The organism is Peribacillus sp. B65 (assembly GCF_058513295.1).
Genome location: NZ_CP195840.1, coordinates 949,970 through 1,411,342, shown reverse-complemented (window position 1 = coordinate 1,411,342; position 461,373 = coordinate 949,970). Strand labels below are relative to the sequence as shown.

At 39.0% G+C, this 461,373-nt stretch carries 415 protein-coding genes, 15 pseudogenes and 4 riboswitches (1 of these 434 running past the window's edge); of the genes and pseudogenes, 86 read left to right on the top strand and 344 right to left on the bottom strand.

All coding sequences use genetic code 11. The features are described 5' to 3' along the window. Positions 1–309, top strand: the 3' portion of a protein-coding gene (locus ACSR9O_RS06885; protein WP_491724183.1) for an iron-sulfur cluster biosynthesis family protein. It extends 6 nt beyond the left edge of the window; the window shows 309 of its 315 coding nt (coding positions 7–315); the start codon falls outside the window, past its left edge; its stop codon occupies positions 307–309. A gap of 245 nt (positions 310–554) precedes the next feature. Here the strand turns inward: ACSR9O_RS06885 and sigH are convergent, their stop codons facing one another. Both sigH and ACSR9O_RS06875 read right to left on the bottom strand, forming a co-directional pair. Continuing rightward, the gene (gene sigH / locus ACSR9O_RS06880; RefSeq protein ID WP_491724182.1) at positions 555–1,202 is read right to left on the bottom strand and encodes an RNA polymerase sporulation sigma factor SigH; all 648 of its coding nucleotides are present in this window, start codon (positions 1,200–1,202) and stop codon (positions 555–557) included. A gap of 629 nt (positions 1,203–1,831) precedes the next feature. Continuing rightward, on the bottom strand, positions 1,832–2,335 hold the full coding sequence (locus tag ACSR9O_RS06875; RefSeq protein WP_413017389.1) for a DinB family protein: 504 nt from the start codon (positions 2,333–2,335) through the stop codon (positions 1,832–1,834). A 321-nt stretch (positions 2,336–2,656) separates the two neighbouring features. Here ACSR9O_RS06875 and ACSR9O_RS06870 point away from each other — a divergent pair, with 321 nt between their 5' ends. After that, complete coding sequence (locus ACSR9O_RS06870; protein WP_491724181.1) at positions 2,657–2,965, top strand: amidohydrolase family protein; 309 nt, start codon at positions 2,657–2,659, stop codon at positions 2,963–2,965. 158 nt (positions 2,966–3,123) lie between these two features. On the opposite strand, the gene cuyA is transcribed toward ACSR9O_RS06870, so the two are convergent. Continuing rightward, positions 3,124–4,119, bottom strand: coding sequence for a D-cysteate sulfo-lyase (gene cuyA / locus ACSR9O_RS06865; RefSeq protein ID WP_101221941.1), 996 nt, complete (start codon positions 4,117–4,119; stop codon positions 3,124–3,126). A gap of 594 nt (positions 4,120–4,713) precedes the next feature. Here cuyA and ACSR9O_RS06860 point away from each other — a divergent pair. From ACSR9O_RS06860 to ACSR9O_RS06850, 3 genes are read left to right on the top strand one after another with little or no spacing between them, the layout of a single operon-like run. Then, entirely contained in the window at positions 4,714–4,824 is a 111-nt protein-coding gene (locus ACSR9O_RS06860; protein ID WP_157830966.1) for a GntR family transcriptional regulator, read from the top strand. After that, positions 4,797–4,919, top strand: coding sequence for a hypothetical protein (locus ACSR9O_RS06855; RefSeq protein ID WP_290370100.1), 123 nt, complete (start codon positions 4,797–4,799; stop codon positions 4,917–4,919). The genes ACSR9O_RS06860 and ACSR9O_RS06855 overlap by 28 nt, the downstream gene beginning before the upstream one ends. Then, a complete protein-coding gene (locus ACSR9O_RS06850) occupies positions 4,880–5,338 on the top strand; it encodes a GntR family transcriptional regulator (RefSeq protein WP_402942985.1) in 459 nt (152 codons plus the stop codon). The genes ACSR9O_RS06855 and ACSR9O_RS06850 overlap by 40 nt, the downstream gene beginning before the upstream one ends. Before the next feature lie 279 nt (positions 5,339–5,617). On the opposite strand, the gene ACSR9O_RS06845 is transcribed toward ACSR9O_RS06850, so the two are convergent. From ACSR9O_RS06845 to ACSR9O_RS06790, 12 genes are all read right to left on the bottom strand, one after another. Further along, complete coding sequence (locus ACSR9O_RS06845; protein ID WP_491724180.1) at positions 5,618–6,577, bottom strand: VOC family protein; 960 nt, start codon at positions 6,575–6,577, stop codon at positions 5,618–5,620. 40 nt (positions 6,578–6,617) lie between these two features. Then, positions 6,618–7,406, bottom strand: coding sequence for an SDR family NAD(P)-dependent oxidoreductase (locus ACSR9O_RS06840; protein ID WP_230176370.1), 789 nt, complete (start codon positions 7,404–7,406; stop codon positions 6,618–6,620). Positions 7,407–7,448: 42 nt separating this feature from the next. Next, positions 7,449–7,958 (bottom strand): aromatic-ring-hydroxylating dioxygenase subunit beta, encoded by a 510-nt coding sequence (locus ACSR9O_RS06835; RefSeq protein ID WP_076371322.1) that lies wholly within the window; start codon positions 7,956–7,958, stop codon positions 7,449–7,451. Between the two features lie 22 nt (positions 7,959–7,980). Continuing rightward, positions 7,981–9,282, bottom strand: a complete 1,302-nt coding sequence (locus tag ACSR9O_RS06830) for an aromatic ring-hydroxylating oxygenase subunit alpha (protein WP_491724179.1) — start codon at positions 9,280–9,282, stop codon at positions 7,981–7,983. Positions 9,283–9,320: 38 nt separating this feature from the next. Continuing rightward, the gene (nadX, locus tag ACSR9O_RS06825) at positions 9,321–10,106 is read right to left on the bottom strand and encodes an aspartate dehydrogenase (protein ID WP_491724178.1); all 786 of its coding nucleotides are present in this window, start codon (positions 10,104–10,106) and stop codon (positions 9,321–9,323) included. Positions 10,107–10,122: 16 nt separating this feature from the next. Next, positions 10,123–11,568, bottom strand: a complete 1,446-nt coding sequence (locus ACSR9O_RS06820) for an aldehyde dehydrogenase family protein (protein WP_101221935.1) — start codon at positions 11,566–11,568, stop codon at positions 10,123–10,125. A 12-nt stretch (positions 11,569–11,580) separates the two neighbouring features. Then, positions 11,581–13,269 (bottom strand): thiamine pyrophosphate-binding protein, encoded by a 1,689-nt coding sequence (locus ACSR9O_RS06815; RefSeq protein ID WP_491724177.1) that lies wholly within the window; start codon positions 13,267–13,269, stop codon positions 11,581–11,583. A gap of 30 nt (positions 13,270–13,299) precedes the next feature. Further along, complete coding sequence (locus ACSR9O_RS06810; RefSeq protein WP_101221933.1) at positions 13,300–14,091, bottom strand: SDR family oxidoreductase; 792 nt, start codon at positions 14,089–14,091, stop codon at positions 13,300–13,302. Between the two features lie 101 nt (positions 14,092–14,192). Continuing rightward, a complete protein-coding gene (locus tag ACSR9O_RS06805) occupies positions 14,193–15,131 on the bottom strand; it encodes a VOC family protein (RefSeq protein ID WP_434169474.1) in 939 nt (312 codons plus the stop codon). Between the two features lie 123 nt (positions 15,132–15,254). Then, positions 15,255–15,788 carry a cupin domain-containing protein gene (locus ACSR9O_RS06800; RefSeq protein ID WP_260357540.1) on the bottom strand — a complete coding sequence of 178 codons (534 nt, stop codon included), beginning with the start codon at positions 15,786–15,788 and terminating at the stop codon, positions 15,255–15,257. A 273-nt stretch (positions 15,789–16,061) separates the two neighbouring features. Next, complete coding sequence (locus ACSR9O_RS06795) at positions 16,062–16,877, bottom strand: IclR family transcriptional regulator (RefSeq protein WP_101221931.1); 816 nt, start codon at positions 16,875–16,877, stop codon at positions 16,062–16,064. Positions 16,878–17,365: 488 nt separating this feature from the next. Next, positions 17,366–17,518, bottom strand: a complete 153-nt coding sequence (locus ACSR9O_RS06790; RefSeq protein WP_491724176.1) for a hypothetical protein — start codon at positions 17,516–17,518, stop codon at positions 17,366–17,368. Between the two features lie 752 nt (positions 17,519–18,270). On the opposite strand from ACSR9O_RS06790, the gene ACSR9O_RS06785 reads away from it, so the two are divergent. Beyond that, a complete protein-coding gene (locus ACSR9O_RS06785; RefSeq protein ID WP_101221930.1) occupies positions 18,271–19,563 on the top strand; it encodes an MFS transporter in 1,293 nt (430 codons plus the stop codon). A gap of 256 nt (positions 19,564–19,819) precedes the next feature. Then, entirely contained in the window at positions 19,820–20,002 is a 183-nt protein-coding gene (gene yppF, locus ACSR9O_RS06780) for a YppF family protein (protein WP_101221929.1), read from the top strand. A gap of 213 nt (positions 20,003–20,215) precedes the next feature. Here yppF and ACSR9O_RS06775 read toward each other — a convergent pair whose 3' ends face one another. The 8 genes from ACSR9O_RS06775 to ACSR9O_RS06740 form a co-directional block, all read right to left on the bottom strand. Further along, positions 20,216–21,541 carry a GntT/GntP/DsdX family permease gene (locus ACSR9O_RS06775; RefSeq protein WP_101221928.1) on the bottom strand — a complete coding sequence of 442 codons (1,326 nt, stop codon included), beginning with the start codon at positions 21,539–21,541 and terminating at the stop codon, positions 20,216–20,218. 60 nt (positions 21,542–21,601) lie between these two features. Further along, entirely contained in the window at positions 21,602–22,324 is a 723-nt protein-coding gene (locus ACSR9O_RS06770; RefSeq protein WP_101221927.1) for a GntR family transcriptional regulator, read from the bottom strand. A gap of 16 nt (positions 22,325–22,340) precedes the next feature. Further along, on the bottom strand, positions 22,341–23,354 hold the full coding sequence (locus ACSR9O_RS06765) for a sugar kinase (protein WP_491724175.1): 1,014 nt from the start codon (positions 23,352–23,354) through the stop codon (positions 22,341–22,343). After that, the gene (gene dagF / locus ACSR9O_RS06760) at positions 23,347–24,102 is read right to left on the bottom strand and encodes a 2-dehydro-3-deoxy-phosphogluconate aldolase (protein ID WP_491724174.1); all 756 of its coding nucleotides are present in this window, start codon (positions 24,100–24,102) and stop codon (positions 23,347–23,349) included. The genes ACSR9O_RS06765 and dagF overlap by 8 nt, the downstream gene beginning before the upstream one ends. Then, complete coding sequence (locus tag ACSR9O_RS06755; RefSeq protein ID WP_491724173.1) at positions 24,099–25,208, bottom strand: DgaE family pyridoxal phosphate-dependent ammonia lyase; 1,110 nt, start codon at positions 25,206–25,208, stop codon at positions 24,099–24,101. Before ACSR9O_RS06755 ends, dagF begins: the two co-directional genes overlap by 4 nt. Next, positions 25,186–26,289, bottom strand: a complete 1,104-nt coding sequence (locus tag ACSR9O_RS06750) for an amidohydrolase/deacetylase family metallohydrolase (protein ID WP_491724172.1) — start codon at positions 26,287–26,289, stop codon at positions 25,186–25,188. Before ACSR9O_RS06750 ends, ACSR9O_RS06755 begins: the two co-directional genes overlap by 23 nt. Before the next feature lie 914 nt (positions 26,290–27,203). Next, on the bottom strand, positions 27,204–28,793 hold the full coding sequence (locus tag ACSR9O_RS06745; RefSeq protein WP_491724171.1) for a long-chain-fatty-acid--CoA ligase: 1,590 nt from the start codon (positions 28,791–28,793) through the stop codon (positions 27,204–27,206). Positions 28,794–29,084: 291 nt separating this feature from the next. Beyond that, positions 29,085–29,531 carry a MarR family winged helix-turn-helix transcriptional regulator gene (locus ACSR9O_RS06740; RefSeq protein WP_101221922.1) on the bottom strand — a complete coding sequence of 149 codons (447 nt, stop codon included), beginning with the start codon at positions 29,529–29,531 and terminating at the stop codon, positions 29,085–29,087. Between the two features lie 122 nt (positions 29,532–29,653). Between ACSR9O_RS06740 and ACSR9O_RS06735 the strand changes: the two genes are divergently transcribed. Then, a complete protein-coding gene (locus ACSR9O_RS06735) occupies positions 29,654–30,841 on the top strand; it encodes an MFS transporter (protein ID WP_230176380.1) in 1,188 nt (395 codons plus the stop codon). 129 nt (positions 30,842–30,970) lie between these two features. Here the strand turns inward: ACSR9O_RS06735 and ACSR9O_RS06730 are convergent, their stop codons facing one another. From ACSR9O_RS06730 to ACSR9O_RS06610, 25 genes are all read right to left on the bottom strand, one after another. Then, positions 30,971–31,102 carry a hypothetical protein gene (locus ACSR9O_RS06730; RefSeq protein WP_260357528.1) on the bottom strand — a complete coding sequence of 44 codons (132 nt, stop codon included), beginning with the start codon at positions 31,100–31,102 and terminating at the stop codon, positions 30,971–30,973. 226 nt (positions 31,103–31,328) lie between these two features. Further along, positions 31,329–32,372 carry an oxidoreductase gene (locus ACSR9O_RS06725; RefSeq protein ID WP_402942536.1) on the bottom strand — a complete coding sequence of 348 codons (1,044 nt, stop codon included), beginning with the start codon at positions 32,370–32,372 and terminating at the stop codon, positions 31,329–31,331. Between the two features lie 45 nt (positions 32,373–32,417). Next, positions 32,418–32,846 (bottom strand): DUF1801 domain-containing protein, encoded by a 429-nt coding sequence (locus ACSR9O_RS06720; RefSeq protein ID WP_230176382.1) that lies wholly within the window; start codon positions 32,844–32,846, stop codon positions 32,418–32,420. 336 nt (positions 32,847–33,182) lie between these two features. Beyond that, complete coding sequence (nagE, locus tag ACSR9O_RS06715; protein WP_260357523.1) at positions 33,183–34,658, bottom strand: N-acetylglucosamine-specific PTS transporter subunit IIBC; 1,476 nt, start codon at positions 34,656–34,658, stop codon at positions 33,183–33,185. Between the two features lie 190 nt (positions 34,659–34,848). Then, complete coding sequence (locus ACSR9O_RS06710) at positions 34,849–36,087, bottom strand: exo-beta-N-acetylmuramidase NamZ family protein (RefSeq protein ID WP_491724170.1); 1,239 nt, start codon at positions 36,085–36,087, stop codon at positions 34,849–34,851. Between the two features lie 13 nt (positions 36,088–36,100). Further along, positions 36,101–38,041: a glycoside hydrolase family 3 protein gene (locus tag ACSR9O_RS06705; protein WP_491724169.1), complete on the bottom strand. Its 1,941-nt coding sequence runs from the start codon at positions 38,039–38,041 to the stop codon at positions 36,101–36,103. A 211-nt stretch (positions 38,042–38,252) separates the two neighbouring features. Then, positions 38,253–39,263 carry a MupG family TIM beta-alpha barrel fold protein gene (locus tag ACSR9O_RS06700; RefSeq protein ID WP_491724168.1) on the bottom strand — a complete coding sequence of 337 codons (1,011 nt, stop codon included), beginning with the start codon at positions 39,261–39,263 and terminating at the stop codon, positions 38,253–38,255. Further along, complete coding sequence (locus ACSR9O_RS06695; protein WP_101221916.1) at positions 39,260–40,630, bottom strand: PTS transporter subunit EIIC; 1,371 nt, start codon at positions 40,628–40,630, stop codon at positions 39,260–39,262. Before ACSR9O_RS06695 ends, ACSR9O_RS06700 begins: the two co-directional genes overlap by 4 nt. A 32-nt stretch (positions 40,631–40,662) precedes the next feature. Beyond that, positions 40,663–41,520, bottom strand: a complete 858-nt coding sequence (locus ACSR9O_RS06690; RefSeq protein ID WP_101221915.1) for a MurR/RpiR family transcriptional regulator — start codon at positions 41,518–41,520, stop codon at positions 40,663–40,665. A gap of 11 nt (positions 41,521–41,531) precedes the next feature. After that, entirely contained in the window at positions 41,532–42,440 is a 909-nt protein-coding gene (gene murQ, locus ACSR9O_RS06685; protein WP_402903721.1) for an N-acetylmuramic acid 6-phosphate etherase, read from the bottom strand. Between the two features lie 272 nt (positions 42,441–42,712). Then, the gene (locus ACSR9O_RS06680; protein ID WP_101222243.1) at positions 42,713–43,894 is read right to left on the bottom strand and encodes an ABC transporter substrate-binding protein; all 1,182 of its coding nucleotides are present in this window, start codon (positions 43,892–43,894) and stop codon (positions 42,713–42,715) included. 22 nt (positions 43,895–43,916) lie between these two features. Then, positions 43,917–44,624, bottom strand: coding sequence for an ABC transporter ATP-binding protein (locus ACSR9O_RS06675; RefSeq protein WP_101221913.1), 708 nt, complete (start codon positions 44,622–44,624; stop codon positions 43,917–43,919). Continuing rightward, positions 44,617–45,387, bottom strand: coding sequence for an ABC transporter ATP-binding protein (locus tag ACSR9O_RS06670; RefSeq protein ID WP_491724167.1), 771 nt, complete (start codon positions 45,385–45,387; stop codon positions 44,617–44,619). Before ACSR9O_RS06670 ends, ACSR9O_RS06675 begins: the two co-directional genes overlap by 8 nt. Then, the gene (locus ACSR9O_RS06665; protein WP_101221911.1) at positions 45,384–46,379 is read right to left on the bottom strand and encodes a branched-chain amino acid ABC transporter permease; all 996 of its coding nucleotides are present in this window, start codon (positions 46,377–46,379) and stop codon (positions 45,384–45,386) included. Before ACSR9O_RS06665 ends, ACSR9O_RS06670 begins: the two co-directional genes overlap by 4 nt. 1 nt (position 46,380) lies before the next feature. Then, positions 46,381–47,244: a branched-chain amino acid ABC transporter permease gene (locus ACSR9O_RS06660; RefSeq protein WP_230176387.1), complete on the bottom strand. Its 864-nt coding sequence runs from the start codon at positions 47,242–47,244 to the stop codon at positions 46,381–46,383. Between the two features lie 792 nt (positions 47,245–48,036). After that, positions 48,037–49,734, bottom strand: a complete 1,698-nt coding sequence (locus ACSR9O_RS06655) for a sigma-54 interaction domain-containing protein (protein WP_232782872.1) — start codon at positions 49,732–49,734, stop codon at positions 48,037–48,039. A gap of 128 nt (positions 49,735–49,862) precedes the next feature. After that, positions 49,863–50,264 carry a MaoC/PaaZ C-terminal domain-containing protein gene (locus tag ACSR9O_RS06650; protein ID WP_057914834.1) on the bottom strand — a complete coding sequence of 134 codons (402 nt, stop codon included), beginning with the start codon at positions 50,262–50,264 and terminating at the stop codon, positions 49,863–49,865. Next, positions 50,261–50,713 carry a MaoC family dehydratase N-terminal domain-containing protein gene (locus tag ACSR9O_RS06645; RefSeq protein WP_101221909.1) on the bottom strand — a complete coding sequence of 151 codons (453 nt, stop codon included), beginning with the start codon at positions 50,711–50,713 and terminating at the stop codon, positions 50,261–50,263. Before ACSR9O_RS06645 ends, ACSR9O_RS06650 begins: the two co-directional genes overlap by 4 nt. A gap of 18 nt (positions 50,714–50,731) precedes the next feature. Further along, positions 50,732–51,496: an SDR family oxidoreductase gene (locus tag ACSR9O_RS06640; RefSeq protein ID WP_137018492.1), complete on the bottom strand. Its 765-nt coding sequence runs from the start codon at positions 51,494–51,496 to the stop codon at positions 50,732–50,734. A gap of 20 nt (positions 51,497–51,516) precedes the next feature. Beyond that, a complete protein-coding gene (locus tag ACSR9O_RS06635) occupies positions 51,517–52,692 on the bottom strand; it encodes an acyl-CoA dehydrogenase family protein (RefSeq protein WP_057277806.1) in 1,176 nt (391 codons plus the stop codon). Between the two features lie 26 nt (positions 52,693–52,718). Further along, positions 52,719–53,870 carry an acyl-CoA dehydrogenase family protein gene (locus ACSR9O_RS06630; protein ID WP_063233560.1) on the bottom strand — a complete coding sequence of 384 codons (1,152 nt, stop codon included), beginning with the start codon at positions 53,868–53,870 and terminating at the stop codon, positions 52,719–52,721. Positions 53,871–53,909: 39 nt separating this feature from the next. Then, positions 53,910–55,511, bottom strand: coding sequence for a long-chain-fatty-acid--CoA ligase (locus ACSR9O_RS06625; RefSeq protein WP_491724166.1), 1,602 nt, complete (start codon positions 55,509–55,511; stop codon positions 53,910–53,912). Positions 55,512–55,825: 314 nt separating this feature from the next. Then, entirely contained in the window at positions 55,826–58,270 is a 2,445-nt protein-coding gene (gene parC / locus ACSR9O_RS06620; RefSeq protein ID WP_491724165.1) for a DNA topoisomerase IV subunit A, read from the bottom strand. Continuing rightward, the gene (gene parE / locus ACSR9O_RS06615; RefSeq protein WP_101221904.1) at positions 58,260–60,245 is read right to left on the bottom strand and encodes a DNA topoisomerase IV subunit B; all 1,986 of its coding nucleotides are present in this window, start codon (positions 60,243–60,245) and stop codon (positions 58,260–58,262) included. Before parE ends, parC begins: the two co-directional genes overlap by 11 nt. A gap of 364 nt (positions 60,246–60,609) precedes the next feature. Then, a complete protein-coding gene (locus ACSR9O_RS06610; protein WP_491724164.1) occupies positions 60,610–61,020 on the bottom strand; it encodes a CoA-binding protein in 411 nt (136 codons plus the stop codon). Between the two features lie 493 nt (positions 61,021–61,513). Between ACSR9O_RS06610 and plsY the strand changes: the two genes are divergently transcribed. Further along, positions 61,514–62,101 carry a glycerol-3-phosphate 1-O-acyltransferase PlsY gene (gene plsY, locus ACSR9O_RS06605; RefSeq protein WP_101222241.1) on the top strand — a complete coding sequence of 196 codons (588 nt, stop codon included), beginning with the start codon at positions 61,514–61,516 and terminating at the stop codon, positions 62,099–62,101. Between the two features lie 44 nt (positions 62,102–62,145). On the opposite strand, the gene ACSR9O_RS06600 is transcribed toward plsY, so the two are convergent. Continuing rightward, a complete protein-coding gene (locus ACSR9O_RS06600; protein WP_491724163.1) occupies positions 62,146–63,444 on the bottom strand; it encodes a protoglobin domain-containing protein in 1,299 nt (432 codons plus the stop codon). Between the two features lie 326 nt (positions 63,445–63,770). On the opposite strand from ACSR9O_RS06600, the gene ACSR9O_RS06595 reads away from it, so the two are divergent. Continuing rightward, positions 63,771–63,920, top strand: coding sequence for a YycC family protein (locus ACSR9O_RS06595; RefSeq protein ID WP_065310839.1), 150 nt, complete (start codon positions 63,771–63,773; stop codon positions 63,918–63,920). A gap of 82 nt (positions 63,921–64,002) precedes the next feature. On the opposite strand, the gene ACSR9O_RS06590 is transcribed toward ACSR9O_RS06595, so the two are convergent. Both ACSR9O_RS06590 and ACSR9O_RS06585 read right to left on the bottom strand, forming a co-directional pair. Then, the gene (locus ACSR9O_RS06590) at positions 64,003–64,119 is read right to left on the bottom strand and encodes a PadR family transcriptional regulator (RefSeq protein ID WP_260357511.1); all 117 of its coding nucleotides are present in this window, start codon (positions 64,117–64,119) and stop codon (positions 64,003–64,005) included. A 157-nt stretch (positions 64,120–64,276) separates the two neighbouring features. After that, positions 64,277–64,762, bottom strand: a complete 486-nt coding sequence (locus ACSR9O_RS06585) for an NUDIX hydrolase (protein ID WP_230176394.1) — start codon at positions 64,760–64,762, stop codon at positions 64,277–64,279. A gap of 91 nt (positions 64,763–64,853) precedes the next feature. On the opposite strand from ACSR9O_RS06585, the gene ACSR9O_RS06580 reads away from it, so the two are divergent. After that, entirely contained in the window at positions 64,854–65,150 is a 297-nt protein-coding gene (locus ACSR9O_RS06580; RefSeq protein WP_101221899.1) for a HesB/YadR/YfhF family protein, read from the top strand. A gap of 36 nt (positions 65,151–65,186) precedes the next feature. Here ACSR9O_RS06580 and ACSR9O_RS06575 read toward each other — a convergent pair whose 3' ends face one another. The 7 genes from ACSR9O_RS06575 to acnA form a co-directional block, all read right to left on the bottom strand. Beyond that, positions 65,187–65,480, bottom strand: a complete 294-nt coding sequence (locus ACSR9O_RS06575; RefSeq protein ID WP_101221898.1) for a hypothetical protein — start codon at positions 65,478–65,480, stop codon at positions 65,187–65,189. A 25-nt stretch (positions 65,481–65,505) separates the two neighbouring features. Further along, entirely contained in the window at positions 65,506–65,937 is a 432-nt protein-coding gene (locus ACSR9O_RS06570; RefSeq protein ID WP_230176395.1) for an acyl-CoA thioesterase, read from the bottom strand. A gap of 158 nt (positions 65,938–66,095) precedes the next feature. Beyond that, positions 66,096–66,341: a small acid-soluble spore protein Tlp gene (tlp, locus tag ACSR9O_RS06565; protein ID WP_230176396.1), complete on the bottom strand. Its 246-nt coding sequence runs from the start codon at positions 66,339–66,341 to the stop codon at positions 66,096–66,098. A gap of 62 nt (positions 66,342–66,403) precedes the next feature. Then, the gene (locus tag ACSR9O_RS06560; RefSeq protein WP_057275900.1) at positions 66,404–66,547 is read right to left on the bottom strand and encodes an acid-soluble spore protein N; all 144 of its coding nucleotides are present in this window, start codon (positions 66,545–66,547) and stop codon (positions 66,404–66,406) included. A gap of 142 nt (positions 66,548–66,689) precedes the next feature. Further along, positions 66,690–66,818, bottom strand: a complete 129-nt coding sequence (locus ACSR9O_RS06555; protein WP_072272906.1) for an FbpB family small basic protein — start codon at positions 66,816–66,818, stop codon at positions 66,690–66,692. 817 nt (positions 66,819–67,635) lie between these two features. Next, a complete protein-coding gene (locus ACSR9O_RS06550) occupies positions 67,636–68,169 on the bottom strand; it encodes a TlpA disulfide reductase family protein (RefSeq protein ID WP_230176397.1) in 534 nt (177 codons plus the stop codon). 206 nt (positions 68,170–68,375) lie between these two features. Further along, the gene (gene acnA / locus ACSR9O_RS06545; RefSeq protein WP_101221896.1) at positions 68,376–71,087 is read right to left on the bottom strand and encodes an aconitate hydratase AcnA; all 2,712 of its coding nucleotides are present in this window, start codon (positions 71,085–71,087) and stop codon (positions 68,376–68,378) included. 385 nt (positions 71,088–71,472) lie between these two features. Here acnA and sspO point away from each other — a divergent pair, with 385 nt between their 5' ends. Beyond that, positions 71,473–71,625, top strand: coding sequence for a small acid-soluble spore protein SspO (gene sspO / locus ACSR9O_RS06540; protein ID WP_034312428.1), 153 nt, complete (start codon positions 71,473–71,475; stop codon positions 71,623–71,625). 136 nt (positions 71,626–71,761) lie between these two features. Here sspO and ACSR9O_RS06535 read toward each other — a convergent pair whose 3' ends face one another. Continuing rightward, on the bottom strand, positions 71,762–72,025 hold the full coding sequence (locus tag ACSR9O_RS06535) for a hypothetical protein (protein WP_137018480.1): 264 nt from the start codon (positions 72,023–72,025) through the stop codon (positions 71,762–71,764). 115 nt (positions 72,026–72,140) lie between these two features. Between ACSR9O_RS06535 and ACSR9O_RS06530 the strand changes: the two genes are divergently transcribed. After that, the gene (locus ACSR9O_RS06530) at positions 72,141–72,284 is read left to right on the top strand and encodes a small acid-soluble spore protein P (protein ID WP_083450736.1); all 144 of its coding nucleotides are present in this window, start codon (positions 72,141–72,143) and stop codon (positions 72,282–72,284) included. A 185-nt stretch (positions 72,285–72,469) separates the two neighbouring features. Here ACSR9O_RS06530 and ACSR9O_RS06525 read toward each other — a convergent pair whose 3' ends face one another. The 11 genes from ACSR9O_RS06525 to ACSR9O_RS06475 form a co-directional block, all read right to left on the bottom strand. Next, positions 72,470–73,489 carry a thiazole biosynthesis adenylyltransferase ThiF gene (locus tag ACSR9O_RS06525; RefSeq protein WP_491724162.1) on the bottom strand — a complete coding sequence of 340 codons (1,020 nt, stop codon included), beginning with the start codon at positions 73,487–73,489 and terminating at the stop codon, positions 72,470–72,472. Beyond that, positions 73,486–74,253 (bottom strand): thiazole synthase, encoded by a 768-nt coding sequence (locus ACSR9O_RS06520; RefSeq protein ID WP_101221893.1) that lies wholly within the window; start codon positions 74,251–74,253, stop codon positions 73,486–73,488. The genes ACSR9O_RS06525 and ACSR9O_RS06520 overlap by 4 nt, the downstream gene beginning before the upstream one ends. Before the next feature lie 2 nt (positions 74,254–74,255). Further along, entirely contained in the window at positions 74,256–74,459 is a 204-nt protein-coding gene (gene thiS / locus ACSR9O_RS06515) for a sulfur carrier protein ThiS (RefSeq protein WP_101221892.1), read from the bottom strand. Between the two features lie 14 nt (positions 74,460–74,473). After that, positions 74,474–75,598 carry a glycine oxidase ThiO gene (thiO, locus tag ACSR9O_RS06510; protein ID WP_491724161.1) on the bottom strand — a complete coding sequence of 375 codons (1,125 nt, stop codon included), beginning with the start codon at positions 75,596–75,598 and terminating at the stop codon, positions 74,474–74,476. A 1-nt stretch (position 75,599) separates the two neighbouring features. Continuing rightward, positions 75,600–76,211, bottom strand: a complete 612-nt coding sequence (tenI, locus tag ACSR9O_RS06505; RefSeq protein ID WP_230176401.1) for a thiazole tautomerase TenI — start codon at positions 76,209–76,211, stop codon at positions 75,600–75,602. A gap of 40 nt (positions 76,212–76,251) precedes the next feature. Beyond that, positions 76,252–77,028, bottom strand: a complete 777-nt coding sequence (locus tag ACSR9O_RS06500) for an energy-coupling factor transporter transmembrane component T family protein (protein WP_491724160.1) — start codon at positions 77,026–77,028, stop codon at positions 76,252–76,254. Next, positions 77,029–78,492 (bottom strand): ABC transporter ATP-binding protein, encoded by a 1,464-nt coding sequence (locus ACSR9O_RS06495; protein WP_491724159.1) that lies wholly within the window; start codon positions 78,490–78,492, stop codon positions 77,029–77,031. Between the two features lie 12 nt (positions 78,493–78,504). Next, positions 78,505–79,089 (bottom strand): ECF transporter S component, encoded by a 585-nt coding sequence (locus ACSR9O_RS06490; protein WP_230176404.1) that lies wholly within the window; start codon positions 79,087–79,089, stop codon positions 78,505–78,507. Positions 79,090–79,103: 14 nt separating this feature from the next. Next, positions 79,104–79,787: a thiaminase II gene (gene tenA / locus ACSR9O_RS06485; RefSeq protein ID WP_101221886.1), complete on the bottom strand. Its 684-nt coding sequence runs from the start codon at positions 79,785–79,787 to the stop codon at positions 79,104–79,106. Between the two features lie 135 nt (positions 79,788–79,922). Beyond that, a riboswitch (TPP riboswitch) is annotated at positions 79,923–80,052 on the bottom strand. A 363-nt stretch (positions 80,053–80,415) separates the two neighbouring features. Beyond that, a complete protein-coding gene (locus ACSR9O_RS06480; RefSeq protein WP_491724158.1) occupies positions 80,416–80,571 on the bottom strand; it encodes a hypothetical protein in 156 nt (51 codons plus the stop codon). Positions 80,572–81,156: 585 nt separating this feature from the next. Next, the gene (locus ACSR9O_RS06475) at positions 81,157–81,339 is read right to left on the bottom strand and encodes a hypothetical protein (protein ID WP_363320575.1); all 183 of its coding nucleotides are present in this window, start codon (positions 81,337–81,339) and stop codon (positions 81,157–81,159) included. 387 nt (positions 81,340–81,726) lie between these two features. Between ACSR9O_RS06475 and ACSR9O_RS06470 the strand changes: the two genes are divergently transcribed. Continuing rightward, positions 81,727–82,455 (top strand): protein kinase domain-containing protein, encoded by a 729-nt coding sequence (locus ACSR9O_RS06470; protein WP_232782897.1) that lies wholly within the window; start codon positions 81,727–81,729, stop codon positions 82,453–82,455. Positions 82,456–82,912: 457 nt separating this feature from the next. Here ACSR9O_RS06470 and ACSR9O_RS06465 read toward each other — a convergent pair whose 3' ends face one another. The 16 genes from ACSR9O_RS06465 to ACSR9O_RS06390 form a co-directional block, all read right to left on the bottom strand. Continuing rightward, the gene (locus ACSR9O_RS06465; RefSeq protein WP_063233522.1) at positions 82,913–83,185 is read right to left on the bottom strand and encodes an HU family DNA-binding protein; all 273 of its coding nucleotides are present in this window, start codon (positions 83,183–83,185) and stop codon (positions 82,913–82,915) included. A gap of 165 nt (positions 83,186–83,350) precedes the next feature. Next, on the bottom strand, positions 83,351–84,868 hold the full coding sequence (locus tag ACSR9O_RS06460) for a cobyric acid synthase (RefSeq protein WP_260357503.1): 1,518 nt from the start codon (positions 84,866–84,868) through the stop codon (positions 83,351–83,353). A gap of 13 nt (positions 84,869–84,881) precedes the next feature. Beyond that, positions 84,882–85,418: a cob(I)yrinic acid a,c-diamide adenosyltransferase gene (locus ACSR9O_RS06455; protein ID WP_101221882.1), complete on the bottom strand. Its 537-nt coding sequence runs from the start codon at positions 85,416–85,418 to the stop codon at positions 84,882–84,884. A 14-nt stretch (positions 85,419–85,432) separates the two neighbouring features. Then, complete coding sequence (locus ACSR9O_RS06450) at positions 85,433–85,996, bottom strand: nitroreductase family protein (RefSeq protein WP_350302422.1); 564 nt, start codon at positions 85,994–85,996, stop codon at positions 85,433–85,435. Next, on the bottom strand, positions 85,975–86,784 hold the full coding sequence (gene cobA / locus ACSR9O_RS06445) for a uroporphyrinogen-III C-methyltransferase (protein ID WP_491724157.1): 810 nt from the start codon (positions 86,782–86,784) through the stop codon (positions 85,975–85,977). Before cobA ends, ACSR9O_RS06450 begins: the two co-directional genes overlap by 22 nt. A 38-nt stretch (positions 86,785–86,822) precedes the next feature. Beyond that, positions 86,823–88,214, bottom strand: coding sequence for a cobyrinic acid a,c-diamide synthase CobB (locus ACSR9O_RS06440; protein ID WP_434169447.1), 1,392 nt, complete (start codon positions 88,212–88,214; stop codon positions 86,823–86,825). A 14-nt stretch (positions 88,215–88,228) separates the two neighbouring features. Next, positions 88,229–89,353, bottom strand: coding sequence for a cobalt-precorrin 5A hydrolase (locus ACSR9O_RS06435; protein WP_101221878.1), 1,125 nt, complete (start codon positions 89,351–89,353; stop codon positions 88,229–88,231). Beyond that, positions 89,350–90,126: a precorrin-4 C(11)-methyltransferase gene (gene cobM / locus ACSR9O_RS06430; protein ID WP_137018453.1), complete on the bottom strand. Its 777-nt coding sequence runs from the start codon at positions 90,124–90,126 to the stop codon at positions 89,350–89,352. Before cobM ends, ACSR9O_RS06435 begins: the two co-directional genes overlap by 4 nt. Then, positions 90,123–90,830, bottom strand: coding sequence for a precorrin-2 C(20)-methyltransferase (gene cobI, locus ACSR9O_RS06425; RefSeq protein ID WP_230176406.1), 708 nt, complete (start codon positions 90,828–90,830; stop codon positions 90,123–90,125). Before cobI ends, cobM begins: the two co-directional genes overlap by 4 nt. Further along, positions 90,823–92,025 (bottom strand): precorrin-6y C5,15-methyltransferase (decarboxylating) subunit CbiE, encoded by a 1,203-nt coding sequence (gene cbiE, locus ACSR9O_RS06420; RefSeq protein ID WP_491725451.1) that lies wholly within the window; start codon positions 92,023–92,025, stop codon positions 90,823–90,825. Before cbiE ends, cobI begins: the two co-directional genes overlap by 8 nt. Next, on the bottom strand, positions 92,000–93,133 hold the full coding sequence (locus ACSR9O_RS06415; RefSeq protein WP_101221876.1) for a cobalt-precorrin-5B (C(1))-methyltransferase: 1,134 nt from the start codon (positions 93,131–93,133) through the stop codon (positions 92,000–92,002). The genes cbiE and ACSR9O_RS06415 overlap by 26 nt, the downstream gene beginning before the upstream one ends. Before the next feature lie 5 nt (positions 93,134–93,138). Beyond that, complete coding sequence (locus ACSR9O_RS06410) at positions 93,139–93,786, bottom strand: precorrin-8X methylmutase (RefSeq protein ID WP_034312499.1); 648 nt, start codon at positions 93,784–93,786, stop codon at positions 93,139–93,141. A gap of 12 nt (positions 93,787–93,798) precedes the next feature. Beyond that, positions 93,799–94,569: a precorrin-6A reductase gene (gene cobK / locus ACSR9O_RS06405; protein ID WP_427572666.1), complete on the bottom strand. Its 771-nt coding sequence runs from the start codon at positions 94,567–94,569 to the stop codon at positions 93,799–93,801. Next, a complete protein-coding gene (locus ACSR9O_RS06400) occupies positions 94,566–95,480 on the bottom strand; it encodes a sirohydrochlorin chelatase (protein ID WP_491724156.1) in 915 nt (304 codons plus the stop codon). Before ACSR9O_RS06400 ends, cobK begins: the two co-directional genes overlap by 4 nt. Before the next feature lie 18 nt (positions 95,481–95,498). Further along, positions 95,499–97,136: a precorrin-3B C(17)-methyltransferase gene (cobJ, locus tag ACSR9O_RS06395; protein WP_101221873.1), complete on the bottom strand. Its 1,638-nt coding sequence runs from the start codon at positions 97,134–97,136 to the stop codon at positions 95,499–95,501. Between the two features lie 14 nt (positions 97,137–97,150). Beyond that, a complete protein-coding gene (locus ACSR9O_RS06390) occupies positions 97,151–97,519 on the bottom strand; it encodes a (2Fe-2S) ferredoxin domain-containing protein (RefSeq protein ID WP_101221872.1) in 369 nt (122 codons plus the stop codon). A 152-nt stretch (positions 97,520–97,671) separates the two neighbouring features. Continuing rightward, positions 97,672–97,861, bottom strand: a riboswitch (cobalamin riboswitch). Positions 97,862–98,063: 202 nt separating this feature from the next. Then, positions 98,064–98,259, top strand: a riboswitch (cobalamin riboswitch). Between ACSR9O_RS06390 and ACSR9O_RS06385 the strand changes: the two genes are divergently transcribed. The 5 genes from ACSR9O_RS06385 to ACSR9O_RS06365 all read left to right on the top strand — a co-directional run bounded on the left by ACSR9O_RS06385 (position 98,243) and on the right by ACSR9O_RS06365 (position 101,122). Further along, a complete protein-coding gene (locus ACSR9O_RS06385; protein ID WP_157830965.1) occupies positions 98,243–98,401 on the top strand; it encodes a hypothetical protein in 159 nt (52 codons plus the stop codon). (Overlaps the previous riboswitch by 17 nt.) A 34-nt stretch (positions 98,402–98,435) precedes the next feature. Then, entirely contained in the window at positions 98,436–99,179 is a 744-nt protein-coding gene (locus ACSR9O_RS06380) for an energy-coupling factor ABC transporter permease (RefSeq protein WP_491724155.1), read from the top strand. 1 nt (position 99,180) lies between these two features. Then, positions 99,181–99,492, top strand: coding sequence for an energy-coupling factor ABC transporter substrate-binding protein (locus tag ACSR9O_RS06375; protein ID WP_101221871.1), 312 nt, complete (start codon positions 99,181–99,183; stop codon positions 99,490–99,492). Beyond that, the gene (cbiQ, locus tag ACSR9O_RS06370; protein WP_491724154.1) at positions 99,479–100,258 is read left to right on the top strand and encodes a cobalt ECF transporter T component CbiQ; all 780 of its coding nucleotides are present in this window, start codon (positions 99,479–99,481) and stop codon (positions 100,256–100,258) included. Before ACSR9O_RS06375 ends, cbiQ begins: the two co-directional genes overlap by 14 nt. Positions 100,259–100,276: 18 nt before the next feature. Then, on the top strand, positions 100,277–101,122 hold the full coding sequence (locus ACSR9O_RS06365; protein WP_491724153.1) for an energy-coupling factor ABC transporter ATP-binding protein: 846 nt from the start codon (positions 100,277–100,279) through the stop codon (positions 101,120–101,122). A gap of 100 nt (positions 101,123–101,222) precedes the next feature. Here ACSR9O_RS06365 and ACSR9O_RS06360 read toward each other — a convergent pair whose 3' ends face one another. The 10 genes and pseudogenes from ACSR9O_RS06360 to ACSR9O_RS06315 form a co-directional block, all read right to left on the bottom strand. Further along, complete coding sequence (locus ACSR9O_RS06360) at positions 101,223–101,441, bottom strand: YozQ family protein (protein WP_137018441.1); 219 nt, start codon at positions 101,439–101,441, stop codon at positions 101,223–101,225. Positions 101,442–101,621: 180 nt separating this feature from the next. Further along, positions 101,622–103,049 (bottom strand): alanine/glycine:cation symporter family protein, encoded by a 1,428-nt coding sequence (locus ACSR9O_RS06355; RefSeq protein WP_260357486.1) that lies wholly within the window; start codon positions 103,047–103,049, stop codon positions 101,622–101,624. Positions 103,050–103,436: 387 nt separating this feature from the next. After that, positions 103,437–105,011 (bottom strand): class I adenylate-forming enzyme family protein, encoded by a 1,575-nt coding sequence (locus ACSR9O_RS06350; protein WP_230176412.1) that lies wholly within the window; start codon positions 105,009–105,011, stop codon positions 103,437–103,439. Positions 105,012–105,037: 26 nt separating this feature from the next. Beyond that, positions 105,038–106,210, bottom strand: coding sequence for an acyl-CoA dehydrogenase family protein (locus ACSR9O_RS06345; RefSeq protein ID WP_491724152.1), 1,173 nt, complete (start codon positions 106,208–106,210; stop codon positions 105,038–105,040). Between the two features lie 168 nt (positions 106,211–106,378). Beyond that, positions 106,379–107,284: a LysR family transcriptional regulator gene (locus ACSR9O_RS06340; RefSeq protein WP_101221864.1), complete on the bottom strand. Its 906-nt coding sequence runs from the start codon at positions 107,282–107,284 to the stop codon at positions 106,379–106,381. 117 nt (positions 107,285–107,401) lie between these two features. Continuing rightward, positions 107,402–108,640, bottom strand: coding sequence for an MFS transporter (locus ACSR9O_RS06335; RefSeq protein WP_260357483.1), 1,239 nt, complete (start codon positions 108,638–108,640; stop codon positions 107,402–107,404). Positions 108,641–108,874: 234 nt separating this feature from the next. Further along, positions 108,875–110,866, bottom strand: a complete 1,992-nt coding sequence (locus tag ACSR9O_RS06330) for an alkyl/aryl-sulfatase (RefSeq protein WP_491724151.1) — start codon at positions 110,864–110,866, stop codon at positions 108,875–108,877. A gap of 353 nt (positions 110,867–111,219) precedes the next feature. Next, positions 111,220–111,705 (bottom strand): DUF2975 domain-containing protein, encoded by a 486-nt coding sequence (locus ACSR9O_RS06325; protein WP_101221861.1) that lies wholly within the window; start codon positions 111,703–111,705, stop codon positions 111,220–111,222. Between the two features lie 293 nt (positions 111,706–111,998). Then, positions 111,999–112,424 (bottom strand): annotated as a pseudogene (locus ACSR9O_RS06320) (transposase); the annotation flags it as partial. 233 nt (positions 112,425–112,657) lie between these two features. Then, positions 112,658–113,536, bottom strand: coding sequence for a LysR family transcriptional regulator (locus ACSR9O_RS06315; RefSeq protein ID WP_101221860.1), 879 nt, complete (start codon positions 113,534–113,536; stop codon positions 112,658–112,660). A gap of 245 nt (positions 113,537–113,781) precedes the next feature. Between ACSR9O_RS06315 and ACSR9O_RS06310 the strand changes: the two genes are divergently transcribed. After that, positions 113,782–114,411, top strand: coding sequence for a chromate transporter (locus ACSR9O_RS06310; RefSeq protein WP_459734587.1), 630 nt, complete (start codon positions 113,782–113,784; stop codon positions 114,409–114,411). Between the two features lie 48 nt (positions 114,412–114,459). Next, the gene (locus ACSR9O_RS06305) at positions 114,460–115,005 is read left to right on the top strand and encodes a chromate transporter (protein WP_491724150.1); all 546 of its coding nucleotides are present in this window, start codon (positions 114,460–114,462) and stop codon (positions 115,003–115,005) included. 342 nt (positions 115,006–115,347) lie between these two features. Here the strand turns inward: ACSR9O_RS06305 and ACSR9O_RS06300 are convergent, their stop codons facing one another. The 4 genes from ACSR9O_RS06300 to hutG all read right to left on the bottom strand — a co-directional run bounded on the left by ACSR9O_RS06300 (position 115,348) and on the right by hutG (position 119,357). Beyond that, positions 115,348–116,655 (bottom strand): Na+/H+ antiporter NhaC family protein, encoded by a 1,308-nt coding sequence (locus ACSR9O_RS06300; protein ID WP_101221859.1) that lies wholly within the window; start codon positions 116,653–116,655, stop codon positions 115,348–115,350. A 190-nt stretch (positions 116,656–116,845) separates the two neighbouring features. Next, a riboswitch (SAM riboswitch) is annotated at positions 116,846–116,953 on the bottom strand. 278 nt (positions 116,954–117,231) lie between these two features. Further along, positions 117,232–117,903 carry an SOS response-associated peptidase gene (locus ACSR9O_RS06295; RefSeq protein WP_491724149.1) on the bottom strand — a complete coding sequence of 224 codons (672 nt, stop codon included), beginning with the start codon at positions 117,901–117,903 and terminating at the stop codon, positions 117,232–117,234. Between the two features lie 60 nt (positions 117,904–117,963). Next, the gene (locus ACSR9O_RS06290) at positions 117,964–118,119 is read right to left on the bottom strand and encodes a hypothetical protein (protein ID WP_153246094.1); all 156 of its coding nucleotides are present in this window, start codon (positions 118,117–118,119) and stop codon (positions 117,964–117,966) included. 281 nt (positions 118,120–118,400) lie between these two features. Next, positions 118,401–119,357 carry a formimidoylglutamase gene (gene hutG, locus ACSR9O_RS06285; RefSeq protein ID WP_491724148.1) on the bottom strand — a complete coding sequence of 319 codons (957 nt, stop codon included), beginning with the start codon at positions 119,355–119,357 and terminating at the stop codon, positions 118,401–118,403. Positions 119,358–119,480: 123 nt separating this feature from the next. On the opposite strand from hutG, the gene ACSR9O_RS06280 reads away from it, so the two are divergent. Next, on the top strand, positions 119,481–120,383 hold the full coding sequence (locus tag ACSR9O_RS06280) for a LysR family transcriptional regulator (protein ID WP_491724147.1): 903 nt from the start codon (positions 119,481–119,483) through the stop codon (positions 120,381–120,383). Between the two features lie 238 nt (positions 120,384–120,621). Here the strand turns inward: ACSR9O_RS06280 and ACSR9O_RS06275 are convergent. From ACSR9O_RS06275 to ACSR9O_RS06255, 5 genes and pseudogenes are all read right to left on the bottom strand, one after another. Then, positions 120,622–120,783 (bottom strand): annotated as a pseudogene (locus ACSR9O_RS06275) (SF0329 family protein); the annotation flags it as partial. Positions 120,784–120,917: 134 nt separating this feature from the next. Further along, positions 120,918–121,673, bottom strand: coding sequence for an amino acid ABC transporter ATP-binding protein (locus ACSR9O_RS06270; RefSeq protein ID WP_101221855.1), 756 nt, complete (start codon positions 121,671–121,673; stop codon positions 120,918–120,920). A gap of 20 nt (positions 121,674–121,693) precedes the next feature. Then, the gene (locus ACSR9O_RS06265) at positions 121,694–122,407 is read right to left on the bottom strand and encodes an amino acid ABC transporter permease (protein WP_230176421.1); all 714 of its coding nucleotides are present in this window, start codon (positions 122,405–122,407) and stop codon (positions 121,694–121,696) included. A 12-nt stretch (positions 122,408–122,419) separates the two neighbouring features. After that, complete coding sequence (locus tag ACSR9O_RS06260) at positions 122,420–123,127, bottom strand: amino acid ABC transporter permease (RefSeq protein WP_491724146.1); 708 nt, start codon at positions 123,125–123,127, stop codon at positions 122,420–122,422. Between the two features lie 186 nt (positions 123,128–123,313). Further along, the gene (locus ACSR9O_RS06255; RefSeq protein ID WP_101221853.1) at positions 123,314–124,186 is read right to left on the bottom strand and encodes a transporter substrate-binding domain-containing protein; all 873 of its coding nucleotides are present in this window, start codon (positions 124,184–124,186) and stop codon (positions 123,314–123,316) included. A 376-nt stretch (positions 124,187–124,562) separates the two neighbouring features. Between ACSR9O_RS06255 and ACSR9O_RS06250 the strand changes: the two genes are divergently transcribed. Beyond that, positions 124,563–125,747 (top strand): acyl-CoA dehydrogenase family protein, encoded by a 1,185-nt coding sequence (locus ACSR9O_RS06250; RefSeq protein ID WP_491724145.1) that lies wholly within the window; start codon positions 124,563–124,565, stop codon positions 125,745–125,747. A 144-nt stretch (positions 125,748–125,891) separates the two neighbouring features. Here ACSR9O_RS06250 and ggt read toward each other — a convergent pair whose 3' ends face one another. The 4 genes from ggt to ACSR9O_RS06230 all read right to left on the bottom strand — a co-directional run bounded on the left by ggt (position 125,892) and on the right by ACSR9O_RS06230 (position 131,742). Then, positions 125,892–127,967 (bottom strand): gamma-glutamyltransferase, encoded by a 2,076-nt coding sequence (gene ggt / locus ACSR9O_RS06245; RefSeq protein ID WP_491724144.1) that lies wholly within the window; start codon positions 127,965–127,967, stop codon positions 125,892–125,894. Positions 127,968–128,189: 222 nt separating this feature from the next. Continuing rightward, positions 128,190–130,184, bottom strand: a complete 1,995-nt coding sequence (locus ACSR9O_RS06240) for a TRAP transporter permease (RefSeq protein WP_491724143.1) — start codon at positions 130,182–130,184, stop codon at positions 128,190–128,192. Next, positions 130,177–130,683 (bottom strand): DUF1850 domain-containing protein, encoded by a 507-nt coding sequence (locus tag ACSR9O_RS06235; RefSeq protein WP_491724142.1) that lies wholly within the window; start codon positions 130,681–130,683, stop codon positions 130,177–130,179. The genes ACSR9O_RS06240 and ACSR9O_RS06235 overlap by 8 nt, the downstream gene beginning before the upstream one ends. Before the next feature lie 84 nt (positions 130,684–130,767). Then, on the bottom strand, positions 130,768–131,742 hold the full coding sequence (locus ACSR9O_RS06230; protein ID WP_230176425.1) for a TAXI family TRAP transporter solute-binding subunit: 975 nt from the start codon (positions 131,740–131,742) through the stop codon (positions 130,768–130,770). Between the two features lie 425 nt (positions 131,743–132,167). Here ACSR9O_RS06230 and ACSR9O_RS06225 point away from each other — a divergent pair, with 425 nt between their 5' ends. Next, on the top strand, positions 132,168–133,091 hold the full coding sequence (locus ACSR9O_RS06225; protein WP_491724141.1) for a LysR family transcriptional regulator: 924 nt from the start codon (positions 132,168–132,170) through the stop codon (positions 133,089–133,091). Between the two features lie 173 nt (positions 133,092–133,264). Here ACSR9O_RS06225 and ACSR9O_RS06220 read toward each other — a convergent pair whose 3' ends face one another. Further along, a complete protein-coding gene (locus ACSR9O_RS06220; protein WP_491724140.1) occupies positions 133,265–135,322 on the bottom strand; it encodes a sigma-54 interaction domain-containing protein in 2,058 nt (685 codons plus the stop codon). A 286-nt stretch (positions 135,323–135,608) separates the two neighbouring features. Between ACSR9O_RS06220 and ACSR9O_RS06215 the strand changes: the two genes are divergently transcribed. Beyond that, positions 135,609–137,030, top strand: coding sequence for a YfcC family protein (locus ACSR9O_RS06215; RefSeq protein WP_491724139.1), 1,422 nt, complete (start codon positions 135,609–135,611; stop codon positions 137,028–137,030). A gap of 36 nt (positions 137,031–137,066) precedes the next feature. Continuing rightward, on the top strand, positions 137,067–138,239 hold the full coding sequence (gene iadA / locus ACSR9O_RS06210) for a beta-aspartyl-peptidase (RefSeq protein ID WP_491724138.1): 1,173 nt from the start codon (positions 137,067–137,069) through the stop codon (positions 138,237–138,239). Positions 138,240–138,576: 337 nt separating this feature from the next. Here the strand turns inward: iadA and ACSR9O_RS06205 are convergent, their stop codons facing one another. From ACSR9O_RS06205 to ACSR9O_RS06185, 5 genes are all read right to left on the bottom strand, one after another. Then, entirely contained in the window at positions 138,577–139,569 is a 993-nt protein-coding gene (locus tag ACSR9O_RS06205; protein WP_260357467.1) for an NAD(P)/FAD-dependent oxidoreductase, read from the bottom strand. 217 nt (positions 139,570–139,786) lie between these two features. Next, complete coding sequence (locus ACSR9O_RS06200) at positions 139,787–140,035, bottom strand: ferredoxin (protein WP_101221842.1); 249 nt, start codon at positions 140,033–140,035, stop codon at positions 139,787–139,789. 69 nt (positions 140,036–140,104) lie between these two features. Beyond that, positions 140,105–140,899: an alpha/beta fold hydrolase gene (locus ACSR9O_RS06195; RefSeq protein WP_260357466.1), complete on the bottom strand. Its 795-nt coding sequence runs from the start codon at positions 140,897–140,899 to the stop codon at positions 140,105–140,107. A 214-nt stretch (positions 140,900–141,113) separates the two neighbouring features. Beyond that, complete coding sequence (locus tag ACSR9O_RS06190) at positions 141,114–141,902, bottom strand: SDR family NAD(P)-dependent oxidoreductase (protein WP_230176433.1); 789 nt, start codon at positions 141,900–141,902, stop codon at positions 141,114–141,116. 330 nt (positions 141,903–142,232) lie between these two features. Then, positions 142,233–143,513 (bottom strand): MFS transporter, encoded by a 1,281-nt coding sequence (locus ACSR9O_RS06185; protein WP_137018415.1) that lies wholly within the window; start codon positions 143,511–143,513, stop codon positions 142,233–142,235. A 661-nt stretch (positions 143,514–144,174) separates the two neighbouring features. On the opposite strand from ACSR9O_RS06185, the gene ACSR9O_RS06180 reads away from it, so the two are divergent. Beyond that, complete coding sequence (locus ACSR9O_RS06180) at positions 144,175–145,197, top strand: NAD(P)H-dependent amine dehydrogenase family protein (protein ID WP_260357464.1); 1,023 nt, start codon at positions 144,175–144,177, stop codon at positions 145,195–145,197. A 224-nt stretch (positions 145,198–145,421) separates the two neighbouring features. Here ACSR9O_RS06180 and ACSR9O_RS06175 read toward each other — a convergent pair whose 3' ends face one another. The 25 genes from ACSR9O_RS06175 to ACSR9O_RS06055 form a co-directional block, all read right to left on the bottom strand. Next, positions 145,422–146,180, bottom strand: coding sequence for an IclR family transcriptional regulator (locus ACSR9O_RS06175; protein WP_491724137.1), 759 nt, complete (start codon positions 146,178–146,180; stop codon positions 145,422–145,424). 258 nt (positions 146,181–146,438) lie between these two features. Continuing rightward, entirely contained in the window at positions 146,439–148,166 is a 1,728-nt protein-coding gene (locus tag ACSR9O_RS06170) for a sensor histidine kinase (protein ID WP_491724136.1), read from the bottom strand. Positions 148,167–148,189: 23 nt separating this feature from the next. Beyond that, positions 148,190–148,651, bottom strand: coding sequence for a GAF domain-containing protein (locus ACSR9O_RS06165; protein WP_260357462.1), 462 nt, complete (start codon positions 148,649–148,651; stop codon positions 148,190–148,192). Then, a complete protein-coding gene (locus ACSR9O_RS06160) occupies positions 148,641–149,294 on the bottom strand; it encodes a response regulator transcription factor (protein ID WP_101221836.1) in 654 nt (217 codons plus the stop codon). The genes ACSR9O_RS06165 and ACSR9O_RS06160 overlap by 11 nt, the downstream gene beginning before the upstream one ends. 100 nt (positions 149,295–149,394) lie before the next feature. Next, positions 149,395–150,045, bottom strand: a complete 651-nt coding sequence (locus ACSR9O_RS06155; RefSeq protein WP_260357460.1) for a sensor histidine kinase — start codon at positions 150,043–150,045, stop codon at positions 149,395–149,397. Positions 150,046–150,243: 198 nt separating this feature from the next. Next, positions 150,244–151,749 (bottom strand): nitrate/nitrite transporter, encoded by a 1,506-nt coding sequence (locus tag ACSR9O_RS06150; RefSeq protein WP_491724135.1) that lies wholly within the window; start codon positions 151,747–151,749, stop codon positions 150,244–150,246. Then, positions 151,742–152,029: a hypothetical protein gene (locus ACSR9O_RS06145; protein ID WP_101221833.1), complete on the bottom strand. Its 288-nt coding sequence runs from the start codon at positions 152,027–152,029 to the stop codon at positions 151,742–151,744. Before ACSR9O_RS06145 ends, ACSR9O_RS06150 begins: the two co-directional genes overlap by 8 nt. Continuing rightward, positions 152,016–152,327 (bottom strand): hypothetical protein, encoded by a 312-nt coding sequence (locus tag ACSR9O_RS06140; RefSeq protein ID WP_063233471.1) that lies wholly within the window; start codon positions 152,325–152,327, stop codon positions 152,016–152,018. Before ACSR9O_RS06140 ends, ACSR9O_RS06145 begins: the two co-directional genes overlap by 14 nt. 186 nt (positions 152,328–152,513) lie before the next feature. Then, positions 152,514–153,041, bottom strand: a complete 528-nt coding sequence (locus tag ACSR9O_RS06135; protein WP_491724134.1) for a Rieske (2Fe-2S) protein — start codon at positions 153,039–153,041, stop codon at positions 152,514–152,516. Positions 153,042–153,052: 11 nt separating this feature from the next. Further along, entirely contained in the window at positions 153,053–153,613 is a 561-nt protein-coding gene (locus ACSR9O_RS06130; protein WP_491724133.1) for a 4Fe-4S dicluster domain-containing protein, read from the bottom strand. Further along, positions 153,614–155,782 carry a molybdopterin oxidoreductase family protein gene (locus ACSR9O_RS06125; RefSeq protein WP_491724132.1) on the bottom strand — a complete coding sequence of 723 codons (2,169 nt, stop codon included), beginning with the start codon at positions 155,780–155,782 and terminating at the stop codon, positions 153,614–153,616. Beyond that, positions 155,769–156,851: a hypothetical protein gene (locus ACSR9O_RS06120; protein ID WP_491724131.1), complete on the bottom strand. Its 1,083-nt coding sequence runs from the start codon at positions 156,849–156,851 to the stop codon at positions 155,769–155,771. The genes ACSR9O_RS06125 and ACSR9O_RS06120 overlap by 14 nt, the downstream gene beginning before the upstream one ends. Positions 156,852–157,597: 746 nt before the next feature. Next, positions 157,598–158,587 carry a 5-oxoprolinase subunit C family protein gene (locus ACSR9O_RS06115; protein ID WP_101221828.1) on the bottom strand — a complete coding sequence of 330 codons (990 nt, stop codon included), beginning with the start codon at positions 158,585–158,587 and terminating at the stop codon, positions 157,598–157,600. Beyond that, the gene (pxpB, locus tag ACSR9O_RS06110) at positions 158,584–159,342 is read right to left on the bottom strand and encodes a 5-oxoprolinase subunit PxpB (protein WP_063233465.1); all 759 of its coding nucleotides are present in this window, start codon (positions 159,340–159,342) and stop codon (positions 158,584–158,586) included. Before pxpB ends, ACSR9O_RS06115 begins: the two co-directional genes overlap by 4 nt. Positions 159,343–159,369: 27 nt before the next feature. Next, a complete protein-coding gene (locus tag ACSR9O_RS06105; RefSeq protein ID WP_260357456.1) occupies positions 159,370–160,161 on the bottom strand; it encodes a putative hydro-lyase in 792 nt (263 codons plus the stop codon). A gap of 79 nt (positions 160,162–160,240) precedes the next feature. After that, positions 160,241–161,380 carry an NRAMP family divalent metal transporter gene (locus tag ACSR9O_RS06100; protein ID WP_094246674.1) on the bottom strand — a complete coding sequence of 380 codons (1,140 nt, stop codon included), beginning with the start codon at positions 161,378–161,380 and terminating at the stop codon, positions 160,241–160,243. Positions 161,381–161,499: 119 nt separating this feature from the next. Next, positions 161,500–162,261, bottom strand: coding sequence for a LamB/YcsF family protein (locus tag ACSR9O_RS06095; RefSeq protein ID WP_101221826.1), 762 nt, complete (start codon positions 162,259–162,261; stop codon positions 161,500–161,502). Between the two features lie 456 nt (positions 162,262–162,717). Beyond that, positions 162,718–163,845, bottom strand: coding sequence for an N-methyl-L-tryptophan oxidase (gene solA, locus ACSR9O_RS06090; protein ID WP_491724130.1), 1,128 nt, complete (start codon positions 163,843–163,845; stop codon positions 162,718–162,720). A gap of 94 nt (positions 163,846–163,939) precedes the next feature. Next, entirely contained in the window at positions 163,940–165,499 is a 1,560-nt protein-coding gene (gene hutH, locus ACSR9O_RS06085) for a histidine ammonia-lyase (protein ID WP_491724129.1), read from the bottom strand. Positions 165,500–165,582: 83 nt separating this feature from the next. Continuing rightward, a complete protein-coding gene (locus tag ACSR9O_RS06080; protein ID WP_491724128.1) occupies positions 165,583–166,968 on the bottom strand; it encodes an MFS transporter in 1,386 nt (461 codons plus the stop codon). 214 nt (positions 166,969–167,182) lie between these two features. Next, positions 167,183–167,335 (bottom strand): hypothetical protein, encoded by a 153-nt coding sequence (locus ACSR9O_RS06075; protein WP_202190547.1) that lies wholly within the window; start codon positions 167,333–167,335, stop codon positions 167,183–167,185. A 227-nt stretch (positions 167,336–167,562) separates the two neighbouring features. Beyond that, entirely contained in the window at positions 167,563–168,861 is a 1,299-nt protein-coding gene (gene hutI, locus ACSR9O_RS06070) for an imidazolonepropionase (protein ID WP_427572728.1), read from the bottom strand. Continuing rightward, on the bottom strand, positions 168,858–170,534 hold the full coding sequence (gene hutU / locus ACSR9O_RS06065) for a urocanate hydratase (protein ID WP_101221822.1): 1,677 nt from the start codon (positions 170,532–170,534) through the stop codon (positions 168,858–168,860). The genes hutI and hutU overlap by 4 nt, the downstream gene beginning before the upstream one ends. Positions 170,535–170,730: 196 nt before the next feature. Beyond that, a complete protein-coding gene (locus tag ACSR9O_RS06060; protein ID WP_230176448.1) occupies positions 170,731–172,200 on the bottom strand; it encodes a helix-turn-helix transcriptional regulator in 1,470 nt (489 codons plus the stop codon). Between the two features lie 315 nt (positions 172,201–172,515). Next, positions 172,516–173,835 (bottom strand): MFS transporter, encoded by a 1,320-nt coding sequence (locus ACSR9O_RS06055; protein ID WP_101221820.1) that lies wholly within the window; start codon positions 173,833–173,835, stop codon positions 172,516–172,518. 483 nt (positions 173,836–174,318) lie between these two features. On the opposite strand from ACSR9O_RS06055, the gene ACSR9O_RS06050 reads away from it, so the two are divergent. From ACSR9O_RS06050 to ACSR9O_RS06040, 3 genes are all read left to right on the top strand, one after another. Beyond that, on the top strand, positions 174,319–174,924 hold the full coding sequence (locus tag ACSR9O_RS06050; protein ID WP_101221819.1) for a TetR/AcrR family transcriptional regulator: 606 nt from the start codon (positions 174,319–174,321) through the stop codon (positions 174,922–174,924). Between the two features lie 167 nt (positions 174,925–175,091). Beyond that, positions 175,092–176,522: an FAD-binding oxidoreductase gene (locus ACSR9O_RS06045; RefSeq protein WP_260357451.1), complete on the top strand. Its 1,431-nt coding sequence runs from the start codon at positions 175,092–175,094 to the stop codon at positions 176,520–176,522. Beyond that, positions 176,519–177,088: an MFS transporter gene (locus tag ACSR9O_RS06040; RefSeq protein WP_101221817.1), complete on the top strand. Its 570-nt coding sequence runs from the start codon at positions 176,519–176,521 to the stop codon at positions 177,086–177,088. Before ACSR9O_RS06045 ends, ACSR9O_RS06040 begins: the two co-directional genes overlap by 4 nt. A gap of 236 nt (positions 177,089–177,324) precedes the next feature. Here ACSR9O_RS06040 and ACSR9O_RS06035 read toward each other — a convergent pair whose 3' ends face one another. Continuing rightward, the gene (locus ACSR9O_RS06035) at positions 177,325–178,209 is read right to left on the bottom strand and encodes a DMT family transporter (protein WP_101221816.1); all 885 of its coding nucleotides are present in this window, start codon (positions 178,207–178,209) and stop codon (positions 177,325–177,327) included. After that, positions 178,210–179,166 (bottom strand): DMT family transporter, encoded by a 957-nt coding sequence (locus ACSR9O_RS06030; RefSeq protein WP_260357450.1) that lies wholly within the window; start codon positions 179,164–179,166, stop codon positions 178,210–178,212. A 116-nt stretch (positions 179,167–179,282) separates the two neighbouring features. Here ACSR9O_RS06030 and ACSR9O_RS06025 point away from each other — a divergent pair, with 116 nt between their 5' ends. After that, on the top strand, positions 179,283–180,626 hold the full coding sequence (locus tag ACSR9O_RS06025) for an aminotransferase-like domain-containing protein (protein ID WP_491724127.1): 1,344 nt from the start codon (positions 179,283–179,285) through the stop codon (positions 180,624–180,626). A gap of 99 nt (positions 180,627–180,725) precedes the next feature. Here the strand turns inward: ACSR9O_RS06025 and ACSR9O_RS06020 are convergent, their stop codons facing one another. The 5 genes from ACSR9O_RS06020 to ACSR9O_RS06000 form a co-directional block, all read right to left on the bottom strand. Further along, positions 180,726–181,325: a nitroreductase family protein gene (locus tag ACSR9O_RS06020; protein ID WP_491724126.1), complete on the bottom strand. Its 600-nt coding sequence runs from the start codon at positions 181,323–181,325 to the stop codon at positions 180,726–180,728. A 111-nt stretch (positions 181,326–181,436) separates the two neighbouring features. Next, positions 181,437–182,414, bottom strand: coding sequence for a ring-cleaving dioxygenase (locus ACSR9O_RS06015; RefSeq protein WP_491724125.1), 978 nt, complete (start codon positions 182,412–182,414; stop codon positions 181,437–181,439). 436 nt (positions 182,415–182,850) lie between these two features. Beyond that, positions 182,851–183,774, bottom strand: a complete 924-nt coding sequence (locus tag ACSR9O_RS06010) for a DMT family transporter (protein WP_252269644.1) — start codon at positions 183,772–183,774, stop codon at positions 182,851–182,853. 387 nt (positions 183,775–184,161) lie between these two features. Next, positions 184,162–185,145 (bottom strand): alpha-ketoacid dehydrogenase subunit beta, encoded by a 984-nt coding sequence (locus ACSR9O_RS06005; protein WP_101221810.1) that lies wholly within the window; start codon positions 185,143–185,145, stop codon positions 184,162–184,164. A gap of 12 nt (positions 185,146–185,157) precedes the next feature. After that, entirely contained in the window at positions 185,158–186,153 is a 996-nt protein-coding gene (locus ACSR9O_RS06000) for a thiamine pyrophosphate-dependent dehydrogenase E1 component subunit alpha (protein ID WP_101221809.1), read from the bottom strand. A gap of 473 nt (positions 186,154–186,626) precedes the next feature. Here ACSR9O_RS06000 and ACSR9O_RS05995 point away from each other — a divergent pair, with 473 nt between their 5' ends. Genes ACSR9O_RS05995 through ACSR9O_RS05985 form a run of 3 tightly spaced genes read left to right on the top strand, consistent with a single transcriptional unit; the run spans position 186,627 to position 190,683 of the window. Further along, complete coding sequence (locus ACSR9O_RS05995; protein ID WP_101221808.1) at positions 186,627–187,106, top strand: MarR family winged helix-turn-helix transcriptional regulator; 480 nt, start codon at positions 186,627–186,629, stop codon at positions 187,104–187,106. Then, positions 187,103–188,827: an ABC transporter ATP-binding protein gene (locus ACSR9O_RS05990; RefSeq protein WP_491724124.1), complete on the top strand. Its 1,725-nt coding sequence runs from the start codon at positions 187,103–187,105 to the stop codon at positions 188,825–188,827. The genes ACSR9O_RS05995 and ACSR9O_RS05990 overlap by 4 nt, the downstream gene beginning before the upstream one ends. Then, positions 188,824–190,683, top strand: a complete 1,860-nt coding sequence (locus tag ACSR9O_RS05985) for an ABC transporter ATP-binding protein (protein WP_491724123.1) — start codon at positions 188,824–188,826, stop codon at positions 190,681–190,683. The genes ACSR9O_RS05990 and ACSR9O_RS05985 overlap by 4 nt, the downstream gene beginning before the upstream one ends. A gap of 101 nt (positions 190,684–190,784) precedes the next feature. On the opposite strand, the gene ACSR9O_RS05980 is transcribed toward ACSR9O_RS05985, so the two are convergent. Continuing rightward, on the bottom strand, positions 190,785–191,237 hold the full coding sequence (locus tag ACSR9O_RS05980) for a MarR family winged helix-turn-helix transcriptional regulator (RefSeq protein WP_063233436.1): 453 nt from the start codon (positions 191,235–191,237) through the stop codon (positions 190,785–190,787). 123 nt (positions 191,238–191,360) lie between these two features. Here ACSR9O_RS05980 and ACSR9O_RS05975 point away from each other — a divergent pair, with 123 nt between their 5' ends. Continuing rightward, complete coding sequence (locus ACSR9O_RS05975; protein WP_260357442.1) at positions 191,361–191,798, top strand: GNAT family N-acetyltransferase; 438 nt, start codon at positions 191,361–191,363, stop codon at positions 191,796–191,798. Positions 191,799–192,437: 639 nt separating this feature from the next. On the opposite strand, the gene ACSR9O_RS05970 is transcribed toward ACSR9O_RS05975, so the two are convergent. Beyond that, positions 192,438–193,706, bottom strand: coding sequence for an erythromycin esterase family protein (locus ACSR9O_RS05970; protein ID WP_230176456.1), 1,269 nt, complete (start codon positions 193,704–193,706; stop codon positions 192,438–192,440). A 29-nt stretch (positions 193,707–193,735) separates the two neighbouring features. Beyond that, a complete protein-coding gene (locus ACSR9O_RS05965) occupies positions 193,736–194,107 on the bottom strand; it encodes a hypothetical protein (protein ID WP_397314672.1) in 372 nt (123 codons plus the stop codon). A 260-nt stretch (positions 194,108–194,367) separates the two neighbouring features. On the opposite strand from ACSR9O_RS05965, the gene ACSR9O_RS05960 reads away from it, so the two are divergent. Further along, the gene (locus tag ACSR9O_RS05960; RefSeq protein ID WP_101221802.1) at positions 194,368–194,892 is read left to right on the top strand and encodes a divergent PAP2 family protein; all 525 of its coding nucleotides are present in this window, start codon (positions 194,368–194,370) and stop codon (positions 194,890–194,892) included. Positions 194,893–195,064: 172 nt separating this feature from the next. On the opposite strand, the gene ACSR9O_RS05955 is transcribed toward ACSR9O_RS05960, so the two are convergent. The 12 genes from ACSR9O_RS05955 to phoD all read right to left on the bottom strand — a co-directional run bounded on the left by ACSR9O_RS05955 (position 195,065) and on the right by phoD (position 208,879). Further along, entirely contained in the window at positions 195,065–195,772 is a 708-nt protein-coding gene (locus tag ACSR9O_RS05955) for a GntR family transcriptional regulator (protein ID WP_101221797.1), read from the bottom strand. A gap of 279 nt (positions 195,773–196,051) precedes the next feature. Further along, the gene (locus tag ACSR9O_RS05950) at positions 196,052–197,104 is read right to left on the bottom strand and encodes a YeiH family protein (protein ID WP_101221796.1); all 1,053 of its coding nucleotides are present in this window, start codon (positions 197,102–197,104) and stop codon (positions 196,052–196,054) included. Between the two features lie 45 nt (positions 197,105–197,149). Continuing rightward, entirely contained in the window at positions 197,150–197,899 is a 750-nt protein-coding gene (locus ACSR9O_RS05945; protein WP_452444873.1) for a PIG-L family deacetylase, read from the bottom strand. Between the two features lie 150 nt (positions 197,900–198,049). After that, a complete protein-coding gene (locus ACSR9O_RS05940) occupies positions 198,050–199,402 on the bottom strand; it encodes an aminotransferase (protein WP_260357971.1) in 1,353 nt (450 codons plus the stop codon). A gap of 149 nt (positions 199,403–199,551) precedes the next feature. Further along, positions 199,552–201,315, bottom strand: coding sequence for a sulfoacetaldehyde acetyltransferase (xsc, locus tag ACSR9O_RS05935; protein ID WP_101221794.1), 1,764 nt, complete (start codon positions 201,313–201,315; stop codon positions 199,552–199,554). A 173-nt stretch (positions 201,316–201,488) separates the two neighbouring features. After that, positions 201,489–202,319, bottom strand: a complete 831-nt coding sequence (phnX, locus tag ACSR9O_RS05930; protein WP_491724122.1) for a phosphonoacetaldehyde hydrolase — start codon at positions 202,317–202,319, stop codon at positions 201,489–201,491. 71 nt (positions 202,320–202,390) lie between these two features. Next, a complete protein-coding gene (locus tag ACSR9O_RS05925) occupies positions 202,391–202,837 on the bottom strand; it encodes a hypothetical protein (RefSeq protein ID WP_260357432.1) in 447 nt (148 codons plus the stop codon). A gap of 168 nt (positions 202,838–203,005) precedes the next feature. After that, a complete protein-coding gene (locus ACSR9O_RS05920) occupies positions 203,006–204,418 on the bottom strand; it encodes an amino acid permease (protein ID WP_101221791.1) in 1,413 nt (470 codons plus the stop codon). 371 nt (positions 204,419–204,789) lie between these two features. Further along, the gene (locus tag ACSR9O_RS05915) at positions 204,790–205,422 is read right to left on the bottom strand and encodes a YitT family protein (protein WP_491724121.1); all 633 of its coding nucleotides are present in this window, start codon (positions 205,420–205,422) and stop codon (positions 204,790–204,792) included. Between the two features lie 582 nt (positions 205,423–206,004). Next, the gene (tatC, locus tag ACSR9O_RS05910; protein WP_402903739.1) at positions 206,005–206,706 is read right to left on the bottom strand and encodes a twin-arginine translocase subunit TatC; all 702 of its coding nucleotides are present in this window, start codon (positions 206,704–206,706) and stop codon (positions 206,005–206,007) included. 147 nt (positions 206,707–206,853) lie between these two features. Then, the gene (locus ACSR9O_RS05905; protein WP_096338675.1) at positions 206,854–207,066 is read right to left on the bottom strand and encodes a twin-arginine translocase TatA/TatE family subunit; all 213 of its coding nucleotides are present in this window, start codon (positions 207,064–207,066) and stop codon (positions 206,854–206,856) included. A 70-nt stretch (positions 207,067–207,136) separates the two neighbouring features. Beyond that, positions 207,137–208,879 carry an alkaline phosphatase PhoD gene (phoD, locus tag ACSR9O_RS05900; RefSeq protein ID WP_491724120.1) on the bottom strand — a complete coding sequence of 581 codons (1,743 nt, stop codon included), beginning with the start codon at positions 208,877–208,879 and terminating at the stop codon, positions 207,137–207,139. 477 nt (positions 208,880–209,356) lie between these two features. Between phoD and ACSR9O_RS05895 the strand changes: the two genes are divergently transcribed. Beyond that, positions 209,357–209,524 carry a Spo0E family sporulation regulatory protein-aspartic acid phosphatase gene (locus ACSR9O_RS05895; RefSeq protein ID WP_491725450.1) on the top strand — a complete coding sequence of 56 codons (168 nt, stop codon included), beginning with the start codon at positions 209,357–209,359 and terminating at the stop codon, positions 209,522–209,524. Between the two features lie 220 nt (positions 209,525–209,744). On the opposite strand, the gene ACSR9O_RS05890 is transcribed toward ACSR9O_RS05895, so the two are convergent. From ACSR9O_RS05890 to ACSR9O_RS05880, 3 genes are all read right to left on the bottom strand, one after another. Further along, positions 209,745–210,722 carry a 2-hydroxyacid dehydrogenase gene (locus ACSR9O_RS05890; RefSeq protein WP_491724119.1) on the bottom strand — a complete coding sequence of 326 codons (978 nt, stop codon included), beginning with the start codon at positions 210,720–210,722 and terminating at the stop codon, positions 209,745–209,747. A 21-nt stretch (positions 210,723–210,743) separates the two neighbouring features. After that, positions 210,744–212,042, bottom strand: a complete 1,299-nt coding sequence (locus ACSR9O_RS05885; RefSeq protein WP_402942281.1) for an MFS transporter — start codon at positions 212,040–212,042, stop codon at positions 210,744–210,746. A gap of 937 nt (positions 212,043–212,979) precedes the next feature. After that, positions 212,980–213,900, bottom strand: coding sequence for a patatin-like phospholipase family protein (locus ACSR9O_RS05880; protein ID WP_101221785.1), 921 nt, complete (start codon positions 213,898–213,900; stop codon positions 212,980–212,982). Between the two features lie 622 nt (positions 213,901–214,522). Here ACSR9O_RS05880 and ACSR9O_RS05875 point away from each other — a divergent pair. Continuing rightward, positions 214,523–215,026 (top strand): DinB family protein, encoded by a 504-nt coding sequence (locus tag ACSR9O_RS05875; protein ID WP_434169375.1) that lies wholly within the window; start codon positions 214,523–214,525, stop codon positions 215,024–215,026. Between the two features lie 179 nt (positions 215,027–215,205). Here ACSR9O_RS05875 and ACSR9O_RS05870 read toward each other — a convergent pair whose 3' ends face one another. From ACSR9O_RS05870 to ACSR9O_RS05745, 26 genes and pseudogenes are all read right to left on the bottom strand, one after another. Further along, positions 215,206–217,593: a heavy metal translocating P-type ATPase gene (locus tag ACSR9O_RS05870; protein WP_491725449.1), complete on the bottom strand. Its 2,388-nt coding sequence runs from the start codon at positions 217,591–217,593 to the stop codon at positions 215,206–215,208. 103 nt (positions 217,594–217,696) lie between these two features. Continuing rightward, on the bottom strand, positions 217,697–217,903 hold the full coding sequence (gene copZ / locus ACSR9O_RS05865) for a copper chaperone CopZ (RefSeq protein WP_491724118.1): 207 nt from the start codon (positions 217,901–217,903) through the stop codon (positions 217,697–217,699). 16 nt (positions 217,904–217,919) lie between these two features. Beyond that, entirely contained in the window at positions 217,920–218,258 is a 339-nt protein-coding gene (locus ACSR9O_RS05860; RefSeq protein WP_491725448.1) for a metal-sensitive transcriptional regulator, read from the bottom strand. A gap of 437 nt (positions 218,259–218,695) precedes the next feature. Next, a pseudogene (locus ACSR9O_RS05855) lies at positions 218,696–218,886 on the bottom strand (nucleoside transporter C-terminal domain-containing protein); the annotation flags it as partial. 270 nt (positions 218,887–219,156) lie between these two features. After that, complete coding sequence (locus ACSR9O_RS05850) at positions 219,157–220,044, bottom strand: S8 family peptidase (protein WP_402942276.1); 888 nt, start codon at positions 220,042–220,044, stop codon at positions 219,157–219,159. Positions 220,045–220,716: 672 nt separating this feature from the next. Further along, positions 220,717–220,869 carry a YfhD family protein gene (locus ACSR9O_RS05845; RefSeq protein ID WP_098373080.1) on the bottom strand — a complete coding sequence of 51 codons (153 nt, stop codon included), beginning with the start codon at positions 220,867–220,869 and terminating at the stop codon, positions 220,717–220,719. 146 nt (positions 220,870–221,015) lie between these two features. Continuing rightward, positions 221,016–221,582, bottom strand: a complete 567-nt coding sequence (locus ACSR9O_RS05840; RefSeq protein WP_230176466.1) for an ATP-grasp domain-containing protein — start codon at positions 221,580–221,582, stop codon at positions 221,016–221,018. A 117-nt stretch (positions 221,583–221,699) separates the two neighbouring features. After that, positions 221,700–221,858, bottom strand: coding sequence for a hypothetical protein (locus tag ACSR9O_RS05835; RefSeq protein ID WP_230176467.1), 159 nt, complete (start codon positions 221,856–221,858; stop codon positions 221,700–221,702). A gap of 278 nt (positions 221,859–222,136) precedes the next feature. Further along, positions 222,137–222,439, bottom strand: a complete 303-nt coding sequence (locus tag ACSR9O_RS05830; protein WP_485906361.1) for a hypothetical protein — start codon at positions 222,437–222,439, stop codon at positions 222,137–222,139. 133 nt (positions 222,440–222,572) lie between these two features. After that, positions 222,573–223,823 carry an ABC transporter permease gene (locus ACSR9O_RS05825; RefSeq protein ID WP_260357420.1) on the bottom strand — a complete coding sequence of 417 codons (1,251 nt, stop codon included), beginning with the start codon at positions 223,821–223,823 and terminating at the stop codon, positions 222,573–222,575. After that, a complete protein-coding gene (locus ACSR9O_RS05820; protein ID WP_491724117.1) occupies positions 223,816–224,715 on the bottom strand; it encodes an ABC transporter ATP-binding protein in 900 nt (299 codons plus the stop codon). The genes ACSR9O_RS05825 and ACSR9O_RS05820 overlap by 8 nt, the downstream gene beginning before the upstream one ends. Positions 224,716–225,105: 390 nt before the next feature. Continuing rightward, positions 225,106–225,867 carry a DeoR/GlpR family DNA-binding transcription regulator gene (locus ACSR9O_RS05815; protein WP_101221779.1) on the bottom strand — a complete coding sequence of 254 codons (762 nt, stop codon included), beginning with the start codon at positions 225,865–225,867 and terminating at the stop codon, positions 225,106–225,108. 119 nt (positions 225,868–225,986) lie between these two features. Next, positions 225,987–227,282, bottom strand: a complete 1,296-nt coding sequence (locus ACSR9O_RS05810; protein WP_491724116.1) for a class II aldolase/adducin family protein — start codon at positions 227,280–227,282, stop codon at positions 225,987–225,989. 15 nt (positions 227,283–227,297) lie between these two features. Beyond that, the gene (gene rhaB / locus ACSR9O_RS05805) at positions 227,298–228,761 is read right to left on the bottom strand and encodes a rhamnulokinase (protein ID WP_491724115.1); all 1,464 of its coding nucleotides are present in this window, start codon (positions 228,759–228,761) and stop codon (positions 227,298–227,300) included. Then, complete coding sequence (locus ACSR9O_RS05800) at positions 228,761–230,425, bottom strand: ribulokinase (protein ID WP_491725447.1); 1,665 nt, start codon at positions 230,423–230,425, stop codon at positions 228,761–228,763. The genes rhaB and ACSR9O_RS05800 overlap by 1 nt, the downstream gene beginning before the upstream one ends. 95 nt (positions 230,426–230,520) lie before the next feature. Further along, a complete protein-coding gene (locus ACSR9O_RS05795; RefSeq protein ID WP_048677830.1) occupies positions 230,521–231,558 on the bottom strand; it encodes an autoinducer 2 ABC transporter substrate-binding protein in 1,038 nt (345 codons plus the stop codon). 68 nt (positions 231,559–231,626) lie between these two features. After that, positions 231,627–232,601: an ABC transporter permease gene (locus tag ACSR9O_RS05790; RefSeq protein ID WP_101221776.1), complete on the bottom strand. Its 975-nt coding sequence runs from the start codon at positions 232,599–232,601 to the stop codon at positions 231,627–231,629. Between the two features lie 15 nt (positions 232,602–232,616). Further along, entirely contained in the window at positions 232,617–233,600 is a 984-nt protein-coding gene (locus tag ACSR9O_RS05785; protein WP_098186552.1) for an ABC transporter permease, read from the bottom strand. Then, positions 233,597–235,144, bottom strand: coding sequence for a sugar ABC transporter ATP-binding protein (locus tag ACSR9O_RS05780; RefSeq protein WP_230176472.1), 1,548 nt, complete (start codon positions 235,142–235,144; stop codon positions 233,597–233,599). Before ACSR9O_RS05780 ends, ACSR9O_RS05785 begins: the two co-directional genes overlap by 4 nt. A 23-nt stretch (positions 235,145–235,167) precedes the next feature. Beyond that, on the bottom strand, positions 235,168–236,139 hold the full coding sequence (rbsK, locus tag ACSR9O_RS05775) for a ribokinase (RefSeq protein WP_491724114.1): 972 nt from the start codon (positions 236,137–236,139) through the stop codon (positions 235,168–235,170). Further along, positions 236,136–236,825 (bottom strand): ribulose-phosphate 3-epimerase, encoded by a 690-nt coding sequence (gene rpe, locus ACSR9O_RS05770; RefSeq protein ID WP_048677821.1) that lies wholly within the window; start codon positions 236,823–236,825, stop codon positions 236,136–236,138. Before rpe ends, rbsK (ACSR9O_RS05775) begins: the two co-directional genes overlap by 4 nt. Before the next feature lie 192 nt (positions 236,826–237,017). Then, a complete protein-coding gene (locus ACSR9O_RS05765) occupies positions 237,018–238,631 on the bottom strand; it encodes a response regulator (RefSeq protein ID WP_202190543.1) in 1,614 nt (537 codons plus the stop codon). Continuing rightward, positions 238,597–240,468 carry a cache domain-containing sensor histidine kinase gene (locus tag ACSR9O_RS05760; RefSeq protein WP_491724113.1) on the bottom strand — a complete coding sequence of 624 codons (1,872 nt, stop codon included), beginning with the start codon at positions 240,466–240,468 and terminating at the stop codon, positions 238,597–238,599. Before ACSR9O_RS05760 ends, ACSR9O_RS05765 begins: the two co-directional genes overlap by 35 nt. Continuing rightward, the gene (locus ACSR9O_RS05755) at positions 240,458–241,495 is read right to left on the bottom strand and encodes an autoinducer 2 ABC transporter substrate-binding protein (RefSeq protein WP_101221770.1); all 1,038 of its coding nucleotides are present in this window, start codon (positions 241,493–241,495) and stop codon (positions 240,458–240,460) included. Before ACSR9O_RS05755 ends, ACSR9O_RS05760 begins: the two co-directional genes overlap by 11 nt. 1,020 nt (positions 241,496–242,515) lie before the next feature. After that, on the bottom strand, positions 242,516–243,769 hold the full coding sequence (gene rhaA / locus ACSR9O_RS05750) for an L-rhamnose isomerase (RefSeq protein ID WP_101221769.1): 1,254 nt from the start codon (positions 243,767–243,769) through the stop codon (positions 242,516–242,518). A gap of 183 nt (positions 243,770–243,952) precedes the next feature. After that, on the bottom strand, positions 243,953–246,022 hold the full coding sequence (locus tag ACSR9O_RS05745; protein WP_491724112.1) for a bifunctional aldolase/short-chain dehydrogenase: 2,070 nt from the start codon (positions 246,020–246,022) through the stop codon (positions 243,953–243,955). A gap of 702 nt (positions 246,023–246,724) precedes the next feature. Here ACSR9O_RS05745 and ACSR9O_RS05740 point away from each other — a divergent pair. The 3 genes and pseudogenes from ACSR9O_RS05740 to ACSR9O_RS05730 all read left to right on the top strand — a co-directional run bounded on the left by ACSR9O_RS05740 (position 246,725) and on the right by ACSR9O_RS05730 (position 249,527). Beyond that, the gene (locus ACSR9O_RS05740) at positions 246,725–247,483 is read left to right on the top strand and encodes a GTP cyclohydrolase II (protein WP_101221767.1); all 759 of its coding nucleotides are present in this window, start codon (positions 246,725–246,727) and stop codon (positions 247,481–247,483) included. Positions 247,484–247,859: 376 nt separating this feature from the next. After that, positions 247,860–248,900 (top strand): annotated as a pseudogene (locus ACSR9O_RS05735) (IS1595 family transposase). Between the two features lie 66 nt (positions 248,901–248,966). Continuing rightward, the gene (locus ACSR9O_RS05730) at positions 248,967–249,527 is read left to right on the top strand and encodes a hypothetical protein (protein ID WP_491724111.1); all 561 of its coding nucleotides are present in this window, start codon (positions 248,967–248,969) and stop codon (positions 249,525–249,527) included. Between the two features lie 632 nt (positions 249,528–250,159). On the opposite strand, the gene ACSR9O_RS05725 is transcribed toward ACSR9O_RS05730, so the two are convergent. The 4 genes from ACSR9O_RS05725 to ACSR9O_RS05710 all read right to left on the bottom strand — a co-directional run bounded on the left by ACSR9O_RS05725 (position 250,160) and on the right by ACSR9O_RS05710 (position 254,281). Continuing rightward, the gene (locus ACSR9O_RS05725; protein WP_101221766.1) at positions 250,160–250,387 is read right to left on the bottom strand and encodes a hypothetical protein; all 228 of its coding nucleotides are present in this window, start codon (positions 250,385–250,387) and stop codon (positions 250,160–250,162) included. Between the two features lie 999 nt (positions 250,388–251,386). Next, on the bottom strand, positions 251,387–252,400 hold the full coding sequence (locus ACSR9O_RS05720) for a bifunctional metallophosphatase/5'-nucleotidase (RefSeq protein WP_491724110.1): 1,014 nt from the start codon (positions 252,398–252,400) through the stop codon (positions 251,387–251,389). A gap of 48 nt (positions 252,401–252,448) precedes the next feature. After that, positions 252,449–252,676 (bottom strand): twin-arginine translocase TatA/TatE family subunit, encoded by a 228-nt coding sequence (tatA, locus tag ACSR9O_RS05715; RefSeq protein WP_101221764.1) that lies wholly within the window; start codon positions 252,674–252,676, stop codon positions 252,449–252,451. A gap of 57 nt (positions 252,677–252,733) precedes the next feature. Beyond that, entirely contained in the window at positions 252,734–254,281 is a 1,548-nt protein-coding gene (locus ACSR9O_RS05710; protein WP_491724109.1) for an alkaline phosphatase PhoX, read from the bottom strand. A 509-nt stretch (positions 254,282–254,790) separates the two neighbouring features. Between ACSR9O_RS05710 and yyaC the strand changes: the two genes are divergently transcribed. Next, complete coding sequence (yyaC, locus tag ACSR9O_RS05705) at positions 254,791–255,324, top strand: spore protease YyaC (RefSeq protein WP_230176480.1); 534 nt, start codon at positions 254,791–254,793, stop codon at positions 255,322–255,324. Positions 255,325–255,416: 92 nt separating this feature from the next. On the opposite strand, the gene ACSR9O_RS05700 is transcribed toward yyaC, so the two are convergent. Next, positions 255,417–256,727, bottom strand: a complete 1,311-nt coding sequence (locus ACSR9O_RS05700; RefSeq protein ID WP_230304141.1) for a CitMHS family transporter — start codon at positions 256,725–256,727, stop codon at positions 255,417–255,419. 248 nt (positions 256,728–256,975) lie between these two features. Beyond that, a complete protein-coding gene (locus ACSR9O_RS05695) occupies positions 256,976–257,839 on the bottom strand; it encodes a LysR family transcriptional regulator (protein WP_034313052.1) in 864 nt (287 codons plus the stop codon). Positions 257,840–257,988: 149 nt separating this feature from the next. Here ACSR9O_RS05695 and ACSR9O_RS05690 point away from each other — a divergent pair, with 149 nt between their 5' ends. Both ACSR9O_RS05690 and ACSR9O_RS05685 read left to right on the top strand, forming a co-directional pair. After that, entirely contained in the window at positions 257,989–259,116 is a 1,128-nt protein-coding gene (locus tag ACSR9O_RS05690; RefSeq protein WP_491724108.1) for a 2-methylaconitate cis-trans isomerase PrpF family protein, read from the top strand. Positions 259,117–259,173: 57 nt separating this feature from the next. Next, the gene (locus ACSR9O_RS05685; protein WP_202190542.1) at positions 259,174–259,320 is read left to right on the top strand and encodes a hypothetical protein; all 147 of its coding nucleotides are present in this window, start codon (positions 259,174–259,176) and stop codon (positions 259,318–259,320) included. 626 nt (positions 259,321–259,946) lie between these two features. Here the strand turns inward: ACSR9O_RS05685 and tcuA are convergent. Then, on the bottom strand, positions 259,947–261,458 hold the full coding sequence (gene tcuA, locus ACSR9O_RS05680) for an FAD-dependent tricarballylate dehydrogenase TcuA (protein WP_491724107.1): 1,512 nt from the start codon (positions 261,456–261,458) through the stop codon (positions 259,947–259,949). A 267-nt stretch (positions 261,459–261,725) separates the two neighbouring features. On the opposite strand from tcuA, the gene ACSR9O_RS05675 reads away from it, so the two are divergent. The 4 genes and pseudogenes from ACSR9O_RS05675 to ACSR9O_RS05660 form a co-directional block, all read left to right on the top strand. Beyond that, on the top strand, positions 261,726–262,586 hold the full coding sequence (locus ACSR9O_RS05675; protein ID WP_101221758.1) for a LysR family transcriptional regulator: 861 nt from the start codon (positions 261,726–261,728) through the stop codon (positions 262,584–262,586). A 46-nt stretch (positions 262,587–262,632) separates the two neighbouring features. Further along, complete coding sequence (locus tag ACSR9O_RS05670) at positions 262,633–263,760, top strand: AbrB family transcriptional regulator (RefSeq protein ID WP_101221757.1); 1,128 nt, start codon at positions 262,633–262,635, stop codon at positions 263,758–263,760. 390 nt (positions 263,761–264,150) lie between these two features. Further along, a complete protein-coding gene (locus tag ACSR9O_RS05665; protein WP_101221756.1) occupies positions 264,151–265,473 on the top strand; it encodes a CitMHS family transporter in 1,323 nt (440 codons plus the stop codon). Between the two features lie 664 nt (positions 265,474–266,137). Then, positions 266,138–266,815 (top strand): annotated as a pseudogene (locus ACSR9O_RS05660) (IS110 family transposase); the annotation flags it as partial. 257 nt (positions 266,816–267,072) lie between these two features. Here the strand turns inward: ACSR9O_RS05660 and ACSR9O_RS05655 are convergent. The 8 genes from ACSR9O_RS05655 to ACSR9O_RS05620 all read right to left on the bottom strand — a co-directional run bounded on the left by ACSR9O_RS05655 (position 267,073) and on the right by ACSR9O_RS05620 (position 275,559). Next, positions 267,073–267,963, bottom strand: a complete 891-nt coding sequence (locus ACSR9O_RS05655) for an ROK family protein (RefSeq protein WP_491724106.1) — start codon at positions 267,961–267,963, stop codon at positions 267,073–267,075. Continuing rightward, positions 267,960–268,649, bottom strand: coding sequence for an N-acetylmannosamine-6-phosphate 2-epimerase (locus tag ACSR9O_RS05650; RefSeq protein ID WP_491724105.1), 690 nt, complete (start codon positions 268,647–268,649; stop codon positions 267,960–267,962). The genes ACSR9O_RS05655 and ACSR9O_RS05650 overlap by 4 nt, the downstream gene beginning before the upstream one ends. Positions 268,650–268,972: 323 nt before the next feature. Further along, a complete protein-coding gene (locus ACSR9O_RS05645; protein WP_491724104.1) occupies positions 268,973–269,989 on the bottom strand; it encodes an ABC transporter ATP-binding protein in 1,017 nt (338 codons plus the stop codon). Beyond that, positions 269,986–271,002, bottom strand: coding sequence for an ABC transporter ATP-binding protein (locus tag ACSR9O_RS05640; RefSeq protein ID WP_491724103.1), 1,017 nt, complete (start codon positions 271,000–271,002; stop codon positions 269,986–269,988). Before ACSR9O_RS05640 ends, ACSR9O_RS05645 begins: the two co-directional genes overlap by 4 nt. A 10-nt stretch (positions 271,003–271,012) precedes the next feature. After that, on the bottom strand, positions 271,013–271,888 hold the full coding sequence (locus ACSR9O_RS05635) for an ABC transporter permease (RefSeq protein WP_491724102.1): 876 nt from the start codon (positions 271,886–271,888) through the stop codon (positions 271,013–271,015). Positions 271,889–271,905: 17 nt separating this feature from the next. After that, positions 271,906–272,859: an ABC transporter permease gene (locus ACSR9O_RS05630; RefSeq protein WP_260357324.1), complete on the bottom strand. Its 954-nt coding sequence runs from the start codon at positions 272,857–272,859 to the stop codon at positions 271,906–271,908. A 79-nt stretch (positions 272,860–272,938) separates the two neighbouring features. Beyond that, a complete protein-coding gene (locus ACSR9O_RS05625; protein ID WP_491724101.1) occupies positions 272,939–274,483 on the bottom strand; it encodes an ABC transporter substrate-binding protein in 1,545 nt (514 codons plus the stop codon). Positions 274,484–274,572: 89 nt separating this feature from the next. Further along, positions 274,573–275,559, bottom strand: a complete 987-nt coding sequence (locus ACSR9O_RS05620) for a dihydrodipicolinate synthase family protein (protein ID WP_491724100.1) — start codon at positions 275,557–275,559, stop codon at positions 274,573–274,575. A gap of 216 nt (positions 275,560–275,775) precedes the next feature. Between ACSR9O_RS05620 and ACSR9O_RS05615 the strand changes: the two genes are divergently transcribed. Together ACSR9O_RS05615 and ACSR9O_RS05610 are read left to right on the top strand one after the other, a co-directional pair. Continuing rightward, complete coding sequence (locus tag ACSR9O_RS05615; RefSeq protein ID WP_491724099.1) at positions 275,776–276,453, top strand: FadR/GntR family transcriptional regulator; 678 nt, start codon at positions 275,776–275,778, stop codon at positions 276,451–276,453. Between the two features lie 177 nt (positions 276,454–276,630). Next, positions 276,631–277,338: a FadR/GntR family transcriptional regulator gene (locus tag ACSR9O_RS05610; protein ID WP_491724098.1), complete on the top strand. Its 708-nt coding sequence runs from the start codon at positions 276,631–276,633 to the stop codon at positions 277,336–277,338. A gap of 598 nt (positions 277,339–277,936) precedes the next feature. Here ACSR9O_RS05610 and ACSR9O_RS05605 read toward each other — a convergent pair. After that, positions 277,937–279,133 (bottom strand): annotated as a pseudogene (locus ACSR9O_RS05605) (IS110 family RNA-guided transposase). A 455-nt stretch (positions 279,134–279,588) separates the two neighbouring features. Here ACSR9O_RS05605 and ACSR9O_RS05600 point away from each other — a divergent pair. Next, positions 279,589–280,071, top strand: coding sequence for a DUF456 domain-containing protein (locus tag ACSR9O_RS05600; RefSeq protein WP_101221754.1), 483 nt, complete (start codon positions 279,589–279,591; stop codon positions 280,069–280,071). Between the two features lie 218 nt (positions 280,072–280,289). Here the strand turns inward: ACSR9O_RS05600 and ACSR9O_RS05595 are convergent, their stop codons facing one another. From ACSR9O_RS05595 to ACSR9O_RS05480, 24 genes and pseudogenes are all read right to left on the bottom strand, one after another. Next, entirely contained in the window at positions 280,290–281,069 is a 780-nt protein-coding gene (locus ACSR9O_RS05595) for a sulfite exporter TauE/SafE family protein (protein WP_491724097.1), read from the bottom strand. Between the two features lie 50 nt (positions 281,070–281,119). After that, positions 281,120–281,347, bottom strand: coding sequence for a sulfurtransferase TusA family protein (locus ACSR9O_RS05590; protein WP_101221752.1), 228 nt, complete (start codon positions 281,345–281,347; stop codon positions 281,120–281,122). Between the two features lie 37 nt (positions 281,348–281,384). Next, positions 281,385–282,512, bottom strand: coding sequence for an MBL fold metallo-hydrolase (locus ACSR9O_RS05585; protein WP_491724096.1), 1,128 nt, complete (start codon positions 282,510–282,512; stop codon positions 281,385–281,387). A 47-nt stretch (positions 282,513–282,559) separates the two neighbouring features. Beyond that, positions 282,560–282,833 (bottom strand): annotated as a pseudogene (locus tag ACSR9O_RS05580) (DsrE/DsrF/DrsH-like family protein). After that, on the bottom strand, positions 282,826–283,398 hold the full coding sequence (locus ACSR9O_RS05575) for a sulfurtransferase TusA family protein (protein ID WP_491724095.1): 573 nt from the start codon (positions 283,396–283,398) through the stop codon (positions 282,826–282,828). Before ACSR9O_RS05575 ends, ACSR9O_RS05580 begins: the two are co-directional and overlap by 8 nt. Positions 283,399–283,451: 53 nt before the next feature. Beyond that, a complete protein-coding gene (locus ACSR9O_RS05570; protein ID WP_137017977.1) occupies positions 283,452–283,748 on the bottom strand; it encodes a rhodanese-like domain-containing protein in 297 nt (98 codons plus the stop codon). A gap of 18 nt (positions 283,749–283,766) precedes the next feature. Next, the gene (locus tag ACSR9O_RS05565; RefSeq protein ID WP_485906415.1) at positions 283,767–284,135 is read right to left on the bottom strand and encodes a rhodanese-like domain-containing protein; all 369 of its coding nucleotides are present in this window, start codon (positions 284,133–284,135) and stop codon (positions 283,767–283,769) included. A 13-nt stretch (positions 284,136–284,148) separates the two neighbouring features. After that, on the bottom strand, positions 284,149–284,628 hold the full coding sequence (locus ACSR9O_RS05560) for a DsrE/DsrF/DrsH-like family protein (protein ID WP_101221747.1): 480 nt from the start codon (positions 284,626–284,628) through the stop codon (positions 284,149–284,151). A gap of 110 nt (positions 284,629–284,738) precedes the next feature. Further along, a complete protein-coding gene (locus tag ACSR9O_RS05555) occupies positions 284,739–285,044 on the bottom strand; it encodes a monooxygenase (RefSeq protein WP_427572799.1) in 306 nt (101 codons plus the stop codon). Positions 285,045–285,083: 39 nt separating this feature from the next. Continuing rightward, positions 285,084–285,344, bottom strand: a complete 261-nt coding sequence (locus tag ACSR9O_RS05550) for a metal-sensitive transcriptional regulator (RefSeq protein ID WP_260357316.1) — start codon at positions 285,342–285,344, stop codon at positions 285,084–285,086. Between the two features lie 613 nt (positions 285,345–285,957). Beyond that, entirely contained in the window at positions 285,958–287,280 is a 1,323-nt protein-coding gene (locus ACSR9O_RS05545; protein ID WP_491724094.1) for an MmgE/PrpD family protein, read from the bottom strand. Position 287,281: 1 nt separating this feature from the next. Next, entirely contained in the window at positions 287,282–288,202 is a 921-nt protein-coding gene (locus ACSR9O_RS05540) for an ABC transporter substrate-binding protein (protein WP_402942212.1), read from the bottom strand. Positions 288,203–288,224: 22 nt separating this feature from the next. Beyond that, positions 288,225–288,965: an ABC transporter permease gene (locus tag ACSR9O_RS05535; protein ID WP_491724093.1), complete on the bottom strand. Its 741-nt coding sequence runs from the start codon at positions 288,963–288,965 to the stop codon at positions 288,225–288,227. 13 nt (positions 288,966–288,978) lie between these two features. After that, entirely contained in the window at positions 288,979–289,983 is a 1,005-nt protein-coding gene (locus ACSR9O_RS05530) for an ABC transporter ATP-binding protein (RefSeq protein WP_491724092.1), read from the bottom strand. Between the two features lie 15 nt (positions 289,984–289,998). After that, the gene (locus ACSR9O_RS05525) at positions 289,999–290,652 is read right to left on the bottom strand and encodes an ABC transporter permease (RefSeq protein WP_133349104.1); all 654 of its coding nucleotides are present in this window, start codon (positions 290,650–290,652) and stop codon (positions 289,999–290,001) included. Positions 290,653–290,786: 134 nt separating this feature from the next. Next, the gene (locus tag ACSR9O_RS05520) at positions 290,787–292,145 is read right to left on the bottom strand and encodes a (Fe-S)-binding protein (RefSeq protein WP_491724091.1); all 1,359 of its coding nucleotides are present in this window, start codon (positions 292,143–292,145) and stop codon (positions 290,787–290,789) included. Then, positions 292,142–293,545, bottom strand: a complete 1,404-nt coding sequence (locus tag ACSR9O_RS05515; protein WP_434169342.1) for an FAD-binding oxidoreductase — start codon at positions 293,543–293,545, stop codon at positions 292,142–292,144. The genes ACSR9O_RS05520 and ACSR9O_RS05515 overlap by 4 nt, the downstream gene beginning before the upstream one ends. A gap of 12 nt (positions 293,546–293,557) precedes the next feature. Next, positions 293,558–294,436: a DUF6282 family protein gene (locus ACSR9O_RS05510; protein ID WP_434169341.1), complete on the bottom strand. Its 879-nt coding sequence runs from the start codon at positions 294,434–294,436 to the stop codon at positions 293,558–293,560. Between the two features lie 192 nt (positions 294,437–294,628). Then, entirely contained in the window at positions 294,629–296,044 is a 1,416-nt protein-coding gene (locus ACSR9O_RS05505; RefSeq protein ID WP_350302267.1) for a sigma-54-dependent transcriptional regulator, read from the bottom strand. Beyond that, entirely contained in the window at positions 296,019–298,145 is a 2,127-nt protein-coding gene (locus ACSR9O_RS05500; protein ID WP_491724090.1) for an ATP-binding protein, read from the bottom strand. Before ACSR9O_RS05500 ends, ACSR9O_RS05505 begins: the two co-directional genes overlap by 26 nt. Positions 298,146–298,280: 135 nt before the next feature. Then, positions 298,281–300,050 (bottom strand): nitrilase-related carbon-nitrogen hydrolase, encoded by a 1,770-nt coding sequence (locus ACSR9O_RS05495; protein ID WP_491724089.1) that lies wholly within the window; start codon positions 300,048–300,050, stop codon positions 298,281–298,283. 77 nt (positions 300,051–300,127) lie between these two features. After that, positions 300,128–301,051: an alpha/beta hydrolase gene (locus ACSR9O_RS05490; protein WP_491724088.1), complete on the bottom strand. Its 924-nt coding sequence runs from the start codon at positions 301,049–301,051 to the stop codon at positions 300,128–300,130. 361 nt (positions 301,052–301,412) lie between these two features. Further along, positions 301,413–301,631 carry a hypothetical protein gene (locus ACSR9O_RS05485; RefSeq protein WP_491724087.1) on the bottom strand — a complete coding sequence of 73 codons (219 nt, stop codon included), beginning with the start codon at positions 301,629–301,631 and terminating at the stop codon, positions 301,413–301,415. Between the two features lie 272 nt (positions 301,632–301,903). Continuing rightward, complete coding sequence (locus ACSR9O_RS05480; RefSeq protein ID WP_491724086.1) at positions 301,904–302,281, bottom strand: YndA family protein; 378 nt, start codon at positions 302,279–302,281, stop codon at positions 301,904–301,906. 499 nt (positions 302,282–302,780) lie between these two features. Between ACSR9O_RS05480 and ACSR9O_RS05475 the strand changes: the two genes are divergently transcribed. Both ACSR9O_RS05475 and ACSR9O_RS05470 read left to right on the top strand, forming a co-directional pair. Then, positions 302,781–304,415 carry an acetolactate synthase large subunit gene (locus ACSR9O_RS05475; RefSeq protein WP_101221744.1) on the top strand — a complete coding sequence of 545 codons (1,635 nt, stop codon included), beginning with the start codon at positions 302,781–302,783 and terminating at the stop codon, positions 304,413–304,415. 28 nt (positions 304,416–304,443) lie between these two features. Continuing rightward, positions 304,444–305,877, top strand: a complete 1,434-nt coding sequence (locus ACSR9O_RS05470; protein WP_491724085.1) for an aldehyde dehydrogenase family protein — start codon at positions 304,444–304,446, stop codon at positions 305,875–305,877. Positions 305,878–306,103: 226 nt separating this feature from the next. On the opposite strand, the gene ACSR9O_RS05465 is transcribed toward ACSR9O_RS05470, so the two are convergent. From ACSR9O_RS05465 to ACSR9O_RS05365, 21 genes and pseudogenes are all read right to left on the bottom strand, one after another. Next, positions 306,104–306,505: a YybH family protein gene (locus tag ACSR9O_RS05465; protein ID WP_491724084.1), complete on the bottom strand. Its 402-nt coding sequence runs from the start codon at positions 306,503–306,505 to the stop codon at positions 306,104–306,106. Between the two features lie 148 nt (positions 306,506–306,653). Next, positions 306,654–307,460 carry a sugar phosphate isomerase/epimerase family protein gene (locus tag ACSR9O_RS05460; RefSeq protein ID WP_157830963.1) on the bottom strand — a complete coding sequence of 269 codons (807 nt, stop codon included), beginning with the start codon at positions 307,458–307,460 and terminating at the stop codon, positions 306,654–306,656. 21 nt (positions 307,461–307,481) lie between these two features. Further along, on the bottom strand, positions 307,482–308,828 hold the full coding sequence (locus tag ACSR9O_RS05455; protein ID WP_260357312.1) for an MFS transporter: 1,347 nt from the start codon (positions 308,826–308,828) through the stop codon (positions 307,482–307,484). 217 nt (positions 308,829–309,045) lie between these two features. After that, positions 309,046–310,270, bottom strand: a pseudogene (locus ACSR9O_RS05450) (MFS transporter). A 336-nt stretch (positions 310,271–310,606) separates the two neighbouring features. Next, on the bottom strand, positions 310,607–311,419 hold the full coding sequence (locus tag ACSR9O_RS05445; protein WP_260357309.1) for a dioxygenase family protein: 813 nt from the start codon (positions 311,417–311,419) through the stop codon (positions 310,607–310,609). A 27-nt stretch (positions 311,420–311,446) separates the two neighbouring features. Further along, a complete protein-coding gene (locus tag ACSR9O_RS05440) occupies positions 311,447–312,640 on the bottom strand; it encodes a thiolase family protein (protein WP_491724083.1) in 1,194 nt (397 codons plus the stop codon). A 4-nt stretch (positions 312,641–312,644) separates the two neighbouring features. Beyond that, entirely contained in the window at positions 312,645–312,983 is a 339-nt protein-coding gene (locus tag ACSR9O_RS05435) for a DUF3870 domain-containing protein (RefSeq protein ID WP_048687694.1), read from the bottom strand. Positions 312,984–313,058: 75 nt separating this feature from the next. Further along, positions 313,059–314,174 carry a muconate cycloisomerase family protein gene (locus ACSR9O_RS05430; RefSeq protein ID WP_260357306.1) on the bottom strand — a complete coding sequence of 372 codons (1,116 nt, stop codon included), beginning with the start codon at positions 314,172–314,174 and terminating at the stop codon, positions 313,059–313,061. Between the two features lie 20 nt (positions 314,175–314,194). Further along, entirely contained in the window at positions 314,195–314,827 is a 633-nt protein-coding gene (locus ACSR9O_RS05425; RefSeq protein ID WP_101221736.1) for a 3-oxoacid CoA-transferase subunit B, read from the bottom strand. Further along, a complete protein-coding gene (locus ACSR9O_RS05420; RefSeq protein ID WP_491724082.1) occupies positions 314,820–315,509 on the bottom strand; it encodes a CoA transferase subunit A in 690 nt (229 codons plus the stop codon). Before ACSR9O_RS05420 ends, ACSR9O_RS05425 begins: the two co-directional genes overlap by 8 nt. A 21-nt stretch (positions 315,510–315,530) precedes the next feature. Further along, the gene (locus ACSR9O_RS05415) at positions 315,531–316,250 is read right to left on the bottom strand and encodes a carboxymuconolactone decarboxylase family protein (RefSeq protein WP_491724081.1); all 720 of its coding nucleotides are present in this window, start codon (positions 316,248–316,250) and stop codon (positions 315,531–315,533) included. 14 nt (positions 316,251–316,264) lie between these two features. Beyond that, a complete protein-coding gene (locus tag ACSR9O_RS05410) occupies positions 316,265–316,951 on the bottom strand; it encodes a cyclase family protein (RefSeq protein ID WP_157830962.1) in 687 nt (228 codons plus the stop codon). Positions 316,952–317,191: 240 nt separating this feature from the next. Next, on the bottom strand, positions 317,192–318,040 hold the full coding sequence (locus ACSR9O_RS05405) for an alpha/beta fold hydrolase (RefSeq protein WP_491724080.1): 849 nt from the start codon (positions 318,038–318,040) through the stop codon (positions 317,192–317,194). Positions 318,041–318,301: 261 nt separating this feature from the next. Next, positions 318,302–318,763, bottom strand: a complete 462-nt coding sequence (locus ACSR9O_RS05400) for a pyridoxamine 5'-phosphate oxidase family protein (RefSeq protein ID WP_230176501.1) — start codon at positions 318,761–318,763, stop codon at positions 318,302–318,304. Positions 318,764–318,798: 35 nt separating this feature from the next. Further along, positions 318,799–319,374: a non-oxidative hydroxyarylic acid decarboxylases subunit B gene (locus ACSR9O_RS05395; RefSeq protein WP_101221732.1), complete on the bottom strand. Its 576-nt coding sequence runs from the start codon at positions 319,372–319,374 to the stop codon at positions 318,799–318,801. Positions 319,375–319,421: 47 nt separating this feature from the next. After that, positions 319,422–320,909 carry a UbiD family decarboxylase gene (locus ACSR9O_RS05390; protein ID WP_230176502.1) on the bottom strand — a complete coding sequence of 496 codons (1,488 nt, stop codon included), beginning with the start codon at positions 320,907–320,909 and terminating at the stop codon, positions 319,422–319,424. A 129-nt stretch (positions 320,910–321,038) separates the two neighbouring features. Continuing rightward, the gene (locus tag ACSR9O_RS05385) at positions 321,039–321,866 is read right to left on the bottom strand and encodes a MerR family transcriptional regulator (RefSeq protein ID WP_101221730.1); all 828 of its coding nucleotides are present in this window, start codon (positions 321,864–321,866) and stop codon (positions 321,039–321,041) included. 552 nt (positions 321,867–322,418) lie between these two features. Beyond that, positions 322,419–322,904, bottom strand: a complete 486-nt coding sequence (locus ACSR9O_RS05380; protein WP_230176504.1) for a peptidoglycan-binding domain-containing protein — start codon at positions 322,902–322,904, stop codon at positions 322,419–322,421. A gap of 380 nt (positions 322,905–323,284) precedes the next feature. Beyond that, positions 323,285–324,460: a M20 family metallopeptidase gene (locus ACSR9O_RS05375; RefSeq protein WP_101221700.1), complete on the bottom strand. Its 1,176-nt coding sequence runs from the start codon at positions 324,458–324,460 to the stop codon at positions 323,285–323,287. Positions 324,461–324,462: 2 nt separating this feature from the next. Next, the gene (locus ACSR9O_RS05370; protein WP_101221699.1) at positions 324,463–325,689 is read right to left on the bottom strand and encodes a Zn-dependent hydrolase; all 1,227 of its coding nucleotides are present in this window, start codon (positions 325,687–325,689) and stop codon (positions 324,463–324,465) included. Positions 325,690–325,706: 17 nt separating this feature from the next. Continuing rightward, the gene (locus ACSR9O_RS05365; protein ID WP_095390129.1) at positions 325,707–326,894 is read right to left on the bottom strand and encodes a hypothetical protein; all 1,188 of its coding nucleotides are present in this window, start codon (positions 326,892–326,894) and stop codon (positions 325,707–325,709) included. A 347-nt stretch (positions 326,895–327,241) separates the two neighbouring features. Here ACSR9O_RS05365 and ACSR9O_RS05360 point away from each other — a divergent pair, with 347 nt between their 5' ends. Next, the gene (locus tag ACSR9O_RS05360) at positions 327,242–327,376 is read left to right on the top strand and encodes a hypothetical protein (protein WP_491724079.1); all 135 of its coding nucleotides are present in this window, start codon (positions 327,242–327,244) and stop codon (positions 327,374–327,376) included. 314 nt (positions 327,377–327,690) lie between these two features. Here the strand turns inward: ACSR9O_RS05360 and ACSR9O_RS05355 are convergent, their stop codons facing one another. The 6 genes from ACSR9O_RS05355 to ACSR9O_RS05330 form a co-directional block, all read right to left on the bottom strand. Beyond that, complete coding sequence (locus tag ACSR9O_RS05355; protein WP_260357297.1) at positions 327,691–328,074, bottom strand: YkvA family protein; 384 nt, start codon at positions 328,072–328,074, stop codon at positions 327,691–327,693. A 321-nt stretch (positions 328,075–328,395) separates the two neighbouring features. Next, a complete protein-coding gene (menC, locus tag ACSR9O_RS05350) occupies positions 328,396–329,511 on the bottom strand; it encodes an o-succinylbenzoate synthase (protein ID WP_101221688.1) in 1,116 nt (371 codons plus the stop codon). A gap of 96 nt (positions 329,512–329,607) precedes the next feature. After that, positions 329,608–330,438, bottom strand: a complete 831-nt coding sequence (locus ACSR9O_RS05345; RefSeq protein WP_137018006.1) for a GNAT family N-acetyltransferase — start codon at positions 330,436–330,438, stop codon at positions 329,608–329,610. Between the two features lie 143 nt (positions 330,439–330,581). Beyond that, the gene (locus tag ACSR9O_RS05340) at positions 330,582–332,066 is read right to left on the bottom strand and encodes an amino acid permease (RefSeq protein WP_101221686.1); all 1,485 of its coding nucleotides are present in this window, start codon (positions 332,064–332,066) and stop codon (positions 330,582–330,584) included. Between the two features lie 27 nt (positions 332,067–332,093). Further along, the gene (locus ACSR9O_RS05335; protein ID WP_491724078.1) at positions 332,094–333,224 is read right to left on the bottom strand and encodes an amidohydrolase; all 1,131 of its coding nucleotides are present in this window, start codon (positions 333,222–333,224) and stop codon (positions 332,094–332,096) included. Between the two features lie 34 nt (positions 333,225–333,258). Beyond that, positions 333,259–334,113 (bottom strand): MurR/RpiR family transcriptional regulator, encoded by an 855-nt coding sequence (locus ACSR9O_RS05330; protein ID WP_101221684.1) that lies wholly within the window; start codon positions 334,111–334,113, stop codon positions 333,259–333,261. 643 nt (positions 334,114–334,756) lie between these two features. On the opposite strand from ACSR9O_RS05330, the gene ACSR9O_RS05325 reads away from it, so the two are divergent. Next, entirely contained in the window at positions 334,757–335,173 is a 417-nt protein-coding gene (locus ACSR9O_RS05325) for a PaaI family thioesterase (protein ID WP_491724077.1), read from the top strand. 153 nt (positions 335,174–335,326) lie between these two features. Here ACSR9O_RS05325 and ACSR9O_RS05320 read toward each other — a convergent pair whose 3' ends face one another. From ACSR9O_RS05320 to ACSR9O_RS05295, 6 genes are all read right to left on the bottom strand, one after another. Next, entirely contained in the window at positions 335,327–335,902 is a 576-nt protein-coding gene (locus ACSR9O_RS05320; protein ID WP_101221681.1) for a hypothetical protein, read from the bottom strand. Positions 335,903–336,478: 576 nt separating this feature from the next. Then, a complete protein-coding gene (rbsK, locus tag ACSR9O_RS05315) occupies positions 336,479–337,393 on the bottom strand; it encodes a ribokinase (protein ID WP_491724076.1) in 915 nt (304 codons plus the stop codon). Between the two features lie 13 nt (positions 337,394–337,406). Continuing rightward, complete coding sequence (locus ACSR9O_RS05310) at positions 337,407–338,441, bottom strand: aldose 1-epimerase family protein (protein WP_491724075.1); 1,035 nt, start codon at positions 338,439–338,441, stop codon at positions 337,407–337,409. Between the two features lie 69 nt (positions 338,442–338,510). Next, positions 338,511–339,857: an L-fucose:H+ symporter permease gene (fucP, locus tag ACSR9O_RS05305; RefSeq protein ID WP_491724074.1), complete on the bottom strand. Its 1,347-nt coding sequence runs from the start codon at positions 339,855–339,857 to the stop codon at positions 338,511–338,513. Between the two features lie 60 nt (positions 339,858–339,917). Further along, positions 339,918–340,583, bottom strand: a complete 666-nt coding sequence (gene deoC, locus ACSR9O_RS05300; RefSeq protein ID WP_410200452.1) for a deoxyribose-phosphate aldolase — start codon at positions 340,581–340,583, stop codon at positions 339,918–339,920. Between the two features lie 102 nt (positions 340,584–340,685). Next, positions 340,686–341,708: a LacI family DNA-binding transcriptional regulator gene (locus ACSR9O_RS05295; protein WP_137018015.1), complete on the bottom strand. Its 1,023-nt coding sequence runs from the start codon at positions 341,706–341,708 to the stop codon at positions 340,686–340,688. Between the two features lie 434 nt (positions 341,709–342,142). Here ACSR9O_RS05295 and ACSR9O_RS05290 point away from each other — a divergent pair, with 434 nt between their 5' ends. After that, on the top strand, positions 342,143–342,895 hold the full coding sequence (locus ACSR9O_RS05290) for a hypothetical protein (protein ID WP_491724073.1): 753 nt from the start codon (positions 342,143–342,145) through the stop codon (positions 342,893–342,895). 92 nt (positions 342,896–342,987) lie between these two features. Here ACSR9O_RS05290 and ACSR9O_RS05285 read toward each other — a convergent pair whose 3' ends face one another. The 7 genes from ACSR9O_RS05285 to ACSR9O_RS05255 form a co-directional block, all read right to left on the bottom strand. Then, positions 342,988–344,595, bottom strand: a complete 1,608-nt coding sequence (locus tag ACSR9O_RS05285; RefSeq protein ID WP_491724072.1) for a long-chain-fatty-acid--CoA ligase — start codon at positions 344,593–344,595, stop codon at positions 342,988–342,990. A gap of 62 nt (positions 344,596–344,657) precedes the next feature. Next, positions 344,658–345,062, bottom strand: a complete 405-nt coding sequence (locus ACSR9O_RS05280) for a PaaI family thioesterase (RefSeq protein ID WP_101221671.1) — start codon at positions 345,060–345,062, stop codon at positions 344,658–344,660. 86 nt (positions 345,063–345,148) lie between these two features. Then, positions 345,149–346,333, bottom strand: coding sequence for a thiolase family protein (locus ACSR9O_RS05275; RefSeq protein ID WP_491724071.1), 1,185 nt, complete (start codon positions 346,331–346,333; stop codon positions 345,149–345,151). 69 nt (positions 346,334–346,402) lie between these two features. Continuing rightward, entirely contained in the window at positions 346,403–347,551 is a 1,149-nt protein-coding gene (locus tag ACSR9O_RS05270) for an acyl-CoA dehydrogenase family protein (protein WP_230176518.1), read from the bottom strand. A gap of 137 nt (positions 347,552–347,688) precedes the next feature. Further along, positions 347,689–348,861 (bottom strand): thiolase family protein, encoded by a 1,173-nt coding sequence (locus ACSR9O_RS05265; RefSeq protein ID WP_491724070.1) that lies wholly within the window; start codon positions 348,859–348,861, stop codon positions 347,689–347,691. Positions 348,862–348,956: 95 nt separating this feature from the next. After that, the gene (locus ACSR9O_RS05260) at positions 348,957–350,225 is read right to left on the bottom strand and encodes an MFS transporter (RefSeq protein WP_101221668.1); all 1,269 of its coding nucleotides are present in this window, start codon (positions 350,223–350,225) and stop codon (positions 348,957–348,959) included. Positions 350,226–350,318: 93 nt separating this feature from the next. Beyond that, positions 350,319–351,917: a long-chain-fatty-acid--CoA ligase gene (locus ACSR9O_RS05255; RefSeq protein WP_491724069.1), complete on the bottom strand. Its 1,599-nt coding sequence runs from the start codon at positions 351,915–351,917 to the stop codon at positions 350,319–350,321. A gap of 861 nt (positions 351,918–352,778) precedes the next feature. Here ACSR9O_RS05255 and ACSR9O_RS05250 point away from each other — a divergent pair. Further along, positions 352,779–353,585 carry a GntR family transcriptional regulator gene (locus ACSR9O_RS05250; RefSeq protein WP_491724068.1) on the top strand — a complete coding sequence of 269 codons (807 nt, stop codon included), beginning with the start codon at positions 352,779–352,781 and terminating at the stop codon, positions 353,583–353,585. 166 nt (positions 353,586–353,751) lie between these two features. On the opposite strand, the gene ttdB is transcribed toward ACSR9O_RS05250, so the two are convergent. Both ttdB and ttdA read right to left on the bottom strand, forming a co-directional pair. Further along, positions 353,752–354,363 carry a L(+)-tartrate dehydratase subunit beta gene (gene ttdB, locus ACSR9O_RS05245; protein ID WP_133345379.1) on the bottom strand — a complete coding sequence of 204 codons (612 nt, stop codon included), beginning with the start codon at positions 354,361–354,363 and terminating at the stop codon, positions 353,752–353,754. Further along, positions 354,360–355,271 (bottom strand): L(+)-tartrate dehydratase subunit alpha, encoded by a 912-nt coding sequence (ttdA, locus tag ACSR9O_RS05240; RefSeq protein WP_230176523.1) that lies wholly within the window; start codon positions 355,269–355,271, stop codon positions 354,360–354,362. The genes ttdB and ttdA overlap by 4 nt, the downstream gene beginning before the upstream one ends. A 936-nt stretch (positions 355,272–356,207) precedes the next feature. On the opposite strand from ttdA, the gene ACSR9O_RS05235 reads away from it, so the two are divergent. Continuing rightward, positions 356,208–357,572 (top strand): citrate:proton symporter, encoded by a 1,365-nt coding sequence (locus tag ACSR9O_RS05235; protein WP_402942134.1) that lies wholly within the window; start codon positions 356,208–356,210, stop codon positions 357,570–357,572. 771 nt (positions 357,573–358,343) lie between these two features. Continuing rightward, positions 358,344–358,751, top strand: a complete 408-nt coding sequence (locus tag ACSR9O_RS05230; protein ID WP_101221663.1) for an Hsp20 family protein — start codon at positions 358,344–358,346, stop codon at positions 358,749–358,751. Between the two features lie 63 nt (positions 358,752–358,814). Here the strand turns inward: ACSR9O_RS05230 and ACSR9O_RS05225 are convergent, their stop codons facing one another. The 8 genes from ACSR9O_RS05225 to ACSR9O_RS05190 form a co-directional block, all read right to left on the bottom strand. Then, complete coding sequence (locus tag ACSR9O_RS05225; protein ID WP_260357276.1) at positions 358,815–361,946, bottom strand: SbcC/MukB-like Walker B domain-containing protein; 3,132 nt, start codon at positions 361,944–361,946, stop codon at positions 358,815–358,817. Continuing rightward, positions 361,943–363,088: an exonuclease SbcCD subunit D gene (locus ACSR9O_RS05220; RefSeq protein WP_101221661.1), complete on the bottom strand. Its 1,146-nt coding sequence runs from the start codon at positions 363,086–363,088 to the stop codon at positions 361,943–361,945. Before ACSR9O_RS05220 ends, ACSR9O_RS05225 begins: the two co-directional genes overlap by 4 nt. 162 nt (positions 363,089–363,250) lie before the next feature. Further along, a complete protein-coding gene (locus ACSR9O_RS05215) occupies positions 363,251–363,679 on the bottom strand; it encodes a DUF2621 domain-containing protein (protein WP_137018029.1) in 429 nt (142 codons plus the stop codon). Positions 363,680–363,759: 80 nt separating this feature from the next. Continuing rightward, entirely contained in the window at positions 363,760–364,065 is a 306-nt protein-coding gene (locus ACSR9O_RS05210) for a DUF3219 family protein (protein WP_101221659.1), read from the bottom strand. Between the two features lie 128 nt (positions 364,066–364,193). Further along, positions 364,194–364,421 (bottom strand): sulfurtransferase TusA family protein, encoded by a 228-nt coding sequence (locus ACSR9O_RS05205; protein ID WP_048685981.1) that lies wholly within the window; start codon positions 364,419–364,421, stop codon positions 364,194–364,196. A gap of 40 nt (positions 364,422–364,461) precedes the next feature. Next, the gene (locus tag ACSR9O_RS05200) at positions 364,462–365,517 is read right to left on the bottom strand and encodes a YeeE/YedE family protein (RefSeq protein WP_202190537.1); all 1,056 of its coding nucleotides are present in this window, start codon (positions 365,515–365,517) and stop codon (positions 364,462–364,464) included. Between the two features lie 140 nt (positions 365,518–365,657). Further along, the gene (locus ACSR9O_RS05195; protein WP_491724067.1) at positions 365,658–366,149 is read right to left on the bottom strand and encodes a CcdC family protein; all 492 of its coding nucleotides are present in this window, start codon (positions 366,147–366,149) and stop codon (positions 365,658–365,660) included. Between the two features lie 413 nt (positions 366,150–366,562). Beyond that, entirely contained in the window at positions 366,563–367,270 is a 708-nt protein-coding gene (locus ACSR9O_RS05190; RefSeq protein WP_101221657.1) for a cytochrome c biogenesis protein CcdA, read from the bottom strand. Positions 367,271–367,526: 256 nt separating this feature from the next. Here ACSR9O_RS05190 and ACSR9O_RS05185 point away from each other — a divergent pair, with 256 nt between their 5' ends. After that, entirely contained in the window at positions 367,527–367,700 is a 174-nt protein-coding gene (locus ACSR9O_RS05185) for an aspartyl-phosphate phosphatase Spo0E family protein (RefSeq protein ID WP_101221656.1), read from the top strand. Positions 367,701–367,809: 109 nt separating this feature from the next. Here ACSR9O_RS05185 and ACSR9O_RS05180 read toward each other — a convergent pair whose 3' ends face one another. Next, positions 367,810–368,289: a DUF4183 domain-containing protein gene (locus tag ACSR9O_RS05180; protein WP_491724066.1), complete on the bottom strand. Its 480-nt coding sequence runs from the start codon at positions 368,287–368,289 to the stop codon at positions 367,810–367,812. A gap of 113 nt (positions 368,290–368,402) precedes the next feature. Between ACSR9O_RS05180 and ACSR9O_RS05175 the strand changes: the two genes are divergently transcribed. Further along, positions 368,403–368,762: a DUF4183 domain-containing protein gene (locus ACSR9O_RS05175; protein ID WP_491724065.1), complete on the top strand. Its 360-nt coding sequence runs from the start codon at positions 368,403–368,405 to the stop codon at positions 368,760–368,762. 619 nt (positions 368,763–369,381) lie between these two features. Continuing rightward, on the top strand, positions 369,382–369,780 hold the full coding sequence (locus tag ACSR9O_RS05170) for a DoxX family protein (RefSeq protein ID WP_101221655.1): 399 nt from the start codon (positions 369,382–369,384) through the stop codon (positions 369,778–369,780). A gap of 954 nt (positions 369,781–370,734) precedes the next feature. Here the strand turns inward: ACSR9O_RS05170 and ACSR9O_RS05165 are convergent. The 6 genes and pseudogenes from ACSR9O_RS05165 to ACSR9O_RS05140 all read right to left on the bottom strand — a co-directional run bounded on the left by ACSR9O_RS05165 (position 370,735) and on the right by ACSR9O_RS05140 (position 373,885). Next, complete coding sequence (locus ACSR9O_RS05165) at positions 370,735–371,856, bottom strand: NADH-dependent flavin oxidoreductase (RefSeq protein WP_491724064.1); 1,122 nt, start codon at positions 371,854–371,856, stop codon at positions 370,735–370,737. 68 nt (positions 371,857–371,924) lie between these two features. After that, on the bottom strand, positions 371,925–372,239 hold the full coding sequence (gene trxA / locus ACSR9O_RS05160; protein WP_101221652.1) for a thioredoxin: 315 nt from the start codon (positions 372,237–372,239) through the stop codon (positions 371,925–371,927). A gap of 51 nt (positions 372,240–372,290) precedes the next feature. Beyond that, on the bottom strand, positions 372,291–372,674 hold the full coding sequence (locus ACSR9O_RS05155) for an IDEAL domain-containing protein (RefSeq protein ID WP_230176529.1): 384 nt from the start codon (positions 372,672–372,674) through the stop codon (positions 372,291–372,293). 100 nt (positions 372,675–372,774) lie between these two features. Next, on the bottom strand, positions 372,775–373,194 hold the full coding sequence (locus tag ACSR9O_RS05150; RefSeq protein WP_101221650.1) for an RrF2 family transcriptional regulator: 420 nt from the start codon (positions 373,192–373,194) through the stop codon (positions 372,775–372,777). Between the two features lie 179 nt (positions 373,195–373,373). Beyond that, positions 373,374–373,673, bottom strand: a pseudogene (locus ACSR9O_RS05145) (spore coat protein). Next, positions 373,670–373,885 carry a hypothetical protein gene (locus ACSR9O_RS05140; protein ID WP_491725446.1) on the bottom strand — a complete coding sequence of 72 codons (216 nt, stop codon included), beginning with the start codon at positions 373,883–373,885 and terminating at the stop codon, positions 373,670–373,672. The pseudogene ACSR9O_RS05145 and the gene ACSR9O_RS05140 overlap by 4 nt, the downstream one beginning before the upstream one ends. Before the next feature lie 111 nt (positions 373,886–373,996). On the opposite strand from ACSR9O_RS05140, the pseudogene ACSR9O_RS05135 reads away from it, so the two are divergent. Then, positions 373,997–374,805: pseudogene (locus ACSR9O_RS05135) on the top strand (zinc-binding dehydrogenase); the annotation flags it as partial. A gap of 323 nt (positions 374,806–375,128) precedes the next feature. On the opposite strand, the gene ACSR9O_RS05130 reads toward ACSR9O_RS05135, so the two are convergent. The 6 genes from ACSR9O_RS05130 to yneA all read right to left on the bottom strand — a co-directional run bounded on the left by ACSR9O_RS05130 (position 375,129) and on the right by yneA (position 379,687). After that, on the bottom strand, positions 375,129–375,344 hold the full coding sequence (locus ACSR9O_RS05130; protein ID WP_034312934.1) for a YneF family protein: 216 nt from the start codon (positions 375,342–375,344) through the stop codon (positions 375,129–375,131). An 84-nt stretch (positions 375,345–375,428) separates the two neighbouring features. Beyond that, on the bottom strand, positions 375,429–375,869 hold the full coding sequence (gene sirA / locus ACSR9O_RS05125) for a sporulation inhibitor of replication protein SirA (RefSeq protein WP_101221647.1): 441 nt from the start codon (positions 375,867–375,869) through the stop codon (positions 375,429–375,431). Between the two features lie 296 nt (positions 375,870–376,165). Next, positions 376,166–378,169 carry a transketolase gene (tkt, locus tag ACSR9O_RS05120; protein WP_491724063.1) on the bottom strand — a complete coding sequence of 668 codons (2,004 nt, stop codon included), beginning with the start codon at positions 378,167–378,169 and terminating at the stop codon, positions 376,166–376,168. Positions 378,170–378,400: 231 nt separating this feature from the next. Further along, entirely contained in the window at positions 378,401–378,634 is a 234-nt protein-coding gene (locus tag ACSR9O_RS05115; protein WP_137020072.1) for a DUF896 domain-containing protein, read from the bottom strand. 65 nt (positions 378,635–378,699) lie between these two features. Next, positions 378,700–379,356, bottom strand: a complete 657-nt coding sequence (locus tag ACSR9O_RS05110; RefSeq protein WP_491724062.1) for a YneB family resolvase-like protein — start codon at positions 379,354–379,356, stop codon at positions 378,700–378,702. Positions 379,357–379,375: 19 nt separating this feature from the next. Next, positions 379,376–379,687 (bottom strand): cell division suppressor protein YneA, encoded by a 312-nt coding sequence (yneA, locus tag ACSR9O_RS05105; RefSeq protein ID WP_101221644.1) that lies wholly within the window; start codon positions 379,685–379,687, stop codon positions 379,376–379,378. Positions 379,688–379,842: 155 nt separating this feature from the next. On the opposite strand from yneA, the gene lexA reads away from it, so the two are divergent. Further along, complete coding sequence (gene lexA / locus ACSR9O_RS05100; protein ID WP_101221643.1) at positions 379,843–380,466, top strand: transcriptional repressor LexA; 624 nt, start codon at positions 379,843–379,845, stop codon at positions 380,464–380,466. Positions 380,467–380,671: 205 nt separating this feature from the next. Here lexA and ACSR9O_RS05095 read toward each other — a convergent pair whose 3' ends face one another. Continuing rightward, on the bottom strand, positions 380,672–381,187 hold the full coding sequence (locus tag ACSR9O_RS05095) for a glucosaminidase domain-containing protein (RefSeq protein WP_491724061.1): 516 nt from the start codon (positions 381,185–381,187) through the stop codon (positions 380,672–380,674). A 441-nt stretch (positions 381,188–381,628) separates the two neighbouring features. Here ACSR9O_RS05095 and ACSR9O_RS05090 point away from each other — a divergent pair, with 441 nt between their 5' ends. Beyond that, on the top strand, positions 381,629–381,916 hold the full coding sequence (locus ACSR9O_RS05090) for a hypothetical protein (RefSeq protein ID WP_101221642.1): 288 nt from the start codon (positions 381,629–381,631) through the stop codon (positions 381,914–381,916). A 382-nt stretch (positions 381,917–382,298) separates the two neighbouring features. On the opposite strand, the gene ACSR9O_RS05085 is transcribed toward ACSR9O_RS05090, so the two are convergent. Together ACSR9O_RS05085 and ACSR9O_RS05080 are read right to left on the bottom strand one after the other, a co-directional pair. Then, positions 382,299–383,831: an esterase/lipase family protein gene (locus tag ACSR9O_RS05085; RefSeq protein WP_491725445.1), complete on the bottom strand. Its 1,533-nt coding sequence runs from the start codon at positions 383,829–383,831 to the stop codon at positions 382,299–382,301. 773 nt (positions 383,832–384,604) lie between these two features. Continuing rightward, positions 384,605–384,829: a helix-turn-helix transcriptional regulator gene (locus ACSR9O_RS05080; protein WP_101221641.1), complete on the bottom strand. Its 225-nt coding sequence runs from the start codon at positions 384,827–384,829 to the stop codon at positions 384,605–384,607. 134 nt (positions 384,830–384,963) lie between these two features. On the opposite strand from ACSR9O_RS05080, the gene ACSR9O_RS05075 reads away from it, so the two are divergent. Further along, positions 384,964–385,602, top strand: coding sequence for a LexA family protein (locus ACSR9O_RS05075; protein ID WP_230176533.1), 639 nt, complete (start codon positions 384,964–384,966; stop codon positions 385,600–385,602). 1,021 nt (positions 385,603–386,623) lie between these two features. Here the strand turns inward: ACSR9O_RS05075 and ACSR9O_RS05070 are convergent. Together ACSR9O_RS05070 and ACSR9O_RS05065 are read right to left on the bottom strand one after the other, a co-directional pair. Then, positions 386,624–387,313 (bottom strand): N-acetylmuramoyl-L-alanine amidase family protein, encoded by a 690-nt coding sequence (locus ACSR9O_RS05070; RefSeq protein ID WP_491724060.1) that lies wholly within the window; start codon positions 387,311–387,313, stop codon positions 386,624–386,626. A 312-nt stretch (positions 387,314–387,625) separates the two neighbouring features. Further along, positions 387,626–388,390 (bottom strand): alpha/beta fold hydrolase, encoded by a 765-nt coding sequence (locus tag ACSR9O_RS05065; RefSeq protein WP_491724059.1) that lies wholly within the window; start codon positions 388,388–388,390, stop codon positions 387,626–387,628. Between the two features lie 150 nt (positions 388,391–388,540). Between ACSR9O_RS05065 and ACSR9O_RS05060 the strand changes: the two genes are divergently transcribed. Then, positions 388,541–389,458 (top strand): aminoglycoside phosphotransferase family protein, encoded by a 918-nt coding sequence (locus ACSR9O_RS05060; RefSeq protein ID WP_491724058.1) that lies wholly within the window; start codon positions 388,541–388,543, stop codon positions 389,456–389,458. A gap of 131 nt (positions 389,459–389,589) precedes the next feature. Continuing rightward, positions 389,590–389,892 carry a CotD family spore coat protein gene (locus tag ACSR9O_RS05055; RefSeq protein ID WP_491724057.1) on the top strand — a complete coding sequence of 101 codons (303 nt, stop codon included), beginning with the start codon at positions 389,590–389,592 and terminating at the stop codon, positions 389,890–389,892. Between the two features lie 71 nt (positions 389,893–389,963). Here ACSR9O_RS05055 and ACSR9O_RS05050 read toward each other — a convergent pair whose 3' ends face one another. Next, positions 389,964–390,425, bottom strand: a complete 462-nt coding sequence (locus ACSR9O_RS05050) for a GNAT family N-acetyltransferase (protein ID WP_491724056.1) — start codon at positions 390,423–390,425, stop codon at positions 389,964–389,966. Positions 390,426–390,671: 246 nt separating this feature from the next. Here ACSR9O_RS05050 and ACSR9O_RS05045 point away from each other — a divergent pair, with 246 nt between their 5' ends. The 3 genes from ACSR9O_RS05045 to ACSR9O_RS05035 all read left to right on the top strand — a co-directional run bounded on the left by ACSR9O_RS05045 (position 390,672) and on the right by ACSR9O_RS05035 (position 392,627). After that, positions 390,672–391,169: a DEAD/DEAH box helicase family protein gene (locus tag ACSR9O_RS05045; RefSeq protein WP_491724055.1), complete on the top strand. Its 498-nt coding sequence runs from the start codon at positions 390,672–390,674 to the stop codon at positions 391,167–391,169. A gap of 756 nt (positions 391,170–391,925) precedes the next feature. After that, positions 391,926–392,255, top strand: a complete 330-nt coding sequence (locus ACSR9O_RS05040; protein WP_101221634.1) for a DMT family transporter — start codon at positions 391,926–391,928, stop codon at positions 392,253–392,255. 24 nt (positions 392,256–392,279) lie between these two features. Next, positions 392,280–392,627 (top strand): DMT family transporter, encoded by a 348-nt coding sequence (locus ACSR9O_RS05035; protein WP_101221633.1) that lies wholly within the window; start codon positions 392,280–392,282, stop codon positions 392,625–392,627. Between the two features lie 118 nt (positions 392,628–392,745). Here ACSR9O_RS05035 and treR read toward each other — a convergent pair whose 3' ends face one another. The 4 genes from treR to ACSR9O_RS05015 all read right to left on the bottom strand — a co-directional run bounded on the left by treR (position 392,746) and on the right by ACSR9O_RS05015 (position 398,226). Further along, on the bottom strand, positions 392,746–393,459 hold the full coding sequence (gene treR, locus ACSR9O_RS05030) for a trehalose operon repressor (protein ID WP_101221632.1): 714 nt from the start codon (positions 393,457–393,459) through the stop codon (positions 392,746–392,748). Between the two features lie 31 nt (positions 393,460–393,490). Continuing rightward, a complete protein-coding gene (gene treC / locus ACSR9O_RS05025; RefSeq protein WP_491724054.1) occupies positions 393,491–395,161 on the bottom strand; it encodes an alpha,alpha-phosphotrehalase in 1,671 nt (556 codons plus the stop codon). An 81-nt stretch (positions 395,162–395,242) separates the two neighbouring features. Further along, a complete protein-coding gene (gene treP / locus ACSR9O_RS05020) occupies positions 395,243–396,694 on the bottom strand; it encodes a PTS system trehalose-specific EIIBC component (protein ID WP_101221630.1) in 1,452 nt (483 codons plus the stop codon). A 419-nt stretch (positions 396,695–397,113) separates the two neighbouring features. Continuing rightward, positions 397,114–398,226, bottom strand: coding sequence for a DNA alkylation repair protein (locus ACSR9O_RS05015; protein WP_491724053.1), 1,113 nt, complete (start codon positions 398,224–398,226; stop codon positions 397,114–397,116). Between the two features lie 99 nt (positions 398,227–398,325). Between ACSR9O_RS05015 and ACSR9O_RS05010 the strand changes: the two are divergent. Continuing rightward, positions 398,326–398,423 (top strand): annotated as a pseudogene (locus ACSR9O_RS05010) (IS6 family transposase); the annotation flags it as partial. Between the two features lie 341 nt (positions 398,424–398,764). On the opposite strand, the gene ACSR9O_RS05005 reads toward ACSR9O_RS05010, so the two are convergent. From ACSR9O_RS05005 to ACSR9O_RS04985, 5 genes are all read right to left on the bottom strand, one after another. Further along, positions 398,765–399,559 carry an XdhC family protein gene (locus ACSR9O_RS05005; RefSeq protein ID WP_491724052.1) on the bottom strand — a complete coding sequence of 265 codons (795 nt, stop codon included), beginning with the start codon at positions 399,557–399,559 and terminating at the stop codon, positions 398,765–398,767. A 26-nt stretch (positions 399,560–399,585) separates the two neighbouring features. Further along, the gene (locus tag ACSR9O_RS05000) at positions 399,586–400,452 is read right to left on the bottom strand and encodes an FAD binding domain-containing protein (RefSeq protein ID WP_101221628.1); all 867 of its coding nucleotides are present in this window, start codon (positions 400,450–400,452) and stop codon (positions 399,586–399,588) included. Beyond that, positions 400,449–400,913, bottom strand: coding sequence for a (2Fe-2S)-binding protein (locus tag ACSR9O_RS04995; protein WP_034312987.1), 465 nt, complete (start codon positions 400,911–400,913; stop codon positions 400,449–400,451). Before ACSR9O_RS04995 ends, ACSR9O_RS05000 begins: the two co-directional genes overlap by 4 nt. Further along, entirely contained in the window at positions 400,910–403,069 is a 2,160-nt protein-coding gene (locus tag ACSR9O_RS04990; RefSeq protein WP_491724051.1) for a xanthine dehydrogenase family protein molybdopterin-binding subunit, read from the bottom strand. Before ACSR9O_RS04990 ends, ACSR9O_RS04995 begins: the two co-directional genes overlap by 4 nt. 135 nt (positions 403,070–403,204) lie before the next feature. Then, on the bottom strand, positions 403,205–403,804 hold the full coding sequence (locus tag ACSR9O_RS04985; RefSeq protein ID WP_434169254.1) for a nucleotidyltransferase family protein: 600 nt from the start codon (positions 403,802–403,804) through the stop codon (positions 403,205–403,207). 865 nt (positions 403,805–404,669) lie between these two features. Here ACSR9O_RS04985 and ftsZ point away from each other — a divergent pair. After that, positions 404,670–405,692, top strand: a pseudogene (gene ftsZ, locus ACSR9O_RS04980) (cell division protein FtsZ). A 516-nt stretch (positions 405,693–406,208) separates the two neighbouring features. Here ftsZ and ACSR9O_RS04975 read toward each other — a convergent pair. The 9 genes from ACSR9O_RS04975 to ACSR9O_RS04935 all read right to left on the bottom strand — a co-directional run bounded on the left by ACSR9O_RS04975 (position 406,209) and on the right by ACSR9O_RS04935 (position 415,495). Continuing rightward, positions 406,209–407,111: an aldo/keto reductase gene (locus tag ACSR9O_RS04975; RefSeq protein WP_260357258.1), complete on the bottom strand. Its 903-nt coding sequence runs from the start codon at positions 407,109–407,111 to the stop codon at positions 406,209–406,211. A gap of 281 nt (positions 407,112–407,392) precedes the next feature. Further along, the gene (locus ACSR9O_RS04970) at positions 407,393–407,719 is read right to left on the bottom strand and encodes a PTS sugar transporter subunit IIA (RefSeq protein WP_491724050.1); all 327 of its coding nucleotides are present in this window, start codon (positions 407,717–407,719) and stop codon (positions 407,393–407,395) included. 24 nt (positions 407,720–407,743) lie between these two features. Next, positions 407,744–408,049, bottom strand: a complete 306-nt coding sequence (locus tag ACSR9O_RS04965) for a PTS sugar transporter subunit IIB (RefSeq protein ID WP_048685915.1) — start codon at positions 408,047–408,049, stop codon at positions 407,744–407,746. A 30-nt stretch (positions 408,050–408,079) separates the two neighbouring features. Then, a complete protein-coding gene (locus ACSR9O_RS04960; RefSeq protein ID WP_491724049.1) occupies positions 408,080–409,162 on the bottom strand; it encodes a DUF871 domain-containing protein in 1,083 nt (360 codons plus the stop codon). Beyond that, positions 409,159–409,455, bottom strand: coding sequence for a hypothetical protein (locus ACSR9O_RS04955; RefSeq protein WP_106027878.1), 297 nt, complete (start codon positions 409,453–409,455; stop codon positions 409,159–409,161). Before ACSR9O_RS04955 ends, ACSR9O_RS04960 begins: the two co-directional genes overlap by 4 nt. Further along, entirely contained in the window at positions 409,448–410,776 is a 1,329-nt protein-coding gene (locus ACSR9O_RS04950) for a PTS sugar transporter subunit IIC (protein ID WP_491724048.1), read from the bottom strand. Before ACSR9O_RS04950 ends, ACSR9O_RS04955 begins: the two co-directional genes overlap by 8 nt. Before the next feature lie 406 nt (positions 410,777–411,182). Continuing rightward, a complete protein-coding gene (locus ACSR9O_RS04945; protein ID WP_491724047.1) occupies positions 411,183–412,826 on the bottom strand; it encodes an amidohydrolase in 1,644 nt (547 codons plus the stop codon). Positions 412,827–412,928: 102 nt separating this feature from the next. Next, on the bottom strand, positions 412,929–414,143 hold the full coding sequence (locus tag ACSR9O_RS04940; RefSeq protein ID WP_101221622.1) for a M20 family metallopeptidase: 1,215 nt from the start codon (positions 414,141–414,143) through the stop codon (positions 412,929–412,931). A gap of 110 nt (positions 414,144–414,253) precedes the next feature. Then, on the bottom strand, positions 414,254–415,495 hold the full coding sequence (locus tag ACSR9O_RS04935) for an MFS transporter (RefSeq protein WP_491725444.1): 1,242 nt from the start codon (positions 415,493–415,495) through the stop codon (positions 414,254–414,256). A 413-nt stretch (positions 415,496–415,908) separates the two neighbouring features. On the opposite strand from ACSR9O_RS04935, the gene ACSR9O_RS04930 reads away from it, so the two are divergent. Further along, positions 415,909–417,327 carry a sigma-54 interaction domain-containing protein gene (locus ACSR9O_RS04930; protein WP_491724046.1) on the top strand — a complete coding sequence of 473 codons (1,419 nt, stop codon included), beginning with the start codon at positions 415,909–415,911 and terminating at the stop codon, positions 417,325–417,327. Between the two features lie 196 nt (positions 417,328–417,523). Here the strand turns inward: ACSR9O_RS04930 and ACSR9O_RS04925 are convergent, their stop codons facing one another. Then, positions 417,524–417,946 (bottom strand): VOC family protein, encoded by a 423-nt coding sequence (locus ACSR9O_RS04925; RefSeq protein WP_230176550.1) that lies wholly within the window; start codon positions 417,944–417,946, stop codon positions 417,524–417,526. Positions 417,947–418,153: 207 nt separating this feature from the next. Here ACSR9O_RS04925 and ACSR9O_RS04920 point away from each other — a divergent pair, with 207 nt between their 5' ends. Next, positions 418,154–418,501, top strand: a complete 348-nt coding sequence (locus ACSR9O_RS04920; RefSeq protein WP_260357960.1) for a potassium channel family protein — start codon at positions 418,154–418,156, stop codon at positions 418,499–418,501. Between the two features lie 244 nt (positions 418,502–418,745). Here the strand turns inward: ACSR9O_RS04920 and abc-f are convergent, their stop codons facing one another. The 7 genes from abc-f to ACSR9O_RS04885 all read right to left on the bottom strand — a co-directional run bounded on the left by abc-f (position 418,746) and on the right by ACSR9O_RS04885 (position 426,088). Then, complete coding sequence (abc-f, locus tag ACSR9O_RS04915; protein ID WP_491724045.1) at positions 418,746–420,374, bottom strand: ribosomal protection-like ABC-F family protein; 1,629 nt, start codon at positions 420,372–420,374, stop codon at positions 418,746–418,748. A 451-nt stretch (positions 420,375–420,825) separates the two neighbouring features. Continuing rightward, a complete protein-coding gene (locus ACSR9O_RS04910; RefSeq protein ID WP_101221616.1) occupies positions 420,826–421,695 on the bottom strand; it encodes a cation diffusion facilitator family transporter in 870 nt (289 codons plus the stop codon). A 207-nt stretch (positions 421,696–421,902) separates the two neighbouring features. Further along, positions 421,903–422,898 (bottom strand): sensor histidine kinase, encoded by a 996-nt coding sequence (locus ACSR9O_RS04905; protein WP_260357251.1) that lies wholly within the window; start codon positions 422,896–422,898, stop codon positions 421,903–421,905. Continuing rightward, positions 422,895–423,566 (bottom strand): response regulator transcription factor, encoded by a 672-nt coding sequence (locus ACSR9O_RS04900; protein ID WP_260357250.1) that lies wholly within the window; start codon positions 423,564–423,566, stop codon positions 422,895–422,897. Before ACSR9O_RS04900 ends, ACSR9O_RS04905 begins: the two co-directional genes overlap by 4 nt. 18 nt (positions 423,567–423,584) lie before the next feature. Beyond that, positions 423,585–424,550, bottom strand: a complete 966-nt coding sequence (locus ACSR9O_RS04895; RefSeq protein WP_491724044.1) for an alpha/beta fold hydrolase — start codon at positions 424,548–424,550, stop codon at positions 423,585–423,587. A 144-nt stretch (positions 424,551–424,694) separates the two neighbouring features. Continuing rightward, entirely contained in the window at positions 424,695–425,246 is a 552-nt protein-coding gene (locus tag ACSR9O_RS04890; RefSeq protein WP_491724043.1) for a dihydrofolate reductase family protein, read from the bottom strand. A 65-nt stretch (positions 425,247–425,311) separates the two neighbouring features. Continuing rightward, the gene (locus ACSR9O_RS04885) at positions 425,312–426,088 is read right to left on the bottom strand and encodes a nucleotidyltransferase family protein (RefSeq protein ID WP_260357247.1); all 777 of its coding nucleotides are present in this window, start codon (positions 426,086–426,088) and stop codon (positions 425,312–425,314) included. 277 nt (positions 426,089–426,365) lie between these two features. On the opposite strand from ACSR9O_RS04885, the gene ACSR9O_RS04880 reads away from it, so the two are divergent. Further along, positions 426,366–426,692, top strand: a complete 327-nt coding sequence (locus ACSR9O_RS04880) for an antibiotic biosynthesis monooxygenase family protein (protein ID WP_491724042.1) — start codon at positions 426,366–426,368, stop codon at positions 426,690–426,692. Between the two features lie 483 nt (positions 426,693–427,175). Here ACSR9O_RS04880 and ACSR9O_RS04875 read toward each other — a convergent pair whose 3' ends face one another. Further along, a complete protein-coding gene (locus ACSR9O_RS04875) occupies positions 427,176–427,733 on the bottom strand; it encodes a GNAT family N-acetyltransferase (RefSeq protein WP_434169238.1) in 558 nt (185 codons plus the stop codon). 494 nt (positions 427,734–428,227) lie between these two features. On the opposite strand from ACSR9O_RS04875, the gene ACSR9O_RS04870 reads away from it, so the two are divergent. Together ACSR9O_RS04870 and ACSR9O_RS04865 are read left to right on the top strand one after the other, a co-directional pair. Continuing rightward, entirely contained in the window at positions 428,228–428,590 is a 363-nt protein-coding gene (locus ACSR9O_RS04870; RefSeq protein WP_491724041.1) for a hypothetical protein, read from the top strand. Between the two features lie 379 nt (positions 428,591–428,969). Further along, on the top strand, positions 428,970–430,790 hold the full coding sequence (locus ACSR9O_RS04865) for a laminin G domain-containing metallophosphoesterase family protein (RefSeq protein ID WP_491724040.1): 1,821 nt from the start codon (positions 428,970–428,972) through the stop codon (positions 430,788–430,790). Between the two features lie 113 nt (positions 430,791–430,903). On the opposite strand, the gene ACSR9O_RS04860 is transcribed toward ACSR9O_RS04865, so the two are convergent. Further along, positions 430,904–431,800 carry a DMT family transporter gene (locus ACSR9O_RS04860; protein ID WP_491724039.1) on the bottom strand — a complete coding sequence of 299 codons (897 nt, stop codon included), beginning with the start codon at positions 431,798–431,800 and terminating at the stop codon, positions 430,904–430,906. Positions 431,801–432,190: 390 nt separating this feature from the next. Between ACSR9O_RS04860 and ACSR9O_RS04855 the strand changes: the two genes are divergently transcribed. Then, a complete protein-coding gene (locus ACSR9O_RS04855; protein ID WP_491724038.1) occupies positions 432,191–432,328 on the top strand; it encodes a hypothetical protein in 138 nt (45 codons plus the stop codon). Between the two features lie 86 nt (positions 432,329–432,414). On the opposite strand, the gene ACSR9O_RS04850 is transcribed toward ACSR9O_RS04855, so the two are convergent. The 6 genes and pseudogenes from ACSR9O_RS04850 to ACSR9O_RS04825 all read right to left on the bottom strand — a co-directional run. Then, positions 432,415–433,239, bottom strand: coding sequence for an ABC transporter permease (locus ACSR9O_RS04850; protein ID WP_491724037.1), 825 nt, complete (start codon positions 433,237–433,239; stop codon positions 432,415–432,417). Between the two features lie 20 nt (positions 433,240–433,259). Next, positions 433,260–434,075, bottom strand: a complete 816-nt coding sequence (locus ACSR9O_RS04845) for an ABC transporter ATP-binding protein (protein WP_063576690.1) — start codon at positions 434,073–434,075, stop codon at positions 433,260–433,262. A 27-nt stretch (positions 434,076–434,102) separates the two neighbouring features. Beyond that, complete coding sequence (locus ACSR9O_RS04840; protein ID WP_491724036.1) at positions 434,103–435,164, bottom strand: ABC transporter substrate-binding protein; 1,062 nt, start codon at positions 435,162–435,164, stop codon at positions 434,103–434,105. A 355-nt stretch (positions 435,165–435,519) separates the two neighbouring features. Beyond that, complete coding sequence (locus tag ACSR9O_RS04835; protein WP_491724035.1) at positions 435,520–436,212, bottom strand: DUF1796 family putative cysteine peptidase; 693 nt, start codon at positions 436,210–436,212, stop codon at positions 435,520–435,522. Between the two features lie 362 nt (positions 436,213–436,574). Further along, positions 436,575–436,718, bottom strand: a complete 144-nt coding sequence (locus ACSR9O_RS04830; protein WP_491724034.1) for a hypothetical protein — start codon at positions 436,716–436,718, stop codon at positions 436,575–436,577. A 70-nt stretch (positions 436,719–436,788) separates the two neighbouring features. Next, positions 436,789–437,070: pseudogene (locus ACSR9O_RS04825) on the bottom strand (VOC family protein); the annotation flags it as partial. Between the two features lie 374 nt (positions 437,071–437,444). On the opposite strand from ACSR9O_RS04825, the gene ACSR9O_RS04820 reads away from it, so the two are divergent. Further along, a complete protein-coding gene (locus ACSR9O_RS04820; protein WP_491724033.1) occupies positions 437,445–438,662 on the top strand; it encodes a cytochrome P450 in 1,218 nt (405 codons plus the stop codon). A gap of 960 nt (positions 438,663–439,622) precedes the next feature. Here the strand turns inward: ACSR9O_RS04820 and ACSR9O_RS04815 are convergent. Beyond that, positions 439,623–441,323 carry a pre-peptidase C-terminal domain-containing protein gene (locus tag ACSR9O_RS04815; protein WP_491724032.1) on the bottom strand — a complete coding sequence of 567 codons (1,701 nt, stop codon included), beginning with the start codon at positions 441,321–441,323 and terminating at the stop codon, positions 439,623–439,625. A 362-nt stretch (positions 441,324–441,685) separates the two neighbouring features. Here ACSR9O_RS04815 and ACSR9O_RS04810 point away from each other — a divergent pair. After that, a pseudogene (locus tag ACSR9O_RS04810) lies at positions 441,686–442,455 on the top strand (MFS transporter); the annotation flags it as partial. A gap of 108 nt (positions 442,456–442,563) precedes the next feature. On the opposite strand, the gene ACSR9O_RS04805 reads toward ACSR9O_RS04810, so the two are convergent. Further along, on the bottom strand, positions 442,564–442,770 hold the full coding sequence (locus tag ACSR9O_RS04805) for a hypothetical protein (RefSeq protein ID WP_491724031.1): 207 nt from the start codon (positions 442,768–442,770) through the stop codon (positions 442,564–442,566). Positions 442,771–443,707: 937 nt separating this feature from the next. On the opposite strand from ACSR9O_RS04805, the gene ACSR9O_RS04800 reads away from it, so the two are divergent. Further along, positions 443,708–444,295, top strand: a complete 588-nt coding sequence (locus ACSR9O_RS04800; RefSeq protein WP_491724030.1) for an excalibur calcium-binding domain-containing protein — start codon at positions 443,708–443,710, stop codon at positions 444,293–444,295. A 208-nt stretch (positions 444,296–444,503) separates the two neighbouring features. Here ACSR9O_RS04800 and ACSR9O_RS04795 read toward each other — a convergent pair whose 3' ends face one another. After that, positions 444,504–445,334 (bottom strand): hypothetical protein, encoded by an 831-nt coding sequence (locus ACSR9O_RS04795; protein ID WP_491724029.1) that lies wholly within the window; start codon positions 445,332–445,334, stop codon positions 444,504–444,506. A 299-nt stretch (positions 445,335–445,633) separates the two neighbouring features. On the opposite strand from ACSR9O_RS04795, the gene ACSR9O_RS04790 reads away from it, so the two are divergent. After that, the gene (locus ACSR9O_RS04790) at positions 445,634–446,842 is read left to right on the top strand and encodes an MBL fold metallo-hydrolase (RefSeq protein WP_491724028.1); all 1,209 of its coding nucleotides are present in this window, start codon (positions 445,634–445,636) and stop codon (positions 446,840–446,842) included. 580 nt (positions 446,843–447,422) lie between these two features. Here ACSR9O_RS04790 and ACSR9O_RS04785 read toward each other — a convergent pair. After that, positions 447,423–447,602 (bottom strand): hypothetical protein, encoded by a 180-nt coding sequence (locus ACSR9O_RS04785; RefSeq protein WP_491724027.1) that lies wholly within the window; start codon positions 447,600–447,602, stop codon positions 447,423–447,425. Between ACSR9O_RS04785 and ACSR9O_RS04780 the strand changes: the two are divergent. After that, a pseudogene (locus ACSR9O_RS04780) lies at positions 447,575–447,772 on the top strand (tyrosine-type recombinase/integrase); the annotation flags it as partial. The gene ACSR9O_RS04785 and the pseudogene ACSR9O_RS04780 sit on opposite strands and share 28 nt — an antisense overlap. Before the next feature lie 846 nt (positions 447,773–448,618). Here the strand turns inward: ACSR9O_RS04780 and ACSR9O_RS04775 are convergent. The 3 genes from ACSR9O_RS04775 to ACSR9O_RS04765 all read right to left on the bottom strand — a co-directional run bounded on the left by ACSR9O_RS04775 (position 448,619) and on the right by ACSR9O_RS04765 (position 453,994). Continuing rightward, on the bottom strand, positions 448,619–449,701 hold the full coding sequence (locus ACSR9O_RS04775) for a hypothetical protein (RefSeq protein ID WP_491724026.1): 1,083 nt from the start codon (positions 449,699–449,701) through the stop codon (positions 448,619–448,621). Between the two features lie 217 nt (positions 449,702–449,918). Continuing rightward, entirely contained in the window at positions 449,919–451,157 is a 1,239-nt protein-coding gene (locus tag ACSR9O_RS04770; RefSeq protein WP_491724025.1) for a DUF1643 domain-containing protein, read from the bottom strand. A 578-nt stretch (positions 451,158–451,735) separates the two neighbouring features. After that, positions 451,736–453,994 (bottom strand): AAA family ATPase, encoded by a 2,259-nt coding sequence (locus ACSR9O_RS04765; protein WP_491724024.1) that lies wholly within the window; start codon positions 453,992–453,994, stop codon positions 451,736–451,738. Between the two features lie 462 nt (positions 453,995–454,456). On the opposite strand from ACSR9O_RS04765, the gene ACSR9O_RS04760 reads away from it, so the two are divergent. Next, complete coding sequence (locus ACSR9O_RS04760; RefSeq protein ID WP_491724023.1) at positions 454,457–455,023, top strand: hypothetical protein; 567 nt, start codon at positions 454,457–454,459, stop codon at positions 455,021–455,023. A 3-nt stretch (positions 455,024–455,026) separates the two neighbouring features. Beyond that, on the top strand, positions 455,027–456,454 hold the full coding sequence (locus ACSR9O_RS04755) for a hypothetical protein (protein ID WP_491724022.1): 1,428 nt from the start codon (positions 455,027–455,029) through the stop codon (positions 456,452–456,454). A gap of 496 nt (positions 456,455–456,950) precedes the next feature. Here ACSR9O_RS04755 and ACSR9O_RS04750 read toward each other — a convergent pair whose 3' ends face one another. From ACSR9O_RS04750 to ACSR9O_RS04740, 3 genes are all read right to left on the bottom strand, one after another. Further along, on the bottom strand, positions 456,951–457,406 hold the full coding sequence (locus ACSR9O_RS04750; RefSeq protein ID WP_491724021.1) for a hypothetical protein: 456 nt from the start codon (positions 457,404–457,406) through the stop codon (positions 456,951–456,953). 194 nt (positions 457,407–457,600) lie between these two features. Continuing rightward, positions 457,601–460,690 (bottom strand): type I restriction endonuclease subunit R, encoded by a 3,090-nt coding sequence (locus ACSR9O_RS04745; protein ID WP_491724020.1) that lies wholly within the window; start codon positions 460,688–460,690, stop codon positions 457,601–457,603. A gap of 144 nt (positions 460,691–460,834) precedes the next feature. Further along, positions 460,835–461,179 (bottom strand): YolD-like family protein, encoded by a 345-nt coding sequence (locus ACSR9O_RS04740; RefSeq protein ID WP_491724019.1) that lies wholly within the window; start codon positions 461,177–461,179, stop codon positions 460,835–460,837. Positions 461,180–461,373 lie beyond the last annotated feature (194 nt).

Below are 461,373 nucleotides of genomic sequence, written 5' to 3'. Positions count from 1 at the left end.
ATTGAGATTAAAGAAGCAGCGATTGAGCAACTATTAAAAGTGGATTATAAAGAGAATGAAGGTGTTCGTATCGAAGCCATTTATATTGGAAGCTGTTCGATTTATGTGGAACACGAATTGAAAATTGATAATAAGAAAGAAGATGATGAGAGATTCATAATTAATGGGGTCCCCATCTTAATATCAAGTGAGTCTAAAAAGCATCTTCCAGATAAAGTCTTTCTTAACTACAGTGATGGACTTGGATACAAATTATATTCAGACGAAGAAACATTGAGATACAATCTACAGTTGAATAGAGTGGATTAAAAAATGAATATAGTAAAAAGCCCTTCTGTTTCAGTTGGGCTTTTTTGTGTTTATACTCAGGGAATTTATCATCGGCATTTACCTAGAGGGATTTTTATTTTCTCATAGGATAGCACTGCACTAATAGCCCCATTACCAGGAATGAATGCATTTAACTATTGTTTTTATCCATTCTATTTTTTATTACTGAATCGTTTCGAAGTTTTGCAAATAATAATGAATGAAAATTCAAAGAATTATAGTTATTATGCTTCCAACCTCCTGGACTCGAAGTACCGCTCCAACTTCCTTTTTACCCGCTGAAGTGCATTATCGATCGTCTTTTTTGGAACATTCAATTCCTTTGATATTTCAAAATAAGTTTTTCCTTCCAGGTACAAGTCCACAACACTAGTTTCCAACTCACTAAGGACTTTTGTTAAAATTAGCTCAATATCGCAAATTTCTTCTGATTTAATTAAGATCGTGACTGGGTCATTTTGTCTCTTTTCAGGGATTAGATCAATTAGGCACTGTTCCGACTCCCCTTGATTAGGCTTATACAATGAAACATAATTATTTAAGGGAGAATGCTTTTGGCAAATAGCCGCTTTAACAGCCGTTATGATTTGTCTTGTAATACACAGTTCCGCAAATGATCTGAAAGATGACTTTTTGCAATTCTTGTAGTCCCGAATGGCCTTATATAGTCCAATCATCCCTTCCTGATAGACGTCTTCCTTATCTCCACCCGTTAAAAAATACTTCAAAGCATTTGATTGAACGACACATCTGTATTTTTTAATTAAAAAGTCCAGTGCATCTTCATCACCATTATGGATTTTCCCAACCAACATTACATCTTCCATATGAGTATAGTTTTCCACTCGTTTCTTCTCGATGATTACACTCATTTATTTTCCCCCACTCACTTAATTGAGCCCCGACATAAAAGTTGCATTATCACTTCAATGTGTTAATTCAATATAATAATATCTCAGAAATGACGATAATGATATTCGCAAATAACGACATTTTTCAACAAAATACTGATATTTATAAGTCCTGCACTATATCTATACACTTTCAGTCAGCTTTAATTGATTTGGTAAAGATCTCGTCATTATAGTCGTTTTGTTTAACTCCTTATCATTGACGGATATAGTTGTGCCGATGGTTGTGGCAATTACGGTGGGGTTCAGGATATGGAAGCTTAATATAGCATAATTATAAATAATACTACTAAAGAACTATTCTGCAATAATGGTTTAACATAGCCTATTCAAAGGGAAAGACTGGAACCCATTCCACCTTTTACTTTTACATTTACTTCAATAGCTTTAATTAAAAAAAGGAAAATGCCATTTAAAACATCTTCTCTAATTAGCAGGTTTTATTTAAACCCTTCTTGACAAAATAAGAAAGCACCCTTCAAAGGATGCTTTAACATATTATTTAACTCGGTTATAAAATTGAAACTGGGATTTAATTATTCGCTAATGGCCCCGTTAGTTAAGGTCATTACTTAAGCATGCATAAGTTATTAAAGTGGTGGACTCTCCACACCTAGATGAATCCAATCTTCTTTTGGCGGTCCATATACCCCATAAGGTTTTATTCCTGCTTGACGCATCAGAACCGTAACTTGTCCGCGATGATGAACAATATGCTTGATTAGCCCCATAAGGATGGAAGCATTTGTTTCCTGTCTACCAAACGCTTCTTGTATTTGCTCTAGGGATGCGTCCGTCCATTGTTGTTCAATTATTTTGGCTGCGTGAGAACTTACATTTTTAAAAGTGATAGCAATTTCCTGTGCTGAAGAAGGGACGTTTTCCGAACTTTCTATCCGGTCTATCTTTAACCCGAAATGATCTAGATAATCTGGAATATTCGTAGTGAAATGCCACGCAATTCTTCCTAAAGTGCGACCTTCGGGATACACTTGTTGTTCTAATGAATCATCTGTCAAACTATCCAAAACATTCTGAGTCAGTATGGCTTCTTTATTCCATTCTTTAATAAAATCCGAAATTGTACTATACATATAATACCTCCCCTATTCCGTTAGATAATTACTTTCTCAAAGCACATTATAAAACATACGTTCCCTCATTACAAATTCCTTATTAATCATTTTATTTTGAGATTAAACTTTCAGTCTTTTTGAACGTCCATTGACTTTATATTTAAATGGATAACCAAGTTTAAATCGAATACTGGACGGTAAGTTTGTGACTGCAATTTTATGGACGTGGTACAAATCTTCCTACTACCAGCTATACACAACAAGAATCACTACTTAATAATAGTGGGTAATTATGTTATTAATATATTATAAATTCAGTGTTGGTTAGGAGATAAAGCCATGCAAAATAAGCTTAGTATAGGTCGTGCAGTAACGAGAATCGACAGCAGCGGTGAAACGGTATGGCATCCACATGAGTGCATCACACTGTCCGAAGCATTGAAAGCTTATACAGCCGGATCCGCTTATGGTTCTTTTAGAGATGAGGAGCTGGGTACATTAGAAGTAGGCAAACTTGCTGATATCATAGTATTAGAACGAAATCTCTTTGAAGTACTGGCAGAGGAAATCCCTAATACAAAGGTACAGCTAACGATCGTTGATGGAAAAGTTGTTTTTGGTCATTCGACGACTTTAATCGATAAGTAAAATAGTCATTAAAAGAGGATTCTACAACTGTAGAATCCTCTTTTGACCATGGACAATTGTCTATCCGCTGCCAATGCGTTAGACATATGTTTTTCGCTTAATAACCATGCCTACTTTATTGAAAAATGTGAGATTAAGCCTCCTGCATGATCAGTACTTCAATTAAATAGAGAAGTATTGGCATATAAAGATGAAGCACCACCAGAGTGAACAAATAAGATGTTATCCTCCGGCTTAAATGTGCCTTTTTGTATTAAATCTATGAGTCCCGCTGCCGCTTTACCCGTATATACCGGATCCAGCAATATCCCTTCTGTTCTTGCCATGAGCTTGACTGCTTCCACCATTTCAGGTGTAGGCAAAGCATAACCCGGCCCGACATACTCATCAAAACATGTAACAGCTTCACGAGGAATTGAATTTGGAATGCCGATATGTGTTAAAGTTTCTTTAACAAGCTGAAAAACTTTCTCTTCTTGTTCCGCTTTTCCTCTGCTTACGTTTATTCCAATTACTGATACTCCACTTTGATTTCCATGAAATCCTGCCACCAAGCCAGCATGCATCCCCCCACTGCCGCTTACACAAATAACTGCTTTCAAATCAATTCCTTGCTCAAAGGACTGTGCCAAGATCTCCTGAGCACATGCAACATATCCGGTTGCACCAATGACATTGGATCCCCCAACCGGAATGATGTAAGGTCGGTGTCCTTTCTCTGTTACCTCTTTAGCCACTTTCTGCATTTCTTGCATTAAGTCCGCTCCATTAGGTACAACTATAATTTGTTCAGCCCCCAATAAATGATAGAGAAAATAGTTACCGTTAAAATCCGGCTCTGAATTTTTTGAAAGTCCCTCTTCCAAAACAAGGATGCATTTCATTTTCTCTTTAACCGCAGCAGCCAGTGTCAAGCGGCAATGATTTGACTGAATTCCTCCACATGTAATCAACGTATCCGCACCTTTTTCCAATGCATCGGCAACAAGGAATTCCAGTTTTCTTGTTTTATTTCCCCCAGCCGTCAAACCAAGCATATCATCTCGTTTAACGTAAATGGATGGTCCCCCAAGAACCTCAGAAAAATGACCTAATTTCTCAATTGGTGTATATGTCGGTGTATATCGCTTTCTAGGAAATTGTGCTAAATTCATTTTAAAACTCCTCCTGTATCCTCTATGTAGTATATTAAAGAAAATATCAATCTGATGTATTCTTTTCTTTAGTATAAGCTTCGATTTCAATCATAGCATCTTTATGTAATCGAGCAACATGAATCTCACCTCTTGTATGGTTATCTGTAAAAAGAATCCCCATATACATCATTCATCACGGCAATGTTACCAATATAAACCGATGATAATAAAACAACTGTGAGCTTCCTCTTACTTTATGACACCCTTGGTTCCCCAAAAGTATCAGCAGTTCCCCAATTTCAGCATGGATGGGGATTCCATGAATTTTATCCCCTGCCAATATGTAAAGATAGCCTTGTGAGAGTCTTTAGCAATAATAGTTTCATCCATCCAATTGAATTGTATAAATAATCAAAAGTATGAAGCATTGAAATGACTTAAATCGGTTTAAGATAAAATAAATACACTTGTATATAATTGGATTTTAGAAAGGAGCACCATGGAAACCAATCACTATCAATTTATTACAGATCAAATAGAACATTATTCTTCTAAGCCCTTAAGGGAGCAATATTTTTTGTTATCAAAAATGCGATCATTGAAGGGATATTTTTGCCTGGAGACCGTTTAACGGAAGATGATATCGCCCAGCAATTCAATTGTAGCCGTACACCGGTTCGTGAAGCTTTGAGGAATTGGAACAGGAAAATTTGCTTCAGGTGAAACCTGGTATAGGGATGGTCATATCCAATGTGGATATTGAACTTTTACAGCAGGAATTGGAATTCAGGAAAATGCTCGAAAACTATTCGATATAAAAGCTTGTGAAGGAATTACGGAAGAGGAATTTAAAAAACTGGAATGGGCAACGGATAAACTGCAACAGGCAATTAATAGTAATGAACGAATAGCGGCAAGCCGTGCGAACATTGAATTTCACCGCTTATTATATTCTTACTCGAGAAATAACTTTCTCCAAAGGACTACGGATTCATTATGGCTTTCTTTTCGAATTTCCTTTTTATCCGCCCGTAATGAAGATGTTACAATGGTTGATAAATCTTGGTATGAGGAACGAAACAACGAGCACTTACAGGTAATCCATGCCATTCGTGACAAAGATGCAGAAAAAGCAATAAAGGTCAATACGATCCATATCCAAATGATATTACCTAGATTACATAAAGCCTGTATCACAATAAAATTTAATAAATGGGTTCCTTTTTGTGTTTTTTAATAATATTAATATTATGAATTATTTTTCATTTCCCCATTTGTTGTTAAATTTTTCACTTTTATTCCAACCGTACAAGGCCATGGTTGAAGTCCCCTTCCTGCCCATTGCCTTGTATACTTTTTACGTTTTCACTACTAGTAAGTTAATCAGCTGATTAGGTGGAAAAATTGCTAGGGTTTGATTTAATGACCTGCGGAGTTCATTATTTTAAATTATGTAAGTTCCAAATGCCCAGACAATTGCATCCAGAACACCTTTTGATGATCAATTGGTAAATGTTTACTCATCAAAACGTTCTAGCAATTCAATAATGACTTTATATGTCGATGTTGTATCCATATAGGCATATCGACCTTTTCCGTTAAAAAAGTTACCTGTCTGTATGACCGGATAGCCCATTTCTTCTAACATCTTCATTTTAGCCTCCATGTCTTTAACGACAAAAGAGATATGGTGAACACCCTCACCATATGTTTCAAGATGGTCTTTCCACGTACTGGGTGATTCACCCGGCTCGATTAATTCAATTTGAATTAACGGCGTATCGATGAACATATATTTTGACTTACCTTCAGTGGGCTTCCCTTTGTAAATCACGTTTGTAATATCCGTTGAACCAGAATGGATGATTTGAGGTTTTTCAATCCCCAACAACTTACAATATGCTTCTGCAGCCGCATCGAGGTCTTTTACAACTAACGCAATCTGTTCCACTTTGTTAGTCCCTAATAGCGGCTGAACGCTAGCATCTTCTGGTCTTTCCCATTCCGTTTCTCTCGGCTCCGAACTTTCAAGCATTTCAATTAACGTTTTGTGATCATTTATTGTATCCACATATACATATCGGCCGTCACTTGAAGTGAATTCTCCCGTTTGCAAAGCTGGGTATCCACTTTTCTCCATGATTGGCAGCCTTTTTTGGATAGAGTCTACATCAAAAGCAATATGGTGAATCCCTTCACCTACTTCATCCAGGAACTCACGCATCGTTCCTGGATTTTTATCGGGTTCTATTAGTTCAAATTGGACGGTTGGTGTATTCAGAAAAGCCAGTTTGGATTGTGATTCCGTTGGTACACCTCTAAAGGTGACTTTCGAAACAGAACTGTCACCAGTTAGAAACGGTTCTGCCTTCTTAATGCCCAGCAATCTTGTGAAAGCTAGATTAGCAGCATCAATATCATTTACAACAAATGCGAGTTGATTAATAATCCTATTGCCCAATAGTGATTCAGCCATACCTATAAACCTTCTTCCGGTAGTTTATTTTGTTATGAACTCAACCTAATCCGCGAACTGACAATCCTCCATCACTGGAGATGACTTCGCCGGTGATGGCACGAGCAGCGTCAGATGCTAACAGGACATAAGCAGCTACATGATCTTCGGGCATCTGTGCAAGCTGAAGAGGGTTTCTTTTTTTAATGCTATTGGCCTTCGTTTCATTATCCACGATTTTAACGAATGGACGTAGGGGAGGAATGACCGATAATGCTGTCAGAGTGCCACCAGGCGCTACAGCATTCACCCTTATGTCAGGAGCAAGTTCAAAAGCAAGTTGGCGCATCAGCCCTATTTGGGCATGCTTGCTTGCTGTGTACCAAACCCCGCCGCCATCCGGATAGAAACTAGCACCGGATACGGTGAAAATAATATTGCCATTCGATTTTTGCAGTTCTTTAAGAGCGGCTTTAGCACCAAAGAAAGATCCTTTAACGTTAATATCGATCAGAAAATCAAATGCTTCTGAAAGTGCATCTGGCGTTACGTCGGCAAATTTTGCAAATCCATCAAAGACTCCTGCATTGGCAACGAAAACATCCAGCTTTCCAAATTGCTTGACAGTGGCCTGAACAGCCCTCTCATTGTCTTCATATTTACTTACATCACCTTGGTTAATGAGGATTTCTTCACCAAATTCCTCTTTCATTTTATTTAGCGTTTCTATCGAGCGTCCGATAATGCTGACTTTTGCCCCTTCTTGTATAAAACGTCTAGTGACAGCCTCTCCTATACCTGAATTGCCTCCAGTAATCAACACTACTTTATCCTTTAACGCCATTGCCATTGTAACCAGCCTCCTTGTTATCTCTTTTTATTCAAGTCAATATTATACGAAGATAGCAAGATTTCTGGTATTTATCGTTGATTGATCAACAATGAATATCCGTTTTGAAAGTTTCCATTTACCTTCTTCGAAAATGAATTCATCATTTCGTTCCCCTGAAATCAAATCATGCTGAATATCCGTGCTGCGGCTCCGATAGATAAGCAGATAGCTCTTGACGACTGCCTTTTCACCTTCAACATAGTCTTTAACGCGTACATTTGAGACAAAACGCCGTGTTCTTGATGGCGGTATTTCCGCCCATGCATAATCCGTTTTCAAACGATCCACTCGCAGTTTCAGCAGCTCAATATCATCATTAAATGTAAACATTTCCGTTGAATAATCCGGGCGTTCCACCCCTTCTTTATTAACACGTACAGGCATTTGATAGCGTAAGCTCGAGTGCATTAAATCGAACCAATCATCAAATTCAATATCATCCAATAATTGAGCTTCATCATACAGCCACTGTTCAAATTCACATTTGAGCAACATTTTCTCCACATTCATTTCCGTTCCCCCCTCCCACTTATCATTTCGTCATCAATTCAAGCCAGTATTTGTAAAAATTCCTTTGGCTCGCTTCAGTGAATTTATCATCGTATGCAACACCAGGTCCTATAAAATCAACTGGTTCACGATGAAGACCCATTGTATAATTGTAGGTTAGATTCTTTAGGAAAGGCATTGGGCCTTGGGCTGCTTCAGTAATATCCGTAAAAACTTCCGTATCATCCTGTTCAAAAATACCGGATGGACTAAAAGTCAAGATAAATGAATCTCTTGATCTATCTTTCCAATCTTGGGAGGCGTTCTTTTCCACGAGCATCCAAGCGATCACTTCCATTTTATTGTGACCGATTGGCCGCCACATCCTTATTGAAGTGTTGGAGATGAATTGGTCTTTGATTTTTGTATGGGATATTAAAAATGATAAGTTAGGGAAGACATTCCCAATCATATTCTTTAAGTTTGATAACACTCCATATTGTTCTTCAGACAAATTAGTTTTAAATTCATCTTTCAATTCTTCCGGGAAAGCGAAGTCAGGATTAGGTGTCCCTAAGTTTAGTCCATGCCCGTTATCCGTATGGATTTGAAAACCGCGCTTTGAATAGGTAGCATTGGGCACCATGCCCAGTTTTGCAATGGATCCGTGTGTGACCATCGTATGATAGGAATCACCAACAAAGTTATCGGAACCAACTTTCCAGTTGGAATTAACAACGAATCTTTGCGGGACCCCGATCACTTCCATTTCTGCACGTCCTACAAGGATATCCAAATACCATTTAATGTCTCCAAGAAACTCTTCAAGTGGCTCTGCATTTTCATTCCAAGTTCCAAATAAAAGACCTTTATAGGATTCAAGCTTCACTTTGTGGAGTCCCATTTCCGAGCGGTCAAGGTTCCCCCCATATATGTCTTTTTGTAATGGCACTCCTACGAGCTCACCAGTGTTTTTAAAATTAAACCCATGGTAAGGGCACGTAAATAATGACTTGTTCCCTTTATCTGCACGGCATAGTTTCATTCCGCGATGGGTGCACATATTATAAAACGCCCTGATTTCCCCTTCAGCATCACGAGTTATGATGAGCGAGTAGCCAGCAAGTTCACGGGTCATGAAGTCTCCTTTGTTCGGTACTTCAGATTCATGACCGATAAAAACCCATGTTTTCAAAAACACTTTTTCATGTTCTATATCATAAACTTTTGGGTCTCCAAGGAGGTATGCAGGTATAACGCCTTCCTCTGGTTTAACCGTTTCGTTCAAATAGTTAACAACTTGCTGTTTCGACATTTCTTCTAAGGATTTTTCAGTTTTAAGCATACTTTTTCTCTCCCTTCCAAGCTTTACATCATAATGCATTACCCGATTTGAACGCTCTTTTCCTTATTTTGCAGAGTCGCCAAAACACTTAATGCCGCTAGATAACTCGTTTTCGGATTATTAGGCATCGGATCATTTTCCACTTCCAGTTTCAGTTTCCCGAACGAACCTGACGCTTCTATCAGGTGATTGTTTTTTAACACATTTGGATCGGCAATGATTTTCACTTTCGTCTTTTCTGATCCAAGACCAGCCATAGACAGCACAATCGCAACATTAATGTTTCTCGGAAACTGTTTTATCGCTTCTGCAGCAGATCCTTCAAATAATAACGTTTCTTCTGTCACTGAAGACCCTGCGGGCAATGCGTTTGGCGGTTTTCTTGTGGTGATGCAAACAGATTCAAGGCCATTCACCGCTTTTGCCGATTTAAGTAAATCGAGACCTCCAATCGCACCAGACGGAAGGAGAATATTCACGTTATTCAATTTACAAATCTGGTTTGATTGTTCTTCAAAGGCAGAATTCGCCATAACGCCAATGCTGCTTAGCAAGAGATCCTTCCCGCTTTTAAGCACTTTCAATGCATACTCTTCAGCTGCTTCAATCGTTGCAGCCTCTATGATTAAATCTACATCGGATTCAAGAAGTTCGTCGACATCACCATATGACTGTGTCCTGAATTCTTCTGCTAGTTGTGAGGCAATTTCTTCACGGCGGGCATAAATCGCAACGATTCTCCCACCTGGAAGAAGCCCGTCGTTATTAATGGCCTGAAGCAGAAATTTTCCGATATTACCGCACCCTATTAAACCTAACTTCATGTAGTTTCATCCTTCCTCAATCAGCAAACCCGTATGAGTCCGCAAAGAATTCCAACCCGCAATGTCTTGTTTCCCGAGAAACACCGCTTTCTTTTAAGCCAGGGAAATCCAGGGCCAAGTCGCTGAAAACGGTATGATTATTATGGAAAACAGCACCAGCTTCAAGACGATCTGCCATTTCGACAGCGATATCTTCATTCTCGGTCCAAACAGATGCACGCAGCGCAAACTCACTATCATTCGCTAATTTTACAGCTTCATCAATATCTTTGAAAGGTAAAATTGGAATGATGGGCCCGAATTGTTCCACTCGAACCAATTCGCTCTGCTGATTGACGCCAGTAATAATGGAAGGAAGCATATAATAACCTTTATCCCAAGTTTCCGGATTCAGCTGGATGCCGGTTGTGATTATATTTCCTCCTGACTTAGCGGTACGTTCGATCAAGCTATTCACAAAGTCATATTGTGCTTTATTATTCAATGGACCCATAGTTACATCAGGCTGAATGCCATCACCGATTACCATCCGGCTAAACTCTTTGGTCAGCTTCTCCACAACTTCATCATAACGTGATTCTTGGACATACACTCTTTTTACAGCAGAACAGACCTGACCCGCAGCTCGTAAAATCCCCATCCTCAAACGTTTGATAGCCGCTTCATCCATATTGGCATCTTCCAAAATGATGGCAGGATCATTGCCGCCAAGTTCCATATATACTTTTTGCAGATTTCCAGATGATTTCTGCATGATATCTTTCCCGGTTTCCGTACTTCCGACAAACGCCAATGTCCGTACGCGTGAATCGGTACATAGTGTGTCGCCGATTGCTTTTCCAGATCCTGAGACTATATTGATGACTCCTGGAGGAAAATGTTCGGCAACTACTTTTAAACAGGTCATGATCGTTAAGGGACAATTCGTTGCAGGTTTTACGACAACGGCATTGCCTGCCAAAACAGCAGGTATGACCCTTTTAAAGGTTAATATCATCGGAGAATTCCATGGTGTGATTATTGCCGTGACACCTCTTGCCCTTCTTCGGATTTGGACTTTTTGTTTTCCTGGGAGGACTTCAGGCTTCCACCAATCAAGTAACTCTGCTGCACAGCCCTTCATGACTTCAACACAGCGCAATAAATCCTTTTTAGCTTCAACAAGTGTTTTGCCATTTTCACGTACAAACACTGTAACATTTTCCTCGATTACTTTTGAAAGCTCTTCTGCCGCAGTATTCATACGGGTTGCCCGTTCCCCGATATCAGAGCGGGACCACGTATCAAAAGCATTTTCCGCCGCTTCAATTGCGTCATTCACGATTTCTTCAGAGCATTTTGCCACCTGGCCAACTACTTCCGATGTATTTGCCGGATTCACTACATCGACTTTTTCCGGTAATTCTCTCCATTCTCCATTAACTAGATATTTTCCTGAAACAAATGGGTATGTCGAAATCATTCTCAATCCTCCTTATAGTTTTTTTGGCTTGAATACTTCTGCAGCTCCTGGCGGTCCGCCAAATGGCTTGGCCATTGGCCCCACAGCTTCCATATCAACAACGATCATTGAAGGTTTACGTCTTTCCTTAGCCTTTTTCAGTTCGGATATGAATTCATCTCCAGAACCAATACGCACCGCTTCAAAATGCATGGACTCAGCCAGTTTCACAAAATCAGGGCTCAATAAATCCACGGCTACCTGCCGGCCATATGCGGCTGTTTGAATATTGCGAAGAACCCCATAGCCTGAGTCATCGAATAATACGATGATAACTGGTAAGTTTTCTTCTGCTGCCGTAACCATTTCCCCGACGTTAACCATGAACCCACCATCTCCAGCCATAAGAACGACGGTTTTATCTTGACAACCCATTTGGGCACCGATTGCTGTTGGAAGACCTTGACCAATTCCTCCCCCTGATGCATGAATTGATGTTCTCGGTTCATAGATTTCAAATAAACGGCTGCCCCAAACGTTTGCCTGAACGGTTACATCACGGACTAGAATAGTATCGTCTGGTAATATATCCCTCATGCCATCCACAAATTGCTCATAAGGTCCAAGCGTTTCCCTGAGTTGGGCACGTACTTCATTTCTAAGCGAAAGAACTTTTTGTAAATAAGATGGCTCCGCATGAACTGAATGTTCTTCAAGCTTTTCAATGACGGCAGCAAGCATATCTTTTGCATCGCCAACCAATCCTAACGTGGCTTTATAGTTCCGGTTAATGGCCTGCCAATCCGCATCGATCGCTATATGTTCTTGTGGCACCGGAACTTTCCAGTTGGATGTTTCATTCCCCCTAAACCTAACACCTACGCTAATCAATAAATCTGCATTTTTTAAAAACTCTTTAGTTGTTTCATATGCCGCAAAATGTCCTATGCATTGTTCATGGTTTTCTGGAATCGAACCTTTTCCTGACTGACTGGTTATAACCGCTGCACCAAGGATTTCCGCTAATTTTTGCAGCTCTTGCGAAGCATTGGCACTGATGACTCCACCACCGGCCCATATCACAGGACGGCGTGCCCCCACCATTTTTTGCACAGCTTGTTCAGGAATGAATGGCAATGGATTTGTTTCAGATGTTGAAGCTCGTAGCCCTTCGAGTGAAAGATCTTCTATGATCGCCGATTGATAGTCGATGGGAATTTCCAATGTAACCGGGCCCGTTGGTGCAGTTAACGCTTCTTCGATTGCCTTCCTAACTACTGCTGCGGTTTGATCAGGGTTTCTAAGCCTCACTGCATTTTTACAAGCCCCGCTCATCATTGAAAGCTGGTCTTTACACTCATGTATGTACCCTTTGCCTGTACCAAGATAAGAAGAAGCCACCTCACCTGTAAGGTGAAGAAGGGGAACACCAGCTGCCCAAGCTTCCACCAAGGAACCAGCAGCATTTCCTGCCCCTGTTCCAGTACTGGTAATCACTACACCCAATTTCCCAGTGGCGCGGGCATATCCATCAGCCATGTTTACGGCACCGCTCTCACCGCGTGAACATATAAGTTTGATGCTCCCTTCTCTAAGAATTGCATCATAGATGGGCATATTGTGAATGCTGACAATCCCGAAAGCTGCTTCCACTCCTGCTTGAACAAGCTCCTTTACGATGGAATCGGCGGTCGTAAACTCTATTTCTTCTTTTATTTTCATCGCGTTATCCTACCTTTTTTAGTAATATATTTATAGTGCCTTTCCAATCGCTCCTGCCGTCTCAATCGTCGAACCCGCTACATAACTTGCTTTGTCTGAAGCAAGGAAAACAATGACACTGGCCACTTCTTCCGCTTCGCCTACGCGGCCGAGGGGGATATTCCGTTTTTTCGCAAGGTCCCCGTAATACTCTTCAGGGTCCATATCAGGCGCATTTTTCAATCTTCTTCGCTCCCATTGATCAGTCCGGATCAATCCAAGACTCACTGAATTGACCAATATATTGTCAAAGGCCAATTCCTGGGACAAGGTTTTGCTTAAATTAAGGAGGCCAGCCCTTGCTGCTGCAGTCGCTACCATATGACGTTCAGGTTCTTTAGCAAGCGTCGCATTAATATTAATAATCCGCCCTCCTCCCCTTTTCACTAAATGAGGATGCGAAGCACGAACTGCATATATGATGGCAAAGAACTTTAACTGAATCTGTTCTTCCCACTGCTCATCCGTTATGTCAAAAAAGTGACCCATCACGCTTTGACCGGCTGCATTCACCAATATATCGATTCCGCCAAACCTCTCAGCGGTACCATTAATGAAAGAATCCACATCCGATTTTGAGGTGACATCACATGTTGATGCAAAAATATCTGCCTTTTCACCAAATGAAAGTAATTGACTTTGTGCACTTTCCATACGCTCAGCGCTTCTGCCGCAAATAGCCACTTTCGCTCCTTCAGCTAAAAACATTTCTGCTGTTTTTAATCCCACGCCCGACGTGCCGCCCATAATGACAGCCACTTTTCCTTGCAATCCTAAATCCACTCTCTTCACTCCTTTTCAAAGCCATTTTCCTCAAATGCTGTCCTTTAATCTACAAGAAGCTAACTACGCGCAAGAATCATGGGAGGAAATCAAAATCCTCCTCATTTTTCCGCCATGACAGAACCATCTATATGAGAATCAACCCATCCTGGATCGGGATCTCCTCCCATTGCTTTGCGGGCTTCAGGTTTCGGCGGCCCTGCAATCCCCCACTGATCCATTAAATGCGGAACCCGTTTCCATACACGTGCTCTCCACTCAGATTCATCTTCGATCGTTTCCAGATAACATGTATACTCCATAACAAAACCGCCTGGGTCTTGAAAATAACAGAAAATATTGTCTCCAGGCCCATGACGTCCAGGTCCCCAAAGTTCTGACAAGCCCGCTTTTCGGACATTGCTTATTCCTCGCATCAGTTCATCCACGGAATCGACTTCGTATGCGATATGATTGACTGACGCATGCTCATCTTGATTGAAGGCAATGGAGTGATGCTTCCTGTTGCACCGCAGGAATGACATTTGGTGCTCACTCCAATCAGTAACTTTAAAACCGAGTACGTCCGTATAAAACTCAACGATCATATCTAAGTTCTTCGTGTTCATTACAACATGATTCAGTTTCACTGGATCGACATTTTTCTTGCTCCAAATAGACGTTTGCACTTCCACCCAAGCCGAGAGCTCAATCACGCGATTTTCCGGATCAATAAACCGCAGGCCATAACCTGCACCTGCTTCATCCAAATATCCAGGTGGTTCAATAATTCGAACGCCCTTCGATTGTAGAATCCCCGCTGCACGATCCACAGCATTTTTATCGACCATTCCAAAAGCTATATGGTGCAATCCTCGTTTTTCTCCCTTGTGAAGGCTTAAAATATGATGTTCCGGTCCAGCACCGCGGAAATAAACCGTATTCTCCTCTCCCGGAACATCCACTCTATCAAGTCCCCAAACCTTTTCATAAAACTCTGCTTGATCGTCGAAATTCGGAGTTATCATGCTTATATGTCGTAAATGAGTAATCCCAAGCATTTTTATACCTCCCATAATTTGGATTTACCTTTAGATAATTTGCATTGGCCATTATTTAACAATCTAATCGAAAAGGGCGCCTCATTAATTTTCATAATGCAGGTGCCCTTTTCGGCTAAATGATCAGTCCTTAATGATGGCTTCTCTTTCTTTAGAGCGTTGTTTACGCAGTTCTTCCAGTTCACTGCCTTCGGGATAAGTCGGTAAATTAGGCTTCACTGCCCCTAGCATCACGAGCATGCGTGCCTCTACATCCCCGTCATTCCTAATTCCGCGATAAACCCCAGGTGGGCTGCTGATGCAGTCTCTCGCACTTAATTTAATTTCATGCACTTCACTGTAGCTGTCCTCTTGAATTAGTGCCGTGACTTCACCCTCAAGAATGAAAAACACTTCTTCAACATCGTCGTGAAGATGCAAAGGACCGATACATCCCGGAGGAAGCACCATTGTACTTAAAGTGAAATGTTCACCTGCAATTACATTCGTATCGTTATTGGCAGTGGCACCACGTCCGATATATCTCATCTGTGCGCGTCTATAAGCGGGATCAATTTCTTCTTGGAACTTCAAGACATTCCAATCAAGAGTACGGTCTTTCAATCGGGCAACATATTTTTTTTCAAAATCCTTCACTGAGAAAGCTTCTTTTGTCATTTTAAAATTCCTCCTTATTTGTTGTTTCTAAACCCCAATATGTTTCATAAGCAAAACATTGTTTTGTCTATGAATTAAGTCTAAAATGAAACCGCTTCATTGTCAATGAGTTTTTAGAATATTTAAAACTATTTTTATAATCCGAACGTTCACCACTATAGGATAAACTTGTAACGATTTGCTTTTCTTAACACAAAAAAAGTGTGGATTTCCCTATTGGGAGATCCACACTTTCGAAAGAGGTTATTCACTTATTAATCGATTTTAAATCGTTCAGACATCTTCGTGTTGATAAGGCTTAACCCCGCTATATCCCATATAAACGGATAACTGACGAGAAACTTCCAACAGTTTCGGCAAGGCAATTTTATCGATGAAATCCTCTTGATAAGCAGATTCTGTTGCTACGACATTCAAGGCAGCCAATACTTTCCCAGTCCTATCAAAGATCGGGGCGGCAACGGAACGGATGCCAGGGTGGAATTCCCCGCTTGTCATCGAATAACCATTTTGCCGAATCGATTCCAGCTGTTTTTGAAATTCACCAGGCGCGGTGAGTGTTTTGTCTGTATAAGGAGTAAGGTTTGAGATTTTGAACATTTGCATGAGCAATTCTTTCGGTTGATATGCCAAAAGTAATTTTCCATTGGCCAAAGCATGTGCCGGCAGCCGCAAACCTATGTTCACATTGACAGCGGATACACCTCTGATCGGGGCACTTCCAACATAAACAACTTCCTGTCCATCCAAAATGGAAAGATGGCAGGAGGCTCCGATTTCATCACGCAAGGTCTCCATATAAGGTTGGACAATTTCCTGGAATTTCAAGCTATTCAAATAGCTGAATCCCAATTCAAGAACTTTAGGAGTTAAACTATAACGTTTGGTATGTTCATCCTGAGACAAGTAACCAATATTTTGTAATGTGAATAATAAACGATATGGTACTGTTCTGCTTACTCCGAGTTGTTTTGCTATTTCTGAAAGAGACAAGCTCGGCTGTACTTCATTAAAGAGCTTAATGATTTCCAAGCCCCTAACCAATGAATTAGCACTATATTTCTCTTTCTCTTTTTCTTCGCTTGCCATTCGAGTATTCCCCCCGTTGTGAATAAATCTCATTTTCTCCTGACTATAACCCAAGCTTTCTTCATACCTAGAAAGAAGAACTTGCAGTATATGTACATTTTTTTCTGATCGTTCATTTGGTGAATGTTTTGATGCATACTTCAATGGTTGCCTGTTTTCTTTAGCTTCCTTAACACACCTGGATCCTGCTGCAACTTAAATGGCCTATCTTCCCGTGTATAATGGAAAACCAGGAATTAGGAATCAATTTTTAAAATATGCTTGACTCACTATCAGGTCTGACCTGATTCAGTCACTACACAAGACACTGTCGGGACAGATATTGAAGATAGGATGTCCATTTGTTTTAAATTTGATATAGAGAAGGAAAATGACCAGTATCCTGACGTGAGCACTTGTGCTTCCCTAACTAGCCATAACATTTGGCGTCAGGAGTGCACTGCCCTCTGCTTTGCAAGTTCATCCGATCACATTTCGATGGATTGTAATCAAATCAGAAGTTTCCGTTTACTTTCCTTCATGTTAACAACAGCTGTCCAACGAGTCACATCAGATATAATCAACGCTTTCACCACTTCCGGAAAACGGCTATTAAAAGCCAAGAGCGATACCCGAGCTGGTGTCACCGTGTTTCCCAACACTGCAGGATAACAATTGCAATTCCTGATAATGAATCAGGCAGTACTCTAATTGGCAACCATTTCTACCTTACAATCCTTTACTCTTCATGTATAAATAGAATAGTGTATATGTGTCAATTAAAGCATATTTACATATATAAAACTATTTGGAATGCTCAGCGTAATTGACGTATCGAAAGACCAGCTCTTTGTTATACAACCAAATATAACCAATTATAAAAGTAAAAACAAATAAATTTTAATACATCGATATTCTTTGCCAACAAAATTTTCCATATTAAGTATTTCATATATAAAACAATATAAATGAATTATAGATTTTCCTGATTTTAAATTCAATATCAACAAGTCAGAATTTTTAATAATTTGATAATAATTTGTTTTTTGGACACAAAGTATTAGATTACTTCCATTTTAAGTACTTGCTTGATGGAGTTCCTACTCAATAGGATGAAACAGAGTTCGCCTTTGGACTGAAAGCGCTTATAAGATTATTTATTCTAAAAATAGAAAATTGTCAAAATATTAAATTGACAATCAAATTATTTTAATTTATCGTTAAGAAAGTAAAACTTTGTTTTCCTTACAAAACACACTATTCCTTTTTATCTATCAAAATTATAAAGAAAGGCGGGATATAGCTCTTAAATGAATAATCAAAACTAGTACCTTTCTAAAGGAAAACCGTAAAACACTTATTCTCAAATATAAGTATTTTGCGGAATGCTAAAGAGCGATAAGGAGATGGTATTATGTTAAATGGGCAAAAAAGATGGTTGTATATTGCCGTTCCAATTTTTTTCTTTTGGTTTTTCGGACAAATTGATAAGGTTGGCATTTCCATCATTCAAACAGATCCAGAATTCTTGCATGCACTAGGTATGACAGGCGATGACAAAAATGCAAAGATCGGTCTTCTATCTTTTGTATTCACCATTGCTTATGGAGTTTCAAATCTTTTTTGGGGCTTCATCATTGATAAATTAGGTGCACGAAAAACAGCCATCGCCGGTTTATTCGTTTGGACACTCACGATGATTATGTCAGGCCTGGCAAATTCATATGAAATATTTTTAATTAGCAGGATAATTCTTGGTTTTGGTGAAGGGATGATGATTCCGGTTTCCGGAAAGCTCATTTCTAACTGGTTTAATAAACGCGAATTGGGTAGGGCCCAGGCATCTTGGCTTACCGGAAACTATTTAGGACCGGCAATGGGAGCCGTATTTTTGGTGCTCGTGATATCTTTACTCCACTGGCAAGCAGCTTTCTTTATGCTTGCAGCATTCAACTTATTTATAAATATCCCGATGTTCATCTTTATGACGAGGAATACACCAGAAGAGCATCCCCGTATAAGTAAGGAGGAATTGGCTTTCATTCGCCAAACGGATGATGAAATGAAAGAAACCGCCCCCTCCGAGAACAAGAAGAGTTTCGCACAAGATTATCGTTTCTGGATCGTTTGGTTCGGCATGCTCGTATGCTCCTTCTTATTTTTCGGAATCAGCATTTGGCTTCCTACATACCTCATTGAAGCAAAAGGATTCGAAAAGGAAGGAATGTCGAGCATTACTTCTCTTTCCTGGCTATTCGCTCTAGGATTTGTCTTGGCATGCGGTTTTCTGGCTGACAAAACCAGACGTCCAAGTTTGATGGCCACGATTCTATTTTCATTGACGGCTGTCTTTTTGACGGTAGCTGTCTTCATCCCGAATCCTATTTTGGCCGGACTATGTATGGGACTGGCAATGGGATGTCAAGGCGGTGTGTTCCATTTAAGTAATATGCTCATGGTAAAATACTCAACACCTGAAACAGCAGGACGAGCCGCTGGTCTAATTGGATTCACGAATATCATGGGCGGCTTTTCGAGCTATATCATGGGATGGCTTCGTGACTTGTCTGGCGGGGACTTCAGTTCATCGATCGCCATGCTGATTTTTACAGCCTTCTTAGGTTTGGCAGCTTATTTATTCTCCATTAAGAGAGAATCCGCAGAACTGCGCTTATCACCTTTACCTGTACAAAAGATACAAGCATGAAGTCGTTGCAAAATCAGTTTTATGACCTAAATCAACAAAAAAACCCTTGAATTATCAAGGGCTTTTTTGTGCCTAAAATCAAGTCGGTACAATATCGTTCTTTTTGCATTTCCCGATAAATTCCACCGCTTATTCCGAATCAATCCTTTATTTGTATAAATATGTCGATAGTTAAAATATTCAAAAAATGATATTTTTTTGAATACCCATGTTATATTGTTAATGGAAAAAAATACTTGTCAAGTAAGGTGAGTGTGTGAATATAGAAGTTTTAATTCTCCATTATATTCAGGAAAAACGTCAAAAGCCTAACCATGCCAATGAATTATTGGATTATATTCAGAATGAATATGTAAACGGCAAGCTGTCAATCTTGCAATATAAAAGTCTCTGTCAGGACTTATATCTTCGAGGAGCCAAACAAACGTCACCCGGATGAAACTACACCCTTGTCAATAGTAAAAATAACTACGATTTTGAATGAATTTTATTACTGTTTTTTCTGCAACGACCTATCTTTAAGAGTACAGCCGGTCCTTTTCTCCCTCCCCAGTATGTTCATAACTAAATAAAGGCCTCCGTGATCTGTCACAACAAGACAGTTCACGGAGGTAAATGCTACATAATCAGGTTTTGCAAAAATTTTCTTTAATTATATGAATATATCGAAAATTAAAACCAAACCGAATGCCACGAAGGAAAGTAATGTTTCCATCACTGTCCATGTTTTGAAAGTTTCTTTAACGGTTAATCCCATGTATTCTTTTACTAACCAGAAACCGGCGTCATTAACATGGGAAAACATAAGTGAGCCTGCTCCCGTGGCAATAACGAGCAATTCTAGATTAACACCCGTCATATTGGCAACGACCGGTGAAACGATCCCTGCCGCCGTGGTCAAAGCGACGGTTGCAGAACCTGTGGCAACCCGGATTAATCCGGCCACAAGGAATGCAAGAACGATTGGGGACAAGGAAATTTCCTCTGACATGGAAGCGATTGCAGTCCCTACGCCACTATCAATTAAAATTTGCTTGAAGCCTCCGCCAGCACCGATAATAAGGATTATGGAAGCTAATGGCAATAAGCATTCTTCCGTCAACTTTTTAATTAGCGATTTGTCCATTCCCTGTCTGTAGCCCAAGAAATAGTAAGCTGCAAAACAGGAGATTAATAGGGCGATCACTGGACTTCCGATAAACAATAGGATTTTTTCAATGGAACCCGGTATCGGCAGATAGGGCGCCACTAAAGTTAAAACCATCAACAATACCGGCAATAGGATGATGAAGAACGAAACTCCAGTGCCTGGTAATCCACTTGTCTTTGTTTCCACCCGGATCAATTCCGGTTCTCCGACAGGAATAACCCTTTTATGAATCCATTTTGCGAATAGTGGTCCCGCAATAACAGCAGTCGGGAATGCAATGATCAATGAGTACAGAAGTACTTGTCCCATGTTAGCATTATAAATTCCAATAGCTGTCATGGCTCCAGGATGTGGAGGTACCAGCCCATGTACGATTGATAAGCCAGCAAGTACTGGAATACCAATTAACAAGATGTTCACTTTGGTAGATTTCCGAATGGAAATGACCAAAGGAAGCAATATTACTAAACCAACCTCGAAAAATACCGGAATGCCAATGATGAAACCAGATAAGAGCATGGCCCATGGCAGTTTTTTCACACCAAATTTATTAATGAAAAAGTCAGCAACCTGCATGCCAGCTCCAGAGTCGGACATCATCTTTCCTAAGATGGTACCCAATGCCAATATTCCAATAAGGTGACCAAGGACCGCTCCGACACCCGTTTCATAAGCCCCAACAATCTTGTCCATTGGCAGTCCGGAAAAAACCGCTAAAAATAAACTGGCTACAGTCAAGCTAATGAATGCATGCCATTTCCACCATGATACCCCCAAAATAACTATTACGATTGCTATCAGCGTGATTCCTAATAAATATAGATCCATATGTTCTCCCCATTCCCAAGAAATCGCTTACAATCAAACCAACCAATACAATAAATGGGATTATTGTACCGGCTCGTTATATGTCACAATGTAGTTCTGTTTAGCCGTGTTGTAATATCCTTCACTGTATTCCATAACATTTCCGTCCCCATCACTGGAAATCCGAATCCTCTTTAGTACTGGACTATTGTTTTCGATTTTCAGTGTTTCGCAAATGTGATCCGGAGCGATAGCAACGGCAAACTCATCTCTGAAAATTTCAAGTTTGACGTTTTGATCTTCCAAAAAGCGGTACAAAGAATTGATCTGGACCTCTTCTATTTCTTCTTGGTTTAAATCCAGTGAAACATAATGTGTAAAGTAAATATAAGGCTCATTGTCCAATAAATATATCCGTTCAATACTTAAGCAATGGTCACCAAATAAAGAATGCAGCTTAGAGTCTGAAGAAAGGTCAACATGACTTATGTTTAACACCTTTTTTAAAATGGAGTGCCCTTCCTCCACCAAAAGCTCTGTGAAACGCTTTCCTTTGGAAAGTTTGACAATCGAACCATTAGCTATGACTCTAGTGCCTTTGCCGCTTTTCTTTTCAACATACCCCTCTTGAACGAGTTCTTTGATTGCATTACGGACAGTGACCTTACTTACGTTAAATTCTTCTTCCAAAAGAGGCTCAGAGGGAATGTTTGTGTCGATGGCATAAACCCCATGTAAAATACGATCCTTTAATATTTCTTTTATCTGTAAATACATCGGTCCATTTTTTCTGTTCACATTCATTCCTAATCTCCTGCCTTTATCTCTTAATATCTTCCATTTTACCTTCCATTGCCGAGAGTATCTCCTTTTCGGTTGCCAAAGGAGTATCTCCAACGACAGTACATGCCAGCATTCCTGATACAGCCGCAAACCGAACTGTCTTTTCAGGGGAATATCCTAGCAATTCGCCATGCAGGATTCCGCTTGTGTAAGCATCGCCTGAACCTATTCTATCATATACGGAAAATGATAGGATATCGGAAAAGTAAAATGTCTCTTCTTTGTATATATACCCCCTCAGCGTATGGCTATTATCACTGTTGATTGAACGATGTGTCCCTGCTATCGATTGAATATTGAATTTCTTGGCCACTTCAGGGATCAACTCAATAAGCTGCTCTTCCCTTGTGGAGCCTTCTGACTTCATTCCTAAAATATATAGGGCGTCTTTCTCATTCATCATGACGATATCAGCCAAAGAAAGCATTTCTTCATAATGAGGCTTTGCGTCAGAATAACCTCCCTCCCATAAAGAGGGACGGTAATTGCAATCAAAACAGACTGTACCGCCTTTTTCTTTGACTTTTCCAGCCATCGCCTTCATACTTTCCCGTACATTTTCCGCCATTGCAAGCGTGATTCCGCAAAAATGGATGATATCCGTACTTTCCGAAATGATATCCATATCATAATCGGATAAGGTGGCTGTATTAAAACTGCTTTCCAGTCGATTGGAATATGTGACACGGCTCGCCCGCTGTCCAAATCCATTTTCCAAAAAGTACATCCCCATGTATTTGCCGCCTCTGGAGATGTAGCCCCTTCCAATTCCTAAGCGCTGCAAAGCTGAGATCGCTGAATCCCCGAGGGGGTTATCCGGTAACTTGGTCACAACATACCCATCATGTCCAAGCTTTGTCATCGCAGAAGCTACGTTTACTCCCGTGCCTGAAAAGGAGTATTGCAGAGTGTTAGCCTGTGATAGTAATTCATACCCTGGTACCTGCAAACGCATCATAACTTCCCCGAATGCCACAATCCTTTTAGGCATATTTTTCAACCAATTTTTTTGTTATGGCCAATAATTTCCGTACATCCTCATCATTCGTTTTACCAGTCTCTTCATCGATGATAGAAGAATATACATGGGGAATGACTTTAGGCACTTTTGCTTCTAATGCAATTTCTAAAATGGTCTCGAAATTATTTAAATCGATTCCACCTGTTGGTTCCAAAGCAAATCCCTCTTCACCACAAGCTTTTGCCACAGCACGATATTCATCTTCATTCTTCAGGCCTTTCATCGGAAAGTATTTTAATGCATTTCCTCCCATATCACGAACAAGCGCAATGGCAGCTTTTATAGGCACAATGGCAGTTTCACTTGCACCTGCACTTACTGGACCAGTGGAGATATTCACATAACCGACTTTCCCAGTTGGAGAAACAAGTGAATTTATCCAGCTATCCTTCTCACCTAAATTGGCCCTGGTGGCACCAACAGCCGGAAAAACCTGGTTAATATGACTACCTGGATAGTATTTTGCTATTTCTGCGACAACTGCTGCCTGTCTATTATCGCCCGCGCCCAATCCTATTGAAACGGCCTCATCAATGGCTTCTCCGTATTCTTTCATTGCTGTAACACCAGCTTCCACAGTTGGATAATCCTTTGAGAGTACACCCACCAATACATGGCCTTCCGCTGCTTCAAAGACTTCCGCTGCATTTTCTACACTATTTGCAAGTACATTTAAGGCTACACGATCATTCAATAACCGTTTGTTTATGTTTGTCATCCTTGTTTTCCTCCTAATATTGTTCTTAATTGTGCTTCAATGACATGTATATCATCACCTTGCAATGGACGCGGATCTATATCGAAAAAGCCTTGCCGAATCCCATAATCACGTGTATAAATGGCAATATCCCCATTTTTGAGCTGCTCGTTCACTTCTTTCGCCGTTATTTCCGTTATCAAAGGATCAATGGAAATGCGGGCTCTATAAATGGCACGGCCGGCTTCATCCTGTACTATCGTTACTTTTACGCCATCAATGGAGTCAAGTGATGTGAGAACTTGTAAACTAGCCTTTTCTTTTTCGCTATTATCTGTCTTGTCAAAATACTCATCCAATGCCTGAAGCAGCCCAAAGGTAGTTTCCTTTCCAACCTTCATGCTCCTTCCGATACAGTGCAGTTGAACCTTTACCCATTCGATATATTTTTTTCTGCCAGCAACGATACCTGATGTGGGTCCTTCGATGGCTTTTGATCCACTATAGATCGCCAAGTCGGAGAATTGTACATATTTTTCCAAATCCTCCTCAGCTGCTGCATCGACAATCAGAGGGATATTATTCGTTTTGGCCACTTCCCACGCTTCTTCGACCGATATCATATTTTTCTGAACAGCATGATGCGATTTCACATATAAAATGGCGGCAGTATTTTCATTTATGGCATCAGCAATATGCTCTGCCTTCCCTTCATTTGCATACCCAACTTCCACCAAATTTCCTCCACCAAGGTAAATCATGGTTTCAACCGGTGCACCATACTGAACGTTATGGCCTTTCAGCATGATGATTTCATTCTTTTGAATGAGATCTTGATGAAGCCTTTCACTTTTCCTTCTGTTTCCTTCAGTCACGATCGCCGCTACGGAAAGCGCAATTCCACTTGATGCTGAGTTTACGACGACCGCTGCTTCGGAATGAAGCAAATTCGCTATATGCTGGCCTGACTTATCGACTAAATCAGAAATTTCAACATAATTTTGCCCACCTTTTTTCATCGCGTCCATCACTGTGTCAGTTGGGGCAGAAACCCCCAATATGCTCATTCTTCCGCTTGCATTGATGACTCTTTTCAAACCGTATTTAGCGTTCAATGTATTCTCCATTTATAACCACTCCTTTTACAACAACTCTTTTTTCTGCCATCCTTTTTTCACCTTCGGAATCAACTAAAAGAGTCGGCTCATTCTCGATCGAGAATAAGGTCAAGTTCGCAATATCCCCAGTTGAAATCCTGCCAAGCTCTGGTTTATGCAACCAAGCTGCTGCATTGACCGTAACGGCATCTATTACTTCTTTTAATGGATAACCGAGGTACAAAAATTTTGTAAGCACATTTGCCATATTAAAAACTGGCCCATTCTCCCTGTTTTTACGATATATATCCGTACTGATCGTATTGAAACGGATCCCCCGCTTTTTTGCCATTTCGGCAGTTTTAAAAGAAAAGCTTGCCGTTCCATGACCTACATCCAAATGAACACCACGTTCAATCGCCTTACTTAACTCAGGCAGTGGCTCTTCTCTTACATCAAATAAATTATTCGCTTTACCATTTAAGAAATGTGTAATAATGTCCTTTTCCTCAAGTAAATCAAGGACTTCCTTAATATCAGGCGGCCCTGAACCGATATGAACCATTAATGGTAAACCAGTTTCAGCCGAAAACTTCCTAGCGATTTTTAATGGCTCGACACCATTTGGACCAACCACACTTTTACTTATTCTCGCTTTAAGTCCAACGATAAACTCCCCGTACTTGGAAATTGCCTTCCTTAATTCCCCTTCGTCCAGCCATGAAATATCCGATAACTCATCAATCCTTTTCAAACCTATCCGCGAAATATTCAGAAAGGCGAAAACATTCGTTTTGGAATTTTCACAACTGATAACTAGATCAGATATCCTATCTGCCCCCGTGCTTCCCGCATCGATGACCGTTGTTACACCAGTTTTAAATCCAATCTCATCAACCTCATCACCATAAGGATCGAATTCCGGGAAAGCATGTACATGCATATCAATCCATCCGCTCGAAACATAAACTTTTTGATCATAATCTATTATCTTATTGCCTGTTGCAGTTCCGGGAAGTGCGATTTCTTTAATCATCCCATTTTCCAGTATGATATCCGCTGCATTTCCCTCTAACATCTTTACATTCTTCAGAACTAACGTATCTGTCATTTCCCTCATCCTTTTCGATACTTCCTACCGATTGCAAGCACTTTGTATACGGTTACACTGAATTGTATAAGAATTCATTTCATTTCTCTTTACAAAAATAGATTATCATATTTCACTGAACTAATCAATATAACGTTATAATGTTTGATTTAAGTTTACAGAATTTTTAATAGAATATCGTTTGTTTTTCTATGTGCTTCTTAGTTTCTTCATATAATATGATCTCATTAGGCTTTTTAAAAATTTTCGTGCTTTTCATAAAAAAGGCGGGAAGAAAAATTATCTATTTTTCTTCCCGCCCTTTTTTTAACGAATTCACAAAAATCCATTGATATAAGTTTTTTTAAAAAAAAACTAACTCTAAGTCAGACAAAAGGGGGTTTGAACATTGCCTCAAGACACTCGCTCCAATCAGCTTTGTTTCAAAATTTAGATAGAACCCCTTTTGTCTATAAACTGATTTAGATCCTTTTTTCTTTTTATTCAACCATATAATTAATCCAATAATTATTGCTATAAATAAAATTAATATGTCTATGTTTTACATTTAAAATTAATTTCGATCAGCTATTATTACTGAGGACATCCTGATGCACTTGCTTGCAGTCCAAATAGTTTAATAGCAGCATATTATTCCGGAAAGCACGCCTATCATGCATCAGTTATGCTAGTTGTAATAAACCAAGTTTATCTAAAATACGTATATATATTACACTAAGTCAAATCTTTCATTTAGAAGCCCTCGTTAATTAATTTATCCCCTCCTAGTATTACGGAGGAAATGTTGCTTTCCATAATATAAAAACCAAGAATGCTTATTTAAAAGCATTCTTGGTCTTGTTAATTGCCGTACTTCATTTGATTTACCTTTTTATGACACCCCCTCAATATATATCCCGTTCCGATGAAAGCCTTTAATTTACCTTTTTTGATCCTTTCCAATGGATTTCCCTCAAACGGTATTTTTGTAGCTTACCTGTTGCCGTTTTCGGTAAAGACTCTACGAATTCAACTTTTGTCGGTGCTTTAAAATGAGCCATTTTTGAGCGGCAAAAGGTAATGATCTCTATTTCTGTCACTTTTGCATTGAGCTGCAGCACAATGATTGCCTTAGGCGTTTCTCCCCATTTATCGTCTGGGATGGCAATGACCGCAGCCTCCAAAACATCTGGATGATTATACAATACCCCTTCTACCTCTGTTGAAGAAATATTTTCTCCGCCGGAAATGATTAAATCCTTAGCCCTGTCCTGTATCTCAATATATCCATCAGGATAGGTAACTGCCAGATCCCCGGTATGAAACCAGCCATCCCTAATTGCTTCGGCCGTCTTTTCCGGATCCTTATAATATCCTTCCATTACAACATTGCCGCGAGTGATGATTTCCCCCAGTTCCTTTCCATCCCAAGCGACTTCTTTCCCTTCTTGATTGACCACCATCGTTTCCCCATTGAAAACCAATTCAATACCTTGTCTTGCCTTTATTATTGCTTGTTCGTCCGCCGATTTAGCTTCAAACTCATCCTTCCACTCGTTATATAGGATGAAAGGGGAAGTTTCTGTTAATCCATATACGTGGATCATATTCAAACCAAGGATTTCTTGTGCCTTTTGTATAAGCGCTGCTGCTGGAGGAGCACCAGCTGTTGCCATCCTTGGACGCACTTTGATATTTGTTTCTTTTGCTTTAGGATCATTTACCAACATATTGACGACAGTAGGTGCTCCACATAACAATGTAATATTATGACGGCTGAATAATTTGAGGATAAGAGGGGGATCGACCTTCCTTAAACATACATGGGTCCCGCCAGTAGCCGTTACCGACCATACACCTCCCCAGCCATTAGCGTGAAACATCGGCAAGGTATGTAAGTATACATCGTCATGCTTCACTCCAAGGTGATAAATGAAATTAGCGGCATTCATGTAATTCCCGCGATGAGTCAACATTACCCCTTTTGGTTTTGAAGTAGTTCCACTCGTGTAATTTATAGTCAAAAGTTGATTTTCATCGATTGTAACCTCTGGCAGACCACCATCATTTGCATGCAAAATGAAATTCTCATAGTCTATCCCAGGTAAAGTGGTTTCATGTCCTTCAACAGGCACGATAATGATTTTTTCCAATGATAGTCTAGTAATGATCTTTTCGATTGGAGCGGTGAATTCTTCATCGACTATCAACATTTTTGAATCGCTATGCTTGATGATATATTCCAAATCCTCTGCAGCAAGCCTATAATTCAAAGGAACCATTACCGCTCCCATTTGACAAATGCCATAAAAACATTCCAACATATAATGCGTATTTGGCAACATTACTGCAATGTGGTCGCCTTTTTCAATTCCCGAAGAATGCAATGCTTTGGAAAGTTGATCTGTTCGCTGCCCGAATTCCTTATAAGTAAACTCTTTCTCTTCATCAATGACTGCCACTTTTTGAGGATAATATTTTACGGCCCTGCGCTTCCAATCCATTGGAGTTAATGGGGAAAACATTTTACCATCTCCTTCTTTTCAGATTCTTTGTATTCAGCACCCTGCCTGGTTCGTCATGATGAATCCTGAGAAAAAAACTTCTTATCCTTTTAATACATATTCATTTTCCAGCCGTCATATCTTCTTTAATGGATTCCTTACACCAAAATAAAATCATTGAATGACGTTTTCACCTAAATATTTTTTAATTATTCTGATAATTAATCTCCTAAAACAGTGAAATTCACTGCTTTAATAAATATATAGTGCATCTTCATTCTATTATAATGGAAACTGTACACGTCAGGAAGACTATATTTTATTCTCTATGCATGACGACAGATGTTCGGTAAGCTTCCCAACGATTTGTTTGAGACGTTCCGTTTCCTCTCCATTTAGGACGCTATAAAAGTCACGAAAGATTTTGGTAAAACACTTATTGATGGAATGATAGGTATTCCTTCCACTTTCAGTGGATTGGATAAAAACTACCCGCCGATCATCCTCACTATGTACCCTCTCAATCAACTTCTTCCGTTCAAGCCGATCAATTAGTGCAGTTCCTGCCGCAGGTTTAATCTTCAAATGATTCGAAACATCTTTAACAGCTATGGATTCATTCAAGACTATTAATTGCAATGCGCGATACTGTACAGAAGTTAAATCATATTTAACCAATAACGGTTCAACCAATTCTTGTGATAGTCTGCTTAGTTCCCTGATCTCTAGATGTAAATTATACAATTCACTTGAATTCATGTTTGACAATCCTTTCTTATTGACACTATCTATCTAAAACTATAACATAATTAACGTATCAAAAAATTAACCATGCGAATTAAATTGGTTATTGATTTTTTAAAGAGAGAGAGAGGCTGTCCATGTCAGCAGAACAACGCAAAAAGATCATTATCCTCATGATCAATATGTTTATAGCAATAGGAAGTTTCGGTATCATCATTCCCATTTTACCAGCATACCTGGCCTCCATTAATCAAGGCGGAACCGCCGCTGGCCTAATGATCGCCATTTTCGCGGGTGCACAACTTATCTTTTCGCCAATTGCCGGAAAATGGACTGACCAATTCGGGCGCAGAAAAATGATTATTTATGGATTGGTCGGTTTGACATTATCCATGTTTATTTTTTATGCAGTCAATTCCATTTGGTTATTATATGCTTCACGTATCATCGGCGGGATCGGGGCAGCTTTGCTTATACCCGCAATTTTTGCTTATGTAGCCGATATCACCACATTTGATCAACGCGCCAAAGGCAATAGTTTAGTATCTGCCGCCATGTCCCTGGGAATTGTAGTCGGTCCGGGAATTGGAGGTTTTTTAGCTGACTTTGGCTTGAAGTTTCCCTTTTTGATTTCTGCTCTGGTATCCCTATCAGCTGTTGTATTTTCGATTTTTGTTTTAAAAGAAAGCGAAACGGCACAGGTTCCACAATCCATGGATGCAAAAACTGAAACAATGATTCGGAAGATTGCCTTATCCGTGAAAATGCCTTATTTCATCCCACTCATCATTACTCTTGTAATGAGCTTTGGCCTAATGGCATATGAATCTGTAATTGGTCTTTATCTTGATAATCAATTCAATTCAAGTCCTAAGGACATCGCCGTCATGGTTACAGCCACCGGTATCGTCAGTGTAATAGTGCAACTGTTTGTCGTCGACCGGATTGTACAGCGTTTCGGGGAAGTGAATGTGCTGAATATCTTTATCAGTGTTGCAGCAATCGGTTTCCTTCTATCACTTTTTGCTACAAGTTACCTGATTTTCTTTTTGATTTCGCTTATCATCTTCCTTTCCACTTCCATCTTGCGTCCAGTTCTTAACACACTGATTTCCAAGATGGCAGGGAATGAACAGGGCTTTGCAATGGGTATGAATAATGCGTATATGAGCATTGGAAATGTGCTCGGACCTACACTTGCCGGAATGATGTATGATGTCCACATTACCTATCCGTTCATGTTGGGCCTTATCCTTTTATTCATTACTTTGATGATTACCATGGCTTGGCAAAAGCGATCTCTTCATGCGAAGGCATTATCCTAGAGCTTAGAAGGCATTTCAAGTTTCATGCCTTAACAAAACCCCCGAGTAGCAGCCGCCATTCGGGGGTTTTTCATTTATGATTTTTATATCAATTGAAATCCTCCAAAACTGTATATTCACGAGTAAAAGTTAAATCTCGCGGATATTCCCTCCATTTTCCGGAAGCAGCTCTAAATCTTCCGTAACATTCAAATTCACGAGTAAATGCGTCAAATTCACGAGTAAATGGATGAATCTCACGAGTATTTGATCCGAATTCACGAGTAAATGGCTCTAATTCACGAGTAACGCTTCAATCTCTTGGATATTCGCTCCATTTTCATGCGGAAACAGCTCAAAATCTTGCGTAACAATCGAAACCATTTGCTTCTTAAGTTAATGATTTTATATGACCAAAACAAAAAGCGGCCTTTTTCCTCTAATAGAGAATAAGGCCGCTTATCATTCAGTTTTTCTCATTTATATTGTTATTAGGGGAAAATGATTTTCATTTAATATATACGGCTTTTTTCCCTTTACTGCTTTCAAAAGCTGCATCAATGATTTTAATGACCGATAATCCCTCTTGGGCGGTTACTGGAGCTTTTTTTCCGCTCAATATACTATCTGCAATTGCCTGGTAATATGTTAAATAAGATCCATTCAGTGTTTCAATGGTTTCATGTGTCTCATTTTCACCTTCAACCGTAACCAGCTTACCATAGAATTCGGGTTCATCTGCACCCCAAGAGTCATCCAACGGTTTTTTCCCCTCACTTAGGGCTGCCTCTTGGCAGTCAAGACCGTACTTGATAAATGATCCTTTACTTCCATGCACCTGATAGCGCGGTCCATTAAACGGAACGATTGAGCCTGAATGCAAGATAACTCTTAGCTTTTCATATCCTAATATTACATGGAAATAATCATCCGTTTCTGCATTTTCTTTTTGGGAAAATACATCTGCCCAAACGAATTGCGGCAATCCAAACAAATGAAGTGCTTGATCGATGAGATGTGATCCTAAATCATAAAGCATGCCTGATCCCGGACCTGGTTTTTCCCTCCATCTATCCCTGACCACAGGCCGGTATCGATCATAATGGACTTGGTATGTATTGATTTCCCCAAGCACTCCATCATCCATAAGTTTTTTCACGGTCAAAAAGTCATTATCCCATCTCCGATTATGATAGACACTTAATAGCAGATCCTTTTCCTCGGCAATCTTAATGAGCTCCTCCGCCTCCCAAGCTTCCACTACCATTGGCTTTTCAAGAATGACATGCTTCCCTGCTAACAAGCTTTGCTTGGCCATTTCATAATGTAAACCACTCGGTGTCGTAATAACAGCCAAATCAATGGATGGGTCTTCAAGAATCTCCTCTAAGCTGCTTACCACTTCAACATCTTTCAAATCTTTTTGGACTTTTTCCTTATTGGAGCTGACAACTTTCGCTATTTGAAACTGCCCTAAAACACTTAGTAACGGCGCGTGAAAAGTAGCTCCTGACAATCCGTATCCAACTATGCCCACTTTAATTTTTCTCATTTTCGTTCCCACTCGCTTTCTTGTTCCTCTTAAACATACATTTTATTATATTTCATTGTCCGGGTATGTATCTCTCAAAAACTTGACAGATTGATTAATCAATTCTTTCAATACGTTAATATCGATATCTGCCACTTTATTGATGTACACACACGCTTTTCCGGAAGTGTGTTTACCAAATGCCTGTAACAATTCTTCTCTTTCTTTGTCTCCCGTAGCAAAATATAAACTGATTTTTGCTTTTCGAGGCGAGAAGCCTACCAGGGGGGCATCGCCTTCGTGACCTGATTCATATTTATAATGATAGGTACCGAACCCAATTATGCTCGGTCCCCACATCTTTGCCTCATAACCTGTCGTTTCGGTAAAAACATCCAACAATTCGTATGCATCTTCACGTTTTTTCGGATTATCGACGTTCTCAATGAACTCAATGACACTACTGTCAGTTTCTTTGGTTTTTTGTTTATACATGACCGGACCTCCCTTTTATTAAAAGGTAGAAAAAATTCATAAGATATCGCTTGCACAGTATTTTAGATTGATATGTATACAGCCTTCATCATCGATGTATCAATGATTGGCGGATCTTCATTACTAGTTCTCCACGCTTCATGGCAAATCCTTCATTCAATACCCTTATATATTATAGAACATTAATTCGTTTTATTCTATTTTAAGAGCAGAGTTATATAGATAAATCTTTTTTGCGTTAAAAATCGGTACTTATCATAAAAATCTCTACGATCAGAAAATATAATTCTGATCGTAGATTTTTGCATTAAAAGGAAAAATGCAGTTTATCCAGACCTATTGCCGCCGGATTTTTTCAATTTCATCAGCTATGAATTGTACCTGTGTCCCTACGATGACTTGAATGCTTTGGGGACCCACGATATTGATTCCAGCAACCCCTGTTGATTTGATTTTATTCTGATCGACAGCTCCCATATTTTCCACTTCAACTCTTAAACGGGTAACGCAGTTATCTACAGATGTAACGTTTGCGTCTCCGCCTAATCCCTCATAAATAGCGGAAGCCATTCCAAAGAATTTACTCTCATTATTCCCGCCTTGACTGCTGTCTGCTTCCGCAGTCGCTCCTCCGCCATCAAGCTCATCTTCTGTATCATCTTCTCTTCCGGGAGTCATTAAATTGAACCTTGTAATCAAGAATCGGAATAAGAAATAGTAGATGACAGCAAAAGCCAGTCCTTGAAGAAGTAGCATATACGGTTCATTTGCCAATGGCAACCTTGAACTTAAAATAAAGTCAATGAATCCTGCACTAAAACCGAACCCTGCTGTCCATTGGAAAGTCGCAGCAATAGCTAATGATATTCCTGTTAATAAGGCATGCACAACGAATAGGGCTGGTGCAACAAACATGAAAGCAAATTCCAACGGTTCAGTAACGCCTGTGAAAAATGAAGCGAAACCGGCTGCGAGCATTAATGAGGCAACTTGTTTTTTCTTCCGTGATTTTGCCGTATGGTACATGGCAAGAGCTGCTGCCGGCAAACCGAACATCATGACGGGAAAGAATCCGGCTTGATACATGCCTGTGGTTCCTTTTATTCCTGTTCCAGCCCAGAATTTACCGATATCGTTAAGTCCTATCACATCGAACCAGAATACGGAGTTTAACGCATGATGTAAACCTGTTGGTATCAAAAGCCGATTAAAGAATCCATAGAGTCCTGCTCCAGCAGCTCCTAATTCACTTATTCCTTCCCCAAATATAACTAACCAGGAATAGATGAGCGGCCATACGAAGAATAATAATAGGGAAACCAGTAACATGACAACCGCAGTAAGGATCGGGACAAGGCGTTTACCGCTAAAGAAAGCGAGTGCATCCGGCAGCTCGACCTTACTGAACCGATTATACATAGCTGCCGCTATAAGGCCCGAGAGGATTCCGACAAATGCATTTTCTATTTTCACAAATGCTGGATTTACATCTTTTGCATCAATTCCCTGCAGCATCGCTACAGAGTCCGTGGAAAGCAATGTCGTTACAACCAGATAGGCTACCAGCCCGCTTAAAGCGGCGGCTCCATCTTTTCCTTTCGACATCCCCAACGCCACTCCAACAGCAAACAATATAGCCATATTGTCTATAATCGAAGAACCTGCTTTTATTAAGAAAGCCGCTAACGGACTTCCCGCTCCCCATCCTGCCGGATCTATCCAATAACCGATCCCCATTAAAATGGCGGCTGCCGGTAATACGGCTACTGGCAGCATCAAGGAACGTCCAATTTTTTGAAGATATTTTTTCATCCCGCTTTCCTCCTGTCAATTACTGATTTAGGGCAAACCCCATATTCTATTAGACAACGGTTCCTTCCATTTTAGAACTTCATTTCATATATAAAGTTGGCTATATTCAGGAATAAAGTCTTAGCGATTTACTCCTCCATCAAAAGTTCATAAAAAAAAGAAAAGTCCAACCGGACTTTTCTTTTTTCACTTATTTATAGAGCAAGTAGTTTTTACGAACCTTTTTAAAAGCATCCTGCTTTACTTGATACTCCTTCATGATTTCATTTACTGATGAACCTTCTTCAATTCTGGACATTACCCAGCCATTGCCAATCAATAAATTGAAATTTTTGGCTGCAAGGAATTCGAAATCATCAGGATATAGATCCTGAATGGTCTTGATGATGTGAAGTCCAGTAGGAACAGCCTTGAATTCCTCTCTATCCGTTATATAAATTTCCACTCCGTGGCTGAGTTTACCTGCATGTTTTGAAAATGTAGGTGTAAAGGAGGCTGCCCTGAATTTTACGCCAGGTAACCTTAATTCATTTAATTTCCCAGCAAGCTCATCACTGTTTATATAAGGAGCACCAATCAACTCGAATGGTTTAGTCGTCCCTCTGCCTTCCGAGACATTCGTTCCCTCGATCAAGCCTGTAGCCGGATATACGAAAGTAGTGGAAACTGCGGGCATATTCGGTGACGGCAAGACAAAAGGGAGACCAGTATCATCATAGTCCATATCTCGCTTCCAGCCTTTCATCTTGATGACCTTTAGATCTGCACCAATATTAAATTCCTTATTGAACAAAGTCGCGAGTTCCCCAACTGTCATCCCATGCTTTAGAGGTATTGGGTACAAACCGACAAACGATGAGAATTCAGGTTCAAGTACCGGCCCATCTACCGACTGCCCGCCCTGTGGGTTCGGCCGATCCAGCACGATAAAGGGGATATCATTTTCTTTGGCTGCTTCCATTGCATATGCCATCGTGTAGATATAAGTGTAATAGCGTGTTCCGACATCCTGGATATCAAAAACAAGGACCTCCACATCCTTTAACATTTCAGGCGTCGGTTTTTTCGTTTTGCCATATAAGCTATAAACAGGCAACCCTGTTTTTTCATCAATATAATATTCAACGCTTGCACCAGCTTGCGCATCTCCACGCACTCCATGTTCAGGACCAAATAACGCTGTCAAATTAATGTCTGGATCATCATGAAGTAGATCGACGATGCTGGTTAATTTTGAATCGATGCCAGTTGGGTTCGTAATCAAGCCGACTTTCTTTCCGCTTAACACGTTCTTTTCTTCTTTTAAAAGGACTTCAATACCGGGACTGACCTTTTGTTTTTTCTTCTCTTTAACAGCGGTTACACTTTTTGAGGAAACAATGCCGAAAGTCAACAGACAAATGGTAAATAGGATTATCATTCTTTTCAAACTGCTTCCCTCCCTATTTTCTAATGGGTCTTCCAGATTTAATATCTAATCCATATCCAAATTTATAAAGACTTTCAGAGGGCTTAATTACTGATGGTATATCAACCGGCAACGTACCTTTAGGTTTTGATACTCCAAAAATGGCCGAAATTCCTGCCGGGATATTCGGCTGTCTATAACGCCCATTCGAATACCCTTTGAACCCGTAAACAGCAAGAACCGCTTTCGCTTCTTCAAAGTTTGCAACATCATAAGGGTTTCTTAAACTCATTAATACAAATTCTTTATCTTTCTTATTAGCATGATTCATGACCGCTCTAGGGAAGGCTGTTGCCCACTTCGAAGAATCTTGAATGCTATCATCGATCACTCCATCATTGACAGCCGGATCGTTTTTGACAACATAGGAACCAGTTATGACAAAGTCCGATTCATCAATGAGCCTTGCCACTTGATCAGTAAATGACTTTCCTGAAAAACTCATACCCGTTATTTGGACTTTCTTTATTTTCTTTTTATCAGCTAATTCGCTGATGCTCCTGGACATGGATTCAACTTGGTCATCAAAAGGAGCAAGAATTAAAACTTTATCATTTTTCTTAGGTTTGAAAGGCAATGTTTTGTCTTCATTTTTCAATAAGGTGATGGCATCTTCCGCGATTTTCCGTTCTTTTTTCAAATGATCTTCATTCCCTACCACTTGAAGCGCGGTTTCGATTTTTTTATCGATCGGAGTTTCATCAGGGTTTAATATCCCTCTTTTCACTTTTAGTTCCAGGATCCTCGTTACAGATTGGTTGACTTGATTTAGAGGAATTTCCCCGCTTGCCACTGCTGCCTTCACTGCATTGAATACAGAGGTTAAATTCTTTTCCATTTGAAGCGAATTAACCTGTGCAGGCATCAATGCAATATCAACACCAGACTTCAGGGCAAGGACTACGGCTTCTTCCTGTCCGAAGTTGTCCGCGATGGCTTTCATATTCAATGCATCTGTAACCACAACACCGTCAAAACCCATTTCTTCACGTAATAGACCCGTAATGACTTTATGTGACAACGTTGCAGGAACCATAATCTCTTGACCGTCTTTTTTACTGATATAGGTAGTGTCATCGAATGCAGGAAACTGAACATGTGCAGTCATCATCATATCAACTCCAGCATCAATGGCCCTTTGGAAAGGCATCAACTCGATGGAACGCAAACGTTCTTTTTCATGAGAAACAAGGGGAAGACCATAATGACTATCGACTGCTGTATCTCCGTGGCCGGGGAAATGCTTGGTCGTTGCTATCGTGTTCTGATTTTGCAATCCTTTTATCGTTTGAATGCCCAGCTTTGCTACAAGTTCCGGATCAGAACTGAAGGAACGAACGCCAATAACGGGATTTCCAGGATTATTATTGACATCGACAGACGGCCCGAAATTGACATTTATGCCAAGTGACGACAGTTCCTTGCCAATGATTTCTCCGGATTGATAAGCATAACTTTCTTTTCTGGCTGCACCAAGTGCCATATTGCCAGGAAGGTTCGTTCCAGTTTGAAGGCGAGTTACGATTCCACCTTCCTGATCAATCGTTATGAACAGCGGAAGGTCCGGGCTTGCCATCTGCAAACCATCGGTGAGCCGTACCGTTTGTTCGGTATCGACTACATTCTCTGCAAACAGAATAACACCGCCCAGATGATATTTTTTGATGATGCTTGCAACTTCTGAGTTCATTTCAATAAACCCCGTCGTCTTCGATTCTCCTTGTTTTTGCCAATTACGAAAATCAGGCATGAGCATTTGACCGACTTTTTCATCGACTGTCATGTTTGCTACGATTCCCTGAATATCCGATACCGTTTTTTCAGTCTCTGATCCTTTTGCTGTCGCATTCCCTCCCAGAATGGATAAAACCAAGAATAATGCTATTCCAGCAGGGGCACATATCCTTTTTATCATTTAGGCTTCCTCCCTTGTATACTTTCTAGTTCTGTTAGCAGCAATTCCATAACCACTTCCATGAAGGGGTATAAATGAATGGAAAAGAACTATATAGATCCTATAAAGAAACCAAGGCAGCATTGGGAATCCCGTCTGCCGCCTCTTTTAACAAGCCATCATGAAATATATCCTATTATCCCCGTATAATTGATTCATAGAGCCCAATTGGTCACTCAATTATAAGTTTTATCGTTTGACCAGGCTTTAGAAGGGACAGCAAGGGAATATCTTCTTCTATAATTCGCCCAATCACATTAACTCGGTGATTTGCTTCTAGGTCTCTCTTGCAAATTTGGACCTCTCCCCGATACCTTCCGTAACCATCATTGTCCATCGTTATGGATCCAAGGATGCGTGCAACTGTATTACTCGGCTCAACATTTGCTGTGACCCGGGTATCCTGCAGCCGGAAAACATCTTGAGAAACATCTGGCCTCAATTCGTACTGACCGCTTTGTAAGAGTCGGGATTCCGCTCTAACAGTTAGAATATTTTGATTTTTATAGGCAGTCAGATTCTCAAGCAGATTATTCTCCGTTCCTTGATCTCCAACGTAAACTCCTTCCACATGCTGAAACAGCTCGATACCGGCAGCGTAAGGATTCATCAACCTGTGTTTTTCAAGCGTTGGAAGACCTTCATGAATTGGACCGCGTTTACTTCCTGCACCTGGGATGAAAGCAAAGATCGGAATGCCGTATTTCATGAACAGTTGATTTTGTTCATGAAAGAATTCTTCCTCAAGGCCCGTTTCAGGCCTTGGATAAAAGTTGTGCCAAGCTATCAGATTTTCCGGTTCCACACCGCCTCCAAGCACGGCTAAAAGTTCATCTTCATTCAACGTGCTTGCATTCAGTGAAAGTGAAAACACCTTGGATAAGGATATGACCGTTTCTTTATCAAATCCATCATCAAGGCGAATACCTTTAATACCTAATCTCCATAAATCCGTAAATTTGCTAATCCCCAAATGATCAAGCGTTTTTATTGAGATATCTGCATGGATTTCCATTCCGCAGGACTCTGAAAGCTTTAAAAGCCTGATCATTCTCTTTACCAGTTCGCCCTTTTCTTCAGGAATATGAAGCGAGGTAAATGCTCTCTTCACTCCCAGGTCAGCAGCATGTTTGATTTGTGTTTCTGCATGCGGGTCTTGTAGATAAAAAGAGATTCCGATCACTTGAATTCAACCGCCATTTCATCATTAAATCCAAACAGATACGTAAAAATAAATCCTGCTATATAGGAAATGAACAGTCCAGCGAGGAACAGAGCGATTTGATTTGGATGAACTAAAAAGGTAAGCGGCAGTCCGGACACACCGATGGACGACGTTGCGATTCCGAATTGAGCCTGGAATGCTCCGCCTACTCCTGCACCTAAACATGCCGTTAAGAAAGGCCGGCCCAATGGCAGGGTCACTCCAAATATAAGAGGTTCGCCGATACCTAGCATCCCGGAAGGAAGGCCTCCTCCGATTGCTCTCTTCAAACTTGCTTTCTTCGTTTTCATATAGATGGCAAATGCCGCTCCCACTTGGCCCGCGCCACCCATCGCCAAAATGGGAAGCAGTGGATCATCTCCAATCGAATTTATCAATTCTAGATGGACAGGAGTTAAACCTTGATGTAAACCAGTAATGACGAGAGGGAGGAAGGCTGCACCAAGGACGAATCCAGCTACAACACCGCCGAAATCCAATACATTCAATAACCCAGTCGTAATGGCATCCGATAAAAACCCACCTACCGGCATAAATACAATGTAAGTGACAATCCCAGTAATGAGTAAAGCGATGGTTGGCGTCAAAATGATATCCAGTGATTGAGGAATGAATTTCCTGACCTGTTTTTCCACCAAGGCTATGAAAATAGCTGCAAAGAGGACTCCTATCAACCCACCGCGGCCAGGGAGCAAATTTTCACCGAACAATGAAATGTCACCGACAGCGGGGTTGATGACCAAAATGCCTGCAAGTGCACCTAGTGCAGGTGATCCACCGTATTCTTTTGCTGCATTGGTCCCAACCAAAATCCCCAAGTAGGCAAACAGCCCCGATCCGATAACGGTTAAAATGATGGCTAATTGTGATTCTGCTGCTAGCCAGCCTGCTTGAACGATTGCTTTTGTAATACCGGTTATCAAACCTGATGCCACTAGGGCGGGAATTAAAGGGATGAAAATACTTGCAATCCTGCGTAAAAAAAGTTTAAAAGGTTTTGCATTTTTCCTATCAATCTCTGATTTATTCTTCGAGGCTACTTCCTTTAAGTTCAAATTGCCTGAATAATCTTCCAAAAGCTTTTCAAATTCTGCATGAACCTTGTTCACCACGCCTGGACCGAGGACGATTTGTATCGTTTCCTCTTCAATGACGCCAAAAACGCCTTCAGTATTTTTTATATCTTCCATTTTTACTTTCGAACGATCGATTGGCAATACCCTTAGTCTGGTCATACAATGTGCAGCATCGGCAACATTTGATGCCCCGCCTAATTTCCCCAATAATTCTTCGGCTAAACTGGCGTACTTATCCCCCTTACCCATTCAAAAGCCCCCTTTGTCAAATCTCGTATCAATCATTTATATCGATCTGTCATCGATTTAATGGCAGACCTGGTGTTATCAATATATTGGACAGTCTCTTCATATTGCTCTGAAGCCATCCCCAAAAACAAAATGTCAATCATATATAATTGTGCCAATCGTGAGGATGTGGCTGCACTTCGAAACGGTGCTTCATTCGAAAAGGATGTATACAGTGTAGCGTCACACAAAGAAGATACCGTTGTTTGGCCATAATGAGTCAGCCCAATCGTCTTTACCCCACGTTCTTTTGCCAGCTTCAATATATTGACAACTTCAGGTGTTTCCCCTGAGAATGAAATGGCAAAAACGATATCATTTTCATCAGCATTTGCAATCAAGGTTGCAACTAAATGCATATCTGTAAAAGCCGTTGCCCCTTTATTGATGCGAAGTAATTTTTGCTGAGCATCAGCCGCAACTATATTCGAAGCACCGACACCGCAAAAGTGGACAGTTTTAGCATTCAGCATCAGCGTTATCGCATGTTTGAGATTATCGTGATCGATTATTTCAGATGTGTCCCGGATGGTCTGAATCGAATTACTCGTTGTTTTCTCAACAATCCGATACAGTGATTCGGAAGGTTCGATATCCCGGTAGCCCTGTTCAACGGTCTTCATCAAATCTCCAGCAATCCTTATTTTCAGATCTTGAAATCCTTTTATGCCAAGCGACTTACACAACCTAATAACAGCAGCCCCGCTTGTTTGGGCAGACGTACTTAATTCCTGTACAGTGCTGTTCACAACTTCATGAGGATTCTTGAGAATATATTCTGCTAGTTTTTGTTCAGATTGCGGCAGCTTGCTCAACATTGTCTGTATGATTGATAATCCTCCTGTAGCCATTTCTTCCCTCCTTAATCTTCATAGATTGAGATGGCTTTTCTGACATCTCCATCAGCATTTTCCAGTAACTCCATTGCTTTTTCATAATCTGTTGCCGTTTTTATCATGACAATCGCTGGCTTAACTTGATTATTTGCCTTTTCAAGCGTATTCAATGCTTGATCATAGTCAGCATTCGTTACAGTTTCTATGATGCTTATTGCACGGTCCTTCAGTTTTTGATTACTGACATTTACATCTACCATCAGATTTTCATAGACTTTTCCCAGCCGGATCATGGTTGCCGTTGAAATCATATTGAGTACCATTTTATGTGCGGTTGCGGCTTTCATTCTCGTGGATCCTGTTAACACTTCCGGTCCGACAACCACTTCAATCCCTATATCCGCTGCTTCTGTGATGCTCGCGTTTTTATTGCATGATAAAGCAACCGCTTTAGCCCCGACTTTTCTTGCATAACGTAAAGCGCCCTTCACATAAGGGGTACGACCGCTTGCCGCAATGCCAATAACCGTATCATTTGCTGTAAGGCCCACATCCATCAGATCACATTCCCCAAACTCTTCTTTATCCTCTGCTCCTTCAACAGCCCGAACAAACGCCTTTTCCCCTCCTGCGATTATTCCCAGTACCCTATCAGGCGGTGTGCTGAAAGTCGGGGGACATTCCACTGCATCAAGCACACCGAGTCTTCCGCTCGTTCCTGCTCCGATGTAAATGAGCCTCCCCCCTTTTTTTAACGATTCGCAAGCCCATTCAACCACCGTTTCAATTTCTGGCAATACCTCCTCAACCGCTGCTGCCACTTTAAAATCTTCTTTATTGATTGCAGAAATGATTTCCATCGTATTTACACTGTCGATATTCATTGTCTTTTCGTTCCGTAATTCAGTCGTTAATGAACGCAAATGTTCTTCCATAGACAATTAAATCCTCCCATAAACAATTACTTAAATATAATTTCATTTTTTAATAGAAAATAATGAAATTATATTTCATATTATATTCAATGATAGCGTTTTCATTACTCGGATACAAGATATTTTTGGTGATCTTGCACCACAGGATTTTTTCAACAATAAAAAAACGTGTACCGTCCCCAAACTTGGGAACTATACACGCACAAGTTATATAATAAAATGCCAAACTAGTATACTACTTCGGCCCCAGGATACCTCATTCCTTTACCCAGTTAACGAATAGGGACTACTTTCCCGTTTTCTACTGCACCGACGACAATAGTTGATGCAAATCCTCCATTTTCATCAATCGAGGGAATATCGTATATTTTTTGATCTGGCCCTATATTGGAAAGTCCATCTTGCATATGCTTACGGATGGCCTTGGCATCATCAACGCTGCCTGCAGATTTCATCGCTTCTACAAACGCATACATGGCGATATAATTCAATCCTACTTCTGAGCTTGGATCTTCCTTATAATTCTTTTGATATTTCTCAACGAAAGCAGGTATTGCTTCTTCATCTGAGTCCATCAGTGGCAAAACGCCAATCGAGCCTTCCAATGTTTCATATGACCCTGCAATCGGCTTCATTTGATCCAGCTTTGCTTGATCCATGATGATGAAACCACCCTTAAAGCCTAGCTCCCGAGCTTGCTTCGCTACTTTTGCCGTAGGTTCCGAAGCACCACCGATAAATAGCACATCAGGATCTTTTTTCAAGGCATTGGTGACAATCGTAAAGAAATCGGTTTCTTTGGCGAAATCAATCGATGAATTATAAACGACTTTTCCGCCTTGCTTTTCCCAATGTGGGAGCACGGCCTCCGTCCAGTCTTTACCGTATTGCGAAGATGTTGGCAAAGCGGCAATCTTCTTGCCGAAATGTTCCATTGCATATGTTGTAAAAGGTTCAATATAACCCTCGTAATTCGGTGGAATTCGAACGGTTAATGAATTTCCGCTTTCGGTCACTGCCGGTTCACTCGTATATGCCCCAATTATGAATTCCTCTTGTTCATTAAAAACCTGAAGTGCCAGCACACCTCCGCTATGAGGCGTGAAAATGATCGGCGTATCATATTCCTGAATTAACCGTTTAGCATTCGACCCTGTTTCATTTGGAAGGTATTTATCATCCAACGAAACTAAATTCAATGTGTATTTCTTACCATCTACTTCAAACCCACCAGCATCATTAATTTCATTGACAGCCATTTCTACACCATTCAATGTCCGTTTCCCATATAACGCTGCCGCACCGCTTAAAGGACCGCTAAAACCGATGTTAACGACATTATCACTTTTGCCTTTACTGCCACTGCTTGACACAGTGCTATCCCCTTTATTGCACCCAGTCAACACAGTGATCATTAGCAGGAGAAAAATAAATAATACTTTCAGTTTTTTCATGAAAATCCCCCATTCAATTTTTTCAGGCTCCAATATACGCTTTCCTTACTTCATCATTGGCTAATAACTCACTTGCTGTCCCTTGAACGACAATTTCCCCATTTTCAAAAACATATCCTTTATCTGCAATGCCAAGAGCAGCATTCGCGTTTTGTTCAGCAAGCAGGACCGTGATTCCTTCGCGGTTTATTTCTTCAATGACCCGAAACATTTGTTCAACAATAAGTGGAGCGAGTCCCACCGAAGGCTCATCAAGCATCAACAATTTCGGTTTCGACATCAAAGCTCTTCCAATTGCGAGCATTTGCTGTTGGCCGCCGCTCAGGCTTCCCGCCTCATCATGATGCTTTTCTTTTAAAATCGGGAATAAGTGATAGACGTATTCCAAGGAATCCTTGATCTCCGCTTTCTTCTTTCGATGCACATAAGCACCCATCCTCAGATTTTCCTGGACGGTCATTTGTGGAAACAGTTTACGTCCTTCGGCACACTGGACGATTCCCTCCCGAACATTCTTATCCGGGGCACGGCCCGCTATCGGCATGCCCAGAAAATGAATTTCCCCCTTGGACAGCTTACTGATTCCGCTTATGGAACGAAAAGTCGTGCTTTTTCCTGCCCCATTAGCTCCCAACAAAACAACGATCTCTCCCTTGGCAACTTCGATATTCACATGTTTTATCGCAGTGAAACTACCATAATTCACGGCGACATCGGTTAACTTAAGCACTGGCACTCCCTCCTAAATAGGCTTTAATCACCGCTTCATTTCCGCGGATTTCCTTAGGTGTGCCCTCGGCAATTTTTTCTCCGTAATTAAGGACCATGATGTGGTCTGCCAAGTTCATGATCATATGCATTTTGTGCTCGATTAAACAAACGGTCAGTCCCGATCGATTCAATTTTTTAATCAGTTCTGTCAAGCCTTCCGTTTCATCAGGGTTGATTCCCGCAGCAGGTTCATCAAGAAAGATAATTTCCGGTTCAGTCGCAAGGGCAAGGGCAAGGGCTGTCCGTTTCTTTTCCTCCTGCGAGATGCTGGAGACCATTCTGTCAGCCGATTTCGTCAATCCGACAATATCAAGAACTTCCATTGCCTTATCCCTGCAAGCCGCTTCCTCCCGTTTTAAACGTTTTGTTCTTAGAATGGCATCCACCAGATTGGATTTGGTTCGCAGCCTATGACCGACAATGACATTATCCAACACGGTCGTTTGATCAAAAAGGCTTGTCGTTTGAAAGGTTCTTGAAATTCCGAGCCCCGCTATTTCATTGGCAGGAAGTTTGGTGATATCAATCCCCTTAAATAGGACCGTCCCGGAAGTTGGTCGATGAAAGCCACTGATCAAGTTGAAAAAAGTTGATTTTCCTGCACCATTTGGTCCGATTATTGCATTGATTCTACCTTTTTCAATTGTAAAATCCACATTATTGACGGCCGCCAATCCTCCAAACCGCTTTGTCAAATTCTTCGTTTCGATTAGCAAATTCATCCCTCCTCAGCTTTTATGTGCATTTCGCTTCTCACCCTGGACAGTTCATTATCTTTTCGCTTTCTTTTCCAATCAAAGAAGGCACCTGCGATTCCGCGCGGATAAAAGATTATGATCACCGTAAGCAATGGCCCGAATATCAACATTCGATATTCTTGAAGGAATTGCAGATTTTGCGAAAGGATTACTAACAATAATGTTCCTACCAAAGGACCTGAAAGTGTCCCGATTCCACCAACCAATAAATACATCAATAGATCGAACATTATGGCAGTTGATCCGATATCAGGTCCAATGAAACGAATGAATGAAGCATACAAAGCACCTGCCAAACCTGCAAAGAATGTGGAAAGGACAAATGCGGTTAACTTATTCTTCATTGTGGATATACCAATGGTTTTTGCAAGGTCCTCGCTGTTCCTGATGGCCATATACGTCCTGCCGGTCAACGAGCGTATAATTCGATACACGACTAAAATCACTGCAAGCAGGAAAATGAGGACTAGATAATATTGGGATGCTGCAGTATCGAAGGTGATCGGCCCTATATTTCCAGGAGCAGGGATACCGATCAATCCCCTAACCCCCTCTGTAAGTCCTTCCCATTTATCAATGACCAGATATATGATGTAACCCACACATAGGGTATAAATCGCGAAAAAGTGTTCCTTTGTCCTCAGCGCGATCAAACCGATTAAAAACCCAATTGCACATGTGATTAAGCATGCACATACAAGTGCCAGCCAAAAGTTCATTTCCGCTTTTACCGTCAGGAGGCCAAGTGAATATGCTCCAATCGCAAAAAATCCAGCATGTGCAAGCGAGAGATATCCAGTATATCCTGATAATAAATTGATTCCATAAACAGCTATCGCCCAGATGAACGAAAGTGTCAGCATATGGAGATAATAATCGTTTTGAGCGATAAAGGGGAATGAAAAAGCAAAGATGATAAGTGCGATAATCCCATTTCTTTTCGTTAATATCTTCACGCTACCTCTCCCCCTTGGCAAAAAGACCTGTTGGTTTCACGGTTAATATTACGACTAAAAGAATGAATGCAATGATGTCTTTATAATCATTTGAAATATAAGTTGCGCCCAGACTCTCACTGAAACCTAGGATATATCCGCCTACGATCGCCCCCGGGATGCTCCCCATCCCGCCCAATATGATAATGACGAATGCTTTTAGGATGACTAAATGCCCCATGCCGGGAAAAACAAGGTTAATCGGTGATGCAAGGGATGAAGCGATGGCTGCTAATCCTCCCGATATCATGAAGGTAAGCATTGCGACTTTATTTATGTTGATTCCCACTAATGAAGCACCTTCACGGCTTTGGGACATCGCTATAATCGTCGAGCCGGCATAAGTTTTCTTTAGGAAAAGGTAAAGTAAAACCATCACTGCGATAGCTGATATGATGATCAATAATCGCTGAAGTGTGAACGTCAGGCCCATGATATTGACCACCTGGCCGTATGGAGAAGTCATTGTATGGAAGTCGGCACCCCAGACAAATTGGGCAAAGGCTTCAAGAAAAAGGAGAATTCCGATTGCCGCTATCTTATCGTGCAATGGAGGTGCCTCCCTTAACAGGCGAAACACGAAACGTTCCAAAAGGACTCCCAACAAACCAACAACGATAATGGATACGAACATGGCAATCCAGTAATTGACCCCATATAAGGTCATCATTGATAACGTGATATATCCACCCAACATATATAGGGCACCGTGGGCAAAGTTCGGGATATGCAATATTCCATATACTAGCGTCAATCCCAGGGCAACAAGACTATATACGCTGCCAATCGTCAAACCATTAAAAAGCTGCTGGATCAAAATTTCCATTTACTTCCTCCTTGAAAATTATTGAATTTCACTTTGCTGTTCATTCCCTGGCCTACCATCCTGTCCATATTTTGAAAGCACACCTCTGTGATGAAAAACACTTTAATTTTTCCCTCACAGGCTCAACCTCCCGGGGAGGAATAGTAAGTATTATTTCCCTATATTCTCCACCTACAGATAAAGATTAGGTGTAGCGAAAAAAACACCCGATTTTTTGTTAGCGCTTTCATTTATAATGACAACTTATTACTGTACATGACGTTTTGTCCTCATTCATTCTGCCTTATGAATCTAGGCGGTACGATTGTGCAGACAAGCAGATGCTTATTTTAGGGATAGCCAATGATTACAACTTCTCTTTTAATAACGGTTTACCCATGGTAATCGTCTTGTTCGTTCACCCCTTCCACACCACTAAAGGACCATTACGCAGATTAATTTCCTGTATGTAGATTATTTCTTGTATGTAGATTATTTCTTGTATTATAAATGCAAGTGCCATGCCAACATGAACTCACCGACAATTAGGCTATTCACCAGTCAGTGAATTCATTATTGAATTGTAAAAATCAAAAGTAACGATTCCATACGGGATGTCCGTCATTCACTATTGACTGAAAAAATCATTTCTGAATCAATAAAATAATTAAATGAAGACATTAAATGAAAGGGATCCAATAATAACCTTCACAGCCTTAATCGTTTTAAGCAAGTCCAGGTTAAAATGCACAAAAAAACAGCACCCTCCATTGTTGGATGGTTTCCAACAATGGAGGTGCTGTTCAAACTCACCTATTCTTTTCCACTGACCTTTAATCGGTATTTTTTAAGTTTCCTCACAATTGTTGCCTGACTGGAATCTAGGGCCTCTGCGATTTCATATGTAGTTTGGTAGGTTTGAGCCGCTTTCGTCAAGATTTCCTTTTCGGCTCTTTCCACCGCTTCTTTTAAAGTTAGGGTAGCATTGAGGTTCGGCTGATTCCGATTTTCCGGCTGATATTCTTCCGGAAGGTCGTTAATCGATAATATTTGATTATCCGTCAGCACGACGAGCCTTTCCACTATATTAATCAATTCACGGACATTTCCTGGCCAATCATGTTGATAAAAATATTCCTTCAACCGCGAATCTATTTCTTTTGAGAATTTATATTGTTCGTTTGCTTTTGTTAAAAATAAGTCAGTCAATGCCAAGATATCCTCTCTTCTTTCCCGTAGAGGAGGAATCGTAATCGGAATGACATTCAGCCTATAAAAGAGGTCTTCACGAAACTCACCCGCTTTGACCATTTCCGATAGATTTCTGTTCGTGGCTGCTATTATGCGAACATCGATCTTCTTTGGCTTTGTTCCACCGATTCTTTGAATCTCCCTTTCCTGAAGGGCCCGAAGCAGCTTCACTTGAAGTTGCAGGGGAAGCTCACCAACTTCATCCAGGAATAAGATCCCACTCTCTGCAAGCTCAAACATCCCTGGTTTGCCTTTTTGATTGGCTCCGGTAAATGCCCCTCCTTCATATCCAAAGAGCTCGGATTCCAATAAATCAGCAGGAATTGCCCCACAATTTATTTTGATGAAATCTCCTTTTTTAGATCGGATGCTCCGATTATAAATATTTCGGGCAAGGACATCCTTTCCAACACCCGTTTCTCCCAGAATGAGTACTGTTGCATCAATATCCGATATTCTTTCAGCAATTTCATAAATCATTTTCATTTTATCACTGACAAATACGACTCCATCCTTGCTTGTTATCTTCCGCAGTTTTTCAATTTCCTGCTTATATTGATTATTCAGTTCATTTACTTTCGTCAACTCGTGCATCAGTTCATTTAAATCGGATAAATCTCTTATATTCGTAACGACTTGCTCTATTTCCCCTTCTGCATTAAAAACGGGACTTCCTGTAATCAATGTTTCCTTTCCAGCAAAATTATCCTGTACGACTGATACCGTTCGTCTCAGCTTCACTACCTTATGCGTCACCGAAGCATTCAGTATGCCGCGTTTAATTAATTGGTCCACCGATTTGCCGATATAATACTCTTTTGGTATGCCCGTGATCCGTTCAATTGCCGAATTGGTATAAAGCGTGATTCCATCTTGATCGGTGATGTATATTCCATCATAGGAGTTTTCGATAATGGCATCCAGTGCGCGATTCAATTTATCCGTTTCATGCGCATCAATCAATAAATCGTCCAAAAATTCTGTTTCACTGCCTATATATAGAATATTGTCAGCATCCATTTGTTTCATTAATAAAAATAAATACCGCTTATCATGCAGCCTTGCAGCTGCAAGCCTTTTATTATCGAGAAATTGCCACTCATCGAATTGTTCGGTTAGTGTATTATTACCATCCTGACTTAACGATTGATTAAAATAGTTGCCCCAATCCTTTATCCGATTTTCAGAATCCACGACTAGTGCAGGGATGGTCGACTCTTTGAGCAAATTAATCCGAGAATCCTGTTTCACTTGATTCATTACTATTCACCGCCGCAAAAAGAATTCTTTTTAAGTACAATTCTGGATAATTTTCGAAACTCCTTTAAAATTGTCGAATTTCGCTCCAAAAAAAGTAGTGATGAAATAATTTTCATCACTACTTTCCCTCAGTAAGTCTTAAAAATAACCTCTCCACTGATTGCTTCCTTACCTGACTGGTTAGTGGCCGCAACGTTGAAAAAATATCTATCCCCATTTTTTTCTTTTAGATCCGCTTGAAGAGTTATGACATCATTCAAGAAAACCATACCTTTGAAACGAATCTTGTATTCTTCGATAAAACCAATTTCATATAGATTACTGAAAAGCTTAGCGAGGTTTCCCATCGTCCACATTCCATGCGCGATGATACCGGGAAGACCAGCATTTTTTGCTTCCTCATCAATCGTATGAATGGGATTGAAATCACCTGATGCGCCGGCATATTTAATGAGGTCCAGTCGCGTTACAGGCGCAAGCTCGATGGAATGTAACGAGTCACCAATATGCAGTTCGGTTAATGTCGTCACTTACTCATCACCATCCTTCTGATCGTTTCATTTATAATGACAAGCTGTTCAGCAGTGAAGACGATTTCCCCATTTGCATCAGTCCCATAATTTTTAAAGGCTAGAAATCCCATTTCCCCTTGTTTTCCTTTTTTCTCATAATAGTCTTTCACTTCCGTATAACAGGTGATTTCTTCCCCTACCTTCAGCGGCCTGTTATAGCGATATATCTGCTCACCGTGAATCAACCCTTTATTCGGTAGATTTAAGCTTTCAATCGTCCCAAAATCAAAGACCCTTGGGAAAGTTGGTGGAGCGATATTCGTTCCGTACCTTGATTGCCTGCCTATTTCTTCATCTATGAAAATTGGGTGGGGATCACCAATCGATAATGCGAATTTTTTAACGGCTCCCCGTTCAACTATATTTTTAACGGGGTTGGATCGTTTTCCAATACTTTCGTTGAACATAACATCCCGCCTTTTCCCTTAATTTTTTGGACCGCCCGCAACATATAAAACCTGCCCGCTAATGAATGAGGATGCTTCATCGGCAAAGAATGCAACAGCATGAGCGATATCACTTGGCAAACCGCTTCTGGCAACAGGAATACTGTTTGCCCTGTCCTGGATGAATTGCTCAAAACTCACTCCCACCCGCCTAGCTGTTTCTTTCGTCATTTCGGTTTCGATAAAACCTGGTGCTACCGAATTAGCCGTTATCCCGTATTTGCCCAGTTCGATTGCCAGTGTTTTTGTTAACCCCTGAAGTCCGGCTTTAGCAGCTGAATAATTAGCCTGTCCGCGGTTCCCGAGGGCCGAGGTGGATGATATATTGATGATTCTTCCGTATTTATTTGCAACCATATGCTTCTGGGCAGCACGTACTGCATTGAAAGTACCTTTTAAATGCACATCCATTACCGTCTGCCAATCTGAATCGGTCATTTTGAAAAGTAGATTATCCCGGATGACCCCAGCATTATTCACGAGAATATCAAGCGATCCGAATGTGTCGGCTATTTCTGTTATGGATGCTTCCACTTCTTCGGGATTGACCACATTGGCAACTTTTGTAAAAATGGTATAACCCTTATCCCTTAATTCATTTCCCGTTGATGTCAAAACCTCTTCGTTGATATCGATAATCGCTACGTTTGCGCCTTCACTGGCAAATAGTTCGACGATCGCCCGGCCAATCCCCCTGCTTCCACCTGTAACTAATGCCGTTTTCCCTGAAAATCTCCCTGTCATAATCGTTTCCTCCTAATCTATTATAAAAATTGCCCTACTTTAACATGTCCCTTAATCAAATTTCGGGAAATGATCATACGCTGTATTTCATCCGTACCATCATAAATCCTCCAAAGCCTGGCTTCGCGGTACCAACGTTCGATGGGAAGCTCCTTCGTATAGCCCATGCCACCGTGAATCTGCAATACACGATCAACGACCCGATTCCCCATATTGGCTCCATAGAGTTTAGCCATTGAAGCTAAATGGCGATTGTCTTCTCCATTATCAAGTGTAAAAGCCGCATTCAATACAAGCCATCTTGCAGCTTCAATTTCTACGGCCGAATCAGCTATCTGCCATTGAATGGCCTGGCGCTCCGCGATCGGTTTACCGAAAGTTACTCGTTCTTTAGCGTATTCTATAGCCATTTGCAGCAATCTTTCTGCCGAACCAACAGCACGTGCGCCCACGATCCATCTTGCAAACCCAATCCATTCCAAGCCTAGTTTATAACCGCCATGCACTTCCCCTAAGATGTTTTCTTCGGGTACCCTGACATTATCAAAAACTAAACCTGCCGGTCCCCATTCTCCCATCGTATTGATATATTCTGATCTCCAGCCCATATCACGGTCTACAATGAAACAGGTTACCCCTTCCGTCCCGGTTGCTTGATGACGTTCTTTGTCAGTTACAGCAATGACCATGACGAAATCGGCATCATTTCCTCCAGTGATGAATGTTTTTTCTCCGTTAAGCACCCATTCATTCCCTTCTTTTACTGCCGTCATTTTAATATTTCGCGTATCAGACCCAGCCCCCGGCTCCGTCATGGCAAAACAGGACTTTTTCTCACCATTAATAGTAGGGATCAGATATTTCTGTTTCTGTTCTTCATTTGCATAATAAAGTATGTTATCAGCCGAACCTCCAAAGCTGAATGGTACAAACGTTTTTGATACTTCCATCAAGACAATTGCCATCATAAGCTGCCCTAAGTCTGCCCCGCCATATTCCTCTGGGGTATTGATGCCCCAAAACCCAGCTTTTTTTGCTTTTTCCTGTAAATCTTTCAATGTTCCCTCTGGTAAACTAGGCTTCCCTGCCATTTCATTGCGAAGCACTTCATTTTCCAAGGGTATCAATTCATTTTCCACGAACTTGCGTATTGTTTTTTGTACCATTTTTTGTTCATCTGATAGTCGTAAATCCATATTAACCCCTCCGCTTTCCAATTAGACTAGTTTTGATATTTTCTCTTCAATTGTCCGGTAATGATATTTTTTTGGATTTCGGACGTGCCTTCATATATTCTAGTGATTCGGGCATCCCGATAAAAACGTTCAACTGGATAATCCTTCATGTATCCCATACCGCCATGAATTTGAACGGCCTTATCAGCGACACGATTATATACTTCCGAACCATACAACTTTAGCATTGCCGCTTCTTTAATGATTTTTTCTTTCTGATCGACCATCCATGCAACCCGGTATGTGAATGAGCGAAGTGCTTCTATTTCCATTGCCATCTCGGCAATCATATGGGATACAGCTTGATGATCTATGATCGGCACATTGAATTGTTCACGTTCTGTGGCATATTTAGTAGATAGATCGAGCAAGTACTGACAGGACCCTAAATTACGGGCAGCAAGGCCTGCCCGTCCATTTGCAAGGATCTTCAATGCATTTACATACCCTTGTCCAACGTCCCCCAGTACATTTTCGGCAGGAACCTCGCAATCTTCAAAAACCAATTCGGCAGAATGTGAGCCTCGAAGACCCATCTTCCTTTCCAGGCTACCAACTCTAAAACCCGGAAAATCCTTTTCTACTATGAATGAGGTGATTCCTTTTGCCCCTTTATCTTTGTCCGTTACGGCCATAACCGTAAAAATATCTGCTACATCAGCATTCGTTATATAATGCTTAGTCCCGTTAAGTATATATTTATCGCCATTTTTGACTGCAGTCATTTTGAGATTCGTAGCATGTGACCCCGCTGCAGGCTCAGTTAAAGCAAAAGCACCAATTCTATTACCGCTTGCCATATCTGGTAGATACTTTTCCTTTTGCATTTCATTGCCCATTTCGACTATCCCTACCGTCCCTATGCCGGTATGGGCCCCAATCAGAGTGGTATATCCATTATGTGTTTTGCCGATTTCCTCATATAAAGCGCATTTTCCCACCATCCCGATTCCGAGCCCGCCATACCTTTCCGGGATACTAAGCCCGAATAGCCCGATTTCCTTCGATAAATTTATAATGGATTCCGGGATATGATCTTCATCCTCTATCTGCATGGAAAATGGATCGATTTGCTCTTCGATAAACTGGCGTATATTTTCTTTTAATAACAGGATGTCTTCATCTAAGCGAAAATCCATTTGCATTCCCCTTTCTCTTTGAATTAGTTGTTAGCGCTTTCATATATTATCCGAATAAGCGATATGTTTTTCCTGAAGTTTGCGTTTTAAGATTTTACCTACTGCCGTCTTAGGAAGTTCACTTTCAAATGTGATTGCTTTTGGGACTTTAAAGGCAGCGAGCTGCTTTCGGCAATAATACTTCAATTCGTTTTCAGTTATTCTTTCACTTGGTTTTAGAACTACCGCTGCATGTACCGTTTCACCGCGATATTGATCGGGAACGCCAAAGACGGCAGCTTCCAGAACCTTAGGATGGCTGTATAAGACATCTTCAATTTCTATTGGATATATATTGAACCCGCCTGCTATGATCATTTCTTTCTTCCGTCCCACAATGTAAAAGAAGCCATCTTCATCCATCTTGGCAATATCACCGGTATGCAGCCATCCGTTTTGAATCGTCTGCCGCGTTTCTTCAGGCATGCCCCAATAACCTTTCATTACCTGTGGACCCTTTATGACCAATTCACCTGGTGTATCAACCAAGAGGGCAGGCTCTCCTGTAATACTGTCAATTATGGCGGCATCCGTATTTTGTATCGGAATCCCGATACTTCCGGGTTTTTGCATGCCGCAAACTGGATTCCGGTGCGTGACTGGTGACGCCTCGGACAGGCCATAGCCTTCTGCAATCTTTGTCCCGCTCAGTTCGTTAAACCTTGACAATACATTCAATGGCAATGGTGACGAACCCGAAACGCAAGATTTCAATGTATGCAAATCAAATGGATGGGACTGGTAATATTGTAATAAAGCAATGTACATCGTCGGTACCCCTGGAAAAATAGTCGGTTTAAGATCATTGATAATATCGACGATCTCCGTCACCTCAAACTTGGATACAAGAATTAATTCCCCGCCATTATAAAATGTCAGGTTCATCCCTGAAGTCATGCCGTAAACATGAAATAATGGGGAAACGCCAAGTACCCTTTCCTTACCCTTTTGAGTATTGATTCTTGAAGTGGCTGCACTCTGCAGCGTATTGGCTACTATATTACGATGTGTTAGCATCGCCCCTTTAGAACGCCCTGTCGTTCCTCCTGTATATTGGAGGACGGCGACATCTCTAGCAGGATCAATCTCCACACTGAAATCCGCTTCTGTTACTGTTAGCAGTTTTTTTGTCATTTCACATTTGCCCTTTTCCAGCGACACGCTTAACACCTTTTCAACATCGGTTGCAGCTATAACGGCTTCAACTATTGGTTTTAAATCATCTAGCACAATGATGTGCCTTGCACCTGAGTCTTTCAGGACATGTATTAATTCGTTCGCCTTATACATTGGATTGATTTGGACAACAATGGCTCCATTCAAAAGAGTTCCAAAAAAACCAATTGGATATTGTGGACAATTAGGAAGCATAAGAGCCACTCGATCTCCCTTTCCAATCCCTTCAGCAGCAAGCAAGCGGGCACATCTTTTCACTAATGTCCCCAACTCTGAATATGTATACCTCTGCTCTCTGAACGTAACCGCTGTTTTATCCGAATATTGTTCGACTGATTGATAAAATAGTTCCGTCAAAGACATGTCAGGAATATCAATCTCGCTTGGGTTTCCTTGCGGGATATGTTTTTTCCAAGGTCTATCCATTGGCCCTCCCCTTTCTTCATTCAAAAAAATAAAGAAGTCATACTAAACAATATGCAAGGAGTGTGCCAAAAATAAATCGTTATGTTACGCTGATTCATTCAATGGTAAAATTCAAAATTGAATTATTTGCTGCGCCCTTAATAATATTAGGTTCATAATGCTAGGATTTAAAATTGACTCAATAAGTCATTTTTGAATTTAGAGATGCTTTCGTAAAAGGTATCAACTTGTAGTACGGGGCATGTGGAGAAGGATATTATTTGAAAATAAAACGGGATGCTGATCAAGATCAGCATCCCGTTTTAAAAAATGATTCACTGCTCTATGGCGGAGTCATCTTCCAATGATATTTTCCATAATTCTTTCGCTTTTCCACTGACCGTTTCATCAAAAACAAATGATCCATTCGTATATCGATCATGATTTTTTAATGAAGCGGCATGAATCGTTTCAATGGTTCCCTTTTCAGAAAGAATGAATAGGCTGTCCGTTTTGTTAATGATATCAAATCCAATGACCCTATGAGGATTCGATTTCAATTCCCTCAAGACCACGACACCGCGTTTTGCCCGGCTCGTTTTTTCAAACTCGGTTAATTTCATTTTCTTTATGGCCCCGCGCTGTGTAACGATAAAGATCGATTCTTTACTATCCTTGGCCAAAACCTTTCCGCCAATGACATAATCATCTTCTTTCAAATTAATCCCTTTGACTCCTGCTGCCCGAACACCGACAACACTTACTTCTTCTTCATCAAACCATAAACCATAGCCATTATGGGTGACCAGGAAAAGGTCAGCCTGTCCATCGGTATGATGGACATCGACAAGTTCATCGTCACCTTTTAAATTGACACCAACCAGCGGTTTTGAATGACGCTGGGCTTTATAGGAAGCTAATTCTGTCTTTTTCACCATACCATTTTTCGTGATGAACAATAAGAATTCCGGCACGGCAAACTCTTTGATTGGAATCGCTTTTATGATTTGTTCTTCCCTGTCGATTGGTATGATGTTCGCGATATGCTGACCGGTTTCCTTCCAGCGAATATCAGGAAGCTGATGAACTGGACAATAGAGGTAGTTCCCTTTGGATGTGAACAGCAACAGGACATCAGTTGTATTCATCTCCAGCCTCTGGAGCAGGCGATCGGAATCCTTCATGCCAAAATCAAGACCGCCTGATGCTGCATAGGATCGTAACGAAGTCCGTTTTACATAGCCTTCTTTCGTCACGGTCACCATCACTTCCTCACTCGCAATCAATACTTCAAGATTGATTTTGATTTCTTCAATTTCTTTTTCGATTTTGGAACGACGTCCGTCATCAAAGCCCTTTTTAATGAATCGAAGTTCTTTTTTAATTACTTGAAGAAGAACTTTTTCACTGCCAAGAATCTTTGTCAATTCCTCAATTTTGTTTTTCAATTCCGCCGCCTCTGCTTCAAGTGCTGTAATATCCGTATTTGTCAGCCTGTATAGCTGCAAGGAGACAATGGCTTCAGCTTGCGCTTCTGTAAAATCGAAATTAGCAATGAGGTTATCTTTGGCATTCCGTTTGTCTTTAGATGCCCGGATGACAGCGATGACCTCATCTAATATGGACAAAGCCTTCACTAAACCATCGACGATATGTGCCCGGTCATGTGCCTTTTGCAACTCATAACGTGAACGGTTCACGATTACCTCTTTACGGTGTTCGATATATGCATCTAGCATTTTTGGCAGGCTCATCAATGTTGGCCGTTTTTTATAAATCGCGACCATATTGAAATTGTATGCAATTTGAAGATCGGAATTTTTGTATAAATAATGCAGGACTCCATTTGCATCTGCTTCTTTTTTCAGTTCGATGACAATCCGCAGTCCCGTACGGTCGGTCTCATCCCTAACTTCGGCGATACCTTCCACTTTCCGGTCCAGACGGAATTCATCCATTTTCTTAACAAGGTTTGCTTTATTGACTTCATATGGGATTTCAGTGATGACGATTTGCTGTTTGCCCCCCCGAATCGTTTCCACTTCCGCCAACCCGCGAATGATTATTTTCCCTTTACCTGTCTCATAGGCCTTACGAATGCCTTCAATGCCTTGAATGATACCGCCAGTAGGAAAATCCGGCCCTTTAATGACCGTCATTAAGTCAGCGACCGTCGCTTCCGGCTTATCGATTCGCATAATGGCCGCATCAATGACTTCACCTAGTTGATGTGGCGGGATTTCAGTGGCATAGCCTGCTGAAATTCCTGTAGAGCCATTTACAAGCAGGTTAGGGAACATTGCTGGCAATACAATGGGCTCCTCTGAAGTATCATCAAAGTTCGGTACAAAATCGACCGTCCTTTTTTCAATATCCCGCAGCATCTCGGAGGCAATCGATGAAAGCCTTGCTTCCGTATACCGCATCGCAGCAGGCGGATCGCCATCAATACTACCGTTGTTTCCGTGCATTTGGACCATTACCTTCCGCAGCTTCCAGTCTTGGCTCATCCGAACCATTGCCTCATAAACGGATGAATCTCCGTGAGGGTGATAGTTACCAATTACATTACCGACCGTTTTTGCGGATTTCCTGAATCCTTTTTCCTGAGTATTTCCTTCAACATGCATCGCATACAATATCCTGCGCTGCACCGGTTTTAAACCGTCCCTTGCATCTGGAAGTGCCCGATCTTGGATGATATATTTACTATAACGCCCGAAGCGGTCACCAATTACCTCTTCTAGCGGCAAATCTCGAAACGTTTCTTCAAATACCATCGTTAATGACCTCCTCTTCAATCGACATATTTTCATTATCTAAAATATTCGATTCCTCTTCGAGACCAAAAGCGACATTGGCTTCAATCCACTTACGACGCGGTTCAACCTTATCTCCCATCAACGTTGTCACACGTCTTTCCGCACGGGCACCATCATCGATCTTCACACGTATCAATGTCCTTGTTTCCGGGTTCATGGTGGTATCCCATAATTGATCGGCATTCATCTCACCCAGCCCTTTATAGCGCTGAATCATATAGCCTTTCCCCACCTTGTCTATCGCTCCCTGAAGTTCCTCGTCGCTCCAAGCATATTCAATGACTTCTTTCTTCCCGGTCCCTTTACTCACTTTATATAAAGGAGGCAAGGCAATGTAAACCTTTCCAGCCTCTATTAACGGCTTCATATAGCGATAAAAGAATGTCAGCAGCAGCACTTGGATATGGGCTCCATCGGTATCGGCATCAGTCATGATGATCACTTTATCATAGTTAGTGTCAGGCGTATTGAATTCCGCACCGACACCTCCGCCGATTGCATGGATGATTGTATTTATTTCCTCGTTTTTAAAAATATCCGCCAGTTTTGCCTTTTCCGTATTAATAACTTTACCCCGCAATGGCAGCACTGCTTGGAATCGGCGATCGCGTCCTTGTTTAGCGGATCCCCCAGCAGAGTCCCCTTCTACAAGATACAGTTCATTCCGTTCGGGATTTTTCGATTGAGCTGGTGTTAATTTCCCAGAAAGGATGGCATCGGATTTTTTCCTTTTCTTCCCGCTTCTTGCGTCTTCGCGAGCCTTGCGTGCCGCTTCCCTTGCTTGGAACGCTTTAATCGCTTTTTTTACCAATAGGGTACTCGTGGTCGGATCTTCTTCAAAAAAGTAGGCTAAGTGCTCTGATACGATGGAATCGACTGCAGAACGGGCTTCACTTGTTCCAAGCTTGCTCTTGGTTTGTCCTTCGAATTGAAGAAGTTCTTCAGGGATACGTACTGAAATGATTGAAGACAAGCCTTCACGTATATCGGTACCTTCGAGGTTTTTATCTTTTTCCTTCAATAGCCCCATCTTTCTGGCATAATCATTAAATGCCCGTGTCATGGCCGTTTTTGCGCCAATCTCATGGGTGCCTCCATCTTTTGTACGAACATTATTTACAAAGCTTAAAATATTCTCTGAATAGCCATCGTTGAATTGAAAGGCTAGTTCGACTTCTATCCCATTTTGTTCCCCTTCTAAGCTGACTACACTATGAAGGGTCTCTTTTTCTTCATTTAAATAATCGACAAACGCTTCAATGCCATTTTCATAGTAAAAAACTTCATTATGGTCGTTACGCTCATCCGTCAATTCTATCTTCATGCCTTTTAAAAGAAAAGCCGATTCGCGAAGACGCTCACATAGGATTTCATAATTAAAAGTAGTCACCGAGAAAATTTTTGGATCGGGCTTGAAGTGGATCTTGGTACCGGCTTGATTGGTTTTACCGATTTTCTCCAGAGTGGTTTCTGGCTTTCCGCCATTGAAAAACCGTTGTTCGTAAATGAACCCGTCCCTTTTGATTGTCACGACAAGCCATTCAGACAACGCGTTAACGACCGAAGCACCGACTCCATGAAGCCCTCCACTCGTTTTATATCCGCCTTGTCCAAATTTACCTCCAGCATGAAGAATCGTCAAAATGACTTCAGGCGTCGGTTTACCTAATTTATGCATGCCAATAGGCATTCCGCGCCCTTTATCAGACACACTTACACTGTTATCTTTATGTATTTTCACACTAATTTGGTCTCCATATCCAGCTAAAGCCTCATCTACGGAGTTATCTACAATCTCGTACACTAAATGATGAAGTCCGCGTGCATCAGTACTGCCGATATACATACCGGGACGTTTTCTGACCGCTTCGAGTCCTTCCAGTACCTGAATTGCATCATCATTGTACTCGATTGTTTTTACTTTCTTTGCCACAGAAATTCCCCTTTCCTTACTAAAACACAATTTCCGGGCCAAATCATACTGCAATGAAATGACTCACTAGCTAAACAAATCCATTAATACGTTAATATCATATAAAAAGTATAATACTTTTACGAACAAAGAACAAGTGTTCTATTTTTTTGTCCTTTTTATTAGCGTTAGCACATTTATGTGGAACAAAACGTATCATAGCTACCTTTCTAATTGTAGCGGTAAATTTTCATTTGGCAAATATACTTTTACTATTTTTAATCAAATTAAACGTCCATGGCTTAAATTTGCCCTGCCTTTTGACTTCTTTCGGTCGAAATACAGCCACACCTTAACAAAAAGAGCGGAAGATCCGCTCTTCATTTTACTTAGTAAGGGCGTGTTCGACTTTTATACATCGATTCATGATGACAGTATATCCTTTTTCTTTCAAGAAATTATAGGCTTCTTCATTTTCCACACCCTGCTGGGCCCAAAAGATATCAGCATCGATTTCTGCAAATTCCTTGGCTATCTCCGGTAGGAACTCTGAACGGCGGAAAACATTCACGATATCGACGTGCCCTTCAATATCTTTCAGGGCTTTAACTGCCTTGACACCCAGCACTTCAGATATAGCAGGGTTTACCGGGATGATTTCATAACCGCTATCCTGCATGGCCTTCGATACCATATAAGAAGTACGCTCAGGGTTATTAGATAAACCAACGACAGCAATGCGCTTCGATTTTTTCAACATCTTTCCCATTTCTTCCCTGCTTGGATTTTCTATCATTCTTTTCTATCCCCTTTATAATAAAATGTAATAATTTGACTAAAGAGTATTCCTAACAAAGGTATTTTACAGACAAAAGCTGTTTATTACCATTATTAAGAAAAACCATTATACAAGAAAGAAAAAGTTTCGAAAAGGCATGACTCAATTAACTACCTTATGTTCATACAGACTACCACGTATTGTAACAATTTATACAAGGAGGCATCCTTCATTTTATATTTACGAAAATAAGTAACCCTAAACCTTTCACCCGTCATGAACTTAACGTATATCAAAAGATGTAAGTTCATCAAGGAAAATCATTTTTTTAGTGGATTTTTTTTTGGACAGCCGTACCATTTTGTCACGAAAATGTTACAATAAGAGAAGCTTAACAGGTGTTTTAAAGCTGTTTTTGGCTATTTCTACACGTTTATTTTTGAAAAAGGGAACAATCGCCCCTGAACGTGATAAAAAAAAGAAGATTTTTCTTAAAAGAAAGGGTAATAGAATGCTTACATTTATCACTATACTGGCTGCCTACCTGATCGGTTCGATTCCTTCCGGTTTAATAATTGGTAAAACATTTTACAAAATCGACATCCGGGAGCATGGCAGTAAAAATCTGGGCGGTACAAATACCTTCAGGACACTTGGTGTCAAGGCAGGGCTTACCGTTACTATCATGGATATACTTAAGGGTACCCTAGCAACTTGTCTGCCGTATATGCTAGGCGTGGACATGCATTTATTGCTAGCCGGAGTTATTGCGGTCATCGGTCATATGTTTCCCATTTTTGCAAACTTTCGGGGCGGAAAAGCGGTGGCAACTTCTGCTGGTGTCATTCTTGCTTATGAACCATGGTTTTTTGTCTTTGCCGTCATCATTTTCTTTATATCCTTATACATATCCAAATATGTCTCGCTTTCATCCATGATTGCTTGTCTACTTGCTCTCATCTACAGTTTAGTTTTTCATATTGATGACACGGCGCTCATTATTGTAATCAGTTTAATAACGATCTTCATTTTTTACCGGCATCGCGCAAACATCAAGCGGATTATAGATAAAACTGAACCGAAGGTAAAGTGGTTGTAAGAACATGTAAAAATAGGCCCGTATGCATGGGCCTATTTTCCATTCTACAATTCATTTGCCGTGTTATTCAGGATATCCGCATGCCTCGAAACTTTTTCAGTAGCGTTTCCTATTTCCTGGATGATTGACACTAATTCCTTAATTGTCATTTCCATTTCTGCAGAATCCGCTATATTCCCGTTGATGACTCCGATTATTTCATTGAAGGAATTTTCTGTCAATTCAGATTCTTTCTCGCCTGCTTGAACTACTTCCTTGACCCTTAGGACAGAATCAACAACATCCTTCATATATTCATTTGATGTTTGCACGATTGCATCTATTTCAGCTATCGACTTCTTCGTCTGTTCAGCAAGTTTCCTGACCTCATTCGAAACAACCGCAAATCCATTACCATGTTCACCTGCCCGTGCTGCCTCGATGGCTGAGTTCAATGATAGTAAATTTGTCTGGTCGGCCATTCCCTGTACAAGCTTAACAAACTCGGTGATGCTTAAGAAAGATTGGTTTAATAAAATGATCTTTTCATCAACATTTTTCATGAAATTAACAAGGTTTTGTATCTTTTCCGTTAAGATCTGCATGCGCTTCTGCCCCTCTTCAGCCATTGTTTTTGAACGAAGTGATTGTTCAGCGCGCGTTGCGATCTGCATTTTGACAAATTGCCCGTTTTCTATCAATTGCTTAACGGAAGCATCCGTTTCTTCACTTAAATACAAGACTTCTTCACTAACTAACGAGATTTTCCTTTTTACTTCCTCTTTTATTTCTTTATATTGATTTTCCCTAGCTTTTAAATGTTCAACTTCATATGCCTCAAGGACTAATTGCTGTTCGAGATTTAGTATCTTTCCTATCGCTGATATTAATGCCCGCTGCTCATCTTCATTCTTGGTTTGTTCAAAGACAATTCTTTGCAAGTGATTCTGTACATTTTGAAAACCGGATGAATACCACCGGGGCTGTAAGCCAATACGATAATGAGTCTTCGCCACCTTTGTCCGCAATTTAACAAAATCATCGTCAATCACACCATTGAATAAAGATAGCATATGGGTAATTAACGTTTTCCTCAATTTTCCCACCGTGCTGTGTTCAGTGATTATCCCTTTCAATTCAGGAACCTGCAGAATCGTTTGATAAAAGGCATCAACAACTCCCTCTACCTGGGGCTCGATTGCCTCTCTAAAGGCATGTATCAGCTTTAAATCGAATTCCGTTAAATCGATGATAGTCACCTGCATTTTCACCTGTTCACTGCTTACATCCAATATGCCCTCTGTTTCTTTTGCTTTTTGAAACCAGATTGCTTTTTCCGGCTTCGCTTTTATGAAGATCCCCATATCCCACTCCCCCTGATTTTGTAATTCACGATAAAGCGGATCCAAAATATTCTACCCAATACTACACAGGTCTTTATATCCATATCATTTAAAGTGAACCAGATTCATATAAAAATAATAATCTATTTAGACTATATGTATTTTATTTTTGCCTCATTTCAAGTCTTTTGTCAAGGTAAAAAGCCCTAATATGCTTTTACATTAACTTCCCATCAAATCAATAGTATGGTTTTCGTTTAATGGATAAATGGTCAAGTAAGGATTGAATAATTGAAGAACAGAGGCTACACTGGAACTAGCTATTATATACGATAGGAGAAAGTGCCATGAAGCCATTGCAAATATCACCGGAAACCGCATTAAAGTTATCCAAGTCACTAAACTTGCCTTTAGAGCAAATCATGCATATGCCTACACCCGTTTTGCTGAGAAAGCTTGCCGAGGCTGAAGCAAAAGAAAAAGGAAATACAAAATAGCTGCAGGAATCTGCAGCTATTTTTGCATTTCCTTTTCTGTCATCTATGGAATCCTGCCAGTAACTAATTAAATACTCTTGCCTTATAAATCGGCATATAACATGCCTTCTTTATATTGTAAATAATCCCCACTTAACCGACTGAGCTGGATGATCTCATACCCATAAATATCCTTTTGAGCCAATAATGACAATAGCACCTCGTACTCCCTTTTAACATCTCGTTTTCCGTAAATCCTCACAATAAATAATTTCAGAACCTTGCTAAAAAATACCAAAATCACTAATATTCTTCTGCTACTTTGTGATATTTAGCTTAGGAATCAAATAAGCAAAAAAACCGCACATAGGCGGTTTTTAATTGAAAGTCAATTCTTTTGCCCAATCAGGCAAAGGCTTTTTCTTGACTGATATTAATTGTTCATTTTCATAGGTACAGACGAATTCTTGTGGTGGTTCATCCTGTAATATATCTTTTAGGTAATACTTTATGTTGGACACAACATCAATTGCCTCCATAACCCATTGATATGGCTTCCAGGCAAGTTCCCCTTCATCACAGGCAGATAGCCCGCCCCCTGCATCTTCAGCTCTGTAAACATACATTCCACCCGTTTGATTCCATGTCACGATTCCTCGAAAGGCCATCCCCCTTACTTTCAATCCAGTTTCTTCAAGAATTTCGCGTTCCATCGATTCATCGATGGTTTCATCTTGTTCTATCTTCCCGCCTATGCCATTCCATTTATGCTTATTGGGATTCTTTTGGCGAAATAACATCAACACTTCGACTTCGTTGAATTTTTTTCGAGTTATGAAACAAATATTATAGATAATATCCATGGGTTAAATCCTTTCTTGAACGCACATTATTCGCATCTACTTCATAATTACTTTATACTTAAATAACGAACCTCTAGGAAGGAGAATGAGTATGAAACTGACCATTTCCGATCAAGCAGCTAAGTGGTATATTGATGAGCTGGGGCTTCAAGAAGGCTCTCATTTACGCTTTTATGTAAGATATGGCGGGCATAGTACCGTCCAAAGCGGCTTTTCATTAGGTATCATGCAGGAAGAACCTGAAACTGCAGCAGCCGCAACAACTATGAATGAGATTAATTTTTATGTAGAAGAAAAGGATTTATGGTACTTTGATGGTCACGATTTACTTATTACTTTTAATGAAAAACTGACTGAACCAGAATTTCACTATGAAAAGAGTGCTTGACAATAAAGCAGCGGTGTAACCGCTGTTTTTTCTTGTTCAATCGAGCAGACGCTCTTTAATATCTTCCGCTCTAAGAATTTCCGCTTGCTTTTCCCCTAAAAGATCGAAATGTGAATAGCCATCCTTCCTGTGATGAATCCACTCTTTTTTAAGCCCGTATTGCTTACCCCACTCCGATAAACGCCGTAAATCTTTGCATCCCACTTTTGTAACCGTCTTGCAACCGGGAAATCGGTCATCCAGCCAATAATGAGTTAAAAAAGCAATTTGGCCTTGATCGATTTTCTGCTTCCAGGCTACTACGTCTACCCGTTTAATCCCAAAAGCCATCTTTTGATCACCTCAATAATTATAATTAAACCAATTCATCCTGCTTTTTATTTTTCTCATAGGCCTCATGCCATTCAGGATACATGCGTTTAATGGATATCGGGCGGAAGCTCTCCTTTTTAACGCAAACGTGGGAAGAATGACCTGTAGCCGCCACTTCATTTCTCCCATTAACGATCTCATACCCATAAACGACCCGCAAGCCGTCATATTTTTCAATCCAGGTTTTAATTTTTACCTTATCACCATATCTAACAGGGGTTTTATACGAAGCCTGAATATCCATAACAGGTGAGAGGATGCCATCCGCTTCCATATCAGCATAATAAAACCCTAAATCATTTATCAATTTTGTCCTGCCTAGTTCCATCCATATTAAATAATTCGCATGGTAAACAACACCCATTTGATCTGTCTCTGCATACCGCACTTCAATTTCGTTTTCAGCTATGAACATTTTGTTTCCCCACTTTCATTTCTATTGCAATAAACATTTTACCATAACAATTGTGCAAATTTCATTTAAGCTGTCTTAATCTGGACTGCTTCCCTTCAATGAACCTAAATAAAAGAGGAGAAAGATTTCTTGCCTCTTTCTCCCCTTTACCTAGTTGTTTACATATTATCGTTACTATAACCGCTTTCCCGTGCTTCCTGCTCATCTTGCATTTCTTCCTTCATTCCATCAATGCTCTTTCTTCTTCGTTCATTTTTAGCCTGAATTGCCTGTTTTTCCTCCCCTGAAGAGAATGATAACGTTTCATTTGCTGCGATAATGTTCTCTTCCGTATTTTCTATTGCATCTTGAATTTTTTCAACATTATCCAAACGATTATCCGGATTGTGCTTATTTGTGCCCATTAATTTCACCTCATGTTTTTTTATTTACATAATATTATTACGATTACTTTATTAAGCCTTGATTACTCGCCTTTAGTTTGAATGACCTGAGGATGTTTCCCGGATTTGTCCTGCATTTTCTTACCGTTATTCCCACCTGCTGCTATTGGTTGTGTCCCTAGATGGCTCGGTCTAAAGTGTTTGGAATCTTTTTTTGGATTACCCATTTTATCGCCTCCTTCTCTTATCCTTCTCTTATCATGGATAAAAAAGAGGAAATTCATGAATGCCAGTTTTTGAAAAAGCCATGAAAAAAGAGCCAGCACCTAGAAGGGACCTTCATGGCACTGGCTCTTTTTAAGCATAAACCTATTCAGCCTTTTGCATATGTTTTTTTTCAAGACGTTCCTCAAGTCTTTCCATTTGCTTAACGTCCATCAATAATTCCCTTTTATTTTCTTTAATTAATTCTTCAAATGTCCTTTTTCTTTTTTTCATACTTTTCACCTACTTATTTTTAATATAATTTTCAGTATTGCCAAATTAACGTAAAATTATGACTATATGGTTTACATCCCTTTAATTGTCATAATTATCAGATTTTTAAACAGATTAAAATTCCATTTATCCGCTCTCTATACTTTAACCCTTTTTTCATGAACATTAACCATAATTTTTTAAATTTTTTGATTTTTTCATTAAAGTTTGACAACTTTGTTAACAAATAATAAAACGGAACTTCATAAGGGTTCAGTCAGAATGTAGACTAACCTCGATGAAAATCGAGGTTGTCTACAGTTTTTTTGGTTTGTACAATGTACGTTGATTTCCTCTCCAGGCACTCGCTTTCCGCGGGCGGTCCTGGAGCCTCCTCGGCGCCTTTGCGCCTGCGGGTCTCCCCTGGACTCGCTTTTCCCGCAGGAGTCTCGTACCTTCCGTTCCAATCAACTTTGTTTTAACTTTTAGATAGAACCCTTTTGCCTAAAGTCTTCACTGCCTTAAAATAGAATTAATAAAACTTGAGGTGATGAGGATACTTTCTAAACATGATTCTATTCAGCGAGATCGAACTGGAAATGATTACTTTATACTGGTGCCACGTAAAATGGAGGCTGCCATTGACAAAAGGGTTCGGAATTTTTTAATTCCGCCCCCCTCTTGTCTACAAACTGAAACGGAACCTTTATAGGTTCCGTTTCAGTTTGTAATTTTCCGTCCGACTGCCGCCAAGTCTCCTAGCCCCATGCATCTAGCCGGGTTTGGTCACCGAGTTTCGCTAATTCCTTCAATACTATTGGAACTTCATAAAGTTCCCCTACTGCATACTATTTATATTTCGTTCCATATCTTTTAATTGCATGGCTGAAATTACCTTATTCCTGATGATGCCTTGTTTGTCGATGAAGTACGTTGTCGGTATGCTAAGAATCTTGTAGCGCTCATTCACTGGATTTTTGGCACTTTGACTGTCCAGCGGTATGGTAAAAGTAATTCCATTATCCTCTACAAATGCTTGTACATCATTTTCAGGGTCAATATTGACGGCAAGTACGACGACATCATCACCCGCTTGCTGTGTATATTTCTCCATATCCGGCATTTCCTTCTTGCAAGGCGGACACCAGGTTGCCCAAAAATTCAGCATTACCTTTTTGCCCTTATAATCCGATAATTCAACTTGTTTCCCATCCAAAGTTTTCAGGGAGAAATTCGGTGCTTTAGCTCCAATTTTCAATCCGCCCAAAGCATCTTTTTCGTTATTTTCCTTTGAGTCATTATCCATCGCCTGCACAATCGCTACAGTAATAAGTGATAGTAAGGCCACCGAAGCAATAATTTTTTTAAACATACTCGTCCCCCTAGTCCCATTACAATAAAAATATTAGTCCATTTCCAGAAATAGAACAACTTCCCTATTCCATCTTAACAATAAAAGGACCTCCGGAAAAGTGCAATTCCTTTAAATCATAACATGATATCACATTGTTTCATAAACTTGACACAAAAAAAGCGGTAAACCTGATAAGTAGGTTTACCGCTTCCTAAAAGCTGAAATTAGCCTTTTAATTTATTACGTAATACCATTTGAAGGATACCACCGTGACGGTAGTAGTCGATTTCGATTTCGGAATCGAAACGAACAAGTACATCAAATTCTTTTACGTTTCCAGCTTCATCAGTAGCTGTAACTGTTACGATATCACGTGGTTTAACTGTTTCGTCGATTTTAACTGCAATCGCTTCTTTACCAGTCAATCCTAGTGTTTCAGCGTTTTCGCCTTCTTTGAATTGAAGAGGAAGAACACCCATTAACGCAAGGTTAGAACGGTGAATACGTTCGAAGCTTTCAGCGATAACTGTTTTGATGCCAAGAAGGTTAGTACCTTTTGCAGCCCAGTCACGAGAGCTTCCCATACCATAGTCTTTACCAGCAATTACAGCAAGACCTGTTCCATCAGCTTTGTATTTCATACAAGCATCATAGATAGCCATTACGTCGCCAGTTGGCCAGTAAGTAGTGAAACCACCTTCTGTACCTGGAGCAACTTGGTTACGGATACGAATGTTAGCGAATGTTCCGCGCATCATTGCTTCATGATTACCACGACGAGAACCGTAAGAGTTAAAGTCACGTGGTTTCACTCCGTTTTCACGAAGGTAAATACCAGCTGGTGTATCTTTACCGATTGCACCTGCAGGTGAAATGTGGTCAGTTGTTACTGAGTCACCGAATTTACCTACTACGCGCAAGCCGGAAAGCGGGTTAACGGAACCTGGTTCTGGTGATAATCCTTCAAAGAATGGAGGATTTTGAATGTATGTTGATTTAGAATCGAAAGCATAAATCGCTTCGTTGCTTGTTTGGATTTCATTCCAACGTTTGTTATCGTTGAATACTGTTTCGTATTCTTTACGGAATAATTCCGGTGTAACTGTTGCTTTAACAGCAGCGTTAACTTCTTCTTGTGATGGCCAGATATCAGCAAGATATACATCGTTACCATCTTTGTCTTTACCAAGAGAATCATTGTTAAGATCGAAGTCCACAGTTCCAGCAAGAGCATAAGCTACAACCAAAGTAGGTGAAGCAAGATAGTTTGCTTTTACAAGTGGGTGAATACGACCTTCAAAGTTACGGTTACCAGAAAGTACTGAAGTTACTAATAGATCTGCTTCAGCAACAGCTGCTTCGATTTCATCAGCCAATGGACCTGAGTTACCGATACATGTTGTACAGCCGTAACCAACTACGTTGAATCCTAATTGATCAAGGTATGGTTGAAGACCTGCATCACGAAGGTAACCAGTAACAACTTTAGAACCTGGTGCCAATGATGTTTTTACATAATCCGGAACAGTCAAGCCTTTTTCAACTGCTTTTTTAGCAATAAGACCTGCCCCAAGCATTACGTATGGGTTAGAAGTATTTGTACAGCTTGTGATTGCAGCAATTGCGATCGCACCTGTTTTCATTACCGTTTCTTTACCATCGGCAAATTTAACAGTTACTTCTTTATCCAATTCAGAATTGTCCATGCCGAAACCTTGGTTACCCATAGGTGCATTGATAGCATCATGGAAAGATTGTTTCATTTGAGAAAGTGGAATCAAATCTTGCGGGCGTTTAGGGCCTGAAAGGTTTGGTTCAATTGCTGAAAGGTCGATTTCCACAACATCATTGTATGCTGGATCTTCGTTTTCAGGAGAGTAGAACAATCCATTTTCTTTGCAGTAAGATTCAACCACTTTAATTTGTTTTTCATCACGGCCTGTTAAACGCATGTAATCGATCGCTTCTGCATCGACAGGGAAGAAACCAACTGTAGCACCATATTCAGGAGCCATGTTAGCGATTGTTGCACGGTCAGCAAGTGGAAGGTATCCTACTCCAGGACCGTAGAACTCAACAAACTTACCAACTACGCCGTGTGCACGAAGAACTTGAGTCACTTTCAATGCAAGGTCAGTAGCTGTTGTTCCTTTAGGAAGTTGACCAGTCAGTTTTACACCGACTACTTTAGGTACCGGGAAGTATGAAGGCTGTCCAAGCATGCCTGCTTCTGCTTCGATACCGCCGACGCCCCAACCAAGAACACCAATACCGTTGATCATTGTAGTATGAGAATCTGTACCGAATACAGAGTCAGGGAATACTTCAAAATCGCCGTTTGGAGTTTCAACTGCATGCACTACGTTCGCAAGGTACTCAAGGTTAACTTGGTGAACGATACCAGTTGCTGGTGGAACCGCACGGTAGTTATTGAATGATTTTTGAGCCCAGCTTAGGAACTGGTAACGCTCTGCATTACGTTCGAATTCAAGATCCATATTGGCATCAAGGGAATCGATTGTACCTGCTTTATCAACTTGTACAGAGTGGTCAATTACAAGGTCAACTGGAATTTCCGGGTTGATTTTGTCAGGATCTCCACCAAGTGCAGCGAATGCATTACGTAGAGAAGCTAAATCAACAACAACTGGAACACCAGTGAAATCTTGTAGGATAACACGAGATGGTTTGAAAGGAACATCTATATCTTGTTGCTCGCTTGTTCCCCATTTAGCAAGGTTCGCAACATGTTCTTTTGTGATTACTCTTCCGTCTACTTGGCGAAGTACCGCTTCAAGTAACACTTTAATGGAATATGGAAGGCGAGATACTTGGCCGTCCCCTGCTTTTTCAATAGCGTCTAGGCTGTAGTAGTTGTAGCGTTTCCCTTCAATTTCAAAGGACTTACGCGCTTGGTATACGTCATTTTTCGTCATGAATATTACCCCCTATTAAACTGTCAGAACGTATTCTGCACATAAAAGTAAAACCTGGTTCACTGAAACCATGTTTACTATAAATATAAGTAAAAAAGTTAGTTTGTCGAATTTTCTCTCTCTTCTCCCACCCTAACTCTTCCTTCAACTTAATACTAATATAGAAATGAGTATAAGTAAATAACAAGAAAGTTATTGTTTTTGATAAGTTTCTCTTATAGAAAAAAATCCCCCACATATTAAAGTGCATTTAGGAAGCGATGCTGATATGAGTTTTATTGAAAATACCCTTATTTATGGGCTGATAAATTATTCCAACAAAACATATTAGTACTTCATACATAATCATTCGACATTATCGCATTCTATGGGTGGAGGTGTCGAAATGACAAAACAAAAGGCAAATCATGTTATACCGGGTATGAATGCTGCAAAAGCGCAAGGTAATGGGGCTGGATACAATGATGAATTGGGAAATGAACCACCATTATCGGAAATGCAAAGGCAAAACAATAAAAAAAGAAAGAAAAACCAATGATTTCCCTCATTTCTAGGCTTTAAACAGGATAGGCTTTTTGAAATGGCAGTTGTACTGCATTTTTCAAAAAGCCTATTCCATTCTAAAATCAGGAAACGCAAAAGTAAAACGCACAAAAGACGATAGAACCTGTCACTCAATAGTCCTCAGAATTCACCTCATTGACGATCGACTGAATATCCTGTTCGAATTTCCTCAATTGTTCTTTCTGATGTTCGGAAGCGGTGACTAAAGCTGATTGTATTTGCTGATAGGCCTCGTTCACTTCCTGCTTCACATGTTTCAATTCCGTTCCGTAATTCGGTGCGTTCTTCTCAATGGATGAGTATACATCAAATACTTGCTGATAACTTTGCTGGGCTTCCTGGAAAGCCCTTCGCTTATCTTGTTTATCCTGCATTTGGTTCAGCTCCTTAAATATAGTGTCCATCAATAGCATGTACGAGGTTTGCAAATATATGTATGTGAATAAAATTTCACGGACTGATTATCTTAAGAGATAGGAGGGATCGAACATGAACAAAAACGATGGTAAAGATATTCGAAAAAATGCTCCTAAAGGAAATAATCCAGGTCAACCTGCACCGTTAAGCGGTTCTCATAAGGTGAAAAACAGACAGCATTCCCGTCAGAAGCATAATAGCAGTCATGATATGTAAGCTGCTTAAATAATCGTTCCATAACGAAGCGGTGCCGCCCCAAAAGGCAGACACCGCTTTCGTTTTATATTTGTGCAGCAAATAAATCACATGGAAAATGTTCGATACCTTCCTATTATAAGGGCGTCTTTTTTGGGCACTCTTTCACGGTTTAAACGTGAATTTCAAGTCCGTGCCAATCCATTTCAGCCAAAATAACGATGATATAACGTTTTTGCCTCTGCAATATCTTTTGTTCCATGAATCAACGCCCGTCCGTCTTTAAAAACGACTAACCGATGGGTTCCAATGGTAAATGAAAGTAAATAAGGATTCCTGTCGATCTTACCACCTTGTGCGATAAGATTATTTTCAAGTTCCGCCAAGTCACTTTCAACCTTCATTGCCGGCCGAATCTGGACAGAATCCCTTCCGCATAAAACGGCTGTCTTTGTTCGATTTGAATAAGAGAGGTGGGGATACGTTCGATTTGACCCGCAGGACAAACAAGTATCCTTTTTTAATTTCGCTACATTTATGGATGAATGTTCATTTTTCCAAAGATCAAATGAAACGATTTTGTTTCTCAGCGATGCATGATCTTCGACAAGGATTTTTAAAGCTTCCGCCATTTGATGAGCAACGACCGTTTGAACGGCAGGGCTGATGATTCCCGCCGTATCACAAGTCAGTCCTCCCATCGGGACCGTTTCCAGCAAACAATTCAAACATGGGGTCGTCTCCGGAATCACCGTGTAACTTATCCCATAACTCCCTACACAGGCACCATAAATCCAGGTGATTTTATATTTTTGTGCAGTATCGTTAATAAGCATCCTCGTGTCGAAATTATCAGTGGCATCCAATATCAAATCCACGCCTTCAATAAGCTTCGCCAATTCATCAACCGATACATCCGCCACAAATGAATTTACGATAACGTCCGAATTTAGCGCTTGCAAACGATTCTTTGCTGCCACTGCTTTCGGTATTCTTTTTTGTGCATCTTCTTCACAATAAAGCTGTTGTCTTTGAAGGTTGCTCCACTCTACATAATCCCTGTCCACAATGGTGAGTTTCCCAATTCCGGCTCGTACAAGACCTTCCGCAGTTCCCGTACCGAGAGCACCCGCTCCAATCACCAAAACGTGCTTTTTGCGAATTTTCATTTGCCCTTCTGCTCCAATTGGACCAAAAAGTTCTTGACGTGAATAACGCTCATTCATCCAATGCTCAATCCTTCAACTGGGCTGCTTGCTATCGCGTAATCATTTTTTTCGATTCTTCCTGCTTCATACCCCAATCGACCTGCCTCAATGGCAAGTTTCATTGCTTTCGCCATTTTGACGGGGTCTTTTGCTCCCGAAACAGCAGTGTTAAGCAATACGCCATCCGCTCCTAATTCCATGGCGATAACCGCATCGGAGGGAGTTCCAATCCCTGCATCAACAATTACCGGAACCTCAGATTGTTCCATGATGAAGCGTAAGTTCAGTGGGTTTATAATGCCCTGACCAGAGCCAATTGGTGAAGCTCCAGGCATGATTGCATGGCACCCCACTTCTTCCAGGCGTTTAGCGAGCAACACATCATCCGAAGTATAAGGTAATACGGTGAATCCGAGTTTCACTAATTCTTCAGCAGCTTTCAATGTTTCAATCGGATCAGGCAGCAAAGTTTTTTGACAGCCAATGACTTCTACCTTAATCATGTCACATAAGCCAGATGCCTTTGCTAGATGGGCTATGCGCACTGCTTCCTTGGCTGTTTTAGCTCCTGCTGTATTGGGAAGGAGTGTGTACTTTTTCAAATCAAGCTTTTCTAAAAAATTGGGCTGGCTGGCTTCAAAAATGTTCATTCTCCGGACCGCAAATGTTAATATTTCCGTCCCCGAAACCTCCACTGATTGCTTTTGAACATCGAAATTTGGATATTTTCCAGTACCTAATAGTAATCTTGAAGAAAATTCATACGAACCAATCTTTAACATAATCATCCGCCTCCTACAAAATGTACAATCTCTACCTTGTCTCCATTTGACAAAAGTGTTTCACTTAAACTCTCTTTTGCTAATATTTCATCATTCAATTCAACAATCACTACTTTTTGATGTAAATTAAAGTGTTGCAAAAGCCCTGTAACTGTTGATTCATCGGCAGGAATCCGTATTTTTTCGCCGTTAATGACCAATTCCAATTCATCCACCTCCATTAAGAAAAAAGGGTCTGTATCGAACGATCCAATCGAAAAGCGGACCATTCGGGATTTGTCTTCCCTTCTAAAATATCCGCTATAAGTACACCTGTAATTGGAGAAAGCAGGATGCCATTCCTGTAGTGCCCCGTTGCAATGAAAAGTCCTTTGCATGCCGGATGTTCACCAAAGTACGGCAAGCCGTCCCCAGTTTGTGGGCGTATACCTGCCCAGGTCTTTTCCAATTCGGTCCCTTTAATCGCCGGAAGCAATTGCGTTGCTCTTTCTATTAAAGTAGAAATCCCGTCAAGACTTACCTTTTGATCGAAAGTGCCCGCCTTAACCGTTGCCCCGACAATGATTCTTCCGCCTACTTTGGGCACAAGATAGCAGCCATGCGAGAAGACCGTTTTTTCAAGCAATGGACGTTCGGTCAGGACGGAAAAGCACTCTCCCTTTACAGGATAACTGTCTAGTTTCATCCCTGATTTTTCAAGGAGGAAAGCACTCCAAGCCCCACCTGCCACGATGACATTTTCACATGAAAATGCACCTATGTTCGTCACCACTCCCGTTACACTTCCGTTTTCAGTAACTAAGTCGGAGACATGAACAAATTCCTTTATATCTACACCAAGGGCAGCGGCAGATTCAGTAAAAGCGAGCGACAGCCTAGTGGCTGAAACTTGTCCATCCTTAGGAATGAACATGGCTCCTTTAATCTCATCCGAAAGAAGCGGTTCCGTTTTCCTTATTTCGGCAGTCGATAGCCATTCAGCCTCAAGTCCCGCATCTTGCTGGCCTCTAATCATGTTCTTCAACTCGGCTACCTGATCATTCGTTAGCGCCACCTTGAACATGCCCTTGTTCACTAATTCGATGTCTATTCCACTTATATCTTTTAATTCTTCCGCCAGTGCAGGAAACATCCCCCTGCTTCGGCTTGCCAATGTAAAAAGCGGGTTATCAGCATCCAACTCGGCTTGTGCCCCTAACATCCCGGCTGCAGCACTGGATGCTTTGCTGGCAAGTCTATCTTTTTCCAATAAAAGGACCTTTTTACCTCGTTTGGCTAATTGAAAAGCAATGGATCCACCTATTACTCCTCCCCCAACAATGATTGCATCATATATGGAATTCATCTTATGTCTCCTTTCCCAAAGACTTCGAATATTCTTTAACGGCTTCAATCGGATTTTCAGCTTCAAGAACCCCTGACATGACCGCAATTCCACGTGCCCCTGCATCCAGCACGATTTGGCAATTGAAAGGTGTTATTCCGCCTATCGCAATTATCGGAAGATTGACATTTCTTGAGATTGCATGAAGCTCCTCAACTCCCCTAGGAGGAAGGCCGATTTTTGAATCCGTTTCAAAAACATGTCCATATATCGCGTAATCGGCCCCTTTGCTGAATGCGGCATTCGCTTCATCCATGGAATGGATCGAACAGCCAACATTCATCCCTGGAAAAGCTCCTTTTACAACTCCCGCATCTAAACTATGAAAAGCCAATTGCACACCAAATACTTTGTGTACCCAAGCTACATCCACCCGATCATTAATGATGATCTTAGAAAGCGGGATCTTATTATCATGTAGCAGGGTCACTGCTCGATAAAGTTCCGATGCACTCATATGCTTTTCCCTTAGATAAAAGAAATCAACATGTTCCTGAATGTTTGAAGCGATTTCCACAAACTTTTCAATTGGCTGTTTCCCAGTAGAAATAATATGCAATTCATGTGCATTCATACTAAGGACTCCTAACAAGTAAAGTTACAATCTCATAAAATCAAATAGAAACTAACGGGAATTGAATCGACAGATAAAAGCCGGCCAACAACAGGATGATAAAATACAAAATGAAACCATGGTCCTTTTTTGAAAACCCAAACTCATAATAGAATGTTCGTTCTCGTGTGTCTGTAAATCGCTTTGCTTCCATCGCAACCGCGATTCGGTGAGCACGTCTTATGCTTCCGGATAACAACGGGATGGAATAGGCTTTCATTTTAAAATATAACGCTTTTATCCCTTTTCCCCTTTCGAAGCCGCGTACCTTCATCGCGTTTCGTATCGTTTGGAACTCCTCCATCATGATGGGAATCAGCCTTAATGCCGCCATGAAACTATAGGCATATTTCGGTTTAAGCTTAACTTGCTGCATTAACGAATAAAACAAGTTCACTGGCCTCGTAGTTAAGGAAAAAGTTAAGCCAAGAACCGCAAAGAACAAAGCTCGAAAGCCTACCAGTAATCCCCTCATGAAACTTTCTTCAGTAATCGATATAAGGCCCCACTCAAACCAAAGCGTCTCACCTTGCCCGAATAATATCATTGCAGAAGAGGTGGATATAAAAATGAAACAAAAGGGAATCGACAAAAGTAAGATGCGTTTTATCGAATGCCCGGTAAAAAACAAAAATAAAAGTAATACGCCAATGGTGATATTCAACATATAATTCAGGTCATGAATGAATAACGCCACGATGCATAACACAATCAGTACACCAAGTTTAAGGCTTGGATTAATTCTATATAGCCATGTTTCTGCATTTGAATCATTCATCTACATGACACTCCTTTTAACTTTGGTCTCCACAAATCCTGATTGCACAATGTTTTCATCACTTATTACGTTTCCATCCTTAACCGTCCAGATCCTGGTTGCAAAGTTTTTTGAAATATGATCATCATGAGTTACCATGATCACTGTTATTCCACGCCTTCGATATTCCTCAAACCATTCCAGTAATGCAAAGGTATTTTTCGAATCTTGGCCAAAGGTTGGCTCATCCAGGAGAATGATTTTTTTGTCTATTACGATTGAGGCGGCTACGCTTAAGCGACGCTTTTGACCCATTGATAATTGAAACGGGTGTTTATCCCGATGTGCCTCCAGGCGGAACACTTTAAGCAATGAGCGGACTCTCTCATCTATTTCTTGTTGCGGCCTTTTATCAATTCGCAATGAATAAGCAATCTCTTCGTATACAGTATTTGCAACGAACTGAAACTCAGGATTTTGAAAGACAAACGTCATATGATCCGTTGGATTTTTCACCTTTTTAATCGGTGTTCCCAATAATTCATACTTACCATTCGTTTTTATGAACTGCATCAGTGCATGCAAAAGTGTACTCTTCCCCGCGCCATTTTCACCCCTGATTACAATCCATTCACCTGAATGGACCTTCAGCTCGTCAACCTTGATTTTTTCCTCTTTATTCCGAAAACCGCTAAAGCCTTGCACATTCATAAGAGGTGAATCATCTGTAAATGGGTGTTCCCGAATCGGTGCATAATTCTGTATATATTCACCCCAAACACCTGGAAACCAAATTCCAGATTCCTTCATTTCATTTTTATATAGTGAAAGAATGGTGTCTCTTGGACCATCAGCTATGATTTGACCATCATCGTTAAAAAGCACGATTCGTTCGATGAATTCTAAAACATGGTCAATTTTATGCTCGACGATAATAACCGTTTTGTCTCGTCCGACTTCCTTCAGCAATTCCCAGATTTCTTTCGTTCCTTCCGGATCAAGCATGGCGGTTGGCTCATCTAAAAATATCACTTCTGGTTCAAGGGCCAATACTGAAGCGATTGCCAGACGCTGTTTCATCCCGCCTGATAATGTTTCAATACTTGTATGGCCCAAGTTCAAACCTACTTTAAGGAAATGATTTTGAATCTTCTCTTTCATTTCTTCTTTAGGGACGGAAAGATTCTCAAGGACGAAGGCAATTTCCTCATCGGCAAATGGCATGCAAAACTGACTATCAGGATCTTGAAAAACATACCCCCACGAAGAAGGGCATTTCAATTTTTCCGCTTTCATCGGTACTTCGATGGAATTCGGAATCAATCCGCTTAACACTTGTAAAAGGGTCGACTTACCACAACCTGATGGCCCCAACAATAGCACTTTTTCTCCTTGATCAAACGTTAATGATAGGTCCTTGAATATCAAAGATTCATCACCGGGATATTTCATTCTTAACTTTTCAACAGAAACGATTGGTTCCATGGCCCTCAACCTCTACTTTTGATCCAGTTCTGCATAATCTTTATTTGAAACCGGACGCACAAGATTTGTTACTCCTGTTGCTTCCAGGACTTTAACTAGATAATAAGCGGTCACACCTGCAAAGAATATGGAACCCACAAACCTCGCTATCATGAATAACGATAGATTCCAAGTTGAAAGCGCACCTATTTCCCCGTATGCAAAATCCATAATAACTGATGCCAGGCAGGAAGCTATCGCAGCTAAAACGGCCACCGGCATATTGAATTTTTTATATTTGAAAGCCATGAACACCAGTTCCGCGAACAAACCTTGTACCACCCCATATAACAGTACGGTCAGCCCCCATGGTGAACCAAGGAAGAACTCCCCGGAAGCTGCAGCTATCTCCGCTAAAAGTGCCACACCCGGTTTCCGTAAAATTAAAAAGGCGACGGGGCCAGCTATAAACCACATTCCATAAATAAGTTGATCCAGATGTAATCCTAACGGTTTAACGGAATAATAAATCGAACCCCAAAGGATATAAACGATTCCAAATGCTACCGCAATCACGATCGTGACCAATATGTCCGTTAATTTCAAACCTTTTTTCATTGTTTCATTCCCCTTTATACTTCTAGTGTTTCCTTATGCACAGGCCATGTCTCTAAACGATAAGCCATTTCCCAAAATGAGTATTCATATTGGCTGCTGAGGATAAAATGCTCTTTCATTCTTTCCTTATCTTCGTCTGTCACTTTTTCAGCAATCTCATCAAGCCTCGCAATTTGTTCTTCCACCAAAGTGCGGAACCACTCCCCTCCGTAAGCCGCTATCCATTCTTGATAAATCGGCTCCTCCGGCATGCACCCTTGCAGCTTTTCACCTATTTCATAATAAAGCCAGTAACACGGCAAGATAGCTGCAATAACATCTCCTAAATGTCCCGAATAAGCCGCACGATACATATGGGAAGTATAAGCATAAGCGGTCGGGGCTGGTTTGAAATTATCCCGTTCTTCTTTTGTGATCCCTAATCTCTCAGAAAAATTCTCATGAAGCTTCAACTCCGCTTCATATGTTCCTTGTGCATGGCCGGCAAGCCTGCTTGTTGTATGTAAATCAGTAGCTTTAACTGCTCCTAAAGCTTGAACCCTAGCAAAATGAGATAAATAATAGGAATCTTGCATAACATAGAAACGGAAACACTCCAATGGCAATGTGCCATCTCCTATTCCTGCAACAAACGGGTGATTAAAGCTAGCTTCCCAAATGTGATCCACTTCCTGACGAATTTCCTCTGAAAACTTCATGACCATTACCTCCAAATTATATTTTTTGAATGAATGTTACGGAAAAAAACTTTTATCACCCCTTTTTTTGCAAACAAAAAACCACTTTCTTAAACGTAAAGAAAGTGGTTGTACTTGAAATAATACAGAAACGTATTGTTCCAGACCCCACTTCCCTACGCTGGTATAAACCAGATCAGGTTCTAAGGGTCTTAAAGTCATACTTTAATCTCAGCTTCTGCGGTAAAAATCAACTTTCACCTATAAAGCACCCCTAGTGGTACAAATTGTATATTAAATTTCATTTGCCTTTATATTAACACGATAAATCCAATTGTCAAACGTATTAGAAAAAGTTTTCAACTTAATGATTTAGGGTTACTAACCTTTCAATCTTGCATATACACCAGTTACCCGGCAGTTTAACGGCACTTTAATCAATGGGTTTCATTACGTAATTTCCTCGTGAATTCTACTGTTTTACTCGTGAATTCAGCTACTTACTCGTGAAATTGATTTTTCTTGGGATTTTTGCGGCTTTACTCGTGAGTTTAGCTACTTTACTCGTGAATTCTTTTATTCTCTAAAAAACAATATTATACATTCGATGTTGCTTTTAGTTTTAATATTTTGCTCGATCTGTAGTATATCATAGCTGCCATACTTCTCTTTCACATAACGCCGAGGCAGCCATTATGCTCGGAACAGTGAAGGCCATGAATGCATTTTGTGGTGAATAGTTTGCAGCCAGCAGTAATCCTATTAATGTCGGGGCAACAATCGCGCCAATTCTACCAAAATCCAAGGCCCAACTATCCCGGTGGACCTTATCTCCCGGGGATAATACTCGGATATATACGTATTGGCCAAATTCATCGTGCCTACTGTACAGGCACCTCCAAAAGCGATCAGAATGCTGCATTTGAGGTCAAACCTAATATGACAAAACAATCAGTACCCATTGCACAGAGGGATAAAAGTACTCTTCTATGGCCTATTTTCCCAACTAAGTACCCTCCAATTAACGATCCGCCAATTTGTCCTATTCCCGATATAAGATTGAAAGATAAACTGGATTAAAGGCCGTATCCGGACTGCCCATGACGGCCCCCCTCCTTATTCAACTATTAAAATTACTTGTTAACCGCATTGACGGCTACTTGCATCGGTTTGTTAAGTACTTTTTACAAACTGTTTAGCAGAGCCCATTTTCCCTCGATAAAAAAGTAAGCGCTTCCAAATATTCGGAATGTAACTCCTGGATTTCACCTATGAACAATACATGATCACCAGCATCATACTCTCCTCATGGTTTGCATTCCATCCAGGCAACACTTCCATTTATTTTTGGCGAAATTCCCTTGTTATCCCAGTCGGTTTTAAGCGTTTCCTATTTGCTGCCCGCAAATTGCCATGCAATGGCTTCCTGTTCATCCGACAAAATATTAATGGTAAAAGATTTATCTTTCATGCTAGTGCAGGCTTTTGCTTCTTTATGAATACTAAAGCAAGCGGTGGATCCAAGGAAACCGAAGGAAAAGAATTCACAGTAATCCCCTTTTGAACTTTCCATCAAACCAGCTCACTATTGTGACGCCGGTTAGGGATTTCCCAAATTCTCAACTCGCGCCCATCCACCTCATCACCTCCTACTCTTTTATTATGAATTCATTATAGTAAACTTAATATTTTTAAAAACCATATAATTTCATAATGTGAAATTACAGGAAAAATTTATAATTGTGAACTATCAAAAGAATTCCCCGAAGAAATGACTTTCATTACCGCATTATCAAAAATCAGTGTTAAACTATCCATGTTCATTCATATTTCCAGCTTAATTAATAACGGACTTTTTTGTTCTTGACTTGAATAGATGAAAGTGGTGAGGAAAGTTTCAATTTTGCGTACATTTAGAAAGTTCTACCAATTTTTCGTGGATATACCTTTAAAAAAAGGAGTGGTTTTGAATTACCGTTACGAGGTAAAAGCTGTAATCGGAACAGGAAGCTACGGTATTATTTATCTTTGCAATGATTTGAAAAAAAAAGAAAATATAGTGATCAAGCAACTCCGGAAAAGTAAACGCCGCAGCAAAAAAGAGCTGAAGCAGTTTGAAAATGAAATTTCCATTTTACGAATGTTAAACCACAAAAACATCCCCAAATTTCACGAGAAATTTTCACATGAGGGAAATGTTTATTTTGTGATGGATTTCATAGAAGGAGATAATTTGGAAGACCATATTTTCTTGAATCATATAACATTCAATGAGAAAGAGTCTCTATTTTTTCTGGATGAGCTGGTCGTTTTAGTATCTTATCTACATGACCATGACATTTCCCATCAAGATTTACGTATACCAAATATTTTACTAAAGAACAATCAGCCCATTTTGATAGACTTTGGTTTGTCTAAAAAAATCAATTCGGCCGATTTTACTAAAGAATCCATGTTGCAGCTGAAAAGGCAGGATTTTTACGACTTGGGGGAAATACTTCTATATGCACTTTATACGACTTACGCCTCCAAAAGTAAAAAGACTCTTCCTTGGACAGAAGAGCTTTCGTTAGAAAAAGAAACCGTGCATTTACTGAAAAGGTTATTAAGCATCCAAGAACCTTATTCAGATATTAAAGAAATCTCAATGGACCTGCAGGCTGCATTGAAGTCAAAGAAATTGAATTAGCTGCTACTGCCGCGCCCTTTTCTCTTGTATCGGTCACTTCCACTCATGGGATACCTTTTGTAGCCTCGGCTGCTGCTGCTGCTGCCTCGGCGATAATGACCATGTCTTCGCTCACTGCTGCCTTGGGAAAGCTGTTTGATTTTTTTCATTATTTTCTTCAGCATATCTTTCACCTCTTTTATTATGGTTTTAAAACTTGTTATTACTTAGCCTAACATAGTCACAGTATAAACCTTACTAATAAGTACTATAATTTTTTTTCATTTATGTTACATTCCATCACTGCTTCATGAAGTGGGCTTCTTTCATTGTTGATCATGAGAACTCCCTAAATTCCTCCGTTAGATTATGGCACAAATAAATAAAAATGACTGTCTTTTACTGTTCTTCGAAGCGCATGACAGTAAACAAAAAAACCTGGCGAATATCGCATCGCCAGGTTTTTTTGTTTACTTTTTTATTTTACAGCTTCTTTTAATTCCTTACCTGCTTTAAAAGCGGGAACTTTACTAGCTGCAATTTGTATTTCTTCGCCAGTTTGCGGGTTTCTTCCTGTACGGGCAGCGCGGTCACGCACTTCAAATGTACCAAAACCAACTAATTGGATTTTTTCTTCTTTAGCAAGTGTAGCCGTGATTGTTTCAAACAATGCGTCCACTACTTTTTTTGCGTCGTCTTTTGTCAGTTCAGCTTGTGCTGCAACACTGCTCACTAATTCTGTTTTATTCATATGAACACCTCATCCTTTTATTTTGTATAAAGTATGTAGAGTAGACAACATAACATATCTTGTATGCCTCTGTCACTTAAAATGGCTAAATAAAAGGAATTATCGCTCTAAAATGATCTTTTTTAAAGGTAAAAGTGCATTGATCACATTACCCTAATGACCTTTTCAACTTTCTGCAGTTTCCAACTGCAGCCATTGATAGATGGTATCCATATCAATGTTTTCCTCCAAATGGGATGCCAAGAGATTGTACGCTTCCTCCCTGCGCTCCGAGTCGCTTTGGACGTTTTCCTTCACTTCTTCCAACCCCTTGTTCCGTCGAATTTGGTTAACTAGTAATCTAGTGAACAGGCGATTATGGAATATCCCATGAAGATATGTTCCCATTACCTTGTTGTCATTGGAAATGGCTCCATCCTCTCTTCCATCCTTCAATAAAAGAAAGGGCCTTACTTGCGACTTCAATGTCGTTCTGCCTAAATGTATTTCGAAACCGTTAAGATTCATTTGACCTTCCATTATCCCGGCAGAAAGGACACCTTCCATTTGTACCGTTTTCTTTTCTGCTTGAAATACGGTTTCCACCGGAAGAAGCGAGAGCCCATCTGCGTTCTCACCGTCACCTTCGACCGCGTCAGGATCGAAAAGTTTAGTCCCTAGCATTTGAAAACCGCCGCATATGCCAAATATCATCGTTCCTTGTTTCCGCAGTTCATTGATGGCCCGATCCAACCCCATACGATTCAACCACTCTAAATCTTCCATCGTGTTTTTTGTACCAGGCAAAATAAGCAGATCGGGATTACCTAACTCATGGACACTGCTTACCAGGCGGACACCTACTCCGGGTTCATCAAAAAAAGGATCCACATCTGTAAAGTTGGAGATCCGCGGAAATCTCAAGACGGCTACATCTATCGGAAACTCAGCCTTTTTAGGTTTTTTAAAACGTAGGGAAGAGAGGGCAAGTGAATCTTCCGCTTCAATATTCACGTCAAGATAGGGCAGCACCCCGAGAACCGGAATCCCGGTTTCCTTTTCCACCCATTCAATGCCATCGTCCAACAATTCACGCATGCCACGAAATTTATTGATGATGATCCCCTTTACACTATCTCGTTCATCTTGATCCAATAAAGCAAGTGTGCCGATGATGGACGCAAATACTCCACCACGATCAATATCGGCCACCAAAATGACAGCCGCATCCGTGAGTTTAGCCATTCGCATATTCGCTATATCCCGGTCCTTCAGGTTAATTTCAGCCGGACTTCCTGCCCCTTCGAGTACGATGATGTCATAGTCTTCTTGAAGTTTTTCGACCGATTTACGGATGATGGGCATGGCTTCCTGGACAAATTGGGACCGATAGCTTTTTGCATTCATATCAAGGAAATGCTTTCCGTGCACGATGACTTCCGAAACCATATCCTGCTTCGGTTTCAGTAATATCGGATTCATATCGGTCGTTGCCGTGATCCGTGCTGCTTCCGCCTGTACTCCCTGAGCCCGTCCGATTTCACCGCCATCCAAGGTTACATAAGAATTCAAAGCCATGTTTTGTGATTTGAATGGGACGACACGTAATCCTTTATTGGAAAATACCCGGCAAAATGCCGTACAAATCAAACTTTTCCCTACATCAGACGACGTCCCTTGTATCATGATGGATCGTGCCTTCATTACGCTCACCCCCTTAAAACTCTAATCCTTTGACAGCGCCGATGCCCTCGTCATAATAATGCTTGGTCGCCTCAATCGTTGAAACCAAATCGGCCATTTCCATAAGCTCTGGCCTTGCATCCCTGCCGGTAATGACTATATGCATATGAGCGGGACGATTTCGAATTGCATCGATGATTTCAGCCAATGGCAAGACATCTTCAATCGGGAATTTGGAAATCGCTAACGCATTGTTCAACTCATCCAAAACAAGTAAATCAATATCCGGATCAGTAAGTGCCAGTTTCGCCTTTTCCCATGCTAACGATAAGGCGTTGCGATGCTCTTCTGGTGTTTTGGTCCATGTAAAACCAATACCTAGCTGCTCCATTTCAACTCCTAATTTTCTCAAAGCCAATGCTTCCCCATAAGTACGCTCTGGAGATTTTATGAACTGAAGGTATTTGACATTCATTCCTCTGCCGATTGCCCTCAAAGTCACCCCTAATGAGGCAGTCGTCTTCCCTTTCCCGTTTCCTGTATAAATAAGCATTAATCCTCTGCGTGCCACTCACTCACCTACCTTCATAGCCAAACTGTTTTTTCTATGTATGAAGTCCTTTTAGTAGCAGGAACCGGTTGATCGCCTTTAGGATAACCGACAAAAATGGTGCCGATCACTTTTTTGTTTTCCGGTGAACCGATAAATTCGTGCAGGCGTTCATCCCTGACTAGACCCACTCCTCTAGTGCGCCAAACGAACCCGAGACCAAGTTCTTTTGCGGCAAGCCACATCGAATGGACGGCACAACAAGAAGCGAATACATTGTCTTCGGATGAATCTGGATCATCAGGCAAAATATCGGAAGTCACGACAATGATAAGCGGTGTCGTCTTTACAACTTCCAGTGAGCTGTCAATCAATTTTGGTTTGGTCGGAAAGCGTTCATGTAAATACCTTTCTGCCAATCTTTCATAACGGTGCTTCGCTTCCCCCTTGATAACATAAAAACTCCAAGGTTCACGCAATCGGTCGTTAGGGGCATAGGTAGCCGCTTCCAATAACTGCCTGATTTTTTCGTCTTCCACTTCTTTTTCTTCGTAATTCCTTATTGCCCGGCGTTCCTTCAATTCTTGAATGATGGACATTCCAACTCATTCCTTTCCTTAATGGACTCTGATTCAATCACTCTTTCAAACCATTGGATTTTTTCTCTTAATTGGACGACATCCCCTACTAGAAAGATTGACGGATTTTGAATTTCTTCTTTTATAGCCTTCAAAGAAATCGAATTCAAAGTACCGGTAATCGTCCTTTGTTTATCAGTCGTGCCCCATTCAATGACAGCCACTGGCGTATTGCCGCCCCTGCCATGCTCTATCAATTTTTCACAGATGAACGGCATATTACCTATTCCCATATAAAAGGCAATGGTATCGATCCCTTGAGCCAATGCCTGCCAATTCAGGTTATCCTGCCCCTTGTAATCACGGCCATGGCCTGTCACAATCGCATAACTTGAAGCATGATCACGGTGGGTCACCGGGATGCCCGCATAAGCCGGTGCTGCGATTCCCGCTGTGATTCCTGGGACGATATCATATTCAATCCCGTTAGCAGCCAGTATTTCCGCTTCCTCACCGCCCCGCCCAAAGACAAATGGATCTCCACCCTTCAGACGGGTGACGTTTTTCCCCTGTAAAGCTTTTTCCACTAAAAGTTCATGTATTTCATTTTGAATGAGATGATGTTTCCCTGGTGATTTCCCGCAATACACCAGTTCTGCACCTTCTTTTGCATAGTTTAATAGTTCTGGATTGACAAGCCTGTCATATGCAATGACATCCGCCTTTTGAATACATTCCAGTCCATATACCGTAATCAATTTCGGATCTCCGGGACCCGCACCGACCAGATGAACTTTTCCCGGTTTCATGCTCGCGCCTCCTCTTAAGCTTCAAAAAATACATTTTACTAGTTGATAGTTTCATGGGCAGATCTGTTTTTTTGTTTTAAGCAAGCATTGATCCAGTTCTTTGCAAGTGTTGGATTGGAAGCAAAATGAAAGTGGGTATACCCCGCAACAAGGTTGCCCAATACACACCCCTCTTGTTTCGAACCGAATCTGCCTTTGGATTCATAAGCATGTGTAAGATCAGCATCCGCTTCAAATGTCGAGTAGTGGAATTCATGACCTTTTGCCTGCTCCATTTCATTGATCAAAAAATTGCCTGGAGTTCCTGTGATTTCACGATACCCAAGTGCTGCAAGCTTTTTCTGCATTTTAATCCGGCCCGGTATCATTCCTGCCATCTGATGCGTTTCTCCGGAAGTTGTTTCAATCGATTTGCTCAAAAACATGAAACCGCCACATTCCGCAAGAGTCGGCATCCCCTTTTCAATGGAGCTTCTGATGGATATGATAGCTTCCACGTTACCGGAAAGTTCAGCTGCAAATTCCTCAGGAAAACCGCCTCCAAGATATAAACCATCAGCATCCAATGGTACTTCATCCCCTTTTAATGGAGAAAAATACTTGATGTTCGCCCCATATGCTTCTAGCAGCTCAAGGTTCTCCTGATAATAAAAATTGAAGGCTGCATCTTTTGCGACGGCAATGCATACGTCCTTTTCATTTTTGGGTTGAAAAATATTTGAGTTTCCACTGGTAACGGAGGTTGTCTTTGACAAACGGTACAACTGCTCGATATCGATCGTTTCCATGACTAATTGTGCGAGCTTATCGAAAAACGGATTTAGTTCCCCGCGTTCAATAGCAGGAATTAAACCTAAATGACGGCTTGGAATATCAATATCCAATTCCCGCTTCATATAACCGAGCACCGGTACATCGCATTCTTGCTCAATGGCTGATTTGACAATTTTGTAATGACCTGCACTTCCCACTTGATTGGCAATGACCCCAATGATGTTCGGGCCGGTCGAAAAGTCCTGAAATCCTTTTACGATGGCAGCTGCACTCCGTGCCATGCTGGCACAGTTGACTACCAACAGGACAGGACTTTGCGTGATGATGCTGATTTCAGCCGTCGATCCTGTATTGGCTAAAGGACTTTTGCCATCGAAGAAGCCCATGACTCCTTCGATGATCGATATATCAGCCCCGGCACCTGCTTTATTAAGAATTTCTCGAACAGTGTCATGTTCAAACATCCAACTGTCAAGATTGCGTGAAACCCGTCCTGTAACTGCTGTATGATAAGTAGGATCAATATAGTCAGGACCACATTTGAACCCTTGAACGGTATAGCCTTTCTTCTGGAGGGCTGCCATGATTCCGATGGTCAATGTCGTTTTACCGACACCGCTTCCGGTACCTGCAATTACCAATCTTCTATCGTTCATATTTTTTCTCCCTCTTAAAAAGGAATGATCCCAACTGATATGGTTACGTTCCCCGATTTTTTCTTAACCAGCTCCAATTGTTCAGCTTTAGTATAGATCCTCACAGCCGGTTCACTCACACCATATGCACCCGTGTATTTAAATACTGTATCCGATGGCGCTTCGATTTTGGCTTGATTAAGCTCTTCCGGTTCATAATGCACGAATTCCCAGCCATATTTTTCAACTACTTCAATCAAGCCAAGTTCGTCTTTCTTTAAGGAAATTGTACAGATCGCCTTAACGCTTTTTAATGAAAATGATAAATCGGCTAGTGTTTCTGCAATCACCTGCTCAATTTCAGCCGCCGCCGTTCCCCTATTGCACCCGATACCAAGAGCAATGACCTTTGGACGATATACGATTCCATTTTCCAGGATTCTCTTTTCCGACTGCTTAAGCATGCGGTGAGTCACGACCAGCGCTGCTTGCGGCTTTGCCTGAAGCGCTTCTTCAATGGATGGGTATATGATAATTCGTTCAGGTAATGCCGTATCATAAGACCACCAGTTCCGTTCACCTGATTCCTGTACAACGGCAACATGCTCTTCATTTACTACGGACGCACTTACTGGCGTCAATTTTTCTGCGGAATCCCAAATCCAGCCGAAGCGCTGGCCGAATAAGTCGACAGGAATCGTTTTTTGTACATCCGAAGCAGTGGTGATTATAGCTCTTGCATCAAGGGCTGCAGCAACTTCCTTAGTCAGTTCATTTGCCCCTCCCAGATGCCCTGACAGTACACTGATAACATTTTCCCCTTTATCATCAATGACTACGACACCTGGATCCGTTTTCTTATCCTTCAAAATTGGTGCAATCATCCTCACGACTGCCCCGAGTGAAATAATTAAAATGATTCCCTTATATTCCTTGAATAAAGCTGGCAATAGCATACGGACACTGCCCGAAAAAAGCTGGATCTGTTTATGCTCTTCGTCCCCTTTTTCAAACTTGCTCATGTAATATAGATCGGAATTCGAAAAAACGGTATGTAATTTTCGCGCCAGCTCGACACCATGCTTTGTAATCGCTACGATCGCATAAGTGTGGGACCGTTTAATGGGAGCAAGTTCCGCTTCTTTCAATTCAATGATCATGGTTTAACACCTTTTCTGAAACCGTGGGTAAAACTCGCATCATATAGTTTGGAACGGTATTCATCTTTATCATGGATGGCAGGGTCCAAAGCCCATCCAGCCAAAATCATCGCATGTTTGCGGATGCCATTTTGACGCATATCATCATCTAAGTTCACTAGCGTAGTGCGGACGATTTTTTGGTCCGGCCATGTTGCCCTTTGAATGACTGCAACCGGTGTATCATCCTTCCAACCGGCTTCCTGGAGTTCTTTAACGATTTTTTTGGTCAAGGTCGCACTCAAGAAAAGGGCAATCGTACAGTGATGACTTGCCAAATCACGTAACTTCTCAAATTCCGGAACAGGCGTACGTCCTTCAGCCCTCGTTAATATAAGTGTCTGGGTTAAATCAGGTATGGTCAGCTCTGCTCCTATTGCCGCTGCTGAGGCGAACACCGAACTCACGCCAGGAATCACCTCATAACCGATACCCTCTTTCTTCAATAGGACAATTTGTTCCATGATTGCACCGTACATGGCAGGATCCCCAGTATGAATTCTAGCAACCATCTTTCCTTCTTTAACACGCTCAACCATGATGCCAACAATTTCCTCCAAATGCATTCCAGCCGTTTTCAGCACCTCGGCATCGGGTTTTGCCTTAGCAATCAATTCTTCATTCACTAATGAATCCGTATATAAAATAACATCAGCCGTTTGGAGAATGTTCAATCCTTTTACAGTAATCAAATCCGGGTCACCTGGGCCAGCACCTACAATATATATCTTCATTTTCTCACCACCATCAATGTTAAGTATTCTAGTTCAAGTCCTTCCAATTCACTCACTTTCCAAATCACTTCTTCATCGGAAGTGACTTTGGTTACGACCGAGGCCTTTTCAAGCAAGTCCAAATCTTTTAAAACGGTAATCATTAAATCGATGACCTTTGCCACTTTGATGAACACAACGGCATCATGGTCTTCGATCGCCTTCTTCATCGCTTCATAGTCATCCCTTGCAGGAACTATCGCAACATGATCATCACCATCAGCCAAAGCGATGCCCAGCCTTGACGCTGATCCATTAAAGGAAGAAATGCCCGGGACTGTCTTGATTTCGACTTCGGGATGCAACTCCTGCATCAATTTCATCATATGTATGAACGTACTATATAAAAGCGGATCGCCTTCCGTTACGAAAGCCACATCTTTTCCTTCATTTAATTTTTGCCAAACCTTTTCAACCGTTCCGTTCCATTCCCGATCCAAAATGGCTTTATCTTTCGTCATCGGAAAAACAAGGCCCAGCATATCCTTTTCTTCAGGACGAATGTAAACTTCAACAATGCGATGTGCGTAGCTTTTACTCCCTTTTCTTTTTTTGGGATACGCAATGACCGGAGATTCCTGAATCACGCGAAATGCCTTTACTGTAATTAGCTCTGGATCGCCCGGGCCTACGCCAAGGCCATATAATGTACCAAGATTACTCATTCATGTCTTCCTTTCGTTGTGCAGTAATGATATAAACCGGATTAAGCGGTACAAATCTGTTCATTCCCAATATTGGCTTGCTTCTGGAGATTTGCGCATGCGTGATGGAAGTGTGAAAACCAGCTTCCGCAAATGCTTCATTAGCCCGGTAAAGATTCTCAATCGTCGCAGCATTCAGAACGATCCTGCCGCCTTCTTTTAACCGATTGCAGCAAGTATTGATCAACTCTCCCATTTCGCCGCCAGTCCCGCCAATGAAGATCGCATCAGGATCAGGAAAATTTTCCAATCCCTGCGGGGCTTTACCATGAATCGCCGTTATATCGGTACGGAATTTACGTTGGTTTTGATAACAGTTATCTAAATCAGGCTCATTTTTTTCAATTGCGAAAATTTGGCCTTCGGATGCAAGCTTGGCCGCTTCAATTGCCATTGAGCCCGTACACGTCCCAACATCCCAAACTATACTGTTTTTCTTTAGCTTCAATGCATGCAGGCTTAATACCCGGATTTCCTTTTTGGTAATGAGGCCTTTATCAGGCTTCCGTAGTGAAAATTCTTCATCTTCTATCCCTAATGACCAACTCGGTCCTTCTGTTTTCCGTTTTAAAATGACGACGTTCAACGGGGAGAATTCCCGCTCCATCATTTCATCAAGTTCATACCAACCTGATGTTTCCGTTTCCCCTTGAAGATTTTCAGCCACAAATGCCCGGTATTCCGTCATTCCGAATGAAAGGAGATATTTAGCCAGCTGATTAGGGCTATTTTCGCTGTCAGTAAGCAAGGCAACTTTCGCTTTCCCATCAATCCTTTGGGCCAGCCCTTTCATGCTGCGTCCATGAATGCTAACGAGGAAGGCATCTTGCCAGCTTTCCCCCATTTTTGCAAAAGCAAGCTGAATTGAACTGAAATATGGGTAAACCTCCATGTTGATTTTGCTGGAAAGATAACCTCCCATTCCATAAAACATTGGGTCACCGGAAGCTAAAACCACAGTTGGGCGAGTTTCCTCCTGCAGTTGTTCTACAATTGTTTTCAAACCGCCCTTTATGATAATCTTTTTGCCAGAATAGTTCGGAAAGAAGGATAAGACCCGCTCACCTCCGACCAGCACTTCACTTTCTTCTATCCATTGGGCATATTGAGGCAGTAAGCTTTCCTGACCGTTATCCCCTATCCCGATTAATTTCATCGATTGACTCAATTCCAACAGCCCTTCCCAATAATTGTCCTTTCAACGAATAAATCGCCGTTTCCATTTCAATGCCACCCTTCACTTGGTTAATGGCAGAGTGACAGCAGGATTCACATAATTTATTAAAAAAGTCAAAATTATTAATGGCTGACATCATATCCCCGACTTGTGACGCTGTGTTTGCATTCTTGATTTCAAGAACAAGATCATCATCAGCTCCGACGCTTTGGGCAATTTCCGATAGAAAACCAAAGTCGACCGGGGCACTTTTTGAATGCACCATCATCACACCTTGGGCCACTTTGGAGAATTTACCCATCATGCCGACCAGTGAGACCTTTTTAATTCCCTGCCTCTTACATTGCTTAAGTGAGAAGCCCACAAAGTCACCCATTTCAATAAATGCTTCCTCAGGTAAATCCTGGAGAAGGCCCATGGCATACTTTTCACTGCGCCCGCCAGTCGTTAAGACAAGATGCTCACACCCGCTAGCTTTGGCGACACTGATAGCCTGGACGATACTTGCCATATAGGCGGAACTGGAAAAAGGGACGACAGTGCCCCTTGTTCCCAAAATGGAAATTCCTCCTACAATCCCCAAGCGGCCATTTAATGTTTTTTTCGCTATTTCTTCACCTGCTGGCACGGAGATGACGACCTTCACACCTCTATTGATCTTAAATTCTTCCAGTGTTTGTTGCACAGTGGTTAAAATCATCTTGCGCGGTACAGGATTAATCGCCGCTTCTCCAACTGGAACGGGAAGTCCAGGTTTGGTTACACGACCAACTCCGGTCCCTCCATCCAATATAATCCCAGGTGCATCCGACCAGCTGACAGTAGAGATAATATGGGCCAAATGTGTGGCATCGGGATCATCTCCGGCATCTTTAATCGTTTCTGCACTAACCGCATTTTCCGATATTTCATATTTCTCAATAGTGAAAGTGGCATCTCGGCCGATTGGCAAGGAAATGGTTGCCTCCTCCAGTGCATCCCCCGTGATCAAAGCGGTCAATGCAGCTTTGGTCACGGCTGTCGAACATGCTCCCGTCGTATATCCATGACGCATTTGTGAGGGGTCTTTTTTCACTTTCTTTTCCATGTTTTTTAACTATCAGCTAAAAGGGAAATCGCGTTCAATGCTGCAACAGTGACAGTACTTCCACCTTTTCGGCCAATATTCGTAATGAATGGCACTTCTGTGATCTTAGCCAGTTCCTCTTTCGATTCTGCTGCAGAAACAAATCCAACAGGCATTCCAATGATTAAGTCCGGTTTTGCAATCCCCTCTTTAATAAGACGAATGAGCTCTAGTAAAGCGGTAGGTGCATTGCCAATCGCATAAATGCCCCCTTCATTTTCCTTTACCGCTTTTTGCATCGAAATGATCGCCCTCGTCGTATTCAAACGTTTTGCCTCGACCATCACATCCGGATCCGAAATATAGCAATGAACGTCCCCGCCGTGTTTTTGAAATCGTTTTTTGCCTGTACCGCTCTCGATCATTTGCACATCCGCAATGACATGTCTGCCTTTGCGAATGGCTTCCACACCAGCTTGAATGGCATTTGGATGGATGATTACACTTCTTCCCAATTCAAAATCCGCTGAAGCATGAATGACCCGGCGGACGATCTTCCATTCATCTTCAGAAAAATCATGATTGCCCATTTCTTCAGCAATGATTGAAAAACTATAATCATATATTTTGTCAGGGTCTACCGTTAGTGGTTTAAAATCCGTTTTAAAATCCATCTTGCATTCCTCCTATTTTTCATTTAACTGATTATTCAACTCGGCAATGACATGTTCAAAACTGGAATGAACATTCTGATAGTCAACATCCGGTCGAGATATCATGATTGTCTCAATTCCACATTCCAACGCGGCTTCCAATTTCTCATCAACCGCACCGACCTTGCCGCTTTCTTTCGTTATCATCAATGTGACCCCATATTGTTCATATAGAGCTTTATTCAATTCTTTGGAAAACGGCCCTTGAATCGCAACGATATTTTTTTGTTCGATGCCCAACTGTGCACATTTTTCCATATTGTCCATGCGTGGCAGCATTCTTGCTATGACTCTGGTATTCTCGAGCCCTACCAATTCTTTTGCGAACACGGATAGTGTTTTACTTCCGGTCGTGAGCATGATGACTCCCCGTTTTGCAGCGGCAAGCTTGGCAGCTTCCTCATAATCACGGACAACTATCAATTTATCATTCTGAAACCGTTGACTTTCACGCTCATAACGAATATAAGGAACATTTGCTGCCTTTGCTCCGATAAGGGCGTTTTTGGATGCTTCTTCGGCAAATGGGTGACTTGCATCGACTACAGCCTGAAAACCTTTTGCAGAGATTAAAGATGTCATATCTTCTGCAGATAATCGACCAATCCGGGTGGAAATCCCTGAATCTTGCAAACTCTTAGCCGCCGATTCGGTTACAACAGTTGCCAAAACCTTGAACCCCGCCTGCTGCATCTCAATCGCTAATTCCCTTGCATCACTTGTACCCGCCAAGAACAAAATCATTTTGATGACCCCACCGCTTGCCCATCATGATCGTGGTGAGTATCATGGTCGTGATGGTGATCATGGTCGTGATCGTGGTCGTGATGGTGATGATGGTGAGCATGTCCATGTTCCTCGACATGTTTACGATAGTTTTCCAAATCACGCGCCCCGCTTGACCTTCCTTCACTGGCTTCGATTACTCGTTCTTGCAGAATGTTCTGTAAGGTTGGATGATATCCAAAATACTTTGCCAAAATGAATTCTCGATCATGATATTGCTCTTGATAGCCTTTCAGCATATCCTCCATTCTTTCCATCAACACCCCAGTGAAGAGGAAATATGGCAGCATCACTATTTTTTTTGCCCCTAATCGGATGCATCGTTCAATACCTTCATCAACGTGAGGGTCCGTTACACCCATGAAGGCTGTTTCGACCCATTTAACGCTTAATTTTTCCCATAATAATCGTGAAATTTTATATATATCACTATTTGCATCAGCATCACTGCCACCTCGGCCAATTAGCAATATCGCTGTCTCAGAATGTTCAGAGGTCGTATCGAATCCCGCTTCCTCAAGACGGTCTGTCAGGATCGTCAATACATCATGGTGGACCCCGATCGTTTGGCCATATGTGAATTTCACTTCTGGATACTTGGTTTTCCCATCCTCTATTTCAGCTGGGATATGTAATTTCGAATGTCCTGCATGCAACAAAATGATCGGTATGACGATAACTTCAGTAGCCCCTCGTTTTACACAATTATCAATTCCTTCGGATATATTCGGTGCCGCAAATTCCAAGAAGCACGTTTCCACCATGAAACGCTCGTCCATTGCCGGAATCATATTCTTAATAAAATGACGGACTTCTTCATTTCCCGAAGCCAACCGGCTTCCGTGTCCTACGAACAAAACTGCTTTCATTTACTTTCCCCCTCTTGATTAGTCTTCACAAGGCGCAGGCTCTATGTTTATTTTGGGAGCGATGTCCTGATAAGAAAAATTCTGTATCTTTTTCGAACGTTTGAAGTATTTAAAAAGCCGCTCATTTGGATGGGCATTTTGCTTATACTCCCCGACAATGTCCGTAATCAGTTCAACAAGCTGTTCCGGTTCAATGCCTTCCGCCACCGGCTGACCCGGATGGGCTGTTCTTCCAACCGGTTTAGCTCCAAGAAATAAGTCGAACTTCCCTTTTCGGAAGACAATCCCGATGTCATCCATCACAGCACTATAACAAGCCATCCCACACCCATTAAAACCGATGTTCAGTTCCTTGGGCATTTTCATTCCGCCAAGCACCCGGTGTATTTCGTCCGCATAAGGAATGGATTCCGCTTTTTCACCATCACAGAAATCACAGGCTTTTAATGTCAGTACATCTCCAATCGGCGACAAAAGAAAGTTTGCTGATTGCAATTTCCCCGTTATGACTTCCGGATCCGTTGTCGGAATCTTTAAGACGATTTTATGATTTGGCGTGTATTCCATCGTTCCCTTTTCCCCAACAACTTCCGCAAGTGTCATCATTTGTTTGGGAGTGAATTGTTTATTCGCCACACCTGGACTAACGGCAAGTTCGAATACCGACTCCATTTTTTGCTGAACAATCGGCTGAATGGATTGCTTAACGGTTTGACCCTTGACTCTTGACAGGGCCTCCATTGCCATTTCAAAGGAAGCTGGCTTCTTTTCTGGTGCTTTTGTAAGTAATCCAACTCCTCCAGCGGACTCGGTTAAGGCCTCTTGATCTAATGCCCACGGTTCCGCTTCTTTTTGCAGTCGCTGATGCGGCTTCAATGTTTGCTTTTCCGAATTCAAAGTATATTTTCTCTGATAGCCTCTTGGTGTGATGATTTTGTCATCATATAAAAAGGTGGATGAATTACCGATAATGACGGTGGTCAACATTCCAATATCGTGATTTAACATATCCTGCAAATTGGTTATGACAATATCCTGCCTATCGCGATAAGCACTTTTCACCAACCCGACAGGTGTATCCGGCGAGCGGTAGCGAAGGAGAATTTTCTGTGTTTCAACAATTTGCCGGGTCCGCCTGCCGCTGCGCGGATTATAAAGTGCAATGACAAAGTCTGCCATTGCAGCTGCTTCAACCCTTTTAGCGATCAGTTCCCAAGGAGTTAAATGATCACTGAGGCTGATCGTACACGAATCGTGCATGACTGGTGCCCCGAGTAAAGACGCACATGAGTTGATTGCAGAAATGCCAGGAATGACTTCAATGCCCACTCCAGTTTCTTCTTTCCAGCCTTTCTCAATCAATACTTCATAAACCAACCCTGCCATCCCGTAAACTCCGGCATCCCCACTGGAAATCACCGCCACTTTCTTTCCCAGCTCCGCTTGTTTCACTGCTTCCTGTGCACGTGATACTTCTTCAGTCATCCCCGTACTAATGATCGTTTGATCTGTAAGCAATCCCTGAATGAGTTCAACATAAGTTTTATAACCAATGATGTAGTCACTTTCTTGAAGGGCTTCGACGGCACGTTTGGTAATGTGTTCAAAATTCCCGGGCCCAAAGCCCACGACGAATAATTTACCGTTTGTACTCATTAAGACATCTCCTTTTACGCTTTGTTCTTTGAAATACCCGTATGAGCAGGAAAATCTGGATTAGGGGTCATTTCCCCATCATTGAATTGATAGATCATCTGTGGAACAAATTCACCATCATCGATATTACTGACGATTTGCCGACCGAATTCAGGCGTTTCCACTCGATACCAGTTTCCTTGGGGATAGGCAATCACAACGCAGGCATCCTTACATCTTCCGTTACAGCGTGTCCTGGTTGTATGGATTTTCAAATCAAGTCCCTTTGAAGTAATTTCATCGCGAATCGCTTGGGTTACTTCTTCCCCGCCCTTTTTCATGCAGCTGCTCCCATTACAAATCAACAGATGCGTATTTGTACCCATCAAGTTCCAAGTAGTCATCTTCTTCCTCCTGAGTTCAGGGAAAAGGCAAAATAAAAAACCTTAACATTAGAGTCAAGGTTTTAAAAAAACTATATGAATGAGAAGCCAAAGGCAAACATGCCAAATCCTTCCAAAATCGTCATAGTCCTTCTACCTTTCCCTCCGAAAAGTATCATGCAATTTTAAAAGCAGGTTTCCTGGCTTACGCTTCATTTTACTTTGTCCCTTCCCGGCATCATGCCAGTGGCTATCGACAATTTCATCAGCGTTTACAGTAGCGGGGGCTGCATCGGATTTTCACCGATTTCCCTATTATCCCTTGCTTATTCACACAAGGGCACTTTTAAAATGAAATATTTGGTTTTATTATACATTTCTAACTAACTTAATCTATCATATAACAACTTTATCAAAATTCAATAGTTTATTCCGACTGTTTAGAAAAGTTTAATAGTGTAAAACCAGTTAAAATCCTTTCCTTGCAACAAAATCCGTCCCGAAAAAAAAAGATAGTGTAGCTGAAATTATTTCTTTATGGTACACTATACGAGAATTTTCAAAATAATTACATAAGTTTTATGGTGTTGAATTTCTCGGAATTCAACTTAAAAGGGAAGCCGGTGAAAATCCGGAGCGGTCCCGCCACTGTAAAGGGAAGTCCTATTACTTTAACTTTAATCCACTGTCAAATGAGATGGGAAGGATGTAATGGGATGATGAACCAAAGCCAGGAGACCTGCCATGAAACGTGAAACTGTTTCAGCCTACGAGGATGGGCGTGCGGATCAGGCAGAATGGCCCATGATTGCTTCATGCTGCAAAATTCCTGTTCATTACGCACTTCTTTCCTTTGAGAGAAGTGCTTTTTATGTTGGGCGCCGCTTTTCTTCTCAAGATTGATCAGAAAAATTTAAAAGTATTGAAAGGAGAAAGAATGAAAAGAACCAATTGGAAAATTATTTATTTTGTCATCTTATTGCTTTTTATCCCGAACCGGGCAATGGCCATGCATATCATGGAGGGCTTTTTACCCATTGAATGGGCTATATTCTGGTGGGCCGTGACGTTTCCATTTTTAATCTTGGGTTACCGGTCCATTAGGTCCAAAGTTAGGGAAAATCCAGAAACAAAAATGATACTTGGCCTATCGGGCGCATTTGTATTTATTTTATCGGCCCTAAAGATTCCTTCCGTTACGGGAAGTTCTTCACACCCTACCGGAGTTGGTTTGGGTTCCATATTATTCGGACCATTGGCCATGAGTGTCGTTGGCTCCATCGTTCTGTTATTTCAAGCTGTTTTACTGGCCCACGGAGGATTGACGACATTAGGGGCCAATGCATTTTCCATGGCCGTTTGCGGACCGTTCATTGCTTACTTTGTCTTCAAGGGCGCAACTAAATTGGGGTGGTCTTTTTCACTTGCCGTTTTCTTGGCAGCTGCTTTTGGAGATTTAGGAACCTATGTGGTCACTTCCTTTCAACTTGCTCTTGCTTTTCCTTCCGAGGTAGGAGGGTTCATGGCCTCTTTCAGTAAATTTGCAGGTATTTTTGCCCTGACCCAAATTCCCTTGGCCATCAGTGAGGGGTTATTGACAGTCGTCGTAATGAATTTCTTGAAAAAATACAATCTAGGTGAATTGAAATTGCTGCGAGTTTTTTCTAAGGAGGCCCGTTAATATGAAAAAAAGTCTACTGCTGCTTTTCCTGGTTGTCATTCTTGCAACCATACCGTTAATCACCCAACAAGGAACGGAATTTGGCGGTGCCGACGGCGAAGCTGAGGAAGCCATCACTAAGATCCATCCGGAATACAAGCCATGGTTCAACAGTATATGGGAGCCGCCAGGTGCAGAAACCGAAAGCTTATTATTTGCGCTTCAAGCTGCAATCGGAGCCGGTTTCATTGGATACTTCATTGGCGTGATGAGACAAAGGAATAAGCAAACCAAACAAGAATTGACAGAAAAATCGAAGCATGTTACTCATTGATAAATATGCCTATTTCAATGGGCTAAAGGATGTTCATCCGTTGGAAAAGATGGTTTTTGCACTTTCCCTTTTGCTGTTTTCGTTAACGGTAAGGGATATGACCGTTTCGCTCATCACTTTTACGGTGATGAGCGCTTTAATCATTTTTGCGGCAAAAATCCCGCTTTCCTATTATCTGAAATTACTTCTATTGCCAGGATTTTTTATACTATCTGGAACAATTACCATCCTTTTTTCTTTCACAAGCGAATTTACTTCGATATCGAATATATGGTGGTGGTCCTGGAAGGTCGGGAACTGGCAAATATTCATCAGCGATGACAGCGTCGGTACAGTGTCCAATTTGATCACTGTTGTATTCGGCAGTATCAGCTGTTTATATTTCCTTACCTTAACTACACCCATTACCGTCATCCTATCCGTGTTGCGAAAACTTAAAGTGCCTTCCTTATTGATTGATTTAATAGAATTGACCTATCGCTTCATCTTTATTTTTTTAGATACAGCTTTGGCCATTCATCAAGCACAAGCTTCACGGCTAGGGTATGTTTCATTAAGGAAAGGCATACGATCTCTCGGATTACTAATCTCGTCTTTATTTTTAGGAGTATTGCAGCGCTCTGGACAATTGACGATGGCCATGAACGCAAGAGGCTATCAGGAGAACCTTTTCTATCTCGAGGATACTTACACCTATTCCTCACGCAATTGGCTGATCGCGATAGTAATATTAGGAAGCTTAATCTTTATTAATGGATATTTGTAAATTGGAGGCAACCCAACAATGGACGAGCATATTTTTCATATAGAAGGCCTCACCCATCAATTCGCAGATGGAACGTTCGCTTTAAACGATCTGTCGCTAACGATTCAACAGGGTAAAAAGATTGCATTATTAGGCAATAATGGTGCCGGCAAATCGACTTTATTCCTCCATTTAAATGGTCTTTTACAACCTACAGCAGGAACAATCAGATTTAAGGGCAAAAAAATGAAATATGACCGTAAATCATTATTATCATTACGAAAGCAAGTCGGGATCGTTTTTCAAGATCCCGACTCTCAGCTCTTTTCCGCTAATGTACAACAGGATATATCGTTTGGACCGATGAATTTAGGATGGGATAGAATTAAGGTTCAAGAGAAAGTAAATTGGGCAATGGCCCAAACGGAAGTAACGGAACTGAAAGACAGACCTACCCATTTTTTGAGCCTTGGGCAAAAAAAACGTGTCGCCATTGCAGGGATACTCGCCATGGAGCCCGATGTCTGGCTCTTGGACGAACCTACCGCTGGATTGGATCCTTATTTCTCAAGACAGATCATGGCTCTGCTGGACAGTATCCACCACCCTGACAAAACGATTATCCTATCAACTCATGATGTTAATTTAGCTTATCAATGGGCTGATGAAGTTGTTGTCATGAACGATGGTAAGGTCATATATCAAGGGAACCCTATTTCAGTTTTCCATGAAGAAGACGTTTTGCTGCAGGCACATCTGGAGAAACCGTGGGTATTTGAAATGTTTCAAGCCCTTCTTCAATCAAGGAACCCTGCAGAAAGGGACCTTTTCCCAAGAACGAAGGAAGAATTGCTTCAAAAGTTGGAGACAGAAAGAATTTATTAATTAATTTCCCCTAGCTCTTGCTTCATCAGAAGCTAGGGGATCAAACCGATATCTAAAAAATAGCAGGCGATAATTCTTGTTCCTAAAAAAACAAATTTTATTACCTTTCTTCTTTAGATCTTTCTTTTGCAATTTCAATATCTCTTCCGTTTACATCATCAATGACTGCCTTTATTTCGCCTTCCGCATAAGTATCCGAGACTTGTTCGTGGGTTCTGGCCAGTCCAGAGGATAAAGGATCTTCCCGTTTATAATCGCTGACATCATATATTCTTCCGGCAACTTCTGAAGATTCATTTTTTGATTGCTTGCTATCCATTTTATTCACTCCTATTTTTTAAAATGTCCAAACATTTTGACAACAGTATTAAAGTCAAAGGTATTTTGTGTAAAAAACGAAGCAATATTCAATAATGTTAAAAAAGGAGGAAAAAGGCAAAGAAAAAGCTTACAAGTAAAATCCCCTTTCAGGGACTTAACATGTAAGCTTACTGAGAGCTTATGCCTCCTTCTTCACATCCACATTATCGGATGGGTCACCCCAGCATTCCACATTCTTCAAACCTTCAATATTGTTCACATGGAAGACTGGATTTTTCCCACTTTTCTTTTGCTTTTGATAATCCGCCAGTGCAGCAAAAGCAATCTTTCCAAGTAAAGCTATGGCGATCAGGTTGATAATGGCCATAAGGGCCATCAGCAAGTCAGCCAGTCCCCAAACAAAATCCAGTGATGCAAGCGAACCGAATATCACCATCCCTACGACTGCGATACGATAGACATTCAGCCAAACCTTATTTTCATTGATGAAGCCGATGTTCGACTCTCCATAATAATAGTTGCCAACAATCGAACTAAAGGCGAATAGCAGTACGATAATGGCAAGGAAAATACCCGCCCAAGATCCCAATGCCGTTCCGAGGGCATTTTGGGTTAGGACGATACCATCCGTTTCCTTAGAAGTATAAAGACCTGAAAACAGAATGATGAAGGCTGTCGAGCTGCAAATGATGAGCGTATCGACAAAAACACCTAGAGACTGAATGAGACCTTGCTTGACGGGATGACTGACGTCAGCCGTGGCACCAGCATTTGGTGCACTACCCATCCCGGCTTCATTTGAAAATAGGCCGCGCTTGATTCCCTGCATCATGGCAGCTCCCAGTACTCCGCCAGCCACTTCTTTTATTCCATCAAATGCACTTTCAAAGATCAAAGCAAAAACACCAGGTAACTCGGTAATGTTCATGATGATGATAATCAACGCCACTATTACATAGGCTCCTGCCATGATCGGAACGATGACTTCAGAGACTTTTGCAACCATTTTGATCCCGCCAAAAATGATGACAGCCGTGACCATAGCCAAGATGATTGCCGTAACCCACTTTTCAATCCCAAACGATTCATTGAATGCGCTCGTAATCGTATTGGCTTGTACCGAGTTGAAAGCTAGTCCAAATGTAAGCGAAATCAACACAGCGAAAGTGATTCCCATCCAACGGGCATTCAATGCTTTTTCCATATAATACGCAGGACCTCCGCGGAATGCATCCCCATCCTTGACCTTATAGATTTGAGCAAGTGTACTTTCAATGAATGCGGAAGCAGATCCGATCAGTGCTATTAACCACATCCAGAAAACGGCTCCAGGTCCGCCCGTCGTGATCGCGATGGCAACACCTGCAAGGTTACCCGTTCCTACCCTCGATGCCGTGCTTATGCAAAATGCCTGAAAGGATGTTACACCTTTTTTATCCGCAGTGGCACCTTCTCCCAAAAGCCTGAACATTTCCCCTACCATTCTGAATTGGACAAACTTCGTGCGGATGCTAAAATAAAGACCCAATCCAACCAACATGATGATCAATATGGAAGACCATAACACACCATTAGCCTCACTAATAAATTTTTCTAAGAATTCCATTAAAACAAACCCCTCTACTTAACTTTGATTATTATTATAAAAACATATACAACTATAATTTATTTCCCCGTGCATCGAGAAGATAAACAAAAGAAGCCCGTAAAAAAAAGGAAATTCCACAATGAATCTCCAATACAATAATATATTATATCCTAACCCTCTATTTTTTTCATTCATGAATTGATATTTCAGTATCATTTCCTTTAGATAATAATCTTTATCCTCTATTCATTTAACATTCACTGCAACGTTAATTCCATTCATATTCCAAACACATCTTGGATATAGCAAAAAAAAGCCTCACACGTCCTGATCCCAGGTTAACGTGCGAGGCTTTTTTTTGCATTCCTCTGCTCTAGCTTAAATTTGCTATAAGTCTCAATTTTGCTAGATGGATGGTATTCCTTGTGAAAACATCTTTCTTAATTCTTTTTTATCTATTTTTCCAATCGGCGTTAAAGGGAACTTATCAAGAAAATAGGCTATTTTAGGAACCATATACTTAGAGGTTCTTTGTTTGCAGAAATCAATTAATTCCTCACTAGTACAGTTCGATCCTTCTCGCAATGCTATCACGACACACACTACTTCTCCCCAATCTGGATGGGGAACGCCTATGCAAGCGCTTAATGCAACAGAAGGGTGCTGGTTCACCACTCGCTCAACTTCTGAAGAATATACGTTCATCCCGCCCGTAATGATCATATCTTTCTTCCTATCCACAATATAAAGGTAACCGCTTTCATCCCATTTACCAATATCCCCCGTGTAGAACCAGCCATCACGGATGTATTCTTGGGTAAGATCCGGTCTTTGATAATAGCCTACCATCATGGCTGGTGATTTTACGATAATTTCTCCAAGCTCGGTTGGTTTTACATCATTTCCATCTTCATCAATCAGTCGAACTTCGGTAAGAATGCACGGTTTCCCACAGCTTTTCAGAATTTCCGAATTGTTATGATAAGCCCATACATGAGCGCTCTTCGATAGTCTGGCAATGACAATATTGCACTCAGTCATGCCGTATTGCTGGCGCATGATAGGCCCGAATACTTCAAAAGCTTCTTTAAGGCGCTTTTGAGAAATTGGTGACGCGCCGTAAAAGATATTACGCATGGAGCTCATATCATATTCCATCTTCTTTGTCTGGTCAAGGAGCCTGTATAACATGGTCGGTACCATGAATGTCGTCGTGATTTCATGTTCCTTTATCGCCTGTATGAAAGCTGCAGCGTCGAATGAACCCATCACATAGACATGGACGCCCGAAACAAGGGATCTCCAAAGTAATGAACCGGCTGAATGCACAATGGGCGTACTTAGCAATACCCGGTCACGGTCATCCAGCGGGTCTTCGATAGCTGCAGAAAGTATGGCGGCGCCGAGTCCTTTCTGGGAATGCATGACGCCTTTGGGTGTACCCGTTGTCCCGCCTGTATATGACAGAAGGGCAATGTCTTCCTCTTCAGCTAATGGCAAGTCTAGATTATTTATTTCGCCGGGCCATTTAAACAGTTCAAACTCCTCCGGATAATTAATATGAAAGCCTGGGAGCCCAATAACATGGACATCTTCCTTCTTCATTTCTTCCAAATACTCAAAGAAGGTGTCAAAGTGTGTCTGTGTAGCTATTATGACCACTTCTGGTTTTGCTTCCTTTAAAATGAATTGTATTTCTCTTTTCCCCAGTTTTTCACTTAATGGCACCAAGGTTGCTCCACATTGCTGGATGGCCAAACCAAACATCACACTTTCTAAACTGTTTGGAATGATGGTCGCTATGCGGACACCCCTTCCTGCACCTAAACGAAGTAGATAAGATGTGATAAGTTCTGTTTTCTTCCATAACTCGTCGTAGGTTATCGTTTCCCCGGCTGGCAACAAGGTAATAGCCGGCAGTTCGCCGAATCGTTTCATTCCTTTATTCAACAGTGACTGAAATGTCAACTTATGCAGCATGTATATTTCCTCCCCCGAAAAAGGTTTTACCCTTTTAATAATGCTTTGGCAATTGTATTTTTTTGAATTTCTGAGGTTCCGCTCAGAATACGGTACATCCGTGCACTCCTGTACATTTTTTCTACTGGATGCCCTTTTACCAAGCCTTTGGAGCCAAAGATTTGGACAGCCTTGTCAGCCACACGGCAATTTACTTCTGAAGCAAACAGCTTAGCCATGGACGTGCCGGCTCGATCCTCTTTTCCTTGATCAATTTTTCCAACCACATCATAGACCATGCACCTTGCTGCGTAGATTTCCGTCGCCATATCTGCGAGCATATGCTGAATTGCCTGGAAGTCACCGATGGGCCGGCCATGTTGGACTCGCGTTTTGGCATGTTCAATAGATAAATCGAGAAGGTGTTGGGCCATTCCGATAAAGCCGGCGGCATGGGAAGCGCGATTTGTGTTTATTCTTTTCAATCCGAGCAGCAAACCTTTTCCTGGTTCTCCGATTATATTGGCGGCAGGCACTCGACATTGATTGAAATTCAATTCAGCATGTATGCGTTCTCCTGATAGGGGAACTTGAATGTCTCCTAGTTCAAACCCCGGATGTTGGGATGTTTTTTTATCAACTAGGAAAGCAGTGATTCTTTCTTTTTCTCCTTTCCCGGATTCTTTCGCTATGACAATGGCGAAATCAGCATAGGGGGCCGCACTGATAAAATGTTTCTTTCCATTTAATATATAATCATTTCCGTCTTTAACGGCTGTTGTTTCGATAGCGAAGGCATCTGATCCAGCATTTGGTTCTGTAAGGGCAAAGCAGCAGCTCGCATCTCCCGTCACAACGGGCATCACATAATTTTCTATTTGCTCAGGTGTAAAACTTTCCAACATCTGGCCAATTCTTAGCGGCCCGCCAATCTCGCCGATAACCTGCCCCCATAAAACCGCTCCGGAACGGGCCAATTCTTCCTTGAACATGCATAAGCCTTTTAAACTAACATCTTGTCCGCCATATGTTTCAGGGAGGTTAATACCATAAAACCCCAATTCTCTGGATCGTTTCCTTGCCCATTGTATCGCTTCCATCGGGATATCCTCTTCAGCGTTCAATCCATGCTCCTGTTCATATGGAAGCAATTCATTTTGGATGAAATCCTGCAACTTTGTTTGTAGTACCTCTAATTTCTCTTCCTGGGTCGTTACCATAAGTTTCCCCTTTCGATTTTTATTTTCGTTGAATTTTTTAAATGTTTAAAATGTTATAACATTAATTTTAAATGTAAATAATATTTAAGTAAAATAAGGATATATGATATAAATATAAAAAATATTGAAGTAAATAAAAAAATATTAGTTCCCTATCATCATAGGAAACTAATATTTAAGAGTAGTATAGAAATCGAGACATTTAATAAACTCCCTGGCAGCTTTTGAAAAATACTGCTTCTTAGAGCGAACGTAACCGAATTCCATTGTATTATTTTCCAGCTCCACCAAAGGAATGGCCACAAGTTCCCCGCTTAGGAAATAGGGGTCGCTGTTAATTCCAATATCATAAGAAAAGGCAATCGCCAATCCCTCAGCGACGGTTTTTTTGATGATCTCTGTATTATTTGTGAAAAACAATATATTCATCTCACCGTAATGATCAAAAAAACCTTTAATGAACGACTTCATTCTTGGTCCATTGTAAATGACCAAATTTTGGTCCATTAGCTCTTTTGGGGTTATGCTTTTACGGTTCACTAAAGGGGAGTTCTTACTGACCATCACAATCACTTTAGCTTCCATCAAGGGTTGAAATTCCAACTCAATTTCTTTTGGTTTAACCTTTGGGATATTCAATAGCCCGATGTCTATCTTACCATTCAGTACTTCTTCGGTTATCTCTTGTCCCCCTTTTTCTTCAATGACAATTTTCACCTCGGGATACTTCTTCTTAAATAAGGCCAAGGATTTAGGCAAAACCGTTAGAAATAAACCTTGTGTTGATGATAGGCGTAACTCTTTTTCCATCGTATCTGAATGTATTTGAGCACTGTCTCTTATTTCTTCCAATTTGTTTAATACTTCAAGAGCTTTCTGGATGATTTCCTTTCCGTCTTCTGTAGGTATGGTTCCTAACCTTGACCGCTTGAAGATTTTTATACCTAATTCCTTCTCCAAACTCGTAATGGCCATACTGATTCCAGATTGGGAGATATGGAGGCTTTCTGAAGCCGTGGAAATCGAGTTAACCTCGGCTACCTTGATGATATATTCCAATTGTTCAATATTCATGATTCATTCTCCTTCTAGCCTATTACTAATATCATACCTCGAACAGAAGGCCCTTTCAATTTTAGAGAAGTGGATTCAGGACACTTCTAACTGTCGCCTCAAAAGCAGAAGCCAGTTTTATATAACTGTAGTTGTTTTTTCGTATTCTTTAGCTGGTTTTGCCTGATTATTTTTAATAGATACGGCAACAATCGTTCCCAATAACGCTATTATCACCAAAAACAGGAAAGCGGCATTATAGGAGTCATTAAACAAACTGATTATCAAACCGAGGGCTAAAGGAGAAACCGCCCCTGCAATTTGACCGGCAAAAGTTACGAGTCCGGAGGCAGAGCCCGTTAGTTCCTTTGGTGAGTATTTTATGATGATCGTATAAAGAACCGTTCCAAAGAAAGACAGTGCTACGGAGTTGAGAGTGAGATAAGTGATGATAAGTGCTATAGACGTGGCGTTAGACATTAGAAAGAGAAAAATTGCAGATAATAAAGCGCCTGCAGCGGCAAGATACTTCTCCCGGTTAGCCATATGCTTATCCAGAAGCCACCCGCTTACATTAAACATCAAGAAACCAAAAATATAAGGGATTGCCAATAAACCTCCTGCGGCTATTAAATCCACCCCTTTTTCTTTAACCAAATATATGGGCATCCAAGTGATCAGACCATAGTTGATAATATTTGATATAAACTTGAATGTTATGAGTTTCCAAATATTTTCGATTTTAAATAACAGTTTCAGAGCAACCTTTTTTTGTTTCGGTTTGTCTTTTTTAACCTCTTGATTTCCTTGAGGCTTTAGAATGAACCAAATTCCGAAAGAAGCTAATATCCCTAGAATTCCGGAAATGGTAAACATGCCCCGCCAACCGAATGCCACCACCATGGAAGCTGCAAGTGCAGTACCTAATATCCCGCCAATATTTTGGGCAGACAGGAAAAACGAATTTGCCCTGCCCCGTTCTTCTTCCGGGAAGTTATCTCTTATAGTGGACATACTGGCAGGATAGAAAGGCCCTTCACCTAACCCAAACAGAAAACGGATGAATAATAAAGACATGAATGACCAAGCAAACCCAGTCATTACAGTGAACAAGGACCAACTAAACAAAGAAACAGTAACCATGACCCTGGCGCCATACTTATCGGTCATCCATCCACCAAGCGGTTGCATGAGTGAGTAGCTAACAAAAAATATACTAATTAAAATACCTGTCTGGGACGTATTGAGATGAAACTCATCTGCAATAGGGATAATCCCGACATTTATGGCAACGCGATCAAAAAAACTTAAAATCATTCCAACAAATAAAAGGCCGCTAATCAATATTTTTCGTTTCTTACTTGCATATAACTGCATTCCCCATCACTCCATTTTTTTATATTTTCACAAAACCTCAGCCACACAGGAAGCGCTTACAATTCCTTTCGAATTACAAAACTTGTTCTGTAACTATTAGGAGCGTTTTATAAAAAATTAAAAACGAAACAGGATGCCTTCAGGATTAATTAATACATTCAAACCCACGAGACTACTAAGTAGACTCGTGGGTAACCGATCCATCCTTGTTTCAGAATATGAAGTGTTTGATTATCACGGAGTTACGATATTAACCTTAGGTTGGAATTGATCCAGCAAAGTCAGGAAATCTTCAAACTGTTTTTTATCACCGGAAATGGCAACTTTACCGGCTGCTTCCATTTTGGATAAATCTTCACGTCCCAGAGCAATCTGATAGAAAGTTATTCTATCTAATGTTAATGCTGCATCAGGGTTGGACGCCATTTTCCCTTTTTTGAAGTTCAATACAGAATTATTCAAATCGATCGTGTAATTGGTTTTCGAATCTGTAAATATCAAATTGAAAGTCATATTTTTATTTTCCGCTTTCATTCCGTTTAATTTAATGGACAAGAATTTCAGGAAATCATCCATTGGCATATTGAGCAGCGTATCGAGATTCATCATTCCGCCACTTCCCTTTGAGTCTGCCACACCATTCCTTAACTCGTCTGCGCCGGTAAGATAGAAATTACGCCACACAGAAGATTCAGCTGTGTATCCTAATTGCTCATAAGCTTTAGCCAATAAATTTTTTGCTTCTGTATTTTTCGGGTTGGCCATGACGACATGCTTTAAGACTTGAGCCACCCAGCGATATTCCCCTCTTTTATAATCAAGTTTTGCCTGTTTAATGACCTTCTTTTCCCCACCCATATACTGTACATATTTAGCGCCCGATTCCTCTTGTGGTAATGGATCCAAGTCGGATGGATTACCGTTGAAATATCCTAAATAAAAGTTGTACACTGCTTTTACGTTGTGTTTCAATGTTCCGTAATACCCCCGATTGGCCCAGACTTTATCCAACTTTTCAGGAAGCTTTAACTCTTCCGCGATTTCATCAGGTGTAAGTCCTAAATTCGCTAATCGTATGGTTTGGTCATGAATATATTTGTACAAATCACGCTGACTTTCCAACTGCTCCAGAACATCGTCCCTTCCCCATATGGGCCATGTATGGGCCGTTACCATAGCATCTATATCTTCGTTTCCAAACAGATCAACAGTTTCATCAAGTGCTTTCACCCATTTTAGGGTATCTCTGGTTTTAGCTCCCCTTAATGTATAAATATTATGTAACGTGTGTCCGGTGTTTTCCGCTACCACTAAAGTTTTGTAATCATTGATATAATAATGCATTTCAGATGGAGCTTCCGAATCCGGCGTCAATAAAAATTTAAATGTAATTCCGTCTATTTCCACCGTTTGAATATCATCCTTCACTTCCATTGTTGGAGGTAAATAGCTAAAAGTTCCGTTACTTAATCCTGGGCCAATACCAGAAGTAACAAATCCCCTTTCACTTGCGGGTAAGAGATTTCCAAACATATAACCTGCACGGCGAGACATTATATTGCCTAAAAGAATGTTTTCACTTAGCGCTTCATCGTTAAAACCTGCTGGGACAATAATCGGCACCTTAGCTGGATTTTCAGCGTATTGAGCAATGCCTTTCATACCACCAAAGTGATCCGCATGACTGTGACTAATAACAATTGCACTTACTGGATTTTTGGGCCGATGTTCAAAATAAAGCTCCATGGCTGCTTTTGCCGTTTCAATTGTAGAAAGTGTATCCAAAACTATTAATCCTGTTTTTCCTTCCACAATGGTAAGCACTGATAAATCCTGGCCCCGAACTTGATAAACGCCATCTACCACTTTAAATAAGCCTGTTATATTTTGTAATTGAGCCTGCCGCCACAAGCTTGGATTTACAGTAAGACTTGCCGGCTGATCTTCTTTTATGAATGAATATCGATTACTATCCCAAACTACGTCACCTTTTGAATTTTTAATTGGATTCATATTCAAAGGCGCAATGAATCCTTTATGTGCATTCTTGAAATCTTCCTTATCTTTAAAATTCAACTGTTCATAAAAAGCCTTATTTGCTGAAATTGTTGCATCTGTGGCCGGCATCGGCTCATCTGAAGCAGCCTTTGTAACAGAAGACCCTGCCAGTAAAACAAAAACAATGGGAACGGTTACAATTCCTTTAATAAAAGATACTTTGGACATTTCATACCCCTTTCTAAGTAGATATCATGTATCTATTCCGAATGTTGCAGCAGTAAACTTTCTATTTTTTTAGAAATTTTTAGAATAATATGAATTTATTTTATAATTAATTTGACTTTAAGTATATTTCCTATTTCTAATGGTAACTTCAATTTTATTTATATAAAGGCTATGTTAAATTCTAATGTTGATATTTGACCAAAAGAAAACCGCCTTGGTGAAAAGGCGGTTCATTGAGCTATCGTCCCCGTAGTTAAATAAATTAGTTGTGTCTGTTTTTATTGAGTGTCTTCGTCGCTTTTGTACTCCAAAAATCACCTGGCTGACAATCAAAATTCTTACATATCCGTTAATCATTCATTTTTTGACTTCATATCTGGGGCATTTTTTAATGGCTTTTGAAGGGCGTCCACAGTGGCTGCGATGATACTTGTTGCTAAAATACCCATTAGACATAATGATGTAGGACCCGCTGCATCATCACTACCTGTAACTTTAGCAAGCACCCTTAAGCTTACTATTCCTAACAAAATGAGGAAAATGACTGTAAAAGCACATTTCTTTATAATCTTCAAAGATTTAAGGGATAATTCAGAGAAAGCATCGTTCTTTTCGATGTAGGTTAATAGTTTATATGCTTGATACAACGCAACAGAAAACGCAATACAGAATCCGTATGCACATACTAAAAAGGGGATTAGGAAGTAAGCCGTATCTGGATGTACCCTTGCATCCCTAACGGCTATCTCAGGCAACCAGATACACAAAGCAAGCACTGCAATTCCAGCCAGAAAAATAATTACCTTTAAGAAAGTGGTTGAACCTCGTTTAACATTCATTTAAAACACCTCACTTATTTAATGACAACATGATTTTAGCATATTATTTATCGTATTACAGTAAAATTATATTGTTTTTATTTATATTATTATTGTTATTGAAATATCCTTTTAATTTTGACAAAAATAAAAAGCACTTCTCACTACAAAGAAATGCTCTTACTTTAAAATGTTAAATTTACAACTTGTTCAACAAAACTGCCCGTTAGCTTAACAAGAATAAGCAGAGAGACGAAGTTTGGTATTCGTGTCGGTCACAGTAAATGGGCACGATTTGACCAACATATTTTTCTTATTCGATGACGAAAGAATTTTATGCTGCCAAACAAGGTTACATGCGTCACCTCATTATCTAATTGCTCGGCACATTTTCTCAACGAATAGCCCTCCATCATTCATTCGATGAACCGAACCTAAAGATGTGGTCTTCTGGTGCGTTGAAGAGGCGTGTTTGTGAGGTCGTTAAAGGTTTGATCGCAGGCTTTACAGCGGTAACGCTGCTGTTTCACCTGTCCAGCACGTGTTTTGATAACGAATTTACCAAATCGCACAACAAAATGGCTGCCGCAATGTGGGCAGACAAGACCAGCTTTAAGCTTTTGTTCCTGGATTTCATCAATTGCACGAATAGGAGTCGACATCGGTTTCGTTCGAGACTGCAAGAAATATACAAGTTCCTGTTTACCGCTTTCAGTTAATGCTTCGGCGAGCTTCTTTACTTATTTAAAATGGCCTATATAAAAATAACAATCCCTTTGTTTGTCTAACCGAAGGCTGAAGAACCAAATACAAAATGCCCCTCCCGATAGGGAAGAGCTTTAATGAATACGCAATGCCGTATATTCAATTTGCTATGACTTTTGCAAGGCAGGGCGTCCGGGGCCACACCGTTTCCCACAAAACTGAAAACGCTGCCAAATTGTAATGGTAAACGAAGGTAGCTTTTCACTCCTTATCGAAGAAAATCAACAAATTTAGACACCCCTATTTTGTTGAATCGCTTGTTTTTCCTGACTAGCCATAAATTTCTTGCCATATCTATTCTGGAAATATCCACTTCCCGCAAAAAGCCTTGCTCCAATTCCCTGGCCACTGTCAACCTTGGCAAAATGCTGATTCCAAGTCCTGCTTCAACCGCACTTTTTATCGCTTGTGTACTGCCAATCTCCATGTAGCTTTCTATTTTTTCTAAAACCCCATGCTCCCTTAGCATGTTTTCTACGATAAGCCGTGTTCCGGAAATGGATTCACGCCAAATCATCCTTTCATTTCCCAATTCATCTAGCTGAATTTCTTTTCTGTCTTTCCATGGGTGGTCGGATGGACATACCAATATCAATTCGTCTTCGGCGAACTTGTCTACAATAAAATCGGTGTTTTCCACAAGTCCTTCCACCAAGGCCAAATCAATGACATCGTTTGAAAGATCCTCCAGAACCCGGGGGGTATTTTTTATCGTCAATGTCACTTTTATTTCTGGCTGCTGTTTTTTAAATCTCCCAAGCAAGCTCGGCAACAAATACTCGCCGATAGTCAAGGAAGCCCCTACTATTAGATTGGCATTGTACTTCCCCGTCGATTGCTGAATCACTTCTTTTGAATGGTTGAAGTCATTTACTATGGCTTTTGCAAAAGGGTATAACAGCTTTCCTGCTTCTGTAACTCTCAGCCTTCCTTCCTCACGGTCGAATAACAAAGTGTTATAATAATTTTCCAGTTGATGGATCTGCCGTGTTACAGCGGGCTGAGATAGGAAACTTAACCTCGCCGCCTGGCTTAAACTTCCTTCATCCACCACTAAACAAAACATTTTCAGATTTTCCAATTTCAAGAAAACGACCTCCATGTTTTTAGATAGTTTATTAAAATGATAGCATCATTAGGTAAATGGTGAAATGAAAATAGTGTGATACATTCTGAGGCTATTCAATTATTGGCGGCATTCTTTATAAAACGGATAAATCTTCTGGGTATAACGTTTTGTTATACCCGATGATTTTGTTGCAATTTACCCATCCCTTTTTCTTTGATATGTTAATGATAAGTATTAAACAAAGCATGCAAAGGAAGTGACTGATGTCAATGAAAGGACAATGGAAAACACTATTCCAATTATTTTGGACCTTTTTTAAAATAGCACCTGTCACATTCGGAGGCGGGTTTGCGATGATCCCCTTAATCGAAAAAGAAGTGGTCGAAAAAAGAAAATGGATGAAAAGCGAAGAAGTTACGGATGTTTTTGCTTTATCTCAGTCCGTACCGGGAGCTGTCGCCATTAACTCCGCCACCTTTATCGGCCATCGAATTGCCGGAATGAAGGGGGCAATGGCAGCCATGATCGGTGTTTCATTACCTACCTTTTTAATTGTTCTGCTCCTAGGCATTTTGTATTTTTTCATTCAGGATAATCCGAAGGTAGAATCCGCATTCATATCGATCAGAGCTTCCATAGTAGCCATCATCGCCTATGCGGCTATCAAGATAGGAAAAACGGCTGTTGTAGACAAAACAACTTTCTGTATTTTAATAGTAGGAATTCCAGTCCTTTTCTTTCTGCACCCTGTGATGGTTATATTAGCAGGAGCTTTTGCTGGTATTGTGACCATCTCCATTAAGAGAAAATTAGGTTACGATGTCAAGTTGGACAGAAAGGATATAGGAAATGAAGAAAATGATTTCGAACCTTTCATGGGTGCTGGCATATAGGTATATCAAAAAAGGGTCTAACTAATTTTCAAGAAAGTGTGTGATGGAATGATGGAATTGTGGGAGTTGTTTAGCACCTTCTTTATTATCGGCTTTGTATCGTTTGGAGGCGGATACGCCATGATTCCCGTAATAGAATCGGAAGTCTCACAGCATGGATGGATGACGACTCAGCAATTTACTGATATCATCGCGATTTCCGGTATGTCCCCAGGACCTGTCACTGCCAATAGTGCCATTCTTGTTGGCTATTCTACTGCTGGATTTGCAGGGGCCATATCATCTGCTTTCGGAATCTTACTTCCTGCTATTATATTCGTAACCGTTATAGCCACCTTCTTCAGCAAATTGAATCATTACCCAGTTGTTCAATCCATGTTCTATGGACTAAGACCCATTGTCACTAGTTTAATCCTCTTTGCAGCAATCAGCTTTGCACTTTCCAATAATATGATAGCGCTGAACTTTTCTTGGCATGCGATAAGCTTATTACTCGTTTTTGGATTATCGTTATTTGCCCTAATGAAATTACGCTGGCACCCAGCCTATGTAATTATCCTTTCCGGTTTAGTTGGTGTTGTCCTCTATTCATGACAGGTGTCGCACACACAACCATCATTAATTTGGACCGGAATTAAGCAGAAAAATTGAAGAATGATTGATACTATATAAATGGGAGAAAACTTGATAATGTTTATGTATTTACCATACAAAAAACACCCTGTATCCAATGATTCAGGGTGTTCAGACTGTAGACAAACTCGATGAAATTTTAGGGGTTTGTACAATTTGAACGTTGATTTCCCCTCCAGGCACTCGCTTTCCGCGGGCGGTCCGGGAGCCTCCTCGGCGCCTTTGCGCCTGCGGGGTCTCCCCTGGACTCGCTTTTCCCGCAGGAGTCTCGCACACCCGCTCCAATCAACTTTGTTTTAACTTTTAGTTCTTTGATCCATTATTTCCCGGCTGAAACCGTGGAAAACCAATCAAGATGGCAATGACGCCACAAAATCCAATTAGTATTGGGTAATATGAATACTGCAAGATGCTTATCGGAGAAATCTTTGCTACCCCTGCTGCAACAAGCAGTTGTGCTCCATATGGTATCAACCCTTGGATACAACATGCAAATATGTCAAGCAAGCTCGCTGATTTACGCGGATCAATCCCATACTTTTCAGCGATATTTTTGGCAAGTGGCCCGGCAATGATAATCGAAATCGTGTTATTTGCCGTTGAAAGGTTTGTCAAACCAACAAGCCCTGCAATGCTGAATTCCGCCCCTTTTTTTGATTTGCTATTTCGGGTCACTAGGTGGAGTAGATAATCGATGCCACCATTATGTTTGATAACAGCTACCATACCTGCAATTAAAATGGCAAGGAAGGAGATTTCATACATTCCCGCCATTCCTTCTCCAACTTTTTGAATGACACCCAACGGTTTATAACTTCCATCAGCCAAGCCGATAATTCCGGCAAATACGATTCCGATGGAAAGGACCAGGAACACATTGACTCCTGCCAATGCAGTGATCAATACGCAAAGATATGGAAGAATCTTCACCCAATTATAAGAATGTTGGGAGATGTCAGCTTGTTCACCCATTGTTAAAATTCCAAGGATGGCACATGTGATGATGGCCGCAGGTAAAACGATGAAAAAATTCACCTTAAACTTATCCTTCATTTTCGTTCCCTGAGTTCGAACTGCAGCGATTGTCGTATCTGAAATGAAGGAAAGGTTATCCCCAAACATCGCACCACCAATAACGGCCGCCATTGATAGGGCAAGCGAAATATCTGTTTGCTCACTAATCCCGACCCCGATAGGTGCCAATGCAACAATCGTTCCCATGCTTGTCCCCATGGATAAAGAAATAAAACAAGCAATAATGAATATCCCTACCATTAATAGATTTTGCGGAAAAACAGCTAAGGCAAGATTCACTGTTGATTCAACTGCTCCCATGCCATTGGCAACTTCGGCAAAAGCGCCAGCTAAAAGGAAAATGATAACCATTAACATAATATTGGCGTCCCCGGCACCTTTACAGAAGATATCAACCTTATGATTGAATGTCTCTTTCCGATTCATTGCCAATGCAGCTGCCGAAGCAATTGAAATTGCAACAATCACCGGAAATGAATAAAAATCTTTAGTGATGATTCCGGACCCTATAAATAAAATTAAAAATACGACAAATGGGATCAATGCCCATGGATTCCCTTTATTGTTTGCACTCATGATGTACACCTCTTTTTATTTTTCCCGTGACAGGTGTCACAGCTCTTATTCTATTAACAGCTTTCGCAAATAACTCCAATTTGAACCTACCTAATTATCTAGTCTTGGAGCTATAGCAAAAAAACTGGCATAAAAAAGACCCCTTCTATTTTACAACAAGAAGAGGTCTTTTAATTTATAAAAAACACCCTCCTTATCTTTCAGGCAAAAATCAGCCTGCTGGATTTGGCACAGCACTCCATTTAAGTCCGCTGCCGAGACATCTTCGGGCCAGTCCCTCCGTCTCTCTTGATAAGAAGATTACATTATATAATTTATCAAATATTACGATGCCTTCCAGAAAAGTACCACACTGGAAACTTGCTGAAACCATCTGAGTTTGTGAAAGTGACATCGAAAGTCGTTTTGAAAAGCAAATATAACAGTACAGCATTTTGTCTATTTTCGCAAGGGTTAATTTTAAAGTATTTTACATGCACTCCTTACTATTTATAAAGAAATCTTGACATGTGCGGTTAATCAGTTTTTTTCATTTATCGGGACGGAATTCATATAAAAAAGAGGTCTTATGACCTCTCAGCAAATTTGTTGTATTAGGTTAGATGAATTATTTTTGGTCGAATTCACATCAGTCGATACCTCAAAGGCTTCCATCTGTTCCGAATCGAATGACTTTAAATACTGCTGCAGATATGCAGGATCATTATTTGTTGGACTCAACCATTCTTTTTCATCTTCTGGTTTAAGGATGACAGGCATACGATCATGAATGCTGGTCATTAGCTCATTAGGAACGGTTGTTATAACGGAGCATGAATAGACGCTGACGCCTTCAGGAGATTTCCAGGATTCCCAGATACCCGCCATTCCAAATGGAGCATGATTCTTCAGTTTTATTCGCATCGGTATTTTTCTTTCCGGTGTCTTCTTCCATTCATAAAAAGAGTCAGCGATTATCAAGCATCTCTTCTTCTTATACGCATTCCTGAAGCTTGCTTTCTCAGCAATGGTTTCCGCTCTGGCATTGATCATTTTGCAGCCCACTTTTTCGTCTTTTGCCCAGAAAGGAATGAGTCCCCACCGAAGATATCCAAGTCGATTCCTTGCCCCGTCATTAATGACGGAGAGAACGGATTGGGAGGGAGCAATATTGTAGCTGAATTGGTATTCCCCATCAAACGATCCCTGAATATCAAACCGATCTTTTATTTCTTCAATGTCAGTGAAAAGGGTAAAACGTCCACACATACTATCGCCTACCGTATTAGAATTTATTACAGTGTAACAAATCGAACGGACAGGCACAAATCAGCGTTCTAAAATCCTGATGTCGGTAAATGGTTGATTAAATAATTCGCTGGAAATCAAAAGAGTTCCAAGGACTTCTCTTTCATCTTCAGCTTTAATGATTTCCGACAAGATCAAGGTACTGCCATTCCTGACCGTCACTTTATATTCATTCATAAAAAATCCCCCCTAGATGGTTGTTATTATAAACCAAAAACCCACAAGTATCAGTAGTGAACTTTGCAGAGCCATGGTTAATCCTATAACGGGGAGTCAAGCAATGGCCCCGACCATTAACGCGTGTAAAGGAGGCGTAAAAAAGACTGTCCATGAATGATTCACGGACAGCCTGGGTGCTGCCAAAGGACTTAGTTTCAATACTTATAATTGAGCATGGAGATAACATTGAGGAAAGCTGGAAGGACCAAATTGGAATTGCCCTCTTCCATATCCATTCATTATTTAAAATGCAGCAAAACTTCATTTATTAAATGTGCTGCCAATGTTACGGTTTTATTATTTTCGTCCAACGAAGGATTCACTTCCGAAATGTCAAAGGAGAGGATTTTTTCATTCGATACGATATGCCTAATAATCGCACGTACCAATTTCGGATTCAGTCCAAACGGCGATGGAGCACTCACCCCAGGTGCATATGCTGAATCAATGACGTCCGTACATAATGTAAGCATAATGTAGTCATTTTTATTAACGAATTCATCTATCCGCCGCTTTGTTTCATCCATTTCGTTCAATGACAAATCTTCTTCCAATATGTAGTCTACCTTACTCCTCTCAGCGGTTTCAAAAAGTGCCTTTGTATTCCCCTGCTTCTGAATTCCGACACATAAATATCCACAACTTTGGTCTTCGTCCAAAATCTGCTTAAACATCGTTCCTGATGAACTTTCTTTTTCATAGGGCCTCATATCAAAGTGCGCGTCAATATTAATGATCCCCAATCTAGCTTTTGGTCCAATGGATTTCCTAATCCCAAGATAATGGCCATACAGGGTTTCGTGCCCTCCCCCAAGTATGATAGGAATCGCTTTAGTCTCCAATATCCGGTCAACAGCCGATCCCAGTTCGAATTGGGCGGCCTCCATTTCCGTACTTTCACATATTACATCGCCAGCATCCACCAGCTCGGTTTGGGACGGTAAATGACAGGGTAATTTCGCCAAGTATTGCCTAATATGATCAGGCCCCTCTGCAGCACCAATCCTGCCTTTATTCCTTCTGACGCCTTCATCACATTTGAAGCCAATCAACCCAAAGGTCTTTGATGCATTGGAAGAGATGGCTAATTCCGATATCGGAGCCAACCGTACTCTTTGGTGGTATCTGAAGCTGTCCATGTCAGATTGGGAATCAATTCTTCCATTCCAATATTTTGAAGTCGGATTAGTATACATAATTTCTCCTTTATTTAAAAAATTCCGAAATATCTTTTTTAAAAATTATAGATGAGATAATATATAATTACCAATACAAAAATTAAATATATCTATAGTTTAAAGCTATAGAAAGGAGCATAAATGGATCTTCGTCAACTTCGGTATTTCACTACCACCGTCCAGGAAAAGAATTTCTCAAAAGCGGCAAAAATGCTGCATATATCACAACCTTCCCTAAGTAATGCCATAATGAAATTAGAAAATGAAGTTAGTTTACAGCTTTTGGAACGTAATACAAGGGGTCTTGAGCTTACGGAAGCAGGGGGTCTTTTTTATACGAGATCTGTTGACCTGTTAAGAAGATTCGATAATTTGAAAGTGGAACTTAGGGAAATGAAGGATGTTGGAAGCGGAACAGTATCTATAGGTTCCATAGAATCATTCAAATTTTGGTTTCCGAAGATAATCAGGAATTTTAAAATCAATTATCCTAATATTCATATAAAAGTAAGGGAAATATTAGGGGAAGAGAAAGTTTTCGATTCGTTAAATCGGTATAATGTTCATTTCACCATCACGAACCAGCCCATCAATAACGATGAAATTCTGTCCACTCCCCTTTATAATGAAAAATTCATGCTTTTGATCCATAAAGATGACGAGTTAAATGAAAAAGAGTCCATCACTTTCCAAGACATTGCAAAGAAAGAATTGATCATCAGTACAACTGGATTTCAAACAAGAGATGATATCTTAAGAGCATTTAAGGGTGAAAATGCAATTCCAAATATCCTATACGAAATAGAAAGGCTTGAAACGGCTTGCAGTTTGGTGGAAGAAGGGCTTGGGGTTACAATTTTACCGGAAAGCTATATAAAATCCGCTGTATCCCCCAATACTGCAATTCGTGCGATTGATTCGATTTTTTTGGAAAGGACTGTTTACCTGGCCTATTTGAAAGATCGATATCTGTCTCCTGCAGTATGTAAGTTAGTAGAGGAAATACATAGCTTTTTTAAGTGGGATGTTAGGAACGATGCCTAAATGCTGATTCTCTAATTTAATGGAAAAGACACCCTGGCTCATTGTGATTCACTTTATATAAAGAAAACACTTTAGACTTCCTGCCAATGAGCTAGGTTTCCCACTCATATTTGCAGGAGGTTCATGTGTTTTCACTATCCATCCATATTGTTTTTCCTCACTAATTAATAACGTCCTAACGCTCACACTTCCACGCCAAGTAAAATACTTGTTCAATAAAAATTCATTATAGCGCTTTTTAGGAAGTCCTTATTCCCTCTGCTTCACATCGCAAGTGATAAAAATACTGGATAATTTCCTTTTCATTTAGGATAGATTTTTTAAGACCCTGTAACGTACGCATCCCAACTCTTCTATCTATCAGAGAAAGAATCTTTATAATCATATCATCTGATTTTAAGCCGCATTTATTTGCTTAATTCAATTTTTGAATTTTTACTATCAATTCACTTAACGTCATTCTGAATCCCTCTAACAAACGTTATTTTCATTCGTTTGTTTCAATCACATATCAAAAGAGAAAGTGAACATAACCTAAATATAAAAAATATAATCCTCCGGCAAGACTCTTTTTAAGAACCTCTTCGTTCTTTCTTCTTTTGGATTCACAAAAATTTCTTTAGGCGATCCCTCTTCCACTATGACACCTGCATCCATAAAAATCACTCTGTTTGCAACATCCTTTGCAAAAGACATTTCATGCGTGACAACTAACATCGTAGTTCCTTCTTTGGCAATTTGCTTCATCACCGTCAGTACTTCACCGACCAATTCCGGGTCCAATGCCGAAGTTGGTTCGTCAAATAAAATTATGTCAGGGTTTAAAGCAACCGCTCTCGCAATGCCCACCCTTTGCTGCTGCCCGCCTGAGAGTTCACTAGGGTAAGCACCATATTTTTCCGACAAGCCTACTTTATCCAATGCTTTTTTACCAATCTCATATGCTTCTGCTTTCGCAATCTTCCTTCCAATAACCAGTCCTTCCGTCACATTTTCCAATGCCGTTTTATTAGTGAAAAGATTATAATTTTGAAAAACAAAGGCTATCTTCTGCCTTATTCCATGAATCACTTTTTTAGATGCCGTTTTAAGACTTACATCAATATCACCAAAAACGGCATGTCCTTGATCTGCTTTTTCAAGAAAGTTAATGCATCGAAGTAAAGTTGTCTTACCTGAACCACTTGGACCCAGAATTACCACCACATCCCCCTTGTCTATATTTAAATCCACACCTTTTAAAATCTCATTCTCACCGAATGATTTATGAATATTTTTAATCTCTAGCATTTAGGCCACACCTCCTCATTTCAGATACTAACGGCTTTAAACCTGCTTACTCGTTTTTCATACCTTTTAAACAAGTATTCCACCAAACTACATAAAATTAGGTAAACAAGAAAGATATCAATATATGCTTCAACATAATTGTAGCCAACATTGGCAGCTACCTTGGCTTTTAAAGTGATTTCCTGCAATGACAAAGCATAACCTAATGATGTCGCTTTAATCAGATTGACTGTTGCTGTACATATATTCGGTAATGCCACTACCAATGTCTGTGGAATGATAATTCTTCTAAATGCTTGCATAGTTGTTAATCCGACAGCATATGAAGCTTCAAGTTGCCCCTTGCTCACTGTGCTAATTGCCGAACGAAACACCTCTGTGAGAATAGCTGTCGTATTCAACGAGAAAACAATGAATGCGTACCATATCGGATTTACATCGTATACATTCATTTCGACAGCATACTTTTCAAATATAGAAGTCAGCATTAAAGGCACACTGCTATATATAATGAAAATTTGGATAATGACGGGCGTTCCTCTGACAAATGAAACGTATATCTGTGCTAAGCGATTCAATACCGGGATTTGATTAATTCTTGATAAAGCAAGTAAAAACCCTAATGGCAAGGCAATAATCAAAGCAACAATTGTAATGAATAATGCGGTCGGCACCCCCGATAACGCTACAAAAAAGGTTTCCACTAAAAACCTATAATCCAGACCTTCTGACATTCTGTCACCCCTCTATGCAGTTGTTATCACTTGTTTTCCTTTACTGAATGCCTTTTCCAATCTTAAGAACAGTTGTTCAATGGCAATCGACAATGTCCAGTAAATAACCGCCAATGCAAGATAAATTTCTAATGCATGTGTGTTATAGTTCCCGGCGATTATAAGCTCTGCCTTCCCCATGATATCTATCAAGCCGATTGTATATGCTAAAGACCCTTCTTTCATTAATTCAAGTAAGCTGTTACCGAAGTTTGGTAATGCGACTACGAAAGCCTGGGGTAAAATAATTCTCCGGTAAGCTTGCGTATTGCTTAATCCAACGCTTACTGCCGCTTCAAATTGCCCTCTATCAATAGATTCAAGCGATGTTCTGATCACTTCTGACATCGCAGCCGCAAATTGAAGCGAAAAGGTTATGACTACAAATACTGCTTTATCAATATCATTAAGATTTATGCCAAATTTCCCTGCAATTGCAGGTATACCATAATAAGTCAAAAAAAGCAGAACTATAGAGGGCGTACATCTCAATACCGTTGTATATCCATAGGCAATTTTCCTGGCGATTTTACTATTTCCAAGTTTCATGACTGCTAAGATGAAACCTATGATTGTCCCGAACAAGACCGATAGACCCGTAACGATTAATGTTACTTTTAGAAAGGGAACTAATATTGGTACCGACTCTACTATGTAAGCTAAATCAAAGTATTTTTCCATGTTTCACCTCCATCTGCTTTCATTGAAGATTCGAATTTTCAAATCCAATCATTCTATTGAAGGCCAGTACCTAGAAACTTGCCATCTCTTAAAATACCAGAGTTATCCAAGAAAACCCATATTAAGAAAATGACAAGTCATAGCCTATTGATTGACATTTTAATTCTTGTTTTGCTAAGGACTTCGTTATCTCTCTACAGTTCCCAAAACTTCGAATAAATCCCGGCCATAAAACTTTTCGCTTAACTCATTCGTCTTCTTTTCGTCTTTAATTTTTTTAATCGCTTCATCATAAGCATCTGCGAATTTTTGTTCTTTTTTGTTGAATAATGGCCAGGTTTTAATGACTGCAAATTCATTGTAAACTAGATCATCCACTAAATTATGATAGGGGCCATCGTCGGCCACTTGCTTCTTAAAAGCTCCCTCGATCGCTATTCCACCGTCGACACGGCCTTCATTTACCCATTGAATTACATCTACAGTGAAGGCATCTCCGGCTTTCAATTTCACCTTATTGTCCGGATTGGCCTGATTATACTCATCAACGATCGTGTATTGAGCGTTATTTGCTGCGATTGGTGCTAAGGAGAAGCCCTCTGAAGCAAAGTCCTTGAGATTTTTGATCTTTGAATTTTCTTTCTTTAAAACAAGGCCCGCACTGCTTAATCCAAGGAATTCTTTAGGAAAGATGAACTTCTCAGTCCTTTCCTCTGTCCAGAAAGCATTTTTAACCCCCACTTGATATTTACCTTGTTCAATGCCTACTAACAGGTCATCGCTTGATGTGCCAATATATTCGAATTCGTATGCCGGTAGTAATTCATCAACCAATTTCATAACTTCCACATCATATCCAGTTGGATTTCCCTTCTCATCCAGCCAAGACATAGGTTTTGACGCTTGGTCATATGCTACTTTTACCTTTCGGACACCTGAAGTGCTACCTGAATTTGCATCGGCTTCATTACTCGTTGATGTACCTGATCCGCACCCCGCTAATATGGTGACAAACGCTAAACCGATAGTTAAAACATGGCGAAATTTTTTATTTTTCATAGTGAATCCCCTTTCGTTTTACGATGTTTTTTTACTTGCATTTGTATTTCCTGAAATTCAAAGGAAATACATACATCACCTTCACCACTCAATACCAACTATTTAGGTAGGTTAAGTAAGTTATTTGGTTATAAACATAATAGATGGATACTTTTGTAAAGTCAATGTGTATATTTAAAATTTTCAAGCAACTGCACACACCTGTTTTATTAAAAGAGTTGTAGTTATATGAAAATACAAGAGTCTTTCCGGAGGCATCATTTATCTGCAAGCCCTTAATTTCCTTGACAACTAAACACACCTTAATTATCATTTAAACCAATAAGATTAATAGGAATTTAAATAAAAACAGAAGGTAATAGAAGGAGGGAACCGTGTGATTAACCTATTCATTAAGACGGAGAGTCAAAAAGCGTGGCTGAAAAAATTATATGAAGTAGAATCAAAATTCAAAAATAATTCTGCTCAAATTGATGAATTGGCCTTTTTTCCGAAAGAACATATACAAGATTTAATTCGTATGGGATATACAAGTTCAACTCTTCCCAAATCCTATGGTGGCGGAGGGTTAAAAGTTTATGACATGATTCTCCTTCAAGAAACATTGGCTAGTTTTGATTCAGCGACTGCGCTATCCATTGGTTGGAACCTTGGAGTGATAGGAGATCTTTTTGAACAGGAAAGTTGGACAAAAACGAACTTAGATTTTATTGCTGGGGAAGTTCTAAATGGCGCTTTAGTGAACCGTTCCGTTAGTGAAGCGCAAACTGGGAGTCCGACTCGCGGGGGACGCCCCGGAACGAAGGCAGTCAAAAAGGGAGATTATTGGGTTATTTCCGGACGTAAAACCTATACAACCATGTCCCCTGTTTTAACTTATTTCCTAGTTTCAGCATGGATCGAGGAAAGGCAAAAGGTTGGATTTTTTCTCCTGAATAAAGATTTGGATGGGCTCTACATAGATGAAACATGGGACGTAATTTCAATGAGGGGGACAGGAAGTCATGATTTGGTCCTTAAAGATGTTGAAGTGGATGATTCAAAACTTGTTGAGTTACCTGAAATGCCAAGTGGAAACAGATTCAATGCATGGATCCTTCATATTCCAGCCTGTTACCTTGGCATTGCGCAAGCTGCAAGGGATTACGCCATACACTTTGCCAATAACTATACTCCAAACAGTATAAATGCACCTATCAGCCAGCTGGCTAATGTCCAACAACTGTTAGGAGAAATTGATTTGGAATTAATGAAAGCCAGGCATTTCTTATATAGCGTTGCCGAGGCTTATGATGATGAATCACGAAGAATTCATTTCACAAATGAGCTGGGGGCTGCAAAACATATTGTTACAAACGCAGCCATTACAATTGTCGATAAAGCCATGCGAATAGTCGGTGCAAAAAGCCTTCAACGCAATAATCCTCTACAAAGGCACTATAGGGATGTAAGAGCTGGTTTACACAATCCTCCGATGGACGATGTAACGATAAAGAATTTAGCAAAATTGGCAATTGAACAGACAAAATCCAATTTAAGCGGCCATCCACTTTTGAAATGATCAGATTTGATAAAAGAAACGCTATGAACTATAAATAACCCCTGAATTCTCTTTTCATAGAGAATCCAGGGGTTTTCAATTTTTTGAGTCATACAGAATTCGATTTTATTCTTGGAGCAGGCTGGGCTCCCTCAAGAAAAGAAATTAATTGGTGACACTACCATCATCGTCTGAATCTTCAATATCCGCCGGATCTTTTTCCAATAGTGCAACTTTGTCTTTTTCGGTCCATTTTGCTTTATATCCTAATGATTTTGCGACTTTTAGCACCGGTAAGTAGGATTTTTTATCTGGTTTAAATATTTCTAAATCCACTGTTTCAATTGCACCCAAACCTAGAAGCAATTTGTCTGATTGGATATATGGTTTTCCATCAATCAGTTTCATTTGTTTTGCTGTGTAAGGATAAACGGCTCCATTCACTTTTAAGGTAAACGGCCCCTTTTTTTCTTCTTTCATTTCTCTTGGCTGTTTCGATTTATAGGAAACCCCATCCACACCGAGAACTGTTCCTTCTCTTGTATTGTCGGCCCCCCCATACATTCTTCCCCTTTCATAATCATAAATAACAGCTTGCACATTTCCGATATGCTGCGGTTTTTCTTCATAAACATGCCCTTTTGCCATTAACTCTAACCTAGTATTTTGATCGATTCCCGGTTCCCATCTAACTGTCGGATAGCCAGCAGAGTAAACACGCGGCGTAAGTATCGCATCTTGAATTGTCATTTGATGATCGATCACATTCATGATCGTTTCAGATACCGATGCTATAATCGTGGCTCCACCTGGTGACCCAATGGCCATGAAAGGGTTGCCATCTTTTAATATGAAGGTCGGTGACATACTGCTTCTTGGTCTTTTTCCTGGTTCCACCTGGTTAACGCCACCCGGTGTGGCATCAAAATCCGTCATTTCATTATTAAGCATGAATCCATAATCAGGTACCATGATACCTGAACCGAATACTTGCTCGATCGTAGTCGTATAAGAAACCATATTTCCCCACTTATCCATTACAGAAAAGTGAGTCGTTTGTCCGATCGGTGTTTTCTCTTCTTTTACCTTCTCCATTGAAACCGGTTCTTGGCCTTCGTACTTCCATGGATCGCCTTCTTTGACATCGGCTGTTGATTTATTTGGATTGATGAGCTTTCTTCTTTCTTTTATATATTCTTCATCTAATAGTCCTTTAGTGGGTACATCATAAAAATCTTCATCTGCCATATAGGCAGCTCGATCGGCAAAAGCCAGATGCATGGCTTCGGTTAGATGATGTAGATACTCAGGAGAGTTCGACCCCATCTTTTGCACATCGTATCCTTCCATAAGCTCAAGAATCTGTTGGACAGTCAAGCTGCCTGAACTTGGCGAAGCCGCCCCGACCACTTCAAATCCCCTATATTCCGATTTAATTGGCTCCCTCTCTTTCACCACATAGTTTTCCAAATCTTCAGTTGTCATCGTCCCTTCACGTCTTTGAACTTCTTTGGTGAGGGCTTCCCCGATTTCACCTTTATAAAAAACATTTGAACCTTGTTTTTTTATTAACTTAAGAGTCTTTGCCAGATTAGGCTGAACGAGGGTGTCCCCCTCTTCCAATGGCTTTCCGTTAGGCACAAATACTTTTGCAGCTTCTTCGTTATTTTCTAATTTTTTTACATTTTCATCGATATATTGCGCTGTTATCCAATTGACCTTAACGCCTTTTTCAGCTTGTTTAATGGCCGGGTCCATAACTTGTGATAATTTCAATGTTCCATATTTTTCCAGGGCGGCTTCCATCCCCTTAAGGGTTCCAGGAACACCAACAGCTTTACCGCTTGTGTGCCGTTTACTAAAAGGTACGGGTTTTCCCTTTTCATCTAAAAATAGTTCTGGCGTAACATTTTGCGGTGCCATTTCGCGGCTATCGATCATCGTAATTTTATTTTCTTTCTTATTATAAATCATGATAAAACCACCGCCGCCGATTCCAGACATCATCGGTTCAACTACATTTAACGATAATTGAATGGCTGCTGCTGCATCGACTGCATTTCCACCTTGTTTTAATATCTTTATGCCCGCTTCAGCCGCTAAAGGGTGGGAAACTGATACGATTCCTTTTGTTGCTCCTTTTTTCATTGAAGTATCCACTCCAGGGACACTTGCAAAAGCTGGTGTGATCATGCAAAAGAAACTGAAAGTAACTAAAATAAAACTTTTTAAAAATTTCATGAATTAGTCTCCTTTCAAATTAAAACCATTTAGGGTCTTACCATAATGCAACTGAAAATACGAGCTGATGAACCTAGTAGGAATATGCTGGTGGTTCTCGATAGAAAAGCAGTCTGCACATTCCGATTGGGCGTTGTGTTCTCAATGATGTTTCACTTCAAAAAATCACCCCCCCGAATGGTTCAGCTCTATCATTTACTTTTAGGATCGATGTTCTTAGACTCAATTTTTCTCTATGCTTTGGTTATTTTCCAAGATTTTGGTGCTGTCGTGATTGTCACTTTTCCAAAGGTATTGTAAAGCCAGTAATACGATAAAAGCGGATACCCCAATGATGTCCGATATCGTTTCAGGATAGATTAATAGTAAACCAACGATTATAGCGAGGACTCTTTCTAACCAGTGCATCCCCCTCATCCAGTAACCTATAACACCCGCCCCAATTGCAATCATGCCTGACATTGCTGTAAGTACAACCCAGGCAACCTCCATCCAAGTTGTATCGATCATCAGCATTTGTGGGGAAAGAACAAAAATATATGGAATGATAAATGCAGCGATAGCAAGTTTTGATGACTCAATTCCCGTTTTTATCGGTTCACCGCCTGCCACCCCTGCCGCTGCAAATGCCGCTAAAGCAACTGGAGGAGTAATATCTGCTATAATGCCAAAATAGAAAACGAATAAATGTGCAGATAAATCAGGAACACCAAGCAAAATGATCGCAGGTGCTGCAATCGTCGATGTGATGACATAATTGGCGGTCGTAGGTGAACCCATTCCTAATATAAGTGCCGCTACCATAGTTAGCATCAGTGTTGGAATCAAATATCCACCAGACAAATCGATCAAACCATTAGCCAGCTTCAGCCCTAATCCGGTTTTCGTAACGATTCCTACAATAATGCCTGCTGCTGCGGTTGCAGCTGCAACCGCAAGTGCCGTTCGGGCTCCATCCACCAATGCATAAATGATATCGATGAATTTCATGCGGACATCCTTGTTTATGAAACCTACAAGAACCGAGATAGCAATGGAATACAGGGCTGCATGTGTAACCGTGATATTCAGCATGAGCAATAAAATAATGGCAAGGATCGGTATTAGTAAATAAAATTTGCCGAACACTTCCTTTTTACTTGGCATCTCTTCTTTCGTTAACCCACGCAGCCCAAGTCGTTTCGCTTCAAAATGGGTCATGATCCAAATTCCTGAAAAGTAAAGGATAGCTGGAATCGCAGCCGCCTTTGCTATATCCCAATACGTTATCCCATTCCCAATGAACTCAACCATTAAGAATGCCGCTGCCCCCATTACCGGAGGCATCAATTGACCGCCTGTCGAAGCGGCTGCCTCCACTGCCCCAGCGAATTCCTTCTTATATCCAAGATTTTTCATCATCGGTATCGTGAATGCTCCCGAAGTGACAACATTAGCTACGGAACTTCCGCTAATCGTCCCTTGAAGAGCACTGGAAAAAATCGCAACCTTTGCAGGTCCCCCTATCCTTCTGCCGGCAATGGCGGTTGAAAGATCATTGAAGTATTGACCGACACCTGTTCGGACTAGAAAGGATCCAAACAGTAAAAATAGGAAGATGAATGTCGATGACACCGCTAACGGAGTGCCTAAAATGCCCTCTGTCGAGAAGAACATCGTTTGCACCATCCGTTCCAGAGTCAAACCGCGATGCGCGAGGAATCCTGGCATATATTGTCCAAAAATTCCATAGAAAATGAATATCAAAGCAATGACCATAATGGGAAGCCCCACTGCACGCCTGGTTGCCTCCAAAACCAGGAGAATGGCCATTAAACCAACGGCAAAATCCAATGCGCCCAAACGTCCAACATTCATGACGATATCTTCGAAAAATAAGGGCCAATATGCACCTACCCCGATACTAAGAATCGCTAATATGATATCGTACCAGGCAATTTGAAACTTTCCATTTTCACGCTTCTTCCGGTTTGCGGGAAATAGTAAAAACACTAAGGAGAGTGCAAACCCTAAATGTATCGTCCGTTGGATTTGTGCTGTAAAAACACCAAAAATGGCAGTATATAATTGGAATAGCGAAAAAGCCAGGAGTCCAAAAAACGCAATGTGGCCCAAGACACCAGTTAATTTCCTAGTCCCGGCTTCCGGATCATATTTTTCCAACAACTCCTGCTGTTCCGCTTCGGTTAAATATTTGATTTTTTCATTATCAGCCACTAATCTTCACTCCCTTCAACTGTTCCCACAATGAAATTCTTTCCGATGAAATCCTGACCCATGTCCCTGGTTTAATGAAGTCTGCCAATGTGTATGTTTTTTCATCATATATTAAACGATGGTTAGCTTTAACTTGTCCTACCCGTAAATCGATATGGGTGAAATTGCGTTTCATATTTTTTATGAAATAGGTACCGTCTTTTTCTTCAAAGACTTCCTCCCCCTCCGCATTAGAAGGCATACCGACTGCAAAATCATGATAAGAAAGTTCAGTTTGTTGGATTTGCTTATCCGATAAACGATATGATTCCAAAACATCCGTGAGGTGGATGGAGTGTGTATACTCAATCTTGAATTCTTTATCTTTTTTCAAAGGAAAGTATGCGATTAATTCCCCTTGGTCCTCAAAGGAAAAGGCAATTACATGCCTGTAAGGAAAAAAGAATAAAAAAGCGATGAGCAGAGGTATACCAAATGCCATGAATCTTTTGAATTTCATAGGTACCCCTTTCAAAACCAGATATCCCATTTAGAAAAAAACGAAGCCGATAGGCCACATAAAGCGAGCTACCGACCCAATGCATTACTTGGAAACACCTTTTTCTTTAAAGTATTTTGCTGCTCCAGGATGCACTTCCATTTCCCCTAATCCTTCTAGGGCAGTTTCTGCTGTAAGGAACTTGCCTTTTGCATGTGTGATTTGATCTGTGTTGTCATAAACAGCTTTAGTCATTTCATAAACTAAATCTTCATCTAGATCCTTTGTAACCACTAACATCGCTTTAACTGCAACTGTTTTTACCTCGGATTTGATTTTGTAAGTACCGCTTGGAATTGTATCTTCAGCATAGTATGGATACTTTTTAACCAATGCTTGAATTTTGTCCTCTGCAATAGGCAGGATCATGATATCATTTTGTACGGACAGCGCCTCAACTGCACCTGTTGGTGTTCCGGCAGTAATGAAAGCTGCGTCAATATTTCCTGCTTGAATTCCTTCGGCCGACTCATCGAAGGACAGGTTTTGTCCTTTAATATCTTTCTCAGACAAACCATGAATCTCCAGGATCTGCATGGCATTGATGTATGCACCGGAACCCGGAGCACCTACTGATACCTTTTTACCCTTTAAATCCTCGATTGATTTAATTCCGCTTTTTGCAGTCGTTACAATTTGAACAGTTTCAGGATATAGAGAGCTGATCGCCATTATATTATCAATGGGTTTCCCGTCGAACATTTCTGTTCCTTCAAGTGCATATGCGGCGATATCCGTTTGTGAAAAAGCGATTTCAGCCTCTCCAGCCCTTAACGTTTCCATGTTTTCGGCGGAGGCGCCAGATGTCTGAGGTGTTATGTTCGCTTTTGTTTTATCGGAAATGATTTTTCCAATTTGACCTCCGAGCGGATAGTATGTACCTCCCGTACCACCAGTCAACAAACTCAAATTTTGGTTTCCGCTGCCCGAGACACCTGTTTTGCTGTCTCCGCAGGCACTGATAATACCGGATACCGTCAAAATCATGACCAATAAAAAGCACTTATGAAATTTTTTCATAAAACTCCCCCCTCATGTGTTTTCATCATCTGCAAAAGATGATAATGTTATTATTCTACCGACTGCCTCACTTTCCCTTTTTTTACAAAATTAGACACATCATCCATAAGCACTAGTAATACATTAAATAGTTTTATAGAAATCAAATCACCAAGCTTAAATGTGTAAAAACACCTATTAAAAACAAGGAAAATCCGCTATCCAATAGTAATATTTTACCTTTTATTACCTATTCTTCCTTTATTTAAGGATAATATTGACTCTTCCATTTTAGAAATATATTATTGTTATAAACTTATAAGCAGATGTTATAAAAGGATCTTCCTAGCCTTTAATCGTTATATCCAGCTTTTTTTGAGAGGGAATCGACTGTCCAACCTTTCTTTTCCAGCCATTTTAGCTTTGTATTTTAAAATCCAACTGAAGTGGGTGATTGTTTGAATTTCCTATCCCTCCGCTATTTCATAGAGGTTTCTAACCATCTTAGTTTCAGCGAGGCTTCCAAAACCCTGCATATATCCCAGCCCGGACTTAGCCAACAGATTTTATCCCTCGAAAAACAATTAGGCTTTAAACTATTGAATCGAACCACAAGAAAAATTACATTGACGGAAGAAGGAGAGTACATCTATAAAAAACTTGCTCCTTACTTTGAAGATATTGAGAAAACAGTAAATTACATAGTTGAACATAAAGCTATCCCCAAGCCTAAATTGAAGATTGCTACCGTCCCCTCTGCAGCTAGTATATATATCCCGAAGTTACTGAAAAAGATAGTGGGGGAATACCCGGATACAGAATTTTACGTGCATGAAACGACATCCTCAAGGGCTGTAAAACTCGTAAACCAACAAAATTACCATATTGGTTTCATCAGAACGCCCATTCACAGTAATATCATCGCCAATGAAGGATTAAGCATGATTGAATTCATGAGGTTCCCTTTACAATTAGTCGTCTCCATTGATCATCCACTGGCCCAAAAGGATTCGATACATTTATACGAAGCAAAAGACGAACCTTTTATCCATTATGATGCCGTTCAAGCACACTCCCTTCAATTCCTTTTGGAAAAAGCTTGCCTGACTGCTGGATTTTCACCTAAAGAATTATGTAAAGGCTCTGAATTACTGACAATCGCCAATCTAATATCCAATAACCTCGGCGTAGCACTCATGCCGGAAGATATGGTAAGTTTGTTGGGAAAAAGCCAAGTTAAAGCCTTGAACATCGATAACTCGGAATTATCCAGTTCCATATCCGCAGTTTGGAAAAGCACGGATGCATCCATTCTGACCAAGCATATTTTGAAAACGTTAGAGAATGATGATGGTTTTAACGATATATGAGATTCTTGGTTGGAAAAATGCTGCGAAACGACTCGTAGTGAAAAAGGGGCAATTATAGTGAAATGAATTATACTATCGGTGAAAAAAAGCCCCATTTCTCTTTTATGAAACTGAGAAATGGGGCTTTTAATATTGAATGATTTCACCTTTTAAACTTCCTATTGGCGATATAACTAAATTAGCAAACTCCCATGCATAGCATGCTTTGACTTAAGAAAATATAAATACTCTATTCCTTCAGCGGTAATCTTAGTGCCGGCCCTTCCTCTGCCTTTGACGACAAACCCTTCGATTTCTAAAATATCCAAACGGCGACGAATCTGCTGAGGGGACAAGACAAAGTCCGATTCTTTACTTTGATTAGAAATCAGTTCTCTGCTTGCCGCTTTTCCTTTATCGTTGTATTGCTTAATTACTTCCAAGATGAAAGCGCGCTCCTGATTTTCCAACACACTTTCACAGACGGGATAATCTGCCGTCACACTGTCTTCCTTATTCCCGTGCATGAACGGAAGGTCACTTTTCGTCACGACATTCCCCTCACAAACCGTCAACATGTAATCGATTGTACTTTTAAGTTCCCGTATGTTGCCGGGCCATTCATATTGCATGAAATATTCCAGTACGTCTTCCTCTACTTTTACCCACTTCCCGCTTTTTGTGATGAGGTGCTTTATCAAAAGTGGAATATCCGCTCTTCTCTCTTTGAGTGACGGTATGTAAAGATTGAGCACATTCAGACGGTAAAACAAGTCTGTTCGGAATGAACCGTCCCGCATCTTATCATGAAGGTTTTTATTCGTCGCGGTAATCACCCTGACATTAACGGGAATGATTCTCTTACCGCCAATTCTGCGGATTTCCCCCTCCTGAAGAACTCGAAGCAGATGGGATTGAACGGTGAGACTTATGTCACCAATTTCATCCAAAAAGATCGTCCCTTTATCCGCCATTTCAAACAGTCCTTTCTTTCCTCCCCTTTGCGCTCCTGTAAATGCCCCTTCCTCGTAGCCGAACAATTCACTTTCAAGTAAAGTTTCTGTTAAAGCGCTACAGTTAACCGCTAGAAATGGCCCGTTCTTTCGCAATGAATGCTCATGAATCGCATGAGCAAACAGCTCTTTTCCTGTACCTGTCTCTCCCTGAATCAAAATCGGATGCTCCGACAAGGCAAGCTTCTTGGCAATCTGCTTACGCTCTTTCATTACTTCATTCTCGCCGATAATATCGTCAAAGCAGTATTTTGAATAAAATCCTTGATTGCGCATTTCTCTTTGTGCAGTCTTTTCTATTTCAAAGGCTTGATGTACGCTTTTGAAGGTTGCGACAATTGTATTTTCTTTCATCATTTGCAACCGGAAAATTACGACATCCACGCCGTCTATGTTGAAGAACTTGCTTTCATCATTACCTTCCATGATGAAATCGATAATATCACGGCGATCCATTACATGCTCTAGATACTGATTAACCACATCTTTTGCATCAACATGGAACAATGCCGCAAGCTGGTTATTGAATACCGTTATCAGACCTTCCTCGTTAACGACCAATATTCCGTCATCGACAGTACACAACACATTTTGGATATGATCACTCATTTGCTTGGCATCCCACTCTGCATGTAACAGCTTACGTTGTAATTCAATTATATTACTAATATACCTTTCAGAAATCTTAGAGGATATATCCTTGTGTAAACCACAGCATTCTACAACTTCCAGAATTGTTGTTATATCAAAAAGACGCACGCCTATATCGATTACTTCTTTTATGTAAGAGGGGCACAGATGAGTTTCTCCTGGTGATACAGCTATTTGGACATTCTCATAAAATAAAATTCCCTTCCTGAAAGGGATAAATTGAACATGATCGACACCAAGCTGATATAAGGATTCAATAAGGTTTATAGTTACATCGTCATCATCATTCACCAAAAGCACTGTCGAACCCTCTGGTATTCTTAATAGCTTGTCAATATATTCATGATTAACAGTTCTCTTTCCCACAATTATTTTCTGGGCATTTACGCCATACATTCCCATTTTCTTATCATAAGCTGCATCTGATGAATACAAGATAATTCCATCTCCCAGAGAATGAGGTATTCCCTCATCGGTAGCATGGCTGTTGACATGAACGTAGTCTCCAATCAGTTGTTCCAGTTGCTCCTGCAAGGCTTCCTTTGTTTTTGAGCTTCCCGCTATAAGTGTAAGTGAGAATTTTGACATAAAAACACCTACCTGTCTTTAATTGGTTTTATTATATCACCAAAAAGAACCGATAATGACCTTTAACTTCAATCCAACCAATAAGTTCTCATAAAAATCAATTACTTCATATTGGCACAGAATTTGCTTATATATTGAATTGTCGTGATTGAGTTGACGTGCCTATGGATTTGAAAAGGAGGGAAACAGCAGAATACTTGAAAAACAGTTGATAGTCGAAGGCTGGCAATATTTTGTTAGCGTATTAGTTCCATGTACTTATTTTAAATACAAAGGAGAGACATTTATGAGCCAAGTAGAAGAGAAGGCTGTTTCGCTTGAAACAGCGGGAGAAAAAGAGAGAAAAATCAATGTTTTTGTATTGCTGCTCTGCATTCTCGCAATAGCAACTCTATTTACTTACATTTTGCCTGCCGGGGAATATACACGGATTGAAGCAGATGGACGGACAACTGTTGACGCCAATTCTTTCAAATGGATAGAATCTGCACCGGTGGAATTGTTCGATATGATAAAAGCTATTCACACAGGGATGGTTGAAGCCGGCAATATTATCTTTTTCTTATTGATTATTGGAGGGTTTTTCGGTGTTTTAAGAGCTACAGGGACGGTTGATGTGCTCATCGCCACAATGGCTCGGAAGTTGGCGACACGTGAAAAGCTATTAATTCCTGTCGTGATGCTGTTTTTTGCTGTAGGCGGCTCCTTAATGGGAATGGCAGAAGAAACACTTGCTTACCTTCCTCTTATCATTCCGCTGGCGTTGGCCCTGGGGTTCGATACAATTACAGGTACTGCCATCGTCATTGTAGGGGCATTGTCAGGGTTCACGACTGCCATCATGAATCCCTTCACTGTCGGACTTGCACAAGGAATTGCTGAATTGCCGATGTTCTCAGGAATAGGGTTACGCCTTATCTTATTTATTATCGTCTACCTTGTTTCCGTTCTTTATATCTATCGTTACGCTATGAAGGTCAAGAAAAATCCTTCTATAGGAATCTACGGAAAATATACAAAAGAAGAAGCAAAAAAACTGCTCCAATCAAGAGCGAAATTAACTGCAAGACATAAATTCATCTTAATCTCTTTTTTGATTAACTATATCGTCTTGGCATTTGGAGTCATCAAGTTCCAATGGTACATTACAGAAATTACAGCCTTATTCATTGTTTTAACAATCGCAATTGGAATCTTCGGAAAATTGTCAGCGGATCAAATTGTCAACTCCTTTACCAATGGATCTGCAGCCTTGCTAGGCGGTGCTTTGATTATTGGCGTATCACGCGCCATTCTTGTTGTATTGAATGATGGGCATATCGTCGACCCTATGCTGCATCAAGTATCTGAAGCTATCCAGCATATTCCGGCCTATTTAAGTGTTGCCGGCATGTACAGCTTCCAAACTCTTATTCATTTTATTCTAGCATCCGGCACCGGTCATGCAATGTTGACCATGCCAATTATGATTCCGCTCGCAGACTTATTGGATATTACACGCCAAACTGCAGTGTTGACTTTCTCTTTTGCGGACGGAATCGGAAATATGATTTTCCCAACCGCTACCACCTTAATGGCGGGCTTGGCAATCGCAGGCATACCTTGGACAAAATGGGCGAGGTGGATTCTGCCGCTTGTACTTATTCAATATCTCATTGGATTAATAGCTGTCATAACGGCCCACTTCATCGGATATGGTCCATTTTGATAAAAATCACTAATTCATTACAGGAGGAGAAACGAATTGCTTACTTTAATCAAAAATGGCGAGATATACTCACCCAATTACTTAGGATGGAAAGACGTTTTGATTACAGATGAAAAAATTGCATTCATAGATGACAGAATCGAGATTCCTGACAACTTTGCTCCTATTCATATCATTGATGCGACCAATCTTTTAATTGTTCCAGGTTTCATAGATTCACATGTTCATATTATTGGCGGAGGCGGTGAGGGCGGATTCAAAACCCGCACCCCTGAGCTGATGCTTACGGACATTACGACTTCGGGTATTACAACGCTTGTCGGATTGCTTGGTACGGACGGAACTACGCGTAGAATGGAAAGCCTGCTTGCCAAGGCCCGGGCACTTGAAGAAGAGGGTATTTCCTGTTTCATTCATACAGGCTCCTACCAAGTGCCAGTAAAAACATTGACAGGAAAAATTGAAGATGATCTTATTTTTATTGACAAAATCATCGGTGTCGGGGAAATTGCCATCTCCGACCATAGATCATCAGAACCCACTTTTGAGGAATTGACCAAAATCGTCGCAGCCGCACGTAACGGGGGTATTCTGTCAGGAAAAGCAGGTATATTAGAAGTTCATGTAGGAGACGGTGATGGTGAGCTCTCGTTGTTACATGCAATTGCTGATAAAACCAATATTCCGATTCGGCAGCTCCATCCGACACATATCAACCGAAATGAAGAATTATTCAAGGCGGGAATCAATTACGCTAAACGGGGCGGGTTCGTAGACTTTACAACAAGCACCATTCCTCAGTTTCTGGATGATGGCGAAGTAAAGTGCAGCATTGCCTTGCGCATAATGCTTGAAGAAGGGATTCCAGTAGAACAAATCACCTTCTCTTCAGACGGTCAGGCAAGTCTTCCGTTTTTCAACAACCATGGGGAGTATGCAGGCCTTCAAGTAGGAAAAGTATCTTCGCTATATCACGAAGTGCGTGATTCTGTTTTAGAAGAAGGAATCCCACTTGAAACGGCACTGAAGGTCATCACCACGAATCCCGCACAAGTGCTGAAACTATCAACCAAGGGCAGTATCCAAACCGGCAATGATGCTGATATTGTGCTATTGCAAAAGGATACTTTGGCAATTGTCACTGTAATGGCAAAAGGACAAGTTATGGTAGATAAGGGTATTCCGTTGATAAAAGGGACATTTGAATGAGTTTAGACAGGATACCAATTATCGAAAAATTTTCACGTCTCGCAATAATACTGTGAAGAATCGCTAAAGGGGCGATACTTAAAAAAGTCGAATTCCTAATTTTGAAGGAATTCGACTTTTATTTTTTACAGTCATCATAGCCTGTCTCCTTTTTTGAACTATCAACCTGTTAGTTCATTAGGCAACAAAACCTGTAAATCCTCGATATATATCTACTTTAAGTATCATCTCCATTTATCAAGACAATCGAGAAACCTATCAATCACCTTTTATTTTTGAGCCTCGCCTATGTACATACTAATTCATTTCTTCAGAGAGCCTTGAAGCTAGATAGAGGTCAGCCAAATAAGGAAGTACTATGCAACGGCTGAACTTTCGCCTTCGGATCAATATAGGCTTTGGCATTATTGACTGCCGTAGGACCTTCACCAAACCCGGATGCAATTAATTTAACCTTTCCATCATACGTACAAATATCCCCTGCTGCATAAATGCCTGGAATATTCGTTTCTTGTTTGGAATTAACGACGATTGCATTTTTGCTGATGTTTAGTCCCCATTCTTTAATCGCACCAAGGGAAGAGACAAATCCGTAATTAATAATTAAATCATCTATATCAATCACTTCTTTTTGTTGCGTCTTAGTTTGTTCTAAAACAATTTGCGTAATTCTTTCTGCTCCTACCAGTTCGGAGGGAATATAAGGTGTTTTGACCTCAACAGAGGAATTCACTAATTTTTCCACACTATGTTCATGGGCACGGAATTTATCTCTTCTGTGTATCAATGTTACCTTTTCAGCAATCGGCTCTAACATAAGGGCCCAATCAACAGCAGAATCTCCACCGCCAAGTATCGCCACTTTTCTACCTTTAAAGCGGTTCATATCATTCACGAAATAATGCAAATTCTTATTTTCGAACTGTGTTGAATCTTCCAATTCCAGTTTACGAGGCTGAAAAGCTCCATTTCCAGCAGTAATGATCACTGATTTGGAGAAATGAGTATCGAGGTTTGTAGTGATTTTAAATGTTCCGTCTGCTAGCTTTTCCACCTGTTCAACTGCTTCTTCAAGACAAATTGTTGGTTCGAATACTTTCATTTGTTCTTTTAAATTCTCTATCAATTCCTGGGCCCTTACTTTTGGAAATCCAGCTATATCATAAATGAATTTTTCGGGATAAAGAGCTGATAGCTGTCCTCCCAATTGAGGAAGGCTTTCAAGGATTTTCACCTTTGCTTGCCTCATTCCTCCATAAAACGCCGTAAACAAACCAACTGGGCCGCCGCCAATAATTGTTATGTCATAGACCGTTTTTTCTTCTGTCAATGTAATCACTCCTTATGCTTCCAGGATGGTTGCTCATACTGAATATGATTTATTGGTAGTAAGGCATGTACTGACTACAAGTAATTCTTACTTAATTCTTTGTTCCAAAAATGATGGATAAAATTTGTTGAAAATCCACCCTTTAAAAGACAATCTGGATATGTCACAGTTTAAAAATCTATAATTCTGTTATCTGTCACAATCGCACCTAAAATTTTTATTCAAATTTATTAGGGTTACCATCAAAGGATAATTGAGCCACTTTTATAGAATCTGTTGGACATCCTTCTGAAGCATCTATCATATCTTCCTCAAGTTCTTCAGGTATAATCGCTGCCCCAACATTATTATCCAATATAACAAACGCAATACCCTCTTCATCGTAATCATAAATATCCGGAGCTGAAGCACCGCAAGCTCCGCAAGCAATACAAGTATCTTTATCCACGATTGTATAATTAGCCATTTTTTGTATCCATTCCTCTCTCTAATCTAAGCCCTGGTTTTTTACTATGGTATTTGTAGAAGCCTTTTCCTACTCAATATCGTTCAAAAATGCCAAAATGCTCGAATTAAACTTTTCAGGATTTTCCTGATAACACAAATGCCCGCCTTCTGGAATTATCACGAGCCGGGAGTTCATTAACTCTTCATGAATTGCTTCCGACTCCTTTATAGGAGTTACAGTATCCAACTCACCACAAATTACAAGAACAGGGACATTTATATGAGATAACAAACTCATTTGATTTAGATGATAAAGTGAATTTGCCACCGAACGATATCCTGCCGGTCTTATCTGTGTCATAATCTCTTTTACTCGCTTATAGACTTTTTCTGAAGCATGGGGAGATAGCAATGCTTGTATCCTCTTTTCCGCGATCTCCTCAGTAGAAAGGTTTTCAATTGAAAATAATCGATTTTTCAATTTCGTCTCGTTCTCCTCTGGGGTTAGAGCAGCAGCCCCTCTTGTCGAATCGGCCAATATAAGTTTATTAACCTTATTAGGGTACAGGCTACAGAACTCTATCGCGATTGCCGCTCCCATTGAATGGCCAAGCAGATGGATTTTTTCCAGCTTTAGCTGATCTAGCATGCCGTCCAGAATATGTGCAAACTCTTTAAAATACTTAAATTCTTTTGCTGGATCTGAACTTTTCCCATAACCCGGTGCATCCCATGCAATTACTGTATAATGCTCCTTTAATTCCTGGATTTGCTCCTTCCATGACTGTGAATTATTACTCATGCCGTGTAATAATACTAAAGGTTCTCCATGACCTTCTTTTTCATAATGAATGCTTAAATCTTCTACTTTTACGTATGGCATAATATCAATCCCCTTTTAAGGTGAATCTCTGATTCTTAAAACACCTGTACTTTAAATATCTTTCTAAAAAAAGCGAATGATTTACTATATTCATATTTCGCATGGAACTAGCTTTCGTTCCAATTATGAAAGTGCTTCCTATCCTGAAGTTCAGCAGGAAATTCCACTTCCGTTCCCTAATTTAGCTAAAACAGTATTAAAAAACTGTGCCAGCTTAGCCAAGGCCCCGCACTGACAATCCGCCATCGCTGGAAATGACCTCACCGGTGATTGCGCGTGATTCGTCGGAAGCTAACAGTACATACGCCGCAACGTGATCTTCCGGCATCTGGGCAAGTTGAAGGATATTCCGTTTTTTTATGCTGCTTGCTTTCGTATCATTATCGACGATATTCACAAATGGACGCAGCGGCGGGATTACAGTAAGTGCTGTCAATGTCCCCCCTGGGGCTACCGCATTTACCCGGATGGAAGGAGATAGTTCGAACGCAAGCTGGCGCATCAATCCAATTTGGGCGTGTTTGCTCGCTGTATACCAAACACCGCCGCCATCTGGATAAAAACTTGCACCGGACACGGTAAAAATAATATTGCCATTTGTTTTTTTCAGTTCTTCAAGAGCGGCTTTCGCCCCGAAAAAAGAGCCTTTTACGTTAATATCGAGAAGGTAATCATATGCTTCGGAAAGCGCCTCAGGAGTCACATCGGCAAATTTGGCAAATCCATCGAACACGCCGGCATTCGCCACGAAAACATCCAACTTTCCGAATTGCTCAACAGTAGCTTGGACCGCATGCTCATTGTCTTCGTATTTACTTATATCTCCCTGATATGTAAGGATATTTTCACCAAATTCTTCCTTCATTTTCGCTAACGTGTCTTTAGAGCGGCCGATGATGCTCACTTTTGCTCCTTCTTGTATAAAGCGGCGAGTGACAGCCTCTCCAATTCCAGAAGCTCCCCCTGTAATCCATACGACTTTATCTTTTAAGGCCATTCCCATTGTCTCAACCCCTTCTATTATCTTTCAAACGTGATGAACGGTTATACAAAGATCGGTTCCTTCAAGTTTACGTCTTGCAAGCTAGCACATTTTTTCATAATTTTATGTTTTATACACGAAACAATGTTTTTTATATAAATAATTCTAAAATGTAATCGCTTTATTGTCAATGAAAAAAAAATGAAACTATCTTCGGGAATACATTCTGCGGTTACCCTTACTACTGCGGCACTCGTCAATAAGTATGATTTTTTTTGTGGTTTCTCAGTAAGATTCTAGCGCCCATCTTACCGAGAAACCCTACTAAAAAACATATTAACTTTTTAGCGCTTATAGTGTTACTTTGTTTCCTGTCGCATTACTTAGGTGATATTCGGCAACTTCTTGTTTAATCATAAATAAATACGCCACAAACCCAAGAATGGCTGCTACAATCAGCATGGCAATGGAGGGACCAAAATCACCGCCGGACAAATCGCGGCTCCACCCCATAATGTAGCTTGAAAACCCACCCATAATATTCGTGAATCCCATTAAACCGGCTGCGCGGCCAGCTGTTTCAGGTGTTGAAAATTTGATGATGAAGAAATTGGTCAGGTGAAACATTCCTCCTTGAGTTCCCATTGCGAGCCCCATGGAAACGCCAGCGAAAATAGGATTTGGTGCTATGACGGCGATTGTCAAAAATACAGCCGTTAGTATGAAAAGAATCGTCGCAAGCAAACTCGGTCGCTTCGTTTTGTCCGCCAGAAATCCGCCAGCCAGGACAAATCCAAGCGCGAATAGCCACGATAATGAAGTAATCCCAGTCATCGCTTCCCTTTCAAACCCTTTGGCCTCAACGAGATATGTAGGCAGCCAAATACTGATTCCAAAGAAAAGAAAGGACGACATCAAATTGCCAAACCAGACAATCCAATAACGATAATCCTTTGCAAAGAATTGCTTCGACTGCACATCATCCGCTTCGTCTTTTTGGCGAATATAGGAGACTTCTTCTTTACTCATGCGCGGATGCTCTTCTGGCGTATTACGTGCCAAAAACAGGAACATTGGAATATTTATAAACAAGTTAAATGCGGCGAGAGCAAAGAACGCTGCCTGCCAATGAAACGTTGAAATAATTAGTATGAGCATAACGGTTCCCACCGCCGGGCCAAGGTAGTTTCCAGTTATCCAGAATGACTGTGCCCTGCCAAGCTCTCGTTTATTAAACCAATTCGAAATGAATTTTCCCGATATCGGGATCATCATCCCCTCCCCAATTCCGAGGATTACCCTACTGATTAAAAACATTTCGTATGAAGTGGACAGCCCGCCCATTACCATTGTCGCTGTCCATACCAGTAAACCTAAAACTGCTGTTTTCCGTGCCCCTAACTTGTCGATGATAACTCCCCAAAAAATGTTGGAACAGGAGTATGAAATCATGAATATAAAGGAGATCAAGCCAATTTTCGCATTTTTATCCGGGCCAGTTAAACCAAGATCACTTAAAAATCCCGGATCGGTTTGGATAACAGAGATACCTACTTTATCAATCTGTCCGAAAAACCAGAAGAAAAAAATAGGAATCGCAATGTACAACCATCTTTTTTGACCTTGTAACATGTTATTTCCCCCTTTTAGTAGGATCTTTTGAATGCGCTTTCATGATTTCGATAAAGAAAATGTCTTTCAAACAATCAACTTCACCAATTCCCCCTTTCAAAAGATAGCAGCAACAAATGTTTTATACATAAAACAATGTTACCGATATTTAATGTCATAATGTTATATTTAATTTTCGCAATAGTCAATAATATTCAGATTAATATTTTTTCAACAGAAAAAGTGGTTTTATATTCAAAACTTATTAAGGCGTTTCTTCGATTAAAACAACCAGAAACAATACCTTAACCTTATATCTAAAACCGGATTACGTTTCTGCTAGTTCTCGAGCCTTAGTTAAATAATGTCCAAAAGATGCTGCGAACTAAAAGTCTGCTAAAGTCTCGTGTCCGTTCAAATAAAATGTTTTAACCGGGAACAGTATGGCGGTTTCTACATACCTGTCCAACATCCCAACTTATGCTGCCGCTTTAGTCCGCCATTTCACAATTTCAGCGATATGTAACCCCAAAATTGAAGTATGATTCACTAATTCACCTCATTCATTATCGTTTTTCCTTTTATAACGATTCATTATAAATTTATAAAAATTAACTATTTTTATTATTTATCACACAATGTTAGCATTTTGTTATAAGTTATTTGAAAGGATGAGAGATGAATGGATATGTACTATTCTGAATTCGCAGTATTTGGGCTGGGTCCCATCGGAATTGAAATTCTACGCAGTGCTTATCAAACGAATCCGCAATCGATTATCGGGGTTGTCGATATTGCTCCCGATAAGGTAGGAAAGGATATTGGATTACTTATCCATGAAAAGGAAACGAACAAGTGTGTAGTCTCTCATATACGGGATGTAAATACAGAAGCTGACCACCCTATCGCCCTACACGCAACCGGTTCCGACGCACAACAAGTATGGCCTCAAATCAAAGAGCTGCTAGATCACGGCTTTTCTGTGGTTTCCACCTGTGAACAACTTTCCTTCCCATGGCATCGCTACCCCATACTTGCAAAGGAAATAGATGATTATGCTAAAGCTAAAGGGCTTAGTGTCATTGGGACCGGAATCAATCCAGGTTTCATCATGGATACTATGGCCATTTCATTTACAACAGTATTGACCACGGTTAACCAAATTAAGGTCAATCGTAAAGTAGATGTTTCGAAAAGGCGCCTCCCCTTGCAAAAAAAGGTCGGAATCGGGATGACCAGAGAAGAGTTTGAATTTTTAGCTGAACGGAATAAAATTGGGCATGTAGGTCTTGAGGAGTCTGTCAGGTTGATCGCCTATGGGCTGAATTGGAAACTTTCAAGTGTAACCAATACCATTGAACCAACGATTGCGAGCGAAAATATGACCGTTCCGCTAACTGCCTTAAAACCAGGGGATGTTAATGGGCTTCATCAAATTTCCACTGGCAAGACAGTGGACGGAAAGGAAATTTCCTTGGATTTAACGATGTCTGCAGGTATTAAACAGGAAGATGAAATCGTTATTGAGGGGAACGAAACCCAAAGGTTGATTGTTCCAAACGGCATCTTTGGAGATACCGCAACTGCTGCAATGATTATCAATACCGCTAAGCAAATTGATGCGCTCCGTAAACCAGGTTTACTTACAATGGCTGACATCGGGGTGCCGAGAAATATAAATCAATCACACTTTGTGCGTATGTAACGGCTAACCAACAATCTTGCGATATAGTATTACGATATTGGAAAAGGTGAACCCCGAATGGTTCACCTTTTCGTTTTGGTTCAGCTGAGCATGCCAGCATGACAAAAAACCACCATAAGCGGTGGCTTTACTTCCTATATGTTAGTATGTAGGAATCGACTATCTTATGTAAGTTATCTTATTTCAGAAAAATATATTCCGAAAATGACATGATTTTTCTATTTTCATTTATATGTTTGAGAACCAAGCTTCACGGAAATGGCTTTGGCAGCTTTCGTTACCTTGTCAATCAATTCAGCCAAGCGATCTTCCTGAAATCTTGCTTCAATCCCAGCGACACTAATACCAGCTACTATTTCACCTTTACCATTGAGTATCGGTGCACTCACTGCTTTTGTATAATCCTCAAGTTCTGATGAAGTTATCGTGTAACCATTCATTCTCGCTTCATCCAAAGCGTGACGGAGTTCAGTTTTATCCGTTATCGTTCCAATGGCGATTGGTTTTAATTGAATGCTTCCCAAATAATTTTCACGCTCTTTTTCTGGCAAATACGCTAAGATGATTCGAGAATCCCCAGCATACAATGGCGAACGCCTTCCAATGGATGTATAAAGTCGAACAGGATGCAGGGTGTCCACCTTTTCAATATACATCGCTTCATCCTTATCCCTCACAATTAAATTCACTGCTTCTTCAACATCATCCCGAAGGTCTTTCATGATCGGATAGGCGATTGACCTGATATCCAAACGCTCCCCTACCAGTTGACCAAACTGCAGGAATATCAGTCCAAGTGAATAGTGGCCATCTTCGTCCTTTGTTAAAAACCCCATTTCTTCCAATGATCCCACCATACGGTGTAACGACGTTTTCGGCAAATTGGAAAGTTCCATCATTTCATTAAAGGTCATTTTTGGATGATTTATGAAAAGGGTCAGGATTTGCATGGATTTCACGACCGTTTTGTTATGTGCCTGCATACATTGTCTCCTTTCATGATACATGTTTTCCTTAACTATCATTCTATTATAAAACATGGAAGAAAGGATGTAATGAAAATAACTGTATTCATTGTTTTTCCGTGAATGCTCTGAGTTTATTCTCATTTGATTTTCCGGCATTATTTACAATTTGATCGAATCATTTTATCATCCCGCAAGCCCATGGAACGAGTAATAATGGGAAATGCTGAAGCGTTTAGCGGATTAAGTTACTTGATCATTACTAAAACCCATTCACTACAAAGGCATACTCAAAATTACTTTTGTCCCTTTCCCTTCACGAGAAAGAAGGATGAGGTTTCCGCCGCAAACTCTGGCTCTCTCCTCCATACTGAATAAGCCTACTCCACGGGTAACTTTATCTATATCAAAGCCCTTTCCTTTATCTTCTATTTCTACACGAACTTCTTCCTCTATTTCCTGGATCATCACTGTAGCTTCTTCGGTTTCAGCATACTTCCTAATATTTGTTAATGCCTCTTGAATAATACGGTAAATGGTAATTTCTTTGTTTGCATTCAAACGGCAATTCAAATAGCATTCAAAATGGACCTTGATATGATGATGCTCTAAAAATTGCGCCACTAAAGAGCGTATGGCAGGGAACAGTCCAAGATCATCAAGTACTGATGGCCTTAATTCCCAGGATAGATGCCGGAGTGATTCAATAATTTCGGTCGCTTCATCTTGCATCTGATCTAACAAGGGATGATCCATTTCTGTCTGCAGTCTGTTAATCGTTATGAGGTGGCTGTATAAGTTTTGTCCGATATCATCATGAAGCTCTCGGGAAATGCGTTTTCTTTCTTCTTCCTGCACATCAATGATTTTCCCGGTCATTTTCTGAATCTCTTCTTCCGCAAGCTTACGCTGGGTCACTTCATAACGAATCGCTAAATATTGGTAAGTTTTCTGGAACTCATCAAGAAATGGAACGATTGTCGTATCCACCCAATAATAAGTATTATCCTTGGCCTTATTTTTAATCTCGCCTTTCCATACTTCCCCTGATGATATTGTTTTCCAAAGATTGTTGAAAAACTCTTTCGAATGAAATCCCGAGTTAATAATTCGATGATCCTGTCCGATCAGCTCTTCTTTTGAAAACTTTGAAATCCTGCAAAATTGATCATTGACATATTTGATCGTCCCGCTTTGATCTGTTATTGCTACAATCGAGGAAGCATCCAAAGCAAATTGGAAATCGGCCATTTTATTTACGAATTTCCCCAATTCCTCTAAAACTCGTTTATATTCGGTAATTTCCTTCCGAATTGCCAGGTATTTATAAGGGTTCCCTTTTTCATTTAAGAAAGGGACAATTGTGGTATCGACCCAATAATAAGTTCCATCCTTCGCTTTGTTCTTGATTTCACCCCGCCAAACACTTCCTGATGAAATTGTTCTCCAAAGCTCTTGCATAAATTCCTTTGAATGATAACCTGAATTGATAATTCGGTGGTCCTTCCCGATAAGCTCAGTTGCTGAATATTTGGATACCTCACAAAATTTCTTATTAAAGTTTATTATCTTGCCCTTTTCATCCGTAAATGCAACAATCGTTGATTCATCAAGTGCGTAAATTAAATCAACCAGTTCATTTATCGGATAGGATTGCTGCTGGTTAATCCGTGATTGGTCTTTCACTTTATGGACTACAATTAAGTAATAAAGCTCTTTCGCAAGCTGAAAGGAGTTCACCCTGAAAAAAAGCGAAAAAGCATGACCATCCCGGTGGATCCCCAACTGGTGGATAATCTCCCCTTCCCCGCTGTGCTGCAGGTTTGCCCCTGGTATAAGATTCAGAAGCTTTTCCCCGTTCAATTCATGATGATCATAACCAAAGTTTTCATATACCTGTTGATTCGCAAAAGAGATGACTCCAGATTCATTGACAAGGATTGTCGCATCGCTAGATCCAGGCGTAACCCCTTTTTCCATTTCCAAATGTTTATTCAAGTCCATACATAATCCTCCTTGTTGCCATGTTAAATTGAGCTGTTCAATTCCTTTTCCAGTTTTTTCGCTGCATCAAGGATCTTATGCTGGTCGCTTTCAGAAATAGGCTGAGCTGTTCGTTTACCTACTAATAATACCCCCTTGGGAACACCTTTAAATTGAATCGGAACTGCGAAGGCGCAACTGAGATTTTCCGCAAGCATAATGGGATAATCTAAAGCTTTGCCGTGGATATTATTGGGGAAACCCTCAATTTTCATCGGCGTCCCCGTTGATATGACCCTACCTGCTATTCCTTTTCCATATCTAACAGTTATCCTTTTGTACTTATCATTTCTGTTTCCGGCGGCATAATGCCAGCTTATGTCAGGACCATTTCTGTTTTGTAAGGCAAGGCCTACAAAATCACCATTCATTTCTTCTAATACATGTTCACACGCTTTTTTAAATGGTTGATCCTCTTTCGATTTACTGTCCAAGTTAAATTCCATACCCTAATAACCCCTTTTTTAAAGCGAATGCAACAAGTTCATGCCTTGTTTTCATCTTGAGCTTTTCCATTAGGTTTCCTTTATGGCTTTCAACCGTTTTCACGCTTATGACAAGCTGTCCGGCAATTTCTTTATTGGAAAACCCTTTCGCAATCAACGTAAGTACCTCTTTTTCACGGTCAGACAACAGATTGATAGAATCAGCGGTTCCCTGCTTCACACTGCCTAAATATTCTTCCATTACCCTTTTTGTAGCAGATGGATGAAGGTAAGCATTTCCGTTCGATAATGATCGGATGGCTACCAATAATTCTTCATGGGGTGCACTTTTTAAAATACATCCTGAAGCCCCGGCTTGAATAGTTCTGAACAAATATTCATCATCATCATGCATAGTAAGTATTAATATGGCTACCTCAGGCATTAGTTTTTTTAGTTCGGAAGTAGCCGATAAGCCATCTTTCCCATGAGGCATGCTTAAATCCATGACTACTACATTAGGCTGAAGCTCTAGTGCTCGTTCTATTCCTTCGTTCCCTTCTGAAGCTTCCCCTATGACTTCCATATCAGCATGATTATTTAATAGCATCTTTAAGCCCATTCTTACAACGGCGTGATCATCGCAAAGCAAAATTTTTATCAAAGCTGCTCCCCCTTAGCTTTGTTTGTATATGTATTGTTATAAATGAATATGAAACAACAACGGGGATTGCTCAATTAGCAAACCCCTTGTTTAGTCCATTTTAATATAATGGAAGTGAAATCTCTATAGAAGTACCGTCATCTATTTTTGAAAATATGGTACAATTCCCGCCAATCAAATGCATTCTTTCACACATGGCAGCAAGCCCGCTCAACTTATTCATGGCGGCTTCAACCTCAAACCCTTTCCCTGAATCTTTTATCATAATTAATAACAAGCTTTTTTCCCATTTGAATATTATACTTGCTTTTGTTGTATCAGCATACCTTGCTATATTCACCAATGCTTCTTGGCAGACCCTGAAAAGTGTAATCCTATCTCTATCAGAGATTTGCGATTCAATTCCCAGATTCTCCATCTCAACCTCAATTCCATAGGTTGAAGTGTATATTTTTATGTAGCTTTTTATAGCTGAAATAAGCCCAAAAGTCGTAAGGGTAGGAGGATGCAATTCTACAGCCAAAAGCCTGATTTCTTGTATTGCCTTCTCCAATAGCTGTTTCATATCACCCGCATAGATTTTCATGGCAGGCTGTTCGATTGCCGTTTCAATGAGCTGCATTCCGGAAAAGAGACTGGAAAGGGACTGCCCCACACCTTCATGAAGCTCCATGGCAATTCTTTTAATCTCTTCTTCATGTGTTTGTATGATATAAGAACTGATGTTGTTTTTAAGTGGCTGAGTATTCATTCCCACCCTCCTTCTTCAATAGTCGCTGATTATTGGCCATTCAAAATGCGACATGCTCTCCCGATTACACTTTCGGCAGAGTGGTGAGAACACTGACGTATACCTTCTTTCCCACCAGAGACCTAGCATTAGAACTTCTTGTTCTTGAAAACTACAATTCAGCCTTCAAATCCAATAATTTCATGCGCGCAGTTCATTTTATGCTTTCTTCACTTTATGACTTGAAATGTCACTAAACATTCCGGCATATTGAACAACATCCCCAGCATCATTTTTTATTGCACTAATTGTCAGCCATTGTAGATATTGCTGTCCATCCTTTCGGCTATTCAAGATTTCACCCTGCCAAAATCCATTTATCTCAATGGATTTCCACAAATCCTTATAAAAAGTTTGAGGCTGTTTACCTGACTTAAGTATACTAGGATTCTTTCCAATTACTTCATTTTCCTGATAGCCAGTAATCCTTGTAAACGAAGGGTTTACTGAAATGATTTTACCACTGGTATCGGTGATCAAAATGCCTTCTATTGTATTGTCAATCACTTCTTTGGCAAGGCCCATTTTACCTTGGAAATACATCCAGACTACTAAAATCAAACTTGCAAGGGCAACTTCTGACAATGCCATGAACCCGATTGCATAATGGCCTGTGATATTGAATAACAAGGATAGAATTAACGGCGGGAAAAATCCTCCCAAACCTCCCATTGCGGACACAATTCCATTCACAATACCGGCCTGCTTTTGGAAATACATCGGCACCAGTTTAAAAATAACACCATTTCCTATTCCAGCACAGAGAGCAATACTTAAACAGCCAAATGTGTACCAGCCAATGGATGGAGCAAAGGATAGGATCATTGCTGAAATCGTATAAATTCCAAAAACAAACATGAGCAGAATAAGAGAATGGAAGCGGTCGGCAAGCCACCCGCCAATAGGTCTCATAAGAGTAGCAAGAACAATAAAGCCTGCTGTCCTTACACCTGCATCAACTTTATCTAATCCAAAGTTCGCTACAAGAAAGTTTGGCAGATAAATAGTAAATGCAACAAAAGAACCGAATGTTATAAAGTAAAATAAGCTTAGCAGCCATAGTTTTTCATTTTTGTAGACACCCTTAATTTGTTCTAAAAGCGGTGTCTTTACTCTCAGTTCCTTTTTATCCCCTAATAGGAAGTTACCTGCGATAAATACTGCCAAAATCACAAGATAAAGCTGTACGGTTGTTGACCAGCCAAACTTCGTAGCTACAACAGGTGCTGCAAATGCTGATATAGCCGTTCCGAGGTTTCCTGCACCGTAAATTCCGTTTATAAAGCCATGGCGTTCCTTAGGATAGTACTTCGGTAAAGAGGTTACTCCAACAGAGAATACGGCTCCCCCAATACCAAGAAATAGCCCTCCAATTAACAAATCAGCAAGAGAATCCGCAATACTGATATAATAAACAGGGAATAACAGCGATATAAAGCTAATCAGGAAAATTTTCCTGGCCCCGAACTGATTGGCGTAAAAGCCAAGGGGAATGCGAAGAATAGATCCTAAAATAACTGGAACAGCTGTTACCAGTGCAAGCTGACCATCCGGTATTGCGATATCTTCTTTAATAAAAGGCAGCAGGGACGAAATTAATACCCACACCATAAATCCTACAACGAGGTTTAAGGTTTGTAATGGAAGCTGAATTTTTCTAAACATCCTGACCACTCTCTCTTCTAATTACATATTGTAATCTCGCATTTTCGTCAAAAGCTGACCACTCATTTTCATTTTTAGTCACATTGGATATCAACGGGACAGCGAAAAAATTAATGTCGTCAAAGTAAATACGCAGATGTGTTATATCAGGACAAAGCTTCACCTTAACAATCGTTTTAGAAACGAAAGGAGCTTTACCCTGGCCATCATCATCTAAGATGGCTACACTTGCTTTTTCCGATATTAATGGTTGTATATCTTCTATTTTAATGTGTTCCACAGGTATTGCATCCTCTCTTTGCCGTGTAAACATTCATTTGAAAACCCTGCAAATATTCCCAGAATGTATCTTCTGCATGATTCTCGATAAATTCAATTGTTTCCACTACAGACTCCCAATTGCTCATTCCCTTTACTTCGGCAACTACAATATCGGCCCCATCTATTGACTTTTCATCTAAATACCAGTTAAGACGGACATCTTTAAAAAGGTCTGAAAGGAGCTTATCGATTTCAGCAGCAAAATTTCCAGATGCTTCTTTTACAAAACAAAAATCAAAGTATGTTTCACTGTTCATTTGATTCACGCCTTTTCGTTTTTCGTTTTTTTATAAGTAAATAACGCTAAGGGAAACACCACTATGTTTAATCCCCCAAATATTAAAACATTTACATAATTTTCATAATAATATTGATGAACCATAAATTGGGTAAATACAATATTCATCATAAAGAAGGCACAAAGCAACGCGACACCAATAAACTTAAGCCTCATAACGCTTCACCCTTACTGCGTATACTGCGCCATTTTCAACTTTCACTTGAATTTCAGGCAGGGGCCTTCTTGGCGGACCGGCAGTTGGAGCACCTGTTTCAACATCAAATTTTCCATGATGACAAGGACAAACCATCTCTCCTTCTTCCTTCACCCAGAAAACCGGGCAACGAAGATGTGTGCATGCATTTTGGTAAGCTACGTATTTCGTTTCAGACAATCTGATCAAAATAGCATCATCATGATCACCTGGAAATTTAAACTCTACTGCGTCACCAATTGCAATTTTGCTTACATCTGTGATTTTTTTGTGGGGATACTCCTTCGCCCCAAGACCCATCAATTCTTTAGCCGCTACCGCTCCCCAAGGAAGGGAGGAAATTGCGAATACACCAGCAGCTCCCACTAATGTTTTCATGAACCCACGTCTGTCGAGCTTTCTTTCATTATTCCGTTCAATATTATGGGTGTAATTATCTTCATTAAAGGGAATTTTATTATTTTTATCTGACGGCATCTTAATCCCTCCTAAAATAGCTTCGTTATCCCCTGTAAAATACCAGGCAAATTTAATTTAACGTTCGTTTCACCTTCAAGATACGGCAGGCTAGTCACCCATTTTCCATTATCTAGATTAAATTGTTTTTTTCTATTTCCAATTTCCTCATCAGTGAGCCACTGAAGTGTATTGGATGGACAAACACTTGCACACATTGGCGGGATACTGTCTTTTGTCCGGTCGATACATAAATCGCATTTGTACATTAAGTTTTGTTCAGTGTCAAATTTTGGTATTCCGTATGGACAAGCAATCGTACAGTTTTGGCAGCCAATACATTTTTCAACGAGAGCTGATAAGACGGCCCCTGTCTCATGTATTTGGATTGCCTGGGCTGGACAGCTTCTTGCACAGGCCGGATTCACACAATGAAGGCACATTAGAGGCATGGTTTGCCGATTAACCATAGGGTTTACATCGTAAACATAGTTTCTGTTCCGTTCTTCATGCCCTCCGCATTGTGTACATGCTGCAAGGCATGAACGGCATCCTATACAGTTTTCAAGTTCTAAGTACAGCCTCTTTTTCATTTATTGCACCTTCTTTATTTCAACTTTTTCCAATTGAGCAGCACATGCCTTATATTCCGGCATACGGGAGATCGGATCGAGTGCTGCAATGGTTAATAGATTGATAGATTGCTCGTGACCAAAGTGGTACGGAACAAATACAGTATCTTTACGAATTGCTTCTGTAATTTTCACTTTATAGATTGCCTCGCCTCTTCGGGTATGTAGGCGGACTCTTTCTTCATGTTCAATATTGTATTTTTTTGCTGTTTCCGGATGTACTTCGACGTATGGCTCCGGGCACATATCACGCAGGAACTGGATTCTTCTCGTCTGGTTTCCAGATAAGTAGTGGTAAACGACACGCCCGGTTGTTAAACGAAGTGGATATTTTTCATCTGGCTCCTCAGCAGGGGGGCGGTAAGGAAGCGCACAAATTTTCGCTTTGCCGTCTGCGTGATAGAATTTCTTATCCAGGAACATATGCGGCGTTCCCATATCATTTTCATCCTTACAAGGCCAAAATACTCCGTCCTGTTTATCGATTTTATCCCATGTAGCACCATAATAATCGGCATATCCCCCTTTACTAGCCAGTCTGAATTCATCAGCTATATCTTTTGCTGTTTTCAAATGGGAAAAGTATTTTCCTCTTCCAAGACGTTCTGCAAGTTCTACTTGTATTTGCCAATCGGGCTTAGATTCACCGATTGGTTCTTGTGCCTTATTTATCTTAATAATTCTTCCTTCAAGGTTTGTAACTGTTCCTTCATCTTCTGACCACGTTACTGATGGCAGGATCACATCCGCAAACTCTGCTGATTCAGAAAGATAGAAGTCCGAACACAACATAAAATCAAGATTTTTCATCGCACTTCGGACGAAATTTAGATTCGGCGCAGATACTGCAGGATTAGAACATAGCAGATACAATCCGCGAATCGTTTTTTGTTCCATCAGTTCAAACATTTCATAAGCAGAAACACCCGGCTGAGGCATTTCTTCCGGAGTAATTTTCCATACTTTACAAACTTCTTCAACATGTTTAGGATTTGTAATTTTACGGTATCCTGGCAATAAATCCGCTTTCTGGCCATGTTCCCGTCCACCCTGTCCGTTGCCTTGACCAGTGAATGTTGCTACACCAGACTTCGGACGGCCAATCTTACCTGTTACAAGCGCCATGTTTGTATATCCAGATACATTGTCAACACCCTTATGCTGCTGTTCAATTCCACGGGCAAACATGACAACTGCATTCGGTGCTTTTCCATAAATCTCTGCTGCGCGAATAATTTTTTCAGGTGCCACACCTGTAAGCTCACTCGTATATTCCAATGTGAATTTTTGTACAAGCTCTTTTGTTTCTTCAAATCCGTTTGTATGATTATTAATAAACTCTTCGTCAGCATAACCATTTTGGATTAATAAATTTAAGATTCCATTAGCAAGGGCAAGATCCGTTCCCGGTTTCAGGTCAAGGTGCACATCTGCTCTTCTCGCAATAGGTGTTTCCCGGGGATCCACCACGATAATGTAACCTCCTCTTTCTTGAACGTTCCAGACTCGGAACATAGAAGTTGGATGACATTCTGCTGTGTTGCTTCCTGCAATAAATAAGCAATCTGTTTCATGAATATCTGTCCAGGGTAATGTTGAACCTCTATCTACGCCGAATGAACGAAGGAATCCTCCGGCCGCACTTGACATACAAAATCGGCCATTATAGTCAATGTAGCGTGTTCCAAGAGCCACACGTGCAAATTTTCCTGTTAAATAGCATTTTTCATTTGTCATTGATACGCCGCTGAAAACGGATAATGTATTTTTTCCATATTTATTTTGAAGCTCACTGAACTTTTTCACGATTAAATCATACGCTTCATTCCAGCTTGCTTCACGGAAGCCTTCCTTGGTTCCTTTTAATGATGCATCATCACGAATAAGCGGTTTTAAAATACGATCGTCATGATTTGTCTGCTGGTAAGCTGTAACCCCTTTTGGACACATTTTTCCAACCGTTACAGGCCAGTCATAACGTGGTTCAACCCCAATAATTTTATTTGTCGCTACATTTACCCTTAAATTCATTCCGCACTGCATTCCACAATATGCACAATGCGTTTTGACCAATGATTCATTCGGGTGTATCACATTCTCTACTTCTTTATATAACTTATCCCTTTGCATTCTGGTTTGCCTCCTTAACTTTTACCTCATGGATAGGGAAACCGGAAAATTGAGCAATCCGGTATTTTCTACGGCAAGGTAGGCACATTTCAGCGAGATGGTGGCCTTCCTTCGTTTGGAATTCGATATTGTTCACGCCGAGAACCTCTACGACATCTTTTGATTGTTCTGTTGAAACAAACTCATCACCACATACTTTGCATCCTTTCATGGATTTTTCCGCGTAATGCTCTCTATAGTTTCTTGCTAAAACACTCATTGGGCGAAAAGGTATGTGCGCAAGTTTTCCGAACGGAAGATAAATCAATGTAATAATGACTGACCATTGGTGAATCAAGGACATAGCTGGCTGTCCTGCACCGTGCATAAAGATGTTCATAAACGTTAGTGCCAATCCTGTAATGCTGACTAATAACAACATAAATAATGGAAGGAAGTCATAGATGAATTTTTGTTCTGCTCTTGCCTGCATATTTTTCAAGCGGCGGTATAGAGCCATGCATACTCCGGAAATGACCATCACTGCTGTAATGTTCAGTGCGTTATATGATAACGTCGCAATAAGCCCATCAGCTGGTACTGTCATTACCTGGATCCCCATTGCGATGATGTTGTAGTAACCGTTGTCGTCCATTGTGAAGTACATCCATCCAAATACTAGAGGAAAAGTCACGAAGCAGGAAAGAATGCAGCCCCAGCCCATTAGAACGTGCTGAGTCCATCGGTAAATTCCCCTATTCCAGATGAAATTGTATGTTGCTAAATGGTCAACTGATGTTTTGGGCGTTGATTTTCTAAATAGAAGTTTGATGCCCTTTTTTATAAAAATCTTTGTTGGCGGCCTTTCTCCCCATGCGATAAATCTGTAAAAGAACCCCCCAATAAAAATAATCGTCCCCACCATATAGCCATAAAGGTTTAAATCTACGTGTGTAAACATTCTCGTACCAATAAACGATAAGAATACAAGTCCGCAAACTGCTAGAAACATAGACTTAGCAAAATGTGATGCAAAAGCATTATCAATCGATTTTCCTGTTTTTTGATTTGCTGCGACTTTTGCCTGCATTACTATTCCTCCTCATTACAAACAATTACCATACCCTTATTGTAAGAGCTGCCCCGATTTTTCCATATCGGGGGACTTCCCTATCCTAAGGGGAAAATTCCCCTATCTTTTAAAATAAAAAAAACAGTTCTGATGTGCAGAACTGCCTGTACTATATTTCAATGTATAAGTTTTCTCTTTTCCAGTTTTTATATTTTATTTTGCAATGTAGGAAATGCTGATAGAAGTTTTTCTAGATGTTAGTATGATTAAGGTATGTTTGTTGTTTTTGCAGTCTTTGCATATGATAAAATCGATTACCGAAAACAAATGTTTTTTAATGAAAATAAGTATAAAGAGGTGAAATTATTGAGACATAATCTCACAAAAAGATATTAGTATTCAAGATTTTTATAGACTGAAAGAAGAACTGCACATACATAGTAAAATGGGATAGAGAATTCTGATAGATCGAAACATTTAATCAGATAGGAGCGATAAAAATCCACATAGAAATTCAACGGTTAATACTAAGCTTAAACGCAAGATAAAGTAATTCTTGATACAGTCATTAAAGAAAATACTTGTTGGAGTCACATCAGCCATCAAGTATTAAGGTAAAATAAAACAACAATTTATTTGAAAAACTGCCTTGAGAAAATAAATAGAGGCTCCATCTTTCACTTATTATTTATGAACAAAAAAGAAAGTACCCTTTTAATAAGAGTACTCTCTTCCTTTTGTTACTTCTTGATGAAGTAACTATATTACATGCTGTTTTTTAGAGCTAATGAAATCGAAACCTTTAAATCTTTTAATTGTTGTTCTTTTTGAAGGAAATGCTGCTCGGCTTCTTTTAAGGTTACTCGTGAAAATTGAATAGCTTCCCCTGGTTTGACCTGAGCAATTAATGGTAAATCTGCAGTAATCACTTGAGCTATCTTAGGATACCCTCCCGTTGTTTGGCTATCCGCAAGAAGAATGATAGGGTTTCCATCAGGAGGAACTTGAACAGACCCGTTAGTTACTGCTTCAGACAATAGCTCACTTTTATCCTGTAACTCTAACAAAGGACCTGATATTCTATAGCCCATACGATCAGATTGGTTTGAAACTTTAAACAAATTCTCTGCAAAACTAACTTTACTAGAGTCCGTAAAATAATCGTACTGGCTTCCATCTATGAAACGAATAACTGGCATGCGACTTGGCATAAACTCCTTTTCATTGACAAACCACTTTGGAGCGATAAACGCTTCTTTAAACTCCCGGTTATCTAGAATCGTAGAAGTTTCATTAAAATCCACAACATCATCTACTTTTAATGCTCTTCCCTTATAGCCCCCAATTTCCCCTCTTAGATATGTACTTTTACTATTCATAACTGTAGAAATAGCGTATCCTCCCGCTACAGACAAATAAGTCCTACAACCTGATTTACATCCCACGAATCGAAGAATAGAGCCTTTTTTTACATAAACAGGCTTCCACATTGGAACAGCTTGACTGTCAATAGTAGGTGATAAATTTCCACCTGTTATCGCGATCAAGCAATTTTTTTCTATTTTAAGAGTCGGACCCATTAACGTAATTTCCATGGCCGCTTCACCTTCTTTATTGCCAACTAACATATTGGCAATTCTTAGGGAATATGCATCCATTGCGCCGCTTACAATCACTCCATGTTGCTGAAACCCTTTTCTTCCAAGATCCTGAATACTAGTTAATAATCCCGGTTTGATTACACGCAGGCTCACTGTAACCCCTCCTTAAGAATAATTTCATTATACTCTTGATTAGAAATTGGATGGAATTTCACAATGTCTCCTGCTTGTAATAGGCTTGGAGGATTTACATCTGGTAAGAATAGTTTGGTTGGCGTTTGTCCAATTAATTGCCACCCTCCAGGCGTAGATATTGGATATACACCCGTTTGCATACCTGCAATTCCAACTGCTCCTGTTGGTATGGTCATTCTAGGAGAAGATCGTCTAGGTGTTGCAATTTTTTCTGATAGTCCACCGAGAAACGGAAAACCTGGAGCAAATCCAATCATATAGGCTAAGTACTCACCATTTGAATGAATATGGATGACTTCATCAGTAGTTAAATTATTATAACGAGCTACATATTCCAAATCCGGGCCATATTCCCCCCCATAACATACAGGAATAGAAACAGTTCGATGTGTCAGCTTTTTATCTTCTTTTAACCACTGTAGTTTCCTTTCCATGATAGAACGAACCACTTCATATGGAGAAATAAATTCATCATTATTGCTTTGTTTTTGTTTCTTATAGATAACTAGAGGATCATAAAAAACTGTCAAATTTGTAAAAGCCGGCACACATTCTATAAATCCAACAAAAGGTTCATCTTCAAGCAAATCCATAAACATTTTAATTTTTTTGTGAATGTCGTATTTAATTTCATTCCCAAATGTAATCACGATTGCGGAATCGCCTAAGGGAGACAGTATGCATGTAGTTTTATTCAAAAGCTTTTCCGGCATAGAACTCAACTCTTTCTGTTAGTAATATTATAAAACGCCTAATTTTTCATCACGAATGTCCGTTATAAACATATGTCCTGGTGCATGCGTAATCATAATCGCCGGTTTTGTTTCCATTGCGATAGATTGAGGCGTTACTCCACAAGCCCAGAAGACCGGCATTTCTCCTTCACGAATCGTTACTGCATCACCAAAATCAGGTTGCTGTATGTTAGAAACACCAATCGCCTCCGGATCTCCAATATGGATTGGACCACCATGAACAGCAGGAAAACGCGATGTAACTTGAGCCGCTCGCACCACATCTTTCTGAGGAATCGGACGCATGCTCGCTACCATTTTCCCGTGAAATATCCCTGCTTCAACACATGAAATATTCGTTTTATACATCGGTACATTACAGTTCTCTTCAATATGACGAATGGAAATATCGTTGTTTAAAAGGGCATGTTCAAATGTAAAGCTGCAACCGATTAAAAACCCAACCATATCATCTTCCCAATAATCTGAAATATCCGTTACTTCTTCTATTAATTCACCATATTTATATATCCGGTATTTTGGAATATCTGTACGTATATCACCAGACTGTGCAGCAAATTTAGGAATAGGAGAACCAATTTCTGTTACGTCTAGAAGTGGACAAGACTTAGGATTACGCTGACAAAACAATAAAAAATCAAAAGCATGCTCTTTTTTTAAGATGGCCAAGTTTGCTTGTGCATATCCGTTTGCCATTCCAGCAGTTGGCTTAATCAATTCATTGTTGCGGATCATTGCGCGCAATTCAGCCGGGGTAGCTTGAGAAAGATCGATCATTAATATTCATCTCCTATTAAGAACTGGGAGTCAGTGACAAACTAGCACGCCACTTCCACCCCGTTTTATTGATGTATCATTAAAAAAGAGCGGGCAGTTGTTTCATTAATGTATATACGCCCATTAACGCCATGATGATTACCACAAATACACCGGAAATCGTCAACCATAAAGGATGTTTATAATCACCCACAATATTCTTCTTATATGCCGCAATTAAAAGTGTACCAAGTGCAATTGGTAAAATCAGACCATTAATTGCCCCTACTACAAGCAGTACTTTAACCGGTTGACCAATTAATAGAAAGCAAATGGTCGATACGACTATAAAGCCAATGATAATCCAGTTAGCCTTTTTATTTATTTTTTCGCTGAATGTTCTGATAAACGAAACAGAAGTATATGCAGCACCAACTACTGATGTGATTGCTGCAGCCCACATAACAATACCAAACATTTTATAGCCTACATTTCCAGCAGCAAGTTGAAAAACGGATGCCGCAGGGTTTTCTGAATCAATTTGCAAGCCTTTAGATACAACACCTAGAACTGCTAAAAATAATGCAACTCGCATAACTGTGGTTATTAAAATACCCATTACTGAACTCTTTGTTACTTGTGGCAGTGCTCCGACACCTTTCACTCCTGCATCCAATAGACGATGACCGCCAGCAAATGTAATATAGCCACCCACAGATCCCCCAACTAATGTAACGATTGCGATAATATCAATCTTATCAGGTGCAAATGTCTTCACTACTGCTTCTCCAACTGGAGGAGAAGTTGTCCATGCAACATATATCATCAAACAGATCATAAAAAAGCCTGCAATTTGTGTAAAGCGGTCCATCGCTTTTCCTGCTTCTTTTACTACAAATATTAATACTGCAATAACTGCACTAATTGCTGCTCCAGTTGTTGGGGAAATTCCAATCATCGCATTTAGACCAAGTCCAGCTCCTGCGATGTTCCCTATATTAAATGCTAGCCCCCCCATAACTATGAGTGCCGCTAGAACATAACCTAGTCCTGGAAGAACCATGTTTGCAATCTCTTGTCCTCGTTTTTCAGATACAGCAATAATGCGCCATACATTTGTTTGTGCAAAAATATCAAGAATAACTGAAATAAGGATAACAAACCCAAAACTTGCTGCAAGACTTTGGGTATAAACAGTTGTCTGCATTAAAAAACCTGGTCCTATGGCTGATGTTGCCATAAGAAATGCTGCACCTAGCAATAAGGTCCTGTTAGTTTTTGGCTTAGAATGATTTTTTTTCGGGTCAGTTGAATTCTTGATTTGCTCCAATGGAATCTGCCTCCTAGATGTTTGTGATTTTATTTAGAAATAGACTTAACTGTAATTTCAGATATTTCTAAGGATTTTTTTACATGACGAGCAAAGGTTAAAGCATGTGCTCCGTCCCCATGAATACAAATTGTATCTGCCTTTAAAGCCACATCAGTTCCTTGCTGTGACAAAACCTTTCCTTCTTTAACCATTCGAATTACTTGTGCAACAGCATCTTCATCATTTTCTATCATTGCATGCGCTTTCATACGAGAAGTCAATGAACCATCTTGTTGATATGTCCGATCCGCAAACACTTCACAAGCCGTTTGTAATCCAATGGTCTGTCCAGCACGTATTAATTCACTGCCCGACAAGCCAAATAAAATGAGCTCAGGATTAATTTTGTATACAGCTTCAGCTATGGCAAGAGACAACTCTTTATTCTTTGCCGCCATATTGTACAAAGCACCATGTGGTTTAACATGTTGCATATTACCGCCTTCAGATTGCAAAAAGCCATTTAATGCACCAATTTGATAGACAACAATATCATAAGCTTCCTGTGGTGAAATATTCATATTGCGTCTGCCAAAACCTATTAAATCCTGGAAACCTGGGTGGGCTCCTATTTTTACTTCTTTCTCTAAAGCAAGCTGAACCGTTTTTCTCATAACGGTCGGATCGCCAGCATGAAATCCACAAGCAACATTGACAGATGTTACATAATCCAAAATCTCTGCATCATTTCCAATTCGATATGTGCCAAAGCTCTCTCCTAAATCACAATTCAAATCAACTGTATTCATTGTACATTCCTCCTATTTACAGAAATTTCGAACAATAAAACCTATAAATATGTAGATAAAAAAATAAGTATTTCACTTTCATTAAATTTCATAAAATTCCGAAATTCGGAATTAGTGTTTCATATTTCGGAATATTCTTATTCTAGCATGTTTTTTTTATTTCGACAATATAATTGTTAGCTAACCTAACATATGTTTTTGTATTTTTTCATTTATCTTGAATATCATTGATGTTTTCTTCTACTATTATCTTTGATTAAACAGAAGATTATGTACATAGATGTAATATCAATAAACCGGCAAAAACATATACTAAACCTTTTTTTGCTGATAAAAAAAGTCGTTGATTCCTATGATAAGGAATCAACGACTTTGATTTTCATTCTATATGCAGGTTCAAGTTAAACTTGTGATTTTGTATTTTCATCTCGATGGCGAAATATTTTTTTCAAGTCTTTAATTAAATCGATTAATAGAAAACAATGAAATATCTTCCTTGCTCGTACCGGAGATAATCAAGTCACTCAAAATTTCCCCCATTACACTGCTGAATTTAAAACCATGTCCAGAGAAACCTGCTGCTATGGCAATGTGTGGATAATAAGGATGTTTATCCACTATAAAATGCTCATCAGGGGTCATGGTGTAGATGCAAGTTTTCCCATATTTCAATTTTTGATCAGCAGGCATATATTTCCGCAAAAACTTCACCAAATCTCCCTCATCTTCATCCAATTCACCAAAACCTTCAATACAGCCATCAGGATTTATACGGGTTCCCCCATCATGTCTCCCTACTTTCATTCCAGAACCATTTATACTAGGAAAGCCATAGTATGTACCAACTGAAGTATCAAAAGAAAAAGCCGGAAACTCATTATGATTATATAATCTTTCATTTGCATGAAACCATGCAAATGTTTTTCTGATTGGTTCCAGCGGCAAATTCAAATCTAACATCGCCAAGATTTTCGGTGCCCACGCCCCAACTGCAACCACTAAAGATTCTGAGTGGAATGTCTGTTCATCCGTTTTAATCGTGACCCCATCCCCATGAACAACTATCTTCTTAACTTCACTGTTTACCCTGATGTCGGCACCATGATATTTCGCAAGTTGTTGATACGCTCTTAAGCACTCTTCACTTTTCAATACGCCCGAAGTCGATTCATAGCATCCAATGTAGTCTTCCGGCAGTGTTATTCCAGGCCATCTATCATGAATTTCATGTGAATCCAAGATTTTCATAGGTAACCCATATTCGTTTGAACCCGCTATCACTTGCTTAATGAAAGTGGAATTTTCGCTACCAGCATTCAGGACCCCCGTTGGAAGAAATAATTGTTTCCCCGAATTTCTTTCCAACTCACCCCATAGCTCTTGGGATTTAAGTGCCAAAGAAATATACTCCCTGCCTTCACCATAAGCATGTCTAATAATTCTTGTTTCCCCGTGATGGCTGCCCTTATTATGAGGAGGAGCAAAGGAATCCAATACTAATACTTTTTGTCCATTTTTTGATAGATAATAACCTGAAGACATTCCCATAGATCCAGCTCCAATTACAATTACATCATAATGCATCTTTCATCCCTCCTCCTTTAAATATGATCCTTCATTTTAAAAAAGGGAAGCCATTTTACCTTATTTAATAAAGTAAAACAGCTTCCACATAGTTTTAGAACTCTATTTCCCCGATTGCCGTTTCAACGAACTTCACTATTTCCCCTTCATGAATTTGCCTATATATCGCTTCAATGTCAGGATGGAAAAAGCGGTCTTCTTCAACCATCGGGACTTCGCTCCGAACTAAATGATATACCCCCTCCGTGACCGATGACGGTTTCAAGGCCAGATGAAAATCCATTGCTTGGGTTGCCGTCATCAGTTCGATTGCTAAAATATATTCAAGTTTCTTCGAAATCCGATAGGCTTTCTTCGCAGCGAAATAGGCAAAACTTATCACGTCTTCTTGATTTGCGCAGGTAGGGATATTATCTATTGTGGCTGGATGCGAGAGCACCCTGATTTCATTCAATAGCCCGGCGGCTGTATATTGCGGAATCATGTAGCCACTATTTAAACCTGGATTAACCACTAAGAAATTAGGTAATTCACTAAGGTGATGGTTTACAAGCCGATCTATTCTGCGTTCTGTTATTTTTGCTAGGTTTGCTAACGCGATGGAAATCGCATCCGTATAAATCCCAACAAATGAACCATCAAAATTCCCCCCCATCAGGGCAATTCCATCTTCCTCTTCCGGAAAAATCAGAGGATTGTCACTTACAGAGTTCATTTCATTCTCGATCGAAACAGCAGCGTCCTTCAAAACTTTTTTTATGGCTCCATGGACTTGTGGAATGCATCGTAAGCTAAGTGCATCTTGTAATCTATGTTCCTTGTAAGTTTCAATGATTTGGCTGCCTTCAAGAATCCTTGTAACATTCCTGGCTGTCTTAGCCTGTTCCTCATGTTTTTTCAATGCGTGGGGACGGGGATCAAATGCTTTTATTGTACCTTTTAGCACTTCTAAAGACATTGCTCCCGTAATGTCGGCGGTTTTCGCGGCTTGCATGCTATTGTATAAAGCCAGGACAGCAATCGCAGTAACGGAAGTAGTCCCGCTTGTAAGTGCTAATCCTTCTTTAGCACCCAATGTAACAGGTGCTAATCCAGCTTTCTCTAAAGCTTCCATGCCAGGTATGAGCTCACCTTTATACCATGCCTTCCCCTCACCAATCACCACTAAGGCCATGTGGGCTTCAGGAGAAAGATACCCCACTGACCCATCACCTGGAACATAGGGAAGTATATCGTGATTTAACATTGAAGCGATAAGGTTTAAAACTTGTAAACGGACCCCTGAATAACCTTGGCCTAAATTCACGAGGATCATCAATTGAATGGCTCTTACGACTTCTTTTTCAAGAGTTTCCCCAACAGATACGGCATGTGAACGAACAATATTCCGTTGAAGGGTTTCGGCGTCAAGTGGAGAAATCACCTCCGTCATATTACTGCCAAAACCTGTCGTTACACCGTAAATCAATCTATTATCATCTAAAAACTTGTCTATTAAGCTTCGTGATTTATCCACCCTTTCACGATAGGCCTCAGTGAAAGTAACTTTTGCACCATATCTTGCAACCGCAATTACCTCTTGGATTGAGATAGCATCATCTCCTAGTACAACCTCTTTAATATCCATAGGATGTAAACAATCGGTAGTTGTCATCTTATACATCACCTCTCATATGACTCATCAAGAAGGAGAAAAAAATTTTGTCCTTCTCATCATTTATTTGCTGGAAGCTAATCTTATGTTATTTTTTCATTTTCTGTAAAGGGAATTGCGGTTCCCTTCGGAGAACTCTCCGCTTCAAGCAAAGGGTCACTTGCTTCATGTAATGAGAGATTCTTCGTTTCAGGTGCCCAGGCGATCGATACGATCAAGCCGACCAGTAGGATGGCTGCCATTCCTGCCATTGAGGCACTTAATCCAAAAGAACTTAAAGAAACAGGCAGCAGAAATGTTCCAATTGCAGAACCAATCCGACTAATTGCCGTAACCATACCTATTCCCGAACCACGGATCTCAGTTGGAAAAAGCTCTGCCGGGTATACTAATGTAAGGTTCGATGCCGCTGACATGAAAAAAGTAAAGATCAAGAAGGCTAACAACATTAAGAATTGAGAACCATTGTGCAAGAAGCTGAGTGAAAACAATGATACGGAAAGGATCGTGAAAGCCCCGATGGTAAAACCTCTGCGAGAAAATTTTGCAAGCAGCCAAAGACCAACAATTGCCCCAACAAGCAAGAATAGATTTAACATTGTATCCGCAAAAAAGTTCTGTTCAAAACCCATTGTACTAAGTATGGAAGGCAGGAAAGTGTAAATTGCAAAGTACGGAATAACAAGAGTCAATTTGAATATTCCACCAAAAGCCAAACGCTTACGAAGCCTTTTACTGAAAAGTCCACGAAACCCCAGAGTCTTTTGATTTTCTATGCCAGTCGTCGTTTCTCCCATTTCAACGTTCGATCCAAGGTGTTTTTTTACAATCTGGCGAGCTTCTTCGACACGCCCCATGCTTACAAGCCATCTTGGTGATTCAGGCGTTCCTATTCTTAAGATTAAAACCACAATAGCCGGAATGGCAGCGCTGACAAGCATCCAACGCCATGAGTCTGAACCAACCTGTCCCAGGTAATGACCAACAAAGTTTGATGCTACATATCCTAGCGTCCATACTACGTTTATAGACGCTAGGAGCGAGGAGCGATACTTTTTTGGTGAAAACTCGGCAAGCAAAGTCGTACCGACAGCGTAATCTCCTCCAAGTCCGAATCCAATCAGCAACCGTAAAATAAAAAGCTGTTCTGGGCTGCTAACAAAAAATTGTAAAATAGTAGCTACCGTGATAAGTAAAAAGTTTACGAGAAAGATTTTCTGTCTGCCAACACGGTCAGAAAGTCTTCCAAGTATTAAAGATCCCGCAAACAGACCGATTAAAGCAGAGCTGCCGATCAGCCCTGTCCACATTGAATTCATATTCATTTGAGGCCCCAATACTGTCAGGGCCATCGCAATGATCCCTAAAGAATAGCCATCACAAAAGCTGGAACCGAATGTAAGTCCTGCAATTCGAAAATGAAACCTATTAAATGGGGCATCGTCAATAGTGAATTTTTGTTCGTTCAAAGAATCCCCTCCATTTTTTGGTTTATAAGATATATAGAATCAAAAAAAACACTCTTCCTGTAAAACTCCAGTAGTGACCCTGTCTTTGAATGGATCGATTAATCTTAATACTATAAAAAAATTCAGCGAAGAATATTATGAAATAATACTCTTTTTATAAACTATATCAAATCATTCTGCCTTTTAATTTCTATTTAATATATGAAAATATAGTTTAAGATTCGATCAATTGTTTATCATTGAAATAAATGACTTCACTAAGTATTTTACAGCCTTCCATTACCTCGAATTTTTCCCTAGCTTCCTTTTCTTTGGTAAACTCAAACATTTTTATGCCATTTTTCGAATGGATAGTGATTATCCACATAAAATTCCCTCCACATGGAAGATTCATTTCCACGAATTCCTTAAAACACTTTCATTTAATTTCACTGTAAAGTGTTAAAGTGTTTAATGCTGAAATTGGGTAGGATGATAGATCATCATCCTACTATTCAGCACCTATACATTTGTTGAATACTTCTAAAAGCCCATTCCATCCCCTGAATTTTTCAGTGGATGGAATGGGAAGACATATATTGAGAATAGTGATTTTTAAAGGCCCGTCAGGCTTTTGGAATCAGTATTCACTTTATCATTCACTACTTGCACACCATTTTTCCATACAGACTTAACGTGATTGACACCAAATAGATATTGCAACTCCTGATAGTTTTCAACATTCCATAAAACGACATCCGCTTGTTTTCCGACTTCAAGGGATCCGACCCTTTCTTGTCTGTTGATTGCACAAGCAGCATTGTATGTCGCCGCCGTCAGAGCTTCTGCAGGGGTAAGCCGCATCGAAATGCATGCCAGATTCATGACAAGCGGCATGGATGTCGTCGGTGAAGATCCGGGATTGCAATCGGTTGAAATGGCAACAGCCACACCTTCATCAACCATTCGTCGTCCAGGGGCCGCTTCTTCTCGTAAATACAAGGCAGTGGCTGGAAGCAAGCAGGCAATGGTGCCTGACTTCGCCATGGCAGTTATCCCCTCATCGGAAGCTTTTAACAAATGCTCAGCTGAAATGGCTCCGATCTTCGCAGCTAATTCAGCTCCACCGTAAGGCTCAATTTCATCAGCATGAATTTTAGGGATCAAGCCGTACTTTTTACCCGCCTTTAAAATCCGCTCTGATTGTTCAGGGGTAAAAACCCCTTTTTCACAAAAGACATCATTGAATTCTGCAAGCTTTTCTTCAGAGACGATTGGAAGCATATCATTAATCAGATGATCGACAAATTCATCCTCGCGGCCTTTATAATCCTTTGGAACCGCATGGGCTCCCATAAAAGTAGGAACTAGATCAATCGGATGCTCTTCCTGTAGCTTCTTCATCACCCGCAACTGCTTTAATTCGGTTTCCAAATTCATTCCATAGCCGCTTTTACCTTCTACTGTAGTCACGCCATGAGCGAGAAACGAATCAAGTCGTCGCATGGTTTGCTCCATCAATTCTTCTTCACTTGCTTCCCTTGTCATTCGGGTGGTAGCATGAATGCCCCCACCTGCGTTCATAATGTCCATATATGTTGCGCCTTCAAGACGCATTTCAAATTCACGTTCCCGACTCCCGCCATATACAACATGCGTATGTGGATCAACTAACCCAGGTGTCACCAAATGTCCAGTTGCATCAAAGACTTCAGCTTCATGCATTCTATCTGCATAGAGTTCTTCCAATTCTTTGGTCGTACCAATCGCTTGGATCAAACCAGATTCCATCCATATACTTCCATCTTCAATCAACCCAAGCTCTGACATTGCCTCTTTGGAACGAGGACCTTTCTTATCAGAGGTAAGCGTTGCAAGTTGAGCGGCATGTTTTATCCAAATTGGTTTTGTCATTGTTTATCAATTCCTTTATCAAGCATCGGGATATTAATACCTCTTTCACGGGCTGTTTCCTCTGCCAGTTCATACCCTGCGTCAACATGACGCACTACACCCATCCCAGGGTCCGTTGTCAAAACTCTCTCAATCCTGGCCGCTGCTTCTTTTGTACCGTCTGCCACAATTACAACGCCTGCATGCATGGAGTAACCCATTCCTACGCCACCGCCATGATGTACGGAAACCCAGGTTGCACCGCCCACTGCATTCACCATTGCATTTAAGATCGGCCAGTCGGCCACTACATCGGAACCATCCTTCATGGCTTCCGTTTCACGATTCGGCGAAGCGACAGAGCCAGAATCCAAATGGTCACGGCCAATAACGATCGGGGCCTTCAATTCACCGCTTGCAACCATATCATTGAGAATTTTACCAAAACGGGCGCGCTCCCCATAACCAAGCCAGCAGATGCGGGAAGGCAGACCTTGGAACTGAATTTTTTCCTGAGCCATTCTAATCCAGTTACATAAATGTTCATTATCAGCGAATTCACGTAAAATGGCTTGATCTGTTTTATAAATATCTTCTGGATCACCAGATAAAGCCACCCAGCGGAAAGGACCTTTACCTTCACAGAATTGTGGACGGATATAAGCTGGAACGAAGCCCGGGAAGTCAAAAGCATTCTCTACCCCTTCATCTTTCGCAACTTGACGGATATTGTTGCCATAATCAAACGTCACAGCTCCTTTTTCCATCATTTCAAGCATCGCTCTTACATGTTTGGCCATTGAAGCTTTAGAGAGTTTAATATACTCTTCTGGATTTGCATTCCGTAATTCTGCAGCCTCCACCATTGACAAGCCTGAAGGAGTATATCCATTTAGCGGATCATGGGCCGAAGTCTGATCCGTCAAGACATCAGGAATGAAGTTCCTTGCAATCATTTCCGGAAGAATATCTGAAGCATTCCCAATCAAACCAATCGATAATGCTTTACCTGCAAGTTTAGCTTCATTGGCTAAACGAATGGCTTCATCCAATGAATCCGTTTTCACATCGGTATAACGAGTCTCGATCCTCCTGTCAATTCTTGTCTCATCTACATCGATCCCGATACAGACACCACCGTTCATCGTAACTGCTAGCGGCTGTGCCCCTCCCATTCCGCCTAAACCTGCCGTTAAAGTTATGGTGCCTTTTAACGAGTTATTGAAATGTTGTTTTGCAAGCTCGGCAAAGGTCTCGTATGTACCTTGTACGATCCCTTGAGATCCGATATATATCCAGCTGCCTGCTGTCATTTGCCCATACATCATCAATCCCTTTTTATCAAGTTCATGGAATGTTTCCCAGTTTGCGTATGCAGGGACGATATTTGAATTTGCAAGCAGGACACGTGGTGCATCAGAATGCGTTTTAAAAATTGCCACCGGTTTCCCTGATTGGACAAGTAAAGTTTCATCTTCTTCAAGCTCTTTTAGTGATTTGACGATTGCATCAAAGCATTCCCAGTTACGAGCTGCTTTCCCAATCCCTCCGTATACCACCAAATCTTCTGGACGTTCAGCAACTTCAGGATCCAAATTATTCATCAGCATTCTAAGCACTGCTTCTTGTTGCCATCCTTTAGTATGCAATTCTGTTCCTGTATAACGGATAACCTTGTTTGTAATCGTGTTCATTTTTCATTTCCCCCTTGTTTTTGTTATATATTCATTCTATAAGAAAAATTCAGAATAATTTATTATAGTTTGATGATTATTTTATAATTTATTTTAAAGATTTGTCGTTAACTTTATTTTTTTATGAATAATTTCAATAATTACATTGTTATGAAATAAATAAAAAAGGACGATTCATTTATTGAATCGTCCTTTTTTATAATCCAGACCGATATGCTGATGGTGTACAAGATTCAAGCAATTTGAATTTGGCATTAAAATAAGTTTGATGTGAATAGCCAGCCAATTGTGAGATTTCCTCCAATGATATATCCGTTTCCTTTAATAAACGTTTAGCTTCCCTAATTCGAACTTGATGGAGCGTAGTTCGAAAAGACTCGCCTGATTCAGCCGCAAAACGTCGGCTGAGTGTGCTTTTATTGATACGCAGAGTCTCTGCACAACTCGCTAGATTCCACTGGGCGTCCCAATAGTTGGACTCGATCAGCTCTCTTGCCTTTTCACTAATTGTGCGTGCCCCTTCCTGTAACTGTCCATGATCCTGCATAAGCATATGCGTCGTGAACGCATGCAGCTCTTTTACTATTTGATGAATGACGGGTTTATGTACAATTTGCTGAAATACATCATAGTAAATTGCTTCTAGGGAAGCATTTTGCAAGTTGTATGATTTCATATGCCTACGAATCTGCGCGAGTACGCTTGTAAGGCGGATACGAACGATTTCCGGGTCGGGGTATGGTCGTTCAAAGGTAAGGAATTCACGTTCAATCCAGTTCCTGATGGCTTTTGCATCCCGTCGTTCGAGCATTTCTATCCAAAGTCTTTGTTCAAGAGGCGTGAGGAATGGATCCATCTCTTGAGGTGAAGTTTGTTGACTTTCGGCTAAAATGATATCATATCCATCAAAAAAGATTTGTCTCGTAAACTCACGTGTTTGCTGATACATCCTTTTTAAAGACTCATCTGAAGATGCCGCTTTTATAATTATAGCAAGGGGCTCATCCATTCTTTCTTTCCAGTGGGCAAGAAAAGCTTGATACTCTTCCTTATAAACTTCAACTTCCTTTGTTTCCTGGACACATAAAATAAAATCCGATAAAGCGAAGATTTGATTTTTTCCAGTAAAAGAATATCGTTGCAATTCATCATAAACTAATGGCAGGGTCTTGTTATCAGGTGTCAAAAAAGCAACCATGGTTATTCGACTTTCATGCCTCCGGTCCGTCAAGAAGAAATCAGGATATCCAATATCCAGAGCATTCTCATCATCCATGGTGTTTGACGAGAGAAGATTTGGACCATTTCTCAATTGAAAACGCAATTGTTGGATATGTTTTACCAAATCCGCCGAAGAAAAAGGACGGAATAATACATCTTCAGCACGGAAACGTAAGGCTCGATAAGCCGTTTGAAAAATTCGCTCAGATGAAATCCCTAACCATCGAATTCCCCTTCGCTTTAATGAAACACCCATCGCCTCACTTTCATCCGTCCAAATATCCATATCCAAAATAACGAATTCCGGTTGCTGATTGCGGATGCCCTTTTCAAATTCTTCAATCGTTTTCCATAAGATCAGTCTAACTCCCGTTAGGTGGGACTCGACTATCCAACGAATTCCTTGAGCCTCAATCTCATCTTTTGCCACCAAATGAATTTCCACATCATCACCTCATTTCTGCTGATATTCGTGTAATGAAAATAAATATAAAGGCACAACTTGAAGAGAAAAGGAATGCCTGGTCTTTTCGAATGCACTTGTATCCCATCTCCATTCTAATCCCGCCGAAAACTACAAACAAGTCTTATTGGACAGAACCTGCGATTAAGATTAAATTTTTGACATGCTCAACTGGAATTTTCATCTCATATATTTTTACTTCCTATATGAAAATATAAAAAGAAACATCATGGAAACCTTGTGATTTCCAATGATGTTTCTTTTAGTCACTTTTGATCTTCAATAAATTTAGAACCGTTATAATTGATTAATATTGACTTCAACTTCTTTTGCGATGTTTTCATCTGAAGCACTTGTTAATTTTAATGATAATAGGGTGATGACTCCTAATACAAGTAATCCAGATAAAATAAACATCCCTTGAGTAAATGCAACAGTTCCGAGAATCATCGGTCCTACAAAACCGCCTAAAGCCGCAAATGAATTGACTATGGCGATTCCAACTGGTGCAGTGGACTCAGTGAAGAAAAATGTCATATAGGCAAAGAAACATCCACTGAATCCGTATAACCCGAAAGATGTAATCGTTAACATAAGCACCATCATAAAGACACTATCTGAAAAGCCGCACCCGATAAATCCGACAACTGCTATCATGAGGCAAACGAGCAAGTGTGATTTATGTTCATTGGTCCGATCTGAATTCCAGCCTACAAACATAACGGCAGGTATACCGACTAACGATGGAATCATCGCTAACCAGCCTATTTCTAAATTGGTTGTTGCATTTTCCGATAAAGATTTTATGATAGTTGGCATCCAGAATGATAATCCATAAATAGATGTGTACCCTGCGAAATAAAAAAGGGCCAACTTCCAAATTTTCGAATCTTTCAGCATATCAAGCTTAGTGACTTTATTTATTTTCGAGCTTACTTTCCTTTCCGTACTCAATTCCCCTTCTAACCAATCACTTTCTTCCTTAGATAACCATTTAGCGTTCGTTGGTCTATTAGTTAAATAGAAAACAACAACAACACCAATAATAATGGCCGGAATGCCTTCAAGGATGAACATCCATCTCCACCCTGCCATACCCAACCAGGAAATATTGTCAAGAATCCATGTCGACACAGGCGCACCAATCAATCCGCCAATCGGTAGGGCTAAAAGCAGGACCGCTGTTGCCCTTCCTCTTTCGCGGGCCCTGAACCAATAAGTTAAATACAAAATTATACCAGGGAAAAAACCAGCTTCGGCGACACCTAATAAAAAACGGAGAATATATAAATGCATCGTTGTTTGCGCAAAACCTGTTAATATTACCACGAGTCCCCACGAAATCATGATGCGGGCAATCCATATCCGAGCTCCCACTTTATGCATGATCATGTTGCTAGGAACTTCAAAGAAGAAATAGCCTATAAAAAAAATTCCGGAAAGCAATCCAAAAACTTCAGCGGATAAAGCTAATTCTGCGTTCATTTGTAAAGCAGCATAGCCTAAATTGACCCTGTCCAAGTAAGCAATGATATAAAGGAGCAAGATAAATGGAAGAATGCGTTTCATCGTTTTACTGATCGTTCTTTTCTCTATCTCACCACTGGAATGATTCATGATAATTCCCTCCCTTTTCTTGCTACTATTTCCCAAAAAATACTCCGTTTAACGCACATCACTTTCCTGCATCCCAATACTATGTTACATTCCTAGGCTTTAAGTTTATTCTGATACCCCCTCCATTTACATATACTGCATCCAAATTTTATAAATATAATCCATATGCTCATGGCTAAGGAGTACTTAGTCTTTCTACATGACAGTAACCAATAGTATAAGAATCTTCAGAAAATCCAACCAACCTTTTCACCTGATTCTTCCACTTGTAAAACCTCCTAATTTAAACTGAACTAACCTCCTCCATACTTGATCCCAAAACTTTGTAAGCGCTTTCCAAAAAATGCAAAATGTGATTAAGAAAGCGTTGTGATTATTGATGATCTACGTTAGATTAAATAGACCACCAATCAATTAACTAGACTGTAGTCTGATATTAAACTATTCAGGAATATTCTGTCAATTATCATTTGGAGGTTTTTTATGATTGAGCCTAGAAAGAAACAGCTTAGGGGAGAAAAGACTCGTGAAAAAATATTAAAAATATCTTTAAAGCTATTTAGCGAAAAAGGTTATGATAAGGTCACCGTTGACGAAATCGTGAAAAAAAGCGGCACATCAAAAGGGTCATTTTACCAACACTTTTCAGCGAAATCGGATATTTTTTTAGTGAGATTCATAGAAGTTGATGATTACTATCGTGAAGTCTTCCGTTCGTTCCCAGTCGATATGGACGCTACCGAGAAATTATTTATTTTCATACGCAAATTGATGCGTTTTCTGGAAGAAGAAATGGGCAAAGATTTAATGAAAGTAATTTACAGTTCCGCTTTAGATTCGAAAGAACATACTTACTTTTCAAATTCAAATCGCTCACTCTTCCTAATTATTCGTTCATTAATTGAAGAGGCGAAAGAACAAAACGACATTGGCACTGACCAATCAGTTAACGAAGTTTCACAACTAATCACCCAAAGCCTAATGGGAATAATCTATCATTGGGGATTAAACAACTCAGAACAAAGCTTGGAATCACTATCCATACCGCTAACCAAAACAATCATTAACGGGCTGAAAACTAAGAACTAATACCTTAAATCAAAAGATTCATTTTCAAAAAATCTGACATTAATTCAATATTAACCCCAATCTCACTGAATGGTCAGGGTAACTCCATTAATCTATAAAGTCATACTTTTTCATTATTTTCAATTGAGTGTCAGACATATTAAACAGGGAGTCGAAAGCCAGATATCATGAAACGATTTTTATTTATCATCCTCTATGCACTATTATTTGGATTATCACTGCAGGCTTTTAATTTCAAGCTTGACCACCCTATTGCCAAAGATATCAGCCGGCTGATGCCGGTTAAAATGAAAACGATTAAGGCGGAAGATAGTGAAGAAGAAATCAAAAAGGTCGTTATGGATGCCGAAAAAAACGATGATCCCATTTCCATTGCCGGAATGCAGCATAGCCAAGGAGGGCAGACATTATATCCAAATGGGATCCTGCTCGATATGAAGCACTACGATAAAATACTTGATTTGGATGTAAAAGAAAAACGCATCACGGTCCAAAGCGGGGCAACCTGGGCTGCTCTCCAGGAATATATCAACCCATATGGACTTGCACTGAAGGTCAGTCAATCTCAAAATATTTTTACCATCGGCGGTTCTTTGAGCGTTAATGTCCATGGCCGCGATATCCGTCATCATGCCTTGATAGAAACCGTGGATTCTTTTAGATTGCTTAACGCAAAAGGACAAATCTTAACAGTGAGCCGCGAAGAAAATTCGGAGCTCTTCCATTCGGTTATTGGCGGGTATGGTTTGTTTGGCGTAATACTCGATGTAACACTCCAACTTACCGATGACGAACTTTATAACATTAAAACTAAATCACTCCATTATGATGAATATACGTCGTACTTTAAAAGTGAAGTTCTCAATAACGATGATGTTAAAATGCATCTTGCGAGAATATCGGTTGCTCCTGGCTCCTATTTGGATGAAATGTATGTAACGGACTATTATAAGGCAAATGACCAAACACACCTATCTGACTACAATACTCTCAAACGGGAAACGATCATTGCCGTGCCTAAATTCTTTCTTGGCCTATCACGATTTAATGACTGGGGTAAAAAAAGGTTTTGGGAAACTCAAAAAGCCTACACGGCCAATATTGCTGGCAACTTGGTTTCGAGGAATAATGTGATGCGGTCGGACTCAGCCTTTATGGATTACAGCAACCCCACCAAAACTGAAGTGCTGCAAGAATACTTCGTTCCGATTGATCAATTTGCAGATTATATCGATGATTTAAGAAATACCTTATCTGATGAGAAAGATTTTAATTTATTAAATATTACAATTCGTTATGTTGAACATAATGATGAATCACTCATGTCCTATGCCAAGGATGATATGTTCGCTCTTGTGATGCTCATCAATCAAGGGACAGATAACGATAGTAAGGAAAATACGGGAAGGGTCATCCGTAATATGATTAATGTGACGCTTGACCATAACGGAAGCTACTATTTGCCCTATTATGGGTATCCAACCAAGACCCAATTATATGAAGCTTATCCGCATACTGAGGAATTCTTTCGATTAAAGAAGAAGTATGATCCTGATAATCGCTTCATGAATCTTTTCTATGAGGAGTATCATCCATGAATTATAAACGGTTTGTTTTTTACCAAGGCACTGTTGGAATGGCTGCCAGCATGATTTTCCCTTTTTATATTTTGCTGATCAAAAATGTAGGTACAAGTTATTCGCAATTCGGGTGGGCATATGGAATATTCTCACTGACTGCAGCAGTTAGTTATCCTTTAATCGGAAAATTCACTGACAAGGCCGGTGACAAAGCATTTCTCCTTATCTATTCATGGGGAATGGCACTTATCCTTCTTGCCTTTCCTCTCGCATATGAAATTTGGCATGTCTATCTCCTGCAAATCATTATGGGGGTACTTGGGGCAGTGCAAAAAAACACTGAAAAAACCGTACTTGCAAGATATGTTACGAAGAAAACAGCGGGTGAGGAAATTGGAAACTACCATGTTTGGACATCCATCGGTGCTGCAGCAGCGGTGATTGCAACCGGATATTTAGTCGACTTTTTAACGATTGGCAGCATCTTTTACATTGCCTCCTTAATGTTTGCCTGGAGTGGATTTATTATAATGAAGATGGAGAAAAATACTTCACTATCTAATGCAGAAAAAATAAAAATATAAGCATTTATTACGCCTATAATTCAGTTAGCCCTTTTAGTGGAAGAAGCATCTGCATGAACCTCAGCAGATGCTTCTTCCACTATATAAATCATTTGCGGATCAAAAAACAAAAAATGATATTACAAAAAACCTGCTCCCCTTTTCTCAATTTGGTTTCGTTAAATATACGAGTTCTAAACTTACTGCCTTTATTAGTACAATTAAAGATAACGGACCAGAACTCATATAATAAAATACTACTTTCTTATCAACTTGGTTATTATTTTTCCGTCTAAAAAAACTAATGACGTCATAACTATTCCCATTCCAATCAACTGATGAATAGACAACGCTTCATGTAAAAAGAAAAAGCCTATAATCATTCCGATGACAGGCACTATATAATTACTATATGAAGTAAATAATGCGCCTTCTTGCCGAATCAGCCTATTAAATAATGCATAAACAACACCAGCATGGAAAATGCCTAAAATCGCTAAGTAGATAGATTGAGATCGTGCTAAATCCAATTTGAAAGATTGCTCAAACAAAAGGGACATGGGTATGAGCAATGCACTGGCAATCAGTAATACATTTCTCATATGAATAACGGAAGAGCCCTCGTTTAATTTCTCCATTAAAATCAATGATAATCCAAAACTCATGGCAGCCAATATCAATAGGATGTTCCCCTGAATACTGTTAGAAAGGTCTTGGATTCCTTGTGTTGGCCAGGAAAGGAAGACAATACCTGCAAATCCGAATAGGATACTTGTAATCTCCGGCATTGTGCTTTTTCTTTTGAAAAATGCTAGTAAAAAGAGGATGGTAAAGACGGGAACCATTCCAATCAGCACCGCTGCGATACTGCTAGGCACCGATTTCTGGCCTTGTGCAATAAACACGAATGGCAGTACAACCTCGAAAAATGCAATGATTATATACCATTTATAATAAGTCCTGGGTACTCTTCGCTCTTCTTTTGATAAAAAAAAACCTAAGAAGAGTAAACAGATACCACCGATACATGCTTTGATGGCTGACAAAGTAATAACCCCAACATTATCTATGACTAATGCAATAAAGAAAAATTGAGATCCCCATATACCACTAATCAAGAGTAACAACACATATTTATTCATTCACTTTACCTCTCTTTTCAGCAATGGATCGGCAAAAGTCTTACTATTATGCTTTGATTGAATTCCACCAAAATAATTCGTGCCGATTACCCCAGCAAGAATAACCATTGCACCTATTACATGATAATAATGAATCGTTTCATGTAAGAAAATCACCCCTGCTATTATCGTAATCAATGTCGCTAAATTACTGAAAACGCTCATTTTAGATGCTGGTAATATAGATAATGAATAGTTTGATAAAAAAGCAGTAAGCAGTGACGATAATACCCCAAGATATACGATTGAAATGAGGAATGCACTACTTGTGAAGGGTAATAAAAAGCTACTAATAGATTGGTTAATTATATGGTTGATGACGGCCATACTATTAAAAGTCACAAAACCAAAGAACGTCATCACATAAGTTAACGTAAATAGTGAATATTGCTTTGTTACCTTCCTCGCCACCACATTATAGAGAGCGGCAGCAATCGAGGATAATAAGATCAGGATCGTTCCTTTCAAACTGTGATCCGCAAGTTGCAAGTCATTCATGACAAAGATAAAGATAACCCCCATCACAGATAAATAAAGAAAGAATTTCTGACCTCTACCAGCGTATTCTTTCAAAAATAATGAAGCTGATAATAACGTAAAAATTGGTATGGTAGCTTGGATAATACCCGCCTCTGAAGATGAGGTATACAAGAGACCAAACACTTGAAATGTAAAGAATAAAATTGGATAAAGGAACACCAAAGGAAGAATTTTCAAAGTATCCTTTGCATTTATTTTCACTGATGTCCTCCTATATAGCTTAAAAATTATGGCGATCAAAAAAGCCATCGTAAATCGATGTGCCAATGTATCTAACGGACTAGCTTCCATTAATGATATTTTTGTAAAGATAAATGAAAATCCAATAATAATGGCATATAGTATCGCCGCAAAATAGGCTTTTTTATTTTCTGGCATATTTAGTAACTCCTCCTTTTAAACACCCGGCCGGTTGTTAGTATCGTATTAAAAGTTCCACTACGATACAATACAAATAAGAAGCATCTGTAACGGTACAGTTTTAGGAGGTATTCATGCTAAAATACATAGCCTTGTTTAATGAATTTGAATCTCTGATCCAGAATGGACGGCTCAAAGCGGGCTTTAAACTCCCATCTATTCGTCAATTAAGCGATCAACATCAATGTAGTAAAAGTACAGTCTTGAAAGCACTGCAAGAATTGGAAAAGAGGCATTTAATCTACGCGGTTCCTAAAAGTGGATATTATGTCGTCCAAAAAGAATTTGATGGTAAAAGCGAACCAACAATGGAAATCGACTTTGTTACCTCCGCTCCTGCTTGGCATCAATTTCCGTATCATGACTTTCAACATTGCATCAACAAAGCCATCGATACCTATCAGCAAGAATTGTTTATCTATGGCACTCCTAAAGGACTGCCCTCTTTAATTAAAGTGATACAAAAACAATTAGAGCAGTATCAGGTTTTCGCAAAAGAAGAACAGATTTTCATTACTTCTGGCGTGCAGCAAGCACTTTCCTTATTAACGTTCATCCCCTTTCCAAATGAACGTACCCATATACTTGTTGAGCAGCCTAGTTATCATCTATTTGTGGAGCAATTGAAAGCGTACAAGATTCCCGTGCTAGGAATCCAACGAACAGCAGAAGGTATTGATTTAGGGGAATTAGAACGGATTTTTAGTGATCAGGAAATTAAATTCTTTTATACGATGCCTCGTTTTCATAATCCGTTAGGGACATCTTACTCTAAAATGGAAAGAGAGGAGATACTAAAACTTGCAGTAAAGTATGGTGTCTATATTGTAGAAGATGATTATTTAGCAGATTTCGAAGAAAATATGAAGGTGGACCCTATTTTTTCCGAGGATACCCATAACATGGTCATTTATTTAAAAAGCTTCTCTAAAATAATGTTTCCAGGATTACGCATAGGTGTTGCCGTATTGCCTAAACCATTAACGGACAGCTTCCAACTATATAAAAGAACAGCTGATATTGATAGTTCCATGATTTCACAAGCAGCCTTGGAAATCTACATAAAAAGCGGTATGTTTAAACACCATAGAAACAAAGTGCGTCTTTCCTATTTATTGCGAGCAAACTTGCTATATGATGCTCTAGAAAAGCACTCTGCTTCAGGCTTTTATCGCCCACCATCCATATGTATGAACGCTCATATCGTACTGCCTCATCGTTTAAATAGTACTCACCTCATCAAAAACTTACAGAATCAACAAGTACTGGTAGAGACGATGGGTCAAAATTATTTAGATGGCTTTCACCAGGAAAAAATATTAAAATTAAACGTGTCCAATACAAATATACAAAAACTGGACCAAGGAATAGCTATCATTTTTAAAGAATTGAATAACAAGCAGAACTATTACTTATAAAGCTTTTACATAAGGTATAGTCACTTTCCACACAGGGCAATAAACAAAAAAGAGCCAATTAGAATTGGCTCTTTACAAGGTTGCTCTTATCAGTCCTCTTTATTTATAAAATTTTATACGATCCTCAAGTGGTTTGAATTCTTTATCACCCGGTTGAGCTGTTGGATTTCCAAATGGCATTTGCGCAATCAATTTCCAATTGCTTGGAACATTCCATTCTTTTTTCACTTCATCATCAATTAGAGGATTATAATGCTGTAAAGTTGCTCCCAATCCTTCTGCTTCAAGTGCCGTCCAAACAACTAATTGATGCATGCCTGATGTTTGTTGTGACCAGATTGGGAAGTTATCGGCATACGTTGCAAATTGTTCTTGAAGTGATTTCACAACAGATTCATCTTCAAAGAATAATATTGACCCATATCCCGCTTTAAATGAATCCATTTTTTGTTGAGTGCCAGAGAAATCTCCCTCACCAACCGCTTTCTTTAATGCCTGCGTCGTAATATCCCATAATTTATCATGTGCCGATCCTGTCAAGACAACAAGGCGTGAGGATTGGGAATTAAAAGCCGATGGCGTATGTTTTACCGCAAATTCTACTATTTCTTTAATTTTCTCATCGGATACTCCGACCTCTTTATTGATTCCATAAAATGAACGTCTCTCTTTAATGGCCGTGTGAAAATCTTTTGTCATAAGGCATTCCTCCAGAGCATTTTTTCTATTTCAAATGATTATTCCATTTTTTATTTTCTACCTGTTTTAGTATGGGCATAAACCAACATATCATTCGCTAAAGATTGTCAATTATTCTTTAATGAATTCTTTGGTGCTTCTTACTGTATCAATGGGACGGACCAACTTTTCGATTTGCTCCCTCTTTGATTCTAAGAACAGTGGTAAAGATAATTTTTCCCCAAGCGTTTCATACGGCTCATCCCCCATAAATCCAGGACCATCCGTGGCAAACTCGAATAAAATTTGCGGCGCCACTCTTACGTAAAGCGACTCAAAGAAGTGACGATCAACATAACCGGACGTATGAAATTGGAAGCTTTCCATTCGTTTGATCCATTCTTCCAGAACGGAACGGTCTTCAACACGGAAGGCTGTATGGTGAACAGTCCCAAAACCCTGCCGTGCCTGAGGGAGGATCGAATTATGCTCGACGATAACTTGAGCACCATTCCCACCTTCCCCTACCTCAAATAGGTGAAATGATCCTTCCTTGTCCATTTCTTTGAATAATAGGACTTTTTCCATCATTTCTTTAAAGTAATCGAAATTGGCGATCCGAATGAAAATTGGTCCTAATCCTGTAATAGCGTATTCCAGAGGAATCGGCCCTTTTTGCCAAGGGATTCCAGCTGCAACCCCTTCATTATTTTCATCTGAAATCAATTGATATTGCTGATCATCAAAATCCACAAAAGAAATGATCTTTTTGCCAAACTGTTCTTGGATTCCTGTATTCTTTACCTCTAAACGGTCAAAGCGTTTAACCCAATACTCCAATGCCGCATCAGTCGGTACACGGAAGGATGTTTTGGAAATCTCATTAGTCCCATGCTCTCCTTTAGGAATACCAGGAAAATCGAAGAATGTCATGTCAGTACCCGCACCGCCAACATCGTCTGCAAAAAACAGGTGATAAGTTTGGATATCATCTTGGTTGACTGTTTTCTTGACTAAACGCATGCCTAATATATTTGTGAAAAATTCATAATTCTTTTCTGCACTACTTGTTATGGCCGTTACGTGATGTATACCTTTTAATCCATTCATAAACTATTCCTCCCATTAAAACGAATCAATTTTTGGATGTTCAGCTTTTTCATTAACCCCCTATATTTTTCCTTCAATAAGAGTGGCTATTCATTAAAGGGGTTTGATAAGGTTTTACATGCTTCTTTTTATCTTGAATTAATATATCTTAACTTAAAGATAATTTATCATGAATGCCATTCACTGTCAATAATATTATCTCAAATTAATATATCTTTAAATCAAAATAATTTCAGGCGAAAAAACACCACTGTCAATTTTCCTTAAGTAAAGACCATTCTGTATTTGTGTTAATGTCTATAGGTATAAATAGTGGCAAAGAAAATCAATCAATTCTTTGGCAAAAAAAATGAAGTAAAAATATTAATGTGTTACCATACGAAAGCCCCCACCATAAAACAAAATCTTTAGGTGAGGGCTATTTCGTTTTGGTTACTTATTTTACGTGATGCAAATCCGCTTGTTTTCCAGATGAAGAGTTTGTGCCATCATTTTCTTTTGACTTCTTAGAGGAAAGATAAACTCCTGCGAAAATAATCAGCAGGCCAATAATTACATTGGGATTAATCGCTTCTCCCAGCAGGACATAACCCCAAACCATAGCGGTTGCAGGAATAAGGTATGTAACAGATGCGGCTAACTCAGGGCTGCCATTTTTATTGATGTAGAAATAGATCAGCTGGCCGACCCCAGAGCCAAAGCACCCAAGACCGACTATGGCGAAAATCGTCAGCGGTTCCATCAACATCACTGGCTTTATCGGCTCAGTTATTAGCATCCCGATCAAACCGATAACGGCACCCGTGAGAAGCGTAAACGTCGTAATGACCAATATGCTGGTACTGGAAAGAAATCTTTTCGTAAAATGACCGGCAAAACCATAACAGATGGACGCTAGCAGCATTGTCCCAATCCCGATGAATTCCTTTCCGAAAAGCTGACCGATTTGAAAATCCATCAATACTAGAATTCCGAAGAAGCCAATTAAAATGCCCATCCATTGTCGGGCGGTTAGTACGTATGAAAAAATGATAAATCCGATGATCCCCGTCCAGATCGGAGTGGTTGCATTTAGAATCGATGCCGTGCTGCTGTTAATCTCTGTTTCACTTAAAGGTATTAATCCCCATGCTAATCCGCAATTGAAGATTCCGACAACGACCAGTGCTTTCCACGGCAATTTCCAGTTGATTTCCCTGCGCTTCCACCATAAAATGGGAAGCAGAACAACAGCACCCGCCAAACAGCGGAGAAATACAATCCCCCAAATGCCCGCAGGCGGTAGCAGCCACTTCATAAAAACAAACGATAAACCCCATATCAAACTAAGGCCGATTAAAGCCCCGTATAATCGAAGCATGATGTTCCCCCTTGCTACTTTCAATGTTTGCCAATCACTGTATTGCGTTCAACATTTAAAAATTCACAATCTTTATTGCTAATATATTAAATTTTTACGTGACTATCGACATTTCCCCTTTACCTAGAACACTTTACCATATAATACCACGCAATTTATTCAATATATATTTACAATTGAAAATTCCCTGAAAATCACTGAGTTTTATATGCCCTCTCTATCATAATCCAACGGGTTTTTTTTTCACTATAAATGATTTATTTAGCGCAAAAAAAAAGCCTGGCAACCTTTTTTATAGTTGCTAGACTTAAGTTTATTTTAAGATCACTCCCAATATAAACAACAATTTAAACGGATGCGCAAGGTTCGTTCCTCCATGCCGATCATTTAATAGGCAGCCAGGTCACGCAGTGCCTTTTCCACTTTTTCTGGATTCACCATGAATGATTTCTCTAATGATGGTGAATATGGCATTGCTGGAACATCCGGACCCGCGAGTCTCATGATTGGGGCATCAAGATCGAAAAGGCAGTTTTCTGCAATGATCGCCGATACTTCACTAATGATGCTCCCTTCCTTATTATCTTCAGTAATCAATAGAACTTTTCCCGTTTTAGATGCAGCTTCCATAATGGCTTCTTGATCTAATGGATAAACGGTTCGTAAATCAAGTATATGAACAGATATGCCATCACTGGCCAGCTTTTCAGCTGCCTGAAGTGCAAAATGAACACAAAGGCCGTAAGTAATCACTGTAACGTCCTCGCCTACACGTTTTATATCCGCTTTACCAATGGGTAAAACATAATCATCATTCGGCACTTCTTCTTTAATTAGACGATAGGCTCGCTTATGTTCAAAGAAGAGGACCGGGTCATCATCACGAATGGCTGCTTTCAATAAACCTTTCACGTCATAGGGTGTAGAGGGCATGACAATTTTAAGTCCCGGTTGATTGGCAAAAATGGCTTCAACGGATTGTGAATGGTATAACGCCCCATGTACGCCCCCACCATATGGAGCTCTGATGACGATGGGGCAATGCCAGTCATTATTGGAGCGATAACGGATTTTTGCAGCTTCTGAAATGATTTGGTTGATTGCAGGCATGATAAAATCAGCGAACTGCATTTCCGCAATCGGCCTCATTCCATACATGGCCGCGCCGATGCCAACTCCTGCTATTGCGGATTCAGCAAGCGGTGTATCAATGACACGCTGTTCACCGAATTGTTCGTATAACCCTGAGGTCGCTTTAAAAACGCCGCCTTTTATCCCTACGTCCTCACCTAATACAAATACACGGGAATCACGTTCCATTTCTTCCCGCATCGCCATTATCACCGCATCTATATAAGATATCACTGCCATTTTCTTTCCTCCTTACCTTTCTGCGTAAACATATTTTGAGAGCGTGTCTTCATTTGCAAATGGAGCATTTTCCGCATAATCCGTCGCTTCGTTCACAACTTTCATTATTTCCTCATTCATTTGTTTCTCCATGAGATCATCCATTATTCCTGTTGCTTTTAAATAGGCGCCAAAAGTAATGATCGAATCTATTTTTTTTGCCTCCGATACTTCATCAGGCGACCTGTATTGACTATCATCATCATCGCTTGAGTGTGGTGTAAGCCTGTATGAAACCGTTTCGATTAAGCTTGGGCCTTCACCGCGCCTTCCTCTCTCAGCCGCTTCTTTCACCACCCTGTATACTTCGATCGGATCATTTCCATCAACCGTCACCCCTGGCATTCCATAACCAATGGCCCTGTCGGACACTTTTCCGCAAGCCAATTGCTTTTCAATAGGGACGGAAATGGCATACTGATTATTCTCGCACATCAAGATAACCGGAAGTTTATGTACACCTGCAAAATTCGCTCCTTCATGGAAGTCACCTTGGTTTGATGAACCCTCTCCGAATGTAACGAATGAAACAATATCTTTTCCTTCCATTTTGGCAGCGAGCGCAATCCCCACTGCATGTGGCACTTGAGTGGTAACTGGCGAAGATCCCGTCACGATGCGATTCTTTTTTTGCCCAAAATGTCCAGGCATTTGACGCCCGCCTGAATTAGGATCTTCTGCTTTGGCAAAACTGGATAACATTAAATCCCTGGCGGTCATCCCAAACGCGAGCACCACTCCGAGATCCCGATAATAAGGAAGTACATAATCCTTTTCACGATTCAATGCAAATGCAGCCCCCACTTGAGCTGCTTCTTGCCCTTGACAAGAAACGACAAATGGAATTTTTCCAGATCTGTTCAACAGCCACATACGTTCATCAATTCGTCTTGCCAACAACATAACTCTATACATCTCAAGCACCTGCTCATCACTCAGACCTGCCTTTAGATGACGATTTTTATCCATATCTCATCATCCCTCCCAATACCTAATAATTAATACATTTCCCTGTTTTAATGGGGCCCTGTATCACAAATACCAATCTTTATAATTAGCTGTTTGTTTGTCTCGCAAACTTAAATCCTGTTATGTATCTACGGAAGAAAAATTCTTATATGTATACATGCGCTTTCCACTTAACACCCGTACATTCTCATTTGCGTTATCATCTAGTATTATTACCTGGTACTAACTCAATATTATCCTAACACTTTTCATCTCACATTTTCAAGTTAATTTCACTTTGTATGGGTTGTTTTCACGCGAAAGCCTTACCTGACTTGATAACTCATTTCAATACATGCACCAAAGACTAAACACTGGGAAGTTGAAGTTATTTTTTTGTTGACTAAGACTATATATAGCTGTAAATTAAATTGATTCATAAAATTAAATGTTCGTAATGGAACAGTTCAAAACAGAAAGAATGGTGAAGCTGAATGGAGAATGAAAAACAATTAATGCGTTCCGTACAACTATTGCGTTCATTTTGGAACGTGCAGAAAAATATAATGCGATTCGTTCAAAAGACTGCAGCAGAAAATGGATTAACAGTTCCTCAATATTCCATTTTGATGACCATTACCCTTTACAAAGAGACCACTCAAAAAAATGTCGGGGAGAAAACATTTCTTCCAAAAAGCACCTTGAGCCAAGCGGTCGATGGTCTCGTTCGCGCAGGCATGCTCCATCGAGAGCATGTGGAGGGCAATCGGCGTGAGATTCAGTTGTCAATCACAGATCAGGGAAAAGATTTATTAAAAACGATTCATTTTCACGAAGGAAGCATTCACCAAGTCTTTCAAATGGCCATTGAAATGCTTTCTGAAGAACAGTTTGAAGAGTTGCTAGAAACACATCTTCAAATTACAAACTTTTTAGAAGCACAAGCAACCGAACAGGGAGAGTGTACAAAATGATAAAAATACTGAAAAATTTATCCGTTTATAAGTGGATTATTTCAGCAGTTATCGGCCTGGTTTTTATTCAGTCCATGTCCGACCTCTTTCTGCCTACACTAATGGCCGATATTATTGACAAAGGCGTCGTTCGAGGAGACACTCCTTATATTTGGAAAATCGGTGGTTTGATGCTGTTGGTTTCCGCACTTGGCGCTTGTGCATCCATAATCGCAAGCTATTATTCGTCCAAAGCGGCAATGGGGATGGGACGCGATCTCCGCCTGAGAGTCTTTAACCATGTTGAAAAATTTTCGTTACAAGAATTTGATGAAGTCGGTACGGCGTCATTGATTACAAGGACGACCAATGATATAACACAAGTCCAGCAAGTGGTTATCATGATGCTTCGTATGGTTATCAGTGCACCCATCATGTTAATCGGCGGCGTGATCATGGCTGTATCCATGGATGCAAAATTATCCCTTGTCATTGTTGTCACAATGCCTTTGTTGATTGGCTCGATCTTGCTTATTCTATATAAAGGTGTCCCTCTCTTTCAAACGGTGCAAAAACGATTAGACCGGTTGAACCTTGTATTACGGGAAAATTTAACTGGTATTCGCGTCATTCGTGCCTTCAATCGTGAAACACAAGAGAAAGAACGTCTAAAGAAAGCGAATAAGGAATTGACGGATGTCTCAATCAAAGTCAATAAAATCATGGCCTTCATGATGCCTGTAATGATGCTTGTAATGAACTTGACGGTTGTTGGCATCATTTGGTTTGGTGGAGTTCGTATTGATAACGGTGGTATGCAGATCGGGGACTTAATGGCATTTATCCAATATGTTATGCAAATCATGTTCGCTCTCGTTATGGCATCCATGATGTTCGTTATGGTTCCACGAGCGGCCGTGTCGGCAACAAGGATAAACGAAGTCCTTGACATGAAACCATCATTCCTGGATGAGGGTACAGAAAAGGCAGATCGTGTACACGGTACTCTTGAATTTGAACATGTGACGTTCAGTTACCCAGGAGCAGAAGAACCTGCATTATCGGATATTAGTTTTACTGCAAGTCCTGGTGAAATCACCGCAATAATTGGTGGAACAGGTTCAGGGAAAACGACGCTCGTCAATTTGATCCCTCGCTTCTATGATATTTCAAGTGGAACGATTCGCGTCAATGGTGTTGATATTCGTAAGTCATCACAAGATGAAGTTCGTTCAAAAATTGGCTTTGTACCACAAAAGGCCTTCCTCTTTACAGGTACTATCGCTGAAAACATTCGCTTTGGAAAACAAACAGCCACACAAAATGAAGTTGAGCATGCGGCTCGGATCGCGCAAGCGGAGGATTTTATCAGCAACATGAAAGGCGGCTATGAGGCAGAAATCGATCAAGGCGGTTCAAACCTATCAGGAGGGCAAAAACAACGGCTTTCGATTGCACGGGCACTAATTCGAAAACCGGATATATATATATTCGACGATAGTTTTTCTGCACTTGACTACAAGACGGATGCCAACCTTCGCGCAGCCCTGAAAGATGAAACGAAAAATTCGACGGTACTACTCGTTGCACAGCGTGTCAGTACGGTCGTGGACGCTGATCGAATCATCGTGTTGGACGAAGGCCGCATTGTAGGTATGGGAACACACCAAGAGTTGCTTAGTACAAACGACATTTACCGTGAAATCGCCTTATCACAGCTCACAGAGGAGGAAATCGCATGAGTAATCAAAAAAAACCTCAAGGCGGCGGTCAGGTTGGGCATGGTCCTGGTGGCGGTAACATGATGATGATGGGTCAAAAAGCAAAAGATTTTAAAGGAACTCTAAAACGTCTATTAACCTATTTAAAACCGCGGCGCAACAAATTGATTTCCGTGTTTTTCGCTGCAATCATGAGTACGATTTTTATGATTGTTGGACCAAAGATCATGGGAAATGCAATTACAGAATTATTCGAAGGAGCTTACGGGAAATTCCAGGGAATACCAGGAGCAGCTATTAACTTTGATAAAATTGGCCAGATCCTTCTACTCCTTGCCGGACTTTATGCTTTAAGCAGCCTTTTCAACTATGTACAACAATACATTATGTCAAGTGTTGCTCAAGAAACGGTATATGATTTTCGACAAGATGTGAACGAAAAGCTCGAGAAACTTCCACTCAAATATTTTGAAGGACGTCCAAACGGAGAAACACTTAGCCGAATGACAAATGATATTGATACAATCGGTAGCACCCTTCAGCAAAGCTTAACGCAGTTCATCACATCAATCGTAACGATTTTGGGGATTATCATCATGATGCTTTCGATAAGCCCGTTATTGACATTAATCTCGATAGTCAGCTTACCTTTGTCAATATTTGCAATCCGGCCTATTTTAAAAAGATCCCAAAAATATTTTGCCGATCAACAGCGTAAACTCGGACAATTAAATGGTCACATTGAAGAGATATATACCGGCCATCAAGTCGTTAAAGCATTCGGATATGAAAAAAAGGCGAGTGCCCAGTTTACTGCGGTTAATGAAGAATTGTATAAAGCGGGAAGCAAAGCCCAGTTTATATCGGGTATCATCATGCCCATAATGTTCTTTATCGGAAATTTGAGCTATGTCCTCATCAGCGTTGTCGGGGGAATATTAGTAACGCAACGTTCGATTTCAATTGGTGACATTCAAGCATTCATCACTTATTCAAAGCAGTTCACCCAGCCAATCACACAAACGGCTAACATCGCTAACATTATTCAGTCGACGGTGGCAGCAGCTGAGCGTGTTTTTGAACTACTAGATGAAGAAGAGGAAATGAAAGAACAAACCACAGCTAATATTAAAAGGGCAAATGGTGCTGTCTCTTTCGAACATGTGGACTTTGGATATGGGGAAGAAATGTTAATTGAAGATATGAACATCGATGTCTTGCCTGGACAGACGGTCGCAATTGTTGGACCGACTGGTGCTGGAAAAACAACTATGATAAATCTATTGATGAGATTTTATGAACTCAATGGCGGAAAAATTAATATTGATGGTCTTGATACACGGAATATGTCACGGAATGATCTTCGAAAGAATTTTGGAATGGTACTTCAAGATACCTGGCTCTTTAATGGTACGATTAAAGAAAATATCGCTTATGGCAAAAATGGAGTAACTGATGAAGAAATTTTTGCAGCTGCTCGAACGGCACATGCCGACCATTTCATTCGGACACTGCCAGATGGTTATGAGACAATCTTAAACGAAGAAGCTTCGAACATCTCACAAGGCCAAAAGCAGCTTTTGACAATCGCCCGAGCGGTTCTAGCAGATCCACCAATCATGATATTGGATGAAGCGACGTCTAGTGTGGACACTCGGACAGAAGTCTTTATCCAAAAGGCCATGAACCGACTCATGGAAGGACGAACTAGCTTTGTCATTGCCCATCGTCTCTCAACAATTAAGGATGCAGATTTGATTCTTGTTATGGATCAAGGGAAAGTGATAGAGAAGGGAACGCATTCAGACCTTTTAAGGGAGAATGGTTTCTATGCAGAACTATACAATAGTCAGTTCACTGAAAATGTAGCTGGATAATTAGAAAGAGGCTCATTTCCCAATCGGAATCGAGCCTCTCTTTATAAAATTCTTATCCAATACCATTCCATTCATTAATCTGTAATAACTTATAAGCCGTATCAATACCCCCTTTTATTGCCCTTTTTCACAAATTCCCAATCTACCTCAATATTTTTTCTAACCCTTTGAAGAAGATGAAACATCGTTTCCGTCTCTTCCAAAGAAAATCCCGATAATGCAACCTTGTCGGTGTACTCTCCTTCTTTTTTCAAAAAGGGATAAACCTTCTCACCTTTATCGGTAGCATATAACTTTTTAATTTTTTTGTTTTCCTCATCATTTTTCTTTTCAATAAACCCTTGAATTTCAAGTTTTTTAATGGCCCGAGCTGCTGTCGTCCGGTCAACCTTAATCATCTCTGCTAACTTTTCCTGAATGATTCCTGGATTTTCACATATTCGAACAAGATACAAATACTGCCCTTTTGTTAGGTCAAATTCTTTAAATTCGATATTACTTATAGAGTCCAATGCCCTTGCTATCATTCCAATTTCACGGAGTATTTCCTTCATTCAAAAAGCCCCTGACTTTTTTGTTGTATTTACAACAAAATTAATTTCGTATATACTATAAAAAAGTTATACATATATTATGACTTGTCTTACTGAATAAATCTAGAAAAGGGATGAAGAACATTGGATTCAAAGAGAATAACTACAGAAAGTGATTTAAAAGTAGCCTTTCAAATCAGAAAAGAGGTATTTGTTCAGGAACAAGGCTTCGCTTTAGAAAGTGAATTTGATGAATACGATACACTTAATGCTTTATCTGAACACATATTAGTCTATTATAATGAAAAACCAGTCGGAACTGGTAGGTTAAGAGTTGTTGATGGTTTAGGAAAATTGGAGAGAATTTGCATCTTAGAGCCTTACCGTAAGTTTGGTCTTGGAAAAATAATAATTAAAACGTTGGAAGAAATCGCAAAGAAAAAGGAAATATCCCAGGTGAAATTACATGGGCAAACACAGGCAGAGGGTTTTTATAAAAAACTCGGCTATCAGACTTCATCCGATGTCTTTATGGAAGATGGCGGTCCACATCTTTTAATGATAAAAAGAATTAATGAATGAAAAGTGTGCTAAATGTGGGTAAAACAAACATTAACCTAATTTGATTGGGATCATATTATTTACACTTGGATGTTCTTTAACCATAAAATATACTTACGTTGAATAATTTGTAAATATAAAAAAAGACTATTTTTAGTCTTCTCAATCTGTAGACAAACTCGATGAAAATCAAGTTTGTCTACAGTTTTATGTGTTTGTAAAACCGGGGCCTCCTCGGCGCCTTTGCGCCTGCTGGGTCTCCCCTTTGACGCGCTTTTCCCGCAGGAGTCTGGCACACCTGTTCCATTTAATATGGTCTAGGTCAATTGTTTTCTACATAATTGGTACTAGTTAATTTTCAAACAAAGAAAAAAAGCTGATGTATCAGTCTTTTCAGGTGTAGTCATCTCGCACTGTCTTTGTCATTTTACCTCTTTCTTTATTACACCGTCTGTTTAGGATGCCCTTCTGCAAATAGATATCAAGTTAAAAACCTTCCTTAAAAGAATGGTTTTTAATTTAAATATTAAATCGCTTTGCACGCAACGATTTCATTAGCTTTTCATAAGTCTTAAAATAAAAGGCAGCGTTGTTAAGAATAAGCACGAACAAAAGATAAAGCCATTTATAACACGAAAGTTATATATGGCTTTGTCTATTTTACATAACGGGTGCTTTTTCATGAACAAGCGGGTGAAGGGCCTGCGTTTCATCAATGTAAACAAAAGCATCATATCTATCTGACATTACAGAAGGTACATAGTTTCCGTATTGTTCATATTCCGGTCGGTATACAACCCCGATAGCCCGATGTCCAATTCTATCTTGGAATAGCTGACGATTTTCATCGGTGAAAATGAGCAACTTATCATACGCGCCTGAAAGGTGCATAGCCTCCTCCCAACTTCCATTCATAGCCGGTGGTACTGTTTTTATTTCAAAATCCTTGCCCCATTCATCTGCTGCAATAACGGTTCCCCTATAGGTTCCGAAACCTGTGATAAATACATCTTCAGTTGAGTTTTGTTCACGAATGACCTGGCCGACGTTAATCATCCCGGAATCTCTCATATCTGTAGCGCTGGCATCGCCAACATGGGTATTATGTTCCCATACAATCGCCTTGCCTTCAGAACCGTAAAAATCCATTATTTCATTAAGCGCATCCACCATATGCATATCTCGAATATTCCATGATTTATCATCATGAACCACCATCGTCCTGTAATAATTTTCTGCATTATACGCTACCAATGCATTCACTTGAAGGTTCAAATTCAATTCTTCATGATGAGGGTATTTTTCTTTTTTTCGTTGAATAGTCGTCAGCAATTTGGCAACCTCATCTATACAGTCTTCTGAAAAAATGCCTGCGGAAACTGCGTACTCCTCATTATTCCGATTGAATGGCTCAAAACATGTGAACGCCTGTCTGGCAGCCTCGAGGTCAGGTGAATCAATTTGTTTTAAGTAATGGATAACTTCATCCATGGATTCCCAAAGACTATAGATATCTATCCCATAAAATCCAACTTTCGTTTGATTTTGTCCGGACTCATTGTATTCTTTCATCCATTCAATCAGGTCGATCATTTCCTCGTTTGCCCACATCCAGGTCGGCCAGCGGTTAAAACTTTTAAGCACATCCCTTGCCGATTTAGTCACTAGGTCATAGCCTTTAACATACCTATTGATTGCCTGGCATGCGGGCCAATCGCCTTCAACGGCTACAAAGGTGAACCCTTTTTCTTGAATCAGTTTTTTTGTAATTTCAACTCGGGCCGTGTAAAACTCGGATGTTCCATGTGATGCCTCACCCAGCAAAACAAATTTGGATTTATTGACTTGTTCAACGAGTTTATCCCAATCCGCTTCACTTTTAAGCATGACTGATTGTTCGATTATTGATTGAACCAGATTATGATGCACTGTTTTTCCTCCTTGTTCTCTTACGAACATTATCGTTTATACTCAGCATTGTAAGAATTTGAACCTGCGTGAACGGACAGTAAAGTATCAGCGTATCCTACGAGACGATTTATAAGTTCATCACAAATAGAGTAAACTAGCTGAAAGTTTTTCACCTCAAATAAAACAGGGTCATCCAGAATGACCGTCGTGTTAATGAACATATCTTTGTTTCCATATAGATTGTAGTGAACTATAGCCTTTCCAGCAGCTCCTCCAGTAACTGGATCATTAAAGCCGGGAATGAAAACAAACCATTCTTCAGCAGTAGCAGACCTGAAGTTTTTTGTGAAAGACATTCGCTCGGTTACCGTCATGATCTTTTTTAACTCTTCCGGATTCATATCCTTGATCTTGTTCATCCCATTGCCACCTTAACACCTGTTAATAATCTTCCGTTATATATTTTCCTTAAGTGACCCATCCTATAAATATTATTATAAAATGGTGACCTTCTCCGAAAAAAGCAAGTCAGAACCCCATAGATCGGAAATTAAGCAGGCTGTTATTAAATGCCGATAATCATGGAACTGCTGCATATAAAAATTATTATTGGGGTATCAAAAGAGGGAAGATAAAATCCTGGATTGGGTTGGACTGGTCTGGAGTGGAGGAGTTGCTCATGGAAAAGATGAATCGGGGAATTTTAACGGCGCTTTCGGCGATCGGCATTGCGCAAGGACTGAAAATTTTAACGCATTATAAGCTGACGGGAAAGTGGGACTTAAAGCAGGCTTTCACAACAGGTGGCATGCCTAGTTCGCACTCTGCCGGTGTGGCCGCACTGGCATCCTATGTGGCAGCTAATAAAGGATGGCTGCATACGGAAACAGCGCTTGCGACAGTGTTTGGCGTGATTGTGATGTATGATGCTCAGGGGATTCGGCGCCATACAGGTGAAATTGCTAAGCTTGTGAATGATCTTGAAGATAATATGGCGAAATTTTCGGGAGAGTTTCCGAGCTTTGAGTTTGTGGAGCGTGAGAAGGAACTGAATGAACTGCTCGGACATCAGCCTGTGGAAGTGGGGGCAGGTGCGTTGCTTGGAGTGGTACTTGGGCTTATCTCAGATAAATTGGAGGATGACAAGCCCTCAAAAACCAAACGGCTGAAAACGTTGGGCAAGCATAGATATTCTAGATCTTGAAATAAGGTATGTAATTTGATCATAACAATAGATTATATTAAAACATGCCTATGTTATAAACATAGACAAACTCTCCATTAAAAGTCGTATCATAGTATATACTGGTAGGATTTAAAATAACCTAAGCCTCTCTACTTCTTAGAAAGGCTTAGGTTATATCATGTCCCCAAAATCAATTCTTCCGGGACATTTTCATTGCGAATGAGTACATATCAGATCGGAATAATCCTTTGTAATACTCTACTAAATTACCATCAGAATCAAAAATCATTCGTTCTGTAATCAACAAGCACATCGTTTCGGCTATACCTAAATGTTCTGCATCTTCTTTTGTTGGAAAGCCGCAGGTTATGATTTGTTCCGCCTCACAAAAGTCAATGTTTAGATCACCTTCGAGTGCATCATACAATACGGTTGTACTTAAATCGAATTTCGTCAATTTTTTTCCTAGGTCCAAAGAATAATAATGCAATTCAATGGCTATGGGGACATCTCCCTGTAACCGCAGCCTTTTAATATGGTAAGATTCATCTTCGAACCCATTTGCATCAGCAATATTTTCAGGTGTCATTACACGGCCATGATCTAGTAATTTAATTCCCATGCTTTTAGTTGTTTCAGTGAAACTTATCATCTTTAGCCATTCTTGTACAGGTTTAAGGGAAACGAACGTTCCCTTTCCATGCCTCTTTTCCAATATTCCCTCACGAACCAGGATGGATACGGCTTCCCGTACAGTACTCCTGCTGACAGAATACATATCCATGAGTTCCCTTTCACTAGGGATTTTGTCTTTATAATAACCTTCCAAAATCTGATTTTCCAATATGGTTTTCAATTGAGCATGTAAAGGGATTGGATTTTTAAAGTCTAACTCCATAAAATTTCCTCCAAACAGAAAAAGACATCGTAATGTTCGTATCAGTTCTTATATTTCTTATATTGTAAACCAAATAGTTATAATATTCAAACATGTCAACACTTATTTTTTTCCTTAAATTAGGATTTTATCAAATTTCCACTCCTACATTTCCAAAAACGTTTTCTTCGAACGAATAAAAAAAACCTGAATAGATTAATATATTCAGGGCTATCCATATGCATTATTCATCACATTTTCAGGCTTATCTAACTGGGACATCAATGGAAAGCTTATATATTAAACGATAAAGTACGAGATGATGGAAAGCAGCAAAGAGGTAATGGTCATGGCTAAAAGAGGACGCATGGCTTTTGTCCGCAGTGCCTGCAGGCTTACATTCAGTCCAAGACCGATCATGGCCATTGTCAATATAAATGTAGTCGTTTTGGAAATGCCATCCATTACAAGAGGAGACACCGTAATATAAGTTCCAAACACATAACTTCCTATTAAACTCATGATTATAAAACCAACGAGGAACCATGGAAAATCAATTTTAGCATCATGGCCCATCTTCCCGGATGTGCGTTTTTTCATCCAATACATAAAAATGAAACATAATGGGATAAGTAAAAAGACACGGCCTAATTTTGCGAGTAGTGCAATCGCTAGCGCATCTTCACCAGCCGGTGCACCTGCCAATGCAACATGGGCGATTTCATGAAGGCTGATCCCAGACCAGATTCCATAATCCAAAGCAGACAGCGGAAGAATCGGACGTAAAAGGGTATATATAATCGAGAAAAGTGTTCCCATTAAAGCGATTATCCCAACGCCGATGGCTGTATCCTCTTCCTTCGCTTTCACGATTGGAGATATGGCTGCGATGGCTGCTGCCCCGCATATACCGGTTCCTACAGCAAGAAGAAGCGAAATGGAAGCATCTGCCTTAAACCACTTTGCAATCAGGACCATCACGACTATGGCAAATGTTACTGTCCCTATGTCACGTACCAACAATGGCAGTCCTTGATTGAAAATAACATCGATATTTAATTTCAACCCGTATAAAATGATGGCAAAACGCAAAAGTTTTTTTGCGGAAAATTCAATTCCCGTCCGGAACTTTTCTGGGTATCCCGCAATTTGACGATAAATCACGGCAATGATGATCGAGCATGCAAGAGGGCCGATTCGATTGAATCCCGAAATTTTGGACAGCCCCAAGCCTAAGAGGGCAATAAAAAAGGTGAAAGCGATACCGCTCAGCCACAAAAGCACCTTATTTTGAAGCGGTTTTTGCTGTGCCTGAGGTATTTCTTCCAGTGGCTCATATTTTTCTAATTCCATACATTCCTTCCCCCTTTCCAGATAAACTAATGCCCAAATTACGAATCATCCCAACCTTTCAATCGTTTGAAAAAAATCGATTTCTTCTATATTGGTAGGCGAATTCCCTTTGATAAAATACTCGGATTCCTTTAAAAAAGGCAAGCTTGGATTTTGATTCCCCCATAATTCAGGAACTGCTAGAGTCTGGGAGCGATGGGCCCTTAAGGCACGGATCTTTTTCTGTAAAGTCCCTGCTATATCCACTTCTGTGATCCTGCTCAGCCCGTATTCCTTAAACCATTCATCATAAAAAGCATGCCAAAGGACAAAGTACAGACTATGAACCTTAAAAGCTGGAAATACTGGATCTGGATAAAAATCGGGATCACCGGAATTTAGATAAGCAAATTCAGCAGCACGGCCAATCGCACAATGGTCTGGATGCCCCCCATATTTCTCATGGAATGTTACTAGTGCCTCTGGCTGAACTTCACGTATCACCTTTACGATTCTCTCCGCCAATAGATCGAAGCTCTCAAATTCTATCGTTTTATCCCTCACGTTTAAAAATCGCAGGTCGCTGATCCCCAATTCTTCACAAGCGTTTTTTAACTCCTTTACCCTTAGTCCAGGCAATGCCTCCCTTGTTGTAAGAATGGGATTTCCCATGCGCCTGCCCATTTCGCCTTTTGTTGCACATAGTAAGGTTATATGAACACCTTGCTCAGACATTTTAGCAATCGTTCCGCCACACAGGAATGACTCATCATCGGGATGTGCCAGAACCACCAATAATCTTTGTTGTGATTGCATATTTCCTCCTACTCCGGATTCTCCAGTTTTCCCACACTGTTAGACCCAATATGAAAAAATGGACATGGATGTCAAAGCTGCTAGACATATCATGCCCATCTTCATTTTTCGTCTATAAATATAGCACCCTAAAGTTAATCATCTTTTTTGTTAGCATAATTCATATAAAACGGATTTAACGGTTTCTATGACAAAGCGTAAATCTTCAACGGTCGAAGATAAAGGCGGCGCAATGATCAGTACATTACCATATCCAGGAACTGTATCACCATTCCGGCCGATGATAAGGCCCTTTTCCTTGCAAGCCCCGATTATTTTACCCATGAACTCATCGGAAACTGGTGTTTTTGCCTTTTTATCTTCCACTAATTCAATGCCGTATAAAAACCCTACTCCCCGAACTTCCCCTACTTTATCAAGGGCTGTCAATTCAAATAGCTCACTTAGTGTCGACTCACTAAGTTCAGATACTCGCTGAACGATTTTTTCATTTTCCAAGATTTCAATGTTCTTAAGGGCAACTGCGCAAGATGCAGGGTGACCTCCATATGTTGACACATGCCTGAAATGATTTAAATTTCCGTTCTCTTTGAATTTCTCATAAATCCTTGAATTCACTGCCGTTGCTCCAAGTGGAAGATAACCGCTGGTCAAACCCTTTGCCATTGTTACAATATCCGGTTGAACGCCATCGGAGTGCATGAACCCAAACATTTTTCCGGTTCTTCCAAAACCTGAAACCACTTCATCCACAATTAAAAGAACATCATGCTTCTTACAGATTTCCGAAACCCTCGTTAAGTATTCTTTTGAAGGAATAAGGACCCCGCCACCAGAGATGAATGGTTCAAGAATAACCCCCGCTACCGTTTCAGCTCCTTCAAAATTAATGACCTGATCGATATATTCAGCTGCAAGCAAATCGGAGTTTTCAACGTTTTCCCCAAATGGGCTTCGATAATTGTACGGCGGTGGCACATGCAGGAAGCCTGGAACGGCCGGATCATATTTCACTCTCCGGTTTGCCTGTGCGGTCGCGCTTAGCGCGCCAAAAGTATTGCCATGATAAGCTCTGTACCTAGAGATGAATTTGTATTTACCCTGATTGCCATTTTGTGAATGATATTGCCTGGCTATTTTAAAAGCTGTCTCATTCGCCTCAGAGCCGCTGTTCGTAAAAAACGTTGTATAGGAGCCCTTTAAATGCTCACTTATTTTTGCAGATAATTCGATTGCCGGCTTATGGCTTAACGTTAAAGGGAAGTAAGATAAGTTAACCATTTGTTCATACGCTGCCTGGGCAATCTCTTTTCTTCCGTGACCCAGGTTCAAGCACCACAAACCGGAAACCCCATCTAAATATTTATCCCCTTTAGCATCTGTGAACCATGAGCCGGATCCTTCTGTAGCCATCATGGGAGCATCCTTTTCATTATAGCGATGCATCGCATGCCATAAATGGTCTTTATCCATTTGAACAAGGTCTTTCGTTTCAGTTTCCATCTTCACTTTTGAAACCCCCTTATTATTCATCGAATGCAATTAAGTTGAGTTCCCATGTTGTTACTGACCTTTATAGAGCGAATGGGTGATGGTGCAATGACCCAAAATTCAAGTCATCGCACCTGTCATATCACTCTAGTTTCATACCATTATTTATCCCAGTTTTTATGATCTAAATGAGAATACTTTTCTAATAATCTAGTAGGCATTTTTAATGCATCTTTTCTAAATGGCGGAGCTAATTGTGTTCCATCTACTTGTATATCAATGACAGTCGGTTTATTTGATTTTATTGCTTCTTCAATGACAGCCCCTAACTCGTCAGCTTTTTCGACTCTTATACCAACAGCACCCATTGATCGGGCAACTTCTGCGAAATCAGGATTTTGGATATCCGCCCCTACAAAACGGTTATTATAAAAATCGACCTGATTCTTTTTCTCTGCACACCATGCATTATTATTGAAGACACATGCTATGACCGGTATATTTTCTTCAACGGCCGTACTCACTTCATGTAAGCTCATGCCCCACGCTCCATCTCCAACAATGGCTAAAACAGGCGTATTCGGCTCAGCTAACTTGGCACCAAGTGCGGATGGGTAAGCAAATCCCGTGTTCCCGAATGTAAGCGCTGCGATATGCCTGCGGCTCTGGTTGAACTTTAAGTAAGCGTTTGCAGTTGACGATACATTACCGATATCTGTAGTAACGATGGCATTTTCAGGCAACACTTTAGTCAATTCCAATAGGGCTCGACGCGGATTGATTGGCGTTCCATCGATCATCGCAAGTCTCACCAATTCTTCTTCCCATTTTTGTTTTTCATTCGTTACTTCGACCATCCGCTTTTTTTCTTGTTTCAGGTTAGGTTTACTAGCCTTCAACCGTTTCAAGATTTCATGGCTAGCTTCACGGGCATCTCCGATGATCCCAACTTCCACAGGGTGCGTCCTCGCTATTTGCCTCGGGTTAATATCTATTTGGATGATTTGCGCATCTTTAGGGAAATAATCAATGTCATAGCATGGTAGCGTTCCAAATACCGATAATCTAGTACCGACCGCCAATATGACGTCCGCCTTCTTAAGTGTATTCATGGCAGCCTTTGAACCCATGTAACCGATTGGGCCGACTGATAATGGATGATCAGCAGGAAAGGCATCATTATGCATATAGGAGACAGCTACTGGAGCTGTTAAATATTCTGCAATATTCTTAATTTCTTCAATGCCATCCGAATCAACTGTTCCCCTACCGGAAATGATGACAGGATACTCGGCTTCAGCTAAAATTTCAGCTGCCCTATCCAATGATGCAGATGATCCGCATCCCCGTTCATCTACGCGATATTGATGTGGTTGAAGTATTTGATCTTCCACTTCACCATAGAAGTAATCACGGGGAATATCGAATAAAACCGGCCCCCTCTCGGCATAGGCAATCCGAAATGCTGTCCTGAGGCAATCAGCTACCCGGCCAGGGTGTGTCACTCTAACCGTTTCTTTCGTGATGGCCTTGAAGATGGAAACCTGATCACATTCTTGAAAACCATCCCATCCAACCGTTGGTGTACCAGCTGAAGGTGATATGACCACCATAGGAGTATGAGCTTGATTGGCCGCTGCAACAGAGGTGACCATATTCGTCATTCCAGGCCCGTTTTGCCCGATGACAACTCCTGCAACCCCGGAGACACGACAATATGCATCTTCCATATGTGCTGCACTTTGTTCATGGCGGACACCAATGAAACGAATGCCTGCAGTTGGCAATAAATCAAGCATATCCATGAAAGCAGATCCCAGAATTCCCGAGATATGTTTAACTCCCTCGGCCACTAATGTCTCAACGATGGCTTCACTTGGTGTCATTTTAACTTTCGTACCTCTTAACATTTTTGTTTCGACCATAGCACATTCTCCTTAATTATAGTTATTTCTGATAATGACGTTGCGACGTCCGTACCAGTTATAAGATGTATAATACTACCATTGAATGAAACAGTCAATAAATAAATTGAATATTTTGAATTTATTTAAAGTATCTTATCATTATAGTCACTAACTCATATATAAGAATCTTTTTAACCAATGAATGTATCCTTTTTTTCTGTCAATCTGTAGTTGATCCTATCGATGATTTCCAATAAATCACCTATTTCATCAATTACGAAATCGGCACCTGCATTCCAAAAACGATTTTCTGCATGCTTCATCCGTTTTTGCAGATCATATGGGTCCATTTCGTTGATTTCTGCTTCTGAAAGGCCGATTTCACTGCCGCCCTTCAATACGGCAACAGTCCACATTCCCGCAGAAATGCCTTCTTTGATGTCACTGATCGTATCGCCGACTTTAACGATTTTGCTGAGTGGATACACTTGGAGATTCATCGCCGTCTTAAAGCACATCCAAGGGGCAGGCCTTCCTGCCGGCACTTCGGTAGACGCAACGATGGAATCTGGTTGATAGCCCCATTTTTCTGCCTCTTCTTTAACAACATCAATCATTTCACTAGTATACCCTGTTGTCGAACCGATTTTTATTCCTTGCTTCCTTAATCGGCTGACTAATTCAATTACGCCTGGTATTGGCTTGGCGTTCTCCTTGAGAACCTTATAAAGCAAAGCCTCAAAGTCCTTATATAATGATTTTAGATCTCTTTCGTCCGGTTCTTTCCCGAATTTAGCAATCCATAAATTGGAGATTCGTTTCATTTTCAGGAGTTCCATTATATGATCCATTTTCAATAAACCCATAGGTTCCCTTGCTTCCCTAATGGTAATATCTATCCCCCTTATCCTGAATATCTCGACAAATGCTTGGACCGGCGCAAAACAACCATAATCCACCGTCGTTCCTGCCCAATCAAATATGACTGCCTGAACCTCTTTGCATTCTTTTGCATTTTCCAATCTATGCTCCCCTCCTTATCCTTACCTTCTCAAAAATCACCAAACATGCTAAACCCGGCTATAGAAAAAATTCAGTTAACTTCTTCCAAAAATAACTGAAGATCTTTTTTAGTAGCTTCAGAGAGTCGTTTCATCTTTTCAAGGTCCTTATCCGGATTCCCTGACTCCCCAATTAATGGGTAAAGGTTTTTCTCAATCCGTTCATACCAATTTGGGTATTCATCCTCCACTTGCTTTTCTATCGAATCCCAATTAGAACTGATCTCTTTTCCCAATTCTTGAATTTTCTCTGAATCCGCCTCCATACTTATTTCTGAATCCAATCCTTTTATGGATCGAATCACATCGCCGACACCATTTTTAATAACCTGGGTTTCACCCGTATTTGAATCGGGATTTTCATTCATGACTGGACTATTTTCCTGTTGAGCCTCGTCCGGTTCAGCTGAATTGTTGCAGCCTGACAGCAATATGGCTCCAAGGACAGCCCCATAAGTTATTACACGGAAACCATTCAACATAATCCCTCCTTCATGATTTAAAGGACAGATGGCACCAAGCACTTAATGGCACAACTCTCTTTTTCTATGGGAATCATATTCTAGCTGATTAGTGATTGAAGAATTCTGTCTGAGGAGTTCCTTAGAAGCAAAAGAAGAATTGCCTTATAATGTATAGAGCCAAATCTATAACTTTTCAGAATTAGGGGAACCAGAAACAATATTCAATTCATTCTCCATGGACTTCGCTTTTTTTCTTCGAATGAAAAAGAATGAACAGATAACGATCAAGCTAAATAGCATGGTAAAGATAAACTGTGGGCGCTGCGAATCGATAAAGGCCATTAATATCAACACGGAGATCATGGAAATTATGGTTGCATAAGTCAAATAAGGGAATAACCACATCTTGATCTTGAAAATTCCGGGATTCTCTTTCTCCATTCTCTTCCTTAATCGGAGATGGGAAACCGCAATGGCCAGATAAACAAGAATTCCGACTCCACCTGAGGAATTCACTAAAAAGAAAAAGATTTTATCAGGTGAAACATAACTGAAAATGGTGCTGATAAAGGCAAATAAAGTAGAGCCGACTACAGCAAATATAGGAACGCCGTTCTTGCTCACTTTTGAAAATACCTTTGGAGCGTCGCCCTTTTGTGCAAGTGAAAATAACATGCGTGAACTCGTATATAATCCCGAATTCAAACAGGATAGCAATGCAATGAGAATCACTATATTCATGATCAGTGCAGCAGAAGGGATTCCCAGTAATTCAAGGACGGCAACAAATGGACTTTTCAGCAAAGAAGCCGAATTCCAGGGTAATAGCGTCACTAGTATCGCGATGGATCCAATATAGAAAATCAGGATTCGCCAAACGACACTATTCAATGCACTTCTAACTGATTTTACCGGGTCACTGGTCTCACCCGCGGCAATCGCTGGAATCTCCACTCCAACAAATGCATGAAAAACAATGGCAACGCCAACAAGCACAGAACTTAGCCCGTTCGGAATAAAACCGCCAAAATTTAAAAGATTCGAAGTGCCAGGTGGTTTTATCGTTGGGATAAACCCTAATATCACTGCCACACCCAGGCACAAAAATAGTATGATACTGATTATTTTAATGATTGAAAACCAGTATTCGAATTCACCAAACGATTTTACGGAAAAAATATTCGTCATTTTCAATAGGATGATCAATGATAGACTTATGACCCAGACGGGGACGGAAGGAAGCCAGCTGTGTATGATTGCTGCTCCAGCTGTTGCTTCCAAAGCAATTACGATAACCCAAAAGAACCAATATAACCAACCTGTTGTAAAACCGGCCCATTCACCTATCCCCTCTCTTGCATAAACGGCAAAAGATCCAGTATTGGGATTAACTGTGGCCATTTCCCCAAGCATCCTCATGACTAAAACAACGATCAAGCCCGCCAAAACATATGATAATATCGCCCCGGGGCCCGTTTGACCAATTATGATACCGCTTCCTACGAATAAACCAGCGCCTATGACTCCACTCAAAGATATCATCGTTAAATGTCTTTGTTTCAGACCTGGTTTCAGTTCTTCCTGTTGATGTTTCATACCCTCACCCAACTTTCAATATTTTGGGGAATCAACTAACATAATCGCTACTTGAATGTAAAAACAGGGCTTTTCTACCGCCTGTCCTTTACAATTTCACAAAGATAGTGGGAACTTGGAAACATGGCATTTTAAAAACAACACAGGAGATGACTATGAAATTAAGATTCTATATCACTGTTCCTCCTTCCTTAGTGCTATTTTGAAATTCGAAGCAGATATAACATCACTACGTCATGATGTTAGTACCACTTTCTATGTGTATAATACACTCTCATTTTTTTAAAGTCAATTTAAAAATCAGAATATTTAGATAACAAAATGAAAATTATTAAATACAACAAACGGTCTCCAGTTAGTCGGCAATTTTTTCATTTTAATTCTTTAACCTTGGAGGTTTCATCCAACACACTTTCCACTGCTGACTTTACGGCCTTCTGCTTTCTATCCAGCATTTTCTTTAGAAGAAATGAAAAAAACAATGTAAACGCCATTCCCTTAACAATCGAAGTAAATCCGTAAACAAGAAGGCCCAGTATGAGTACTATAAGATTAATGATCCTGATTGTCGCTGCAATATCAATTTTTTCATTTTTATGATGCAAAATTAAGGCGATCACGTCAAAACCAACAGTGGAGGCATTTGCTGTTATACATAAATAATATCCTATCGCTATCAAAATCGACGAAATGATAATCACTAAAGCGATATTCATATCGAAATTAATCTTCAATGAATAAAAAAAATTAAAAAAAACCATATAGCTAAGGGAACTTACGATCGACTTAAAAAAGTACTCTTTCCCTAGAAAAACTAAACAAATGATTAACAGTAGCCCTGTAACGAAATTGGCTAGCATGGCAATGTTATAACCCGATAATGCATTCAATAATAATGCCGAACTAGTTACCCCGCCATTGATAATTTCATTTGGAACGATTAAATAAGCATAGGCAAAGGTCATGGAAATGTTTCCTGCGATGATTTTCATCAAATCCTTCATAAACTTCTCACCATCCCATTTGTTTTTTGATAATGCTTTCCCCCCTAAATATATATTTATACTTGAACCATAAGATACACATTCATCTCTTACACCAATTTGTTCGACCCTTATCCCTTTCGATATTTTTTGAATGATTTTACGTAGGGTGCATATTTTTGTTCAAGTGATTAGAAGAATTCGCTAACCAGAATCCTCTCTCCTTCTAATAAATAAAATAAAACATCCCCCTTAAAAGTTGAAGATTTCCTTGTTCACCACAACACCATTTAGACATTGTAGAGGTTCTGTACAAAGTTATCTGAATGAATGAACTAAATTTGCACAGGTAGTACATCGAGAAGTCATCTTATAATGCTCGCTTCAATGGACATAGTTCGAAGATGACACCCCAAAAATCCTAACAAAATAGATAGGAAAAGCATTAATGTAAGGAGGCAAATGAAAAGAAAATTTCCCGATTATTTCCAACAAATATTATTCCGCAATAAAAAAGTTGAGGGATATGCCCCTCAACTTTTTTAGTGTTCCATTAACTATTTCCTAAGAAATGATTTATTCAATAGGTCGTGATTATCATTTTCATGTTACAGGTAATGCTGACTCATCTTTCATAAGCCTTTTTCGATAAACCATATTGGACAGCTGTACACTCACTTCATAAAGCACAAGCAAAGGGACGATAACCAAAATGTCCGAAATTATATCTGGAGGCGTAATCAGGATCGAGATTATGACCAGGACGAAATAAGAAATCTTACGAGACTTTTTCAACACGGCTGGATTGATGATCCCTAATCTGGTCAGGAACATGACCACAAGCGGCATCTCGAATAAAATTCCGAAAGGTAAGATCAAATTAATCATGAACCGAAAGTACTTTTCCGCAGTGAACATCATCTCGAACTGCCCGGCCGATAGGGAAGTGAGGAAACCCAACACTATTGGAAACAACACAAAATATCCAAATGAGATACCTGTGATGAATAAAATGAACAGCCCAGGTATGAAACGAAATGTAACTCTTCTTTCTTCCGGTTTCAAAGCTGGAGCCACAAAGCGCCATAACTGATAGGCTGCCAGCGGAATCGTTGCAGCTATTGCGCAAACCCCAGCGATTATCATATAAACCCATAGGATCTCACTCGGACCGAGCACGGCAAGCTTTCCTTCCAAATCCTTAATGAGCAGTTCATAAATATCCTGTACGAATATGAAACTCACTATGAAAAAAGCCACAAAACCTATCAGTGTTTTAATGATTCTGCTTCGGAGTTCCTCCATATGCTCAATAACGTGTAAATCCTTACTCTCCACTTTCACTCCTCCTTCTAAGACATTTTCTTGCACTATAGCAAATGGCACTTCCCCTCGAACTCTTTTCATGAAAAGAAGCAGGCGAGTCTTTCCGCCCGCTATATCTCATTTACTTCATCCCTCTTTTTTAACAGCTCTTAACGCAGCTTTATTCTCGTTTTCATCCTCTTTTTCTGTATCATTCACTAATCCTTTTGTTGCACTTTTGAATTCGGACAATGTCCGGCCAAATGCACGGCCTATTTCCGGCAGTTTGGACGGTCCAAAAATAATCAGTGCAATCACGAGTACAATCACCAAACCAGGTATTCCTATATTTGAAAGCATTCTTATTCACTCCTCTGATCTTCTCATTTTTCTTCGCTATATCCTTGTCAAGCATCATAATGGTTCCCTATCAATTGGTCACTTTCCCCTGACTTTTCATTCTTTGTTTTTCATGTGCGCGATTATGGGCACGTGTCCGATCTTCCTCGACTTCGTTCGTTTTTTGTACACCTTCCATAACCGCTGCTGATGCAACCTTTCGCAACCCTGATTGATCCTTATCAAAAACAAAGGATGCTCTTGTCGATATATCCGCACCTGGTTCTGTCACGAATGGGACTACACGATAGTCAGCCTTCCATTGTTCTGGTGTTACTTTGCATCGGACATATCCCCGGTAATCATTAAAGAACTTTATATGTGGATTCTGACTTAGTATTTTATCCGTATCCGCACGCTTATCCGCTCCATTTCCACCAGATGTAATGGATGTGCCAACAAACTCCACACCGAAAATCTTTGAATTTGGATCATCGAAATCCGCCTTTAAATTGGCTGCCCAGCTTGCGTGTACATCACCAGTCAACACGACTAGATTTTCCAGATTGTTTCTTTTGATTACTTCAATTAAACGATCGCGTGCAGCCGGGTAACCATCCCAGGAATCCATGCTGAATTTGGGAGCTGCTGGTGTTCCATAATTCCTTTGTGCAAAGAAAATCTGCTGAGGCAGAACGTTCCACTTCGTTTTTGATTTTGATAGATTGTCAGTTAACCACAGTTCCTGCTCTGGACCTAGCAATGTCCGTTTCGGATCAAGAGATTCAGACGTTTGCGGTGAACTTCCATCACCGTTTGCCTGATCATCCCTGTATTGGCGCGAATCCAATACAAAGAAAGAAGCCAGGTCGCCATATGTGAAATTTCGGTATAACCGCATATCCGCTCCCTTAGGCAAAGATGATTTACGAAGGGGCATATGCTCATAATAAGCCTGATAGGCGGCAGCCCTTCTCTTGATGAATGCTTCTACCGATTGTCCTTTTTCCGGGATGACATTTGCATAATTGTTTTCAACTTCATGGTCATCCCAAGTCACTACCCATGGGAAAGCTGCGTGTGCCGCCTTTAAATGGGTATCAGAGCGGTATTGTGCGTATCTATTTCGATAATCCTCAAGCGTGATGATTTCCGGACCACTATGTACACGGACATTACCTGAAGAAGAAACATATTCATTTGGTCCATATTCATATATGTAATCGCCAAGGTGAAAGACAATATCCAGATCTTCTTTTGCCAAATGTTTATAGGCCGTATAATACCCATGCTCAAATTGCTGGCATGAAACAAACGCGAATGACAAGCTCGAAACACTTGAACCTACTGGGGGAAGAGTTTTCGTTTTCCCAGTCTGACTTACTTCCCCTCCGCTTTTAAAACGGTAAAAATAAACCTTATCAGGTTTCAACCCGCTTACTTCCACATGAACGGAATGGCCAAGTTCCGGCCTGGCTATTTCCTTGCCTTGCTGGACAATCTTTCGGAAATTCTCATCCTTTGCCACTTCCCATTTAACGGAAATGGCTTCGTTTGGCATTCCTCCGCCATTCAACGGGTCAGGTGCCAACCTTGTCCATAAAACTACACTGTCCGAGAGTGGATCACCTGAAGCTACACCGAGAGTAAATGGATAATCACTGAATTTCGGGGCAGCATTCACTTCAATTCCGCCCATTGATTGGGCAAGGGCAAGACCTAATGAAAGTCCGGCAAGCTTACTTGCTCCCTGGATAAAGTTTCGGCGGTCCATATTCTTACCTAATTCGCTCCAATTCTTAATTAAATCATCCATTGCTCTTTCATTATTCATTGATCTTTCCCTCCTATTATTTGAATCTGGTTCAAGTATAGAAGGCCATTTTTAAAGGTGTATGAAGATGTGTAAATCAATAAATTTCCAATTAGGAATTTTTAAGCAGGACTAATGGCACCTATTGAAACCAAAGAAAGTTTAAATTCACTCATACATTTACATAGCCCTACAAAGATTTACATATAACGACAGTCTTTCAGCCTAGTTCTCTTAATGAATCATTTATTTAATCGTTACAAATAACTTCCATGGGCTGTTTTTACAATTAAAAAATTTTAATAATCTTATAGAAAGTCAATCATCATTTATGATTCCTTATACATTCTCCGGGAACTTAAATTCCCAACTTGTTCGAATGCTTGAATAAAATTTTATAAGTGAATACTCACTTTTTGTTTAAAAACATCCTAATTTATGTAATAATAGTTTCATAACAAAATATGAAAGTACTTGAGGGATTCTGGATTGGAAAGTATGGAAGCATTATATGAAAAAATTGAGATTTTGAGGAAAGAACTAATAACCACTGGATTGATCTATGGATTTACTGCCCCAAAAACATTACATAAAAGCCAGGAATTAGATAAACTGTTGAATTTACTCGGGGTTCAAAAAAAACCGATTGGTTTAGAATATGTTTAAAAACAGGAATAAAACCTGATTTGATACTTCTAGTAATACTTCAGGGAATCATTACAACTGCAGATAATCGTCACTTTGTAGGTCATGCAGCATATTTCTATTACTTAAACAACTCGTTTTCTTTCTCCCCATTAAAAAGCATCCAAATTAAATGGATGCCTTTTTTATCAACGATTCTTTTAAATTGTCACAGACAACCTAATATTTTAGTTTGTCAATTTTACTTAAGGCCTTTCAATTCAGGGACAATATTGCTTACCTTCCTTCCGGTAACCGCTGCAACGAGATTCTCCGCCGCAAGCATGGCCATATCAAATCTTGTTTGGTGAGTAGCCGAACCTATATGCGGCAGGGTAACCACGTTCGGCATGGCTAAAAGCGGATTGTCAGGCGATACGGGTTCCTCTTCAAATACATCCAAACCGGCTGCAAGGATTTCCTTATTTCGCAGTGCTTCAATGAGGGCCTTTTCATCCACCGTCTGACCGCGGGATGTATTGATAAAGATCGCAGATTTTTTCATCAGCGCGAATTGCTCCAGTCCCATAAGATGCCTCGTCTCCGGAGTATACGGGACCATTAATAGAACGAAATCTGATTCTCTTAAAAGGTGCTCTAAAGAGGAGTAGGTTGTATTGAGCGTTTCCTCCACTTCGGATTTTCTTCGCCGATTATGATACAAAACTTCCATGTTAAAACCGAATTTTCCTCGTCTTGCAATTGACTCCCCAATTCTCCCCATACCGATGATGCCCAATGTTTTCCCATGAACATCAACGCCGTAGAGGGGTTCATCGCCTTTATTTCCCCACTTGCCATCCTTTACAAGCTTGTCCATTTCCGGTATACGACGGGCTGCTGAGAGCATTAAGGCTAAAGCTAAATCTGCCACGGTTTCATCGAGAACACCAGGTGTATTTGTACCGATTATGCTTCTCTTTTTCATTGCCTCTAGATCAAAGTTGTTGTAGCCTACCGAGATATTGCTGACAGCCTTTAGACGTGGTGCATGGTCCAGAAATTCATCATCTATTTTTTCTCCGGTTATGAGCAGTCCCTCCGCATCAGAAATTTGCTTTAACAGTTGACTTCTGGTAATGGGTTCAGGGCCGTTCCATTTATCATACTGGCAATACTTCGAAATAAATGCCTCTACCTCGGCCGGTACTGGTCTTGCTATATACACTTTTGGCTTCAATTTATGTCCTCCTCAATTATCCTATTCTTGAATAGGATGTTTTACAATAAACCAATAACAGATTGCGGCGCATCCGGCGATTAAACCACCAGATATAAAGGCAAGAGAGTAAGAACCAGTTGCATCCACTATCATGCCTGCCACAACAGGGGAAAAGGCTCCACCAAAATAACCGCCAAAATTCTGAATTGCACCTACGGAAGCAACCATGGAAGGAGGAGCAATGTCACCGGCAAGTGCCCACGCGCTTCCAGTAATGGCAGAAATAAAACAAAGTGCAAGAGTCAGTAATGTTAAGGTAATTGCGAGCCCTTTGGCAACTGGTACTGCACATACAACAATAGCGGCCGAGATGGCACATATACTAATTAAGGCTCGCTTTGCTTTAATAGGTGTAGTAATTCCCTTGTCAACCCATTTTTTAGTAAGATATCCTCCGAAAATATTGCCAAAGATTCCGCCAAGCCAAGGAATACCAGCATATATACCCATTTCTTTAATTGAAACATGATGGACATCAAACAAATAAAGGGGAAGGAAGACAAGGAAAATGTTCCAGATCCAAATGGTACAGAAGAAGCCCAGAATCATCCCCCACACGCTTCGATATTTAAATAACGAACCCCATTTTATTTTTGATGATTGAATGCCTTGCTCCACTCCACCACCTTCCGACTTAATGTAATCAAATTCCTCCTTGGAAAGTTTTTGGCTTTTTTCAGGATTTTTATAAAAAATAACAAAACCGATTGCGAAGATGATGCCGACCACACCCGTTATATAAAACAGCGCTCTCCATCCAAAAGTCACCATGATGAAAACGAGTATTGGCGGTGCAATGGCTGGTCCCCATTTGGACGAAGAATCCCAAATTCCAGTTGCCAAGCCTCGTTCCTTTTTAGGAAACCAATACGAAGTGATCTTAGCCATTGTCGGAAAACACGGTGCTTCTCCCACTCCAAGTAAAATCCGTGCAGCAATAAATGAACTCATTTTATGAACGGCTCCGGTTAAAATGGTCGCACCACTCCACCAAATAAGCGCAATTGTATACACCTTTTTGGTCCCGAACCGATCAATCAGCCAGCCGGAAGGAAGCTGCATTAATGCATAACTCCAAGAAAAAAAGGTTCCCAATAATCCGATTTCGGTCACGCTTAGTCCGAGATCCTTCATCATTTCGGGAGCTGCAATGGAGAGGTTGGCCCGATCTAGATAGTTGATTATACCCCCAATCAATAACCAGATGACGACGGTCCAGCGAAATTTCCGGCCAATATTTAATGGCTTTTCTTGCTTTGTTTCCATTCTTGCTTCCATACCTTATCCCCCCTTGTTATATAAAACGCCATAATTGGCAGCGCTTCCAAAATAAGAAAAAGACAGAGTTACGCTTGAAGAATATGTATATACAAGGAGGCTATTGTTTTATAATATAAAACTCGGTTTTTGTTTTGTGACAAAAAAATAAAAAGAAAATTCTATTTATTCTGTAAAGTATCGTATTATGAGGATGTTTGATTGTCAATCTTTATTCTTATTTTTGGGATTATATTCCTAGGAAACGTTTTATGCCAAGTGGGGGAAATTGATAGACCGCTTTTTTTTAGAATAAAAATCATAACAACCTTTAGCGCAAGATCCATTTCCATCTCTCCGGACAGGCTTAGAAACTTTTTTTATTATTTTTCTATAAGGTAAGCAAGCGCTCCTGATACATGCGGTACGTCCATAGACTTACCTGATAAAGAAGTATGTAGTTTACCAGATAAGTGGGACATTAATTGTTCGCTTAGCCTTGCTGTATTCACTTTTCTATTAGTATTAAATCTTAATGGAAGCTGGGATGGTTAATGGAGTTTCCACAACTTACTGATAAGCACCGGAATAATGTTTTCATTTATTGTGAAGATTCCATCTCTATGCACATTTACTACTACTATATTTTTTAACAGCATTTTTAAAAGAGGACTGAAAGACTGGCTCATCATCCGTTCCTTACAGTGACATTAGGTTACACCTATCTCTTCTCCTTTTAGGATCGAGTCATAGCTGTCTTGAGCTTAAAAGAAATAAGTGGAAATACGAAATCATAAAAGATTAACATATGATATTATTTTTGAATTTTTTAAATGAATAAACGGAAATAAAAGAATAATATTAAACTATTGATTGTTAGTTAAATAAGAAAAAGAGCCGTTGTAACAGCTCCTTGTCCCCCTCTTTACCCTTTTGAAACTATAGCATTATGTTTCTCCTACTTATTTTTTACTCTTTGCATCCGTTTGTGCTTATATTGTTCAAAATCCCACTCAGACAAAAATTCTTTTGCAGAAGTATAGCCTGATTTATAGAGAAAGTCGATTTCATCCTCATTCAGTTCAAAGTCCGTTGCGTTGATGCCGCCAGTAGGAATTTGAATCGTGCGTTCAATCGTTTCTTCGTTCATATGTCGTAAATCATGGGCTTGAAGCATCGTTTTAAATATATTTTTGAAAAGGTGGATTGGCGTTGGTATTACCGGATCTATGTTAACTTCATCTTTCACAAAATGGAATCCGAATGTTGGAAAGCGAGGATTGTCTGTATCGAAAATCCATATTGGGAAGTTACTAAGTAAACCACCATCTAAAATGTAGGATTTTTTCCGGTCTTTTGATTTCCAAATAACCGGACGGAAGAAAAATGGTAGAGAGGCACTCATCATTACGGCAGTTGAAACTTTTAAATCAGCAGGAGACATCCCATAGCGTTCCAAATCATCTGGCAAAATAAGCATCTGACCATTCGAAACATCAGACGCAATTATCTTCAACTTTCCATCTGGAAGATCCGCGAATGTCCTAATCCCTTTTTCTGAAAGAAGAGAATCCACCCACGTTTCCAAATAGTCGTTTTTATAAATCCCAAGGTGAACCATAAGTTCCAAAAAGGAGCCAAAAACGGGAATTCGATTTAGAATTGTCCTGCCTCGCATCTTTGAGTAGTTGATTTCACTATACCGTTCTCTAATTTCATGGCTTTTATAGCCACTGGCCAAAAGAGCTGCGATTACTGCTCCTGCTGATGTCCCAGCGAGTCTTTCCCATTCTACTTTTTCCTCTTCCATTGCTTGAATCGCTCCAATAAAAGCAATTCCCCTGACCCCCCCACCTTCAAAAACGGCATCTGCTTTCATTTTTTTCCACCCCTCGATAAGAGTTATTATAATTATTAACAATACTTTCAAATAAAGCGAATTTTCACACTCTTGAAATCCAAAAATCATCCCCGTCAGTTGAAGATTAAAAGTGCTTGACATCGATGGAAGACGGTTCTATTTTTCTAATAAATTAATTCGCTAACAGTATCTAGATTCTCATTGTTGTGTTTTTCAATCTCCAACACAACTTCCGTAATATCATGTTCTTTGACCTTGCCAGCTTTTCAGGTTGTTCGCATGATTAACCGCACTTCTAGTCTATGTTTATGCTCTTCAACCTCGATCAATTGGTTGCATATCTATCATTTTTACTTTTTTTTTACAACTTTTATTATTACATGTCTTTGGACTCTCTACTTGAGAAACCATTAATCATTTACACAGGCTCTACTGCAATATTATTAAAAGGTGTTAGACTCCCTTAACGCAACTTTGATGGTAATAAACGTAAAAACAATAGTAGGATAGCATCTATTAACATGGTATGTCTAAAACGAAGTTTTGCATGGACAAATTATCAGATTATGAAGCAACTTTTGAAAAAGGTATTCTTTAAATTATGTCGAAAAGGATATGTAACAATTGAAGGAGTGAAAAAATGGAAATGAACCGTGCAAGGAAAATGTATGATTACCACGTGTGGGCTAATCAGCAAGTGTTCCAAAACCTAAAACAATTACCGGACGGAGTCTATGGCGACACGATAAAAAGTGTCTTTCCATCCATCAAGGAAGTCCTTGTTCACCTTTACGCAACAGATATTACCTGGTTGGAAATAATGAAAGGATGCACCATTCAAGATACTTTTAAGAAAGTTGAACAGCGGCGGAAAGAAGTGGACGGAGTCTCAATAAGTGAACTTGAATCCTCCTATGATGAACTTGCAAAGGATTATGATATTTTTTTTACTTCACAGCCTGATTTTGAACGGACCATTGTAACCGAACATCCCAAAATGGGGGCTTGTGAGTTTGTACTTGCCGACCTCATCCATCATGTAGTGAATCATGGGACCTATCATCGCGGTAACGTATCAGCGATGCTCCATCAACAAGGCGAGCATGGCGCACCAACGGATTATGTATTTTACTGTTTAAAATAAGCGGTTTGGCAACCGAAAGTATGAAGGAACATCATTTAGGGGTCGCTTTAAACATCCAGATGAAAGCCGATGATCCTCTTGCCAAGGAATCATCGGCTTTTATTTGTTGGGAATGAAAATCCAAACGCTCGTGGCATGGTTAGTCAGTACAAATGCCTTCATTATATGTTACATGATCTTCAGAGCTTTACCCGTTGAAGGCGAAGTGCATTCAATACGACTGATACAGAGCTGAAAGCCATGGCAGCACCAGCTAACCAGGGGGCAAGCAGTCCGATTGCCGCAATTGGTATCCCGATTACGTTGTAGGCAAAAGCCCAGAATAGGTTTTGTTTGATATTCCGCATCGTTTTCCTGCTCATGAGGATTGCATCAGCAATACTGTTCAAATCACCCCGGATCAAAGTGATATCGGCAGCTTCCATGGCTACGTCCGTCCCGGTTCCTATGGCCATTCCTATATCGGCTAGTGCCAGCGCGGGAGCATCATTTATACCATCTCCGACCATTGCCACTCTTTTACCGGCTGCCTGCAGTTTTTTCACTTCTTCCGCTTTCCCTTCAGGAAGGACTTCTGCAATCACTTGGTCAATGCCCACTTGATTGCCGATGGCATTTGCTGTCCTTTGATTATCCCCAGTTATCATGATGACCTGGATATCCATTGCTTTCAACCTTTTAATCGCCGTTAGCGAGGTATCTTTTATCGTATCGGCAACGGCAATGAGGCCTGCATATTCACCTTCAATGCTAGCGAGCATTGCTGTCTTCCCTTGCTCTTCAAAAGCTTCCATCGCTGTTAGGGCATTAGTAATATCCACGTTATTTTGCTTCATCAATTTACGCGTTCCGACGTATAACACTTTTTGATCCACTACAGCTCTCACGCCGTATCCAGGAATCGCTTCAAATTCCTCAATCGCAGCAAGTGATATCTGTCTTGCTTGAATTCCTTGAACGATTGATTGCGCAAGAGGGTGTTCAGATTGTTTTTCAGCTGCGCCGATTAGAGATAAAAACTGTTCTTCTTCCATACCGTTCTCGATGAGGACATCGGTCAACACTGGGGTACCATTTGTCACTGTTCCCGTTTTATCCAAAATGACCATATCTATATGGTGTGTGGTTTCCAAGTGTTCCCCGCCTTTAAATAAAATACCGAATTCAGCGGCCCGACCTGATCCTGCCATGATGGATGTTGGAGTGGCCAGACCTAAAGCACATGGACAGGCTATGACTAGCACTGCAATCATCGCTTCAAAAGCTGGTGTGAATTCTCCAGGGTTAACCCATATCATCCAAACCAGAAAAGTTAAAAGGGCGATTCCGACAACAATGGGAACGAAGACACCGGAAATTTGGTCAGCAAGACGTTGAATCGGGGCTTTGGACCCTTGAGCATCTTCAACCACTTTTATGATTTGAGAAAGAGCTGTATCCCTTCCGATCTTTGTCGCTTTCATTTTGAGAAAACCATTCTTATTCAATGTTGAACCGATCACAGTATCCCCGTTTGTTTTATCCACCGGAATGCTCTCACCCGTTAACATGGATTGATCAACGGCAGAGTTCCCTTCGACTACTTCTCCATCGACAGGGATCTTTTCACCCGGCTTCACCAATATCGTATCTCCCACGATGACTTCCTCAAGTGGTATTTCGCGTTCTTCCCCGTTCCTTAACACCAGTGCCGTTTTGGCCTGAAGCCCCATTAATTTTTTGATGGCCTCGGAAGAACGTCCTTTTGCTTTTGCTTCAAAAAGCTTCCCTAATAGAATGAGGGTGATAAGAATCGAACTAGTTTCGAAATAAAGTTGTGCCGTATTGTGATGGGATCCCATCGATATGATCGCCTGATAAACACTGTAAAAATAGGCAGCGGATGTTCCCATTGCGACTAATACATCCATATTGGCACTTTTATTTTTCAAGGCTTTATAAGCCCCAACATAAAACTGCTTTCCAATCAGAAATTGCACTGGGGTGGCGAATGCCATTTGCACCCAAGGATTCATGAGGAAATCAGGCATATAAATAAACGAAGTAAAACTAAAATGACTTACCATCGCCCATAACAATGGAAATGATAATATGACCGAAAGAATGAATGTATTCTTTTGTTTTTGAATTTCTTTTTGACGGAAATCCACGGATTCCGTGTTATCTTCCTTGATGATCGCCCCATACCCTAACTTCTCCACCCGTTGAATGATGTCAACTGGGGAGGCTTCGGAAGGATCATATTCGACTGTCGCATTTTCAAGCGCAAGGTTCACATTGGCCATGCTTACTCCATCCAGCTTATTTAACCCTTTTTCAATTCGGTTAGCACAGGCAGCACAGGTCATGCCCGTAATCGTAAATTCCTTTTTCTCTTTTACTACATCATAGCCAAGATCTTGAATTTTCTTTTCAAAGTCCTTGTTGCTTAATTTTTCCGTATCATATTTAATGACCGATTTCTCAAGAGCCAAATTAACGGTGGCTTCCTCAACGCCTTCCATTCGGTTTAACCCTTTTTCAATTCGGTTAGCACAGGCAGCGCAAGTCATTCCCGTAATCTGCATACTTGTTTCTTTTATTTGGCCGCTCACATCATCCCCGCCTTCCTATACCGCTATGGGGTATATTTTTTTGTAAAAAAGAAGTGCTAAACAGCACTCTCATAACTTACTCAACATCATAGCCTTGATCATCGATTGTTTCTTTTATTTTTTCAAGTGATACTTTTTCCTTATCAAACGCTACATCCACTTTTCCTGCATCCAAATGCACTTTTACACTTTCAACACCTGCAATTTTCCCTACATTCCCTTCAACTGCATTCACACAATGACCACAAGACATTCCACTTACATTCAATGTTACATTTTCCATTTCAACATCTACTCCTTTATTTTTTCATTAATTTTTGTATCGTTACAAGCACTTCATCTATAACCTCTGTATCCCCTTCATTCAGGCGTTCAACCACACAATTCCTAAGATGCCCTTCCAGTAAGATCTTGGCCACACTATTCATCGCGCTTTGTGTAGCTGCTATTTGGGTAATCACATCATCACAGTACGTATCTTTTTCTATTAGACCCTTTATACCGCGGATTTGCCCCTCAATTCGATTTAACCGGGTCGTTAAATTCTTTTTTACTGCTTCTGAGTGATGACTTCTTCGGCCGTGGGAAGAGGTCGTACAGCATTCTTCTTCATTCATCGTTTCTTGCCCATTCATCATTTCATCCATTAACCATCCCTCCTCGAAAATTAATATACCATACCCTCCTACCCTATGCAAAGAGAAAAGCTATTGTGTCAATATTTCTTTATTCTTTGCTTTTTAAGTATATCTATTCCTTAGTCTGTTTAACAAAACTACACACAAAATACCCCATGCGAAGCTAAACAAAAAAGGATGAACTACATGAGTCTACTAAGGATGCAAATAAAAACACTCATCTCCGGAGAAATGAGTGTTTTTGGATCTTAATACCCTACGCTGGCATAATCCCGATAAAGTTTAACGGATTTCAACTTTTTAGTTGGTTGTCTGTTTTAAAATTGCATAGTTAACACACCGAAATTAATAGATATGTTTGTTTTCAAATAAAGGATGTTCTTACTCCACACCTTTTAGTTGAATACACAAAAAAGTAATATATTTTTTATTGGTTATCAAACAAATAATCCAACAATCATAGCACTTAACAAGGAGACAGCCATGCCGCTAAGCAACAGCTTCCAAACATTCCTTCCGATAATGTGCGATTTTTCATCATCGAAGATAGAATTGAACGTACCATAAATCAAATCATGCCAACTGTACTGAAATTGGCAAATGAGGTGAGATACGTAACTGCCACTGCGTTCCTTTATTCGATTCCAGAGTGCCAGAGAAATATAGAAAGTTATAAGTAGGCGGCTACTGCAGAGTTCAAACTTTGAAGAAGCTTTTTAGGTTTAATAATATTTCAGCTTGTTAGACCTAGAGTTTTATTTTCATAGTAGTTTAATAAGCAATAAATTTACAAAAAAACCTTTAACTCCCAGAGGGTTTGTATCACTTTGTATCCGAGTTCCTAACACAATATGCAATGAAATTAGGATCATATACTTTTCTGTTCTTTATCTTAAGGCTACCTAAACTCCCTTAAAACTTTTTTTATATTTTCTAATTTCTGGTGATTTAGTTTCAGCATTCCATGCCCTTCTTGAGTCTTTGGTTTGCCCAGCGAAACTGTATTATTTATGAGTTCATTAAATTCTTCTAACTCTGTTAATTTACGGCCAAGTATTGTTTCAAATTTATTTATCAAAAGCGCAACAGCCCCTGACACATGTGGGGCAGCCATGGACGTACCTGATAAGACGGCAAATTGGTTACCAGGAAAGGTTGATACAACTTTCTCCCCAGGGGCTACTAAATCCACTTCACCATTAGAATTACTAAATCTGGAAATGCGTTCACGCCGGTCAACTGAGCCTACTGCCACAACTTCCGGATATGCAGCTGGATAACTGTACTCGTTTGTTTCGGCCTTACCATCGCCTGCATTTCCCGCGGCACACACGACCATTATATTAGATTGAACGGCGTTTATAATCGACGAATGTAAGGCCGGATCATTATCCGGTCCCCCTAATGACATCGAGATAACCCGTACTTTTTCGCCATTAGGACCTGTCCAATTGACAGCGTAATTAATAGCAGACGTAATGTTTTCTGTTGTTCCTTCTCCTGATCCATTTAAAACCTTAAGTACCAGCAACTTCGCTTTAGGTGCTGCACCTACAACTCCAAAACCATTTTCTGCTGCTGCAATGGTTCCGCAAACATGAGTCCCGTGTCCGTTATTATCGGCAAATTTAACAGGATCACCATAATAATCGTCCGTGAAATTATATCCACCAATAATTTGATCAATCAAATCAGGGTGATCTGACTGGCATCCTGTATCGATTACGGCTACTACTATGTTCTCACCCTTAAACCCTTCTCTCCAAATAGAGCGTGCACGAATCATTCTAATACCTCGTGGAACTTCCAAGGTATTTTCTGTTATTCCTTCTACTTGGAAGGGTACTAATTGAACATTTGGCAATTCTAGCCTCTCCCTTCATATTAACCCTAAGACGGGCAGAAACACCTCCTTTTGTAATAACCATTGAGGGGAATCCACACTTAAAACCCGTTTAGGAACGCTGAATCCAATAACATTGATTACAGCCTTTCTTTATCCTATGAATGGAGACAAGCTTTTGCTATAAACCTTAGTCTAATTTGATATTTTAGTTTACTAAAACAAAATACATTTAATTGAGATGGAATAGATATATCACCGTTTACAAATCCTTAGTAAAAAGAAGAAATGGAAATCTATAATCATCAGAACCTTAGCAAAAATAGTAATTACATAAACGACCTTATTGGAAAGGAAAAAAAGCTACCTCCTCGGCAGCTTTTGCACTTCCATTATAATAACCAATATAGCCACATTTTTTTATTTAAAGGCACTGGTTAAATGTTGATTTTTCACAAAGAAAAAAGGACCATATTAATAGGGTCCTTGTGAAACATCTTCTTCAACAAACGCAAGGTTGGTTATATAGAAATTATTAAAAAACAGCGCGATTTGTTTTACTAAAATTTTAAAAAAGAGTGTAATCAATCCGTATCTTTCACTTTTTTTGTAGTATCATTTAGGTCTTGTAGCTCTTATTTTCGCACTTTCACCTAGCTCACGTGAAAACTCTTCATTCACACGATCCGGTTCGATTTTTAAGTTATTGGGAGTTTGAGCTAATGATTTTTTTCTGCTAGATGATTTTTGATTGTTTGATCTTCCCATAATATTGCCTCCTAACTATATTTTAATCTTTATTAGTATGGCTAAGAATCACATTTATATATCTTTAGATTTGTTCATGAACGACTTTTTTCCTTATAAATTTTTTTGGGACTGCTCCTTCTTTTACTACTACGCACCTGATAGTTCTATAAGAAAAATTCAAATTTAAGCTGAAGAGTTTTCAGTAATGACTTTTTCATTGCCTCTACAAAGTTCTTCAGTGTTTCATCAGATAATTCTAACAAGGAAAGATAGGGATTTAAATCTTCTAATTCAACTAATAAAAGTTCACCTTGTTCATTCCGACAAGCATCAACTCGTTGAATCCCCCAATCAAGATTATTCCATTCAATAAATTTGTTAGCAAAAGTTAAATCTTCTTCAGTAGGTGAATATTCTTTTAATTCCCATCTTTGCTCTTTATCTGGTGCATAAAGAGCATACTGAAATTCTTTATCGATAAAATAAAATGAAACCTCATACTCAAAGTTGATAAATGGTTGTACTAATGTGTTTTTTGATTCTGGATCAAATTTATCTATCAATTCATCTTTCGTTACAAATTCCAAACCGATTGAATCTGCACCATCTTTCGGCTTTACAATATACGTCTCTACATTAGGGAGTTTATCTAAAGAATCAAGAGTTTCTATAGTTGGAATAACAGGAAATTGAGCATTCGTTAGTTCAATTAAGTATTCCTTCCCGTTCATATCAGCCTTTCCGTTAAATGAATTGTATGTTTTCAGAATATCCAGAAACTACTCTATTGCGGAATGCTTGATACGTATCCTTAAAATTCGCTACTGGACCAGCATTTCGAAATACTATTAAGTCAAAATCTTTTTCAAACGTTTCAGTGTCTTCAGGATGACAAATGCCCAACTTAAAATCTTCTCTAAGCTTCGAAGTAAGGAACAAACCTCCTCATAATAATTTCTTCCTTTTGCTTCATAGTATAAACCTGTTACGAACAATAGTGTGTTCATTAACCCTCACCTGCTTTACATTTATTTTCATTGATTTAAAAAGGATTTAAAAACAAAAAAAGGGGTTGCCCCTAAAAGTCAGTAAAATGACTTTTAGGGGCAACCCTTTTTCGTATTGGCTTGGTGATACTTCTTTAAGGGGTACCTCCATATTTTTAAGTCATTACCATGATCGAGAAGTTTGGACTCCACTCTTAAGAACGTAAATGTGGAACCCATATATCCTCAAATCCAAAAAAGCTAATTTAAAACCGGAACTTGATTGGATAATGTGATTATCACAGTTCTTTTGAAATATTATTATTCCTTTTCTTTTTCACTAAAAGAATGATGGCAACGATAAAAGCAACGGCGCTATATAACCAGGTATACATAAAGGCAAGGCCCAATCCGATATTTGCATCCATATAGTCGTTTTTCACATGATCTATGGCTAAATATAAAAGCGGTGCAGCTCCAATGATGAACAGGATGACCCAGAGAACATTTCTTTTCGGATTCTTGGTTGATAAAATAATAATGATGAAGGATAGCAAGAGAAACGCTTCTGAAGCTATCGTCAACGTTACCAGATTGCTCATAATAATTCACTCCTAATCGTGGTTGCATAAATGGAATATATTTATGTTCCCTTATATCTATGCTACTTTTCGTTCCTATATTATTATCTTAAAAAAACCTGAATGACTCCAAATGAAGGATCCAGGTTTCATGTTAATTTTTCTTGGATAATTGCAAGGCATTCTTGATGCTTTTCAGTGATTTTGAGCTTCCATACATCAAGACTCCACCCCGATAGATTTTTGCTCCGATTATTCCAAGTAAAACAATCGTTAAGATCAAGACTGCAATGCTGATGGCGATTTCCCAGAATGGAACTTCAAGCATCCCTACACGCAAGAACATGATCATCGGCGTGAAAAATGGAATGAATGATGTAATTGTAATATAACTGGCTGATGGATTCCCCAGTCCAAACATCGCAATCATGAAGGCGATGACAACTAACATGGTCATCGGTGAAATCATTTGCTGGACATCTTCAATTTTGCTGACAACGGACCCAAGGCATGCCGCAAGAGTCGCGTACAGAAAATACCCAAGCAAAGCAAAGATGATTGCATAAATGATCGTTGAGATATCGGTGCTGCCGAAACCGAAAAATGAAAAGAATCCTTCATCCATACCCGTCAAGTTTTGTTTAATCGAGAAATAGCCCACCCCAAAAAATAAAATCATTTGAGTAAGACTAAGTAAAGCAACACCCATTATTTTGGCAAACATCTGTGTGACTGGCGGGACACTTGAAATCAGGATTTCCATGACTCGTGATGTTTTCTCAGTGGCTACTTCCATTGCAATCATCGTTGCATACATCAACACACCGAAATAAATGACGAATAGGAGAACATACACGAGACCTCGTGCTTGATTGAGGTCCTCTTCCGTTTTTGCATTTTTCTGAAGCGCAATCGTATCAAATGCTGGCGGCGTATTCAATTGAGCGATTTGCTGCTCTGTCAAATTCAATTCCTTCGCGGTTATTTGACCCTTCAATTGGGTTAGCGCTAAAAGCAAATCATTACTTACCGCAGAATCTGAAATTTGATTCGCTTTATACGTTCCCTTGAAGCCGAGGGTTTCATCCTTTTCGATTATCAAATATCCAACGATTTCTTCCGCGCTGACCATTTCCTCCGCTTGCTTTTCATCCTGGGCGGATATTATCGATAGGTCATCGTTCACACCTGCTACCGCTTTTTTATAAGGATCAAATAAGCTGCCTTCAGTCTGATCGATAACGGCAACCTTTTCCTGTTCATCACTGTCGAATTTATCAATAAGATTCGAAAGATTCGAAAGAACGAGAATCAGTGCCATCATAATGATTGTAGAAATGATAAAGGATTTCGTCTTTAATTTTGATAGATATGTATGGGAAAGGACAATCCAAAATTTATTCATAGACGGCACCTACTTTTTCAATGAAAATATCCGTCAGCGATGGTTCTTCCAATTCGAATTTCCGGACGAAACCTCTTGGAACAAGATCACGTAGCATGCTCTCAGCCACATCTTCACCAGAGACTTGAAGAATTTTCCCTTCCATCGTGTTCTTGACTTTTGTTACACCTGAGTAATTATCCAAGAAAGATAGATCAAAATCTGCTTTGATTGAGACATTCTTTTTACCAAAAGAACGCTTGATTTCTTTTAATTTTCCAGCCACAACAGGCGCACCTTTATGCATGATGCAAAGATGCTCGCACATCTCCTCGACATGCTCCATGCGATGGCTCGAGAATACGATCGTCGTGCCGCTGTCCCTTAAGTCAATGACAGCTTTCTTCAGGATTTCCACATTCACTGGATCCAGTCCGCTGAAGGGTTCGTCAAGGATAAGTAATTCAGGTTTATGGATCATTGATGCGATCAGCTGGATTTTTTGTTGATTTCCCTTTGAAAGCTCTTCAACTCGCTTATCGATATACTCGGGCACCATAAAGCGGTCTAGCCAATACTCCAATTCTTTCAAAGCATCACGTTTGTTCATCCCTCTTAATCTAGCCAAATACACAATTTGATCGCGCACCTTCAGTTTTGGATATAGTCCGCGTTCCTCAGGAAGATAGCCAATCATTGAACTGGTCGTATAATCGATTTTCTTACCATCCCAGACAACTTCCCCTTCAGTGGGGTCAAGCAGGCCAAGTATCATCCGGAACGTGGTCGTTTTCCCCGCCCCGTTCCCGCCTAAAAAGCCGAACATTTCCTTCTCGGGGATAGTTAAATCAAGCTGGTTTACAGCTGTGAATTCCCCGAATTTTTTCGTAACTTCTTTAATTTGCAAAGCCAATGCACAACCTCCTAAAATATGATTCTTATTATATGTTAACGGAAAGGTTTTCCAATTTCAACTATCACCAAAGACCAAATAAATCTACTTCTCTGCGATTATATGCAAATTTCCAGAAAAAATTAACGTTTCACGTTTGCCCTTTACCCTAATGGTATTTTTTCTGCGAAACTTAAGACAAAACCCCCTTTCCCTTCCTATTGGTAATATTCACAACCCCGTACGTCTCCTGCCTTTCCCTAACGCAAGCATGTTACTAAACTGAAAGCCCTTTTTTTTGGAAACGAGGCAATAATAAAAATAGATTGGGTACCGTAAAGATACCCAACCTCTATAATAGATTGCTCGCTTTAAAGGACACATTTCCCAACTGTCGCTAATGAGTCTATCTTATTTTACAATCGTTACTTTTACATTTCTTTTTTCAAGCAATTTTCTTGATGCTTCATCTATTTCTCTATCCGTAATGACCTCATCCACTTCACTAGGCGGAACGATTAATGAAAACGCCTTTTTTCCAAACTTTGAGGAATCCACCATCAGGATCACTGCATCCGACCTCTCGATCATTTTCTTTTTTAATAAAGCCTGCCCTTCATTAGAATCACTGAGTCCTTCTTCTAAGTGAATCCCCTTACAAGACAAAAACGTTTTGTTGACATGATACATCGTTAATGATTTCTCTGCTATCGGACCAACAAATGATAAAGACTTTGACAGCAATCTTCCCCCGGTTGAAATAACCTCTATTTTTTCTTTTTTACTCAATTCCATCACCACTTTGGTGGAATTGGTAATAACCGTTAGCGGTATGTTTGGTAAGGCTTTTGACATATACCAGGCAGTTGTACTTGCATCTAAAATAATCCTGTCACCTTCCACTATCCGCTTTGCCGCTTCATATGCTATCACTTTTTTTTCGTTGACATTTGTTATCACTCTTTCGGAAAAATGGATTTCCGAATCATCTTCTTGCAGGCTAACGGCACCGCCGTGGCTGCGTTTTAGTTTTGTTTCTTTCTCAAGCTTTTCGAGATCACGTCGGATTGTTTCCTCTGTTACTGAAAAGATTTCACTTAATTCTGTAACACGAATACTCGAACGTTCATTTACGAGTTCGACAATTTTTTGGTGTCTTTGAGCTACAAGCATACCAACTTTCTCCTATCTATATAATCTTTGTTTACCTTTGTTTGTTTTTGTATTGTAACATATATAAAGCCCTCTATATAAATAGAGAGCTTAGGAACTGCCTTTTTTCATTGATATGGTTATTTGGCAATTAGCTTAAAACCTTCAATAATTTCTTCAATATCTTCATCACTAATATCGATTACTTCGCCAATACTTTTAGCGTACACCAATGCTTTTGCACTATATTCAGCTACTTCTAGCCTATCAAATACACTCAGTAAACTTTTTCCTGAGACAACTGCATACCCATTTTCAATTAATAGGACAGGATTATCCTCAGCTAGTTTATCGGCAATCATTCTATTATGATTTTCCCCCATTCCAAAAGGCACTTTATCTATATCCCGAAGAACAATGTAGGCCTCTGGAATTATATGTGTATTATATTTAACATCTGTCACAGCATAGGCCATTAAAAATCTTGGGTTCGCAATGATTACGGATGTAAGCTCCGGGTTTAACTCATATATTTTTTGATGAAGCTCAAAAAACTCACATGGTTCCTTTCCAGCTTCACTATACTCCTGATGAATCAGAACCAATTCATCTTCCTTAATATATTTACGGTCCTGTTGAGAAGGCGTGATTAAAATAGAGCCATCTTTAAGGCGGGTTGAAAAGCTGCCTGAGATACTTGTAAAAAGCTGACGATCATATAACCGTTCCAATAACCTGATCATTTCTTGACGGCAAGAAACCTCTTCGACAGAATGGTGCTTCATTTCTATCTGTGTTAATTTATCCGCTTTATATAAATCTATTTCTTGTAAATTTTGTTCGGTCAGTTCAAATGGTTTCCCTATATTCCTTGCATTTATTTCCATACAAGCAGTATCTTCAAGTGTTTCAAACAACATAAAGGCATCAAATATAGTGGGTTTCCCTACCACAATACCATGATTCTCCAATATGACCGCATCCCCTCCTTTTGCAAATTCAGCCGAAATATTTTCCTTTAATTTGTCGCTTCCAGGGATCGCATAGGGTGCAACCTGAAGGGAATCTGCTACACTCTTATATGCATGTAAAAGCAACTTTGGGTTTGGTCCTTTACGAGCCATGCTAAAGGAAACCAAAGCCGGGGGATGTGCATGTACGATAGCTTTTATATCGGGCCTTGCTTCATAAATTCCTTGATGAAAAGGAAGCTCTACCGATGGTTTATGTTTCCCTATGAATGTACCGTCCTTTTTGACGCACATGATATCATCCATGGTTAATGCCCCTTTATCAATTCCCGATGGAGTAATCCAAAGGTCACCATTTTCATCTAGAATAGAAAGGTTTCCTCCTGAAATTGTTGTCATGCCATATTTATAGACACGTTCCATGATCATAACAATTTGTTTGGCTGCATGCAGATTTTCATTCATACTTTATCACTCCTATTATTTACATTCTTCTTTCATGGAAATTGCTTGTTTGAATTTTTCAATCAGGGATGATGATTCAATTTTTTCTTTTGGCTCATATTTTTTTATAAGGAACGAGTGTTCTATTAACTGACGTGCCGTTTGTAAATCGCTTATTTCATTGCCTGAAATCATTTGTACTAGTATATTCCCAATCGCCGTAGCCTCTGTTGGTCCAGCGTATATGGTTTTCCCGCTAAGGTCTGCCGTAAGTTGATTAACGAATTCATTTTTCGCCCCTCCTCCGACAATATGAAGTTGCTCGATTCTTTTCCCGGTTATCTCTTCTATTTGCCGAATGGACATCGCATAAATAATAGACATATTTGTAAATATACAGTTCGCTAATTCGCCAACTGTATGTGGAATCTCCTGATTCGTCTCCCGACAATACTGCTGAATTTCTTGAATCATATTTTCTGGATTTAAAAATCGTTTATCATTAAAGTTGATGAACTGCCTGCACACCTTTATTTTCTCTGCCTCATATACAAACTGCTCGAAGTTATAGTCTTCCTTTAAATGTCTTCTGACCTCTTGAATAACCCACATACCAATGATATTTTTCAGAAAGCGGTAGGTTCCGTATGCACCCCATTCATTTGTATAATTGTTTTTAAGGGCTAACTCATTCACTATCGGTTTATCGCTTTCAATCCCAAGCAACGACCACGTTCCGCTACTAATATAGGCCCATTTCTCTCCATTACCAGGTGAACCGACTATGGCGGAAGCAGTATCATGTGAAGCAACGATAATCACTTCAGTATTGGGAAGATCAAAAGTAGAAAAACGTTCTTTCATCAGTTTCCCTAATCGTTCTCCCGGATTAGCCAAAGGCGGGAATTGATCTTTTGACAATGCAATCAGGTTTAGTAACTCTTCATCAAACTTCTTCGTGTTTACATTCAATAATTGCATCGAAGAAGCACTTGTAACTTCTGTGACCTTTTTCCCCGTTAGGCAGTAACCTAAATAATCTGGCACAGTCATGACATTCCTAGTGACTTTCAGGTTCTTTATATCTTCTTCGTACAATTGGTATAACGTGTTAAATGATAAGAATTGAATCCCCGTTTTTTGATAAATGATTTCTTTAGGTAGTGTTCTTGTGACCTTTTCGATTGTATTTTCGGTGCGCTTATCACGATAAGAGATAACTTCTTGCACTCTGTGTCCATTATCATCCAACAATACGTAATCCGTTCCCCACGTATCAATTCCAAGTGTACAGTGGTCGTATCCAAGCTTTTTTGCTGATTCTAACCCCTTTAAGATTTCATTCAATAAATGATCAATATCCCAAAAACAGGTTTCATTTTGGGTGGTGAAACCATTCGCAAATCGATGGATTTCTTCAATTACTAATTTCCCGTTCTCCATTTTCCCTAAAACCAGCCGGCCACTTGAAGCACCAATATCCACCGCAATATGTATCATTAGTCCACACTCCTCAATTTCTTTAAACCATGCATTATGGAAATATGATCGCGGCCAAAGAAGTCATGCAGTTCTAAATAATAAGCATACAGTTGTTGATAAATACTTACATTTTCTTTAACCGGTATAAAAGTATCTTCTTTTACTTTTGCCATCTTAGAGGATGCCTCCTCTATGGAATCATACCCACCATTTATACGGCCGGCAGCCGTGGCAGCGTATATGGCTGCTCCTAATGCAACCACTTGTTCCCCATCCGCGATTTTAATTTCACGATTTAAAATATCGGCATATATCTGCATTAACAGTTTATTTTTTTGAGGTAATCCGCCACAGGCAAACAAATCGTTTATCTCTATACCATCATTCTCAAAGGTTTCAAGGATTTTCCTTGTTCCAAAGGCTGTTGATTCTAAAAGTGCACGGTATATTTCTTCCGGCTTCGTAGAAAGAGTAATCCCTGCTATCACACCTGACAAGTTCGCATCTACAAGGACTGTTCGGTTGCCATTCCACCAATCTAACGCCACTAACCCAGATTGACCAGGCCTTAAGCAAGAAGCCTTTTTTTCCAGTAAGCTATGTAGATTGACACCTTCTTGCTCAGCTTCTTTCTTTACATACTCAGGAGCAGTTTGCTCAATATACCATGCAAATGAATCGCCAACAGCCACCTGTCCCGTTTCATAACTGAATGATCCGGGAATTATTCCATCCTCAACTACTCCACAAATACCTTCTACTGTTTGTTTTTTCTCAGAAATTAACATGTGGCAAGTAGAGGTTCCCATCGTCATCACAAATTGGCCTGGATGGACAGCTCCTACAGCTGGAACACCTGCATGGGCATCGATTATGGATACAGAAACAGCCGTACCAGATTTCAACCCCATCTTCTTAGCCATCCCTTCTGTTAAACCACCCGACCGTCCAGCGATGGGTAATACTTCACCACGCATTTTTGTATCCAGTATATCCAGAAGACGTTCATCAATAGCCGCTAAAAAAGCAGGGTCCGGATATCCATCTTTTTTATCCCAAAATGCTTTATAACCGCTCATATTACTGCTGCGTACCAGCTCATTCGTCAGACGGAAGGTAATCCAATCTCCGGCTTCCATAAATAGATCCGTTTCTTCATAGATATCAGGTGATTCACGTAACACTTGTAAAATCTTAGGGAACATCCATTCAGAAGAAATTTTCCCGCCATATCGTTGCAGGAATGGTTGATTCGTTGCCTGTGCAATGCGTGTAATATCATCCGCTTCTTTTTGTGCGGCATGATGCTTCCATAATTTGACCCAACTGTGAGGGTCCCTTTTCCACTTCTCATCAAAACAAAGGGGATTTCCTTTCTTATCAACAGGCAAAATGGTACAAGAGGTAAAATCGATTCCAATGCCTATCACATCATTCGCATCTACTCCGCTTAACCGAATCACTTCAGGAACAGAAGTGTATAAAACGTCCAAATAATCACCTGGATGCTGGAGAGCCCAATCTTTTTCAAGTTTACATCCGTCTGGAAGCCTATTAGACAATACTCCATGACGATAAGGTGTAACATGTGTAGCCATTTCATTTCCGTTCTCTATATCTACTAGCAGCACTCTTCCTGATTCAGTGCCAAAATCAATTCCGATTGTATATCTCTCATTCATCCCTTCATCATCTCCTAACATGCAAGTCACGCAATGATATTTAATAAAAAGGCCCCTCTAGATAGTTGAGAGGGGCCTTTTCGGTCTATCTAACCTTAAAAATTAAAATCAGCTGCATTGTCTTTCGTAAAATCTGTCGGTGGTCCCATGATGATTGTTTTTCCATCCTCCCACACGTCAATTTCACCTACATTTTCAACTTTCAAACCATCTTCTGGTTTCTCCCCTTCAGCTAGACGTTTGGCGAGGGCAACTGTTAAATAACCTAGTTTGTCTGGCTCCCAAAGTATGGCTACATCTAGAGATCCATCATTCAAATATGGTGAAGAGTCTTTCGGTAGAGCAGTTCCAACAACTGTTATATCATCTTGCAGTCCTTTTTCCTGAACAGCTTGGGCTGCCCCAAGAGGTGCCGGAGTAGAAAAAGCCATGATTCCTTTTAATTCAGGATTTGATTTTATTAAATCCAGTGTTTTTTGGTATGCCACCTGTTGTTTTTCATCTGTCGCGATTTTATCCGATACTAATTCAATACCTGGATAATTCTCTTCCAGTTCTTTTTTTGCTGCATCTATCCAGGTGTTTAAGTTTGCAGCTGAAAGCCCTCCAGTTAATATAGCGATTTGCCCTTTTTCAACACCCATTTGTTTTACGAGGGATTTAGCGATATGGCGACCGTATGCTTCATCGTCTATTTGGTGGACGGATAATTCTACAAGGGATTGATCAGCTGGTGTATCCCAATCCATTACAATTATTCCTTCATCCTTCGCCTTTTGAAGGACTGGTGAGAGTGATGCAGCGTCATTTGGTGCTACTGCGATTACATCCACATCTTGACTAATTAAGTCTTCAATGACTTTTACTTGCTGTGCAGCATCCGGTTCCGTAGGTCCTGTGTAAATGGTTTCCACACCAAGATCTTTACCTGCTTGAATCGCTCCTTTTTCAGAAGCATTGAAATATGGTATCCCCATTAATTTTGGAACTACGGCAATTTTCAACTTCTCATTACCACCTCCGCCACTTGTTTCTTTTTCACTGTTCCCCGATGCTCCTTCTTGTGATACACAGCCTGCTAACAGTCCCCCAGCTAAAATAGCTGTTGCCAATATCCCCGTCATTTTCTTCATAATGATCCCCCTTACAATTTTTCTGATTTTTCACTAAAGTATTTTCAGAGATTACATGGTCATGTAAATTACGCTACAGAGTTTGAAGGTAACTTCTTTTGACTTTTTTCGTCTAATTTCGTTTTCACGAAGTTTATGACCAATACCGTGATTAAAATAACCCCCATCATTACAGTTACGATCGATCGTGGTACACCCATTAAGTTCAATCCACTTGATAACATTTGGAAAATGACCACTGCGTAAACAGTGCCGATAACTTTGCCATAACCACCTTGAATTTCAGTTCCGCCAAGCACGGCTGCCGCTACACTTTGTAATAAATAAGAAGATCCCAGATCCACTTTTGCAGTATTATAACGGGATGTCATAATAATGGAAGCAATTGTGGCAAGAAGTGCCGCATATAAGTAAACCCTCATTAATACCTTGCTATTATTTACACCTGAAAATAATGTGGCGATCGGATTGCTACCCACCATATAAACACTTCTGCCCCATTTGGTTTTTGACAGCAATATAGCTGTTATTATTGCAAATAGTACAAAAATAATGATGGAAAGAGGAACGATCCCCATATAGTAGCCGTTTCCAATTAAGCTATAACCCTCACTGAATCCTGAAATTGAATTTCCTTTCGTAATGCTTAAGATCAAACCTTCAAAAAGCACCATCGTTCCGAGTGTTACCAGTATTGGCGAAACACCGATTTTTGAGATGAGTACGCCGTTAATCAATCCGCAGCTCAGCCCGACTAAAACACCGATTAAGATTGCGCCTAGCATTGGGTATCCGCTGCTTGCCATAAGTGCGATTGTCACGCCAGACAAGGCAGCTGTATACGTAATCGATAGGTCAATCCCTCCAGTTACAATCACCACCATCATTGCTAATGCGATTAAACCAAACTCCGGGAGCTGGAACATCATATTGGTTAAATTATTTGAAGAAAAGAATCCAGGTATTGAAAAACTCATTAACACAAACAAGCCTGCTGTAATTACACCTAAAGTATTTTCTTTTGATATTGAAAGCCGTTTCATTTTTTCACCTCTTTCTTACGCTTCCACTTCAATTTTCGCTAACTTATCTTTTGAGCGCTTATATTGAATGTGGTCGTATGACACAGCCAGTAATATAATCAATCCAGTGAATACTTTTTGCCAGAAGGTATCAATTTTTGCCAAGATAAGTCCATTTTGTACAATGCCTAGCAGAAGAACGCCCAAAACCGTTCCCAAAATGGTACCGCGCCCCCCCATGATGTTCGCACCGCCCAAAACAACGGCTGCTATGACCATCAGCTCCAGACCAAGCATTCCATTAGGATCCACAGCCTTTGTATATGCTGTTTGAGCAATGGCTGCTATTCCTGCAAGAAACCCCATATAGGAGAAAACAAATATTTGAACTTTGTCAAAATTTATCCCAACCCGAATGGCTGAATCTTTATTACCGCCAATCGCCAATACTTCGCGACCGATTAATGTGTATTTCAAAATATACCAAGTAAACAGTGCTACGGCGATAAAAATTAGAATGATGATAGATATACCAAACATCTCAAAACTGGCAAACTTGATGAATACGGTTGGAAAACTGCTGCTGTTCAAATACTGTCCATTCGTAATGTACAACACGAGCCCATTAATGATACTCATCATTCCAAGTGTCACGACAATAGCTGGAATTTGGACCTTTGCAACAAGCAGTCCATTCAGTGCACCTAAACAAACCCCAAGAAATGGCCCAATCAAAAAGAGTAATAGTATAGAGATGGGATGGTCAGGCATGAGCATCATTACTTTTCCAACGATGACACAGACAGCGCTTGTAACAGCGGCCACCGATACGTCAATCCCGCCAGTGATGATTACAAGTGTCATACCCACCGCCAGAATTCCAAGTACAGCATTCCCTTTTAGTACATCCAGCAAATTGTCTACAGTTAAAAAATACGGGCTTAAGAATGTCAATGTAATACATAGAAGCAAAACAATCATTGCGATGCTGATTTCCTTCGACTTCAAAATGGCGTTCATGCACGTACCTCCTCTTTTAGCGGAAGCCCTTTTTTGGAAGGAGATTGAGAACCAAGCAGAGCATAATTCATGATATTTTCCTGTGTCGCTTCTTCTATACCAAGCTCTCCGGCTATTCTTCCATGTCTCATGACCAAAATCCGATCACTGACAGCAAGTACTTCTGGAAGCTCTGAAGAAATCACAATAATGCCCATTCCTTCAGCTGCCAGTTCCCTCATTAACTTATGAATTTCTGACTTCGCCCCAATATCAATCCCATTCGTCGGTTCATCAATAATTAGGATTTGTGGTTTAGTAGAAAGCCACTTGCCGATCACGACTTTCTGTTGATTTCCGCCTGAAAGGTCACCAGCTGCCCTTTTAGGCAAAGCGGGTCTAACATCTAGCGTTTTCATATAATGATCAGCCAGCTTAACTTCTTCCTTTCGCTTAATCAATTTGAATTTATTTCTCAATTGTTTCAAAACAGGTAATGAAATATTATTGATTATGGACTGGCGAAGGATGAGTCCTTGCGTTTTTCTGCTTTCTGGAATATATGCAATCCCTTGCTTTACAGCATGTTCAGAAGACTTGATTTTAGTAGAAACCCCATTTATTTTCATACTTCCATCGTAGGGCCTGTTGACCCCGAATATCGCCTGTGCAAGCTCTGTTCTTCCTGATCCGACAAGTCCTGTAATCCCAAGGACCTCTCCAGCTTTCAATTCAAAGGAAATATCTTTAAAGTTACCTTCTTTTGATAAACCATTCAGTTCCAAAAGAGTTTTTCCTGTTTTTCCTTTAACCATATTCTTGTTATATAAAATCTGACGTCCCACCATTAGTGTGATTAATTTATCTTCATCAAGTTCTTCAGTTTCATAAGTGCCTACATATTTCCCATCTCGCAATATTGTAAATCGATCGGAAACAGTAAATAACTCTTTTAACTTGTGGCTGACAAAGATTATGGAAATTCCGCGATCCTTTAATTTTTGTATAACTTTATAAAGCTTTTCAACTTCCCCTGCGGATAGGGATGAAGTCGGTTCGTCCATTACAATCAACTTGGAATCAAAAGCGAGGGCTCTGGCGATTTCAATCAGCTGCTGTTGAGCAATGCTTAATTTTTCAACGGGTGTATGAACATCAATCTCAAATTCTAGTTCTTTAAGTGCCCGTTTTGCTGTATCCTCCATCTCCTTCCATCTAATCTTTTTCCATGGTTTTTTGTCACTATCCCGGCCAATATAGATATTTTCAGCTACAGATAGGTTTGAAAATAAACTTAAATCCTGATAAATGATTGAAATGCCTTTTAGCGTAGCATCAATCGGTTTTTGAATTTCGGCTTCTTTTCCTTCAAAGTAAAACTTGGCGCCTGGGTCCGGTCGATAAATGCCAGCTAATATTTTAATGAGCGTTGATTTCCCGGCACCATTCTCCCCTATTAACGCATGAACTTCTCCTTTTTTCACTTCAAGCTGAACGCTATCCAGTGCTTTTACACCTGGGAAGGTTTTACTGACATTCGTCATTTGCAATAAGAAATCAGACATGTTTCTCTCCTTTCCAACCTTAATCAGTCATAAATTTGATTCAACTTTTGTTTTTTACCATAATAATTAATGTTATTGGTTTCACAAAAATGTTCCACTTCTGCTAGCCTCGGCACACCATCTTGGGCCCCCATTTTCGTTACCTTCATTGCCGCTACAATTGAAGCAAACTCGGCTGCTGATTCGATCGTCTCCCCATCTGCAATGGCACAAGCAAGGGCTCCTGCGAACGAGTCTCCTGCCCCCACTGTATCAACAGCTTTTACAGCAATGGGCTCGATAAAGTTTGTTTCACCGTTTTGATAAACCAATGCTCCTTTATGGCCCAACTTAATAATGCTATTCTCCACGCCAAAATGATTCTCAAAGAAAACACCCGCTTTGCATGCACTTTCCTTCGAGTTGACGTCGATCCCAGTCAACACTTTTGTTTCCTGCCAATTCGGCGTAATCAAATTGGCATACGTCAGTGCTTCAGTCGTTACCCCTTCTGCAGGAGCAGGGTCCAGGATAATAAACATATTTTTTTCTTTAGCCCTTTTCATGGCTTGTAGAACAGCCTCATTAGGAATTTCCATCTGTACAAGTAAAACAGCATAGTCATCACTGATGGTAGAAAAACAAATGTCAATATCACTTCTTGTCAAATGTTCATTGGCCCCTTTAATGACAAGCATGGTGTTTTCTGCTGTAGCATCTACTGTAATGACTGCGCATCCAGTTGGATGTTCTGCAACATGTTTCAAGGAGGATATATTCACGTTATTTTGAAGAAGAGAACGTTCTATTTCATGCCCGAATGCGTCGTCGCCAACCGCACCGACCAGTTTTACTGGTTTTCCAAGTTTAGCGCACGTCGTTGCTTGATTTGCGCCTTTTCCACCACTTAATAGTTTCATATTTTCTCCAAAAATCGTTTCCCCATGCGCTGGATACTGATTAGTGACTGCGACAATATCCATATTAATACTCCCTACCACTACAACCCCTTTCATGCACAACCCTCGTTTTTCATTTTCATTTGCTCTAAGAATGCCCGGAGTTGGCCAACGGCATCTTCCAGTAATACATCGTTTTTAAATAAACAGGACGTCCCGCAAACCAACATGTCGGCTCCATTTTTCAATACACCCGGAATGGTTTCGAACCCAATGTTTCCATCTACCTGAATATCAATTTGGTAGCCTTCCGATTGAATTAATTCTTTTATCTTTTTTATTTTCTTATACATAAGCGGTACAAAGGACTGCCCGGCAAAACCAGGATTCACCGTCATCACCGTTACATAATCGACTACATCCAATACATGTTCAAGCTCTGTGATGGGGGTTGATGGATTTAAGGCTACCCCTGCCTTAATCCCATCATTCTTCAGCTTTTGTAGTGATCTCTGTAAATGGGCAGTTGCCTCTGCATGAATGGAAATCATATCTGCCCCCGACTGAATGAAAAGATCTAAATGGTCTTCCGGTCTTTCAACCATTAAGTGAACATCAAATGGTTTATCCGAGAATTGCCTAATGCGTTTAATTAGATCCGGGCCCATTGTAAAATTAGGAACAAACGATCCATCCATTATATCTAGATGAAAGAAATCAACACCTGCACGGTCTAATCTCATTACTGATTCTTGTAAATTCCCCATATCTGCACACATAAGTGAGGGTCCAATTAAGGTCATATAAACACTCCCGTTCCATTTCGTCTTTTATCAAGAAAGCGTTTTCCTCATAAAGGAAGCGCTTTCTTTTCTGATACTTTTACTATAAAGGGAATTGGCATAAGCTGGTAGGTGATAAAATTCGGGTAGGGGGGATTTTCTTCGGGACATTTTCAATGTAGACATAAAAAAAAAGCTCCGGAATGGAAGCTTCTACTTTTTCACAAAAAACTCATGAGTATCTCGATATTGAGACGGAAGTTGTCCTGTCCATTGCTTAAACAGCCGACTAAAATATTTGGTATCTTGATAGCCTACTTTTGAAGCGATATCGTAAATCTTTAAATCTGTATGACTTAATAATTCCTTCGCCACTTTTAACCGTTCATTGGTTACATAGTCAAGCACTGTTTCACCTGTCTGATTTTTAAAATACTCACAAAAATAGGTTGAATTTAAATGGACATGATTGGCGATTTTTTTTATTGTGATGTTATCGCCTATATGTTTTAGAATCCATTCTTTTGCCTGGCGTATGGGATCTGTTTGGTCATTTTGAAATGCTGCTTGCTTTTTTAACATATTCATGACCCAGCGCTCCGTCTCCTTTTTTAAATGATTAAAATGAGAAGAATCCTCGGCAATGCTAAATGCTTCCTCAAGTAAAAGCGGAAGGTCTTTAAAACCATCACTTTTAATCCATTTATTAATAATTCTAATAGACAAATAGCGAACCGATTCTTGTATTATGAAAGGGGAAGTGACATCTTTCAGTTCGTTAAAAAATTGCCTGAGAGAACGAATGGCAGCTTCTTCACCATGCTCCATCGCCTCCACTGTCTCTTCTGCCCATTTATAGATGGATGGCGGCACTTCAATCACTTTATTATATGATACATGTTTAAGCATTTCAGTTCTGAAAATTTTATTGCCTCCTTGTATCATTCGATATTGCAAGGTAGATCGTAATTCATCTTTAATATTTACTAAAAGGGTAAGGTCATTAAACTCATTCCCAAGGGCAATGGAAACCGTAAAAGGGGTTTGCCGTTGGACACTTGTTTTTAATGTTATACACAATTGCTCCAAAGCTGTAGGGGTAGTATCCTTAATCAATAACCAACTGGCATGTAGACTATCTTTCCACATCCAATGCGTTGAATGATCATCTAGTAAGTCTGTTATAAGTTTTTTTATTACATCATTCCATCCACCCCAATCTTCTGGTGAAAAACTTTGGGTTTTGGCAGATGTATGATCGATTCCAATATGGATCAGGGAATAGGTTCCTTCTGGAAATTGCCGCGTCCATTCAAGTAATGATAAGTCCATTGCATCTTTCCACGTAATTTCCATCAGCAATTGAAGCTGCTTTTCATGGGTTAATATCATGGCTCTTTCTTCTATTTCTCCTATCTTTTCCCTTTCCTTTCGTGCCTCAATTACTTTTTCCTGCACAGTCTTCAACTGCAGTTTAAACTTTTCTCGATCAATCGGTTTCAATATATAATCGACAGCTCCTTCCCTTAGGGCAGTCTGTACATAGAGAAAATCATCATACCCGCTTATAATGAATGGAAATAGCCTTGGTTTAGTTTTTTTCAAATGTTGAATTAACGTTAACCCGTCCATGACAGGCATTTGTACATCTGTTATTAATACATCAACTTCTTCTACTTGATTGATAATTGCATCGTATGCCTCTTGACCATCGGAGTAAACACCTACAACATGCCACTCTTCCCCACAAGATTGTACTAGTCTTTCTATGCCTCTTCTTATCCTTGGTTCATCATCTACAATGACCGTCCTGACCCTTTGTATCATCTCTGTTCTTCTCCTCTCCTTGAACATACATGCTTACTTGTTGGGCATTTATTTTGGGAAGTCGGATAATCACACTCGTTCCCTTTCCGTATTCGCTATTAATTTGAAGATTATATTGTTCCCCGAACATCATGCCAATTCTTGCATTTACATTGATAATCCCAAAGCCAGAGTCCCGTTTCATCATTGGATCCAAACGTAACTTTTCATTTAATTCAATTAATTTGCTTTCTGTCATCCCTGGTCCGTTATCACTGACTATCAGCAAAAGATATTCCTCACCTGTCTGAGTTTCCTCTTCAGAAATATGTATTTGAATGTCTATTTCCTTTCTTTTTTCCAATCCATATTTAATGGAATTTTCAACGATTGGCTGTAAAACAAACTTGGGTATATAATAATTAACTACATCTGCTCCTTTTTCTATCATAAAATGCAAACGATCTTCAAAACGGAATTGTTGGATGCTTAAATAATCTTCAATGTGCTGAACCTCACTGTTTATAGGAACCAAGCTTTCTTTATTACTGATTGAAAAGCGCATCATTCTACCAAGCAGAGTCACCATCTTCACGACTTCATCGCTCTCTCCTTCTTCCACAGCCATGCCTATGGTTTCCAGCGTATTATACATAAAGTGAGGATTTATTTGAGATTGAAGGGCGTATAATTCAGCTGTTTTTTTTCGCAGTTCAATGTGGTAGTTTTTATGAATCAGCTCTCTTATCTCTGCGAGCATTGATCGAAAACTGTTCGCGAGCATCCCGACTTCATCCTTGGAATGTATAGGTATTTCTACTAATAAATCACCTTTTTCCACCCGCTTCATTATATCTCCTAATTCGTTTAGTGGACGTGTAACGGTCCAGGCAAAAAAGATAGAGATCAATGTAGTAATGAGTGTAAAAAGGATAAAAACGAAAATTGTCACATTTCGGATAACATCCGTTTTTTCTGTCATGTTTTTGATAGGTATGCTATGAACGAGTACCCATGGCAGCTCATTTGATTCACTTATACTGATTAAATTCCGTTTTCCATCGATTTCTGTACGAAAACTACCATTCAGTAATGGGTAATCATGTATCCCTTTTTCCACTGTACCAATTTTTGAATGATCCTTATGATAAATTATCTTCCCCTGCTTATTCATGATCCACATCGTAACATTCTCTTCCTTTTGCAAATCCTGAAGTGATTGCTCAAAAAAGGCTACATCGATGGCTATATAGAGCGTTCCTAAATTTTTTCTATTATCGAAATCAGTAATTGTTTTGACCAACATAAAATAGGAGGGATCCCCTTCAAACGTTAAATTAGTCTGATTAGGAAGGAGCAACTGCATCTCGCCTAGCAATCCTAGGTCATCTGCATATGGCAAGGAACCATCTTCAAAACCAAAACTGTCATAATGCAGACTTGTACTTGCAAATGTACGATTCTTGGAAACAAGAAACGCCCCCAAAATATGAGATGAATTGTTATTTAAATAGGTTCTTGTCAAATAACTCTTCATGATATATTCATCGTGTAGCAAAACCGATTTTTTTTTTGATTGGCTGTCTCTTAAAATAGCCATAACATCACCGGAATTATAAATTAAATCAGGTAAGGTCTCTAGTTTTTGAATGTCATTTTCAATGTTGCCATTAACCTGTTTAACAAGACGGGGAATATATTCGCCTACTTCTTCTTCTATTGATTTTGTGTATTGCCAGTATGCAATGAACCCAAGGAAGGCCATAGGTAGAACCGTTAATAATGTATAGGTTGTAACTAGTTTTGTCGTTAAACGCAGGTTTTTTATCTGGATAGGCTTTTTTCCTTTAAAAATCATACTGGTTCACATTTCCCTTTGTAAAATCGATGGGCTCTCCCATAATGACCATGTCACCGTTGAATTTAATCCTACCTATGTTCTTAATGTTCTGTCCTTCATACGGAAATTCATCATTCAATAAGTTTTTTGCTAGGCTAACAGTCAAGTAACCTAATTTTTGTGGACTCCATAACGTAATGGTCTGGGCAGCCCCTTCCTGTAAATACTCATTCATTAAATTAGGAGTCGATGTACCGACTACGGCAACCTTGCCGATTTTCCCTGCATCTTTCACAGCCTGAGCCGCAGCAGGAGGATTAACCGTTGAAATACCAATAATTCCTTTTAGGTCCGGGTATTTTTTAAATAAATTTTGTGTTACCTTATACGCTTTATGAATATCTTCGTTTGTATATTCCACTTCAACTAGTTTCATAGTTGGATAATATTCTTTTTGTTGGATTTGAATCCAATCAATCCATGTATTAAGATTGGCAGCGGTAGGAGATCCCGTCATAATCGCAAATTCCCCTTTTTCTTCCATTTCAATAGCGAGGGTATCCATTACATGCCTGCCAATTATCTCAGGATCTATCATGTTCACAAAAAAGCTTCTGTATGATGCATTAGTATCAGAATCCCAGGTGATCACCTTGATTCCTTTACGCTTTGCTTTTTTCAGCACCCTGCCTAATTTATATGGATCATTTGCAGATACCGCAATTACGTCCACTTTTTTTTCAATTAATTTTGTTATAATCTCTTCCTGCTTTTCAGAGCTGGGGGTAGGTGGGCCTGTATATATGACCTTAACACCTAAGTCTTTTCCCGCCTCCAACGCCCCCTCCTCTACCGCTTTAAAATAAGGTATTCCGTCAATTTTAGGTATAACAGCTATCGTATACGAATCTTTTTTATTCTCGACAGGTTTTGTATTGACGTCGATACTTTCTTCATCATTGTAAATAATCTCGTATTCTGCAGAATGATCACAGCCGCTTAGTATAAATAAAAACAAAATAAAAAAGATGGGCATCCTTAACATGATTAGCTACCTTCTTTCTTAAATTCTAAACATTAGCACGTATCATGGATATTGTAATAAGGAATGACTTAAGAAGTGCTTTTCTCATCCGGTTACATTCACCGCTGCTTCTTTCTAAGAAAACGGTTTCATAAATGATGGATTTTACCGGGAGTATAACCTTAATTTCTTTACTAAAATAGGAAACCTTTATATACTTTCAGGTTTCCCTATAATTTATTGTCCAGCCATGTCCTTCTCTGTTATGTTCAACCACTAACTTACACAAAAAGCGAGATGGAAACTGGAAAAATCGTATTTTAGCAACAAGAGTGAGCGACTTTCTCATTCTCTTCTATATGTATTAAAAATATCTCTATTGTACATTTGAACCCCATCATTTTTTTCTTTTTATTATTGATTTTTACTGTTTTTGAAAGGTTTGTCAATTTAAATTTCACAAACATTTTTAAAATTCAAATAATATTTTTATATAGTTTCACTTTCTCATAGTGTTTCATTTTTAGTTGTATTGGAAAATTACAAAGCAGTCTACGTCATTACATTTTCTATATCCTTTTTTCATAGTGCTTTTATTATCTTAAACTGTAGATTGATACCTTCAATCCAAATCCTCCCCTTTTAGAAAAAGTTACTTTAACGATTCCTCCTCAATCCTCAGTCTAATTTTCAACTGGTTAAATCAATTTGTTGCACGAGACTCTCATTCCGGATTTAACACAAATTGACTAGCTTTCATGTCTATTTATTAACGTGCAATCAAAAAAAATATACCCATAGAAAGACCTGTGTCATAGATCGTTATAGGTATATTTTATAAAGGAATTACCTTTCTAATAAGTTTTCCTTTTTAACTATATTAATTTTCTAATTTAAACAAAAACTTTTTTACTTTTTCTCCACTTCTTCGTTATATTTCGGTAATTCCAGACCATTCACTCGGGACGAATCGATAGACCCCATATTAATTCAGCGGAATTAGTCACACATCGGTTTGCGGATTCAGGACAACCTGTTATTTTAACGCTTTGCTAAAACATCACGTTCATATTCTTTCACTTGCGTCAGCCATCTTTCCTTTACCGGCACATTCATTTTTTCACAATAATAATCCCAAATTGCACCAAATGGATAGGTTTTAAATTCCTCCATTAATGCCAGTCGCTCAGTAAAATCGCCTTTTTCTTGCAGTTCTTTCAAATGATCGTTCGGTACAAGTAAGGCATATAAGAGGGCCTTAATCATATTACGCGTACCAATCGTCCAGGCAGCAACACGGTTGATGCTGGCATCAAAGAAATCAAGGCCAATGATCACCTGGTTTAATGCATCATTGCGAACAATTTCAAGCGCAATTTCACGAAGCTCATCATCTAAAATTACGACGTGGTCACTGTCCCATCGAACCGGGCGCGAAACATGAAGTGCTAGTTTATCACTGTATAATAGCATCGAAGAAATTTTGTTCGATACAGTTTCAGTCGGATGATAATGACCTGTATCCACTAAGCAAATCTTGTTATTTTTCAGTGCGTAGCCAAGGTAGAATTCATGCGATCCTACGACATATGATTCGGAGCCAATACCGAATACTTTACTTTCCACAGCATCCCAATTACATGTTTCATCCACTTCTGCTGTAAAAATTCGATCAAGGGATTCTTTTAATCTCTTTCTCGGTGTCAAACGGTCGCTTGGAATATCTTTGTAGCCGTCTGGAATCCATATATTTGTTAAGCAGGGATTGCCTAGTTCACGGCCAAAGTACTCTCCGATTTTTCGGCTGGCGATGCAATGATCAATCCAGAATTCACGAATTTCTTCATTTGGATGAGAAAGTGTCAAGCCGTCTGCTGCTTTTTCATGGGAAAATAGTGTCGGGTTAAAATCCAAACCAAGACCGTTTTCTTTAGCCCAATTCAACCAGTTTTCGAAGTGCTTTGGCTCAAGCTGATCGCGTTCGACTGCTTCTCCATTTGTTTCCGCATAAATGGCATGCAAATTGACCCGATGTTTCCCCGGAATAAGAGATAGCGCTTTTTCAAGATCCATGCGCAGCTCTTCCGGCGTAGTGGCTTTTCCTGGATAATTTCCCGTTATATCAATACCGCCAGATAATTCACTTTTGTTCACTTCAAATCCACCAATATCATCACCCTGCCAGCAATGAATCGAAATGGGCACCTTTTTCAGTGTTTCGAGTGCCGCATCAACATCAATTCCCCAATTCGCATACGCTTGTTTCGCTGTTTCGTACTGTTCTTTAATTGTCATATCGTCCCATCCTTTTAACGGATTGAATTGATTACTCCATGATTCCTACTACCTTTTCACATATTCTTCACTTACCATAATTTGCAGTGCATACTTAATCTATTATTTTTCGATAGATTGATTCCACCTATGACAAACCCTCCACTGAAAGCAACAAAATCCAAGAAAACAGGCAAAACCTATTCAGCGATTAAAAGCTCCAGGTACACCGCCGTCTACAGTGACCATGCAACCCGTTGTTTTGTCTGCTTTTGATGAAGCGAAAAACGCTATGGACTCAGCAATGTCTTCCGGGAATATGTTTACTAGCAATGTCGTACGTTTTTTGTAATGATCTTCAAGCTGGTCTGGTTCTATTCCGTATGCAGCGGCACGCTCTTGACGCCAACCCGATCCCCAAATGGAAGATCCTTGTAATACGGCGTCTGGCAAAACAGAATTAACACGGATTCCGAAATCCCCGCCTTCCACTGCAATGCATCGTGCTAGATGTGTTTCAAGTGCTTTGACTGAACTGTAAGCAGAAGCATTTTTTCCAGCGTAAACAGAGTTTTTCGATCCCACAAATACCATATTTCCTCCTGTTCCCTGTTGTTTCATTTGCTTAAAAGCTTCACGTGCTACAAGGAAATAGCCTGTCCCCAGTACATTCATGTTTAGGTTCCATTCTTTTAAGGTTGTTTCATCAAACGGGCTGGATGTGGCAAGGCCGGCATTGTTGATGATAATATCAATTCCCCCAAATGTAAGAGCTGATTTCTCAAAGGCATCCTGTACCTGCTCTTCACTGGTAACATCCATTTTAAAAGCTGCAGCACGTATTTCCCCGTATTCTTTATTGATTTCATCCGCAACTTTTTCAGCACCTTCAATATTTAAATCAGCTAGAACTACATGGGCACCTTCAGAAACTAAACGCCGTGCTGTTGCGCTGCCAATACCGCCCGCACCGCCTGTAATGAAGGCTACTTTGCGTGAGAACTCCGCTTCTGCCGGTGAAAGAGACAATTTATAAAGCTCAAGTGGCCAGTATTCAACGTTATATGACTCATTTTCACTGAGAGATACGAACTCGCCAAGTGCTGTTGCCCCTTTCATAACCGCAATCGCTCGATGGTAAAGTGCTCCGCTCACGTTTGCCATGGCTACGTTTCTGCCTGTGTTGACCATTCCGACACCTGGAATCAAAATAACTCGTGGTGCCGCCTCAAACATCACATCTCCTTCGTTTTTATTGCGCTCGAAGTATTGCTTATATTCTTCCTTATATTGTTGAATACCCGTTTTAACTTTTTCCACCAAGGATTCAGTCCGTTCATTTTGAGGATCCCAGTTAATGAAAAGCGGCTTCATTTTTGTATGTACAAGGTGATCCGGGCAAGCGGCACCGACTTGTGATAAGGCAGCCGCATTTTTGCTATTCAAAAATTGCAGGACATCATCTGCATCGTCAAAGGTTAAAAGCATTTTTTTCTCCTCGCCCACAGCACCGCGGATAACCGGCATAATCGAAGCAAGTACCTTTTTTCGCTCTGCTTCAGGTAAAGAGTCAAATGCCTGTCCACCAAATGCATCTTCTTCATGCTGGCGGCTTTTAATAAACTCTTCTGCTTCCGTTATGATCGAAATGGTTTTTTCATAGGCTTCTTTCGATGTTTCACCCCAAGTAACCAATCCGTGTTTTTCCATTAAAACAAGCTCGGCTTGCGGGTTATTTTTCACACCTTTTGCGATCATTTTAGACAAAGTGAAGCCAGGGCGCTCATATGGTACCCAGACAAAACGATCACCGAAAATTTCATTGGCGACTTCTTTTCCATTGTCTGCACAGCAAAGACTAATAATTGCATCTGGATGTGTGTGGTCAACATGTTTAAAGGGAAGGAAGGCATGAAGTAAAGTTTCAATCGACATACGTGGATGCTTACTGTCGATCATGCAGTGTGACAAATATTCAACCATATCTGCATCAGGCATGTCATCACGCTCGATTAAAGGGTGAATATCCGCTAGATTCAAACCTGTGAAATTGCCCGCTTTCATTGTTGCAAGGTCGGAACCGCTTCCTTTAACCCACATGACTTCAATTTCCCGGCCACGAAAATCCTTTTCCATTGTTTTCATGGATGTATTGCCGCCTCCCCAGTTGCAGACGGCTCGATCTGTACCGATTAAATTAGACCGATATACCAGTTCTTCTACTCCAGATGTCACTTTTGACGCTTCTTTATCATTCCATAAATTATTAACCATTTTGTTTTACCCCCGTTTATCTTTATTTGTGTTTGTTTTATTGTATAACACTTTTGTTTTCATTTGAAGAAGTTTTTTTAATTGTTTCCAATTTTACGAAAACAAGGAAAATCGTTGAGCGTGAAAGACAATGGATGTATCCGCATTTTCAACAATCCAAATCATTCTGCAAGGTAAATATCATCTAAAAAATCACCATTTTCCTTAGATGAAGTCTGTAAAATAAACGTAAATACAACAAATGACCAGGAATGTAAACACCATGTCCCTTCCATCTTAGAAAAAGAAAGATGCAAAACTTCCCAAAGACTTCGCAGGACATTTCCTACGGAAAGACATAATTTTCACGGGTAAACAGGCAGCTAGACAAACTTCTTTCTAATCCAAATACCATTGATGCAATAATGCTTCTCAATCCTTTTTACTGAAATTAAGAGATACAGTGTTTTTAATCGAATTCCATTTGAAAAATCGGTGCTGTGGCTTTATTGAGGTTATATGAGTTACTGTTCAAATAAGAAATGGTCTTGGGCTTTCACACCAAAGATGGGGTTAACCTTTTGCTATTGTCTTTCGTTTTAGTACATTTGGAGCTTTTTTTTCTATTTAAAATCAAAGATTCACAAAAGAGTGGATTGGGTACAATATGAAATGAACTAGTAAACGTTATCGTAGTATTAGAAGCATCGGGAGGAAGTTTATATGATTAATGAAAAAGTGGCTTTGATATTAGAAGATAAAATTAACGTTATTAAAAGTGATGAAACATCCATTTATTTAGTCGGCCCAATCAAATTACCCGTTAACTTAGAGGGCGAAACAATTATATTCCAGTGGTATTGCTGGTTAAGATGTGAGAATATGGCGGGTCATTTTTGTGGTGACGGCACTTATAATATAGAAAAGATCATTGAAACTTTAGCCTCTTCCAACTTAGCGGAAATGCAGCAATCAAGTGTGTTACTGTATGGAGATTTCCAACATTCAGCTGAAGCCCTTATTCGGATGCATAGTATTTGTCATACTGGGGATATATTTGGCAGCAAACGCTGTGATTGTGGCTTTCAATTAAAGCAGGCTATGAAAATGATTGCAGCTCAAGGATCCGGAGCTTTATTTTATTTAGCGAATCACGAAGGAAGAGGCATCGGATTATTTAGTAAAGCCATGGCTTATGTTCTGCAAGAAAAAGGATTGGATACGGTTGAAGCGAATTTGGAGCTTGGATTTGTGGATGATGCACGTAACTATGATGACGCCATTCGGGTGTTAAAAAAACTGCGCTCTAATCCAGTGACTCTTATCACCAACAATCCGAAAAAATTAGAAGCCCTTCAAAACTCAGGTGCCAATGTTGCAGGCAGAGTTCCGTTATGGGGTGATATTTCCGAGTTTAATGAAAAATATTTAAAAACTAAAGTGGTTCGTTCCGGTCATTTAAAAGATAGTAAAAATGAATGACTTATTTGTTTTATATGAAATTGTTTATACCCCTGAATAGGTTTGAATTTTTGGAATAATCGTGGGACCTCTAGAATCCATGAATGTATTATCCTGTAGATATGCTTTAAAAAATCATTTGTCATGGAAATCAAATGTGTTATTAAAAGATTATTTGATAAAAAGGTAAAAAAGATTTTCGATTCGACCAAACTATTTGTTGAAAAAGGAATTTATTCCAAAAAACATATTCAATACTGAGATTCTCACAATGTCATTCAATGCAATCGCAGATTTTTGATAATGGCTCTGTTAAACGATTATGTTGATATTTGAATAAAACGAACTCTTGTTCTATAATAGTGATTTAAATAAGAACAAAAGTGAGTGGTTTCAAATGGCATTGACGGACATTATTAAGGAGATTCAAAAACTCAATACCGTAGATCAACTTCGTTTGAAAGAGTTTTTTACAAAATCTCTTGCCACATTTTCAGCTAGTAAACCTATTTTTAAAGAGGTGTCCGAACAGAAACATAAAGACGGCTACACTTGCACTCACTGTCATTCGAATAATGTTGTCCGATTCGGAAAGTATTCCGTTAAAGTAGGAATGAAAACAATGGAACGGCAGCGTTATCGCTGTAAAGATTGCGGTAAAACCTTTACCGATGTCACGAATACCCCTTTGCGGGGTTCGCACCTTCCTCACAAATGGTTGGATTTTATTCAGTGTATGATTGAAGGCTACTCTTTACGCAAGGCATCTGAGCTGATTGAAGTCCATTATGTCACCCTTTTTTATTGGAGGCATAAGATTTTATCAGCTTTGAAACAAATGGATTTTGACCAATTTTCTGGTATTGTTGAAATGGATGAAACCTATTTCCTATACTCTGAAAAAGGGGAACGAAATTTAAATGGGCGTAAAGCTCGCAAACGTGGTGGTGCTTCTCAATTCCGTGGCATCAGTAAAGAACAAGTTTGTGTGCTGATTGCCAGGGACCGTCAAAAACTGACTTATTCCAAAGTCTTAGGACAGGGACGTATTGTAAAATCCCGATTGGATAAAGCAATCGGCTCCAAGCTATCCAAATCGAATATCCTTTGTACAGATGCGTGGCGAGCATTTAAAACCTATTCGAAAGACAAAGGACTAGAGCATTATCCTTTCAAATCGGATGGAAAGGAACGTGTTAAAGGGCTTTTCCATATCCAAAATGTTAACAACTATCATAGTCGTCTGAAAGGCTGGATGGACCATTTTAATGGCGTGGCAACCAAATAACTCAACCATTATTTGAGTTGGTTTCAATTCTTGGATGTAATTAGATTCCGTAATGATTCTACAACGGTAAGCAAAATGGTGATTGATAGTTGTCTATTATCTACCAATGCTACTTATGATAAATTAAGATTATCAACATTTAAGTTATAACTTGCCTTATGGGGACGGGTGAATTTTAGAGAAATGTTAAAAATAACCTAAGTAGGAGGTGAGAAATTGAAAAAACAATATTTTGTTCAATTCTCAGACGATAGTATAAAAGATGATTTTGCCCTTCCGAAAGATATGTTTAAATCAATGGATGTCGGAATTAGAGACATAGATACGGACTTTCTTTATACATTGGCTCAAAATATGTTCAGCTTTCCTGTATTCTTTGTGCTGGAATCTGTGATTTTTGAACATATTGAAAAGATTATTTTGGAAAGGAATATCCCTTACTATAAGTTTGCTTCGGACGGTATTATTATCAAAATTGATTCGGTTGACACACTAGAAGTGATTTGTAGTAGTACGGTTGATTTAGTTTTAAATGGATTGAGCGTGTTTATTTTCTTTGGACAAGGACTTTCTGAAGGGAATTTAGTCCCAACAAGAAACTGGGATAAACCTATTGAATTTAAAAATCCAGATTTTGAAAAGGTCGATACATTTATTGATGTACACGAGGTTGGACTCACTATATTTAGTAAGAATGACAAATACAACTCCCCTAAAAAAATTACACACTTTATATCAAAAGCCTACTCGCTTGTTTTGGAGAACAGCGACATTTAATTAGCTTAAATAAGAACAAAATCAAGGACCTTGATTGAGGTCCTCAATTTGTATTAGCTTATATCAACAATATTATTTAACAGAGCCTTGATAATAAAAAAAGAGGGAATATCCCCCCTCTTTCTATATCATATTATCGTTGTTATATACCCTATGTCCCCAAAGCTACAAGTTTGATGACCTTCCCTTCCTTATTGCTTTTGCTGCTCGTGCAGAACACAATCATTCTTCCCGATGATATGGTTAATCAGGAGGATAACAAGGGTGTAACCGCACCGATATAAATATTTTCTATTTCCTCATGGATTACCGATAGATACCAGACAGTTGTCGTAACTATTGCAAAGAGCATTCCAATACTGCACCTCGGCCACTGCTAAAAGGCTGGAAATAAATCAGCAAAACAACAATGACGGCTAAAGTGATTCTTAATGCCCTAGCAAAGCTGACCGTGCTTAATATAGCTGGAGCAAAGAGCGCAATGTAATGGGAATCGGCCCTATAACAATTGTAGCAGTCCTGGCAAATCGCAGTGATTTCTATTCATTATTTCTTTAATAAAAATTGGTTATAGAAGAGTACTGGAGTTAAATCACCAAAAATCACTTATTGTTTTCCATCACCCTTCTCAGTTAATCTTGGATTTTTCCATTAATGACAACACACTTGCCATTTGTAGGTTGCTTTATCATCCTTCCATCCTTGATGTATACAGTGTAAGTATTATTGACTTTAGCATCTAATCTTGCTAGGTCTCCCATTCCTGCTATGATATTTTTAACCGCTTCCCTCTTCAGGTTATTCATAACTTGCTTTTTCCATTGTTCCCGTTTGTTTTTTTGTATATTTTCATCAACCATCAGGATCCCATCCTTCTTGTTTGATTTATGTCTTTTCAATAATATTGTATTATTTTTTTATCATCTTGTTACCCGTATGCTTTTCCTTATTAAGTTCTTTTATGTATAACATCACAGGTTACCGTAAAATGAAAACACATACGAGTATAAGGGATATAAATAAAATGGCTCACGCTAGGATAACAAGAAAATACATAAAAACAGGATGCAACGGAACGTTGCACCCTGCCTGAAAAAGGGGTTTGCTTCATTTCGAATCAGCATAAATTCTCTGCGATAAACACCTCATCTACATTAGAGTAAGAACTGGTATCTGACTAGAGTTTACCATCCAAAGCAACCATCCCCTATATCTTAAAAGTTTCATCAACTTTCAAAGCATAAATGACAATTATTGAATGAGTTTTCTGCTTTTACGTGCAAGAGAACCATCTCCTTGCTCGAATCGATTTTTTAATGAAGCTACCTGTAGTTAAGTTAAACGTCTTTAACTAACACCTCATTTACTATATGATGTGAATCATACGTAATCAGTAGCCCCTTCTTCTTTATTTATAATGACCATTAGCGGTAAAAAAATAACTGGTTGTTTATGGATATCGAGAATTGTTTAAAATCAATTTATAGCTATATAATGAAAAACTCATTAGTACTCTTTATAACGATTTTCAGTAAACATAAAAAGGCATTTAATGGTAATTTAAGTGGAAATCTTAGCAATCTCAATGACATAAAAATGTTTTGTTCCCTAACTATTCTTTTTAGCACATTAATTAGTGGTATTAAAGCTAAACTAAACAGACAAACTCTACTCTACAACTGAGCTCAACTCTGTCAGTTGAAATGGCGGGAAATGAGCAAAAATAAAAAGGCCGCAAGTCAGTTAGTTTTCCGACTTTCTGGGACAGGCCCTTGCATTCTTTACTTTATCATTAATATAGAAAGGACAAAGCGAATAACCTCGCTTTGTCCTTACCTCATAGCATTATGAAGATTTGATTATTGCGCTTTCAAATCTGCACGATAATCGTCTATAATCGCTTGTATCTCCGGATTTGCCGGAACATTTGTGACGTCGTAGAGGAATCCATTGGATTCGACCAAAGTCATTTTGGCGTCAACGACTTCAAAAGTCAAATTCAGGCGGCCCAAATAATGTTCTTGTTCTCCGCCAGCTTGAGTAATTGGCACCATCACCTCTCCGTTGAATTCGTATTCGGGAGTTTCGATGACCTTGTGTGTATCTGCCCCGATTACCGCTGAAACTCCGGAAACCTGAGCCAGCTTATGGTCTTCAGGATTTCCGGCATGCGAAAGGACAATGTTAACGTCTGACTTTTCACTCACTTCAGGAAGCAACGCATTCAAGGCTTGAACCGGTTCGATGAAATCGAGGTCTGCAACATCATCCCAACCGCGAATTTCCGGCTTCATCGATGTGAGGCCGATCATGCCGACTTTAACGCCATTGAAAGCAAAAATCTTCCAAGGTTTTACATTTTGAATGTACTTTCCTGTTTCCCTGTCAATTACATTACCAGTAAGGATAGGGAAATTCACGTTGCGGTGGTAATCTTTTAACTGTTCATTACGGCTGTCCGGTGTGCCCTCCCCGACAGGGTAAACGCGGAAGTCGTTGTTTCCTAGAGCCATCGCATCATAGTCCAAAGCTTTCAAAAGGGACGTCTCCAACTCTCCTTGACCCGCCTGAAACTCGCCGCGCAGGAAGACATCCCCGCCATCGACGAGAAACACATTCTCCTCTTCATTGCGCACATTTTCAATGATGGTGGCATACTTCGCAATAGAATTGTGATGAAGGGTTCCATCATCCAGCGAGACGATGTCATCCAGATGACCATGAAAGTCATTCGTCTGGAGAATGGTGAGTTTAAACTTCTCTCCCTCCTTGAGCTTTTCCTCCGCATCTGCCGTAACGGGCTTTGCGACAAAAACGGCAGCCATCGCCAGCGAAAAGTAGCCCATCAAAAATATCTTTCCCATTTTTTTCATACTATTTCCTCCAAGCAAATTGCTCTATTAAGTTGTAAAACAAGTTATTTAGTTTCCGGTCTTTTCGGATTTCTCAAGACCTACTAGTTTATTTTTCTCTTCAGAGTTAGTTTTTTCTTCTTTGTCATGGCTGATCAAGTCATTTGTTGCTTTTTTAAATTCTTTTAAAGTGTTTCCAAAAGCACTTCCGATTTCCGGTAATTTCGAAGGACCAAAAATGATTAACGCAATGACTAGAATGAGAATTAGGCCGGGGATTCCGATACTAGATAACAAACGTCTCACCTCCTATACCACGATGGTTTGATAGTACTCAAAAAATGCGTTCATTACTTATAAAATTGGCATACCATGACGCTCTAAAGCTGCTGCTTCTAATATAGACATACCTTGTTCTTCTGCGAATGCAGTAAGTTTATCCGAAACAACAGGTGCAAGACTTGCTGGCGGTTGAGCCTGGTTCATAGCTCGTCTACGGGTAGAATTTCTGCGTGCAAATGGTCCCCAAATCGCGAAGGTAATACCTGGTGTTTGCATATTTACAAAGAAAGTATTTCCATCTGGAGAAAATGTAGGGCCAGCAAATTCAGAACCGTTCATCATATTTTCAGCAAAAGTATAAATATTTCCTTCAGGAGTTAATCCGACAATACGATCATTACCGCCACCATCTTCGGCGATCCAAAGATCTCCCCAAGGAGTGATTGTAATGTTATCCGGTGCTTCTAAATCATTTTTATCAGTAGACTCATAGAATAGTTCTAAGGTGTTTGTCGCTGGAGTGTAGCGATAAACACGGCCAAGGCGTGCTGAACCTGCACTTGTATCATCAAACCATAAAGTACCTTCAGAAAAATAAGCCCCTTCTAAGCGGCTAAACTGAATACAGCCTTTATCCTTAGCATCTTGCTGTGCGATTTCAGGATTTAATTTTTTCCAAACAATCCCGAATTTTTGTCTAGTACTAAATTGACTTGCAGCAGCAGCTGGTAATTCATCAATCGCTGCTGCTTCAAGTGTACCGCCCTTTTGCAGAGAACCTAGTTTTTGACTTCGGTCATGTGGGGTAAAACGGTACAAGAAGCTTGGACTTGCGTCTTCGGTTAAATACCAAATTCCTGTTGAAGGGTCAACATGCCCAGCTTCATGGGAGAAATAACCCATATCACGGATCGGTGTTCTTGACATTTCGTTTTCAGGATCAAGCGGATTTACTTCAAATACAAAGCCATGTCCCATATCACGAGTTTCTTCCATTGTTAACCAAGTGCCCCAAGTCGTAGCACCACCAGCACAGTTACGGATTGTACCTGAACTTGATACATACTGATCAATGACCTTGTTATTTTGTCCAACGATTAATGTGGTTGTGCCGCCGGCAGCACCAGCACTCCAAGGTTTTTTTCCGTTTACAGGGTAATCCGAATTTGTCCCATTTTCATGGTTTCTTACAAGAATGGTTGTACCCTTCTCTCCTTTATAGGCAGCCATTCCATCGTGGGCAGAAGGGACAAGGTCACCATTAGGCATGATATCACCAGTTCGTGAAAGCATTTTGTAATGAAATCCCCTTGGCAGATCAAGAACTCCATTTGGATCTTTTACTAGTGGGCCATAGCCACCAAATCCACTTGTTGGATTGCTGGATTCCGCAGCAAATCCTTTTGTAGCTCCCGCAAGAGAAAATACCCCTGTTGAACCAAGTGTTAATGCTAATGTACTCATTCCGCCAACTTTTAAGAAATTACGTCTGTTTAAACCGCTATTGCTAGATTTCATCAACATTACCTCCAAAAAATCTTTTTTAGGGATGCTATATTCCTTATAGCAAACTCTACCCTTAAAATTAACAGACCATTTTAAATGCTCTGTTAAACCCATGTGATTTTATTCCTTCACATGAAAGATAAACCAAAAGTCATGGTTTATTCGAAAACAAAGGAGGTTATAACGACATTTATAACATGTAAAGGATGGAAATTGGTGGAATTAGTCAAAAATGGAGAAAAAACTAAGGATTTTGTCATAAAAAGAATGATGCAGAATATTAAAGCTTATTAATAGTTTGTAAATATAAGAGATACACTATGACAAACTAGTTAACCGATTAATTCTACCCGAATCCAATAAAATTTTTGAAAGGGGTATCGGTTAAAGACATGCTATATAATTGATCTAGAAATATTCTAGTTGTAAACCTACTCCCACTTACTCGCATGTTTTGAATTACTGCCATTTTTCAAAATGTTAAATACTAATAATTTAAAAATATCCATCAGTCTCAAGCATATGCTCATATTTACATGCATGATAACTTTTTAATTCGTATAATAGAATAAATAGGAATCAAAGTGAGTCTAATTTACAAAAGGAGGGAGCAGATTTGTTCTGTGGAACCAAAAGGCGAAGAAATAAACAGTTTAGCATTAAAAGTCAAAGAGATTATTCAATCTTCAGGATGTCAAAATGAAGATGTAATCTTTCTGTGCATTGGTTCAGATCGATCGGTTGGGGATTCATTGGGCCCTTTAGTCGGGACGATGCTAAAAGAACACACGGTGCCTTATCGTGTTTACGGTACCTTGGAAAATCCCGTTCATGCATTTAATTTAAAAGAGACGTTGAAAGAAATTAAAAAACAATTCAAAAGGCCTCTTATTTTTAGTGTGGATGCTTGTTTAGGGGATCAAAACCAGGTCGGTTATGTTTTCTTGAAGGATGGACCTCTTGTCCCAGGGAAAGCTTTAAAAAAAGTATTACCTGAAGTGGGAGACTATCACATTATAGGAATGGTAAATTATATAGATCCGCTGCCAACGATGCAATTTTTAAATGATACTCGTCTTTACACGGTTATGAATTTGGCGAATAAAATCGTAAAAATCATTACTCAAGCGACCGGCGAGACTTCTAGACCTTATTAAAAGAATGGGCTGTCCCAAAAACCACTAATAATAATTGGTTTTGGCACAGCCCTAATTTTTTAAGTTCGAGAATTTAATTGATAACGTTATACTTAAATAATAGCCCCTGTCAAGATAGCAGTAATAATAAGGACTAATGAACAAATTAGAGCCCATTTAAATGCATACCGCTGTAGTTCCCCGATATCTGTCTTTACCATCCCTACCAGTAAAAGAGTCGAGGCCACGAGTGGACTTAAGAAATGTACAGGCTGCCCCAGTACGGAAGCTCTGGCAATTTCTAAAGGACTCACACCATAAGCTTCTCCTGCTTCGGCAAGAATTGGCAAAACACCAAAGTAGTAAGCATCATTTGATAAAACGAACGTAAATGGCATACTTGTGAACGCAACGACCATCGGTAAAAAAGAGCCTAAAGAATCCGGAATGATGGCCACTAATGAATTTGCAATGGCGTCTACCATTTTCGTTCCGGAAAAGATTCCTGTGAAAATACCAGCCGCAAATACTAATGTAACAACGGTTATAGCGTTTCCTGCATGTGACCCGATTCGCTCTTTTTGCTGCTCTAAATTAGGGTAATTAATGATCGAAGCAAGAACAAACCCGATTAGAAACAACACCGGTACAGGTACTAAGCCCATTACAAGTACGACCATGACTGTGAGCGTCAACAAAAGATTGACCCATATTAATTTAGGGCGCTTTAAATCGTCTTGTATGGCGGAAGCTACAGCTGCTTCAGCAAGAGCCCCTTTCATTTCAGGTGCAGATTTGATATAAACAACGCCAAGCCTTTTGCGCTCTTTTTTACCAAGTACATAAGCGGTAAAAAGAATAGCTGCTATTCCTGAGAATAGTGTTGGGATAATCGGGACAAAGAATTCATTTGCATCCAGACCTAATGATGCTATTGCTCTAGTTGCAGGTCCTCCCCAAGGAGTCATACCACTCATAATACTGACAGCCAGCATAGAAATAGTGGCAAGAATAAGTGGATTCATACCAAGTCGTAAGTAAAGAGGCAGCATGGCGGAAATCGTAATCATATGAGTCGTGGTACCATCACCATCCAAGGCAACGGTCATTGCGATTACCGCTGTTCCTATCGCTATTTTAACCGGATCCCCTTTTACGATTTTCAACATAGTTTTAATAAGTGGATCAAATAATCCAGCGTCAATCAGAACTCCGAAAAACAAAATAGCGAACAATAGCAAAGCGGCTGAAGGTGCGACAACCTTTAATCCATCGAGCATCATATCTCCGAGCTCTGGACCAAATCCGCCAATTAATGCAAAGATAATTGGAATGACTACAAGAGAATTAACAGGTGATAACCGTTTAGACATGATTAAATAAGTAAAGACAACGACCATTGAAATTCCAAGTAAAGTTAGTATATTAATCCCTCCTATTAAAGAAACCGCTTACAAATTGGATAAAGAGTTTTGAATAATTAAATATTACATATTATTTTCTGCTTCCCTGTTGCTTTGTTTTCTATTTTTAGAATAGTTCATATCATTAAATAAGTGAAATACATATTTTTTGTACTTTTCCGAAAAAAAAACTTATAATCCACTTTATATTAAATTAAGAAATCCAAAAAGCACAATGAAATTGTCAATAATTTCATTGTGCTTTTTCGTTACAGATTGGAATTTTTATTCAAGAAATCAATAAAGTTTTTCACAGTAGAGAGTTTTAATGAATCCTGGTTATACATTAACCATGTATTTCTTAACACCGGCTTCCCATTTTTGTAGGATAACCCGTATGTATGCAAATTATCTGACGGCTGCAGGCATATTTCCGGCAGAATGGAAACACCAAGATCATTTTTGACCATCTCTTTGCACGTCTCCTGCCGATCCGTTTCCATAGTTACAAATGGTGGCTCTGGGAATCTATCATGCCACCAGCCATTTATTAAGTTTTTTAAAGAACTGTCGGTCTTATAATTTATGAATGGAAGTTCCGGCAAATTATCCAAGTCTACCTCTTTCTTAGAAATTAAACAAAGTCTTTCTTTATGCAGTAATGATTTGATTCCATACCATTCATAATTTCCACGCAGTATGCCTAATTGAACACTAGAGGAATCCAGAAGATGCATGATTTCAGTACTCCACCCTGTATTCACATTAAATTGTACATGAGGATATTGTGTTGAAAACTTTTTCAATATTTCTGGTAGTTTATATTGGGCAAAGTTGCTGGAAACGCCAAGCCTTAACGTTCCTCTTACCTCATTTTTCATATTCAGCATATAATCTTTCGTTTTTTGCAACTTTTTCACCATTTCTTCCGCATAGCCCGCTAAATGTATCCCTTCTGAAGTGAACTCAATGCCTCCTTTTATTTTGAAAAATAGGTTTGTGCTAAATTCTTTTTCTAAATTTTTAAGCCGGTACGTTAGCGCCGGCTGCGATATATATAAACGCTCTGCGGCACGGCTAATGTTTTTTTCTTCATATAGTACCCTTATCGCAATCCAATCTTTTTCGTCCACTTAACCATCTCCTGATTTTCGGATTATAAGTTTTTTTATCATTTTTTCCAAAAAAATATGTATTTTACTTATGAATAAACATATCATACTATATTTTCAAAGGAACCGGTAGTGCTATAAATATTGATTTGAGAAAAGGTGGTTATACAATGAAAGTACCTGTAGTTGTAATGCGCGGCGGGACAAGTAAAGGTGTGTTCCTTAATTTTGAACATATGCCTTCGAATCCCTTACACTGGGAGGATTTCTTACTTGACGTGATGGGCAGTCCGGATCGGAGACAGATCGATGGTCTTGGAGGAGCGAATTCATTGACAAGTAAAGCAGCGATTATCAAAAAGTCAGAATCACCAGAATTCGATGTGGAATATACATTTGCTCAGATCAGCATCGATAATCAAATGGTTGATTTTAAAGGAAATTGTGGAAATATTTCATCTGCTGTAGGACCTTACGCAATTGAGCAAGGATTAGTCCCTATACAAGAACCTGTTACAACGGTGAAAATTTTTAATGTGAATACACAAAAACTGATTATTGCAGAAGTAGAGGTTGAAAATGGACATGTGAAATCAGAAGGATGCTGCTCAATACCTGGGGTGCCTGGTAAAGGATCACCTATTTATCTTTCTTTTACTCGTGCAGAAGGAGCAGTTACAGGAAAACTTTTCCCTACAGGAAATCCGATTGACATGATTAAAACCAAGGATAGGCTAATTCAAGTTTCAATTATTGATGTTGCCAATCCACTCGTTTTTGTAAGGGCACAGGATATTGGTCTAAGCGGAACCGAATTACCCAATGATTATTCACAGGAAAAATTAAATGAACTGGAAGAAATCCGGTCAATTGCAGCTGAAATGTGTCAATTTTCCGATAAGAAATCAGCTACTGTCAAATCTCCTGCTGTACCTAAAATGACTCTAATTGCTCCTCCTATGGATTACGTCGATCTAAACGGATCTGAAAGAAAAGCGTCAGAGATGGATTTGATGATCCGGATGATGTCAATGCAAAAGCCCCATCAAGCGCTTGCCATTACAGGAGCCATCTGTGCAACAGCAGGGGCTTACTTACAGGATACGGTTTTATCTGAGATGGTGAACATTAAACACGAAATTTTCCGATTAGCCCATCCTGCGGGGATAATGGAAACAAAGGTTGATTTCTTGGCAGGACACATACGTGCTATTAAAGTGGTACGCACAGCAAGAATCATTTTGGAGGGATACGTGTACACGAAAAAAAATTACGAGCATTCCTATCAATTAGCTTGATTTGAATTGATCTGCAAATTACAGCAAAAAATTTTCTATCACTTGGAGGCTTGGCAAATGTGGGTCATCACTATCTTTTTAAAGGAAAATATTAAAATATTTGAATTTGACACTGAAAAAGAAGCGAAAGAAATATTCAAAAATATGAAAGGCACTAAAATTCTTTCCGAAATAGTTTACTTTAATGATCCTTGTTTTGTATAAGTGAGACTTCAAAAGAGCCCAAACTCTAATGTATTTCACCTAAACCCTGTCTTCAAATTTAATGATAAACTAGGATTGAGAATATAAGTGAATTTCCCCAGATAAGCTAAACCACCTATACAAATTAGGGTACAGATACAGATTTTTATGGTTACTATATTATTTAAAAAAAGCTAATTACTATCTATTGTTTAGAGAAAAATACCAATATACAAATCCCTCCCCTTTTTCATGCTGAATTTTAGCATCGGAGTGATAAACAGCAATATAACTGGTAAATCTTGATAAGTTAGAACTGACTTCATAAGCGTTAATGCCTGATCCTTTCAAGCTGGTGCTGAACTCGAAAAGCTAGTACTGAAGAGCCTTATTGTCCGGCCATCAGGACGCTTAAAGCTATACAATCACTTCATCTGAAAAAACTCCAATAGATAAACTGTTACTAAGTTTGACCTTTTATATTCCTATATGATATGAGTTTTAGTCAAAGCATAAAGACATTAAATATGTTAAAATACCAAACAGCCAAGGACTTTTTAAGCCTTGGCTATTTTTCATTCTTCTACTTCACGTATCTATTATTTTTTGGACACATTCTTATCTAATAAACCATTCAAGGAAAAGACTCAGTGATTATTGATCGTTTCAACCTTTTCTTGAGTATAGCGTGCTGCTGATGAACCAGCTAATTTGCCAAAGACTGCTCCAGACATTAACCCGGATCCACCAGGATAGTTTTCATAAAAAATCCCCCCAATCATTTCACCAGCCGCAAAAAGACCTTTTATCGGTTGTTCTTCTTTGTCTAACACATGACCCGTTGTATCTACATGCAGACCACCGAACGAGAAGGTGATACCGCACGTTACAGGGAAAGCATAGAATGGACCTTGCTCAATTCGAAGTGCCCAGTTGGATTTAGGAGGGGTAATTCCTTTCGTTCCTTTGCCATCTTTCTCTGCCGGTCTATACTCGCCATCTTGTACCGCACTGTTATACTCTTCGATCGTTTTTAGAAATTGTGTTTGATTGACCGGCAGTAAACTAGCCAACTCTCCAAGCGTATCTGCTTTATAAATAGTCGCTTCTTCAAGGTCATATTCTTTACGCAGCATCGGGCGTACCTGTGCATCATAAATTTGATATGCCACATGTCCAGGCTGTTTTAATACCTCACGGCCGTATTTGGCATAGGTGTAATTTCGTAAATCTGCTCCTTCATCAACAAACCGTTTCCCTTCATTATTAAGCATGACGCTGTACGGATAAGAATGCTTTTTAAAAATATCCCCCGGCTTCGTGAAGTCCCCTACTTTTGGCGCATTATAATCTGTCCCAATAGAATGACATCCAGACCACTGCCCGAATTTTTGAGCCCCCACTGCCATAGCCATGGAGATGCCGTCTCCTGTGTTGAACTCGGTTCCACGAACAATAGCCGCTTCCCATTCTTCACCAATATTTTCACTTCTCATTTTCTTATTGGCTTCAAAGCCGCCACAAGCCAAAATCACACCGGATGTCTGAACAGTTACCATTGTATGACCCTTCTCAACAACGACACCGGTTATTGTGTTATGCTCTGATACAAGCTCCACAGCACGTGAATCGTACCAAACGTCGATGCCAATGTCTTCTGTCCGCGCAAATAGCTGTCTCATTAAGCCAACGCCTTTATCCTCCGTTTTGATAGGCAATCCTCCCCAGAAATTGCGCTTGCCAGCTTGTACGAAAGATTGATTTTCATAATTCAATTCAAATTTTATTCCCTGATCACGCATCCACGCAATTGTTTCATATGATCTAGAAACCAGCTGCTTTGCTAACTCAGGATTACTTTGTCCACCTGTTACTCGCATTAGATCATTGTAATAATCGGATTCCGTGTATTCAGGCATTACAATTAACTCGGATTCTTCATCTGTTAATTCAGGTATTATATTTCTGATTGCGTCTAAATTATTGTATGCAACACGAATGGCTCCATCCGTGAAGAAAGAGTTCCCTCCACGCTTTTCCACTGGTCCCCGTTCTAATACAAGAACTCTAGCACCTCCCTCTTTTGCTGAGATCGCGGCACATAAAGCTGCGTTTCCTGCCCCTACTACAACTACATCATAATTTTGTGTATTTGACATTTTTACCCCTCCTGTTAAGTTTGATAACTCTTCATGTAAATAATAAGTGAAAATAATGAATAAAAATAATATTGTTTTTTTATTCATTGCCATAGAAAAAATTTATGAAAGAATGCTGGAAACGCAAAACTATAGTGAGTCTATTGATTTACATAAAAAGATAGATTTCTTTTTTCATTAGTTGTATTATACTTTTAGAAATTAAATAAATTTTCATTTTTTATAATTACCCATAAATATTTTTTATGGTTAAAGGAGAAAAATTTTATGGATGAAAAAGACTGGCTTATATTAATTACTCTTTACGAAGAAAGAAATATAACAAAGGCAGCACAACGACTATTTATTTCCCAGCCAGCTTTATCCTATCGTATAAAACAGCTGGAAAAAGAGTTCAAAACAAATTTAATCTCTAGAGGCAAAAGAGGTGTCGAGTTTACAGTTGAAGGGGAGTACCTCGTTCAATACTCGAAAAATATGCGTAAGCAATTAGGAGCTGCAAAAGAGCATATTTCTAATTTGGATAAAAAAGTAAAAGGAACTTTGCGATTGGGTGTATCTGGCTTGTTTGCCCGATATAAACTACCATTATTATTAAAAGAATTTCTAACTCTATATCCAGAGGTTGAAATCAGTTTGAAAACTGGATGGAGTTCTCAAATTCATCAAATGCTTCAAAAAGAAGAAGCACATCTCGGGATAGTTAGAGGTCCTTACAAATGGCAGGAAAATAAAGTGTTATTTCAAGAAGAAAAGATTTGTATTGCCTCCAGTAAAAAAATTGAATTAAAAGAACTTCCTTTTCTTCCTAGAGTTAATTATCAGACAGACCAATCGTTAAGAAATACTATTGAAAACTGGTGGCAGGAAACATTTGCGTTACCACCTAAGATTTCAATGGAGGTAGATCGGATTGAAACATGTAAGGAACTGGTTCTTAATGGTTTAGGATATGCCATTTTACCAGAAATCTGTATTAAAAATGATGAACCACTGTATACTTTCCCCATTGTATTAAGCGATAATAGCTATTTGCTTAGAGAAACTTGGGTATTTTATCGGGATGTGACTATGGATTTGGCACAAGTAAAAGCATTTATTGATTTTCTTAATGATTCTAAACAATGAAACAAGACGAAACGAAGTAAAACTAATACAAAGGAAGAGAATTAATATGAAAAAGTGGGATTTAAATAATGCAAGCAAGACAATCCAATTTTCGGCTGCACTTCTAACTGCTTTTATTGGAGGCGGCCTTTTCTCTCTTATCAGGTTTCCAATCCCCTGGCTACTTGGTCCAATGGCAGCCCTATTAATTGCATCACGTTTCAAAAACGTTAAATTAATTTGGCCCGTTTCGATGAGAAATACTGGATTAATTATTGTAGGTTATTCAATAGGCATCTCCTTTACCAAGAGCTCACTGTCTGATATGATTAGTCACCTTCCCTCAATGTTGATCCTTACAACCTTAATTGTCCTTGTGTGTGCATGTTCTGCTTTTGTTATGTCAAAATATTCCGGCATTGACTATCCTACATCTTTAACGAGTAGTATTCCTGGAGGTTTGTCACAAATCGTTGTGTTTGCAGAAGATATGAAAGGTATTGATATTACTACAGTAACCTTTTTCCATGTTACAAGAGTGATAATGGTTGTTTTCTTAGTCCCCCTTTTAATTATCAGTCCCATTTTTGCAGCGAATAGTACCAATGATTCCTCTAAAATAACGGATAACGTTATTCCAGAGTGGAGTGGTTTATTTCCTCTTATCTTTCTGTTCGCCCTTATTAGTTTTCTGGCAGCAAGAATAGGTAAAATATTCAAATTACCAGCTCCTTACTTTTTAGGACCAGTAATCGTTGCTGCTGCAATAGGTCTTTTAGGTTTGCAGGGACCACCACTTCCTCCTACACTTCTTGATATATCTCAATTTATGGTTGGCGGTTATATCGGTTTACTATTAAAACCGGAACAACTTAACAACAAAAGAAAAACCTTATTATTGGCTTTGATGAACGGACTAATTTTGATTAGCGCAACAATGTTTTTTAGTTTTCTACTGACCCAGTATTATGATTTATCGACTATTACGGGTTTTTTAAGTTTAGCCCCTGGTGGAATGGATCAAATGGGAATCATTGCACAAGAAGTAAATGCTGATGTATCTACTGTTACCAGCTATCAACTATTTCGGATGGCTTTTATTTATGCCGCAGTGCCTCCATTACTGAAATTGGTATTAAAAATAAGTTTAAGAAGAAAAGACAAGAACAGTAATGTAAAACTAAATGTTAAATAAAAAAGGAGGAAGCTTTGCTCAAGGACAATGAAAAGTCTGATTTATAAAGAAAAGAAGGTTATCTTACACAAAATTGATGACCTTCTTTTTTGTTACTAAAAGTTGCATTAAATATTAAAAAAATTTCGTTATTGAATCACTTATCCTATGGCTTTATTTGCTCCCCTCCCCATTCTTTTTTAAAGAATAAATTATTTTGATACCAATACAAAAAAATTATGTATTTAACTTATTGTCCTCTCTGTATTACCTTTAATAAAGAAAAGCGCATAAGCATAGTGTAAAACTTATTAATCTACCAGTTAATTTTTCTGAAGAGTCACAAAATTATTTCTTAGTCATCCAGAGATCATTTGAAAGCGCATTCAAAATATGGGAGGGGATTTAATAATGTTTCTTACAATTTTAGGCATCTCCATGGTTACCGTTTTTACCTATTTAATTATGTCCAAACGTTTATCGCCCATTGTTGCTTTAACTTTAGTTCCGATCGTTTTTGCAGTAGTTGGTGGTTTTGGAAGTAAAATTGGCACTATGATGATGGAAGGCATTAAGCTAGTCGCTCCTTCTGCAGCTCTATTATTATTCGCCATATTGTTTTTTGGTATTATGATAGACACGGGCTTATTTGACCCACTTATCAAAAAGTTATTAGAAGTTGTCAAGGGAGATCCTGTCAAAATTTCGATAGGTACCACAATTCTTGCATTACTCGTGGCTCTAGATGGAGACGGTACAACAACGTATATCATTACTGTTTCAGCTATGTATCCACTTTATAAACGAATCGGTATGAATCCATTGGTTTTAGCCACAGTAGCCATGCTAGCTTTAAGTGTTATGAGTGGCATGACCCCCTGGGGTGGACCTGCTACCAGAGCAATAGCAGTATTGGGACTTGATGCATCCGAATTTTTTGTTCCACTTATTCCTACCATGATCGGTGGTGCTATTTGGGTTATTTTCGTCGCATTTATTTTAGGGAAAAAAGAACGTAAACGACTGGGTGTAATACACATAGAAGAGTTAAAAAATGAAATAGCTGCTACTGTAGAAAATGAAGCCACTGATGCATTTCCTCATATTGACATTAAACGCCCTCGTTTTTTGTGGATTAACTTATTAATTGTGGTAGGCATTATGGTCATTCTCATTATGGGATTGGTACCTTCCCCTATTTTATTTTTGGTCGGTTTCGCTATTGCTTTAATGATTAACTACCCTAATCTGGAAATGCAAAAAAGACGTATATTAGCACATTCTGGAAATGCCCTAATTGTTGTTCTACTAGTTTTTGCAGCTGGAGTATTTGCAGGAATCTTTTCCGGTACAAAAATGGTTGATGCTATTGCTAATGGACTGGTTGCGATAATACCTGCTTCATTAGGACAGTTTTTCCCTGTCATTGTTGGCATTACAAGTATGCCATTCACTTTCGTTTTATCTAATGATGCCTATTATTTTGGAGTTCTCCCTATTCTTGCAGAGGCAGCTTCAGCTTATGGTATTAGTCCGTTAGAAATTGCTCGCGCTTCTATATTGGGACAACCCGCTCATTTAATGAGTCCACTTGTTGCATCAACCATTCTATTAGTTGGCATGGTTGATAAAGACCTTGGGGAATATCAGAAATTTGCATACAAATGGGCCATCTTGACATCGTTAATCTTAACAGTATTAGCTATAATTAGCGGCGCTATTTCTTTTTTGTAAATTATAAAAGTCCTTGTTTACTTGTTTGCTAGTAAAATACTTTGTTTAATATAGTTGTTTTTGCTAATTCTCTTTACTTATTAGGGTCGTTTTTCATCTTATCCGAAAACTATACTTTTATTAAAAGTGGTGAATACCTTTCTTTCCCTTATGTTATACATGAAAAGGAACTATTTCCATGGCCAAAAGATGAGTATGAAAGAGTTATAAGTGGAAGCCTCTACATTACATGGACTGGTGGATCAATATTAATACGATAAATGGAAGAAGGATATTTCCCTCTTCCTTTTTTATTTGAATTGAACAATTTTTCTCTTTCCCTCTAAAATTCTGTATTAACTCATATTTAATCATATCATTTATTACTTTTAGTTGTCTAAAAGATAGAAGTTCATCTTAAACTAACCTGCCCCGTTCGTATTATAAGGTCAGTCAGAAAATATTTCTTGTTGACCATTTTTTATATGGTTTTATTATAACGGTAGCAGGGGTAAAACGTACCTGCTCGTGGGGATAGACCCCGTCATCTAAACAGTTTGCCCCCTACTTGTAGAAACATTATTAGTCTGGTTGGGACGTAGATCTCGTATAACAAGGCGAAGCTGTGACACTGCAAGGAGAAATAGGGGTACCGGTAATCCACTAGATTAGGAGGAGATTTAGAATGAATCCAGTCGTTGGTCTGGATATTTCAAAAGGGGAAAGTCAGGTTCAAGCATTTCTGGATAAGGGTAAACCTTATCAAAAGATTTTTAAAATAACTCATACTGTTGAGGGGCTTAATTTACTTGTAGCGTTTCTTGAGGATGTAAAGTAAGAACCTGGTCAGAAGCCTTCAGTCGTTTTAGAAGCCACTGGACATTATCAAACTCCAGTCGTTCATTACTTGGAAGAACGAGGATATTTATTGATTATCATTAATCCATTGATTTCATATAAGGCAAGAGGATCAAGCTTAAGAAAGGTAAAAACAGATGCCATTGATGCCTATCTTCTCTATAAAGAAGAATTAGAGCCATATAAAAAGCGTGGTGTCCAGTTATTGAACATTCGTAATCTCACAAGACAACATGAAAACATAACTGGCGTTATAATTCAAACAAAGCTTCAATTTCAGGCAGTGCTTGAACAAGTGTTTCCTGAATATAAAGGAGTTTTTGGAGATTTATATTCTGTGGTGTCACTCTTAACTCTTTCAGAGGACATTTTGAAGGCAAGTGAAGAAGCAATGATAGCAAGGATATTTTAGTTTTGCAAGAGTAAATCAACTAAATGGGCAAATTAAAAAGCGATTCAGCTTAAAGCTGCGGCAGCTCGTAACCCTTTTGAAAAGACAGTCTATTAGAGTCATATTTTAAGCCTTGGAAAGAAGGTTATTTGGTATGCCTATTTTTATTATATCACGTATGTTTTTATATTTTTATTGAAAAATGTTGACAAACTATTAGCTAGTTTAGTTCCATTAGAAAAAGCGGCCTTAAAGTAACTCATGAGTGTCGTTATCAATGGGTACTAATGAAAATGGCCCCGGTAAAATACCAGGACCACCTATTAGCAACATAGGCACTTATTTATACTATCCGAAAAATGGGGCATAGTTCATTCATAGGGTTTTCTAGTTTGTTTTATTAAAAAATTATAAACTGCACCAATCATGCCGGCATTATTAGATAGCTTGGCAAGAACAATTTCTGTATTTCTGTAAAAAGAAGGCTCTAAATGTTTCTGTATTTCAAACCGAACTTCCTGCAAAAATGTATCTCCCCTGGCTGTTATACCTCCGCCAATTATTACTTTCTCCGGGTTAAAGATATAAATCAGATTGGAAATACCAATAGCTAAATATTTGTAAAATTGGGAAACAGCTGTTTTAATATTTACATCGCCCCGATCGTACAAATCAAAAATTTCTTTTCCTGTCCAGTTACGGTTTTCTTTATAACGCTGCGCAAAACGAATCAAACCTGATATGGAAGCATTTTTTTCAAATGGTTCTCCCTCAATGAGCATATACCCCCACTCTCCGGCACTGAATGAATGTCCAGAATACATTTTTCCATCTATCACGATAGCTCCGCCAATTCCTGTACCAACTGTTAGGGCAATTAAATTGTTAGTATCATGGTTACCGAGCCATTGCTCCCCAAGCGCGACACAATCCACATCATTTCTTACTTCAACCGTTAAATCTAGTGCATTGCTGACCAGATTCTTCACTTCTACACCCGTATAATTGGGAATTGTTTCGCCAGCCCCCACTATTATTCCAGTATGGATATCAACTTGCCCAGCAGTACTAATAGCAACTCCATCGACTGAATGGTTTTCAATAATGCCTTGGCTCAAGGCAATGACTTTTTCAATAATTGCCGGACCTCCAAGATGAGATTCTGTGTCTATTAAGGACTGTGATAGGATGGAGCCCTCTTGATTCACAATCCCATATTTAATTTGCGTTCCACCAATATCAAATGCTAGGTATTGCTTCATAGCATCCGAATTTTATCCGTAAAGGTTTTGGTGATTAACTGCGGCCTTGTTATGGAGCTCCCTACCACAATCGACCAAGCTCCCAATTCCAACATTCTACGCGCCTGTTCCGGAGTTTGGATACGTCCCTCTGCAATCACTGGAACCGTTGACGTCTTGCTAAGCCGTTCAACCAAATCAAAATCGGGTCCTTCAAATTTAGAGCTGTCTGAAGTGTAGCCTGATAGAGTCGTTGATATCATGTCAACTTCACATTCAATTGCATATTCTGCATCTCTTAATGTAGCAATATCCGCCATAACTAACGTGTCGCATTGCCCGTGAATATAGCTGACCAGATCTTTTAAAGTTTCCCCATGCGGTCTTTTACGAATAGTGGCATCAAGGGCAATAACATCAGGATTTACTGCAAGCAACTCGTTTACCTCTTTTAAGGTAGGTGTGATAAAGACTTCGTTGTCAGGGTAATCACGTTTGAGCAGACCAATCACCGGAAGACCTGTTTGTTTTTTAATTGCGGCCACATCTGAAGCTGTGTTACTTCTAATGGCTTTCGCTCCGCCCTCTTTGGCGGCTTGGGACATTTTCGCCATAATATCAGAACCGTGCAGCGGTTCATCCTCAAGGGCCTGACAAGAGACAATTAAATTATTATGTATGTTTAAAAAAAAAGCATCACGGTTCACTTCATCATCTCCTAAAAATTTTCTACATGCGCGACCTTGGTAATATAAAGGTTCCAATTCGAACTGATTACTAACGTCCAGATAGATTGGGTCATTATCTTATTCATTGGGAGTAATTACTGGACATGTTTTAGAAGGACTATACTCCGTATTGAATCCCATATATACATTTACAAGAGTGCTTGTACTTGTTGAGATAAACAAATTTTCTACTTATTTGTATTTTGTTATGTTCATAGAAAGACACCCATTTTCCTTGTAATGTAGTAAGAAAATGCATTATGTCAAAGTTTTTTAATGGTTCCTTTCACATAATCCAATTATCAATTGTATAAATGACAAGCAACATAATGCTCATCATCAGCGTGGGGAAGTAATTCCGGCTCAATTTGTGTGCAAATATCAATCTTTTTTGGACATCTATTGCTGAATGGACATCCTAATGGCCTATTAATAGGGCTGGGAACATCGCCAGAGAGGATGATCCTTTCCTTTTTTTTATCCCTTAAGACAGGAACGGGAATTGCTGAAAGCAACGCTTCCGTGTAAGGGTGCAGCGGTTTTATATGAAGCTCGGACGCATCGGAAATTTCCACAACTTTCCCCAAATACATCACTACAATGCGATCACTCATGTACTGTACAACACTCAAGTCATGAGCAATAAAAACATAGGTTAAGTTCAATTCCTGTTGAATTTCTTTCATTAAATTCAATACTTGTGCTTGAATCGAAACATCAAGCGCAGACACCGGTTCATCGCAAATGATAAGCTCAGGATTGATGCATAGTGCCCTTGCTATACTTATACGCTGTCGCTGGCCTCCTGAAAACTCATGTGGAAACCGATATAAATAATCTTCGTTTATATTCACCATGTTAAGGGCATCGATAATCTTTTGTTTTCTTTCTTCTGGATCTTTATACCCATGCACCCTTAGCGGCTCATCAAAGGCTTCAATAATTCTTTTTGATGGATTTAGAGAGGAATACGGATCTTGGAAAACCATTTGTACACGGCTTCTAAAATCGAAAATCTCTTTTGAATTTAATGAGGTAATGTCTTTTTTCTTTCCATCGAAATTGTAAATCATTTTACCGTCAGTTGGTTTTTCAAGCAGCATCAACGTTTTACCCAAAGTAGATTTTCCACAACCCGATTCGCCTACAATCCCCAATGTTTCACCTTTTTTAATCGTTATCGAAATATCATCCACTGCCTTAACTGTTCCAATTTGCTTTCGAAAAAATCCGCCTAATACAGGATAATAAGTCTTTAAATTTTCAATACTAAAAATTACATCTTCATCTACTGGCCTTTTTTCTTTTAACTCGATCATTTAGCTACCACTTCCTTACTATTTTCAAATAATAGACATCTTACTTTATGATTATCTGATAAGTTTACGTTTGAAATAGTGGTAGATTTACAACTCTCCATTGCAAAACCACATCTATCGGCAAATTCGCACCCTCCTGTATAGTACTTCGGGTTTGGAGTAGTTCCTCTAATAGTAGCTAGCTTTCGATTTTTATCGAGACCCATTACAGGAACGGATTGTAGCAGTGACTTTGTATAGGGATGGCTTGGATGGTTTAAAATATCACTGACTGTTCCATACTCAACAACTCTTCCCATATACATGACAGCTACATGATCAGCAACCTCTGCTACTAAACCCATATTATGTGTGATTAATATGATAGATTTATTATATTTTTCCTGCAGTTCTTTCATCAAATCCATAATTTGTGCTTGAATGGTTACATCTAAGGCTGTCGTAGGCTCATCAGCTATTAATAAATCCGGATTACAAATCATCGATATTGCGATCATTACACGTTGTCTCATTCCCCCGCTGAATTGATGAGGATAATCTTTAACCCTCTGTTCCGGATCAGGTATTCCTAGACGTTTAAATAAATCGATTACTCTTTTCATCGCTTCCTTTTTCGGCATTTTATAATGTTCTATTAAATTTTCGGCTACTTGTTTTCCAATTCGATGCGTGGGGTTTAATGAGGCCATAGGATCTTGAAAAACCATGCCTATTTTTCCTCCGCGAATCGCCCTCATCTTCTTACTGAACTTGGTCATAGAGAATAAATCCACTTCATTTTCCCCATCATTAAAAATTACTTTCCCACTATCAATGTGCCCGTTTTTCGGCAGCAATTGCATGATAGAGTGAACGGTTACACTTTTGCCACACCCAGACTCCCCTACAATGGCTAGCATTTTTCCACGAGGTACTTCAAAAGAAACATCCTTCAATATTTGGACTGATTCTTTCCCATTTTGAAAAGATGCTGATACATTTTCAACCTTTAATGTTAAATCAGGTTTTTTCATATTTTTCACCTCACTGTTTAGGATCTAATACATCTCGTAATCCATCGCCCAAAAAGTTAATGGCTAAAACAAACATTGAGATAGCCACCCCCGGGGCAAGCCATAACCACCAATAATTAGTCACTACATCAATTGATTGAGCAGCATTCATGATATTTCCCCATGTTGAAATCGTAACGGGAACCCCGAGACCCAGGAAACTCAACCCCGCCTCAGCAAGGATAAAAAATGCAACATTTACTGTGAATGAGACAATAATCGGACTCATGGTGTTAGGCAACATATGCCTGAATATAATGGAGAAGTTTGATATACCAAATGAACGACATACGCTAACATACGTTTCTTCCCTTACAGATAAATATTCGTTCCGTACAAGACGAAATGTTGTCATCCATCCCGTGAGAACAAAAACAATGATCAAATTATTCACACCTTGACCAAGTATCGAAACCATAACTAATACCAATATTAAATTTGGAAAAGTCATGACTATTTCAGAAAACCGAATGAGCAAGCTATCAAGTTTTCCTCCAAAAAAACCAGCAATGCATCCTAGTAGTACTCCAATTACAGTTCCTCCAAGTGAACTTAATATCCCTACGTATATTGAAATACGCCCACCATATAAAATTTGGGAAAAAACATCTCTGCCTAATTTATCTGTTCCAAAAATGTGCTCTGCACTTGGAGGTTGTGAAATGCTCGTAAAATCCATATGGGTGGGACTATAACTTGTTACAAGGGGTGCCAATATTGATAACAGTGTCATAATAAGGCAAATAGCAAGACCAAGGGTAGCTGGTTTATTTGACCACAGCTTTTTTACACGCAACTTAAGCTGACTTGTTTTTTTTATTTTCATTTCCATAACTGAAGTACCCATCACTTGTTACCTCCTCACTAATCAAGTTGAATTCTTGGATCCAATAATGCTGCAAGTACATCCACTAAGAAACTTGCAATTAATATGGCAGCTGCAAGCATCATGGTCGTAATCATGATTACAGGATAGTCACTTGATGAAACCCCACTAAGTATCGCAGAACCTATACCTGGCCACATGAATACCGTTTCGATGATAACAGACCCACCAATCAACATAGGCAAACGGAATACCAGAATGATGAGGATTGACCCCATAGAATTACGGAATGCATGAAATAGATAGACCTTCCATTCAGGAATCCCTTTACTTCTCGCTGTCTTGATATAATCTTTGCTCAACACATCCAGCATTGAGTTTCTCGTATATCTGAGAAGTACAGCTAACATTCCAAAAGCCAAAGTAAGGGATGGAAGAATCAAGTTAGGGAGCCTGTCCCAAAATGTCGTATCTTCTACGCCTATCCGCCCTCCTACAGGCAGCCATCCCAGCTGTATCGCAACGACTTGAATAATGATAATTCCAAAAAAGAATTCTGGTATTGATATGCCAATTACACCAATGTTCCGAGAAAAGTAATCAATGATACTATTTTGTTTGATTGCAGAAATCAATCCCAATAACACACCAAAGAATGTGGATAATACTAACGCTATCACTGAAAGTTCAATGGTTGCCGGCAATCTTAAAGCTAAAATCTCCGCTATTGGTTGACCGGTTATTATACTGTATCCAAAATCCCCTTTTAAAATATTAATGATCCAGTGGAAATATTGAATGTATAATGGATCATTCAAGCCCAAGTGTTCCCTGAGTGCTTCAATATTTTCTGAATTTCCAGCTACATCAGGGGATACTGAATAACTGATTGGATCTATCGGTGAGAATTGAATAGCGAAAAAAACAATGCAACTAATTAAGATCAACATCGGAATTGTGACTAAAGATTTCCTAATAATGAATTTTAACATTTACTTCACCGCCTAAAATCTGTTTAGTGACTAATCGCAAATCATAATCCAACCGAATCAACGATTATTTCTAAATAATTTATTTTATTTCCCATTCTTCGAATTTCATATCATAGTTATACCAAGGATTTCCGTATATTCCTGAAGTCTTAACTTTTTCTTCATTTACATAGTAATAGCTTTTAATAGTATATAAAGGGAGCTTATAAAGATGTTCTACCTCAAGACTTTGTAGTTCTGAAAGTATTTCTTGGCGTTCCTTTATATCTTCAGTTTCTTTTAACCTATTAACTGCATTGTCGAAGGTGCCTTCACTACCAAAAACATTTTTAAAATTTGCATTTTTTGATTCATACTCTCCGTACCACTCTTCATACCCAAATGAAGATAAACCTTTTAGTGCTAAATCATAATCTTTCATTTTATATAGTTCACTTGCAACATCACCTTGGAATTTTAATACCTCGACTTTCATTCCAAGTTCAGTCAGGTACTGTGCAACGGCTGTCATAAAATTGATCGAAGTTTGATCTTCGTAATAATAACGAAGTTTAATTGTTTTATTAAAATCAAAGTTTGCTTCTTGTAAGAGTTTTTTGGCTTTCTTAGGATTAAAATCATATTCAGAAGCTTCTGTATCATACTCTTTAAAAGATTGCGGAACTCCCGTATTTAAAGAGGTAGCTAAATTCGGATATAATTTTTCAGCTAAAATCTTTCTATCTATCCCATACATAAGGGCTTCACGAACTCTTTTATCAGCCATTTCCTCATTCTTATTTCCCTCTGCATCTTGAATATTCACTACCAAATAACGATAGAAAAGCATATCAATTGAATTCGCCGCGAAATTATCAACCGATTTCATACTTTCAATTATTTCAACTACATTTGTATTAAAGAAATCTAATTTACCTGTTTTTGCAGCAGACGTTGGTTCTGAAACAGTTGTCAATACTATTTTCTTAATTTTTGGTTTTTTCCCTTCGTAAGTCTCTGCTGGAACAAATGAAGCATAATTTCCTGGCTCTAGCTTTTCTAGTTTATACATTCCATTCCCAATCGGATTTTTCCAAAAATCTGAATTATGAATTTCCAATGGATTTTCATCTTTCAATAAATGCTCTGGATAAATAGCGAATTGTCCGAGAACGGGAATAAAGTTACCTACTGGTTTTGATAATTTAATAGTAATAGTTTTCCCATCAACAGAAATCCCTGAAATATGATCACTCTTCTTTGCTATCCAAGCTTCCGCTCCTTCAATGGAAGAGAAAGCACTAGTATAGATTGCATTGACTTGGGAAGCCTTTAAAACCATCCCGATACTCCATTCAACATCTTCACCAGTTAAGTTTTGTCCATCATGCCACTTAACTCCATCCTTCATTGTAATTTTATAGGTGAGTTTATCATCCGAAACAGTGTAACTCTCAGCCAAATCGGGTTTCTCATTCTTCAAGTCTGCATCTGGCAAAAATAAACTTCTGAACATTAACTTTTGGCTTAAATCCCCTCTGTTTAACCACAAATGTGGTAACTTATCACCAAGTCCTTCAGCCGCAATGGTAGCAATATTTAATGAATCGTCACTAGTTGAAGATGCTACAGATGAATTATTCATTAATTCAGAATCCGTCTTGTTTGAAGGTGTACAGCCGACAATTAAGATGGCACTTAAAATAGATAATAAAGTGATTATAAAATTTCTAATTAAACTCGCCCCACTTCAAATGAATATTTTTGTATGCATTCAATTATTTCATCATTCAAATCAGATAAGGATTGATGATTTAATGATATAACTGGTAATAGCGGCAGTCTAGGAGCCCCTGTTTTTATACCTCTAAGCGATAAGATGTATTTACAAGCCCCGTATAATGAAGGATAGCTAAGTAATTTATTTATTATGTTATTAATCTTAGATTGAAGTTCTTGAGCATCTTTCAGCTTATTTTCGATTATCAATTTATTTAAAGCACAAAACAATTCAGGCATTACTCCATAAGTTCCTCCAATTCCTCCATCGGCTCCCATCGTTCTCCCACCTAAAAATTGCTCATCAGGCCCGTTATAAACTAGAAACTCTTTTCCAGCATTTGCTTTAAATTGTTGGAGTTCAAAAACACTTTCACCCGACATTTTAATTCCAATCACTTTCTCTTGTGCTGCCATTTTCTTAAATAAAGACTGTGTTAAGTTAAATCCTGTTGTTTGAGGAATGTTATAAATGATGAAGGGTAATGACGAGCTATCGATCATCTCCTGCCAATGTCTTTCTACAGATTTTTCAGATAATCGATAGTAAATGGCTGGAACCGCAGAAATAGCATCTGCACCACATTTTTCTGCATGAATTGCCAGTTCTGCACTTTCTCTTGTTGAGTTAGCACCTACATGGACGATAATCGTTAGCTCCTGCCCTACTTCCTCCATAACTGCCTCTACTACTTTCTTTCTCTCTTCACTTGTTTGAAGGATGCCTTCCCCCGAACTCCCTCCAACATATAATCCTTTCACCCCAGAATTGACGTAGTAACTCGCAAGTTTTTTCACACTTCTTTCACAAACCTCACCAGCCTCATCATAGGCAGAATACATTGCCACAAATACACCTTTAAACTTGTCTAAATTCGATAAAGTCATAAAATCATCCCTTTTCTTATTGAGATAGTATGGTCCTACCAGTTGAAAAATCATGGTTTATATCATATGATGGTACTACCAATATTTATATTTAATAATAAAATTACCCATATTATCTTCCGTTGTCAACGTTTTTTTATTAAATATCTGAATATTTAATAAGTAGTAGAATAGCAAAATCGGAAGAAATTATACATTTATTGTGTTTTATGCAAATGGCAGTTTAAAATGTATCTAAATACAAATCAAATTTGTGAGGTAAGAAAAAGAATGATTCAGAGAAAACGAACTTTATCGGAAATTGCCAGTGAACGTATTAGGACCTTCATTTCAGAGAATAATTGTCAGCCCGGTGATCGCTTGCCAACAGAAAAGGAAATTATTGAAATGCTTGGAGTTAGCAGAACCATCGTAAGAGAGTCATTAAAGGCCCTTCAGTCACAAGGTATTATTGAAATTAAACAAGGGATTGGTATATTTGTAAAAGAAGTAAAGTTCCAAAACTTATTTAAAAAAATATCACCCTTTCTAAAATTCGATAAGACAAAATTCAAAGAGTTAATAGATACACGAATTGTTCTGGAATTAGGCGCTATTGATCTTGCTATTACTCATTATCAATTGGATAAGATTAACCAAATGTCATATTGGAATGATACTATTCTTGAAAAAGTCAAAAAAGGAGAAAAAGCAAAAAATGAAGACTTATTTTTCCATCAAACTTTATTCCATGCTACTGGCAACGAGACTTTCATTCAGCTCTCTTCTATCATCAACGAATATTTTCAGTTAAATCAACTTGAGGAAATTATAGGCCTCGAGGAATTTATGACTGCATATAAAGAACATAAATTAGTGATAGATGCCTTGATTAATAAAGATGCAGAAACAGCAAAACAAAACATGAAGGTACATTTAAGCAAATTGTATAACTTACTTGAAGAATGAAAAAACATTTAACAAATAATCGTATTTTCTTAAACCATTTTATTGAAGAACTGAACATGTCTTTTCGCTTCTTAAGCAATATATTTATTTAATTATTAACCGTTTAAAAGTCATAAAGTCAGAGATCCTTATACCAAGGATTTAATCTATATTTCTTATAAAAAGTCGGTGAGAGCAATGAAACCTATTGAAGATAAAGAAAGATATACATTAAGTAAAATAGTTAGAGATAATTTGAGAGAATATATTATGAGTAACAATTTGTCTACAGGCGATAAGCTCCCTTCAGAAAGAGAACTTGCAAGTATGCTGGATGTGAGCAGGGTAATTATCAGAGAAGCGTTACATTCTTTGGAGGCATCTGGAATTCTTACAATCAAGCATGGAGAAGGTGCCTTTGTAAATGCAGATGATTCGAGTACGATTTTTAACAACTTGCTCTTTTTTTGGCAAATGAAAGATAAAAAAATCGAGGAACTTTTTGAACTTAGACTTATATTAGAAAAAACAGCTATTGAACATCTTATTGCAAAAACGAATCGTGACCATTTGGTTGAACTAGAAAACAATATAAAATTAATGAGTGAAACAGAGGATCTAGAAAAGTTTAAAGAATACGATATTGAATTCCACAGAGGGTTAATTTCTGCTACTAAGAATGAGCTATTCACTCAATTAGTGGATATCATTGGTCAATATTTCTCAAATGTATCTCCAACAAATTTGACTCAACATGAAAAAGATCAAACCATCCAAGAACATACACTAATCATTGAATCTTTGAAGGATAAAGATAAACAATTGGCTCTTAAACTTTTGGATGTTCATTTGCAACGATCAAAGACATTGATACCTCTCATCGTAAAGAAACTAGATTCCAGCTAACGGAGGAAACGACTTTCATGGGTTTTATTGAATAATCTATTTCTATTAGGCTACCTTCCACCGAAAAGAGAATGAGGGTAGCCTAATTTAATTTTAACTCTTTGTCAAATGAAAAATAATGGCTCCTATACTTGTTAACAAGTCCTAACGAAGAATTTTCCTTAATTGAGTGTTCTAGAAAACTACTAAAAATGTAAAAATAAAAGTAATTGCATTATCCATTTATACTATCCCTAAGTAAACAAGTAACTGAAAGACTTACCTAATCCTGAATTTCCAGTTGTATATATAAATGAGTAATACACCACTTCCGATGAAATAATCATCCAGAACCAATAACTACCTATAAAAGGTAAAATATCGATTTTTCCTTCTACTTTTTCATTTTACCTTTATCTTAGTATATATTACTCTTTACAATCTGCCCCTATTAGAAAAAGCTGCCTTAATGACAGCTTTTATCTTCAGCTAAACCAGCGGATGTCAATATCTTTCTCTAAAATTTCCATTTCCCTTATGATATACTATTTTTGGCCATGCCAAATAACCCTTCAAAACCCTTTTGGAAGGATTTTTCTCTGTTTCACAAAACCATTAATTAGGCTAAATCTAGGAACATTTCTTTTCTCTTTAATAGAGCGTATATCCATTGAAGCAACTTATTCATACAGGCAACGGTTGACAGTTTAGCAGGTTTTCCTTCTGATTTTTTCTTATCATAGAATGCTTTAAGCTTTTTGTTCCTTGAATCTTCTTACATAGTACGGCGATACAGAGAATGACGTAGTCTGCTCGAACCTCTTTTTGTAATACGATTAATGGTTGCCGTAAATTTACCGATGAGTGAACACTTGGATTTACTCCAGCGAAGGCAACCAATTTTTTCGGATGACTAAACTGATCGATTTCACCAATTTCAGAGATAATCGTTGCTGCGATTTTTTCTCCTATACCGGGAATCCATTGGATGATCTTATATTCTTCCATTTCATTTGCCATGGCCACTATGCGATCTTCCAAATCAGAAAGGTGTCCCTGGTAATGAAAAAGCAACTCAATATACAAACGAAGATTGATTATGTGACTTTGATTCACGTTTTTTTGAAATTAATTTCGAGATGCGGATTCCATTATTTTTTTTGCTTTTTCCCATGCCCATTCACCCGATCTGCTAGAACAGAACTCTATTACACTCTCTGCTAGTCTATTTTTTCCGGCCGTTAATACCGCCTCTGAAGTAGGATGTTCCTTTAACATCAATAAAGAAACCTTCGAAAATAGATCCCCAAAAACATTCCGTTATTCAGGAAACACTTGATCTAAAATGGTGTGAAACTGAAGTTTAGCTTCCACATACATATTCGTTACGATTTCCTGTTGTCTGGACAAATTCCGAAGGTCTAATAGCTGAATTCCTCTCATTTTATGAGGTTCTAATTCCTCTTTGTAATACAGCACACACAACTGTACGCATCGATAGCGTCTGTTTTTACCTTCCGTAAACTTGAACTTCTTTTCCTGATAAGAAATAATCGGATGTAGTTAGATATATAGAATCCCTTGTTCCTCCAGGTATTGAATAACGGGAGATTGGTAATGCCCTGTAGATTCTAAAATGACCATAGGCATCTGCCCTGTCACCTCTTCAATTTCTTTTTAGAAATTCTAAAAAATGATCTAACTCCTCTTTGATATGCTTCATTGAAAAGCTCTTTCCATACGGTTTAGATTGATCTAAAAATGCCTCAACTTGACTCTCTCCTTTTGCCACATCCAGACCAACAACTGGATTCATTGTTTTTCCCTCCTCTACTTACTAACAAGTACCCATAGTCCTCCATGCAGTATCATAGCTTCGCTTGTTATACGAGATCTACGTCCCAACCAGCCTCAAACATGTTTCTACAAGTAGGGGGCGGACAGTTTAGTTCACGGGATCAAGTTCCACACACCCGTACGTCCTACCCTGGCTACTGATATAATAGATTCTATTAAAATAAGGTCAACCAGTAAAAACTGGCTAACCTTATAATACGAACACACCCGTTAGATTAACGTTTATCTAAACGCATCCCGTTAGACAAAATAAAAAAACGCCCAAACCTCTGTGATATCAAGATTTGATTCTTTGGTATTTGATGACCTGTGAGGGAATCGAATATACAAAAAAAGAATAAATGGTTTTTGTCCCTAAATAGAAATATAATTTAATAGATATATGATAAGTAAGTATGAAAAGGTGGAGTTTTATTGGATATTTTATGGTGGGGTTTAACGATCGTCTTATTTGCTTTAAGTTTTGTAGGAATTGTCTATCCTATTATTCCTTCGGTTGTTGCTATTTGGGGAGGATTTGCAGTTTATCAATTCCTCATTAATTCTGATGAGTTATCGTTATGGTTCTGGATCAGTATGGTTGTGTTGAGCGGTGTATTAATCGCGGCCGACATTATCGCAAATAGTTATTTTGTTAAAAAGTATGGGGGATCAAAAACATCCGAGACAATAGCAGCTATTGCCACGATTGTTGGTTCATTTGTCTTTCCTCCTTTTGGAATAATTCTCGTACCATTTTTAGCAGTCCTCGTTTCGGAATTAATCATTCAAAAAGATATAATGAAGGCTACTAAAGTTGGGTTTGCAACTATCATCGGTTTTTTAGGCGGCAGCTTAGCCAAAGTATTAATTCAATTATTGATGATTGTTTGGTTTATCTTAGCGGTAATTTTTTAATTATTTGTCAACGGCCACAATAAGAAAAAGCTGACTTTCAACAGTCAGCTTTTTCTATTAACAGAAGTCCCATTTACTTATCTGGTACAGATAATAAGAAAAAAGTGATGGAGGAAAAGGAACTATTATTGTGGCCTATTGAGAACAATTCTTTAACGATGGGACTCTTTTTAGAATTCTAATATAATTTTCACAACTGCTTCCTTCCGTGTCAAAACTCAAGACATTATCCCCACCCAAGTTTTCACAGCCGTCGCTAAAATCAATAAAGCCAGTATAACTTGCAGCACTTTTACATTCATATTTTTACCGGCCATCGCCCCAAGCGGAGATGCTATTAAACTCGCTCCCACCATTATCAATGCCGGATAGAAGTCAACTTGTCCCGTTGAGATTTTCCCTGCTGTTGCACCAATGGATGAAATGAATGTGATAGCTAATGAAGACGCAATCGTGACCCTGGTTGGTATTCTTAAAACGATAAGCATGATCGGAACTAATAGAAAGCCTCCTCCGGCACCGACTATCCCGGCACCTAAACCTACGATTAAGGCAAGAATGGCCGCAAGCCATTTGTTGAAGGTAACTTGATCCAAAGGAATGTCATCTATCCCTTTCTTCGGAATGAACATCATGACAGCCGCTATCAACGCCAAAATGCCATAGACGATATTCACTCCGTTTTCCGACATCGATTGTGATCCAAAACTTCCAACCACGCTTCCGATCAACACACTGATCCCCATATAGAGAATCAGCGTTTTATTTAAATGTCCGCTCTTACGATAGCTCCATATTCCTCCGATGGAAGCGAATAAGACTTGTACAGCACTTATACCTGTCACATTATGTGCACTAAATGCCGCTAAACCGAAGATTGGGGGAATAAACAGCAGCATTGGATAATTTATTATCGAACCGCCGATGCCGAGCATCCCTGAAACGTATGAACCTATAAAACCAATCAAAAAGATGGTAATGATAAAGGTGATATCCATTGTAAGTGCCTCCCTTAAAAGAAGGGAACCCTAATGGTTCCCTTCTTTTATCAGCCTTTTCTAATCCAAAATTTCAGTATATCATTTTCTTCTGCCGTTTCCACCAGTTCATGGCCACCGGATTTTGACCAAGCGGCTAAGTCTGCTTTAGCTCCTTTATCGGTTACATGTATTTCCAGCACTTGCCCGGTTTGCAAATCATTCATCGCTTTTCTCGTTTTAACGATCGGCATTGGACAAGCTAGTCCCTTAGCATTTAACACTTTATCTGAATGCATATTTCATTCCTCCTATTTTCTTGGCTTTTTATCGGTATTAACGAACCGCACAGCGATTTGGCCCGATTTCCATTTCACGCTGTTTTTCATCATCAGGCTCGATTTTCCCCATATTGGTTTCGCGAATTTCTTGATAAGCGTTTGGCTGAGGCGGTAAATTACCTGTTACCAGCTCTCTGAATTCCGTTTCATCTACAATGTTCAATCCATGATTTTCAGCAAACAGCGCACCCAACTTTTTAGCGACACTTCCATCTTCATTCAATTCATCAACGATCATGAAATGTGATGGCAATACGATTAACTCGTCTGATAATCCTCTATAACGTGTATACAGTGTTTCTCTCAAGTCGCCTACCCAATCCTCAGCCAATCCAGCTAGGTCCGGTCTGCCAATCGAATCGATGAATAGTATATCCCCGCTTAACAAGTATTTTTGATCGACCACAAATGAAGTCGAACCAATGGTATGGCCCGGGGAATATATTGCTTGAATATCAATCGAAGTATGACCAATCGTTATCACTTTCCCGCTTTCTAATGGCTGATATTCAAAGGTTACTTCAGCCGCATCTTTTGGCGGCAGCCAGTAAGTTGCATTTGTTACTTCCGCTATTCGTCTTCCACCTGAAATATGATCGGCATGTAAGTGTGTATCCAGAACATGTGTAATTTTCACCCCGATATCATCGGCGAAATCAAGGTAGGCATCAATCATTCGAGTAGAATCGATAATGGCTGCTTCACCATTGGTAACGACCATGTAAGATAGACAGCCTTTACCTAGTCGAACAAATTGGTAAATTCCGCCGCCATTGATCAATTCACCGATTTTCACAGGTTCCAAGTGTTCACTCCATGCTTTCATGCCGCCCTTTAAATAAGAAACGTCCAATCCAGCTTCAGATAACATTTCAGCTACCATAACGGAAGAGCCTTCCTTTGCACATACTACCAGGATTTCTTTATTGGCCGGGATTTGATCGATTATTTCTTCCACGCCATCCAGTAGATCAAAGTAAGGGATATTAAGGAATTCAAAATTCTCCCCTTCAATTTTCCAATCATGGTAGTCACTTTCATTTCGAACATCCAAAATAAATAAGTCGGTTTTATTGATTACTTTCTTTGAAACCTCAGCGGCTGTAATTTGCTTAAACGCCATTTTATATACCCCCCATAGTATCAATGATGTCAAAAATTTTTCCTTCATTAAAAGGTTAATGTAACATCAGCATTCTTAGCGAACTCCAAAAATGTGACCGCTCCACCTACTTAGATACGGTCAACGAAAGCTTCTTTTTCCATGCCCAATACGGCCTTGGTCTTTTGACAACTATACGTTCATTTCCTGTGCAATGGAAACTAAATCTGAAATGGAAGAAACATTTGCCTTTCTAATACCTTCGAAATTAAAGCAAATCGCCACTTCTTGATCTGTTGCTACTGCCGTTATGATGTTAAACCCTTTATACTTTTTATTCATTCACGGATTTTTGTGAAGGACCGTTCCATTGGCTCATGCCGGGTACAACATTGAATACCTGTTCAAATCCTGCCGCCGTCAGTTTTTGTGCAGCAAGATCACTTCGGCTGCCTGTACGGCAAACCACGAAAATCTGTGACTCTTTATCAAGTTCATCCATATGTTGTTCCAATTCACCCATTGGAAGGGATCTAGCTGCTGGAATATGATTAAAAGCATACTCTGCCGATTCTCGTACATCCAGGATGATCATATTTCTGTTTTCTTGCATTAGTTGAAGAAGTTCTTCATTTGAAATGATTTTTTCATGCTTCTTCACTGCTGTTTCTTCTCCGATTGCTTTCCGAAGATAATGTTTTAGTGTTGTTCCTTCTTCAACCGTACCCAAATATTGGTGACCTGAACTTTCCGCCCAGGCTTTCATGTCGGCGGTTGACCCTTTATCAGTTGCTTGAACTTCGAGTACTTCCCCCGCTTCCAGGCCATTCATGGCTTTTTTCGTTTTTACGATTGGCATTGGACAGGCTAAACCTTTAGCATCCAAAACGGAATTTGTTTTAATCATTTTATTTCCTCCTTGTACTTTTTATAGGGATGGGGGTATAATCGGATATGAAATTATTCTGTGGGACCTTCCCATTCATTCATACCACCCATCATGTTCAACACCTTATATCCATGATCCTCAAGTAACTGTGCTGCCCTTGAACTTCTGCCCCCTGAACGGCAGACGATGATATATTCTTTTGATTTATCCAGATCCTGCATTCTAAATTCCACCAGACCCAACGGGATATTCAAAGCATTTGGTATTTTCCCTGCCTTTACTTCATCCACCTCCCGCACATCAATAATATGGACTGGCGAGTTTCCCTTCAATAATGCGTTCACTTCATTCGGTAAAATTTCTTTCATTTTTTTAAGATCCTCCTTTTATTCGCGCCAAGAACTCATGCCGCCTTTTACGTTGGTGACTTCATTAAACCCGAGTTTCTTCAATGCTTTACTCGCATTACTGCTCCTCATCCCGCTTTGGCAGATTACAACCACTTCTTTATCTTTTGAAAGTTCAAGTGCCCTTTTGCCAAGTTCGTTTAGAGGTATATTTTTAAAGTCCTTAATGTGATTGCCCCTATATTCATTAGGAGTACGGACATCAATGAATTGCTTATTTCCTTTATTATTCAACACAGCTTTTAACTCAAGCGCATTTATATTTTTTATCCCCTTTGCCGGGACAAAGCGCTGATATAAAAACCAAACGATGAAACCTAATATGATGAGATTAAATATAGTTCCCATTTGAAACCCCCATTTATATAAATAAGTTTACATTTCCATCCTCTGCTTCAGCTAAATAAGCTGCAACACCTGCATACTCAATTCCATCCAATAATTCCTCTTGCTGTAAACCCAATAAATCCATTGTCATCGTACAGGCTATAAGTTTGATTTCCTGTTCTTGGGCCAACTCAATTAAATTTGGGAGTGACATGGCGTTATGCTTTTTCATTACATGTTTGATCATTTTAGGTCCCATCCCTGCAAAGTTCATGTTTGATAGACCCATTTTATCAGAACCACGAGGCATCATTTTTGCAAACATTTTTTCAAGAAATCCTTTTTTTAATGAAATCGGATCATCCTTCCTTAAAGCATTCAATCCCCAGAATGTATGGAAGATAGTCACTTCATGATCGTAAGCCGCCGCCCCATTTGCTATGATATAAGCAGCCATTGCCTTATCATAATCACCACTAAATAAAATGATCGTCGTTCTTTTCTTTTCAGTCATTTATGTTTTCCCCCTGATTTATTCTCGGATACCCTACGGGGTATATATTATGCTAAAAAATATAGTTCGTCAACCCACTTCACTAAAAAATGAATGGAATAGGGTTTTCTTTATTTAATTGGTCCATGATTAATAGAAGACAAAATTTCATTCACTTCGAATATTTTTCCATTAACCTTCTCTATACCAAACCCTTTTAACCGTGCTGTGTGCATTGACAAGTACTTACATGCGGATTCCTTCGTTTCAAACAGATAAATGCCACCAGCTTCCTTTGCCTCACTGTCTTCGGTCCAAATCTTCCAGATCAATCCTTCTTCATCATTAATGCTTTTTGCTAAAACAGTAAATTCTTTTACCATTTCGTGACCAAATGGCCCCTCCATTTTAAAATCCACTTGTAAAATATAAGACATGAAAAACACTCCTTTTTCTACTAGTCAGGTCAAATTCTTTTACCTGCTTTTAATTAGTAAATTAACCGCTTCCTTGACTAAATGATCAGTGCCTTCTCCTTTCTCGACGTTTTCCCGAACGCATTGCTCAAGATTGGCACTTACGATAACACCCATGGTCCTATCGATGGCATTACGTACAGCAGACAACTGAGTGACGACTTCCCTGCAATCTTTTCCCTGCTCCATCATTCCAAGAACACCCTTGATTTGTCCTTCAATCCGCTTCAAGCGATGAATGCTGCTTTTATCAAACTCCATACTCCGCCTCCCATCTATTTACAACAATAGCTAATCTTCTTTTCCGTTAAAAAGAGAAGTGCAGCCCCAAGCTCACTTCCAGTTTATTAGAAGCAATGACATGAATGTTTTCAAGTAAGATTTCTTCATTAAAACGTTTTAGTCGGCATAATCAATCTTATCGTGCCCCTAGCCAATTAAATCGTATTTTACTCGTGAGTTTGGGCTTTTTACTCGTGAGTTTGGGCTTTTTACTCGTGAATTTGTGTTTTCTTAACTGGTGAGTTCATATTATACCTATAGGGGTATATTGTCAAGCTAGAGCTAGACTAACTTATATTGTTTAGCATCAAGATTTGAGGAGAATTCTTCAAACTCGTTTTAACCGGGGGGATGAAAAACTTGTCTAGTTATAGATGTTTCTGAAAGCTTATGAAATTTCCAAACTAATCTCCCTCTAGTAAATTTCTCTTGAACCGATAATGTCTATCCTGCCATTGGATATAAGATGGCATCAACTACTATTATCAACTTGATTTCATAATGACTATTTTTTTGAAGGTTCCTACTGACTCCACCACTTATAGTAAAAAAAAAGTAGTGCAAACCTATCCCTTGGTTTGCACTACTTTTTTTATTTACCCAATTCTTCTATGGTAGGTATAAGATCTCGAATACTTTTCATATGTTCAAGGCTTTGAATGGTTTCTAATAAACTCTTCGCAGATTCTTTTCCTAGAATTGGCGTTGTCAGCCAGAAAAACTTCTCTTTTTTTTCTTCAACGTTTAACGGATAATCAAAGTCTCCTCTTGCTTGTATAATATCGGATTGATAAGTGTTACCATCCTGCATTACTATTTTAACCATACTTAATGCCTTTTCAGGAAATGCTTCGTTAAGTTTTTGATCAACTACTACTGTAATCTTGTCCATCATGCTAAGAATAATTGTATCATTCAGATGTTCTAGTACTTGTTTTGGTCCCACTTCACCGTAAGAAAGAAATGCTGCAACAGGAAAAAGTAAATTATACTGTGCTTCCTCTGTATTTTCTGGATATTCTTTCGATAATGCTGCAGATTCTGTAAATGTATGAATGACTATTTTTTTTATATTTTGGGATATTAGTATATGCCGGCTTTGAATTTCCCTGATTGCTTCAATAGCTGGCTGTGCCCACCGACAGCATGCATGCGGCTTATAATACAGTTCATTTACTCGATAATTTTTTCCTAAATCGTCTATAAGCCCCTCAGCTTCTTCTGTTGTAAATAATGATGGAATCCCTGTATAGCCTGCTTTTGCCAAATGGGCAGCACTGACCCCGGCCATACACCCCCAATTAATCCCGTCTTTTAACATGGAAGGATGTTCGATGCAGCGCATCATAGGAGAATAAGCACCAAAATATTCTGCATTGCCCAGTGCGTGCTCAATTGTTCCTCCCTTAAGTCCTAAAATGTACGATACACCTGCGGCAGCTCCAACAGCTCCCCATGAACCGGTGCAGTGATAATCTAGCCGGGTCAGGTGTGCAACAATACCTGCACGGATCCCCACTTCATAGCCTATAAGAAGTGCCGTCAAAAATTCTGCTCCACTTATATTATGATCCTCTGCAACGGCGATCACCGCGGGAAAAATAACTGCCCCGGGATGTCCTTTTGTGAGGCGATGTCCATCATCTAAATCGAGGGCATTTGCCAATGTCGCATTAACAAAAGCTGCTCCGGCAGGCGTTAATCTTTCTGGGAACAGGAAAAGCGAACTGTTTCCCATCCCCCACTGCGAAACTGCAAATGCTTTTGCAATCTCTGCCGCTTTCGTATTGCGGCCTGCAATGGTACAAGCGATAATGTCTGCTAAAGCTTCTTTGAGTGATGTTAGTGTGCCACTGTCTAAACTCTGAATCGACTCAGATTCAATATAGGTGATGAGCGAATTATTAGCTTTCATCTCAATCTAGCATTCCCTGTTCATCCAGCCATGTTTTAGCCACTTCATTAATATCTTCATGCTTAATATCAACACGATAATTTAAATTCTTCATTGTATCTGAATCTAACTTATCTGAAAGTGCATTAAGAAGATCTCTTAATTCCGGATTTTTCTTTAATACTTCTTGACGAATGACAGGTGCTCCATTATATGCCGGAAAAAACTGACTATCATCTTCTAACACAACAAGTTTAAAACCTTCAATGCGTCCATCTGTCGCAAAACCTACCGCTACATCAACCTGGCCTTCTTTTAAAGAGTTATATAGAAGTCCTGTATCCATTTTGACAACATTTTTAGCTGGTAAAGAGAAATTATATTTTTTCTCCAAACCTTTCATTCCATCTTTTCTCGCATAGAACTCAGAGTTCGATCCAAATTTTAATTTACTAGAATCTTGATTTACAATATCAGCTAGATCCGATATGGATTTGATTCCTAACTCTTTAGCATAATCTTCGCGCATTAAAATAGCATATGTGTTATTAAATTCGGATTTATTTAACCATTCAAGTTTATTCTTTTTGTCGATTTCTTTTACTTTTTCATATGCCTTTTCGGGATCAGTTTCAACAGGTTCCTTTAAATAAACCATAAGTGCTGTACCCGTATACTCCCAGTACACATCGAGCTGACCATTTTCAAGCGCGGAACGTGCCACTGTACTGCCCATACTACTTGCTTCATCGACTTTGTATCCTTTTTCTTTCAAATAAATAGAAGTAATTTGTGTCAAAATGTGCTGTTCAGTAAAATCCTTTCCTCCCACTGTAATTTTCCCTTTATTTTCATTTGAACCGGCATTAGACTCCGAAGAACTGCATGCTGTAAGCATACAGGCAAGAAGTGCGACACAAAATAACATGCTAAACTTTCTCATTTTTACTTCCCCCTTTATTGTCTTAAATAAAATCAGCTTTTCTTTGCAATCCTCTCGGAGTAGTGGCTACTTCAATTTTCCCTAATAAGAAATCAATAGCAATGGCCAAAAAGATAACGGGCATGGCACCTGCGAGCATAATGCCTGGATCGTAAAGTGAGATTCCGGTGAATATAAGGTCACCTAACCCACCTCCTCCAATTAAGAAAGCAAGTGCGGCTGATCCCACATTAATAACGGTTGCGGTCCGAATGCCTGCAAGAATTGCATATGACGCATTAGGGAGTTCAAGCTTGAAAAGAATGAGTTTTTGCGTCATACCCATTCCTGTTCCAGCATCAATGATCGATGGAGGAACCGATTGAATTCCAGCAATCGTATTCCGTAAAATTGGAAGAAGTGAGCTGAACCACAGCGCAAATACCGCGGTTTGCCAGCCTAAACCTAGATAACTCATGACAAGCGCTAAAATGGCTATACTTGGCACCGTTTGTCCGATATTCGCAAAATTAACTACAATAAATTCAAATTTTTTAAACTGAGGTCTCGTAATAAAAATCCCAAGAGGCACGGCCACAAGAATGGCTGCCAGGGATGAAAGCGCCACCAATTTCATGTGCTGTCCAGCTAAATGAAGAAGTTCACCAGAGTTATCTTTTATATATTGAAATGCACCTGATTGGAGAGCATAAGCTAGCAGTGCAACAATAATCAACATTAACAAAGCGCGAATCAATATTTCTATCTTGTTTATTTCCTTCATTAAGACACCCACCTTATTGAATTATTGACTTTAACTTCGAAGGGTGAACACCTGTCAAAACTTCAAAGTCACCAATGCTTAATACTCCGCTTGGCTGTCCTTTATGATCCAAAATCACAGCTTCCCCTTTTGGTGATGATAATAATAGAGACAGTGCTGTTCGAAGATCTGCATCAATATTAACCACATATTCGCTAGATTCAATTTTTATATTCATTTTTCGATTTACCTTTTTCGCTTTATTTAATAGATCCCTGACCGTTAATAGTTGTAAACGTTTAATTTCACGATCACTTCCAATAAAGTTGTTCACAAAATCATTTTTTGGATTAGACAAAATCTCATCCGGTGTTCCATACTGCATGATTTGGCCATCGTTAAATATAGCAATTTTATCCCCAAGACACAAAGCCTCATCAATATCGTGACTAATAAATAAGATCGTTTTCTTTACGTCTTTTTGAATTCGTAAAAATTCCTTTTGCAACCGATCGCGAATAATCGGATCTAGTGCCCCAAATGGTTCATCCATCAACATAACTGGCGGGTCTGCCGCCATCGCCCTTGCCACTCCAATACGCTGTTGCTGTCCGCCTGATAATTCCCAAGGATAACGCTTTCGGTATTCCTCATGGTTTAACCCCATCATCTCCATTAATTCTTTGTATCGTTTTTTCATTTCCCCTTCGTTCCAATCCAGCATCTTTGGTACAACATTAATGTTTTGTTCAATTGTCATATTCGGAAACAAACCATTTTGTTGAATTACATAACCGATTGAACGTCTCAATTCGATTGGATCCAATGAGTAAATATCTTTTCCTCCGACTTCAATAGTCCCCTCTGTGATAGAAACCAAACGATTAACCATTCGTAAAAGAGTTGTTTTCCCACAACCTGAGGGACCAAGAAATACACAAATTTCTCCTTTTTCAATTGTCATATTTACATTATCTACTGCCTTCACCGATTTTCCAGAGCTTTTGTATACCTTCGACACATTTTTAAATGTAATCATAAGTCATCCCCTTCCTTATCCTATATGAGCTTTTTTGGGCGAAACCCGTTTTTGTACCTGACCTAGTAAATAGTCAGCAGCGATCGCTAATATTGAAACGGCAATGGCTCCAGCTTGAACCATCTCTGTGTAACTTGTGGATATTCCTCTTGCGATATATACCCCAAGTCCACCAGCACCGATATAGGCAGCAATTGCCCCAATTCCAATCGTTAATACAACGGCCATTCTAATTCCTGCCATAATTACTGGAAGGGCAATTGGGATTTCAACTTTTAAAAGACGTTGCCATGCCGTCATTCCCATTCCTATTGCAGCGTCGCGCATATTGGGATCTACATTTTTAACAGCGATGAATGTATTACGGATGATTGGAAGCTGCGAGTACAAGACCAATGCGATAAACGCTGGTAAAAACCCAATCCCTTGATTAATGATAGATAAAATCGGAATCATGATACCGAACAGTGCAATACTTGGTATCGTCATAATAATGCCTGCTACTGCCAGTACAAGATTTGATAACTTTTCATGCTGTGTAATATAAACTCCAAATGGAACACCGAGTAATATGGCTACACCAACTGCTAATCCAACTAATTGGATGTGCTCCCATGTCATTGCTAAAAGCTCTCCCCAGTTCGACCCGATAAAGTCCAATAAATCCACTTTTTTACCCTCCTTTAATTTAAATGATTCGATTATGACTTAATAGTCTTGCATAGTTCAGGTCACTTTTTTATTTAGTTGTAAAAATAAATTGCTTCTTAATATGGTCTAATGTCACTTCTATTAATGTTTTCCTACTTAATTAAACAAGCTTCTGCTAAAATTTCCACAATGTGTTTAGCATCCACATTTCTTGTACCGCTTCTCTCTACACCTAGCTTCATTTGGAGCAGGCACCCCGGATTTGTTGTAACTATTGTTTTTGCATTTGTTTTTCCCGCCATATACATCTTTTCGTCTAATATTTTCATCGATTCATCAAAATTCATTAAATTATAAATACCGCCAGATGCACAGCAACGGTCACTTCCCTCCATCTCCATATAACTTGCCCCTGGTATGGATCTAAGAAGCTTCCTAGGTTCTTGAAATACTCCCTGGACATTTCTCAAATGGCAAGAATCTTGATACGTAATAATACCAACCCATTCTTTTTTAAACGGGAGAGGACCAAATTTCACCAGAATTTCGGTAATATCTTTTGATTTCCTAACAAATGCTTCACTGCGCTTTTTCCATTCTGAATCATGGTTAAATAAGTGATTATACTCACTAAGCATCGCTCCGCAGCCCCCAGCGTTATTGACATAATAATCAGCACCGGATGCTTCAAATGCTTCTATATTGGCTTTTGCGAGTTTTACAGCCCCATCCTTCATTCCTTGATGGGAATGAAGTGCACCGCAACATTTTTGATTTTTCGGAATAATCACTTCACAGCCAATTACTTGAAGCAGTTCAATTGTTAGCCTATTAATCTTTGACATGATAGCGTCCATGATGCATCCCGGGAAAAAGGCAATTACTGCTTTTGTCTCGCCTAATGCTGGAAATTTTTGTCCGTATTTATATCGTTTGATTGGTGCTTCGATCTCCGGCAGGATCTTTTCAAACTGTCCCATGGGCTCTGACACTTTGTTAATCATTTTTGTTTTTTGCACCACTTTATTTATTTTTGTTTTTTGATATAGCCACGTTAGATTGCCTAATGTACGAAGACGATTGCGATGCGGAAATAAACTGGTCAGCGTAAAATCGACCACTTTTGTTTGAATCTTAGGTTTATTTTTTTGCTTTTTATGATGTTCATGCTTTTGATGTTCTGTAATGACTTCTTTAGCTACCTCATAAATTTGTCCGTATGGTACATTAACCGGGCACGCTACTTCACAGGCTCTGCAACCAAGACAAAGGTCAATTGGCTCAGCTAGATCTTTTTGAAGATCGATTTTTCCCTCTGCAGCCATTTTAACCAGGTTAATTCGTCCGCGAGGTGATTGTGATTCTTTCCCCATAGATTCATAGGTTGGACAAGCAGGAAGACAATATCCGCATTGCACACATTGATTGGTTGCTTCATACGAAAGATCACGCAATTTTTGAGTAAACTTATCTGTAATTGCTAATTCCTTTTCGTGAGGTGCTTTATTCATGTTAATTCCACCTTTAGTTTTCCAGGCTGTGGAAATATTTTTCCTGGGTTTAATATAGAGTTTGGATCCCATGCATCTTTAATTTTTTTCATCATTTGCAGTCCATCTAATCCAAGCTCCAATTCCATATAAGGAGATTTTAATATCCCAATCCCATGTTCCCCTGAAAGCGTACCGCCAAGTTCGATGGCAGCTTCAAAAATTTCACTGACTGCATCTTCGACACGTTTCATTTCTTCGATATTTCTCTTGTCGGTAATAATATTGGGATGGAGGTTACCGTCCCCCGCGTGACCAAAAACAACCAGGTTCAACTGATATTTCTCACGAATTTGATAAAGCTTTTCAATCATCTCAGGGATTTGGCTTCTTGGTACTGTCGCATCTTCAGAAATTTTGGTTGGTCCCATTTGTGTAATAGCTGGAGAAACCATTTTACGAGCTTTCCAAATCTCATCACGCTCAGCATCTGTTTTCGCCACTTTGACACTAGTCGCCCCTTGTAAAAGACAGATATCTTCACATTTTTTTATTTCTTCATCGATTGCCGCAGGATGGCCGTCCACTTCAATAATGACGATGGCTTCCGCCTCAATGGGCAAACCTGCTGGTGAGTAATTTTCAACCGCACGAATACATGCATTATCCATTAATTCCATCGCACTTGGTAATATTCCATTTGATAATATTTTTGTTATGGCATGCCCTGAATCAGCAATTCTTACAAATGAAGCTAAAAGTGTTTTTCTTGCAAGCGGCTTTGGTATTAGACGCAAAATGGCTTCTGTTACAATTCCCAGTGTACCTTCCGAACCAACTATGAGTCTTGTTAAATCGTAGCCAGTCACATTTTTAACCGTTCGACCTCCTGTACGAATAATTTCTCCAGTTGGTGTAACAACTTCTAAACCAATTACATATTCCTTCGTAGTACCATATTTCAAGCCCTTTGGACCACTTGAATTTTCCAACAAATTCCCTCCAATTGTTGAAACATGGGAACTGCTTGGGTCCGGTGGATAAAATAAGCCTACCTCTTCTGCCTTTTGTTGTATGTCACTTGTAATTACACTTGGTGAGGAGATTGCCAGTAAATTTTCACGGTCAATCACAAGTTTTTTTTCAAATTGTGACATATCTAGAATCATGCCCCCTTCAACAGCAAGGGAACCCCCGCTTAAGGAGGTAGCCGCTCCTCTAGGATAAACAGGAATTTTAAATTCGTTTGCAAGCTTGACCAAGTCAGCAACTTCTACTTTATTTTTTGGTTGAATAACGATTTCCGGCAAGTATTCACCGAATGATGCATCAAAGCTATAAGAATAAAGCTCTGCTAAATCTGTCAGTACCCTTTCTTTTGGAACGATGGTATATATAAGCCTTAATAGCTGCTCTTTCATCACTTGTCATCCTCACTTTTCAATATCTAAAAGCTGCTTTGGATTATGAATGATCATCCTTTCAATCTCGGTTTCTGTTATACCTTCTTCGATCATTGCACTGACAAAGCGACTTAATGCTTCTATTGGCGGAATATTGTGTTCTTGGCCATAATCTGTTACAAGCACACATGACGCTGGACCAATTTCCCGTATTGACTTAGCCATTTGTGTTATCGTTAAATCTTGAAAATCCTCACCGCAGGCTAAATAGCATTTCTCGATTATAGCGCCTTTTTTGGCAAACTCTTTTTGCTTTTCTATTGATACTGGGGCAATGCCTAGATCTGCATGCTGAATTAAGATCTTGTCGATATGATGTTCATTGGCTGCGTCAATTAACACAGAGACTTCTTCTTCCGATAGATGACCTGTTGCAAGGGTGATATTTGCTTCACTGATAAGTTCCAGAATTTCAATGACTTCTGGTTTTATCTGTCTATTCTCATCCAAAATAGTTAAACCTTCTTCAATGGGCAGGCTTCGTTCACTATTGAAAAAGCGGGTCTTTTTTTTGGCAAAATTACAACAATGCTGATTTGCTGAAATAGTCGGCATCCAAATTATTTTGGCACCTTGCCTTATTGCTGCATCAACCGCTTTGGGTGATAAGCCACCTGTAAATTCATTTAAAACAAGTCCACCGTAAACATGAAGTTCTGGCTCTTTTAAACGGATTAATGTCGTGCGGTCCACAGTTGATGCCTCATGTGCTTTTAATACGGCACCTGCCATTTTAGCTTTTTTTAAGTCTTCTATAAATTCCCAATCAGTCTGCTTTCTTGGGAAAATACTAGGATACGTATGGCAATGTAACTCTATTGCACCTTCTAATAACGGATGAAAATCCATCTATGCCACTCCTTTTTAAAAGTTAATTCTTTAATAAATTAATGCAAGTAACATGCCAACTATATATGGGCTTTTTTTCAATTTCTACATATCTTTTTGATATATTTTGTAAAAAAATTTTTCGCTTTGAAAAAATACTTTTACAAACTTTGAGGATTGCCAAAAACATATGAAAACGAAAAAAAAGAAGAATTAAAATAATTCTTCCTTTTTTTGCTTAATTTCTTCTGATGACTTATTCATTTGTTCATGATACTTATTTATCTTGTAAAATAGCCGCTGTCTTGAAATTCCCAGCTCTCTGGCTGCTGCGGAAATTTGCCCATCGTTCTCTTCAACCGCAGACAATATAAATTGCCGTTCAATGTCTTCCATTTGTTCTGGAAGCGTTCTCTTTTTATTAAAAGAAACGATTGAAGGAAACTCTGCATTCATTTCACTAGATCCCCTAATTTCAGAAGGGAAATCTTGTAACGACAAGTCTTCCTCCTTACATAAAACTGCTGCTCGCTCAACGGCATTTTGAAGCTCCCGAACATTTCCTGGCCATTCATATGCTTTCAATATATTCATAAGCTGAGGTGACACTCGAAAATTTTTCTTCATTTTTTTACGGTGCTTCTCCAAAAATTCCCCAACCAGAAGGGGAACATCTTCTTTTCTTTCTCTAAGTGCCGGAATATGCATATCTATAATATTCAAGCGATAATACAAATCTTCACGGAAATTCCCCTCTTGTACCATTTGTTTCAAATTACGATTTGTTGCAGAAATAATTCGAACGTCTACTTGTTTTAATTGATTGCTACCAAGACGCATGAAGGATTTCTCCTGCACGACTTGAAGAAGCTTAGCTTGAAGCGTAAGTGGCACTTCGCCAATTTCATCCAAGAAGATAGTACCATTTTGTGCTGCTTCAAATTTCCCTGCACGACTTGCTGTGGCACCGGTAAATGCACCCTTTTCATAACCGAAAATCTCGCTTTCCAGCAAATTTTCAGGGATAGCAGCGCAGTTTACAGCAATGAATTGACCGTTATTGCGATCACTTAAGGAATGAATCATCTTGGCGATCATACTTTTACCTGTTCCGCTTTCCCCATGAAGAAGAACCGTTGCATCTGTGGCGGAGACACGTTCAATTAATTCGTAAATCTGCTTCATTTGCTTGCTTATACTAATAAAGCCCTCTATAGATTCAAGTTTGTTTAACTGACTTTTCAGTTGGATATTCTCTTGTTTCACTTCAAGTAGTGTATAAGCTCTGTTAATAACAAGTTCTATTTCCTCTAGTTTTGCTGGTTTTTCTAAATAATCAAATGCACCTGCCCTTATAGCGGATACAGCGCTTTCTATATCGCCATAAGCCGTCATGATGACAAATACCTTTTGAGGATAGAGTGCCATGAATTCCTCTAAAAGTTCCAAACCATTTGCATCTGGAAGATTTAAATCGAGGAAAACAAGGTTGGGGCCGTCTTCTTTCATTCTTCTTCGTGCTTCTTGTCCATTGGCAGCAAGAATTACTTCATATCCCTTCTTGCGAAATGACAATGATAGAACACGCAAAAGTCTAATTTCATCATCCACAAACAGAATGCTCTTCATATTCATTCTCCTCATGTTTTAGTATTTCAATATGTATTGTGGTTCCTTGAGAGAATACGCTTTCCGCCCATATCTCCCCACCATGTTGAACTATAATTTCGTGAGCAATAGATAAACCTAAACCTGTTCCCTCTGGTTTCGTGGAATAAAACGGATTGAAGACCCAGTTTAATTTTTCTTTCCTAATGCCTTCTCCGGTATCCGAAATGGAAAGCTGCCAATATGCCCCTTTCTCTTTAAGCGCAACATGAATATTACCCTCATCTTTTATCGCTTGAATACTGTTCAAAAATATATTTAAAAGCAATTGTGTCAATTTATGCCGGTCCCCCAAAACGGGAGCTTTACTAAAATTGTATTCGGTTGTGACCATAATGTTTGCATCATTAAATTTTCTTCTTAATAAATTAAGCAATTCATCAGTAATCATAACCAAATCTGTCAGAACATGATTGTTATATTCATCATCTTTTGTTAGCTTCAGAAAATCAGTTAGTAGTCTGTTCATGCGATCAGAGGCTGTTAAAATATCTCCTGTCAATTCATCAATCACTTCTTTTTCTTTAAATTCATCTTCTATTTGTAGGCGAATTGTTTCTGCAGCAACCTGAATAATACTTAAAGGATTTTTTATTTCATGGGCAATCCCAGCAGTGAGCTCACCAAGGGATGCTAGCCGTTCACTTTGTTTTAAGTATTCTTCAAGCTTCTTCACTTCACTTACATCACGAATGACAAGAATGGCGCCGATGTACTCATCTTGTTCTCCTTTAAGAAGAGATGCATAAATACGGACATCATGATACCCCTTTTCTTTATCAATAATATAGCTTTCTACTTCTTCAAAAGACTTCCCTGCATTAAACGTTTTTAAAAGAACGAACTCTTGTATATCATGTATTATCGGCAAATTAAAAATAAGCTGATTTAATACTTCTTCCCGGCTATAAAGCATTAAATCTTCTGCTCCTTTATTGAAGGTCATAATCCTACCATCCTTGTCCGTAGTAATAACACAATATGGAATGGACTCCAGGATATAAAACATACTTCTTTCTTTTTCCCTCAATTCCGTTGCCATCTCTGATAATACAATCGATAATTCCTCAATTTCATCATTTGTTTTCACTTTAATGAATTCTTTACGCTTACCTACTTTATATTCTTGTACATGCTTGATGAGCTTCGTGACAGGAAGAATCACTCTTGATGCACTGAACATAGCAAGTCCTATTGCGATAATGAAAACGATGGAAAAACCTTGTAAAAGTAAACTTTGGACCACTCGTGCAGGCTTTAGCGCTTGTTTAATCGGTTCTCCCACAATCAAACTAATATCTCCCAAGAGAATGGGCCGATACGCAATGGCCATTTCTTTGTTGAAAATCTCGCCATTCCAAATATCTATATCTTCTTTTTGAAGATGAATCCCAACTTCATGATTTTTAATGGATTTGCCAATATAACTTTGGTCGGTATGTGCAATAATTGTTCCATTGCGGTCAATTATTGCATTCACACCCTCTTCCCCGATTGCAAATTTTTGAAGGTGTTCTGATAAAATGTTTAAATTTAAATAAGCGACTACACTCCCCTTAAATTCTCCCTTTTCATTAATGGATGGATATGCAATCGCAATGGTCTTGCGGCCGTCAGGCAGTTCCATCATATTTGAAATATAGCTTGTCTGACTCCAGGTGAGCCTTTTTAAAATAGTACCATTTTCAATAAAATCAGAAAATGGTACATTCGGAATACGTTGGTTCAACTGATTCTCTTTATATACTTCTATGAACAGATAAAGTGGATCCTGTGCCAAAATCGTCTCTATTTCTACATGAAAAGCATTCTCTGCTTTGTTATCAATATTTGTAACAATGGGCGATACCTGTCTCATATCGGAAATTGAATTTTTGAAAATATTCTCTGTTTGGTTGCCAAGGGTTTTGGCTATAAGTTCATCTCGATATTCCATTTGTGACCGTACAGATCCATTCATTACATGTATGGCAATCAAATAAAGAGAGGCCAGTACAAACAAAATGACAACTAAAACAATAGTTACATAACGCTTCATTAGCCTTGATTGAAATACTTTCATTTACAAAACCTCGATATGTGAGAAATGAAAAAAGCACTTTATACATTGTTATTAAATTACTTTTTATTTGTGCTTCTTAACACCCTCACTTTTAATTGTTACCTATTATTAAAGTATACTAACGATTCAAAGCGCTTACATTTGTAACTTCTTTACCAGTTCCCGATAAAAAATCGGCCTTCTTGATAGTAATAGCTTATGCTGATCAAACCACCAATTTTGTTCCATTTTAGAATTAGCCACTATCAATACCTCTTCACTGTGAGAAGAGGCAACTACGGGAATGTCACTTCCATAAATCGGATCAGGTGTATAAACGGCACTCCCACCTTTACAATCAATATCTGAACCTATAAAATTCGCAATGAGTGTTTTTGTTTGCGAAAATCTTGCTGTGGCGTCCCATGTCGTCATCGAATTTATCGGAAACTTATTTTCCATTATTTTTTCAGGAAGCGCCAGTGTTGCACCAAATTCACCATGCCAGCATGAGGGGATGGTAATAAAATCGGCACGTTTTACGGCAATAATGCCCGCTACCTCAGGATATGCAGCATCACTACCGACTATAAGGCCCACACGCCCTATATCCGTTACATTTGCTACTACCATTTCCCAACCGGCAGAGGCCCAGCGTTCGTCCGATTCTGACAAATGAATTTTACGGGCTTTGGTAACCCTATCGTCCTCTGGCGTCAGAAGAACCACTGTATTATAAAGGAGATTCTTTTCTTCCTCTATCATACCAAAAATGATATTAATTTGATATTCAGTTGAAAGCATTCTCATTTCTCTTATGGTTTCTCCATATATGGGTTCAGCAAGTTTCCGGATTTCCTCAGGGCTAAGTGAATTAACGGGACCTGTTAAGGAAAGTTCCGGGCAAATAACTAGTGATAACAAGCTTTTTTGTTTTTTAGCCTTGAAGCTAGCATCCGCCAGGAGGTTTTTTATTTTCTTAAGATTTTCTTTTTTATCTCCTATTACCGGTTCATACTGCAATAAAGCAGTAGAAGTCTTTTTTTCATAAGTCCCGGTATCCATTTGCTTTGATGGTGATTTTTTATACTCCCAAGGTCCGACGTGCAACATTAAATCAGAATATAGGTCTGGCTTTCGTTTTTCCATTCTTTTTTTTGCGGGATTTTCATATAAAGCAGGGTCAATATCCGCATATAAAATAACTGTCTCACCTCTCGCGTGACTTTTTTCTACGTATGGGGTTTCAGCAAGTTTCCTACCTAAAGGTGACCAAATGGCACTTGCACCGATCATATGGTAATCGGTTTCTGTATTGGAACGATTCGCCCCAATGACGTACAGACCGTTCATTTCAGCCCATGCCTGCAGCATCGAAAGCGATCCACCTGTTGAATTCGTCGGAAAGCAAAGAATATCCGCTCCCTTCACAGCAACGATCCGGGCCGATTCAAAATAGCTTGAATCCATACAAATAATGACTGCAATCCTCCCAATAGACGTTTCGTATACCGGAATGCCCATGTCCCCCCAATGTGCCCAGCTATCTTCTGTTGCCCATTGATGCACTTTCCTGTATTTTCCGATATATCCCATAGGACCCACAAGCGCAGCCGAATTATAGCAAAGTCCGTCTTCTTCATCTACCTCCGCCATTCCTATGATAATATGTGTATCGTAAAATTTTGCGACTTCTTCAAAACGTTTAGTGGTTTTCCCCGGGATCGTATCTGCAAATGGAAGTATAGACTGACGATTCTCGTAATGATAGCCTGTTGTAGCCATTTCCGGTGTGACAATCAATTTGGCTCCATTCTTCGCTGCTTCTGTTACCGCCTCAAGCAAATGATCAATATTGTTGTCCAATTGATTTAATAGTGGATTAAACTCAATAATGGCTGCTTTGAAAGGATGCTTATTATCCATAAAGTGGCTCCTTTTGATTCAAAATATGAAAAGACAGATGACAAAATAATTTGCCACCTGTCACGCGATTATCTATTTTACCCTTGCATTTGGATGACTTTAATATTTTCTTCCTTTTTTATTAGAATTTCACCAAAGAAAGCTTTAAGCGTTTCAATTAAATCTTGGAAAACTTCATGCTCATGATACATGAAATCATTATGCTTACCATTTATTATATAAAGTTTTTTCGGTTCATTTGCTGCTTCGTACAGTTCATTTGCCTCATCAAGTGGATGTAATAAGTTTTCTTTTCCATGGGCAATGAAAAGCGGGACCGTTACATTTTTCACTTCTTCTTCTGCGTTCATGCTAATTATTGAGTCTGTAAACTGCAATACTGTCTGCTTACCAAATGGGGACAGAACGGCCAGTTCCTTTTCAACATAATCCGCTGTGGCCGGATCAAGCGGATAATGAATAAACGTACTTGCAAGTTGGGACTTCCCAGTTAATACCCGTTGTTCTCGATCTTTTTCAACCGTTTTCAAAATTTCATTCCATTCAACATAGGAATGAATAGAGCGTAACCATCTTTGGCCATTATAAAAACCATTTAGTGCTGCAACTGCCTTAACCCGTTTGTCTCTTGCGGCCACACGGACCACATTCGAACCGCCCATACCCCATCCTATTAATCCTATTCTATCTGAATCTACTTCTTCCTGGAGGGAGAGGAATGTTATCGCATTTTGAATATCTTCTACCTGCTCATCCAAAATAACGCGACCTTCTTCACCTTCACTTTTTGCGAAGCTCCGATAATCAAATCCTAAGCAGACATAACCTGCCGCTGTTAAATTTTCCGCAAATAACTTTGGATAAAATTCATTAAACCCTTGATATCCAGAATTCGGAATAATAGCCGGTCTTTTTTCTCCTTTTTTATAATCGTCTGGAAGATACACTGTGCCATCTAATTTGTAACCTTCACTATAAAATTGAATTTGACGCTCTATCATTTCCCTACCTCCAATAATTTTAATTAGCTTTCGTTACTAGTAATTGCAAGCAGCGTGCCAGATTGGAATTTGAACATTAGGATAAGAAAAATGGAGAAAATAAAAGGGAAATCTCAAAATTGTCATAGCAAAGATCTATTAAACCAGAAAATGTGTTAAAATTTTTTTACATGGAAAATTATTTTTATGACAAATAGAGTTATGAGCCGTCTATTGAATCTAACATGCATACAAATACTCTTATTAGCTTCAATTGCTTATTAAATTAAACATCATCAACTATCCATTCTAGTTTTCATATTTCTAAGCAAGTTATAACAATTTAAAATAAAAAACCACCATATACGGCAGCCTTCACTTATTACTTCAATTCTTTAATTATTTCAGCACCACAAGAGTTGTCGATTATACAGCGCCATGTACCCTTGGAATCCTTTTTATATACATATGTCGCAGTTCTTTCCATAGAGAATTCTTGCGTTTGATATTTACTTTGTTGAACAAAATCAACTTCTTTAGCTAATTGTTGTAGAGAAGATAGAGAGAAATAGGCGTGAAGTTCTTGAAAATAAAGATTCATTTCGTGACAGAAAAACTCATAAAAAACGCCATCCTTTCTGTATATTTCTACAAAAAGAATAGCGTTTTTTTAACTAACCTGCCCCTTTAGTTCATTAAGAAAAACCGAAATTAGATCATTTCGGTTTTTCTTATTAATAACGGTTAAACTCTTTTCAAAACAATACGACTTTTTTATAAACAGTACAACTTTTTTCAAATCCACAAAAAGCTAACTCTAGATAGCCAGTGGAATCAAGTGTACAACCTGTTTTTTTTCATTCAGTTAGTGATTTAATCAAAAAAGATTAAATGCAAATCACTGTCAGTCCTTGATTTCGCAAAAAATTCCGCTTCATTTCCACCATCAACAAAATTACCAATACCCCAGAAATACCCACATTTTCTTCGTTCTATATATCTTGTTCCTACATGATCATTATAACTATCAGGATCGTACTCCCATAATTCAACTTTTAACTTTCCTGCTGGACCCACGTAAGGATCGCGACAAATCTTATAATCTCCACCAGTAGAGGTATACACATGACTTTCAGCACCATTAGAATAAAGAGTTTCTTCTCCTAAGTAATCCCAGCCACTTGCAAATGTAGAAGAAGGAACCAACAACGCAGCTACCAATGCCACGACACTCATTAAAAACTTTTTCATGCTCATTCTTCCTTTCCCGTTTAGACTTGAAAAAACTATAATCCATATAATATGTTTCTTTGAAAAAAGTTTGATTAAAAATCACTTAGAATCCTTTAATCGAAAATGAATGAAGCAGTGCAACTTTAGGTGTTCTTCTACCCTCTGAATGTAAAGCGTCTCAAACAGCTCATGATTAACCTCAAAGCTAATCATTTGCTCTCCCACTATCTATTTTGATTACAACCGAAACTTCCAAACAAAAAGGCCTTCTTCACCGAAATTTCGGGACGACTTTTTCTAAAAAATAGCGCCTCGTAGTATTGCGTGATGCTTCTGATTTCGGTCAATTTTTATTAAATAGATTAGAAACGACTCCAATTTTCCCCTCTCGTTATGACAATTGTATATAGAGTTGCAAATGTTCGAAATGGTTTTAATATCCCGCAAGTACATAATTTCTAGTGGGCAAAGCCAACATATAGGGAGATAAAATTGAAATAGTCGAGGTGGGAATAATTTGAAGGCATCTGATTTGTTTGTAAGGTGTTTAGAGAATGAAGGGGTTCAGTATATTTTTGGGATACCTGGTGAGGAAAATACGGATCTTATTGATTCTCTAATAGATTCTGACATTGAATTTATCTTGGTTCATCATGAACAAGCTGCAGCTTTTATGGCAGACATATATGGCCGGCTAACTGGAAAGCCTGGCGTCTGCTTGGGCACATTGGGACCGGGTGCAACTAATTTATTGACAGGTATAGGAAATGCTTATCTGGATTATTCCCCTGTTGTCGCGATTACAGGTCAGGCTGGCCTTGATCGAATTCATAAGGAGTCACATCAATATGTGGACATTATTGGGGTTTTTGAGGAAGTAACGAAATGGAATCAACAAATTAAGGTGCCTCATACGATTCCGGAAATTATCCGTAAAGCATTTAAGACTGCAGTCATAGAAAAGCCGGGAGCTGTTCATATAGAACTCCCGGAAGATGTGGCGCTGATGGATACAGAAGGTGAACCACTTCCGGTTACACCAATGCCTAGATCCCGCCCAGCCGAGGAAGAAATCAAAAAAGCTGTCGAATTAATAAATCGCGCTAAAAGACCTATTATTCTAGCTGGTAATGGCGTAGTCCGTGATGAAGCTGCTGAGTCCTTACGGAAATTTGCAGAAGAGAAGCAGATTCCCGTTGTTAATTCGTTCATGGCCAAAGGAGTTTTACCTTCTGACCATCCATTGACCCTTTTTACAGTAGGGATGCAAGCAAGGGATTATGTTCTATGCGGGTTTGATTTGGCCGATCTTATTATCACTGTCGGCTATGATTTCGTCGAGTATTTGCCAAAATATTGGAACGTTGAGGCAATGAAGCCGATTATTCATATTGATGCCCGACCGGCTGAGATTGATGCCTATTACCCCGTTCAAGCTGAATTAATCGGAAATGTTACTGAGGCACTTGAAGCCCTGACTACTGGTGTAGCAAAAAAGGAGCTTTGGCCAGAAGTGAAAAAGTTAAGGTCTCAAATCATTGAGAAATTTCATTCTTCTGATGATGTATCAGGAAGCCCTATCATCCCTCAGCGAATTATTGCCGATATAAAAAAGGCAGAAAAAGGGAATGCCATTGTCATTTCGGATGTGGGCGCCCATAAATTATGGATTGCCAGGATGTATCAGCCGGAAAAGCCTAATCACACTATCATTTCTAATGGCTTTGCATCAATGGGTATTGCGGTTCCCGGTGCCATTGCGGCCAAATTGGCAAAGCCTGATAAACCTGTCATTGCGGTTACAGGGGATGGTGGATTTCTGATGAATGGGGTTGAATTGGCAACTGCCAAACGTCTGGGTCTTGCCTTCGTTATTGTCATTTTCCATGATTCAAAATTTGGCCTTATCGAGTGGAAGCAATTGAATAAATTTGATCGTACGAATGCGATTGAATTTACAGACCCAGACTTTTTAGGATTCGCAAAAAGTTTTGGGGTTAAAGGAGTGAAAGTAACCCACTCCGATGAATTGCTTCATGCATTAGAAGAAGCGATTTCGAGTCAGGAAATTGTCTTGATTGATGTGGATGTAGATTATTCGGAAAATGTAAAGTTATCGAAAACACTAGGTGATTATATTTGTAAATTATAAAGAGCATGTATTATTGGAGGAATGTCAAATGAAGAAAAAGTGGCAATTGTGGATCGGTGGCAAATGGCGGGAGGCTAAATCGTATGAGCCCTTATTCAATCCCCATACAAATGAAGAAATTGCACAAATCGGACAGGCTGAACCAGCGGATGCCATTGAAGCGATTGTTGAGGCAAATGCCGCTTTTCAGAAATACCGATCCTACCCGGCTCATGCACGAGCAGAAATTTTATTTAAAGCTGCAGCAATCATGGAAGAACGCAGTGAAGAGCTTGCGAAAATCATTTCTCTAGAGGCGGCGAAAACGATTCGAAATGCTCGTGAAGAAATGAATCGTACGGTTCAGACCTATCGTTTTGCTGCAGAAGCGTCCAAGAACAATTATGGAGAACAAATCCCGATGGATGCGGCAGTTGGCGGGGTAAACCGTTTTGGCTTCACGGTTCGCACCCCGATTGGCGTCGTTACTGCGATTACCCCATTTAACTTTCCCTTTAATCTGGTCGCACATAAAGTTGGTCCAGCTATTGCGGCTGGAAACTCGATTGTGTTAAAACCTGCCGAACAAACCCCGTTGAGTTCATTGGTTCTTGCCGATATTTTTAAAGAAGCAGGGTTGCCAGATGGAGTATTGAACATCATACCGGGCAAAGGGGATGTTTTAAGTGATGCATTGACGACCCATCCACATGTAAAAAAGGTGACTTTTACAGGCAGTGTAGAGGTCGGACACCTTATCCAGCAGCAGGCAGGCTTCCGTAAGCTTACCCTTGAACTCGGATCTAATTCGCCGTTCATCATTGATGAAGGAGTCGACATCGATAAAATCATTCAAAGAAGTGTGATGGGTTCATTTACGAATAATGGTCAGGTGTGTATCTCGATTCAACGAATTTATGTTCACAAATCACTATACCAACAATTTTTAGATCGATTCGTAAGTACAACAAAACAGCTTGTCATCGGTTCCCCACTGGACGAAAATACAAATATTACAGCGGTTATTTCAAAAAAATCATTGGAACGATTACAAAGTTGGATTGACGAGGCAGTACAGGAAGGAGCAAAAATTGAGTGCGGCGGTACAGTTGAAGGCAATGTACTTTTACCTACCGTTTTAACCAATGTAAATCGTGACTCAAAGGTATTTCGTTTCGAAGTATTTGGTCCAATTGTCTGCATTTTCCCATTCGATACGCTGGATGATGCCATCAATGATGCAAATGATTCGCGTTACGGATTGAACTCAGGAGTGATGACTCCGAGTATAGAACGAGCTTTTTATGCGGCGGAACGCTTGGAAACAGGTGGAGTCGTAATCAATGATATCCCAACTTACCGGATTGATAATATGCCTTATGGTGGCTGGAAGGACAGCGGAGTTGGCCGAGAAGGCGTCAAATATGCGATGCAAGAAATGATGGAGCAGAAGTTTATCAGCTTTAAAATAAGCGACAATTGAACATAGGGAAAATTATAAACCATTATTATATGAGACGGCGATATCTTAAAGATTTCGTCTTCTTTTTTTGTCGTAAATTTATGTTTTGATTGTAGCCGTTGTTCTTATTATTGGTACAATCATTTCTTCATTTCATCATCACTTCTATACATAGGCGATTTTTTACATACAGATGTAATCTAGTTGTAAAAGATAAAAAGCCACCAAATACGGCAGCTTTCACTTATTACTTCAATTCTTCAATTATTTCAGCACCATAAGAGTTGTCGATTATACCGCGCCATGTACCGGTGGAATCTTTTTTAAATACATATGTCGCGGTTCTTTCCATAGAGAATTCGGAGTCTTCCTTTTGATTGGCACTTAGCTGGGCTTTTGCCACAACCAATGCCGTATCACCCGTTTCGATTATTGCCATCTTATCTTGATTGACGATTAAACTATGGTTAAAGTATTCAGCGATAGCAATGAATGCCTGACGGATTTCCGCTTTCCCTTTTGCAAATGTTCCAGGTTTGACAACTAAAGTTGCATCCTCTGAATAGAACTCCATTAGATGATCGAAATTCTCATTATTTATTGCCCTGTCCGCATTTTTTATGATTTGTTCCAGCTCATGATTCTGCATATTCACCATCCTATTCAGCTTCATTTAATTGGACCGCTCTTATACCAATTGATGTTCGACTGTCATGATGGAATATCCTGCTCAAGAAGTATTTTTAATAAAAGTTGATATCCTATCGTATATCTTTCAGCTAAAAAACGTAAAGAAATCAATATGTCAGTTGCTGTTTCCATTGTTCTAATGAGGCAAGCAAGTTAGGCATTCCTTCCTGACCGAAATATTCCAGAGAAACAAAGCCTGTATAATTCCGCTTTCTCAATTCTTCGAGTAAGCGAATATTGTCAACATCCCCACTAAAAATGGGGGCTGGTTTGTTTTTATATCGCTCTTTATGATTGTAGTGATAATTTTTTAAATGTACATGGCTGACATGGGGGAAGATGGATTCCAATACCTCCTTCGGATTCAATTGATCAACGTATAAGTTAGCACCATCGAAAATCAGTTTTATCCGTGGATGGTCAATATCTTCTAAAAGCTTTTGAATGGCTTCGAGGTTATCAGCAAAAGAGTCATAGTGAATTTCTATTGCTACATCCACTCCATAGAGATCGGCCATTTGCCCTAATTTATTTAATTCGGTAGCGGTTTCCGACCATTGCTCCGGTGAGGCATTCCTTGATGCTATATGTCCTGCGAAAGTCCGTATTAATGGGCAGTTCAATTGATGGGCCATATCTAACAATTTTCTTGCTTGATTGATTTCGTTTTGATGTTCTTTTTGGTTCCAGAGTTTCGAAAAAGTCGTATATCCACTAATGGATGGTATTTGTAAATCATTATTTTCAAGTAATTTGGCTAACTTGTCCAGTGGTCCATGCTTCTCCTGAAATCGTTCTATATGTTTATTCCATAATTCAAGTCCTTTAACATCCGCTTGCAACGGAAGCAGCCAATTTATTATTTCCTCTATGTCCCATTCTTTAAATCCTGTAGTGCATAAACTCAGTTTCAATGTAATTCCGCCTTTCTCCTTTTATTTTTTCATTGTGATTTCTATACGCTGTACTTTTCCGAGAAGGAAGATATAAGCAAAAGCGCCAATTAGGGCCACTACGGATATAAAGGTTAACGCTGCTGCATAAGAATGTGTCGCACTAATGATTAAACCGACGATTAACGGAGATAATGCCCCTCCAATGTTTGCTACAAAATATAGTGAGGAACCCGTTAGGCCTACCATTCCTTTCGGGGCAATATCAGCTAAAAGTGCTCCGGTAACTGTTGATGCCATCCCCTGTCCAAAGAATGCTATCGCCATAAAGGTGATGACTATGTTTGGTGAATCCGTATAATTCCCTCCAAGAATCAAACAAGACAGTAACAATCCGACAATGATGGGAAGTTTACGTGCCATTCCTGTTGATACCCCGCGTGTCAGCATCCAATCGGAACATCGGCCGCCAATGAGGGTTCCTAATATGGCTACGATGTAAGGAATACTCGCATAAATTCCAGTTTTCAACATCGTCATTCCCTTTTCATCGATCAAGTAGGATGGAAACCAAGTCATAAAGAAAAACAAAGTAGTTTGAATGGAAAATTGCCCGATGAACATTCCCCAAATTTGGCGGTGTTTAAGCAGTTGGCCTATTCGGTTCCAGGAGAAAGGATGCTTCTCTTCAGTTCCGATCATCCCTCCGCCTTCTTTGATATAGTTTAGCTCTTCCTGGGAAATCCGCATATGTTCCCTAGGGTTCCGATAGAATCCATACCAAACAAATCCAATGAGAATCCCTATGATTCCGGCGATATAAAAAAGGTAATTCCAACCAAAGGTTATGATGATCCAAGTAAAAACTGGAGTCAGGAAGGCTAACCCAATATATTGGGTACCCGTATAAATCCCTACAGCAGTAGCACGTTCTTTTTTAGGAAACCACTCGGATACACACCAGGCATTAGTAGGTATGGAGGGAGATTCAAAGGCACCCAGTCCTATGCGATATGTAATAAGTGACGATATATTTTTCGCGGTTCCTACCATGAATGTAAATACAGACCATAAAACGAGGGAAACCGTATATACCTTTCGAGGACCGAATCTATCAAGAAAGTAGCCGCTAAATAGCATGGAGAAGGTATAGCTCCAGCCAAATACGGAAAATATTATTCCCATCATAGCCGGATCAATATGTAAATCGGCTTGAATATTCGGAGCAGCAAGCGAAATGATGGCACGGTCGATGTAATTAATACACGTGACTAAAGCAATTAGAAATAAGATGAACCATCGAACAGTTTTCTGTTTTCCTTTTTTTGATCTGTCAGTTACCGGTTCCGATGTGCGATCTTCTATTATTGCCTTTAATTCTGAGCTCAATATTTTTCCCCCTTAACCTAATGCCCAATATTAGTACATCGTTCTACTAAATTTTAATTTTATTGAAATTTTATAAATGCCAATATGTTTCCTTCCTTTACTTACAACATGAGTTTAATATTTTCAAGAGCAGCCCCTGGAACCATTGAATTGCAGGTCCCCTTGCTGCAATGTTAAACAACTAAGGGGATTGTATTCCGAATTGTGAATCATTTCTTTAAATAGTTACAGTCTTCTCTGATTTTACCTCTTCATTGTCCTCCTTGACTACCCTGTCAAAAGATCCATGTTTTTCTTGGACCAGAATATAACCGAACGCTGCGATGATACTTGGCAGGGCAAATGTAGCAAAAGCCACCTTCGGATCCATGCCTGTTGACAAAAGAAAGGCAATTAAAGTGGGAGCGAGAATTGAGCCAATCCTGCCGATAGCTTGCGAATAGCCCATACCCGTCGTACGGATTTCATGGGGGTAATATTCTGTGATATACGGATTGGCTAAGTTCATGGCACCAACAGTACAGGCACCCCCCATAAAAATCAGTAAATATACCCCGATGTTATTAGTCGTAGCGCTCAATGCGACAAAGGTAACGGCCCCTAATAAGAATAGTGTAACAAGAATTTTACGATGGCCCATTTTTCCAGCATAATAACCGCCTACTAAGGAACCTCCAATTTGACCAAGGCACAAAACCAGGTTAAATGAAAGGCTTGAGGTGATACTGAATCCGGAATCCTGCATCATTTTTGGAAGCCATGTATTTAATCCGTAAGCCATCATCAATGTACAGAACACAGCCACCCATATGGAAACCGTACTGAATGCCCGTTTGTTCGTGAATAGTTTTTTTACTGGAGATCCTTTTCCCCTCTGTTCAGCTTCACTAAGCCTGAAATCGTCTGTTTCTTTAAAATCCCCTTCTGGTTTGACTCTATTGAGGATTTCAACAACCTTCCCAATTTCCTTCTTTGCTAAATAGTAGGAAAGGGATTCAGGAAACTGCTTCATGAATATTGGAAGTGTAAGTAATGGTAAAATTCCAATAAAGTATAATACACGCCAATCCGTATAAGGAATGATATACATTCCCACTAATGATGCCATGATTCCACCGATTGAATAGCCACAATATCGCAGCTACAATGATGGCCCGATTTTGTTTTGGGGAATATTCAGTCATTAGCGATATAACATTCGGCATTAATGCTCCCATTCCAATTGCAGCAATGAAACGCATTACTGTGAACCATGTGAGGTTGGGTGCAATCCCTGCCCCCAAGGTAAATATGCTGAACAAAATCATACAAATGACGAGAACATTCTTCCGGCCATATTTATCTGCGATCGGTGCTAAAATCAGGGCGCCAATCATCATGCCGAATAAGGAATAACTGCCGACTGCCCCTGCCTGAATGGAAGTTAAATCCCACTCTTCCATCATCCAAGGCAAACCCACACCATACATGGCTATTTCATACCCGTCGAAAGCGATGGCATAAAAACACCAAAGAAAAACAAGTAAATGAAAGCGGTTAAATTTACTGACAGCAATGATATCCGAAGCTACTACACTACGCATTTTCCGCCTCCCATCATAAAAATATCGGTTTCGAATGTATTTTCCGAGTTCTAAAATAGAAACTCGGAAAATAATCGGAAAAATCAGATAATCTTCATTGGAATTGCCCATTAACAAAGCATCTTTAGTATTCTTATTACCTAAGGGAACAAAATCCTTCTTAGAAAATCTTCACATGTATATTCTTATCGATGATTAGTTTTTCACGACAGCCTTATTGAAAACAGGTTTATCTTGTAATCTAAGTTCAAAATCTAAATGAGCCGTATAATAATCATTTTTCAATCCTTTTTCTGCACCGGAATGTTTTTCTAACTTTGTAATTAAGCTTCCGCGAACACCTTGTGCAACATCATTTTCTAAATATTCATCGCCTTCAAAATATATTTGTGTTACTAATCTATCGCCATTTTCCGGTTGGAATAAGAGATGCAAATGTGCTGGACGAAATGAATGATGATCAATCCACTTTAAGAATTGACCAGAAGGTCCATCTGTTGGAATTGAATAATTACCCGGTACAACTGTTTTTATTTCAAAATTACCATTCGCATCCGTATAAAAAGCACCACGTAAATTATCATCTGGAATACCTTCAGCGAAGTATGAGTATTCACCGTTTGTATCAGCCTGCCACATATCTATTTTGGTATTTGACAACGGATTTCCATTAACATCTTTAACAGATCCTGAAAAGTAAAGGACGTCACCTGGTTCATTTTCACGTTGTGGCAACACTCCGGGATTTTGAACGACTGGCGTATTTTCTATGTAATAAGGTCCTAGAATAGTAGGTTCCGTTCCTTTTACACTTTTATACATTTCCTGAAGTGCATGAGTTTCAAAGAAAACATCCATAAATAACGGAATTTCCCCTGCCCTGCCTAATTGATCCATCCAATCAACAAGAGCTTGATAGTCATTGTGATCAATTTCGTATTCGCTAACTAATTCCTTGAATTTAACTACCAATCCATTATAAACGTCGATTACTTTTTGATTCTTCATAATACTTCCTCCAATTTTTTTAAGTTTTTATATTTGTTGATTTTCAATGATGGTACTGATTCCTAATCCACCTGCTATACATAATGTGATTAGCCCATATCTTTTTCCGGTTCTTTCTAACTCATGTATCAATTTGGTTGCTAAAATTGCTCCAGTGGCACCAATTGGATGTCCCATGGCAATGGCACCGCCATTAGAATTCACCTTATTCATATCAAGCTTCAATTCTTTGATTACTGCCAAAGCTTGTGCAGAAAAGGCTTCGTTCAGTTCAATTAAATCAATATCATTCAGTTTCAACCCTGATATTTGAAGCGCTTTCAAGGTGGAGTTGACAGGCCCAAGCCCCATGAAATTTGGTGATACGCCTGCTGCCGCTTGAGCAATCACTCTTGCTTTCGGCTTTTTACCACGCCTTTTTGCTGCTTCTTCCGACATAAGTATCAGAGCGGATGCACCATCATTTCTACCACTACTATTTCCAGCGGTTACCGTTCCATTCTTCTTGAAAACCGGTTTTAAATTAGCCAGCTTTTCCAGACTGGTTTCTCTTGGGTGCTCATCCACATTAAATTCCATTAACCCTTTTTTCGTTTTAATTTGATACGGAACGATTTCTTTCGTAAATATTTCAGTAGAAATTGCCCGTTTTGCATTTTCTTGGCTCCTTAAAGCAAATTCATCTTGTTCAGTCCTTGAAATGGAATATTTTTCAGCCAGATTTTCTGCTGTCATTCCCATCGTTAGCATCCCGTAATCTTCAACGGGCTGTGAACCTGGCTGGCTTTCCGTATTCGGATCCAATAACTGTCCATTCCCTGATTTCAATCCAAAACGGATATTCCTCATATAGTATGGGGCCGTGCTCATTGATTCCGCTCCGCCTGCAATGATTACATCCCCAAATCCGCATTGAATTTGTTGACTGGCAGAATTGATCGCTTGAATGCCGGATCCGCATTGTCTGTGTACGGTATAACCTGGTACTTCTACAGGAAAACCTGCCCGGAGTGATGCAACTCTTGCCAAATTTGACGCGTCTGAACTTTGTTTGGCTTGTCCCATAATCACTTCATCAATACTCTCTTTAGGAATATCCGCTCTCTTGATAACTTCATCAAGGACAGCAGCTGCCAGGAAATCGGCAGGAACATTCTCCAATGCTCCCCCTAATTTCCCTATAGCGGTGCGAACCGAGTCTATTATTACTACATTGCTCAATTTTCTACCTCCTGCTATTTTTATTTCTTTCTTCTAAACTATCCTTATATCTTTGGTGAGCTATTTTCAGGGCAACAATCACAGACTGCTGCGATGGAGCTAAAAAGTCCGTTTTAATATTCTCTATTAAGGAATCAATATCTTTACTAAAATCAAAACCAACTATCATTCGCTTAAAAAAATCCTGGGCCAAAGTTGTTAAAAACGTAAATTCTGCATTAATGATTATGTGACTTTCTTTGTGAATTTCCAGTACCATCCCAGCGTATTTATAATTTTCATACATGCTCGTATTTTGCGGTGCCTTCGCATAGGCCGTGATTAATAATGTTGGCTGTCCCATATAAAACTACATCCTCTCAAGATTACTTGCATAAACCAGTGGGTGTTCCATAATCCCCATTCCAGTTTATATTAATTAAAGACCTCTTGAAAAATGTTTTACCTTTTCCATATCCATCTCCATGCCAAATCCTGGACCATCCGGGATGATTATTTCATAATTCTCATATTTTATTTCGTTTAGCGTAATATTTTCTTTGAAAAGTAACGGTCCAAATAATTCTGTACCGAATTCAAATTTTGGAATGGTTGAATAAAGTTGTGCACAAATGGCCGTTCCTAATGATGATTCAATCATCGTTCCTCCATACAAACCAAAGCCTACACCTTCAGCAATCGCAGCCACCTTTTTCGTTTGGGTCATCCCTCCATGTTTACATATTTTCAAGGCGAAGGAATTACCTGCCCTATGTTTAGCTATTTGGAATGAATCTTGTAATGAATTCAATGATTCATCGGCCATGATCGGGACCTTAAAACGATTGGTCAATCTTGACATCCCTTCATTATCCCAAGCTGGCAGCGGCTGTTCGACCATGGAAACCCCGCCTTCCTGTAAAGCTTCAATGCAATAAATAGCCGTTGTTTCATCCCATGCTTGATTAACATCAACAGTAATGCGTGCTTGATCTCCCACGGCTTCAATAATTTTCAATACATGCTCCACATTCTTATATGGATTACCTTTGCCAATTTTCAATTTAAAGATATTATGACGTTTTTGGTGTAAGGATTCTTTCGCTTCTTCGATATCTTTACTCGTATCCCCACTTGCCAAAGTCCATGCCACCGGCAATGATTTATGAATTTGTCCACCGAATAATTCATAAGCAGGGATGTTTCTCCTTCTGGCTACTAAATCCACCATGGCTGATTCAACGACAGCCTTCGCAAAATTGTTTCCTCTAACATTTAGTGAAACTTCATGCATGATTTTGTCGTAATGGACGGGGTTTTTTCCAATGATAAGCGGGGCGATATATGTATCAATATTCACTTTGATCGCCTCAGGTGTCCCCTCACCATATGAAGCCCCGCCTATTGTCGCCACTTCCGCCCAACCTTCCGCACCCTCTTCATCCATGACACGGGCAAGAATGATCGTTTGTTCCACGATCGTATGCATGGCAAGCTGATGAGGACGAATTGTGGGTAAATCAATAATGTATACATCAACTGAACGTATTTTCATTTAATCCACCTTTTTAACATTTAATAGATAAAATCCGCTTCTGTTTTTGCTCTTACTTCTTCGATCGTTATACCTGGCATTAATTCAATCAATTTCAACTGTTTTTCAATTACTTCAAAGACTGCCAACTCGGTGATGATCAAGTCAACGCTTCTAGTGGAAGTAATCGGGTAGGTGCATTCATTTAAAACTTTACTTTTACCTTCCTTACTTGTATGTGTCATGGTCACGATCACTTTTTTGGCGCCAACCAACAGGTCCATCGCTCCTCCAACACCCATGATATTCTTGCCTGGTACCGCCCAATTTGCAATTTCCCCGGTTTGACCTACCTGCAAAACACCTAAGATGGCAACATCAATGTGTCCTCCACGGATCATTGCAAACGATTCAGCACTATTAAAGAATGATGCACCAATCGATTCCCCTACTGGCAACTTGCCTGCATTAACTAAATTGGGATCGATTTCATCTTCCTCTACATCAGCAACTCCCAATAATCCATTTTCCGTATGGAAAAAAACATTTTCATCATCAATGTACTTTGCAACCAAGGTCGGAATCCCGATTCCAAGGTTCACTATACAAGGACCCGTCAATTCTTTTGCCGCGCGTCTTGCTATCATATTTTGCATTAATTCTTTGTCACTCATAAACTTTGACACCTTCCTTCGTCAGGATTTTCTTTGCCTTAATAATTCCATCGACGAATAGATGCGGTGTTACAATCTCTTCTGGCGGGAGTTCTCCAGGTTCAACTATCTCATCCACTTCCGCAATTACGACATCTGCGGCTGTTGCCATTCCCGGATTAAAGTTTCGAGCCGTTTTATAATAAACAAGATTACCAAGTGTATCTGCCTTCCATGCCCTGATCAAAGCTACATTTGCTCTTATGGCAGGTTCAAAAATATATGTAGCCCCATTTATTTCCCTTTCTTCTTTTCCTTTAGCTAAATCGGTCCCTACACCCGTTTTCGTATAGTAACCGCCTATGCCAGCACCGCCAGCACGAATGGATTCCGCTAATGTCCCTTGTGGTAATAGTTCTAATTCAATTTCCCCGCGTTGGTAAAACTCCCCAATTTCACGATTGCTTGTAAAATAAGAACCAATCGCCTTTTTTATTTTCTTCTGGCTTAGGAGAACTCCCAGACCTTTTCCTTTCTCGCCTAAATTGTTACTGATTACCGTCAAGCCTTCTACATCCTTTTTGGCCAAACCATCTATTAATGTAAGAGGGGCACCGATCAAGCCAAATCCACCTACCATTAATGTATGACCGTTCTTCACACAAGATAAAGCTGCTTCTATATCTTGATGTACTTTCGTCATGTTTTCCCCACCAATCTCACGTTACTTATTTTCAATCAATGAATCACTTGCCTCAAACCAAGCAGGTATTCCAGCAGTCAATAAGCAAATCAGACCCACTTCAGCTAATTGTTCTTCCGAGGCTCCATTTAACCTTGCCGCCTCCATCCATTCCCCAACCTGTTCCCCTTTTAATTCTGTAATGAATATTCCTGTCATCAGGAGATGTTTTAGCCTTTTTGAAACCACTGAATCACTTAATATATAATCTTTGAGGGAGTTTTGGTCTTCCGATTTAACCAGTTTCAAAACATTCGAGACGAATCCCGTCTCCTCATCCCCTAATAGTTCAATCATATAAAGCAGGATTTCTTCTGCTGTTCCTTGATGGCCACTTATTTCGGGATATCGAATGCCTTTAAGTGTAAGAGCATACTCCAAAGACCTCATTCCTGTTTTTAATGCTTCTGTTCCGTTATATAAGTATGAAACTATTAGATATTCCACCAGTTCCGGTAATGTTGCCCCGCCATCGATTGCCCCTTTTGTATGGTACACCATACTTCGTTCATACAACCTCGCAGCATTCATGCCTACCAGTAATATATCTTTCTCCTTCTTCGTCAAGGCTCCCTCTTGCATGATGTTACTGCGTAAGTTGGTATAGTGATCAAGTGCATTGGGGCTATAATCGTGCATTTTTTGCACCCAGCCTGGTACAACGTCATAAACTTCTTTGAAATACAATAATCCCTCGCTCATTCGTCTGCACCTCTTTATATTAATTGTGAATCAAGTATCGATAGTGCCCTTATAGGTGAGGCTGTTGCATTTTTTAGTTTTAAAGGGATCCCGAAAAAAAGAAAGCGAGAATGCTTAGGTAATTTTTCAAGATTCACTAGATTTTCAACGATATATATATCATGGTTCAGTAATTTTTGATGAATTCCGCTTTCTGAGTCCTGGTTCAAATCGGCATTGGGCAAATCCAAACCGACAATATGTATTTGCTTTTCAATAAACCATTGGGCCACACTATCATCTAAGGCCTGCGCTTCAAAAAAGCCTTCTTCCCCCCATGATTTCCCCCATGTCCTGATGAGGACGATATCGTTTTTTTCTACATACACCCCCTGCCTGCGTTCCGCCTCTTCAAGTAAAGCTTTCGTAACCGGTTCATGTGTCGCTTTTAACATGCTTACATCCAGTATGAGGGCATCACCAAACATATTCTTCAGATTGATGTTTTCAACCGACTCCCCGTTTTCAAAGTAATGTGAAGGCACATCGACATGAGTCCCACTATGGTCAGAAAAAGAAATCAACTTGGAACGGTATCCTCTAGGAAGTGAATCAGATTTCCCCTTTTGTTCAAGAGGTTCATCTTTAATGCCTATTGCAGGTAAATCATTATTTGTAACTAGACCATCGTAAAGTTCCAATGTTAAATCAATGATTTTCAACCATAAAACCCCCAAATTCATTAAGCGTTTACATTATCACGACAAAAATGGCTACCCTAAACATTACTATCAATAAATGACAGCAGGTGTTTAAGGTAGCCAGTTGTTCACTAGTTGTTATTAAAAAAGGTTATTTTTTAATAGCTAATGAATAGGCAATAATTAAGTTTTTTATATATTCTTAATATTACACTATTTTCCGTTAATTTCAATATCTTTTTTAAAAATAACTACAAAAAATCAAATTCGTTTTAAAAAAGATTTTATTCCTTCGTTAATCTCCACTCTATTTTCAAACACCATTGTATAGTGATTACATGTAGAAACGCTCATTTCGATATCAGGCGTATATTTCTTCGTATCAGCATAGGCTTCTTCATAAAATAATGGAGGAAATTCCCCTATTTTCCCACTGGCATACACCAATAACGTTTTACAGGAAATTTGTCTACAAATCTCTTTAGGGACAAAAGAATAAAAACTATCAAAATCCCTAAGAATGCTATCTTCTGATGATTTATTCTCCCAGTGACCATCCACTTCATGAACCTCATACTCCGCCACACTTTGCAGGTGATCCGTCCATTTGATACCCAAACGGCTATAGATTTCCTTAATTTCAGCAATATAACTTTCCTGAGATTCATATTCTTTACTTAATCGGCCTAGTGATGGTTGTACGATGTCCCTTTGTTGTTGAGAGGAAATGGCCGCACCATCCAATAATATCAAGGCCTGTACCGAGGTTAATTTGCTGGCTACAACGCTTGAGATGAAGGCTCCCATTGAATACCCTATCAAAATCGGATTTTCAACCTTTAATTCTTGAATTAACTCAATTACATCTTCTGCATGTTTAAAAAGAGAAGACTGTACATCTGCCCTCGAACTATTTCCCCTCCCTCTTAAGTCAATCGAGATGACTCTGTACTCGCCTTTTAACATTTCTGCATAATAATGCATTTGCTTATGATTACCCGTTAAACCATGTATGGCGATGATTGGCCCTTTCTCTCCAGGATAATCTGCAATTTGAATTCTTTTGTTCCCCAATTCCTTTACATACATTTCCATAGTGACATTCCCCATTTCATGATTATTAACATAAACCAGCCAGCATATTTAATAAAAAAGGCTATCTTAACTTCACCATCAAGGTAACTTGATCGAGAAATTAAGATAGCCAGTCAGTTCATTAATTTTCATTAAAAAAGGGCTTTTTTTAATGGTTAATGAATAGGCAAGTTATAAATACATGTAATGATTCCATTTTACATGAAGTTCGGATTTTTACAATTATTATTTGATAATTTCGATTTCTCAGTAACTTAAAGTCGGTACCTGGGAATTTTATTGAAGGAGATCCCCTATGGTCTCACTCCAACGTTCAACAACTTCTTTAGGGTTTTTCAAGTCGATTTTAATTCCAGAGCGTATTTCAGCATACTTAGCCATATCCTCCCGTGCCTCTACTATTTGGGCGTGGAATCTTACTCTTTTATATTGGACATATGGCAGCTCTTTTAATCTCTCTAATGAAAGGCGAATATATTGTGCTTTACCTTTCCAAAACAAAACCAGTGTAGCTTTATGGGTACGAATGACATTGGCTGTGGTCGAAGTATCCGGCCATAGGCCAATCCTTAATTCCTTCCGGCTTACCGCTACGATCTCACCTACGCTAATCATTGCAGTATGCGGCCATCCTTCTTCACTTATCGTTAACAGCATCATGGCTTCATGCTGCTTGTCGACAAGTTCTTTACCATTTAACAAGTCGAATATCTCTTCTGGCATTTCCATCCCATTCATTTTTTCACCTTTTTCTTTAATTCCCTAGTAATCTGTTATATTTTGGTGCGATATTTCATTCCGTCCCACCGTTTCGCACCGAGAGTATCGATTTCAAATTGATCTAACGCACGATAAGCCAGATGATCAATGATATCGTTAACATTCTCAGGATGATTATAAAAGGCTGGCATCGGAGGGAATATAATGGTCCCCATTTTGGAAAGCGCTGTCATATTCTCCAAATGAATCGTATTCAGAGGGGTTTCTCTAGTCATTAGTAATAATTTTTTTCTTTCTTTCAACATGACGTCAGCAGATCGCGTTAATAAATTATCCGCTAGCCCCATGCGAATGGAAGCTAGTGTTTTCATACTGCAAGGTGCTACGATCATGCCATCAACCCGGTACGATCCACTTGAAATTCTTGCTGCTTGATCTTTGTAAGAATAGGAATGATCAGCTAATCCCTCCACTTCTTTAACAGAATATGATGTTTCATGTTGAATGGTGGCATGTGCCCACGGGGACATGATTAAATGGGTCTCCACTTCACTGCTTTTAAGCATCTGAAGAATCCTAATTCCGAAAATGGCTCCAGTCGCTCCTGTTATTCCAACAATGATTTTCATTAATTCCCCTCCTTACATTAGTCATCGAATCGAAGCTTTATGGAAATTTACGTATTGGAAAATCCAGGAACGAATCGACTTGGATCCACCTCTTTAAATTCGGACCTTTTAAATTCATCTTTTAAATGAAATGGTACTGTGCAGTCAAAAATGGTTTTACAGGAAATACCCTTTTCCTGAATGGTAGGACTGTATGCGGGATCTTGTGTAGGATCTAACGGGTGACAGCGCACTCCAGGAATGAAAACCGTATCAACATCACCTTGGTAACGAGTATTTAACGCCCATAAAACATCATTGCTATCGAAGGGATCCACATCTTCATCCACGATGAATACATGCTTAAGTTCAGAAAAGGCAGAGAATGCCAATAGTGCAGCTTGTCTTTGGCGCCCTTCATCACTTGGCTGACTTTTCTTGAATTGAAGAACAGCCATGTATTTACCTCCTCCTGAAGTATGGGCATAAACATTCAATAATTTGCCTGGCATGGACTTTTCCACCATTTGCAGAATGCTTGCTTCAGTTGGAATGCCAGCCATATTAACATGCTCCTCACTTGGACCAATAACAGTTTGCATGATTGGATTGACTCGGTGCGTTACGGCTTTCACTTTGATTAGAGGCAGATCCGCAACAGCTGAACCTGTATAGCCAGGGAATTCCGGCATTGCTTTTCCAGTATTGGTGTTTTGATCTTCCCGAACGCGCACTCCGGGAACCAATTCCCCTTCTATTACATATTCAGCATTCGCGATAGCTTTTTCATCAATTGTCAAGCATTGGACCAATTCTACCGCTTCTTTCCTGATCGCCCCTGCAACACTCAGCTCATTAAAGCCAAGGGGAGTCGTAGGTGCTTCAAAACAAGCAGCGACTTCAATAGCAGGGTCAACACCGATACTAATGGAAATTGGTAACGGTTTTCCTGCTTTTTCAGCCTTTTCACGAAAAACTTCTAAATGACGGCCAGGAACAAAATACATGGACATCTCATCTTTACTTTGTAAACATAATCGGTGTATCGTTATATCAGATTCACCGGTTTCTGAATCAGAGGCATAGCACATTCCTATGGTGATATACGGACCTGCATCTTCCTCTGTATTCGTAGGCGCAGGTATTAATTTTCTAATATCGAAACCGGGATCTTCTGCATAGTGAACCACTTCTTGAGCTTTCGCTTTATCATTCGAAATGGTGATTGGATCAATTGGGTTTTTTACAGCTTCATTTAAAAGGAACCCGAGCCGCTCGGGTTTTGTATCCAGCATGTGGCCGACTCTTTCCCGGCTGGCTAAAAGTCCGATTACCACGCTTGAATCTTCATGACCCAAAACATGATTGAAAACCATGGCAGGCCCGATTTTTGTTGGACGCATCACTGTCCCGCCAGCACCGACATGACGATACACGCCAGATAATTCAGCATGAGGATTGACTGGTTCATCCGTTTCAATCAATTGTCCTGGAATCGACTTCAGTAGTTCCAGCGCAGAACGTAAATCTGTCACTTTATTCATTTTTTCAGACATAATAAATCCCCCTGTCACTTTAAGATCAGTATCCTATGTATAGTCACATTCAAATAACCTATATGTTATCGGTTACAATTGATATTCTAAAGTGTATTTCTACTATACAGTCAATGGATATTTGAAAATTCAAGTAATTTTCTCTACAGGGATTTGCAGCTGACAAAAATCAACACTACTATCATTCTCGTAAAAGGTCGTATCCAATAAGCAAGCGTCCACAACGTCCCCAATAATTCTATAGTGATTTTCACTGATCCATTGAACCAATTCATTTAAAAACTCAATATTATATGGCATTCCATATTTATATACACAGGCATATTGCCCAGCAGGCAACGTCATCATGTTATCCATATCAGGATCTATAAAAGGTAATGCAGTATATATTCCCGCACCCTCGAAAACATCATCCATTCCAAGTTTATCCTTTAAAATAACCGTGCCAAATCCCTCAGACGGAAGCATTTCATGTTTACTTAATACATTCCAAGCTTTCATAAGCGTTAAATGTAATTCTTCACGGCACAAATCATTTTCAAATGGTATAAATAAGACATGCCTTTCAGGAAATTCTTCTATAATAGGTTTATCCAATTCACTTTTAATATTTTTGGCTTCTGAATATTTCATTAATCTCTGTTGAATAAATGTACGGGTATTCATCAAGGCATTTATTTCTTTATCAATGAATTCTTGATGAAATTCCAAAAGTGACATGGCAGTGGTTAAATTCCGATTTCCTATATGGTCCTTAATATCATTCAGTTTTATGCCAATCGACTTCAAAAAGCAAATTTCCCTTAGAAACGGAATCTGAATGGCACTATAATATCGATAACCATGTTCATCTATATGTACCGGTTTAAATAAACCGATCTTATCGTAATAAATGAGTGTTTGCCTTGAGATACTGTGAATGGAAGCCATTTCACTGATTGATAAGTAATTGTCCATATGCGCTACTCCTCTGCAAATACTTTTTGTGAATTTCCTTCTAAGTCTTATATCATATATTAATTTTTTAATTTCCCTCCTTCCATTCGGAGCTACAGCCGCTTGGAGAGGGTCAGTATTCTAAAGAAATCTTCAATCCCCTCTAACTTTACCATTTTTCCATTTAAAATGAATGGATTTTAAAGGTCCTGCCTATCGAAAAAATGGATCATATCAGCATCTTCATTAATTAGGCAATAGGTGAGAAAGTGAAATTCAATAGTATTAAATTTTAAATTGAGTATAAAAAATACTAAGACAGGGGGTTCCGTCGCTTAAGGATTAATGGATTTTTTCACTATAGTCAGCAGTAACATCATTACCAGCTTATATGTTTTTGGACTTAAACTGATTCCTCTGGAAGGAATAGCATTTATTCAGGGAATCGAAAATCAGACCACACAATACCCAAGAAGGAAACAGGAGTTTAAAAATACACTCAACTTGTGAAAGAAAAAATAAAAACGTGCCTATTTGTGGACACGTTTTTCATAGAAAGGAATTTCCTTTATCTTAATTTGCATACAATCGGTATTGATCGCTTAATGTATCTCCATTACCGTAAATATAGGCTTTAGATCCCGATGTATAGGAGGAATTGTCGTACTTCCATTTAATTCTGAGTCCCATGTTTCCGCCTGCGCCATATGTTTCATTGCCATTCTTCTTAATATATTGCGAGAAGCTATCCCACGTCCGGGGGCCAACCACACCATCCACTTTCAAGTTGTTTTCTTTTTGGTATTTCTTCACTCCCGCTTCTGTTTTTGGTCCAAAGATACCATCAACGTCAACCACTGCAGAATCCGTATAAAAGCCCATGACATTCAGGATATACTGCATATTTCTGACCTCCACCCCATGAGTGTCCTTCCGTAAAATAGAATTCTTATCCCAGCTGTCGGGGTGGTGAAAACCTCCAGCAGATGCTGAAGCTGTGGAAAAAGATACCCCAAGGGCCATTGCCAATACTACCAAACTAGTAAGTAATTTCTTCATAGCTCCATCTCCCTCTTTTTTTCACTTCCGAACTACCTTACTATTTCCCTTCAGATTTTATATTCCCCTTCCGACCGATGTCCTGTTTTGTCCTTGCTAAACAAACAGTATCCTTGAAATATCGAATAAGTGGGATTAATTTGCAACTGGGACATCTACGGTTTTTACGCATGTAAGATTTTATAATGAAATTAGTGAGTACAGAAAAAACTTAAGGAATTTCTAAATAGACATTATCCTTCTCTTTTCCTCTAGACGGATCACTTTATATGATGCATAAGTGAAATTTAACCCCTTAACGCCAGAAGGCCGCCAATTGGCGGCCTTCTGACGTTCAAACACCCTTTAGTAATATCGGATTCCCTCTTTTATTCAGACCATTATTCGTTCAAATATGCCCATGCATATTGGGCATAAAGTTCTGCACCGGTAGCAAGCGCTTCTTCGTCGATGTTGAATTTTCCGTGATGGTGTGCCCATTCCGTATCTTTTTCAGGATTTCCTGATCCAACTAAAGCGAAGCTTCCAGGTACTTCATCTAAATAGAAGCTAAAGTCTTCGCCACCCATTGTTGGCTTTTCATTATATATTGCGTCATCGCCAAACGCATTTGAGGCAACTTTTTGCACTAATTTTGCACTGTATTCATCATTGATGACAGCTTGTGTTCCGCGGTAGTACTCAACCTTTGCGGTCGCACCGTAAATGTTCGCAACATTTTCAGCATAAATCTGGAGCTGCTTTTCAATATGGTCACGTGTTTTAGGATCAAAGCAACGGACAGTCCCTTCAATGACGGCATTTTCTGCAATGACATTAAATCGTGTGCCAACGACCATTTTTCCAACTGTCAAAACAGCGGGATTTTGGGGGTCGACCGTTCTTGATACGACAGACTGTACGTTCATGACGAATGAAGAGGCAACAATAGTAGCATCGATACAATCCTGTGGCATTGCACCATGTCCCCCTCTTCCTTTAAACGTTACTGTAAAGATATCTGCTGAAGCGAATGAAGGTCCTTGAGTACAAGCAACCGTGTTTGTTGGCATTTGCGACCAAATATGTATGCCAAAAACATTATCAACACCCTCAACAGCCCCTTGTTTAACCATTTCCCTTGCACCTGTTGCCACTTCTTCAGCTGGTTGAAATATTAATCGCACATTCCCAGGTAATTCTTCTTTTATTACGTTTAGTGCCTTAGCTGCAATTAATAGCATTGAAGTGTGCGCATCATGACCACATGCATGCATTTTCCCTTCTTCTTTTGAAGCATACGGCAAGTCTTTATTTAATTCTTCAACAGAAAGGGCGTCCATATCTGCTCTTAATGCTACCGTCTTTCCTGCCTTACCGCCTTTAATTTCTGCAATGACACCTGTTGGTTCCGCTTTTCGATAAGTAATCCCTAATTTTTCAAGGTAGTCACAAACAAAGGCAGTTGTATTTTCTTCTTCCCATGATAACTCAGGTTCGCTATGAAGTTTTCTGCGTATTTCTGTTAATTCATCACTATAATTTTGAATCGCTTCTTTTATCGTTTGATTAATCATTCTTATTCTACCTCCGTTAAACATTTAGCCACTTCGTAAAATATTTGCACTCCATTTGCCAAATGACTTGCATCAGACCATTCCTCTGGACAATGACTTAGTCCTGCTTTACTTGGAACAAAAAGCATGCCAACTTCAGTCACATCTGAAAAAACCATCGCATCATGACCTGCTCCACTATCAATGGAACAGTATGGAATTTCCAAATCAGAACTTTTATCTTTTAATAAATCCTTAATCTCATTACTCAATATCTTTGGCGGCATATACAACAGCTGTTCCGCCGTTGTATGGATCCCCTGTACCTGATAGGATTCGATTAATTCTTTCATCCGCCTGATGACATTGTTAATATGTTCTTCCTTGCTTGATCGAATATCTACCGAAAATACCACTTTATTCGGTATGACGTTTGCTCCATTTGGTAAAACATCTAGTCGTCCTGTCGTTATAACCGTTCCTTCTCCTTCCTCAATTGCAAAGCTCGGTAATTGAGAAATAATTTGAGCGGCAGCAACCAATGCGTCCGTACGGCGATCCATTGGGGTTGTGCCTGCATGTCCTGCCTTTCCTTCAATGGTTACTTCAAATTGAGTTAAACCAACAATAGCTTCTACAACACCAATGGGGATATTCTTCTCTTCAAGGATTGGTCCTTGTTCTATATGCAATTCGAGAAATGCTTTAATGCTATTGGGATTTCTTCTTTTCGGAAGAGAGAAATCCAGTCCAACTTTTGACATCGCTTCAATGGTTGTGATACCATCTTTATCCTTTAAATTTTTAAAACTTTCCTCACTAAGCGTTCCCACTATTCCTCTCGACCCCATTAGCCCTCCGCCAAAACGAGCTCCTTCTTCTTCAATCAGGGCAACGATTTCCAATGGATATTTAGGTGTTAATTGATTTTCTGAAAATAGGGCAGCCACTTCAAGTGCGACAATTACACCTGCTGGTCCGTCATACGCACCGCCATTTGGTACGGAATCAAAATGTGAACCTAACAGAACGCTTGGTGCATCTTTTAAAGTACCCTCAAGCTTTCCAAAAATATTTCCAAATCCATCTTCCTGTACTGTCAGGCCGTAATCCATCATTTTATTTTTTATATAATTACGTGTAAGCAAGTCTTCCTTGCTATACGTAAGCCGGGTAGTCCCTTCTCCGGGTGTTGATGTAAATTCGCCCAAATCACTTATTTGCTTTTCTATACGTTCGCTAAGACTCACTTAGAATCCCTCCTATTTTACAAGAATTGTACGAATATTCCTGCCAAAATAACCGACACGATTGTTACCGATATAAATCCGCCAACAAGCATCGGCGGCAGCATATGGCTTAGCAATGCTTCTTTTTCATTTTCATCTTTTGTTAATGAATTTACGACTTCATTGGTGATAATGTAATCAGCTGGAAATCCGTATAATGCTGTTAAAGATACAGCAAAGGCCATTTCTTTGCTGACTTTTAACAATTTCCCTGCTATGAATGAGAAGATATACATACCTATCACAGCTAAGATAATGCAAACAACAAGTGGGTAAAGAATCTCCATCATCATACTTGGTGTTGCATTTTTCAATCCATCAAAGACGAAAAGCATAAGAGCCATGATCGCAAATCCAAATCCATTTGCTTTTTGCAGTGTCTGTCTTTCCAAGAAACCGATACTTTTTCCGATAACCCCGAATAGTAAGCAAAGAACAAATGCATTTATAGATATAATCGGCTCTAATCCACTCGAAACTAGGTAAGCAAGTAAAGCAACAACTGCAAGTCTTAAAAATTTGAAATATTCCGTATTATATTTTTCAGGAAGTTTCTTGAACAGCTTAAGTTCCGTCATACCTTCTGCAGCGGATGCAGTTTCATCCTTTTTTACCGTTAACTTTCCATTGCGGTATTGCCCCAAAAGCTTCTTCCCTTCTTTCTTCAAGACAATTGAAGTTAAAGGATATCCAGCGAAGCCTTGCATTACATAAATAACAATGGCAAAAACGGACAAGCTCGTAAGTCCTGCATCTGCCGCTCCTTCTGACATGATTATTGAAGAAACCATACCTCCCACTAAAGGTGGAACCGCTACAAGGACAGTTTGCAGATCAAAAATAAAGATGCCAATTCCGAATAATAGTGCAACAATGCCAAGAATGCCAGATAAGGAGATGACAATCGTCTTCCATTGATTCACCAATTCCCTTATTGAAAGCAATGTCCCCATATTCGTGATCAATAAGTACATCATCATGGTTGCCACTACCGGTGGAACACCTGCTATTGAAACGATGTCTTGCGGAAAGAATGTCCAATAACCACATAGAAATAGAATCGCCGAAATGAAAACGGAAGGTACCCAGGCTTTTGTTCGAACCGCCACTATGTCCCCTACAAATAAAATCAGAATAACAATAACCAAAGCCAACATCTGTGACATATGAGTTCCCACACCTTCCAAATTAATAGTTTGAATATTCTTATAAAATAATAACATTGAATAGTCTAAATTTAAAGATAATTTTATATTTTCAGGTAAATGTACACAGATATTAGGAAATGTAAGTGTTTTATTTCTAATTTCAAACACCAAATATTCTCAAATAATTATATGGTTGGGTATATCAAAATAATTTTTCTTTGGATACCTCTTTATCTCGGTAGTGACTAAAACAACTAACACAAACTAATCTAAACCTATTATTTCAAAAAGAAAAAGCCGTCTAAGGACAGCTCAGATTAATTAGTAATTAATATCCTGTTATTTTTCACTGTAAATAATCCGATATGTTAATTAATGTTGTAAAGGTTTGGGGGAATCAACAGTGGGGTGATCAGGCTGGTGCCTTAAAGAGTCTTCTTGAAGAAATTTTAAACGGAGCAGTTGGAATGGCATGGCAAGAGAAATGGGATGGTTGTTAGTCTGTGCCTATGTTGCAGAACGAGTCCTGACTCGCTCAATACCGCACCGCATTATTATGTCAGGGGCTGAATCAACATTAATAGAATAAGAAATTTTCCTTTAGGCTCCTTTTTCTTTTTATAAAAGGCCGCTAATTGGCAGCCTTATTATAAAAAGAATCCAGTTAATAGATCTATCTCTAAAATTTTCATTTCCAATTTGATACTATTTTTGACCAAGCCAAATACCCCGACAAATTTTTTAAGAGGATTTTCCTTTGTTTCAAAAAACCGTAAACACACTAACTCTAGGAACGTTTCTTTTCTAGCAACCGTTAATTAAGTAAGCGATAAATATTAATAAATGCCCATATTAAAATTAAGCCCCAAATCAATACTATTATTGATCCGACTATCCAATTCTTTGGCTTACCGTTTTTCATCATTTCTTCTGCCTTACTTTCACAGTCGGTTAATACTGACTTTGGTATCATCTTTAATGCAATAATTATTCCTAATGGAACAAGAATTACATCGTCTAAGTAACCAAGAATAGGTATGAAATCAGGTATTAGGTCTATCGGACTGAATGCATAAGCTACAACACAAGCCGTAAAAACTTTTGCATACCAAGGCACCCGTTCATCTTTACAAGCAAAGTAAAGGATAAAAATCTGTCTTTTTAAATTTCCCGTCCAAGTCTTAATTTTCTTAAACATTTTATCTCCTAATTATAGTTAAGAATTTAATTCCATTATAACAAATAGGATTTACACTAACCTCCCTCAAAAAACTAATCACGATTTGCTCTTGAATTCTTACGATTGATAGCCATTTCATTAACCATTATCTATTTAAGATCAGCATTACTCCTCTAGGATAGTTGTTTATCGAAACGCTGTCTTTACCTTTATCGAAGTATTGCAAGTAATTCCAATCATTATGTGTTAAAAAAAGGCATACTCCCTTTTTCGGGAATCATGCCTTTATGTAAGGAAAATAGATGTTGCAGGAAGTAACTAGCCTTTTCTATCAACATTCTAAATTAAATGATAGGTTTGACTTTGTATAGTATACTTATTGATTTTTTCCATGCTTGGTTCAAAGCCAATACCGGGCAATTCTGGAACACTGATTATTCCGTTTTCCACTGTTACTTCAGGGTCAGTAATATCTTCTGCCCAATAGAGGGAGGAAGCTGCGGTATCGCCGGGAAGCGTGAAGTTAGGAAGTGAAGTGATTGCAATATTATGTGCTCTTCCGATGCCTGATTCCAGCATACCCCCACACCAAAGCGGAATTTCATGTTCAAGACATAAATCATGGATTTTCCTGGATTCAGTCAAACCTCCGACACGGCCAATTTTGATATTAATAATTTTACAGCTGCCCAATTTAATAGCTTTCCTTGCATCCGCTAATGAGTGAATGCTTTCATCCAGGCAAATAGGTGTTTTTAACCTTGACTGTAAATCTGCATGGTCAATGATATCATTATAGGCAAGCGGCTGTTCAATCATCATTAAATTAAAATCATCCAAGGCGGATAACCCGTCTATATCTTGTAAGGTATAAGCTGAATTTGCATCTGCCATGAGCGGGATATCAGGATATACTTTTCTGACCTTGTCTATTAATTCAACATCCCAGCCGGGTTTGATTTTTAGTTTAAAGCGTTTATAGCCTTCACCGAGACGAGCTTCTATTATATCTAGTGTCGAATCAATCGAATCCTGTATTCCGATGCTTACCCCCACTTCAATTTTCTTTTTTGTTCCACCTAACGCATTTGAAAGAGAAGCACCCTGTTTTTTAGCATACAGATCCCAAACAGCACCCTCTAAAGCGGCTTTTGCCATGTAATTGCCGCGAATATGGGTGAAATATTTTTCGGAAATTTCATCAGGATGCTTGATTTCATTTTTAAGGATAATTGGAATTAGATAATCTTCGAGTATATGCCAGTTCGTTTTTAAGGTCTCTTCATTATACAAAGGGTCGAGCATCGCAACCGATTCAGCCCAACCGGAAATGCCATCATCACTTTTTGCTTCCACAAGGATAAAATCCCGATTGTATTCCGTCCCAAAGCTAGTTGTAAAGGGGTGAAGCAAGTCAAGCTTCAGATGCCTTAAAATAACTTGTTTAATTTTCACTAGTAGATTCTCCTTTTGGGGATAAAACTGTTTGCCCCAGTCTTTTTAATAGCTGACAGCAGCATATTGTTAATTCATAGTTAAATATAAACCTGCTTATTTCCTTGATAGCACATAAAACTGAACGGGAATTTCTGTCATGGAATTCTTCATAAAATCTGTTACCTGCCATCCTTGCTGAAATAAATCACTAAAAATATCCCTCGTTTTCATCCGCCATTCATTAGCCGCTTGAATATTTGTGGCTCTTATTGTTCGGAAGTCCTTTGGAATGGCCACAAAAGCTGTATCACATTCTTGTTCAGGCAGCGGAAGAGTGAAAGAAGGAACAGGCACTCCCTCTTCAATGGCATCCCATTGGATAAGCGAGTTTTCTATCACAAAGTCCAACGGTAATCCTTGTCCGTTAGAATCGGTTTTCTCCTTTTTACCAATATGCCATTCGACAAGAAAGCGGTCAGAAGGAATTCCGCTGTTTAATAGATCTTCCATTTCACCATAGCAGTTTGGTATATAGGTGGAACATACCCCGCCAAGCTTGGCTATATTTAAATACCCATTAACACTTTCTAATGGATCGTATGTCCAGGTAATAAGGGAATAGCCGAGCTTTATCGCCTCGTCACGTTGTGCTGACTTTAACTTTTCCCCTATACCTTTGTTGCGAAATTGCTCATCAATTCCTAGAATATGTGAACAAAGATAGGCTGATTGCCCATTGAATCCCGGAAAGCTGTATTGAAATCCAATCAGCTTCTCCTCGCAATAAGCTCCTATAACCAAACCTCCGTTTTTCACAGCAGTTATGGTTTGGTGTGAAGGGATTGAGTCGGTTTCTCCCCAAATGGCGGATTCTAGCTTTCTTACTTCCTCTAGCTCTTCAATTCGATGAAGAGAACGAATTGCAATTTCATGTGTATTCGTCATGGTAAACCTCCTATGAAAAGCACAAGCGCCTTGATCGGCCCAACATAAGATGGACAAGTAAGTTCCACAGCTGACGGCTTATCTTGCAAGGCGCTGGAGCTATCTTTTAAATACTTTATGTTTACGAAATACTCTCTTATTTGTTATTCCACTTTACTGAAATCAGCCTCTTGCAATGGAATCACTTTTGTCCTCTTTACGATTTTATAACCTAGAAAAGCCAGGAAAAATAAAGGAAGCCCGATATAAGAAATTAAAATTCCATACCAGTCAATCTCAGGACCGAAAAATGCAGAGTAATTTTGCCCCAGGATAGCCGTAACACATAAAAATGTCGCTAATATCGGACCAAATGGATACCATTTTGATACATACGGCAAATCTTTTAAATCTCTTCCTTGTGCTATATATGCCTTCCGGAATCGATAATGTGTAATCGAAATTCCTAACCAGGATAAAAAGCCGGATAAACCTGCAGCATTCAATAACCAATTGTAAATCGTACCTTCACCGAAGAAAGAGGTCAGGAAAGCTGCCATCCCAACGATGGTAGAAAAGTACACAGCATTCACTGGAATGCCGCCTGAATTCACCTTTTTTAGAAACGAAGGAGCTTTGCCTTCTTTCGCCAGCACCCAAAGCACGCGAGAAGCTCCGTACATGGCCGAATTGCCCGCAGAAAGAACGGAAGTAAGAATGACAACATTCATAACAGAGGCAGCGATGGCTAGCCCTGCGTTTTGAAAAACTAGTGTAAAGGGACTTACCGCAATATCTTCAATATTCGAGCTTAACAAACGCGGATCATTATAGCTTATTAAAAATCCAATCACGATTATTGCCAATACATAAAACAAGAGCAGTCTCCAGAAGATTTGCTTAATGGCCTTTGGTATATTTTTTCTTGGGTTTTCACTCTCGCCGGCTGCAATTCCTACTAACTCGGTGCCTTGAAAGGCAAACCCGACCACCATAAAGACACTTATAACGGATAAAAAGCCTCCTTTAAACGGTGCCTCCCCTTTGGTGATATTTTCAAAACCTACAGCATCCCCTCCCATGATTCCTACAATCATTAATAACCCTACTGCGATAAAGATGATAATCGTCAAAACCTTTATAATGGCAAACCAGAATTCTGATTCTCCATATCCTTTTACCGATAAAATATTAAGGCCAAATATGAGTGCAAGAAATAATGCGCTCCAAATGATGCCCGGAACAGAAGGCAGCCAATATTTCATAATAAGGGAGGAAGCTGCTAATTCCAATGCGACTACGATTGCATTGTTATACCAATAGTTCCAGCCGATCGCAAATCCTAAAGCCGGATCGACAAACCTTGATGTATATGTACTAAAAGAGCCTGTAATAGGAATAAGGGCAGCCATTTCGGCTAAGCTTGTCATCAGGAAGAAAACCATGATTCCGGCAATTATATAGGCAGCTACAGCTCCTCCCGGACCCGCAGTATGAATAATGGAACCGCTTGCTAAAAATAGCCCTGTTCCAATGGTTCCGCCGATTGCGATCATTGAAAGATGCCTTGGTTTGAGTTTTCGCTCCAGTTGTTTTTCTTCAGCAGCTGTTTGGTCCCCGGTTTGTGATGTTAGTGCCGTATTTTCCATAAAACACCCCTTCATTAATTTTCTAAGTTATTCTCCTGCCGTCAACATTACTGTGTTAATTAAAATTTTCGTTCCATAAATAAGTGCTTTTAAATTGAACATCATATCCGGATGGTGCAGACCAGGCGTTAGATCGCAGCCTAACCCTATCATGGTTGCTGTTAATTCAGGATTTTTGGCTGTATAAAAATGAAAATCCTCGCCTCCTTGAGAAACACAGACCGGAACGACATTTTCCGCCCCAAGGATATCTTCTATTGCGGCCTCAGCCAGCTTTATCGCTTTTTCATGCAAGGTTGCAGCGGGGACATATTCTTCGGCTGACCAGGAGATAGATGTTTCAGTTTGTTCCATTGTCTGGTCAATAGCCTCCTTCGTTAAGCGATTCAGTTCATTCATTACATCATTAGACTGCGCTCTGGCATCAATAGCAAAGAAAGCTGTTTCCGGGATGACGTTTGATGCTTTGTTGTTTGTTTCAAATTGAGTCATTTTGATGGAATAAGGAGTTTCGGTTTCCAGATTAAGCTGCTGTAATTTTTGGACAAGCAAAGCTGCTGCCTCGATTACATTTATTCCATCTTGCGGACGGGAAGCATGGGCCTGAATGCCTTTGATTGTTCCCCTTATTGTTTCGGCTGAGCCATGGACAATGACGGGGGAAGCCTTCATATAAGGAACTTCCGTACTGGGTCTTACATGAATCCCGAATAAATATGTAACATTCTCCAACGCGCCATCATTGATCATTTGAAGAGCGCCTTCCCCTTTTTCTTCCGCAGGCTGAAATATAAATCGGAGAGTGTGTTTAGGCCGGATTCCGCAGGAGGCAATGGCCAATGCTGTATATAAAACCATTGTGCTATGTGCGTCGTGTCCACATGAATGATTTGCCTTTACAACTCCATCTACTTCCTGAACAAGCGCATCCATATCAGCCCTTAATGCCACAATCTTTTTTGAGATGCCTGGAATCTCGGCAATGATTCCATAATGGCTCTGAAATGTTTTTACGGTTATTCCCGCTTCCCTAAGACATTTTAAAATATAGCTAGACGTTCTTTTCTCCTGCCAGCTTGGCTCAGCCAAGGAATGCAGGTCATGATAGGACTTTAACAATAATTCTTGATGCTGATCAATATATTGAATCGGGTTCATAATGATGCACCTCCCCCTTTACATGAATTTAAACTCATTCATTAAACACTTCATAACTTGAATATAGCCTTTCTAATTTTTGCTGATGGGTATATATCCGTTTTGCGTCTTTTTGATGTATGCCTGCAATAACCAAGTCCAATAAGCTAATGACGGAAGCGATTGAATTCGTTCCGGTTTCTGCGTTTTCTTCAGTTGTCAGTGCAATATCAGAGATACGGCCAACAGGTGACAGGAGGCGGTCTGTAACTGAAATTAAACAAACTCCTTGTTCTTTTGCACACTCCGCAACTTTTAATGTTTCATTCGCATATCTTGGAAGGGAAAAAACAACTATCACAGATTTGTTAGTGAGGTTACAAAACTTTTCATAGAAGTCGCCTGTTGGTGAACATAAACTTACATTTTCCCTTAATGAACTTAACGTATAGGAGAACCAATAGGCGGCGGCATGGGAAATCCGGTGCCCTGCAATTAATATTTGGTCAGCCTTGATCAAGACATCGACCGCTTTCCATATATCCTGAACGTTCGTATGATCTAATAGATGTCTTAAAATATGAACTTCGTTTTCTATCACTTTGGTAAATGGATCTTGCTTGTCATCAATGCTAAGAATGGAATCACTATTGGATATATCCGTTTGGTTTTGGTGCAGCAGCTGTTTTTGAATTCTATCCTGCATTTTACTAAACCCTTCAAATCCCAATGAATAGGAAAACCGAATGACCGTTGTTTCACTAACCTCAGCTTCCCGCCCAATTTGAAAAGCAGTTTTAAAGGCAGCTTGATCCAAATTTTCAATCAGGTAAGCGGCAACCTTTTTTTGACCTGTCGATAGATGGTCAAATCTTTCTTTCACTAATAATTTAAATGGTAGATTTTCCACAATATCACTCCTTTCCGGTGAATCAAATACTTCTTTTTAATAAAATGATGAAGGTAATACTTCTTTGTTTTATACACTATCACAATTTAATTAGAAAAAGAAGAAGTTTTTGATTTTTTTGATAATTATTAACTTCGAACTTCCCTACAGTTTTTTATTAAATAATATTCCCGTAGATTTCAGAAATCCGCTCCCTTTCCGCCGACTGTCTGCCAAGCCTCCTCGACGCAAGCGTCTGTGGGGTCTAGGCTAGCCAGTTTTTCGGCAGGAGTGTCGCGAATTTCTTCAACCTAATATGGATTACAGTACAAAAACATGAAGGATAATCCAGTCTTAAACTTGGTTCGGAATGGACCAGCCTGGCAGTTTTTATTTAAAAAACGTTCCCGGTGATTGGATCGGAAGGTGCGAGACTCCTGCGGGAAAAGCGTGTCTAGGGAAGACCCCGCAGGCGGAAGCCGAGGAGGCTCCCCAGACCGCCCGCGGAAAGCGAGTACCTGAAGTTGAAATCAAATCCACCACCAAATTACATTTCTTGGTTCGGGTCTCTAATTACTTTATTTGTAAAATCAATAACTTCATTGACATCAAGATATATGTTAGAATATTCAGTAGTTTCAACTTATTCAAGGGGGGCTATTTAATGGGGGAATCATCTAAAGGACACGAACTTTTACAAGTTATAACGGAAGGGAAACAGCCTCCGAATTGTGATCTAACGTTACAGATTGAAGCAAATTATGCCCAGGATGGAATTGCGAGAGGTGTATGGACAGTAGATGAAAAGTTTATTAACGGAATTGGTGTAGCAATGGGTGGATTTGTCACTTCTGCAGCAGATATTATGATGGCTTATGCGATATCATCTAAATTAAGCATCGGACAATCCTTCGCATCGATTGATTTACATACTACCTTTCATCGACCAGTAAGATTAGGAGACGTACAAGTTGAAGCAAAAGTAGACCGAATCGGAAAAAAAACAGCTTATGTACTTGCAGATTTATTTCAAAATGATAAAAAAGTGGCAAGCGTTGTGTCATCAGTTATGATCCTTTAAACCATAAAAAAAAGCATGTTGCACAAAAAAGCCCTTCGTAACATGCTTCTTTCATTTAGACATTCGATAAAATCAAGAGAGCACAAGATTCACCGCTTCGCCTAATCACCTCATTGTAAATCAATTTTATATTTTCTTTGGATAGACACCTCATCAAACAAGCCATCGCAGCACAAGGCTTTGGAGATCCATGGTGAATAGACCGTAATCAATGACGACCATTTCATCATTCTCGTTATATCCGACATTATCCAAACGCAAATCTATTGGGATAATACCGTGCCTCAGGAATTTCAATTCCAAACTGATCAGTTTCGTATATTCCTTGATTGCAAACGGCACTTTCGTGTCTACCTTCTTCATGATAATCCAGCCCGTCCCATGCTCCTTAACCGGACAAATATCCTTTTTGACTTCCTCATTACAGTTATTATAGATATAAGCTTCATTTGCATTGCTTATTAGTCCTACTTGTGACAATGCAATTTTTAAAATATAGCCATTATTTAAATCATAGACGACCCGATTAAAACCATACCCGATCATTTTATACTTGAACTTTAGCGTTTTTCTGGCGGTAGATACTAATTGTCCAGCGGTTATATAAATTTGGAATTTCCCTATTTGAGATATCCATGACTCAATGGCTTTTATCTCTTGCATGGACAGCATTGCACTTTTATTCGGCTGATGTAACCTTTCCTTACCATTGTTAATTGGCCACAACATTCCCTAAACGTCTCCTTTTTTTAAGATTTATTACTAGAGAGATGGGTTTCCAGTGGGCTGTTACAATAAGAAGATACGATAATAAGTAAAAGATTGTGTTTTGAACATTTTCTGAAAACAAACCACTATTACACATTTATCATCCATAAAAAAGTATCTTACCAGTTTCTTACGAATCTCTCTTCGTAACAAGATATGATATTTATGAAAAATGGCTTGTACAATTACTGAGAAATTAACATACAACAAGAATGCCCTGGTATCCCAATGTGTCCAACTCTTCCCATCCGTTGATTCACCTTCCTATACCTTAAGAAAGAGCAGCTGAATTATAGTAAAGTCCGTTTTCCTTTAACAAAAGATATGAAAAGACAGATGACAAATAGTTTGCCATCTGTCCAGCTATACTTTACTTCGACTTTGAATTAATAATAATTAAATTTTTTTAAAAGTGCGTATGAAGATCAACTAAAAAACTTAACCATCCTTTATACTTCAATCCTAAAGCTGTGAGTTCACACAAGGGTTATGTTCGGCTTACAAAAGCGCATTTTTGATCACATACATTAATTTATCTCACTTATTCAAAAACTCTTCTAATTCTTCAGAAGTTGGATAAGAAGACTGTGTACCAAGTTTAGTGACACTTAAAGCAGCATATGCTGTAGCCATTTTTATAGCATGAAGTACTTCGCCATTTTTCACAAAGAAATGTGCAAAACATCCTATAAATGCATCTCCAGCGCCAGTAGTATCATTCGCAGTTACTTTATGTGACTCGACAGTTTGAGTTTTTTCCTTTGTTACCCACATGACGCCCTTGCTTCCCATTGTCACAATGACATTTTTTACTCCTTTTTTAATTAACCCGGACGCTGCTTCTCTAATTTGGGCCTCAGAGGCCACAGGCATTCCTGTTAAAATCTCCAATTCGCTCTCATTCGGAATAAAAAAGTCACTTTTGCACACATAATCAAAATCAAGTTCTTTTGATGCCGGTGCAGGATTCAAAATGACCGGAATGCCATGCTCATAACCAAATTCAATTGCACGGTAAACGGTTGGAAGCGGGATTTCCAGCTGAAGGACAATTAACGAGGCTGTCTTAAGTTTATCAGTTGCTCGCTCCACGTCTTCCGGCTTCAGGTGTTGGTTTGCTCCCTTAATAATCAGGATGCGATTTTTTGATTCTTGATCGACAAAAATCGGTGCAACACCGCTTGATATGCCGCTGACTTTATTGGTAAACTCAGTATCTATTCCGTGGCTTTCGAGGTTTTGAATGGTGTTATCGGCAAAGAGATCATCGCCAACCTTTGTTACCAACATAACTTTTGAGCCCATTTTGGCAGCTGCCACTGCCTGATTTGCTCCTTTCCCCCCACATCCAATCTTAAAGTCAGGCGCCTCAAGTGTTTCTCCTTCTTTCGGCATCTTATCAATGTATGAGATCAAATCAACCATGTTAGATCCAATTACTGCTATATCCATTTCCTTTTCCCCCTTATTTCTTCCCGGTTATAATCGTGAAAGACCTCTCTTCCCCTACTCCGAGCGTAATCAATGTTCCAGCTTTTTCTGCAGCGTTGAAGCCTTCTGGACGGCATGTTGCAGGCAGCACGAATGATGCAACTTGCTGATTTGCATTATGCAATACCCACCTTGTGGCATAATTCAATTCCGCTGTTGAAAAACTTGTAAAGAAAGTAACTCCATCGGGAGAAGCCATTTCAAACTCAACTTCTTCCTGATATAAATTCAGCTCATCCCCAAAAAATACGATCTCTGGATCATACATTTCCGGATTGTTTAATACTGTGAGCGATTCTTCGCCATTTAGCAGCTTCTTATTATAAACCAACCATTTTTCTGTCGGCTTTACATGGCCTGGAATCGATTCTCTAAGCTTGAAAACATCGTCTGGAATGTTCTGCTTCATAACGGCATTTTCTAAATATGAATAGTTGGTGTGGCACATATACTGAAGGGGCATTTCTGCACCCGATAAATTTTTTACATTCATGCTCATTTTAATAAAACCTTTTTCTTTGAACATTTCAACACTCGGAGTGGCAAGATAATGGTGACCGAACCCTTTGACATACTCTGTCTGACCAATTACTTTTATACCAATATCCGTTACTTCAATCCAAGCTCTATCCATCTCGGCACATGGCATTTCTCCATGCATTTCATGGTCATCATTCGATCCCGGACAGCCATTGCTGATTAATCCAGAATGAAAGGCAAAACATCCATATGTATCTACGATCCTCTCAACCTTTTTAGGTTGAGAGAACATGCTCTTCATTTTAAGATCTACACCGTCAAATTCCAAATCCCAAATCATCTGACCCATATATGGGAGGACAACCATTCTTCCTCGTGAATTTGTTAGCTCAATCGCTTCAATACCTGATGGATAGCGGAATAAGTTTACACCGAATTCATTGTTGGTAAAAAAGACTGTTTTGTTCTCCTTAAAATAGTCCCGTTGCAGTTCAATTGTTCCCATCATGCTTTCCATCATGCTTTCCATCCCTTTCCTAATTATATCCAAAAAGGACAGCAAAGTTTAACTGTCCTGGTCAGATGACAATTTTCTAAATTAGACTGATTCCACTGGCTTTTCTGAAGGCTGGACCGATGCACTTTGCTTTTTCATTTCACCGAAGAAATAGCAACCGACGTAGATAAAGCATGCCATCGATACAAGAAATGCTAATTGCATGGAACCGAAGAAATCAGATACAAACCCTTGAACTGCAGGGATGACCGCTCCGCCTACAATAGCCATGACGAGGATTGCTCCTGCCGTTTCTGTATATTTCTTCTCTTTTATAACTTCAAGTGTTTCAGCATAAATCGTCGCCCAGCATGGTCCAAACAGCATGCTGACAGCAACTGCAGCGTACACTGCCGTCATGTTCGGAACAAAAGCCACATACGCAAGAAGAGCTGAACCAATGACGGAGTAGCTAACCAATACCTTAGATGGAGAAAAGCGGGTCATCAAGAAATTGGCTATGAACTTACCTACAAAGAAAGCACTAAAGCTATATACCATAAAGGTTGAAGCTGTACGCTCGTTGATGTCAGGATTTAAATCGAGCGCAAGCCGAATGGTAAATGACCAAACCGTTACTTGCATACCGACGTATAAAAATTGTGCAGCAATTCCGTTCCGGAAGCGTTTGTTTCCACCTAAGTATTTCAGTGTTTCTATGATTCCAGGTGTTTTCCCTGTAACTTTGCTGCTATTCACTTCCGGCTTACAGGACGGGAACTTAGTGAAAATAAACAGTACAAGTATACCGATAAGGACAAAAATCATATATCTGTAGGGTTCTAGAGTATTTTCAAGCATTTTCAATCCAAAAGCCTGTGCCTCCGCAGGAGACATAGTCGCCAATTGCGCCTCAAGACTTGCTCCTTTCTGGAAAACAAGGTATTTCCCAAGTAAAATTCCTGAAATCGCACCAATTGGATAAAATGTTTGGCTAATATTCAATCGAAGAATCGCATACTTGCGCGGGCCAATCATGGAACTATATGTATTTGCAGCTGTCTCAAGAAAACCTAAGCCAATTGCGATGGAAAAAATAGCAAATAAAAACATTGTATAGGTAGCCATATGCGAAGCTGGGTAAAACAATGAGCATCCCACAATATAGAAAAGCAAGCCTGTAATTATGGCAAACTTATAATTAGTTTTCTTTATTACCATTGAAGCAGGTATTGCTATCAGAAAATATCCTCCATAAAAAGCACTCTGTACTAAAGCACTCGCAAAATCACTTAACTCAAACACATGTTTGAACTGTGCAATCAAAATATCGTTCAAACTGGCAGCTACCGCCCATAAAGGAAAAAGCAAAGACAACAGGATAAACTGAAAAAAAGGTGTACGATTCAAATAACCATCTGGCAGCTGAATTATGTTTTGTTTTTTCATTCTCTAACATCCCCTTGTGTCTATAGTTTTTTTAAGCGCTTATGCAATTCTTAATCAGAATCAGTATCCATCCAATACTGCTTCACCTTTCATAATCCTCACGCCCGAGCTTGCACCGACACGAGTAGCGCCAGCCTCAGCCATCGACTTCAAATCTTTTAAATCACGAATTCCCCCGGATGCCTTTACACCAGCCTTATCCTTAACAATCTTATGCATTAATGCAACATCCTCTACCGTTGCTCCCCCTGTTGAGAATCCAGTAGATGTTTTCACAAAATCGGCGCCTGCACGAAGTGAAATTTCGCAAGCAAGAACCTTCTCTTCTTCAGTAAGCAGTGATGTTTCGATGATCACTTTGACAAGTGCCCTAGTTTTAACAGCATCAACCACTGCACGAATGTCAGCTTCAACCTCCTCATATTCGCCTGATTTCAATAAACCAATCGCTATGACCATATCCACTTCTTCGGCGCCATTTTGAATAGCATTCTCTGATTCAATCACTTTTACTGCAGTCGTTGACGCTCCTAGAGGAAAACCAATGACTGTACATACCTTCACATCGCTTCCTTTTAGCTTCTCTGCTGCCGTTTTCACCCAGACTGGGTTTACACAAACGGAAGCAAAGCCATATTCTCTAGCTTCTTCACAAAGATTCACTATCTGTTCTTTTGTTGCCTCAGCCTTTAAAAAGGTATGGTCAATCATTTTTGCAGTACTCATTTCAATATCTCCTCTTTCTCTAGTTAAAATAAAACGCTTTCAATATATAAAAAGGTATCGGGCGACCAGATGGATTAAACTCCTAGTCCCCTTTTCATATAATCAGAATGTATGATCCACTGACCGGCAAGAATCCCTGATTTTAAGCTCTGGAGACAATAGATACTCCCGCTTCGGAAGCTCTCCTTTGAAACAAATCCGCTCATGCAAAAGCATAAAGGCAATCTCTCCTATAGCATTCATTGGCCTTGCAACTACACTAAGTTTCGGGCTCAAAAATGTCGCTATATCCACATCATCAAAACCTATAAATGACACCTCGCTGCCAAGCCTCCAGTTTAAATCGGCCAGCGCTTTCATACAGCCGATAGTCATCATATTGTTGGAAGAAAAAATAGCAGTTGGCCTATCATCAAGCTCAAACAGCTTTTCAGTACACTGATAACCACTTTGCTCTCCGAAATCTCCATTAATGACATATCGTTCATCCAATTCAATGTTGTAGTCATCTAGGGCATGTTTATAACCCAAGAACCGTTCTAGCCCAGGGGTCGTGTTCTGTGGACCGCATATAATCGCTATCTTTTCATGCCCCTGAAGAATCAATTGCTGGACAGCCTGATAGGCCCCCTTCTTGTTATCAACAAGAACAGTATCCACTTCAAATTTTTTGATGCTTCGATCAACTGCTACTACAGGAATTCCCTGTTCTTCAAGCAGTTTTAGGTGCTCACCATCTTCATTGGCCGTAGTGATAATCACACCATCCACACCTCGCTCAATAAAATTTCTCACAATCTCTTCCTCGATTTTTGGGGATTCATTTGTACTGCTTAAAATAGTAAAGTATTCTTTTTCACGAGCTTTTTGTTCAATCCCTGCCATAACAAGCGGAAAGAACGGGTTCATAATATCAGGTACAATGACCCCGATTGTATTCGTTTCTTTTCGCTTCATTGTCCTTGCTGCAGCACTGCGAATATAGCCCAGTTCCTCAATGGCCTTTAGAATACGCTCTTCCGTTACTTTCCGAACGCCTCCTTGGTTATTAATGACCCGGGATACAGTTGCAATAGAAACGTTTGCAAGGTTTGCAACATCCTGAATATTTGGCTTTGACTCCATCTTTTAACACCTCAAAATGTAAACGTTTAGATTTTTTTAAAAAAATGAGTATAAAACAAGTAAAAATCATAAAATTAATTACATTTAAAATGTAAACGTTTAGATTTTTCTTAAAATTAGATTACCAGGTTGTTTGTGTAATAGCAAGTTTTTTTGTATGCGGTTACATGGAATTTTTTTACCAAGTCACTTGGATGATTTACTTTCACGCCTTTTTTACCTTTTCTTCCTTTTGCCGCTTAGCCCCTTAACTTTCATTCTTTTTTTTATTTTTATAATGGGTTAAGTTAATCCGTACAAGATGGACCTTTGGGTACTCCCCTTTCCTTCTTTTGCAAAGAAAATGGTATATTATACTTTGACATCAACGGTTTAAGATAAGGAGTGATGAAGTATCCGTAAAAAGATGGATCATTTCAACAATAGTTGGGTTATTGCTTATTTGTATAAGTGTAATTGCCTACAATTATTTCGGGAGCGATCAAACTGAAAAAGGGAAAAATGCGGAAGCCAAGGAATCCAAAATTCCTGAGGTGGAGGAATATGGCGGGATCCATCTTAAAAAAGTCGGCGATAAGGTTCGCCAAAAAAATTGGGGATCATTCACATTACTAGAATCGAAGTCTATTAATGAGTCATTTGAATTGGCACCGATGGTCATCACAGTCAAGGATATCCGCAGGATTCAATTATCATCACTCACAGATGAAGCAAAGGAGGAGCTCAAGTCCTATACAGGATTGAGTTTTGAAGAGGCCTATTCGATATATTATAAAGAGAATTTATCCATGGAGGAAATCGATCAACAGGCGGCGTTGTCTAAAACGGATATCGATGAAGAGGTTTCTTATCTAGAGATAACTTATTCTATTGAAAATAAAGATTCGAAGGAACTTCAGTTCTTCAGCATGGAAAATGTTACTTTCAATGATGATCTTACATATGATGTGCCTTCTAAAAATTTCATCCATTCCGGGGATACTTTTATAGGGACAAAAAAAGTAAGTCGATCAGATTACCAACCAGGAGAATTGAGAAAAGGCACAATTGGTTTATTGGTTGATCCAGAGGCAAAATTAGATCGGCTCGATTCCTTTTCATTCACTACCGATGATATTGCGGATGGTGAGTCTCATGAATTACTGGTGGATGGGACTTCATTTGAAATTCCCCTAAAAGGAAAGTAGTTTTATAGTCTATAAACCCTAAATAAGGGGAACCTCAAAAAAAGGTTTCACTTATTTAAGGTTTCATCTGAGCTCACTGATAACTGATATGCTTATCTCTCCCCGGCAATAGGACTCTGCGTTGCTTCCTCCATTAATATTCTGCGCAATATTTTCCCGACAGCTGATTTTGGCAGTTGCTCCCTGAACTCAAAACTTCGCGGCACTTTATATCTGGCCAATCGTTGCATGCAAAACTCCCTGATTTCCTGCTCCGAGACTGACTTTCCTTTCTTTAAGACTATAACCGCTTTTATCGTTTCCCCACGGTAGGAATCCGGTACTCCATACACACAAGTCTCTTTTACGGCTGGATGCTGATAAATAATATCCTCGACTTCAATTGGATAAACATTATAACCACTTGCAATGATCATATCTTTCTTCCTGCCTACGATATAAAAATATCCGTCTTCATCCATCGTCGCGATATCCCCAGTGTAAAGCCATCCATCTCGCAAAGCTGTTGCCGTTTCCTCTGGATTTTTCCAATATCCCCTCATTACTTGCGGACCTTTAATGATCAGTTCGCCTGTTTCTCCTGCTGGCAATTCATCAACACCTGATTTCAGATCGACGATTTTAGCATCGGTATTGGGATACGGAATTCCGATACTTCCTGGTTTTTTCTGTCCTATCACTGGATTGCGGTGGGTAGTGGGAGATGTTTCTGACATTCCAAAACCTTCCAATATTGCAACCCGGAATTTTTTTTCGAACTGATGAATGATTTCTATCGGGAGCGGCGCAGAGCCACAGCTGCAGTACTTAAAGCAACTTAAATCGTCAGCCGTTATATCCGGGTGATTCAGTAAAGCAATATACATGGTCGGGACACCAGGAAAAATGGTTGGCCTATGTGTTCGAATCAAATCCACTACCTTATCTATTTCAAATCTCTCTAATGTGATATAAGTTGATCCGGCATATATGGCACTATTCAATCGTCCATTACCAAACACATGGAATAATGGGGTCAAGCCAAGCATCCGTTCGCCAGGCCTTTGGAGATGAAGTGCATTCGCCGTAAAGGCAAAGTCTTGGAATACATTCGAGATCAAATTAAAATGCGTAAGCATGACCCCTTTTGATTTCCCTGTAGTCCCTCCTGTATATTGAAGAACAGCCACAGCCTCCTTGGGGTCGATAGCCAGGGCAGGAAGTTCCTTAACTTTCCTTGATAAATCCGTTCCAGTTTCTATTAATTCCTCGGCAGATATGAACGTTAATCTATCAGAAAAACTTGTTAGCACTAATTTTCCCCTTTGTTCCTCACGCCCAATGAACCAATTGGCTTCTGAATCCCGTAATATATAATCCAATTCACTAGACCGATATAGCGGGTTCACTTGGACGACCATACCTCCCAAACGATGAATGGCATAATAGGCAATGATATATTCTAGACAATTTGGCAGCATGATTGCTATGCGATCGTCTTTTTGAAATCCTCGTTTGTCTAAATTCACAGCAAAGCGATCTGAGGCATCCTTTAATTCCATATATGTCATTTCCCGATCCCCATCTATTACGGCTTTGCAGGTTGGGTAAAGTTGGGCTGAACGTTCAAGGAGTCCATATAATGACAATGTTGGAATATCAATTTCAGCAGGAGTTTCTTTCGGATAAAATCCATGCCAAGCTCTAGTCAATTTTTTCACACCTCATTCTTTTCTAGTAAAATGGAGCATAGTCACTTGTCAGCCGACTTGATATCCTTGCCTCATTTATCACGAATGATTTTAAAAATTCCTGTGCCCTTTGCAATGATGTTGCCTTCAGTATCTTTTATTTCTCCTTCGGTAAAGGCAATTTTGTATCCTTTTTGAAGGACTTTTGCTTCCGCGAATAGTTCCCCGCTTGATATGCTGGCTAAATAATGTACAGTTAAGCTTGTCGTCACAACTTTAGATTTGGTAACGGAACGAGTCACCATTCCTAGAATGGTATCCAGCATGGTGGCATGAATGCCCCCGTGCAGTGATCCATTAACATTAAGTAAATGTTCTTCAATGTTTAGCTTTATTGTTACATTCCCTTCTTCAAACCGAATGATTTCAAACCCTATATGTGAAAAGAATGCACTACTTTCGAATTGATTCCGAATATCCTCCACTTCAACTGGCAATCTTTCTCCCCCTCACTTATGCGCGATTCAACTTATATACGGAAAGGAGCAGAAACGTATAGGGTTTCCACTCCTTTATCTTTGGCCTAAATCGTTTCAATCATGATAGCCATTCCCTGTCCGCCGCCCACACAAAGTGTAGCAACTCCATATCTTTCTTTCCTGCGAATCAGTTCATGTATTAGCGTTGTCACGATCCTTGCGCCCGTCGATCCGACTGGGTGCCCAAGTGCAATGGCGCCTCCGTTTACATTCACCTTGTTTTCATCTAGCGATAAATCCCTGATTACTGCCAATGCTTGTGAACCGAACGCTTCATTTAATTCGAAAAGCCCAATTTCTTCAACTTTTTTCCCGGTGCGCTCCATAAGTTTTCCAACGGCTGGTACTGGACCAATTCCCATCACATCAGGAGAAACTCCGGCAGTCGCCCAATCGACGATCTTTGCGATTGGCTGTACTTGCAACCGTTCCGCTTCACTGGCCTTCATTAATACCAATGCAGCTGCCCCGTCATTACGGCCACAAGCATTCCCTGCAGTGACGGTTCCGTTTTCCCTGAATGCCGGTTTTAAGCTTGCAAGCTTTTCCATTGTGGTATCGGGGCGTGGATATTCATCCGTTTCAATTGTAACCGTACTCTTCCTGTCAGAGACCTGGACAGGAACGATCTCATCCTTGAACTTTCCTTCTTTTATCGCTTGCGCCGCTCTTCGTTGACTTTCCACTGAAAAGGCATCTTGTTCTTCCCTGGAAATGTTGTATCGCTGTGCAACATTTTCAGCGGTAATTCCCATCCCTAAACTTTTTCCATAAATTTCCTGAGGCTGCTGTCCAGCTTCAGTATTAGAATCCACTAGCCTTGTCCGGTCTCCCCCAAAACGGGCACTTCTTAAATAAAGCGGTGCGCGGCTCATGCTTTCCGTACCGCCGGCAACGACTATATTTGCTTGACCTGAGCTTATTTGCTGTGCTGCTGAGGTGATGGCCTGCATTCCGGATGCACATAAGCGGTTTACCGTAAAAGCCGGTGCCGAATCGGGAATTCCTGAGCGCAGTGCTGCAACTCTGGCTACATTCGAGGATTCGGTCGTTTGCCTAACCTCCCCGAAAATGACTTCATCCACTTGTTCAGCTGCAATATTCGCCCGCCTGATCGCTTCTTTAATGGCAATGCTCGCCAAATGACCGGAACTGATTTCTTTAAATGCTCCACCGTACCTTCCAATTGGTGTTCGTACAGCACTCACGATCACGATATCTTCTCCCATTTCGTTCCTCCCCCTTAAATTCCGGATACCTGGGCAAAAGAGAACCTGCCCGAAAAAAACAGTAAACACTTAACACTCTTCCAAGACATTCCTAGCAATGATTAAACGTTGGATTTCATTCGTTCCTTCATATATCTTCGTTATGCGGGCATCCCTATAAAAACGTTCAACTGGATATTCGGCCATATATCCCATTCCTCCATGAATTTGAACCGCTTTATCCGCCACCCGATTAAAAACGTCTGAAGCGAACAGCTTTGCCATTGATGCTTCCTTGATCACTTTTTTTCCTTCATCAATCTTTTGTGCCGCCATCATCGTCAATGCCCTTGCGGCTTCCGTTTCGGTTGCCATATCAGCAAGCATCCATTGGATCGCTTGGTTGTCTGCGATTGGTTTACCGAATTGAATGCGCTCTTTTGCATACTTAGCTGATAATTCAATCAATTTACCGCTTGACCCCACTGCTCTTGCAGCCAAACCTACACGCCCTTCACCTAAAATTTTAAGTGCAGAGATATATCCCATTCCGACTTCGCCGATAACATTTTCTTCAGGTATGATACAATCCTCGAAAATGACCTGTGAGGTATATGATCCCCTCAACCCCATTTTTTTGTCCTTTTTGCCGACAGTCAAACCGGGAAAATCTCTTTCTACTAAAAAAGCGGTAATCCCCCCCTTTGCCCCTTTATCTTTATCCGTTAGAGCGAATACTGTATACACATCAGCAATCGGCCCATTCGTGATGAAATGTTTCGTCCCGTTCATCACCCAGTAATCACCCTTCTTTTCTGCACTTGTTGCCAAATTGGTTGCATCCGATCCCGCTCCTGGTTCAGATAAAGCAAAGGCACCAATTTTCGTGCCTGCTGCCATTTCTGGCAAGTATTTATTTTTCAAATGTTCGGATGCAAGCTTAACAAGACCTGTACTTCCAATCCCGGTGTGAGCGCTTATTAAAGAAACAAAACCATTATGTGTCCTTCCTAACTGCTCTAATACGGTAGCTTTTCCCACCGAATTTAAGCCAATTCCACCGTATTGTTCGGGAATGCTTATCCCGAATAAGCCAAGGTCTTTTGCTTTTTCCACCAAATGCTCAGGGATGGCATCTTCTTCTTCAATTTGTAAGGCGTAGGGCTCCACTTCCCTTTCAACAAAATTACGGATCATTTCCTTCATTTGCTGCATTTCCTTGGTTAAAGTGATTGTCATGAGTTTATTCCTCCTTAGGTCTGTTCATGTATAGCAGCCATTGTACAAGTTTTCTTAATAGGGCATATAGAGCTGAATGCTGTGTCATCTAACCATTTAACGGAATTCAATGTATTCTGCTAAACACACTTACAAAATCAAGCTTCACGTTCAATTATCGTAGCAATTCCTTGTCCGCCTCCAATGCAAGCCGTAATAAGAGCAAACCTTCCGGCAGAACGCTTCAATTCATAAACCGCTTTTGTAATGAGGATGGCACCCGTCGCACCTAGTGGGTGTCCATGTGCTATGGCTCCCCCATTCACATTCACTCTGGCGGGATTCATATCAAGCTCCCGATTGCAAGCAATGACTTGAGCGGCGAATGCTTCATTAATTTCAATGATGTCCATTTCATTTAAGGAAAGCCCTGATTTCTCCATTACCTTTCTTATAGCGGGAACAGGTCCTATTCCCATATAATTTGGATCTACCCCTGCAACGGCCTGTGCCCTGATCGTCGCTAAAGGCTTAATCCCCAATTCCACCGCTTTTTCCCTCGACATGATGACCAATGCTGATGCTGCATCATTCAATCCCGAACTATTGCCTGCAGTCACGGACCCGCCTTCTAAAAACGCAGGCGATAATTTGGCTAGCCCTTCTTTCGTTATTTGCGGTCGTGGATGTTCATCCAATTTAAATTCAATATCGTCACCTTTTCTGACTGGAATGTAAATAGGCGCAATTTGCTCATTGAAACGGCCCTCTTCCACGGCTCTGGCCATATTTTTTTGGCTTTGTAGAGCGAATTCATCTTGTTCTTCCCTGCTGACCTCATATTTTTCCGCTAAGTTTTCAGCAGTGATTCCCATCGGGGGATCACCGATCGCCTTCGGGGACAACCGTGACTTTCTGAACTGTGGCGGCTTTGCACTGTATGCTTTTTCCGGACGATCCATCAAGTATGGCGCCCTGCTCATGCTCTCGACCCCACCGGCGATATAGACATCTCCTTCGCCAGCCCGGATCGCTTGTGCAGCCAAGTTGACAGCATTTATTCCCGAGCCGCATTGACGATCGACAGTCAGTCCCGGAAGATGAATTGAGAGGCCAGTTTCCAGTGCAGTTAACCTGGCAATGTTTCCACCCCCGCTTAACACATTCCCCATGATTACATCATCTATCACTCGAGGTTCGACATTCGCTCGTTTCAAGGCTTCTTTCATCACTTCTGCTCCAAATACATGGGCAGGAACAGATGCAAGTGCACCTCCCTGCTTTCCAATTGCTGTTCGAACTGCAGAAACTATGACGGCTTCTCTATTCATGTCCCATCCGCTCCTTTTCCTTTTATTCACTCCATTATTTGAAGGCATTCCTTCTCTTCACTAGTTTCATTGAATGTAAGCAGGTTCGACCCTGCTTATGAGGACTTAAGGTCAAAATTATCAGAACTTTTATTTTTAAGTTTCCCGGCAGGTTTAACGAATATGGCAAACAGGATGCCAAAAGCCAGGACAAGGATGGCCATGAACAATATCGATAGATTATAACCCAATAGTTGATTTCCTCCAGCTAGACTTATGATATAGCCAGTTAATAGAGGTGCAACAATTCCCGCTAGATTTCCTGATGATGTTAAGATGCTCGTCATCAATCCCCCCCGCTCCTGCATTTCATTGATCATGATCGTTGGTCCGATCGGTAAAATGGCATATGTAAGGCCCTTTGCTAAACACATGGCGACTATCACCCAGATTGGATTTTGAAATACCATGATTGAGGAAAAGAACAATGCACCAAGAATCATGGCGCCCGCGACGACGAATACCCTTGATGATCGCCAATTCTGATTCTTCTTGAATAAATGATCGGACGCCATCGAAACACCCATATAAATACATACGGAAACGATTCCGATTATCGCAACACTTGTTCCCATTTGACCTGGAGTCATTTTTACGGCTTCCACTAAATAAATCGGGAGCCAAACTGAAAACCAAACAACTAAAATATATGTTGAAAAATAAGCTAGTGTAGTAAACAAAGCAGTAGGTGAGGCCAGTAGCAGCAAAAAGTCTTTCACTTTTATTTTTTCAAGTTTTTGTTTCTTTTTCTTTTGTACGTTTTCATATACTTCAACTGGATTTTCCTTTGTTAAAAATTGAAAGAGGAAGAACCAAACAAGGCTTGCTGCACCAAGTGCTGCAAAGGCAACCTTCCAGCCGAATATCGTAATTAAGGAAACGAGGATCGGTGCCACGATCATCGCACCAACGGTCCCTCCGCCAACCACCACCGAATTGGCAAAGCCTTTCAGTTTCGGCGGAAACCACTTATCGGCATGACTGTAAGCAATCGGGCTATAAGGCCCTTCGAATGCTCCCAGCAAAATCCTGTATAGAATTAATAATGGAAGAGCAGTGATGGCTAAGACCCCGAATTGCAAAACGGTCCATGTCAGCATGATGAATCCCAGTACCTTTTTAGCCCCCAGCCGATCGGCCCATGCTGCCCCAAAAATCCCTGTTACTGGATAGAGCCAATAATAACTGCTTCCAACAAGACCCCACTCCGCATAGGTAAGATCGAATTCCTTCATGATGGGAACAGCTGCGAGACCTACGATCGATTTATCTGCAAAATTGATGACGGCTCCAAAGAATAATAGAATGAGAACAACCCAACGCATATGAATCCCTCCTCTTCATTATTTTTGTTCACAATCTGGCATGCCTTCCAACGTAAGCTTCAACTTATACGTTGGAACCACATTCCCCCTCTTTCAATCCTTTTCTAATTCCTCTTTAACTAACAATCTTTTTAAAAGTTTTCCCACTGTATTTCGCGGAAGTTCTTGTCTCAATTCAAATACTTTTGGTACCTTATAAGGCGTCAATTGGGAATAACAATATCCTTCTATTTCTTCAAGATCCACGGAAGCGCTTTCTTTAGGTACGATGAATGCTTTTACTATTTCGCCTTTTTCTTTATGGGGGATGCCCACCACAGCTGCCTCTTTAACTGCCGGATGTTCATACAGAACCCCTTCTACCTCCTGCGGGTAAATATTGAATCCGCCGACGATGATCATTTCTTTTTTCCTGCCGACGATATAGAAATAACCTTCGTCATCCATCACAGCAAGATCGCCAGTATATAGCCAGTCATTCTGTAAGGCCTTTTTGGTTTCTGCTTCGTTATTCCAATAACCCTTCATGATTTGCGGACCTTTTATGAGCAACTCCCCAACGCATGTGTTAGGCACTTCATTATTTTCATCGTCAATGATCATACAGTCAGTGCCTGGAAAAGGGATGCCAATGCTTCCTATTTTCCTTTTTCCGAAAGGCGGATTACGATGAGTGGATGGTGAGGCCTCCGACAAACCGAAACCCTCTCCGATTTTGGCACCGGTCAGCTCCTCGAATCGCTTAATTACTTCAACTGGCAGGGGCGCCGATCCACAAGAACAACTTTTTAAACAATTCAGTCCATAGTTTTCAATTCCAGGATGATTGACAAATGCATTATACATTTTTGGAACTCCTGGAAAGAAAGTCGGACGATGCTTTTTTATTTTTGCAAGTACTTCTTCAAGTTCGAATTTAGGAAATAAGAGGATGGCAGCTCCAATATAGATACCTAGATTCATTGCACTTGTCATGGCATAAACATGGTAAAGGGGCGTAGCTCCCAAAACGATTTCTTCGCCAGGTTTCAAGGAATCCCCATACATTTCAAAGCTCTGCACGACATTGGAGGTTAAATTATGGTGAGTGAGCATGACACCCTTCATTTTCCCAGTGGTGCCGCCAGTATATTGGATGACTGCAGTATCTTCATGCGGGCTTATCATTACGGGCTTCTTAATGGCGTCACCGGTCTTAATCATCGTTTGAAGGGAATAAGAGCCGTTTTGATCTTTTTCCGTATCAATGCAAACATCAAATTCAAATATCGCTTTCGTTTCTTCGATTGTAACTGCGGCCGTATTGTCAAATACGATATTCTTTGTATTTGAGTCTATTAAAATTTGCAATAGTTCCCGCGGTTTATACATGGGATTAATTTGTACAACCAACAGGCCTAGTGCCTGGGCAGCGTAATAACTGATAATGAAATAAGGATGGTTGGCCATCATCAGACCAATTCGTTCACCTTTAACAAAGCCCATTTCTCTCCATTTACCAGCAAGTTTGTCTACCTGCAATTTTAAATTCTTATAATCCATTGACTGGTCTTCATAAATGATGGCTGTATGGTGTGGAAACTTACTTGCTGTTATATCAAGCAGTGAATAGACGGATATTTCCGGTAGCTTCATAGATTTCATACTTTCAACATACCATTGCTCCCATGGTTTATTTATCGTTTTTCGCACCATTATCCCTCCACACATAAACGAATTTCATATCGTGCATGTTTATTTTATACTTATATGATTATGCAACTTGCATGCCAAGTCCTATAAAGGAGTAAAACAGCAAGATTTTACGTACAACTCAATTCATTTATGAATTTTATACACAAATAATGCCTTTCTGTAGGGGATTCATCGAAATGCCCATAATTCATTTTTGAATTTCAAACAAACTCCGATTGGTTTTCTAACGATTTTAAAAAGTAGGTTTTTTCCATATTATAGATTACATCTACTCACAAATCATGATTTTGAGTTTATCATGGTGTATAAAGAAATTTGAAAAGCCTATCCAGCTAAGGATGGGCAAGTGTAATATTTAATGAAACTTGGCTTACGAGTGTATTAAATAAAGAGCTCAATCTCCATTCCAGGATTTTTTAGCGTAGGCGCATTCGCAGACTGATTTTTCCAGCGCTGAATCCAAGATTCACCCAAGCCACATAACTGGTTCAATCGATCGGACCATCCTGTTAAGACCTAATATCTCGTTCTTTCACTTTTTAGTATCTCTCTTAGCGTTTGTTTGATGAACAATTCATATAAACTATGTGTCGATTAAGAAAAGGGGCTGCCGCAGCAACCCCGTTGTTTAACGAAAGCCCCCTCAAATCCTCTGGATATAGAGTGTTTTTTTGTGAATAATAAGATAATCATCACTTATGACCTTTACCAAGATTATCTGTTTTTCAATTTTACCAATTGAGAGAGTGATTGTTTTTCTGTTATGATTTACTTGTAAAGTCATAATATAACCTTGTTAACCATAACCTACTCAACATTATTTGGTTATGTATTACATAAAATTTGAAATTTGTCGGGATGAGTGATAAGGAAATGAATAATCAAAAAACACCTCAAACACCTGATTCTAATGTTAAAAGACTAGATCAGTCTGACCTTTCTCTAGCTGTTCGTTCATTTTTATCTAATTTAGATGTAAATGGAGAGTCACGATTGCCACAACGTGCTTATCTAGCTGTTCGACATGCGATTCGCCACCTTCAATTGCCGCCTGGACAGACTGTACTAGAGAGGGAAATGGCAGAAATCCTGGGCATGAGCAGGACACCTGTACGTGAATCACTTGTCCGTTTGGAAACGGAAGGCTGGGTACGGCTCATACCGCGTCGTGGTTTTATTGTTGCACCACTTGTAGCAGATGATCTTCAACAGATTTATGAAGTGGTGGAAGCGCTCGATGGTGTTGCTGGCAGACTCGCTACCGGTCGTGCTACTCACCAAGAGTTAAACCAACTTGAACATCTGATTGAAGAACAAGAAAAGGCACTAGAACTAAACGATCTACTTGCATGGACAGAACTCGATGATCAATTTCATAATTATATTGTTGATTTAGCTCAAAACCCACGCCTAAGAGGGATTGTTGATAGTCAGTCTGACCAACTCTATCGCGCACGCTTATACACAATTGGGCTTCGACCAAAGCCAACACGATCAGTGACTGAACATAAGGCGATTTTAGCAGTCATGCGAGCAGGCGAGCCTGAAGCTGTAAGAACTATGTTGCAATCTCATCGCTATAGAGCGCGCAACGAAATTCTAGATGCTCTTCAATCTATGCCTCCATTACCGGAAGAAACGGGAAATAACGAGACTTTTCCATGATTTAGACAGTCGTACTTAATATTGATAAATCAGTTTTGATATTTGGTTTATCATCATAAACTAACCCATTATGGAAATTCCGTAATATTAAAAAAGGCTGTAGTTGATTTCTGTTAAATCTCTACAGCCTTAATTTATTAATAATGATAGATTTTTACTCCATAACTTACTTGATGAATCTTACTTGTTTACTGATTAACTCATATTGTTCTTCCTTCTTTTTATTGAACTCCACCTTATTTTCTTCAAAGATGTTATTTCCTTCTGTATCAATGGAAACGATAAGAGGACCGAACTCATTCACTTCACATACCCAAAGAGATTCTGGCATCCCAAGGTCTTTCCAGTGTACTTCTCTGATCTGTTCAACCTTTGTTGCCGCATAAACTGCATTTCCGGCTGGATAGACGAGATGCAGCGCTTTATTATTCTTGCATCCTTCTTCAGTATTCTTCCCCATTCCACCTTTTCCAACAATAAGTTTAACACCTGTTTCTTCGATAAATTCCTTTTCGAATTTTTCCATTCTCATACTCGTTGTTGGACCAATAGAAACAATTTCGTACTGTTCCTTTCCAAGGTCTCTAACAATGGGACCTGCGTGAAATATGGCTTTGCCCTTAAGATCTACAGGTAAAGGGATCTTCTCTTCTATAAGTCTCCTGTGGGCAACATCTCTGCAAGTAACCAGTGTACCTGATAGGTAGATAATGTCTCCAATTCTTATGTCCTTAAGATCCTCATCTTTTATAGGTGTGGTTAATACTTTTTTACTCATAGTGTTACCCCCTCGTGAGTACTAATTTCATAGTTCAAATTACTGTCAAAGGTGATCTTTCCTCTTCTATGGGACCAGCACCCTGTATTAATTGCCACACCAATAGTAGAAGGATGTCTTGCCGTATTCACAACATTTACACCCATGACAGATTTAGATCCCTTAAGCCCCTGAGGTCCAAGGCCAATAGCGTTAATTCCATCTTCAAGAAGCTTTTCCATCTTAGCAGCATTTTCATTTTCATTACGACTTCCAACAGGTCTCATAAGAGCTTTTTTAGAGTTCATAGCTGCTGTTTCTACAGAAGTACCGACGCCCACACCAACAAGAAGTGGAGGACAGGCATTAATTCCATAACTAGTCATCCGATCGAGAACAAACTTTACCACGCCTTCATAGCCTTCACCCGGCATTAAAACCGTCGCCACTCCAGGAAGGGTACAACCTCCTCCTGCCATATAAGTATAGATTTCCACTTTATCACTGTCTTCTGCAATTTCCCAGAAGATGCTTGGTGAACCGTCACCGATGTTCTTTCCTGTATTGTACTCATCAAATGTTTCTACAGAATTGTGTCGCAATGGAGTTTCTTGAGTTGACTTATACACACTATCCCTCAGAATACTATCTAACTGTCCAATCAGGGGGAAGTTCTGTCCGCACTTAACAAAAAACTGGAGAACACCTGTATCCTGACATGAAGGTCTCTTTAACTCATAAGCCAGCTTTTGATTATCAAACATGGTTTTGTAAATGATTTTTGCAAGCTTATTATCTTCCTCTTCACTTAGTTCTTTCAGTTTATTTTCCACATCATCGGGAAGTTTGTAGCTGACAAGGGAGACAAACCTTGCCATCAAGTCAGTCATCTTTTCTTTTTGCTGTAACTTTTCCATAATAACACTCATAATAACTCTCCTTTTTTTATCTTTAATATTTTGTGTAGAAAGAGAAGAAAATTGGTAACTGTCTTCAAGGCTCAATGTAAGAATATTCTGACATCAAAACTCCGGCTCCAGCTATATCAATTGCTAAGTAAAGCTTTTCTAAATCCCTTAGCATCCACCATATGCCCATTTTCGATATACCCACAACCTCAAAGGGAGGAATCAAATTTCTGCATCAGGGATAGATGCAAAAAAAGATTTTTCCTTCATTGCTAGCTCTCCTACCACTATTCACATCTCTTGCATGTGAACCAGAGTAATGTAAATATCTTATGAGCTAATTATTAAATAACGTATACATTAAAGTCAATAGTTTTATTTCATATTATTAAAATTAATTTCCGGGTAAAAACGTAACTTCTCCACTATATTATGTATTTTCTACATTATTTTATAAATCTCATATTAAAAAGGTTGAATATTCTAAAAATTAAGTTGACATTAACGTATACATTAACATACAATCAAATTTAGAAATACAAGGAGTGATATTATTGGTCGCGCTTTCAAACAAAATTTCCATTTGTAATCATTCTTAATCTGGAGAACTTAGATTTTAGAAAAAAGTCCTGTCACTCAAAGATTATAGAAATGGGGGTGTACGTAAAAAAAGAGAACGTTTAATAACATTGCCCTACCAATGTATTCTCCTACATCCACGATTTGTTTTTTCGTATTATCATAAGTGATGAACATTTTTGTATACGCTTCCATTGCTAGCGAGTTAGTTTCATCAAATAAATGAAAAAGAACCTAGAACCTCATTTAAAGTTGGCCCTTCTGATAAGGTTCTGGATAAAAGATAAATATATTCAAAGCTTAATTTCGTAGTCATATACTTAACTATTTAAAATTACAAAAAACTTAGGTTCATACTTTATACGGGAGCTGGTTTGTATGTTAACATTCCTAGCATTATTAATGATCATTGTATTCATTGTACTTCTCTCAAAAAATAAATTATCTGTTTTCGGGGCATTAACAATTATTCCATTTGTCTTTGGAGCAATTGCAACCTTTGTAACGGGCGCTTCCTTTTTGGATCTGTTTGAATGGATTAAAGAAGGTATTTTATTTAGTGTAGATGAAGAAACAGGAAAGGTTTCTACTGGGGTTATTTCACCTGCTATCGTTATCTTATTTGCGGTGTTGTATTTTGGTTTAATGCTTAATGTCGGTTTGTTTGACCCTTTATGTGAATTCTTTATAAAAAAAGCAAAAGGGGACCCATTGAAAGTTACAATGGCAACCGTTTTAACTGCGACAGTAGTCACTATGAATGGTGATACTACTACAACCATTATCATTTGTGTTGCTGCTTTCCTTCAACTTTATAAACAAATGAATATTAAGCTAATTTATTTAGCAGTAATTATCGTTACCCCTATTGGAATTTTTAATCAGTTACCATGGGGAGGCCCAACAATTGCTGCAAGCACAGCAATGGGTGTAAGTATTAGCGAATTGTTTAAAGATTTATTGCCAGGAATGCTAGTTGCTGAAGTATTTGCAATTTTTATGGCTTATTTTATCGGAATAAAAGAAAGAAAACGCTTAAACTTCGATCCTAAGACAGCTAAAGATATTTCTCCAGAGCAATTGGAAAGTATGTTAAACGCTATTCGTCTAAAAGATCCTGAATTAAAGCGACCTAAACTATATGCTTTTAATTTGATTTTAACGCTAGCTATTTTAGTTATGCTTGTGATGGATGTTGCACATGGCGGTGTTTTATTTGGTATAGGTGCAGCAATTGCCCTTACGGTAAACTATAAGTCTACAAGTCTTATTAATAAACGAATTGATGACTTAGCGGCAGATGCTTTAGCACCAGCTTTGGCAACTTTGGCTGCCGGGGTTTTCTCTGGCGTTTTAACAGGTAGCGGGATGTCAACCGCTTTAGCAACATCTATTACAGCTATGATCCCAGAATCACTAGGCTCAAATATGGCACCAATCTACGCATTAATTGCAGCACCTGCAATTACATTTTTACCGCAAGATGCTTTCTATTTTGGGATTGCCGGCGTTATGTCAGATGTTATGGGCCAATATGGAATTTCTGCTAGCGAAGCAGCTGTAGCTTCCATGGTGGGACAAGCATTCCGTCTAATTTCACCAGTTATTCCAGCTCTATATATGTTAGTTGATTCTACGGAGACAAACTTTATAGACTTTCAAATAAAGTATGTAATTTATGCTTGGCCCATCATACTTATATACCTAGTTGTTTATACATTAACCGGGGCATTGCCGATATAGAAAAAAAGTCCTTATAAGAGCTTGATTGAAACAAATATCTTCCATTTCACTGCAACACAAATATACGCAGAATGTACATACACTAGAATAAAAGCATTCTATCAAAATCTTGTCGCTGCTACTGAATATAAGGCGTGTTTATTGAAAAGATGTAAAAGGATTACACAAATTAGTCAGGACTAATTTGTGTAATCCTTTTTTCAAAGCAAAATTCCCCTAAAAGTTACGACGCGAATCACTAGATTACTATTTACAGGAAGGATCTCGTTGATTTTTTTGCCATTATCATTACATTCTAACTATATATCTAGTGAATCCATAATAAACTAAGTTTCAACTTGATAAATTCCAAAAGTGAACAGTGGGATTTCAGAAATATACGGTTCTGCTGAATTTATAACATAGTTTGCTAAAGAGGAAACAGATCGAGTATCTTCAGAATCGTAATTATTTTTGGTGAATTATATAAAAAATACATTTAATATGACATTTGTAGTTGTATTAACTTTAATAGCATGATCGATCAACTTGATTGTTTATAAAAAAATTACCAACTCAATTAAAATTGGTCATCACTTTTTTATTGAATTCCTTTACTTTTTGATTCTCTTTTATACCCACATACCCATCGTTCCTTTGCATTGGGTGGCTTTTTCATTTTTTTCAACCACGTTTTCGGAGAACTTATTATCATCATAAATTTCACTTTTTCGTTCACCATTCCTCATGCCCCAACATATAATACCTCAAAGGAAAACCGGGGGTATCAACATGCAAGACAATCAACATGGATCGCAAATGAATGAGGTTGAAAAGTTTGATGAATGGGTAAAAAGTTTTTTTCTGGATCCGGAAACTTGTGCGTTGGATCATCAACTTTTTTCAATTGATATATACGAAAGTGACGATGAGTATATGGTGGAAGCGGTTTTGGAAGATCATGATGTGAAAGATATTAAAGTATGCCTAAGTGATAATGAGCTATCGATCATCGTTGACGATACTCATAAGCCATTTCTTGATAAAAAAGAAGATAAACTACCCACACAGAGAAAAATCCCTTTCCCCTTTTCGATTTGCTCACGCAGAATTACCGCTGAATTCTCGAATCCGATCTTGGTGATTCGCATCCATAAGTTTTCCCCCGGAAAAACAGCAGAAGATATTAACATTGAGTAGTCCGTTCATTAAAAATAAAAAGAATGGCCTGGGGAACTCCCCTTAGCCATTCTTTTTTGTTGATTACCCAGCAAAATAAAAGGACGTCCGGCTTCCTTTTTGTGTCGAAATGACTTGAAGCTGGGCATCGATTCTTTCTTTCAATTCCGGGACATGGGATATTATCCCGACCAATCTCCCGGTGCTTTGTATATCCATTAATGCTTCAATTGCATGATCAAGAGATTCAGGGTCGAGCGTACCGAAACCTTCATCGATGAACATCGTTTCAAGTGAAATTCCGCCAGCATTCTGCTGGACAACATCCGCAAGACCCAAGGCAAGTGCAAGGGAAGCCTTAAAGCTCTCTCCTCCCGAAAGGGTTTTGACATGCCTCTCTTGTCCTGTATATTGATCATACACAGATAACTCCAGACCGCTCTGGATATTCCTGCGTGTAGGATCAAGCTTTCGCAATAACTGATATCTTCCGCTTGTCATTTTCAGCAGCCTTGAATTGGCTTCTTTTAGGATATCATCTAAAAAGGCTGCCAATACATAACGTTCAAAAGTTATTTTGAAGGAGTTTTGACCTTTGGAAATCTCAGACAGATGACCGACGATACTGTACCTTTCATCCAAACTTTTCTGTTCTTCCCTGATTTGCGCCAATTTCCTATCGATTTCTTCGTTAGTCCGTTTTTCAGCCTGCAACTCATTCTGATTTAGGCGTAAAGACTCCAATTCTCCATCTATGAAATCGAAAGTCTTTTTCAATCCTTCAAGATCCGGTTTGGTCACATCTTTTAATTTCATTTCCAAGTCATGAAACAGACTTAAAACACTTTGCCAATTTTGATTATACTGCTGAACTTGATCTTCCAAATTTCCAAGAGCAGCTTCCGATTTTTTTGCTGCCGTATATTCTTTATAATTGGAAAAGCCCTGATTGGTCATTTCAGTAATTAACTTTTCCCGCTCCTCTTTCAATTCTGTCTTGAAAGCCTCTATATTTCCACTTAAGGATTCTGTTTTTGCAATGATGGCCGACTCTCTTTCCTTCACCAGTTGAAGGTTTTTTTGTGCATCTTCCAAGGCCGATTGTAAGCGTTTCTGTGTTTTTACAGCCATTTGATAAACAGCATTATATTCTTCCTCTGTCCTTATTCCGTCAGGCAGGGAATCGGTTAATCCTGTTAGTTTTGTAGAGTTTTCAATATACCTGGTTTTCCCTTCGTCCTCTTTTCTTTCTAAAGAGATCAGATTCTCCTTTAGCTGGGTTGCCTGGTCTTTTAAATCAAGTAACCTTTTTTCCAGATCATTGAATACAGACTTTTTCCGCATCAATTCTTTTAGCTGCTCTTGCAGCACTTTGCCTTTTTGTACAAACTGTGTCAAATGCTCTTCAATATCCTCAAACCTAAACTCCGGCAAGTCATTTTGTAAGTCACAAAGCTTTTCTTGTGAAGACTCTGCCAGTGCATCATATTTGGATTTCGTTTGATAATATTCACTTTCCGCTTGGCTTTTTTGTTGTTCCGCAGATTTCAGCTTGTTTTCTTGCTCTTTCAGTTCCAAATCCGTCGGCATATGCTCATGCATTTGCGCAGGTTTTGGATGGCTTTGCGAACCGCAAACAGGACAATTTTCTCCTGAGTGCAGCATGGAGGCAAGCATACCCGCTTGGCCTGATCTCCAGTTCCGATTCAGGGTTTCCAGTTTTTCCTTCTCCTGAGTTTGTATTCTTTGTAACTCATGGAACCGAATATTCTTTTCATCCAGAACCCGTTTCGTATTAGTTATTTCATTAAGAACTTCTTGAAGCTTTTTAATTTTCGATAACGAAGAATTATTTCTTTCTGCTTCAATTTCCTGATCACGATAAAGGGCAGCTGCTTTTTCCGCTTCTGTTTTTTCTTGAGCGACTTTCTCTGCTTCCGCTTCAATCGCCAGATGTTCCGAAACAGTTTTTTCACGAAGTCGTTTACTCGTTTGCCACTCTTTTTCGTCTAAAGTAACCTGTGCTTTTAAGCTTGCAAAAGTCCTGACAGCCTCTTTTACCTGCTCAAGCTGATGAACAGTTCGGACTGCCTGCTCTCTTTCATTTCCCTTCAACATTTCCTTATCATAGGAATCCTGCTTCTCAATGCGCTCAGCCCGTAACTTATCGGATTGCTCACTTAACTTTTGAAGTTCGGTACTAGCATCTTGTACTTGTTTGCCGATACGCAAATAGTATTGTTCCTGCTTTTCAAGCGATGCCGCTTTGTGTGCCATTTTTATTTGGACTTTCACTAGTTCCATTTCTGGCAGCTTTGCTTCAAGGTTTTCCTTTTCTTTTCGCAGTGTTTCTTTTTCCGAAAATCGATTTAATAAATCGACAGCTTTTGAAAGTTCTTGATTTACATGATCACGGGCTTTTTGCTTTTCCTGTATTTGTTTATTTATATACTCATTTTTTTCTGTTGCTTGCAAAATGACTTCCTGTAACAAGGGCAAGACCTGCTGTTCATTAGGCTCTTCCCCTTGTAATTGCGCCTGCAATTTTTCATGATTGCCAGGCTGGATGCCTTTCATTAATTCGATTCTCCGCTGAGCACTTTTTTCACTTTGCTTTCTTAGGATCGAAGCCTCTTCTTTTAACTTTTCTTCTATTCGTTTATAAAGTTCAGTATGAAATAACTTCTGAAGAATCTGTTCCTTATCCTTGCTGTCGGAAGTTAACAGTTTTCGGAATTCATTCTGAGGAATCATCAGGATTTGCCGGAATTGATTCGCATCAAGCCCAATGAGTACTTTTATTTTTTCTTCAACTTCTCGTACATTTGCACCCAGCAATTTTTTTCCTTCGGCCAATATCTCATATAATTCAGCCTTTGCTCCAACCGTTGTTGTTCCTTCACCTGCTTTTTTCTTGCGTTCCTGCTGCGGCGACCGGGTCACCAAATACGTTTTTCCTCGCAGGGTAAATTGTAATGAAACTTCCGTCAACATATCATCTTCTGCAAACTGACTTCGCAAATCTTGCCCGCTGCGATCTTCACCGCTGGCTTTACCATATATCGCAAAACTAATCCCATCAAATATCGTTGTTTTCCCTGCGCCTGTCTTTCCAGAAATGACAAACATGGTCCGTTCTCCTAGGGAATTAAAATCAATGGTTTCCCTTCCTGCATATGGTCCGAATGCCTGCATCGTTAAAATATCCGGTCTCATTTCAAAGCCTCCTCTTTCTTAACAGCTTCAATTACCGAAACCATCAAATCCTGCTTTTTGGAATCAAAGGCCCGATCTGTCATTTCTTGATAAAACGTCTCGAACAGGTCCAATTCCGATTTCCGTTCATCTTTTACTGAAGAGAAGGAATTTTTTCTCCTAAGGTCGGTCAAATCCCATTTACGTTCTAGATGTAGTACGTTCGGATAAATCTGGCGCAAGCGATTTATGGGATCGATGAGTGCCCCCTCATCATTTAGTGTTATTTTTAAATAGTCATCCTTTTTTTGCGATTGATAAAAAACGGGATCAAGCAACTCTTCCATCGATCCGGATATTTCCCTCATATCGAACTTGGGTGCCAAAGAACGATAGCGAATATCAAAGCTTCCATCTTCTTGCATATCGACGATCGAAAGCGACTTATTCTGCTTGGCCTCGGAAAAAGAATATTTTAATAGTGATCCAGAGTAAAACACCTTAGGATGACGTATCGCGTCTGGACTATGTAAATGCCCAAGTGCCGTATAATCGAACGCATCGAATAAGTCGGATGAAACACAGCCAGAACCACCTACCGACAAGATCCTTTCCGAATCGCTCGTTTTTCCGCCTAATACAAAAGCATGTCCTACGAAGACATTCGGCTCATCCTTATTGAAATTCTCAGCAATCGTTCCGGTTATCCGCTTCATAGCTTCTTGATGGGAATGGATACTATCATCTTCAAAAAGATGGCGAACCGTCCCAGGTTCTGCATATGGAACACAATAAAAGTTCACTCCCTTGATGCGAACCGGCTCACATGTTTTTGTCAATTTCCCATGAATGTATAACTGGCTATGACGATACCATGATGAACCGAATGCCAGTCTTTCCGCAGAATCATGGTTTCCCGATATCGCAACGATCGGTGTATTCATTTTCACATTAATCGTATAAAGGATTTCATCAAGCAGCTCCACCGCTTCAGTCGGCGGAACGGAACGATCATATAGATCACCGGCGATCACAACCGCATCCGGTTTTTCCTCTTCGACAATTTCTATGAATTGCAAGAGCGCATGCCTTTGGTCATCTGTCATATGTACCCCGTGAACGATTTTCCCTAAATGCCAATCAGCCGTATGGATAAATTTCATAGTTTCACTCCGTCCTAATTTTTACTTACTATTATTATATCAAAAATTTTACGAATAGCATGGTTTGGGTACAGACGTTCTAATTTTTACCACACCGCACTATTCTTTTGAATTATTCAGAATAAAAAAAGCAAACTCCAAAAGAGTCTGCTTTTTTCATCATTAGCTGAATAAGTGTTCATATGGACCCATATTCACCTTTCTTTCAGCTAATTTTTTTTGTAAAAATTTATGATCACGTTTTGGTGTGGCAATGATATAGCCGCGTATCACTAAATCTTCCGTAATATCGCCCGCTTTTTCCTTTAACGCCAACTCTCCGATTTTCCCTGCGATTTTATGTCGTGCAACATCACGAAAAAGTTCTGGCACAGGGCTCACTAAATCTTCTAGTAATTCCTTTTGCTGCTTTGACCATAAGTGCTTTGTTTGTTCCAAATAGTATTCTTCCCAATCCATATCGGATTTCCCATCTTCTTTGGGAAATCTTTTCAGGAACTTTCGAAACATGAAAAAGCCACCTATGCTCATCAATATAATTAAAAGGGCTACCCAAAATAGAATAAACCATAAAAACCATCCGCTAAGCAAAGTACCACCTCATATGTATAGAATGATCGTCACTATTATTATAGACAGTAACCCATATCTTTACAAGACTGGCAATGCAATCATTCTTGACCGTTCACTTCCAGCAAGACAAGCGAAAAATCCCCCACCGCATTTTCTTCATATAGATTCGTGACCGAAGTTGCATAGTTAAAGATCTCTGCACGAAACTCCTCGTTTGACTGTGGAATCTTTATATCAAATACCATTTGATAAAGCAATGTTGTAATATCATGATATTCACTATGTGTAACCTTAAAGTTAAAACTGATTTTCCTGATTTCCTTACCTTCAGAATCCTTTACATTTTCAGCATGAAAATCAGTAACATGAATTGGAACATCGTTTAAAATGACCTCGTCTACCATTATCAACATCTCCTTAATAAAGTGGTTAAAGACATGTTATCACTAGGAGCTTTCAGCGCCAATCATTCAACCTTGAAAAAATGAAAAAACGTGCACAGGAAACCCGCGCACGTTTTTTTCCAATCAATTTACTTTCCCTTTTTGACGATTATTCTCCATTTAGCATCATCGATTTGCTCAAACTCCGTGATTTCATGACCTTCGGTAGCAGCCCAACGGGGAATGCTCTCCGTTGCTTGTGTGCAATCGAAATTAATGATCAATTCCTCTCCTTTTGCCATGTCCACTATCGCTTCTTTCGCTTCCACTAAAGGGAATGGACATACCATCCCAGTCGTTTCCAATACCTTTGCCATTTATATTCCACTCCTTGATCAAAAATTTTCGGCTCGTATCTTAAGCCGCTTTGGATGCAGCAGCTGTCTGCTTTTGCTTACGGATAATCGTGAAATAAGTTGCTACCCATGTACCCAGCAGGAAAAAGACAATCGCGATCCAACCTTGCCAAGCAAATAACGCCGAGTTCACCAGTCCATTTCCGATTGTGCATCCTCCGGCAACACTTGCGCCGAATCCCATGGTTACACCGCCAATTGCATTGTTACGTAACGTTTTCATATCAGGCAAACGCCAACGGAATTCCCCGCTCCCTTTGGCTGCAATGAAAGCACCAAGGAAAATGCCCAATACTAAAAACGTACCCCAATCGATTAACGCATCATCTCCGGTTATAAGGAAAGTTAAAATGTTCGCGGAAGGCGCTGTAATTCCCAGTCCGAACATTCGGCCTGTCATTGCACTTAGCGGCCATGCCATGATTGCAATAAGGCCAACCAATAATGCTGTAACAAAAGGATGCCAACGTTTCTCGAATAAGATGTGGGCCAATCCCGTCTTTTTCGGCTTCATTTTAAAAATTGGCAGTTTCGGCTTTCTCAATTCACGAATCACCAATATGCCAACCAAGAGTGTCACAATAATCACAAGCACCCAAGGCGAAACATTTAACGTTTCATGAATATACGTATCATTTGTACGATATGATAATAGATTATCTCCAGCCACTTTCCATATACCATATTTCGTCATTGCTGCCCCTAGCATATATCCAAAAAGGGCAACCCAACTTCCGATCATGCCCTCTCCGGCACGATACCATGTTCCAGTGGCGCAACCTCCTGCCAGAACCATACCAATACCAAAAATAAAGCCACCCACGATTGTTCCCAACCATGGAAAACCATCATTTCCAAACTGAATGACCCCTGTATCATTCAATGCATAAACACCAATACTTTGTATCGCTATAACAACAAATGTAGCCAAAAACATCCGTCCATCTTTAGCTAAAATCAAATCACGATATGCACCAACAACACAGAAACGGCCTCTTTGAAGCACAAATCCAAGCAATAAACCACAAATAATCCCGAACACAATCATTTGTAACATGTACCGTTTCCTCCTTAAGTAAAATAATAATAATACTAATATAATATAATCCGGATGAAATTACTAGGTTTTTGGATTATTTTTTTTACTCATGAAAAGTTCCAGGCAAATGAAAAACCCGAGTCATCATGAATATCGACTCAGGTTTTTTTGATTATCACACCATACTGCTTGCCGAAACTGGCTGCTTTAACTTTTTTATATTGGTAAAGCATGGCAATTCTCCACGGAACGATCATCGCGAAAGCAAGTAAGAAAAACATTCCGCTCAATACACCGATTTCAATCGTGCTTCCAAGCATCAGTTTTGCCACCAGTCGAATCACCATGAGACCAATCAATATGAATATGAACGCTTTAGAGCGCAGAATATAAATTTTTTCATCTCTTACTTCAAATTTAGATGTTTTAATCAATAAGATAGAAAATAACATCCCTGCAACAATAGCCTCCAGCAATTCGTATCGAGTCACACGGAACATCGGGAAAATAAACATTAAAGCACCCGTACTCATAAACAGCGGCGGTAAGATGATTTTCTTTTCATTCACTGGTTTTTTCGTTTCCTTCATCCGTAATATGAAAACACCTATAGCCATCACGATCGCTATACCTGTTGATATATATATCATCTCTTAACCATCCCTTTAAACTAAAAATAGGTAAGTACCATTAAAAATTATATATGACTTCAATTTATAAACAAAGTATATATTACCTATTTGAGATAAACAAGGAGGTGTTATTGAATAAGCTACCTTTTGATGCTTCCAATGCCCCGCCTTCGTCCAAAGGCTTGAAGAAAAAAATCTTGCACCCTGGCTTACTATAGCCTTTGATAACCATATTTTTGCTGACCACCTATAGCAGAGCTTATTATAACCTTTGCGGCATGAAATTCCTTTTTAATTTCTTAGGTCAGGATTTAATTTTGATATACCGACAATTCAGTGAATGACCTTAGACCCAAAATAAACGAAATTGATACCATAAGACCTAATAGCAGGCAATCAACTAGAATATTGAAAAAATAACTTATTATGGACTAAAAACCCGTGAAGCCGCCGAATAGTCTAGACAGGACTGCAATTATTTTGGTCATCCAATTAAAAAACAAAATCACACCCATTACAATCATTAAATATCCGCCAATCTTCATGATGTATTGGCTGTACTTTTTGATCCATTTCAATTTTCCGACAAAGAAGGATAATATGAAAAACGGTATGGCAAATCCTAAAATATAGGCAGTCATATAGCTCATGGCGGCACTAGGATTTGTTGCACCCAGTGAAATGACAGCGCCTAATAGCGGACCTGCACAAGGGGTCCATCCAGCGGCAAAGGCCAGTCCGATAAGAATGGAACCTATATATCCGCTAGGTCGGTTCTTGAATTCAAAGCGGCTGTCTTTCATCAAAGATTTCGGCTGAAAGATTCCTACAATGAATAAACCAAAAATGATTATCAGGATGGCGCCAATCTGACGAATTAATTCTTTGTAATCCGCGAAAAAAGAACCTAGGTATGATGTGCTAAAACCTATTGCGATAAAAACCAGAGAAAACCCAAGCAGGAAGAATAAGGTATGCAGCATGCTCCTTCTTTGGAGCATGGCGTTCTCGGATTTGATTTCACCAACACTCATACCAGTGATATAAGATAAAAAGGCCGGATATAACGGTAAGCAGCATGGCGAAATAAAACTCAGGAATCCCGCCCCAAATGCTAAAAACATATTAATATCATTCAAATAAGCTCACTCCTATGTATGTCAACCTATAAACATTGTAACAAATAAGATAAAAAAATACATTTATGGAACTGTGAATATTTCATGACAGTCAATTGCCTAAAAACAGAATGGGGCGACGGTTTAATTTTCAATAAGATAACTTATTTGAATTCATTAGTCCAAGCCGATATAATTGTTATATTCATACAGATTTTACAACGAACACATAAATTAATGGTACCATGAAAAAATGTTGGGCCAGAAAGGAAATATAATGGCTAAAAAGAATGAATTTCTCGAACAGATTGAATTGAAGAGAAATGAACTTATCAAGATTGTCGCTAAAGATGGTTTGAACTCAAATGTTGCCGTTGAATACAGCCAGCAACTTGATCAATTATTAAATAAATATAATGAACTTTTTTATAAAACAGGTACAAATTTTTAACCCAGTACCTCTCCCATTGATAACCACATATATTATTATATGATTTATTTTGCTGTCAATCTCCCCTTTTTCATTCTTTCACAATTTGAATACATAGGCATGACATTTGCTATATTAAAAAACAGGCAAGCACTATGGGCGCTGCCTGTTTTCCTGTTTTTTCATTTAAAATAATGCTTAAAAAGCATGTAGCAATATCAACATCGGATGTCGGTGCATAGTTTGTCACAACAAGAACGATAGGAGATCCAGCTAAGATGGAAGAACCGTCCGGAACAGTGATCACAAGACTTCCTACCCCAGTGGCACCTGGTGTGTATGTTGTTAAATCCTCCATTTGCAGCACCCCATTAATAAACACCTCATATGAACTGTTTTCAGTACTTAATACAGGCAGTACAGTCGCAGGGTCACCAGTATCCGAGAAAAAGCTTGCTGGATCAATTGAAAGCGTGGTTGGACCAGTCGATGCGGCAGGCACCTCATAAAATAATCGGGTGACCAATGGATTCACATTGATCACCGAGGTAGCCGCTATCGCTAATTTCATTATTTTTAACGGCAAAATATTCACCTCTCTTCTCTCCATGCTATGACTTTTGCAAAAGGAATTGTATAGACAATTTTCAAAAATGGTCCTCACGATAATCTGTACTTTATGTAAAATGTATAAGGAGATAAGAAAAGGGGAGAGTTTTAGAAATGCACAGTAAATATTTCCGTTTCATTAAAGAAGATACAGCTATCCCGAGACCTTTGTTGTTTTTCCCTAAGTGCTCTCCCAACGAAGTTCGCACGAGGATCCCAAAAAGAATCATTTCTTATGAATTTTATGCTATTGCAAATGGGTGCCAACGGATTTATGAAGAAAAAGACGGAATAGCTGACATAGACAATCAGGTAATACTTGATCCATCAAATGTATCCTATATGAATTTATTCATAAATGGTGTATTGCAGCCCCACGATAATTACACCGTTGAAAAAGGAAAACTTAAATTGAATACGATTGATATCCCAATAAAAGGTACACCAATCATTTTGCAAATGTTCATTATTTAAATGAGCGGCCTGTTCCTAAACGATTCCTAAATTAAATAAAATTGAAATTGAATTTCATATACTAATCATGAGGAAAATTGAGTAATTTACGAGTAATTGCGCGGAATTCACGAGTAAAAGTATAAAACTTACGAGTAAATCAGCATATTTCACGAGTAAATCAGCAAAATTCACGAGTAATTGCGTAAAACGCATGAGTAAAGTGTAATTCACGAGTAAACGAGCCAAACTCACAAGTAAATCAGCAAAATTCTCGAGTAAATGAGCAAACCTCACGAGTAAAAGTGTGAAATTTACGAGTAAGATAGATATAGCAGTAGGGTATCCGTTTGAAGACCTTAATTGCGACTATGAAATTCAAACTGAAGCTAACCTACAGTAGGAAAAAGGAATGTGTTACGGTTCTGACTTATTGTTTTGCTCCAGGCAAAGTTCATCTGTTTTCCAAATCCCTCCTGTTGAAATAAGTCATAAGAGATTAAATTATGTTTGACAAATCACTAAAATAAGATTATCTTTAATTAAAGATAAATTAATTCGAGATAACATCTTTTTTTAAAATCACAAATCTCGAATTAAAGATATCTAAATTCAAATTAAATTCCAGGAGGAATCATAAATGATTGGTATAGGCTTATTAGTTATACGTGTAGTTATCGGTTTATCGTTTGTAGGTCATGGGGCACAAAAATTATTTGGTTGGTTTGGCGGTCATGGCTTGAAAGGTACAGGAGGCTGGTTTGATTCGATTGGCATGAAGCCAGGAGTTACCATGGCCCTATTTGCTGGTCTATCAGAGCTTATTGGCGGAGCTTTGTTTGCATTAGGTCTCTTTACACCCTTTGCAGGTATATTGATTGCACTTACAATGCTCGTTGCGATCGTTAAAGTCCATGGAGCAAATGGCTATTGGGCAACTCAAAACGGTTATGAATATAATCTTGCCATCCTTGCAGTGGCGATTGGCATAGCGTTAACGGGAGCTGGCCCATACTCACTTGATTCCTTTCTATTTTAAGGAAATCGGTGGGTTTGCTAAATCTCTACATTACGGATAACACGGAGTGGGTTTAATCCACTCCGTGTTTTTTTCTTTTTCCCCATTGCTCAGAAATTTTTATCTTGGTTATTAAAGCTTAAAAATCGAGTAATGGATACTTCGATTATTGTGTTGAGGAAATAGGAACATAGGTTGTCCCATATTTAAATAAGATGGTTTCAATATTGAAATGCAAACTACCTGTGAAATCACTACTACAAATGAGTTGGAATAATGCCATTAAATTCGAATCCTATTCTTTATGTTCCTGCAAACAATTGTTCCTAATTTGAAATATTATGTCTAAAAACCAAGACTCATAATCAGGAAAAATATAGTACAGTATAAATGAGAATGATCATAACCTCATGTTCTTTTATCTCCGGGTGTTATTAATCTGTTGTTAGAATGGGGGGCCCATGAGGCAAGTCATTATTAATTTCAGTTGCATTCTAATAATATCAGTGATTTTATTTTTTATCTTTAGCTATGATGCTTCTTTAGATGAACATTTTATATTGTCTCTTTTACTTATCATTTCTCTGCAAATATCTTTGATATTAGCTATTCTGTTAAAAAGAAGGTAACACCAGAAGAGCAACCATTAATTAATGGTTGCTCTTCTGGTGTTACCTAACGTCCTTCCTAACCTTTTTCAAGTGTTCCGTAAAGAAAGCCCCTTTCCTCACCAAAATTTCCGAATGCATCTGCCGATGAGACTTAATTTCTAGTCAATGAAAATTCTAAATCTTTCCCCTGTTTTATTTTCCGAAACAGCTTAGAAATAGAATACTCAGTTTAAGGATTCAATTTGAAATTCACTTAATAGATTCTCACTCCTATAAGTGGTATCTCCATAAACATAAAAACCCCTGATAAGGAACACTTTTATCCTTATCAGGGGTTATTGAAAACCAGAATGCATTTTTTACTTTATTCTACCCCTGGGAACCATCCTGGAGAGTGGATGATCGCTTGCCATAATGGATCTGGAATATCTAGTTGCAGCTGATTATCTTTGTTTATTTTTGTCACGATTTCTGCTTCCCTGCCTTGCTCCACTTTTTGTACCCATTCAGGATCGATTATGATTTCACGGCCTAATGCGATTAACGGAATCCCGGATTGCAGTGCTTTAATCGCATCATCCGCTGTATAGATGGAACCAACTCCAATGACGGGAACTTGATCTCCGATACGTTCTTTTATAATTTCTATCCGAGGTCGGTCAACGTCGGCTCCCCGTCTTGCTTTCGACCAGAATTCCATTAATGAAACATGAAGATAATCCAAATCCTTTGTTACAAGTCCATCAATCAATGCAAGTGTATCATCCATGGTTATTCCTGGAGTTTCCGGCTCCTCCGGTGAAAAACGATATCCTACGATGAAGGGATCCTTTGCATGTTCAGCAACAGCCTTTTTCACTTCATCCACAACCGATAATGGAAAAGTCAGGCGCTTTTCAAGGGAACCGCCCCACTTGTCTTCACGACGGTTTGAATGAGGAGAAAAGAATTGCTGAAGCAAGTACCCATTAGCACCGTGAATTTCTACACCGTCAAATCCCGCTTCAATGGCACGTCGGGTGGTTTCACCAAAGTCGAGAATGATCGATTCTATTTCCTTTTCAGAAAGTGGACGCGGAACTGCTTTCCCTTCGCCTTCCGACGGGATATTGCTTGCGCTGACTACATCACCATCTACTAATTCCGGTGGAACCTCTCGGCCGCCATGAAAAATCTGGAGAATTGCCTTTGCCCCTTTCGCTTTAATCGCTGATGCCAATCGATTTAGACTAGGTATCAATTCATCCTTATCTCCGCCAAATTCCCCATGAAAACCTTTTCCATTAGCCGTCACGTAAGTACAAGCCGTTATAACCAGGCCTACACCGCTTGACCGGCGTTCATAATAATTAACTTCTGCGTCGGTAACGGTACCGTCAGAATTAGAAGAGAAATTTGTCATAGGTGCCATCACCAATCGATTTTTCAATTCCATTCCCTTTCCTAAATTGAACGATTCAAATAATGGTGTATATTTAGAATTCATTTAGTAATCCTCCATTTTGTAACCCACTGGTTTGTATAATAAATCAAATCCGCAAACTAATTTAAATATCATGCATACTTTGCGATTAATGCCGAAATGGCTTCTTTTGGCTGGAAGCCAATAGCTTGATCTACCTTTTCTCCATCTTTGAATAGAATAAGTGCTGGAATTCCCATCACTCCATATTCGCTTGTCGTATTTGAATTTTCATCCACATTAAGTTTTACGATTTTAACCTGATCACCCATTTCCTCATCGATTTCATTAAGAACTGGGGCAATCATTTTGCACGGACCGCACCACGGTGCCCAAAAGTCAACCAATACCAAACCTTCCTTGATTTCACTAGCAAAATTATCATCTGTAACATGTTCTATTGTCATGATCATTTCCTCCTTGTATTATCCGAAATATTTATGGTCTTTACTCACCATCTATTTAAAATCAAGTTTTGCGATTCTATTTCCCGGGATAAAAGCCTCTGATTTCCTGGCATTTATTTTCGGATGGATTTTGATGGATTCCAATTTACCGGATAACTCCATGAACCATGTTTCATCTTTAGAAAGTAAAGCCAAATCAATTAAGGCCAAAAGATGTGTTTCGTTACTGATTTCTAGATCCGGCAGCTTTTCAGTCCATCTACTTGGAATCCAAATAGATTTCCCAACCGCTTTTTCATTGTCACTTTCCACCACATTCACTTTAACAATTTCACGATTATCGCTCACATTTTCAACGAAACCATGGATAAGTTCTCCATCTCTTGATTTTCCCTGTACCCAATCCCCATTTTTGAACAGATTGTTTTCAACCATTTCCTTAACACCCCTTTTATATTCATTTAATATTAAAACTATAGTTATTAACTGTATTAATAAAATATACATTTTGTGCAAAGAAAAAACTAAATCAATATCACGGACATTGTTTAATTTTTTCCAAAAAAGTGCTGAGAGTTATATCTTCTAAATATTTTTCAAAATACAATTCTGCTTCATCGAATATTTGATCCATGACTACCTGGGTATTGGAGGATATGACACATTTTTTCTCCGGATCGCCTGTACACCATTTCGGTTTCAAGGTTCCATGTGAGACCGTTATATAAATATCTGCCAAACTTACCTCTTCAGGATTACAGTCTAGAATATAACCTCCGCCCACACCTTCTTTCGTTTTAACAAATCCCTTTTTTCTTAAGCAGCTCATCATTTTCCGAATCCTTGCCGAGTTTGTACAAACGTTTTCTGCGATTGACTCACTGCTTGCCATATGATCTGGTAGATAAGCTAAATAGACCAAACTATGCACAGCTATTGTAAAATCACTATTCACTTTTCGCATCCTCCTCAAGGAGATTACTGTAATTTTAATGTTTACAGTTGGTAAAGTCAACTCAAAAAACTCAACAGAGTTCTCAACTTTGTCGATTACTTTATGATTGCAATGAAATTCCCTCCTATACACAAAGGATTGAGGGAATTTCATTCAGCTAATTTTACAAACCGATAATATCATCGTTGAGAAAGATTCAAAGCCGTACTAGCCGCTTTAAGATTCACTTTCGATTGCTCAATTATATCCTGAGGATGATAATAACCTTTTGAAACCATGTAATCACTTATTAGCCCATGTGTTTCTACAGCAGACCTCAGCTGTTCCCGTAATGCAGCCCTCAATTAAGGGGAAGCTGTTTCTGTTATGGCGAAAGCCGTATTTCTTATTCCTGATTTGGCAGAATTCAGAAAGTCAGTAGCAATAACCTGATCGGTCATACCACCCATCCCCGCCATATTTTGCAAAAAGTTAGTCATTGTCTTCCCTCGCCTTGGTTTACCAGGATTTCCTGTAATTTTTTAATATGCTCTCTTCCGCTGCTCATGTCTTGTAAAAGAATGTTTTTTAATTCCGTGTCTTGGACTAACCCATTCATTGTAGAAGCTTTTGATAGACAAAGGTTTTTGAAGTTCAATATTTCATGCAGTTCTAACGTTTCATGCAGTCCCAACTTTTCCACAAGAAGCATCTCTCCTTTCAGTAACAATCACTTACTTATCTTTCGTTGTTCAAAAGCTCTTATTCATTCCTTTTCATTTTTTTAGAAGGTTAAAACCATTTGGAAAACAACATGTAGTCACATGGAGAAATGGGCGGGTTTTTTGGATATTCAGAAACAACTGGCGGTTATGCTGGAGGACAAGCAGAATATATGCGGGTCCCTTATGGGAATTTCACTCCTTTTAAGATTCCAGAAGACTGTGAGATTGAAGATGAAAAATTGATATTACTCGCCGATGCAGCTTCAACCGCATTTTGGAGCGTTGATCATGCAGGAGTAAAACCAGGTGATACTGTAATCGTCTTAGGCTGCGGTCCCGTTGGATTACTCGTACAAAAATTCGCTTGGTTCAAAGGAGCGAAAAGGGTCATTGCCGTCGATCATCTCAACTATCGTCTGAACATGCAAAAAGGACAAATAAAGTCGAAATCGTAAATTTCGAACAATATGAAAACGTAGGGGATTATCTCAAAGACATAACTAAAGGCGGAGCCGATATTGTAATTGACTGTTCAGGCATGAGTGGTAAAATGACTCCCATGGAATATCTTGCAACGGGGCTTAAGCTTCATGGCGGTGCAATGGGTGGTATTGTAATCTCCTCACAAGCGGTCCGTAAAGCAGGAACCATTCAAATAACTGGTGCTTACGGAGGGCGTTATAATGGCTTTCCGCTAGGAGATATATTTCAAAGAAACGTGGATATCAAGACCGGACAAGCTCCCGTTATCCATTATATGCCATATCTCTATAATCTAATATCTGAAGGAAAAGTTGATCCTGGCGATGTCGTAACCCACGTACTACCATTGGATCAAGCTAAACATGGTTACCAAGTATTCGATACAAGGACAGACGGATGCATTAAAGTGGTGTTAAAACCGTAAGTATTATATAAAAAATTGAATGGCCAGGCATTCAAATTCAGAAACGATACATGAATTATAGTAAGTTTCTGAATTTGATGAATCCTGTGTAGTAGTTCGAAAGTCACATGAACTAGATTCCCTCTATATGAAACCTTTCAAGCCCATGATTGCCCTCTTGCTTATCTCCTTACAACACAAAAAACCCCTCTCTCTGATTTAGTTTCCACCAGAGAAAGAAGTTTCGGATTAGTAACGAAAGATAAAGCAAAAACAAGGAAAATTTATGATGAAAGATTCACTCTTCACGGTAGTTATGATTTGCTTATCTTATAATTGCTATCTTATTTTGTTTGTTGTTTATTCATGGCGCTCATCATTTGATTAATTTTCTTTTGGGATGGTTTCATACCCATTTGCATCATCATCATTTTCAGCATCTGTTCGTTAATTGGCGGATTTTTCTTTAAGTAATCCATCATGTATTTACGAGCGATGAAAAATCCCAGCACTACTCCAGCAATCAATGCCAGTACGCCAACTAGAATGTAAACCCACATACTATTTCCTCCTTCGTGTTGTCTAACATCAGTGTACTAGACCAAAGGTTATTATACAATACCCGCTACTGAAAAGTCCCCCATTTAGACAAATTTTCTTTCTTTTATCGGTTTTAACCAACCGTATTTTTCATGTTCAAAATCAATGGCCAGAAAGCTCGCTTCATATTTTCGAATACTTTCAAAGAAAGCGGTCTCCGCTTCATAGTCTCCTTCAGCTTTTAGAATAATGGAATCATGCTGAATGATTAAAACGGCCTTACTTGATCCGTTTGTTTTTTCTAAATAGTATTTTCCATTTTGAGTCCAATAATTCATCTTTTTTTGCAAACGTTGTTCAATGGCTAACTGCAACTGGATAATCGGGACTGTTTTGGTGACATATTCGATTTGTTTTTGCAAAATACTCTTCAGTCTGCCCTTTGCTTGAATATACTCCAAAAACAAATTGAAAAATAGCCTTTCTCTTCCATAATAATGATGGGCAAATTCATCTTCGATTAAATAAATTTGATAGGTTCTCATCAGCCAATGCCTCCTAGCTTTCCTATTTTGGTCACGAAAATAACTAACCACCAGGACATTCTCCACTATTTTCCACTATTAATAACTTTCCCCTTTAACTGACACATTTAAACGAAATTTATTTATTCTCATTATATATTGACAAACTAAAAAGATATGTTGTTTGCTGGAGAAATTTTCTTCTTTTTTTGTCGAATGGAAGATTTCCCTTAGAATAAAAGCACACAATATAAATCAGGATTGTTTTTGATAAAAAAACTGACACCAAACTAGTTGGTGTCAGTTCTCCATTACTATTAGTTAAGCATTTCCTTAACACGAGCAACTACATTTTCTACAGTAAAACCGAATTCCTCCATGATCTTACCGCCTGGTGCAGAAGCTCCAAAATGATTGATGGCCAATATTTCACCCTCATCACCTGCATAACGATCCCAACCAAACGGTGAAGCCACTTCGATAGCTAGACGTTTTTTCACTGCCGGATTGATTACGCTTTGTTTATATTCTTTAGATTGAGTTTCAAATCGATCCCATGATGGCATGCTGATAACAGAAACATCAATTCCTTCGTTCGCCAAAGCTTTCTGTGCTTCCACAGCCAAGTTCACTTCGGAACCAGTCGCAAGAAGTAATGCATCGGCTACTTCTTTCTTAGAAGCAGAGATGATGTAAGCTCCTTTTGAAACACCTTCATACGCAGTTTCGGAAGTATCTTTAATTGTTGGCAATCCTTGACGAGTCAGTACAAGGGCAGTTGGTTTATTTGTAGACTCCATAGCCACTTTCCAGGCTGCTGCCGTTTCATTGCCATCAGCTGGACGGATTACCCCTAGGTTAGGCATTGCACGCAATGATGCCAATTGTTCGATTGGCTCATGAGTCGGTCCGTCTTCTCCTACAGCAATGCTGTCATGAGTGAATACATAGTTTACAGGCAGTCCCATTAGTGCTGCCATTCTTATGGCAGGACGTAGATAATCAGAGAATACGAAGAATGTTCCTCCGTATACTTTTAATCCACCATGAAGTGCCATTCCATTTAAAGCCGCACCCATAGCGAATTCACGTACACCGAACCATATATTACGGCCACTGTAATTACCAGGTAATAGATCAGTCTCACCTTTGATGGCAGTATTATTAGATCCGGCTAAATCCGCAGAACCCCCAATGAAGCTAGGGACCCTTTTGGCAATAGCATTTAGCACTTCCCCACTTGAAGCACGGGAAGCTAATGTTTTACCTTCTTCATAGACCGGAATTTCCTGATCCCAATCAGCAGGCAGTTCACCGTTGATGGCCAACTCCAATTGCTGTGCTAACTCAGGATGTGCTTCTTTGTAATTTTTGAACAATTCATTCCAAGCTTCTTCTTTTTGAGCGCCTGCATTAACAACAGATTCATTAAAGTGTGAATACACTTCTTCCGGAACATGGAAGTCCTCTTCAAATGTCCATTTATATGCTTCTTTTGTCAATTTCAGCTCATCTGCACCAAGCGGAGCACCGTGAACAGCAGATTTACCTGAACGGTTTGGTGAACCGTAACCAATAACCGTTTTCACTTCGATTAATGTTGGGCGTGCATCGTCGGTTTTCGCTTCTTCAATCGCTTTAGCAATTTCCTGAAGATCATTCCCATCCTCAACGCGGATATATTGCCATCCATAAGATTTGAACCGGTCTGCTACGCTTTCACTAAATGATTGGCTTAAGTCGCCGTCAAGAGAAATATCATTAGAATCATATAAAACAACGAGTCTTCCGAGTTGTAGATGTCCAGCTAATGAAGCGGCTTCTGCAGAAACACCTTCCATTAAATCTCCATCTCCACAAATGCCATATGTATAATGATCGACCACATTATAAGAATCGCGGTTATAGCTTTCTGCCAAGTGACGTTCAGCCATTGCCATTCCTACTGCCATTGCGATACCTTGTCCAAGCGGCCCGGTAGTTGCATCAACACCAGCCGTATGACCGTATTCAGGATGTCCTGGAGTTTTACTGCCCCATTGACGGAAGCTTTTCAAATCATCGATAGATAAACCATAGCCCGATAAATGAAGAAGGCTGTATAACAGCATAGAACCATGTCCAGCTGAAAGAACAAAGCGATCTCTATTAAACCAATCGGGATTTTTCGGGTTATGGTTCATATATTCGGTCCATAGTTTATACGCCATCGGCGCAGCACCCATTGGCATACCTGGATGGCCGGAATTAGCCTTTTCAATTGCATCAATTGATAATGTACGAATCGTATTGATAGAAAGTGCATCTAATTTATCTAACATATTGTAAAAACATCCCTTCCTGTAATGTACCTCTTTATATTATAGTGACAAGCATAATATCACAACTAAAATCACTATTTACTGCCTCAATATTACAATTTTCTATAATAACAGAAGTCCCCTATTTAGATTAAACTAAATAGGAGAATACATACATGCATGCACTCCCTTTTTACTCCTAAATGCTAACAGGGTACTCAAGCGGAATGTTTTATCAGAAGGATCCAAGCATTAATGTAAGTTTCTTTTTTCTTTTATATTTTTTATCTTTTGAGGAGTGACGTCATTACCTTCTGGATCAACGACCTTCACATGCTCCAACGTATCGGTCATGGACTTTCTGAATGTTTCCAAATACTCACTTCTCAATTGGGTTTGCTCTTTCGCCTCAACTTCCGTCAAACCTTCAGCCTTTGCCTTTTTAGAAAGTTCATTAATACGGGCTATTTTTTCTTTTGATAACATAATTTCGCTCCTTCATAATCTCCGGATATTGTCATGGTATTAAAAAAAAAGCGAAATTACAAGTTCTAAGATTTACTTTCATTTGTATTCAGTTGATGTTCGAGAAAACGCCTGTTCACAGTAGCCTTTGAAACATTGTATCCAAAGCCCCTTAAAGTGGCTGCGATTTCTGCGAATGTCAATCCATTGGCCCGAAGTTTAATAATTTCTTCAATAGGGATTTCCATACGGTCCCTTCCAGTGGAATTCCTTTGATTCTGAAGGTTTTTTTGAGGACGGTATCCTTTTTCAACGGCTCTTATCATCCCGCGCTTTATTTTAAGATTATGTAGTTTCCTTTGGTATTCTTCTACAATACCGACTATCTGGATGACCATGGCATCCGAATCCGATAACTCAAGCTCCCCGTCATGTGAGAGTGTATAAATTTTAACATCTTCTTTAAGGATGACATGGAAAAGGGCTATTTTGGCATTCCCTCTTCCCAGCCTTGTTTCATCCTGGATTAATAGTACTTCAGCTTCTTTAGTTTTAAATAGTTCGAGCATGTCAAAAATGCCATCCCGATTCAACTCATAACCACTTGCCTGCTCTTTTATTATGGATATAACTTCAACATCCATCTTTTCTGCCAATTTGACTAACTCATCTTCCTGCCTTGCCAATGATGTTTCCTGTGACTCTTTTTCTGTGCTGACCCTACAATAGATTACCGCCTTCATAATACCCTACCTTCACTGCTTACTGCTCACTGGCCAAATTCTGGACAAGTTCTTCCCCTTTAACCGGTATGACGATGACTTGACCAGGTTTAATTGTATCCGCCCTGACTCCATTATGCTCTTCTATCCAACCAATGAATTCTTTTTTTGTCAAATTTGCTTCTTCATATTCTTCAGCGATTCCCCATAGGGTGTCACCTTCACTTACTTCTATAGAAAGGAAATCCTTTTTTGGATCATTGTTCAATGTACAAGAGAATAAAATTGAAAAGATGAATACTGATCCCGCTAATAGAATCGTATAAATATAATTTTTGTATAAATTTTTCATAAATATCCCTCCAAAGCGAATGTTCGTTCGTATGTTATGGTCAAATTATAATACGAACGTTTGTTTCAGTCAACAACAAAATTCGAACTTATGTTTGTATAGAATTGGGGGCCATGCTATAATGTAGCAAAGAACATTGGGGAAGAGGTGCACATATGACTAAACTATCAAAAAGGCAGCAAGATATTCTTGATTTCATTAAAGAAGAGGTCCGCCAAAAAGGGTATCCACCTTCCGTACGGGAGATTGGTGAAGCAGTGGGACTTGCTTCAAGTTCAACAGTACACGGGCATTTATCACGCCTGGAAAGCAAAGGCCTGATTAGACGTGACCCAACCAAGCCAAGGGCCATTGAAATAATGAATTTGGAGGAAGCGAACAATATTCCCAAAGTCAATGTCGTGAACGTGCCGTTACTTGGAAAAGTAACAGCGGGAATGCCGATAACGGCCATTGAGAACATAGAAGAATACTTTCCGCTTCCCGAAAGCATGGTTCCACATGATGACCATGTATTCATGCTGGAAATCATGGGTGAAAGTATGATCGAAGCAGGAATTCATGATGGGGATTATGTCATCGTGAAACAACAAAGCAATGCCAATAATGGAGATATCGTCGTGGCCATGACGGAAGATGATGAAGCCACTGTAAAACGATTCTTTAAGGAACCGGATTACATAAGGCTTCAGCCTGAGAACTCGAATATGGAACCAATTATTTTACGAGATGTTTCGATACTTGGAAAAGTAATAGGCTTATATAGACAAATACACTAAAAGCGCTAACCGCGCTTTTTTTGTTTGTTTAATCTATGTCCCGAATTCTCTCAATATGCATAAGGAATTTTAATAGAATCAAGTTTTCATGGGAATTTAAACGTCCTTAATTACGAACGGAAGTATACGATCGCCTAATATGTACTTTGGTAACAATCTGATTACAATGAAAAAGAGAGCTTTAACTACCGCTCCCAGTTAAAATTCACTTCACTCGTAATCTTTGGTTCACTTTAATTAGGTTAAGATCTACCAAGCCGTTCCACTGTTGAATCTGCACTTGTGTAGAACCGTATGCTTTTGCAAGCGCAGAGACGGTATCCCCTTTTTGGACAATATGATAAACCTCTTCTATACTTGCATCATATTTTGTTAAATCGCTTGTTTCGATAAGGTTCACCAGTTTTTCAATATAGTTGGGATCCGAGGCGTACCCAGCATCGAAAATTGCTTTGAGTGCTTTTCTGTAATCTTTTTCTCCAATGACAGCCGTATAAAGACTTCTATTCCATGAAGTCCCCTTTACATATAAATTGGCAAGATCTCTAAGACTTTCTTCCCAAGATGGGTATTTTCTGAATTTGTTCCATACTTGAACGGGTACGCCAATGACATATTCCATTGTCTGAATGATGACAGACTCACCCTTGAAGTCACCTTTTGTACCGAATATATTTTTTCCTTTGCTTGCTAATAAACTTGTCCCATACCCACTCTCCAAACAAGCTTGTGCAATGACAACAGAAGGTAATATTTTGCATAGGGAGCAATTTCCTTAATAAATGTTTCCTTGCTCATTAGAACCTCCCATCAATGGTTTTACTTTATTTTTCACTGTTCATCTTCATTCTTATCGTATTCTCATCTATGAAAAAGGTTACAGCAAGTCCCATACAACAGGTTCTGATGTTTGGCTAATTGTTTTTATTATAGATTTCTTACCTAGAGTGGCTTGCTTCGAGTATTATTTATCCATTTCCCTACCAAACAGGAAAAGCCGTCAATCCATTTAATTAAATGGATTGACGGCTTTTTCTGTTGAACACTGAAAATCTTCAAAACTTGTTCGTTAATTTTAAATTTGTAATTATTTATTTTTGTATAAAACCTTGATGAAAAACAAAAACTATTTTTAAAAACTTCATTTCAAGGTGGTGAAATCATGGACTACCCAACCGTCCATACAAACTTCTGGGATGCAGTGATAGCCATTCCTACCATCATGATTCTTACTCAACTTATTAAGGTCATGTTTCATATTCATCCAAAATTCGTACCTACCATCGCTTTGGGTCTTGGCTTGTTCATTTCCATTTTCATCAGTCATCGTCATCACTTGGTTTCAGGAATTTTCATGGGCTGGTTTTATGGCTATGCAAGCATAGGCAATTATGCTGCACTCAAAACTGGTATTTTGTCTTATAGAGAATCCTACAAAAAGACGGATTAAATCTATTCTTGTTGTCTAGCTGAAATTCATCAATCTTTTTATTGCTAGATGACCTTACTAGCTTTATTTCCCATCGAACACCATTAATTTAATCGCTGTATTAGTAATTACAAACTGGCTGAATCCTTTGGCTAAAACAAACCACCCATGTTAACACCACATTACATCCAAAAAAAACCTTTTCAATTATGAGAAGGGATTTTTTTGTCGGGAAAAGTGGGTTATTATGTTTTTTACACTCCTGCCGAGGCGGCTTGGTAGGATCGGCGGAAAGGGAGCGGACTTCTGTATTCAACTGGATCTATTATTCAAGAAAAGACTGAAGGCAAACTTCGAATTTGTCTACAGTCTGATACCATCTCAAAGAAGAGAATGCATTTCACTATTTCTCAATATAGACCGAACGAATCATTGTCCGGGTTCTTTCAGTACCATCCACATTTTTTTCCTTGACATCTATTGTTACATTATAAACACCTGACTTAGGTACTTCCGGAAGGGTGCCAGTAAAATTTTCTGTATCCATTGCCTTAATTGAGCTTTTTTCACTAATTTCATTACCTGTTTCATCTATTAGATGAACCAAAAATGTTGTGCTGATTGGCCTTTTTTTATCATTCATTGGGTTCTCTATTAAAAATTTCGCATCTTTTTGCTTAACTTTACCGGCCATACTTAATGTAATGGGATTCTTTTCGTTAAATTGTGCTGTGAACAGGTAGGCGTCTTTTGGCGATTTAGTCTTCATACGCACTTTCCAATCACCAATTTCAAGGTTGTTTCTATTGAATGATTGGACGGTTGCACCATTAAAAAAGGAAGTTTCGTTTTTGGCTGAATGAACCATTAAGGAAGGTGAATACTTTTTATTGGATGGAGAAATCATTTCAACCTCGACATCATTTGATGCTGTATATATGTTTATATTGCCTGGGGCTGATTCATTTACATGGAAGCTTAGTTCGATCCAGACATTTTGTTTCAGGACATCACCCAGAACGGTTTGAGCGAGTGCGGTGGTAATGACATCATCTTCAACCCGTTCTTTATAATTGACATTATATTCAGGGATCCCAGCGGTGGAGGTGCTTCTTAAATATGGTTCAATTCTTGAAAATACAGCTGAGCCGACTCGTATATTGTCGTGATCAAAGTTGGAATCTGAAAATAAATGTGTTGCATAGGGTATTTTTGTACTCCATACATTCACTAGACCATCATTTTCCCCATATGAAGATAAATATTGTCCACCCATTGATAAGGCTGATAGAACCGGGCCTCTGTTCATGCCTGCCACAGTGAAATACATGTTTTTACGAGAATTAACATGGTTATCCGTGACCGAACGAAATTCAGCCATTTTACCAACTTGTAAAGAATAAGTTCCCTCATCTTTTTGACCTAATAGGGAACCAAGCCAGCCCGCATACCAGCTATAAGCCAAATCAGCTAGGTGAGAACCATGATGGGGGGAAGCTAAAGTGATTACCCTTCCAACATACTGGTGTGCTCCATAGTGCACTAGAGCCGCTTGGGTATCTGGGCCCCCTTTGCTGTGAGCTATAATATTTACTTTTTCACCCCCGAAATGGTTACTGATTTCTGCAAGCATTTGAGCTAAAAGCCTTCCATTAGCATATTGGCTCACTGATCCATTTCCAGCTGAATCATGAAGCTGAACAAAAACAGTTTGGTAGCCTGCTTCATACGCTTTGGTATACATATCATTGACACCATGATAATCCGTTTCACCGTACCAGCTGGTTGAACTGCCGTTTTTCCCTTGAACAAACACGATCGGTGGTTTCTTTGTATCAAGATTGGGAGGAATACTTCCAAGAAACCAATCCCCTGGACTGAAAGTTTCGGAAGGGGGCTTTAATTTTCCTGCTGAGGAAATGTCTGGCTTGGCCATAATTAATATGGTTAGAATGAGGACAAGAAAAACGATATAATTGATTACATTCCTTTTCAATTGTTATCTCCTCCAATATCATGTGGAATTCTTTCGAACTCATCCTATTTTCAACGCCCTCCTTCCATGCCTTTGATAGCCTTCATTAGTATATATTTGTACTTTTGCATACCATTACCTGCTATCTTCATAAAGATAGGAGAAAAAAACTAGAAAAAGTTCATAAAAAATGGAGATATAGTATGATGGTTTGCCTTCAATTCGTTTATGTATACAGTCATTTTCCAATTATGAAATTATCCTTATAGAGGAAATCCATATATCGAATGCTGTATGTTCACGAAGAAAAAGAGAATAAGCCCTTCTCCTGCAAAAGATGTAGGGCTTGACTTTATTTATGAGCATCCAAATATTATTCTTCGAATTTGCCACTGTCCAATTGCTCCTATTCATGTTGTTTTGAAGTCCATCCTATACATTAAGTAAATTGTTGAAAAAATTCTTTTACAGCAATTGGCTGTCATTCATAGGGATCTCAATATCAATCGTGTATTTGGATTATTAACTCCTTAAAGCCCTCCCCTAAACGCCACATACGCCTATTTCACAATGAGAACTGGATAAATAATATCAGGGCTATGCTCGCTCTTCCAATTGTATAATTTATTTATCTGATTTTCCTTTCCCATTTTTTCACCCTGTTTCGATCATTACTTAAATTTTGCCCCAGGAATGGTTACTTTGGTGAATAAATGATTGATAGTCTTGATCCTTTAACTACATTTGAAGTGTAGGTGGGGATCAAAAAAAATAATATCGTCGATCGAGAACCCTACACATTCCGCAAACAAATAAGCCTTATCGATTCGCAAAGGAATCTTATATTGCTCATAGTCAATGTAAGTCCTTTTGGCCATCTTCAGCACTTTAGCCATTTCTTCCTGTGTTAAACCTTTATACTTCCTCGCTTGTTTAAGTGTGAACTTAACGTTTGTCATATCTTGTCACCACCTATCTAAAAAAATGATATCACACTTGAAGTATAGTTACCAACAATTTTTCGCAAAATTCACGCACTTTAAGTTTACTCACCTTCACTCATGGTGTATATTCAAGTAAGAGGTGAAGAAATATGCACATTGGTGAACGGATTAAAATGTTAAGAAAAGAAAGAAAAATGACACAAGAAGATTTAGCAAATATATTAAAGGTGGCACCAACGGCAGTATCAGCATGGGAATCTGGACGGAATAAACCTTTAATGGATAAATTGGGCATGATGTCCTCATGCTTTGAAATACCGCTATCCCACCTCATTGAAGGAGCACCTAACGCTAGAAATGCTCCAGGAATGGAATTTCTAAATGAAAAGAATGTAAGATTAATTGGAGTATATGGCAATATCCCTGCTGGAGAGCCTAATTTTACCAATGAATATATAGAAGCCTATATGCCGACATTAAATTCGATGCTAAAAACGAATAAAGAATATTTTTTCCTTAGAGTGAATGGCAATAGCATGAACAAAGAATTCAGTGACGGATCATTGATTCTCGTTGAAAAAACAACCTACGTTGATAAAGGAAAAATTGGAGTGGTCTTGGTAAATGGTCACGATGCCACTGTCAAAAAAGTGAATATCGATGAAGAAAATATCACACTCACTCCCTGCAGCACGGATCCTTTTTATGAAGAAAAAACCTATAACATCAAAAATGATAGAGTTCGAATTTTAGGAAAAGTGGTTCAAGCCATTAAAATATACGATTAATGTCCACTTAGAGTTTTTTTATGGAGTATTACTTTAGTTCTCTTTGTTGACTGATACATATTAGGTACAAGCCATCATGGTTTGTGCTTATTAGTATTGTTCTTTATATATGTCTTTGCAAAAGATAATTAAAATTTGTGTCAGCCTATATACAAAGGCATATCCGTTTTCCCCAGATTACTTATTTCATTGAGTGAATGTTTTTGGAACTCTAAGCTTCCTAGGGCTTTTATTTCAGATTTCCCTTTCATGCAGAATGAATATAATTGTCTGTATTAGGCAATCAAATTATCATATTTTTATTATTCGGTTCACAACCTCATATGGGAATCTTATAATAGGATGATAAGCATTTGCCTCTGTAGCTCTAGAAGGGAAGAGCGCCGGAAAACATTTGTAGCCACCGGGTCGCAAGGTAAGGGTTTCAGAAGCACCGAAAAGCAAATAGCTGAGGCAGGTGGAATTCCTGCCGGTGAAAATCCGTAGGGAAGCGTGTTCTCCCCTAGCCTATGCTTACGAAAGGAGTGCGGGTTCGAATCCCGTCAGAGGCTTTTTTCTTGGAAAATGCGAGTATATATTCAATTCCACTTTAGCCCTCTGTGCAAATTTATTTATTTTTCCCTTTCACTTCTTCCGCTATTATCTAAGTACTCATTTAGGACAGTAGAATGTACACGACTATTTTATTACACGCATATTCCTGAACAAGGAAAAGCCCCTCTCTTTTTGAGAAGGGCTGAGTTTGTAGACAAAAGAGGTTCTCTCTAAAAGTTAAAACAAAGTTGATTGGAGCGGGTGGCGAGACGCCTGAGGGAAATGCGTGTCCAAGAAAACCCCGCCAGGCGCAAAGGCGTCGAGGAGGCTTCCGGACCGCCCGCGGAAAACGAGTGCCTGTAGTGGAAATCAACGTTCAAATTGTACTAATCCTTAAAAACTGTAGACAAACTCTTTTTGAGAAAGGCTTCCTGTGTGGTGTGCTTCTGGAAGTTAAAAATAATTTAACCAGGCAACTATTAATTATTCATTTAACCCGCAATTTCTGGTTTACTGTAATGGTGTACTGACTGTCAAGTGCGTTCCAATCTTTAATTTGCTGAACCGTACTGCCATAAGCCATGCTTAAGGAGTATACGGTGTCACCATTAACGACTGTGTGGTATACAGCTGTATTTTTCTTTTTAAGATCGAAGCATTTAACTAAACCGTTTACATGTCCGCGAGCCAGTGATTCGATAAAGGGCGCCGTTTTCAATTTGGCTGCGTCATTGACATTATCGATAAATCCATTTTCAGTCAGTAGTGCAGGCATGTCCGTTTCACGGAGCACATGTAAATCTCCTGTTTTTTGTCCTCTGTCTTGGATGTTGATAAGCTTCAAGACCTCTGAATGAATATGATCTTGATACGTTTTCGTAATCTGATTAGTAGACGTATAAACGTAATCCTCATACCCAGTGCCGCCGCCGGCATTGATGTGGATGGAGAGATAAAAGTCGGCTCCCCACGCGTTCGCTGCATTCGTCCTATCGTTTAAAGAGGGGTACGTATCTTGGTACCTGCTCATTTTTACAGAAACGTTATTATATTCTATTAATAAGATGTCTTTAATTCGAGTTGCAATGGATAAAGTTAAATCCTTTTCTCTCAATCCATTCCCCACCGAGCCTGGATCCGTACCGCCGTGGCCGGGATCAATAAATACTTTTACCATTTCTATCACCTCTATTAATCTTATGTTACGTATCAATAAATGCTTGTACACATAACTATCTGATTAAAGAAATTTCAAAATAAAGAATTCATCTCTCGGCCACAGTTCCAAAAAAAATACACCCTAAAGGTGTTATGGCATTATACGATAACATTCGCCAAATGGACGCGGAATTTTTAAAAAGCCTTCTTCCATTTTTATACTTTTCTATCAGGAATTATTGGGCGTCTACAAATAAAGTTATAGAAGGAGATAGAGAGATAAAAAAAGTCAACATTAACAAAAATACTCTAACTAAATGCTTGCATTTATTTAGTTATGGTTTGTTTTATTTAATTGTTCTGCACAATCTTTGATTGAGTCAATCACTATAGTTGGTTCTGATAATTGCGGAAAATGCCCACTTTTTTTTGCGACAATGTGTTTGCTGTTTCTTGACAATGAAAGCAATTCCAATTGATTCTTAAGTCGTTTTTTTCGAATTTCCTCTGGCATCATTCGATTTTCTTGTCCACCAGTAATGACAAATACAGGTATTTCGGGAAATGTATCAGTTTGCTGGATTTGATCCACAGTTTTTTTTACAAAATTAACTTCATTGAATTGTTTATGCGAGGATAAGGAATCAAACACCTTGAACATCCTATTAACGGTTTTTACGGCCTTGCCTTGGTATTCATTAAGGCTTATATCTTTCGTTGTACTGGATTCTAAAAAAACTATTCCCCCCACTTCATTTGGGTAAAGTCGGGCATATAAATTAGCATATAGGCCGCCTAGCGAATGTCCGACCAATAAGTATGGAGGTTCAAACCCCACGATTGTTAATGCCTCACGTAAAGTGTTAACAATACTTTTCCCGTCTTGGCTTTCCTTAGGTTTATCGCTGCCAGCAACACCAAAGCGATTATAGGAAAATACAGATGATGTTTCAGAAATTGCCGGTAGTATTTTCATCCAACCCTCTATCGGTCCAGAACCACCGTTAATCAAAACTATATTTGGTTTGCCTTTTCCACTAATATTATATTGTAACGTCCCTTTTGGTGTTTCCACTTTATATTTTTCTATTTTCAATATCAGCGCACCTCACTTTGTTTAGATTACTCTACGTGTGTAACAAGCTTTGGTTTCATTTATTGAAGTTCTAACATAATGCTTTAATTTTTACGAAAGTTATCTGGAAACTTATCCTCTAGCTAAAATTTTTTAAAGGAGAGTTGTATGATGAATGAATATGGTAAGTTTGAACAATTGGTTCAAAAGTTTGATCAAGGAAGCAAGCTAATTCGCGCATGGGAATTAAAAGGCGGAATTTCTGCACAGGTTACAGGCCTTGAAGTATTACATCCTTCAGGGCGGCTCATGAAAATGATCGTTCGTCAGCATGGTGATCCTGACCTAAAACGGAATCCAAATGTTGCAGCTGATGAACACAAGCTCCTAGGGATATTGAAAGCTGCAGGTTTGCCTGTACCGATGCCATATTACCTAGAGCAATCGTGCGAGATTTTTTCCAAGCCATGCATACTTATCGAGTTTATTGAGGGGAAGTCAGAATTCACACCCTCAAATCTCAATGATCATATCTTACAATCGGCAATAAATCTAGCAAAAATCCATCGGGTTGATTGTGCAAATCTATCTTTATCATTCCTGCCTAAATTAGAAAATACATATATCGAAATGTTAAATAATAAAGATAGGGTAATCCTGGACAAAGCATTAAATCTGAGTTTGATTAGGGATTTGTTAAAATTTTTCACGCCTTTACCATCCATGAATAAGGAAGTGATCCTTCATGGTGATTATTGGCCAGGAAATCTATTATGGACAGAGGGTAAACTAGTTTCCATAATTGATTGGGAAGATTCAGGCTTAGGGGACCCTTTGGTTGACCTTGCCAATAGTCAGCTCGAAATCTTTTATCATTTTGGAATGCAAGCGATGAATGACTTCACCAATCAATATAAAACCCTGATGCCTGAGGTGAATTTTACAAACTTACCCTACTGGCAATTATTTGCCTCATTACGGTTATCTACATTTCCTGAATGGGGCTTGGAAAAGAGCAAGGAAAATAACTGGCGAAAAAGACACAAGTCATTTGTTCGTCAAGCGATTAACCGAATTCGTTTAAATTAATGCTTTTTAAAATGAGTGAAAAATCTGATATGCCCAGGATATTTTTTATAAAGGCATTTATACTAGTCCCTTTATCATTTATTTTCATAAACTAATAATGACTTTCAAAAAAAAATCCAGGAGGTGTTTAAATGTATAATAAGCCCTGGGGGCATCCGAAAGGCGGTCAATGTCCACGACAATATTGCCCACCTCACAGAATGCCTACACAGTATAATCCACCTCAAATCTCCCCAGCAAAGCAATCTGTAAAAACCAATGTCATCAACACGGTGATTCCGGTTTTTCACCCGACACATACAACTACGGTGAATAAACACTTCAACACATATATACCGCATACCAGAAGTATCGTGAAAGAGTGTTATTCCCAAAGCTTTATTTGTGGAGTTCCTCAACCCCCTAGTTTTTCAAGGAGAATGGTAAGATATTAATTAAAAAAACCCCAATTCGGGGTTTTTATTAATTCCTTCCTCCATCCTTTGAATAATGAGTGTCAAAGGATTTAAAACTGTCTAAATGCAAACTCCCTATACTTTTTAAAGTGTTGTTTTTGATAAAACTCTTTTGCAGCTTTGTTTTCAAACCAATAATCCAGTTCAATTAAATCTATATCATTCTTTTTGGCAATTTCATAGACCTCATTCATTAGTATTTTACCGTAACCTTTTTTGGTTTGATTTTCAACGATACTAAGCTGATGCACATAAACTGATTTATACGCATTTTTAAAAGCACTTTCTGGATATTTTTTAATTTCAATCCATACGTAACCGATCGGTTCTACATGTTCTTTAAAAACGAGAAAAACAAAACTGTTATTTTCAACCAAACTTTTGAAAGATTCCTTCATTGCACTATAATTATATTCCTTAAAATACTTAGGATATAGTTTTGCATGCAGATCGTGGACATTTCTATTTAGTTTTGCAATTACTTCATGATCCCTGGTTTGACTAACATACATAATTATCCCCCTGACTATATCCTGTGAATTTCCATATACCAGTAATGTTCATATTCAAAGTACATTTTTTATATAGGACAGTCAATAGCCGTAAAGAAGAATCACATTCCTAGAGAGGCAGGCAAAGTTCTTTTTTCATTCTGGGTAAAAAAAAGATGCGAATTAACAGTTTGAACATACTAATAAATAAAGTGGAAAATATCATTATGATATTAGTAACCTATTTCCTTAATATACTGGAAGGTGATGATCATGACTTACCCTCTTTTTATTGTGACTGGCATTAGTGGCTCAGGTAAATCAGCAACTTCACTGGAATTGCAGAAAATCATGGTGGATTTCAATGTATTTGATATGGATCTTATCGTTAACAATGACGATTATCAAACAGCATGTGATAATTGGTTGAAGGTTGCCTATTATAGTGCTTATTCCGGACGTAATTCCGTATTATTCGGCAATGTACCCGATCCATATAATGTTGAAATTTGCGACCATTTCCCTTTATTTAATCCAGTTCATTACCTACATCTTTATTGTAACGGTGAAGCGCGTACACAACGATTATCGGCTCGTGGCAAATGGACGGCTGACAGCATTAATTATATGAATGAACTATCTGAGAATTTAGTTCAAGAAGCCAAAACATCAGTTCCACCAATACCTACTATAGACACTTCTACCACTTCGCCGCCCCAAGTCGCTAAGTTAATTAAACAATGGATAATGGAGAAGCTTGCCTAAATAAAGGAAAAATTTTTTATAAATGCAGATATGGACCTTCCTGAAGAAATACGTACATTTATTCCGAAATCCACTCTTGTCTGCTGCTGGCTTTCATAGCCAAATAAACGTATCGGTATAACCAAAGCCTTTTTGTTTAGCTTTTGATTTAAGGGTCGTTAGTTGAAGTAGTAGTAAAAAGGGATCTTCCTATAGAAAATCCCTTTTTACATCCCGGTAACATCTGATTAAATTAACTAGCTTTGTATAGAGTATGCACTAAAGTGGGATACTAAATTGTTGTGAACGTGATCTATTCCCCCAGAACGGGAAGCCTAATCCTATTAAAGTTGTTTCTAATAGAGATGAAATACGGATTCTAAGTTTAGCTACATCATCAATTTATTCTATCGAGGTATATTTTAAAATAAATAATGTACTTACAGAGGTTCTTCCCAAAGTGTAAAAGTAAATTTATCCGAATAACTATTAATTAATTTCATATTCTACCGTTTCCCTATTTCTTAAGTAATATAATCGTTAAAGGAATAATTCGACAAAATTCCTATAAATCCCTGTTCACCCTTCTTATATGTTGCTACCAGGTTCGAAGAAGCGGCTTATTGTATCACTTTAAAATGAATATTGAGCGTGAATAGCAAAGACAGAAAATATGATACTGACTATAGGTGGTTTTAGTTTAATATGAGTCCTTTAGATGATAAGATTCTTGAGGGAAGTGGTCGAAAATAGATCAATATTTAGGAGGAGTTCATCTTGAATCCTTATGCGTTCTTGGCAATAGCCATCCTAAGTGAAGTGTTTGGCAGTTCGATGTTAAAAGTATCAAACGGGTTTAAAAGGTTATTCCCTTCCATTGGTGTGGTAATTGGAATGGGTTTGGCTTTTTATTGCCTGTCATTATCTTTAATAACCATACCGCTTGGAACGGCTTATGCCATTTGGTCGGGAATAGGCACTGCTTTAACTGCTTTAGTGGGAGTTATCGTTTATAAAGAAAGCTTTAACGTGAAAAAATTTTTAGGTTTAGTCCTGATCATTGGAGGAGTTGTTGTTTTGAAACTCTCTAGTGGAGGCACTTCTTAACAATTTAGTAATGGAGGTAATAATATGAAGGGATACATAGCCTTAGGAATATCAATCATTAGTGAAGTATTTGGTACGACCATGCTTAAGTTGTCTGAAGGCTTTACACATTTATTCGCTTCATTTGGAGTTATAATTGGGTTTAGCATTGCATTTTATAGCTTATCTTTATGTCTTAAAACAATTCCGTTAAGCTTAGCTTATGCCATTTGGTCAGGAATAGGCACAGCTTTAACGGCAATGATTGGCGTACTATTATGGAATGAGCCATTTAGTATCACTACATTAGGCGGTTTAGTATTAATCATTGGCGGAGTGATTTTACTAAATGCTTCCCATACCACTAAACAAGCGGAAGGAGAGTCAAATTAAGTTTGACTCTCCTCATCTCCCCGCTCGTTTCAAAAATAAAAATATCTTCAACGGCGGGGTTCTCATTTTGAATGGGACTGAACTTTCAAAAGTCAGTCCTTCATTTCTTCCTTAACCTTCACCAAGTCCTTCGTGCAAAGTCAGTGAACTTGAATTTATCGGGTCTATGCCTGGATTCGCTATATTGAAACAAGCTTCCATCGATTAAATGGACCGTACTTTTCACAACTGCCACCATATCGAAGTCTTCAATGTCCAATAATTGTTTATCTTCCTCACTGCATGGCTCCACGGTAATTTCCTTGTTGGAAAAACCAATCTGGAGCCCGAGTTCCTTTTCGATATATCCATAAATAGAATCCTCACAAATTTCCTTGGTCAGGTTAGTTACGAATTCGCTTTTGAAATAGTCTTTGTCCAGTATGATTTTCTTCCCATTGATTTGGCGTACCCGGAACACCTTCCATATTTCACCATCATCAGTTAAGTCTAGAAGCTTGGCCATTTTTGAGTCGGGGGTCTCAAGCTCCAACTTGTGGATGATCGTTTTGGAATGCAAATTCAACTTTTCCACCATTTCTTTATAGGAAATCAAGCCTGCTACAGGAAAATTAAATTTGCTGAAATCCAAGACAAAGGAACCCTTGCCTTTGATTTTATGGATATATCCATTTTGTTCAAGCAACTGTAAGGATTTTCTCACAGTATCCCTGGATATGTCATACTCTTCCATGAAGCTGCTTTCGGAAGGAAGCTTTGAATTTGTCGGAAAGGTTCCTTCTTCAATTTTTGAAACGATATCACCATATAGCGATAGGTATTTGCTGTTCATTTCATCACCACAATATATTTTTCTTAGTCTGCTACTCGTCCTTTTTCAACAAATAGACCACCGATTCATAGGGACGAAGGATAAAATCACCTGCAAGTTCTTTCGAATCGATATAGTTTGAGAGAAGGAGCTCTGAGTTGTATCCGGATAGGTCTATATCCTTTGGAATTTCGAAGACCGTTTCTTTTGCATAAAAGTTATTGACGACCAAAAGTTTCTCGTCTTCATAACTGCGTACATAAGCGTACAATTGGTCATGGTCGCCAAGAATTTCCTGATAGTCCCCATATGCAATGATATCATGTTTCTTGCGTAAGAATATAAGTTTTTGGTAATGATGAAAAATGGAATCCTGATCCATCAGTGCGTGTTCAGCATTGATGATTTTGGCATTATCAGGCACTGCAATCCATGGAGTCCCTTTTGTAAAGCCTGCATGTTCCGCATTTTCCCACTGCATAGGAGTTCTCGAGTTATCACGGGATTTAGCTTGAAGGATTTCGATTATTTCCTTTTCATCCTTGCCTGCCTCTTTTAAAATATTGTAATAATTAATCGATTCCACGTCCCGATATTGTTCAATTTCATTGAATTTCGGGTTGGTCATCCCTATTTCCTCCCCTTGATAAATATAAGGGGTTCCCCTAAGCATATGAATGGCTGTTGCCAGCATCTTGGCCGATTCCTTGTGATATTCTTGATCATTCCCAAACCTGGATACGATCCTCGGCTGGTCATGGTTGCACCAGAACAGGGCATTCCATCCATTTCCTTCTTGCATCCCATATTGCCAGCTGCTTAGGATCTCCTTTAACTGCCTGAAGTCAAAATCTGCAAGTGACCACTTTTCCCCATCCTTATAATCCACCTTTAGATGATGGAAACTGAATACCATTGACAGCTCCTTTTCAACTGGAGATGAATATTTGATGCAATGGTCAATGGTCGTCGATGACATTTCCCCTACCGTCATCACCTCTTCATCCTTCCCGAAAGTTTCTTCATTCATCTCTTTTAGGAATTGATGAATCTTGGGACCGTCTGTATAAAAGCATCGTCCATCTCCATCTTTGTCATTTTCATAGATGTCAGGTTTCGAAATAAGATTGATGACATCCAAACGGAATCCTTTGACACCTTTATCCAGCCAGAAGTTTACTACATTGAAGATTTCCTCCCTCACTCTGGGATTTTCCCAATTAAGGTCAGCTTGTGTCCGATCGAACAAATGGAGGTAGTATTCATCATGTTCCGCTACATATTCCCATGCAGGGCCTCCGAATTTCGAAATCCAATTCGTAGGGGGCTCTCCATTTTTCGATTTCTTGAAAATATAATAGTCCTTATATTCTTTCTCTCCAGCCAATGCTTTTTGGAACCATTCATGCTCTGTTGATGTATGGTTGAATACCATATCCAACATGATTTGGATATCCCGCGAATTAGCCTCCTTCACCAATCTTTCGAAATCATCCATCGTCCCAAAAACAGGATCAATGGATGTATAATCCGCTACATCATATCCATTATCATTTTGAGGTGAACGATAAAAAGGGGTCAGCCAAATATAATCCACTCCCAGTATACTCAAATAATCAAGTTTTTCTATAACACCATTTATGTCCCCGATGCCGTCACCGTTCGAGTCCTTAAATGACTTCGGATAAATTTGATAGATCGTACTATTTTTAAAATCCTTCATTGTAATTCCTCCCCTGCTATCCCTGATGTATCTTTTGCCAGTATGGTAAAAAAAGAGGGAGAATGCTCTCCCTCCGCGTTATTAAGCATTTAATTTCGTTGTTTTCGTTCTTGTTTTCAAGTTCATATTAGGACGCTTGGAGAATGCTATAGTCAAAATGAATGGCACAACGAATGCAACCAGCATCGCGAGTGCAAACATTCCCATATGCTGCGGCTGGATGGATAGGATACCTGGAATCCCTCCAACACCGATTGAGTTTGCCATTACTCCAGACCCCACTGAAACGATGCCTGCAAAAAGTGAACCGATCATACCGGCTAAGAACGGAAAGCCGTATTTCAAGTTAATGCCGAACATGGCTGGCTCGGTTACACCGAGATAACAAGAAATCGTGGCGGGTATGGAAACTTGCCTTTCCTCCTGGTCTTTTCTGTTGATGTAAATCATTGCTAGCACTGCCGTACCTTGTGCAATATTGGATAATGCGATCATTGGCCATAGGTTCGTACCGCCAAGTTCACTCATAAGCTGAAGATCGATTGCGTTGGTCATATGATGCAGGCCTGTGATGACAAGCGGTGCATAGGCAAAGCCGAAAACGGCAGCAAACAGCCAGCCAACTGATGAAGTCAATCCGGAATATACAACCGTAGAAATGACAGAACCGATTTTCCAGCCTATAGGCCCCAGAATGGTATGGGCAATGATTACAGTTGGAAGTAAAGCGAAAAATGGAACGACGATCATGGAAATGGAATTGTGCACTTTATCTCTCAAGAACCGCTCTAAATACGCCAAGACGAACCCTGCAAGTATCGCTGGGATGACTTGTGCCTGGTAGCCGATCATATCGACTTGGGCAAAACCGAAATCCCAAAAAGGTATATCACTTGCCTTTGTGTTTGCCACTGCATATGCATTAAGAAGCTGTGGGGAAACCAGGGTCAAACCAAGGACGATGCCGAGAATTTGAGTCGTGCCCATTTTCTTCGAGATCGACCATGTAATCCCAACAGGAAGAAAATGAAAAATAGCTTCACCTATCAGCCAAAGGAAGGCGTGTACCCCTGCCCAAAATTGTGAAATATCCACAAGGGTCTTTGTGCTGTCATCGAACATTTTTATATCCCCAATAATATTGCGGAAACCAAGAATGAGTCCGCCAACGACTATGGCAGGAATTAGCGGGGTGAAAATATCCGCAAGATGTGCAATCATACGCTGCAGCCAGCTCATATTCTGTTTTGCTGCATTTTTCACATCTTCTTTTGACGCTTCCTGAAGTCCAGCTATGGAAACGAATTCATTATAAAACGATGATACTTCGTTCCCGATTATGACCTGGAACTGGCCAGCTTGTGTAAATGTTCCTTTCACAAGCTTAATCGATTCGATATTCGTTACATCCGCCTTGGCGGGATCTTTCAACGCAAAACGCATTCTTGTCGCACAATGCGTAACCGTCGCAATATTTTCTTTCCCTCCGACATGTTGGAGCAAATCCGTTGCTGGTTCTGTGTATTTACCCATTTCACTACTTCCTTTCCCTAGAAAGCAAAATATAGTTGTTTTTATAACCTGTACGTATAGGTTCTGTATACGCTTTCATATTATCCTGTACGTACAGGCTTTGTCAATAACTTTTTTCCTCACTTTAAAAGGATTGATTATCATGTACTTTCAATTGCAATTCTGTTATTGCTAATATGGATGTTTGATAACATCCATATTAACCCGTAATTTCTCAAGAAAGACGAGTAGCAATCGGAACCTTCAATCTTCTTGGATTTAATTGCTTTTTAATGTGATTAAGCATGAAAAGTAATTTTGCAATGTTTCACTATCATGAAATAATTAAAAACGAGGAACTCTCAGCTCCTCGTTTGTCAGATATAAGTGCTGGTAATCCTGTAATTAATCAAGATCTCCCAAACTTTTTTAAAAATCCATTATCTTTCAGCGTTTAATTTTACTTGCGTTTCTGCAACTTCCACACCATTTACAAGAAGTGATATTCGATGGATTCCCATGTAATGTCGCCGTGTCGTCAGGTCTTTCCAATTGTGAATCCTCACTCTTTCAACTTCTTCACCATCTGAGAAATCCCTATCTGCCAATAGGAAAATTTTACGGGAAGTTTTCTGATTCGCTTTCACAAAATCGATGGCATACTCGATGCGAAGTTTCACAGAGTTCTTTTCTTGAACTTGAAAACCGAAATGAAGTTCACTCGTTTCCCCAATACAAATCGAGTCTGGTTCATTTCTAATAAATGCGTTTGTAATGATATTCAGATTATTCAATATATCCGTGTATCCAAATAATGAAAGGACCTCTGAATCTGCTTGTCGAACTAAGGTCCTGCATCCCCGTCGAATAATCCAAATCGTGTTGGGTTCTCCGCTTTCATGCCAGCGCTTGGCAGTTTCTATTACGGTTTTGGGATGGTCTTTGGCAATATCATTCAAGTTATTGGCCACACTTTTGCGAACATACAGGGATGGATCGTTTTTCAGGTTCTCAAGTAATTCCAAGACTGGTGCCGGATCAGATTTGAACATCGGTAAAGCTTGCCCCCAAGGTAACCTGGGCCTGCATCCCTCACTAGCCAGCCTGCGGACATGCTCATCATCATGATTGGTCCATTCCTTCATCTTCTCGATCATTAAAACGGGATCAAGCAAGATAAAAGCACGGATTGCAAACTCAGAGGATGACCTTGCTGTAAAACGCTCCAACGCATCTAGCGATAACGGCCAATCTTTCTTATTCAATCCATGTACCTCTACAAAATCCGGGAAAAATAAATATCTAAACCCTTCACAATCCTTATCAAGCCGATACAAAATATCCAGAGCCTCTTGATAAACACTTGGAAGATGCTTTCCAAGAGTAATGGAAATGTGCCTTATCCGTTCTTTTAACTTCCTCTCGTCCCAATGCTCATCAATCACTTCCCCTATAAACGATTCAGTAGCGAAGGACGGATGGACACCCTTTACTTTTTCACCGAATTCACGAATGAACGTTTCATTATATAAATCCTTTAAAGGCTCAGCCATTTAATTCACTTCTTTTCTTCAGGTTAAATTTGCTTTTTCGATACTTGCACTACCTATCAGCTATCATTTCAAACTATGTTATGCACTCTCATCCATAGAGCGATACATTTCATTAAAAAAGGACAGCTTACTTTACAGAACAAGTCTGTCCAAAATCAAGTGAAGTTCATTCATCACTATTTGGAATGGCTGCATAATAGTTGATTCTATAGGGATCTATATACCTCTTTCCAATAGATGCAATCTTTGCACCAGAACCCGTTTCCCATAAGTCCATCTAATATCCCCATACAAAAGCCCTCCCGGAGTTTTCCTTTGTGTATAGTATGATAGTAGTAGCATATAAAGTAAAATATTCCTACCATATTAATGAATTAATCAAAACGACAAAAAGCCCACTCTGAAGAGCAAGGGCCTGCTTCTAGCTTTTATCAAAGAAAAAGGGTCAGAGTCCCACTGAGTTAATACTTTAACACCGTGGGGACTGACCTAATTGTCTATTAGACATTTTGATTTTAGCTTTATCTGACCTTTCTACTTATCTATTTAATTGTTTCACTTTTACAGGCTTTTTTTCCTTGCTTAATTTGATGATTTGACCGATAATACTGATGGCAATTTCTTCTGATGTTTCCGAGTCAATTTCCAATCCGATTGGAGAATGGACCTGCTCCAACTGTTCTTGCGTGACCCCTTCACTTTTTAACTTTTCAAATATGCTTATGACCTTGCGTTTACTGGCTACCATCCCAACATATGCAATCGGAAATTGCAGTGCCGTTTTTAATACAATATCATCACAATCTTTTGTAACAATTACCACATATGATTTTTCATTTAGGTTGGCTGCGAGCAAAGCCTTTCCAATATCCTCGTTCACAAAAAGGTTTGTCGCATTCGGAAAGCGTTCCTTTGTACAATAACCAACGCGATCATCGACAATGCAATAAGGATATTCGAGGAAATCAGCGAGCTTTGCCAACGCATGGCCTAAATGACCGGCCCCAGCCAGAATGAGTTCAGGCCTGCTTGTATAGACTTCAATAAAGACCCGTAACGTGCCGCCACAATTCATCTGAATTCCGTCTTTTGCATGTTTATTCAATTTATATTCAACGATTTTCGATTGGCCATCTTGGATCGCCTTTACACTATCTTCGATCACATAGTGTTCAGCCAAGCCCCCTCCGACAGTCCCTTCAATGGTACCATCCCGGTAGACAATCATTTTTCCAACATGCCTGGGAGTCGAGCCCTTTGATTCAATAATCATGGCTAAAGCAAAGGTTTCGTTATGACGCGTCAGCATGGCCACTTTTTCCATCAGCTGCATGAAAAGCTCCCCCCTATCTTTAAACATTAATTCGGTTGATATTGCTTCATGCTAAGAAAATAACGTAAAAGATGTAACGCAACGGTTTTTCTGTAAGCCGCAGTGGAGCGTTGATCGTCGATTGGTCTAATGATCTTATCGAAGGCTGCCACAATTTCAGCGATGTCTGCATCGGCTAATGGTATCGTTTTTCCAACCAGCTTCTTCTCAATATCAATGGAACGAACCATCGTAGGTCCGACCGCCCCGAAGGCAAATCGAATGTCATCGATTCGATCTTTGCTTATCCGGACGAAACCCGCAAACGATACTTTGGCAATGGCATCTGCGTTGCGGTTGCCGACTTTCTCGAAAACGACATGTGAATCTCCTAATACGAACGGCAGAATAATCTCCGTTACTATTTCATTGTGAAAGCGTTGAACCTGTCGTGGACCTTGAATGAAATCGCTAATCGCAACCATGCGATCACCATTTACGGAGCGCAACAGAAGCTTTGCATTGTATACATATAATAAAGGAAGCATGTCACCGGCTGGAGAGGCGTTGCAAATATTACCGCCTAATGTTCCCCGGTTTCTAATTGCCGGGGCAGCAATTGTTTTAATTGCATTCTTTAAAGCAAAAGGAATCAACGGATTTTCAAGTAATTCACTATAGGTACAGCAGGCCCCGATGTGGAGATCCTTGTGATGTTGATACACCTGCTTTAATTCGGAAAGATGATTAATAAAAACAATGGGTTTAGGGATTTTTGGAGGTACTCCCCTTCTACTTTTGTGAAGAACCATAACATCGGTGCCCCCGGCTATGATTGCACAATCTTCTCTATTCAATTGGCTCAAAGTTTCGTCTAAACGCTCGAAGCGATACGCTGTTATTTTCTCTATCATAAGCCATCACCTTTTTTAGCTGCTAGGTTAATCGCCTCAACAATCATATTGTAGCCCGTACATCGGCACAGATTTCCGGAGATGCCCTCACGAATTTCAGCCTCTGAAGGATGAGGATTTTCAGATAACAAAGCTGCACTTGCCATAATCATTCCCGGTATGCAATAGCCGCATTGCACTCCCCCGGCTATGGAATAGCTTTCATCTAAAATTTTAAATTGTTCCGTTTCAATGATGCCTTCGATCGTTTGAATATCGGCACCAGCAATCGAGCCAATTGGAATAAGGCAGCTGTTTTGCAGGAGGTTATTCACAAAAACACTGCAGGCTCCGCACTCCCCTTCACCACAGCCTTCCTTTGTTCCGATTAACTCAAACTCATCTCTTAATAAATCTAGTAATCTTGCTGTAGCAGGGGCGTCCGTTTCTACCGTTCTTCCATTTAGTGTGAATTTAATCAACCCTCTTCACCTTCTTTCATCCAAAGACTTTCAATAATGACTTCCGGTGTAATCGGAATTTGCTGAAAAGAAGTGTGCAGGGCATCCTCAATCGCAGCTTGGACTGCTGGAGCGCCTCCGATTAAAGTCAATTCACCTGCCCCCTTCGCCCCGTATGGACCATCAGCATAGGGGTTATCAAAGACCTTGCTTTCAATTGAAACAATATCCAATGAAGTCGGCGGTCCATAATCCGATATGCTTTTTTGTTGGATTCTACCTTGTTTTGACGTCATCTTTTCTAGATAACCATATGCTAGCCCTTGAGCCAAACCACCGTCAATTTGGCCTTTCATAATCCGTTCATCGATGACCTTCCCAACTTCATAATTGCCGTATACTTTTTCTAACTTTAAATTACCTGTTAACGTATCAACTTCTACTTCAACGATATTAACGCCCCATGAATAAGCCGGGTAGGCATCTCCAGTGAAGGTTTTCTCGTCCCAAGGAATCATTTCACGGTGAACATAGTGCTCAACCACTTCCTGTTCCACCCCTGTTTGCCACTGATTCTTAAGTTTTTTTGCGGCCCGCTCAAGCAATTTTCCGACAATCATCGTCGTCCTGGAAGCTACGGTCGGACCCGAGTCGGGAACCTCTTTTGTGTCGGGATAAGGGTACAAAATATCTTCGAACGGGAGGTTAAGTTCTTTGGCGACAATTTTACACAACGTCGTCAAAATACCTTGTCCCATATCAGAGTTTGAGATTTTTAGTGATACCTGGTCGTCCTTTGATTTAACCAGTTTCACCTTTGCTTTAATATGATCTCTTTCGCCACTGCCAGTAAATCCACAGCCGTGGAGGAACAACGAAGTTCCTATGCCTTTTTTATAGCGCTGATTTTGTTGATTTAAGCGCTGAAAGTCTTCTTTTTTCTTCTTGTATTCTGACACGTTGAGTACGTCCTCAATCATATCTTCCACTAATATCGGGTCGCGGAATTTACCTTTGGTGATGGTGGGGTCTCCTTGTTTGACGAGGTATTTTCGTTTATATTCAAGCGGGTCGATTTTTGCCAGTTTACTAAGATGTCCAATATGACTTTCGATTCCGGCAAAGCTTTGAGGAGCACCAAAGCCTCTGAAGGCGCCGTTCGGAACGGTATTGGTTTTTAAGACATAGCCTTTTGCATGAAAATGCGGAATTTTATAAACACCGGCACTGTTTAATAATGCGCGCTGCAGCACGACAGAGCTCAATCCAACATTTGCCCCTCCATCGAGAAAGATATCAACACACATGCTCAAAATATTTCCTTCCTTATCAAGGGCCGTCCGATATTTGAGTTTGGCCGGATGCCTTTTCGTCGTTACCAGCATATCCTCAGAACGGTCGAACACGAGCATTACCGATTTTTTTACTGCTCTTGCGGCAACGGCTACGTGACAAGCCATCATAGAAGGATAATCTTCTTTGCCGCCAAAACCTCCGCCGGTAGGACTTTGAACAACCCTGACTTCATCGTCACCACAGGCTAATGCGCTTAGCAATGCATTTTTTATATAATAAAGACATTGCATCGATCCCTGGACGACAATTTCATCATCCTTATAAACGGCGAGCATTCCTTGCGGCTCAAGATAGACATGCTCCTGATAACCCGTATCATATTCTTCTTCGATGATTTGATGGGCTCCCTGCTCGATAGCTGAAATGTTTTCTAAGCTTTCCCCAAATTCATAGCTTGCCAAAACTAAGGATACTGATTTTTGCTTTATCGCTTCGTCCAATGTATAGATAGCCTGATGTTCTTCAAATTCAACCTTCACTTCATTTAACAAACTGTACAGGATATCCAGGTCTTTGCCCGTGAGCATGAGAATTGGCTCACCAATATAATTGACCCACTCATTGGCAAAAATGGGCTGATCTTCTTTGATAATTTTGACATAATTCGGTCCGGGGATATGCTCTGCTCCAACAGCTTCATACCCTTCTGGAAGGTTAGGTAATTGAATGGATATGATTTTTCCATAAGCAATTGGCGATCTATACAAAACACCATAAACCATATTTTCCACTTTTACGTCACTAATATAGGGCAACTGGCCCGATACTTTACCTTTATGGTCCTTTTTGGGCACTGAGGTGCTTATGTCTTTGAGATTCATTGCAACAACACCCTTCGACTCATTTTTTTAATGGGACATATTCTGAATAGAAACCTCTTCCAATGATTTTATCAATGAGAATGATCTTTTATGATTCATTTCTATTCAAGATTTTCGTAGTTTTTATTTTTATTTTTACTTCGAGAAATTTAAAGCATTATCGTAATCAATGGCTTTTTGGTAATCCTCCGGTGTATCAACATCCATTAATACTCCCGCGTCATCTACATTCATGTATTGCTTTTCGTAACCGCCCAGGACCACACGCAAATTACTTTCTGGATTGGTTTCGAGAATTTTCTGTTTCACTTCGCTTGATAATTTAATGGGATGGCCGCCTTTATAGTCAAAGCTGGGAATAACCACGTTTCCTTTGTGTTTTGCTAGTAGCTGAACAGTCTCTTTTTTTACAAGCGGACAATCGCCGGGTGTTATAAAGAAGGTTGGGGCATTTACTTCGTTGCAGCCCTTTTGAATGGAATGAAACATTCCCTGGTTAAAGTTTTCATTATAAACAAACTTGATCTGAAATGAATAGGCATTTTCACTGATAATTTTGACAATTTCCTCTTGGATGATTTCCGCTTGAAATCCAGCTACGACGATGACCTTGTTGCATAATCCTTCAAATTTAGAGATCGTTTGCTCCAACACGCTCATTTGCCCCATCGGCAAAGTCATTTTAAATGCATTCGCTCGGCTGGAATATCCAGCAGCCAGGACGATTGCTTCCATATTCGTCACCTTCTACCTATCATTTTTCTTTAATCTCACAATAAAATCACAAGCGGAGGAAGGATTTGCTGTATGGACTATTAAGAGAACATTGATTGTTTATGTTTTGAATTTTAATTAAAGAATCTGATACTGTTTTTTCTTTATATGCGTAAAAGCCTCATTATATTACTTATGGTACGCTTCACCGTAGTTATTTAAGAGGCAAAAAACAGACAGGATAAATATTTTCCTGTCTGTTTTGTTTATTCAAAATAAGAATCAGAATCATTTCACCCCTAATTTTTCACAACATTAAAATTATTTTAGGTGTAAACTATGTTCCCACATACTATATGTGTAGAGTGCAGACGGTAGGAAAAATACAAAATAAAGATGAGATGTAGTGGTGCATGTTTGCTTATCTATTTTCTTGTTCATGAATTAAAGGTATACAGCACGGTAATTTAACTAAGTTAGTTTCACCTTTTAAAACTCCTAAAGATATCATTATCTTTAACCTTATTAGGTTACACACTGTAAATAATTCTAATCAGATGGTCGTCGCCATCTTCATGAATACGTATTTGTTTATAATAATGTATATATATTGATTTAAAAGTGGAATTACCTTAGAATTAAAACAAAGATTACCTTTTTAGGATATCGAACCCACCCACCTTTAGCAAAGAATGGAAGGGTTCAATGAAAGGCATTGTCGTTAGAAGTCTCCTTTACGGGACTGCTAACGACAATGCCTTTTTCTTTAACTAAATCTAAATTTAAGAAAGACAAAACATTTCTAATAAAATGAATGAGTGTTGTTTCCGCTATTTATTTTAATAATTTGAAATAAGGTAATTTCAATGACTAGGAGGTCCTATAAATGGAGTTTGTTACAAGTGTAATCTCATCAGTCAGCATTAAAGTAATTGGTATTGGCGGCGGAGGAAATAACGCCGTTAACCGTATGATCGAACATGGAGTTAAAGGTGTAGAATTTATAGCTGTTAATACAGATGCACAAGCTCTTAATTTATCAAAAGCAGAGATCAAGATACAAATCGGTGCAACATTGACAAAAGGTTTAGGATCAGGGGCAAATCCAGGGGTAGGTAAACAAGCAGTTAAAGAAAGCAAAGAACAGATCCAAGAAGCATTAAAAGGTACAGACATGGTACTCATTACAGCCGGAATGGGCGGCGGTATAGGAACGGGTGCTGCCCCTGCCATTGCTCAAATTGCCCGTGAGCTTGACATACTAACCATTGGCGTTGTAACACTACCGTTTGCGTTTGAGGGCAATAAGCGTGCAACACAAGCAGCAGGAGGAATCTCCTTAATGAAGAAAGCAGTGGACACATTAATTGTTATTCCAAACGATCGCTTATTGGAGATTTTACATAAAGATACACCAATGTTTGAAGCATTTCTTGAAGCGGATAATGTTATTCGCCAAAGTATCCAAGGTATATCGGATTTAATTGCTGTACCAGGTTTAATCAACATTGATTTTGCAGACGTGAAAACAATCATGTCCAATAAAGGGTCTGCCTTAATAGGCATTGGCAGAGCAACAGGTAAACATCGCGCTGCGTAAGCTGCAAAGAAAGCCATTTCCAGTCCGTTACTTAACACTTCCATCGACGGAGCCCAAGGTGTGCTAATGAAACTCACAGGCGCCAATATAAGTCTATATGAAGTACAAGAGGCAGCAAATATTGTTACTTCCGAGGCAGACTCAGAGTTAAATATGATTTTCGGTTCTGTTATTAATGAAAACTTAAAAGATGAAATTATAGTAATTATCATTGCTACTGGCTTGAATGATCAAGAGGTTCCATCATTGAAAATGCCTGCGCGCCCTTCAATAACAGAAATGGAAAAACGGCTTTCACACGAGTTTTGATGCAAAATACGATCATTATAATTCACCAAGACCACAGTTAGTGAAAGTCAAATAGAAGGTATGGGGCAAGAATTATCTGAAAGTCCAGAAGATGGGACATTAATAGTTTCTATTAAGCTCCTTTTAACCTTTTCATATCCATAAAAAAGGTATGGAACCTGAAAACAGTAATAGATCGGTTTGTTTTCCCGCATTTTCTATTTATAGACTACTTTCTTCCACATATCATATTGAACGGAAATGAATTGTTTGGGAAACATGGGAAAGTGGATTGATATGGATTCCAACAAAATATTTTGAGCCTCTTACCCCGATTTTCATGTTGTTTCACCTCGAAAATCAAATAGTATTTTTATTATATGGCAAAATCTTATTAGCACTTAAAAAAATTCACCAAAAATCATGCTTTGAAAAGTGAAAGTCCATCTCGTCATTGTTTGAAATTTAAGAATGGGGACCTCTTTACGGAGGTCCCCATTAATGAAGGCAAGGATTCTTGTTCAACGGTACAATTCATTACGGAATATCATGTCCCATCGAGCTTGTTAAAATGTTAAACCATTGTTCTTTTTCCATGCTTAGGTTTAGTGAATCAATGGCGCTGTCCAATCGTTCTTTCTTACCTGATCCAACGATCGGAATGATTTTTGCAGGATGTCTCAACAGCCATGCATACATCACTTCATCTATTCCATTGGCCCCGATTTCTTCTTTTACGATTTCTAACGTTTTTCTTAAGCGGACAGCCTTTTCATTCGACTCCTCAAAAATGCTTCCTCCTGCAAGCGGTGACCATGCCATCGGCGCCACGCCCATTTCCTGACATAAGTTCATGGTTCCGTCTTCGAAGTTTTCAAGATTATATGCAGAAAGCTCCAGCTGATTCGTCACAAGCGGATATTCTAGATAAGATTGAAGCATATCCCATTGCGGTTTTTTGAAGTTCGATACTCCAAAGTTACGGACCTTTCCTGATTCCTTTAATTGATTAAACGCCACAGCCGTTTCCGCAGGGTCCATCAGGGGATCAGGACGATGGATAAGTAATAAATCAATATAATCCGTTTTAAGATTCATAAGAGATTGATCAACAGACTTTATGATATGGGCTTTACTAGTGTCATAATGGTGACTTTTATGGGAAGGACGTTTTTTTGATTGAAGAACTATGCCACATTTCGTAACGATCTCCATTTTATCGCGTAAAGATGGCTTTAATGAAAGTGCGTTCCCAAAAATCTCCTCACACGTATAACTGCCATATATATCGGCGTGATCATATGTAGTGACGCCACGATCCATTCCGTGTTCAATAAGAGATAGGATTTCCTCGGTAGAAAATCTCCAATCCGCTAATCTCCACATACCGTGTACAATTCGTGAAAGACTAAGCTCATCAGTTAGATTGACTCTTTGCATGTTTTTCTCCCCTTTGATCTTGCTAATTAATTGTTTGTATTTCTATCATGATTATCCTACGTTAATTTGTGTCAGTATCATTCGCTGCTGCCTTGAACAATAGTATAATTTAAAATTTCGGAGAATCCTAATTTTGAGTGACCCTATTATGCCATATTTCTTTTGTTAATGTTCATGAACTTAACTTAAGAAATTTTGTCGTGCCATTTCACCCGATAGTTCCATAAGAAAAAGGCTGCCGCAGCAACCTCTTAAACCCTCTATCAGCATGAATCACTTCGTTAGTTCTTTTGTGTTTTCTCGTGCAATTCCACGATTTCTATCGCTAAATCTTTTGTTGTCATGGAAGTCATCAAGTGATCTTGAGCATGGATCAAGAGCATTGGAATATCGAATTTCTCACCATTCACTTCTTGTTGAATCAATGCGGTTTGGATTTTATGTGCAGCAACAAACTCATGTTCCGCTTCCTTTAATTTATCCTGGGCATCGCTTGATTTACCTTGTTTTTGCAAGGCGATGGCTTCCATTGCACAACTGCGGGCATTCCCGCTATGGAGAATTAATTGAAATGATAATTCTGAAAGATCCTCTTTTGTTTTCGTCATTTTACCACTCCTTTTGATAGTATGTTATTTTGAAATTAATTGGAGGGCTGTACGCAATACTTCCTTGCCATTACATGTTCCATAATGCATTGGATTTATCGTATCTACAGGTATTCCTTTTTCATCCCCTATTTTCTTTATATCATTAAGTTGATACCGAACTTGAGGGCCTAAAAGAATAACATCCACCTCATTTATATGGTTTCTTACTTCCATAGTGGCAACAGCCTGGATTTTCACGCTCAATCCTTCTTCCACCGCCGCTTTCTCCATCTTATTAACCAAAAGACTAGTGGACATACCTGCAGAACAGCATAATAAAATATTCATCATTATTCCTCCTTATAAATTAGGGTCAGGTTATTTAATCAATCTAAATGTGCCCCATGGTTTAATATAATCCAGTAAAAAAAGTTCCTCTTTTACAACGTGGGCGACTGCATTTTTACGTTCATCCAAAGGCATATCCCTTAAGATGACTTGAAGTTCGCCTTTGTATTTTCCAAAAGAATCATTGCCGATGAAAACGGCCCCTTTGCGCTGTGGGATACTTTCTCGGACTGCAAAATCTTCATTCGCATATTTTTTTCGGACCTCCACTGAACGGACCATATACTCGCTGATATCACCACGGCGAAGTTGTAATTCATCCAGCACAACTTTTTGCTCAATTGGTGACGCATCCGAATGGAGTTCCACTTTCAACTCGATCATGTCACGCTGTAAGGCCCCCAGCATTCTTAGTTCCTCTTCACTCGCGTAAGCATTCCCAATGATGACATCATCAATTAAACCCGTTGCCCATAGATGCTTGGCTTGTACATCAATTGAAAGTTCACGGTGCTGTTCTAATGTGCATAATCCATCATTTATACTCCAAGGACCTATATCACCGGTTTGTGAAGTAACAAATGCAGCTGTACGAATGCCATGTTCTTTAAAACGTTTACTGCAGGCGATGAAGAAGTCGTAAGGAAGACCTGTGAATTTTTGGGGATAGAAATTATGACAGCCAATGATTTGATTTTTATTCCCTTGATGAGTCAGTATGTTCGATAAATAATCGACATCATTACTCATATTCAATTCGATTTTCAATCCAAAAGGATTATAGGTCATTTTAGCTTCTTTCAAGCCATCGAACCCAAGGTCCAGACGAACGCCGTCAGCTCCCATTTCTGCGAAAAAACTTAAATCATCATAGCTAATATCAAACTTATCGAAAACAGCTGGAGCAACATCAAGTATGACTTCCATATGTAGCGCTTTCGCATAAGAAATAATATTTTTATATTCTTCCATGACAATTTCATATGGTTTTGAAACCGATAATAAACACGTGAATATTCGTTCAAAACCATAACTATGGGCAAGTTTAATATATTGCTTGTCTTTATCCGGTGTAGAGTGTTCCGGATAAATTGAAATACCTAATCTTCTCATAAGCTATCATTCACTCCTTTTCTACTTTCTTTCCATTGAGCCCGCTTAGTTTGTAATCCCATTAAATAGTCACGGTAGCGGGAGGATACCATTACAGAACAAATAATCGTTGGTACAATGACAATCAAATAATAAGTCGATCCCATTGCGGTAAATAGAAAGATTGAAAAGCTAATGATTAAAATAGACAGGCCAACCGATTTCCATGGTGTTAAACTTTCACCTAGCCGAGTACGGGAAAAAATGATTTGCGCCCCTACAAATGATAGAATGGCGAATATTATTTCAAGCATATTTAATGCCCGCTTTCTTTTCTTTCGGTCCAGCTTCTATTTTATTTTCATCACGTAGATGCTGATTCTCGAACATCTTGAAAAATGGAAAATAGATCATTAATGAGATGACAAAATTCAATAAAACGAGAACCCCGGCCATGATTGTCCAATTTGTACTGATGACAGCGGCAATTGGACTAAAGACCGTAAACGGCAGTTTAGCCATTATCATCGGTATTAACCCTAATTGAAAGAATGTATAAGAAACGATGACATTTACCAAAGGGGCAACGATGAATGGAACCATTAAAATGGGGTTCATGACAATCGGCGCTCCAAAAATGATAGGTTCATTAATATTAAAAATCCCTGGAACAAAGGACAGTTTACCAAGCTCTTTCAAATACTTCGATTTTGAAAATAGGAATAGTACAACAAGTGATAATGTCGATCCCGCCCCGCCAATCCAGACAAACCATTGAATGAATTGTTCGGTAAATAGATTGGGCAAATTCGCCGCATTACCCGTTCTTGCAAATGCATCCATATTCTCGAGAATCGCCGAATCCCACATCGGCCGTATGATCGGACCCAATATTGCCGGTCCATGAATACCAAGAGACCAAAAGAAAACGATGAGAAAGACTGTAAGCAAACCTCCTATTAAACTATTACCAACCAATAAATTTTTAAGAGGTGACACCAAAGTAGTGATGATCGAGTTAATGTCAAAGCCCAAACCATAACGAATGCCCCAGAAAAGAAGGACCACGACCAATGTTGGAATCAGGGCTGCAAAAGAATTCGAAACCATTGGCGGAACGCTTTCCGGTAATTTGATTTTTATATCGCGTTTAATCAAAAAATGAAAAATCTCAACGGAAATCAGGGATGTTACTATTGCACCGAATAAAGAGGCTGCGCTTAAAGAGCTGATAGGTAACCAGCGACCCGCTTCTATTACTCCTGGAACGGATTCCATGACTTGGGTAGGCACAACACATGTAATCAGAAAAGCTAAGACTGATAGAAGGCCTGCACTGAGCTGATCTAATTTATAATGTCCTGCAAGCGCTGACCCAACCCCAAAAGCTGCATATAAAGCCATTGCTCCCACCGTAAACCGAAACGGAACATCCAAAGCGGCACGATAAGGTGCTATCCATTCGTCATACCCATTGATTGGAAAATTCAACAAAATAACAAAGAATGATCCAATGATCGTCAGTGGAAGTGTTGCCAGAACACCGTGCCTAATTGCCAGCAGATGTCTTTGTGAACCAATTTTATTTGCAACTGGAAGCACTTTCATTTCGAGTATCCCCATAAAATTATTCAATAACTTTTCCCCCTTTTGATTAAAAGTCTGAAAAAACACACAATTACAATAAATAAACATTATAACGTTATATTGATTATGTCAATATTTTTATTGAAAATATGTGTTATATACTTTGAAATCTAAGAATGCATAGTGAATTATAAATCCGTTGTTGATGAAAGAGGCGCAAACCCTTCTCGTGACTCCACAAGTGCACAAAAAAAAGAAAACTGGAAAATTGATCACTGCCAATTTCCTGCTTTCTTTTTTGAAATCACATTTTTTTAAAAGGAATTTTTTATGACAATCTGCAGCCCTAGACTAGCCTAGTCTAGAGCTCATTTTTTTCTTTTCCTAGTATCAAATTCATATATTTTCTTTACACTTTTCATTAAAAATAGAATGATATAGCGTAGTTGAATATTTACATAATGAAATTAATGGTTTCTTCCAACGCATCATTTGCATCCGGAGATTTCCCTAGCTCGTAAACGATTTCCCCGTCAATCATCGTCATTTCAACCCGTAATTGATCAATACCGTCGATTGTTACATCCAATATTCGGTCGTTTAGCACAACCAAATCTGCTAATTTCCCTACCTCGATGCTTCCTTTTTGGTCTTCCTCGAAGCTTGCGTAGGCTCCGTTCCAGGTGTACAGCATAATCGCTTCCATGACGGAGATTTTCTGCTCTTCCCCAATGACCGCGCAGGAAGGTGTCAGTCGGTTGACCGCCCCATGAATGCCGATAAGCGGATTGCAGTTCGAGACGGGGCTATCCGAGGCCCCTGCTACGACAATACCAGCTTTTAAACAGGCTCCAATTGGGTAAAAATAGTCGCTGCGAGCGCCGAAGTGCTTAATGTATATATCTCCAAATTCAGTGAAAAAGTTCGGGTTAGGAACGGTCACTATACCCAATTTAGCCATTCGCTCGATGAGATCGGGCATCGCCAAACCGGCATGCTCGATTCGATGTCTGTGATTGTGCCGCGGATATTGTCTAAGCGCTTCTTCGAATGTATTCAACAACATCTCGATTGCAAGATCGCCCTGTGCGTGAGCCGTAATTTGATAACCATCGCGATGGGCTGAGATGAGCGCGTCGTTCATATTCTCTTGCGTGTAATACAGAATGCCGCTGTCTTCCGGATTCGTCTCATATGGCTGACGCGTCGCAAGCGTCGGCGCGGTGCTGGCTCCGTCTATAAAGATTTTCGCCGGACCGATGCGAAATCGATCGTCTCCGAACCCAGTCGACAAGCACGTCTCTCTCATTCGGATAAAGTTAGGCTCGTGAACTACCATTGCATACACCCGAACTTTTAAGCGACCGGAACGAACCGCTTGCTGCAGTATGCGAAGATTGACCGGCTCGTACCCTCCGGCATCATGAATTGTCGTAATGCCTAACGATACGAAATCGCGCGAAGCGATTTCCGCCGCTCTGGCCAAGACCTCTTCCGTCGGATTCATGACACGTTTTACCGGATCCATTGCTGCTTCCACTAGTAGCCCGTTTAATCTCCCGGACTCGTCCCGACCGAACACTGCACCTTCCGAATCGCCCGATTGGTCGTTTACACCTGCCAATTCCAACACTTTACTGTTCGCAATCATAATGTGGCCGCATTGTCGCACAATTAGAATCGGGTGTACCGTCGACACTTCATCAAGTTCATGTCGGGTTAGGTACCGCCCTTCCAACATAAACATTTCGTTGTAGCCTACTGCTATGATCCACCCTCCTATAGGGATAGATTCCGCCTTCCGTTTCAATTCACAGATAATATCTGCATTGGATTGAATCGATGCGTCTTTGCAATTAATCGCTAGCCTTGTAAGTCCATAACCGAGCAAGTGCAAATGCGAATCTATAAATCCTGGCAGTAGAGTCCTACCTCGCAAATCCATCACTTTGGTGCTCTCTCCGATCCAACGTTTGATATTCTCATTCGTCCCGACTGCTTCAATTCGGTTACGTTTAACGGCAACTGCTTCTGCGATCAGATTGTTCGAATCGACGGTAATGACTTGTCCGTTTACAAATACTACATCAGCAAACATACGATCACCTCTTATTTTTTCTGTAAACAAGATCTAATGACTATACTTTGTTGTGTTCTAGTTTTTCAGCCAATTCAGCCTACAAAACATAATTGATTTCTACTAAGCTTCTACTTGATTCATTGAATCGGCATCTCTGTTTGAGAGATAATTAAAAACCAATGCAATAAACATCTTTCCGATATACAACATTGATTTTTCATCTACATCAAATTTCGGATGATGATGCGGGTATATCGCATTCTTCGAAGGATTCGCACCTCCCACGTAGAAAAACGTTCCAGGAACCTTCTCTAGATATAAGGAGAAATCTTCCATTCCTGTTAACGTATACGGCGGGATTTGTATTACTTTTTCCTCTCCCAGAAGATTTTTTGCTAACTTGTCCGCTTTTATTGTTTCCTCCGGATGATTCCACAAAGCGGGATATCCTCTCTCGTACTTAAATTTCACAGTGGCTCCTGCACCTTCGCAGTTAGATGTTGCGATTTGGCCAATGGCTTCTTCTATCAAAACCTGCACGCTTTCCTCGAAGGTTCGTACCGTTCCAGTAATTTTGGCTGTGTCGGGAATGACATTAAAAGCCTGTCCGCTTTGAAAAGAACCAATCGAGACAACCGCTGTTTTAGACGGATCAACGCGGCGGCTGACGATTTGCTGCAAATTGAGCACCAGTTGGCTGCCCACCACAATTGGGTCTACCGTCAAATGAGGAGTCGCTCCATGCCCTCCTTTCCCATAAACCTCAATTTCAAATGTATCTCCTGCCGCCATTATATATCCCTCTCCAACAGCAACCATACCAAGCGGAAGAATGGAAGATACATGGGCTCCATAAATGACATCGACTCCATCCAGACAGCCATCTTCAATCATGGGCTTTGCCCCTCCTGGGATTACCTCTTCCGCAAACTGATGGATAAAGACAACATTTCCTTCGAGCTCATCCTTCACTTCGCTTAATACTTTGGCTACTCCAATCAAAGCTGCTGTATGAATATCATGGCCGCAGGCATGCATCACCCCAGGTATACGGGACTTGTACTCCACGTTTTTCTCGTCTGATATCGGCAATGCATCGAAATCCGCGCGCAGCGCTACTGTCTTGCCCGGTTTCCCTCCTCTCAAGAGTCCAACTACTCCTCTTCCGCCAACTTCTGTTCTTACTTCCAATCCCAAGTTGGTTAAAAAATCAGCGATCATTTTTGGGGTATTGATCTCCTGGAAGGATAATTCAGGATACATATGAAGATCTCTGCGAAATTTAACCAACTCCGGATATACCTCTTGAAGTCTACTAAATAAGTTTTTTAGCATCATTTCCACCCCGATATTTGTTCTAGCATTAATCCACCGGATTGCTTATATACATGATCAACATTTCAGTTCCACCTTACTAAATTTGTTTTCCCATTAGCCAAACACCACTATTTTACTTTGACATTCGACTGTATTTGATCACTCACGTCCTCGTGAGAAACAAGATTGCTGTTTCGAATGGTTAGTCCGAATAGCGCGGAGGACAAACCAGCCGCAATTAAGAACCAGAAAGCGCCGTCGTAAGAACCTTTTAATTCTGAGATGAGTACACCCATCATGATCGGTGCAATGAATCCACCAATCATCGATCCCAGATTCATAATTCCAATCGCGGAACCAATCACACACTTGTCAAACAATTTGTGAGGGAGTGCGTATACTGCACTAAACACAAAACCATAAAAGATTGATGACAGTGTCAAATAAGTAAAGACCATTCCAACATTAGGTGCGAAGAGTGCTAAAAATAAAAATACTGTGTAAAAAAGTCCATTCATTAAAAAGTACATTTTCTCCCTACCGGAAAATTTGACTAGCAACCAACCACCCGCTGCCGTTCCCAGAGTTGCGGCCGTAGTCGGAAGGAGTCCCAACACCCCTGCAGAAACCAAATCTAAATGGCGTACTGTTACCATATACATGGGCAACCATGAAGACGTGCCCCACGAAGCAATGCTGATTGAAAACCACGTTAGGACCAATGCCCATGTCTGACGAGTTTTCAATAAAGAGAGCATGGAATCCTTGTTTACTGGTTGTTGTTCTTTTGCTTCTTCCAATTGAATCGGACTACGAATGTATTTCCAAAGCAGTACTCCGATGATGACACCTGCTGCTCCAAGAGCAAAGAACACGTTCCTCCAGCCTAACCAGATCAGGAGTGTTGGCACAAGAACACCCGTAATTAGACCGCCAAACGAATTCGATGACATTAAGATGGACTGTGCCTTACCTTTTTCTTTCTGAGGGAAATACTCAGCGATGGCTTTTGCACATGCAGCAGGATATCCCCCCTCCATAATTCCGAACAAAAAACGAATCACGATTAAAGTGGTAAACGACCAAGCGAAACCGGTGAAGACTGTAAAAAGCGACCAGAGGACAATAGAAAAAATAATCACCCTTCGGTAACCCAACTGATCTGTCAGCCAGCCGGCCGGAATTTGCATGATGGCGTAAGCCAAGAAGAAGGCGCTGATTACTGTTCCCGTGGCAGCCGGACTAAGATTGAATTCTTGACCAATTGGCACAACAGCTAGATTCATAACTAACCGGTCCATATAAGAAACCATATAACCCACAAATAGGAGAGACAAAATGAACTTCCTGTTGTCCCCTTGAACAGCCATACGCTTCACAAATCATAACCTCCCCTTAATGATGCCCAGCAAATAATGGATTGCAGCTTGCACCAAGTTTCTGTAAAAAGGCAACTCCTCTTACGACAGTTCTTCAATTTAGTTCTTTACGAATTTACTAACTCAAGTGCATTATTTTTTGTTTTCTTATGGATCTCATTACCTCCTTTACACCAAATTGTTTATGCAAGTTTTATGCCAAGAAAAAGATCACTTTACAATGAAAAAATAACGTAAATAGGTATAATTGCGTGAAATTTCTAAATATTCAAGGTATAATTATTATGAATCGATTCAAATGAATCGAAATTGAATCAACGCTACTCACAATAATGATGAACTTTGAACTATTTTCGATTCAAAATAAAAGGTCGATCCATCCGTCATTAAAGGAAAGGCAAGTGATGAATCAGAATATGTTAACCATTGAACCGGAATATTTATTCAAAATCATGAACTACATGAATAAACCTATTTATATAACCGATAAGAACGGAATGACTCTTTTTGTTAGCGACATGAGCTGTAAGCTGATTGGGAAAAAGAAAGAGGAGCTAATCGGAAAAAACGTCTCACAATTGGAAAAAGAGGGGTTCTTCAAGCCGTCTGTTGCAAAAATAGTTTTAGATAAGAAACAAAATGTCAGCGTCATTCAACAAGTTGGAGAAGGAGAAGGAAAAGGAGTGGCTACAGGACATCTAATATTGGACGAACATAATAAACCAAAATATGCAGTCGCATTGGGTTATGATATTCCGGATTTCGTCGGTTACAGTTCTCAAATTAAAATTGAAGAATTGGATTCTGCTTTTCGGTTTTATTTACACGAATTACAAAAACTCAAGGCGAAACTTGTAAGGGCAAAAGAAGTCCCTTTTTTTATCGGACAAAGCCGGGTCTATGATATGCTCAAGGAAACAATTGAAAAAGTTGCCTGTGTGGAAACTACCGTTCTTATTACAGGGGAAACAGGTGTTGGAAAAACGCTTATAGCTGAACGTATTCATCATCTGAGTGACCGGAAAGATCGTCCGTTTATCCATCTTAATTGCGCAGCGATTCCGGAATTGCTCCTGGAATCCGAACTGTTCGGCTATCAAAAAGGGGCGTTCACCGGAGCAAATGCAAACGGCAAAACCGGACTTGTCAAACTTGCGGAGAAAGGCACCCTTTTCTTAGACGAGATTGGCGAACTCTCACATTCTTTACAACCCAAACTCCTTCAATTGCTGCAAAATAAAACGTACATGCCGATTGGAGCTTCCCAAACGGTAAAAGCCGATGTGCGTATCATTGCAGCTACCAACTGTAATTTGGAGGATATGGTCAAAGAAGGGAAATTCCGGGCTGATTTATATTATCGCCTCCATATTTTACCGATCCGCATACCCTCGCTTCGTGAGCGGAAGGAAGACATCTTTTGTCTCCTTCAGTATAATTTGGAGAAGTTTAATTACTTGCATAACCATAAACGAGTGCTTTCTACAAAAGTGGTCGAAGTGCTTCAAAACTATCATTGGCCTGGAAATGTACGGGAATTGGAAAATATAATTGAGCAGCTTGTCATTATGGCAAAAGAGAATGAAATTGCAATTCAGGATTTGCCGAAACGCTTGATCGATTCAGTCTGCGAAGAGGGTTCTATCTCTTTAAATGCAGAAAATTCTTTACATGAAGTTTTGGAAAGTGTCGAAAAAAGAATGATCACACAAGCATTCCATCTTCATAAAACAACCCGCGATGCGGCAAAAGCACTGGGCGTTACTCAGTCATTATTTATGCGCAGGTTGGCGAAATATGCGATTACAAAAGAAGAAAAATAAGCTGGAACGGTGGATGCCGCCGTAACTGATAAAAATGTTAGGAAACCTTGACAGTGTGAGGGGCCAACCAAAAGTCATGCTTTTTTGTAAAAAAAAAGCACTTAACCCCTTGGTAAAGTGCTTTTTTCAATTTTTTACCTCATTCGCTTTCTGCATTCTCCTTATTCTGGAGATGACGCTGCCAACCAGGCTTTCATTATTCTTTAATATCCCACTGCGGATTCCAAACGACTTCCCAAAGGTGTCCATCAAGGTCTTGAAAGTGTGCAGAGTATCCTCCCCAGAAAGTGTCATGTGCCGGATCGGTTATGATCGCGCCAGCTTTTTTTGCTTTTTCCAATACAATATTCACTTCCTCTTTACTGCCTACATTGTGACCAAGGGTAAATTCAGTAGGACTTGCCGGAGACAAAGGAACCTTGGCCTCATGCGCTATATCCCTGCGATTCCATATGGCAAGTTTTAAGCCACCTTGCAGGTGGAAAAAGGCAACGGCTCCATGCTCAAATTCTTTGCCCACTATCCCTTCTGTTTGAAATCCCAGGCCATCCCGATAGAATTCCAGCGATTTTTCCAAATCATCCACACCTAATGTTATGACAGTAATACGTGGTTTCATGATTGTCCCCCTTTTTACTTACTTTCTCCTACTATTGTTTACCAACTCTTTTAGTTCAAACGAGATCAAAATAAATACGGTTTTTTTTTTGTCAATCCAAGCTGAATTCCTGTATAGTAGAATGATTGACTGATCAAGCTCGAATATCAGGATTTACTCATTCACTTTACTTAAAATGTAATGATCCGAAAGGAAAAGCGATTACCAATGATTTCATTTATCCTCACCTTGAAACGTTTTCTAAAAGCGCTCTGGTCCGCTTTTAAACTGAAGAACTTCCAGGTTCTTTTCGTCTTGGTCCTCGTTATGTTATTTTCCGGCACGATTTTCTATGTTAAGCAGGAAGGTCTGACTGTGATTGATTCCCTTTACTTCTGTGTTGTTACTCTTAGCACGGTCGGGCATCCCAGCTTTGAACCGCAGACAACATTAGGAAAAGTGTTTACAATGATTTATATTGTAGGCGGCACCGGATTATTTATGGGCTTAATAGGATACCCAGCATACGCAATCATAAAGAAACCGGAAAACGAGAGCAATAGCAGCAAAATCTGAATGCATTGGAATGCTTAAAATACTTGGCATTCCTTTTTGATTGGTGTAAATAATCGCTTCTAATCAAATCCCAATTTAAATGAATCCCTTCTACATAAATTTGGTTAATTTTAACATTCATCATCTTTTTTTTCATTAATTTTCACTAATCCACTTTGTTCGTAGTTTAAGTGTAAAATAACTAACCGCTCTTTCTCAATCAAAAGGCCCCTCTCGATTGAGAAGGGCCTTTTATGGGTTGCACTTAATCTTCAAGCTCCTTTTTCTTCTTCAAGAGTTGGAGATATTCCCTATCCAATTCCTCTTTTTCCTCTTCCTTCACAACACTGGATAGTTTCCCAAGTGTCTCGATGATTTGCACTTCAATCATAAGAAGTTCAGCCTGTTTATCTTGATGATCATCCTTGCGTGTGGCCGTTTTTGTTGCTTCCTGATTGATAGCACTTACTCTCGAAGGTTCATCTTCAAATGAAAGTGAATGCGTTGCAAGCGATTGAATCAATGAACGATCATGAGTCACAAAAACGATGGTTCCTGGATATGCTTTTAACACTTCGGTTAAAGCCTCTTTAGTATGAATATCCAGGTAATTTGTAGGTTCATCCAGAACCAGTACATTATAATTTCCCAAAAAAACTTTAGCTAGGGAAGCCCTGACTCTTTCCCCACCGCTTAAAAGTGATACTTGTTTGTGAACGTCATTTCCTTTAAAAGCTAATCGTGATAATAGCGTACGAATAAAAGCCTGATTGTAGGGACTGTCCTCCAATATATTTTCAAGAACCGTTTTACTTTCATTCAAATTTTCTTGTTGTTGTGCAAAAAATCCAATCTTTGCCGGCTTTGCGACATATAAATCTGGGTGCCTTTCCACTATCTTTTTCAGTAATGTCGATTTTCCTGAACCATTTTGACCATTGATGGCGAGTCTGCAAGCTAGTTGGACATCTCCAAAAATATGTTGCTTCAGCATCCTTGATCCAACTTTCAGGGAACAGCCATTAAATCGAATGACCCTTTTGCTATGCAAAGATGGAAATTCTGAAATATCAAAGATGATAGGGGGATCCTCCCTCGGTTTTTCTTTTTTTGCTAATTTTTCAATCCTAGTTTCAATCGCTTCAGCAGAACGGTTCAATTTCGCCTTCTGTTTCCCGGCGCTGCGTTTATGGAGCCTTGCTTCTGAGTTACCCATTCGTTTAGGGGCTTTCCTAATCGAATCAGATTTGGCTTGGAGGTTTTGTGCAGCCTGTTTCAACCGGTTCTTTTCGCGGGTATACTCTTCATATTGCTTATTTTCCTTTTCTGTTTTTGCTTGCTTTTGTTTGATATACGCTTCGTAATTCCCTTCATATACCGTTACCTTGCCTTGCTCAACTTCCCATATTGTTGTACACAGATGATTCAAGAATGCTTTATCATGTGAAGTAAGCAAAATAGCGCCATTAAAAGATTTTAAATCCTTTTCCAATTGTTCAATTCCGAATATATCCAAATGGCTGGTAGGTTCATCCGCAATCAATACATCCGCATTGGAAGAAAGGGCTGCGGCGATTTTTCTTCGAGTACGTTCGCCGCCGCTTATGTTTTCTTGATCCTCATTGGGCAATTTCCATATGCTCGTTAATACACCGCTTATTTCTTGTTCAGTTTCTTCCATCTGCGGGATATAGCTGACTGTTCCATAGCTCTCTATATAACCGGAATCGGGTTCCCTCACGCCCGCTAGTATAGAAAGCAGGGTCGTTTTACCTTCTCCATTCCTACCAACCAAACCAACACGGTCATGACTATAAAGATGAAGTGTATCTACAGAAAGAACTTCACGGCTCCCGTAGCTTTTCTTTAAATCATTCGCTTTTAAAAATAACATGAAAAAATCCCCCTCCATTTTTCTAGAGAGAGATCGCCTGCTACTAAATTAATATACATAAACCAAATATACCTCATCTGCTTTGATAACAGAAAAAGTAGTTGTATATGAATTAGTACCTATAAACGAACAGACGTATCCCATCTCTAAACATAATCATTAAAAATCTCACATGGGTATCTAAAAAGATTCTCGTTCAAATGAAAAAGTGAATTCACTTAACTTACCGATAAAACCGGTAAGCAAACAAAGTGACGCGTTTTTCATTGAATATATCTAACCGATAACACCCATTGAAATTGATTTAGATTTACTGTTTATTTGATAAGATTACTGCTTCATTGTATAAGGTACCTATTCCTTCCAATGTAATGAATTAATGATTGCATATTATTAATATGTTTGTAAAGCAGATTTATACCCTTTTTTCTTAATTCATAAAAAGAGAAAATTAATTGGGCTCTACATGGACATGAACATCATACACTCCATGATCTGTCATCATCACTTTTTCTACATGTGTCGCTATATCATGTGCTTCTTTAATATCCAAGGTAGAATTGACAAGGATCACAACATCAATCACTTCGTTGTTACCGTAATTTCTCCCTTTAATCTCTTTTATCCCCTTGACTCCATCGACATTTGTAATTACATCCTTATATAGATGAATTTTATTTTCATCAAATCCGTCAGAAAGTTCATGCGAGGCTTGAATGAAAATATCCCAGGCTGTTTTGCATATTAATAAACCAACAATGACTGCAGTAAGGGGATCCAGCCAAGGCATGTTTAATTGGGAGCCAAAAATCCCTATAGCTGTTCCAATACTTACCCAAGCATCGGAAATATTATCTTTCGAAGCTGCCATAACGGCTTTACTGTTAATTTTCATAGCAAGCTTTTTATTATATCGGTATACAAAATACATGGCTATTGCTGATAAAACACCTACATACCCGGCAATAATGTCAGGAGATTCCTTTCCACCTTTAAGCATGGAAGCAACTGCATCTATCAATACTTGTACACCAACAGCAAACATAATAAATGAAGCTACCATCGATGCAATCGTTTCACTTTTCCAATGACCATAACCATGATCTTTATCGGGGGGTCTTTGAGCTAGCCTTAAACCGATCAGTACGGCAATGGACGCAATAATATCAGTCGTGTTATTCAAACCATCCGCTTTCAAGGCCGCTGAGTCGCTTATGTATCCGATAGCCAGCTTCATGATCGATAGACAAATATAAGCAATTATACTGATGATTGCTCCACGTTCGCCTAATTTGAGATCATTATATTTTTGTTCTTCCATTCAACTTCCCCCCACAATTAAGTACCTGAATATCATATCAACTTAAAAATGGGTGGGTCTATAGCAACCTTTTTGTATCGCTTTATATAAGTAAGTGATAGATAACTATGTTGCATATGGCAAACTATCTGAAAAGAATGATATTTATGAGTCCCTGACAAAATCCACGGATGTCATCCCCGCAAAATAACTTAATTCAAATGAGATTCATATTGTATTTTCGAAAGTAAAACAAAATAAAGTTCCGCTTTCATTTGAATGCAAATTATATTTTATATGAAGTGTCTTAGCTATATCCTCGATTATTTTTAAGCCAAGCCCTTTACTACTATCGATATCAAAACCAACCCCATTATCCTTGATACTGACCTCGTTATTTTCAATGGTTATCACAAGTTTATCAGCCCTCGAGTGATTCAACACATTTTGGAAAACGTTATCGAATAACCTTTGGAGCCACAAGTCATTACTTATCCATTCCAACTCTTCATTTATAGGCCGATATACTAGTTCAATACCATGCATATTATACAAATAGGCCCATTTTTTAACCATCATTTCTATTAAATCGTGCATATTCACTTCGTCATTTAATATATAGGAATTATCGAGCGTATCTGTGGATTGAATATTATATTCATTTGTTAATTCGGCAATATAATTTATTTGTTGATATAGTGATTGTAATAATGGAGCTTGTTCCGTATATTGACCTTCTAAATAGAATAATTGTAATCTTACTGCAGTTAAAGGTGTATTGATGTCATGCCTTAATTTATTTAAGAGTTCCTTTTTCATTTCCTCTTGTTGCTTTAGTTCCAATTCCCGATAGGTCGTTCTTTCAATCAGTAAGTTTACCGATTTAGTTAATTCCCCGATTTCATCATTGCTATTTACCTCTAATTTATTCGGAATCTCCTCATCACTGGCTAAATTCCTGATGGTTTCATTCAATATATTTATTTTTTTTAATAGCGAGTTAATAGATTTGGAAAATAAGAAGGCTAACAATAATAGTGATAAAATAAATACTCCCAGCATTGTAGGATATGCAAAAGATTCATGAAAAGGAATGTCACTATTATTGGATCTAAAGGCCAAATCATAAATTAATGACATTAGGATACTTATCAACAGTAATATAAATGGCACGCTAATAACGGCAATAAGTAACAATAGCTGGTATTTTTTCTTTAATTTCATTTCTTTATATAGGTATTCAATCTATACCCTTCTCCATATATATTTTGGATGATTTCTCCGATGTTATCATTGATTTTTGTTCTAACTTTTTTTATATGTACATTAATGATATTTTGATTCCTATCTTCGAGCTGCCATAAATATTCAAAGAAATGTTCCTTCGTTAAAATCTGATTCCTATTTTCATATAAATAGAAAAATATTTTACGCTCTATCGCAGTAAAAACCACTTCATTATGCAAGTCATTATTGAATACCTTTTTATGTTCGGCATCAATATATAAATGTTTAATTTGTGTGAAAGTACCATATTGATTTTCCAACAATTTCTGCATTCTTAGTAATAGCTCCCTGGGATCAAAAGGCTTAGTCATATAATCCTCACCAATTGTCAAACCTTGAAGTTTGCTATCCATATCATTTCGGGCGGATAGAAAAATAACTGGAATATTTAATCCTAGACTTTTTACTTTCTTGGTAATTTGATAGCCATCATCTCCTGGCAGCATAATATCCATAATGACTAAATCCATCTCATGGATTATATCTATAATTCCTTTTCCTTCTTTCATCCAACATACATTGTACTCTTCGCGCTGCAAAATCTTTTTCAATAAATCACCAATCATCAAATCATCTTCAACAATTAAAATATTATATCTTTTCATCACAGGACCTTTCTATATTCATTTGATAAATTCCATGGCAAGATCATATATTTCATCTGGCGCGTATAGATAAATGCTGTGCGTCCCTTTCAGTTTTATTACATCCGCTTTTAATAGTTTCCCTGCAAACTCCTCATAATCTTCATTTTTTTGTATTGTATATTTCGAATTTTTATTTTCATCGGCAACCGCATCTAAAAATAAAATGGGTGTTTCTTTTGGAATCGGCAGGTTAAAAGATTTTTTACCATTATTGTAACTTTGTATAAGCTCTTGCTCCATATCATCATTAAAAAACTGTTTATATGATAGTGCTTTATACATTTCTTTTTCATGGTCAGTCAAGAATGATTGCCGGATCACTTCGGGATTATAAACAGCTGAAGGGATAAGACGGTGCAAACCCATTTTCGTTAAAATATTCACTCCTCTTACTGTCAATGAATCAACCATGCCCATTTTATGAGTTACATATTGGTGCGGTAAACCAATATCCAAAGCAATAATTCCCTTTACTTCACTTGGGTATTTTTGTGCCCAGTAAATAGCTTCAATACCTGATAATGAGTGTGGTACCAAAATATAAGGAGGTTTATTACCACTTTCCATTAAAGATTTCCTGCTTTGTTCCAAAATTGCATCAATCTCCCTATCATCATGAAAAACATCACTGTATCCATATCCCGCTCTTTCAATGACTGCAATCTTATTTTCTTTTGCAAACTTACTATATAATCCCTTCAATTCGTAAACAGGAGCAGCAATCCCGGAACCGGACATAAAAACGTATGTACCCTCCCCGTTGCCTTCCGTATATACATTAATTTCTTTGTTATTAAAATCAATGGATGTTCCTACATTAATTAATGATGATTCCTTGCCCTTTTGATAATTATGGTAAATAAAAACAGCTAATACTACAAATAAGAAAATAGCAATGAAGGTAAAAAATATATTCTTTAATCCTTTCAACATTTTTCTCATATAGAAAACTCCTTTCAAGTTATATTGAAAGGATATATGTTAAAAATAAATTTCTAATTAATTTTCATTGTATTTTTCAATAAAAGAAAAATTCACCTTTTATTGTCCATTGATTTGCATTAAAAAAGCTGCGCCAGCGCAGCCCTAAGGATAAATAATATTATATGTCGGTTTAATCACACCGTTTGGGAATTGTTTCATTTCAACTAAATCTAATTTTACACTTGGCTTAACACTGCCGAAAAGAGGGATGCCTTCTCCGATTATGACTGGATTCACTTTAAGCACCAATTGATCAATGAGTTTATGTTTTAATAACGTTCCAGCCAGTTCTCCGCCCCCGCAAAGCCATAGCTTTCCGTCACTTTGCTGTTTGAGGTTTTCTATAAACCCAACGGCGTCTCCTTCGATAAGTTCTACCTCTTCATTCGATTCAAACTGAAGGGAGCTCGAGAATATATAATGTTTCAAACCCTTATACCCTGGTTCACCCGGTTTAGCTCCGAATTGAAATCCAAATTCATATGTTTTACTTCCCATCAACACCGCTTCATATTGCTGGATATCGGATAAAAAGTCCGGGACATGATCTCCTTCAAATAAGAAAAAAGAATGATTGATATCCCCTTCCAACATTGCTTGGTCGGCAATGAAATTATCAAGTGAAACGGCTACATGATATACCAATTGTGCCACTCAGCATCCCTCCAATAGAGATTACACATTTTACACGTACTTTATTTCATTAGCCTCATATGGTATCAGATTGCCATATCGATTATTCTTTTGATATGGTCTTCATTTGTTTCGACACCCACTTGAGTACATAGGTATTCATTTAGTCTGAGGAATTCTGGGATCATACGTCTCAATGTTTTAATAATTTCATTTGAATTGCGGCCACAATCCCAACTTTCCAACAGGGATAACTGCTTTCCAGCTAATTTACTTCTATTGCCCTCGATTTTTGCCCATACTCCATAGGGGACATCTATATGCTCTTCCATTTCCATATACCAACCAGACACAATCAGCCACCGTATCCTATCAAGATTGGATAGTGCATATAACATTTCTCTTCTCATAACGGCCCTGTAGGTTTCATGGACAAAAGCAAGCAGCTTTCCTCTCCAATGCTCAACTTCATCAGGTGTAGGTTTATACACTTTCTCTGCAGCTTCTTTTATAACAGGACTCATAATATTAAAAGGATCATAGATGACTTCTACCTCTTTTAACCAGATGGAGGGAACAATTTCTTCTGGTGCATGATACCAGCTATCAACTTTCACAAAGGTATTATAATGAGTGACGACATACGGTGAATAAGGATTGCAGTCTTCGTGAAATGAAACATCTCCCCAATTATTGGCTCTATCCCTTTTTCCCTTTAAAAATTCTGGTTTACGTTTTGGAATAACAATGGTATGCAAATCTATATCGGAGTATTGATCATCGTTTCCTTTTGCTAATGAACCAGCAATGTAAATAGCCAAAACATCAGGATCTGCCGATAAATCTTTTAATGCATTTTCCAAAAGAATATCGCGTTGTTCCGGTAAAAATGCATCTCTTTCTATATGTTTGCTAACGAATCCCGCACACAGAACCATCTCCTTTTTTTGTAAAACCGTCAAAGTAATATATATTCGTGAATCAGAATAAAATCCCTTTAGCAGAATTGCCGTGTCAGAGATATATACTGCTTTTTACCTCCTTGTTTTCTTTGCTGAGTACCTCTTTACCGGGCAACTATCCTCATTCTCGCCTATGTGGTATTATTTTGAATATTAAGTTAAAAGGAGGCATCATTTCATGTTATTTGCAAATACTCCCGAACCGCCCTATTACGCTTGTATTTTCACTTCGCAAAGAAGCGATGAGGATGCCGCAAGCTATAATTCAACCGCTAAATTCATGGATGAACTTGCCGCTCAACAAGATGGCTATTTAGGAGTCGAAAGCGTAAGAGATCAAAACGGGTTAGGAATTACCGTATCCTATTGGAAGTCCTTGGATGCCATTAAGCTTTGGAAGGAAAATGCCGCTCACAAAAAGGCACAAGAAAAAGGTATGAAAGATTGGTACTCGTCATACACTACCCGAATTTGTAAGGTTGAAAGAGATTATACCAGCAAATAAGGAAACTGAAATTTATGAATTTTCAGCTATAAAAAAGACTTCTTTTACTTTTTTGAGGGTTTGTAAATTTGAACGTTGATTTCCATTCCAGGCACTCGCTTTCCGCGGGCGGTCCGGGAGCCTCCTCGGCGCTCTTCGCGCCTGTGGGGTCTCCCTTGGACGCGCTTTTCCCGCAGGAGTCTCGTACCTTCCATTTCAATCAACTAGATTTTTTTCACTTTAGGATGTTCATCCCAAACCATGTTAAAGACTAATTCCCATTATGGAATTTTACTGTTTTATGAAACACTTATTAAATCGGACAATTTCACCATACCCTTGAAGAGTAACTTTCAGATACCAAAGACGCTTGTGGTTAGAAATTTTTTTAAACTGAAATCAAACTAGCTTTCCATTGAGTTTGTCTTCAACATGGGACCGCTAAAATCCCCTTAAAATCGGTAATAATTCCCTCAGAAAAATCGCAAAAGAGCTTCGGGTTAATTAAAAGGAAATGCCGTTAAGATCTTCCTTTATGAGTGAGTACATATATAAATCATCGAATTTGCCACAGGTATATTCATAATGCCTTAGCAATCCTTCTCTTCTAAACCCTTGCTTTTCCACTAGTTTTTGGGATGGGAGATTATCCGGTTCAATCAAGGCTTCAATCCTTTCCAGGTGAAAGTGACGATAACCATACATAACCACGGCTTCCAACGCTTCGCTCGCAATGCCTTTTCCCCATTGTTCTTTAGTTAATTCATATCCAATTTCAGCTCGATGATGTTTGGAGACCATATTCAGAAAACCACAACTTCCTATAACCTTACCGGAATTCTTTAATGTAATTCCCCATCTGATTCCCGAACCTTCTTCGAATATAGATTCGTACCACTTAATTTCATCCCATACATCATTTACTGTCTCGAATGGGTCTAACCCCATTGGCTTCACCACATCTGTATCAGATAGATATTTGAACATGTCACCCGCATCTTCTAGTGTTACTTCCCTTAATATCAATCGTTTTGTTTCAATAAGTGGAAATACCTTCTCCATCCAATTTCCCTCCTCTAAATCCCCTTTTCCATATTTAACTATTTTAATCATTACCTAATTAAAGAAGATAATCAACGCATTATTGCTTAAAAATTAATGTTAATAACTAAAAGGCGTCCCTACTTTCGTAGAAACGCCTTTTTCCCGTTTTATTTAATTCCTTCATTAAAAGAATTTTTTGTTTCCTTTACTGCTGAAATGATTAAAAACATGGGTCTTCGATTTTCATCTTTCATTTCAGGAACACTCTTTAACATTTCATTAGAAGGCATCGGTTCCTTTACTGCTTTAATGCTGAACAAAACAACTTAAGCACTATTAGTGTTTAAAATTCAATATGAGGCAAAAAAAAACAGCCATTAATATTGTTGTCTTTTATTTTGACAACAATAAATAGGCAGCCCTGTTTTGTTGTCCATCATTGTCCATATAGGACCCTTCCCACCCTTTGTACATAGTCTAAAAGGGTAAACAAAAAAAGGAGGATTTCTTGAATGTATAATTATAATTACGGCGCTTATTACCCTAATAATGTGTATTATTATATAGATGGTGAACGAATACCTGGCCCGGGCGGCGGTCAATGGGACGGACACGGCGGTGGTCATGGCGGTGGTCACGGCGGTGGTCATGGCGGCGGTCATGGCGGCGGTCATGGCGGCGGTCATGGCGGCGGTCAATGGGACGGTCACGGTGGCGGTCATGGCGGCGGTCAATGGGACGGTCACGGTGGCGGTCATGGCGGCGGTCAATGGGACGGTCACGGTGGCGGTCATTGGGAACACGGACAATGGATTCCACGCTGTAGGAGAGTATGGGTTCCCGGATTTGGTTGGACTTGGATTTGTAGATGGTGAAAAAAAGACAGCTTATGGCTGTCTCTTTTTTTGCTTTTTCTTCGTTTTGTCCATTAACTCCAATTACCAGTAGGCTTGTTTTCCTACTCCCCATCTGATTTTCAAATTCCTTCAAACTACAACTCTTCATATTATTGATTTCTATCGATTGAAAACCTTGATTTAACAAGTTAAACAACCCATTAGGACTTATTACCTAATGGGTTTTGTGGAAATAAGACTTTTTTACTCATCCTTAATAAGTTACAGAGAAGATAAGCAAACTATACCATATTGCAGCTGTACGGAATCTACCTTGGCTTACTAAGCTACAAATTAATCCAGGTAGTAAAAAGGATAAATGTATATCGCTTAATCAAAATGTAACGGGGTGATGTTTATGAGAATGAAAAAAGCATTAATAGGTCTCTCACTCTTATGTATGATTGTTCCTGGTATTGCCAAATCGGCTGATTCCGTTGCTGAAAATAATCGAAGCAATATCGTGGCAAATTGGAAATTCACAAAACAACATGTTAAAAGCGGTTCAATCGATAAAGGTAATTTAATTATAGAAGATACAAGCAAACATGGAAATGATTTAGAGTTAGTGACGATAGGGGATCCTGCCTCGCCTGAATTAAAAGATATGATTCAATGGTCCGAAGAAGATTATCATGATCAAGAAAAAGTGGATAGCTTGGAGTTCGCTAATTACGAAAACGCCCCTTCAGGAAGATATTTTAAAACCAAAAAGGGTTCCCCTATCAATTCGGAGGAATTCGATAAGGGGTTTACCATCGAAGCGGTGTTCAAGTTACCAAGCGATTCCAAGAATGCCATGGGGCTTTTTTCTAGACAAGGACAGGCAGCAGATCTTAATAAAATGGAAGGCGAGAAGAAAATCCTTTCTGCTTTAACTGTATCCAGTGATCAAAAAATCCACTGGACAAGCCATCCATCTAATTTAAATTATAATGTAAGCAATTGGTCTCGATCATTAAATGCTGATGAATGGTACCATTTGGCGGTTGTTAATGATGGTGACACGACGACTCTGACTTTGAATGGCGTCAGCGATTACGGAAAATCGGAAAAAGTAATCGGTATTGCAGCAGTTAAAGGGAAAGGCTGGAACATCGGAGCATCTGAGTGGGGAAATAAGTTTAATGCACTATTCAAAGGGAATATCCAGCAAATACGAATTGCCAATAAGGCTTTAACTGAAAAAGAATGGCTTGTACAGGATGCCCGTGACGATGAACCATTCGAAGGATCAAACAAAGCTTTACCTTTTCTAACGAATAAAAGGAATTATAATTTTCTATTTGTCCCGGATACCCAGAAATATTCGAGCCAAAATCCAGAGATTTTCAATAGCCAAATGAACTGGATTTCCAATAACACTAAGAAGAACAATATCATCATGAATACATTTGTTGGGGACATTGTCGATAGTGATTCAGAAAACCAATGGCAAAATTCCCTCGGAGCCATTTCCCATTTGGATAAAAAGGAAATTCCATATTTGATGGCGGCTGGGAATCATGACTATGCGGACGGCGATCCTTTCTTAACGCATTATGGGCCGCAGCGTTTTTTGAATAAAAAATACTATAAGGGGTCGTCTCACTCTGGGTATAGTTCATATGCAATCGCTAAGGCAGGAAGTTATGAATATCTAATCTTGATAGTGGATATGAAAAATTTGCATAAGGATCTGGAATGGTCAAAAAAAGTTTTAGACCAGCATAAAGATAAACCGACAATCCTCGTCTCGCATGATATTATATTCCCGAAGATTAAGAATGATAAAACCATTGCCGTCGAATCTTCTAATGGCCGGGTGATTTGGGATGAACTCGTAAAGGACCATAATCAAGTATTCATGACGGTTAATGGACATTATTATGGGATAGCACATCGGGTAAAACAAAACTCAGCAGGAAATGATGTCATTCAAATGCTGGTCAATTACCAAACGAATTATCGAGGGGGTAATGGCTGGCTAAGACTTGTAGAATTTGATGAAAAGAAAAATGTATTGTTATTCCGGACCTATTCGCCATTTGTCGACGAAATGTCCAAAAAAGAAAAATCCTATATCGATTATAAATTTTTAACAGGTGAAAATAATTCATTTAAATTAGATTGGGACTTTAAAAAAAGATTTAATTTCAGAAAGGCGGAAAAATCCAATTCCCCAGGTGTATCTGATTGACCTCATCAACCTGGGTGAATTCCTTTTTTGGGTGCCTCCCCTTTGTGTTTAGTCATACATCCTCCATGATGATTCAAGAATGCTGCGATTATACTAGTCTGTTTAAGCATCTTTCATGCTGCTTTTTTCATCACCGATATATACTTTCCGAACCCATTAACGACAAGAACCCCAAATATAGCAATAGCGCCGCCAATGACTGAAAGGGTACTAGGGACCTCCTGCAGCCAAACCCAAGCGACAAAAATGGCAATTACAGGCTCAATGTATAACAGACTGGATACGGAGCTGGCTTTTCCTAATGATAGTGCAACTGCCCAAGTTACGTAACCGATGGCCGCAGGGAAAACACCAACAAAAACCGCTGATAAATGACCTTCCATCGTTGCATGTTGAATTTCTTGAAATAGCCCAGGAAAAAATATAAAAAAGGGAATTGTACCAATCCATGTGAAATATGCTGTCAATTCAATCGGATTATAACGGCTGAACAGTGGCTTTTGGAAAACAAAAAACACTGCAGAAGCAATAGCCGACATCAGCACTAAAAAGGCTCCTTCAGAAATATTCAGGGAAGGGCCTGCAGTACCTAAAGTTATTAAGGTGATTCCTGTGAACCCTATTCCTAAACCGATCCATCCGAATAGGCCGAGGCGTTCTTTTAAGACGAAAGCAGCAATGATCGCTATGAAGACAGGTGCTGAACCAATCAGCATTCCAGCCGTTCCCGCCGAAACAGTTTGTTCCCCGAATGTCACCCCAATATGGTAAATACTAATTCCAATAAATGCAAGGATCGATATCCTCAACAAATCCGCTTTTTTCGGGAGTCGAAATTTCACCCCAGGCCATAGAGCATAAAGGACAAAAATCCCTGATGCTATAAGATAACGAACAAGTACCAAATGGCCAGCTGAATACCCGCCATGCAAGCTTGCACGAATAGCAGCGAATGTAGATCCCCAAATAATAACTGTAATTGATGCCAATATAAATGCCTTAGTGTTCAAAACCTATTCCTCCCATGACCATTCACTATAAACTGAAGGTATCATGGATACGGGAGAACTTCAATAAATTTTCTATCTCACTGTGAAGTGGAACAGTAAAATACGAATAAGATTACATTCCCGAGATGTAATCATCTGTGAAGAAATCTTTGCCATATGGGATTGAATAGGAAATCTTCCTTTAAAGATCGATCAGGTTAGAAATGCATGCTAAACACTAGGGTTTTATATAAAAAGTTAAAACAAAGTTGATTGAGAGGCTGTGCGAGACTCCAGCGGAAAAAGCGTACCCAGGGTCGACCGCCCGCGGAAAGCGAGTGCCTGGAGGCAAAGTTCAAATTGTACAAACCCTATCTACCTAAATTTTTAAACAAGACTTGATTATCCTTAATGTTTTTTCACTGTAATCCTTATTGGATTGAAGAAATTTGCGGCACTCCTGCCGAATTAGTGGCCAGCCGAGACACCGCAGCCGCTTGCGGAAAGGAGGCTTGGCAGACAGTCGGCGGAAAGGGAGCGGATTTCTGAAATCAACTGGAAGGTTTTTTAATAAAAAAACTGTAGCCAATCTCGATTTTCATTGAGTTTGGCTACAGCGTGCATAATTAATTTAATTAACTATTTTCTGGTTTCCAAGAAGAAAAGCGTCTTTCAATAATGCCTAATAATGAAGTAAGAATGATTCCCGTTATCGTAATGACTAACACTCCAACAAACATACGGTCTGTTTGTAGATTTTGACCATTGCTTGTCAATTGATATCCGATACCAGCTGTCGAAGCGAATAATTCACCTACAACTACAGCAATTAATCCTTGGCCTATACCTAAGCGAATACCGTTTAAAAGGAAAGGTACCGTCGAAGGCAAAGCAATTGTTTTAAAGATTTGAAATTCACTTGCATTAAATGTTCTTGCTGCTTTTATTAAGTTTTGATCTAATGTTAACATAGCTTTTTGTGCGCTCATCACTATTGGAAAGAAGGCCATCAAAAATACTATAACAATTTTTGATGCTGGTCCTATTCCAAATGCAATTATGATCACTGGTAAAAGTGCGACTTTAGGCGTTACATATAATCCTGAAATGAAAGGGTTAACTACTGCATTAAAGTTAGAATTCCAGCCAGATAACACACCAAGTGGTATTCCAATCAGTATTGCTAAAACAAAGCCTGAAACAAATTCGTAACCACTCACTTTCATATTTTCCCAAAAAGATACTTCTTGGACCATTAAAACTGCCGCTTGTGCAATTTCAACTGGTGAGCTAATGAACAATGGATTTATCCATTCGTTTTGAGAGGCAACTTCCCAAAGCAACAGGAATATTAAAACAGATGCAACACTGATAAAAAATGTTTTTTTTTCTTTTTTTATTTTCTTCGCCTTTTTTATCTTGTGCTTTGTTTGTGTAAGTTGGATCGTACTCTTCGCCATATTATTCTCCTTTCACTATATCATTTTTCTTTATTATCGAAACCTTGTTTTGAAGACTCCTGTTCAATAATGGACCATATATGGTCTACAAACTCTAAAAATTCCGGGCTGCGCTTCACATGAAGATCTCTCGGTCTAGGTATATCAACATCAACAACCTCCACTACACGTCCTGGTCTTGCTCCAAAAACAAAAACTCTATCAGCTAAAAATACAGCTTCATCAATTTGGTGTGTAATAAAAAGACTTGTCTTTTTTGTCTCATCCCATATTCTAAGTAACTCACCTTGCATAAACTCCCTGGTTTGTGCGTCCAATGCCGAAAATGGTTCATCCAGTAATATTAAGGACGGGTTTACCGTTAATGCTCGAGCCAAGTTTACCCTTTGCTGCATCCCCCCTGATAATTCGTGGGGATAATGATTTTCATAACCTTTTAAACCGACCATTTCAATAAATTCCTTCGCCTCTTTCTTTTTCTCTGCCGTTATTTGCTTTAACAGTTCAACTCCATAGAGAACATTTTCCAATACTGTTCTCCAAGGTAACAGACTCGGGTTTTGAAAAACCATTGCCCTGTCCTTACCGGGACCATCAATTTTTTGCTGATCTAATAGAATTTCTCCCTTACTTGGCTTAAGTAATCCAACTACAGTATTTAAAAAAGTGGTTTTTCCACAGCCGCTCGGCCCAACTATACATATAAATTCACCATCTTTGATATTCAAGTTTATATTCTGCAGGGCAATCACTTCTGCACCAGTTTTATTGTTTACGTAAGTAACATCTAAAAAACGAGTAGACAATTTGAAATTTTCCAGTTGTGCATTTTCCATCTTACCTATCATCTCCTTTCTATCTAATTATTTTTTAAATGCTTCTTCTATATAACTATTTGTCCAAATAACATCTTCAGTAGTATCCTGTTTAGTAGAAACGCCTGACAACTTGCCGAATTCAACTAATGGATCCTGGGCATTATCCCAAGCTTCTTGATTCATTTCCCCATAGCCTTTAAAAGTGTTTTTCAATCCGATTAGTGATTCCTCTAGGATATCAACATCAATTCCATCAAAATAAGATACGATTGATTCGGCTGCCTCTCTTGGATTATTACGTGTGAATTCCATACCTTTCCCTATTGCCCGAACTACTTTCAAAGATGTTTCCTGATTTTTTTCTAAATATTCCTTTTTAGCAAAAACAGCTTCCCAGACCATATTGCCATACATTGGCTCTTCACTTGTATTGATTACGATCTCACCAACATCTTTACTTTCCGCCTGTAAACCCATTGGAGGCGATGCTATACCACCGTCAACAATCCCCTCCTGCATACCGCCAATCTTCGATCCATCTCCTGCCAATTTGACAGTTTTAAGCGTATCGGGGTCAACACCATGCATTTGCATTAAATAGCGGGTGTATACGTCTCCAGAATCACCGACAAGATTTGTACCAATAGTTGCGCCATTCAATGAAGCCACTCTATCTTCAAATGATGAGTCTTTAGAAACATTCTTTTTCTTTTGATATTGTTTAGAAAGAGTAATTTGATAGGTTAGCGCTGAATTTAAAGATTGAATCGCCATTAATTCTTCACCTTTATCAAGAGGAGTAAACATACTTCGAGGACCCGAGACCGCAAACTGAGCTTCACCTGATAATACAGAAGCAATTACTTGTGCTCCTCCGCCACCAGATACAATCTCTGCTTCAATTCCTTCTTTTTCAAAAAAGCCTTGCTCGATGGCTACATACAATGGGGCAACTGACAATAACCGTGCAGGTTCCGTAAAAGTAAGCTTAACCGCTTTTCCTCCGGAACTTCCTTTATTTTCTGTAGTTGTTTCGTCACTTGGACCGCATGCAGAAACTATTAACACCAAACAAATCAGAACGAACGCCAATTTTTTCTTAAACATATTACTTACCTCCCTAAATCAAATATTTTTTACACTTAATTCACTATCTAACTATATTCCCCCTCCATTAATGTTTTGTATACAAAACATTATTTCATATACATATCAATTCTAAATCAGCTGTCCCATTTGGGTCAAATGTAATTTTGGAAAATTTAGATAATTCAGTGGATTGCTGCACAAAAAAACACTCTTTTAGAATAATGAGTGTCCTTTAACTCTTAAGATACAATTTTCTTCTTCCGTAAAAATAACTCTTTTGTTCCATCCTTCAAATAAAGGAAAAAGACTTATTCTCAATCCATTAATGCTTCACCAAATTTAAACGTTTGCAATAAAAGACGTGAAATCACTACTAAGAATATGTGTTTGTTAAGGTTAGCCCATTATAAACATAATCCCACATTGAATCATCATTAGGACCATCACTGGGTACTTGCACTGTACAAATGCCTTTGATTCCCCAGTCGATTTCATTAACACCTTTTAACCCCGCTAGTGGATCAAGGAAGAGGATATTAAATTTCCCCGGTATCATTTCGGACAAGACGGATTGCAATTCAACTGCACCGTGAACCGAAACTGCCCCCCATCTAACAAATAAGACGGATTTGCTATTTGAAATTATTTCAATAAACTTATTTATTCGGTAATTAAGTTTTTCTTTGTAAGCAGGGTAAAGATGAGTCCAATCTTGATTAGGTATTATTGGGAAATCATGGACTGAAATAATATTATAATAGGTATCTTGGATAAAATAGGCGTCTTGCTGCTTACCGCCTTCATCAGAAAAAACCGCATCTCCATCATCAAGATAAGAAGCGATGCCATCTACCTGCTTCATATTGTTTAAGTCCATAAATCCGACAAATCTGTTCTTCAATAATCTGCTTACATCCGGGAGTGAGTTAGATACAACCCAATCAAGAGGAAACGAAAACCGCCTCAAATTATGCCGCCTTAAATTAAGAGAAGGTCCACACCAACTGCCTAGGCTAATGATTACATCATAAGATCCTTTTATATCTTGTAATTTCAATTCAGTCATCCTCTCTACTAATTTCCCTATTTCATCAAATCCTTTTGGTAGTTAACTAATTTTAATTCCAGTCTTTTTCACTTTGTTCCGGAATTATATAGACAATCCAGCCATAACGAATTTTCAGCTCTTCAGCCATTAGGCGGTTTCTTTATCAGGAAATGTACCTGTTACTAAGCGGAAACGGTTATTTTCCGCGTTAATTATTTTTTCTTTCAATGCTTGTACCTCCTTTTTTATATCTTATGAAGCTTCCCTAACAGCCCTTTTTATGTTTCTGAAAAATAAAAGAAGCCCTACTTGGATAAAGTGGACCGTTGGGATCTTAAAGAAATATCGGGAATGCAAACAATATTAATGGAGAAGACTGCCTAACCTAACCTAAATACTGCCCCCTTTCCACCTTTTATTGTAGGGTCAATAACCTTTTTCAATAGTGCTGGAATCGTGAATCTTCCGAATAACACTAGTGTAGCGATATTGCATTTCAACCGCTTTTCAGCTTTTGAATTCAACCAAGTTTTACCTCCCAAAAAACTTCATGTCTTAAATTTTCACGCATTTTCCTAGCCAAGCCTGTAATTTCTACTGTTCATATATTCCAAGAGGCAGATCATCCGGATCACCAAAAAAAGTAAACCTTTTTCCTGTTAACTCATCAACACGGATGGGTTCGACTAGAATATTTTCTCTTTCTAACTCTTCAATCGCTTGATGAATATTTTCCACTTCAAAGGCAAGATGTCTAAGTCCTCTTGCTTCAGGATAACTTGGACGATGGGGGCTATTAGGAAAGGAGAACCATTCCAGCTGATACTCCCCTCCGACCATTAAATCCAATTTATAGGACTTCCTTTCTGCCCGATAGTTATGAAATTTCCCTTAACTGTACCCAGCATCAGTAGATTGAAACACCCTTTTCAGAAACCCACCCATTGCTTAAGGTAAAAACTTCAGCAGCAGACTTAAAATATTAGTGGATAAGGGTGCAGTAAATATAGTTACACTGCTGGCATGACTTGGGGTAGCGGCATGACCTTAAACGAGAAGCTATGAAACTCAAAAGAGTATTTCAATAGGTGGTGAATCAAATTTTCCGAGTTATTACTTTCTTCTCATTGAAAAATATCTCAATTTATGTCAATTGAAACCAAATTTCGAGTTTGTTATCTTAGTTAATGAACCGGTTCATGACTATATTCTGTATGAATATTAGTCACAATAAAAGGAGAGATGAAACCATGACACAAGAACGCAAATCAACAAGCGCAGTGGAGCAGTATGCTAATCTCATCCCCATGAGCGAAATTGCTTCGAACGCAGATCAATTATTTCCTTTTCCAATCTTTAATAGTTTACGACAAAATACTCCTGTAAGGTACGATGAGGCTCGAAGCTGCTGGGATGTGTTTCGATATGAAGACGTTCATTATATTCTAAAAAATCCAAAACTGTTTTCATCGGAACGAGGGTCTGGAACTCTTCAAGGAAGCATTTTGACAATGGACCCTCCTAGACACACGAAAATGAGAAACTTAGTGAACAAGGCATTCACTCCTAAAGCAGTGAAGGATTTAAAAAATAAAATCGAAGAGGTGACACTTTACCTTCTCGATCAAGTTAATGAGAAGGGGACTATGGATCTCGTTCATAACCTAGCTGGTCCGTTGCCTGTCATAATAATTGCCGAATTATTGGGGGTCCCTTCTAAGGATCGGGATCTTTTTAAAACCTATTCTGATGTTCTCGTGGCAGGCGCAAAAGATAATTCAAATGAAGCCTTCCAAATAATGGCACAAAAACGCAAGGAAGGAAGTGAGTTTCTTAAAGAATATTTCAAAAAAATAATTTTAGAGAGAAAAGTTAATCCTGAAGAAGATTTAATTTCGCTATTATTAGCAGCAAAAATTGATGGGGCAAAATTAACAGAAGAAGAGGTACTATCTTTCTGTGTTTTATTATTAGTGGCGGGAAATGAAACAACAACTAATTTGATTACAAATGCCGTACGCTATATGACAGAAGATAAAAACATTCAAGAACAAGCTAGGACAAATCTGCCTTTAATACCAAAATTGGTAGAAGAAACACTACGCTTTTATCCTCCAATACAGGCAATTGGCCGTGTTGCAAAGGAACATGTCAAAGTTGGGGGCAAAACAATCCAAAAGGGGGAACAAGTAATTTGCTGGGTCGCTTCGGCAAACCGGGATGAACAAAAGTTTGCAGAACCTAATCGGTTCACGTTAGAAAGGAAATTAAATCCTCATTTGAGTTTCGGGTTTGGTATTCATTTTTGTTTAGGTGCCCCGCTTGCACGTCTAGAAGCAGAAGTAGCTCTCGTGATACTATTAAGTACATTTGCAAAATTGGAAGGTGTAAAAGGGACTGAGCTGGAGGCGATTCCAAGTCCGTTCGTTTTTGGAGTGAAAAGACTTCCTTTAAAATTCACAAGATAATGAGCCTTGCTGCCTAAGAATATATAGATTAAGTAATACAAAAACCTATCAATAACAAAAAATGAAGTTTTTTATAACCTCAGTGACCTTTTAAAATTGAATATTTGGAAAGCATTTGTTGGAGAAGATGTTAAATCCAATATTAATCCAGTTATTAGAAATCACACTGTACTAGGTTGATAAAAACTTAATATATAATATGGAATTTATGAGCTAAAAAATACAGAAACAAAAATGGAAATCGAATTTGGCTACAGTTTTTTTTGCTTGTACAAATTTAGACGTTGATTTCCACTTCAGGCACTCGCTTTCCGCGGGCGGTCCGGGAGCCTCCTCGGCGCACTTGCGCCTGTGGGGTCTCCCTTGGACTCGCTATTCCCGCAGGAGTCTCGTACCTTCCGTTCCAATCAACTATGTTTAAAATTTTAGATAGAACTCCTTTTGCCTACAGTCTTTTTTGTTTTAAAATAGAACTATTAAAACTTGAGGTGATGAGGATGCTTTCGAAACATCATTCTATTCAGCAAGCAACTTGAAATGATTACTTTAGATCAACTGGTGCCGGCGAATCATTTGGTTCGTAAAATTGAGGCTTCCGAAAACCAAAAACAATTGATATTGCCAGAGGTATTAAGAGAAACATCAAAGCTAGTTGCGTTTTTTTAGTCATAAGCGTCCCTTCTTAGAGTATGTATTTTACAAATAACAGCATTGTTTCTGGAAATAATCCACATTAACGGTCATTCAAAAATCTTACATTAAAATCCCAAAATAAATAGCCTATATATTAAGAGTAATCTTAACTTATGAGACGAAAAAAATGAGATAATCCAAAATTCCAATGCAAATTTTCCATTCTATTTAAGAATGACTAATTCCCTTCTTTATACTAAAAAGACGGCTCTCAATTTGAGTGCCGCCCCCTTTTCTTTAATTAAACTGTCCCAACTCTAATATGCATTATTCTGCTTTGAATGTTTTCTTCACTTTGTCGCTTTCATTCATTCCATGGCGTGTCACTGTTACATAAACAGAACCTGAGCCCTTACCTAACTGCTTAACCGTAATGGTTGCAGAGGAAGAAGTGGATGTTTTACTAGATAGATACTTCCCGGAGGATGAATAGAGTTTTACAACATCGCTTTTTTTTAATCCTTTGACTACTACTGTATCTGACTTACCCTTATTATTCTTAATCGTAATGTTGGAAGCGCTTGGCTTAGGTGTCTTCGGTTCTGCTTTAAACGACACTTTTACTCTAGAACTCTCAAGCATTCCACTTCGGGTGTTTGACACATAGATAAAACCGGCATTCTTTCCTAATTGTTTGATGTTAAAAGTTGTAGAGGAACCTGAAACTGGTTTAGATGTAGCAAATAGCTTTCCTTTCGAATCGAACAACTTCACTACATCGCCTTTAGTCAAGGCACTCACTTTCACGCTATCCGATTTGCCTACATAATTTGTTATTTGTACCGACTTACTGCTAATAGACGGCGTTTGAACTTTTACAGCCAGTTGGTATTTATAATTAGTAGTGTTTGAATAATAATCACTCACCGATATATAGTACCGCCCTGCAGGAAGGGAATACCTCTTCGATTCTATACCCTTTGCAAACTGGTCATCCTTCGTATTAAAGGATCCCACTTCATCACCGTTTGAATTATAGAGGCTCATATACCAACTAACAGATGGCTTCCTTCCCATCTCTAGAGATACACTTGATGGTTTTGATAGGTAAAACGTAAAATAATCAGTGTCATTGTTATCTTGGAGATTCCCATAATAGTTTTTGCCCAACCCAATACTGTTTGCCTGCTGGGCGTTGTTATTGAATTCTTTTTCATAGGTAGTTGACTTTGCAAACTTCACGGTAAAGGCATAAGGCTGGTAAGTTGAATTATAATGCCAATTGTTTTCAATATGGATTAAGTAATCTCCTTTAGGTAGCCCGACCGTCCGTTCCGTCGGTTTTGTGACGTTCGAAGAATCATCTGTCGTAAACTCACTAAGCACTTCACCCTCTAAAGTTAAAATACTCGCATTCCATTGGATACCAGTTTTTTGACTCATATTGAGAGTGACAGCTCCACTTTCAGGAAGGGTGAATCTATAATAATCCTCATCATCATATTTTTGTATCTCACCCATGTAAGGTGAATTTAGTTTAATTTTATTTGCTGCACTTGAACTATCGTTGAATTCGTATTCCACATTTGCATTTTCTGCAAAATTAACAGCAAAATAATAGGTTTCGTTATAAGAATTCCAATCATCCTCAATATGTACGTAATAAGTACCAGCTGGCAACCCTACTTTCCTTACCGTCACACCCATGGCTTTATTACTGTTATCTGTTGTTCCACCTGTAAACTCATTTCCATCACCATCTAGGATTTCAAAATCCCATGAATATCCCGAATAGTTATTCATGTTAAGGGTGACTTGACCCGGTTTTGTCAGCGTGAATTTCCAATAATCTTCATAATCTTCATTATCTCCATTAAGGATTGCATGATTAACAGCATTTACATTAATGGGCTTTGCTGCTTGCATGGAATCCTGTCCAACGTTTGCTGAAACCCTCAAGGCTCCGCTAACCAAGATGAGACATAGTACCCCTAAAAAGGCACTTGCTGCCATTAAGTATTTTTTCATTGTTAAATTCCTCCTATGACATTTTTACTAGAATATTATTCTACCATGTTTCACAAATAATCTTCCCAATTTTTTATTCTTTTGGAATTTTTTTATCTAGATGTCAGTCGTTCTTAAGCTGTAATTCCTCAACGTAAAAAACAGTTGAGAAAAAAATTCACTAATTGATATTCTTATTATTGTACTTTTTCTGTTGATGATGATCTGCTTTATCTATAGTGATATCTATCGCATCCACCTCTTCTTTTGTCATTGGTTCAGCAGCCACAGTTTAAGTTTTCACTTTTTTAACCTCTTTTCCATGTTTCTCCACTTCCTTATTAGTCTTTTGAAATTCTTTTTCAAGTTCTGTCTTTGTCACTTCGATTGTGTTTGCCATTGCCACACCACTCGTGATGTCGGCAACAAGCCATTTTCCAAAGAGTAAATGGATGTTGTTTTTGATAGGTTCGTTCATTATCCTAAATGCTTTGTGCGTGATTTCGACGAGCTAGATCATGCTACTTGCTTTTCGGATGATGATTGCGATTGTAACAGGAGTTTTAATTTCACTTGCCATATCATTCGTGGCTTTACTCTTGCAAACGTGATTGGAGTAACAATAGGCACTGTCATCGCTGAATGGTACGACTGGAATGCAACCTTCCTGTTAATGTCTTTTCTCGGTGGAATTTCGTTTTTGGCATCGGACTGCGTATTGCCCTACTATGCACAGTACAATTCGCAGTTCGATGCGTGATCAATTTACTTTGTTAACACACCCACGGGCTTTTATTCCATCTCTTGGATTTGGTGTGGCGTATGCTGTTTATACGTATCTTGTTCCTATCCTGAAAGGAATGGAAGCACCAAGCGGTTCAAACAGTTTGATCTTGTTTGGCTACGGATTTATTTTTCAGCAACATACTCGCTGGTAAAATTGCCAGCTACAATGCTATGGGGCGCCTTCGGTTTGTTTTCCTCGTGCAGGCAATCGTTCTGATTAGTTTATATTGGACGAGAAATAATTTTATTTTTGGATTGAGTAACATTGGCTTGCTGTCATTAATGGCCATCTTTTTAACAACATCTACCCAGTTTTTTTTTGATAGACCTATCCGGTATTTATCAACCAAAAGCAACAGGACTAGCTGAACGCACCCGTTAGTTGAATATGTTAATGAAAGCTAGCTTTATTCCCAGTAAATAATATGCTTTACAGTATATCTTCAATAATTTAGAAATAAAAAAAAGGTAGATATTAGTCTACCGTTGAAACATATCCAATTGATCGTAAATAATTCTTAACCAACGTTTCTGCTTCATCTTCTGAACTTACACCAAATGCAGACTTCAATGTATGTGAAAGTTCTAGAATTTGATTATATTCTAGTTTTGCCAGTATAAATCGATCTACTACATAAGCTACAGTCTCATTATTCTCTTTTTCAACTACCAGTTCACTCATTTAGACTTTTACCCCCACACTTGAATACAAGAATAGTATATTATTACATGCAAACAAAAATCTTATCTAAATATGTCGATGGCTAAAAAAAGTAGCTACTATATCTAGGCAGCTTTTCTTACTGAATTTGTATATGCTTTATAGTTTTGACAGAGTCCACTTCTACTTTCTCCAATGTACGATAAATATGAAGAATCATACATTTAAAAGGCCGCCAATTGGCGTTCTTCTTATGACGCTTACGCACTATTAGTTCATGTAAAGTTGACATAAACTGTGATCGAGTTTTAACAGAAAAATATGAGCAACTTGCATACTTTTAGAGCACAGTTCGAACAAGCCGTGATTCAAGTAAATAGAGAAAAGACCTTCTATATGAAGGCCTTAAATCAAAAAAAATTGAGATATGATATGATTTAAAATTCCATTACTCAGCGATGTTCACGAGATAAGACACTATCTATTAATAAGAAAACCCTAGTACACCCTAAAAGGATATATGTAAAAATCCCAAAAGTTTTTCTGAATTATCAGATCAATAATTGAACAAGTTACGGAATATGCTACGTCTTTAATCAGGAAATTAAGTAATTAAAAGGAATTCTTAAAACCCCTACACTATTAATTGCAATTACAAAATCAATTTATAAATAAAAATATCTGGTGATATGGTAACGTCCATCGTAACATTTAAACAGGAATTTGAAATCTTTTGCAGAATAATAGATATATACTACCGGGAAGTAAGTTTTAAAAAATAAGTGCCTGTTTATTTCAGAATTTAAAGAATTAATATCGAGATTTATCCATAAAAATAAAACTTAGTCTTTAGCAATGATTATATTTAAGGGAGTGTTAGTTATGCCAGCCATCACTATTAGGTTTTCTTGCTATTTTATATGCCTTTCTTTACCTCATTTACCATTTTATCAAAAAGATGAAGAACAAAGAAAGAACACTATCTAAAAAGATTTTTTATCCTTCGCTCATTGTTGGAATAATATTTTTTATTGTTGGAATATCGTTTTTGGATACAGGAGTTCAAGCTAAACTTGATGATGAAATAGAACAAAATACAAAGTTAACAGCTGAGAATAATACTTTAAAATTAGAAAATACGAAGCTTGAAAAACAAATTACGGTTCTTGAGTCAGAAATTAAAGAAACAGCTTCTAATATTACCGAATATGAAAATAATTTAAAAACATTAGAAGAAGAAAAAAAGGCATTCTCATCAGAAAAAGATTCATTAAATAAACAGATTAGTGATCTAACAACTAAAAATACAAGTTTGCAAAACGAAGTTGATAGTTTAAATACTCAACTTGCAAGTAAAGATACTTCTACCTCTACCGCAAAAGAAAATTCGAATCAATCAACTGCTTCTACATCGTCAGGAGAAAGGGAAGATTTCGCAAACTGTACCGATTTACGAGGTACATATCCAAACGGCGTTCCAGCTGGACATCCTGCTTATGTACCAAGTATGGACCGCGATAAAGACAACTATGCTTGTGAAAGGTAATAACATATATGTTCTATCTTATAGAGCTCCAATTTGTAGACAAAAAGGTTTCGGAAAGTTCCCGAAACCTTTTTAATTTTTTATTGGATTTGAAGCAGATATGAAGAATAGTGATTTTTCCTATGTTATTTAGGTATTTCTGGCTCTTCAAAAGTCCTGTTGGCTACCTTCTTTACATTCATGGCAGAGACAGAAAAAGGAGATCTATTTACAATGTTTCTTCAAATAGATTAAGGAATGTAATAAAAGTTGGAATGCAAACTCCCTCTAGAGCCACTCTCCAGAAGGGAAAAGCACCATACATATTTCTGTATTCCTCATAAATCAATTCACCTATTTCTTCCCCCATAATAAGCATCTCTTTTGTAATGGCTGAAAGAAAAGGTAAAGCAGGTTCATACTCTCCATATCCACCGCGTTCAACAGAAAAGCGACTTATATAATAGCCATCATCTTTTGTCATTACGTTGATTTCTTTACCGTTATGTAGAATGGCATCACGGATTCCCCGTGCAACCTTAAATGTTTCTTTATAGGATGATAGTATTTTCATCAAAGCTTCAGGTAACTTATCGGTGTTTTTTTTCTTCTCAATTGATTCAACAAGACTATTAAAAGAATCTAAGTTGAGTTTTCCAATGTTTCGTTGATCTACTGCTAATCTTAATACTTTTGCAATAAAGTCGTAAATTGAACGTATATTAGCGAAATATTTTTCTATTGCTTCTGCAACATATAAAAAATGTTTATGTTTGGCAAACTGGCTTCGATTATCAAATAATGACTGAATCAAATCTATCTGAACAGCTAAGCCGTGGAGATCATGATACAAAGCATGGTAAGCTTCCTTAACAAGTCCCTGGTTTACGGGCTTTAATTTAACAACATCCTCATCCATGTTTTTTTCATTTGATCCGTTTTCCCAGGATTTTTCAACACTGTACAATAAACTTAACAGGGTAGAACCCAACGAAGTTTTACTTGATTTCAACTCTTCGTATGACATTCCAACAGACATACCTTTATTAACTAATAGCATTTAAATTCTCCTTTCCACTTAATGGAATTACCATAAGGATTTATTTTAAATTTGTCAATTATAACCGTTAGTAAACCTCATTTATTGCATCACTAATTACTAAATAATTATTATAGTTTTGAACCAACTAAATAACGCATATTCCAGTTGGATAAACGGTAAGGGGCTAAGGCAATACGATTAATATATACTAAGTTTATACATCTCTATCTCTTGGCGATATTTTCTAGTAAAATAGATTTATAATCGTTTAACGTTAATTAGACAGCAATTTTTTATAGACTTAAGGGAGTTGAAACATGTCTACATTTACTGCTTTCAAACTAAAAAACGGAGATGCATTTTTACTTAAAACAAAAGTCTATGGTAAGGTAAGGAGGGTATTGATAGATGGTGGAGACTACAGTGAACTAAGTAAAATTTTTGATAAGATGAAAAATCCACCCAAACTAGATGTAGTAGTTTGTACTCACGCTGATAGTGATCATGCTATAGGAATATTAAACTTGCTAAGAAAAGTTCAGCCAAACCAAATCTGGTTGCCCGCGGAATGGGGTAACCTCTTAACCTATGTTATAAAAAATACTCCTCATAACCTAACCGACAATTTAATAGAAGCAATGTCTGAAATTAATATAAAAGAGGATGAAAATTTCGAAGACTTAGTTAGTGAACTAGGTTTAGATTTTGAAAAACTTGAAGATGAGTTGGAAAGTGACAAACTACAACTGAACTTACTCGGTAATTATTATCTATTTGGTTTACGGTACTACTTCCCCTTTCGTGCTTTACCATATCATTTTTTCGAAAAACAAAGAGCAGCATACTTTCTTAGTAAGCGCACTACATTATCTGAAAAACAAGCTGAAATCTTTATCAAGCTGATAGGTCATTATACTGTTATCATTAGAATAGCCCAATTAGCACTAGCCAAAAAAATTGAGATTCGATGGTTTAATTATCAAAGAGATACTCCTTTAAAAATACACTTTGATGACCCGCTAATTCCTTTAAATTCAAAAGAGGTTTTTAAATTAAAAGTATTTAAATCGGCTTATCATGTAATTTTAGCGTTAATACAACAATACAACTTATCAGTAGTAAATCAAAGAAGTTTGGTTTTCAGTTCACGCTGGAATAATAAGCGAACTCCGCCAGTTTTATTTACGTCAGATTCCAATTTAGAAGCAGGTGAAACAAATAAGGCAGTATTTAAGGATTCAATGATTATAACCGCTCCTCACCATGGATCGAAAAATAATGAGCAAGCATATAATCAAATAAAGATAAAAATAAATAATATTGGAATAAAAGGAACAAATTGGGTCAGAGGATATAATCAATCGGTTATATTAGGTAAATGGTATTTGGATGATATAAAAAACTTTAAAAAAAGAACAAGACGTTTCTGTACAAAATGTGGAACAAATCATATAACATTTATAACGAAAAATGGTAGATGGGTACCAAAAATAAATAAATATACAGATAATTGCAATTGTAAATAATCACAAATTATTATTCAAAAAAATTGACTACTTAATACAAGAAGAGGAGGTTGCAAAGCAAACCTCCTTTCCTCAACTTTTCCCCGTTAAGTTAAGAAGGAACATTCATAATCCCTTTAACACTTTATTAAATCTGTATCAGCAATTGTTACTTGATACATCATTTGACTACCTGGAGCAACCGCCATTACTACTTCGGTGTAAACAAATACTTAATGCCACCACCGCAGCTAAAGCATTCATCATATTCTTTTGTTGGGTAATGAAAATCAAATTGACGGTTTTTACAATGTACTTTATATGGCATTATTGTTTCCTCTTAAATTAAAACAAGAGCAAGGCTTAATCGCTCTGCCCCGATAGTTGTTCCGTTTTTGACAATTTCCTTCTCCAGAAATTTTCTAATCTCTTCAATGCTTTTGGTATTAGATTCCACTAATTTTTTTTAGTGAGCATTTATCACATCCAGCTGTTCCATTCTTGAATGAATCATAGGACATTAGATTTTCTTCACTACAAGTGCATATAAATTTCATTTTATTCCTTATATTTACATATTCAGTATCTAACAGCTTGGCGATTATTCTTCATAATCGAAAAGAAAATCAAGGTAATATTCAATCTTGGGGATGCTGTGGTAAAGCTCCCCTTTGCGGTATATATCCCTTTCATCTTTCATATTTTTTGTAATGGCTTGAAAATGCCTTTTCACTTCTAAAAGTAAATCAGGAGATAACATTTCATGAATTAAGACATACATCAGCTACCTTACTAATAAACCAAGGTGTCCATATGAAAACAATTAGTGCTAGGCTGGGGCATTCAAAAATATGAACAACCATGGATCTATACGGTCATGCACTTGAAAGCGCTGATGAAAAAGCAGCAGAACAGTTTGACAACATATTAGACTTTAAAGAAATAAACTAGAAAAAAAGTGTGTGAATGTGATTTTTCGAATCAATTAGAACAAAAAACTCTTTTGGTTTATCGAATATTTTTTCCACCAATTTGCCACCAATTCACCAGTATTACTTCAAAATAAATATCCTGTTACATCGAAAAAACCTTGATACCAAAAGGGATAACAAGGTTCTGTTTTAGTGACCTGTGAGGGATTCGAACCCACGACCCCTTCCCTTTCAATTTTGTTTCATATAATCAAACTGGTTTAACTGCATTAAATAAGTATAAAGAAGGTTGATTTCTCAAGGTTTTGTAAGGTCTTTATATCAGCTCAGTAAAATAAATAAAGCTCAATGAAATAATTATGTTAGCAAATGTGTGAGCAAGATGGTGAGCAAGTGGTCTGCTCGAATTAAGTTAAACATCCGGAGAATCGACGATATTCCTCCCAATTCTAAGATATTTCTAAAGAATTGGTAACTTGACTTGGAATTAAAATCAAATAATTTGAAGATAAGAAATCATAACCTTCGACGTTATTACATTAAGAAAAGCTTAGTAATACATCTGGAGTTACTTAAAAGTACTATAAAATAATCTTTTTAAAAATAGTTCGTAATTTTCAGCATACATCTCTAGCCTTTGTTGTTTACTTACATTGTAATTTACTTTTTGATATTTCCATTAATGTATACAGCATTAAAACAGTGGCCAATAGATTTCTTGAAACGATCAGACATAACAATAAGATTACAGCTGACAATGTAATTAAGGAACAATACTAAACAGACCCGAACCTTAGAGGAACGGGTCATTTCTAAACTTAAAGTATATCTGTAATTAAGAGGAACCTATTTATTCAAGCAACCCTCAATTCTCATAAAGCATCGATACAGTATAAGGATAAAGATGATTACTACTATCATTCATTATCGTCTTTATATCTATTTCAAAAAAATTAACGTATACCGTTTTACTGCTTCCTTTATTAATTACACTTAAATTTATCATTAGTTTTTCTTCACTTTTATAATTATTCAAACTCTTGAAATCAAGTTGAGTATCCTTCTGATTTACTTCTACAGCGTATTCCTTATCATATCCAGCAAAGTCTTTATCTTTCAGAAATTTACTATTATAATCAATATTAATATCCTCAGTATTAATAGTATCTTTCATATCACCTATTTTCACATCCAATTTTATAACAATATTTTCAAAAGGCAGCATATTATGTATTCTGAAGTTCAATGTTTCATTTTTATCTCTAACTACAATAATACTTAAACTTGTCGCAAACCAGGATAAGGTAGAATGAACGGTATTATTCCCATCTAGTAAGCTTTTAAGGCTTGGTAGACCACCAAATAACCGTGAAATAGGTAATAATAAAACAAGAAATGCAAAGCAGATTAAAAATAATGTTGCAATTATTATAAACCATAATGTTATATCTTCTTTTGGGGTAATATCAAAAGCTTGGTATGTATGATATAAAATGAACCAAAAAGTTGCAACAAAGAGCATAGTCAAAAATGCTAAAATGCTAACAATCATTGTTGGGGTACTTAATGCTGTTAATCGTCTGTATTGTAATAATATAGCTTTTAACTTTCTTACCTTATATTCATATTGTCTTTTCATATACTTATTGCAATCAGCATATTCCATCTCATTAAGCTTTTCATAATCAAAACCATTCTCTAAGTCAAACATATCTAATGTTAGTAATGCCTCTCTGGCTTTTTCAATGTTATGTTGGGTATTTAAAGATATAAATATGGCAACGAGCCCTATCAAAGAAAGAAGCCCTCCACTAACTCCTAAGATGAAATTTGAAAAATACTCTACTCGTTTATTATCTAATGTTATTTTAATAGCATTTTCATCAATCCCCTTTACAGAAAACACATTAAGCAAAAAGTCTTGGAAAGAATCAATAAATTCAAACATACATTTCCCCCCCTCATTATCTATTTTTCCAGGTAAATATCAATGACTGTTTTTCAGTTCTCCGGTTAGCATTGTTGCACATCATAATAATTCATTTTAATTCTATTATGCTACGAATACGCCCTTCTAAGGTTCCAAACTCTGGAGGTTCTGTTCTCAATTCTTTTCCGGCTTATGAGCAAATTGAGCTGACCACTCCTTGACCTTAATAAATTTTTTATAGGTCTTTTAAATTAAATGGTATTGGAGTTAACTCTTTTTTTGAATATAGTGGATGCTTGGGTTGACCGCACTTTAAAATATCCAAACAATAAACAGATATATTTGCAGCCTCAAACAATTTTAAAACTTCTATATGTCGATTCCTATATATTCCCTTTTCTCCCCAGGCAATAACAACTAAAGTAGCATTCCTCACCGCCTTGAGTAAGTATCTATCATTTTCCTTCCCTATGGGATTATCAAAATCTCTTAAAATATCAAAATCAGTTGAACGATATGAAAACAAATTAACCAATTCCAGCGACCCGTATTTACCGTTATGCCATCTTTTAGCAAAATCAATACATCTCTTTAATGTTGGGTCATCCTTTTCCTCGTCAGCTGTACTTGGATTTAATCCGATAAATACTACCTTTTCTTTATTGGAATCCCATATTCTCGTTAGAGAATACCGGAAAGTTCTAGTTTCATCAAAAGTGGCTCCATTTGTTGGTTCAGACTGATTAACAATCTTATTTCTTAACCAATTTTCCGCTTGCTTAGATATAAATCGTTCGAATTCCGTTTCCCCAATCTTTGTTAGTTTTCCGAAGGCTTTTAGAATATCAAACCAAGTAAATATTCCGATGCCCTTCAAGTTGTTTAAGGAATCAATTCGATTCGTAAGATCCCTCTTTAAATAATTGAAAGAATTCCTATATGTACTTGTGATAGAAAAGCCTTTTAAAGAGTGTTTTTCATCCAAAATAAGCAGTGAAAAATAAAAGTCTTTACCGTTGGCATAATCTAAACCAACATCTATATTTCGAATCACCTGATTTCTTGATAGATCATTTGAAGTACTTATACTGATATCACTCTTATATTTCGCTTCAATACACCATATAAACTCGTTTGATTCAATTATGATATCCACTTCCGTTAATCCTTCTTTTACAGAAAGATTTGACGGAGGGTTAAGTTTTTTCCACAAACGTAAATCTATAGAATCTAATGAATATGAAAATTCTTTTTGAAATGATTCTTTGAATAAACTAGGCAACCAAAAAACAGGATTGATTTGCCTTAAGCTCCTAAACACATTCCAAGTCAATGCATCTTCACTATTTTCACTTTTTAAATGTTCTAATTTCTTACCTCTCCACTGTTGAAATTCGGAATCGTATTTATCAATTATCAGTGCATCTCTAAAATTTTGATGCAGCAAAACTCCACTTTTCGACGTATCTTGCATTTTTTCCCTCCTAATATATTATTAAAAATTTAATTTTTCAAAAATTTTAGACATTAATTCACAAAATGTTCCGATAATTTATAATCCAATATTCATTTAAATTTGCTCCGTTTCTAAAATCTTATTTCCACTTCGGGTTACATCATATTTTGGTACGTTGAGAAACCCTCCTGCTTAATTCTGGGTTATCTTTGTTATCAAGTAATTGGGAGGGGCTTGTTGAAGTTTTTCATTGCTTGTAATAGAGCAGTTCTATCCGCTAAGAACAATACATTTTTCACCCAATTATGTCTTACGAGAACATCACAAGTGAGACAGCAGTTATTGATTTCCGCTTCCAGTAGCCATATCTAGATATTGTATAGCCTAACAAACGGTTATAATTGCTTCTTTTTGATAATAGCGGTTTGAAATCTTATCTTTAATTCTGACGGCCTTTTAATTGTGTTTCGATCAATTAAGAGTTGCAGGATTTAGCGTAATCCTGCTGAGCCAGCAGTCGGATCCACAATGGTATCTTCTGGCGTAGGTTTCATCAATCGTAACGATAAAATGACGAGGAGTTCCGAATTATGCTTTTATTCTTTTCCACTAGCAGTTTCTTGCATAGCGATGTTTTCAATAACTTCTTCCTTCTCAACCTCATTTGATGAGTGAATATATTCTATATCTTTCTCACCCATCATCATATTAAAATGCTCAATTTGTCCCTGGATACGGAAGATTTCTTTAAAGACTGAGAAGTATCTATCTACAACGTCTTCATAATTCTCAACATACAAATCTTCTGTAATATAATGTGATCCATCATTTATCCAAGATATTAATGAACGACACATTAGTCTATCTTCAACCTCAAATTTATCCTCAAGGTTATCAAGATCAATGTTACCCAAGAATTTGAAATAATTCTCAAGAATTCTACGCATTATATTTTGAATAGATGTAAGACTTTGTGAGTCCCTAGTTTTCAATTCCTTCCAAAGGAGTTCATATGATGTCTTTATTGGATTTTCTTCATATTGAGTGATAGAAGTTATGTTATCTCTCTTCCTAACTATCCAAAAACCACCTTGACCAAAACTTTTCCTGCCTTTATTAAATGTCAATTCCTTATGAAAATAAATGTTATGAGTAAGCACAAAAAGTTGCTTTATTTCTGTTTTATTCTCCTTCATATCAAACATTATTTGTCTTACTAAACTACTAACCATAAAGAGGACATTGCTATCTAAGCTCGAAATTGGATCATCAATCACGACAACCTTTTCTGTATTAATATCTTCTTTACTATTACTTCCTTTTAGAAGTTGATAAAAGTAGAGGAACGTAATAAAAGTTTTTTCACCTTCACTTAAAGTATCCTTTGCTTCTTCACCATTCTCCCTAACAATTTTATAGTGTCCTTTCTCAGGAGCAGTTGCTAATTTGAAGTTTTTAAACCCGAAAGAACAGAGTGTTTTATTAATTTCACTCACTGAATGCTCCACACTAGTAGTCTTTTCCTGTAGTTCGATTAAATCTCTTTCAAACTGAAGTTTAAAAGAGTTTTTTTTATTTTTGGCTGTCTCTAACCCACTTAATGCGTTGTCTATTTCTGATTTTTTTCTATTAAATAATGAAAAGTCATTCTTATTCTTTTCAGCTATGAAACGCCAAATATCACCGTTTAGATTTTCCTTTTCATTTCTAGCATTATCAATTAGAGTGTTGTATTCCCGAACTTTCTCATTGGCATTAAAAATCTCCAAATTGACTTCCCTAATGGTTTTTGAAATCTTAACAAGTTCAATAACTCTACTAGGTTCCTTCTTCTTTTTCTCAATAAGCAAAAGATTCTCATCAAATTTGGCTTTAATTAATTTCCTGAGATTTTCTACTTTCTCAATATTTATGAAAGTGGTATCTCGTTTTGAAAGAGAATCAATTTGGGATATCAAAAAGCCCACTTTCTCTTCATATTCGTTTGTAGTATTGTTTAGTTCATCAATTAGCTCTAAGTAGGTCTGATCAAAGTAACTACTTAATTTTTCTTCAAACTGTTCCGGAAGAGTTTGTTGGCAAAAAGGGCAAACATCTTCATTTTTCCTTATAATTTCATAACCCTGCTGAACCCAGTCACTTATATTTAACCTTGTGATTAATTGTGATAAATCAACATCATCTTTACCGATTATTTTACGATTAAAGACCTGTCTATTTTCTAACGCTTCATCAAATAGGAGAGAATGATAGAAATCAACTTTCTCCATTGGCCGGTCATATAAAGATTTCTTTTTTGTTTTCAGTTCGTCTATAGACTTTAACTTCCTCTCCATATTCCTTGAAGCTTCTATACACTTTTTCATAAATTTATCTTTTGAGTTTCTATAGCCCTCAATTAAATCTTTAAATTCGTCATCAACCTCTTTCTTAATATCCCAGCACTTTATTTTATATTCTTCTACCAAACTGTCCTTTTCTCCAGTTTTCTTTTTATATTTTTCATATAAATCGCTAACAGCTTCTTTATGTTTTTGAATTTTCACTTTCAATACATCAATCTGATTTTGATGATCAACGGAATCCTTACCCAAAGTAAAAATTCCTTTAATTGGATTATCAAGGTAGAAATTTTCATTTACAAAATTTCGATTGTAAACATATGTAACCATCTTTTCATTCTTCCACTCAATTGAGCAGCTAGGAAAATCTTCCTCTTTTCTAATTACCTCGGATATAGTTGTTTTACCGGCTCCATTGTTTCCGTATATGAAATTTACTTTTTTAGGACTATCTAACGTGGCCCCATCATTATTATAAGTTGCAACACTCTTCAGATTAATTCTTTCTATCAACCTAACTCCTCCTAATTACCCCCAATTTATTACATCTGTTAAGTATATATTACCATAAAAATCCAAAAAAAATAATGCAAAAACTCAGATCAATAACTGAGTTAAATGCAGGGGAAACTATTTTATAAAAAAGATAGTTTTTTTCTCCAATACCTTGGTTCTTAAAAAAATAAAGAATATAATCCGTATGAAAAATTTAAACCAAGAAAATTTAGAAGTAATTCACCTCTATGAGGTAAGTTAATGTCAAAAAACAGAATGAACATCAATAGTAGACATATTTAAAATGTCTACTATTGGTGTTTTTGATGATATGTCCACGTTATTTATTCCTTAACTAATTATGACTATGCTTCCATAAAATTCTCGCTATAAGTCTAAGCAATATGCTACTATTGGTACAAAATAGGTATTTCTAGACCAGTAATTCAAATAAAGATTTACAGGAATGGTGATTGCAGTATGAATTTCGATTCAATGAACTATGCGAAAAGTTCGTGTATTATTGTTTATGGAGAAAATGAAAAAGTTTATGCAAATTTATTATTAGGGTTAATAGGAGAATTTGCAGAGTATGAATGTGCTATATGGCCTGAAAAGGAATTTGAACAAAATAGTATTCAAATTTCATCATCCACCAAAGTTATTTTTATTGGCAAAACAAAGGTTACACAGAAAATTATTCCTAATATCCGTATAAAATATAATAATTATGGTATGAAATATGGCTGGCTCGGTAATAGGGGTGTTATATATGTTGAACAAAGTTCTATTAAGAAAGATGATTATAATGCATTTTGTGACTTTTGTATAAAGGTGAATGAAGACTTTAAGAGAATAAGTAATAATCCTGCTGAAAATGCATTATTTGCAATCCCACTAGTCATTCTACAATTTTTCCCTGTTGCTTCTTTGCCATTATCATTTCATATCGCAGCAAAAAAAAGAAAACAAATAAAAGAGCAACAGTATAATGTTGTTGTTAGAGACTTCTTTAAAAATGGGTTGAGTCAATTTATGGAGGAGTAAATGATGAATTCATTTGAAGAAGGATATAGATATTTCACTAAAAATTCAAGTGAATACTTTGGAACTAACTACGGAATAGATTATGTTAAGAAAGTTCAAATAGAAATAGATAAAACAATTAACGAAATGTCAAAATCAGTTGTTCAACGTACTAAAGCAAAAGATACAACCGTAAAAGGTTTTGTTGCTGAAGATTGGCACGCGGGAACCTTTAATACAGATGTGGTAGCTAAAGGTGGTATGAACACCTACGCTAATGTTGACAAAACTAATAATCCGATTAAAGATATTGATATTATTAGTGCCGATTCTACTAATAGCTGGCAATCAAAATATTATAAAACAGCTGAAGATACTGCAAAAGAATTAAGTAATCCAAAATACAATGATGTTGGAAAAGTTGCTCCATCTGATCAAATTGATAATGATGGTATTAAAAATGCTGCTCATTGGCAAGCACTTAGAAATGAAGAAATACGTCCTGATGTTTCAAACGCATACACTAATACTGCTGAAAACGCAAAAGCTGTTATTGAAGAAGCCGGTTTTTCTTCAAAGAACTTATCAGAGGCTGAAGCGTTACAAATCGTTAAAGATATGAATGACGAATCGTTTAATCCCCAGAAATATGGATTAATAACTGAAAATTTTATTAAAATAGATTACGTTTTGCATCAGTCACTTAAAGCGGGTGTAACAGCAGCAACAATTACTTCCTTATTAAAAATTGCACCAGAGATTTATAAGGTAATAATGGATTTAATAGAAAAAAGCCATATTGATAAAGATCAATTAAAAAAAGTAGGCTTTGTTTCACTTACTGCTCCAGTTGAAGGATTTTTGAGGGGTTCAATATCAGCTGCTATTACAGCCACTTTTGCATCAGGATTACTGGGTGAAACATTTAAAACTATAAATCCTTCCTTGGTGTCTATGGTGACAGTATTGGTTATGAACGCTATACATAATTCAATAGGTATAGCTTTTGGTAGAATGTCAAAAGTTGAGTTTGCAGATGCTTGTGTTCGTGATTTAGTGGTATCATCTTTTGCTCTAATTGCAGGAAGCATATCACAAGGGTTATTTCAAGTTCCGGTTTTCGGCTTTATGCTTGGTAGCTTCGTTGGGTCGATAGTAGGTATCTTTGCATATGAAACAAGCAAAAGTCTTTGCTTATCTTTTTGTGTGGAATCAGGTTTCACTTTTTTTGGTTTAGTGAAACAGGACTATAAATTGCCAGTAGAAATTATTGAAGAAATAGGAATAAAGGTATTTGAATATGAAAAATTCACTTTTAAAAAATTTCAATTCAACCAATTTGAAAACAAGCCGTTTAATTATAAAAAATATAAAGTAAATACAATTGGCATATCTATATTACGTCGAGGTGTTTTTGGTGTTAACAAAATCGCATACATTCCCCATAATTAACATTCAGTTTTACGTACCTTCCTGCTAATTTTAATCCGTATATTTATCCCCTATGGAAATGAAAGCAGGGTCTTGTATTTATAATTTCCACTCGATATGCTGACCTTTGAAATGATAATAGGGAACCATTGATATTAATAATGACATTGAGTATTTGGAAATAAAAATGCTTAAAAATCTAAAGAAATTGTAAAAGAGGTTTAGAAATACATCCCTCCCTAATATGTCTATAAAAAAAATTACCAAAGGATACGACTCGACGCAAATGCGATATTACAGCTAGTTTTATAGAGAAACAACCGTTACGTTAAAAAGGACCAAGTTGGTCCTTTTTAATTTCTAATATATATTTTGATTTTACATCTTGTATTCATTCAAGAAAAGAAGAATTGCTTACTTTGAATAACAACCTCCGCTGTAATAAACTTTTATTTAAGGGATTAATAAAGATTCAAAAAAAAGGATATTAAATTACTTTAAGTAGTACTTTAATAAATTATTTAGGAGAAACTCCTCCACCATAATAAATTTTTATAGAAGGAACATTTAATTGGGACCGTTTTTCTTTTTCCCTATTCTCAACTCTCTTTATAATTTTGTTATAATCATCTAAAGTCTTTATAGCCGGAGATGCTTTACATTTTAATTTAAAAATACCTTTTCTATCGACAGTAAAATCAAGATCTTTTCCGTCTAATGGAATTTTCATATATAAACGTATCCCTTTTTTTTGAGTTTCAGATATTTTAATCTGGTATTCGTTATCTTCAATATCAAAATTTCCTGTTTCATATTGTTCTTTATAAATAATTAAAACAAGCGACAAGTCAATTTCATAATTTTTGTGCTTTATTATAGCTTTATACGATTTCTTTAAAGGAGTAAAATTTATTTTACTGATTTTTATACTATATAATTTACTATTCTTTATTCTTTTAACTGAAATATTCATAATTCATCCCCTAACAAACCGCTTACTAACAAACTCCCAAAAGAGGCATCCATTATATCTTTAACTAATTATTAACAATTCATTGTTCAAGATTTACTCTTATAATCCAATTTTATATTAATAAAAGGTGGCAGTTTTAAGCCGCCACCACTATCTATTAATAATTAAGGCAAAATTGAATTATTATATGTTCATTAAGCCCCTTCAAACTCCTCAACATTACGATTAATCATATCAATAACCCGTACAATTCCACGTACGTTATCCAGATTATCACTAAATAATTCAGTTACACTTCCTAGTGCACGGAATGGATCTTCTTGTAAAACTTTCTTTTCAAGTGTTCCATTTTTAACTACATAATCGATGATAAGTTTGACAAATCTCAGTTGCTGAACATTCAGTTTTTCTTCATTAAGGAATTCTGAAAATGCCTCGTTTGCTGCTTGCTGATCTAATCCGATAACTTGTCTAACTAACTTGGTAATCGGAGTGTCGCCGAATTCCTTTTTATAATCTTCTTGTGTTCCTAACTCGTCCCACAAGATTTCTTCAAGAGTTTTCACGTCTTGATGTGTTAATGGTTTGTTATGACGCAGCTTATAAATAGCTGTTTGATCTTGATGTTCTTTTAAATATTGATTGACCTTTTTACGGTAATTTTTCAAATCATTAGACCCATAAAATTCCTGTTCCTCTTTGCCAATGATAGTGAATATATCTTTAAAGTTCGTATAAAAATCTTTTTGCTTTTCTTTTTCTAAGAACTTAACAAGCTCACGAATTGCTTCCCGGACCTCTTCAAGTTCAAATATATTTGATTCTTCCCAAAATGTCTCAGTCTGAACTTTCAATAGAATATCCCGCTTCGCATTAATTTGCGGAATGGTACTAAGTTTAGCTAATTCCTCCGCTGTTTGAACCACACTTTTAATTGGTCTAGTAGCATTCTTTGCTGTTAGCTTGGCAAGTTCAATTGAGTACATTACACTATCAAATCGTTTGGCAAGTTCATCATCTACAATAGAAATAATCAACGGAGAAATATGTTCTTGAATCTCACTTACATTTGTAACATTAAGTGCTTGCCAATTTGAACGGTTTTTATATTTATGGACAAATTGCAAATGCATTCTCACTTGGAAATTTTCATCATTTAGGCGATGAATCTCTTGGAAAACATCATCTATTAATTCGTTGCGATGTCTTATATAGGGCTCTTCTTGAAAATCTAAGGTTTGAAGCTCTTTAATAATATCAACCTTTAGATTGAAAATCCGCTCCGTTAATCCTACCGAGACCTTACCTTCAATTCCTTTTTGATTTTCTCGAAAAAACTCAAAATTTCGTAAATAATCAAATATTAAAAAATGCTTTTTATCAAGATCTATTCCGAAAAGATTCGGACGAAGACGGGTACCACGGCCAATCATTTGCCAAAATTTCGATTTAGAACGAACCTTTTTAAAAAACACAAGATTGACAACATCAGGAATGTCTACTCCTGTATCCAACATATCCACAGATACTGCAATTTGCGGTAAATTATTCTCCGTTGAAAAATTATCAATAATAGTCTGGACATAGTTCACACTATAATCAATTTGGCTTGCAAAATGACTATTATATTCTGGATAAATTTGATCAAATCTTTCTACAATACGTTGGGCGTGTTTTGAATTATTGGCAAAGATAATAGTTTTACCCAGTTTATCACCACCTTCAACCTTAATTCCATTCTCCATTAGGTCATTTAACACTTGATCAATCGTATTGTCATTAAATAGCCACTGATTTACGGCAGCACTACTTATTTCTTCTCCTTGTTCATCGTCAAAAGTGTCTTCATAATGTTCTTTTTCTTCATCGGATAATTCATCATAACGTAAACCATCATCCAGAATTTTAGAAGCGGTTTCAATTGTATGGTACTCAACAAGATATTCATCCTTTATAGCTTGTTCAAGTTCATAAGCATACGTTGGAGTACCAGTTTCTAAACCAAAAACATCATACGTGTTTTTATCAATTTCATCTTTTGGTGTTGCTGTCAGGCCTAATAATATTCCATCAAAGTATTCAAATATAGCCCGGTACTTTTTATATATACTACGATGGCTTTCATCCACAATGATTAAATCAAAATGCCCAACTGTGAATAGCTTATTCCCATCTTTACGCTTTGTGTCATCAATCGCATTCATCATCGTTGGGTAGGTAGAGAATACCATTCTGCTTAATTCCGGATTATCTTTGTTATCTAGTAGATTACATAAAGTCATACTAGGTAAGAGGTTATTAAAGTTTTTCTTTGCTTGTGAAACAAGAGCTGTTCTATCCGCTAAGAATAAAACATTTTTTACCCAGTTATGACGTACTAGTACATCAACAATGGAAATAGCTGTCCTGGTTTTTCCACTTCCCGTTGCCATTACTAAAAGCGTTTTTCTTTGCTTCGCTTGGATTGCCTCGCATACAGACAGAATGGCTTCCTTTTGATAATACCGATTTGTGATATCGTCATTAATTTCTGTATCTGTTAAAGGCCTTTTAATTGTACGTCGATCAATTAAAAGTTGAAGATCTGCCTTAGTATAGAATCCGGATACTTTTCGTTCTGGATAATTCATATCATCCCAAAGACGTATATCAAATCCATTTGTATAGAAGATAACAGGACGTTGCCCGTTCATTTGTTCAATGCAGTCTGCGTATAACTTGGCTTGCTGCTTCCCTTTGTTGGCATCATATGAAGTTCTCTTCGCTTCGACAACAGCTATGGGCTTACCATTATCACTAAGCAACACATAATCTACAAAACCAATTCCTTGGCTATTCGGCATTCCAGATACCTGATATTCTTCAAGAACATCTTTTTTAAATTCCCAACCAGCTAATTTAAGTTCCAAGTCTATATAAATTTTTCTCGTATTAAATTCAGAAATCTCATCTACTTGAAAATCATATTGTACTGTATTTTCAATTCTTATTTCTGTTAAGCCTTTACGAAGCTCCGCATTCTCTTTCATTAAATCTTCTAGTTTTCGATCCTTCGAGCTTAACTTCTCGTACAATTCTTTATATTCTTCTGGTCTTTTTCGTTGCTCTTCTCCAGTTAGAAGAATTTCTTCATTGAATTCTGATTCTGAATAATCTTCTGAATAACAATAATCCAACCAATCGATGAATTGATGTAGATTATGTAATCCTAACACCGCTTCATCTCTTGTAATCATTGAATTTGTATGAACTGCCACATTTCCTAATTTAATGATATATTTCATTAAAGGGAAAAGATCTTCGTCTATAATCGATAAAAATGACCGCTCGTGAATTAAACTCGATAAATTATCCTGATAAGTATTAAAAAGTTCTTAAATTTTGAAGAGCTTTATTATTATTTATTTAAAACTAAAAAATATCTACTTTTATTCTTCTACAATCACACTAATAATCTCATCAAACTTAATATACTCAAAGGAACTATCTTTTTTCTGAATACGTAACTCTTTCGTAACAGGTTTTATGTATACACAATACCCGTGCAATTCTTGTGGATTTCCCTCGTTATGCAATGTAAAAGTTATCGGTAAATGATATTCCATTGCATAATGAATGTTGTTTTCAAACTCTTCAACCTGATATTCATCAAGGACAGGTTTTTTATTTAGGAAATTATCTTCCTCACCCATTTTTTTATTCAATGCCTTATGTTCAGGTAAAATCAATGCCGCTTGCCATTTAATAATCCCTCTATCACGAATTGTACCCATCAGAAATCCCCCTCCTTTCTGTTCATTATACACGAACAAGAGTTCTTATAAAAGATAGAAAAAAATTCCTCTTTCCCTAAATAAGTTCAGGATTAAGAAACAATATTTAATAAACGGCATTGTTTATTTTTGAACAAATAAAAGAGACCACATATTGTGGTCTTATTTCTTGCCCTATGGAACTAACGCACCCG

Excerpts from the sequence above, each read along its gene's own strand:
- ACSR9O_RS06450 (WP_350302422.1), bottom strand. The coding sequence starts at position 85,996 with ATGTCCATCATTCAAGAATTGAAGGAACGCCGGGCAATAAGGAATTAC.
- ACSR9O_RS05745 (WP_491724112.1), bottom strand. The coding sequence starts at position 246,022 with ATGGTTAATAATTTATGGAATGATAAAGAAGCGTCAAAAGTGACATCT.
- trxA (WP_101221652.1), bottom strand. The coding sequence starts at position 372,239 with ATGACAATAGAACATGTTACAGATGATAATTTTGCTAGTGAAATCAAG.
- ACSR9O_RS06045 (WP_260357451.1), top strand. The coding sequence starts at position 175,092 with ATGAAACGATTTTTATTTATCATCCTCTATGCACTATTATTTGGATTA.
- ACSR9O_RS05740 (WP_101221767.1), top strand. The coding sequence starts at position 246,725 with ATGATTAATGAAAAAGTGGCTTTGATATTAGAAGATAAAATTAACGTT.
- ACSR9O_RS04875 (WP_434169238.1), bottom strand. The coding sequence starts at position 427,733 with ATGGAGAAGGTATTTCCACTTATTGAAACAAAACGATTGATATTAAGG.
- ACSR9O_RS04920 (WP_260357960.1), top strand. The coding sequence starts at position 418,154 with ATGATTTCATTTATCCTCACCTTGAAACGTTTTCTAAAAGCGCTCTGG.
- ACSR9O_RS06670 (WP_491724167.1), bottom strand. The coding sequence starts at position 45,387 with ATGAATTTGCTAATCGAAACGAAGAATTTGACAAAGCGGTTTGGAGGA.
- ACSR9O_RS05480 (WP_491724086.1), bottom strand. The coding sequence starts at position 302,281 with ATGAAAAAGTTTTTAATGAGTGTCGTGGCATTGGTAGCTGCGTTGTTG.
- ACSR9O_RS05545 (WP_491724094.1), bottom strand. The coding sequence starts at position 287,280 with ATGAAAGCTAATAATTCGCTCATCACCTATATTGAATCTGAGTCGATT.
- cobA (WP_491724157.1), bottom strand. The coding sequence starts at position 86,784 with ATGAAACCGGGAAAAGTTCATCTGGTCGGTGCGGGTCCCGGAGATCCG.
- yneA (WP_101221644.1), bottom strand. The coding sequence starts at position 379,687 with ATGAAAAATTTATACAAAAATTATATTTATACGATTCTATTAGCGGGA.
- ACSR9O_RS05795 (WP_048677830.1), bottom strand. The coding sequence starts at position 231,558 with ATGAAGAAAATGACGGGGATATTGGCAACAGCTATTTTAGCTGGGGGA.
- ACSR9O_RS06475 (WP_363320575.1), bottom strand. The coding sequence starts at position 81,339 with ATGGAAAGTTCAAAAGGGGATTACTGTGAATTCTTTTCCTTCGGTTTC.
- ACSR9O_RS06175 (WP_491724137.1), bottom strand. The coding sequence starts at position 146,180 with ATGCAGGCACATAACAAAACGGTCGTGAAATCCATGCAAATCCTGACC.
- ACSR9O_RS05420 (WP_491724082.1), bottom strand. The coding sequence starts at position 315,509 with ATGACGAAAGTACATCAAGATATAGAAGCAGCTTTATCTTGTGTGAAG.
- ttdA (WP_230176523.1), bottom strand. The coding sequence starts at position 355,271 with ATGAGTGTTATTATGGAAAAGTTACAGCAAAAAGAAAAGATGACTGAC.
- ACSR9O_RS05990 (WP_491724124.1), top strand. The coding sequence starts at position 187,103 with ATGATAAAAATACTGAAAAATTTATCCGTTTATAAGTGGATTATTTCA.
- ACSR9O_RS04975 (WP_260357258.1), bottom strand. The coding sequence starts at position 407,111 with ATGCAAAGAGTCAATCTAACTGATGAGCTTAGTCTTTCACGAATTGTA.
- ACSR9O_RS05155 (WP_230176529.1), bottom strand. The coding sequence starts at position 372,674 with ATGGTTGAAAACAATCTGTTCAAAAATGGGGATTGGGTACAGGGAAAA.
- ACSR9O_RS06280 (WP_491724147.1), top strand. The coding sequence starts at position 119,481 with ATGGATCTTCGTCAACTTCGGTATTTCACTACCACCGTCCAGGAAAAG.
- ACSR9O_RS06310 (WP_459734587.1), top strand. The coding sequence starts at position 113,782 with ATGTCAATGAAAGGACAATGGAAAACACTATTCCAATTATTTTGGACC.
- ACSR9O_RS05310 (WP_491724075.1), bottom strand. The coding sequence starts at position 338,441 with ATGGAAAGCATGATGGAAAGCATGATGGGAACAATTGAACTGCAACGG.
- ACSR9O_RS06415 (WP_101221876.1), bottom strand. The coding sequence starts at position 93,133 with ATGGAAAAGAAAGTGAAAAAAGACCCCTCACAAATGCGTCATGGATAT.
- ACSR9O_RS05360 (WP_491724079.1), top strand. The coding sequence starts at position 327,242 with ATGTTAATTAATGTTGTAAAGGTTTGGGGGAATCAACAGTGGGGTGAT.
- ACSR9O_RS04845 (WP_063576690.1), bottom strand. The coding sequence starts at position 434,075 with ATGGAAAATGCACAACTGGAAAATTTCAAATTGTCTACTCGTTTTTTA.
- ACSR9O_RS06295 (WP_491724149.1), bottom strand. The coding sequence starts at position 117,903 with ATGTGTGGACGTTTTACCCTTTTCACTGACATTGAAGAAATAAAAGAT.
- ACSR9O_RS06875 (WP_413017389.1), bottom strand. The coding sequence starts at position 2,335 with ATGTATAGTACAATTTCGGATTTTATTAAAGAATGGAATAAAGAAGCC.
- ACSR9O_RS05140 (WP_491725446.1), bottom strand. The coding sequence starts at position 373,885 with ATGCTTCTTGTGGAAAAGTTGGGACTGCATGAAACGTTAGAACTGCAT.
- ACSR9O_RS05070 (WP_491724060.1), bottom strand. The coding sequence starts at position 387,313 with ATGGTAAAAGTATTTATTGATCCCGGCCACGGCGGTACGGATCCAGGC.
- ACSR9O_RS06000 (WP_101221809.1), bottom strand. The coding sequence starts at position 186,153 with ATGGATAAAAATCGTCATCTAAAGGCAGGTCTGAGTGATGAGCAGGTG.
- ACSR9O_RS06050 (WP_101221819.1), top strand. The coding sequence starts at position 174,319 with ATGATTGAGCCTAGAAAGAAACAGCTTAGGGGAGAAAAGACTCGTGAA.
- xsc (WP_101221794.1), bottom strand. The coding sequence starts at position 201,315 with ATGGTCGAAACAAAAATGTTAAGAGGTACGAAAGTTAAAATGACACCA.
- ACSR9O_RS06410 (WP_034312499.1), bottom strand. The coding sequence starts at position 93,786 with ATGGATTTTAAAACGGATTTTAAACCACTAACGGTAGACCCTGACAAA.
- ACSR9O_RS06740 (WP_101221922.1), bottom strand. The coding sequence starts at position 29,531 with ATGAATTCAAGTGAATTGTATAATTTACATCTAGAGATCAGGGAACTA.
- rhaA (WP_101221769.1), bottom strand. The coding sequence starts at position 243,769 with ATGACAATTAAAGAACAGTACGAAACAGCGAAACAAGCGTATGCGAAT.
- ACSR9O_RS05500 (WP_491724090.1), bottom strand. The coding sequence starts at position 298,145 with ATGAAAGTATTTCAATCAAGGCTAATGAAGCGTTATGTAACTATTGTT.
- ACSR9O_RS04770 (WP_491724025.1), bottom strand. The coding sequence starts at position 451,157 with ATGCAAGATACGTCGAAAAGTGGAGTTTTGCTGCATCAAAATTTTAGA.
- ACSR9O_RS06125 (WP_491724132.1), bottom strand. The coding sequence starts at position 155,782 with ATGCAAAGGGATAAGTTATATAAAGAAGTAGAGAATGTGATACACCCG.
- ACSR9O_RS05845 (WP_098373080.1), bottom strand. The coding sequence starts at position 220,869 with ATGGGAAGATCAAACAATCAAAAATCATCTAGCAGAAAAAAATCATTA.
- deoC (WP_410200452.1), bottom strand. The coding sequence starts at position 340,583 with ATGAGTACTGCAAAAATGATTGACCATACCTTTTTAAAGGCTGAGGCA.
- ACSR9O_RS06635 (WP_057277806.1), bottom strand. The coding sequence starts at position 52,692 with ATGGATTTACGACTATCAGATGAACAAAAAATGGTACAAAAAACAATA.
- ACSR9O_RS05530 (WP_491724092.1), bottom strand. The coding sequence starts at position 289,983 with ATGATTACATTTAAAAATGTGTCGAAGGTATACAAAAGCTCTGGAAAA.
- hutG (WP_491724148.1), bottom strand. The coding sequence starts at position 119,357 with ATGTATACTAATCCGACTTCAAAATATTGGAATGGAAGAATTGATTCC.
- ACSR9O_RS06170 (WP_491724136.1), bottom strand. The coding sequence starts at position 148,166 with ATGGACTTGAATAAACATTTGGAAATGGAAAAAGGGGTTACGCCTGGA.
- ACSR9O_RS06035 (WP_101221816.1), bottom strand. The coding sequence starts at position 178,209 with ATGAATAAATATGTGTTGTTACTCTTGATTAGTGGTATATGGGGATCT.
- rhaB (WP_491724115.1), bottom strand. The coding sequence starts at position 228,761 with ATGATACATATTGCGGTGGATATTGGTGCTTCAAGTGGCCGGCTGGTT.
- ACSR9O_RS05630 (WP_260357324.1), bottom strand. The coding sequence starts at position 272,859 with ATGTTAAAATTCATTATTAGGAAATCTTTAGTCACAATTCCGATGTTG.
- ACSR9O_RS05610 (WP_491724098.1), top strand. The coding sequence starts at position 276,631 with ATGAAACCTATTGAAGATAAAGAAAGATATACATTAAGTAAAATAGTT.
- murQ (WP_402903721.1), bottom strand. The coding sequence starts at position 42,440 with ATGGAAGAACATTTGCGTTCATTAACGACTGAATTACGGAACGAAAAG.
- ACSR9O_RS06105 (WP_260357456.1), bottom strand. The coding sequence starts at position 160,161 with ATGATCGATCTTTCTCAAGCTACCCCGGCTGAATTGCGCGCAATGATC.
- phoD (WP_491724120.1), bottom strand. The coding sequence starts at position 208,879 with ATGAATAATGAAAGAGCAATGGATGATTTAATTAAGAATTGGAGCGAA.
- ACSR9O_RS05235 (WP_402942134.1), top strand. The coding sequence starts at position 356,208 with ATGTTAACATTCCTAGCATTATTAATGATCATTGTATTCATTGTACTT.
- ACSR9O_RS06380 (WP_491724155.1), top strand. The coding sequence starts at position 98,436 with ATGAAAAGAACCAATTGGAAAATTATTTATTTTGTCATCTTATTGCTT.
- ACSR9O_RS06360 (WP_137018441.1), bottom strand. The coding sequence starts at position 101,441 with ATGGATAGCAAGCAATCAAAAAATGAATCTTCAGAAGTTGCCGGAAGA.
- ACSR9O_RS06260 (WP_491724146.1), bottom strand. The coding sequence starts at position 123,127 with ATGGAAAAATACTTTGATTTAGCTTACATAGTAGAGTCGGTACCAATA.
- ACSR9O_RS06640 (WP_137018492.1), bottom strand. The coding sequence starts at position 51,496 with ATGACAGGGAGATTTTCAGGGAAAACGGCATTAGTTACAGGTGGAAGC.
- sigH (WP_491724182.1), bottom strand. The coding sequence starts at position 1,202 with ATGAGTGTAATCATCGAGAAGAAACGAGTGGAAAACTATACTCATATG.
- ACSR9O_RS06550 (WP_230176397.1), bottom strand. The coding sequence starts at position 68,169 with ATGTTTAAAAAAATTATTGCTTCGGTGGCCTTACTATCACTTATTACT.
- ACSR9O_RS06785 (WP_101221930.1), top strand. The coding sequence starts at position 18,271 with ATGTTAAATGGGCAAAAAAGATGGTTGTATATTGCCGTTCCAATTTTT.
- ACSR9O_RS06030 (WP_260357450.1), bottom strand. The coding sequence starts at position 179,166 with ATGCCAGAAAATAAAAAAGCCTATTTTGCGGCGATACTATATGCCATT.
- ACSR9O_RS05570 (WP_137017977.1), bottom strand. The coding sequence starts at position 283,748 with ATGAAAGAAATTTTACCGAATGAAGTGAACGCATTATTGAAGGGAAAC.
- ACSR9O_RS05720 (WP_491724110.1), bottom strand. The coding sequence starts at position 252,400 with ATGAAAAAAATGGGAAAGATATTTTTGATGGGCTACTTTTCGCTGGCG.
- acnA (WP_101221896.1), bottom strand. The coding sequence starts at position 71,087 with ATGACGAAAAATGACGTATACCAAGCGCGTAAGTCCTTTGAAATTGAA.
- treR (WP_101221632.1), bottom strand. The coding sequence starts at position 393,459 with ATGAACAGCAAATACCTATCGCTATATGGTGATATCGTTTCAAAAATT.
- ACSR9O_RS06075 (WP_202190547.1), bottom strand. The coding sequence starts at position 167,335 with ATGTGGATAATCACTATCCATTCGAAAAATGGCATAAAAATGTTTGAG.
- ACSR9O_RS06140 (WP_063233471.1), bottom strand. The coding sequence starts at position 152,327 with ATGAACAGTGAAACATACTTTGATTTTTGTTTTGTAAAAGAAGCATCT.
- ACSR9O_RS06800 (WP_260357540.1), bottom strand. The coding sequence starts at position 15,788 with ATGACAAAAGAAGCTTTCTCAGTGAAGGATTTTGAAAAAAAATATGTT.
- ACSR9O_RS05585 (WP_491724096.1), bottom strand. The coding sequence starts at position 282,512 with ATGGCGTTTAAGCAAATTACAGCCGCTGAGGTTTCAAAGAAAGTAATC.
- ACSR9O_RS05635 (WP_491724102.1), bottom strand. The coding sequence starts at position 271,888 with ATGGGTACTTCAGTTATGGAAATGAAAATAAAAAAAACAAGTCAGCTT.
- ACSR9O_RS05905 (WP_096338675.1), bottom strand. The coding sequence starts at position 207,066 with ATGCTTTCAAATATAGGAATACCTGGTTTGGTGATTGTACTCGTGATT.
- ACSR9O_RS05595 (WP_491724097.1), bottom strand. The coding sequence starts at position 281,069 with ATGGATATCACCTTTATCATTACCATCTTTTTGATTGGTTTTATAGGT.
- ACSR9O_RS06495 (WP_491724159.1), bottom strand. The coding sequence starts at position 78,492 with ATGGAACCAATCGTTTCTGTTGAAAAGTTAAGAATGAAATATCCCGGT.
- ACSR9O_RS05325 (WP_491724077.1), top strand. The coding sequence starts at position 334,757 with ATGGGGGAATCATCTAAAGGACACGAACTTTTACAAGTTATAACGGAA.
- ACSR9O_RS05505 (WP_350302267.1), bottom strand. The coding sequence starts at position 296,044 with ATGAAGAGCATTCTGTTTGTGGATGATGAAATTAGACTTTTGCGTGTT.
- ACSR9O_RS06385 (WP_157830965.1), top strand. The coding sequence starts at position 98,243 with ATGAAACGTGAAACTGTTTCAGCCTACGAGGATGGGCGTGCGGATCAG.
- ACSR9O_RS06235 (WP_491724142.1), bottom strand. The coding sequence starts at position 130,683 with ATGAAATTCAAAAGATTCATGGCATTTGGTATACCTCTGCTCATCGCT.
- ACSR9O_RS06195 (WP_260357466.1), bottom strand. The coding sequence starts at position 140,899 with ATGCCATACGTAAAAGTAGAAGATTTAAGCATTCATTATGAAAAAGAA.
- ACSR9O_RS06255 (WP_101221853.1), bottom strand. The coding sequence starts at position 124,186 with ATGAAAAATAAAAAATTTCGCCATGTTTTAACTATCGGTTTAGCGTTT.
- ACSR9O_RS06040 (WP_101221817.1), top strand. The coding sequence starts at position 176,519 with ATGAATTATAAACGGTTTGTTTTTTACCAAGGCACTGTTGGAATGGCT.
- ACSR9O_RS06660 (WP_230176387.1), bottom strand. The coding sequence starts at position 47,244 with ATGGAAATTTTGATCCAGCAGCTTTTTAATGGTTTGACGATTGGCAGC.
- ACSR9O_RS05390 (WP_230176502.1), bottom strand. The coding sequence starts at position 320,909 with ATGTCTGAAAAAATGAATAAAGTGACAGATTTACGTTCTGCGCTGGAA.
- ACSR9O_RS05885 (WP_402942281.1), bottom strand. The coding sequence starts at position 212,042 with ATGGAAGCAAGAATGGAAACAAAGCAAGAAAAGCCATTAAATATTGGC.
- pxpB (WP_063233465.1), bottom strand. The coding sequence starts at position 159,342 with ATGCCGGAAAAGCTTTTGAATAAAACTACATGCATACTGTCTCCCTTA.
- ACSR9O_RS06390 (WP_101221872.1), bottom strand. The coding sequence starts at position 97,519 with ATGACTACTTGGAACTTGATGGGTACAAATACGCATCTGTTGATTTGT.
- ACSR9O_RS04790 (WP_491724028.1), top strand. The coding sequence starts at position 445,634 with ATGTCTACATTTACTGCTTTCAAACTAAAAAACGGAGATGCATTTTTA.
- ACSR9O_RS06805 (WP_434169474.1), bottom strand. The coding sequence starts at position 15,131 with ATGCTTGGGATTACTCATTTACGACATATAAGCATGATAACTCCGAAT.
- ACSR9O_RS05710 (WP_491724109.1), bottom strand. The coding sequence starts at position 254,281 with ATGGGTTTAACAGAGCATTTAAAATGGTCTGTTAATTTTAAGGGTAGA.
- ACSR9O_RS06220 (WP_491724140.1), bottom strand. The coding sequence starts at position 135,322 with ATGTCAAAATTCTCACTTACACTTATAGCGGGAAGCTCAAAAACAAAG.
- ACSR9O_RS05075 (WP_230176533.1), top strand. The coding sequence starts at position 384,964 with ATGCACATTGGTGAACGGATTAAAATGTTAAGAAAAGAAAGAAAAATG.
- ACSR9O_RS05950 (WP_101221796.1), bottom strand. The coding sequence starts at position 197,104 with ATGGAATTAGAAAAATATGAGCCACTGGAAGAAATACCTCAGGCACAG.
- cbiQ (WP_491724154.1), top strand. The coding sequence starts at position 99,479 with ATGTTACTCATTGATAAATATGCCTATTTCAATGGGCTAAAGGATGTT.
- ACSR9O_RS05870 (WP_491725449.1), bottom strand. The coding sequence starts at position 217,593 with ATGCAGATTACGGGAATGACTTGCGCTGCCTGTGCTAACCGAATTGAA.
- ACSR9O_RS05050 (WP_491724056.1), bottom strand. The coding sequence starts at position 390,425 with ATGTATGTTAGTCAAACCAGGGATCATGAAGTAATTGCAAAACTAAAT.
- ACSR9O_RS06520 (WP_101221893.1), bottom strand. The coding sequence starts at position 74,253 with ATGTTAAAGATTGGTTCGTATGAATTTTCTTCAAGATTACTATTAGGT.
- ACSR9O_RS04930 (WP_491724046.1), top strand. The coding sequence starts at position 415,909 with ATGAATCAGAATATGTTAACCATTGAACCGGAATATTTATTCAAAATC.
- ACSR9O_RS04740 (WP_491724019.1), bottom strand. The coding sequence starts at position 461,179 with ATGGGTACAATTCGTGATAGAGGGATTATTAAATGGCAAGCGGCATTG.
- ACSR9O_RS04970 (WP_491724050.1), bottom strand. The coding sequence starts at position 407,719 with ATGACGAAAACAAAAGAGGATCTTTCAGAATTATCATTTCAATTAATT.
- ACSR9O_RS05495 (WP_491724089.1), bottom strand. The coding sequence starts at position 300,050 with ATGGATAATAAGCATCCTTTCAAAGCAGCCATTATTGAGTTTAATCCA.
- ACSR9O_RS04990 (WP_491724051.1), bottom strand. The coding sequence starts at position 403,069 with ATGAATCTCAAAGACATAAGCACCTCAGTGCCCAAAAAGGACCATAAA.
- ACSR9O_RS05985 (WP_491724123.1), top strand. The coding sequence starts at position 188,824 with ATGAGTAATCAAAAAAAACCTCAAGGCGGCGGTCAGGTTGGGCATGGT.
- ACSR9O_RS06840 (WP_230176370.1), bottom strand. The coding sequence starts at position 7,406 with ATGGCAATGGCGTTAAAGGATAAAGTAGTGTTGATTACTGGAGGCAAT.
- ACSR9O_RS06575 (WP_101221898.1), bottom strand. The coding sequence starts at position 65,480 with ATGGCTTTTGGGATTAAACGGGTAGACGTAGTAGCCTGGAAGCAGAAA.
- ACSR9O_RS05395 (WP_101221732.1), bottom strand. The coding sequence starts at position 319,374 with ATGAAAATCATTGTTGGAATAACAGGAGCGACTGGAGCCATTTTCGGA.
- ACSR9O_RS06630 (WP_063233560.1), bottom strand. The coding sequence starts at position 53,870 with ATGGATTTTCGCTTAGATGAAGACATCCTGTTATTAAAAGAAAATATA.
- tenI (WP_230176401.1), bottom strand. The coding sequence starts at position 76,211 with ATGAATGCACATGAATTGCATATTATTTCTACTGGGAAACAGCCAATT.
- ACSR9O_RS05540 (WP_402942212.1), bottom strand. The coding sequence starts at position 288,202 with ATGAGAAAGTTTAGCATGTTATTTTGTGTCGCACTTCTTGCCTGTATG.
- ACSR9O_RS06770 (WP_101221927.1), bottom strand. The coding sequence starts at position 22,324 with ATGAATGTGAACAGAAAAAATGGACCGATGTATTTACAGATAAAAGAA.
- ACSR9O_RS06435 (WP_101221878.1), bottom strand. The coding sequence starts at position 89,353 with ATGATCATTGAATTGAAAGAAGCGGAACTTGCTCCCATTAAACGGTCC.
- thiO (WP_491724161.1), bottom strand. The coding sequence starts at position 75,598 with ATGAATTCCATATATGATGCAATCATTGTTGGGGGAGGAGTAATAGGT.
- ACSR9O_RS06190 (WP_230176433.1), bottom strand. The coding sequence starts at position 141,902 with ATGGGAATGGCCTTAAAAGATAAAGTCGTATGGATTACAGGGGGAGCT.
- treC (WP_491724054.1), bottom strand. The coding sequence starts at position 395,161 with ATGAAGGATTTTAAAAATAGTACGATCTATCAAATTTATCCGAAGTCA.
- ACSR9O_RS05340 (WP_101221686.1), bottom strand. The coding sequence starts at position 332,066 with ATGGAAAATACGGCACTAACATCACAAACCGGGGACCAAACAGCTGCT.
- ACSR9O_RS06150 (WP_491724135.1), bottom strand. The coding sequence starts at position 151,749 with ATGTTTAGAAAAATTCAGCTTCCATTACAAACCTTAAACCTCGTTGTA.
- treP (WP_101221630.1), bottom strand. The coding sequence starts at position 396,694 with ATGGGTAAATACACAGAACCAGCAACGGATTTGCTCCAACATGTCGGA.
- ACSR9O_RS06680 (WP_101222243.1), bottom strand. The coding sequence starts at position 43,894 with ATGAAAAAACTGAAAGTATTATTTATTTTTCTCCTGCTAATGATCACT.
- ACSR9O_RS05675 (WP_101221758.1), top strand. The coding sequence starts at position 261,726 with ATGGATGAAAAAGACTGGCTTATATTAATTACTCTTTACGAAGAAAGA.
- ttdB (WP_133345379.1), bottom strand. The coding sequence starts at position 354,363 with ATGAGTAAAAAAGTATTAACCACACCTATAAAAGATGAGGATCTTAAG.
- ACSR9O_RS06375 (WP_101221871.1), top strand. The coding sequence starts at position 99,181 with ATGAAAAAAAGTCTACTGCTGCTTTTCCTGGTTGTCATTCTTGCAACC.
- ACSR9O_RS04855 (WP_491724038.1), top strand. The coding sequence starts at position 432,191 with ATGTTTTTTCACTGTAATCCTTATTGGATTGAAGAAATTTGCGGCACT.
- ACSR9O_RS06165 (WP_260357462.1), bottom strand. The coding sequence starts at position 148,651 with ATGGAATTTAACTTGGACAGTAAATCGAAAGAGGATCAACCATTTAAA.
- ACSR9O_RS05470 (WP_491724085.1), top strand. The coding sequence starts at position 304,444 with ATGAAGAAAAAGTGGCAATTGTGGATCGGTGGCAAATGGCGGGAGGCT.
- ACSR9O_RS04880 (WP_491724042.1), top strand. The coding sequence starts at position 426,366 with ATGTTATTTGCAAATACTCCCGAACCGCCCTATTACGCTTGTATTTTC.
- ACSR9O_RS04865 (WP_491724040.1), top strand. The coding sequence starts at position 428,970 with ATGAGAATGAAAAAAGCATTAATAGGTCTCTCACTCTTATGTATGATT.
- ACSR9O_RS05405 (WP_491724080.1), bottom strand. The coding sequence starts at position 318,040 with ATGGGGAATGTCACTATGGAAATGTATGTAAAGGAATTGGGGAACAAA.
- ACSR9O_RS05940 (WP_260357971.1), bottom strand. The coding sequence starts at position 199,402 with ATGGAAACTGAAACGAAAGACCTTGTTCAAATGGATAAAGACCATTTA.
- ACSR9O_RS06330 (WP_491724151.1), bottom strand. The coding sequence starts at position 110,866 with ATGTCCAAAGTATCTTTTATTAAAGGAATTGTAACCGTTCCCATTGTT.
- ACSR9O_RS05665 (WP_101221756.1), top strand. The coding sequence starts at position 264,151 with ATGTTTCTTACAATTTTAGGCATCTCCATGGTTACCGTTTTTACCTAT.
- ACSR9O_RS05920 (WP_101221791.1), bottom strand. The coding sequence starts at position 204,418 with ATGAAACATCAACAGGAAGAACTGAAACCAGGTCTGAAACAAAGACAT.
- hutU (WP_101221822.1), bottom strand. The coding sequence starts at position 170,534 with ATGAACACGATTACAAACAAGGTTATCCGTTATACAGGAACAGAATTG.
- ACSR9O_RS06645 (WP_101221909.1), bottom strand. The coding sequence starts at position 50,713 with ATGTTCAACGAAAGTATTGGAAAACGATCCAACCCCGTTAAAAATATA.
- ACSR9O_RS05200 (WP_202190537.1), bottom strand. The coding sequence starts at position 365,517 with ATGTTACAAATGATTGTGTTCGGGATTATTTGTGGTTTATTGCTTGGA.
- ACSR9O_RS04945 (WP_491724047.1), bottom strand. The coding sequence starts at position 412,826 with ATGTTTGCTGATGTAGTATTTGTAAACGGACAAGTCATTACCGTCGAT.
- ACSR9O_RS06350 (WP_230176412.1), bottom strand. The coding sequence starts at position 105,011 with ATGCTGCATAAGTTGACATTTCAGTCACTGTTGAATAAAGGAATGAAA.
- ACSR9O_RS05535 (WP_491724093.1), bottom strand. The coding sequence starts at position 288,965 with ATGAAGGAAATAAACAAGATAGAAATATTGATTCGCGCTTTGTTAATG.
- nagE (WP_260357523.1), bottom strand. The coding sequence starts at position 34,658 with ATGAAAAAATATCTTCAAAAAATTGGACGTTCCTTGATGCTGCCAGTA.
- ACSR9O_RS05575 (WP_491724095.1), bottom strand. The coding sequence starts at position 283,398 with ATGATTAAAACAAATTCCGTTTTGGATGCTAAAGGTTTAGCCTGTCCA.
- ACSR9O_RS05555 (WP_427572799.1), bottom strand. The coding sequence starts at position 285,044 with ATGTCTTATATTTTACAAGTGGATTTTAAAATGGAGGGGCCATTTGGT.
- ACSR9O_RS06585 (WP_230176394.1), bottom strand. The coding sequence starts at position 64,762 with ATGGATATTATCTATAATATTTGTTTCATAACTCGAAAAAAATTCAAC.
- ACSR9O_RS05275 (WP_491724071.1), bottom strand. The coding sequence starts at position 346,333 with ATGGGAGAAGATATCGTGATCGTGAGTGCTGTACGAACACCAATTGGA.
- ACSR9O_RS06595 (WP_065310839.1), top strand. The coding sequence starts at position 63,771 with ATGAAGCCATTGCAAATATCACCGGAAACCGCATTAAAGTTATCCAAG.
- ACSR9O_RS04940 (WP_101221622.1), bottom strand. The coding sequence starts at position 414,143 with ATGCTAAAAAACTTATTTAGTAGACTTCAAGAGGTATATCCGGAGTTG.
- hutH (WP_491724129.1), bottom strand. The coding sequence starts at position 165,499 with ATGACAACTACCGATTGTTTACATCCTATGGATATTAAAGAGGTTGTA.
- ACSR9O_RS04935 (WP_491725444.1), bottom strand. The coding sequence starts at position 415,495 with ATGGCTGTTCAAGGGGACAACAGGAAGTTCATTTTGTCTCTCCTATTT.
- abc-f (WP_491724045.1), bottom strand. The coding sequence starts at position 420,374 with ATGTTATTTTTAAAAGCGAATGATTTAAAGAAAAGCTACGGGAGCCGT.
- ACSR9O_RS06560 (WP_057275900.1), bottom strand. The coding sequence starts at position 66,547 with ATGGGTAATCCAAAAAAAGATTCCAAACACTTTAGACCGAGCCATCTA.
- ACSR9O_RS04985 (WP_434169254.1), bottom strand. The coding sequence starts at position 403,804 with ATGGAAGCAATCGTCCTGGCTGCTGGATATTCCAGCCGAGCGAATGCA.
- ACSR9O_RS05620 (WP_491724100.1), bottom strand. The coding sequence starts at position 275,559 with ATGATTTTTCAACTGGTAGGACCATACTATCTCAATAAGAAAAGGGAT.
- ACSR9O_RS05670 (WP_101221757.1), top strand. The coding sequence starts at position 262,633 with ATGAAAAAGTGGGATTTAAATAATGCAAGCAAGACAATCCAATTTTCG.
- ACSR9O_RS06530 (WP_083450736.1), top strand. The coding sequence starts at position 72,141 with ATGAACAAAAACGATGGTAAAGATATTCGAAAAAATGCTCCTAAAGGA.
- ACSR9O_RS06230 (WP_230176425.1), bottom strand. The coding sequence starts at position 131,742 with ATGAAAAAATTTCATAAGTGCTTTTTATTGGTCATGATTTTGACGGTA.
- ACSR9O_RS06735 (WP_230176380.1), top strand. The coding sequence starts at position 29,654 with ATGTCAGCAGAACAACGCAAAAAGATCATTATCCTCATGATCAATATG.
- ACSR9O_RS05345 (WP_137018006.1), bottom strand. The coding sequence starts at position 330,438 with ATGACGAATACACATGAAATTGCAATTCGTTCTCTTCATCGAATTGAA.
- ACSR9O_RS04750 (WP_491724021.1), bottom strand. The coding sequence starts at position 457,406 with ATGAATATTTCAGTTAAAAGAATAAAGAATAGTAAATTATATAGTATA.
- ACSR9O_RS05005 (WP_491724052.1), bottom strand. The coding sequence starts at position 399,559 with ATGCAGCTGATGGAAAAAGTGGCCATGCTGACGCGTCATAACGAAACC.
- ACSR9O_RS06365 (WP_491724153.1), top strand. The coding sequence starts at position 100,277 with ATGGACGAGCATATTTTTCATATAGAAGGCCTCACCCATCAATTCGCA.
- ACSR9O_RS05815 (WP_101221779.1), bottom strand. The coding sequence starts at position 225,867 with ATGCTTGTAGCTCAAAGACACCAAAAAATTGTCGAACTCGTAAATGAA.
- ACSR9O_RS05445 (WP_260357309.1), bottom strand. The coding sequence starts at position 311,419 with ATGAAGAATCAAAAAGTAATCGACGTTTATAATGGATTGGTAGTTAAA.
- ACSR9O_RS05225 (WP_260357276.1), bottom strand. The coding sequence starts at position 361,946 with ATGAGACCGGATATTTTAACGATGCAGGCATTCGGACCATATGCAGGA.
- ACSR9O_RS05435 (WP_048687694.1), bottom strand. The coding sequence starts at position 312,983 with ATGGGACAGCCAACATTATTAATCACGGCCTATGCGAAGGCACCGCAA.
- ACSR9O_RS06335 (WP_260357483.1), bottom strand. The coding sequence starts at position 108,640 with ATGCAGTTATATGCAAGTAAGAAACGAAAAATATTGATTAGCGGCCTT.
- ACSR9O_RS05860 (WP_491725448.1), bottom strand. The coding sequence starts at position 218,258 with ATGATGAATGGGCAAGAAACGATGAATGAAGAAGAATGCTGTACGACC.
- ACSR9O_RS06705 (WP_491724169.1), bottom strand. The coding sequence starts at position 38,041 with ATGATAAAAAGGATATGTGCCCCTGCTGGAATAGCATTATTCTTGGTT.
- ACSR9O_RS06720 (WP_230176382.1), bottom strand. The coding sequence starts at position 32,846 with ATGTATAAACAAAAAACCAAAGAAACTGACAGTAGTGTCATTGAGTTC.
- ACSR9O_RS04760 (WP_491724023.1), top strand. The coding sequence starts at position 454,457 with ATGAATTTCGATTCAATGAACTATGCGAAAAGTTCGTGTATTATTGTT.
- ACSR9O_RS06355 (WP_260357486.1), bottom strand. The coding sequence starts at position 103,049 with ATGGAATTCTTAGAAAAATTTATTAGTGAGGCTAATGGTGTGTTATGG.
- ACSR9O_RS05170 (WP_101221655.1), top strand. The coding sequence starts at position 369,382 with ATGATTGGTATAGGCTTATTAGTTATACGTGTAGTTATCGGTTTATCG.
- ACSR9O_RS05850 (WP_402942276.1), bottom strand. The coding sequence starts at position 220,044 with ATGATTCGTGCACGCTCTATTTGGAGAGAAGGGTTTAAGGGTGAGAAC.
- ACSR9O_RS04960 (WP_491724049.1), bottom strand. The coding sequence starts at position 409,162 with ATGAGAAGATTAGGTATTTCAATTTATCCGGAACACTCTACACCGGAT.
- ACSR9O_RS05335 (WP_491724078.1), bottom strand. The coding sequence starts at position 333,224 with ATGAACCCGATTCAATATATTGATCAGCATCAAGAATTATTGTTAAAG.
- nadX (WP_491724178.1), bottom strand. The coding sequence starts at position 10,106 with ATGAAGTTAGGTTTAATAGGGTGCGGTAATATCGGAAAATTTCTGCTT.
- tlp (WP_230176396.1), bottom strand. The coding sequence starts at position 66,341 with ATGGGCACAAATAAGCACAATCCGGATAATCGTTTGGATAATGTTGAA.
- rbsK (WP_491724076.1), bottom strand. The coding sequence starts at position 337,393 with ATGGATATAGCAGTAATTGGATCTAACATGGTTGATTTGATCTCATAC.
- ACSR9O_RS06290 (WP_153246094.1), bottom strand. The coding sequence starts at position 118,119 with ATGAATGAATATAAAGTGACGGTCAGGAATGGCAGTACCTTGATCTTG.
- ACSR9O_RS04965 (WP_048685915.1), bottom strand. The coding sequence starts at position 408,049 with ATGAATATTTTATTATGCTGTTCTGCAGGTATGTCCACTAGTCTTTTG.
- ACSR9O_RS05260 (WP_101221668.1), bottom strand. The coding sequence starts at position 350,225 with ATGCGTTGGGTTGTTCTCATTCTATTATTCTTTGGAGCCGTCATCAAT.
- tenA (WP_101221886.1), bottom strand. The coding sequence starts at position 79,787 with ATGAAGTTTTCAGAGGAAATTCGTCAGGAAGTGGATCACATTTGGGAA.
- sirA (WP_101221647.1), bottom strand. The coding sequence starts at position 375,869 with ATGAGAACCTATCAAATTTATTTAATCGAAGATGAATTTGCCCATCAT.
- ACSR9O_RS06340 (WP_101221864.1), bottom strand. The coding sequence starts at position 107,284 with ATGAATATTGAACAATTGGAATATATCATCAAGGTAGCCGAGGTTAAC.
- ACSR9O_RS06120 (WP_491724131.1), bottom strand. The coding sequence starts at position 156,851 with ATGCAGGCAAAAGTCGCAGCAAATCAAAAAACAGGAAAATCGATTGAT.
- ACSR9O_RS05915 (WP_491724121.1), bottom strand. The coding sequence starts at position 205,422 with ATGAAGGATTTGATGAAAATCATCGCAGGAAACATTTCCATGACCTTT.
- ACSR9O_RS05295 (WP_137018015.1), bottom strand. The coding sequence starts at position 341,708 with ATGGAGTCAAAGCCAAATATTCAGGATGTTGCAAACCTTGCAAACGTT.
- ACSR9O_RS06535 (WP_137018480.1), bottom strand. The coding sequence starts at position 72,025 with ATGCAGGATAAACAAGATAAGCGAAGGGCTTTCCAGGAAGCCCAGCAA.
- ACSR9O_RS05520 (WP_491724091.1), bottom strand. The coding sequence starts at position 292,145 with ATGAATAAAGCACCTCACGAAAAGGAATTAGCAATTACAGATAAGTTT.
- ACSR9O_RS04820 (WP_491724033.1), top strand. The coding sequence starts at position 437,445 with ATGACACAAGAACGCAAATCAACAAGCGCAGTGGAGCAGTATGCTAAT.
- ACSR9O_RS06305 (WP_491724150.1), top strand. The coding sequence starts at position 114,460 with ATGATGGAATTGTGGGAGTTGTTTAGCACCTTCTTTATTATCGGCTTT.
- ACSR9O_RS06460 (WP_260357503.1), bottom strand. The coding sequence starts at position 84,868 with ATGAAGGCACGATCCATCATGATACAAGGGACGTCGTCTGATGTAGGG.
- ACSR9O_RS05080 (WP_101221641.1), bottom strand. The coding sequence starts at position 384,829 with ATGACAAACGTTAAGTTCACACTTAAACAAGCGAGGAAGTATAAAGGT.
- rbsK (WP_491724114.1), bottom strand. The coding sequence starts at position 236,139 with ATGAAAGGGGTTGTAGTGGTAGGGAGTATTAATATGGATATTGTCGCA.
- ACSR9O_RS05645 (WP_491724104.1), bottom strand. The coding sequence starts at position 269,989 with ATGATCGAGTTAAAAGAAAAAAGGCCAGTAGATGAAGATGTAATTTTT.
- ACSR9O_RS05590 (WP_101221752.1), bottom strand. The coding sequence starts at position 281,347 with ATGCATTCAGATAAAGTGTTAAATGCTAAGGGACTAGCTTGTCCAATG.
- cbiE (WP_491725451.1), bottom strand. The coding sequence starts at position 92,025 with ATGAAATTAATCGGGATAGGGGATAACGGTCAGGAAAGCTTACTGCCT.
- ACSR9O_RS04800 (WP_491724030.1), top strand. The coding sequence starts at position 443,708 with ATGAAGAACAAAGAAAGAACACTATCTAAAAAGATTTTTTATCCTTCG.
- ACSR9O_RS06270 (WP_101221855.1), bottom strand. The coding sequence starts at position 121,673 with ATGCTAGAGATTAAAAATATTCATAAATCATTCGGTGAGAATGAGATT.
- ACSR9O_RS04895 (WP_491724044.1), bottom strand. The coding sequence starts at position 424,550 with ATGAGAAAAATGTTGAAAGGATTAAAGAATATATTTTTTACCTTCATT.
- ACSR9O_RS05115 (WP_137020072.1), bottom strand. The coding sequence starts at position 378,634 with ATGTTATCAAAAGAAAAAATAGCCCGTATTAATGAACTTTCTAAAAAG.
- ACSR9O_RS04955 (WP_106027878.1), bottom strand. The coding sequence starts at position 409,455 with ATGCTTGAAATAATATTCGCCATTCTATCATTTGTAGGGGCGCAAATC.
- ACSR9O_RS06010 (WP_252269644.1), bottom strand. The coding sequence starts at position 183,774 with ATGCTTCGATTATACGGGGCTTTAATCGGCCTTAGTTTGATATGGGGT.
- ACSR9O_RS06440 (WP_434169447.1), bottom strand. The coding sequence starts at position 88,214 with ATGAACGATAGAAGATTGGTAATTGCAGGTACCGGAAGCGGTGTCGGT.
- ACSR9O_RS05045 (WP_491724055.1), top strand. The coding sequence starts at position 390,672 with ATGATCATGACTTACCCTCTTTTTATTGTGACTGGCATTAGTGGCTCA.
- ACSR9O_RS06345 (WP_491724152.1), bottom strand. The coding sequence starts at position 106,210 with ATGGTAACGACCCAGGAAGAGAAATTAGAGGTACTACAAACAAAGTTG.
- ACSR9O_RS05490 (WP_491724088.1), bottom strand. The coding sequence starts at position 301,051 with ATGATAGAGCGTCAAATTCAATTTTATAGTGAAGGTTACAAATTAGAT.
- ACSR9O_RS05320 (WP_101221681.1), bottom strand. The coding sequence starts at position 335,902 with ATGTTGTGGCCAATTAACAATGGTAAGGAAAGGTTACATCAGCCGAAT.
- cobJ (WP_101221873.1), bottom strand. The coding sequence starts at position 97,136 with ATGAGTACAAACGGTAAATTATTCGTCGTGGGCTTTGGGCCCGGGAAT.
- cobK (WP_427572666.1), bottom strand. The coding sequence starts at position 94,569 with ATGATTTTGTTCTTGGCGGGTACAAGTGATGCAAGGGAATTAGCGATT.
- ACSR9O_RS05515 (WP_434169342.1), bottom strand. The coding sequence starts at position 293,545 with ATGAAAGAGCAGCTATTAAGGCTTATATATACCATCGTTCCAAAAGAA.
- ACSR9O_RS06625 (WP_491724166.1), bottom strand. The coding sequence starts at position 55,511 with ATGGATAGACCTTGGAAAAAACATATCCCGCAAGGAAACCCAAGCGAG.
- ACSR9O_RS05755 (WP_101221770.1), bottom strand. The coding sequence starts at position 241,495 with ATGTTAAGGATGCCCATCTTTTTTATTTTGTTTTTATTTATACTAAGC.
- cobM (WP_137018453.1), bottom strand. The coding sequence starts at position 90,126 with ATGAAGATATATATTGTAGGTGCTGGCCCAGGTGACCCGGATTTGATT.
- ACSR9O_RS06055 (WP_101221820.1), bottom strand. The coding sequence starts at position 173,835 with ATGAATCATTCCAGTGGTGAGATAGAGAAAAGAACGATCAGTAAAACG.
- ACSR9O_RS06655 (WP_232782872.1), bottom strand. The coding sequence starts at position 49,734 with ATGAATCAAGTGAAACAGGATTCTCGGATTAATTTGCTCAAAGAGTCG.
- ACSR9O_RS04755 (WP_491724022.1), top strand. The coding sequence starts at position 455,027 with ATGAATTCATTTGAAGAAGGATATAGATATTTCACTAAAAATTCAAGT.
- ACSR9O_RS05355 (WP_260357297.1), bottom strand. The coding sequence starts at position 328,074 with ATGTTTAAGAAAATTAAGACTTGGACGGGAAATTTAAAAAGACAGATT.
- ACSR9O_RS06100 (WP_094246674.1), bottom strand. The coding sequence starts at position 161,380 with ATGGCAACATCAGCCATAGGACCAGGTTTTTTAATGCAGACAACTGTT.
- tatC (WP_402903739.1), bottom strand. The coding sequence starts at position 206,706 with ATGGAGGAACTCCGAAGCAGAATCATTAAAACACTGATAGGTTTTGTG.
- ACSR9O_RS04925 (WP_230176550.1), bottom strand. The coding sequence starts at position 417,946 with ATGAAACCACGTATTACTGTCATAACATTAGGTGTGGATGATTTGGAA.
- ACSR9O_RS06200 (WP_101221842.1), bottom strand. The coding sequence starts at position 140,035 with ATGGCTAATTATACAATCGTGGATAAAGATACTTGTATTGCTTGCGGA.
- ACSR9O_RS06755 (WP_491724173.1), bottom strand. The coding sequence starts at position 25,208 with ATGGAGAATACATTGAACGCTAAATACGGTTTGAAAAGAGTCATCAAT.
- ACSR9O_RS05210 (WP_101221659.1), bottom strand. The coding sequence starts at position 364,065 with ATGGTAGACGAGGTCATTTTAAACGATGTTCCAATTCATGTTACTGAT.
- ACSR9O_RS05945 (WP_452444873.1), bottom strand. The coding sequence starts at position 197,899 with ATGCAATCACAACAAAGATTATTGGTGGTTCTGGCACATCCCGATGAT.
- ACSR9O_RS04835 (WP_491724035.1), bottom strand. The coding sequence starts at position 436,212 with ATGACTGAATTGAAATTACAAGATATAAAAGGATCTTATGATGTAATC.
- ACSR9O_RS05415 (WP_491724081.1), bottom strand. The coding sequence starts at position 316,250 with ATGAGCGAGGGATTATTGTATTTCAAAGAAGTTTATGACGTTGTACCA.
- ACSR9O_RS06845 (WP_491724180.1), bottom strand. The coding sequence starts at position 6,577 with ATGGCTGAATCACTATTGGGCAATAGGATTATTAATCAACTCGCATTT.
- ACSR9O_RS05875 (WP_434169375.1), top strand. The coding sequence starts at position 214,523 with ATGGAAATGAACCGTGCAAGGAAAATGTATGATTACCACGTGTGGGCT.
- ACSR9O_RS05980 (WP_063233436.1), bottom strand. The coding sequence starts at position 191,237 with ATGAAGGAAATACTCCGTGAAATTGGAATGATAGCAAGGGCATTGGAC.
- ACSR9O_RS04910 (WP_101221616.1), bottom strand. The coding sequence starts at position 421,695 with ATGGAAGAACAAAAATATAATGATCTCAAATTAGGCGAACGTGGAGCA.
- ACSR9O_RS04900 (WP_260357250.1), bottom strand. The coding sequence starts at position 423,566 with ATGAAAAGATATAATATTTTAATTGTTGAAGATGATTTGATGATTGGT.
- ACSR9O_RS05465 (WP_491724084.1), bottom strand. The coding sequence starts at position 306,505 with ATGCAGAATCATGAGCTGGAACAAATCATAAAAAATGCGGACAGGGCA.
- ACSR9O_RS05380 (WP_230176504.1), bottom strand. The coding sequence starts at position 322,904 with ATGAAGAAATTACTTACTAGTTTGGTAGTATTGGCAATGGCCCTTGGG.
- dagF (WP_491724174.1), bottom strand. The coding sequence starts at position 24,102 with ATGACAAACATAAACAAACGGTTATTGAATGATCGTGTAGCCTTAAAT.
- ACSR9O_RS06815 (WP_491724177.1), bottom strand. The coding sequence starts at position 13,269 with ATGAAAATAAAAGAAGAAATAGAGTTTACGACCGCCGATTCCATCGTA.
- ACSR9O_RS05810 (WP_491724116.1), bottom strand. The coding sequence starts at position 227,282 with ATGAATGAAAATCTGCATGCAGCCAAACAAATTGTTATGATCATGGAA.
- ACSR9O_RS06020 (WP_491724126.1), bottom strand. The coding sequence starts at position 181,325 with ATGACAAAAGATTTTCACACGGCCATTAAAGAGAGACGTTCATTTTAT.
- ACSR9O_RS05250 (WP_491724068.1), top strand. The coding sequence starts at position 352,779 with ATGAGTGATAAGGAAATGAATAATCAAAAAACACCTCAAACACCTGAT.
- ACSR9O_RS06490 (WP_230176404.1), bottom strand. The coding sequence starts at position 79,089 with ATGAAAAAAGGTTTGAAATTAACGGACATATTGGTCACGATCGTGATT.
- ACSR9O_RS04775 (WP_491724026.1), bottom strand. The coding sequence starts at position 449,701 with ATGTTTGAATTTATTGATTCTTTCCAAGACTTTTTGCTTAATGTGTTT.
- ACSR9O_RS05825 (WP_260357420.1), bottom strand. The coding sequence starts at position 223,823 with ATGAATAAATTTTGGATTGTCCTTTCCCATACATATCTATCAAAATTA.
- ACSR9O_RS05180 (WP_491724066.1), bottom strand. The coding sequence starts at position 368,289 with ATGGAGAGAAGAGAGGTGAATATTTTGCCGTTAAAAATAATGAAATTA.
- ACSR9O_RS05780 (WP_230176472.1), bottom strand. The coding sequence starts at position 235,144 with ATGTCTGATTTCTTATTGCAAATGACGAATGTCAGTAAAACCTTCCCA.
- ACSR9O_RS05375 (WP_101221700.1), bottom strand. The coding sequence starts at position 324,460 with ATGATTAATCAAACGATAAAAGAAGCGATTCAAAATTATAGTGATGAA.
- ACSR9O_RS05265 (WP_491724070.1), bottom strand. The coding sequence starts at position 348,861 with ATGAATAGAGAAGCCGTCATAGTTTCTGCAGTTCGAACAGCAATTGGA.
- cuyA (WP_101221941.1), bottom strand. The coding sequence starts at position 4,119 with ATGAATTTAGCACAATTTCCTAGAAAGCGATATACACCGACATATACA.
- ACSR9O_RS05765 (WP_202190543.1), bottom strand. The coding sequence starts at position 238,631 with ATGATACAAAGGGTCAGGACGGTCATTGTAGATGATGAACCAAGGATA.
- ACSR9O_RS05110 (WP_491724062.1), bottom strand. The coding sequence starts at position 379,356 with ATGAAGGCGGTAATCTATTGTAGGGTCAGCACAGAAAAAGAGTCACAG.
- ACSR9O_RS05960 (WP_101221802.1), top strand. The coding sequence starts at position 194,368 with ATGGAAAAGATGAATCGGGGAATTTTAACGGCGCTTTCGGCGATCGGC.
- plsY (WP_101222241.1), top strand. The coding sequence starts at position 61,514 with ATGCTTACATTTATCACTATACTGGCTGCCTACCTGATCGGTTCGATT.
- sspO (WP_034312428.1), top strand. The coding sequence starts at position 71,473 with ATGACAAAACAAAAGGCAAATCATGTTATACCGGGTATGAATGCTGCA.
- ACSR9O_RS06130 (WP_491724133.1), bottom strand. The coding sequence starts at position 153,613 with ATGAAAAAGAGGCTGTACTTAGAACTTGAAAACTGTATAGGATGCCGT.
- ggt (WP_491724144.1), bottom strand. The coding sequence starts at position 127,967 with ATGAAATTTTTAAAAAGTTTTATTTTAGTTACTTTCAGTTTCTTTTGC.
- parC (WP_491724165.1), bottom strand. The coding sequence starts at position 58,270 with ATGGTATTTGAAGAAACGTTTCGAGATTTGCCGCTAGAAGAGGTAATT.
- ACSR9O_RS06400 (WP_491724156.1), bottom strand. The coding sequence starts at position 95,480 with ATGAAAGCAGTTTTGTTCGTAGGACACGGAAGCCGGTTGGCTTCGGGA.
- ACSR9O_RS05365 (WP_095390129.1), bottom strand. The coding sequence starts at position 326,894 with ATGTCACAGATGTTGGCTTTGGTTATTGTTATTCTGATTTTATTTGTA.
- fucP (WP_491724074.1), bottom strand. The coding sequence starts at position 339,857 with ATGAAAAAACAAAACATAATTCAGCTGCCAGATGGTTATTTGAATCGT.
- ACSR9O_RS06600 (WP_491724163.1), bottom strand. The coding sequence starts at position 63,444 with ATGGGGATCTTCATAAAAGCGAAGCCGGAAAAAGCAATCTGGTTTCAA.
- ACSR9O_RS06555 (WP_072272906.1), bottom strand. The coding sequence starts at position 66,818 with ATGAAAAAAAGAAAAAGGACATTTGAAGAATTAATTAAAGAAAATAAA.
- ACSR9O_RS06725 (WP_402942536.1), bottom strand. The coding sequence starts at position 32,372 with ATGAGAAAAATTAAAGTGGGCATAGTTGGATACGGATTGTCAGGAGCT.
- ACSR9O_RS06795 (WP_101221931.1), bottom strand. The coding sequence starts at position 16,877 with ATGGCAAGCGAAGAAAAAGAGAAAGAGAAATATAGTGCTAATTCATTG.
- ACSR9O_RS05015 (WP_491724053.1), bottom strand. The coding sequence starts at position 398,226 with ATGGCTGAGCCTTTAAAGGATTTATATAATGAAACGTTCATTCGTGAA.
- ACSR9O_RS06325 (WP_101221861.1), bottom strand. The coding sequence starts at position 111,705 with ATGAATGTTAAACGAGGTTCAACCACTTTCTTAAAGGTAATTATTTTT.
- ACSR9O_RS06015 (WP_491724125.1), bottom strand. The coding sequence starts at position 182,414 with ATGAATGGATTAAAAGGTATACATCACGTAACGGCCATAACAAGTAGT.
- ACSR9O_RS05955 (WP_101221797.1), bottom strand. The coding sequence starts at position 195,772 with ATGGAGTTAGACTTTAAAAATCCAATCCCTTTACATGCTCAATTGAAA.
- ACSR9O_RS06215 (WP_491724139.1), top strand. The coding sequence starts at position 135,609 with ATGAGCCAAGTAGAAGAGAAGGCTGTTTCGCTTGAAACAGCGGGAGAA.
- ACSR9O_RS05510 (WP_434169341.1), bottom strand. The coding sequence starts at position 294,436 with ATGGATTTTCATCCGTTATTAGAAGGTGCAATAGAGTTACATTGCCAT.
- ACSR9O_RS05690 (WP_491724108.1), top strand. The coding sequence starts at position 257,989 with ATGAAAGTACCTGTAGTTGTAATGCGCGGCGGGACAAGTAAAGGTGTG.
- ACSR9O_RS06580 (WP_101221899.1), top strand. The coding sequence starts at position 64,854 with ATGAAACTGACCATTTCCGATCAAGCAGCTAAGTGGTATATTGATGAG.
- ACSR9O_RS05760 (WP_491724113.1), bottom strand. The coding sequence starts at position 240,468 with ATGATTTTTAAAGGAAAAAAGCCTATCCAGATAAAAAACCTGCGTTTA.
- ACSR9O_RS05830 (WP_485906361.1), bottom strand. The coding sequence starts at position 222,439 with ATGAGCAATCTGGTAACGTTGACGATAGCTTCAGAAGCGTTTCTCTTG.
- ACSR9O_RS05270 (WP_230176518.1), bottom strand. The coding sequence starts at position 347,551 with ATGACAATCACTTTAACCAAGGAAATGCAGCAAATGAAGGAAATGATC.
- ACSR9O_RS06570 (WP_230176395.1), bottom strand. The coding sequence starts at position 65,937 with ATGTTCATAGCTGAAAACGAAATTGAAGTGCGGTATGCAGAGACAGAT.
- ACSR9O_RS04840 (WP_491724036.1), bottom strand. The coding sequence starts at position 435,164 with ATGTTTAAGAAAAAATTGGCGTTCGTTCTGATTTGTTTGGTGTTAATA.
- ACSR9O_RS06820 (WP_101221935.1), bottom strand. The coding sequence starts at position 11,568 with ATGATTTCGACATACCCATTTGTTTCAGGAAAATATCTAGTTAATGGA.
- ACSR9O_RS06005 (WP_101221810.1), bottom strand. The coding sequence starts at position 185,145 with ATGGCAGTGATATCTTATATAGATGCGGTGATAATGGCGATGCGGGAA.
- ACSR9O_RS05685 (WP_202190542.1), top strand. The coding sequence starts at position 259,174 with ATGTGGGTCATCACTATCTTTTTAAAGGAAAATATTAAAATATTTGAA.
- ACSR9O_RS05165 (WP_491724064.1), bottom strand. The coding sequence starts at position 371,856 with ATGAATTCTAAATATACACCATTATTTGAATCGTTCAATTTAGGAAAG.
- ACSR9O_RS06765 (WP_491724175.1), bottom strand. The coding sequence starts at position 23,354 with ATGCCTAAAAGGATTGTGGCATTCGGGGAAGTTATGATGCGTTTGCAG.
- ACSR9O_RS05220 (WP_101221661.1), bottom strand. The coding sequence starts at position 363,088 with ATGAAATTTATCCATACGGCTGATTGGCATTTAGGGAAAATCGTTCAC.
- ACSR9O_RS04795 (WP_491724029.1), bottom strand. The coding sequence starts at position 445,334 with ATGCTATTAGTTAATAAAGGTATGTCTGTTGGAATGTCATACGAAGAG.
- solA (WP_491724130.1), bottom strand. The coding sequence starts at position 163,845 with ATGCATTATGATGTAATTGTAATTGGAGCTGGATCTATGGGAATGTCT.
- tkt (WP_491724063.1), bottom strand. The coding sequence starts at position 378,169 with ATGTTAGATAAATTAGATGCACTTTCTATCAATACGATTCGTACATTA.
- ACSR9O_RS05640 (WP_491724103.1), bottom strand. The coding sequence starts at position 271,002 with ATGAAAAAACCTGATTTAACATTAAAGGTTGAAAATGTATCAGCATCT.
- ACSR9O_RS05175 (WP_491724065.1), top strand. The coding sequence starts at position 368,403 with ATGCACAGTAAATATTTCCGTTTCATTAAAGAAGATACAGCTATCCCG.
- ACSR9O_RS06180 (WP_260357464.1), top strand. The coding sequence starts at position 144,175 with ATGGATATGTACTATTCTGAATTCGCAGTATTTGGGCTGGGTCCCATC.
- ACSR9O_RS06835 (WP_076371322.1), bottom strand. The coding sequence starts at position 7,958 with ATGAATGTGGAGAAAATGTTGCTCAAATGTGAATTTGAACAGTGGCTG.
- ACSR9O_RS05185 (WP_101221656.1), top strand. The coding sequence starts at position 367,527 with ATGGCTAAAAAGAATGAATTTCTCGAACAGATTGAATTGAAGAGAAAT.
- ACSR9O_RS05625 (WP_491724101.1), bottom strand. The coding sequence starts at position 274,483 with ATGAATAATTCATCTGTAGCATCTTCAACTAGTGACGATTCATTAAAT.
- ACSR9O_RS06745 (WP_491724171.1), bottom strand. The coding sequence starts at position 28,793 with ATGTTTTCCCCATTAACTCCAATGGATTGGAAGCGCAGGGCCGTAAAA.
- ACSR9O_RS05385 (WP_101221730.1), bottom strand. The coding sequence starts at position 321,866 with ATGGACAATTACTTATCAATCAGTGAAATGGCTTCCATTCACAGTATC.
- cobI (WP_230176406.1), bottom strand. The coding sequence starts at position 90,830 with ATGAGTAATCTTGGTACATTATATGGCCTTGGCGTAGGCCCGGGCGAT.
- ACSR9O_RS04745 (WP_491724020.1), bottom strand. The coding sequence starts at position 460,690 with ATGAAATATATCATTAAATTAGGAAATGTGGCAGTTCATACAAATTCA.
- ACSR9O_RS06525 (WP_491724162.1), bottom strand. The coding sequence starts at position 73,489 with ATGAATGAGCGTTATTCACGTCAAGAACTTTTTGGTCCAATTGGAGCA.
- ACSR9O_RS04905 (WP_260357251.1), bottom strand. The coding sequence starts at position 422,898 with ATGAAATTAAAGAAAAAATACCAGCTATTGTTACTTATTGCCGTTATT.
- hutI (WP_427572728.1), bottom strand. The coding sequence starts at position 168,861 with ATGACAAAACCAATTTGGATAAAACATGCCGCTCAACTTGCAACGCTT.
- tcuA (WP_491724107.1), bottom strand. The coding sequence starts at position 261,458 with ATGTCAAATACACAAAATTATGATGTAGTTGTAGTAGGGGCAGGAAAC.
- ACSR9O_RS06135 (WP_491724134.1), bottom strand. The coding sequence starts at position 153,041 with ATGCCGTCAGATAAAAATAATAAAATTCCCTTTAATGAAGATAATTAC.
- ACSR9O_RS05090 (WP_101221642.1), top strand. The coding sequence starts at position 381,629 with ATGGACTACCCAACCGTCCATACAAACTTCTGGGATGCAGTGATAGCC.
- ACSR9O_RS05995 (WP_101221808.1), top strand. The coding sequence starts at position 186,627 with ATGGAGAATGAAAAACAATTAATGCGTTCCGTACAACTATTGCGTTCA.
- ACSR9O_RS06610 (WP_491724164.1), bottom strand. The coding sequence starts at position 61,020 with ATGATAGAAAATCCAAGCAGGGAAGAAATGGGAAAGATGTTGAAAAAA.
- ACSR9O_RS06500 (WP_491724160.1), bottom strand. The coding sequence starts at position 77,028 with ATGAATGATTCAAATGCAGAAACATGGCTATATAGAATTAATCCAAGC.
- ACSR9O_RS05000 (WP_101221628.1), bottom strand. The coding sequence starts at position 400,452 with ATGATAGAGAAAATAACAGCGTATCGCTTCGAGCGTTTAGACGAAACT.
- ACSR9O_RS06025 (WP_491724127.1), top strand. The coding sequence starts at position 179,283 with ATGCTAAAATACATAGCCTTGTTTAATGAATTTGAATCTCTGATCCAG.
- ACSR9O_RS05835 (WP_230176467.1), bottom strand. The coding sequence starts at position 221,858 with ATGAACACACTATTGTTCGTAACAGGTTTATACTATGAAGCAAAAGGA.
- ACSR9O_RS06750 (WP_491724172.1), bottom strand. The coding sequence starts at position 26,289 with ATGACAGATACGTTAGTTCTGAAGAATGTAAAGATGTTAGAGGGAAAT.
- ACSR9O_RS06690 (WP_101221915.1), bottom strand. The coding sequence starts at position 41,520 with ATGGCTACAGGAGGATTATCAATCATACAGACAATGTTGAGCAAGCTG.
- ACSR9O_RS05055 (WP_491724057.1), top strand. The coding sequence starts at position 389,590 with ATGTATAATAAGCCCTGGGGGCATCCGAAAGGCGGTCAATGTCCACGA.
- ACSR9O_RS06775 (WP_101221928.1), bottom strand. The coding sequence starts at position 21,541 with ATGGATCTATATTTATTAGGAATCACGCTGATAGCAATCGTAATAGTT.
- ACSR9O_RS06830 (WP_491724179.1), bottom strand. The coding sequence starts at position 9,282 with ATGCTTAAAACTGAAAAATCCTTAGAAGAAATGTCGAAACAGCAAGTT.
- ACSR9O_RS06265 (WP_230176421.1), bottom strand. The coding sequence starts at position 122,407 with ATGTCAGAAGGTCTGGATTATAGGTTTTTAGTGGAAACCTTTTTTGTA.
- ACSR9O_RS05085 (WP_491725445.1), bottom strand. The coding sequence starts at position 383,831 with ATGGCCAAGCCAGACATTTCCTCAGCAGGAAAATTAAAGCCCCCTTCC.
- lexA (WP_101221643.1), top strand. The coding sequence starts at position 379,843 with ATGACTAAACTATCAAAAAGGCAGCAAGATATTCTTGATTTCATTAAA.
- ACSR9O_RS05430 (WP_260357306.1), bottom strand. The coding sequence starts at position 314,174 with ATGAAAATACGTTCAGTTGATGTATACATTATTGATTTACCCACAATT.
- ACSR9O_RS04785 (WP_491724027.1), bottom strand. The coding sequence starts at position 447,602 with ATGTATGTCTTAATTCATGAAATGTTATCTCCTGATTTACTTTTAGAA.
- ACSR9O_RS06095 (WP_101221826.1), bottom strand. The coding sequence starts at position 162,261 with ATGAATACAGTTGATTTGAATTGTGATTTAGGAGAGAGCTTTGGCACA.
- ACSR9O_RS06155 (WP_260357460.1), bottom strand. The coding sequence starts at position 150,045 with ATGAATACTCAGCCACTTAAAAACAACATCAGTTCTTATATCATACAA.
- ACSR9O_RS05205 (WP_048685981.1), bottom strand. The coding sequence starts at position 364,421 with ATGGCAAAGGTATTGGAAACGACTGGGATGGTATGTCCATTCCCTTTA.
- ACSR9O_RS05565 (WP_485906415.1), bottom strand. The coding sequence starts at position 284,135 with ATGGGAACTATATTTAATCTCATCATATTAGGTTTCATCGTTTGGTTT.
- ACSR9O_RS05655 (WP_491724106.1), bottom strand. The coding sequence starts at position 267,963 with ATGAAGCAATACCTAGCATTTGATATTGGTGGAACGCAAATTAAATAT.
- ACSR9O_RS06695 (WP_101221916.1), bottom strand. The coding sequence starts at position 40,630 with ATGGGTAAGGGGGATAAGTACGCCAGTTTAGCCGAAGAATTATTGGGG.
- ACSR9O_RS04815 (WP_491724032.1), bottom strand. The coding sequence starts at position 441,323 with ATGAAAAAATACTTAATGGCAGCAAGTGCCTTTTTAGGGGTACTATGT.
- ACSR9O_RS05965 (WP_397314672.1), bottom strand. The coding sequence starts at position 194,107 with ATGAACAAGATCAAGGATATGAATCCGGAAGAGTTAAAAAAGATCATG.
- ACSR9O_RS04870 (WP_491724041.1), top strand. The coding sequence starts at position 428,228 with ATGTATAATTATAATTACGGCGCTTATTACCCTAATAATGTGTATTAT.
- ACSR9O_RS05880 (WP_101221785.1), bottom strand. The coding sequence starts at position 213,900 with ATGAAAGCAGATGCCGTTTTTGAAGGTGGGGGGGTCAGGGGAATTGCT.
- ACSR9O_RS05785 (WP_098186552.1), bottom strand. The coding sequence starts at position 233,600 with ATGAACGCCATTTTGAAGTCGAAGGAAATCAGCATCGCAATGATTGTT.
- ACSR9O_RS05035 (WP_101221633.1), top strand. The coding sequence starts at position 392,280 with ATGAAGGGATACATAGCCTTAGGAATATCAATCATTAGTGAAGTATTT.
- ACSR9O_RS05400 (WP_230176501.1), bottom strand. The coding sequence starts at position 318,763 with ATGAATGGGATGGAAATGCCAGAAGAGATATTCGACTTGTTAAATGGT.
- ACSR9O_RS05895 (WP_491725450.1), top strand. The coding sequence starts at position 209,357 with ATGGAAGCATTATATGAAAAAATTGAGATTTTGAGGAAAGAACTAATA.
- ACSR9O_RS04850 (WP_491724037.1), bottom strand. The coding sequence starts at position 433,239 with ATGGCGAAGAGTACGATCCAACTTACACAAACAAAGCACAAGATAAAA.
- ACSR9O_RS05130 (WP_034312934.1), bottom strand. The coding sequence starts at position 375,344 with ATGTGGGTTTACATTCTAGTTGGCGTACTGGCATTGATTGCTGGAGTA.
- ACSR9O_RS06870 (WP_491724181.1), top strand. The coding sequence starts at position 2,657 with ATGCAAAATAAGCTTAGTATAGGTCGTGCAGTAACGAGAATCGACAGC.
- ACSR9O_RS04805 (WP_491724031.1), bottom strand. The coding sequence starts at position 442,770 with ATGAGTGAACTGGTAGTTGAAAAAGAGAATAATGAGACTGTAGCTTAT.
- ACSR9O_RS05195 (WP_491724067.1), bottom strand. The coding sequence starts at position 366,149 with ATGATATATATATCAACAGGTATAGCGATCGTGATGGCTATAGGTGTT.
- ACSR9O_RS05560 (WP_101221747.1), bottom strand. The coding sequence starts at position 284,628 with ATGACTGAAAAGAAAAGAACGACGATCATTTTATTTAGTGGTGATTAT.
- ACSR9O_RS06185 (WP_137018415.1), bottom strand. The coding sequence starts at position 143,513 with ATGTTACAAGGTCAAAAAAGATGGTTGTACATTGCGATTCCTATTTTT.
- ACSR9O_RS05725 (WP_101221766.1), bottom strand. The coding sequence starts at position 250,387 with ATGGTTGATGAAAATATACAAAAAAACAAACGGGAACAATGGAAAAAG.
- ACSR9O_RS05800 (WP_491725447.1), bottom strand. The coding sequence starts at position 230,425 with ATGAATGAGAGATATACAATCGGAATTGATTTTGGCACTGAATCAGGA.
- rpe (WP_048677821.1), bottom strand. The coding sequence starts at position 236,825 with ATGACCTTAATTGGACCCTCACTTATGTGTGCAGATATGGGGAATTTA.
- ACSR9O_RS05615 (WP_491724099.1), top strand. The coding sequence starts at position 275,776 with ATGATTCAGAGAAAACGAACTTTATCGGAAATTGCCAGTGAACGTATT.
- ACSR9O_RS05840 (WP_230176466.1), bottom strand. The coding sequence starts at position 221,582 with ATGAACGGGAAGGAATACTTAATTGAACTAACGAATGCTCAATTTCCT.
- ACSR9O_RS05550 (WP_260357316.1), bottom strand. The coding sequence starts at position 285,344 with ATGGAGTTTGATAAAAGCAGCATTCATCGCTTGAAGCGGATTGAAGGA.
- ACSR9O_RS06465 (WP_063233522.1), bottom strand. The coding sequence starts at position 83,185 with ATGAATAAAACAGAATTAGTGAGCAGTGTTGCAGCACAAGCTGAACTG.
- ACSR9O_RS06300 (WP_101221859.1), bottom strand. The coding sequence starts at position 116,655 with ATGAGTGCAAACAATAAAGGGAATCCATGGGCATTGATCCCATTTGTC.
- ACSR9O_RS05485 (WP_491724087.1), bottom strand. The coding sequence starts at position 301,631 with ATGAATCTTTATTTTCAAGAACTTCACGCCTATTTCTCTCTATCTTCT.
- ACSR9O_RS05060 (WP_491724058.1), top strand. The coding sequence starts at position 388,541 with ATGAATGAATATGGTAAGTTTGAACAATTGGTTCAAAAGTTTGATCAA.
- copZ (WP_491724118.1), bottom strand. The coding sequence starts at position 217,903 with ATGGAAAATGTAACATTGAATGTAAGTGGAATGTCTTGTGGTCATTGT.
- ACSR9O_RS05425 (WP_101221736.1), bottom strand. The coding sequence starts at position 314,827 with ATGAGTGACAAAGAATTAATGCAAAATATGATAGCAAGACGCGCGGCA.
- ACSR9O_RS05230 (WP_101221663.1), top strand. The coding sequence starts at position 358,344 with ATGCAAGACAATCAACATGGATCGCAAATGAATGAGGTTGAAAAGTTT.
- ACSR9O_RS05790 (WP_101221776.1), bottom strand. The coding sequence starts at position 232,601 with ATGAAACGGCTTTCAATATCAAAAGAAAATACTTTAGGTGTAATTACA.